This is a genomic window from Pseudomonas putida, from assembly GCF_050990305.1.
Lineage (GTDB): Bacteria > Pseudomonadota > Gammaproteobacteria > Pseudomonadales > Pseudomonadaceae > Aquipseudomonas > Aquipseudomonas putida_AH.
Genome location: NZ_CP158817.1, coordinates 3,493,032 through 3,951,494, shown reverse-complemented (window position 1 = coordinate 3,951,494; position 458,463 = coordinate 3,493,032). Strand labels below are relative to the sequence as shown.

The 458,463-nt window shown below is 60.0% G+C and carries 394 protein-coding genes, 3 tRNA genes, 8 pseudogenes and 2 riboswitches (2 of these 407 running past the window's edge); of the genes and pseudogenes, 205 read left to right on the top strand and 200 right to left on the bottom strand.

What is annotated here, in order from left to right:
- Together hydA (ABTV22_RS17770) and ABTV22_RS17765 are read left to right on the top strand one after the other, a co-directional pair.
- On the top strand, positions 1-910 hold the 3' portion of the coding sequence (gene hydA, locus ABTV22_RS17770) for a dihydropyrimidinase (protein ID WP_433735805.1). 527 nt of this gene lie to the left of the window's left edge; only the last 910 of its 1,437 coding nucleotides appear in the window; the start codon falls outside the window, past its left edge; its stop codon occupies positions 908-910.
- Entirely contained in the window at positions 907-1,653 is a 747-nt protein-coding gene (locus tag ABTV22_RS17765) for a 2-keto-4-pentenoate hydratase (protein ID WP_433735804.1), read from the top strand. Before hydA (ABTV22_RS17770) ends, ABTV22_RS17765 begins: the two co-directional genes overlap by 4 nt.
- A gap of 91 nt (positions 1,654-1,744) precedes the next feature.
- Here ABTV22_RS17765 and ABTV22_RS17760 read toward each other — a convergent pair.
- The 7 genes and pseudogenes from ABTV22_RS17760 to ABTV22_RS17730 form a co-directional block, all read right to left on the bottom strand.
- A pseudogene (locus ABTV22_RS17760) lies at positions 1,745-2,166 on the bottom strand (aromatic amino acid lyase); the annotation flags it as partial.
- A gap of 28 nt (positions 2,167-2,194) precedes the next feature.
- Entirely contained in the window at positions 2,195-2,959 is a 765-nt protein-coding gene (locus tag ABTV22_RS17755; RefSeq protein ID WP_433735803.1) for an ABC transporter ATP-binding protein, read from the bottom strand.
- A gap of 16 nt (positions 2,960-2,975) precedes the next feature.
- Positions 2,976-3,686 carry an ABC transporter permease gene (locus tag ABTV22_RS17750; RefSeq protein ID WP_433735802.1) on the bottom strand — a complete coding sequence of 237 codons (711 nt, stop codon included), beginning with the start codon at positions 3,684-3,686 and terminating at the stop codon, positions 2,976-2,978.
- Positions 3,683-4,411: an ABC transporter permease gene (locus ABTV22_RS17745; protein WP_433735801.1), complete on the bottom strand. Its 729-nt coding sequence runs from the start codon at positions 4,409-4,411 to the stop codon at positions 3,683-3,685. Before ABTV22_RS17745 ends, ABTV22_RS17750 begins: the two co-directional genes overlap by 4 nt.
- A 144-nt stretch (positions 4,412-4,555) precedes the next feature.
- Positions 4,556-5,842, bottom strand: a complete 1,287-nt coding sequence (locus ABTV22_RS17740) for an OprD family porin (protein ID WP_433735800.1) — start codon at positions 5,840-5,842, stop codon at positions 4,556-4,558.
- A 378-nt stretch (positions 5,843-6,220) separates the two neighbouring features.
- Positions 6,221-7,000, bottom strand: coding sequence for an ABC transporter substrate-binding protein (locus ABTV22_RS17735; protein WP_433735799.1), 780 nt, complete (start codon positions 6,998-7,000; stop codon positions 6,221-6,223).
- 51 nt (positions 7,001-7,051) lie between these two features.
- Complete coding sequence (locus ABTV22_RS17730; RefSeq protein WP_433735798.1) at positions 7,052-8,230, bottom strand: M20 aminoacylase family protein; 1,179 nt, start codon at positions 8,228-8,230, stop codon at positions 7,052-7,054.
- Between the two features lie 132 nt (positions 8,231-8,362).
- Between ABTV22_RS17730 and ABTV22_RS17725 the strand changes: the two genes are divergently transcribed.
- Positions 8,363-9,316, top strand: a complete 954-nt coding sequence (locus ABTV22_RS17725) for a LysR family transcriptional regulator (RefSeq protein WP_433735797.1) — start codon at positions 8,363-8,365, stop codon at positions 9,314-9,316.
- 677 nt (positions 9,317-9,993) lie between these two features.
- On the opposite strand, the gene ABTV22_RS17720 is transcribed toward ABTV22_RS17725, so the two are convergent.
- Positions 9,994-11,040 carry an SCO family protein gene (locus tag ABTV22_RS17720; RefSeq protein ID WP_433735796.1) on the bottom strand — a complete coding sequence of 349 codons (1,047 nt, stop codon included), beginning with the start codon at positions 11,038-11,040 and terminating at the stop codon, positions 9,994-9,996.
- Positions 11,041-11,115: 75 nt separating this feature from the next.
- Complete coding sequence (locus tag ABTV22_RS17715; RefSeq protein ID WP_433735795.1) at positions 11,116-14,493, bottom strand: Ig-like domain-containing protein; 3,378 nt, start codon at positions 14,491-14,493, stop codon at positions 11,116-11,118.
- A gap of 454 nt (positions 14,494-14,947) precedes the next feature.
- Here ABTV22_RS17715 and ABTV22_RS17710 point away from each other — a divergent pair, with 454 nt between their 5' ends.
- Positions 14,948-16,078 (top strand): alpha/beta hydrolase family protein, encoded by a 1,131-nt coding sequence (locus ABTV22_RS17710; protein ID WP_433735794.1) that lies wholly within the window; start codon positions 14,948-14,950, stop codon positions 16,076-16,078.
- Positions 16,079-16,257: 179 nt separating this feature from the next.
- Here the strand turns inward: ABTV22_RS17710 and ABTV22_RS17705 are convergent, their stop codons facing one another.
- Complete coding sequence (locus ABTV22_RS17705) at positions 16,258-17,130, bottom strand: LysR family transcriptional regulator (RefSeq protein WP_433735793.1); 873 nt, start codon at positions 17,128-17,130, stop codon at positions 16,258-16,260.
- Positions 17,131-17,271: 141 nt separating this feature from the next.
- On the opposite strand from ABTV22_RS17705, the gene ABTV22_RS17700 reads away from it, so the two are divergent.
- The 7 genes from ABTV22_RS17700 to ABTV22_RS17670 all read left to right on the top strand — a co-directional run bounded on the left by ABTV22_RS17700 (position 17,272) and on the right by ABTV22_RS17670 (position 24,634).
- A complete protein-coding gene (locus tag ABTV22_RS17700; protein WP_433735792.1) occupies positions 17,272-18,492 on the top strand; it encodes a cyanate transporter in 1,221 nt (406 codons plus the stop codon).
- Between the two features lie 178 nt (positions 18,493-18,670).
- The gene (locus ABTV22_RS17695; protein ID WP_433735791.1) at positions 18,671-19,441 is read left to right on the top strand and encodes an ABC transporter substrate-binding protein; all 771 of its coding nucleotides are present in this window, start codon (positions 18,671-18,673) and stop codon (positions 19,439-19,441) included.
- Between the two features lie 212 nt (positions 19,442-19,653).
- Positions 19,654-20,343, top strand: coding sequence for an ABC transporter permease (locus tag ABTV22_RS17690; RefSeq protein ID WP_433735790.1), 690 nt, complete (start codon positions 19,654-19,656; stop codon positions 20,341-20,343).
- Complete coding sequence (locus tag ABTV22_RS17685) at positions 20,340-21,053, top strand: ABC transporter permease (RefSeq protein ID WP_433735789.1); 714 nt, start codon at positions 20,340-20,342, stop codon at positions 21,051-21,053. Before ABTV22_RS17690 ends, ABTV22_RS17685 begins: the two co-directional genes overlap by 4 nt.
- Positions 21,054-21,077: 24 nt before the next feature.
- Positions 21,078-21,845: an ABC transporter ATP-binding protein gene (locus ABTV22_RS17680; protein ID WP_433735788.1), complete on the top strand. Its 768-nt coding sequence runs from the start codon at positions 21,078-21,080 to the stop codon at positions 21,843-21,845.
- Positions 21,846-21,927: 82 nt separating this feature from the next.
- Positions 21,928-23,121 (top strand): amidohydrolase family protein, encoded by a 1,194-nt coding sequence (locus ABTV22_RS17675; protein WP_433735787.1) that lies wholly within the window; start codon positions 21,928-21,930, stop codon positions 23,119-23,121.
- A gap of 28 nt (positions 23,122-23,149) precedes the next feature.
- Positions 23,150-24,634: an amidohydrolase family protein gene (locus tag ABTV22_RS17670; protein WP_433735786.1), complete on the top strand. Its 1,485-nt coding sequence runs from the start codon at positions 23,150-23,152 to the stop codon at positions 24,632-24,634.
- A gap of 621 nt (positions 24,635-25,255) precedes the next feature.
- Here the strand turns inward: ABTV22_RS17670 and ABTV22_RS17665 are convergent.
- Both ABTV22_RS17665 and ABTV22_RS17660 read right to left on the bottom strand, forming a co-directional pair.
- Complete coding sequence (locus tag ABTV22_RS17665) at positions 25,256-25,660, bottom strand: DUF6632 domain-containing protein (RefSeq protein ID WP_433735785.1); 405 nt, start codon at positions 25,658-25,660, stop codon at positions 25,256-25,258.
- A 297-nt stretch (positions 25,661-25,957) separates the two neighbouring features.
- Positions 25,958-26,338 (bottom strand): annotated as a pseudogene (locus ABTV22_RS17660) (potassium channel family protein); the annotation flags it as partial.
- Between the two features lie 68 nt (positions 26,339-26,406).
- Here ABTV22_RS17660 and ABTV22_RS17655 point away from each other — a divergent pair.
- The 4 genes from ABTV22_RS17655 to allB all read left to right on the top strand — a co-directional run bounded on the left by ABTV22_RS17655 (position 26,407) and on the right by allB (position 31,816).
- Positions 26,407-27,626, top strand: a protein-coding gene (locus ABTV22_RS17655) for an IS3 family transposase (RefSeq protein WP_433735520.1) whose coding sequence is annotated in 2 segments (ribosomal slippage) — positions 26,407-26,752 and positions 26,752-27,626 — 1,221 coding nt in all. Because the reading frame shifts where the segments join, the coding sequence is not laid out codon by codon here.
- 40 nt (positions 27,627-27,666) lie between these two features.
- Positions 27,667-28,875 (top strand): YfcC family protein, encoded by a 1,209-nt coding sequence (locus ABTV22_RS17650; protein WP_433735784.1) that lies wholly within the window; start codon positions 27,667-27,669, stop codon positions 28,873-28,875.
- Between the two features lie 90 nt (positions 28,876-28,965).
- Positions 28,966-30,429, top strand: coding sequence for an NCS1 family nucleobase:cation symporter-1 (locus ABTV22_RS17645; RefSeq protein ID WP_433735783.1), 1,464 nt, complete (start codon positions 28,966-28,968; stop codon positions 30,427-30,429).
- Positions 30,430-30,445: 16 nt separating this feature from the next.
- The gene (gene allB / locus ABTV22_RS17640) at positions 30,446-31,816 is read left to right on the top strand and encodes an allantoinase AllB (protein WP_433735782.1); all 1,371 of its coding nucleotides are present in this window, start codon (positions 30,446-30,448) and stop codon (positions 31,814-31,816) included.
- A 60-nt stretch (positions 31,817-31,876) separates the two neighbouring features.
- Here the strand turns inward: allB and ABTV22_RS17635 are convergent, their stop codons facing one another.
- Positions 31,877-32,773 carry an AraC family transcriptional regulator gene (locus ABTV22_RS17635; RefSeq protein WP_433735781.1) on the bottom strand — a complete coding sequence of 299 codons (897 nt, stop codon included), beginning with the start codon at positions 32,771-32,773 and terminating at the stop codon, positions 31,877-31,879.
- A gap of 138 nt (positions 32,774-32,911) precedes the next feature.
- Between ABTV22_RS17635 and ABTV22_RS17630 the strand changes: the two genes are divergently transcribed.
- From ABTV22_RS17630 to ABTV22_RS17615, 4 genes are all read left to right on the top strand, one after another.
- Positions 32,912-33,655 (top strand): SDR family NAD(P)-dependent oxidoreductase, encoded by a 744-nt coding sequence (locus tag ABTV22_RS17630; RefSeq protein ID WP_433735780.1) that lies wholly within the window; start codon positions 32,912-32,914, stop codon positions 33,653-33,655.
- Positions 33,656-33,682: 27 nt separating this feature from the next.
- Entirely contained in the window at positions 33,683-34,084 is a 402-nt protein-coding gene (locus ABTV22_RS17625; protein WP_433741434.1) for a VOC family protein, read from the top strand.
- Positions 34,081-35,058, top strand: coding sequence for a saccharopine dehydrogenase family protein (locus tag ABTV22_RS17620; RefSeq protein WP_433735779.1), 978 nt, complete (start codon positions 34,081-34,083; stop codon positions 35,056-35,058). Before ABTV22_RS17625 ends, ABTV22_RS17620 begins: the two co-directional genes overlap by 4 nt.
- Before the next feature lie 177 nt (positions 35,059-35,235).
- Positions 35,236-35,694 (top strand): metallophosphoesterase family protein, encoded by a 459-nt coding sequence (locus tag ABTV22_RS17615; RefSeq protein ID WP_433735778.1) that lies wholly within the window; start codon positions 35,236-35,238, stop codon positions 35,692-35,694.
- Positions 35,695-35,918: 224 nt separating this feature from the next.
- Here ABTV22_RS17615 and ABTV22_RS17610 read toward each other — a convergent pair whose 3' ends face one another.
- Positions 35,919-36,545: a dihydrofolate reductase family protein gene (locus ABTV22_RS17610; protein WP_433735777.1), complete on the bottom strand. Its 627-nt coding sequence runs from the start codon at positions 36,543-36,545 to the stop codon at positions 35,919-35,921.
- A 440-nt stretch (positions 36,546-36,985) separates the two neighbouring features.
- Positions 36,986-37,657, bottom strand: a complete 672-nt coding sequence (locus tag ABTV22_RS17605; RefSeq protein ID WP_433735776.1) for a class I SAM-dependent methyltransferase — start codon at positions 37,655-37,657, stop codon at positions 36,986-36,988.
- A gap of 982 nt (positions 37,658-38,639) precedes the next feature.
- Between ABTV22_RS17605 and ABTV22_RS17600 the strand changes: the two genes are divergently transcribed.
- Positions 38,640-39,554 (top strand): LysR family transcriptional regulator, encoded by a 915-nt coding sequence (locus ABTV22_RS17600; protein WP_433735775.1) that lies wholly within the window; start codon positions 38,640-38,642, stop codon positions 39,552-39,554.
- Here the strand turns inward: ABTV22_RS17600 and ABTV22_RS17595 are convergent.
- The 3 genes from ABTV22_RS17595 to ABTV22_RS17585 all read right to left on the bottom strand — a co-directional run bounded on the left by ABTV22_RS17595 (position 39,544) and on the right by ABTV22_RS17585 (position 42,973).
- On the bottom strand, positions 39,544-40,314 hold the full coding sequence (locus tag ABTV22_RS17595) for a substrate-binding domain-containing protein (protein WP_433735774.1): 771 nt from the start codon (positions 40,312-40,314) through the stop codon (positions 39,544-39,546). The two genes, ABTV22_RS17600 and ABTV22_RS17595, sit on opposite strands and share 11 nt — an antisense overlap.
- A 24-nt stretch (positions 40,315-40,338) precedes the next feature.
- Entirely contained in the window at positions 40,339-41,631 is a 1,293-nt protein-coding gene (locus ABTV22_RS17590; RefSeq protein WP_433735773.1) for an MFS transporter, read from the bottom strand.
- 274 nt (positions 41,632-41,905) lie between these two features.
- Positions 41,906-42,973 carry a diguanylate cyclase domain-containing protein gene (locus ABTV22_RS17585; protein ID WP_433735771.1) on the bottom strand — a complete coding sequence of 356 codons (1,068 nt, stop codon included), beginning with the start codon at positions 42,971-42,973 and terminating at the stop codon, positions 41,906-41,908.
- A 182-nt stretch (positions 42,974-43,155) separates the two neighbouring features.
- Between ABTV22_RS17585 and ABTV22_RS17580 the strand changes: the two genes are divergently transcribed.
- Together ABTV22_RS17580 and ABTV22_RS17575 are read left to right on the top strand one after the other, a co-directional pair.
- A complete protein-coding gene (locus ABTV22_RS17580) occupies positions 43,156-43,494 on the top strand; it encodes an FKBP-type peptidyl-prolyl cis-trans isomerase (protein ID WP_433735770.1) in 339 nt (112 codons plus the stop codon).
- Positions 43,495-43,607: 113 nt separating this feature from the next.
- Positions 43,608-44,084 (top strand): MEKHLA domain-containing protein, encoded by a 477-nt coding sequence (locus tag ABTV22_RS17575; RefSeq protein WP_433735769.1) that lies wholly within the window; start codon positions 43,608-43,610, stop codon positions 44,082-44,084.
- A 79-nt stretch (positions 44,085-44,163) separates the two neighbouring features.
- Here the strand turns inward: ABTV22_RS17575 and ABTV22_RS17570 are convergent, their stop codons facing one another.
- From ABTV22_RS17570 to ABTV22_RS17550, 5 genes are all read right to left on the bottom strand, one after another.
- On the bottom strand, positions 44,164-45,183 hold the full coding sequence (locus ABTV22_RS17570; protein WP_433735768.1) for a branched-chain amino acid aminotransferase: 1,020 nt from the start codon (positions 45,181-45,183) through the stop codon (positions 44,164-44,166).
- 212 nt (positions 45,184-45,395) lie between these two features.
- Positions 45,396-46,778 carry a dihydrolipoyl dehydrogenase gene (gene lpdA / locus ABTV22_RS17565; protein ID WP_433735767.1) on the bottom strand — a complete coding sequence of 461 codons (1,383 nt, stop codon included), beginning with the start codon at positions 46,776-46,778 and terminating at the stop codon, positions 45,396-45,398.
- Positions 46,779-46,797: 19 nt separating this feature from the next.
- Positions 46,798-48,075: a dihydrolipoamide acetyltransferase family protein gene (locus ABTV22_RS17560; RefSeq protein WP_433735766.1), complete on the bottom strand. Its 1,278-nt coding sequence runs from the start codon at positions 48,073-48,075 to the stop codon at positions 46,798-46,800.
- Positions 48,076-49,134: an alpha-ketoacid dehydrogenase subunit beta gene (locus ABTV22_RS17555; RefSeq protein WP_433735765.1), complete on the bottom strand. Its 1,059-nt coding sequence runs from the start codon at positions 49,132-49,134 to the stop codon at positions 48,076-48,078. It abuts the gene before it with no gap.
- Position 49,135: 1 nt separating this feature from the next.
- Entirely contained in the window at positions 49,136-50,371 is a 1,236-nt protein-coding gene (locus ABTV22_RS17550) for a 3-methyl-2-oxobutanoate dehydrogenase (2-methylpropanoyl-transferring) subunit alpha (RefSeq protein ID WP_433735764.1), read from the bottom strand.
- 185 nt (positions 50,372-50,556) lie between these two features.
- On the opposite strand from ABTV22_RS17550, the gene bkdR reads away from it, so the two are divergent.
- Positions 50,557-51,045, top strand: a complete 489-nt coding sequence (gene bkdR, locus ABTV22_RS17545) for a Bkd operon transcriptional regulator BkdR (RefSeq protein WP_433735763.1) — start codon at positions 50,557-50,559, stop codon at positions 51,043-51,045.
- A 127-nt stretch (positions 51,046-51,172) separates the two neighbouring features.
- Here bkdR and ABTV22_RS17540 read toward each other — a convergent pair whose 3' ends face one another.
- The gene (locus tag ABTV22_RS17540) at positions 51,173-52,036 is read right to left on the bottom strand and encodes an MBL fold metallo-hydrolase (RefSeq protein WP_433735762.1); all 864 of its coding nucleotides are present in this window, start codon (positions 52,034-52,036) and stop codon (positions 51,173-51,175) included.
- Positions 52,037-52,140: 104 nt separating this feature from the next.
- On the opposite strand from ABTV22_RS17540, the gene ABTV22_RS17535 reads away from it, so the two are divergent.
- The 6 genes from ABTV22_RS17535 to nahK all read left to right on the top strand — a co-directional run bounded on the left by ABTV22_RS17535 (position 52,141) and on the right by nahK (position 60,169).
- Positions 52,141-52,482, top strand: coding sequence for an ArsR/SmtB family transcription factor (locus ABTV22_RS17535; RefSeq protein ID WP_433735761.1), 342 nt, complete (start codon positions 52,141-52,143; stop codon positions 52,480-52,482).
- Between the two features lie 168 nt (positions 52,483-52,650).
- Positions 52,651-53,895, top strand: coding sequence for an FAD-dependent oxidoreductase (locus ABTV22_RS17530; protein WP_433735760.1), 1,245 nt, complete (start codon positions 52,651-52,653; stop codon positions 53,893-53,895).
- A 9-nt stretch (positions 53,896-53,904) separates the two neighbouring features.
- A complete protein-coding gene (locus ABTV22_RS17525; RefSeq protein ID WP_433735759.1) occupies positions 53,905-54,711 on the top strand; it encodes a sulfite exporter TauE/SafE family protein in 807 nt (268 codons plus the stop codon).
- A gap of 300 nt (positions 54,712-55,011) precedes the next feature.
- Complete coding sequence (locus ABTV22_RS17520; protein WP_433735758.1) at positions 55,012-56,196, top strand: porin; 1,185 nt, start codon at positions 55,012-55,014, stop codon at positions 56,194-56,196.
- A gap of 246 nt (positions 56,197-56,442) precedes the next feature.
- Entirely contained in the window at positions 56,443-57,606 is a 1,164-nt protein-coding gene (gene nosP, locus ABTV22_RS17515; protein ID WP_433735757.1) for a nitric oxide-sensing protein NosP, read from the top strand.
- Positions 57,536-60,169: a hybrid sensor histidine kinase/response regulator NahK/ErcS' gene (gene nahK, locus ABTV22_RS17510; protein ID WP_433735756.1), complete on the top strand. Its 2,634-nt coding sequence runs from the start codon at positions 57,536-57,538 to the stop codon at positions 60,167-60,169. Before nosP ends, nahK begins: the two co-directional genes overlap by 71 nt.
- A gap of 116 nt (positions 60,170-60,285) precedes the next feature.
- On the opposite strand, the gene ABTV22_RS17505 is transcribed toward nahK, so the two are convergent.
- The 6 genes from ABTV22_RS17505 to ABTV22_RS17480 all read right to left on the bottom strand — a co-directional run bounded on the left by ABTV22_RS17505 (position 60,286) and on the right by ABTV22_RS17480 (position 65,479).
- The gene (locus tag ABTV22_RS17505; RefSeq protein ID WP_433735755.1) at positions 60,286-60,951 is read right to left on the bottom strand and encodes a response regulator; all 666 of its coding nucleotides are present in this window, start codon (positions 60,949-60,951) and stop codon (positions 60,286-60,288) included.
- 56 nt (positions 60,952-61,007) lie between these two features.
- Positions 61,008-61,565 (bottom strand): PQQ-dependent catabolism-associated CXXCW motif protein, encoded by a 558-nt coding sequence (locus tag ABTV22_RS17500; RefSeq protein WP_433735754.1) that lies wholly within the window; start codon positions 61,563-61,565, stop codon positions 61,008-61,010.
- A gap of 225 nt (positions 61,566-61,790) precedes the next feature.
- A complete protein-coding gene (locus ABTV22_RS17495) occupies positions 61,791-62,582 on the bottom strand; it encodes an ABC transporter permease (protein ID WP_433735753.1) in 792 nt (263 codons plus the stop codon).
- Positions 62,579-63,310: an ABC transporter ATP-binding protein gene (locus tag ABTV22_RS17490; RefSeq protein ID WP_433735752.1), complete on the bottom strand. Its 732-nt coding sequence runs from the start codon at positions 63,308-63,310 to the stop codon at positions 62,579-62,581. The genes ABTV22_RS17495 and ABTV22_RS17490 overlap by 4 nt, the downstream gene beginning before the upstream one ends.
- Positions 63,307-64,266, bottom strand: coding sequence for a YVTN family beta-propeller repeat protein (locus ABTV22_RS17485; protein WP_433735751.1), 960 nt, complete (start codon positions 64,264-64,266; stop codon positions 63,307-63,309). Before ABTV22_RS17485 ends, ABTV22_RS17490 begins: the two co-directional genes overlap by 4 nt.
- A 28-nt stretch (positions 64,267-64,294) precedes the next feature.
- On the bottom strand, positions 64,295-65,479 hold the full coding sequence (locus ABTV22_RS17480; RefSeq protein ID WP_433735750.1) for an ABC transporter substrate-binding protein: 1,185 nt from the start codon (positions 65,477-65,479) through the stop codon (positions 64,295-64,297).
- Positions 65,480-66,046: 567 nt separating this feature from the next.
- Here ABTV22_RS17480 and pedF point away from each other — a divergent pair.
- From pedF to ABTV22_RS17415, 13 genes are all read left to right on the top strand, one after another.
- On the top strand, positions 66,047-66,508 hold the full coding sequence (pedF, locus tag ABTV22_RS17475; RefSeq protein WP_433735749.1) for a cytochrome c-550 PedF: 462 nt from the start codon (positions 66,047-66,049) through the stop codon (positions 66,506-66,508).
- Positions 66,509-66,511: 3 nt separating this feature from the next.
- Positions 66,512-67,387, top strand: a complete 876-nt coding sequence (locus ABTV22_RS17470; protein ID WP_433735748.1) for a substrate-binding periplasmic protein — start codon at positions 66,512-66,514, stop codon at positions 67,385-67,387.
- A 9-nt stretch (positions 67,388-67,396) separates the two neighbouring features.
- Entirely contained in the window at positions 67,397-68,158 is a 762-nt protein-coding gene (locus ABTV22_RS17465; protein ID WP_433735747.1) for a quinoprotein dehydrogenase-associated SoxYZ-like carrier, read from the top strand.
- Positions 68,159-68,174: 16 nt separating this feature from the next.
- Positions 68,175-69,113, top strand: a complete 939-nt coding sequence (locus tag ABTV22_RS17460; RefSeq protein ID WP_433735746.1) for a quinoprotein relay system zinc metallohydrolase 1 — start codon at positions 68,175-68,177, stop codon at positions 69,111-69,113.
- A 265-nt stretch (positions 69,114-69,378) separates the two neighbouring features.
- Positions 69,379-71,154 (top strand): PQQ-dependent methanol/ethanol family dehydrogenase, encoded by a 1,776-nt coding sequence (locus tag ABTV22_RS17455; RefSeq protein WP_433735745.1) that lies wholly within the window; start codon positions 69,379-69,381, stop codon positions 71,152-71,154.
- A 206-nt stretch (positions 71,155-71,360) separates the two neighbouring features.
- Positions 71,361-72,881 carry an acetaldehyde dehydrogenase ExaC gene (gene exaC, locus ABTV22_RS17450; protein ID WP_433735744.1) on the top strand — a complete coding sequence of 507 codons (1,521 nt, stop codon included), beginning with the start codon at positions 71,361-71,363 and terminating at the stop codon, positions 72,879-72,881.
- A gap of 221 nt (positions 72,882-73,102) precedes the next feature.
- Entirely contained in the window at positions 73,103-73,174 is a 72-nt protein-coding gene (pqqA, locus tag ABTV22_RS17445) for a pyrroloquinoline quinone precursor peptide PqqA (protein ID WP_003253598.1), read from the top strand.
- 55 nt (positions 73,175-73,229) lie between these two features.
- Positions 73,230-74,144 carry a pyrroloquinoline quinone biosynthesis protein PqqB gene (pqqB, locus tag ABTV22_RS17440; protein WP_433735743.1) on the top strand — a complete coding sequence of 305 codons (915 nt, stop codon included), beginning with the start codon at positions 73,230-73,232 and terminating at the stop codon, positions 74,142-74,144.
- Positions 74,145-74,286: 142 nt separating this feature from the next.
- Entirely contained in the window at positions 74,287-75,024 is a 738-nt protein-coding gene (gene pqqC / locus ABTV22_RS17435) for a pyrroloquinoline-quinone synthase PqqC (RefSeq protein ID WP_433735742.1), read from the top strand.
- A complete protein-coding gene (pqqD, locus tag ABTV22_RS17430) occupies positions 75,021-75,293 on the top strand; it encodes a pyrroloquinoline quinone biosynthesis peptide chaperone PqqD (RefSeq protein ID WP_433735741.1) in 273 nt (90 codons plus the stop codon). Before pqqC ends, pqqD begins: the two co-directional genes overlap by 4 nt.
- Complete coding sequence (pqqE, locus tag ABTV22_RS17425; protein ID WP_433735740.1) at positions 75,271-76,413, top strand: pyrroloquinoline quinone biosynthesis protein PqqE; 1,143 nt, start codon at positions 75,271-75,273, stop codon at positions 76,411-76,413. The genes pqqD and pqqE overlap by 23 nt, the downstream gene beginning before the upstream one ends.
- Positions 76,414-76,629: 216 nt before the next feature.
- Positions 76,630-77,793 (top strand): alcohol dehydrogenase-like regulatory protein ErcA, encoded by a 1,164-nt coding sequence (ercA, locus tag ABTV22_RS17420; RefSeq protein ID WP_433735739.1) that lies wholly within the window; start codon positions 76,630-76,632, stop codon positions 77,791-77,793.
- Entirely contained in the window at positions 77,777-79,513 is a 1,737-nt protein-coding gene (locus tag ABTV22_RS17415; protein ID WP_433735738.1) for a PAS domain-containing hybrid sensor histidine kinase/response regulator, read from the top strand. The genes ercA and ABTV22_RS17415 overlap by 17 nt, the downstream gene beginning before the upstream one ends.
- Here ABTV22_RS17415 and ABTV22_RS17410 read toward each other — a convergent pair.
- From ABTV22_RS17410 to copC, 10 genes are all read right to left on the bottom strand, one after another.
- Positions 79,489-80,379 (bottom strand): aldose 1-epimerase, encoded by an 891-nt coding sequence (locus ABTV22_RS17410; RefSeq protein ID WP_433735737.1) that lies wholly within the window; start codon positions 80,377-80,379, stop codon positions 79,489-79,491. The genes ABTV22_RS17415 and ABTV22_RS17410 overlap by 25 nt on opposite strands.
- Positions 80,380-80,502: 123 nt before the next feature.
- Positions 80,503-80,631 (bottom strand): hypothetical protein, encoded by a 129-nt coding sequence (locus ABTV22_RS17405; RefSeq protein ID WP_433735736.1) that lies wholly within the window; start codon positions 80,629-80,631, stop codon positions 80,503-80,505.
- A 118-nt stretch (positions 80,632-80,749) separates the two neighbouring features.
- Entirely contained in the window at positions 80,750-82,030 is a 1,281-nt protein-coding gene (locus tag ABTV22_RS17400; RefSeq protein ID WP_433735735.1) for a TRAP transporter large permease, read from the bottom strand.
- Positions 82,031-82,558 (bottom strand): TRAP transporter small permease, encoded by a 528-nt coding sequence (locus ABTV22_RS17395; protein WP_433735734.1) that lies wholly within the window; start codon positions 82,556-82,558, stop codon positions 82,031-82,033.
- A gap of 76 nt (positions 82,559-82,634) precedes the next feature.
- Positions 82,635-83,606, bottom strand: coding sequence for a TRAP transporter substrate-binding protein (locus tag ABTV22_RS17390; RefSeq protein ID WP_433735733.1), 972 nt, complete (start codon positions 83,604-83,606; stop codon positions 82,635-82,637).
- A 61-nt stretch (positions 83,607-83,667) separates the two neighbouring features.
- The gene (locus tag ABTV22_RS17385; RefSeq protein WP_433735732.1) at positions 83,668-84,561 is read right to left on the bottom strand and encodes an SMP-30/gluconolactonase/LRE family protein; all 894 of its coding nucleotides are present in this window, start codon (positions 84,559-84,561) and stop codon (positions 83,668-83,670) included.
- 55 nt (positions 84,562-84,616) lie between these two features.
- Entirely contained in the window at positions 84,617-85,441 is an 825-nt protein-coding gene (locus tag ABTV22_RS17380) for an NAD-dependent epimerase/dehydratase family protein (protein ID WP_433735731.1), read from the bottom strand.
- Between the two features lie 189 nt (positions 85,442-85,630).
- Positions 85,631-86,926: an OprD family porin gene (locus ABTV22_RS17375; RefSeq protein ID WP_433735730.1), complete on the bottom strand. Its 1,296-nt coding sequence runs from the start codon at positions 86,924-86,926 to the stop codon at positions 85,631-85,633.
- A 287-nt stretch (positions 86,927-87,213) separates the two neighbouring features.
- Positions 87,214-88,071: a copper homeostasis membrane protein CopD gene (gene copD, locus ABTV22_RS17370; protein ID WP_433735729.1), complete on the bottom strand. Its 858-nt coding sequence runs from the start codon at positions 88,069-88,071 to the stop codon at positions 87,214-87,216.
- A 3-nt stretch (positions 88,072-88,074) separates the two neighbouring features.
- Positions 88,075-88,437: a copper homeostasis periplasmic binding protein CopC gene (copC, locus tag ABTV22_RS17365; protein ID WP_433735728.1), complete on the bottom strand. Its 363-nt coding sequence runs from the start codon at positions 88,435-88,437 to the stop codon at positions 88,075-88,077.
- Positions 88,438-88,573: 136 nt separating this feature from the next.
- On the opposite strand from copC, the gene ABTV22_RS17360 reads away from it, so the two are divergent.
- Entirely contained in the window at positions 88,574-89,194 is a 621-nt protein-coding gene (locus ABTV22_RS17360; protein ID WP_433735727.1) for a TetR/AcrR family transcriptional regulator, read from the top strand.
- A 116-nt stretch (positions 89,195-89,310) separates the two neighbouring features.
- Here ABTV22_RS17360 and preA read toward each other — a convergent pair whose 3' ends face one another.
- The 3 genes from preA to hydA (ABTV22_RS17345) all read right to left on the bottom strand — a co-directional run bounded on the left by preA (position 89,311) and on the right by hydA (ABTV22_RS17345) (position 93,604).
- A complete protein-coding gene (gene preA / locus ABTV22_RS17355) occupies positions 89,311-90,585 on the bottom strand; it encodes an NAD-dependent dihydropyrimidine dehydrogenase subunit PreA (protein WP_433735726.1) in 1,275 nt (424 codons plus the stop codon).
- A complete protein-coding gene (locus ABTV22_RS17350; RefSeq protein WP_433735725.1) occupies positions 90,586-91,953 on the bottom strand; it encodes an NAD(P)-dependent oxidoreductase in 1,368 nt (455 codons plus the stop codon). It abuts the gene before it with no gap.
- A gap of 211 nt (positions 91,954-92,164) precedes the next feature.
- Positions 92,165-93,604, bottom strand: coding sequence for a dihydropyrimidinase (hydA, locus tag ABTV22_RS17345; protein WP_433735724.1), 1,440 nt, complete (start codon positions 93,602-93,604; stop codon positions 92,165-92,167).
- A gap of 533 nt (positions 93,605-94,137) precedes the next feature.
- Here hydA (ABTV22_RS17345) and ABTV22_RS17340 point away from each other — a divergent pair.
- The 4 genes from ABTV22_RS17340 to ABTV22_RS17325 all read left to right on the top strand — a co-directional run bounded on the left by ABTV22_RS17340 (position 94,138) and on the right by ABTV22_RS17325 (position 99,156).
- Positions 94,138-95,622: an NCS1 family nucleobase:cation symporter-1 gene (locus ABTV22_RS17340; protein WP_433735723.1), complete on the top strand. Its 1,485-nt coding sequence runs from the start codon at positions 94,138-94,140 to the stop codon at positions 95,620-95,622.
- 140 nt (positions 95,623-95,762) lie between these two features.
- Positions 95,763-97,046, top strand: a complete 1,284-nt coding sequence (locus ABTV22_RS17335) for a Zn-dependent hydrolase (protein ID WP_433735722.1) — start codon at positions 95,763-95,765, stop codon at positions 97,044-97,046.
- Positions 97,047-97,221: 175 nt separating this feature from the next.
- Positions 97,222-98,718, top strand: coding sequence for a helix-turn-helix transcriptional regulator (locus tag ABTV22_RS17330; protein WP_433735721.1), 1,497 nt, complete (start codon positions 97,222-97,224; stop codon positions 98,716-98,718).
- A gap of 186 nt (positions 98,719-98,904) precedes the next feature.
- Positions 98,905-99,156, top strand: coding sequence for a DUF1652 domain-containing protein (locus ABTV22_RS17325; RefSeq protein WP_433735720.1), 252 nt, complete (start codon positions 98,905-98,907; stop codon positions 99,154-99,156).
- A 122-nt stretch (positions 99,157-99,278) separates the two neighbouring features.
- Here the strand turns inward: ABTV22_RS17325 and ABTV22_RS17320 are convergent, their stop codons facing one another.
- Complete coding sequence (locus tag ABTV22_RS17320; RefSeq protein ID WP_433735719.1) at positions 99,279-99,416, bottom strand: hypothetical protein; 138 nt, start codon at positions 99,414-99,416, stop codon at positions 99,279-99,281.
- A 487-nt stretch (positions 99,417-99,903) separates the two neighbouring features.
- Between ABTV22_RS17320 and ABTV22_RS17315 the strand changes: the two genes are divergently transcribed.
- Both ABTV22_RS17315 and ABTV22_RS17310 read left to right on the top strand, forming a co-directional pair.
- Positions 99,904-101,244, top strand: coding sequence for a hypothetical protein (locus tag ABTV22_RS17315; RefSeq protein ID WP_433735718.1), 1,341 nt, complete (start codon positions 99,904-99,906; stop codon positions 101,242-101,244).
- A gap of 394 nt (positions 101,245-101,638) precedes the next feature.
- A complete protein-coding gene (locus tag ABTV22_RS17310; protein ID WP_433735717.1) occupies positions 101,639-102,298 on the top strand; it encodes a hypothetical protein in 660 nt (219 codons plus the stop codon).
- Between the two features lie 95 nt (positions 102,299-102,393).
- Here the strand turns inward: ABTV22_RS17310 and ABTV22_RS17305 are convergent, their stop codons facing one another.
- The 5 genes from ABTV22_RS17305 to ABTV22_RS17285 form a co-directional block, all read right to left on the bottom strand.
- Positions 102,394-103,161: an SDR family oxidoreductase gene (locus tag ABTV22_RS17305; RefSeq protein ID WP_433735716.1), complete on the bottom strand. Its 768-nt coding sequence runs from the start codon at positions 103,159-103,161 to the stop codon at positions 102,394-102,396.
- A 159-nt stretch (positions 103,162-103,320) separates the two neighbouring features.
- Complete coding sequence (locus ABTV22_RS17300; RefSeq protein WP_433735715.1) at positions 103,321-104,388, bottom strand: phosphotransferase family protein; 1,068 nt, start codon at positions 104,386-104,388, stop codon at positions 103,321-103,323.
- Between the two features lie 143 nt (positions 104,389-104,531).
- Positions 104,532-105,494: a 2-hydroxyacid dehydrogenase gene (locus ABTV22_RS17295; RefSeq protein WP_433735714.1), complete on the bottom strand. Its 963-nt coding sequence runs from the start codon at positions 105,492-105,494 to the stop codon at positions 104,532-104,534.
- A gap of 212 nt (positions 105,495-105,706) precedes the next feature.
- Entirely contained in the window at positions 105,707-106,300 is a 594-nt protein-coding gene (locus ABTV22_RS17290) for a TetR/AcrR family transcriptional regulator (protein ID WP_433735713.1), read from the bottom strand.
- A 29-nt stretch (positions 106,301-106,329) separates the two neighbouring features.
- The gene (locus ABTV22_RS17285) at positions 106,330-106,713 is read right to left on the bottom strand and encodes a tautomerase family protein (protein WP_433735712.1); all 384 of its coding nucleotides are present in this window, start codon (positions 106,711-106,713) and stop codon (positions 106,330-106,332) included.
- Between the two features lie 394 nt (positions 106,714-107,107).
- Here ABTV22_RS17285 and ABTV22_RS17280 point away from each other — a divergent pair, with 394 nt between their 5' ends.
- Positions 107,108-108,388 (top strand): serine/threonine transporter, encoded by a 1,281-nt coding sequence (locus tag ABTV22_RS17280; protein ID WP_433735711.1) that lies wholly within the window; start codon positions 107,108-107,110, stop codon positions 108,386-108,388.
- A 101-nt stretch (positions 108,389-108,489) separates the two neighbouring features.
- Positions 108,490-110,142: a SulP family inorganic anion transporter gene (locus ABTV22_RS17275; protein WP_433735710.1), complete on the top strand. Its 1,653-nt coding sequence runs from the start codon at positions 108,490-108,492 to the stop codon at positions 110,140-110,142.
- A gap of 174 nt (positions 110,143-110,316) precedes the next feature.
- On the opposite strand, the gene acnB is transcribed toward ABTV22_RS17275, so the two are convergent.
- Positions 110,317-112,917 carry a bifunctional aconitate hydratase 2/2-methylisocitrate dehydratase gene (acnB, locus tag ABTV22_RS17270; protein WP_433741430.1) on the bottom strand — a complete coding sequence of 867 codons (2,601 nt, stop codon included), beginning with the start codon at positions 112,915-112,917 and terminating at the stop codon, positions 110,317-110,319.
- Between the two features lie 456 nt (positions 112,918-113,373).
- Between acnB and ABTV22_RS17265 the strand changes: the two genes are divergently transcribed.
- Positions 113,374-113,844, top strand: a complete 471-nt coding sequence (locus ABTV22_RS17265; protein ID WP_096510965.1) for a DUF1289 domain-containing protein — start codon at positions 113,374-113,376, stop codon at positions 113,842-113,844.
- An 84-nt stretch (positions 113,845-113,928) separates the two neighbouring features.
- On the opposite strand, the gene ABTV22_RS17260 is transcribed toward ABTV22_RS17265, so the two are convergent.
- Positions 113,929-114,792: a universal stress protein gene (locus ABTV22_RS17260; RefSeq protein ID WP_433735709.1), complete on the bottom strand. Its 864-nt coding sequence runs from the start codon at positions 114,790-114,792 to the stop codon at positions 113,929-113,931.
- A gap of 162 nt (positions 114,793-114,954) precedes the next feature.
- Between ABTV22_RS17260 and ABTV22_RS17255 the strand changes: the two genes are divergently transcribed.
- Positions 114,955-115,572, top strand: a complete 618-nt coding sequence (locus ABTV22_RS17255) for a tRNA-(ms[2]io[6]A)-hydroxylase (protein ID WP_433735708.1) — start codon at positions 114,955-114,957, stop codon at positions 115,570-115,572.
- A gap of 65 nt (positions 115,573-115,637) precedes the next feature.
- Here the strand turns inward: ABTV22_RS17255 and ABTV22_RS17250 are convergent, their stop codons facing one another.
- From ABTV22_RS17250 to ABTV22_RS17225, 6 genes are all read right to left on the bottom strand, one after another.
- Positions 115,638-117,140, bottom strand: a complete 1,503-nt coding sequence (locus ABTV22_RS17250) for a trypsin-like serine peptidase (RefSeq protein WP_433735707.1) — start codon at positions 117,138-117,140, stop codon at positions 115,638-115,640.
- Positions 117,141-117,325: 185 nt separating this feature from the next.
- A complete protein-coding gene (locus ABTV22_RS17245; RefSeq protein ID WP_433735706.1) occupies positions 117,326-117,814 on the bottom strand; it encodes a GFA family protein in 489 nt (162 codons plus the stop codon).
- Between the two features lie 143 nt (positions 117,815-117,957).
- Positions 117,958-118,575: a DNA-3-methyladenine glycosylase family protein gene (locus tag ABTV22_RS17240; RefSeq protein WP_433735705.1), complete on the bottom strand. Its 618-nt coding sequence runs from the start codon at positions 118,573-118,575 to the stop codon at positions 117,958-117,960.
- A gap of 25 nt (positions 118,576-118,600) precedes the next feature.
- Positions 118,601-119,683, bottom strand: a complete 1,083-nt coding sequence (locus tag ABTV22_RS17235; RefSeq protein WP_433735704.1) for a bifunctional transcriptional activator/DNA repair enzyme AdaA — start codon at positions 119,681-119,683, stop codon at positions 118,601-118,603.
- Positions 119,684-119,843: 160 nt separating this feature from the next.
- The gene (locus ABTV22_RS17230; protein WP_433735703.1) at positions 119,844-120,464 is read right to left on the bottom strand and encodes a LysE family translocator; all 621 of its coding nucleotides are present in this window, start codon (positions 120,462-120,464) and stop codon (positions 119,844-119,846) included.
- A gap of 90 nt (positions 120,465-120,554) precedes the next feature.
- Positions 120,555-121,451 carry a DMT family transporter gene (locus ABTV22_RS17225; RefSeq protein ID WP_433735702.1) on the bottom strand — a complete coding sequence of 299 codons (897 nt, stop codon included), beginning with the start codon at positions 121,449-121,451 and terminating at the stop codon, positions 120,555-120,557.
- An 88-nt stretch (positions 121,452-121,539) separates the two neighbouring features.
- Between ABTV22_RS17225 and ABTV22_RS17220 the strand changes: the two genes are divergently transcribed.
- Both ABTV22_RS17220 and ABTV22_RS17215 read left to right on the top strand, forming a co-directional pair.
- Positions 121,540-122,871, top strand: a complete 1,332-nt coding sequence (locus ABTV22_RS17220) for a PLP-dependent aminotransferase family protein (RefSeq protein WP_433735701.1) — start codon at positions 121,540-121,542, stop codon at positions 122,869-122,871.
- 83 nt (positions 122,872-122,954) lie between these two features.
- Positions 122,955-123,542, top strand: a complete 588-nt coding sequence (locus ABTV22_RS17215) for a LysE family translocator (RefSeq protein ID WP_433735700.1) — start codon at positions 122,955-122,957, stop codon at positions 123,540-123,542.
- 163 nt (positions 123,543-123,705) lie between these two features.
- Here the strand turns inward: ABTV22_RS17215 and ABTV22_RS17210 are convergent, their stop codons facing one another.
- Entirely contained in the window at positions 123,706-124,539 is an 834-nt protein-coding gene (locus ABTV22_RS17210) for a helix-turn-helix domain-containing protein (RefSeq protein WP_433735699.1), read from the bottom strand.
- Positions 124,540-124,572: 33 nt separating this feature from the next.
- Positions 124,573-125,076: a VOC family protein gene (locus ABTV22_RS17205; RefSeq protein ID WP_433735698.1), complete on the bottom strand. Its 504-nt coding sequence runs from the start codon at positions 125,074-125,076 to the stop codon at positions 124,573-124,575.
- A 434-nt stretch (positions 125,077-125,510) separates the two neighbouring features.
- On the opposite strand from ABTV22_RS17205, the gene ABTV22_RS17200 reads away from it, so the two are divergent.
- From ABTV22_RS17200 to ABTV22_RS17180, 5 genes are all read left to right on the top strand, one after another.
- Positions 125,511-126,665: an NnrS family protein gene (locus ABTV22_RS17200; RefSeq protein WP_433735697.1), complete on the top strand. Its 1,155-nt coding sequence runs from the start codon at positions 125,511-125,513 to the stop codon at positions 126,663-126,665.
- A 324-nt stretch (positions 126,666-126,989) separates the two neighbouring features.
- Entirely contained in the window at positions 126,990-127,445 is a 456-nt protein-coding gene (locus tag ABTV22_RS17195) for a (2Fe-2S)-binding protein (RefSeq protein ID WP_433735696.1), read from the top strand.
- Positions 127,446-127,450: 5 nt separating this feature from the next.
- Positions 127,451-129,619: a molybdopterin cofactor-binding domain-containing protein gene (locus ABTV22_RS17190; RefSeq protein WP_433735695.1), complete on the top strand. Its 2,169-nt coding sequence runs from the start codon at positions 127,451-127,453 to the stop codon at positions 129,617-129,619.
- Position 129,620: 1 nt separating this feature from the next.
- Entirely contained in the window at positions 129,621-130,202 is a 582-nt protein-coding gene (locus ABTV22_RS17185; RefSeq protein ID WP_433735694.1) for a hypothetical protein, read from the top strand.
- A 73-nt stretch (positions 130,203-130,275) separates the two neighbouring features.
- Positions 130,276-130,851, top strand: a complete 576-nt coding sequence (locus ABTV22_RS17180; protein WP_433735693.1) for a GGDEF domain-containing protein — start codon at positions 130,276-130,278, stop codon at positions 130,849-130,851.
- Positions 130,852-130,958: 107 nt separating this feature from the next.
- Here the strand turns inward: ABTV22_RS17180 and ABTV22_RS17175 are convergent, their stop codons facing one another.
- Positions 130,959-131,384: a VOC family protein gene (locus ABTV22_RS17175; protein WP_433735692.1), complete on the bottom strand. Its 426-nt coding sequence runs from the start codon at positions 131,382-131,384 to the stop codon at positions 130,959-130,961.
- Between the two features lie 113 nt (positions 131,385-131,497).
- Between ABTV22_RS17175 and ABTV22_RS17170 the strand changes: the two genes are divergently transcribed.
- Positions 131,498-132,358, top strand: a complete 861-nt coding sequence (locus ABTV22_RS17170) for a LysR family transcriptional regulator (RefSeq protein ID WP_433735691.1) — start codon at positions 131,498-131,500, stop codon at positions 132,356-132,358.
- Between the two features lie 174 nt (positions 132,359-132,532).
- Here ABTV22_RS17170 and fabI read toward each other — a convergent pair whose 3' ends face one another.
- The 8 genes from fabI to gloB all read right to left on the bottom strand — a co-directional run bounded on the left by fabI (position 132,533) and on the right by gloB (position 143,384).
- Positions 132,533-133,327 carry an enoyl-ACP reductase FabI gene (gene fabI, locus ABTV22_RS17165; RefSeq protein WP_007937760.1) on the bottom strand — a complete coding sequence of 265 codons (795 nt, stop codon included), beginning with the start codon at positions 133,325-133,327 and terminating at the stop codon, positions 132,533-132,535.
- Between the two features lie 21 nt (positions 133,328-133,348).
- The gene (locus tag ABTV22_RS17160; protein ID WP_433735690.1) at positions 133,349-134,959 is read right to left on the bottom strand and encodes an ABC transporter ATP-binding protein; all 1,611 of its coding nucleotides are present in this window, start codon (positions 134,957-134,959) and stop codon (positions 133,349-133,351) included.
- Between the two features lies 1 nt (position 134,960).
- Positions 134,961-135,980 carry an ABC transporter permease gene (locus tag ABTV22_RS17155; RefSeq protein ID WP_433735689.1) on the bottom strand — a complete coding sequence of 340 codons (1,020 nt, stop codon included), beginning with the start codon at positions 135,978-135,980 and terminating at the stop codon, positions 134,961-134,963.
- Position 135,981: 1 nt separating this feature from the next.
- On the bottom strand, positions 135,982-137,055 hold the full coding sequence (locus tag ABTV22_RS17150; protein ID WP_433735687.1) for a microcin C ABC transporter permease YejB: 1,074 nt from the start codon (positions 137,053-137,055) through the stop codon (positions 135,982-135,984).
- 4 nt (positions 137,056-137,059) lie between these two features.
- Positions 137,060-138,901, bottom strand: coding sequence for an extracellular solute-binding protein (locus ABTV22_RS17145; RefSeq protein ID WP_433735686.1), 1,842 nt, complete (start codon positions 138,899-138,901; stop codon positions 137,060-137,062).
- The gene (locus tag ABTV22_RS17140; RefSeq protein WP_433741428.1) at positions 138,898-140,706 is read right to left on the bottom strand and encodes an extracellular solute-binding protein; all 1,809 of its coding nucleotides are present in this window, start codon (positions 140,704-140,706) and stop codon (positions 138,898-138,900) included. The genes ABTV22_RS17145 and ABTV22_RS17140 overlap by 4 nt, the downstream gene beginning before the upstream one ends.
- 362 nt (positions 140,707-141,068) lie before the next feature.
- Entirely contained in the window at positions 141,069-142,517 is a 1,449-nt protein-coding gene (locus ABTV22_RS17135; RefSeq protein ID WP_433735685.1) for a LysM peptidoglycan-binding domain-containing protein, read from the bottom strand.
- 99 nt (positions 142,518-142,616) lie between these two features.
- Positions 142,617-143,384, bottom strand: coding sequence for a hydroxyacylglutathione hydrolase (gloB, locus tag ABTV22_RS17130; protein ID WP_433735684.1), 768 nt, complete (start codon positions 143,382-143,384; stop codon positions 142,617-142,619).
- 65 nt (positions 143,385-143,449) lie between these two features.
- Between gloB and ABTV22_RS17125 the strand changes: the two genes are divergently transcribed.
- The 5 genes from ABTV22_RS17125 to ABTV22_RS17105 all read left to right on the top strand — a co-directional run bounded on the left by ABTV22_RS17125 (position 143,450) and on the right by ABTV22_RS17105 (position 148,739).
- Positions 143,450-144,208: a methyltransferase domain-containing protein gene (locus ABTV22_RS17125; RefSeq protein WP_433735683.1), complete on the top strand. Its 759-nt coding sequence runs from the start codon at positions 143,450-143,452 to the stop codon at positions 144,206-144,208.
- 94 nt (positions 144,209-144,302) lie between these two features.
- Positions 144,303-144,746, top strand: coding sequence for a ribonuclease HI (gene rnhA, locus ABTV22_RS17120; protein WP_433735682.1), 444 nt, complete (start codon positions 144,303-144,305; stop codon positions 144,744-144,746).
- A 139-nt stretch (positions 144,747-144,885) separates the two neighbouring features.
- A complete protein-coding gene (gene dnaQ / locus ABTV22_RS17115) occupies positions 144,886-145,644 on the top strand; it encodes a DNA polymerase III subunit epsilon (protein WP_433735681.1) in 759 nt (252 codons plus the stop codon).
- A gap of 210 nt (positions 145,645-145,854) precedes the next feature.
- On the top strand, positions 145,855-148,110 hold the full coding sequence (locus ABTV22_RS17110; protein WP_433735680.1) for an Orn/Lys/Arg decarboxylase N-terminal domain-containing protein: 2,256 nt from the start codon (positions 145,855-145,857) through the stop codon (positions 148,108-148,110).
- Positions 148,111-148,124: 14 nt separating this feature from the next.
- Positions 148,125-148,739 carry a GNAT family N-acetyltransferase gene (locus ABTV22_RS17105; protein ID WP_433735679.1) on the top strand — a complete coding sequence of 205 codons (615 nt, stop codon included), beginning with the start codon at positions 148,125-148,127 and terminating at the stop codon, positions 148,737-148,739.
- Here the strand turns inward: ABTV22_RS17105 and ABTV22_RS17100 are convergent.
- Entirely contained in the window at positions 148,705-149,598 is an 894-nt protein-coding gene (locus ABTV22_RS17100) for a LysR substrate-binding domain-containing protein (protein ID WP_433735678.1), read from the bottom strand. The two genes, ABTV22_RS17105 and ABTV22_RS17100, sit on opposite strands and share 35 nt — an antisense overlap.
- 200 nt (positions 149,599-149,798) lie before the next feature.
- Positions 149,799-150,023 (bottom strand): hypothetical protein, encoded by a 225-nt coding sequence (locus ABTV22_RS17095; protein ID WP_433735677.1) that lies wholly within the window; start codon positions 150,021-150,023, stop codon positions 149,799-149,801.
- Positions 150,024-150,205: 182 nt separating this feature from the next.
- Between ABTV22_RS17095 and ABTV22_RS17090 the strand changes: the two genes are divergently transcribed.
- Complete coding sequence (locus ABTV22_RS17090; RefSeq protein WP_433735676.1) at positions 150,206-150,766, top strand: NADPH-dependent FMN reductase; 561 nt, start codon at positions 150,206-150,208, stop codon at positions 150,764-150,766.
- Between the two features lie 102 nt (positions 150,767-150,868).
- Here the strand turns inward: ABTV22_RS17090 and ABTV22_RS17085 are convergent, their stop codons facing one another.
- On the bottom strand, positions 150,869-151,528 hold the full coding sequence (locus ABTV22_RS17085) for a TetR/AcrR family transcriptional regulator (protein ID WP_433735675.1): 660 nt from the start codon (positions 151,526-151,528) through the stop codon (positions 150,869-150,871).
- A gap of 55 nt (positions 151,529-151,583) precedes the next feature.
- Between ABTV22_RS17085 and ABTV22_RS17080 the strand changes: the two genes are divergently transcribed.
- Positions 151,584-152,687 carry a DUF2855 family protein gene (locus ABTV22_RS17080; protein ID WP_433735674.1) on the top strand — a complete coding sequence of 368 codons (1,104 nt, stop codon included), beginning with the start codon at positions 151,584-151,586 and terminating at the stop codon, positions 152,685-152,687.
- Between the two features lie 70 nt (positions 152,688-152,757).
- Positions 152,758-154,041 (top strand): arsenic transporter, encoded by a 1,284-nt coding sequence (locus ABTV22_RS17075; RefSeq protein WP_433735673.1) that lies wholly within the window; start codon positions 152,758-152,760, stop codon positions 154,039-154,041.
- A gap of 107 nt (positions 154,042-154,148) precedes the next feature.
- Here ABTV22_RS17075 and ABTV22_RS17070 read toward each other — a convergent pair whose 3' ends face one another.
- Positions 154,149-155,099: a DUF1853 family protein gene (locus ABTV22_RS17070; protein WP_433735671.1), complete on the bottom strand. Its 951-nt coding sequence runs from the start codon at positions 155,097-155,099 to the stop codon at positions 154,149-154,151.
- Positions 155,100-155,232: 133 nt separating this feature from the next.
- Here ABTV22_RS17070 and ABTV22_RS17065 point away from each other — a divergent pair, with 133 nt between their 5' ends.
- The 6 genes from ABTV22_RS17065 to pepN are packed head-to-tail and all read left to right on the top strand — an operon-like array spanning position 155,233 to position 161,750.
- Positions 155,233-156,123: an NAD(+) kinase gene (locus ABTV22_RS17065; RefSeq protein ID WP_433735670.1), complete on the top strand. Its 891-nt coding sequence runs from the start codon at positions 155,233-155,235 to the stop codon at positions 156,121-156,123.
- Complete coding sequence (locus ABTV22_RS17060) at positions 156,123-157,094, top strand: metallophosphoesterase (protein WP_433735669.1); 972 nt, start codon at positions 156,123-156,125, stop codon at positions 157,092-157,094. The genes ABTV22_RS17065 and ABTV22_RS17060 overlap by 1 nt, the downstream gene beginning before the upstream one ends.
- On the top strand, positions 157,091-157,960 hold the full coding sequence (locus tag ABTV22_RS17055) for a rhomboid family intramembrane serine protease (protein ID WP_433735668.1): 870 nt from the start codon (positions 157,091-157,093) through the stop codon (positions 157,958-157,960). The genes ABTV22_RS17060 and ABTV22_RS17055 overlap by 4 nt, the downstream gene beginning before the upstream one ends.
- 34 nt (positions 157,961-157,994) lie before the next feature.
- Positions 157,995-158,255 (top strand): YeaC family protein, encoded by a 261-nt coding sequence (locus ABTV22_RS17050; protein WP_095194932.1) that lies wholly within the window; start codon positions 157,995-157,997, stop codon positions 158,253-158,255.
- The gene (locus ABTV22_RS17045; protein ID WP_433735667.1) at positions 158,252-159,082 is read left to right on the top strand and encodes a DUF2797 domain-containing protein; all 831 of its coding nucleotides are present in this window, start codon (positions 158,252-158,254) and stop codon (positions 159,080-159,082) included. The genes ABTV22_RS17050 and ABTV22_RS17045 overlap by 4 nt, the downstream gene beginning before the upstream one ends.
- Before the next feature lie 10 nt (positions 159,083-159,092).
- The gene (gene pepN / locus ABTV22_RS17040; protein WP_433735666.1) at positions 159,093-161,750 is read left to right on the top strand and encodes an aminopeptidase N; all 2,658 of its coding nucleotides are present in this window, start codon (positions 159,093-159,095) and stop codon (positions 161,748-161,750) included.
- Between the two features lie 1,120 nt (positions 161,751-162,870).
- Here the strand turns inward: pepN and ABTV22_RS17035 are convergent.
- From ABTV22_RS17035 to ribBA, 5 genes are all read right to left on the bottom strand, one after another.
- Positions 162,871-164,025, bottom strand: coding sequence for an ABC transporter ATP-binding protein (locus ABTV22_RS17035; protein ID WP_433735665.1), 1,155 nt, complete (start codon positions 164,023-164,025; stop codon positions 162,871-162,873).
- Between the two features lie 16 nt (positions 164,026-164,041).
- Entirely contained in the window at positions 164,042-164,851 is an 810-nt protein-coding gene (locus ABTV22_RS17030; protein WP_433735664.1) for an ABC transporter permease, read from the bottom strand.
- Between the two features lie 6 nt (positions 164,852-164,857).
- Positions 164,858-165,790: an ABC transporter permease gene (locus ABTV22_RS17025; protein ID WP_433735663.1), complete on the bottom strand. Its 933-nt coding sequence runs from the start codon at positions 165,788-165,790 to the stop codon at positions 164,858-164,860.
- Positions 165,787-166,812, bottom strand: coding sequence for an ABC transporter substrate-binding protein (locus ABTV22_RS17020; protein WP_110963515.1), 1,026 nt, complete (start codon positions 166,810-166,812; stop codon positions 165,787-165,789). The genes ABTV22_RS17025 and ABTV22_RS17020 overlap by 4 nt, the downstream gene beginning before the upstream one ends.
- A 286-nt stretch (positions 166,813-167,098) precedes the next feature.
- The gene (ribBA, locus tag ABTV22_RS17015) at positions 167,099-168,208 is read right to left on the bottom strand and encodes a bifunctional 3,4-dihydroxy-2-butanone-4-phosphate synthase/GTP cyclohydrolase II (protein ID WP_433735662.1); all 1,110 of its coding nucleotides are present in this window, start codon (positions 168,206-168,208) and stop codon (positions 167,099-167,101) included.
- 70 nt (positions 168,209-168,278) lie between these two features.
- Between ribBA and ABTV22_RS17010 the strand changes: the two genes are divergently transcribed.
- Positions 168,279-168,572 carry a DUF1330 domain-containing protein gene (locus ABTV22_RS17010; protein WP_433735661.1) on the top strand — a complete coding sequence of 98 codons (294 nt, stop codon included), beginning with the start codon at positions 168,279-168,281 and terminating at the stop codon, positions 168,570-168,572.
- A 120-nt stretch (positions 168,573-168,692) separates the two neighbouring features.
- On the opposite strand, the gene ABTV22_RS17005 is transcribed toward ABTV22_RS17010, so the two are convergent.
- The 7 genes from ABTV22_RS17005 to ABTV22_RS16975 form a co-directional block, all read right to left on the bottom strand.
- Entirely contained in the window at positions 168,693-169,256 is a 564-nt protein-coding gene (locus ABTV22_RS17005; RefSeq protein ID WP_433735660.1) for an NUDIX hydrolase, read from the bottom strand.
- 2 nt (positions 169,257-169,258) lie between these two features.
- On the bottom strand, positions 169,259-170,011 hold the full coding sequence (locus ABTV22_RS17000) for a GntR family transcriptional regulator (protein ID WP_433735659.1): 753 nt from the start codon (positions 170,009-170,011) through the stop codon (positions 169,259-169,261).
- A 56-nt stretch (positions 170,012-170,067) separates the two neighbouring features.
- A complete protein-coding gene (locus ABTV22_RS16995) occupies positions 170,068-170,457 on the bottom strand; it encodes a carboxymuconolactone decarboxylase family protein (protein WP_433735658.1) in 390 nt (129 codons plus the stop codon).
- Positions 170,458-170,555: 98 nt separating this feature from the next.
- Complete coding sequence (locus ABTV22_RS16990) at positions 170,556-171,041, bottom strand: flavin reductase family protein (protein WP_433735657.1); 486 nt, start codon at positions 171,039-171,041, stop codon at positions 170,556-170,558.
- Positions 171,042-171,053: 12 nt separating this feature from the next.
- Positions 171,054-172,535, bottom strand: a complete 1,482-nt coding sequence (locus tag ABTV22_RS16985; RefSeq protein ID WP_433735656.1) for an aldehyde dehydrogenase — start codon at positions 172,533-172,535, stop codon at positions 171,054-171,056.
- The gene (locus ABTV22_RS16980) at positions 172,532-173,365 is read right to left on the bottom strand and encodes an alpha/beta fold hydrolase (protein ID WP_433735655.1); all 834 of its coding nucleotides are present in this window, start codon (positions 173,363-173,365) and stop codon (positions 172,532-172,534) included. The genes ABTV22_RS16985 and ABTV22_RS16980 overlap by 4 nt, the downstream gene beginning before the upstream one ends.
- A 43-nt stretch (positions 173,366-173,408) precedes the next feature.
- A complete protein-coding gene (locus ABTV22_RS16975) occupies positions 173,409-173,999 on the bottom strand; it encodes an amino acid synthesis family protein (RefSeq protein ID WP_433735654.1) in 591 nt (196 codons plus the stop codon).
- Positions 174,000-174,387: 388 nt separating this feature from the next.
- On the opposite strand from ABTV22_RS16975, the gene ABTV22_RS16970 reads away from it, so the two are divergent.
- From ABTV22_RS16970 to ABTV22_RS16960, 3 genes are all read left to right on the top strand, one after another.
- The gene (locus ABTV22_RS16970; RefSeq protein ID WP_433735653.1) at positions 174,388-175,386 is read left to right on the top strand and encodes a bile acid:sodium symporter family protein; all 999 of its coding nucleotides are present in this window, start codon (positions 174,388-174,390) and stop codon (positions 175,384-175,386) included.
- Positions 175,387-175,517: 131 nt separating this feature from the next.
- The gene (locus tag ABTV22_RS16965; protein WP_433735652.1) at positions 175,518-176,573 is read left to right on the top strand and encodes an alpha/beta hydrolase; all 1,056 of its coding nucleotides are present in this window, start codon (positions 175,518-175,520) and stop codon (positions 176,571-176,573) included.
- A gap of 18 nt (positions 176,574-176,591) precedes the next feature.
- Positions 176,592-177,749: a (R)-mandelonitrile lyase gene (locus ABTV22_RS16960; protein WP_433735651.1), complete on the top strand. Its 1,158-nt coding sequence runs from the start codon at positions 176,592-176,594 to the stop codon at positions 177,747-177,749.
- Here the strand turns inward: ABTV22_RS16960 and ABTV22_RS16955 are convergent.
- Both ABTV22_RS16955 and ppk2 read right to left on the bottom strand, forming a co-directional pair.
- Positions 177,737-178,630 carry a LysR family transcriptional regulator gene (locus ABTV22_RS16955; protein ID WP_433735650.1) on the bottom strand — a complete coding sequence of 298 codons (894 nt, stop codon included), beginning with the start codon at positions 178,628-178,630 and terminating at the stop codon, positions 177,737-177,739. The genes ABTV22_RS16960 and ABTV22_RS16955 overlap by 13 nt on opposite strands.
- Positions 178,631-178,866: 236 nt before the next feature.
- Positions 178,867-179,784 (bottom strand): polyphosphate kinase 2, encoded by a 918-nt coding sequence (gene ppk2, locus ABTV22_RS16950; RefSeq protein ID WP_433735649.1) that lies wholly within the window; start codon positions 179,782-179,784, stop codon positions 178,867-178,869.
- A 198-nt stretch (positions 179,785-179,982) separates the two neighbouring features.
- Between ppk2 and ABTV22_RS16945 the strand changes: the two genes are divergently transcribed.
- On the top strand, positions 179,983-180,918 hold the full coding sequence (locus ABTV22_RS16945) for a Ppx/GppA family phosphatase (RefSeq protein ID WP_433735648.1): 936 nt from the start codon (positions 179,983-179,985) through the stop codon (positions 180,916-180,918).
- Positions 180,919-181,050: 132 nt separating this feature from the next.
- Here ABTV22_RS16945 and ABTV22_RS16940 read toward each other — a convergent pair whose 3' ends face one another.
- Complete coding sequence (locus ABTV22_RS16940; RefSeq protein ID WP_433735647.1) at positions 181,051-181,902, bottom strand: LysR substrate-binding domain-containing protein; 852 nt, start codon at positions 181,900-181,902, stop codon at positions 181,051-181,053.
- 135 nt (positions 181,903-182,037) lie between these two features.
- On the opposite strand from ABTV22_RS16940, the gene ABTV22_RS16935 reads away from it, so the two are divergent.
- From ABTV22_RS16935 to ABTV22_RS16900, 8 genes and pseudogenes are all read left to right on the top strand, one after another.
- Complete coding sequence (locus tag ABTV22_RS16935; protein WP_433735646.1) at positions 182,038-183,090, top strand: agmatine deiminase family protein; 1,053 nt, start codon at positions 182,038-182,040, stop codon at positions 183,088-183,090.
- Positions 183,091-183,094: 4 nt separating this feature from the next.
- Positions 183,095-183,994, top strand: coding sequence for an N-carbamoylputrescine amidase (aguB, locus tag ABTV22_RS16930; RefSeq protein WP_433735645.1), 900 nt, complete (start codon positions 183,095-183,097; stop codon positions 183,992-183,994).
- A gap of 1 nt (position 183,995) precedes the next feature.
- Positions 183,996-185,099 (top strand): extracellular solute-binding protein, encoded by a 1,104-nt coding sequence (locus tag ABTV22_RS16925; RefSeq protein ID WP_433735644.1) that lies wholly within the window; start codon positions 183,996-183,998, stop codon positions 185,097-185,099.
- A 123-nt stretch (positions 185,100-185,222) separates the two neighbouring features.
- Entirely contained in the window at positions 185,223-186,344 is a 1,122-nt protein-coding gene (locus ABTV22_RS16920; RefSeq protein WP_433735643.1) for an agmatine deiminase family protein, read from the top strand.
- Between the two features lie 61 nt (positions 186,345-186,405).
- The gene (locus ABTV22_RS16915; protein WP_433735642.1) at positions 186,406-186,786 is read left to right on the top strand and encodes a RidA family protein; all 381 of its coding nucleotides are present in this window, start codon (positions 186,406-186,408) and stop codon (positions 186,784-186,786) included.
- A gap of 164 nt (positions 186,787-186,950) precedes the next feature.
- Positions 186,951-187,145, top strand: a pseudogene (locus ABTV22_RS16910) (RidA family protein); the annotation flags it as partial.
- Positions 187,146-187,352: 207 nt separating this feature from the next.
- Entirely contained in the window at positions 187,353-189,350 is a 1,998-nt protein-coding gene (locus tag ABTV22_RS16905) for a peptidase U32 family protein (RefSeq protein ID WP_433735641.1), read from the top strand.
- A gap of 205 nt (positions 189,351-189,555) precedes the next feature.
- Positions 189,556-190,428 carry a mechanosensitive ion channel family protein gene (locus ABTV22_RS16900; RefSeq protein WP_433735640.1) on the top strand — a complete coding sequence of 291 codons (873 nt, stop codon included), beginning with the start codon at positions 189,556-189,558 and terminating at the stop codon, positions 190,426-190,428.
- A 176-nt stretch (positions 190,429-190,604) separates the two neighbouring features.
- On the opposite strand, the gene ABTV22_RS16895 is transcribed toward ABTV22_RS16900, so the two are convergent.
- Complete coding sequence (locus ABTV22_RS16895; protein WP_433735639.1) at positions 190,605-191,189, bottom strand: hypothetical protein; 585 nt, start codon at positions 191,187-191,189, stop codon at positions 190,605-190,607.
- Between the two features lie 211 nt (positions 191,190-191,400).
- Between ABTV22_RS16895 and ABTV22_RS16890 the strand changes: the two genes are divergently transcribed.
- Positions 191,401-191,811 carry a DUF1801 domain-containing protein gene (locus ABTV22_RS16890; protein ID WP_433735638.1) on the top strand — a complete coding sequence of 137 codons (411 nt, stop codon included), beginning with the start codon at positions 191,401-191,403 and terminating at the stop codon, positions 191,809-191,811.
- Positions 191,812-191,930: 119 nt separating this feature from the next.
- On the opposite strand, the gene msrA is transcribed toward ABTV22_RS16890, so the two are convergent.
- The 3 genes from msrA to ABTV22_RS16875 form a co-directional block, all read right to left on the bottom strand.
- Positions 191,931-192,437: a peptide-methionine (S)-S-oxide reductase MsrA gene (gene msrA / locus ABTV22_RS16885; protein ID WP_433735637.1), complete on the bottom strand. Its 507-nt coding sequence runs from the start codon at positions 192,435-192,437 to the stop codon at positions 191,931-191,933.
- Between the two features lie 169 nt (positions 192,438-192,606).
- A complete protein-coding gene (locus ABTV22_RS16880) occupies positions 192,607-193,110 on the bottom strand; it encodes a copper chaperone PCu(A)C (RefSeq protein ID WP_433735636.1) in 504 nt (167 codons plus the stop codon).
- Positions 193,110-193,715 carry an SCO family protein gene (locus ABTV22_RS16875; RefSeq protein ID WP_433735635.1) on the bottom strand — a complete coding sequence of 202 codons (606 nt, stop codon included), beginning with the start codon at positions 193,713-193,715 and terminating at the stop codon, positions 193,110-193,112. Before ABTV22_RS16875 ends, ABTV22_RS16880 begins: the two co-directional genes overlap by 1 nt.
- Positions 193,716-193,958: 243 nt before the next feature.
- Between ABTV22_RS16875 and ABTV22_RS16870 the strand changes: the two genes are divergently transcribed.
- The 3 genes from ABTV22_RS16870 to nirD all read left to right on the top strand — a co-directional run bounded on the left by ABTV22_RS16870 (position 193,959) and on the right by nirD (position 197,529).
- Positions 193,959-194,159: a YbdD/YjiX family protein gene (locus tag ABTV22_RS16870; protein WP_433735634.1), complete on the top strand. Its 201-nt coding sequence runs from the start codon at positions 193,959-193,961 to the stop codon at positions 194,157-194,159.
- Positions 194,160-194,593: 434 nt separating this feature from the next.
- Positions 194,594-197,155, top strand: a complete 2,562-nt coding sequence (gene nirB, locus ABTV22_RS16865; protein WP_433735633.1) for a nitrite reductase large subunit NirB — start codon at positions 194,594-194,596, stop codon at positions 197,153-197,155.
- On the top strand, positions 197,155-197,529 hold the full coding sequence (gene nirD, locus ABTV22_RS16860; RefSeq protein ID WP_433735632.1) for a nitrite reductase small subunit NirD: 375 nt from the start codon (positions 197,155-197,157) through the stop codon (positions 197,527-197,529). The genes nirB and nirD overlap by 1 nt, the downstream gene beginning before the upstream one ends.
- 149 nt (positions 197,530-197,678) lie before the next feature.
- On the opposite strand, the gene ABTV22_RS16855 is transcribed toward nirD, so the two are convergent.
- Positions 197,679-198,110: a nuclear transport factor 2 family protein gene (locus ABTV22_RS16855; RefSeq protein ID WP_433735631.1), complete on the bottom strand. Its 432-nt coding sequence runs from the start codon at positions 198,108-198,110 to the stop codon at positions 197,679-197,681.
- Positions 198,111-198,348: 238 nt separating this feature from the next.
- On the opposite strand from ABTV22_RS16855, the pseudogene ABTV22_RS16850 reads away from it, so the two are divergent.
- Positions 198,349-199,056: pseudogene (locus ABTV22_RS16850) on the top strand (MCP four helix bundle domain-containing protein); the annotation flags it as partial.
- Positions 199,057-199,098: 42 nt separating this feature from the next.
- On the top strand, positions 199,099-199,962 hold the full coding sequence (locus ABTV22_RS16845; RefSeq protein ID WP_433741426.1) for a methyl-accepting chemotaxis protein: 864 nt from the start codon (positions 199,099-199,101) through the stop codon (positions 199,960-199,962).
- A 149-nt stretch (positions 199,963-200,111) separates the two neighbouring features.
- Here ABTV22_RS16845 and ilvD read toward each other — a convergent pair whose 3' ends face one another.
- Positions 200,112-201,794 (bottom strand): dihydroxy-acid dehydratase, encoded by a 1,683-nt coding sequence (gene ilvD, locus ABTV22_RS16840; RefSeq protein WP_433735630.1) that lies wholly within the window; start codon positions 201,792-201,794, stop codon positions 200,112-200,114.
- Between the two features lie 407 nt (positions 201,795-202,201).
- On the opposite strand from ilvD, the gene mqo reads away from it, so the two are divergent.
- On the top strand, positions 202,202-203,842 hold the full coding sequence (gene mqo / locus ABTV22_RS16835) for a malate dehydrogenase (quinone) (RefSeq protein WP_433735629.1): 1,641 nt from the start codon (positions 202,202-202,204) through the stop codon (positions 203,840-203,842).
- A 1,565-nt stretch (positions 203,843-205,407) separates the two neighbouring features.
- Complete coding sequence (locus ABTV22_RS16830) at positions 205,408-205,716, top strand: DUF6124 family protein (RefSeq protein WP_433735628.1); 309 nt, start codon at positions 205,408-205,410, stop codon at positions 205,714-205,716.
- Positions 205,717-206,399: 683 nt separating this feature from the next.
- Here ABTV22_RS16830 and ABTV22_RS16825 read toward each other — a convergent pair.
- From ABTV22_RS16825 to ABTV22_RS16805, 5 genes are all read right to left on the bottom strand, one after another.
- Positions 206,400-206,696: a hypothetical protein gene (locus ABTV22_RS16825; protein WP_433735627.1), complete on the bottom strand. Its 297-nt coding sequence runs from the start codon at positions 206,694-206,696 to the stop codon at positions 206,400-206,402.
- Positions 206,697-206,815: 119 nt separating this feature from the next.
- Positions 206,816-207,706 carry a DUF2950 domain-containing protein gene (locus ABTV22_RS16820; RefSeq protein ID WP_433741424.1) on the bottom strand — a complete coding sequence of 297 codons (891 nt, stop codon included), beginning with the start codon at positions 207,704-207,706 and terminating at the stop codon, positions 206,816-206,818.
- A 26-nt stretch (positions 207,707-207,732) separates the two neighbouring features.
- Positions 207,733-209,217 (bottom strand): DUF3300 domain-containing protein, encoded by a 1,485-nt coding sequence (locus ABTV22_RS16815; protein WP_433735626.1) that lies wholly within the window; start codon positions 209,215-209,217, stop codon positions 207,733-207,735.
- Positions 209,218-209,439: 222 nt separating this feature from the next.
- Positions 209,440-210,111 carry a MarC family NAAT transporter gene (locus tag ABTV22_RS16810; RefSeq protein WP_433735625.1) on the bottom strand — a complete coding sequence of 224 codons (672 nt, stop codon included), beginning with the start codon at positions 210,109-210,111 and terminating at the stop codon, positions 209,440-209,442.
- Positions 210,112-210,660: 549 nt separating this feature from the next.
- Positions 210,661-210,783: a hypothetical protein gene (locus ABTV22_RS16805; protein ID WP_433735624.1), complete on the bottom strand. Its 123-nt coding sequence runs from the start codon at positions 210,781-210,783 to the stop codon at positions 210,661-210,663.
- Between ABTV22_RS16805 and ABTV22_RS16800 the strand changes: the two genes are divergently transcribed.
- Positions 210,782-210,925, top strand: coding sequence for a hypothetical protein (locus tag ABTV22_RS16800; protein WP_433735623.1), 144 nt, complete (start codon positions 210,782-210,784; stop codon positions 210,923-210,925). The two genes, ABTV22_RS16805 and ABTV22_RS16800, sit on opposite strands and share 2 nt — an antisense overlap.
- Before the next feature lie 109 nt (positions 210,926-211,034).
- On the opposite strand, the gene ABTV22_RS16795 is transcribed toward ABTV22_RS16800, so the two are convergent.
- Both ABTV22_RS16795 and ABTV22_RS16790 read right to left on the bottom strand, forming a co-directional pair.
- Positions 211,035-211,325 (bottom strand): hypothetical protein, encoded by a 291-nt coding sequence (locus ABTV22_RS16795; protein WP_433735622.1) that lies wholly within the window; start codon positions 211,323-211,325, stop codon positions 211,035-211,037.
- Positions 211,326-211,502: 177 nt separating this feature from the next.
- Positions 211,503-212,522 (bottom strand): amidohydrolase family protein, encoded by a 1,020-nt coding sequence (locus ABTV22_RS16790; RefSeq protein ID WP_433735621.1) that lies wholly within the window; start codon positions 212,520-212,522, stop codon positions 211,503-211,505.
- 146 nt (positions 212,523-212,668) lie between these two features.
- On the opposite strand from ABTV22_RS16790, the gene ABTV22_RS16785 reads away from it, so the two are divergent.
- The 4 genes from ABTV22_RS16785 to ABTV22_RS16770 all read left to right on the top strand — a co-directional run bounded on the left by ABTV22_RS16785 (position 212,669) and on the right by ABTV22_RS16770 (position 216,921).
- Positions 212,669-212,905 carry a hypothetical protein gene (locus ABTV22_RS16785; protein ID WP_433735620.1) on the top strand — a complete coding sequence of 79 codons (237 nt, stop codon included), beginning with the start codon at positions 212,669-212,671 and terminating at the stop codon, positions 212,903-212,905.
- 13 nt (positions 212,906-212,918) lie between these two features.
- On the top strand, positions 212,919-214,256 hold the full coding sequence (locus ABTV22_RS16780; RefSeq protein WP_433735619.1) for an MFS transporter: 1,338 nt from the start codon (positions 212,919-212,921) through the stop codon (positions 214,254-214,256).
- Between the two features lie 39 nt (positions 214,257-214,295).
- On the top strand, positions 214,296-215,558 hold the full coding sequence (locus ABTV22_RS16775) for a gallate dioxygenase (RefSeq protein ID WP_433735618.1): 1,263 nt from the start codon (positions 214,296-214,298) through the stop codon (positions 215,556-215,558).
- Between the two features lie 115 nt (positions 215,559-215,673).
- Positions 215,674-216,921, top strand: coding sequence for an OprD family porin (locus ABTV22_RS16770; RefSeq protein WP_433735617.1), 1,248 nt, complete (start codon positions 215,674-215,676; stop codon positions 216,919-216,921).
- Between the two features lie 240 nt (positions 216,922-217,161).
- Here ABTV22_RS16770 and ABTV22_RS16765 read toward each other — a convergent pair whose 3' ends face one another.
- A complete protein-coding gene (locus tag ABTV22_RS16765) occupies positions 217,162-218,361 on the bottom strand; it encodes a LysR family transcriptional regulator (protein WP_433735616.1) in 1,200 nt (399 codons plus the stop codon).
- Between the two features lie 156 nt (positions 218,362-218,517).
- Here ABTV22_RS16765 and galB point away from each other — a divergent pair, with 156 nt between their 5' ends.
- From galB to ABTV22_RS16745, 4 genes are all read left to right on the top strand, one after another.
- Positions 218,518-219,252 carry a 4-oxalmesaconate hydratase gene (gene galB / locus ABTV22_RS16760; protein ID WP_433735615.1) on the top strand — a complete coding sequence of 245 codons (735 nt, stop codon included), beginning with the start codon at positions 218,518-218,520 and terminating at the stop codon, positions 219,250-219,252.
- The gene (locus ABTV22_RS16755) at positions 219,249-219,965 is read left to right on the top strand and encodes a 4-carboxy-4-hydroxy-2-oxoadipate aldolase/oxaloacetate decarboxylase (RefSeq protein WP_433735614.1); all 717 of its coding nucleotides are present in this window, start codon (positions 219,249-219,251) and stop codon (positions 219,963-219,965) included. Before galB ends, ABTV22_RS16755 begins: the two co-directional genes overlap by 4 nt.
- Positions 219,966-219,967: 2 nt before the next feature.
- Positions 219,968-221,050, top strand: coding sequence for a 4-oxalomesaconate tautomerase (locus tag ABTV22_RS16750; protein WP_433735613.1), 1,083 nt, complete (start codon positions 219,968-219,970; stop codon positions 221,048-221,050).
- 198 nt (positions 221,051-221,248) lie between these two features.
- Complete coding sequence (locus ABTV22_RS16745; RefSeq protein ID WP_433735612.1) at positions 221,249-225,388, top strand: CheR family methyltransferase; 4,140 nt, start codon at positions 221,249-221,251, stop codon at positions 225,386-225,388.
- A gap of 39 nt (positions 225,389-225,427) precedes the next feature.
- On the opposite strand, the gene ABTV22_RS16740 is transcribed toward ABTV22_RS16745, so the two are convergent.
- Positions 225,428-227,551, bottom strand: a complete 2,124-nt coding sequence (locus tag ABTV22_RS16740; protein ID WP_433735611.1) for a putative bifunctional diguanylate cyclase/phosphodiesterase — start codon at positions 227,549-227,551, stop codon at positions 225,428-225,430.
- Between the two features lie 371 nt (positions 227,552-227,922).
- Positions 227,923-228,081: a DUF2986 domain-containing protein gene (locus ABTV22_RS16735; protein WP_433735610.1), complete on the bottom strand. Its 159-nt coding sequence runs from the start codon at positions 228,079-228,081 to the stop codon at positions 227,923-227,925.
- Between the two features lie 170 nt (positions 228,082-228,251).
- Here ABTV22_RS16735 and ABTV22_RS16730 point away from each other — a divergent pair, with 170 nt between their 5' ends.
- Positions 228,252-228,521, top strand: a complete 270-nt coding sequence (locus ABTV22_RS16730; protein ID WP_433735609.1) for a hypothetical protein — start codon at positions 228,252-228,254, stop codon at positions 228,519-228,521.
- A gap of 1,023 nt (positions 228,522-229,544) precedes the next feature.
- Here ABTV22_RS16730 and ABTV22_RS16725 read toward each other — a convergent pair.
- The 5 genes from ABTV22_RS16725 to ABTV22_RS16705 form a co-directional block, all read right to left on the bottom strand.
- Positions 229,545-230,810: an MFS transporter gene (locus ABTV22_RS16725; protein WP_433735608.1), complete on the bottom strand. Its 1,266-nt coding sequence runs from the start codon at positions 230,808-230,810 to the stop codon at positions 229,545-229,547.
- A gap of 33 nt (positions 230,811-230,843) precedes the next feature.
- Positions 230,844-231,914, bottom strand: coding sequence for a sugar phosphate isomerase/epimerase family protein (locus ABTV22_RS16720; protein ID WP_433735607.1), 1,071 nt, complete (start codon positions 231,912-231,914; stop codon positions 230,844-230,846).
- Positions 231,915-232,011: 97 nt separating this feature from the next.
- Positions 232,012-233,517, bottom strand: coding sequence for a PLP-dependent aminotransferase family protein (locus ABTV22_RS16715; protein ID WP_433735606.1), 1,506 nt, complete (start codon positions 233,515-233,517; stop codon positions 232,012-232,014).
- Between the two features lie 113 nt (positions 233,518-233,630).
- A complete protein-coding gene (locus ABTV22_RS16710) occupies positions 233,631-234,029 on the bottom strand; it encodes a hypothetical protein (RefSeq protein WP_433735605.1) in 399 nt (132 codons plus the stop codon).
- Positions 234,030-234,174: 145 nt separating this feature from the next.
- Complete coding sequence (locus ABTV22_RS16705; RefSeq protein WP_433735604.1) at positions 234,175-235,077, bottom strand: LysR family transcriptional regulator; 903 nt, start codon at positions 235,075-235,077, stop codon at positions 234,175-234,177.
- A gap of 110 nt (positions 235,078-235,187) precedes the next feature.
- Here ABTV22_RS16705 and ABTV22_RS16700 point away from each other — a divergent pair, with 110 nt between their 5' ends.
- Entirely contained in the window at positions 235,188-236,027 is an 840-nt protein-coding gene (locus tag ABTV22_RS16700) for a HalD/BesD family halogenase (protein ID WP_433735603.1), read from the top strand.
- Positions 236,028-236,121: 94 nt separating this feature from the next.
- Entirely contained in the window at positions 236,122-237,090 is a 969-nt protein-coding gene (locus tag ABTV22_RS16695) for an ABC transporter substrate-binding protein (protein WP_433735602.1), read from the top strand.
- A 177-nt stretch (positions 237,091-237,267) separates the two neighbouring features.
- Here the strand turns inward: ABTV22_RS16695 and yghU are convergent, their stop codons facing one another.
- Entirely contained in the window at positions 237,268-238,107 is an 840-nt protein-coding gene (yghU, locus tag ABTV22_RS16690; RefSeq protein ID WP_433735601.1) for a glutathione-dependent disulfide-bond oxidoreductase, read from the bottom strand.
- A gap of 362 nt (positions 238,108-238,469) precedes the next feature.
- Here yghU and ABTV22_RS16685 point away from each other — a divergent pair, with 362 nt between their 5' ends.
- Both ABTV22_RS16685 and ABTV22_RS16680 read left to right on the top strand, forming a co-directional pair.
- On the top strand, positions 238,470-238,862 hold the full coding sequence (locus tag ABTV22_RS16685) for a GFA family protein (RefSeq protein ID WP_433735600.1): 393 nt from the start codon (positions 238,470-238,472) through the stop codon (positions 238,860-238,862).
- Between the two features lie 10 nt (positions 238,863-238,872).
- Positions 238,873-240,663: a SulP family inorganic anion transporter gene (locus ABTV22_RS16680; protein WP_433735599.1), complete on the top strand. Its 1,791-nt coding sequence runs from the start codon at positions 238,873-238,875 to the stop codon at positions 240,661-240,663.
- 54 nt (positions 240,664-240,717) lie between these two features.
- Here ABTV22_RS16680 and ABTV22_RS16675 read toward each other — a convergent pair whose 3' ends face one another.
- The 4 genes from ABTV22_RS16675 to ABTV22_RS16660 form a co-directional block, all read right to left on the bottom strand.
- Positions 240,718-241,896, bottom strand: coding sequence for a trans-sulfuration enzyme family protein (locus ABTV22_RS16675; protein WP_433735598.1), 1,179 nt, complete (start codon positions 241,894-241,896; stop codon positions 240,718-240,720).
- Positions 241,893-243,269: a pyridoxal-phosphate dependent enzyme gene (locus tag ABTV22_RS16670; protein WP_433735597.1), complete on the bottom strand. Its 1,377-nt coding sequence runs from the start codon at positions 243,267-243,269 to the stop codon at positions 241,893-241,895. The genes ABTV22_RS16675 and ABTV22_RS16670 overlap by 4 nt, the downstream gene beginning before the upstream one ends.
- A gap of 330 nt (positions 243,270-243,599) precedes the next feature.
- Complete coding sequence (locus tag ABTV22_RS16665; RefSeq protein ID WP_433735596.1) at positions 243,600-243,884, bottom strand: hypothetical protein; 285 nt, start codon at positions 243,882-243,884, stop codon at positions 243,600-243,602.
- Positions 243,885-243,984: 100 nt separating this feature from the next.
- Positions 243,985-244,647, bottom strand: a complete 663-nt coding sequence (locus ABTV22_RS16660; RefSeq protein ID WP_433735595.1) for a glutathione S-transferase family protein — start codon at positions 244,645-244,647, stop codon at positions 243,985-243,987.
- A gap of 410 nt (positions 244,648-245,057) precedes the next feature.
- Between ABTV22_RS16660 and ABTV22_RS16655 the strand changes: the two genes are divergently transcribed.
- Positions 245,058-246,383 (top strand): OprD family porin, encoded by a 1,326-nt coding sequence (locus ABTV22_RS16655; protein WP_433735594.1) that lies wholly within the window; start codon positions 245,058-245,060, stop codon positions 246,381-246,383.
- Between the two features lie 195 nt (positions 246,384-246,578).
- On the opposite strand, the pseudogene ABTV22_RS16650 reads toward ABTV22_RS16655, so the two are convergent.
- The 3 genes and pseudogenes from ABTV22_RS16650 to ABTV22_RS16640 form a co-directional block, all read right to left on the bottom strand.
- Positions 246,579-246,713 (bottom strand): annotated as a pseudogene (locus ABTV22_RS16650) (hypothetical protein); the annotation flags it as partial.
- 159 nt (positions 246,714-246,872) lie between these two features.
- Positions 246,873-247,007, bottom strand: a pseudogene (locus ABTV22_RS16645) (hypothetical protein); the annotation flags it as partial.
- Positions 247,008-247,166: 159 nt separating this feature from the next.
- The gene (locus tag ABTV22_RS16640) at positions 247,167-248,879 is read right to left on the bottom strand and encodes an amidase (protein ID WP_433735593.1); all 1,713 of its coding nucleotides are present in this window, start codon (positions 248,877-248,879) and stop codon (positions 247,167-247,169) included.
- Positions 248,880-249,211: 332 nt separating this feature from the next.
- On the opposite strand from ABTV22_RS16640, the gene ABTV22_RS16635 reads away from it, so the two are divergent.
- Both ABTV22_RS16635 and ABTV22_RS16630 read left to right on the top strand, forming a co-directional pair.
- Positions 249,212-249,286 (top strand) — tRNA-Gln (locus tag ABTV22_RS16635).
- 260 nt (positions 249,287-249,546) lie between these two features.
- Positions 249,547-250,647: a polyamine ABC transporter substrate-binding protein gene (locus tag ABTV22_RS16630; protein ID WP_433735592.1), complete on the top strand. Its 1,101-nt coding sequence runs from the start codon at positions 249,547-249,549 to the stop codon at positions 250,645-250,647.
- A gap of 107 nt (positions 250,648-250,754) precedes the next feature.
- On the opposite strand, the gene ABTV22_RS16625 is transcribed toward ABTV22_RS16630, so the two are convergent.
- From ABTV22_RS16625 to ABTV22_RS16610, 4 genes are all read right to left on the bottom strand, one after another.
- Positions 250,755-251,210, bottom strand: a complete 456-nt coding sequence (locus ABTV22_RS16625; protein ID WP_433735591.1) for a MarR family winged helix-turn-helix transcriptional regulator — start codon at positions 251,208-251,210, stop codon at positions 250,755-250,757.
- A gap of 166 nt (positions 251,211-251,376) precedes the next feature.
- A complete protein-coding gene (locus ABTV22_RS16620; protein ID WP_433735590.1) occupies positions 251,377-251,829 on the bottom strand; it encodes an Ohr family peroxiredoxin in 453 nt (150 codons plus the stop codon).
- A gap of 59 nt (positions 251,830-251,888) precedes the next feature.
- Positions 251,889-252,341, bottom strand: coding sequence for an Ohr family peroxiredoxin (locus ABTV22_RS16615; protein WP_433735589.1), 453 nt, complete (start codon positions 252,339-252,341; stop codon positions 251,889-251,891).
- 274 nt (positions 252,342-252,615) lie between these two features.
- The gene (locus ABTV22_RS16610) at positions 252,616-253,512 is read right to left on the bottom strand and encodes a LysR family transcriptional regulator (protein WP_433735588.1); all 897 of its coding nucleotides are present in this window, start codon (positions 253,510-253,512) and stop codon (positions 252,616-252,618) included.
- Between the two features lie 101 nt (positions 253,513-253,613).
- Between ABTV22_RS16610 and ABTV22_RS16605 the strand changes: the two genes are divergently transcribed.
- Complete coding sequence (locus ABTV22_RS16605) at positions 253,614-254,363, top strand: SDR family oxidoreductase (protein WP_433735587.1); 750 nt, start codon at positions 253,614-253,616, stop codon at positions 254,361-254,363.
- 41 nt (positions 254,364-254,404) lie between these two features.
- Here the strand turns inward: ABTV22_RS16605 and ABTV22_RS16600 are convergent, their stop codons facing one another.
- Positions 254,405-254,683, bottom strand: coding sequence for a Rho-binding antiterminator (locus tag ABTV22_RS16600; protein ID WP_433735586.1), 279 nt, complete (start codon positions 254,681-254,683; stop codon positions 254,405-254,407).
- A 292-nt stretch (positions 254,684-254,975) separates the two neighbouring features.
- Between ABTV22_RS16600 and ABTV22_RS16595 the strand changes: the two genes are divergently transcribed.
- Together ABTV22_RS16595 and ABTV22_RS16590 are read left to right on the top strand one after the other, a co-directional pair.
- On the top strand, positions 254,976-256,196 hold the full coding sequence (locus tag ABTV22_RS16595; RefSeq protein WP_433735585.1) for a helix-turn-helix domain-containing protein: 1,221 nt from the start codon (positions 254,976-254,978) through the stop codon (positions 256,194-256,196).
- A gap of 36 nt (positions 256,197-256,232) precedes the next feature.
- Positions 256,233-256,865, top strand: a complete 633-nt coding sequence (locus ABTV22_RS16590; RefSeq protein WP_433735584.1) for a Vgb family protein — start codon at positions 256,233-256,235, stop codon at positions 256,863-256,865.
- Between the two features lie 175 nt (positions 256,866-257,040).
- On the opposite strand, the gene ABTV22_RS16585 is transcribed toward ABTV22_RS16590, so the two are convergent.
- Entirely contained in the window at positions 257,041-258,378 is a 1,338-nt protein-coding gene (locus tag ABTV22_RS16585) for a 2-hydroxycarboxylate transporter family protein (RefSeq protein WP_433735583.1), read from the bottom strand.
- A 244-nt stretch (positions 258,379-258,622) separates the two neighbouring features.
- Here ABTV22_RS16585 and ABTV22_RS16580 point away from each other — a divergent pair, with 244 nt between their 5' ends.
- A complete protein-coding gene (locus ABTV22_RS16580) occupies positions 258,623-259,540 on the top strand; it encodes a LysR substrate-binding domain-containing protein (RefSeq protein ID WP_433735582.1) in 918 nt (305 codons plus the stop codon).
- A 102-nt stretch (positions 259,541-259,642) separates the two neighbouring features.
- Here the strand turns inward: ABTV22_RS16580 and leuD are convergent, their stop codons facing one another.
- Both leuD and leuC read right to left on the bottom strand, forming a co-directional pair.
- A complete protein-coding gene (gene leuD, locus ABTV22_RS16575; protein WP_433735581.1) occupies positions 259,643-260,251 on the bottom strand; it encodes a 3-isopropylmalate dehydratase small subunit in 609 nt (202 codons plus the stop codon).
- A 3-nt stretch (positions 260,252-260,254) separates the two neighbouring features.
- Positions 260,255-261,682, bottom strand: coding sequence for a 3-isopropylmalate dehydratase large subunit (gene leuC / locus ABTV22_RS16570; protein WP_433735580.1), 1,428 nt, complete (start codon positions 261,680-261,682; stop codon positions 260,255-260,257).
- Between the two features lie 465 nt (positions 261,683-262,147).
- On the opposite strand from leuC, the gene ABTV22_RS16565 reads away from it, so the two are divergent.
- The 11 genes from ABTV22_RS16565 (at position 262,148) to ABTV22_RS16515 (ending at position 274,556) form a co-directional block, all read left to right on the top strand.
- Positions 262,148-262,834 carry a GntR family transcriptional regulator gene (locus ABTV22_RS16565; protein WP_433735579.1) on the top strand — a complete coding sequence of 229 codons (687 nt, stop codon included), beginning with the start codon at positions 262,148-262,150 and terminating at the stop codon, positions 262,832-262,834.
- Between the two features lie 166 nt (positions 262,835-263,000).
- Positions 263,001-263,852 carry a glycine betaine ABC transporter substrate-binding protein gene (locus tag ABTV22_RS16560; protein ID WP_433735578.1) on the top strand — a complete coding sequence of 284 codons (852 nt, stop codon included), beginning with the start codon at positions 263,001-263,003 and terminating at the stop codon, positions 263,850-263,852.
- A gap of 188 nt (positions 263,853-264,040) precedes the next feature.
- Positions 264,041-265,159 (top strand): quaternary amine ABC transporter ATP-binding protein, encoded by a 1,119-nt coding sequence (locus tag ABTV22_RS16555; protein ID WP_433735577.1) that lies wholly within the window; start codon positions 264,041-264,043, stop codon positions 265,157-265,159.
- Positions 265,156-266,004, top strand: coding sequence for an ABC transporter permease (locus ABTV22_RS16550; protein ID WP_433735576.1), 849 nt, complete (start codon positions 265,156-265,158; stop codon positions 266,002-266,004). The genes ABTV22_RS16555 and ABTV22_RS16550 overlap by 4 nt, the downstream gene beginning before the upstream one ends.
- Positions 266,001-266,852, top strand: a complete 852-nt coding sequence (locus tag ABTV22_RS16545) for an ABC transporter permease (protein WP_433735575.1) — start codon at positions 266,001-266,003, stop codon at positions 266,850-266,852. Before ABTV22_RS16550 ends, ABTV22_RS16545 begins: the two co-directional genes overlap by 4 nt.
- Positions 266,853-267,136: 284 nt before the next feature.
- Positions 267,137-268,147 (top strand): GlxA family transcriptional regulator, encoded by a 1,011-nt coding sequence (locus tag ABTV22_RS16540; protein ID WP_433735574.1) that lies wholly within the window; start codon positions 267,137-267,139, stop codon positions 268,145-268,147.
- A 333-nt stretch (positions 268,148-268,480) separates the two neighbouring features.
- On the top strand, positions 268,481-269,203 hold the full coding sequence (locus tag ABTV22_RS16535) for a GntR family transcriptional regulator (protein ID WP_433735573.1): 723 nt from the start codon (positions 268,481-268,483) through the stop codon (positions 269,201-269,203).
- Between the two features lie 106 nt (positions 269,204-269,309).
- Complete coding sequence (locus ABTV22_RS16530; protein WP_433735572.1) at positions 269,310-270,629, top strand: NAD(P)/FAD-dependent oxidoreductase; 1,320 nt, start codon at positions 269,310-269,312, stop codon at positions 270,627-270,629.
- Between the two features lie 160 nt (positions 270,630-270,789).
- A complete protein-coding gene (locus ABTV22_RS16525; RefSeq protein WP_433735571.1) occupies positions 270,790-272,121 on the top strand; it encodes an MFS transporter in 1,332 nt (443 codons plus the stop codon).
- A 34-nt stretch (positions 272,122-272,155) separates the two neighbouring features.
- Entirely contained in the window at positions 272,156-273,067 is a 912-nt protein-coding gene (locus ABTV22_RS16520; RefSeq protein WP_433735570.1) for a dihydrodipicolinate synthase family protein, read from the top strand.
- Positions 273,060-274,556: an aldehyde dehydrogenase gene (locus tag ABTV22_RS16515; protein WP_433735569.1), complete on the top strand. Its 1,497-nt coding sequence runs from the start codon at positions 273,060-273,062 to the stop codon at positions 274,554-274,556. Before ABTV22_RS16520 ends, ABTV22_RS16515 begins: the two co-directional genes overlap by 8 nt.
- Positions 274,557-274,683: 127 nt before the next feature.
- Here the strand turns inward: ABTV22_RS16515 and ABTV22_RS16510 are convergent, their stop codons facing one another.
- The 11 genes from ABTV22_RS16510 to ABTV22_RS16460 form a co-directional block, all read right to left on the bottom strand.
- On the bottom strand, positions 274,684-275,544 hold the full coding sequence (locus tag ABTV22_RS16510) for a CAP domain-containing protein (protein ID WP_433735568.1): 861 nt from the start codon (positions 275,542-275,544) through the stop codon (positions 274,684-274,686).
- Between the two features lie 149 nt (positions 275,545-275,693).
- Positions 275,694-276,332 carry a helix-turn-helix transcriptional regulator gene (locus ABTV22_RS16505; protein WP_433735567.1) on the bottom strand — a complete coding sequence of 213 codons (639 nt, stop codon included), beginning with the start codon at positions 276,330-276,332 and terminating at the stop codon, positions 275,694-275,696.
- A 9-nt stretch (positions 276,333-276,341) separates the two neighbouring features.
- Positions 276,342-276,968 carry a hypothetical protein gene (locus tag ABTV22_RS16500; protein WP_433735566.1) on the bottom strand — a complete coding sequence of 209 codons (627 nt, stop codon included), beginning with the start codon at positions 276,966-276,968 and terminating at the stop codon, positions 276,342-276,344.
- 226 nt (positions 276,969-277,194) lie between these two features.
- Positions 277,195-278,466, bottom strand: a complete 1,272-nt coding sequence (locus ABTV22_RS16495) for an OprD family porin (protein WP_433735565.1) — start codon at positions 278,464-278,466, stop codon at positions 277,195-277,197.
- A 71-nt stretch (positions 278,467-278,537) separates the two neighbouring features.
- The gene (mhpT, locus tag ABTV22_RS16490) at positions 278,538-279,746 is read right to left on the bottom strand and encodes a 3-(3-hydroxy-phenyl)propionate transporter MhpT (protein ID WP_433735564.1); all 1,209 of its coding nucleotides are present in this window, start codon (positions 279,744-279,746) and stop codon (positions 278,538-278,540) included.
- A gap of 158 nt (positions 279,747-279,904) precedes the next feature.
- Positions 279,905-280,915, bottom strand: coding sequence for a 4-hydroxy-2-oxovalerate aldolase (gene dmpG / locus ABTV22_RS16485; RefSeq protein WP_433735563.1), 1,011 nt, complete (start codon positions 280,913-280,915; stop codon positions 279,905-279,907).
- A 10-nt stretch (positions 280,916-280,925) separates the two neighbouring features.
- On the bottom strand, positions 280,926-281,861 hold the full coding sequence (locus ABTV22_RS16480) for an acetaldehyde dehydrogenase (acetylating) (protein WP_433735562.1): 936 nt from the start codon (positions 281,859-281,861) through the stop codon (positions 280,926-280,928).
- A 12-nt stretch (positions 281,862-281,873) separates the two neighbouring features.
- Positions 281,874-282,662 carry a 2-keto-4-pentenoate hydratase gene (mhpD, locus tag ABTV22_RS16475; RefSeq protein ID WP_433735561.1) on the bottom strand — a complete coding sequence of 263 codons (789 nt, stop codon included), beginning with the start codon at positions 282,660-282,662 and terminating at the stop codon, positions 281,874-281,876.
- Positions 282,663-282,676: 14 nt separating this feature from the next.
- Complete coding sequence (locus tag ABTV22_RS16470; protein WP_433735560.1) at positions 282,677-283,555, bottom strand: alpha/beta fold hydrolase; 879 nt, start codon at positions 283,553-283,555, stop codon at positions 282,677-282,679.
- Between the two features lie 16 nt (positions 283,556-283,571).
- The gene (gene mhpB / locus ABTV22_RS16465; RefSeq protein WP_433735559.1) at positions 283,572-284,525 is read right to left on the bottom strand and encodes a 3-carboxyethylcatechol 2,3-dioxygenase; all 954 of its coding nucleotides are present in this window, start codon (positions 284,523-284,525) and stop codon (positions 283,572-283,574) included.
- A 1-nt stretch (position 284,526) separates the two neighbouring features.
- Positions 284,527-286,185 (bottom strand): bifunctional 3-(3-hydroxy-phenyl)propionate/3-hydroxycinnamic acid hydroxylase, encoded by a 1,659-nt coding sequence (locus tag ABTV22_RS16460; RefSeq protein WP_433735558.1) that lies wholly within the window; start codon positions 286,183-286,185, stop codon positions 284,527-284,529.
- Positions 286,186-286,320: 135 nt separating this feature from the next.
- On the opposite strand from ABTV22_RS16460, the gene ABTV22_RS16455 reads away from it, so the two are divergent.
- A complete protein-coding gene (locus tag ABTV22_RS16455) occupies positions 286,321-287,097 on the top strand; it encodes a DNA-binding transcriptional regulator (RefSeq protein WP_433735557.1) in 777 nt (258 codons plus the stop codon).
- Positions 287,098-287,184: 87 nt separating this feature from the next.
- Positions 287,185-287,850, top strand: coding sequence for a M24 family metallopeptidase (locus tag ABTV22_RS16450; protein WP_433735556.1), 666 nt, complete (start codon positions 287,185-287,187; stop codon positions 287,848-287,850).
- Positions 287,851-287,978: 128 nt separating this feature from the next.
- On the opposite strand, the gene ABTV22_RS16445 is transcribed toward ABTV22_RS16450, so the two are convergent.
- Positions 287,979-292,082 carry a molybdopterin-dependent oxidoreductase gene (locus ABTV22_RS16445; protein WP_433735555.1) on the bottom strand — a complete coding sequence of 1,368 codons (4,104 nt, stop codon included), beginning with the start codon at positions 292,080-292,082 and terminating at the stop codon, positions 287,979-287,981.
- Positions 292,083-295,901: 3,819 nt separating this feature from the next.
- Positions 295,902-296,804 carry a LysR substrate-binding domain-containing protein gene (locus ABTV22_RS16440; protein ID WP_433735554.1) on the bottom strand — a complete coding sequence of 301 codons (903 nt, stop codon included), beginning with the start codon at positions 296,802-296,804 and terminating at the stop codon, positions 295,902-295,904.
- 118 nt (positions 296,805-296,922) lie between these two features.
- Between ABTV22_RS16440 and ABTV22_RS16435 the strand changes: the two genes are divergently transcribed.
- Entirely contained in the window at positions 296,923-298,296 is a 1,374-nt protein-coding gene (locus ABTV22_RS16435; protein WP_433735553.1) for an MFS transporter, read from the top strand.
- A complete protein-coding gene (locus ABTV22_RS16430; RefSeq protein ID WP_433735552.1) occupies positions 298,293-299,567 on the top strand; it encodes a glucarate dehydratase family protein in 1,275 nt (424 codons plus the stop codon). Before ABTV22_RS16435 ends, ABTV22_RS16430 begins: the two co-directional genes overlap by 4 nt.
- 179 nt (positions 299,568-299,746) lie before the next feature.
- On the opposite strand, the gene ABTV22_RS16425 is transcribed toward ABTV22_RS16430, so the two are convergent.
- Entirely contained in the window at positions 299,747-300,529 is a 783-nt protein-coding gene (locus tag ABTV22_RS16425; RefSeq protein ID WP_433735551.1) for an alpha/beta hydrolase, read from the bottom strand.
- Between the two features lie 100 nt (positions 300,530-300,629).
- Here ABTV22_RS16425 and ABTV22_RS16420 point away from each other — a divergent pair.
- The 3 genes and pseudogenes from ABTV22_RS16420 to ABTV22_RS16410 form a co-directional block, all read left to right on the top strand.
- A pseudogene (locus ABTV22_RS16420) lies at positions 300,630-300,891 on the top strand (MFS transporter); the annotation flags it as partial.
- Positions 300,892-300,920: 29 nt separating this feature from the next.
- Complete coding sequence (locus ABTV22_RS16415; RefSeq protein WP_433735550.1) at positions 300,921-301,865, top strand: aldo/keto reductase; 945 nt, start codon at positions 300,921-300,923, stop codon at positions 301,863-301,865.
- Between the two features lie 249 nt (positions 301,866-302,114).
- Positions 302,115-302,768, top strand: coding sequence for a peroxiredoxin (locus ABTV22_RS16410; RefSeq protein ID WP_433735549.1), 654 nt, complete (start codon positions 302,115-302,117; stop codon positions 302,766-302,768).
- 125 nt (positions 302,769-302,893) lie between these two features.
- Here ABTV22_RS16410 and yghX read toward each other — a convergent pair whose 3' ends face one another.
- The 6 genes from yghX to ABTV22_RS16380 all read right to left on the bottom strand — a co-directional run bounded on the left by yghX (position 302,894) and on the right by ABTV22_RS16380 (position 310,060).
- On the bottom strand, positions 302,894-303,781 hold the full coding sequence (gene yghX / locus ABTV22_RS16405) for a YghX family hydrolase (protein WP_433735548.1): 888 nt from the start codon (positions 303,779-303,781) through the stop codon (positions 302,894-302,896).
- 123 nt (positions 303,782-303,904) lie between these two features.
- Entirely contained in the window at positions 303,905-304,306 is a 402-nt protein-coding gene (locus tag ABTV22_RS16400) for a heme-binding protein (protein ID WP_433735547.1), read from the bottom strand.
- 15 nt (positions 304,307-304,321) lie between these two features.
- Positions 304,322-305,539: a glycolate oxidase subunit GlcF gene (gene glcF, locus ABTV22_RS16395; RefSeq protein ID WP_433735546.1), complete on the bottom strand. Its 1,218-nt coding sequence runs from the start codon at positions 305,537-305,539 to the stop codon at positions 304,322-304,324.
- 3 nt (positions 305,540-305,542) lie between these two features.
- Complete coding sequence (glcE, locus tag ABTV22_RS16390; RefSeq protein ID WP_433735545.1) at positions 305,543-306,607, bottom strand: glycolate oxidase subunit GlcE; 1,065 nt, start codon at positions 306,605-306,607, stop codon at positions 305,543-305,545.
- Positions 306,607-308,106, bottom strand: a complete 1,500-nt coding sequence (gene glcD / locus ABTV22_RS16385; RefSeq protein ID WP_433735544.1) for a glycolate oxidase subunit GlcD — start codon at positions 308,104-308,106, stop codon at positions 306,607-306,609. Before glcD ends, glcE begins: the two co-directional genes overlap by 1 nt.
- Before the next feature lie 190 nt (positions 308,107-308,296).
- Positions 308,297-310,060, bottom strand: a complete 1,764-nt coding sequence (locus ABTV22_RS16380) for an L-lactate permease (RefSeq protein WP_433735543.1) — start codon at positions 310,058-310,060, stop codon at positions 308,297-308,299.
- A gap of 176 nt (positions 310,061-310,236) precedes the next feature.
- On the opposite strand from ABTV22_RS16380, the gene ABTV22_RS16375 reads away from it, so the two are divergent.
- Complete coding sequence (locus ABTV22_RS16375) at positions 310,237-310,473, top strand: hypothetical protein (protein WP_433735542.1); 237 nt, start codon at positions 310,237-310,239, stop codon at positions 310,471-310,473.
- A gap of 925 nt (positions 310,474-311,398) precedes the next feature.
- Here ABTV22_RS16375 and ABTV22_RS16370 read toward each other — a convergent pair.
- Entirely contained in the window at positions 311,399-311,818 is a 420-nt protein-coding gene (locus ABTV22_RS16370; protein ID WP_433735541.1) for an organic hydroperoxide resistance protein, read from the bottom strand.
- A 250-nt stretch (positions 311,819-312,068) separates the two neighbouring features.
- On the opposite strand from ABTV22_RS16370, the gene ABTV22_RS16365 reads away from it, so the two are divergent.
- Positions 312,069-312,503: a GNAT family N-acetyltransferase gene (locus ABTV22_RS16365; RefSeq protein WP_433735540.1), complete on the top strand. Its 435-nt coding sequence runs from the start codon at positions 312,069-312,071 to the stop codon at positions 312,501-312,503.
- 193 nt (positions 312,504-312,696) lie between these two features.
- On the opposite strand, the gene ABTV22_RS16360 is transcribed toward ABTV22_RS16365, so the two are convergent.
- Entirely contained in the window at positions 312,697-313,206 is a 510-nt protein-coding gene (locus tag ABTV22_RS16360) for an Lrp/AsnC family transcriptional regulator (RefSeq protein ID WP_433735539.1), read from the bottom strand.
- Between the two features lie 165 nt (positions 313,207-313,371).
- Between ABTV22_RS16360 and ABTV22_RS16355 the strand changes: the two genes are divergently transcribed.
- The 3 genes from ABTV22_RS16355 to mdeB all read left to right on the top strand — a co-directional run bounded on the left by ABTV22_RS16355 (position 313,372) and on the right by mdeB (position 317,795).
- Positions 313,372-314,388, top strand: coding sequence for a 1-aminocyclopropane-1-carboxylate deaminase (locus ABTV22_RS16355; protein ID WP_433735538.1), 1,017 nt, complete (start codon positions 313,372-313,374; stop codon positions 314,386-314,388).
- A gap of 186 nt (positions 314,389-314,574) precedes the next feature.
- Complete coding sequence (locus ABTV22_RS16350; protein ID WP_433735537.1) at positions 314,575-315,027, top strand: transketolase; 453 nt, start codon at positions 314,575-314,577, stop codon at positions 315,025-315,027.
- A gap of 68 nt (positions 315,028-315,095) precedes the next feature.
- Positions 315,096-317,795 carry an alpha-ketoglutarate dehydrogenase gene (mdeB, locus tag ABTV22_RS16345; protein ID WP_433735536.1) on the top strand — a complete coding sequence of 900 codons (2,700 nt, stop codon included), beginning with the start codon at positions 315,096-315,098 and terminating at the stop codon, positions 317,793-317,795.
- Between the two features lie 49 nt (positions 317,796-317,844).
- Here mdeB and ABTV22_RS16340 read toward each other — a convergent pair whose 3' ends face one another.
- From ABTV22_RS16340 to ABTV22_RS16330, 3 genes are all read right to left on the bottom strand, one after another.
- Positions 317,845-318,012, bottom strand: coding sequence for a hypothetical protein (locus tag ABTV22_RS16340; protein ID WP_433735535.1), 168 nt, complete (start codon positions 318,010-318,012; stop codon positions 317,845-317,847).
- A 12-nt stretch (positions 318,013-318,024) separates the two neighbouring features.
- On the bottom strand, positions 318,025-318,228 hold the full coding sequence (locus ABTV22_RS16335; RefSeq protein ID WP_433735534.1) for a hypothetical protein: 204 nt from the start codon (positions 318,226-318,228) through the stop codon (positions 318,025-318,027).
- 319 nt (positions 318,229-318,547) lie between these two features.
- Positions 318,548-319,480, bottom strand: coding sequence for a LysR family transcriptional regulator (locus ABTV22_RS16330; RefSeq protein WP_433735533.1), 933 nt, complete (start codon positions 319,478-319,480; stop codon positions 318,548-318,550).
- 116 nt (positions 319,481-319,596) lie between these two features.
- On the opposite strand from ABTV22_RS16330, the gene ABTV22_RS16325 reads away from it, so the two are divergent.
- The 5 genes from ABTV22_RS16325 to ABTV22_RS16305 all read left to right on the top strand — a co-directional run bounded on the left by ABTV22_RS16325 (position 319,597) and on the right by ABTV22_RS16305 (position 326,290).
- Positions 319,597-320,406, top strand: a complete 810-nt coding sequence (locus ABTV22_RS16325) for a gamma-glutamyl-gamma-aminobutyrate hydrolase family protein (RefSeq protein WP_433735532.1) — start codon at positions 319,597-319,599, stop codon at positions 320,404-320,406.
- Positions 320,407-320,420: 14 nt separating this feature from the next.
- The gene (locus ABTV22_RS16320; protein WP_433735531.1) at positions 320,421-321,527 is read left to right on the top strand and encodes a M14 family metallopeptidase; all 1,107 of its coding nucleotides are present in this window, start codon (positions 320,421-320,423) and stop codon (positions 321,525-321,527) included.
- Between the two features lie 15 nt (positions 321,528-321,542).
- Complete coding sequence (locus ABTV22_RS16315; RefSeq protein ID WP_433735530.1) at positions 321,543-322,865, top strand: MFS transporter; 1,323 nt, start codon at positions 321,543-321,545, stop codon at positions 322,863-322,865.
- Between the two features lie 218 nt (positions 322,866-323,083).
- Positions 323,084-324,463, top strand: a complete 1,380-nt coding sequence (locus tag ABTV22_RS16310) for an OprD family outer membrane porin (protein ID WP_433735529.1) — start codon at positions 323,084-323,086, stop codon at positions 324,461-324,463.
- A 180-nt stretch (positions 324,464-324,643) separates the two neighbouring features.
- Positions 324,644-326,290 carry an acetolactate synthase large subunit gene (locus ABTV22_RS16305; protein WP_433735528.1) on the top strand — a complete coding sequence of 549 codons (1,647 nt, stop codon included), beginning with the start codon at positions 324,644-324,646 and terminating at the stop codon, positions 326,288-326,290.
- Between the two features lie 1,283 nt (positions 326,291-327,573).
- Here the strand turns inward: ABTV22_RS16305 and ABTV22_RS16300 are convergent.
- Positions 327,574-328,155, bottom strand: coding sequence for a hypothetical protein (locus ABTV22_RS16300; RefSeq protein ID WP_433735527.1), 582 nt, complete (start codon positions 328,153-328,155; stop codon positions 327,574-327,576).
- Between the two features lie 638 nt (positions 328,156-328,793).
- Between ABTV22_RS16300 and ABTV22_RS16295 the strand changes: the two genes are divergently transcribed.
- The 8 genes and pseudogenes from ABTV22_RS16295 (at position 328,794) to ABTV22_RS16260 (ending at position 336,978) form a co-directional block, all read left to right on the top strand.
- Positions 328,794-330,044 carry an OprD family outer membrane porin gene (locus tag ABTV22_RS16295; RefSeq protein WP_433735526.1) on the top strand — a complete coding sequence of 417 codons (1,251 nt, stop codon included), beginning with the start codon at positions 328,794-328,796 and terminating at the stop codon, positions 330,042-330,044.
- A 148-nt stretch (positions 330,045-330,192) separates the two neighbouring features.
- The gene (locus tag ABTV22_RS16290; protein WP_433735525.1) at positions 330,193-331,551 is read left to right on the top strand and encodes a spinster family MFS transporter; all 1,359 of its coding nucleotides are present in this window, start codon (positions 330,193-330,195) and stop codon (positions 331,549-331,551) included.
- An 85-nt stretch (positions 331,552-331,636) separates the two neighbouring features.
- Positions 331,637-332,611: an AraC family transcriptional regulator gene (locus ABTV22_RS16285; RefSeq protein ID WP_433735524.1), complete on the top strand. Its 975-nt coding sequence runs from the start codon at positions 331,637-331,639 to the stop codon at positions 332,609-332,611.
- Positions 332,612-332,706: 95 nt separating this feature from the next.
- Positions 332,707-333,813 (top strand): NAD/NADP octopine/nopaline dehydrogenase family protein, encoded by a 1,107-nt coding sequence (locus ABTV22_RS16280; protein WP_433735523.1) that lies wholly within the window; start codon positions 332,707-332,709, stop codon positions 333,811-333,813.
- Positions 333,813-334,811, top strand: coding sequence for a 3-hydroxybutyryl-CoA dehydrogenase (locus ABTV22_RS16275; protein WP_433735522.1), 999 nt, complete (start codon positions 333,813-333,815; stop codon positions 334,809-334,811). The genes ABTV22_RS16280 and ABTV22_RS16275 overlap by 1 nt, the downstream gene beginning before the upstream one ends.
- A gap of 151 nt (positions 334,812-334,962) precedes the next feature.
- Positions 334,963-335,040, top strand: a pseudogene (locus ABTV22_RS16270) (fluoride efflux transporter CrcB); the annotation flags it as partial.
- An 83-nt stretch (positions 335,041-335,123) separates the two neighbouring features.
- Positions 335,124-335,465: a DUF190 domain-containing protein gene (locus ABTV22_RS16265; protein WP_433735521.1), complete on the top strand. Its 342-nt coding sequence runs from the start codon at positions 335,124-335,126 to the stop codon at positions 335,463-335,465.
- Positions 335,466-335,758: 293 nt separating this feature from the next.
- Positions 335,759-336,978, top strand: a protein-coding gene (locus ABTV22_RS16260; protein ID WP_433735520.1) for an IS3 family transposase whose coding sequence is annotated in 2 segments (ribosomal slippage) — positions 335,759-336,104 and positions 336,104-336,978 — 1,221 coding nt in all. Because the reading frame shifts where the segments join, the coding sequence is not laid out codon by codon here.
- 517 nt (positions 336,979-337,495) lie between these two features.
- On the opposite strand, the gene ABTV22_RS16255 is transcribed toward ABTV22_RS16260, so the two are convergent.
- From ABTV22_RS16255 to ABTV22_RS16240, 4 genes are all read right to left on the bottom strand, one after another.
- The gene (locus ABTV22_RS16255; RefSeq protein ID WP_433735519.1) at positions 337,496-338,509 is read right to left on the bottom strand and encodes an alpha/beta hydrolase; all 1,014 of its coding nucleotides are present in this window, start codon (positions 338,507-338,509) and stop codon (positions 337,496-337,498) included.
- 32 nt (positions 338,510-338,541) lie between these two features.
- Positions 338,542-338,961: an organic hydroperoxide resistance protein gene (locus tag ABTV22_RS16250; RefSeq protein ID WP_433735518.1), complete on the bottom strand. Its 420-nt coding sequence runs from the start codon at positions 338,959-338,961 to the stop codon at positions 338,542-338,544.
- Between the two features lie 205 nt (positions 338,962-339,166).
- On the bottom strand, positions 339,167-339,568 hold the full coding sequence (locus ABTV22_RS16245; protein WP_433735517.1) for a helix-turn-helix domain-containing protein: 402 nt from the start codon (positions 339,566-339,568) through the stop codon (positions 339,167-339,169).
- 164 nt (positions 339,569-339,732) lie between these two features.
- The gene (locus tag ABTV22_RS16240; RefSeq protein ID WP_433735516.1) at positions 339,733-340,419 is read right to left on the bottom strand and encodes a hydrolase; all 687 of its coding nucleotides are present in this window, start codon (positions 340,417-340,419) and stop codon (positions 339,733-339,735) included.
- A 259-nt stretch (positions 340,420-340,678) separates the two neighbouring features.
- Between ABTV22_RS16240 and ABTV22_RS16235 the strand changes: the two genes are divergently transcribed.
- On the top strand, positions 340,679-341,140 hold the full coding sequence (locus ABTV22_RS16235) for a RidA family protein (RefSeq protein WP_433735515.1): 462 nt from the start codon (positions 340,679-340,681) through the stop codon (positions 341,138-341,140).
- A 20-nt stretch (positions 341,141-341,160) separates the two neighbouring features.
- On the opposite strand, the gene ABTV22_RS16230 is transcribed toward ABTV22_RS16235, so the two are convergent.
- From ABTV22_RS16230 to ABTV22_RS16205, 6 genes are all read right to left on the bottom strand, one after another.
- A complete protein-coding gene (locus ABTV22_RS16230; protein WP_433735514.1) occupies positions 341,161-342,129 on the bottom strand; it encodes a LysR family transcriptional regulator in 969 nt (322 codons plus the stop codon).
- A gap of 165 nt (positions 342,130-342,294) precedes the next feature.
- A complete protein-coding gene (locus tag ABTV22_RS16225; RefSeq protein ID WP_433735513.1) occupies positions 342,295-342,618 on the bottom strand; it encodes a Rieske (2Fe-2S) protein in 324 nt (107 codons plus the stop codon).
- 72 nt (positions 342,619-342,690) lie between these two features.
- Positions 342,691-343,827 carry a class I adenylate-forming enzyme family protein gene (locus ABTV22_RS16220; RefSeq protein ID WP_433735512.1) on the bottom strand — a complete coding sequence of 379 codons (1,137 nt, stop codon included), beginning with the start codon at positions 343,825-343,827 and terminating at the stop codon, positions 342,691-342,693.
- Between the two features lie 60 nt (positions 343,828-343,887).
- Positions 343,888-344,235, bottom strand: coding sequence for an AMP-binding protein (locus tag ABTV22_RS16215; RefSeq protein ID WP_433735511.1), 348 nt, complete (start codon positions 344,233-344,235; stop codon positions 343,888-343,890).
- Position 344,236: 1 nt separating this feature from the next.
- Positions 344,237-345,394 (bottom strand): acyl-CoA dehydrogenase family protein, encoded by a 1,158-nt coding sequence (locus tag ABTV22_RS16210; RefSeq protein WP_433735510.1) that lies wholly within the window; start codon positions 345,392-345,394, stop codon positions 344,237-344,239.
- A 10-nt stretch (positions 345,395-345,404) separates the two neighbouring features.
- On the bottom strand, positions 345,405-346,223 hold the full coding sequence (locus tag ABTV22_RS16205) for an IclR family transcriptional regulator (RefSeq protein WP_433735509.1): 819 nt from the start codon (positions 346,221-346,223) through the stop codon (positions 345,405-345,407).
- 243 nt (positions 346,224-346,466) lie between these two features.
- Between ABTV22_RS16205 and ABTV22_RS16200 the strand changes: the two genes are divergently transcribed.
- The 14 genes from ABTV22_RS16200 (at position 346,467) to ABTV22_RS16135 (ending at position 363,407) form a co-directional block, all read left to right on the top strand.
- Positions 346,467-347,237 (top strand): enoyl-CoA hydratase, encoded by a 771-nt coding sequence (locus ABTV22_RS16200; protein WP_433735508.1) that lies wholly within the window; start codon positions 346,467-346,469, stop codon positions 347,235-347,237.
- Positions 347,238-347,239: 2 nt separating this feature from the next.
- Positions 347,240-348,757, top strand: a complete 1,518-nt coding sequence (locus tag ABTV22_RS16195; RefSeq protein ID WP_433735507.1) for a 3-hydroxyacyl-CoA dehydrogenase — start codon at positions 347,240-347,242, stop codon at positions 348,755-348,757.
- A gap of 28 nt (positions 348,758-348,785) precedes the next feature.
- A complete protein-coding gene (locus ABTV22_RS16190; RefSeq protein ID WP_433735506.1) occupies positions 348,786-349,985 on the top strand; it encodes a 3-oxoadipyl-CoA thiolase in 1,200 nt (399 codons plus the stop codon).
- Between the two features lie 10 nt (positions 349,986-349,995).
- Positions 349,996-351,768 (top strand): acyl-CoA dehydrogenase C-terminal domain-containing protein, encoded by a 1,773-nt coding sequence (locus ABTV22_RS16185; RefSeq protein WP_433735505.1) that lies wholly within the window; start codon positions 349,996-349,998, stop codon positions 351,766-351,768.
- Between the two features lie 22 nt (positions 351,769-351,790).
- On the top strand, positions 351,791-352,810 hold the full coding sequence (locus tag ABTV22_RS16180) for an AraC family transcriptional regulator (protein ID WP_433735504.1): 1,020 nt from the start codon (positions 351,791-351,793) through the stop codon (positions 352,808-352,810).
- A gap of 265 nt (positions 352,811-353,075) precedes the next feature.
- Entirely contained in the window at positions 353,076-354,131 is a 1,056-nt protein-coding gene (locus ABTV22_RS16175; RefSeq protein WP_433735503.1) for a 3-keto-5-aminohexanoate cleavage protein, read from the top strand.
- Between the two features lie 162 nt (positions 354,132-354,293).
- On the top strand, positions 354,294-355,115 hold the full coding sequence (locus tag ABTV22_RS16170; protein ID WP_433735502.1) for an SDR family NAD(P)-dependent oxidoreductase: 822 nt from the start codon (positions 354,294-354,296) through the stop codon (positions 355,113-355,115).
- A gap of 27 nt (positions 355,116-355,142) precedes the next feature.
- A complete protein-coding gene (locus ABTV22_RS16165) occupies positions 355,143-355,883 on the top strand; it encodes a carboxymuconolactone decarboxylase family protein (RefSeq protein ID WP_433735501.1) in 741 nt (246 codons plus the stop codon).
- 105 nt (positions 355,884-355,988) lie between these two features.
- A complete protein-coding gene (locus ABTV22_RS16160) occupies positions 355,989-357,332 on the top strand; it encodes an MFS transporter (protein WP_433735500.1) in 1,344 nt (447 codons plus the stop codon).
- Positions 357,333-357,421: 89 nt separating this feature from the next.
- On the top strand, positions 357,422-359,284 hold the full coding sequence (locus tag ABTV22_RS16155; protein ID WP_433735499.1) for a DUF1302 domain-containing protein: 1,863 nt from the start codon (positions 357,422-357,424) through the stop codon (positions 359,282-359,284).
- Positions 359,284-360,642 (top strand): DUF1329 domain-containing protein, encoded by a 1,359-nt coding sequence (locus ABTV22_RS16150; protein WP_433735498.1) that lies wholly within the window; start codon positions 359,284-359,286, stop codon positions 360,640-360,642. The genes ABTV22_RS16155 and ABTV22_RS16150 overlap by 1 nt, the downstream gene beginning before the upstream one ends.
- Before the next feature lie 100 nt (positions 360,643-360,742).
- A complete protein-coding gene (locus ABTV22_RS16145; protein WP_433735497.1) occupies positions 360,743-361,606 on the top strand; it encodes an MBL fold metallo-hydrolase in 864 nt (287 codons plus the stop codon).
- 451 nt (positions 361,607-362,057) lie between these two features.
- The gene (locus tag ABTV22_RS16140; protein WP_433735496.1) at positions 362,058-363,341 is read left to right on the top strand and encodes a tyrosine-type recombinase/integrase; all 1,284 of its coding nucleotides are present in this window, start codon (positions 362,058-362,060) and stop codon (positions 363,339-363,341) included.
- Positions 363,296-363,407, top strand: a tRNA-Pro gene (locus ABTV22_RS16135). The genes ABTV22_RS16140 and ABTV22_RS16135 overlap by 46 nt, the downstream gene beginning before the upstream one ends.
- A gap of 718 nt (positions 363,408-364,125) precedes the next feature.
- Here ABTV22_RS16135 and ABTV22_RS16130 read toward each other — a convergent pair.
- From ABTV22_RS16130 to ABTV22_RS16115, 4 genes are all read right to left on the bottom strand, one after another.
- The gene (locus ABTV22_RS16130) at positions 364,126-364,632 is read right to left on the bottom strand and encodes a glycine zipper domain-containing protein (RefSeq protein ID WP_433735495.1); all 507 of its coding nucleotides are present in this window, start codon (positions 364,630-364,632) and stop codon (positions 364,126-364,128) included.
- A gap of 831 nt (positions 364,633-365,463) precedes the next feature.
- Positions 365,464-366,567, bottom strand: a complete 1,104-nt coding sequence (locus ABTV22_RS16125; protein WP_433735494.1) for a GlxA family transcriptional regulator — start codon at positions 366,565-366,567, stop codon at positions 365,464-365,466.
- Between the two features lie 94 nt (positions 366,568-366,661).
- Positions 366,662-368,002, bottom strand: a complete 1,341-nt coding sequence (locus ABTV22_RS16120) for an MFS transporter (RefSeq protein ID WP_433735493.1) — start codon at positions 368,000-368,002, stop codon at positions 366,662-366,664.
- A gap of 43 nt (positions 368,003-368,045) precedes the next feature.
- Positions 368,046-368,966 carry an SMP-30/gluconolactonase/LRE family protein gene (locus ABTV22_RS16115; RefSeq protein WP_433735492.1) on the bottom strand — a complete coding sequence of 307 codons (921 nt, stop codon included), beginning with the start codon at positions 368,964-368,966 and terminating at the stop codon, positions 368,046-368,048.
- Positions 368,967-369,206: 240 nt separating this feature from the next.
- Between ABTV22_RS16115 and ABTV22_RS16110 the strand changes: the two genes are divergently transcribed.
- The 3 genes from ABTV22_RS16110 (at position 369,207) to ABTV22_RS16100 (ending at position 373,467) form a co-directional block, all read left to right on the top strand.
- Entirely contained in the window at positions 369,207-370,505 is a 1,299-nt protein-coding gene (locus ABTV22_RS16110) for an OprD family porin (protein WP_433741422.1), read from the top strand.
- Positions 370,506-370,711: 206 nt separating this feature from the next.
- On the top strand, positions 370,712-372,355 hold the full coding sequence (locus ABTV22_RS16105; protein WP_433735491.1) for an acetolactate synthase large subunit: 1,644 nt from the start codon (positions 370,712-370,714) through the stop codon (positions 372,353-372,355).
- A gap of 380 nt (positions 372,356-372,735) precedes the next feature.
- On the top strand, positions 372,736-373,467 hold the full coding sequence (locus ABTV22_RS16100; protein ID WP_433741421.1) for an IclR family transcriptional regulator: 732 nt from the start codon (positions 372,736-372,738) through the stop codon (positions 373,465-373,467).
- 108 nt (positions 373,468-373,575) lie between these two features.
- On the opposite strand, the gene ABTV22_RS16095 is transcribed toward ABTV22_RS16100, so the two are convergent.
- Both ABTV22_RS16095 and ABTV22_RS16090 read right to left on the bottom strand, forming a co-directional pair.
- Complete coding sequence (locus tag ABTV22_RS16095; protein WP_433735490.1) at positions 373,576-374,898, bottom strand: MFS transporter; 1,323 nt, start codon at positions 374,896-374,898, stop codon at positions 373,576-373,578.
- Between the two features lie 84 nt (positions 374,899-374,982).
- Positions 374,983-375,960 carry a hydroxyacid dehydrogenase gene (locus ABTV22_RS16090; protein WP_433735489.1) on the bottom strand — a complete coding sequence of 326 codons (978 nt, stop codon included), beginning with the start codon at positions 375,958-375,960 and terminating at the stop codon, positions 374,983-374,985.
- Between the two features lie 231 nt (positions 375,961-376,191).
- On the opposite strand from ABTV22_RS16090, the gene ABTV22_RS16085 reads away from it, so the two are divergent.
- Entirely contained in the window at positions 376,192-376,869 is a 678-nt protein-coding gene (locus ABTV22_RS16085) for an RraA family protein (protein ID WP_433741419.1), read from the top strand.
- A gap of 86 nt (positions 376,870-376,955) precedes the next feature.
- A complete protein-coding gene (locus ABTV22_RS16080) occupies positions 376,956-378,200 on the top strand; it encodes an MFS transporter (RefSeq protein WP_433735488.1) in 1,245 nt (414 codons plus the stop codon).
- Positions 378,201-378,411: 211 nt separating this feature from the next.
- Here the strand turns inward: ABTV22_RS16080 and ABTV22_RS16075 are convergent, their stop codons facing one another.
- The gene (locus ABTV22_RS16075; protein WP_433741418.1) at positions 378,412-378,777 is read right to left on the bottom strand and encodes a helix-turn-helix domain-containing protein; all 366 of its coding nucleotides are present in this window, start codon (positions 378,775-378,777) and stop codon (positions 378,412-378,414) included.
- Between the two features lie 338 nt (positions 378,778-379,115).
- Positions 379,116-379,203 (bottom strand) — tRNA-Ser (locus tag ABTV22_RS16070).
- 123 nt (positions 379,204-379,326) lie between these two features.
- Between ABTV22_RS16070 and ABTV22_RS16065 the strand changes: the two genes are divergently transcribed.
- Complete coding sequence (locus ABTV22_RS16065; protein WP_433735487.1) at positions 379,327-379,998, top strand: Bax inhibitor-1/YccA family protein; 672 nt, start codon at positions 379,327-379,329, stop codon at positions 379,996-379,998.
- A 60-nt stretch (positions 379,999-380,058) separates the two neighbouring features.
- Here the strand turns inward: ABTV22_RS16065 and ABTV22_RS16060 are convergent, their stop codons facing one another.
- Both ABTV22_RS16060 and ABTV22_RS16055 read right to left on the bottom strand, forming a co-directional pair.
- Complete coding sequence (locus tag ABTV22_RS16060; RefSeq protein ID WP_433735486.1) at positions 380,059-380,388, bottom strand: YceK/YidQ family lipoprotein; 330 nt, start codon at positions 380,386-380,388, stop codon at positions 380,059-380,061.
- Between the two features lie 56 nt (positions 380,389-380,444).
- A complete protein-coding gene (locus ABTV22_RS16055) occupies positions 380,445-380,882 on the bottom strand; it encodes an Lrp/AsnC family transcriptional regulator (RefSeq protein ID WP_433735485.1) in 438 nt (145 codons plus the stop codon).
- Positions 380,883-381,017: 135 nt separating this feature from the next.
- On the opposite strand from ABTV22_RS16055, the gene ABTV22_RS16050 reads away from it, so the two are divergent.
- On the top strand, positions 381,018-381,911 hold the full coding sequence (locus ABTV22_RS16050; protein WP_433735484.1) for a DMT family transporter: 894 nt from the start codon (positions 381,018-381,020) through the stop codon (positions 381,909-381,911).
- 15 nt (positions 381,912-381,926) lie between these two features.
- Here the strand turns inward: ABTV22_RS16050 and ABTV22_RS16045 are convergent, their stop codons facing one another.
- Positions 381,927-382,967 carry an FUSC family protein gene (locus ABTV22_RS16045; protein WP_433741416.1) on the bottom strand — a complete coding sequence of 347 codons (1,041 nt, stop codon included), beginning with the start codon at positions 382,965-382,967 and terminating at the stop codon, positions 381,927-381,929.
- A gap of 34 nt (positions 382,968-383,001) precedes the next feature.
- Positions 383,002-384,627, bottom strand: coding sequence for an NADP-dependent glyceraldehyde-3-phosphate dehydrogenase (locus ABTV22_RS16040; RefSeq protein WP_433735483.1), 1,626 nt, complete (start codon positions 384,625-384,627; stop codon positions 383,002-383,004).
- A 291-nt stretch (positions 384,628-384,918) separates the two neighbouring features.
- Here ABTV22_RS16040 and ABTV22_RS16035 point away from each other — a divergent pair, with 291 nt between their 5' ends.
- The 7 genes from ABTV22_RS16035 to ABTV22_RS16005 all read left to right on the top strand — a co-directional run bounded on the left by ABTV22_RS16035 (position 384,919) and on the right by ABTV22_RS16005 (position 391,113).
- A complete protein-coding gene (locus tag ABTV22_RS16035) occupies positions 384,919-385,815 on the top strand; it encodes a Dyp-type peroxidase (protein ID WP_433735482.1) in 897 nt (298 codons plus the stop codon).
- On the top strand, positions 385,812-386,780 hold the full coding sequence (locus ABTV22_RS16030) for a Gfo/Idh/MocA family protein (RefSeq protein ID WP_433735481.1): 969 nt from the start codon (positions 385,812-385,814) through the stop codon (positions 386,778-386,780). The genes ABTV22_RS16035 and ABTV22_RS16030 overlap by 4 nt, the downstream gene beginning before the upstream one ends.
- A gap of 168 nt (positions 386,781-386,948) precedes the next feature.
- Positions 386,949-387,695 (top strand): GntR family transcriptional regulator, encoded by a 747-nt coding sequence (locus tag ABTV22_RS16025; protein ID WP_433735480.1) that lies wholly within the window; start codon positions 386,949-386,951, stop codon positions 387,693-387,695.
- A gap of 2 nt (positions 387,696-387,697) precedes the next feature.
- Entirely contained in the window at positions 387,698-389,428 is a 1,731-nt protein-coding gene (locus ABTV22_RS16020; RefSeq protein ID WP_433735479.1) for a fumarate reductase/succinate dehydrogenase flavoprotein subunit, read from the top strand.
- A 25-nt stretch (positions 389,429-389,453) separates the two neighbouring features.
- A complete protein-coding gene (locus ABTV22_RS16015) occupies positions 389,454-389,699 on the top strand; it encodes a 4Fe-4S dicluster domain-containing protein (protein WP_008060065.1) in 246 nt (81 codons plus the stop codon).
- Positions 389,700-389,878: 179 nt separating this feature from the next.
- A complete protein-coding gene (locus ABTV22_RS16010) occupies positions 389,879-390,841 on the top strand; it encodes a HEAT repeat domain-containing protein (protein WP_433735478.1) in 963 nt (320 codons plus the stop codon).
- A complete protein-coding gene (locus ABTV22_RS16005; protein WP_433735477.1) occupies positions 390,838-391,113 on the top strand; it encodes a DUF971 domain-containing protein in 276 nt (91 codons plus the stop codon). The genes ABTV22_RS16010 and ABTV22_RS16005 overlap by 4 nt, the downstream gene beginning before the upstream one ends.
- Positions 391,114-391,218: 105 nt before the next feature.
- Here ABTV22_RS16005 and ABTV22_RS16000 read toward each other — a convergent pair whose 3' ends face one another.
- Positions 391,219-391,956, bottom strand: coding sequence for a TorF family putative porin (locus ABTV22_RS16000; protein WP_433735476.1), 738 nt, complete (start codon positions 391,954-391,956; stop codon positions 391,219-391,221).
- Between the two features lie 82 nt (positions 391,957-392,038).
- The gene (locus tag ABTV22_RS15995; RefSeq protein ID WP_433735475.1) at positions 392,039-393,781 is read right to left on the bottom strand and encodes an amidohydrolase; all 1,743 of its coding nucleotides are present in this window, start codon (positions 393,779-393,781) and stop codon (positions 392,039-392,041) included.
- Between the two features lie 103 nt (positions 393,782-393,884).
- Here ABTV22_RS15995 and ABTV22_RS15990 point away from each other — a divergent pair, with 103 nt between their 5' ends.
- The 5 genes from ABTV22_RS15990 (at position 393,885) to ABTV22_RS15970 (ending at position 400,681) form a co-directional block, all read left to right on the top strand.
- Complete coding sequence (locus tag ABTV22_RS15990; protein ID WP_433735474.1) at positions 393,885-394,799, top strand: LysR substrate-binding domain-containing protein; 915 nt, start codon at positions 393,885-393,887, stop codon at positions 394,797-394,799.
- A 150-nt stretch (positions 394,800-394,949) separates the two neighbouring features.
- Positions 394,950-395,567 carry a transcriptional repressor LexA gene (gene lexA / locus ABTV22_RS15985; RefSeq protein WP_433735473.1) on the top strand — a complete coding sequence of 206 codons (618 nt, stop codon included), beginning with the start codon at positions 394,950-394,952 and terminating at the stop codon, positions 395,565-395,567.
- Positions 395,567-396,184, top strand: coding sequence for a translesion DNA synthesis-associated protein ImuA (gene imuA, locus ABTV22_RS15980; protein ID WP_433735472.1), 618 nt, complete (start codon positions 395,567-395,569; stop codon positions 396,182-396,184). The genes lexA and imuA overlap by 1 nt, the downstream gene beginning before the upstream one ends.
- Positions 396,185-396,191: 7 nt before the next feature.
- A complete protein-coding gene (locus ABTV22_RS15975) occupies positions 396,192-397,607 on the top strand; it encodes a Y-family DNA polymerase (RefSeq protein ID WP_433735471.1) in 1,416 nt (471 codons plus the stop codon).
- Entirely contained in the window at positions 397,583-400,681 is a 3,099-nt protein-coding gene (locus ABTV22_RS15970) for an error-prone DNA polymerase (RefSeq protein WP_433735470.1), read from the top strand. Before ABTV22_RS15975 ends, ABTV22_RS15970 begins: the two co-directional genes overlap by 25 nt.
- 671 nt (positions 400,682-401,352) lie before the next feature.
- On the opposite strand, the gene ABTV22_RS15965 is transcribed toward ABTV22_RS15970, so the two are convergent.
- The 7 genes from ABTV22_RS15965 to ABTV22_RS15935 all read right to left on the bottom strand — a co-directional run bounded on the left by ABTV22_RS15965 (position 401,353) and on the right by ABTV22_RS15935 (position 408,700).
- Positions 401,353-402,015 carry a flavin reductase family protein gene (locus ABTV22_RS15965; RefSeq protein ID WP_433735469.1) on the bottom strand — a complete coding sequence of 221 codons (663 nt, stop codon included), beginning with the start codon at positions 402,013-402,015 and terminating at the stop codon, positions 401,353-401,355.
- 11 nt (positions 402,016-402,026) lie between these two features.
- A complete protein-coding gene (locus ABTV22_RS15960; protein ID WP_433735468.1) occupies positions 402,027-403,514 on the bottom strand; it encodes an amidohydrolase family protein in 1,488 nt (495 codons plus the stop codon).
- A complete protein-coding gene (locus ABTV22_RS15955; RefSeq protein ID WP_433735467.1) occupies positions 403,511-404,707 on the bottom strand; it encodes an amidohydrolase family protein in 1,197 nt (398 codons plus the stop codon). The genes ABTV22_RS15960 and ABTV22_RS15955 overlap by 4 nt, the downstream gene beginning before the upstream one ends.
- A 121-nt stretch (positions 404,708-404,828) precedes the next feature.
- Complete coding sequence (locus ABTV22_RS15950; RefSeq protein WP_433735466.1) at positions 404,829-405,896, bottom strand: extracellular solute-binding protein; 1,068 nt, start codon at positions 405,894-405,896, stop codon at positions 404,829-404,831.
- Between the two features lie 17 nt (positions 405,897-405,913).
- The gene (locus tag ABTV22_RS15945) at positions 405,914-406,702 is read right to left on the bottom strand and encodes an ABC transporter permease (protein ID WP_175389431.1); all 789 of its coding nucleotides are present in this window, start codon (positions 406,700-406,702) and stop codon (positions 405,914-405,916) included.
- Positions 406,699-407,616 carry an ABC transporter permease gene (locus ABTV22_RS15940; protein ID WP_128605026.1) on the bottom strand — a complete coding sequence of 306 codons (918 nt, stop codon included), beginning with the start codon at positions 407,614-407,616 and terminating at the stop codon, positions 406,699-406,701. Before ABTV22_RS15940 ends, ABTV22_RS15945 begins: the two co-directional genes overlap by 4 nt.
- Position 407,617: 1 nt before the next feature.
- Positions 407,618-408,700 carry an ABC transporter ATP-binding protein gene (locus tag ABTV22_RS15935; RefSeq protein WP_433735465.1) on the bottom strand — a complete coding sequence of 361 codons (1,083 nt, stop codon included), beginning with the start codon at positions 408,698-408,700 and terminating at the stop codon, positions 407,618-407,620.
- Positions 408,701-408,840: 140 nt separating this feature from the next.
- Here ABTV22_RS15935 and ABTV22_RS15930 point away from each other — a divergent pair, with 140 nt between their 5' ends.
- From ABTV22_RS15930 to ABTV22_RS15920, 3 genes are all read left to right on the top strand, one after another.
- Complete coding sequence (locus ABTV22_RS15930; protein ID WP_433735464.1) at positions 408,841-409,530, top strand: GntR family transcriptional regulator; 690 nt, start codon at positions 408,841-408,843, stop codon at positions 409,528-409,530.
- Between the two features lie 223 nt (positions 409,531-409,753).
- Positions 409,754-411,817 (top strand): ATP-binding protein, encoded by a 2,064-nt coding sequence (locus ABTV22_RS15925; protein ID WP_433735463.1) that lies wholly within the window; start codon positions 409,754-409,756, stop codon positions 411,815-411,817.
- 263 nt (positions 411,818-412,080) lie between these two features.
- On the top strand, positions 412,081-412,314 hold the full coding sequence (locus ABTV22_RS15920; RefSeq protein WP_433735462.1) for a DUF465 domain-containing protein: 234 nt from the start codon (positions 412,081-412,083) through the stop codon (positions 412,312-412,314).
- 178 nt (positions 412,315-412,492) lie between these two features.
- Here the strand turns inward: ABTV22_RS15920 and ABTV22_RS15915 are convergent, their stop codons facing one another.
- The 5 genes from ABTV22_RS15915 to ABTV22_RS15895 form a co-directional block, all read right to left on the bottom strand.
- Positions 412,493-413,572, bottom strand: a complete 1,080-nt coding sequence (locus tag ABTV22_RS15915; RefSeq protein WP_433735461.1) for an SMP-30/gluconolactonase/LRE family protein — start codon at positions 413,570-413,572, stop codon at positions 412,493-412,495.
- Positions 413,569-414,717, bottom strand: a complete 1,149-nt coding sequence (locus tag ABTV22_RS15910) for a sterol desaturase/SRPBCC family protein (RefSeq protein WP_433735460.1) — start codon at positions 414,715-414,717, stop codon at positions 413,569-413,571. The genes ABTV22_RS15915 and ABTV22_RS15910 overlap by 4 nt, the downstream gene beginning before the upstream one ends.
- 106 nt (positions 414,718-414,823) lie before the next feature.
- Positions 414,824-415,687 (bottom strand): LysR family transcriptional regulator, encoded by an 864-nt coding sequence (locus tag ABTV22_RS15905; protein ID WP_433735459.1) that lies wholly within the window; start codon positions 415,685-415,687, stop codon positions 414,824-414,826.
- Positions 415,688-415,991: 304 nt separating this feature from the next.
- Complete coding sequence (locus ABTV22_RS15900) at positions 415,992-416,306, bottom strand: SCP2 sterol-binding domain-containing protein (RefSeq protein ID WP_433735458.1); 315 nt, start codon at positions 416,304-416,306, stop codon at positions 415,992-415,994.
- A gap of 64 nt (positions 416,307-416,370) precedes the next feature.
- The gene (locus tag ABTV22_RS15895) at positions 416,371-417,081 is read right to left on the bottom strand and encodes a histidine phosphatase family protein (RefSeq protein WP_433735457.1); all 711 of its coding nucleotides are present in this window, start codon (positions 417,079-417,081) and stop codon (positions 416,371-416,373) included.
- 201 nt (positions 417,082-417,282) lie between these two features.
- Between ABTV22_RS15895 and sohB the strand changes: the two genes are divergently transcribed.
- Together sohB and ABTV22_RS15885 are read left to right on the top strand one after the other, a co-directional pair.
- On the top strand, positions 417,283-418,305 hold the full coding sequence (gene sohB / locus ABTV22_RS15890; protein WP_433735456.1) for a protease SohB: 1,023 nt from the start codon (positions 417,283-417,285) through the stop codon (positions 418,303-418,305).
- 242 nt (positions 418,306-418,547) lie between these two features.
- The gene (locus ABTV22_RS15885; RefSeq protein WP_433735455.1) at positions 418,548-422,462 is read left to right on the top strand and encodes a dermonecrotic toxin domain-containing protein; all 3,915 of its coding nucleotides are present in this window, start codon (positions 418,548-418,550) and stop codon (positions 422,460-422,462) included.
- Positions 422,463-422,506: 44 nt separating this feature from the next.
- On the opposite strand, the gene ABTV22_RS15880 is transcribed toward ABTV22_RS15885, so the two are convergent.
- Together ABTV22_RS15880 and ABTV22_RS15875 are read right to left on the bottom strand one after the other, a co-directional pair.
- Complete coding sequence (locus ABTV22_RS15880) at positions 422,507-423,001, bottom strand: DUF934 domain-containing protein (RefSeq protein WP_433735454.1); 495 nt, start codon at positions 422,999-423,001, stop codon at positions 422,507-422,509.
- On the bottom strand, positions 422,985-424,643 hold the full coding sequence (locus ABTV22_RS15875) for a nitrite/sulfite reductase (protein WP_433735453.1): 1,659 nt from the start codon (positions 424,641-424,643) through the stop codon (positions 422,985-422,987). The genes ABTV22_RS15880 and ABTV22_RS15875 overlap by 17 nt, the downstream gene beginning before the upstream one ends.
- Positions 424,644-425,162: 519 nt before the next feature.
- Between ABTV22_RS15875 and ABTV22_RS15870 the strand changes: the two genes are divergently transcribed.
- Entirely contained in the window at positions 425,163-426,248 is a 1,086-nt protein-coding gene (locus ABTV22_RS15870; protein WP_433735452.1) for an ABC transporter substrate-binding protein, read from the top strand.
- On the opposite strand, the gene ABTV22_RS15865 is transcribed toward ABTV22_RS15870, so the two are convergent.
- Together ABTV22_RS15865 and metH are read right to left on the bottom strand one after the other, a co-directional pair.
- On the bottom strand, positions 426,245-426,463 hold the full coding sequence (locus ABTV22_RS15865; protein ID WP_433735451.1) for a DUF2970 domain-containing protein: 219 nt from the start codon (positions 426,461-426,463) through the stop codon (positions 426,245-426,247). The two genes, ABTV22_RS15870 and ABTV22_RS15865, sit on opposite strands and share 4 nt — an antisense overlap.
- A gap of 128 nt (positions 426,464-426,591) precedes the next feature.
- Entirely contained in the window at positions 426,592-430,302 is a 3,711-nt protein-coding gene (metH, locus tag ABTV22_RS15860; RefSeq protein WP_433735450.1) for a methionine synthase, read from the bottom strand.
- A 155-nt stretch (positions 430,303-430,457) separates the two neighbouring features.
- Between metH and ABTV22_RS15855 the strand changes: the two genes are divergently transcribed.
- Positions 430,458-432,755 (top strand): fatty acid cis/trans isomerase, encoded by a 2,298-nt coding sequence (locus ABTV22_RS15855; protein WP_433735449.1) that lies wholly within the window; start codon positions 430,458-430,460, stop codon positions 432,753-432,755.
- A gap of 188 nt (positions 432,756-432,943) precedes the next feature.
- Entirely contained in the window at positions 432,944-433,528 is a 585-nt protein-coding gene (gene nfuA, locus ABTV22_RS15850) for a Fe-S biogenesis protein NfuA (protein WP_110963268.1), read from the top strand.
- A gap of 196 nt (positions 433,529-433,724) precedes the next feature.
- Here the strand turns inward: nfuA and cobM are convergent, their stop codons facing one another.
- From cobM to ABTV22_RS15830, 4 genes are all read right to left on the bottom strand, one after another.
- Positions 433,725-434,471 (bottom strand): precorrin-4 C(11)-methyltransferase, encoded by a 747-nt coding sequence (cobM, locus tag ABTV22_RS15845; RefSeq protein ID WP_433735448.1) that lies wholly within the window; start codon positions 434,469-434,471, stop codon positions 433,725-433,727.
- A gap of 82 nt (positions 434,472-434,553) precedes the next feature.
- Complete coding sequence (locus tag ABTV22_RS15840; protein WP_433735447.1) at positions 434,554-434,967, bottom strand: cobalamin biosynthesis protein; 414 nt, start codon at positions 434,965-434,967, stop codon at positions 434,554-434,556.
- On the bottom strand, positions 434,964-435,668 hold the full coding sequence (locus tag ABTV22_RS15835) for a CbtA family protein (protein WP_433735446.1): 705 nt from the start codon (positions 435,666-435,668) through the stop codon (positions 434,964-434,966). Before ABTV22_RS15835 ends, ABTV22_RS15840 begins: the two co-directional genes overlap by 4 nt.
- A gap of 11 nt (positions 435,669-435,679) precedes the next feature.
- Positions 435,680-435,874 carry a CbtB domain-containing protein gene (locus ABTV22_RS15830; protein ID WP_433735445.1) on the bottom strand — a complete coding sequence of 65 codons (195 nt, stop codon included), beginning with the start codon at positions 435,872-435,874 and terminating at the stop codon, positions 435,680-435,682.
- Positions 435,875-435,994: 120 nt separating this feature from the next.
- Positions 435,995-436,220: riboswitch (cobalamin riboswitch) on the bottom strand.
- A gap of 162 nt (positions 436,221-436,382) precedes the next feature.
- Positions 436,383-436,594: riboswitch (cobalamin riboswitch) on the top strand.
- A 99-nt stretch (positions 436,595-436,693) separates the two neighbouring features.
- Between ABTV22_RS15830 and cobW the strand changes: the two genes are divergently transcribed.
- The 4 genes from cobW to ABTV22_RS15810 all read left to right on the top strand — a co-directional run bounded on the left by cobW (position 436,694) and on the right by ABTV22_RS15810 (position 443,437).
- The gene (gene cobW, locus ABTV22_RS15825; protein WP_433735444.1) at positions 436,694-437,761 is read left to right on the top strand and encodes a cobalamin biosynthesis protein CobW; all 1,068 of its coding nucleotides are present in this window, start codon (positions 436,694-436,696) and stop codon (positions 437,759-437,761) included.
- A gap of 3 nt (positions 437,762-437,764) precedes the next feature.
- Positions 437,765-441,628, top strand: a complete 3,864-nt coding sequence (cobN, locus tag ABTV22_RS15820) for a cobaltochelatase subunit CobN (RefSeq protein WP_433735443.1) — start codon at positions 437,765-437,767, stop codon at positions 441,626-441,628.
- A gap of 151 nt (positions 441,629-441,779) precedes the next feature.
- The gene (locus tag ABTV22_RS15815) at positions 441,780-442,778 is read left to right on the top strand and encodes an ATP-binding protein (RefSeq protein ID WP_433735442.1); all 999 of its coding nucleotides are present in this window, start codon (positions 441,780-441,782) and stop codon (positions 442,776-442,778) included.
- Between the two features lie 83 nt (positions 442,779-442,861).
- A complete protein-coding gene (locus ABTV22_RS15810) occupies positions 442,862-443,437 on the top strand; it encodes a vWA domain-containing protein (RefSeq protein ID WP_433735441.1) in 576 nt (191 codons plus the stop codon).
- Positions 443,438-443,501: 64 nt separating this feature from the next.
- On the opposite strand, the gene ABTV22_RS15805 is transcribed toward ABTV22_RS15810, so the two are convergent.
- Positions 443,502-444,725, bottom strand: a complete 1,224-nt coding sequence (locus tag ABTV22_RS15805; protein ID WP_433735440.1) for an NADH:flavin oxidoreductase/NADH oxidase family protein — start codon at positions 444,723-444,725, stop codon at positions 443,502-443,504.
- Between the two features lie 77 nt (positions 444,726-444,802).
- Here ABTV22_RS15805 and ABTV22_RS15800 point away from each other — a divergent pair, with 77 nt between their 5' ends.
- Both ABTV22_RS15800 and ABTV22_RS15795 read left to right on the top strand, forming a co-directional pair.
- Complete coding sequence (locus ABTV22_RS15800) at positions 444,803-445,207, top strand: MerR family transcriptional regulator (protein WP_433735439.1); 405 nt, start codon at positions 444,803-444,805, stop codon at positions 445,205-445,207.
- Between the two features lie 350 nt (positions 445,208-445,557).
- Positions 445,558-447,117: a TerC family protein gene (locus tag ABTV22_RS15795; protein ID WP_433735438.1), complete on the top strand. Its 1,560-nt coding sequence runs from the start codon at positions 445,558-445,560 to the stop codon at positions 447,115-447,117.
- 114 nt (positions 447,118-447,231) lie between these two features.
- On the opposite strand, the gene ABTV22_RS15790 is transcribed toward ABTV22_RS15795, so the two are convergent.
- The 5 genes from ABTV22_RS15790 to wecB are packed head-to-tail and all read right to left on the bottom strand — an operon-like array spanning position 447,232 to position 455,656.
- The gene (locus tag ABTV22_RS15790; protein ID WP_433735437.1) at positions 447,232-448,308 is read right to left on the bottom strand and encodes a diguanylate cyclase domain-containing protein; all 1,077 of its coding nucleotides are present in this window, start codon (positions 448,306-448,308) and stop codon (positions 447,232-447,234) included.
- A complete protein-coding gene (locus ABTV22_RS15785) occupies positions 448,292-449,170 on the bottom strand; it encodes a DUF4434 family protein (RefSeq protein ID WP_433735436.1) in 879 nt (292 codons plus the stop codon). Before ABTV22_RS15785 ends, ABTV22_RS15790 begins: the two co-directional genes overlap by 17 nt.
- Positions 449,170-452,334, bottom strand: coding sequence for an NfrA family protein (locus ABTV22_RS15780; RefSeq protein WP_433735435.1), 3,165 nt, complete (start codon positions 452,332-452,334; stop codon positions 449,170-449,172). The genes ABTV22_RS15785 and ABTV22_RS15780 overlap by 1 nt, the downstream gene beginning before the upstream one ends.
- Complete coding sequence (gene nrfB / locus ABTV22_RS15775) at positions 452,331-454,505, bottom strand: cyclic di-3',5'-guanylate-activated glycosyltransferase NrfB (protein WP_433735434.1); 2,175 nt, start codon at positions 454,503-454,505, stop codon at positions 452,331-452,333. The genes ABTV22_RS15780 and nrfB overlap by 4 nt, the downstream gene beginning before the upstream one ends.
- The gene (wecB, locus tag ABTV22_RS15770) at positions 454,502-455,656 is read right to left on the bottom strand and encodes a non-hydrolyzing UDP-N-acetylglucosamine 2-epimerase (RefSeq protein ID WP_433735433.1); all 1,155 of its coding nucleotides are present in this window, start codon (positions 455,654-455,656) and stop codon (positions 454,502-454,504) included. The genes nrfB and wecB overlap by 4 nt, the downstream gene beginning before the upstream one ends.
- 442 nt (positions 455,657-456,098) lie before the next feature.
- On the opposite strand from wecB, the gene ABTV22_RS15765 reads away from it, so the two are divergent.
- The 4 genes from ABTV22_RS15765 to ABTV22_RS15750 form a co-directional block, all read left to right on the top strand.
- Complete coding sequence (locus ABTV22_RS15765) at positions 456,099-456,347, top strand: type II toxin-antitoxin system Phd/YefM family antitoxin (RefSeq protein WP_095194694.1); 249 nt, start codon at positions 456,099-456,101, stop codon at positions 456,345-456,347.
- Positions 456,337-456,618, top strand: coding sequence for a type II toxin-antitoxin system RelE family toxin (locus tag ABTV22_RS15760; RefSeq protein ID WP_433735432.1), 282 nt, complete (start codon positions 456,337-456,339; stop codon positions 456,616-456,618). Before ABTV22_RS15765 ends, ABTV22_RS15760 begins: the two co-directional genes overlap by 11 nt.
- Positions 456,619-456,705: 87 nt before the next feature.
- A complete protein-coding gene (locus ABTV22_RS15755; protein ID WP_433735431.1) occupies positions 456,706-457,599 on the top strand; it encodes a DUF6216 family protein in 894 nt (297 codons plus the stop codon).
- 333 nt (positions 457,600-457,932) lie between these two features.
- Positions 457,933-458,463, top strand: partial view of a transporter substrate-binding domain-containing protein gene (locus ABTV22_RS15750; protein ID WP_433735430.1) — the 5' portion only. The gene runs 318 nt beyond the window's last position; only the first 531 of its 849 coding nucleotides appear in the window; it begins with the start codon at positions 457,933-457,935; its stop codon lies beyond the right edge, outside the window.

Genomic DNA, 458,463 nt, shown 5'->3' with positions numbered 1-458,463 from the left:
CCGTGAGGGCGCCATGGTGATGCTCCACGCCGAGAACAGCGATTGCATCGCCTGGCTGACCGAGCGACTGCTGGCAGCCGGGCTGACTGCGCCGCGCTACCACGCCACGTCGCGACCGATGCTGGTGGAGCGCGAAGCGACCCATCGTGCCATCGCCCTTGCCGAGCTGGTGGACGTGCCGATCCTGATCGTGCACGTGTCGGGTCGCGAGGCCGTGGAGCAGATTCGTTGGGCCCAGAGCCAGGGGTTGAAGGTGTACGCCGAAACCTGCCCGCAGTACCTGTTCCTGATCGCCGACTCGCTGGGGTGTGACGACAGCTTCGAAGGTGCCAAGTGCATCTGCAGCCCGCCGCCGCGCGATGCCGCCAACCAGCAGGTGATCTGGGACGGCTTGGAGAACGGCGCGTTCGAGATTTTCTCGTCTGACCACGCCCCCTTTCGCTTCGATGGCCCGGATGGCAAGAAGGCCCATGGTGAAGCGGTGTCGTTCGACCAGATCGCCAACGGCATTCCCGGTGTCGAAACCCGCATGGCACTGCTCTGGTCCGAAGGCGTGCGCAGTGGACGCATCACCCCGCAAAGCTTTGTTGCGCTGACTTCCACCAATGCCGCCCGGATGTATGGGCTGTACCCGCGCAAGGGCAGCATCGCTGTGGGCGCCGATGCCGACCTGGTGATCTGGAACGAGGGTGAACGGGTGCACCTGAACAACGAAATGCTGCACCACAACGTCGATTACACGCCTTACGCCGGCATGACGCTGAGCGCCTGGCCGGCGATGACCCTGTCTCGCGGTGAGGTGGTCTGGGACGGCGAGCCGCGCGGTGAGGCCGGTCGCGGCCGGTTTCTGCCGTGCGAGCGCCCGGCACCTGCGCAACTGCGCCGACGCAAGACCGAGTTGCCATTGTGAGTGCGGTGGCGCAGGTGGCCGCCACCCTGATTCGTGGTTGGCGTGAGGGGCGCCAACAACCATTGCCAGCCGTGGAACTGGCGAGCGAAGCCCAAGCCTATGCGGTGCAGCAGCAGGTAGCGGATGCCCTTGGCTGGTTCACCTGCGGGCCGCCGACGGCCTGGAAACTGGGCGGCGCTCCGGGAGGGCTGATCAGCGCCGCCGGAGTACCGGCATCGGCGGTACACCCGTCAGGTTGGCAGGTTCCGCCGGGCGATGCCTTCGGTTTCGGGATCGAGGGAGAACTGATCGTGCGCCTGTCGTGCGACCTCGACCAGCACACTGATCTGGCCAAGGCCTATGCGGCGGTCGATGTGTGGATGCCGGGCATCGAACTGTGCGGCACGCGCTGGCTGCAGGGCGATCAGGCCGCGCCACTGCTTCGGCTGGCCGACCAGCAACTCAACCGCGCGCTGGTACTCGGTGCACCGCAAACGCTGGGGGAAATACCGGACTGGTCAACGCAGCAGGTGGCGTTGCGGGTGAACGGGGAGCCTGAGTTTGTGGGCGTTGGCAGCCATCCATTCGGTGAACCGCTGAGTTCGCTGCCGTGGCTGGCGCGTCACGCTGCGGCACTGGGCAACCCCTTGCGAGCCGGTGACCTGGTGGCTTGTGGAAGCTGGACCGGTATCTACTGGGCGTCAGCTGGGGCGCAAGTGGAAGTTGAGTTTTCCGGGATAGGGCGGGTTGCATTGTCGACTTGATTTTAAAGGTCGCTTTGCCGTTTTCTGTCTGTCGCGAGAGGTAGAAAACGACTCAAAACTGACGGTGGCGATAGGCAGTCATAGGCCGACTGTTGCCTATCGTGAATGCCGCCGCGGTCACCTGGGCGATCATGAAACCGGAGTTCACACCGCCATTGGCCACCAGATACGGCGGCAATTGCGACATGTGCTTGTCCATCATCAACGAGAGGCGACGCTCACTCAGGGAGTCAATTTCGGCGATGGTCAAGGCCATGTTGTCAGTGGCCATGGCCACAGGTTTGGTGTGGAAGTTGCCACGGGAGATCACGTCGCCTTCAGCAGCAAATACCAGCGGGTTGTCGTAAACGGTGTTGGCTTGGACTGCCAGCACTTCGGCAGCCTGCGGGGCCGGGGCAGGCAGGCAACCATGTCTTGCGGCTGGCAGTGCAGGGAGTATGGGTCCTGAGCCTTTTCGCAATTCTCATGGGAGTCGGAAACTTTGCTGCGCTCGCCCAGCAGATCGCGGTAAGACTCAAAGGTGCTGCGAGAGCCAGAGGACTTACTTCAGGTTGCCACTGAGAAACTGCCGCAGGCGTTCGCTTTTGGGATTACCCAATACGTCCTCAGGCGCACCCTGCTCTTCGACCAGCCCCTGGTGCAGGAACAGTACTTGATTCGACACTTTGCGGGCAAAGCTCATTTCGTGGGTGACCATGATCATGGTCCGGCCTTCTTCAGCCAGCCCTTGAATGACCTTGAGCACTTCACCCACCAGCTCCGGGTCCAGCGCCGAGGTCGGTTCGTCAAACAGCATGATCTCCGGCTCCATGCTAAGGGCTCGAGCAATGGCGACGCGCTGCTGTTGACCACCCGAAAGAAACGCCGGGTACTGATCGGCGACTCGCGCCGGCAAACCGACCTTATCCAGATAGCGCCGCGCGCGCTCCTCGGCGTCCTTCTTGCTGACCCCCAGCACCCGGCGCGGGGCCATGGTGATGTTCTCCAGCACGGTCATGTGGCTCCACAGGTTGAAGTGCTGGAACACCATGGCCAGGCGGGTACGCAGGCGTTGCAGTTCATCGGCGTCGGCCACGCGCATGCCATGCCGGTCATGGACCATGCGAATTGGCTGGTTATCCAGGCTCATGGCGCCGTCGTTGGGCGTTTCCAGGAAATTGATGCAGCGCAGAAAGGTACTTTTTCCCGAACCACTGGCGCCGATCAGGCTGATCACATCGCCGGTTTTGGCATTCAGCGAAACGCCCTTGAGCACTTCATGGTTGCCGTAGCTTTTGTGCAGGTTTTCAACGGTCAGTTTGTACATGTGCAAGCCTCCTGAATTAATGAGCCGGGCCAAGGAAGGACAACCAGCGGCGTTCAGCCAGGCGGAACAGGCTGACCAGAGAGAACGTGACTGCCAGGTAGATGGCGGCAGCGATACCGAAGGACTGGAACGTCAGGAAGGTGGCCGAGTTGGCATCCCTGGCGACCTTGAGGATGTCCGGTACGGTGGCGGTAAAGGCTACGGTAGTTGCATGCAACATCAGGATCACTTCGTTGCTGTAGTTTGGCAGTGAGCGGCGCAGGGCTGACGGCATGATGACATAGGCATAAAGCTTCCAGCCCCGCAGGCCATAGGCCTTGGCGGCCTCGATTTCGCCATGGTTCATGCAGCGGATTGCCCCGGCGAAGATTTCTGTGGTGTAGGCGCAAGTGCTCAAGGTGAAAGCAAGGAGGGTGCAGTTCAAGGCATCGCGAAAGAATGCGTCGAGCATAGGTTGGGCGCGGACCGCAGCGATGCTGTAGATGCCGGTGTAGCAAATCAGCAACTGGATATACAGCGGCGTGCCGCGGAACAGGTAGGTGTAGAACTGCACCGGCCAACGCACCAAGGGATTGGTTGATACCCGAGCAATCGACAGCGGAATCGACATCATGAAGCCGAAAAAAAGCGAGGCGCTGAGCAGCCAGAGAGTCATGGCCAGCCCGGTGATGTGATTTCCGTCACGGAAAAGGAAAGGCTGCCAGTATTCCTGCAGAAGTTCGATCATCGTACGGCCTCCCGGGTGCCTGCGGAATAGAAGATTGCCAGCTGGCGCAAGACGTAGTTCGAAACGGTGGTAATCGCCAGGTAGATCAAGGCGGCCAGCACCAGGAAGAAGAACAGTTGATAGGAGCTTTTGCCGGCGTCCTGGGCCACCTTGACCAGATCGGCCAGACCGATGATCGACACCAGCGCGGTGGCCTTGAGGATCACCATCCAGTTATTGCCAATGCCCGGCAGAGCAAAGCGCATCATTTGTGGGAACATCACGAATCGAAAACGCTGGGTACGGGACAGACCGTAGGCCGTGGCCGCTTCCATCTGCCCCCGTGGCATGGCGAGGATGGCGCCACGAAACGTCTCAGTGAAATACGCCCCGTAAATGAAGCCCAGGGTAATGACCCCGGCGCTGAACGGATCGATTTCGATGTACTCCCAACCCATGGCTTCGGTCAGGCTAGTCAGCCAGGTTTGCAGGCTGTAGTAGATCAGCAACATCAGCACCAGGTCTGGTACCCCGCGGATCAGCGTGGTGTAGGCCTGTGCCGGCATGCGCAGCAGGGCAAACTTTGAAAGTTTGGCACTGGCGCCGATCAGTCCGAGGCCCACGCTGACCAGCAAGCACAGTGAAGATAATTTGATCGTCATCCAGGAACCTTGCAGTAACAGCGGACCAAAGCCCTTAAGGCTGAAACCGGAAATTCCCAGAGTCTGCAATAGGTTTTCTAGCATTTTGCAGCCTTTCGTCATCCAAGAAGGCGCCCATCGAGAGTTGGGCGCAGTTGCCATGTTTCCCGGGATTCCGAGAAGAACTCTAAACAATAGATTCAGTGACAGTCACTCCAGTCCCTTGCGTACAAGGGACTGGAGGTCGTGTTACAGAATATTCAGCGGGTAATTGATGATTAAGCGAATGTCGTCGTTACTCGGACCAACATCGTTGTTGTTAGCGGCAAAGATGTAAGCATCGTTGGCGCGGAAGTACGCGGCGCGTACGCGAAAGGAAAGATCTTTGGCCGGACCAGTCTGCAACACATATTTGACTTCGACGTTGAGCTCGCGCTCGCGGCCTTCGGGGCCTTCTGTTGTACGAATATTGTCACCGTACACATAGCGAGTCATGAAGGTCAGGCCAGGTACACCGTAGCTCGCCAGATTCAGGTCGTAGCGACCCTGCCAGGAGCGCTCTTGTGCACCATCGAAGTCGGACATCTGGATGGAGTTGGAAACATAGACAGTGTCGCTACCGTCTACGCCATAGGCGTAAGGGGTATCACCGGTAGAGCGCTGATAAGCGACGGTAAACCTGTGAGCGCCCAAGCTGTAGGCGGTAGCAAGGCTCCACAGGTTATTGTCCACTTTGCCGGAAAGCTCTTGCCCTTGGCTTTTGGTGTTGTATGCATTGAGGTCAAAGTTTAGTGACTGGCCTTCGACGATAGGCAGGGTGTAGTTGACATTGAGGTACTGCTTCTTGAAGTTGTTTTCAACATTGGAAGCAGCGATGCCAGCAACAAGGTCCGGAGTGAACTGATAGTTCGCACTCGCGAAGTCGGCCGCCTCCAGGCCCGCACTGTCATTAAACTGACCAGTCTGCGTACGCAGCGCGGTGAAGTGGCCGGCGTTCAACTCCAGTCCCTTGATTTCGTTACTGGTCACCAGGGTGCCGGTCGCGATTTCTGGCAACAGGCGGCTGTCGCTGGTACTGAACACTGGGTTGATAACCACTTGGTTGCCATATTTCGCGACGGTGTCGGAAACGCGGAATTTGACTGCGCCGCCAGCGGCCGATTGGGTTTTAGCTTCCGAGCCATCATCGTTGACCTGGAACTGGGCATTGCCAGCGCGCCCCTTGCCACCGTCAAGTTTTACGGTGCCCATGGCATATGCATCGACGCCGACACCGATGGTGCCTTGAGTGAAGCCTGAGCTGTATTTGATTCGCTCGGCTGCACCAGTATCCTGACGATAACCGCTTTTACCACCGTTGGTGGGGTTGCTGAAACCATCCTTAAAATCGCGATTCATGTACTCGAGGCGAGTCAGGATTGAGAGAGTGCTGTCGTCTACGAAACCCTTGGCGTCGTCCTGGGATGAGGCCATTGCCATCTGTGAGGTGCCTGCTGCAACAGACAGGGCAATAATGGTCCACTTCATCATACACATCGTGTTTTGCTCTTTTTTATTATTAAAAATACCGTCATCCCCATAGTTTATATCCGGGATGGCTATTTATTGGCTTAGCGCGATTTTGCCCGCTCGCCATCCTTGGCGTACAACTAACTGCGCGACGAGCAGCGTTAAGTTTTACAGCTTTATAAAAAGCGCCAAAGCCAACGGCGTAAAGTCAACTGCGTGGATGCGCCACACACCGAGCTCTCTGCCGTCAAGTTCAGCGGGAAAAAACCATCATCAAAAACCTGCAGGAATTTTTCTTTAAATAGCCTTTTCCGTTATTCGAGCTATTTATAAATCAAGCAGATTCACAAGGTGCCGAGATGGCGTGTGATCATCGTTTCGAACATCATAAATATTGACGCAGAATCATTTGCCGTAAATGTCAAAGTTGAAATATTTACTCGCAAGCCTGTCGTATTCGCCCGATGCACGAATGTTTGCAATGGCCGTATTAAGTTTTCCTCGAAGCGCGTCGTCGCCTTTTCTAATCCCGATCGCGACACCGTCAAGGGTCAAACGCTTATCGGTGAGGGGCTCTCCGGCAAAGGCATAGCCCTTGCCTTGGGGCTTTTGCAAAAATCCGATATCGCCTTGCACCGCTGGTTGAAAAGCAGCGTCCAGGCGTCCAGCAATCAGGTCGATGTAAACTTGATCCTGGGTTTGATAGGACAAAACATTGACGTCGTGAGCACTCCATTCTGACTTCGCGAACATCTCTTGAGACGAACCTTGCATAACGCCAATAGTTTTGCCTTTCAACGAGTCGACGTTCGGTAGCAGGCCTGAGTTTTCTTTCGCAATAAGAGCCGATGGACCGCTGTACAACCGATCACTGAAGTCCACTTGTTTACGTCGTGCTTCAGTAACACTGAACGCCGATAGAATGGAATCAAATTTTTTGGCTTTCAGCGCAGGGATCATGCCGTCGAAAGGTTGCTCGACCCAAACACACTTAACTTTAAGCTCGGCACAAATGGCATTGCCGAGATCAATATCAAAGCCACTCAGGGAACCGTCAGGCTCTTTGACTTCAAATGGCGGATAGCTTGGGTCTACCCCGAACTTGATTTGAGGATCAGCCTGCGCAGCGGCCACAATACTCAGGCCCAGTAATGTTGCAGCAAAAAGAGTGTTGAGTCGGAACATAATTACCTCATTGTTATATTAGAGTCATCGGCAATAAGTGAGCTTTGCAGCTCAAGAGTTCAACGGTAAAAATCGTTCAGTCAGTTTTACCCAGTAGGTTGCAGCTAACGGCAGGCAGTCATCGTTGAAGTCATAACCTGGGTTATGCACCATGCAACCGCCTTCGCCCTCGCCATTACCAATAATCAGGTAACACCCGGGGCACTTTTCCAAAAGGAAAGCGAAATCCTCACTGCCTGTCAGGGGCACCATATTTTCGATCAGGCCAGACTCACCCAACCATTCGCGCGCTACCTCGCGCGCAAGTGCTGTTTCCTCAGCATGGTTGATCAGCACAGGATAGCTGCGGGTGTACTCAACATCAGCACTCGCTCCGAAACTGTGGGCCTGGGACTTGGCCAACTCGGTAATACGGCTTTGCAGCAGATCGCGTACCTGCGCATTAAGCGCTCGTACTGACAGCCTCATTTCGGCGCTATCGGGAATGACATTGCATGCCTTGCCCGCATGGATAGAGCCCACCGTGATAATGGCCGTATCGAGCGGATTGACATTACGCGACACCACGCTTTGCAGCGCCATCACTATCGAAGCACTGACCACCACGGGGTCGATAGTCTTGTGTGCCACCGCGCCGTGCCCTCCCAAACCGTTCACTCGAATGGTGACGTCATCGGCCGAAGCCATGTAGGGACCGGCCAGGAAGCCAAACTTTCCTACTGGATATCCAGGCATATTGTGCAAAGCAAACACCGCGTCGCATGGAAATAGCTCAAACAGACCGTCCTTGAGCATTTCATGCGCGCCGCCACCATTTTCCTCGGCAGGCTGGAAAATCATGTGTAGCGTGCCCTTGAACGGTTTGTGCTCAGCCAGGTATTTCGCCGCAGCGAGCAACGAGGCGGTATGGCCGTCATGGCCGCAAGCATGCATTTTGCCTTCGAGCTTGCTCGCATAGGTAAGGCCGGTAGCCTCTTGAATGGGTAGCGCGTCCATATCGGCCCTCAGGCCCAAAGCGCGACCCTCGCCATTCTGAAGGGTGCCGACCACGCCAGTACCACCCAGCCCGCGATGTACGCAATAGCCCCAGCGTTGCAGACAATCGGCGATCAGGTCACTGGTCACGAACTCTTCAAAACTGAGTTCCGGATGCGCATGAATGCGGTGACGCAATTCAATCATCTCGTCCTGGATATCACGAATACCGGCTAATACGGCGTCGTGCTGCATAATGGGGCTCCTAGTCGGTATGGGGGGGTGGTTCCTAGCATAGTTAGGCGGCTGCGATCCTCGAAAGACCCAAAACAGTTACGCAGGCAACCATTGGTTGCCTCCCCATCGAACAGCGTCGTGAGACACACAATGAAAGTTCATCAACTGCAAGCTTTGGTCGCCGTTGCCGACACCGGCAGCATTCGCGCGGCGGCACGCCTGTTGGACCTCTCCCATGCGGCCGTGACCAAGTCGATGCGCGAGTTGGAAGCAGATGCCCAATTGCCACTGTTGATGCGAACCGCCCGAGGGATCGACTTCACCGAGACCGGTCGCATGCTGCTGGGACATGCGCGGCTGATCGTCGGTCAGATCGAACGGGCTAATACAGAGCTTGGCGAGTTGCGCGGCGAAGTCGCGGGGCGGCTGTCCATCGCGGTCACACCTTGGATCATGCTGACCTTCCTGACCCAGGCGGTGCAGAACTTTCGTGAGCGTATGCCCGGTGTGCAACTAGAAATCTTTGAGGGGTTGACCGCCGTGGCGTTGCCGCGTTTGCGCGAAGGCTCGCTCGACTTTGCCGTCGGCCCGGTATCGCCGACCATGTCGTTACAGGAGTTCGACTGCACGCCATTGTTGACCTATGAAATGAGCGTCATCGCTCGGCGCGACCACCCCTGCGCCAACGCGACCTCCTTGCATCAACTATTGGATCAGGATTGGGTGGTCAATTACGCGCAGGCCAACTATGGCGCGTTCATGCAGGAGCTGTTCTGGCAGCATGGCGCGCAGATCGACCGGTCACGTTTGCACTGCGCGCACTCAACCTCGCTGCTGTTCGAAATGGTGCGTCATGGGGGCATGCTCACCCATTGCCCTAGCGTGATGATGGCCACCGAATCGATGCAGGGCTGGGCTACTGCGCTACCGTTGCAAGAGCGTTTCGAAAGGAGCCAGCTGGGCGTCATCACCCGTCGCAATGCCGTGCTTGGTACGGCGGCACAATGCTTTAAGGAATGCTTATTAACGGAAATCAAACGGCGCGCCCGGTCGGCGGTGGCAGCAGATCGGGCATTGTTTGATGTGCTTATGATGTTGTTTTGATGAAGGCCAACACTGCCCCTGTGTGAACGCTTGACCTACTACCAACGCCAACCCGATTCCAAGGCTTCAAGTTACTGACCACCGAGTTTGACTTCTGATCCACTCCGGATGCCTATCATCCACGGCCACGTACAACGCCATGTGCTGATTGGTATATCAATCACCCTAAATGTTGAGTTCGCGCCAGTGACCGCCGATGTCACGATGGAGTGAATTGCCCCAGCTTTCCTGGACTACTTTGAGCGTCTGCTTTTGGCCGATTCTGTTGCAAAAGTCGGTATACCCAAGTCGCTCGAATATTGATGTGCAAAAACACCTCTTTTGTACGCTGCTGCTTGAAATCTGAGTCCTGAACCTTCTGCCCAAAACTCAGATTTCAATCTCAGGCGCGCACTTTTTTCCTCGGAATTCGAAACCGACTTTTTCAACAGAATCGGCCGTTTGAAGCCAGTCACGAAGGACCACAATCGCTCCATGACTGACCTTCGCCCTGCCTACAATCATTGACGATTTCGCTGCTGTTTCACCTCATACATCTCGCGGCCTACCAGCTTTTTGGTCTCGTCCACCGTCATGCTGCCCGGTATCACTGCCACGACAACGACCATCCGAACCCTTGATAGAGGTAGCACTCTTCGCAATCACTTGCGCAGAGTGCCCCGGTGAACGGATCGGTTTTAACCGCCTTGTTGCTGCATGTGATGGCCGGCGTGCTGGTGAGATTCGTCATGGGTGTCCTGCGCCATCGGTGCCTCAGGCTTCAGCCGTTCGGTCTCTTCTGCCAGATAGGTCAGTACGGCATTGGTCTCTATATCACCCAAGCGCAGATTGGGCATCGCCAGGCTGTTGTATTGCTCGTACAACTGCATCGCCAGTGGGTCTTTCTCGGCCAGCACTTGATCGGGTTCCTTGATCCAGCGTTTCAGCCATTGCGGGTCGCGTTGGCGGGTGACGCCGATCAGGTCCGGGCCGATGCTGCGTATGCCGGCGTTCTGGGTGTCGCCCAGGGTATGGCAGGACGAGCAGCGGGTACGGTAGATCTGCTCGCCGGCGCTGGGCGGGCGCACGGTCGGGGCGCTGGCGTAATCCTGATTGCTGGTGCTGGCCTGTTTCCAGTTCTGCAGGGTTTTGCCCAGGCGATCGGCCAGAATGTAGGGGTTCTCCATGGGTGAGGATTTCATCCAGCGGCCGGTGCTCTGGTTGCCGATGATCAGGCTCAGGTTGTGGTCCTTGTTGCGGCCGTTGTCGATGCCGTCGATGAACAGGCCCAGGCTCTTGCGCAGGTTGGTGATGTCGTCCTTGTTGCCGGTGAGGAATTGCCAGCCGGGGCCGATCTTGAATTTATCGGCGTATTTCTTCAGGACTTCCGGTGTGTCGGTTTCCGGATCAATGCTGATCGAGTAGAGAAAGATGTCCTTGCCGACCCGATCGCCGAGGACTTTTTGTACCTGTAGCAGGCGTGCGGTTTCCAGCGGGCAGGAGTCGGTGCAGGAGGTGAAGATGAAGTTGATCGCCACCACCTTGTCCTTGATCAGGTCATCGAAGAAACGCACCTTCTGGCCATCCTGATTGACTAGCTCGGTATTGGGGAAATAGTCCTTTCCCCAAGGGCTACCGCTGTCGCTGTCTTCGGCAGCGGCTGCCGACCATCCGGTGATGCCCAAGGTAAAAAGGAACAGCAGGCGAAGGAGTTTGATCGAATGGGTCCAGTGTGAAGTGATCATGATTGCGTCCTGTGCAAAGTACTGATGGATGCCTTGCACTCCAGCTGTACGGGCTGGAGTGCAAGGTGATACCGGTCAACGGACAGAGAGGGGCGCCGTGACCGAGCGACCGGAGGATGATTTGATCGTTACGGTCGGCGTGGCTGCCGGTCCGTTGCCTGTGGTGCTTGCCGAGATCCGCCAGCGGGCGCCGGTGGCTGTGGGTGTCATCGTTGCCGTGCCCAGCACGAGCGGCCCGCCGGTGGTGGCTGCGGAAACCGTCAGCACCGTGCCAGTCAGTGACGTGGTCCCGGCCAGATCCCAGGTGTAACGGTTGTTGCTGCGTACCGCCACGGTGGCGCTGGTCACTTGCAGGTCCTCGTTGCTGGTCACCGCCGGCGCCACTGCGATGGTCACAGTACCGGGCGTTGCCGAGACGCCACCCTTGGCGTCGCGCACTTCATAGGTGAAGGTGGCGGTGGCAGGTTCGGTGAGGGTGGCCGGCGGCGTGTAGATCACCCGAGTGCCATCGGTGGTGGTCGCGCCCATGCCGGAGTCCGGCTGGCTCAAGCCGACCACAGTGAGCGGCATGTTGTTGTCAGGGTCACTGTCATTGGCCAGGACGTTGAGGGTGACAGGCACACCGGCCGTGGTGCTGGCACTGTCGGGGGCGGCAATCGGCAGCTTGTTGGTGCTGTTGTCGTCGCCATCATCCCCGCCATCGTCATCATTGCCGCTACCCTTGCCACCGGTACGGAAGGTAGGCAGCGCGGCGCTCGCCACATATTCGACGCCATCCCAGCCGGGTAGCGGCGTCGGCATCAGCTCGAACTGGCCGGGGCGTTCGACGTCCCAGCGCAGCAACATGGACGAGTCTTCGTGCTGGGTGTTGTGGCAGTGCTCCATGTAGGTCCCGGCAAACTCGCGGAAGCGAATCGCCATGGACACGTCCGTGGAACTGTCGACTTCCGGCCCGATGCGGAACACATCCTTGCGTGCCCATTTTTCCCAGTCCGGCGGTGCCTTGCCATCGCGGCTAAGGATTACCCCTTCCTCGAAGTGCACATGCACCGGGTGACTCCAGCCGTTGCCGCCGTTCTTGATGTCCCACACCTCCAGGGTGCCGTCGCCACTGAAGCCGGCGTCGGTTGGCCCGGTGGACAATTGCGCCGCCACGGTGAGCTGTCGTGGGTCCATGCTGTAGCCGAAGCCACCATCGGTCTTGATGGTCCAGGGCGCCAGGTCAGTGCCGTCGGAACGGCCAAAGGTAAAGCTGCGATGGCGAGCCTTGTCGAGTTTTGCCTTGTCGGCCACATCGTCGCGGTTGATGGTCAACGGGATCATTTTCTTGCCTGCCGCCTTGCCAGGCTTGGCCGGCTCATAGGCGGTGGGGTCCATGCTCTGGTCTTGACCTGTGTAGGAATTGACGATCAGTTGCAGGAACTTGCCCACCACCGGATCGCCGTTGTCCCATTGCGGCCCCTTGCTGCTTTGCTTGAGGACGGCCTTGTACTTCTCGGACAGCACATCGGCCAGGGACAGTTCGTCTTTCTCCGGACCCTTGCCGGTCTTGTGTTCCATCAGGTTGACGAAGTAGATCTTGTCCCCGGTCTTGATCCCGTTTTTCGCGAAATTAATGATGATGTCATAGCGTTCGGCGATGGCCTGGGTCGGCAGGATGGCGTTGTTGTCCTTCAAGTCACCGTCGCCGTCGAGGTCCATGCTGCCGTCGAAGGGGATGGCGTGTTCCATGATGTTGCCGTCGTTGCCGATCATGTGGAACGGCACCCGTGCGTAGGACACGCCGGAGCCTGCCGGCCCGGGGAATTCGCCGCCCGTGCCCTTGATTTCGCGGACCACGGCCAGCTTGAAGTAGCGCGATACCGAACCGTTGAGGATACGGAAGCGGTAGCTACGGGCGCGCACGTTCATGAAGGGCTGGTACTGCCAGTTGACCAGCATCTGATCGCCCAGGAAGCCGTCGGTGTTGAACGGGTTGAACCACAACTGGCCGTTGGCGTCCCAGGCCTTGTCGGCGATCACCAGGTTGACGTCATAGTCGCGGTTACCCCAGGGCAGGGCGTTGCCGCTGGGCAGACGCAGGTTGATGCCATCCTCGACGGCCTCGTTGCCGCGATCGATGGCGCTGTAGTAGTTCATCATCACCGCGTTGCCCTTGTAGACGTTCTGGGCGGTGAAATCGAGCATGTGGTCATGGAACCAGTGGGTGCTCATGGTTTCGCGCCAGTCGCCGCGAATCTTGATGGTGCCGTTTTCGCAGGTCTTGCGCGAAGGGGTCATGTCGTTGACCCACAGGGTCTCGCCCGGCGAGCAGGGGAATGCGGCCCTTGGGTCCTCGGCCTTGGTGTTGATGGTGTCGTAGCCGGCCAGTTGCACCGGCCAGCGGTAGTCGTAGTACTGGCCGGGGAAGAAGAAGGCGTTGGCATAACCATCGCTCTCGGCCGGGTTGTGGCCATTGTGCTCATGGGTACTGATGGTGTGCAGGCCGAAACCGTTGTTGGCGGCCGGGTCGATGGGCAGGGCGTTGTAGTGACGCATCAGCAGCGGTTGCCCGTAGCGCACCATGAGGAGTTTGGGCGGCAGGGTGCCGTCGAAGGTCCACACCGAGTTGTGGTTCTGGATCGGCATCTTCGGATGGATGCGAATGTCGATGCCCTTGGTGGTGCCGTTGGTGTTCGAGAGGCCGGCGGTGTTGTGATAGAGCCCGCCAGGGCCGAACTCACCTTTGGTGTAGCCATGCATCTGTTTGTTGTCGCGCAGGCCGAGGTTTTGTCGTGCACCCGCTTGCACGGTCTTGAACGCGGCTTGCGGGTAGAACTCGTTCCAGCGTTGGTGCGACCAGCCTTTGCCGCCTGGCCGCCCCTCGGCCGGGGAACCCACCGGCGCGCGGTTGAGGAAGGCTTCGATCTGCGCCTTCCAGGGGTTGCGGTCCAGCACGTTGGCGTATTGAGTCGGGAACGGCGTCAGTCCCGGTTGCCGCAGGAAGGCTTCCAGCGCGGTGCCCGAGGGGCCGCTGCGGGCCACGCTGTTAGGGTCCTGGCCGGGCATCGGGCCCACTGTCGGCACCGGGAAAGTCATTTGCGCCGGGGGTGTTTGCGGGTCGAGTTTCTCCGGGCCGAACTCTTCGAACAGAATCATCTGCTGGGTAAAGGGTTCGGCGCCAAACATAGGGCTTGGCTTGCCGTTGGTGGGGAAGTTGAACGAGGTCTGCAGGGCAGGGGGCAGGACGTTGTCGGCCCGTGGCGTATCACGGTTGCCCTGGCCACCATTGGGCAGGGACAGCGAACCGTGGTTGGCCTCCGGCATCGTGCGAATTTCCAGCAACGCGGCCGCAGGGTCGGCCGGCTGGGGACGATAGTAGGAGGGGTCGGTGGGCGATGGCTGGCTCTCATCGTCCATGGGTGAAGCGCCGGCATCCGCCCCGCAGAGGGCCAACAATATCGCCGAGGCCATGTCCGGCCGCATGAAGCGTGCGCAAGATAGAGTTGTTTTATTGGCCTTCATACTTTTGCCTCCCAGCATGTGATGAGCCACATACGCGTTGTGTCGATGGCACTTTGCCCTTGGTTTTGGCCGTAAGCAGAGTCCATGCCAATGGCGGGAGACGACTGTGAAACCGCCAGATTTTCTCATGGGACTGGCGTTCTGCAGGCGATCGAGGCTGCTGCGATGGCGTCGAATGGAAAGATGAAAATTGGGGGCAATTCCCCTGAGTCGGGGGGGGGGGGTCAACAGGCCCGGACCGAGTTGCGGGGTAAATGGGGACGATGGGTGCCTATCGCGCGTTCAGTGTGCGGTGTGAATCCGACATTGCCCTTTACCCATTCTTTACCTGTCTTCATGCCTCATTTTCCTGCGGGGCGGTTACGCTGCCAGCCATCTTGGTCTGAACGAGTTTGTGAATCGTATGAACCTTCAACCTCGCTACTGGCTAGCGGTGGGTGCCTTAGTGGGCAGTCTGGGATTGCTCGCTGGTTGTGCAGGCGATCCGCCAGACCCGCGAATCAAATTGACCGAGCGGCTCAATGAACATCTGGCCACTGCCTATCAACCGGCTCACTACGAAACCTCTGGCTGGGACGCCATATGGCAACTCGGTCAGAAATCGGTGGATGTGACGTGGTTGGCGCCCGCTTCCCATGGGCGCTTGCCACTGATTATTTACTTGCCGGGGTTGGGGGAGGCGGCTTCAGGGGGAGTGGTGTGGCGCAACGCTTGGGCACAAGCCGGCTATGCGGTGCTGTCTGTTCAAGGGCATGCCTACGATAAGTCGATTTTTGCATCGAGGCAGGCCTTGGATGGCGATTTCCGTGGAGTGGCAAGCAGTGACTACAGCGCCGCCGCCTTGCGCGACAGGCTGTCTACATTGCAGGAAGTCTTGACCGAAGTCAGGGCTCGGGCCGCGAGAGGAGACGCGCAACTGGCTGCCATCGACTGGAGCCAAGTCGCGGTGGCCGGCTTTGATGTCGGGGCGCAGACCGCTGAGGCTCTGGCCGGGGCACTGGAGCCTGGCGCTACGTCGGGCGTTGCGATTGAGCCTAAAGCGGTGTTGCTGCTCAGCCCTTATGTGGAGGCCGACGCCCGGCGAGAAGTGTTCGCCCAGATGTCGGCGCCTGTGCTGTCGATGACCGGTCAGGAAGACGAAGACCCGTTTAACTGGGTCAGTTCTTACCGACAGCGACAAGTGTTGGGCGAGTCGGTGAAGGTGCCTGGCAGCGTTCAGCTGGAGCTGGACAACGCGACGCACAAAACTTTGTCCGGTACCGATTTGTTCAACCGGTCGGGGAAAAAGGCCGGCAAGGGCAGCGATGCGTCCGGCAGCGCTTCCAAAGGTAAAGGGCACAAGCACGGCGCAAAATCCGGCGGTGGCTCCCATGGACCGATGGGCGAGCCAGCCCCGGATCCCAAGCAGGTTGCTGCGATTCAGGCCATTGGTGTGGCGTTTCTGGATAGCCGTATCAAACATGATTCCACTGCCACGCAATGGTTGCAGAAAGGCGCGTCAGGTTGGCTGGGGGCGGCGGGGCGCTTCAAGTAGTTTTGGGCGGGGCAAACGGCTGTCGCCAGTGACCTTTACCCAATGGTGCGTAGGGTGCCGTGAAAGGAGGCCAGCCATGGCTTCTTCATGTTGAGTGAAGGCTGAGGTCAAGGCATGAAAAAACCACCTGCCGTGAGACAGGTGGTTCTTGATTAGCGCTAGCGGCAGCTCCAGGGAAGTCAGCCGAGGTGGTCGGTCACCTCGGCGCACAGGGTTGTCAGTTGTTCGGCCAGGTCGATCACGCGTCGCGGGGCATCGGGGCGTAGGTGCAGGGCGATTTCCAGGGGCGCCAGTTCGGCGAAGGACTCGGCGGCGCCCAACCGTCGGTGGCCGGGCAGTGCCAGGCGCGAGGGCAGCACGCTGACGCCCAGACCGTTGGCCACGGCAGAGCGGATGCCGGCCAGGCTTGCGCTGCTGTAGCCGATGCTCCAGCGTCGGCCGGTGCTCTCCAGCGCGTGGATCATTTCATCGCGATACAGACCCCCGACCGGAAACACCACCAGTGGCAGCGGATCGCGCTCATACGTCGGCTCGCTGAGGCTATCGAACCAGGCCAGCGGTTCGGGCCAGGCGGCGTGTCCCACGGCCTGTCCCGGACGCTGTTTGATCAGCACCAGATCGTAGTCGCCGGCACAGAATTGCTTCCACAGCGTGTTGCTCAGCCCGCTGCTGATCTCCAGCCGTATCGACGGATGTGCGCGGGCGAAGGCGCCGAGCGTGGGCGTCAGTAAGTCCGAGGCGAAGTCTTCCGGCACGCCGATGTGTACCTCGCCCTGGGCGTGGCCCTTGCGCAACTCTTCCACCATCTCTTCCATCAGCCCCAGGAGCCGGCGCGCGTAGCCGAGCAAACGTTCGCCATCCTCGGTGGTGACGACGTAGCGCCCGTTGCGGTTGAGCAGCTCGCAGCCAAGCTGCTCTTCAAGGCGCTTCAATTGCTGGCTGATGGTCGATTGGCTCAGGTGCACGCGCTCCCCGGCGCGGGTGAAGCTGCCGCTTTCTACAACGGCGACGAAGCTCTTGAGCAGCAGCGGATCGATCAGTGTCGAGGTCATTACGTTTCCCACTACCCGTCATTCGATCATTTCATTTCCGAATAATAGCACCTGCTTTTAATCTCCGGATCAAGCGACTCACCCTGTGGCGAGGGAGCAAGCTCCCTCGCCACAAGTGACTCCATTGCCGAGGTAAATGTGATGACGAATGACGTGACACTGACAGCGACAAGCGTGCCGCGCACTCATGAAGTGTCATTGGTCGCACTGGTACTGCTGGTGCTTCTGGGCTTGAATCTGCGGCCATTCCTGACCTCGGTAGGGCCGGTACTCGATCTGGTGCGCGTCGACATCGGCCTCGATTTTCGCGCCGCCGCGATGCTGACCACTTTGCCTTTCGTGCTGATGGGCCTGATTGCCTTCATGGGTATCGGTGTCGCTCGTCGTTTCGGCGAGCGTCGGGCGTTGGCGGGTGCATTGTTACTGTTGATGCTCGGATGCGGGTACCGCGCGGTGGTCCAGGACGGCGCGCAGTTGATTGCCAGCGCAGGTATCGCCGGTGCCGGCGTGGCGATGATCCAGGCCTTGATTCCGGGTGTCGCCAAGCGTTGGTTCGCTGATCGTATTGCCATGGTGATGGGGCTTTACTCGGCGGCATTGGTGGGCGGCGGGGCGTTGGGCTCGTTGGCCAGTACCTGGCTGAATGCCTATGGTGGCTGGCGGTTGGGGCTGTCCATCTGGGCGTTGCCGGCGCTTGCCGTGTTCTTGCTGTGGCTGGTGTGCGCGCCACGCACGGCGCCGGTGGCCGCTGGCGGACCCGCGCCGGTGTCGACCCGCAGCTTCTTCAGGAATCGGCGTGCCTGGCAGTTGGCCGCCTATTTCGGGCTCACCAACAGCGGCTACTCGAGCCTGGTGGCCTGGCTGCCGTCCTTCTACCAACAGCAGCACATGAGCTTGCAGGCCTCGGGCAACTTGCTCGCATGGCTGGCGATGTTCCAGGCGACGGCGGCGTTCGCCATGCCGATGCTCGCCCGTCGCAGCATCGACCGACGCGCGGCCCTGTGGCTGACCATCGTGTTGCAGGTCGTGGGCTTTTCCGGTTTCGCCATGGCCCCCAACGCTGCGCCGTGGTTGTGGGTCGCGCTGGCAGGCTTCGGCCTTGGCGGATTCTTTTCGCTGAGCCTGATCGTCAGCCTCGACCATTTGTCCGGGGCGCAAGCGGCGGGCACCTTGGCGGCCTTTGTTCAGGGAATCGGTTTTTTGCTTGCGTCCAGCGCGCCCTGGCTGATCGGCTGGTTGCGCGACTGCGGCGCAAGCTTCATCACCGGCTGGTGGCTGCATGTCGGGGTGCTCGGCGCGATGGCGGTGCTGACGGTCAAGTTTGCTCCGGCGAGCTACCGACGCAGCATGCAAGGGCTGTGATGAATACCTGTAGGAGCGAGCCTGCTCGCGATGGTCGTTAACGATGACGCGTGTTTACGGGTTAAACGTGGTGCTTTCAGGTTCATCGCGAGCGTGCTCGCTCCTACAGGGATCGGGAATACATACAGGGTTGGCCATTTTTTATAACCGCAATACCTAGGTGCATACGGAGAATAAAATGAAAAAGTTTGCAGTTTCGGTTGTTCTGGCCCTGGCCGCGGGCGGCGTGTACGCGAAAGACTTGCAAGTCATTCGCTTCGGCGTCGACCCCACTTACGCGCCGTTCGAGTCAAAAGCGCCCGATGGCTCGCTCGTGGGTTTCGATATCGATCTTGGCAATGCGATCTGCGAACAGCTGAAGGTCAAATGCGTATGGGTCGAAAACTCGTTCGACGGCATCATCCCGGCACTCAAGGCCAAGAAGTTCGACGGCATTCTTTCTTCCATGAGCATGACCGAGAAACGTTCGGCGCAGATCGCGTTCTCCGACAAAATCAGCAATGTCCTGCCCCGTCTGATTGCGAAAAAAGGCTCCCCTCTGCTGCCAACCCCCGAATCCCTGCAAGGCAAGCGTGTCGGGATCGAGCAGGGTTCCACCCAGGAAACCTATGCCAGGGCTTACTGGGCGCCGAAGGGTGTCACCGTCATGACTTACCAGAACCAGGACATGGTGTATCAGGACCTGATTGCCGGACGCCTGGATGCCGCGCTGCAATCCTCGGTCCAGGCCGATCTGGGCTTCTTGAAAACCGAGGCCGGGCGTGATTTCGCCTTTGCCGGCGATTTGCTGCGCGACCCGAAAACCCTGGGTGAGGGCGCGGGAATTGGCTTGCGCAAGGAAGACACTGAACTTCGCGAAAAGATCAACGGGGCGCTCGCGGCGATTATCAGTGACGGCACTTACAAGACGATCTCCGACAAGTACTTCACCTTTGATGTGTACAACTGATCGGTTGCAACTTTCCATGTAGTTGCGAAGTTCAAAACCAGAAAAAACAACAGTTAGACAGGCAAAGCAAAGTCTGTCCGCGGTGGAGTCGTTCGCCCTGAAAGCACGCGACTGATTTGCGAGCCCAGACTTTGCGGCATTCAAAAACAAGAAAAACACGATTGGACACGCCAGGCGGCATCGATCGCCGCGTCGGGTTCAAGGAGAATGTAATGTCCTTGGTAGATTATGGGCCGCTGATTGCGAGCGGCACCTGGATGACATTGAAGCTGGCGATATTATCGCTGCTGGCCTCAGTCATCATTGGTTTGGCCGGCGCCAGTTCCAAGTTGTCGGGTAACCGGTGGTTGCGCAATATCGCCACCGTCTACACCACGATGATTCGTAGTGTTCCTGACCTGGTGACCATGCTGCTGTTGTTCTACAGCATTCAAATCGTCCTCAACCAGATCACCGAAGGGCTGGGCATGGATCAGATCGACATTGATCCCTTCCTCGCCGGTGTCGCGACCCTCGCGTTCATCTACGGTGCGTATTTTACCGAAACCTTCCGCGGTGCTTTCCAGGCGGTCCCCCGTGGCCAGCTGGAGGCGGCCATGGCCTATGGCCTGAGCCCATGGCAGGGGTTCCATCGCATTCTGTTCCCGCAAATGATGCGTTTTGCCTTGCCCGGTATCGCCAACAACTGGCAGGTCATGATCAAGGCGACCGCACTGGTGTCCATCATTGGTCTGTCCGATATCGTCCGGGTCACCCAGGATGCCGGCAAGAGCTCCATGCAGTTGTTCTACTTCACGGTGATCGGTGCCCTGATCTACCTCGCCATTACCACGCTTTCAAACGGCGTCCTGACCTGGCTTAAACATCATTACTCCGTCGGTATCCGGGAGGCAGAACTGTGATCGCGATTATCCAGGAATACTGGCAAGCGTACCTGTGGTCGGACGGCGCCAACTTCTCCGGCCTGGCCATCACCTTGTGGCTGCTGGTGCTGTCGATCGCCATCGGCTTCGTGCTGTCGGTGCCGCTGGCCGTGGCGCGGGTGTCGAAAAACAAGTTCGTGCGGCTGCCGGTGTGGTTCTACACCTATGTATTTCGCGGCACGCCGCTCTATATCCAACTGTTGATCATCTACACCGGTGTCTACAGCCTGAGCGTGGTGCGCGAGCACGAATTCCTCGACATGTTCTTTCGCGAGGGCTTCAACTGCACGGTGTTGGCGTTCGCGCTCAACACCTGCGCCTACACCACGGAAGTCTTCGCCGGCGCGATCAGGTCGGTGCCCTACGGCGAGGTCGAGGCGGCGAGGGCTTACGGCCTGTCCCGGTTCAACCTGTATCGCCGCATCATCCTGCCCTCGGCCCTTCGTCGCGCGCTGCCGTACTACAGCAACGAGGTGATCATGATGCTGCATTCGACCTCGGTGGCGTTCACCGCCACGGTGCCCGACATCCTCAAGGTCGCCCGTGACGTCAACTCGGCCACCTATGCTTCATTCGAGGCCTTCTTCATCGCCGCCCTGTTGTACGCGGTGATTGCGCTGTCGCTTGTCTGGCTATTTCGTCGCGGTGAAACCCGCTGGCTGGCCTTCCTGAAACCCCAGGCCGCCTGAAGGCCGCATACCCAGGGCAACACCATGTACAAACTGACCGTAGACGATCTGTACAAGAAATATGGCAACCACGAAGTGCTCAAGGGCGTGTCGATCAAGGCCAGGGCAGGGGATGTGATCAGCATCATCGGCTCCTCCGGTTCGGGCAAGAGCACCTTCTTGCGTTGCATCAACTTCCTTGAGCAACCGTGCGCCGGGCGCATCACGGTGAACGCCGAGGAAATCCGCACCGAAAAGGACAAGAACGGCGGGCTGCGCGTGGCCAACCAGAAGCAGTTGCAAAGCATGCGCACCAAGTTGTCGATGGTGTTCCAGCACTTCAACCTGTGGGCGCACATGACGGTGCTGGAAAACGTCATCGAAGCGCCGATGCATGCGCTGGGCCTGAGCCGCGATGAGGCAGTGGCCCGCGCGCGCAAGTACCTGGCCAAGGTCGGCCTGCCGGCGAGCATGGAGGCCAAGTACCCGTCGCACCTGTCCGGTGGCCAGCAGCAGCGCGTGGCGATTGCCCGTGCCCTGGCGATGGAGCCGGAGGTGATGCTGTTCGACGAGCCGACCTCGGCCCTTGACCCAGAGCTGGTCGGCGAGGTGCTGAAGGTGATGCAGGCCCTGGCTGAAGAAGGGCGGACCATGGTGGTGGTGACGCACGAAATGGCCTTTGCCCGCGAGGTGTCCAACCACGTGATCTTCCTGCACCAGGGCAAGATCGAGGAAGAAGGCAACCCGGAGCAACTGTTCAAGCACACCAAAAGTGAGCGGCTCAAGCAGTTCCTGGCCGGCAACTTGAAATAGCTCTTGGGTGAGTAACCCTTTGAGTGAGTGGCCCCGTTGCCTGCCCGGCAGCGGGGCGCGTTCCAACAGTGATGAGGTTCAAATGACGTTCTGGTTGCGTAATGTCCGCCCCTACGGCGGCGCAATGGAAGACCTGCAAATTGTCGACGGTCGCATCGGCGAGCGTCGGCCAGTCAGCGGTAATCCAGTGGTTGGCCCTGATCTCGATGGGCAAGGTCATATACTCGTGCCGTCATTGGTGGAGAGCCATATCCACCTGGACAAGACCCTGTGGGGCCAACCGTGGCGCCCGCACAGCGCAGGCCCAAACCTCAAGGCGCGCATAGCGAACGAGCGGCAAATCCTGCGCGAGCTCAAGTCACCTATTGCCGAGCGTGCAGGTGCTTTGTTGGAACAATGCATCGCGCGCGGCTCGCTGCTGTTGCGTTGCCATGTGGACGCCGATCCCGAGTTGGGTATCGAGCATGTGCACGCCATGCTGGAACTGCGCGAACGCTACGCCGACCTGGTGGATATCGAGTTCGTCACCTTCCCGCAGGTGGGCCTGGTCAACCGGCCCGGCGTTGAAGACTTGATGCGCGAAGCCCTGGTGCTTGGGGTCGAGGTGGTCGGCGGGCTGGACCCTTGCGGCATCGACAACGATCCTATCGCGCACCTGACGATCCTGTTCGAGCTGGCAAGCCAGTTTGATCGCGGTATCGACATCCACCTGCATGACGGGGGCGAGTTGGGACTGTGGCAGATTGCTCGCATCGCTGATTTCACCGAGCGCTATCAGCGTCAGGGGCGCGTCATGATCAGCCATGCCTTTTGCCTGGGCATGAAAGACTGGTCTCAAGTACAGCCGTTGGCTGAACGCCTGGCGGCCAATCGGATTTCCCTCATGACCACGGCGCCATCGGATATTGCCATCCCGCCCTTTAACGAACTGCGCGCAGCGGGAGTCAATGTGTGCCTGGGTTCCGATGGCATTCGCGATGCATGGACCCCCATGGGCAATGGCGACATGCTCGAACGCGCGATGCTGCTGGCGTTGCGCTGCGGTATGCGGACGGATCCGGAGATCTGCGCAGCGTTTGATGCCGCTTCCTGCAATGGGGCGCGGGCACTGGGGCGCAGTGATCACGGATTGGCAACCGGGCAAACCGCCAACCTGTTGTTGCTGCCGACCGAGACGCTCAGCGAAGCCGTTGTGTCTCGACCGCTGGCGCGCACGGTGATCAGCCGCGGCGTCGTCGTGGCAAAAAACGGCAGCCTGCTGCACAGCCGCTTGTGATCCCCAACACTTTCTCCGGATGCCTTGTATGACATTTCACTACGACGCTGATGCGCCCTTCACCAAAGTCGACCTGCTGATCGAGCACGGCGTGGTCATTACCGTAGACGATCAACGGCGCGTCATCGAAGACGGCGCGGTGGCCGTGCTCGGCGACCGCATCGTGGCGGTGGGGCGCACCTATGAACTGCGGGCTCGCTTCACGGCGCACAAGATCATCAATGCCCGCAACAAGGCGGTGCTGCCGGGCTTGATCGACAGCCACGCCCACGCCGGCCACGCCATGCTCAAGACCATCGGCGGCGGGGAGGGCGATGCCTGGATGGAAGCATGCCAGACAATCTACACCTCGGCTTCCGGCGTGGAATTTTGGGAGGTCGAGGCCAAGTTATCGGCGCTGGAGCGGCTCAAATGCGGCACCACCACCGGCGTCTCGCTGTTGGGCGGCGGCGATTCGATCATGCGGGTCGACGATCCGGTCTACGCGCAACGCCACGCCCGGGCGGTCGCCGACATCGGTACTCGCTCGGTGGTTGCCGTCGGGCCGTCGCGGCCACCAGCACCGCGCACTTATCTGGACTGGTCGAGCGAGCCGCCTGCTCGGCGCGAGGTCAGTTTCGAGACCATGTTCCAGGTCTGCGAAGAAGTCGCCCGGACCTGCGACGGCCTGGGCGACGGCCGGGTGCGCATCGCCATCACCTTGCCGGTGTACGCGCCACAGTACGAGCCCGAGCATCTGGCGCTGGCACCGTTGTTCCGCCAGCAAGCTCAGGATTACCGGGCGCTGGCTCAGCGCTACGGCCTGACGTTCACCCAGGATGGCCACCGCGCCGGAACGCTGGCGCTGGCCCATCGCGAACTGAGCCTGCTCGGCCCGAGCTCCTTCATGTCGCACTGCATCGACCTGACCGAAGAAGATATCGCCCTGTGCCACGAGACGGGGACCAGCATCGTGCACAACCCGAGCGCGATCATGTCGATCCTGGGTCGCTGCCCGGTGCCGGAGCTGATCGAGGCCAATGTCACGGTCGCCATCGGCTCCGACGGCGCCGCCCCGGACCGTGGTTACGACATGTTCCGCCACATGTTCCAGTGCATGCATTACCACCGCCGCCATTTCCGTGACCCGGACATCCTGCCCCAGGGCAAAGTGCTGGAAATGGTCACCATCGATGCCGCCAGGGCACTGTCGATGGAACACGAGATCGGCTCGCTGGAAGTCGGCAAGAAAGCCGACATCATCCTGATCGACCTGTTCAAGCCGCACCTGATGCCGATGAACATGCCGGTCCACCGCGTCACCTGCTTCGCCAACGGCGCGGACGTGTGCACCACCATCGTCGACGGCAAGATCCTGATGGAGGACTACGTCGTGCGCGCCGTCGACGAGGCCGCGGTGCTGGCCGAGGTGCAAGCGGAGTCCGAACGCATGCTGGACCGCAGCGGCTTGCGCCATCTCACACAAGAATCGCAAAGCCTCTGGCGGGCCTCGCGGTATCGCTCCCCCGGTTAACTCAAACCCATCTGCCACCGCTTCCCCTGTAGGAGCTGTCGAGTGCAACGAGGCTGCGATCTTTTGATTTTCGAAAACAAGATCAAAAGATCGCAGCCTGCGGCAGCTCCTACACAGCGACGCACTTTGTAGGAGCGAGCCTGCCCGCGATGAGACCGGCACATTCAACACCTGTGCCGACTGACAGAACGCTATCGCGAGCATGCTCGTTCCCACAAAATAGCGGCTCATAACGTGAACCCCACGCCCTACCTGTAGGAGCGAGGCTTGCCCGCGATGAGGCCGGCACATTCAACACCTGTGCCGACTGACAGAACGCTATCGCGAGCATGCTCGCTCCTACAGAAAAGCGGCTCATAACGTGAACCCCACGCCCTACCTGTAGGAGCGAGGCTTGCCCGCGATGAGGCCGGCACATTCAACACCTGTGCCGGCTGACACATCGCTATCGCGAGCAGGCTGAACTGGCCTAATGATTTTGGACACTTCAATCGGGCGCCGAAGACGACCGTTTCATGATCAACAGCCAGAAACTGAAAACCGCCGTGCGCAGGAGATCATCGCGATGGCTGCGCCACGACAATGGACTCACCCCGTCAGTCGTGACAGTCAAACCTGCTCTTAGGCCCCATTGTGTGTCCGGGGCAGAGCGGCTAATTGCGAGCGGGGCGTCAAGATGGCCAAGGCAATCGCCACGATGAAGAGCGCCGGCACATCACCTGCCAAGTGTCCCATTTGCCCCGTCTGGGTGACCGCCTGGATGGCCATGATTGCTGCGTGTACGGCGCTGGACCACACCGTGAACCAGATTAGGCTCAGATTGGCTAATGGTTCACGTGCGGCCAGGATCAAGAACACGCCAAGTGTGGCGTAGATGCCAACGATCATCATTGGGTAGTCCGAGTGACCGACGTGCCAGGCCCAGCCGGACGGCCAGAACAACATCAGTGGGTACAGAGCAAGGCACGCGAGGCCAGCCAACACTAGAACGACGCGCAAATACTTGAGGCGATCGACGACGGTCATGGCGAACTCCTCTTTGGGCCTGACGCTAAATAGGCCTCAAGTGGGGTGATAACGCCTTCACGGGCTTGATGGATAACATTCCTTGTACTGTCGTTTATCCCTGAGTAGACCAAGCATAGCTACTCATTTGCTATCGCTGCGTCCACCGGCTGCTTCTGGCCGATTCTGTTGAAAAAGTAGCTCCTCTGCCTGGCCTGCGGCAAGAGTACCGATTCAGGAAATGGGTGGCTCCCATCCAGCTCCACCGGGCTATCGCCGAGCCACAAATGTCCAGAGTTGACTCAGGCGAATCAAGAGTCACTTAGTTTGATTCGAAGGATACAGGCCGGCCAATCGCGCGATCACAACACCCACATAAAAGACGCCTGAAAACTCTTCGACCATCACCAGTGAGCGGGCGTGGTTGGTCAATGGAATGACATCGCCGTAACCGGTGGTGGTGAGCGTTGTGAAGCTGAAATAGATCAGCTTGAAGAAAGTACCGGGCTGTTCGAAGTCGAGGTGGCCAGGACCGAATGAAGCAGCGTTGGATATCTCGACCAGGGCATAGACGAACGACCAGACGAAGGCCAGCATGATGTACCCCGCAAGCGCGCCATGCAGCTTGTCGGCGGTAATGGGCCCGCGTTGGAGAATATAGCGCAGCACTCCGATGAACGAGACTGTAAGAGACGCCTGAACGAGCCCCATGAAAGACAGGACACCGTTTCCCCCTTACGATAAGGGATAGGCAAACGGTTATGTTTATGACTAACAGCAACTATAAGAGTGGGGAGCTTTTGGGTCAGGAGCGGCGGCGCCGCTGGAGCCCAGAGCAAAAGCTGGCCATGGTTCGCGAGAGCCTTGAGCCAGGGCAAAGTGTGTCGGTCGTCGCTCGGCGCAACGGCATCAATGCCAATCAGCTGTTCCTGTGGCGCAAGCTGTATCAGGACGGCAGCCTGTCGGCAGTCAGCGCCGGTGAAGCCGTGGTGCCGGCCTCTGAGCTGAGCGATGCGCTCAAGCAGATCCGTGAACTGCAACGGATGCTGGGCAAGAAAACGATGGAAGCAGAAATCCTCAAAGAGGCCGTGGAGATCGCCCAGTCGCGAAAATGGATTGCGCACTCACCCTTGTTGCCGGGGGACGACCAGTGAAGCTGGTCAGCGAATGTCTCGGTGTGGCGCGCTCGCAATTAACGGTTCGAATCAAGCAATCGGTATCGCCCAAAGCACGGCGAATCAGACCTGTGAACGACGCTGAGCTGGTAGTTGAAATCCAGCGACAGGTCAGTGAGCTGCCCAGCTATGGCTACCGTCGAGTCTGGGGATTGCTGCGTCGCGCCCGTGAAAGCCAGTCGCTACCCGCGATCAACGTGAAGCGGGTTTACCGGGTGATGCGTGATCACAACCTGCTGCTTGAACGCCGGATCAAACAACCCGGCGTGCCGCGTCGACACGAAGGCCGTATTGCGGTGCAAACCAGCGATACACGTTGGTGCTCGGACGGCTTTGAGTTCCGTTGCGAGGACGGCGCCAAACTGAGCGTAACCTTCGCCCTGGACTGCTGTGATCGCGAAGCCATCGGCTGGGTCGCAAGCCCGACCGGGTACAGCGGCGATGATATCCGCGACCTGATGCTGGAAAGCGTGGAAAAGCGCTTCGGTGATCAACTGCCCGCCACACCGGTGCAATGGCTCAGCGACAACGGCTCGGCGTACACCGCCGAACAGACACGCCTGTTTGCTCGGCAGATTGGCTTGCAGCCGGTGACCACTCCAGTGCGCAGTCCACAGAGCAACGGCATGGCCGAGAGCTTCGTAAAGACAATCAAGCGTGATTACGTAGCGCATATGCCCAAGCCGGATCGAGAAACGGCGCTGCGTAACCTGGCAATTGCCTTCGAGCATTACAATGAGCAGCATCCGCACAGCGCTTTGAACTATCGCTCACCGAGGGAGTTCAGGCGCTTGGCAGCGGCATCAATTTAACGGGGAGTTGGTGTCCGGTTTTGTAGGGGCAAGTCCATGGATGGACATTGTCACCTCAGTTCCCGACGGACTGAACCGTGCCTCCGGCATCGTATTTTTGACCTTTCTGGTTGGCGCAGGGATGGGGTTGATCAAGCGCGCCGGACTGATCGACATCGGCGTACAGAAACTGGCACGGGTTGTCGGTAACCGACAGATACTCATCATTCCGGTGTTGATCACCTTGTTCGCAGCGCTGGGGGCGTTCATTGGTGTGCCGGAGCTATCGCTGGCCTATGTTCCGATTCTGCTGCCGCTGTTCTACCGATTGGGGTATGACGGCATGACGGCGATGGCTGTATCGCTGTTGGGGCCTTGCATGGGCTTCACCTATGGCCTGACCATTCCAGGCTCGGTCGGTATGGGACAACAAATCGCCCAATTGCCGATATTTTCCGGCTCCGGCTTTCGCGCCGTCATTCTGGTGATCGTGGTTGTGATTTCGGTGGCCTACACGATGGCCTATGCGATGCGGGTCAAAAAAGATCCCACCAAGAGCTTCACCTACGACACGGATAAAGAGATGCGTGCCAAATTGGCCGCCATGTCAGAACAGAACGCTCTGCAAGCTACGCCACGGCAGATTCTGGCCGGGTGTGCCTGTTTCGTCATGTTCCCGATTGCGATCGCGCTGATTCTGATCAACAACCTCGGTTTCAATGCCATCGGCGGCCTGTTCCTGTGCATCGGCCTGATCGCCTCGGCCATCACCGGAAAGAGCCCACAACAGATCTGCAATGACCTCAACGATTCGATGCGCGACATTATGGTCGCCGCGCTGCTGTGTGGTATCGCCAGTGCCATTGCCGTGGTGATGGATCGAGGCGTCATCACCGACACGGTGGTGCACTACCTGGAAACAATACTGCAGACCGTACCGAGCCAGGTATCCGCCATCGGCGTGTTCTGGGTCGAAGCGTTGTTCAATTTCCTGGTGCCCGGCGCAACCGCACTGACGGTGTTGATGATGCCGGTTCTGGCGCCTTTGGGAACGCTGTTGAACATTCCACTGCAGGTCATCGTGACCGCCAATGCCTGGGGCGGTCAGTTAACGGACATTCTCTTTCCGACTTCCGGTTTCTTTGTCGCCACGCTGGTATTGGGCAAGGTTGAGTTCGGTAAATGGATTCGTTTTTATCTGCCGTTGATGATTGTGCTCGGCATCGTCTCCAGCATCGCTCTCGTCGTCCAGGAGCGGCTGGGCGGCTGAGAGCGGGGAGGGAAGCGCGGGGGCATCAGAACTCAGCCCTCGCGCCAAGGCGTCAGTGCATATTGAATGCGCCAGGAGAGCGAGCCGACCATGAACGCAGCCCACGAAAAGAAGACGCAAGTGGCGCCCAGCACGCATCTTGCCAATTCCGATTTGCTGCCGACGCAACAGCGCCATTGGGGGACATACAGTTTTTTTGCGCTGTGGATGAGCGACATTCACAGCCTGGGTGGCTATGTGTTCGCAGCAGGGCTGTTCTTTCTCGGTCTGGCTGGCTGGCAGATCTTGTTGTCGATGCTGTGCGGCATCTTGATCGTCAATTTTCTGCTCAACTGCATTGGCAGTATGGGGAATATCACTGGCGTGCCCTATCCGGTACTGGCTCGACTCAGCTTTGGCGTGTTCGGCGCCAACCTGCCTGCCTTGATTCGTGCGGGCGTCGGGGTGGTCTGGTATGGCGTGCAAACCTGGCTCGGGTCGGAATCCCTGCTGATCCTTGTGGAGGCCATTTTCCCAGGTACGCACCAGGCACTCGGGCCAGGCTGGCTTGGGCTCTCGGGGCTGGGGTGGGGCTGCTTCATGACCATGTGGCTGCTGCAACAGCTGTTGTTCTGGCGTGGAATGGAGCGGGTGCGCCATTTCATCGACTTCTGCGGTCCTGCCGTTTATGTGGTGATGTTCGCGCTGGCGGGTTGGATGCTGAGCCAGGCTGGTTGGAGCGTGTTCACCCTCAAGCTATCCACGCGTGAGCTGACCGTGGCGCAAACCATCAGTGAAATGCTCGGCGTGGTAGCGCTGGTCGTGGCGTATTTCTCGGCACTGTTGTTGAATTTCGCCGACTTCTCGCGATTCGCCACCAGCGCGCAGGCGGTGCGGCGAGGCAACTTGCTTGGCCTGCCGCTCAACTTCATGTTGTTTGCACTGGTGACCGTGATCATCACCGCCAGCACCGTGACTGTGTTTGGTGAGGCCATTCTCGACCCAATCAAAGTCGTCGAGCGCATCGAAAACAAGCCTGCGCTGATCATCGGTTGCCTGACACTCGTCATTGCCACCATTGGGATCAACATCGTTGCCAACTTCGTATCTGCCGCCTACGACATCGCCAACGTTGCGCCACGCTACATCAGCTTCACGACCGGTGGGCTTATCACATCGCTGCTGTCGATCGCCGTCCTGCCGTGGCAGCTCTACAACAATCCAGTGGCGATCAATTTGTTCGTCGGCAGCCTGGGTGCCTGTCTCGGGCCGCTGTTCGGGGTGATCATTGTCGATTACTACTGGACCCGCCGTCGTCATATCGAGATCGACGACCTGTACAGCGAGTCGCATAGCGCCAGTTACTGGTACCAGGGTGGATTCAATTTTCGCGCGATCGCAGCGTTCTTGCCGGCTGCGATCATTGCCATGGGCTTTGTGCTGTTGCCGCAGGAGGCCGGTCAGGTCGGTGCGTATGGCTGGACGATCGGCACACTGCTGGCAGGTGTCCTCTATGCCCTCTTTATGCCGCGGGTGCCCAAGCCACTGAGCGGGCCACCCGATGCGAAATCCTGATAACGAGGAAGCAATCATGCTCGATACCATCATCCGCAACGCCAGACTGGTGCTGCGCGACACTGTCGTCCAGGGCGACCTCGGCATTCGCGCCGGCAAGATCGCTGTCCTGGCCGACCGCATAGACGAATCTTGCGTGAACAGCATCGACGCCGGGGGGCAATACGTCATGCCCGGCATGGTCGACGTCCACATGCATATCTCCGAACCCGGTCGTACCGAGTGGGAGGGCTACAAGACCGGCAGCGAGGCGATGGCGGCCGGCGGCACCACGTGCTTTGTCGACATGCCGCTAAACACCATACCCGCCACGACCGATATCGCCTCGTTGAACCTGAAAATCGAAGCGGCAGAGGACAAGTGCCATGTCGATTTTGCGCTGATGGGCGGGCTGGTTCCCTGGAATCTGGCCGACCTCAAGGCGCTGTCGGAAGCCGGCGTGGCGGCCTACAAATGCTTCGTCGCGACCTGCGGCTCGGGCAAGCCCGGCGACTTCAAGAATGTGAACGACTTCGAGCTTTATCAGGGCATGCAGATTCTCGCCGAAACGGGCGATCTGTTGGTTATTCACTGCGAAAATGCCGCGCTGACGGATGGCCTCGGTGCCAAGGCCAAAGCCGAAGGCAAGACCAAGGTGTCCGATTACGTGGCCAGTCGTCCCGTCTTCACCGAAGTCGAGGCCGTGCAGCGGGTCTTGCTGTTAGCCCGGGAGACCGGTTGTCGTGTGCACATCGCGCACAACAGCTGCCCAGAGGCGGTGGATGCCATACAGCGCGCCATCGCTGACGGTGTTGATGCGTCGGTGGAGTCATGCCCACATTATTTTCTACTGGCCACCGAGGAACTGGATGCCATTGGCCCGCGCGCCAAGTGTTCGCCGCCGATCCGCGACTATGCCAATCAGGCACGTATGTGGGAGTACCTCTCGGCCGGAAAAATCGACATCCTCGGTTCTGATCACTCGCCCTGTACTTTCGACCTCAAAGACAAGGACAACGCCTTTGAAGCCTGGGGTGGTCTGTCTGCCTGCCAGAACAGCGTCGATGCGATGTTTGATGCCGCCGTATTGCAACGTGGCCTGAGTCCATCGCTGCTGGGCCGCGTGCTGGCCACCAACCCGGCCAAACGTTTCGGGCTCTCGCACAAAGGCGAAATTGCCGTGGGTATGGATGCGGACCTGGTCTTCATCGATACGACGCAAAGCTATACCGTGCGGGCCGAAGATCTTTACTACAAGAACAAACACAGTGCCTACGAAGGTCGCCACATAGGGTGCCGCGTGACACGGACATTGTTGCGCGGCGAGCCTATTTTCGAACTTGGCAAAGGCGTCTTGCCGGGTGCAAGTGGTCAGCTGATCCGTATTACAGGCAAGTGCGGAGGCTGATCGAGCGGACATCTACCCGCTATAAAACAGCATCAAGTCAACCGCGTTCAGGCTGGCGTGTCAGTGTGGGCTTTGACTTCGAATTTCCCCCAACATCCGCGCCGCATCTCTCGACGGCGGCAAGCCAAACACCCGCGCATAGTCGCGGCTGAATTGGGTCGCGCTTTCATAGCCGACTTCAAACGCCGCGCCCGTGACACTTTTGGCATGGGCCACCATCAGCGATCGAGCCTGTAGCAGGCGTACCCGCTTTTGATACTGCAAGGGACTGAGCGCCGTGACGGCTTTGAAGTGTCGGTGGAAGGCTGACACGCTCATTGACGCCAGCTGCGCCAATGCGTCGACCCGGATGGGTGCGGCAAAGTCCTGGCGAATGTGTGCAATGGCCAGGTTGACGCGCGCCATGGCGCTGTCGGGGGCGGCGATGTCGCGCAGCATCCAGCCGTGGGGACCTTGCAGCACGCGGTACAGAATCTCCCGCTCGTAGACCGGCGCAAGGGCGGCGATTTCTTCCGGCTTGTTCATCAAGCGCAGCAGGCGCACCCAGGCATCCATCAGTTCGGGCGTGACGGCGGCCACGGAAAAACCTGCTTCCTGTTCATGCTGCCCGAGGGGTTTGGGCAAGTCGGCCAGTAGCGTGGTCAAGACAACCGGATCAAGGGTCAGGCTGACCGCCAGATAAGGTTCACCGGCTGTGGAGGGGTTAACCTGACCGACCGCTGGCAGGTCGATGGACATGACGAAGTAAGTCGCCGGGTCGTATCGAAGCGTCCGGTCGGCGATGGTCATGCATTTACTGCCTTGCAGAATCAGGTTGATCATCGGCTCGTAGACGGCAGCCAGCAGGTGTTCGGGGATTTCACCCTGAACCATGGCGACGCGCGGGATACCTGTATCCGTGCGGCGGTTTTCGGCGTGGCTTGCCAGTGCGCGCAGTTCTGTCAGTTGGCTTTTCATGGCGTTCATCTGACCCCAGGCGGATGCGCGCACGCAAGCAAAAAGCAGAAACAGGCAGGTTTCGAGCAGGAACGGCTGCGCTCGCCACGCTGCAGATGACTACTGTGGTGACTCACCCCAGTGACATTGGAGCAGCGCATGAGCGTTATCGTTATTACCGGCGGCAGCCGGGGCATCGGCGCCAGTACGGCCGAGCACTGTGCCCGGCGCGGCCTGGGCGTCATCCTGACTTACAAAAGTAATGCCGAGGCGGCAACCTCCGTCGTCCAGCGTATCCAGGCCTCGGGCGGAAAGGCTGTGGCGCTTGAACTGGACGTGGCGGATGTCAGCCAATTCGGTCATTTCCGTGAACGCGTGCAGCAGACGCTGCGCGATACCTGGGGCATGGAAACGCTGGCGGGGCTGGTCAACAACGCGGGTCACGGCCAGTTCACGCCCCTGGCGTCGGTCACCGAAGCGCAGTTTGACGATCTGCTAGGTGTTCACCTCAAAGGCCCGTTTTTTCTGACGCAAACCTTGCTGCCCTTGCTGGGCGAGGGCGCCAGCATCGTCAATCTGACCAGCGCCACAACCCGAGTTGCCACCCCCGGTGTGGCGCACTATGCGGCCTTCAAGGGCGGACTTGAGGTGCTGACCCGTTACATGGCCAAGGAGTTCGGTGACCGGCGCATCCGCGCCAACGCGGTTTCGCCGGGCGCGATTCGCACCGAATTGGGCGGCGGCCTGAATGATGAGTTCGAGGCGCTGCTGGCCTCACAAACCGCTCTTGGCAGAGTGGGGGAACCAGAGGATGTCGCCCGCGTCATCGCCATGCTGCTGTGCGAAGAAGGGGGCTGGATCAACGCCCAATCCATCGAAGTGGCGGGCGGCTATTTCATTTGAATCAGTATCTGAATGCGAGGCTTGCCCATTCTTGATCACCTTTTTCTGTCGGTCAGCGACATCGATCGTTCAGTTGATTTCTACACAGCGGCACTGACCCCGCTGGGCATCACCGCAAGGCTTGATTACGACGGCAAGGACGGACCGCCAGGGCATCCGGATCTGAAAGGCTTCGGTGCCAATGGACGCATGTTTTTCTGGTTGCGCGAAGGCGTGGTGGAGGGGCGGGCGGTGCATGTCGGCTTTGTGGCGAGCAGCAAGGCCGAAGTCGAAGCGGCCTATGCGGCGGCTATGCGAAGCGGCGCGGTCGACAACGGTGCCCCAGGTGCACGTCTGCATTACGACCCCGATTACTACGCCGCCAATGTCCTGGACCCCGACGGTTACAGCCTCGAATTTGTCTATAAAAACTGGCAGCACACCCCATGAGCACATTAATGATTTACGGGGCGACGGGGTACACCGGTCGCATGGCCGCCGAACTGGCCAAGGGGCGAGCGCTGGACCTCGTCATCGCCGGGCGCAATGCCGAAAAACTGCAATCGCTCGCCGCAAGGCTGGATGTGCCTTATCGCCTGTTCAACGCCGATGCCCACGCCGCGAAGTCCCTGGAGGGCATCTCGGTCCTGCTGAACTTCGCCGGGCCGTTCGCGCAGACGGCGCCTGCCCTGATGCAAGCTTGCATCGAGGCTGGTGTCGACTATCTGGACATCACGGCGGAGATCAATGTGTATCGCCAGGCGGAGCAGCTTGGGGCTCAGGCCGCCACGGCGGGCGTCATGTTACTGCCCGGTGTCGGTTGGGACGTGGTGCCGACCGATTGCCTGGCGATGCATGTCGCTCGACGCGTGCAGCAACCGCACACACTACGGATCGCACTGCAGGTTGCAGGTTCCATGTCACGGGGGTCGGCCCTGAGTGTCAGCGAGATCATTGGGGCGGGCCTTCTGGCACGAGTCGATGGTCAACTCGTGGCGGCTCCGGATGTGCAGCCGCGTCACTTCGATTTCGGCGACGGCCCGGTGCCGTGCGCGCCATTGTCGTTCGGCGACCTGGTGACGGGCTGGCATTCGACGGGTATCCCCAACATTGCCCTGTATGTGCACATCACCGGTGATGCGTTTCCCGAGGGCGATCTGTCCTTGCTCCCCGAAGGGCCGAGTGCCCAGGAGCGTGATGCCCATCGCGCACGCGCCGTGGCAGAGGTGATCGGGACTGACGGCACGGTTGCCCGTTCGATTGTCGAGACGGTCAACGGCTACACCTACACGCCACTGGCGGCCGTCGAGGCAGCGTGCCGAGTGCTGCAAGGCGAGCGGCGGGGCGGTTTTGAAACGCCTGCACGGCTGCTCGGTGGCGGGTTCGCCGAGTCCATCGCCGGGACGACGATCATCGACATATAGCGCCGTCCCCTGTGCCGGGTGCGAGGTTCGAGCAACTGAAGACTCACTCAATCAACCTTGAAAATGAGGCACTGCCCATGTCCTATGCCGCAGATCCGCGCAGGTCAGCTTGCCGCGGGAGCCGGGCTGCCTTGATCAGGTATTCTGGATTTTTCCGAGCGCAGTCAGGAGTGTTTCATGAAAGTGGGCGTGATCTCCGATACCCATGGCTTGCTCCGCCCTGAAGCCCTTGCCGCTTTGCAGGGCTGCGAGCGGATCATTCATGCCGGTGACATCGGCAAACCCGACATCCTCGAGCAACTCAAGGCTATTGCGCCGTTGCATGTCGTGCGCGGCAACAATGATCGGAATGCCCCGTGGGCCGATCAGATCGCCGACCACCTGCTGTTTGACCTCAACGGATGGCAAACCCTGCTGTTCCACGACATGGCGGATGTGCCTGCGACGCTGGACGCAGGTGTCCGGTTGGTGATCACCGGTCATTCGCACAAGCCATGCATCGAATGGCGCGGCGATCGGCTCTACCTCAACCCCGGCAGCGCTGGGCCACGGCGTTTCAAGTTGCCGGTGACGTTGGCGCTGCTGGAGGTGCAAGAGGGCGCGATCGAGCCGCGTCTGGTCTCGTTGCTGGAATGACCATCGTTCTATGGGGAATGCTGTTCACTTAAGAACAGGCACCTTTTTGTGGCGAGGGGATTTATCCCCGTTTGGCTGGGAAGCAGCCATCAGCCCAGACTGTTCAGCCTGTTTGACCCGATGCAGGGGCCGCTTCGCGACCCAACGGGGATAAATCCCCTCGCCACAAGGGTATTCCCCGCATCGGGAAGTTTTTAAGTGAGCAGCATTAAGTACTATGGGGCTTACTCGCGCTTCGCGTCTTCGAAGGTTCCGGTGCGCACCTCGCCGCTGCGCACATAGCGGGCGACCAGCACGCCGCCGGGTGTCGTGATCGAATGCGCCAAGGTAAAGGCCGACGCTTGGGCGTTGTCGTCGAACAAGCGCTTGCCATGCCCTAGCAGGACGGGAAACGTCATCAGTCGCAATTCGTCGACCAACCCGGCGGCGAGCAGTTGACGCACCAGGTCGCCGCTGCCCTGGGTCAGCAGTTGGGAATCGCCCTGGCTTTTGAGTGCACTGATCGCATCGACAAGATTGCCCTGCAGTGCCTGACTGTTTTGCCAGTCGAGGGAATCGGGTCGATGGGTGGCTACATGTTTGGGGACGTTGTTGAACAGGTCGGCGATCACGTTTGAACCGGCCTGAATGTGTGGCCAATAGGCGGCGAAGATGTCGTAGGTGCGACGTCCCAGCAACAGCTCGAACGGCTGCGAGAACAGTTCCTGTATGGCCTGGCCGGTGATCTCGTCGGCGTAGGGCACGATCCAGCCACCGAAGTGGAAGCCACCGCTCTGGTCTTCCTGCGGCCCGCCGGGGGCCTGCATGACGCCATCCAGGCTGATGAACGCGGCAACGGTGAGTGTGCGCATGATCTTCTCCTGACTCTTATGCAGATGTAATCGTTGCACTGTAGGAGCAGAGCTTGCTCGCGATGGCGCCGGTCCAGCCAACATTGATGTAACTTGACCCAATGCCTTCGCGGGCAAGCCACGCTCCTACGGCCTCAGGTGATGTCCGGGTTTTTGTGTTGGAGCAGAGCTTGCTCGCGATGGCGCCGGTCCAGCCAACATTGATGTAACTTGACCCAACACCTTCGCGGGCAAGCCACGCTCCTACGGCCTCAGGTGATGTCCGTGTTTTTTTGTAGGAGCAGAGCTTGCTCGCGATGGCGCCGGTCCAGCCAACATTGATGTAACTTGACCCAACGCCTTCGCGGGCAAGCCACGCTCCTACGGCCTCAGGTGATGTCCGGGTTTTGTGTAGGCGTCGATTTCGCATCTGTATGCGAAATCGACACTACGTCCGCCCATCACCCTCGCGGCTCAGCCACCATCAACAACGATTGCGGCACCGGGCTTTGCGGGTGCTGTGGCTCTTGCAGCTCGACCAGCCGAAAACCAGCCATGTCCAGCGCCCGGATCCAGCTCGATAACGTTCGCATGTACCACGGCATGGGCTGCCACTGGCCCTTGAACCCGGTGAAGGTCTCTTCGCGCCAGCCATCCTGATAGTCGCCCGCCGCCGCCGCCCATGGGTGCAGTGTCTGGATGACCAGCGCACCACCGGGGGCGAGCAGGGCGTTCATGGCGGCGAGCAGGGGAATGATGTCTTGGTGCAACAATGCGAAATTGGCACAGATCAGGTCGTAGTCCCGGCCGATGTCCACCTTTGCTTCTGCCAGCGCTTCATAGCTGGCCAACTGCACGTTTGGCGAGCCTGCCGCCCGTGCCGCTTCGACCAGCGTTTCGTCGCCATCCACGCCGGTTGCGTCGATGCCGCGTTCAACCAGTGCACGCAACAGCCAGCCCTCGCCACAACCCAGGTCGAGGACACGTTCGGGTTGACGGCCTTGCACGGCCAGCAGCATGGCCTGGTCGGTGACCTGGAGGCGGCTTTCGATGGCGCCACCGCGGATGGCCTCGATCCAGGACCGGGCGTTGTGGTGCCAGCTTTGCAGGAGCCTGGATTCGGGGGCGGACATGTCACAAGCCGAAGTGATTGGATGGATAAAAAGCATAGGCCAAGTTGGGCTCGTCGCGACGAGGCACGACAGATCAACAACCAAAGCAGAAGCCAGACGGCCTTCGAACCGGCAAACGCGTACCCCTGTAGGAGCGAGCACGCTCGCGAAAAATGTCCAGGCACCGCGATCATTCGGGCAGGCCGCGTCATCGTTTTCGACCATCGCGAGCATGCTCGCTCCTACAGGTTCACCGTTCATTCAAAAAAGCCGCGCTGTCTGTAGGAGCGAGCACGCTCGCGAAAAACGTCCAGGCACCACGATCATTCGGGCGGTGCGCGTCATCGTTGACGACCCTCGCGAGCATGCTCGCTCCTACAGGTTCACCGTGCATTCACAAAGGCCGCGCTGTGTGTAGGAGCGAGCACGCTCGCGAAAAACGTCCAGGCACCGCGATCATTCGGGCGGTGCGCGTCATCGTTGACGACCCTCGCGAGCATGCTCGCTCCTACAGGTTCACCGTTCATTCACAAAAGCCGCGCTGTGTGTAGGAGCGAGCACGCTCGCGAAAAACGTCCAGGCACCGCGATCATTCGGGCAGGGCGCGTCATCGTTGACGACCATCGCGAGCATGCTCGCTCCTACAGGTTCACCGTTCATTCAAAAAAGCCGCGCTGTCTGTAGGAGCGAGCACGCTCGCGAAAAACGTCCAGGCACCGCGATCAATCGGGCAGGGCGCGTCATTGTTGACGACCCTCGCGAGCATGCTCGCTCCTACAGGTTCACCGTGCATTCACAAAGGCCGCGCTGTGTGTAGGAGCGAGCACGCTCGCGAATAACGTCCAGGCACCGCGATCAATCGGGCAGGGCGCGTCATTGTTGACGACCCTCGCGAGCATGCTCGCTCCTACAGGGCATTCGGCCTAAGTTGTTACATTTTGCATTAATTGGTTACATTTATAGGGTAAGCGAATCAATTGGCTCCATCCTTCGAGTGCGCACCATGGCCATCAATTTCGACCTCAACGACCTGCAAGCCTTCCGTGCGGTGGTCGAGCAGGGCAGTTTTCGCAAGGCTGCCGATGCCGTGCGTATTTCCCAGCCAGCGTTGAGCCGGCGGATCGAAAAACTCGAAGACGCCCTCGGCGTACGGCTGTTCGACCGCACCACGCGTAAGGTCAGCCTGACCCAGGCCGGGCGCGGTTTCATGCCCAGTGTCGAACGTTTGCTGGATGATCTGGACGTGGCTTTGCTAGGCATCAGCGAGGTGGCCTCGACCCGCCTCGGTCATGTCACCGTCGCCTGCGTGCCGTCAGCGGCGTACTACTTCATGCCGCGAGTCATCGCCCGCTATCACCGCCAATTTCCAAGGATCAAGGTCAAGGTGCTGGACTCCAGCGCCCATGAAGTGCTGAGCGCGGTGGTCAATGGCGAGGCGGATTTCGGCCTGAGCTTCATGGGCACCCTGGAGGCCGAAGTGGATTTCGAGCCGCTGGTGCAAGAGAGCTACGTGGTGGCCTGCCGACGCGATCATCCCCTGGCCGGTCGCACCAGCGTGACCTGGGACGAGTTTTATCAGCAGGACTACATCTCGCTGGGCAAGACCTCGGGCAACCGTTTTTTACTGGACCAGGCACTGGCTCGGGTGGTGCCGCAGCGCCAGAGCATCTGCGAAACCCTGCACGTGACGACCATGATCGGTCTGGTGGAGGCGGGGTTGGGTGTGGCGGCGGTGCCGTTGATGGCGATGCCGGCGGCGGATCACCCGATTCTGACGCGGGTGCCGCTCACCGATCCGCAGGTGATGCGCAGCGTCGGGCTGATCAAGCGCCGGGGTCGTACCCTGACCCCGGCCGCACTGGAATTGGAACGCCTGGTGGTGGAAATGAAGGTCGTACCGCCGACCCTCAGCGACTGATCGAGTCCAGCCCCGTCGCCTTCACATCTGCCTGGGCTTGCGCCGACGCCATGTAGTCGAGCAGCGCCTTGGCTTGCGCCGGGTGTTGCGCATCGACCGGAATGCCCGCGGCGAAACGGGTGACCGATTGCACAGGCTCCGGAATTTTCGCCACAAAGCTCACCCCCGGCACGGGCAGCAACTCACTGACCTGCTGGAACCCCAGTTGATAATCGCCGGTGGCCACCACCGAACCCACGGGGATTTTCGGCACCATGGTCGATTTGGTTTTGAGCGAGTCCTCAATGCCCAAGCGCTTGAACAATTGCTGTTCGATGTACACGCCGCTGGCGCTGTCGGAATAGGCGACTGACTTAGCGTCGAGCAGCGTCTTCTTCAAGTTGTCGACCGTGCTGATGTCCGGCTTCGGCGCGCCTTCGCGCACCACCAGGCCGATGCGTGAGTCCGCCAGTTCGACCCGTGATGCCGGGTCGACCTTGCCTTGCTTGATCAGATCGTCCAGCGCATAGCCGACCATGATCACCACGTCGGCCTGTTCACCGCGAGCGAGGCGATTGGGGATCGCCTCAGGGGCCTTGCCCATCGACGGGCCAAGGATCGTATCAAGGGTGTTGCCGGTGTCGGCCGTGAACTTCGGGCCGAGACGCTTGTAGGCGGCGGTGAAGCCGCCGGAAGTCATCACGCGAATCTCTTCGGCCTGGGCGACGGCGCTCAGGCCCAGGGCGATCACCAACGCCGCGACATTCAATAGCTTGTTCATGGACATGTTCTCCAATGGGCGGTTTCAGGACAGGGCCGGTTGCAGGCGGCCACCGGCACGACGGTAGAGGTACAGCGTCGCGCACAGGGCGCAGAGTGCCGCGAAGCTCATCCAGTAGCCGGGTGCAGCCTTGTCGCCGGAGTACTGGATCAGAAAAGTCGACATGGTCGGGGTGAAACCGCCGAACACGGCAGTGGCCAAGCTGTACGCCAGGGAGAAGCCGGCGACGCGTACTTCGACCGGCATGATTTCGGTCAGCGCCGGGATCATCGCGCCGTTGTACAAGCCATAAATGAATGACAGCCACAGCAGCACCAACAGCATGTTGATAAAGCTTGGCGCCTGCACCAGATACGACAGCGCCGGATAAGTCGATGCCAGCGCCAGCAGGGCCATGGCGATCAACACCGGACGTCGGCCGATGCGGTCCGACAACGCGCCACCGATGGGCAGCCAGAAGAAGTTCGAAACGCCCACCAGCAAGGTCACCAGCAGGGCATCGGAGGTGCTCAGGTGCAGCACGGTCTTGCCGAAGGTCGGCGCGTACACCGTGATCAGGTAGAACGCCGTGGTGGTCAGGGCGACCATCAACATGCTGGCGATCACGATCGGCCAGTTCTGTGCCAGGGTGCGGAACACTTCGGCCATGCTCGGCCGGTGTTTGCGCGCGGCAAACTCTTCGGACTCCTCGAGGTTGCGGCGCAGCAAGAAGATGAACGGCACGATCATGCAGCCGACGAAAAACGGAACTCGCCAGCCCCAGTCGGCAATCATCGCCGGGGCCATCCATTGGTTCAGGCCATAACCCAACGCTGCCGCGACGACGATCGCCACTTGCTGGCTGCCGGACTGCCAGCTGGTGAAAAAGCCTTTGTTGCCCGGTGTCGCGATCTCTGAGAGATACACCGACACCCCGCCCAGTTCGGCACCGGCCGAGAAACCTTGCAGCAAGCGACCAATGAGCACGAGGGCAGGGGCGAACAGGCCGATGGTTTCGTAACCGGGCACCAGCACGATCAGGATCGTGCCGCTGGCCATGATCGACAACGTGACGATCAGGCCTTTGCGCCGGCCCACGTCATCGATGTACGCGCCCAGCACCACAGCGCCCAGCGGGCGCATCAAAAAGCCTGCGCCGAACACGGCAAAGGTCATCATCAGCGAGGCGAATTCGCTGCTGGCCGGGAAGAACACGGCGGCAATCTGTGTGGCGTAAAAGCCGAAGAGGAAGAAGTCGAACTGCTCGAGAAAGTTACCCGAGGTGACCCGGAAAATCGCACTGGCCCGGGAGCGTCCGCGTGGGATTGAGGCTGTCATAGATAAGTACTCCACCGCTTTTATGACGTGCATCGCCTGGACGCGGCGCACGGTTCTTATTGGGGCGGATAGTGGAGCAGGGGCAGCGATATGTTAATTGCATAGTTGGTATGCATTGATGCGTGGGGTCGATCAATAGGCCGGTGTTGTATGTACCGCCGCCATCGCGGGCAAGCCTTGCTCCTACAGGTTTTGTGTCGATTGCAAAAATTGTGTTCGACGCTAAACGTGTAGGAGCAAGGCTTGCCCGCGATGGGGCCGTGCCGGTCAGCCTTCATGTTGGATGAAACACCACCTGTTCCCCCAACCGATACTGATTGTTCCCGCTGCGCTTGGCTTCATACATGGCCAGGTCGGCAATGTGGATCAACCGGTCCATGCTCGGCGCATGGTCGGGGAATACGGCGACGCCCAGGCTGGTGCCGATGTGCCGCTGCTCGTTACCGATGGTCAGGGGCGGGGAGAGTTCGACGAAGATTTTCTGGCAGATGCTGCGGGCTTCGTCCTGCAGGCTGATGCCTTGGGACAATCCCTGGAGGATGACCACGAATTCGTCGCCGCCGATTCGCGCGACGGTGTCGGTCGAGCGCAGGATTTTCTTCAGCCGCGTGGCTGTGGCGATGAGTACACGATCGCCGGCGGCGTGGCCGTAGTGGTCGTTGATGGCCTTGAAACCGTTGAGGTCGACAAACACCAGCGCCACCCTTGTCGCACTGACCCGCGCCTGTTCCAGTGCTTCAGATAGGCGCTCTTCGAGCACCAAGCGGTTGGGCAGGCCGGTCAACGGATCGAAATGGGCCAGGTGTTGCAGGTAACTGGCGGAGGCTTTTTCTTCGGTGATGTCGCGCACCACGCCCATCATCTTGATCGTTTGATCGCGCTCGTTCTTGACCACATTGCCGGTTTCCCGCAGCCAGCGGATGGTGCCGTCGGGCCAGACCACGCGGTACTCCTCGTCGTGGTTTTCACCGGTCGCCAGGCAACGCAGTTCACCGGCCCGGACCTTGGCCCGGTCGTCCGGGTGCACGCAGGCGCAGAACAGGGCGTAGGAGGGTGTCACTTCGCCGATCTTGAACCCGAACATGGGGTAGATCGCTTCCGACCAGTAAAGCTTGTCGGTGTCGACATCCCAGTCCCAGGTGCCGATGCGAGCGAAATACTGACTGCGCTTGAAGCGTTCGGCATCACCGTCCTGATGGATGTTCTGGCCTTCAGCCAGTTCGTTGATGATCTCCCGATACTCCGCCAGTTGTTTGCGCAACCGGCGCTCGCGCACGATCAGAACGATGATCAGGATAAGGATCACCGACGCCAGGGTGGCGATGCTCCAGAGCCCGTTCATTGGAGGATTGCCATCATGGCGCAAAGAACCCCAAGGGTTGATGTTGATTAGCGTAGTTCAGGGTCATTTCGGCCAATGGCGTCGAAGGGGGCGCAAGCGAGGGTAAAGGTTGCCAATCGTCGGCAAATCTGGGAAAACGGCGCCCATCGGCCGTTCGGGCAATCAGCATACGAGTGAAAACAATGAATGACGAGCTTCAGGTAATCGATCTTCAAGTGGGTGACGGAAAAGCCGCCGTCAAAGGCGCACTGATCACCACCCAGTACCGTGGCTGGCTGGAAGACGGCACGGAATTCGATTCTTCTTACAGTCGAGGTAAACCCTTCCAGTGCGTGATCGGCACCGGTCGGGTCATCAAGGGTTGGGACCAGGGCATCATGGGCATGCAGGTCGGTGGCAAGCGCAAGTTGCTGGTGCCGGCCCACCTGGGCTACGGCGAGCGCACCATGGGCAAGATCCCGCCGAATTCGAACCTGGTTTTCGAGATCGAATTGCTGGAAGTGCTGACGCGCGATGATTGACCTGAACCCCACTCCATTCCTGTAGGAGCGAGCCCTGCTCGCGAAAAATCCGAACGCACCGTTGGGCCACTGGTTTAACGCGTTATCGTTGACGACTATCTGAAAGGAAACCCATGCCGTCGATTATTGAATTCAAGGAAATAGTCGTGCAATTGGACGCCGCTTTTCGACATTGGACCGGCGTGTGTTTGCCCGCGCCGGATTCCCTGAGCGAAGACGAGCGTCTGGCCTGGCTGCATGCTCAGGCGCCGTATGCCTTGCTGGCCCACGGCACGGAGGCTGATCCGCTGTTCTACTATGCCAACGAACAGGCGCTGGCCAGTTTCAAATACCCGCGCGAGCAGTTCATCGGCATGCCTTCGCGATTCAGTGCATCGCCTCTGGACCGGGAAATGCGCCAAACCTTGCTGGAGCAGGTGACGGCCAAGGGCATTGCCCACGGCTACAGCGGTTATCGGGTGGATCGCCAGGGGCAGGCGTTCATGATTCATCAGGGGAGTGTGTGGACGCTGCTGGACGAACAAGGCACACCTTGTGGTCAGGCCGCTTTGTTCTGGCCGGATCCAGAGCGTATTGGGCTTTTCGACTAGTCCGAGCTTTGCATCAGGCAAAAAAAATCGCCGCCTTCGGAGACCGGGGGCGGCGATTTTTTATGGTTAGGGCGTCAGGTCAAACCTTGACGATCCAGCCTGCTGGCGCTTCGATGTCGCCGGTCTGTACGCCAGTCAGCTCTTTGTAGAGCTTCTGGGTGATCGGGCCGACTTCGGTTTCGCTGTGGAACACGTGCAGGTGGTCGTTGTAGCTGATACCGCCGATCGGGGTGATGACGGCGGCGGTACCGCAGGCACCGGCTTCCTTGAAGTCCGACAGCTTGTCGATGAACACGTCACCTTCGATCACTTCCAGGCCCAGACGGGTTTTCGCCAGTTCGATCAGCGACAGACGGGTGATACCCGGCAGGACCGACGGCGAGTTCGGGGTCACGAACTTGTTGTCATGGGTGATCCCGAAGAAGTTGGCCGAACCGACTTCCTCGATCTTCTTGTGGGTCAATGGATCCAGGTAGATCGCGTCGGCGAAGTGCGCTTTCTTGGCCTGGGAGCCTGGCATCAGGCTGGCGGCGTAGTTGCCACCGACCTTGGCGGCACCGGTGCCTTGGGGCGCAGCGCGGTCGAAGGTGGAAATCTGGAAGTTGTGCGGCGTCAGGCCGCCCTTGAAGTAGGCGCCAACCGGGATCGCAAACACCGAGAAGATGAACTCGGGGGCGGTACGCACGCCGATGTTGTCACCCACGCCGATCACGAACGGACGCAGGTACAGCGCGCCGCCGGTGCCGTAAGGCGGGATGAAGCGCTCGTTGGCACGGACCACTTCCTTACAGGCTTCGATGAACTGCTCGGTGGACACATGCGGCATCAGCAGGCGGGCGCAGCTGCGTTGCATGCGCGCGGCGTTCTGGTCCGGACGGAACAGGTTGATCGAACCGTCTTTGCAACGGTAGGCCTTCAGGCCTTCGAAGCATTGCTGGCCATAGTGAAGCGCGGTAGAGCCTTCGCTGATGTGCAGCACGTTATCTTCGGTCAGGGTGCCTTTGTCCCACTCGCCATTGCGAAAGTACGACAGATAGCGCTTGTCAGTCTTGATGTAGTCAAAACCCAGCTTGTCCCAATTGATGCTTTCGTTACCCATGACACCCTCTATCACTTAACAACCGTCGAAACGGTACAAGGCTTCTGACGTTTTTTGGATGGGGACAACAATACTTCATTCTTGGGCTGTTTCGCAGCCCGGATTGCAATACTTGTAGGAGCCGGCTTGCTGGCGATCAATGCAGCGCGATGCATCAGATTCACCGCTATCGCCAGCAAGCCGGCTCCTACAGAGTCAGCACGTGCTTTGATTCAGAGGTGCAAGGCGTGGCCCAAGGCCCGCAATGCCGCTTCCTGCACCGCCTCGCCGAGCGTCGGATGGGCATGGATGGTGCCGCCGATGTCTTCCAGCCGCGCGCCCATTTCCAGGCTTTGCGCGAAGGCCGTGGACAATTCGGACACCCCGACACCCACCGCCTGCCAGCCGACAATCACATGATTGTCCCGACGGGCGACCACCCGCACGAAGCCGCTTTTGGATTCCAGGGTCATCGCCCGGCCATTGGCGGCGAATGGGAAGCTGGAGACGATGCAGTCCCAGCCTGCCGCCTTGGCCTCGTCCGGGGTCTTGCCGACCACCACCAGTTCCGGGTCGGTGAAGCACACGGCGGCGATAGCGGTGGGGTTGAACTCGCGGGTTTTACCGCTGATCAGTTCGGCCACCATCTCACCCTGGGCCATGGCCCGGTGGGCGAGCATCGGTTCGCCGCTCAGGTCACCGATGGCGTACACGTTGCGCATGCTGGTCTGGCAACGGTTGTCGATCTTGATCGACGAACCGTTCATGTCCAGGTTCAGCGCTTCGAGGTTCCAGCCCTGGGTGTTCGGCTTGCGGCCCACGGCCACCAGCACCTGATCGGTTTCCAGGTTCAGGGTGCTGCCTTCCGGGTCCAGGACTTGCAGGGTATTTGCAGAAGAATCAAAGCCTTGGACGCTATGCTTCAAGTAAAGCTTCACGCCGAGTTTCTTCAATTCTTCATGCACGGGCTGGGTCAGTTCGCCGTCGTAAGCCGGCAGGATGCGCTCCTGGGCTTCGACCACGCTGACCTCGGCACCGAGTTTGCGGTAGGCAATCCCCAGCTCCAGGCCGATGTAGCCGCCACCGACCACAATCAAGCGCTTGGGTACGGACGTCGGCGCCAGGGCTTCGGTGGAGGAGATGATCGGCCCGCCAATCGGCAGCATCGGCAGGTTCACGCTCTTGGAACCGGTGGCCAGCACCAGGTGCTCGCACTGGATGCGGGTGTCGCCGACGTCGACGGTCTTGCCATCGACCACCTTGGCCCAGCCTTGCACGACCTGAACCTTGTTCTTTTTCAGCAGGGCCGCGACGCCGGTGGTCAGGCGATCGACGATGCCGTCCTTCCATTCGACGCTCTTGCCGATGTCCAGGGTCGGCGCCGATACGTTGATGCCCAGCGCCGAATGCTGGCTGTGGTGCCGGGTCTGGTGGAACTGCTCAGCGACGTGGATCAGTGCCTTGGACGGAATGCAGCCGATGTTCAGGCAGGTGCCGCCCAGGGATTCGCCTTCCACCAGAAGGGTCGGGATGCCCAACTGGCCGGCACGGATCGCTGTCACATAACCGCCAGGGCCGCCGCCGATGATCAGCAGTGTGGTGTTCAAAGTTTGCATTGAGCTTTCCACCTAAAAATCAGTCCATAAACAGCGTGGCGGGTTGTTCGAGCAGGCCTCGCACGGCCTGGATGAAGAGCGCCGCGTCCATGCCGTCGACCACGCGGTGATCGAAGGAGCTGGAGAGGTTCATCATTTTTCGGACCACGATCTGGCCTTTGATCACCATTGGCCGTTCGACGATCTTGTTCACGCCGACAATCGCCACTTCCGGCAGGTTCAGCACCGGAGTGCTGACGATGCCGCCCAACGCACCGAGGCTGGTCAGCGTAATCGACGAGCCGGATAGCTCATCGCGGCTGGCCTTGCCGTTGCGTGCAGCGGTGGCCAGGCGGGAGATTTCAGCGGCGCTGTCCCACAGGCTACGAGCCTCGGCATGACGCACCACTGGCACCATCAAGCCGATATCGGCCTGGGTAGCGATGCCCACATGCACTGCGCCGAGGCGGGTGATGACCTGGGCTTCGTCGTCGTAACGGGCGTTGATCTGCGGGAAGTCGCGCAGGGCGACGACCATGGCGCGGACCAGGAACGGCAGCAGGGTCAGCTTGCCACGGGTTGCGCCGTGTTTTTCATTCAAGTGCGCACGCAGCTCTTCCACTGCGGTCACGTCGATTTCCTCGACATAACTGAAGTGAGCGGCGCGTTGCGTGGCGTCCTGCATGCGCTGGGCAATCTTGCGGCGCATGCCGATCACCGGGATCTGCTCTTCGTCGTTACGCTGGGCGTAAGCGCTGCTGACAGACGAGGCGTTGGACTGGCCCTGGGCCAGATAGGCATCGAGGTCTTCGTGCAGCACACGACCGGCCGGGCCGGTGCCACGCACCAACCGCAGCTGGATACCGAGATCCAGCGCATGCTTGCGTACTGCCGGGGAGGCCAGCGGGCGTTCATCGGCTTCGCGAGCCACCATCGGGCCTTGGCACACGGCTGCCGGGCGAGGAGCCGCCACGGGCTTGCTCTCAGCGACCGGTTCAACTTTCGGAGCAGCGACTGCCGGTGCTTCTTTAACGGCAGCCGCCACTGGCGCCGCGGACTCCTTAATGTTGCCCGCACCTTCGACTTCAATGCTGATCAGCACACTGCCGACCGCCATCACTTCGCCCGGCTGTCCGCCAAGGGCGATGACCTTGCCGTGCACTGGCGAGGGAATGTCCACCATCGCCTTGTCGGTCATGACATCGGCCAGTACCTGATCCTCGACGACCATGTCGCCGACCTTCACGTGCCATACCGACAATTCAACTTCTGCGATGCCTTCGCCGATGTCCGGCATCTTGATAACGTGCGTGCCCATTCAGACCTCCATGACCCGTTTCAACGCCGCGCCCACACGGGACGGCCCTGGGAAATACGCCCACTCTTGCGCGTGCGGGTAGGGGGTGTCCCAACCGGTGACGCGTTCGATCGGCGCTTCCAGGTGGTGGAAGCAATGTTCCTGCACCAACGCCGCCAGCTCGGCGCCGAAACCGCAGGTGCGGGTGGCTTCGTGAACGATCACGCAGCGGCCGGTTTTCTTCACCGATTTGGTAATGGTTTCCAGGTCCAGCGGCCACAGGCTGCGCAGGTCGATGACTTCGGCGTCCACGCCGCTTTCTTCAGCGGCCACTTGCGACACGTACACGGTGGTGCCGTAGGTCAGCACGGTGACGTCCTTGCCCGGACGGGCGATGGCGGCCACGTCCAGCGGCACGGTGTAGTAGCCGTCCGGCACCTGGGCGGCGGGGTGTTTCGACCAAGGGGTTACCGGGCGCTCGTGGTGACCGTCGAACGGGCCGTTGTACAGGCGCTTGGGCTCGAGGAAGATCACCGGGTCATCGTTTTCGATGGAGGCGATCAGCAGGCCCTTGGCGTCGTACGGGTTGGACGGCATCACGGTGCGCAGGCCGCACACCTGGGTGAACAGCGCCTCGATGCTCTGGCTGTGGGTCTGACCACCGTAGATGCCGCCGCCGCAAGGCATGCGCAGGGTCAAGGGCGCGGTGAATTCGCCGGCCGAGCGATAACGCAGGCGGGCGGCTTCGGAAATGATCTGGTCGTAGGCCGGGTACACGTAGTCGGCGAACTGGATCTCCACCACCGGGCGCAGGCCGTAAGCGCCCATGCCCACGGCGGTGCCGACGATGCCGCTTTCGGAAATCGGCGCGTCGAACACTCGGGAGGTGCCGTACTTGGTCTGCAGGCCTTCGGTGCAACGGAACACACCACCGAAGTAGCCCACGTCCTGGCCGAACACCACGACGTTGTCGTCACGCTCAAGCATCACATCCATGGCCGAGCGCAGGGCCTGGATCATGGTCATGGTGGTCGTGGTCATGGCGGTGTCCAACTGAATATTGTTGTTGTGGTCGTTCATGTCAGATCCCCAACTGCTGACGCTGGCGCTTCAAGTGCTCCGGCATCTCTTTGTAGACGTCTTCGAACATGGTCGCGGCGCTTGGAATCTGACCGCCGGCGAGGGTGCCGTACTGCTCGGCCTGTTTCTGCGCGGCGATCACTTCGGCCTCAAGCTCAGCGCTGACGGCGGCATGTTCCTCTTCGGACCAGTGACCGGCCTTGATTAGGTGCTGCTTGAGACGCGCGATCGGATCGCCCAACGGGAAGTGGCTCCAGTCGTCAGCCGGACGGTACTTGGACGGATCGTCGGAGGTCGAGTGCGGGCCGGCGCGGTAGGTGACCCATTCGATCATGGTCGGGCCGAGGTTGCGGCGGGCGCGTTCGGCGGCCCAGGCGGAAGCGGCGTAAACCGCGTAGAAATCGTTGCCATCGACCCGCAGGGAGGCAATGCCGCAACCGACACCACGACCGGCGAAGGTGGTGGCTTCACCCCCGGCAATCGCCTGGAAGGTGGAGATGGCCCACTGGTTGTTGACCACGTTGAGGATCACCGGCGCGCGGTAGACGTGGGCGAAGGTCAGGGCGGTGTGGAAGTCCGACTCGGCAGTGGCGCCGTCGCCGATCCAGGCCGAGGCGATCTTGGTATCGCCCTTGATCGCCGACGCCATGCCCCAGCCGACGGCTTGTACGAATTGGGTGGCGAGGTTGCCGGAGATGGTGAAGAAGCCGGCGTCCTTGACCGAGTACATGATCGGCAGTTGGCGTCCCTTGAGCGGATCGCGCTCGTTGGACAGCAGTTGGCAGATCAGGTCGACCAGCGGCACGTCGCGGGCCATCAGGATGCTTTGCTGGCGATAGGTGGGGAAGCACATGTCGTCGATGTTCAACGCCAGGGCTTGGGCGCTGCCGATGGCTTCTTCGCCAAGGCTTTGCATGTAGAACGACATTTTTTTCTGACGCTGGGCGACCACCATGCGGTTGTCGTAGATCCGCGTCTTGAGCATGGCGCGCATGCCTTTGCGCAGGATCTCGACCGGTACGCCTTCGGCCCATGGACCCAGGGCATTGCCCTGATCGTCGAGCACGCGAATCAGGCCGCGGGCCAGGTCGGCTGTGTCGGCCGGTTCTACGTCGATTGGGGGTTTGCGCACCGTGCCGGCGTCGGTCAGGTGCAGGTAGGAGAAGTCGGTTTTACAGCCGGGACGGCCCGAGGGTTCCGGGACGTGCAGGCGCAGCGGTTCATACGCTTGGGTCATGGCTTCTACGCTCGATCTTGTGAATTTCTTGTAGTGAGCTGACAGATTTCATTCGGTAAATGAAATCTTGTCCTACAACAATCATAGGCCCGGCCAAGAAGAATATTTCTCTCTGTTTCGTTGCACTAAAGGTTATTTAGAGATAAAAAATCTGCATAAAGAAAATAAACAGGTGGTTTTGTCTCATGCGCAAACTGGACCGTACCGACATCGGCATTCTCAACAGCCTTCAGGAGAACGCACGCATCACCAACGCTGACCTGGCGCGCTCGGTCAACCTGTCACCGACGCCGTGCTTTAACCGGGTCAAGGCGTTGGAAGAGCTGGGGGTGATTCGCGAGCAAGTGACGCTGCTGGATGCTGACCTGCTGGGGTTGCATGTGAATGTGTTCATCCACGTCAGCCTTGAGAAGCAGGTGGAGAGGGCGTTGCAGCATTTCGAGGAGGCGATTTCCGATCGTCCGGAAGTGATGGAGTGCTACCTGATGGCGGGCGACCCGGACTACCTGATCCGGGTGTTGGTGCCGAGCATCCAGTCGCTGGAGCGCTTCATGATGGACTTCCTCACCAAAGTCCCTGGCGTTGCCAATATCCGTTCCAGCTTTGCGCTCAAGCAGGTGCGCTACAAGACCGCGCTGCCGTTGCCGGCCAATGGGTTGACGCTGGATATCTGAAATACCCCAAACCCTGGGAACGATCATGTAACCCTGTAGGAGCGAGCATGCTCGCGATTGGGCCATCAGATTCAACAACAATGTTGACTGACAGTCCGCCATCGCGAGCATGCTCGCTCCTACAGGATCAGAATTTATTGAGGGGGATCTTGAGGTAGGTCACGCCGTTGTCCTCCGCCGGCGGTAGATTCCCGGCCCGCACGTTGACCTGGATCGCCGGCAACAGCAGCGTCGGCATGCCCAATCCGGCATCGCGCGTCGTGCGCATGGACACAAACGCTGCTTCGTCGATGCCGTCACGCACGTGGATATTGCCTTTGCGTTGTTCGCCCACCGTGGTCCTGCAGCAAGGTTCACGGCCCTCGGGCGGGTAGTCGTGGCAGACGTACAGACGCACGCTGGCGGGGAAGGCCAGCAGTTTCTGGATGGAGGCGAACATCTGGTGGGCGTCGCCGCCGGGAAAGTCGCAGCGCGCGGTGCCCACATCCGGCATGAACATGGTGTCGCCGACCAGAATCACATCGCCGTCGATCAGGTAGGCCATGTCCGCCGGGGTGTGGCCGGGGACGTGCAAGGCGGTCGCCTTGAGCTGGCCGATCATGAATGACTCGTCGGGGGCGAACAGGTGATCGAACTGTGAACCGTCAACGCAAAACGCCGGTTCAAGATTGAACAGGGCCTTGAACACGTTCTGCACCTTGCAGATCGATTGGCCGATAGCGATCTTGCCGCCCAGTACCTGGCGCAGGTAGGGCGCCGCGGACAGGTGATCGGCGTGGGCATGGGTTTCCAGCAGCCATTGCACTTGCAGACGGTGCTGGCGCACGAAGTCAATGATCCGGTCGGCCTGCACGGTGGCGGTTCGCCCGGCGGCGGGGTTGTAGCCGAGCACTGGGTCGACGATCGCGCATTGTCCGCCATCGGCTTCGTAAATCACGTAGCTGTAAGTGGAGGAGGCGTCGTCGAAGAAGGCTTCAATCAGGGCAGGCATGGACATGAACCTGAGCAAGAGGACGAAATGTCGATCATGGGTTGCAACATTATATGTTTAAACATAATGTTTATAGCTTAAGTGACGTTGAAGGCATCCTGCAAATGCAATCCAGTCTGACCGAATGTGAAGTCGCTCAACTGCGCGCCTCGGCCTCCAAGGCCTGTGCGCTGCTCAAGGCGCTGGCCAATGAGGATCGCCTATTGATCCTGTGCCAGTTGACCCAGGGTGAGCGCAACGTAGGCGAGCTGGAAAAAATGACCGGCGTGCGCCAACCGAGCCTGTCCCAGCAATTGGGCATCCTGCGCGATGAAGGGCTGGTCGCCACCCGTCGTGAAGGCAAGTACATTTTTTACGGTCTCGCCAGTCATGAAGTGATCCAGGTGATGAAAACCCTCTCCGGGCTGTACTGCGGGGCCGTGCTCAAAAGCTGGGTTCAACCCTAAATGCCAGCCGGTGCACTCGTCCAATGTGGGAGCGAGCCTGCTCGCGAAAGCGTAGTGTCAGTCGACGTCTTTATCGACTGACCCGCCACCTTCGCGATCAGGCTCGCTCCTACATTGGTTTTGTGTGTTGACTAGAAAAATCTTGCGTGCCGCAATAAGGAACTAGTAATGAACGATCAACACTGGGGCCCATCCATCAGTGCAGATATCGTGGTCATCGGCGGTGGCACGGCAGGCATCGGCTTTGCCGCCAGCTTGCTCAAGCGTAGCCCGCAGCTGAACGTCACCGTGATCGAACCCGACCCCCGGCACTTCTATCAGCCGGCCTGGACGCTGGTTGGCGGTGGTGCCTTCAACGTGGAAAACACCGTGCGGCCGACAGCGTCGGTGATGCCGCGCGGGGCTAATTGGCTGCAGGCCTCTGTGACGGGCATCGATCCCGACAACCGCCAACTCACCCTCAGCGATGCACGCACGGTCAGCTACCTCAATCTGGTCGTCTGCCCCGGCCTGCGCCTGGCCTGGGAAAAAATCGAAGGGTTGCAGCAAACCCTTGGCCAGCATGGCGTGACCTCCAATTACAGCTATCAGCACGCACCCTACACCTGGGATCAGGTGCAGAAATTGCGCGGCGGCAAGGTGCTGTTCACTCAACCGGCCATGCCGATCAAATGTGCGGGCGCGCCACAAAAGGCGCTGTACCTGTCCTGCGATCACTGGAACAGGAGCGGTGTGCTCAACAACATTGATGTCGAATTCAATCTGGCTGGCGCAGCGCTGTTTGGCGTGGCGACGTTTGTCCCGCCGCTGATGAAGTACATCGAGAAATACAAGGCCCGGTTGGCGTTCAACTCCAATCTGGTCAAGGTCGACGGCCCGGCGAAAACCGCGTGGTTCGATGTCAGGGATGCCGATGGCAACGTCACCCGTCAGGCAAAAACCTTTGACCTGCTGCATGTCGTACCGCCTCAGGTGTCCCCGGATTTCATCGCCCAAAGCCCGCTGGCAGATGCCGCTGGCTGGTGCGAGGTCGATCCGCATAGCCTGCAGCATCCACGTTATCCCGACGTCTTCGCGCTGGGCGATATCTGCGGCACCACGAACGCAAAAACCGCAGCGGCGGTGCGCAAGCAAATCGTGGTGGTGGCCGAAAACCTGCTGGCCTTGCGCAAGCAACAAGCGCTGCCGCTGAAGTACGACGGTTATGGTTCCTGTCCGCTGACGGTGGAGAAGGGCAAAGTGATCCTCGCCGAGTTCGGTTACGGGGGCAAATTGCTTGCGACCTTTCCCCTTGACCCGACGACCCCGCGCCGCTCGGCGTGGTGGCTGAAGGCAACACTGCTACCGTGGTTCTATTGGAACGGTATGCTCAAGGGCCGTGAATGGCTGACGCGTGTATCCAGGGTCGACTGAGTACTTCCTATGTTGCTGGCAAGTCTGTTTGGCGTAGTGATGGGGCTGGTGCTCGGCTTGACGGGCGCCGGCGGCGGTATCCTTGCGGTACCGGCCCTGGTGTTGGGCTTGGGCTGGAGCATGACCCAGGCCGCTCCGGTGGCGTTGTTTGCGGTGGGTAGCGCGGCGGCGGTGGGTGCCATCGATGGCTTGCGCCATGGGCTGGTGCGCTATCGCGCGGCGTTGTTGATTGCGGCACTCGGTGCGGTGTTTTCGCCGGTGGGCATCTACTTTGCCCATCAGATGCCGGAAAAAATCCTGATGATCCTGTTCAGCCTGCTGATGGTCATGGTGGCCACTCGCATGTTGCGCCGTGAGCGCAAGGACGCGGGACCCAGTGATCACGGCCACGCCAACTGGGGCCAGAAGAACTGCATGCTCGATCAACAGACCGGACGTTTTTCCTGGACCGCCAAATGCACTGCGACCCTGGCGGCGCTCGGTGCGGTGACCGGTGTGGTGTCGGGGCTGCTTGGCGTGGGGGGCGGCTTTCTGATCGTGCCGGCGTTCAAGCAACTGACCGATGTGCAAATGCGCGGGATCATCGCGACGTCGCTGATGGTGATCAGCCTGATCTCGGCCATCGGCGTGGTCGGCGCCTTCCACGCCGGGGTTCGCATCGATGGCCTGGGCGTGGCGTTCATCGTCGCCAGCATCGTCGGCATGATCGTCGGCCGCAAACTCTGCGCGCGGGTGCCGGCGCGGGCGTTGCAGGTGGGGTTTGCCAGCGTCTGCCTGGTGGTTGCGGCCTATATGCTGCTCAAGGCAGCGCTCTGAGAACAACGTCATCGAACCGCTCATGGAGCCCATGTAGGAGCTGTCGAGTGCAACGAGGCTGCGATCTTTTAAAAACGAGATCAAAAGATCGCAGCCTGCGGCAGCTCCTACAGGTCTATCCGCCGGCAGGCTTACGCCCTTGGTGGCGAGCCCCCCAGACACGCGGTCTTACACCGTAACTGTCGCCCATCACCGGCCCCTCCAAAGCACCTGAAAACCGCCTCCAAGGCAGCGTATGGCGCCGCCTGTCAGCTTTCGATAATCGCCCCCGACATCTCGTCCCCAGTCGCGGAGCGCGCCATGCACAACAATAAGAACTTCACGCATCGTTTCCTGCCGGCCTTCGTCGCCAGCCTGTCCTCCCTTTGCCTGAGCTCCTTGGCCGAGGCCGAGATCATGCTGTACGACAAGGACCAGACCACGTTCTCCACCGACGGCTACATCAACGCCTTCTATGTGAACAGTGATGTCGACCGTGCCGGCGATCAGTTCGACCGCCGCCAGTCACGGGTGAAAATGGGTTTTCTGCCCAACTACCTGGGTTTCAACATGGGCAAGCAGGTCGATGACCTCACGCTCGGTGCCCGTGCCTCGTTCTGGGTGACCATCAACGACAGTCAAACCAACGGCACTGACACCGCCATCGATGTGCGGCAGTTCTACGGCACCGTCGCCAACCCGCAGTGGGGTGAAGTATTGATCGGCAAGGACTTCGGCCTGTTTGCCCGCTCCAACATCCTGCTCGACGAACTGCTCGCCGGTTACGGCCAAGTCAGCGATACCCTGGGGCTGGTGGATGGCGGTGGGGTGTCGTTCGGCAACATCGGCACCGGTTATCCGTATCCCTTCCCGACTTCGCAAATCACCTACCGCACCCCGGTGATGGACGGTTTGCGCGTGGCCGTAGGGATCATGGACCCGGTGGACACCAATGACAGCAGTCCGACCGGCAAGGCCTATCAGGAAAATCCGCGCACCGAAAGCGAGATCACCTACCAGTTCGACGTCGCCGGGGCGAAGATCTACAGCTGGGTCAATGGCAGCTACCAGACGTCGGACAATACCGATTCAAGCGTGGAGACCGTGACGTCCAAAGGCGTGGGGTATGGCGTGCAGGCAAAAATGGGCGGCGTGTCCCTGACCGGGTCCGGTTTCCAGGCCAAGGGCATCAACCCGTTTTTCACTAACAACGCAGGCGAGCCGACCCTGCGCAATGTCGACAGTGATGGGTACCTGTTGCAGGGCTCCTACAAACTGGGCAAGAACCGGCTGGCGCTGTCCTACGGCAAGACCAATGACGATGGCAACGGCGTGGTCGGCAGCGGTGCGGACTATGAAACCCGCGGCATTGCACTGTTCCATGACGTGAATGACAACCTCAAACTGGTGGCCGAATACAACCAGTTCCAAATCAACGGCCACGACACCAGCGACCAGAATGAAGACACCGATACCTTTGCGGTGGGGGCGGTGTTGACCTGGTAAAACGCAAATCCCCTGTAGGAGCGAGGCTTGCCCGCGAAGACGTCAGGGCAGTCAGCACTGATGTCGAATGTACCGCCGCCTTCGCGGGCAAGCCTCGCTCCTACAGGGGAACGCGGTTTTATGTGAGTCCTGCGTACAGCCCTCTCATCCCATCGAAGCGCCTGACCGCTACCCAAGTAGCATACGTCCCGATCCACAGCCTTCGTACACTCGCACTTCATACACACGCACCTGCGGGGGGCGACGATGGCGCAGGTCCAGAGCGAAGGAATCGTCAGTGCAATGTCCCTGGCCACCGATGCCCAGCAGGTGGCCCAGGAACTGGCGCGGCAGTTGCTGCATCCGAATCTGGGCTTTGTGCTGTTCTTCTGTTCCGCCGAGTACGATTTGCGGGCGCTGGGCCCGGCCTTGCAGCAGAGTTTCGGCGGTATTCGGCTGGCCGGGTGCACCAGCGCCGGGGAGATCACCCCGCTGGGTTATGGGCGCAACTGCGTAACGGCCGTGGGCTTCGATCATCGACACTTCTCCATTGCCCTGGAACTGATCGACGAAATGGAGCACTTCAGCCTGATTGACGCGCAGCAGATGGTCGAGCGCCTGGTCAGTGGGTGTCGCAGCAACACCCTGGCCCCGATCAAGGGCAACAGCTTTGCCCTGACCTTGCTCGATGGGCTGTCCAGCCGGGAGGAAACGGTCCTGGCGGCCTTGAGCGCGGCGCTGGGCGACATTCCGCATTTCGGCGGCTCGGCCGGTGACGACAACTACCTGACCCACACCCACGTGTATTTCGACGGCGGGTTTCACAGCGGCGCGGCGGTGGTGGTGCTGGTCAATACGTGGTTGGACTTCGAAGTCTTCACCACCCACCACATGCAGCCCCGGGCGGAAAAACTGGTGGTCACCGGAGCCGACAGCGCCTCGCGACGGGTCTTCGAACTCAATGCCGAACCTGCCGCCGCCGAGTACGCCCGGCACATTGGCGTGCCGGTGGCCGAGCTGGACCACCGGGTCTTCGCCGCGCACCCGTTGGCGGTTCGCTTCAACGAGCAATATTACGTGCGCGCGATACAGCAGGTTCACCCGGACCTGAGCCTGAGTTTTTACTGCGCCGTGGAGAACGGCATCGTCCTCACCGCCATGACCCCGGGCCCCTTGTTGCCGAACCTGCAAAACCTGTTCAGCGGCTTGCAGGAACGCCTCGGCGATTTGTTGCTGACCATCGGCTGTGACTGTTTCCTGCGGCGCCTGGAGCTGGAAGACGACGGCAGCCTGGAGCAAATCGGCAGCTTCTTGCGCGAGCAGCAGGTGATGGGTTTCAACACCTACGGAGAACAGTTCAATGGCACGCACATCAACCAGACCTTCACCGGCGTTGCCATTGCCCGGGGACGGTCCCTCGGCAAGCGTTGACCTTCAGGCGCAGATTGCAGGCCTGCAACACGACAACCAGAAATTGCAGCGGATCAATGCGGCGTTGATCGAGCGCATCGAGTCCGGCATCACCCGTGGCAACGATCCCTATGCGGCGTTCCAGCATTCGGTGGTGTTGGCCGAGCAGGTGCGCGAGCGCACCGATGCCTTGAATCAGGCCATGGCCGAACTCAAGGCCGGCAACTATTTGCTCAGCGAAGCCCGCCTGCGCGCCGAAACCGCCCATCAACACTTGATCGATGCCATCGAGAGCATTTCCGATGCCTTCGTGCTGTTCGATGCCGAGCAGCGCATTGTCCTGTTCAACAGTCGTTTCAAGGCGTTCTGGCGCAACAGCCGGGTGCGCATCAACGCCGGCATGCGCCTGAGCGAGGTCAAGCGCTTGATGCTGAGCAATGGGCTGTTTACCGAAGAATCCCACGGGCCTGGCGACGACAACCTGCTGTTCCGCTTGCAGGACGGGCGCTGGCTACAAGTCAGCGAGCGGCCGACCCAGGAAGGCGGGCGGGTGATCCTGTTCACCGACATCACCGATGTCAAACTCAGCGAAACCGTGCGCCGCGAGCAGGCGGTGGCGCAGAAATCACACCTCTTGCAGCGGGCGGTCGACAACCTGTCCCAAGGGGTGGCCATGGTCAACGCCGAGGGTGTTCTGGAACTGTGGAACCGGCGGTTCCTTGAACTCAGTGGCCTGGCTCCGGTGGCCGCTCATCGCCCGTTTGCCGACGTGATCGCCGACAGTGAATTGACCCTGCTGACCCCGGCCAGCCGTGGTGCCAACGGGCGTCCCGTGCAGGAGTGCGAACAACGCCTGTGCGATGGCCGGGTCCTGGAAATCCGCACGCATCCGCTGCCCACTGGAGGCTTCGTCAATACCTTCACCGACATCACTGAGCGCTACCAGCACGCCGAAGCCCTGAGTGAAAGCGAACGCTGGATTCGCCTGATCACCGACCACGTGCCGGCATTGATTGCCTACCTCAACGCCGATCTGGTTTACGAGTTCACCAACAAGGTCTACGAAGAATGGTACTGCTGGCCGCGCGGCGTGATGCTCGGCCAGAGCCTGCGCGAAGTGCACAGCGAACAGCACTACCAGCGTCTGGAGTCCTACGTGGCCAGGGCATTGGCCGGGGAGAGCGTGACCTTCGAATTCGCCGAAACCAACGTCAACAACCAGGAGCGCTACATGTTGCGCTCCTATGTGCCCAATCGCCTGGCCAACGGTGAAGTGGTGGGGATCTTCGTGTTGATCCGCGACATTACCGAGCGCCGTCGCACCGCCGAGGCGCTGCACCAGGCGTATCAGAACCTCGAACTGCGAGTCCGCGAACGCACCACCGAACTGACTGACCTCAATGGCCAGTTGCTGCGGGAAATCGATGAGCGTCGCCGTGTCGAATCACGCTTGCGCGAGGCCAAGCGGGAAGCGGAGCAGGCCAACCTGTCGAAGACCAAGTTTCTCGCCGCCGTCAGCCACGACCTGCTGCAACCGTTGAACGCCGCGAGACTGTTCACCAGTGCCTTGCTGGAGCGCCGCGAGCCGATCGCCAACGAAAGCCTGGTGCGTAATGTCAGCAATTCCTTGGACGACGTGGAGACCCTGTTGGGTACGCTGGTGGATATTTCCAAGCTCGATGCCGGGGTGATCAAGGCCGACATCGCGCCATTCGCCTTGAGCGAGTTGCTGGAAAATCTCGCCGCCGAGTACACCCAGGTGGCACGCAGCGAAGGTCTGCAATTGCATTTCATTGCCTGCTCGGCACTGGTGCGCAGCGACATTCAGTTGCTGGCGCGGATCCTGCGTAATTTATTGAGCAATGCCATTCGCTACACCTGTAGTGGTCGCGTGATCCTCGGTTGCCGGCGCCATCGCCAGCGCCTGTCGATTCAGGTTTGGGACAGCGGCATGGGCATTGAGGACAATCGTCTGGAAGAGATTTTTCAGGAGTTCAAGCGCGGGGAGGTGCAGCGTCCGGACCAGGATCGTGGTTTGGGCCTGGGCCTGGCGATCGTCGAGAAAATCGCCAGCATTCTCGGGCACCGCATCGATGTGCGTTCATGGCCGGGCAAGGGTTCGATGTTCTCGGTGGAGGTGCCCCTGAGCGCCACCGCGCCCAAGCCCTTGCCGAGCCTGCCGATGAGTGAGCCGATGCTCGAACGGCTGCGCGGAGCACGGGTGTGGGTGCTGGACAACGACGCGACCATTTGCGCCGGTATGCGTACGTTGCTCGAAGGCTGGGGCTGTCGGGTGGTGACGGCGTTGTCGGAGGACGACCTGGCGCGGCAGGTGGACAATTTCCACGCCGAGGCGGATTTACTGATTGCCGATTACCACCTCGACAACGACCGTAACGGCGTCGATGCCGTGGCCCGGATCAATGCCCGGCGCGCCAGTGCAATTGCGGTAATGATGATCACGGCCAATTACAGCAACGAGCTCAAACAGCAGATCCGCGAACTGGGCCATACCCTGATGCACAAGCCGGTACGGCCGATGAAACTGAAGACGGCGATGAGTCATTTACTCACCAGACCCTGAAATTTGCGCCGTTTGTGCCGGCCTCTTCGCGAGCAGGCTCGCTCCCACAGGTACTGCGCTGTCCTTGTGGGAGCGAGCCTGCTCGCGAAGACGGCAACACGGTTTGCAGGCAACCCTCAACGCCGTAGATAGGACCCGAAATCAATATCCCCGGCACTCAGGATCGCCTGCACGCGGTTGTGCACGTTGAGTTTGCGCAGGATCGCCGAGACATGGGCCTTGACCGTGGTTTCGGCGATTTCCAGGCTGTAGGCGATCTGTTTGTTCGATTCGCCCTTGGTCATGCGTTCGAGCACCTGCAACTGCTTGCGGGTCAGGGCCTGGAGCAGTTCGGGCGGGAAGCTGGGGGTGTCGTTCATCCGTCGGTGGGTGCTGCTTTTGGCCGTGCGGATGATGTCGGGTGGCAGGTAGACGTTGCCGTTGAGGATCTGCTGAATGGCATCGGTCATTTGTGCACGGGGCGAAGATTTGGTGATGAAACCCACTGCACCATAAGTGATGGCCTGCAGGACGATTTGTTTGTCCTGCTCGGCGGAGACAATCACCACTGGAATGGTCGGCGCTTCGTTGCGCAGGTTGATCAGGCCATTGAGCCCGTGCATGCCGGGCATGTTCAGGTCGAGCAGGATCAGGTCCAGGTCATCGTGCTCTTGGGTCAGTGCCAGGGCGCTGTCGAGGTCGGCGGTTTCCATCACCTCGCTGCCGGCAAAACCATCGCTGATGACGTTGTGTATGGCTTCGCGAAACAGCGGGTGATCGTCGGCAATCAGAATTTTGTACATAGCCTTTCACCTCATTATTTTGATTATGGTGTGGCAACAACACGCAGGCGTAAAGCTCAGGGAAAGGGTTCGGGCAGGGCCGGCATCACCGGCAAGTTGGCCGCTTGCCAGGCATCCAGGCCATCGCGGTACCAGTACAGTGACTTATAGCCCAGGCGAGCCGCACGCTTGACCGCATTCCAGCTCAGCCAGCAGTCGGCGCGGCAATAGAAGACCAGGGGGTGCATCGGGTCGCCACCGGTCAGCTTTTTCAGGTTGTCGGCAAAGTACGCCTGCCATTGCGGCGTCAGCTCGCCGTCGCCAGTGTTGGCCAACCAGTGACTGCCGGGCAGGTTCTCGTGGGGCTGGTCTTCGATGAAGCGGCCTTGCAGCCACTGGCGGCGATAGACATCGATCAGCACCGGGGGCGGGTTTTGCTCAAGCAGGGTTTGCAGGACGGGGGTATCGATGATGGTCGCGTCTTGCATGAGGTCTGGCGTCGGGCTGCGGTACAGGTCGATGCGATAGCCATCAGGGGAAAACAGCGGGGTTTGCGCGTTTGCGCAAGCCAGGCACAGGCTGAGCGACAAAGCAGCGAGGGTGGGACGCAGCAGGCGACGTCGGGCACGCGGCATGGGGATTGATCCTTATCGTTATGCGCCCATTACATGCCAGTCGTGCCCGGTTGGGAATGCGACGATAGGCCGGTAAAACCAGTACTAAAGTCGTAATTTCTGCCCATTCAATGATGATCTATTGTGGGAGCGAGCCTGCTCGCGAAGACGGTGTGACAGCCAACAGTTGCTTCGACTGGCTCACCGCTTTCGCGAGCAGGCTCGCTCCCACAGGGATTGGTGTTGTCAGGTGGATTTGCGCAGGGCGGCATGTTGTGGGTTGAAGGTCATGACTGCAAGGAGGGCAAACACTAGCGTCAACCCTGCACACACCGTCAGCGCCAGCGGGTTGAATCGCTCATACAAGGCAAATCGCACCAGCTCCACCGCATGGCTGAACGGGTTCACCGCACACAGCCAATACAACCATTCACTGGCTTCGCGCATTTTCCACAGCGGATACAGCGCCGATGACAAAAAGAACAGCGGAAAGATCACGAAATTCATCACCCCGGCGAAGTTCTCCAGCTGGCGGATGGCGTTGGATAGCAAAAGCCCCAAGGCGCTGAGCATCACCGCCACCAGCAACAGCGCGGGCAGGGCCAGCAGCAGGCCCATGGCCGGTGGCTGCACGCCATAGACCCAGGCAATCGCCAGGAAGGCATACACCTGCAACAACGAGATGAGCGAGGTGGCCAGCAGTTTGCTGCACAGCAGAAAGGTCCGGGGCAGGGGGCTGGTCAGCAGTACGCGCATGCTGCCCATTTCCCGGTCGTAGACCATCGACAATGAACCCTGCATACCGTTGAAGAGCAGGATCATGCAGGCCAGGCCCGGAATGATGTAGACCTCGTAGGGAATGTAGGTGTCGTAGGGCTCGATAATGGCGATGCCCAGTGCCGCGCGGAAACCGGCGGCGAACACCAGCAGCCACAGCAGCGGGCGCACCAGGGCGCTGAGAAATCGCGTGCGTTGCAACACAAAGCGCAACCACTCGCGCAGGACGATGCCGCGCAAACATTGCCAGTAAGCGTTCATCGGGCAGCTCCTGTGGTGGTCAGGCGAGAGAAGGCCGAGTCAAGGTCGCCGCCGTGTTCCAGGCTCAACGCATCGGCCTGTCCGCTGGCGACCAGCCGGCCTTGATGGAGAATCAGCAAGTCGTCGCTGGGCTGCACTTCATCGAGCAAGTGGGTGGTCCAGAGCACGCTGAGCTGTTGCTCTCGGCACAGGTTGCGAATATGCCGGTTGAGGGCCAGGCGACTGGCTGGATCGAGGCCGGCGCTGGCTTCGTCCAGCAACAACAGGCGGGGTTGATGCAGCAGGGCCCGAGCGATTTCCACCCGTCGGCGATGGCCGCCATTGAGGTGGCGTACCCGCTCCGCGCGACGTTCATCCAGACCTTGGCGGGCCAGTTCTGCGTCGACGCGCAGGCCGGTCTCGCGTCGCGACAAACCATGCAGCGCGGCGTGATAACGCAGGTTCTGCTCGACACTGAGGTCCAGGTCCAGGGTGCTTTGCTGGAACACCACACCCAGCTGTTTGAGCGCCGGGCGCGGCGCCTGACGCAATGAACAGCCGCCAATCCGGATATCGCCGTGCTGCAAGTCATAGAGCCGTGTCAGCAGGGCGATCAGCGTTGATTTGCCCGCGCCGTTGGGCCCCAGCAGCGCGGCGAAACGCCCCGGCTCCAGATTGAAATTCACTTGGCGCAGTGCTTCCCGGGTGCCGTAGGAGAAGCTCAGGTCGCTGACGTGCAGGGCGCTCATGGCGTCACCACCACGCCCCAAGGGTAACGCCCGACTTTCACCGACTTGCTGACCTTGAGGCTGTCCACATCGATCACCGACACATCGCCGCTGACGCCGTTGGTGGCGAGCAATTGCTTTTGGTCTGGAGTGAACGCCAGTTGCCAGACGCGCCGGCCCACCAGCAGGTAGTCGAGTATCTCGAAGGTCTTGGCGTCGATGACCGCCACGTGATTGGCCGGACCCAGGGCCACGAAGGCGTATTTTCCATCGGCGCTGAGCTTGATCCCCACCGGCTGCACCTTGTCCGGGTGCACGCCTTTGATCTGGAAGTTCAGGGTCTTGAGGACGTTACGACTGGCGACGTCGAGGATGGTCACCGTGCCGCCGATTTCCGCCGAGGCCCATAGTTGCGAGCCGTCATTGCTGAATTCGACGAAGCGCGGGCGCTGATCCACCAGCGTGCTGTCGGCCAGGGTCTGGGTGCTGGTGTCGATCCAGTGCAGCATGTTGGTGGTTTCACTGGTGTTCACCGCCCATTTGCCGTCGGGGCTGACCGCCATGCCTTCGGGCTCGACGCCCACATTGATCTGGCCCAGGACCTTGGAGGTTTCGGTGTCGATCACCGTGACCAGCGCATCGTCCTCGTTGGAGACGTACAGCCAGCGGTTGTTGGGGTGCAGGGCGAACTGCTCGGGGTCTTTGCCCGAGGGCAGTTCCTTGATGATCTTGCGGGTGGCTACGTCCATCACCTGGACCCGGTCCGAGTCGCTGGCGCAGATGTACAGCAACTTGTTGTCATGGGACAGCAGCAGGCCACGGGGGCGCTGACCGACAGGCAGGGTCTCGGTGACTTGCAGGGTCTGCATGTCGATCAGGCTGAGGTTGTTGTCCTTTTCGTTGGAGACCCAGGCGGTGCTGGCTGCGGCGTGGCCGGCAACGAGCAGCAGGGCGCAGCAAGGCAGGGTGTGGCGCATGGCAGTTTCCTTGTTGTAGTTGTTGTGATCAGGGAAAGCGGCAGCTGACCTCGGGCTTGTCGTAACCCAGGCTGTCCATCTCGTTGAAGGGGTGCAGGAAGCCGTCCTGTGGCGAAGTGCTGACCAGTGCGCGGGGTTGCACGATAGGAATGGGTTGGCGCAATTGGCCGTTCCACGGGCGGTAGCTGAGCTTGCGACCCTTGAACCCGTCCAGCGGCAGCTGATCGCTGATTTCCAGCGCGCGGATTGCCATTGGCTCGGTCTGGCGCAGTTTGCTTACGGCACTGGCAATGCTGCGTACGGCCATCCATGCGGCGAAGTCGCGGTCATTCATCCAGCGTCCCGTCAGGGCTTCGAAACGTTTTTGCAGTTGCGCGGCGCCATAGGTTTCCACGGTCTTGTGCCAGCCCACCGGCGTCAGGCCCTGAGTACCGGCGACCGGGCGCGGGTACCAGGTCTGGTAGGGCACGTACTCGCCGAAGTCGCCGCGCTCGTCCGCCACCAGCACCACGTCGTATTCGGCGGTCTGGGTGAACAGCGGCATGTCGGCCTGGGCGCTGCGCCGTTGATCGTTATCGAAGCTCCAGGGTTTTTCCGCCACCAGTTGCAGGCCGAAGCGCTTGGCCGCGCGGCGCAGGGCTGCGGCATAGGCCTGATCGTCCGGCGTCGGGCCGACGATCAGCAGCGCCCGTTGCCATTTGCGCACCACCAGAAATTGCGCCAGCGCATCGGCCAGCATCGCCCGGCTCGGCAAGCTGTGCAGCACATTTGGCAGGCAGTCGGTGGTGCGCAGGCTGTCGTCAGGGCTGCCGGCGTTGAACAGCAGGCTGTCGGGCAGTGCCGCACTGAGTTGGCGCAGGCTGCCTGCCGGTGCATTCACCACGAACAGGCGCAGGCCCTGGTCATGCTGGGTCTTCGCGGCAGCGAGCAGGGCTTGAGGGGTGTCGACGTTGGCGCTGACCAGGCTGTAGTCGTGATTGAGGAAGCGCCCGGTGCTGTTGCTGTCGGTGATCGCCAGTTCGGCGCCGCGCAGCCCCGCATCGACGGGTTCGGGAATGACGTTGGACAGCAGCGGGCCGGGGTCAGGGCGATAGCCCAGGTAGCCGATCCGTACCTGCAAAGGGGCGTCTGCGGCCTGGCTCCTGGTCGCCAGCCCGGCGGCACAGGCGATCGCCAGCAAGTAGATCAGGGCACAAGAGGCAAGCTGGCGCATAGGGCACTCCATGACAGGTAGCGCCAGCATAGGAAGCCCGTGAAGCCATGAAAATATGCAGAAAGTACCAAGCAGCCAGTACCAAGGTAGTAACCCCTGCTCCGCGGCGCGCTTTTAGCATGGCCACAACGGCCATCACTGCGAAGGGGATTGACCATGCGCATCGTCAAGGCACTGCTTTTGCCGTTTCTACTGATACTGACCCTGATCGGCGTCGACCGGCTCCACGGACCGCGTCCCGTGCCGATATCGACCATGCCTGCGACGCGTTAGCGCAAAGATGCCATAGGGCGCTATGCAGGAGCTATGCAGGAGCTTTGTAGGAGCTGTCGAGTGCAACGAGGCTGCGATCTTTTGATTTTTTCAAGATCAAGATCAAAAGATCGCAGCCTTCGGCAGCTCCTACAGGGGGAATGCGTACTGAATTCAACGGCCCTCCACACGCCTTACTACCAAGGGATGAGACGCCGGCCACCAAAGCAGCATGGGGCCTGGGCGGTGAGCTTTTTAAGATGACCGCCATAGCCTCTGCCAAGAGGTTTTGCGTGCAATCCTGAGGGCATAACAATGACAACGAAACGCAACGCCTTGCTCGTCACCGGACTGTTGGCCGGTCTTCTCAGTGCCGGTTCCGTCTGGGCCCACGGCAATGTGGTGCCACAGGCCGTGGAAACCAAAGGACTGACCGCCATCAAGGATGCCGGCGTACCGGTCGATGCCGATGGTTGGGCATCGGTGAATCCTTACCGTACTTCCCCTGAACACGATAAGGCAGTGGAAATTGGCTCATCGGCCTACAACCAGAACTGCGCAGCCTGCCATGGCCTGGAAGCCAAGTCCGGCGGCATCGCCCCCGATTTGCGCATGCTTGATGCCGCCGACGCCGGTGATGAATGGTTCGTCGAGCGGGTGCGCCATGGCGCGGTGCGTGACGGCCGGGTGTACATGCCGAAAATGGCCGATTACCTGAGCCAGGAAGCCCTCTGGGCCGTGCGTACTTACCTGGACAGCGTCCGCGTCGAGGAGTGACCCATGCGCCTGCTCGCGGTATTGATCGGCGCTGTGTGGCTGTGCTGCCAGTCGGTGCAGGCGCAGGTTCGCAACTATGACGAAATGATCGCCGCCGGAGAATTGAAAGTGGCGGTCTACAAGGACTTCGCCCCCTACAGTTTTGAACAAGACGGGCAGCCCAGGGGCGTCGATGTCGAACTGGCCCAGGCACTGGCCAAGGCGCTGGGTGTGCGCCTGACGCTGATCTGGGCGCCGCCCGGTGAAAAGCTCGACGACGATTTGCGCGATTACATCTGGCGGGCCAGTGCCTTGCACAATCAGCAACTGGCCGACCTGATGATGCGCGTGCCCTACGACCGCGATTACGCGCAAAAGCGCAACGAATTCGGTGAGCTGGAAAACGGCCATGTGGTGATGTTCGGCCCCTACCAGAACGAGCAATGGCAAGTCGCTTATGACCGGCGCCGCCTGGACAAGGTGGCCAGTGTCGCAGTGTTCGAGCAGCACCCGATCGGCGTTGAAGTCGACAGCGTGCCGTCGTTCTACCTGACGTCGGTGTTCAACGGCATGCTCGCCGGCAAGACCCATCACTACCCAGGCGTGCCCCAGGCATTTGCCGCCATGAAGGCCGGCGAGGTCGATGCGGTCATGGCCATGCGCGGCGAGATCGACTGGCAGGTGCATGAAGCCGCCGACCCGCAGATCGCCCTGGCGGAAAATGCCTACCCGAACATGGGCAAGCAGCTCTGGGAAATCGGCATGGCGGTGTACGAAAGCAACCGGCAACTGGCCTATGCCGTGGAAGAAGCGCTGGAAGGGCTGATCCGCGAGGGTTCGGTCAAATCCATCTACGGCCATTACGGCCTGCGTTACGACGTGCCCGAAATGTATCAATAGGAGCAGGCGATGAATTGGCAAAGGAGTTGTCTGTTGGTCTGCTGTTTGAGCCTGAGCGTGCATGCCGCCGATATCGATCCGGGCAAGGACCCGGTGCCCTCGGTGATGTGGGCCTTCTATCAGAAGCAGTTTCTTGGCGATGCGCCGTTCGTGTTCGATGAGCGGGTCAAGCTGCTGGCGCCACCCTTTGCTGAAGATGCGCGACAAGTACCCCTGGAAATCGACGCCCGGGCCTTCAAGGGCGAAGTGGTGAAAATATTCGCTTGGGCTGAGCTCAACCCTTTGCCGAAAATCGTCAATTTCGAGCCGGTGGCTGGCGTCCTGCCCTGGCTGTCGATCCGCATCCGCGTCGAGCAGGCCACGCCGTTGCGCGCAGCTGTCCTGACCCGTGACGGGGTGTGGCACGTTGGCTCGACCCTGATCGATGCGGCGGGTGGCGGCTGCACCGCGCCGAGTGTGGTGCGCACTGAACCTGGCTGGGAGGAACACGTCGGTGAGGTGCTGGGCGGGCGCTACCCGCGCAACGACTTCAGCCGCTTGCGCTTGCAGGTGGCGCATCCGATGGACAACGGCATGGTCAACGGCATCCCGGAGTTCTTCATCAATCATGCCGAGTTGCGCGGTCAACAGGATCAACTGCTGGCCCGCCTGGAGCTGTTCCCCGCCGTCAGCGAAAACCCCAGCCTGGCGTTCGATCTGGAGGGGGCAGGGCAGACGCGCCTGTTGCTGCGCGATAACAGCGGCAACCAGTTTGAAGCGTCTATCCCCTGATTCAAAGGAGCCTGTCATGCGCTGGATGCTGCTGTTGTTGATCGCCATCGGCCTGCCGGCCATGGCTGATCTCGAATACTCACTCAAGCCTCGGCAGATCGCTGCGGACACCTGGTTGCTGGAAGGCAGCACCGATAATTTCGGCAAGGACAATGGCGGCAATATTGTCAACACCGCGTTCATCGTCACCGAGCGCGGCGTGGTGGTGATCGATACCGGGCCGTCGAAGCGCTACGGCGAGGCCATGCGCCGGGCCATTGCCGCCACCACTGACAAACCGGTGATCCAGGTCTTGTTGACCCATCACCATCCCGACCATGTGTTGGGCAATCAGGCCTTCACCGACGTGCCGATCGGCGCGCTGGCCGGCACCCGCGAACTGCTGCAAAAGCAGGGCGATGCCATGGCCGAGAACATGTATCGACTGGTGGGGGACTGGATGCGGGGCACCGAGGTGGTGTTGCCGACGCAAACGCTGACCCCCGGCGTGCAAAGTTTTGGGAATCACGATCTGCGCCTGATAGGTCTGGGTGGGCATACGGGTGCGGATCTGGCTATTCTCGACCAGCAAACCGGCGTGCTGTTTGCCGGGGACCTGGTGTTTTATCAACGGGCGCTGACCACGCCCAACAGTCCGGGGTTGTCGGTGTGGCTGGCGGACATCGCCACCCTGCAGGCGTTGCCCTGGACACTGATCGTGCCTGGCCACGGGCCGCTCGCCCGCGATGCCCAACCCTTTGCGCAAATGCGCGACTACCTGACGTGGCTCGACCAGTTGATGCGCGAGGGCGCGGCCAACGGCAGCGACATGGCCGAGATGATCCGCAGCCCCATCCCGGAACGATTCGCCGGGATCAACCTGAGTCGCTATGAACTGATCCGCAGCGTGAGCCATTTGTACCCGCGCTATGAGCGGGCGCAGATGAGGCGGGTCGATTCAAACGCGCAGCAATAATCAACACCGCCCCCTGTAGGAGCGAGCCTGCTCGCGATGGTGGTCAACGATAACGCTGGAAACCTGACACCCCGAGGCGTTCTTGGGTTCATCGCGAGCAGGCTCGCTCCTACAGGGGAGGCGCGCGATCCCCACCTAACCCCATACCAAGGAACTAGAAATCTCCACATTGCGGCCAATTGTTGTCGAGGCGGCGGCGCCCAAGAATCTGCACCAGGCCGGGAAAATTCCCGCGAATAAAACAAAAACCGCAGAGGAAGCCGTCATGACTCAACCCGCACGTCGCCAGCCCTTCGTCTTGAGCCTGTTGCTCAGTGCCATGCTGTTGTCCGGCCAGGCGCTGGCCGGCGTTTCCGACCAGGACATTCTCCAGGACCCGAAAAACCCCGAGCAGGTCGTGACCAACGGCCTGGGTGTTCAAGGGCAGCGTTACAGCCCGCTGGACATTCTCAACGTCGACAACGTCAAGGAGCTGCGCCCGGCGTGGGCGTTCTCGTTCGGCGGTGAAAAGCAGCGTGGCCAGCAAGCGCAGCCGATGGTCAAGGATGGCGTGATGTACATGACCGGTTCCTACTCCCGAGTGTTCGCCGTGGATGCGCGCACCGGCAAGAAGCTCTGGCAATACGATGCGCGCCTGCCGGACGACATCCGCCCCTGCTGCGACGTGATTAACCGTGGCGTGGCGCTGTATGGCGACCTGGTGATCTTCGGCACCCTGGACGCTAAGCTCGTGGCGCTGAACAAGGACACCGGCAAGGTGGTCTGGAGCAAGAAAGTCGCCGACCACAAGGAAGGCTACTCGATCAGTGCCGCGCCGCTGGTGATCAACGGCAAGCTGATCACCGGCGTGGCCGGTGGCGAGTTCGGCGTGGTAGGCAAAATCGAGGCCTACGACCCGAAAAACGGTGACCTGCTGTGGACCCGGCCGACTGTCGAAGGTCATATGGGCTACGTCTACAAGGACGGCAAGGCCGTGGAAAACGGCATCTCCGGTGGCGAGGCGGGCAAGACCTGGCCGGGCGACCTGTGGAAGACCGGTGGTGCGGCGCCGTGGCTTGGCGGCTATTACGACCCGGAAACCAACCTGCTGCTGTTCGGCACCGGCAACCCGGCGCCGTGGAACTCGCACCTGCGCCCAGGTGACAACCTCTACTCGTCGTCGCGCCTGGCGCTCAACCCGGACGACGGCACCATCAAATGGCACTTCCAAAGCACGCCCCACGACGGTTGGGACTTTGACGGCGTGAACGAACTGGTGTCGTTCAACTACAGCGAAGGCGGCAAGGAAATCAAGGCGGCGGCCACTGCCGACCGTAATGGCTTCTTCTACGTGCTGGATCGCACCAACGGCAAATTCATCCGTGGCTTCCCATTCGTGGACAAGATCACCTGGGCCACGGGCCTGGATAAGGACGGCCGCCCGATCTACAACGAAGCCAGCCGTCCCGGTGCCCCGGGCTCCGAAGCCAAGGGCAGCTCGGTGTTCGTCGCGCCGGCATTCCTCGGTGCGAAAAACTGGATGCCGATGGCCTACAACCGGGACACCGGCTTGTTCTACGTACCGTCCAACGAATGGGGCATGGACATCTGGAACGAAGGCATCGCCTACAAGAAGGGCGCGGCGTTCCTCGGGGCGGGGTTCACCATCAAGCCGCTGAATGAAGACTACATCGGCGTGCTGCGGGCCATCGACCCGAAGACCGGCAAGGAAGTCTGGCGGCACAAGAACTTCGCGCCACTGTGGGGTGGCGTCCTGACCACCAAGGGCAACCTGGTGTTCACCGGCACGCCGGAAGGTTTCCTGCAGGCGTTCAATGCCAAGACCGGCGAAAAGGTCTGGGAATTCCAGACCGGCTCCGGCGTGCTCGGCTCGCCCGTGACTTGGGAAATGGATGGTGAGCAATACGTCTCGGTGCTCTCAGGCTGGGGCGGCGCCGTTCCACTGTGGGGCGGCGAAGTGGCCAAGCGCGTGAAGGACTTCAACCAGGGCGGGATGCTCTGGACCTTCAAGTTGCCCAAGGACCTCGTCGCCAAGCACTAATCCCAATCCCAACACCTGACCCCTTGTGGGAGCGAGCCTGCTCGCGATGAGGCCAGCACATCCAACAAAGATGTCGCCTGACACACAGCCATCGCGAGCAGGCTCGCTCCCACAGGGGAGAAATCAGCGCGTAACGATCGACCCGATAACGCATCGGCTCATCGCCTGTCAGTACGACAGGCTCCGACCCAGACAGAGGCCTCATCATGATCTACGCCCAACCCGGAACACCTGGCGCCGTCGTTTCCTTCAAGCCACGCTACGGCAACTTCATCGGCGGCGAATTCGTCGCGCCGGTCAATGGCGAGTACTTCACCAATACCTCGCCGGTGAACGGTGAGGTGATTGCCCAATTCCCGCGCTCCAGCGCCGCCGACATCGACAAGGCCCTCGACGCGGCCCACGCCGCCGCTGACGCCTGGGGCAAAACCTCGGCCCAGGACCGCTCGCTGGTGCTGTTGAAAATCGCCGACCGCATCGAGCAGAACCTGGAAATCCTCGCCGTCACCGAAACCTGGGACAACGGCAAGGCGGTGCGCGAAACCCTCAATGCCGACGTGCCGCTGGCGGCCGACCATTTCCGTTATTTCGCCGGCTGCATCCGCGCACAGGAGGGCGGCGCCGCCGAGATTAACGAGCTGACCACCGCCTATCACTTCCACGAGCCATTGGGCGTGGTCGGGCAGATCATTCCGTGGAACTTCCCGCTGCTGATGGCCGCCTGGAAACTTGCGCCCGCCCTGGCCGCTGGTAACTGCATCGTGCTCAAGCCGGCGGAGCAGACGCCGCTGTCGATCATGGTCTTTGCCGAACTGATCGCCGACTTGCTGCCACCGGGCGTACTGAACATCGTCCAGGGTTTCGGTCGCGAAGCCGGCGAGGCGCTGGCCACCAGCAAACGCATCGCCAAGATCGCTTTCACCGGCTCGACTCCGGTGGGTGCGCACATCCTGCATTGTGCCGCCGAGAACATCATCCCGAGCACCGTTGAGCTGGGCGGCAAGTCGCCGAACATCTTCTTCGAAGACATCATGCAGGCCGAACCCGCGTTCATCGAAAAAGCCGCCGAAGGCCTGGTGTTGGCGTTCTTCAATCAGGGTGAAGTCTGCACCTGTCCGTCCCGGGCGCTGGTGCAGGAGTCGATCTATGAACCTTTCATGGCCGAAGTCATGAAGAAGATCGTCAAGATCAAGCGCGGCAATCCGCTGGACACCGAAACAATGGTCGGCGCCCAGGCGTCGCAGCAGCAATACGACAAAATCCTCTCGTACCTGAACATCGCCCAGGAAGAGGGCGCCCAGCTGCTCACCGGTGGCGCGGCCGAGCGTCTGGAGGGTGACCTGTCCAGCGGTTATTACATCCAGCCGACCTTGCTCAAGGGCACCAACAAAATGCGGGTGTTCCAGGAAGAAATCTTCGGCCCGGTGGTGGGTGTCACCACTTTCAAGGACGAAGCCGAAGCGCTGGCGATTGCCAACGACACCGAGTTCGGCCTCGGCGCCGGCCTGTGGACCCGCGACATCAACCGTGCCTACCGCATGGGCCGGGCGATCAAGGCCGGGCGGGTGTGGACCAACTGCTACCACCTGTACCCGGCACACGCCGCGTTCGGTGGCTACAAGAAGTCCGGCGTCGGCCGGGAGAACCACAAGATGATGCTCGATCATTACCAGCAGACCAAGAACCTTCTGGTGAGCTACGACATCAATCCGTTGGGGTTCTTCTGATCCCGTCCAAAACCGCGTGATGGCTTTCGCGGGCAAGCCTCGCTCCTACAGGTCAGGTAGTCTGTAGGAGCGAGGCTTGCCCGCGAATGGCCGTGTCTGACTCCCCCTTACCCCCTACCAACGCACCCCCAAACCTCCTTCGAAAGTAGCATTCGGGCGCCCATCGCTGCGTGCATTAATGGTGCTACCGGAATCGCCCGGCACAAGAAGAGGAATGACCCATGTGGACTAAACCCGCGTTTACCGATCTGCGCATTGGCTTCGAAGTGACGATGTATTTCGCCAACCGTTGATTGTTCACCCGGCCAGCGGCTGCGTTGGTCGGGTCTGCCTTCTGGAGCATTGCTCATGCACATTCGGGTTCTGGGCTCCGCCGCCGGCGGTGGTTTTCCGCAGTGGAACTGTAATTGCCGGCAATGCACCGGCGTGCGCAACGGCAGCCTGCGCGCGCAACCGCGCACGCAGTCGTCGATTGCCCTGAGCGACGACGGTGTGAACTGGATTTTGTGCAACGCATCACCGGACATCCGCGCGCAACTCGAGAGCTTCACCCCGCTGCAACCGGCCCGCCGCCTGCGTGACAGCGCCGTCGCCGGCGTGGTGCTGATGGACAGCCAGATCGATCATTGCACCGGTCTGCTGAGCCTGCGCGAAGGTTGCCCGCATGAGGTTTGGTGCACCGAGCGGGTTCATCAGGATCTCAGTAGCGGCTTCCCGCTGTTCACCATGCTCAAGCACTGGAACGGTGGGTTGCAGTGGCAACCACTGCGTCTGGACGAAATGCCGTTCGCGATTGCGGCCTGCGGTCACTTGCAGTTTCGCGCGATTCCCTTGGTCAGCAACGCGCCGCCGTATTCGCCCAATCGCGGCAATCCGCAACCGGGCGACACCATCGGCCTGTTCGTCGAGGACCAGCGCAACGGTGCCTCGTTGTTCTACGCGCCGGGGCTGGGGCAGGTTGACGACGATGTACTGGGCTGGATGCAACGTGCTGATTGCCTGCTGCTGGATGGCACGTTATGGCGTGATGACGAAATGCGTATCTGCGAAGTGGGCCAGAGCCTGGGCCGTGAAATGGGCCACCTGGCGCAAAGCGGACCGGGGGGCATGCTTGAAGTGCTGGAAGCGTTTCCCCGCCAGCGCAAGGTGCTGATCCACATCAACAACACCAACCCGATCCTCGACGAAGACTCGGCCGAACGGGCGCTGCTGGCGCGGCGGGGGATCGAGGTGGCCTATGACGGCATGGATATTGTGCTGTAGCGGATGGCCCCATCGCGGGCAAGCCTCGCTCCTACAGATTTGTGTCGTGCGTGATACCCGAGTCTGGCCTCACCCCTGTAGGAGCGAGGCTTGCCCGCGATGAGGCCTGACCAGACACCGCCGCGTTTTCAGGAGAACAACAATGACCCCTACCGAATTCGAAGCCGCCCTGCGGGCCAAGGGCGCCTACTACCACATCCACCACCCTTATCACGTGGCGATGTACCAGGGCCGTGCCACCCGCGAACAGATCCAGGGCTGGGTCGCCAACCGCTTCTACTATCAGGTGAATATTCCGCTCAAGGACGCCGCGATTCTGGCCAACTGCCCCGACCGCGACATCCGCCGCGAGTGGATTCAGCGCCTGCTGGACCATGACGGCGCCCCCGGCAGCGAAGGCGGTATCGAAGCCTGGCTGCGCCTGGGTGAAGCGGTGGGGCTGGACCGCGAGCAAATCCTTTCTCAGGAACTCGTACTGCCCGGCGTGCGTTTCGCCGTGGACGCCTACGTCAACTTCGCTCGCCGCGCCCGTTGGCAGGAAGCGGCCAGCAGTTCGCTCACCGAGTTGTTCGCACCGCAGATCCACCAGTCGCGCCTGGACAGTTGGCCGCAGCACTATCCGTGGATCGACCCGGCCGGCTACGAATATTTCCGCACGCGCCTGGGCCAGGCCCGGCGCGATGTCGAGCATGGTCTGCGCATCACTCTGGCCCATTACGTCACCCTTGAGGCGCAACAGCGCATGCTGGAAATCCTGCAATTCAAGCTCGATGTGCTGTGGAGCATGCTCGATGCCATGAGCATGGCGTATGAACTGGAGCGCCCGCCGTATCACACCGTCACCGGTGAAAACGTCTGGCATCGGGGGATTGCCCTGTGAGTGGAATCGATCGCGAGCAGTCATTGTCGTTGCGTCGGGGCTTTCGCCTGCAATGGGAGCCGCGCCAGGGCTGCCATGTGCTGCTGTACCCCGAAGGCATGATCAAACTCAACACCAGTGCCGGGCAGATCCTCGATCTGCTGGACGGCCAGCGTAGCGTGGCGGCGATCATTGATCGGTTGACCGCGAGTTTCCCCGGCGTGCCGGGGCTCGATGAGGATGTGCTGGCGTTTCTGGAGGTGGCTCATGCGCAGTTCTGGATCGAGTGAAGGACTGCCAGGGCCGCCCTTGTGGTTGTTGGCAGAGCTGACCTATCGCTGTCCGCTGCAATGCCCGTATTGCTCCAACCCACTGGACTTTGCCCGACACGGTGAAGAATTGAGCACCGAGGAATGGATTCGCGTGTTTCGCGAAGCGCGGGACATGGGCGCCGCGCAACTGGGCTTTTCCGGCGGTGAGCCGTTGGTGCGCCAGGACCTGGCGCAGTTGATCAAGGCCGCGCGGGACATGGGTTACTACACCAACCTCATCACCTCGGGTATCGGCCTGACCGAACAGAAGGTGCGCGACTTCAAGGTGGCCGGGCTTGACCATATCCAGATCAGTTTCCAGGCCGCCGACGAAGCGGTGAACAACATGCTCGCCGGTTCGCGCAAGGCCTTCGCACAGAAACTGGCCATGGCCCGGGCGGTGAAGGCCCAGGGCTACCCGATGGTGCTGAATTTCGTAACCCACCGGCACAACATCGACCGGATCGCGCAGATCATTGACCTGTGCCTGGAGTTGGAAGCGGACTTCGTCGAGTTGGCCACCTGTCAGTTCTATGGCTGGGCCGAGCTCAACCGCGTGGGCCTGTTGCCGACCCGAGAGCAGCTCGAACGCGCCGAGCGTATCACCAACCAATATCGCCAACGTCTTGAGGCTCAGGGCCATCCGTGCAAGCTGATCTTCGTCACCCCGGATTACTACGAGGAGCGCCCCAAGACCTGCATGAACGGCTGGGCCAACCTGTTTCTCGACATCACCCCTGACGGCACGGCGCTGCCTTGTCACAGTGCCCGGCAACTGCCGGTGCAGTTTCCCAACGTGCGTGAGCACAGCATCGGGCACATCTGGAACGAGTCGTTTGGCTTCAACCGGTTTCGCGGTGATGCCTGGATGAAGGAGCCGTGTCGCTCCTGTGATGAAAAGCATAAGGATCTGGGGGGCTGCCGCTGCCAGGCGTTCATGCTGACGGGCGATGCCGAGAATGCCGACCCGGTGTGCAGCAAGTCGCCGCACCATGGCGTGATCCTCAAGGCCCGCGCAGAAGCCGAGGCTCCGGGGCAGGGCATGGAGCACCTGAAGTTGCGCAATGAGAAGGCTTCACAGTTGATCTATCGCGGCTGAATCAAACACCGCAGATCCCCTGTGGGAGCGAGCCTGCTCGCGATGGTGTGTCAGCAAAACAAGTGTCGACTGACACACCATCGCGAGCAGGCTCGCTCCTACAGGAGGGCTGCGGTGAATTCGCAATCTCGGCAGATGACCTTGGTCTGATTGCATTCACAGCCGGATGCTTTAGTGTGGACATTACCTTCCAAAACAATAAAAACAGGCTTTCCAATGAGCCAGAGTCTCAACCAGCTGCGTAAATTCGTTTCGCCTGAAATCATCTTCGGAGCCGGCTGCCGGCACAACGTTGGCAACTACGCCAAGACCTTTGGCGCGCGCAAGGTCCTGGTGGTCAGTGATCCAGGGGTGATAGCCGCCGGGTGGGTCGCCGACGTCGAGGCCAGCCTGCAAGCCTTGGGCATCGAGTATTGCCTGTACAGCGCCGTCTCACCCAATCCACGTATCGAAGAGGTCATGCTCGGTGCCCAGATGTACCGGGAAAATCACTGCGATGTGATTGTCGCGGTGGGCGGCGGCAGCCCGATGGATTGCGGCAAGGGCATCGGCATTGTCGTCGCCCACGGTCGCAACATCCTCGAATTCGAAGGGGTGGACACCATTCGCGTGCCCAGCCCGCCGTTGATCCTGATCCCGACCACCGCCGGCACCTCGGCGGATGTTTCGCAGTTCGTGATCATTTCCAACCAGCAGGAACGCATGAAGTTCTCCATCGTCAGCAAGGCGGTGGTGCCGGACGTGTCGCTGATCGACCCGGAAACCACCCTGAGCATGGATCCGTTCCTTTCGGCCTGTACCGGTATCGATGCGTTGGTGCACGCCATCGAAGCCTTCGTCTCCACCGGTCACGGGCCGCTGACCGATCCCCATGCGCTGGAAGCCATGCGCCTGATCAACGGCAACCTGGTGCAGATGATCGCCAACCCGACGGACATCGCCCTGCGGGAAAAAATCATGCTCGGCAGCATGCAGGCCGGGCTGGCGTTTTCCAATGCGATCCTTGGCGCGGTGCATGCCATGTCCCATAGCCTGGGCGGCTTTCTCGACCTGCCCCATGGCCTGTGCAACGCGGTGCTGGTGGAACACGTGGTGGCCTTCAACTACAGCTCTGCTCCGGAGCGTTTCAAAGTCATTGCCGAGACCTTTGGCATTGATTGCCGAGGCCTGAATCAGCGGCAGATATGCGGGCGGCTGGTGGAGCACCTGATCGCGCTGAAACACGCCATCGGCTTCCACGAAACCCTCGGTTTGCACGGGGTCAGCACCTCGGATATTCCGTTTCTGTCGCAACACGCGATGGACGACCCGTGCATCCTGACCAACCCGCGCGAATCCAGTCAGCGTGATGTCGAGGTCGTTTATGGCGAAGCCCTCTGACGAGCAACAACGGGCGTTGGCCGGGCTGCTGGGACTGGGCAGCCATTCGGCGCGCAAAAGTCATTACCCGGAACTGGCCGCGCGCCTCGATGATCTGGAAGCCGAGCGCAACCGCTACAAGTGGCTGTTTGAAAATGCGGTCCACGGGATTTTCCAGGCCAGCCTGCAAGACGGCATGCGCGCCGCCAACCCGGCATTGGCGCGCATGCTCGGCTATCAGGACCCGCAGGAGGTGCTGTTTTCCCTGAGCGACCTGGCCAGCAACCTGTTTGCCGGTGGCGTGCAGGAGTTGCAAAGCATCGGCGAAATCCTCAGGCAGCAACGCAGCCTGCACGGTTACGAAACCCGTTTGCGCCGCAAGGATGGCAGCGATATCGATGTGTTGATGAACCTGTTGCTCAAGCCCGGCCAGGAAGGGCTGGTGGAAGGTTTTGTCGCCGATATCACCGAGCGCAAACAGGCGCAGGAGCGCCTGCAACAACTCAATGACGAACTGGAGCAGCGCGTCACCGCGCGCACCAATGAATTGCTTGAAGCCAACCGCAACCTGCAGCAGCAGATCACCCAGCGTAAACAGATCGCCCAGGCCTTGCGCGACGCCCGTGATGCCGCCGAAGCCGCCAACCGCAGCAAGGACAAATACCTTGCCGCCGCCAGTCATGACCTGCTGCAACCGTTGAACGCTGCACGCTTGCTGATTTCGACGTTGCGCGAGCGCAAATTGCCGGAGGTCGAACAGGTGCTGGTCGAGCGCACGCACCAGGCGCTGGAAGGGGCCGAAGACTTGCTCACCGATCTGCTGGACATTTCCCGGCTCGATCAGTCAGCGGTCAAGCCGGACATCGCACCGTACCGTCTCGACGAATTGCTCGGGCCGCTGGTCTCGGAGTTCCAGTCGGTGGCTCAGGCCGCCGGGTTGAAACTGCGGGTGCACATGGGCGATTACGCCATCAACACCGATTTGCGCCTGATGACGCGGATACTGCGCAACTTTCTCAGCAATGCCTGCCGCTATACCGACGAAGGCAGCATCCTGCTCGGCGCACGACGCCGGGGAGAGTCTGTGCGCCTGGAAGTCTGGGACACCGGGCGCGGTATCGCGGCAGACAGGCTCGACTCGATCTTCCTCGAATTCAACCAGCTGGATGTCGGCCGCGCCGCCGACCGCAAGGGCGTGGGACTGGGGCTGGCGATCGTCGAGCGCATCGCCAAGATCCTCGGCTACAGGATCGGCGTGCATTCGCTGCCGGGCCGAGGATCGATGTTCAGTATCGATGTGCCGCTTTCCCATGAAGTCCCATTGCCGATCGACCAGGCCGTGCCCCAGCCGGGGACAGGCAACCCGTTGCCAGGCCGGCGTTTGCTGGTGCTGGACAATGAAGTGAGCATCTTGCAGAGCATGAGTGCGTTGCTCGGGCAGTGGGGGTGCGAGGTGGTCACGGCCACCGATGAAGGCTCGGCGCTGGCGGCGTTGGCGGGAAGTCCGCCAGAACTGATTCTGGCGGACTATCACCTTGATCACGGCGTGATTGGCTGTGATGTGGTACGCCATCTGCGCGAGCATTTTCACCAGCATATTCCTGCGGTGATCATCACTGCGGACCGTACTGATCAGTGCCGGCGTTCGCTGCAACGGCTGGATGCGCCGTTGCTGAACAAGCCGGTCAAGCCGGGCAAGTTGCGTGCGGTGCTGAGTCAGTTGTTGGGTGCGTCGGCCTGAAGTGCTCGATATTGCAAGGTGAAGCCCAGTTCAGCGGATTGACCTTGCTCCAGCAAGCGCAAGCCTGGCCGGCCGGGCAGGTGATGCGCATTGACCGGGTGGCTGACCGGTTCGATACAGAAAAACGCCAGACCCGCGGGGCAGTAGAGCAGGTAGTAATCGCTGCCGCTGGCCTGGCACTCCAGTTCGTAACCCAGGTCCGGTTGCTGGATCAGGCAGTGGCCGTTCCACTGGCAAAAGCCGTTGTCGACCAAGGTCTCGGGCAAGCCCTTGGGCTGCTGGAAATCCCATTCGGCCGGCAGTGCGACGCGCTGAGTCGGCAATTTTGACGCATTGCATAACCAGACCTGCTCCGCGTGAGCCTGGAGTCGGGTGTTGGCCGTGCGCGGAAAGTAGGGGTGCAAGCCGAGCCCATGCCATGCCGCGCGTTCGGCCAGGTGCGTGACGTTCAGCTCGATACTCAGCCGGCCTTCACTCAGATGAAACCGTTGCCGGGCGCGATAGGCGAACGGGGTTGTGCTGTCGAGTTGCAGGACCACTTCGTCCGTTGATTGCGCCACCACCTGCCACGCCTGCTGCCAGGCACTGCCGTGAATCGGCAACGGGTCGGTGAGGCTGTTGGGGGCCAGCGCCAGCCAGCCGTCGGGGCAGTCGAAGCCGCCTTCGGCAATGCGGTTGGACCAGGGCACCAGGGGGAAACAGCCGAGCTTGCCAGGCAGGCCGGTGTTCAGCGCCTGGGCGTCGGCATGACGCAGCAAGGGTTGGCCGGTACTGCGCACGGTCCAGTTGACGATGCTCGCGCCGAGTTCCGGGGCGAGGGTGAGGTGGGTGAAGGCGTCTTTGAGTTCGAGGATGTTTGGCGTCATGTTGACCCGTTATTGGAATATTCAGTGGAACATGAATGAAATCCCCTGTAGGAGCACGGCTTGCCGGCGATGGCGGACTTGAAATCGCCATCGCCGGCAAGCCGTGCTCCTACAGGGCGAGGATTACAACACCAAGTGCGGCAGCCACAGTGACAGCGCGGGAATGTAGGTCACGGCCATCAGCACGATGAGCAGCACGGCATAGAACGGCAGCAGTGCCTTGACGGTTGTTTCGATGCTGACTTTACCCACGGCCGAATTGGAATGTTCAGTGGAACAAGAATGAAATCCCCTGTAGGAGCACGGCTTGCCGGCGATGGCGGACCTGAAATCGTCATCGCCGGCAAGCCGTGCTCCTACAGGGCGAGGATTACAGCACCAAATGCGGCAACCACAGTGACAGTGCGGGAATGTAGGTCACGGCCATCAGCACGATGAGCAGCACGGCATAGAACGGCAGCAGTGCCTTGACGGTTGTTTCGATGCTGACTTTACCCACGGCCGACCCCACAAACAGTACCGCGCCCACCGGCGGCGTAATCAAACCGATCCCCAGGTTCACCAGCATGATCATGCCGAACTGCACCGGGTCCACGCCAATGCCGAGAATCACCGGCATCAGGATCGGCGTGAGGATCAGGATCAGCGGCGCCATGTCCATCACCGTGCCGAGCAACAGCAACATGACGTTGATGCACATCAGGATCACGTAGCGGTTGTCCGACAGGGTCAGGAACAGCGTGGTGATTTTCGCCGGGATCTGCATCAGGGTCATGATGTAGCCGAAGCTGGCCGCGAAGCCGATCAGGATCATCACGATCGAAATCGTGCGTACCGTGCGATGCATCAGCTTAGGCAACTCGCTCCACTTGTAGTCCCGGTAGATGAACATGGTCACGAAGAACGACCACAGCACCGCGATGGCCGCCGACTCGGTGGCGGTGAAAATCCCCGACAGGATGCCGCCGAGGATGATCACCATGGCCATCAGGCCCCACAGGGCTTCGCCACAGATTTTCAGGGCCTCGCGCATCGGGATGACTTCGCCCTTGGGGTAGTCACGCTTTTTCGCGAAGATCAGGCACAACACCATCAGGCACGCGCTCATCAACAGGCCCGGCACCACGCCGGCCATGAACAGTGAGGCGATCGACACCGTGCCGCCGGCGGCCAGGGAATAGAGCACCGAGTTGTGGCTCGGTGGTGTCAGCAGCGCTTGTACCGAACCGCTGACGGTCACTGCCGTCGCGAATTCCCGTGGGTAGCCCTTGCGTTCCATTTCCGGGATCAGCACTGAGCCGACAGAAGCCGTGTCCGCCACCGAAGAGCCGGAAATCGCACCGAAGAAGGTCGAGGCCATGATGTTGACCAGTGACAGGCCGCCGCGCACGAAACCGACCAGCACCCCGGCGAACGCCACCAGGCGCCGGGACATACCGCCCTCGGCCATGATTGCGCCGGCCAGGACGAAGAAGGGAATGGCCAGCAGAGAAAACTTGTTCACGCCCCCGGCGACCTGAATCATCAGGGCCTGGAACGGAATGTCGATCCACCAGGCGCCGATCAGCGCGGAAAGCCCCAGGGCGTAGGCCACCGGCATGCCGATCAGGATCAACGCGATAAAACTGCCCAACAGAATAAAAGCGTCCATTCAGGCAGCCCCTTCGTTTTCTTCAACGAGGTCGAAGCGCACGACCCGACGGTTGCTCTGGTCACCGAGCAGGAGTTTTTCCAGCACGAAAATCAACGTCAGCAGGCCGCCCACAGGAATCGGCATGTAGGTGATGCCGACACGCAGGGTCGGCAGGGCGCTCATGAACTGGTTCCAGGTCGACAGGCACAGCTTGGTGCCCCAGAGGGTCATGAACAGGCAAATGGTGGCCATTAACAGTTGCGAAAACACATTCACAGCTTTGCGCAGCTCGACGGGCATGCGATCGGTGAGCATGGCCACGGCCATGTGCGCGCCGGCGCGGTAACTGGCGGCGGCGCCGATGAAGGTGAACACCATCATCAGCAGGATTGCTGTGGGTTCCGGCCAACTGGAGCCGGTGCCCAGGACGTAGCGGGCGAAGATGCCCCAGGGGATGATCAGGGCGATGGCCAGGACCGAGAGGCCGGCGACCCAGATACAGGTCATGTACAGCCTGTCGTTGATGCGCAGCAATAGATTCTTCATCGGGTTTCACCGTAACCGGGCGCCCACGGATGTCTGCCAACGTCGGGGCGCCGGGCCTTTCAAGAGAGCGGGAGAATTACTGAACGGCTTCGATGCGTTTGATCAGGTCGGCGTAGGGCGCGCCGTATTTCTCGCGGATCGAGGCCGTGGCTTCGTAGAAAGGTTTCTTGTCGACGGTGATGAACTCAACGCCCGCGGCCTTGAGTTTTTCTTCGCTGCTGGCCGATTTGGCGTCCCAGAGAATGCGTTCCTGAGCCTGGGCGGCCTTGGCGGTTTTCTTCACCAGCGCTTGCTGCTCGGGGGTGAGTTTTTCCCAAGTGATTTTCGACATCACGATGGGCTCAGGCAGGATCAAGTGGCCGGTCAGGCTGTAGAACTTGGCGTTTTGGTAGTGGTTGTGTTCGAGCAGGGTCGGCGGGTTGTTTTCTGCGCCATCGATCACGCCGGTCTGCAGGGCACTGAAAATTTCCCCGGTGTCCATGGCAATGCCGTTGCCGCCCATGGCGTTGATGGTCTCGATGAACATCGGGTTGCCTTGCACGCGGATCTTCATGCCCTTGAGGTCTTCGAGGCTGCGCACCGGTTTCTTGGTGTAGATGTTGCGCGTGCCGCCGTCCATCCAGGCCAGGGCCACCAGGTTGAATTCAGAGTGGGTGATCTTGTCGAGGATTTCGTCGCCGACTTCTCCGTCGATGACTTTGCGCATGTGTGCCTGGTCACGGAACACGAACGGCATATTGAACACGTTCACATCCGGCACCACCGGGCCGACGATGCCCAGGCTGACCCGGGCCATTTGGATGGCGCCGACCTGGGCCTGTTCGATCACTTCTTTTTCCGAGCCGAGCACACCGCCGGCGAACATCTTGAAGGTCAGTTTGCCGTCACTTTCGGTCACCAGGGTCTTGCCCAGTTGTTCCTCGGCGATGACGGTCGGGTAACCGGCGGGGTGGATATCGGCGAATTTGATTTCCAGCGCCTGGGCGGCGCTGCTGAGGACGAAGGTTAATGGGAGTGCAGCGGCGAGCAAGGTGCGTTTGAAGTCCATGGGGTGTCTCTCCAGTCTTGTTATTGTTGTATTCAAAGGCGCAGCGGTGCAGCACAAGCGGTTAAAGCGAAGCGTTGAAAAGCGGTTCCGGCAGACCTTTCACACCGGGATCGAGGGCGAACACGCCGCCAGCGAGTGACTGGGGATCATGGTCGTCACCGGGGCGGATCGAGGTCACGAACAGCGTGTCCAGTCGACTGCCACCGAAGGCGCACATGGTCGGTTTTTTCACGGGGACGGCCAGGGAGCGGTCGAAGCGGCCGTCGGGGGTGAAGCGATGAATCAGCCCGGCATCGTTGGCACAGATCCAGTAGCAGCCGTCGGCATCCACTGCCGCGCCGTCGGGACGACCGGCGTATTGATGCATGTCGACGAAGACCCGACGGTTCGACGGCGTGCCGCTGTCGGTGTCGTAGTCGAAGGCCCAGATCTGTTGCACCAGCGGGTGAGAGTCGGACAGGTACATCGTGCGTCCGTCCGGGCTGAAGCCCAGGCCGTTGGGCACGATGAAACCGCCCAGCTGTGCCGCCAGCGGTCCACGCTGTCCGGCGCTGTAGCGATAGAGCGTGCCGTTGGCAGCATTGGCGCCCATGTTCAGCACCATGCTGCCGGCCCAGAAGCGGCCCTGACGGTCGCAGCGACCATCGTTGAGGCGCATGTCCGGGCGGGCGTGATCGACGTGGGCCAGAGGCTCGCTGTCGAGACTGCCGTCTGTGTGTGGCTGCAGGTGGAAGTAACCGCTCTCCATGCCCGCCACCCAGCCACCGTTGGGGTGCCGGGCGATGCAGGCGAGCATTTCCGGGGTTTTCCAGGTGTCGACATGACCGCTGGCGGCGCTCCAGCGTTGCAGGCCCCCGGCAGGGATATCGACCCAGTACAGGGCGTTTTCCTCGGGCACCCAGACCGGGCTTTCACCGACCGCATTGCGGGCATCGACAATCAATTCGGCTTGCATGGCAACTCATTCCCTTGGTTTTTGTTGTCGGGATCAAGCGGTAACCGTTGAAGTTTCAGTCGCCGAACGGACCCGCTGCGCAGAAGGCACCGCCCTGATAGATCCGGGCCGGGTCATCGGCGGCCGGCAGCGGTTGGGCTTCGACTTTTTCGCGGAACACTTCGGAGCTGTCCTGCGGGGCGAAGCCCAGGACGGTGGCGTAGCGGTTGTCCCACCAGACGTCCTTGTTGTCGGACGCGCCGTAGACCACGGTGTGGCCGACGTTGGGGGTATACAGCGCGCGTTCGAGCAGTTGGGTCAGGTCGCCGAAGCTCAGCCAGGTGCTCATCATCCGGCGGTTTTGCGGCTCCGGGAACGACGAACCGATGCGTACGCTGACGGTCTCGATGCCGTAGCGGTCGAAGTAGAAGGTGGCCATGTCTTCGCCGTAGGACTTGGACAAACCGTAGTAGCTGTCCGGGCGGCGAGGGGAGTGGGCGTCGATCACTTCATCCTGCTTATAGAAGCCGATCACGTGGTTGGAACTGGCAAAAATCACCCGCTTCACACCATGGCGTCGCGCGGCTTCGTAGATGTGAAACACACCACAGATATTGGCGCCGAGGATCTCTTCGAACGAACGCTCTGTGGACACGCCGCCGAAGTGCAGGATCGCGTCCACGCCTTCGACCAATTGATGCACGGCGTGCTTGTCGGCGAGGTCGCAGGACACCACTTCTTCACGGTCATCGATGGCCGGGGCGATGTCGGCGATGTCCGACAGGCGAATGACATTGGCATAGGGGCGCAGGCTTTCGCGCAGGATCTTGCCCAGGCCTCCGGCAGCGCCGGTCAGCAGCAGGCGATTGAAGGGGGCGCGGGCTGTAGGGGTGGTCGTCATGGAAGTCCCTGGACAAGCAGTTGTTGTTATTGAGGTCGTTGTAGGTTGTCGTACGACTTTGTTGAAGTATCGTAAGGCTTCCCGGTTTTTGTCAACGCGACTTTGGTGGAAATGGACGGAGGGTTATTTCACCCTCGCCACAACTTTTCACCAATAAGCCCTTCAACACAGGGTTTGTGCCACCCCGTCTTACAACAACGAAATCGGATAACTGATGAAGATCCGGTTCTCATCGAACTCGTTGGTGCTGAAGTTCTTGCGGATGCTCGCGTTGCGCCATTTGACGTTGAGGTTTTTGAGTACGCCGCTCTGCACGGTGTAGGCCAGCTCCGATTCGCGGCCCCATTCCTTGCCGTCGGTGATGCTCCCGGTGTGTACGTTGTCACCGCTGATGTAGCGGTTCATCAGGGTCAGGCCGGGCACGCCGAGGGCGACGAAGTTGTAGTCGTGGCGCACCTGCCAGGATTTTTCACGGGCGTTGTCGTAGCTGGAGTTGTAGCTGTCGTTGGCCAGGGTGCCGCCGCTGGTGCCGTTGATGCGCATCCAGACATCGTCGCCGGTGAGCTTTTGCAGGCCGACGTAGAAGGTGTTGCCACCGTACTTGGCCGAGAGCAGGGCGAAGGCGGTCTTGTTGTCCAGGTCGCCGGCCAGGGCGCTGCCGTCTTCCTTGCCGATGAAGTAGCCCAGGTTGGCGCCCAGGGTCCAGTCGCCGATCGGCTGGCTGTGGTTCAGGTTGAAGTACTGCTGCTGATAAATGTCGCTGAGTTCGGCGTACCACACACCGACCTGGGTGCGTTTGTCGTTGAAGGTGTATTCGCCGCCGCCGAAGTTGAAGCGGTCCGAGGTGAACGCCGCTTTGCCGTTCATGAACATGTCTTCCATGCTCGCATCGTTGCGCGGGCTGTTCTGCCGGAACTGGCCGCCGTAGAGCGTCAGGCCGCTGATCTCTGTGGAGGTCAGCTGGGCGCCCTGGAAGGTTTGCGGCAGTGAGCGGCCGTCGTCGGAACGCAGGATCGGCAGCACCGGCATCCATTCGCCGACCTTCAATTCGGTCTTCGACACCTTGCCCTTGAGTGCCACGCCCAGGCGGCCGAAGTTGTCGGCGGGGCGGCCATCATCGTGGATCGGCAGTAGCTGAGTACCGCCAGTGCCTTTGCCGCCATCGAGTTTTTGCGAGTACAGCCCCAGCACGTCAACGCCGAAGCCTACAGGGCCTTGGGTAAAGCCGGACTTGGCGTCGAGGATGAAGTTCTGTGTCCACTCTTCAGCCTTGCCCTGGGGATAGGCCGGGTTGACGAAGTTGCGGTTGAAGTAGGCGTTGCGCAGGTTGAGCGTGGCCTTGGCGTCATCGGTAAAACCTTCGGCGTGGCCGGTCATGGGCAAGGCAAGGGCCAGGCTGCTGCAGCCGATGAGGCTCAAGGTATGACGGCGGGCGAAGGTAGGACGTGGATGGCGAATGGACGAATGACGGGCGAGTTTGCTCACTGTGGCGCTCCCTTACTTTTTGTTTTTATTGTTTGTTATACGTCGTCGTACAACATTGGGGGCGATTATTTGTGAGGCATTCCAGTGTTGTCAATGGAAAGTTGTACGATGACTTCGTTTCATCGGTTTAAGCCACTGCCCTTGTGGGAGCGACACTTTTGTGGCGAGGGGATTTATCCCCGTTCGGCTGCGAAGCAGTCGTAAAACCATTGTGTTGAGGCCGCTTCGCGCCCTAACGGGGATAAATCCCCTCGCCACAAAAGCCCGATGCCACAGAGAGTGGTGAGTCAGCCGGAAATCATGGGTGGCAGGGTGCCGAGTAACGAGACCGCCGCTACTGCCCCCATCCCCAACAACCACTCCAGCGTCACGCTGGCGCGCAAGGTCGGCAACTGCTGCTCACAGTCCCTGATCCGCAACCGATTGAACAAGGCCAACGCCAACATGACGCCCACCAGCGAAACCTTGATCAACAGAATCAAGGCGAACCCGGTCAACAACGGCGTCGGCCAGAAGGCCCCGGTGAGGACTCGCACATTGATCAGGCCGGTGATTAGCAATCCCGCCACCAAGCCATAGCCGGCGCCGCTGAATCGCCGCAACAGTGCCTCGACGGGAAGGCCATGAGGTCGGCGCATGATCATGACCAGCAGCATCAGGCCACCGAGCCAGGCGCCGACACACGCCAGGTGCAGCAGTTGGTTGAGGATCAGCATCCGACCCTGGAGACCATCAAACATAGCGCCGTGGCCGACGGGGGCGAGCGTTGCCAGGAGCAGGCCGACGAGGAGGGCTTGCAAGGGGCGATGGGTGCGCAGCGGTGTCAGCAGCACGGCAAGCAGCAACCCGTTGAGCAACAGGTGCCAGCGCCAGACCTGTCCGAAGAAAGTGCGGTCCAGCACCAAGTGCAATGTCGATGGCTCAAATGCAGCGCTCCAGGCACCGGCCATGCTGGCGGTGACCAGCAACAACCAGCCGACACCGCTGGCCAGCGCCACCGTCACCAGCCAGCGGCTGACCCGTGCCAGCGGTTGATCAAGTGAGGTGCCAGGCGCCAACAGCAGCGGCCTGAACACCCATGCCCCGAACAGCATCAGCACCACGGTGAAATGCAGGAAACGACACAGCACCATCGCGCTGGTCATGTATTACTGGCCAACCTTGAAGGCATAGGCGCCTTCACTCTTGTGGGTATCGACTGACACCACGTGCCATTCGACTTTGTAGTCACCGGCCGTCAAGGGCACGGCCGGGGTGACGATCAGGGTCTTTTTATCGCTGCCTTGAGTGGCCAGGCTTTTCACCAGGATGTCCGCACCGTCCTTGGTGATCGTCACTTTGGAAAAGTCCGCTTCGACCCCTTCGGAAAACGTCAGGCTCAGTTCCGCGGGTGCACTGACGGTGCTGTCGGCGGCGGGACTCTGGCTTTTCAAATGAGCGTGGGCCCACACCGAGGAAGCGGCGAGCAGCGAGCCAAGCAGGGCGGCGGTGACCAGGGTTTTCTTCAGCATGTTGAATCCCTCAACGATGGTTTTAAGTGTGTCAGTCTAGCCGCGCACACAGAGTTGCAGGAAGTTTGCACTTGCCCTGTCGCCGCGCGCTAGAGCGGATGCTAGTCTTGTTTAACGCTGTTGTCAGGGAGCCCTCATGGGCAATCACAAGATCGAGATTCGTCGCAGTAACGTCGAGAAAATTCTGCTGGGGGCCGAGAAGGTCTTCGCCGAAAAAGGCTTTGGCAGCACCGCCATGGCCGACATCGCCGCCGAGGTGCAACTGCCGCGCTCCAACCTGCATTACTACTTCAGCACCAAGACCGAGTTGTACAGCGCCGTGCTGTTAGGCCTGCTGGACGTGTGGAAGCAGGACGCGCTGTGCTTCGAGATGTTCGACGACCCGCGGGTGGTGCTCAGCAGCTACATCCGCGCCAAGATGAACCACTCCCGCAGCCGGCCTTATGGCTCCAAAGTCTGGGCCAACGAAGTCATCCATGGTGCCCCGACCCTGGGGACCGCGCTGGACGCCAGCCTGTACGACTGGGCCAAGATGAAGGAAGCGAAGATTCGCCAATGGGTGGAGGACAAACGCATCCTGCCGGTGGAGCCTTCGAGCCTGCTGTACATGATCTGGGCCTCGACCCAGCATTACGCGGACTTTGATCACCAGGTGAATATTCTCAATGACCATCAGCCGCTGTCGGACATGCAGTTCGAGCGAGCGGTGCAGACGGTGACCAGTGTGATTTTGCGGGGGATCGGGTTGGAGCCTTGAGATGTTCGATGTTAGTCCTGGCCTATTCGCGGGCAAGCCTCGCTCCTACGGGTTCGGTGTGATCCTTGTAGGAGCGAGGCTTGCCCGCGATGGCGTCCGTTCAGACGCCGCACATCTCAAGAGCTGACGTGATACGGATTCCTCGGATCATGGTTCCAATCCAGAAACGGCTTGCCGTTGTCCACCGGCACCATCTCGATGCAGTCCTGCACCGGGCAGGTGATCTGGCACAGATTGCAGCCCACGCATTCCTCCTCGATCACTTCATAAGCGTGGGTGCCATCGGCCTTTTTCACGCTGGCCACGGCCTGGTGCGAGGTGTCTTCGCAGGCGATGTGGCAGCGTCCACAACCGATGCACGCCTCCTGGTCGATTTTCGCGATGACTTGGTAGTTGATGTCCAGGTACTTCCAGTCCGTGGTGTTGGCCACCGCGCGCCCGGAGAATTCTGAAATGCTCGCGTAGCCCTGACTGTCCATCCACCGAGACAGGCCGTCCTTCATTTCCTCAACGATGCGGAACCCGTGGAGCATCGCCGCCGTGCACACCTGCACCGAACCGCTGCCCAAGGCGATGAACTCCGCCGCGTCGCGCCAGTTGCCGATGCCGCCGATGCCGCTGATGGGCAGCCTGGCGGTCTGCGGGTCGCGGGCGATTTCGGCGACCATGTTCAAGGCGATTGGCTTGACCGCCGAGCCGCAGTAACCGCCGTGGGTGCTCTGGCTGCCGACCATCGGGTTGGCCACCATGCGCTCCAGGTTGACGCTGGTGATCGAATTGATGGTGTTGATCAGCGACACCGCATCGGCGCCGCCCCGGTGCGCGGCGCGGGCGGCGACGCGGATGTCGGTGATGTTGGGCGTGAGTTTGACGATCACTGGCAGCGAGCAATAGGTCTTGCACCAGCGGGTGACCTGTTCGACGTACTCCGGCACCTGGCCGACCGCCGCGCCCATGCCGCGTTCCGGCATGCCGTGAGGGCAACCGAAATTCAGTTCGATGCCATCGGCGCCGGTGGCTTCCACCAGCGGCAGGATGTGTTTCCAGGATTCTTCGACGCAGGGCACCATCAACGACACGATCAACGCGCGATCCGGCCAGTCCTTTTTGACCTGGGTGATTTCCCGCAGGTTGATCTCCAGCGAACGGTCGGTGATCAGCTCGATGTTGTTGAAACCCAGTACTTCTCGGTTCGGGCCGTAATGCGCCGAGTAGCGCGACGACACGTTGACCGCCGCCGGGTCTTCACCCAGGGTTTTCCAGACTACGCCACCCCAGCCGGCCTCGAAAGCACGGACCACGTTGTAGGCCTTGTCGGTCGGCGGCGCGGAGGCCAGCCAGAACGGATTGGGCGACTTGATGCCAGCGAAGACAATCGACAGATCAGCCATTTACGCAGCCTCCACGTTGAGCATCAGTTGAGCGTTGATCGCTTCGGCGGCGAGTTTGCCGTGTTGCACCGCTTGCACGGTGAGGTCCTGGTCGAGGCTGGTGCAGTCGCCGCCGGCATACACGCCGGGAATGCTGGTGCGCAGGTTTTCATCCACCTGAATACGATCGCCCTGACGCTTCAACTCTCGGGCCAGCGGATCGACGAGGGCGCTGTCATCGAAGGCCTGGCCGATGGCTTTGAAGATGGCGTCGGCGGCCAGCTCGAAGGTTTCGCCGGTGGTTTGCAGGCGACCGTCCGCCAGATGGGTGCGGGCGAAGCGCATGCCGCGTACTTGACCCTGATCGTCGAGCAGTACTTCTTCCGGTTGTGCCCAGGTCATCAGGCGCACCTGATTGGCTTTGGCGATTTCCTGTTCGTGGTGGGTCGCGCCCATGTCTTCGACGCCACGGCGGTACACCAGATTGACGTCATGGGCGCCGAGGCGGGCCATTTGCACCGCCATGTCGATGGCGGTATTGCCGGCCCCGAGAACGATGCAATGATCGGCCAGCGGCAGCTGGGTCAGGTCGTCGGCCTGGCGCAGTTCGCGGATGTAGTCAGTGGCCGCCAGCAGGCCGGGTGCTTCCTCGTGGGCCAGGCCGAGCTGTTTGCTGGCATTGAGTCCAAGGCCGAGGAACACCGCGTCGAACTGTTGATGCAGTTCGCTGAGGCTCAGGTTCTCTCCGAGTTTTTGCCCATGGCGAATTTCGATGCCGCCGATCTCCAGCAGGAAATCCAGTTCCTTCTGCGCGTAGTCGTCCACCAGTTTGTATTTGGCAATCCCGTATTCATTGAGGCCACCGGCCTTTTCCCGGGCTTCGAAAATCACCACGTCATGACCGTGCATGGCACTGCGATGGGCGCAGGACAACCCGGCCGGACCTGCGCCGACCACGGCTATGCGCTTGCCGGTGGCGGCGGTGCGAGGGAAGGGGTGTTCGTTGAAATGTGCATTGTCCACGGCATAGCGTTGCAGTAGGCCGATCAACACAGGCGCGCATTCATGGGCGTTGTTGCGTACGCAGGCTTGCTGGCAAAGGATCTCTGTGGGGCAGACCCGTGCACAACTGCCGCCGAGGATGTTGGCCGAGAGGATTTTCTGTGCTGCGCCCTGGACATTGTCCTGATGGATGTTGCGGATGAACGAGGGGATGTCGATTTCGCTCGGGCAGGCATTCACGCAGGGCGCGTCGTAGCAATACAGGCAACGCGAGGCTTCCAGGTGCGCCTGGCGGTCATTGAGCGGCGGCGCCAGGTCGGTGAAATGGCCGGCGAGGGCGACGGCGTTCTCGTACGGGTGCGGGAGGTGGGTCAGGGACTTGATCACGGTTTTTAGCCTCACGGTGATGGAGGTTATGCCTCTGAATGGGCATTGATTTGGTACTTTGCGATCCCGTGTAGGAGCTGCCGAAGGCTGCGATCTTTTGATCTTGATCCTGAAAAACAAAATCAAAAGATCGCAGCCTTCGGCAGCTCCTACAGGAGAATGCATTCCAAATGTGGGCGCTGGCTTGCCAGCGATAGGCCGAAGGCCGCCTTCAGCGTTTCACGGCAACCGGCTGATTCAACTCAGCCCGCTTGCTCAGCAAATCGAACACCGCCGGATACGCCGGCCGTTCGATGTACCGCCCGGCACCTCGTTCGGCGCGCAGGTCACCGTCGGCCCAGACCACCCGGCCCTGGCTGATGGTGTGGCTGGGCACGCCGCGCACGGTCTTGCCTTCGAAGATGTTGAAGTCGACCTGCTGGTGGTGGGTCTTGGCCGAAATCGTGCGCGTGCCGTTCGGGTCCCACAGCACCAGGTCGGCATCGGCGCCCACGCGAATTGCGCCTTTGCGTGGGTAAAGGTTGAAGATCTTCGCGGTGTTGGTCGAGGTCAGGGCGACAAAGTGCTGCATCGACAGACGCCCGCTGTTGACCCCTTCATCCCACAGCACGGCCATGCGGTCCTCGATGCCGGCGGTGCCGTTGGGGATCTTGCTGAAGTCGTCCTTGCCGGCGGCTTTTTGTTCGGCACAGAAGCAGCAGTGATCGGTGGCGGTGGTGTGCAGGTTGCCCGCTTGCAGGCCATGCCAGAGCGCTTCCTGATGACCACGAGGACGGAACGGCGGGCTCATCACGTAACCGGCGGCGGTTTGCCAGTCGGGGTGTTGATAGACGCTGTCGTCAAGCAACAGGTGCCCGGCCAGCACTTCGCCGTAGACCGGTTGGCCCTTGGCGCGGGCATAGGTGATTTCGTCGAGGGCTTCCTTGGTCGAGACGTGCACCAGGTACAGCGGCGTGCCCAGGGTTTCGGCAATGCGGATGGCCCGGCTCGCGGCTTCGCCTTCGACTTGGGAAGGACGCGACAGCGGATGCGCTTCCGGTCCGGTCATGCCTTGGGCCATCAGCTTGCGTTGCAGGTGAAACACCAGCTCGCCGTTTTCCGCGTGCACGGTGGGCACCGCCCCCAGTTCCAGGCAACGCTCGAAACTCGCCACCAGGGTGTCATCGGCCGCCATGATTGCGTTTTTGTAGGCCATGAAATGCTTGAAGCTGTTGACCCCGTGATGCTTCACCAACTCGGCCATTTCCTCGCGGACCTGTTCGCTCCACCAGGTGATGGCGACGTGGAAACCGTAATCGGAGGCCGACTTCTCGGCCCAGCCACGCCATTGATGAAAGGCTTCCATCAAGGACTGCTGCGGATTGGGAATCACGAAATCGATGATCGAGGTGGTGCCACCGGCCAAGCCCGCCGCCGTACCGCTGAAAAAGTCCTCGCTGGCCACGGTGCCCATAAAGGGCAGTTGCATATGGGTGTGGGGGTCGATGCCGCCGGGCATCAGGTATTGGCCGCTGCCGTCGAGGACCTCGGCGCCTGCGGGGATGTCGAGGTTTTCGCCGATGGCCTTGATCACGCCGTCTGCGCAATACACATCGGCGCGATAACTTTCATCATGGGTAATAACGGTGGCGCCACGAATCAACAGAGACATTCCGGATTCCTCGCAGGCATGACCGACTGATGCCGGTTCTAAGTGTTTTTATATGAAATCATCGTCAACAGGTTTATTCCTGTCAGCGCTGTCAGGAATAAACGCTAGCTGCTGTTCCTGGAATCGGCAAGAATATTTTATATAAGCTTATACTTGTTTTAACTGATTGATAAATAAGTGGAAAATACAAAAATCACCAAAATGGTGAGGCCTTTCACCATTTTGACGCACTTGACAGGATCGAAATATGGTCAAGATTTCTTATGTGAAATCAGCTGTTTGAGGCGGGTGGTTGGTTGCTGCACGGCATTTGAAAAAAGTTGAATGCACCAGATTGAGTCTTGGCGGTTTCGCACAGCTTGCCTGGCATTCGGCCTGGGGACTCAATGGTTATAGAAGTAAAACTGATAAACATCAGTTGTTTACCGCCAGTTTATGGAACTGCCCGATGCGCAAGCGGGGCATACGGCACGCTTATTGAAGCCGCCGGCCCCTGATGAGCAAAAAATAATTCAAAGAATTAGGGAGCGGCCATGCAACAAAACAGATCGCAAGTGATCGAGCGCGACGGCTTGTTCGAGCTCGAAGCCGGCAGCGATGTCCTCGACAGTCCCCGATACAACCACGACATGGCACCGACCAAGGTGCGCGAACGAACCTGGAACAAATGGCACATCACGGCGTTGTGGGTCGGCATGTCGATCTGTGTGCCGACCTACACCCTGGGCGGCGTGCTGACCGCGTATTTCGGTCTGAGTGTCGGCGAAGCACTGATTGCGATCCTGTTCGCCAACATCATCGTGTTGATTCCCCTGACCCTGAACGCCTTTCCCGGCACCAAGTACGGCATTCCGTTCCCGGTGCTGCTGCGCTCGTCCTTCGGCATCCTCGGCTCCAACATCCCATGTCTGATCCGCGCGCTGGTGGCATGTGGCTGGTTCGGCATCCAGACGATGTTCGGCGGCCTGGCGATTCACCTGTTCCTGGGCTCGGTGTTCGAGGGTTGGAAATCCCTGGGCGGTACCGGTGAAGTGCTGGGCTTCATGATGTTCTGGGTGCTGAACCTGTGGGTGGTGATTCGCGGTGCCGAATCGATCAAGTGGCTGGAAACCCTGTCCGCACCGTTGCTGGTGGCGGTGGGCGTGGGCTTGCTGGTTTGGGCCATGCCTAACGTCTCGATGACCGAACTGCTGGCGATTCCGGCCAAGCGCCCTGAAGGCGCCAGCGTGGTCAGTTACTTTGCCGCCGGGCTCACCGCAATGGTCGGTTTCTGGGCCACGCTGTCGCTGAACATCCCGGATTTCAGCCGCTACGCGAAAAGCCAGAAGGACCAGATCGTCGGGCAGATTATCGGCTTGCCGTTGACCATGTTCCTGTTCGCTGCACTGGGCGTGGTGATGACCGCTGCTTCGGTGAAACTGGTAGGCGTGACCGTCTCCGATCCGGTCACGCTGATCGGCCATATCCAGAGCCCGGTCTGGGTCGCGGTGGCCATGGCGCTGATCATCATCGCCACGCTGTCCACCAACACAGCGGCCAATATCGTGTCGCCGACCAACGACTTCCAGAACATCGCGCCCAAGGTGATCAACCGCACCACGGCGGTGATGCTCACCGGGTTTGTCGGCCTTGCACTGATGGCTCATGAGCTGCTGAAAAAGCTTGGCCTGATCGTTTCGGACATCAGCCTGGAGACGGTGTATTCCAACTGGCTGCTGGGTTATTCCAGTCTGCTGGGGCCAATTGCCGGGATCATGGTGGTGGACTATTTCCTGATCAAGAAACAGCAACTGGACCTGGCTGGTTTGTATCGCGATGACGTGTACCCGGCGTGGAACTGGAACGGTTTTCTCGCCTTTGGTGTGCCGGTGGTGTTGACGTTGCTGTCGCTGGGTAGCGATGCGTTCAGCTGGTTCTACAGCTACGGCTGGTTTACCGGTTCGGCACTGGGCGGGGTGATTTATTACGGGTTGTGCGCGATGCGGCCCAGTCCGTCAGTTGCCAAATCTGCTGTGTGAGCACTGGCCTAATCGCGAGCAAGCTCAGCTCCTACAGGATTTGCGCAAGTCTGTAGGAGCACGGCTTGCCGGCGATGGCGGCAGCACGAACACCATCCATTGCCTGAAGAAACACATAAGAACAGCCTGAGGAGATCCCCATGAACGCAGCCGTAGACGTTCTGCAATCCACCCATCAGCACATCAACCGCGACCGCTTGTGGCAGTCGCTCATGGAACTGGCCAAGCTTGGCGCCACGGTCAAGGGCGGTGTGTGCCGCCTGGCCCTGACCGACCTCGACCGCCAGGCCCGCGACACCTTTGTGAAGTGGTGCGAAGACGCAGGCTGCACCGTCAGCATCGACGCCGTGGGCAACATTTTCGCCCGCCGCCCCGGACGTAATCCGGACCTGCCGCCGGTGATGACCGGCAGCCACATCGACACTCAACCCACCGGTGGCAAGTTCGATGGCTGCTTTGGCGTGCTGGCCGGCGTCGAAGTGCTACGCACCCTCAATGACCTGGGCATCGAAACCGAGGCGCCGCTGGAAGTGGTGGTGTGGACCAATGAAGAAGGCTCGCGCTTTGCTCCGTGCATGATGGGCTCTGGCGTGTTCGCTGAAAAATTCACCCTGGAAGAAACCCTGGCCAAGGTCGATGCCGACGGCGTGACGGTGGGGGAGGCGCTCAATGCCATCGGTTATGCCGGGCCGCGCGCGGTCAGCGGCCATGCGGTGGGCGCCTATTTCGAGGCGCACATCGAGCAGGGGCCGATTCTTGAAGACGAGCGCAAAACCATCGGCGTGGTCATGGGCGCCCTCGGGCAGAAGTGGTTCGATCTGAAACTGCGCGGCGTCGAAGCCCACGCCGGTCCAACGCCGATGCACCTGCGCAAGGATGCACTGGTGGGCGCGGCAGTGATCGTCGGCGCGGTCAATCGCGCCGCCCTCGGCCATCAACCCCACGCCTGCGGTACCGTTGGTTGCCTGCAAGCCTATCCCGGTTCACGCAACGTCATCCCCGGTGAAGTGCGCATGACCCTGGACTTCCGGCACCTGGAGCCGGCACGCCTGGATTCGATGATCGCCGAAGTACGCGAGGTCATCGACACCACCTGCCAGGAACACGGCCTGACCTATGAACTGACTCCCACCGCCGACTTCCCGCCGCTGTACTTCGACAAAGGATGCGTCGAAGCGGTGCGTGGTGCCGCCGAGGGCCTGGGTCTGTCGCACATGGACATCGTCAGCGGTGCCGGCCACGACGCCATCTTCCTCGCCGAACTCGGCCCGGCGGGGATGATCTTCGTGCCGTGCGAAGGCGGCATCAGTCACAACGAAATCGAAAACGCCGCGCCGGACGACCTGGCGGCAGGGTGCGCGGTGTTGCTGCGGGCGATGCTGGCGGCGTCGGCGGTCGTCGCAAAACGCGGACTGGCTGCCTGACGCTGTGCGCTCTTTGTAGGAGCTGCCGAAGGCTGCGATCTTTTGATCTTCAAAAGCAAGATCAAAAGATCGCAGCCTTCGGCAGCTCCTACATTGATCGTGAGTGAGTCACTCAACTATCACGCCGCCCCGCGGTCGACATCTTCACAGAATGCCGTCGCCCCCGGGGAACACCATGAGCCAGGACGTCCTGAGCACCGAAACCAGCCGCCGCCAGTTGCAGCAGATCATCACCGGTCTGTCCGACGGGGTGATTCTGCTGGAGCTGGACCAGACGATCGTCTGGGCCAATGACGCCGCGCTGGCCATGCACGGCGTGGCGCGGATTGGGGACCTGGGGGGCGATGCGAGGGAGTACGCACAGCGTTTCGCCCTGCGTTATCGCAACAATCACCCGGTCCCGGTGACGAATTATCCGATCAGTCGCGTCGCGCGCGGCGAGACCTTCAGCGATGTGCTGGTCGAGTTGACCCCGGCCCATGACGAAGAACGCACCTGGACCCATCGCGTGCGCAGCCTGGTGGTGACCGACAGTCACGGCGAGCCGGAATCCCTGGTACTGATCATGGACGATGTCACCGACTGGGCCAGCGCCGAGCAGCGCTTCGAGAAGACCTTCGCCGCCAACCCGGCGCCGGCAGTGATCTGCCGTCTCAGCGATTTGCGCTACATCAAGGTCAATCCGGGTTTTCTCGAGATGACTGGCTACGGTCGCGATCAGGTGATCGGTATGTCGACCTATGAGCTGGACGTGCTGGACCAGGCCGAAAACAAAGAGCTGGCCAAGCAACGCTTGCGGGAGGGCGCGACCATCCCGCAAATGCAGGCCGAATTGTCCATGGCTGACGGCGGCCACAAGCAAGTGATCGTTGCCGGCCAACCCCTGGAGCTCAATGACGAACCCTGCATGCTGTTTTCATTCGTCGACATGGAACCCCGGCACAAGGCCGAAATCGCCCTGCGCCAGAGTGAAGAGCGCTTTGCCAAGGCGTTTCGTCTGTCGCCGGTGCCGATCCTGGTGTGTGGTGCTGGCGATCAGGTGGTGCTGGACGTCAATGAGGCATTTCTCGATACCCTCGCGTATCCCCGCGAAAACGTGCAGGGCAAGACCATCGCCGAGATCGACTTCATTCATGAAAAAGGGGCGAGGGCAAAACTGTTCACGGCACTGGAAAAGTCCGCATGTCTGGATCGTATCGATGTTCGTGTACGTAAACAAAACGCCGAAATGATCGATTGTGTCGTGTCGGCGGACACCGTGAATATTCAGGGCAATCCTTGCTACTTGCTGGTGTTGATGGATATCACCGAGCGCAAACGCACTGAGATGGAGCTGGTGTCGGCAATCGAAGAAGTGATGAAAGACGCCTCCTGGTTCAGTCGCACTCTGATCGAAAAACTGGCCAATGTGAAAAACGTCAACTCGCCGCAGTTGCCCGGTGTGTCCTTGACGGACCTGACCGTGCGCGAGCGTGATGTGTTGGAGCTGATTTGCGAAGGTCTGGCCGACAAGGAGATCGCAGCGCGCCTCAAGCTCGCGCCGAACACGGTGCGCAATCATGTGGCAACGGTGTATTCCAAGCTCGATGTGCACAGCCGAAGCGAGGCAATTGTCTGGGCGCGCGAGCGTGGGTTGTTCTCGGGGGCGGGGCGATTCAGAGGTCAGCGCTAAGGTGCAAATGCACTAGTTGCCATAGTGCAAATTGATGTTTTGGCAGAAGGTGGTAGCTCTTAGGCTGAGAGTGTGCGAACGGGGATCTCTGGATCTTGCGCGAGCGAATTTCAAAGCAGCTCAAGGATCAGCCATGTACCCCAAACACATCACGTTTGCAGTCCCTTGCCGCGAGGGTCGAGCGCAATGATTCACCTGGCGCAACTGCGGCTGCAACTGGAGCGTAGCTTTTCTCCCTTGGCCTGCGAATGCTCGATCACTGGTGATCATTCGTTGACCGTCAAGCTCTACCATCCGGTGTCAGGGCAAGTGGACCTGGTGGTGAGCGGGTTGAACGTGACAACGCTCAACACCAGCGAAGCGGTCGCCGCGCTTATTGAAGAGTTGCGCTACGAACTGCAGAGCAGCAGCCTGAATCGCCCTGATCCGGTGATGTAGTTTTTGGCGGTTTTGACTACCGATCGAGCCTGAAGACCCATAAAAGCAGCTTTTCTGTCGGACTCCCGTGAACTTTTTGGCAGGGTTTTGTTGTCACAAACTTGTCGATCACTTTTCGCGGGTCATCCTATGAACAGTCTTGGGAAACGCGTTTTTGCACCACTGGCACTCTGCACGGCAATGCTCGCCGGATGCTCCAGTCCGCCACCGCCACCTCCCGCTGCGCCACCACCACCGCCGGTGCGCACCTGCCAGGCCATGGATAAAACCGATGTGCAGGGCGATGTGCGGGGTGAAGATGGTCAAATCACACGACTCACGACCACGACTCGGTGCGTCACGCAGTAGTGCAAATACGCCGGACAATGTAGGAGCCAGGCTTGCCGGCGAAGGCGTTCTCAAGGACGCCTTCGCCGGCAAGCCTGGCTCCTACAAAAATCAAAAGCAGTAGCGGAACAGGGCAGCCTTGGTCTGCGAGTAGATGCCCTGGAAAATCCCCGGCGAAATTCAATTGATCGAAGCCATGTTGATACTGCCACCGTCGTCGTTGTCGCGCATCAGCTTGCCGGCTTCATTCCATCGTTGTGATAGCTCACAGTCCTTAGAATGCTGTAAGTGACGCAATGGTCTATTAATCGCAATTTGTTCTAGTTGAACTGTCAAATCTGACAGTTATGTATTTTCTTTTTTTACTCGATAGTCGGGTGGTCTGAGGATTTAGAGCCACCTGACTATCGAGGCTTCACCATGACTATCGAAACCAAAGCCGAATCAACCCAAACAAGCTCGATTGGACTGAGCAGTTCGTGGGATGGGGCGAAAGTGTTTGTTAACAACCAAGAAGTGCCACTGGACAAACCTTTCTTTTTGCCACGAGGAGTGAAAAATACGCTGAAATTGGAAGTGGCGTCCCTGAACGAGAAAGAGATCAGGCTCCACAAAACCAGTGATGAAGTTCTGGTCACCGCTGACCCGGAATTTGGTAATTGGGTAAAGGTCGCCAACGATATTGTTACATGGAAGCTCAATCAGGCCACGCCCAAAAGCGAAGCAATCACGCTTGTTGTATCGAGCAGAGAAATAATAGCTCCCCTAGTGTCGCGGGGGTTATTGATGTCACCTAATCTGACGCATGAGGTAAAAGGACTACTGGTGGATGGTCGCGCTTTTGATAGCACTGTGGTTTTGTTCCGGGATAAACCTTATATCTTCACCGTGGACTACCAGACCAACACTCCAGTTAGCGACTATCCGTTAACACTGACTCCCAGATTGCTCACCGGATTGAAGGAAGGTGACGTGACAGTGGTACCGGTCGCGGGGAAAGCTCATACATGGACAGTGACTGCCTCCAACAGAAGCGGCACGTTAGAGTTTGTGTTAACGGGCGCTGGATTCACCACCCCTGTGACAACGAACCTCGCGAAGGCGATGTCGTCCAACATACTGGACGAAGTTAGCTTCAAACTGAATGGCAAGCCGTTTCCAAATGAGGAGCCTCTCGAAGGCGATGTAGAGTATTCCCTAAACGTTGAGCCGAAACCCTTAAGTCCGGTCATTGGCAGTCAACTCAAGTTCGATTGGGTGACACAACTCGCCGGTATGACCATGACTCCTGCATCTGGTACTGCTCAAACGTTGAGTGCGCAGGGAGCGGTTTGGAAGTTGAAAACTGGTAATGAGTCTGGTGAGTTTTCAGTTAAAGCAACCTTTCCTCAGTTTTCTTTGGTTTCTGGCGATATGTCCATGATGGTGAGAGCTGCGAAAACTCACAATGTAAGGTTCGTTTTCCTTGGTGTCGATGCGCCGATTTCACCGGAAATTACACCCGGGTTGATAAATATGAATACTAAACTTATTGCACGGGTTAAAACGTCAGAGGGCATTCCTGTTAAGGGTGTGAGGGTGCAATTTATATGCCCTGATTATGACGATGGTTTTGGGATAACCAATGATAACGGAACTGCGGTTAACTCAATTAACACCCCATACGCAAACGAAGGGATATACGATTTCATGGCTAAGACAGTAGTCAATGACCATCCTTTTCAAGTTGAAATGCGGATGAAGCTTGTGCGAGATGATTGATAGTCGTATAAGTTTTTAGTGATTTGCTCGCTTTCTGCTACAAGATTTGTTCCTGCGCACATTTTAAAGTCTGATCCTGTTCCTGATGATGCAGTTATTGCATCGTCACGGACAGGTTTGTTTGTCGGGCCCAAAGGTTACTGAGTTTGACTATGTTGGCGAGAGATTTCACTGTTGGCGAAAAGGCCTGCCAGTGTTCAGGTTTAAGTGCTTTTATATTTGACTTAAGAATAAAAAATTTCGATATGGAAGAGTTGAATTTTTAGCTTGATTCGGTCTGGTGAACTGTTAATTATGACAGTTGAAATTTTCGCTTTTTATTTCGATAATTCAACTTTGCTATATAAATTTCGGCAAGTAATTCATCGACGAAATTAAGGGAGTGAGCATAATCATGGTTAATTCAAGCGGCCCGTGGGAAAAGGCAAAGGTATTTATCAACGGAGTTCTGGTGACTCCCGGCTCAAGCGGTGTGATGTATCCCGGTCAGTCAAACAAGATGGAAGTAGAGGTTCCCGAGGAGAGTGTGCGGACCCTGCGCTTCGCTGTGGTCGAAAGTGGAGAGCTGGAACCCGACGCAGATCCGGAGTGGGGGACAGACATTAAAAGGGTAGCCGGCATGTTCACGTCGCTGGTGACGTTTACTGGAAATTCAACGGGCTCTATCAGATTGATCATTTATAGCCCGGACACGACTGCTGTTTTGGAGGTTCTGTGTGAGGTGAAAGAGGGTAAGCCTTCTTTGAGGTTCTACTACGCAAGTGCCGGCCAATATGCACCTCAGCCTCCGGCCGTCGTTGAACTTCGCGTTAACAGTTGGTATGGAGTTGATTTAAAGCTCACGGATTCAACTGGCTCTCCCATATCCGGTGTGCGCGCGACAATGTACAGGCCAGAAAAAGAACCTGTGAGCGGACATAGTAATGCGCAAGGGGTAATATCAATTTTTACTGCTTACCAGTACACCACTCTTGGCCCGCGTACATTCGAGGCAGTAGCGACGCTTCCAAGCGGTGAGGCGCGAGCAACTTTCCTGATAAACGTTATGCCTTGACTTACTGGTTAAAGCGAACGGAACTGCGCAAACCCTACTGCCACCGATAGCGTTCCTGCGAACGCTATCGGCTTTTGCTTATCCGCTGAATCGGATCAGGAAAGAAACCCCCCATCCACATTCAACGAAACCCCAGTCGTATAACTCGACGCATCACTGGCCAGATACAACACCGCCCCCGCCATCTCGCTCGGATCCGCCACTCGCTTCAACGGGATCTGCGCCAACGCCGTCTTCAAGATCGCATCGTTCTTCACCAGCGCCGAAGCGAACTTGGTGTCGGTCAGGCCCGGCAGCAGGGCGTTGCAGCGGATGCCGAATTGCGCGCATTCCTTGGCAAAGACCTTGGTCATGTTGATCACGGCAGCCTTGGTCACCGAGTAGATGCCCTGGAACACGCCCGGCGAGACGCCGTTGATCGACGCGACGTTGATGATGCTGCCACCGCCGTTTTCGCGCATCAGCTTGCCGGCTTCCACCGACATGAAGAAGTAGCCACGGATATTGACGTCGACGGTCTTCTGGAACGCGCCCAGGTCGGTGTCCAGCACGTTGCAGAACTGCGGGTTGGTGGCTGCGTTGTTGACCAGGATATCCAGACGCCCGAACTGTTCCTTGATGCCGGCGAAGACCTGGCTGATCTGTTCCATTTCGCCGATGTGGCAAGCGATGGCGGTGGCTTTGCCACCAGCGGCGATGATCGCGTCGGCCACATGCTGGCAACCTTCGAGCTTGCGGCTCGAAACGATCACATGGGCGCCTTGTTGGGCCAGCAGTTTGGCGATGGCTTCACCGATACCGCGGCTGGCGCCGGAAACGAAAGCGATTTTGCCGTTGAGGTCGAACAACTGGGTCTTGGACATGGGGTTTCCTTGTTATAGGTCTGATCGCTGTATGTAGGAGCCAGGCTTGCCGGCGAAGGCGTGTTTGAGGGCGCGTTCGCCGGCAAGCCTGGCTCCTACGGCTGTTGTTTCTTATCAGTCTTCGCCGGCAAGCCTGGCTCCTACGGCGGGGGATTGGGGTCAGAGGCTGGATTTTTGGATGACCTGCAGGCTCATTTGCTCCAGCAGTTTGTTCATGTGAATGAACTGCGCGAAGCGTTTGTCCTGGGTCTGGCCATGGTAGAAGCGGTAGTAGATTTGCTGCACGATGCCGGCCAGGCGGAACAGGCCGTAGGTGTAGTAGAAGTCGAAATTGTCGATCTGGATGCCGGAGCGTTCGGCGTAGTAATCGACGAACTCGCGGCGGGTCAGCATGCCCGGTGCATGGCTCGGCTGGCGGCGCATCAATTGCACTGGCGCCGGGTCGCCGGCTTCGATCCAGTAGGCGAGGGTGTTGCCCAGGTCCATCAACGGATCGCCCAGGGTGGTCAGTTCCCAGTCGAGCACGCCGATAATCTGCATCGGGTTGTTCGGGTCGAGGATCACGTTGTCGAAGCGGTAGTCGTTGTGCACGATGCTGGAGGTCGGGTGATCGGCCGGCATCTTGTCGTTGAGCCAGGCCTTGACCGCTTCCCACTGCGGTGCGTCCGGGGTCAGGGCTTTTTCGTAGCGATCGCTCCAACCCTTGATCTGCCGCGCCACGTAACCTTCCGGCTTACCGAGGTCGCCCAGGCCATAGGCGTTGTAGTCGACCCGGTGCAGTTCGACGAATTTGTCGATGAAGCTCTTGCACAGCGCTTGGGTTTTCGCTGAATCGAGCCCAAGTTCCGGCGGCAGTTCGGAGCGCAGGATGATGCCCTTGACCCGCTCCATCACGTAGAACTCGGCGCCAATCACCGATTCATCGGTGCAGTGCACGTAGGCTTTGGGGCAATAGGGAAAGCCGTCGCGCAGTTGATTGAGGATGCGAAATTCACGGCCCATGTCGTGGGCGGATTTGGCTTTGTGGCCAAAGGGCGGGCGGCGCAGGACGAACTCCTGTTCCGGGTATTCGAGCAAATAGGTGAGGTTCGACGCGCCGCCGGGAAACTGGCTAATCGCAGGCAAGCCGGTGAGGCCGGGAATGTGCGCCTTGAGGTACGGATCGATCAGGCTGGCATCGAGTTCTTCGCCGGAGCGGATACGGGTGGACTGGTCAGTAAGCGCCATGCTTATCCCTTCTGCTTATTCTGGAGGCCTCAAACTATTGGCTAATCTAATGCGCGCTCCCGGCAGCCACAACCACGAAGGGCCCTTATAGGTGAGCGTGTTGCCGGGCAATCATTGCTTTTGATACACCTGTTTGAATTGTCCTACACAACGGCATTGCTGACGCCGGGCAATGTCACTGGAGTCAATACGGGGTGCCCGGAAAAGAACGCCACCAGGTTGCGGCCCACCAGTTCGACGGTGCCTTGGGTGGCCTCCGGGGACAATCCGGCGACATGCGGCGTGAGGATGACATTGGACAAGGCCTTGAGCGCGTCCGGCACCTGGGGCTCGGCATCGAACACATCCAGCGCGGCGCCAGCAATGCGCCGCTGTTCAAGCGCTGCGATCAAATCGCTGGTCACTACCACACTGGCCCGTGCGATGTTGACGAGAAAGCCCTTGGGGCCGAGGGCGTCGAGTACCTGGCGGTTGATCAGGTGTTTGGTGCCGATTCCGCCGGGGGTGGCGACGATCAGAAAGTCCGAGGCACGTGCCAGTTCGGTGGGGGTGGAGCAGTAATCGTAGGGGACTTCGCTGCGGTGCTGGCGATTGTGGTAGCACACGCTCATGTCGAAACCGTTGGCGGCACGTTTGGCAATGGCCAGGCCGACGGCACCAAGACCCAGAATGCCCAGGCGTTTGCCAGCCAGGGACGGGCGCATGATTTTAGGCCATTCGCCCCGGCGCACGGCGGCGTCGCAACGGGGTACGTCGCGCACCAGCGACAGCAGCAAGGCCATGGCGTGGTCGGCGACCGACGAGGCATTGACCCCGGCACCGTTGGTGACCACGATGTCGCGGTCGGCGGCGGCTTGCAGGTCGACCATTTCATAGCCGGCGCCGATCACGCAGATGATCTTGAGATTGGGCAGGGCGGCGATTTCATCGGTATACAGCCCCAGCGGGCCGCGGGTCAGGACGGCATCGATCTGGCTGGCGTGACGGCTGATGGCTTCGGCGCGCTCGGCGGGGGTCGGGGCCAGAATCAGGTGAAAGCCCTGATGTTCGAGAATGGGCAGGTAATCATTGATGGTTTCAACCAGTACCAGAACGGTTGCGGGCATGCTTGGCTCCTGTTGGGCATGTTATTGGGGCTCGAACGTCGAGTGAGATTGCTGGCTCCCGAGTGTTTTGGCAATCGTCATGTCCGAGCCACAGATATCATTGTAGGAGCTGCCGCGGGCTTCGATGGGCGTTAACGCTAACGCAAGTGTTCAGGATATCCGCGTTGCCTGGAGGTTCTTCGCGAGCATGCTCGCTCCTACAGGGCGCGCGGTTATTCAGGCTTTTCGGTGGTCAGGAAATGTCGCGCGGCTTCGAGGATTTCATCCGACACCGCTTCGCCCCGGGTGGCGCGGGCCAGCGTCAGGGCGCCGACCATCAGCGAATACTGCACCAGTGCCTGCTGGCGCTGTTCGTCGGGGTTGTCCGAATCCATCAACTGGCCGAATGCATCGAGCAGTCGGTTCAGCCCCGCCATGAATGGCTCGCGCAACCCGCTGTCGGCGTTCTCGTGGCACATGTCACCGGCGAAAGCCACCACAGGGCAGCTTTCACCGGGATTGTCACGGCTATGGGCCGAAAGGTACGGCTCGATCAAGGCCTGACGCGCAGACGCTTTGTCCTGGCCGGTATCGCCTCTTAGCTTCCAACGCTCACCCACCTGCTTGAATGCCCGCTCGCTGGCCTCTTTGGCCAAGGCTTCCTTGGACTCGAAGTGACCATAGAAGCCGCCATGGGTCAGGCCGGCCGCGGCCATTACATCGACCACGCTGATCCCATGCAGGCCACGTTCGCGAAACAGCCGTGTAGCGGCATCTACGATGGTTTCGCGGTTGAGGTCGGCTTGCTTGCGGGAAACTCGGGGCATTGGCGGCTCACAGGTATCAAAATTTACGATCAGAGGGCGTATTGGGCAATGCCATTGCCGAACGACCAGTTTTCTTTCTTCACTTCCACAAGATTAATGAAAACATCCTCCAGGCGCACGGCCAGTTCGCTGTTCAGGCTCTCGGCGATGGTTTTGTAGAGCAGTTTTTTCTGCTCGACGGTGCGACCTTCGCTGAGGGTGATCTGGATGATGACCAGCCCGTCGCTGCGCGGGATGCCCAGGTACTGCGGATCGAAAATGAAATGCTGCTCGTCGTGTTCGGCGAGGATCTGGAAGTTATCGTCCTTGGGCACACCAATGGTGCTGTGCATCGCGGCGTAGATCAGCTCGCCGATGCGCTTGGCGTAGGTGGGGTCCTGTTGCTTTTTGATTTCGACGCGAACCAGTGGCATGGGAAGGCTCCGGGTTGAGGACGGGTGTATTTAAAAAATACATGATGATTAACCTTTATCAAGCGCGCATCGTCGTTTACCGATGAACGACACCAACCCTGTAGGAACGAAATTTTGTGGCGAGGGGATTTATCCCCGCTCGGCTGCGAAGCAGTCGCAAACCAGTGCATACGGACTTGGGGCTGCTTTGCAGCCCTACGGGGATAAATCCCCTCGCCACAGAGGTTCGCCCTCATTGGGGTGCAACCTGGTACAACCGTTCCTCATCTAAGTCTTTGCTTCTGTTCATTAATCTTGGACAATCGCGCCCCTGTTTCGGCCGGGCGCTGCCTGTCGGGTATTCCGACGCGTTCTGGCCGGGTGGCAAGTGACCGGAATGTGGAGATCCCACCGGATGAATGATCAGGCCAATAGCGTTAACGAACGCTTTGTAGCAGCGACCCCCGCGACGCTTTCGAGCTGGAACCGCCAGGACACCACCTGGATGCTGGGCCTTTTTGGCACGGCGATTGGTGCGGGCACCTTGTTTCTACCGATCAACGCGGGTCTGGGCGGGTTCTGGCCGCTGCTGATCCTGGCGTTGCTGGCGTTCCCGATGACCTTCTACGCACACCGTGGCCTGACACGCTTCGTGTTGTCCGGTCGTGAGGGTGCGGACATTACCGAAGTCGTGGAAGAGCATTTCGGCCTGAAAGCCGGCGCGTTGATCACCTTGCTGTACTTCTTTGCGATCTTCCCGATCCTGTTGATCTACAGCGTGGCCCTGACCAACACCGTGGGCAGTTTCCTCGAACATCAACTGCACATTATGCCGCCACCGCGCGCGGTGCTGTCGCTGGTGCTGATCCTCGGCCTGCTGGCGGTGGTGCGTTGCGGCGAGCAGATGATCGTCAAGGCCATGAGCCTGATGGTCTACCCGTTCATCGTCGCACTGCTGTTCTTGGCGGTGTTCCTGATTCCGCACTGGAACGGTGGCATCCTGACCACGGCCAGCACGACGCCCGAGCCGTCGGCGCTGCTGCATACCCTGTGGCTGGCGATCCCGGTGATGGTGTTCTCGTTCAACCACTCGCCGATCATCTCGGCCTTTGCGGTGGACCAGAAGCGTCGTTATGGCGAGCACGCCGAACAGCGCAGCTCGCAGATCCTGTCCCGCGCCCACGCCTTGATGGTGGTGATGGTGCTGTTCTTCGTCTTCAGCTGCGTGCTGACCCTGTCGCCGGCGCAACTGGCCGAAGCGAAGGCGCAGAACCTGTCGATCCTGTCGTACCTGGCCAACCACTTCAGCAACCCGACCATCGCCTTCGCGGCGCCGTTGATTGCCTTCGTGGCCATTTCCAAGTCGTTCCTGGGTCATTACATCGGCGCCAGCGAAGGCCTCAAGGGCTTGATCGTCAAAAGCGGCAAGCGTCCGGCAGCCAAGACCCTGGACCGCATGACCGCCGCCTTCATGCTGGTGGTGTGCTGGATCGTCGCCACGCTGAACCCGAGCATCCTCGGCATGATCGAAACCCTGGGCGGCCCGGTGATCGCGGCAATCCTGTTCCTGATGCCGATGTACGCCATCCGCAAGGTGCCGGCCATGGCGCGTTATCGCGGCCAGGCGTCCAACGTGTTTGTAGTGGCTGTTGGTTTGGTGGCGATTTCGGCGTTGATCTACTCCCTGAGCGCTTGATCGTCCGACCTGCTCGCGCAGTGTCCGATTGACGGCTACAGTGGCCGCTGCACCTGATGGGTGCAGCGGTTTTTTTTTGCCTGTCGAACGGAGACACTGGATTGTCGAACGCTTCAACCCCAACCCCCATCGAACAGCCCAATCGCTGGCAAGACGTATTGGCCGGATTGTCCATCGCCGGATTGTTGCTGCCTGAAGCTGTCGCGTATTCGAGCATTGCCGCGCTGGCGCCGCAGGCCGGGGTCATCGCCTTGTTCGCCGGCCTGCTGTGTTATGGCCTGTTTGGTACCAGCCGATTTGCCATCGTTTCGGCGACCTCGTCATCAGCCGCGGTACTGGCCGCCGCGACCGCAACGCTGGCCAATGGCGATCCGCAGTTGCGCTCGGCCCTGGCGATCGGTCTGGTACTGGTTACCGGGGCGTTCTTTTTGCTGGCCGGGATGTTCAAGCTGGGCAGCGTGACGTCGTTCATCGCCAAGCCGGTGTTGCGCGGTTTTTCCTTTGGCCTGGCATTGACCATCATTCTCAAACAGTTCGCCAGTGTGGTCGGCGTGCACCTGAGCGAAGCCAATCTGGTGCGGTTTTTGCCGCAACTGCTCGAACAACTGCCGCAGTGGAACTGGGTTGGCGCAGGTGTCGCGGCCGTAGCATTGATTCTGTTGGGGCTGTTTTCGCGGTTTCGACGTGTGCCCGGCGGTTTGCTGGTGGTGGTGATTGGCATTACGGCCAGCCAGTGGCTGGACCTGCCGGCGCATGGCGTCAGGTTGATCGGCGTGATCGATCTGGGGCTGGAAGTGCCACAGCTGCCCGTGTTGCCGTTCGCTGACTGGCTGCGTCTGGGCGAGCTGGCCTTTGCGATGGTGATGATCCTGTACGCGGAGTCCTACGGTTCCATCAGTGCTTATGCGCTTAAACATGGTGACCGCGTCACGTCCAACCGCGACTTGCTGGCGCTCGGCGCTTCCAATCTGTTGTCTGGCCTGTTTCATGGCATGCCGGCGGGGGCGGGGTATTCGGCGACGTCGGCCAACGAGGCGGCGGGGGCGACCTCTCGCCTGGCTGGCGGTATTGCAGCGCTGGTGGTGTTGCTCATCGTGTTGACGGTGCTGCCCTATATTGCCCTGACTCCGGAGCCGATCCTCGCCGCCATTGTTATCCATGCCTTGGCGCGTGGCTTGAGCCTGCAACCGCTGGGGCGCTATTTCATCTGGCGACGCGACCGTGTGCTGGTGCTCTGCGCCGTGGGCGCGGTGCTAACGCTGGGTGTGCTCGACGGCTTGTTGGTGGCCGTGGCGATCAGCGTATTGCTGATGCTCAAGCAGATGTCGGCAGCGGACATACAGATTCTCGGTCGCATCGATGACGGCCACGATTTTGTCGATCTGCAACTTCATCCGACGGCGAAAACCCAGCCGGGTCTGTTAATTGTTCGTCCGGGTGAAGCGTTGTTCTTTGCCAATGTCGAGCGGATCCTGAGCGGGGCCCTAAGCCTGATCCGGCATTCGCCAGTGCCGATTCATACGGTGATTCTCAGTCTGGAAGAGTCGCCGGATCTGGATGGCACCAGCATCGAGGCGATGCAGGCGTTTTTTGTGCGGGTGGATCAGGAAGGCAAGCGATTGATTCTGGCTCGCCTCAAGGACAGTGCCGAAACCGCATTGGCTGCGTTGCCCGAGGTGAAGGCCTGCAACGTGATGTTGAGCGGGTTGAGTGTGGATGTTGCGGTGCAGCAGGCACTTGAGCCGAACGCATAATCTGTGGAAAGAACCTGTGGGAGCAAAGCTTGCTCGCGATGGCGTCCTTCCTGAAGAACCGAGTCATCGTTCATCGCGAGCAAGCTTTGCTCCTACAGAAGTTTTGCTCTCACAGAGGCATAAAAAAACGCCGCTCATCTCACGATGGGCGGCGTTTTTCATTGCGTTGCTACGTTAGGCTTGAACGACCGGGATGTTGGCGTTCGCAGCAGCTTCACGGAACTCGGCGATCTGGTCGAAGGACAGGTAGCGGTAGACATCGGCCGCCATGCTGTCGATCTTGCCAGCGTATTCCATGTACTCCTCGACGGTCGGCAGGCGACCCAGGATGGAAGCCACGGACGCCAGCTCAGCCGAAGCCAGGTAGACGTTCGCGCCGTCACCCAGACGGTTCGGGAAGTTACGGGTCGACGTCGAGACCACAGTCGAGTTCGGCTCTACACGTGCCTGGTTACCCATGCACAGCGAGCAGCCTGGCATTTCCATGCGAGCGCCAGCCTTGCCGTAGATGCCGTAGTAGCCTTCTTCGGTCAGTTGGTGAGCGTCCATTTTGGTCGGCGGCGACAGCCACAGACGGGTTGGCAGCTGACCCTTGACCTGATCCAGCAGCTTACCGGCAGCACGGAAGTGACCGATGTTGGTCATGCACGAACCGATGAACACTTCGTCGATCTTCTCGCCAGCAACGCTGGAGAGCAGGCGAGCGTCGTCCGGGTCGTTCGGCGCGCAGAGCACAGGCTCCTTGACGTCGGCCAGGTCGATCTCGATGACTTCGGCGTATTCGGCGTCCTTGTCCGCTTCCAGCAGCTCAGGGTTGGCCAGCCAGGCTTCCATCGCTTGAGCGCGACGTTCCAGGGTCCGGGCATCGCCGTAGCCTTCGCCGATCATCCAGCGCAGCAGGGTGATGTTGGACTTCAGGTACTCGGCGATCGACTCTTTGGACAGCTTGATGGTGCAACCGGCAGCCGAACGTTCTGCCGAGGCGTCGGACAGTTCGAAAGCTTGCTCGACGGTCAGGGTTTCCAGACCTTCGATCTCCAGGATGCGGCCGGAGAAGGCGTTCTTCTTGCCTTTCTTCTCGACGGTCAGCAGGCCTTTCTGGATCGCGTAGTAAGGGATGGCATGAACCAGGTCACGCAGGGTGACGCCTGGTTGCAGTTTGCCCTTGAAGCGGACCAGGATCGATTCAGGCATGTCCAGCGGCATGACGCCGGTGGCAGCGGCGAACGCGACCAGACCGGAACCGGCCGGGAACGAGATACCGATCGGGAAACGGGTGTGGGAGTCACCACCGGTACCCACGGTGTCTGGCAGCAGCATGCGGTTCAGCCACGAGTGGATGATGCCGTCGCCCGGACGCAGGGACACGCCGCCACGGGTCATGATGAAGTCAGGCAGGGTGTGGTGGGTGGTCACGTCGATCGGCTTCGGATAGGCCGCGGTGTGGCAGAAGGACTGCATCACCAGGTCAGTCGAGAAGCCCAGGCATGCCAGGTCTTTCAGTTCGTCACGGGTCATAGGACCTGTGGTGTCCTGGGAGCCCACGGTGGTCATCTTCGGTTCGCAGTAAGTGCCCGGACGGATACCGGTCACGCCGCAAGCCTTGCCGACCATTTTCTGCGCCAGGGTGTAGCCCTTGGTGCTTTGAGCTGGGGCTTCAGGCTTCTTGAACAGGTCCGAAGGTGCCAGGCCCAGTTCGGCGCGAGCCTTCTCGGTCAGGCCACGGCCGATGATCAGCGGAATACGGCCGCCAGCACGTACTTCGTCCAGCAGGACCGGGGTCTTCATTTCGAAGGTGGTCAGGACTTCGTCGGTGCCGTGCTTGCAGACTTTGCCAGCATGCGGGTACAGGTCGATCACGTCGCCCATGTGCATGTTGGAAACGTCGAATTCGATTGGCAGTGCGCCAGCATCTTCCATGGTGTTGTAGAAGATCGGAGCGATCTTGCTGCCGAAGCAGAAACCGCCGGCACGCTTGTTCGGTACGTAAGGAACGTCGTCGCCGAAGAACCACAGCACCGAGTTGGTCGCCGATTTACGCGAAGAACCGGTACCGACCACGTCGCCCACGTAGGCGATCGGGAAGCCGGCGTTGCGCATTTCTTCGATCTGCTTCATCGGGCCGGTCTTGCCTTGCTCGTCCGGGACGATGCCGTCACGGGCCATTTTCAGCATGGCCAGGGCGTGCAGCGGGATGTCAGGACGGGACCAGGCATCTGGAGCAGGGGACAGGTCGTCGGTGTTGGTCTCGCCAGTCACCTTGAATACGCGCAGGCTGATCTTGTCGGCCAGCACCGGGCGCTTCACGAACCACTCGCCGTCAGCCCAGGATTGCAGTACGCCCTTGGCGTGAACGTTGCCGTTCTTGGCTTTTTCAGCGACGTCGTGGAAGGCATCGAACATCAGCAGGGTGTGCTTGAGTTCTTCGGCAGCAACGGGTGCCAGTTCGGCGTCGTCCAGCAGGTTGACCAACGTCACGATGTTGTAGCCGCCCTGCATGGTGCCGAGCAGTTCAACAGCGCGCTTCTTGTCGATCAGAGGGGATTTGGCTTCGCCTTTGGCGATGGCGGACAGGAAGCCGGCCTTGACGTAGGCTGCTTCGTCCACTCCAGGCGGTACGCGATTGGTGATCAGGTCAACGAGGAATGCTTCTTCGCCAGCCGGGGGATTTTTCAGCAGCTCGACCAGGCCTGCAGTTTGTTCGGCGTTTAGCGGCTGGGGAACGATACCCAGTGCTGCGCGCTCTTCGATATGTTTGCGGTAGGCTTCAAGCACAGTTATTACCCTCATCAGTGGTCCCAAATGGGTGTCCGGGACGCTCATCCCGAAATTGCCGTACTCATGCGCTGCATGGCGTTGTGAGCCACTTAGCCAGAATTACCGGCAATTCCTTACAGAAGCTGCTTTCAAAGTTTTACGCCTGCAGAACGGGAGCTGATGAGGGTTGGCGCTGGACTTTTCCCCGCTGGAAAAACCCCTCGCCAACACCGCTCTGAAGGAACGACTGTGCTCGTGACGCTTTGAAAACAGCTTCTAACGGACATTGGCGCCTAAAAAGGCAGGCTGATTCTACGGCAAAAAAAAATTAAAGGTAAGTCAGGTTTTATTGGACTTTGGTGGTGACGGTCGACAACTGGGCTTGATCGGAGGCCCTGAACTTTGAGGGGTGATCAATGCTGGACAAAGGGCTAACATACCGGCCTGTTTCGTTTTTTTGCGTTTTGCCTACCTATGCCCAATCAGACCATCAAGACGCCGTGCGTCGGCCTTTGCTCCACTGTTTACGGTGACTTGGTGTGCCGTGGCTGCAAGCGTTTCCACCATGAAGTGATTCACTGGAACGGTTACAACGAGGAGGAAAAGCGCGCGGTCTGGCTGCGACTCGAGCAGCTGTTGTCCCAGGTGATGGCAGCCAAGGTGGAAATCTTCGATGCCTCGTTGCTCAGAACCCAGCTGGAGCAGCGCAAGATCCGCTTCGTGCCGCATCAGTCGGCTTATTGCTGGGCTTATCAGTTGATCGCCCGTGGGGCACGGGTCATCAACAATCTGGAGGCTTACGGGATGGTATTGCTGCCGGAGTTCCGCGACTGGAACCTACCGGAACTGCGCGATGCCATCGATCGGGAGTTTTTCCTGCTCTCCGAGGCGCATTACCAGCGCTATATCGCACCCGGTTTCCTCAAGGATGCGTTTGGCGGGTAAAAAGATCGCAGCCTTCGGCAGCTCCTACAGGGGAGGGCATTCCAAGGTAGGAGCTGCCGAAGGCTGCGATTTTTTGATTTTCTCTCAATGCCTGCCAGCAATCTCCTCCAGATGATCCTCTATCTCCTGCGGCTTGAGCACCAGCACGTCGCTCTCCACCGCATCGAGCACCACTTCGGCCGTATTGCCGATCAACGTCCCTGAGATCCCGCTGCGCGCCACGGTGCCGATCACCGTCACGGCTGCCTGCAGCTTGTGCACCATGAACGGAATCAGCACATCCGCCGGGCCTTCGGCGATATGCAGGTGTTCATCGTCGATGTCGTATTCGGCCTGGAACGCCTGGCACTGTTCGCGATAGCGCGCCTCGATACTTTCCGAGAGCTGGAAGGTCGGGTCGGGCGACGACAACATCGGTGACGGGTGGGCGCTGATGACATGCAAATGGGCCCTGGCCAGGCTGGCGATGTCATAGCCGTAATCGATGATGGTGTTGTGCAGGTGGCGGTGTTCAGGGTCTGTATTACCCACGTCGATGGCGGCCAGAATTACTTTTTCTTTCCAGGAACCTGCGGTTTTGACCAGCAGCACCGGGGTCGGGCAATGGCGCAATAGTTTCCAGTCTTCGGGGGTCAACAACGCTTTTTTCAGCGCGCTGTCGGGGAAATGCTGCTTGATCACCAAGCCGCAGCCTTCGGCCTGCTGCACATCGACGATGGTTTCGTGCTGGCTCTTGTTCCATGCCTGTTCGGTCGTAATGCTGTAACCGTCCTCCAGCAAAGCAGCTTTGAGCACACTCAGCATCGCGCTGTGATCATGCTTGGGGTCGCACACCAGCAGATGTAAATGCGCCTGGGTGACACCGGCTATCAGTTTGGCCCGTTTAAGCGCCAGACTTTCAGAGTGTTCGGGTTCGATGACCACCAGAATGCTGCGGATGGCTTGCATGATCGGGATCTCCTGAAAATGAAAAAGCGTGGCGTTGCACAACTATAGTTGCTGCCTGCGGGCCCGAGTGTTGATACATATCAACGGTCGGCGGCTGGTGGTCTGCCGACAGGCCGGTATAATCGGCGCCCTTCGATTTGAACCCTATATTCCGTGGCCCCCATGATCCTTCCCGAAATTCACGAATTCCTTGGCTGTCGCACCCCCGATGGCTGGGTCCAGGCCGCGCTGGCCGATCAGGAAACCCTGCTGATCGACCACAAGAATTGCGAATTCAAGGCCGCCAGCACCGCGCTGAGCCTGATTGCTAAGTATCACTCCCATGTCGACCTGATCAACATGATGTCGCGCCTGGCCCGGGAAGAGCTGGTGCACCATGAACAAGTCATGCGCCTGATGAAAAAGCGCAAGATCGAGCTGCGCCAGTTGTCCGCCGGGCGTTACGCCTCGGGGCTGCGCAAAGTGGTGCGCAGCCACGAACCAGTGAAACTGGTGGATACCCTGGTGGTCGGCGCGTTCATCGAAGCTCGCAGTTGTGAACGCTTCGAGGCACTCGTGCCGCATCTGGACGAAGAGCTGGGCAAGTTCTATTTCGGCTTGCTCAAAAGTGAGGCCCGGCATTTTCAGGGGTATTTGAAACTGGCTTATCAGTACGGGAATGCCAAGGATATCGATCAGGTGATCGACAAGGTCCGTGCCTGCGAGCAGGAGTTGATTGAGTCGCCGGATGTGGAATTCCGCTTTCATAGCGGTGTGCCGGTGCAAGCGCCTGTTAACTGAATTCACGGGTGAAAAACCCCGTCAGCCCTGATCGGGCTGACGGGGTCCACAACATCAACCCGCCTTCAAGGCAGTGCGAGCAAGTCTGTTCGAATTTTCGAATAGCGATTGCTCAAGTCTCTGTTTCTACTACATAACGTCAGCGGAAGTTGTTCGGCTTTAAATTCTACAGTTTCGTAAGTGCCGATGTAGTCATCAATACTAACCTTGCTGCAATCGGTGTCTTTGGTGGGGCCGGCGAAATATAAGGTTTCTAAATGCACGGGGATCCGATAAAGCCATTTAACCTTGTAATTCCAGTCTGCTCCCAGCGTGATAGTTGGCTCTGGCATTTTAACCGGTGTTCTTGCTATTAGTTGGACGGGGGTGATCCATGCGTTTTTCATCATTGCAGCGTCTGGCCGCTGATCGGAGGACTCTACACCGACGACACAAAGATAATGCATACCCGGATCTCTGCTCAGAGGCGTTTCAATAACGGCCTCCGTTGCGTCGCCAGTGTCGCTGTAGTAATGGGGGGACTGGCATTCGAGCGCATCGCGCACTGTCTTGAACCGATAGTGAGGGGTGCTCAATGAAAATTGTGCATTCACAAGTGGATCGGGGCTGCTTGCATCTTTAGGCATGGCCACATATTGGGTGGGCCAGTACTTTAAACCGGTCAGCTTGAATGTGCTGTCGGTAGTGCAGGCATTTGAAATATTGGTGAATAGCCCTTCGCGAAAGCAACTGGAAAGCTTGTCTGTGGGATGTGAGTAATGTGTATCGACCGCCCAGGCGGGCTGTCCATTCGCTACTTCACATGGGGCGTTGGAAAAGCATTTTTCCTCGATCGTCGCACCATAGGTGCTTGTCGCCATAACAGCAAGAATCTGCCCGCTTTTCCTGTCGAGTACAGGGCTGCCGGAGGAGCCCGGCCGGATTTCCTTGCAACGATTTTTTAATGTTCCGTGAAAAACCCTATCACCTTCAACCAAGGTGGCCGCTGTTGGTTCCTGAGAACACGCCGCCATGCGCAGGCCTGACTCAGGCAACCATTCGGGAGCCCCGACAACTAATACATCGGTAGCAAGGCCCGTCCACTCGGGTGCCAGTCGCAACGGGGTAATGCCATCTTCGAGCAGAGTGGAAAGTGCAACATCCAGCTCCATGATTGCCAAGTCCGTATGATCGTAGTCTTTCCAGATGGTTTTCTTGATGCCGTAGCTTTTGTAAGTGTCTGGAGTATCGTTAAAGTAATTGAATTTGATAACTTCTTTGACAGAAGTGTCGCCCAGTGGGCCAGCCACTCGGCGCACGCAATGTGCGGCTGTTAGTAAGTAGGCCGGTCCCAATGTATTGTTATTGCTGTCGCGTGTATCCAGCAGGCTTGCAGTGCAACTTGGTGTTTCGTCCCAGAAGATTTTTCCGATGCCATTCCAATGTGTGTAGTCGTTGTTGCGATTCTTTAATAGTACCGAGTCGGCTTCATTGCTTGATCCCTCGCCGAGATCCTTTGCAAAAGTGTTTGCCGACAAAAAGAACGCTCCTGCCAGTAAGTATGAAGCAGCTATATGTGATTTACGCATAACCATTCCTTGGTTTGGTTTGTGTTGGAAGTTTTACGGTAAAAGGTTTTGCTGGGGTGGGCAACTTAACGGCTGGCAGTCTGTGGTCTTAAGGGTGTCAAAGTGTCTCGTGAAAGTTGACCCTCTGGATAAACATGATGCAACGGGATGTGGTAATTAAAAGATTTAAAACGCAGATTAAAAGGTTATCGACTCAGCCCTAGTTGCTCATGCCACTGGGCGATTGACTCTTCAGGATAACCGTCAAACTGTTTGTCGCCGGGCTTTACTTCGACTTCGACCCAAGGCGCTTTTGATCCGAGCAGCAAATGCGTGTGCTGCGGCGGCACTGGCAGTGGTGTGTCGATGGCCGAAGCAAACGGGTGAATCAACTCTGGCCATTCAGGGCTGAACAACCACAGGCCCGAGCCGCATAACGAGCAAAAATGCCGCTCGGCGTCGCTGCGATGGGCACGTTTCTCGCCTTCGCCCTTGAGCAGCGCGTGGTAAATCGCGACGTTCTTGCGCCCGCGTACTTTCAGGCTGTTGGCGTCGCCGGCGATATTGATCGCATAGCCGCCACCGCCCTGGGTCTTGCGACAGATCGAGCAATAGCAGCGCTGATAGGGGTAGGGGTGGGCGCTGGTCAGACTGAATGAAACCGCGCCGCAATGGCAGGAGCCTTCGAGATGCATGAGGGGCCTCCGGTGGCTGAAGTGATCCGGTTCAGCCTAGAAGATAGGTGGCGAGATTGCCGGCGCCTTCGCTTGACCACATTCTCACGGGCGAGTTCGGTCAAGTGTGGGAGCCGGCTTGCTCGCGAAGCAATCAACGCAGGCTATCGGGTGGGTACCCGCCACAAATACCACGCAGCCACCGTCCGATGAGGGCTCCAGTCCAACCCGATCTCGATCATCTGCTTGCGCGTCGGCTGCACCTCGAGCCCCTTCAGTCGCCGATACCCCTCGCGCACGCCAAAGTCATCGGCTGGCAAAATGTCGGGTCGCTCAAGGCTATAGATCAACAACATCTCCACCGTCCAGCGCCCGACGCCGCGCAGGGTGATCAAGCGTTCTATCAGCGCTTCATCGTCCATGCCCAGCGCTGTGGTGTAGTCCGGCACCACGCCGTCCAGCGTCGCTTGAGCGATTCCTTGGATGGTCGCGATCTTGCTCGCGGAAAAACCGCAAGCGCGCAGTTGGTCGAAGTCGGTGGCGACAATCTGTTCTGGCCGTGGAAACGAGACCGACGGGAACAACGCCAGCAAGCGCCCGACAATCGCATCGCCAGCCTTGGCGTGCAGTTGCTGGTAGGCAATCGCCCGGACCAGTGATTCGTAGGGATCGCGGGCAGCATGGGGTTGATGCAGGCACGGGCCGACTGCAGCGACGTGGCGCTGCCAGTCGTCATCCAGGGAAGCCAGGAATTGTGTGGCAGGCAAGTAAGGGTTGGACATCAAACATCCTTGAGGGCTGACGTGGTCAGAGGGCCAGTTGTTCGGTGATCTGAACTGCCACGTTTTCCAGGCGCAGTAGAAATGCCTTGCGCGGCTGGCCTCCAGCGTAGCCCGTCAGCGAGCCGTCGGCACCGATCACGCGATGGCAGGGCACGACGATCGCGAGGCGGTTGTGACCGTTGGCCAGGCCCACCGCGCGGCTGGCGCCAGGCTTGCCCAGCAGGCTGGCGATCGCACCGTAGGTGGTGGTCTGGCCGTAGGGGATTTTCTTCAGTTCGGCCCATACCTGGCACGAGAACTCGCTGCCGGGCATGTGCAAGGCAACGTTGAACTCGGTGAGTTTGCCGGCGAAATACGCTGCCAGTTCCTCTTCGATCTGCCGCAAGTGTCGGTTGTGCCCTGGCGCCACAGCATAGCCATGGCGGTTTTGCAGTACCTCGATTTCGCGGCTAAGCGACGATTGGTCGAGAAACTCCAGCAACACCAGCCCTCTGCGCTCTGCCATGGCGATCATCGGCCCAAGTGGCGTAGTCAGCCGGGTGAACAGCAAGGGCTCACTGTTGGCGGTGCGACCCGGCGTGATGTGGAAGGACTTTTGAAAGGCATCGCGAAAACCGCTCAGGGATTCATAGCCCGAGTCGAAGGCGACGCTGTCGATGGAGTCGCCTTGCTTGATGCCGTTCAGTGCCATGCCCAAGCGCCGGGTTCGCAGCCAGGCATGAAAGGTCATGCCGAAATGCTGCTTGAACCAACGGCGCAAAGTCAGTGGCTCGATGCCTTCAGCCTGCAGTTGGGCGTCAGTCCAGCGTTGTTCGGGGTCGGTGTCTACCAGGGTCAACAGCCTCTGCACCCAGGGCGGCGCAATGGCGGCAGCGCCCAAGGGTTTGCAGCGCAGGCAGGCACGATAACCCGCCGCCAGGCACTCGTCGGCATGGGCGAAGAACTCGACGTTTTCCGGTTTCGGGCTACGTGCGGTGCAACCGGGGCGGCAGAAAATCCCGGTGGTCTTGACCGCGGTAAAGAACACCCCCTCGTAGGAGGTGTCTCGCTCGAGCATGGCGCGGACCATCTCGGCGTGGGGCGGGAGCAGCGAGTGTTGTAGGTTCATGGACGCAGGATAGAACGGGGCTGGGGGTGCCTCCACCGGAAAATCGACAGGGAATTCAGCCTAAACCCATGTAGGAGCTGCCGAAGGCTGCGATCTTTTGACCTTAAAAAATTAAAAGATCGCAGCCTTCGGCAGCTCCTACATGGGTCGGCGAACCATTTCAGGTGCGCCGTGCCAACAACAGCACCGAGGCTGCGGCGGATAAAAGCCCCGCGCAGCAACGGTTGAACATCCGCTTGCCCGACGGCTTGGCGAACCAGCGGCGCATGTGCAGGCCCATGTAGGCATAGGCCGCGATGGCGATCCATTCCAGCACCAGGAACAGCGCCCCCAGCACGGCGAATTGCGGGGTGATGGCGCGGGTTGAGTCGACGAATTGCGGCAGGAATGCGGTGAAGATCAGGATCGCTTTCGGATTGCCCGCCGCCACCAGGAACTCCTGGCGAGCCAGCGCCAGCATGCCCACTGGCGCGCCGGTCACGATGTTTTCCACGCTGGGGTCGGCGCGCCACAGTTGCCAGGCGAGATAGAACAGGTACGCCGCTCCCAGGATTTTGATCCCGTAAAACAACAACTCGGACGTTTGCAGGACCACCGCCAGACCCGCCGAGGCGAGGGCGATCATCCCGGCAAACGCCAGCAAGCGGCCGACCCCGGCCAGGCATGCAGTGCGGTAGCCGTAGCGGGTCGAGTTGCTGACTGACAGCAGGTTGTTCGGGCCTGGCGCCATGTTCAGGGCGAAGCAGGCCGGCAGGAAAAGGGTGAGAGTGGCGAGGTCCATGGACGGGCTCCTGTAACGAGTAACGGATTGTGACACGGTGCCCGGTGGGATTGCCCCGTACAGTCATGGTTGCAAGCGCCATAGCAGTGGTCAGCGGGCAAATTTTTTCGCCCCGGCCACGCACGCAATCACGGCCACAGTCACCCCGAGCATACCCAGGCTGACGTGTTCGTGGAGCAGGGTCGCTGCCAATGCCAGGCCGAAAAACGGTTGCAGCAGTTGCAGCTGCCCGACAGCAGCAATGCCGCCCTGGGCCAGCCCGCGATACCAGAACACAAAACCGATCAGCATGCTGAACAGCGACACGTAAGCCAGGCTGAACCAGGCCGGTAAGCTGATTTGGCTGAACGACACCGGCATGCGCCACCAGGTCAGTATCGCCATGGCCGGCAGTGCCAGCACCAGCGCCCAGCAAATCACCTGCCAGCCTCCCAGCGTGCGGGACAGCTTCGCCCCTTCGGCATAACCCAGGCCACAAGCCAGGATCGCCAACAGCATCAGGATGTCACCTTGAGGTGAGGCGCTCAGGCCTTGGGCAATGGCGAAGCCAACCACCAACAGGCTGCCCAGCACCGAGAAGATCCAGAACACCGGCCGCGGGCGTTCACCGCCACGCAACACGCCGAATATAGCTGTCGCCAGCGGCAGCAGGCCGACGAACACGATGGAGTGTGCCGAGCTTACGTACTGCAACGCCAGCGCAGTCAGCAGCGGAAATCCCACCACCACGCCCAGGGCCACAATGGCCAGGGGCACCAGTTGATTACGCGCCGGGCGTTTTTCCTTGAACGCCAGCAGCAGGCACAACGCGAGCATTGCGGCGAGGGTCGCACGGGCCACGGTGAGGAATACCGGGTCGAACTCCAGCACAGCCACTCGCGTCGCGGGCAGTGAGCCGCTGAAGATCACCACACCGATCAGGCCATTGATCCAGCCGCTGGTGCTGCTGTCCAGCGTCTGGTTTTGCAGGTTCGAGGTCCGTTCCATTTCGTCCACGCTCGTTGTTGGGTTGCATAAAACCCATCCTATGGCTGACTATCAGTACAATCAAAAAATTGTCATGGATACATCTCCCATGCCTCGTTCACGCTACAAATCCCTGGTGGATGCCTTCGCCGCCGACATTCGTTCCGGGCGACTCTCACCCGGTACACGCCTACCGACCCACCGCCAGTTGGCCAGTGAGCATGGGCTGGCGCTGGTGACCGCCAGCCGGGTGTATGCCGAGCTTGAGGGGATGGGCCTGATCAGCGGCGAAACCGGACGCGGAACCTTTGTCAGGGAGACTTCGCTGCCGCCCGGTCAAGGCATTTCGCAGTCCGTGGTGGCGGCGGGCATGATTGATCTCAATTTCAACTATCCGTCGCTGCCCGGTCAGGCCGATCTGTTGCGCAGTGCCCTGCGCCAGCTCGCGTTGTCCGGCGACCTTGAATCCCTTTTGCGCTACCAGCCCCACGCCGGGCGCCTGCATGAGCGGGCATCGGTTGCGCGCCATCTGGGTGAGCGCGGATTGAAGGTGTCGGCCGAACAAGTGTTGATCGTCAGCGGCGCCCAGCATGGCCTGGCGGTGGCCATGATGACGCTGCTTAAGCCTGGTGACGTGATCGTCGCCGATGCCTTGACCTATCCCGGTTTCAAGACCCTGGCCGAAACGCTGCACCTGGAGGTCTTGCCCATTCCTGTCACCGACACCGGGCCGGATTTGCCGGCCCTGGAGAAACTCTGCCGCAGCCGTCCAGTGCGCGCCGTCTATGCGATGCCGACCTTGCACAATCCGCTGGGCTGGGTGATGGATGCCGATCAGCGCGAGCGCCTGGTGGCCATTGCGCGCCAGCATGACTTGATGATTATCGAAGACGCCGCCTACGCCTTCCTGGCCGAAGACCCGCCACCGCCCCTGGCTGAAATGGCACCGGAAAGAACGGTGTACGTTTCCGGTTTCTCGAAAAATATCGCCACCGGGTTGCGAGTCGGCTTTGTGGCGGCGCCCACGCAATGGGTCGCAGGATTTGAACGCACAATCATGGCGACCACCTGGAACACCCCAGGGGTGATGACCGCCCTGGCCACGGCCTGGCTCGACGACGGCACGGTCATGAAGCTCGAAGCGCAAAAACGCGCGGACGCTCAGGCCCGGCAAACCTTGGCGCGCGGGATGTTGACCGGGCTCAAGACCCTCAGCCACCCGTCTTCGTACTTCATTTGGTTGCCTTTGACTGAAGACGCCCGGGCCGACCGGATTGCCATGGCATTGATGCGCGAGCAGGTGTCGGTGTCGCCAGCAGAGCCCTTTGCGATCACCCCCCATGTGCCGCACGCCATACGTTTGGCCCTGGGCTCGGTGGACATGGATGCGTTGCGCCAGGCGTTGGTGAAAGTGAAGAGGGTGGTCGGCTATTACTCATAGGTTGCCCAGGGCAGTTTTCTTCAATACGCACACCCGCCGGCTCTTTACCTTGAGGCCTGGTTCAACTGAGAAGAAGGTGTGCGATGAGTCTGATGATGTCCATGGCGGCGTTTGCGCTGGTCGCTTCGATAACGCCGGGTCCGGTGAACATCGTGGCGCTGAGTTCGGGAGCGCGTTTCGGTTTTCGCGCCAGTCAACGGCATGTGGCCGGGGCGACTTTGGGATTTGTGTTGCTGCTGGTGCTGATGGGGTTGGGCTTGCATGAGTTGTTGCAACGCTGGCCGGCCATGACGCAAGGCGTGCAGTGGGCGGGTATGGCGTTTTTGTTGTACATGGCGTTCAAGCTGGCGGCCGATAACGGGCAGTTGGAGGCAAACGACTCGGGACGCGCGCCGTCGATGCTGTACGGCGCGGTGATGCAGTGGCTCAACCCGAAAGCCTGGCTGGCCTGTGTGGCCGGCATGGGGGCGTTCGTCGCCGATGGCGAGGCGCGGCTGGTGTGGCAGTTTGCGGCGGTGTACCTGGTGATCTGTTACCTGTCAGTCGGCTGTTGGGCGTACGCCGGGACCTTTTTGCGCGGCTACCTGAACAACCCGGCGGGGATGCGCTGGTTCAACCGGGCGATGGCGTTGTTGTTGGCGGGGAGTGCGGTTTATTTGCTGCTGCCGTAGACACCTGTGGCGAATGTTCTTTGTGGCGAGGGGATTTATCCCCGCCCGGCGGCGAAGCCGTCGCAATACCTGAATGCAAGGTTTTTTTGGAGGAATGCTGGGTGCCGCTTCGCAGCCCAACGGGGATAAATCCCCTGGCCACAAAAGCCCCTGTGTACAGGTTTCATCCGCGATACTGCCCCGGCGTCGCCGCCAGGTGCTGTTTGAACGCGCGCTGAAAATGCGCCTGATCGGAAAATCCCGCTTCCAGGGCCACGTCGGCAATCAGCTTGCCATTGCGCAATTGATCCCGGGCGAACTGGATGCGCTGGTTGACCACGAAGGCATGGGGCGTCATGCCGTAACGTTGCTTGAAGGCGCGGATCAGGTAAGACGGCGACAGTTGCGCCGCCTCGCAAATGTCTTCGAGCTTGAGCAGTTGTGTGCAGTGATCGCGGATGAATTCGGCGGCGCGTTCGAGCTTGAAGTTGGGTTCGCGCAGGGGTTGATCGACCGGGTTCAGTCGAAGCTGCACGTCGGTGAAAAATTCCACCGCCGCACTGTGCTTGCGCAGTACGTCCTGCTCTCGATCGACCAGTACGTCATACAGCGCCTTGAGTCCGTGGAACAGCTCGACATCCGCCGTGTGCGTAACAGTAAACCGGCGAAACGCCGACTCGTTGCTCAAGCCCAGTTGATGCTGCAAATCGCTGAGCCACGGGGTGTCGACATACAGCATCAGGTACGACCAGGGCTGGTCATCGATCGGATTGCAGGCATGGACGTCGCCAGGGTTCATCAGCACCACGGTGCCGGTGCTGACCTCGAATTGTGATTGCTCGTGCACATAGGTACTGCGCCCGGCGGTAATTGCGCCGATGGAAAAGTGCGCGTGGGAGTGCCGGGTGTAGCAGACCTCGCGCCCGTCGGCGATGGCGCGGGCCTCGATGAAGGGCAGGGCGTCATCGCGCCAGAAGCGCGGGGCCTTGTCGGCGTCCTTGGGCTTGGAGAGCTTCATGGTCAATCCTCGGCAAATCAGCCTCGGAGTGTATTAGCTCTCGCCGTTAAAGGCTCGTTGCAGCTCGGCAATGTTGAGTTTTTTCATCTGCATCATCGCCGCCATGGCGCGCTGGGATTTGCTGGTGTCGGGGTCTTTGAGCATGTCCATCATCGCAATCGGCACGATCTGCCACGACACACCGAACTTGTCCTTGAGCCAGCCACATTGCTGCGCCTCGACCGGCCCGCCGTCGGACAGCCGTCCCCAGAAGTGGTCGACCTCTTCCTGGGTCTGGCAGTTGACCTGAAAGGAGATCGCTTCATTGAACTTGAAATGCGGTCCGCCGTTGAGGGCCGTGAAGGTCTGCCCGTCGAGTTCAAAACTGACCGTCAGCACCGAGCCTGCTTCGTGGCCGTGGATTTCCTGGCCGGCCTTGCCGTAGTGAGTGAGGGCAGTGATTTTGGCATGATCGAAAATCGCGCAATAGAACTTCGCGGCCTCTTCAGCCTGACCGTCGAACCACAGGCAGGGTGTGAGTTTTTGAGGATGAAGCATGGCGGGTCTCCCTGGCAGGTTTTTTTGCATGCTGGACTATCAGCGTAGCCAGCCTGCGCTTGCCCGGTTGTGCCGTAGATCGCCAAATGCGCATAAAACGGCTCAAGCCTGGCTCCCTGTGGCGGTCTCGGGTTTTTCGCGAGCAGGCTCGCTCCTACAGGGTGGGTGATAGTCAATATGACTTGTTGAGTAGTCCTAAAGACTCTGCTTGGTTGGAGTCTTTTTGACATTGTTGATCTCAATGGATTGATTTCTATTGGATAAATAGCTGGCACAAGATTTGAGTGCCCAACGTACAACTGAACGGCAACAGGCGTACGCAAGATGCTCCATTTCCTCGGCAACCCTCAGAATGCTCTGCATCCGTCCAGCGGTGTCACCCGCTTGCTGCCTCGGCATCGCTTTAGCCGACCACTGAAAGGGACGCTGGCCTGATGCGCAAATTGATCGCAGCACCTGTCTTCAGTCTTGGATTTCGCCCGTTCTTTTTGGCCGGGGCGACCTTCGCTGCGCTGGCCGTGGCGATCTGGTCTCTGTGGTTGTATGGCCGTTTGCCGGGGACGCAACCGGTGGGCGGTATGCTGGCCTGGCATCGACACGAAATGCCGTTCGGATTTGCCGCCGCCATCATCGCCGGATTCTTGCTGACCGCCGTGCCGAACTGGACCGGTCGACCGGGGCTCAAGGGCGGGCCGTTGATCGGGCTGGTGCTGGTCTGGCTGCTGGCGCGATTGGCCTGGTTGATGCCGATTCCACCCACACTTTTGCTGATTTCGCAGATACCTTTTCTGCCGTTGCTGGCCATCGTGCTGGGGCGTGATCTGGTGGCGGCGGGCAAGCGCGACAACTATCCGATTCTATTGATGGTCATGCTCTTGGCTGGGTGCCAGGCGATGACGTTGTGGGGCCTCTCGATGGATGATGCGGGCCTGCAACGGCGGGGCGTGCTGGCCGCGCTGTGGCTGGTGGGCGCACTGATGAGCGTGATTGGCGGGCGTGTGATTCCATTCTTCATCCAGCGCGGCTTGAATCGCCCGGCACAACCGGCAGCCAGCCCATGGCCGACCCGAATCCTGTTGGCGAGTGGTTTGTTTGCCGCGCTGACATTTGCCCTCGGGCTGCAAGATGTTCCTGCGCTGTGGCTGGCGGCGTTGTTTGTGCTGATGGGCGCGCTGCACCTGATACGCCTGTGGCGCTGGCACGACCGGGGCCTGTGGCGCGTGCCGCTGCTGTGGTCGCTGTACCTGTCTTACGTCTGGCTGGTGGTGGCGGTGTTCGCCATGGCGTTGTGGCACGCAGGTTGGCTGTCGCAACAGAGCCTGGCCACCCATTCACTGGCGGTGGGCGGTGCGGGTGGATTGATCCTGGCGATGATCGCTCGGGTCAGCCTCGGTCATACCGGGCGTCCGTTGCAGCCCTCTAAAGCCATCATCCTGGGCTTTGCCCTTGTGCTGTTGGCGGGGTTGTCGCGGGTGTTGCTGGTGCCGTTTTCCGGGCTGGGGCTGGGGGTGTCTGCGCTGCTCTGGTGTGCTGCGTTCGGGCTGTTTCTATTGCGCTATACCGACAACCTGCTCAAACCGCGGGTATAAAACATCCCTGTAGGAGCTGCCGAAGGCTGCGATCTTTTGATTTTGTTTTTACAAGCAAGATCAAAAGATCGCAGCCTTCGGCAGCTCCTACAGGTGTTCGTGTAATCAAACCGGTATTGCGGCCCACGTGACCGGTGGTCGATAGAGTTCGGCCTGCGGGGCAAATTGGGCTTAGCTGTAGGAATAGCCCGAGGCGCGCGCACGTCGCTGTCCGTAGGAGCAAAGCTTGCTCGCGATAGCGGTGGATCAGTTGCCATCAATGTTGTTTGTGCCGACGCCATCGCGAGCAAGCTTTGCTCCTACAACGAACGGCGGACCTTCGCAATGCTGACCCTCAATATCAATGGCAAGGACCAGGAATTGGATGTCCCCGCGGACATGCCGTTGCTCTGGGTCCTGCGTGATGTCGCGCACTTGACCGGGACCAAGTTCGGCTGCGGCATGGCCCAATGCGGTGCCTGCACCGTGCACGTCGATGGCGCGCCACTACGTTCCTGCATCACGCCCGCCACCGCCGTGGCCCATGGGCAGAAAATCCTCACCATCGAAGGCCTTTCGGTTGACGGTTCTCATCCTGTGCAGAAAGCCTGGGCCGAACTCGATGTGGTCCAGTGCGGTTATTGCCAGTCCGGGCAGATCATGTCGGCGGCGGCCTTGTTGGCGAAAATCCCGCAGCCGACCGACAGCGACATCGATCAGGCACTGTCCGGCAACATCTGCCGCTGCGGCACCTACCCAAGAATCCGCGCCGCCGTCAAACGCGCCGCCCAATTGGGTTGATGGTCATGAACAGCTTCAATCCGCTATCACGTCGAGGTTTTCTCAAGGGCAGTGCCGTGTTGGGCGGCGGGCTGGTGGTGGCGTTTGTCATTCCCGGCGCCCATCGCTTTGCCCTGGGTGCCGAGAATCAGGGCAACCTGTTCGCACCCAATGCCTTCCTGCGTATCGGCAATGACAACAGCGTCACTGTGTTGCTCGGTCATTCGGAAATGGGGCAGGGCATCTGGACCGGCCTGACCATGTTGATTGCCGAAGAGCTGGATGCCGACTGGTCGAAAATCCGCATCGAACACGCCCCAGCGTCTGCCAAGGATTACGGCCTGGCAGGCTTCGGCGGCATGCAGATCACCGGTGGTTCGACCTCGACCTGGATGGAGTTCGACCGCTACCGCCAGGCCGGTGCGGCGGCACGGTTGATGTTGATCGAGGCTGCGGCCAAGCGTTTTAACGTCGCGCCTTCGACGATAAGCACCGAATCCGGGGTGGTGATAGCCGGCGACCAGCGTGCCACCTATGGCGAGCTGGCCGATGACGCCGGCCAGCTACCGGTGCCGGACCCGGCGTTGATCAAGCTCAAGGACGCCAAAGACTGGGCCATCATCGGTAAGCCCACCCAGCGCATGGACACGCCGGAGAAAATCACGGGGCGCGCCAAGTTCGGCATGGACGTGCAGTTCGATGGATTGTTGACGGCCATGGTGGCCCGTTCGCCGGTGTTCGGCGGTAGCGTCAAATCCTTTGAAGGTGCCGAGGCGCTGGCGATACCTGGAGTGCACAAAGTGGTGCAGGTGCCGACGGGCGTGGCGGTGATCGCCGATCACTTCTGGGCGGCGAAGCTGGGGCGCGATGCGTTGCACGTCGAGTGGGACTTGGGGCCGAATGCCGGGCTCGACAGTCAGAAATTGCTGGAGAGCTTTCGCAAGCTGGCCGCCACACCCGGTCTCCCGGCCAGTCAGGCCGGCGATGCCAAGGCCGCCTTGGCCAAGGCAACCAAGACCGTCGATGTCGAGTACAGCGTGCCTTACCTGGCCCATGCGCCGATGGAACCGCTCAATTGCACGGTGAAAATCACCCAGGACAAATGTGAAATCTGGACCGGCACACAATTCCAGACCCTGGACCAGATGATCGCCGGCAAAATCACCGGGCTCAAACCCGAGCAAGTCGAGATCCACACCGAGTTCCTTGGTGGCGGCTTCGGTCGGCGGGCCAACCCGACCTCGGACTTTGTCGCTGAAGCGGTCCAGGTCGCCAAAGCCGCGGGCGCACCGGTGAAAACCGTGTGGGCGCGGGAAGATGACATCCGGGGCGGCTATTACCGTTCGGCATTTTTGCATCAGGCGCGGGTTGGGCTTGGACCTGATGGCCTGCCGATGGCCTGGAAGCATGTGCTGGTGGGGCAATCGATCATGGCCGGTACCTCGCTCGAAGCGGCCATGGTCAAGAACGGCATCGACAAGACTTCCGTGGAAGGCGTGGTGGACAGTCCCTACCTCGAAGGACTGGCCGATCATCAGGTGGAACTGCATTCGCCGAAGACTGGTATCAGTGTGCTGTGGCTGCGTTCGGTGGGGCATACCCATACGGCCTTCGTGATGGAGTCGCTGATCGATGAACTGGCCGCGGTGGCGGGCAAAGACCCGGTCGAATACCGCCGAACCTTGCTCAAGGACCACCCACGGCATCTGGGTGTGTTGAACCTGGCGGTGGAGAAGGCCAACTGGAAGGCGCCGCTGCCGGATGGCCATGCCTTGGGCGTCGCTGTGCATGAGTCGTTTGGCAGCTACGTGGCCCAGGTCGCCGAGGTGTCCCAGGACAACCTGGCGATCCGCGTGCATCGGGTGGTGTGTGCGGTGGACTGCGGGATTGCGGTCAACCCCAAGAGCATCGAGGCGCAGATGCAGTCGTGCATCGCCTTCGGCCTGAGCTTCACCTTGCACAGCAAACTGACGATCAAGGACGGGCAAGTGGTGCAGTCCAACTACCACGATTACCAGGTACTGCGCCTGCATGAGATGCCGGTGGTGGAAGTGCACATCCTGCCAAGTAGCGAGAAACCGGGCGGGATCGGCGAGACCGGCGTGCCGCCCACGGCGCCGGCAGTGGCCAACGCGGTGTACGCCCTGACCGGGCAACGCCTGCGCGAACTGCCGCTGCAGTTGTCGGGGGTGTGAGATGAAGCGACATCATTGGGTGCTCGGTACAGTGATCCTGGTGTGCCTGTTCATCTACGCCACGGAGCTGTTCGCCGATGACAAGGAGGCACTGAAGGCCTTCGACACCGTGCAGCAAGTCTTCCAGAACCCCCGCTGCCAGAACTGCCACATTCCCGGCGATTCGCCGTTGCAGTTCGATGCCGGAACGCCCCACGCGATGAATGTCGTGCGGGGCATGGATGGCAAAGGAGCGGCGGGCTTGCCTTGCGCCACTTGCCACGCCGAGGCCAATCCACCGGCCAGTTATGGCTCCAAGGCACCACCGGGAGCGCCCCACTGGAGCCTGCCGCCGGCCGCGCACAAGATGGCCTGGATCGGCCTGCCGCCTGACCAGCTGTGCGCCATGATCAAGGATCGCGCGCGCAACGGTGACCGTGATTTCGCGGCGCTGATCAAGCATGTCAGCGAAGACAAACTGGTGCTGTGGGGCTGGAATCCGGGGGGCAACCGTGCGCCGGTGCCGGTGCCGCACGACGTTTTTGTCACTCAGTTCAAGCTCTGGGCCGACGCTGGAGGGCCTTGTCCAGTGCAGGGGACTTGACCACCGGTCAATGAACGTGAAGTCAAACCGGTATCGAGGACTCTAAAGAACATACCCTCCAAGGGAGTATCTGATGCTGATCTCAGGCAAACCGCACAAAACAGGTATCTGTGCAGGGACGCCGCAACAGGAACGCGAACTGCTGCGCGATCTGGCCCGTAAGGCCGAGCAAGAACTGATCGGGGTGCAGATGGCGAGCATGGATGAGTTGACGCTGCTGCCCAACCGGCACGGCTTCATCGCCTTGGCTGAATTGGGCCTGGAGGCCTGCCTGCAGCTGGAACGGCCCGCAACCCTGCTGTTTTTCAATCTCGATGATTTCAAGCGCATCAATTATCTGTTTGGACGCTCCGAAGGCGACAACGCGTTGAAAACCTTCGCCGATGTGTTGCGAATCGGTTTTCGCGAAAGCGATGTGATCGGTCGGCTGGACGGCGCCACCTTCGTGGCCTTGCTCACGGGCTCTTGTGGCGTGGATATCAAGGCGATCAAGGCGCGGTTCGAGGAAATGCTCGATGAACGCAATGCTACGGCGCAGCGCGGCTATGACATTCGTTTCAGCATTGGGCAGATCGAGTTTGACCCTGAGGTGCATGGGTCGGTTGAAGAGCTGTTGGGTGGGGCTGAGAAGGTGTTGGGCCGCGCCTGATTTGTTGTCTGGTCGGGCCTCTTCGCGGGCAAGCCTCGCTCCTACAAGTTTGGTTTGGCCCCTGTAGGAGCGAGGCTTGCCCGCGAAGACGTCATCACAGACACCGCCTATTTGGCAAACAACTGCCCAATGTCCTTGAACGCCTTGAGCTCCAGCGCATTGCCGCACGGATCGAACAGAAACATCGTCGCCTGTTCCCCGACCAGCCCCTGAAAACGAATCCCCGGCTCGATCACGAAGCGCGTTTCGAGTGCTTTCAACCGCTCAGCCAGCGCTTCCCATTGCGCCATCCCCAACACCACGCCGAAATGCGGTACCGGTACGTCGTGGCCATCGACCGCATTGGTGTGGGCGGCTTCCTGTGAAGCGTTTTTCGGTGCCAGGTGAATCACCAGTTGGTGGCCGAAAAAATTGAAATCGACCCAGTGATCACTGGAGCGACCTTCTTCCAGTCCAAACACACTGCCATAAAAGTGCCGCGCGGCGGCTAGGTCATACACTGGAATGGCCAGGTGAAAAGGGGAGAGTTGCATCAGGCGTGCCTCGGTTTTCGGGAGATGCTGACCAGTTTAGCCCTATGCTTTTCGATTGAATGACGATAGTTTTTGCGGCGAGCACAAATTATTTCGATCAATTGAGGGCCGCCATGCTGCGCGAACTGAAAACCTTTATCGCCGTGGCGCGCTACGGCACGTTCGCCGCGGCGGGCATACACATCGGCCTGACGCAGTCGGCGGTCAGCGCGCAGATGCGCAATCTGGAGCAGGCCCTCGGCCTTCGCTTGTTCGATCGCACCGGGCGCCAGGCGCTGCTCAATGCGGCGGGGCAACGTGCGCTGCCGATGGCCAGGGAAATGCTGGAAATTTTCGCCCGCATGGCGGTCAGCGATGACGTCAGCGAATACCGTGGCGAGTTGAAAATCGGCGCTGTGGCCACGGTTCAGACCGGATTATTGCCCCAGGCACTGTTGCGATTGCGTCAGCAGGCGCCGCGACTGGAGCCGAAACTGGTGCCGGGGGTGTCCCTGAACTTATTGAGCCAGGTGGATACCGGCGAAGTGGACCTGGCCATCCTGATCAAGCCACCGTTCGAATTGCCCAAGGAACTGTCGGCGCAAGTCATCCGTCGCGAGCCCTTTGTGCTGATCGTACCGATGGACCTGGAAGGCGACGATCCGCTTCAGATGCTCGCCGAACATCCCCTTGTGCGCTATGACCGTAATTCGTTCGGCGGACGCTTGGTGACGCGATTTCTGCGGGAGCAGCAGATCGATGTGCGTGTCGCGCTGGAACTGGATGAGCTGGAAGCCATCGTCAAGATGGTCGAATGTGGGCTGGGAGTTTCGTTACTGCCCGAGGCGGGGTTGTGGCTGGAGCATGGGGCGAAGGTGAGGGTGATTCGCCTGGGCGAGTTGACCTTTTACCGTGAGATTGTGCTGTTGCAGCGCTACAGCCAGCGGCAGCAACCGATTCAGCAGTTGTTTGCCAAATGCCTGTACAACGAATAACCCCGTAGGAGCTGAGCTTGCTCGCGATGGCGGCGTGTCAGGCGAAATCAATGTTGATTGATACGCCGCCATCGCGAGCAAGCTCAGCTCCTACATTGATTTGTATTAGCCATTAAATCGAAGACATAAAAAAACCCGCCTGAAGCGGCGGGTTTTTTAGTGACTAACCGAAGATCACTCTTCGATGTTGCCCATGGCCGTGGTGTTGAAGCCACCGTCCACGTACATGATTTCGCCGCTGATGCCCGACGCCAGGTCCGAGCACAGGAAGGCGCCGGCGTTGCCGACTTCTTCGATGGTGACGTTGCGACGCAGCGGGGTTTGCGCTTCGTTGGCGGCCAGCATCTTACGGAAGTTCTTGATGCCGGAAGCGGCCAGGGTGCGGATCGGGCCAGCCGAAACACAGTTGACGCGAGTACCGTCCGGGCCCAGGGAGCCGGCCAGGTAACGTACGCCCGCTTCCAGGGAAGCCTTGGCCATGCCCATTACGTTGTAGTTCGGCATGGTGCGCTCGGCGCCCAGGTACGACAGGGTCAGCAGGCTGCCGTTGCGGCCTTTCATCATTTCGCGACCGGCCTTGGCCAGGGCCACGAAGCTGTAGGCGCTGATGTCGTGAGCGATGCGGAAGCCTTCACGGGTGGTGGCTTCGGTGAAGTCGCCGTCCAGTTGGTCGCCTGGAGCGAAGCCGACGGAGTGCACGATGCAGTCCAGGCCGTCCCACTTCTTGCTCAGTTCTTCGAAGACCTTGGCGATTTCTGCATCGCTGGCCACGTCGCACGGGAAGCACAGCTCAGGGCTCGAACCCCAGCCTTGTGCGAATTCTTCGACACGACCCTTGAGTTTGTCGTTCTGATAAGTGAAGGCAAGCTCAGCGCCCTCGCGATGCATGGCGGCAGCGATGCCGGATGCGATGGACAGCTTGCTGGCGACACCGACGATCAGTACGCGCTTACCGGCGAGAAAACCCATGTGTTGCTCCTCTCTTTCAGGTTATTGCGCAGTTTCCGGAGCCAGGAAAGCGGCTTCCAGCAACTGCTGTGTATACGGATGTTTGGGAGCGGCAAAAATGCTTTGCGCGTCCCCCTGTTCGACCACTTGGCCATGCTTGACCACCATCAGCTGGTGGCTCAGCGCTTTGACGACAGCCAGGTCATGGCTGATAAACAAATACGTCAGGTTGTACTTTGTTTGCAGTGAACGCAAAAGCTCCACCACTTGGCGTTGTACGGTGCGGTCGAGGGCCGAAGTCGGCTCGTCCAGCAAAATCAACGCCGGTTTTAGCACTAATGCCCGGGCAATGGCGATTCTCTGCCGTTGCCCTCCGGAAAATTCGTGGGGATAGCGGTGCCGGGTATCCGGGTCCAGTCCTACCTCCTTGAGTACCGCAATAATCGCTTGTTCCTGTTCCGCCTCGGTGCCGATCTTGTGGATCCGCAAGCCTTCGCCAACGATCTGGCTGACGCACATCCGTGGGCTCAGGCTGCCGAACGGGTCTTGAAACACCACTTGCATCTCCCGCCGCAGCGGCCGGACCTGTTGTTGCGACAGGCAGTCTAGCTGCTTGCCTTCAAAACGGATGGCGCCTTGGCTGGCGATCAACCGCAAGATCGCAAGCCCCAGGGTCGATTTGCCGGAACCGCTTTCACCGACGATGCCCAAGGTCTGGCCCTGAGGCAGGCTGAAATTGATGCCATCCACCGCCTTGACGTGATCCACCGTGCGTTTGAGCAGGCCTTTCTTGATCGGAAACCAGACTTTCAGGTCCTCGACCGTCAGCAAGGGCGGGCCAATCACGTTGGTGGCAGGCTTCCCGCCAGGCTCCGCTGCCAGCAGGGTCCGCGTGTACGGATGCTGCGGCGCGCGAAACAATTCTTCACACGATGCCTGTTCGACGATGCAACCGCGCTGCATGACACATACGCGATGCGCAATTCTTCGCACCAGGTTCAAATCGTGGCTGATCAGTAGCAGTGCCATGCCCAGTCGCGCCTGCAATTGCTTGAGCAATTCGAGGATTTTCAGCTGAACGGTCACGTCCAGTGCGGTCGTTGGCTCGTCTGCGATCAACAGTTCCGGCTCGTTGGCCAGGGCCATGGCGATCATCACCCGCTGACGCTGACCGCCGGACAATTCGTGGGGCAGGGCCTTGAGGCGCTTCTCCGGCTCGGGAATGCCCACCATTTCCAGCAGCTCCAGGGTCCGTTTGGTGGCGATTTTCCCGGTGAGACCCATGTGGATGCCCAGCACTTCATTGATCTGTTTTTCGATCGAGTGCAACGGATTGAGCGAGGTCATCGGCTCCTGGAAGATCATCGCGATCCGGTTGCCGCGGATATGGCGGATGGTTTTCTCTCTGAGGTCCAGCAGGTTCCGCCCGGAATACTCGATGGTGCCTGAAGGGTGGCGAGCGATCGGGTAGGGCAGCAGGCGCAGGATCGAGTGCGCGGTCACCGATTTGCCTGAACCGCTTTCCCCCACCAGTGCCAGGGTTTCGCCCCGCTTGATGTCGAAGCTGACGTTTTCGACCACTCGCTGGCTGTTCGCGCCGACGACGAATTCGACGGCGAGGTTGCGCACTTCGATCAGATTGTCCTGATTCATTTCACTTCCTCGGGTCGAAGGCATCGCGAGCGGACTCGCCGATGAACACCAGCAGGCTCAACATCAACGCCAGCACCGCAAACGCACTGATGCCCAGCCACGGTGCCTGCAGGTTGGATTTACCCTGCGCCACCAGTTCACCCAGCGATGGGCTGCCCGCCGGCAGGCCGAAACCGAGGAAATCCAGGGCGGTCAGGGTGCCGATGGCGCCGGTCAGGATGAAGGGCATGAACGTCATGGTCGAGACCATGGCATTGGGCAGGATATGGCGGAACATGATCGCACCATTCTGCATGCCCAGGGCGCGGGCCGCACGCACGTATTCCAGGTTGCGCCCACGCAGGAACTCGGCGCGAACCACGTCCACCAGGCTCATCCAGGAAAACAGCAGCATGATCCCCAGCAGCCACCAGAAATTCGGCTGTACGAAACTGGCGAGAATGATCAGCAAATACAACACCGGTAAGCCCGACCAGATCTCCAGGAAGCGTTGCCCGGCCAGGTCGACCCAGCCGCCGTAGAAGCCCTGCAAGGCGCCTGCGATCACGCCGATGATCGAGCTGAACAATGTCAGGGTCAGGGCGAACAGTACCGAAATGCGAAAGCCGTAGATCACCCGGGCCAGCACGTCGCGGCCCTGGTCGTCGGTGCCCAGCAGGTTGTCCGCCGACGGCGGCGCGGGTGCTGGCACTTTCAGGTCGTAGTTGATGCTCTGGTAGCTGAATGGAATCGGCGCCCACAGCACCCAGGCATCCTTGGCCTTGAGCAGTTCACGGATATACGGGCTCTTGTAGTTGGCTTCCAGCGGGAATTCGCCGCCGAAGGTGGTTTCCGGGTAACGCTTGAGCGCCGGGAAATACCAACCGTTGTCGTAGTGCACCACCAGCGGTTTGTCGTTGGCGATCAACTCGGCGCCCAGGCTGGCGCCGAACAGAATCAAAAACAGCCACAGCGACCACCAGCCACGCTTGTTGGCCTTGAACAGTTCGAAACGGCGGCGATTGAGAGGGGACAGGTTCATCTCAATGCTCCCGGCTTTCGAAGTCGATACGCGGATCGACGAAGGTGTAGGTGAGGTCGCCGATCAGCTTCACCACCAGCCCCAGCAGGGTGAAGATGAACAGCGTGCCGAAGACCACCGGGTAATCGCGGTTGATCGCGGCTTCGAAACTCATCAGGCCCAGGCCGTCGAGGGAGAAGATGACTTCCACCAGCAACGAGCCGGTGAAAAAGATCCCGATGAACGCCGACGGGAAACCGGCGATCACCAGCAGCATGGCGTTGCGGAACACGTGGCCGTACAGCACGCGGTGCCGGGTCAGGCCCTTGGCCTTGGCGGTGATCACGTACTGTTTATTGATTTCATCGAGGAAGCTGTTTTTGGTCAGCAGGGTCATGGTCGCGAAGTTGCCGATCACCAGCGCGGTGACCGGCAGCGCCAGATGCCAGAAGTAGTCGAGGATCTTGCCGCCCAGGCTCAGCTCATCGAAGTTGTTCGACGTCAGACCGCGCAACGGAAACCAGTCCAGATAGCTGCCCCCGGCAAACACCACGATCAGCAGGATGGCGAACAGGAACGCCGGAATCGCGTAGCCGACGATGATCGCCGAACTGGTCCAGACATCGAAGTGGCTGCCGTGTCGCGTGGCCTTGGCGATCCCCAAGGGGATCGACACCAGGTACATGATCAGGGTGCTCCACAGCCCGAGTGAGATCGACACCGGCATCTTTTCCTTGATCAGGTCGATGACCTTGGCGTCGCGGAAAAAACTGTCGCCGAAATCCAGGGTGGCGTAGTTCTTGACCATTATCCACAAGCGTTCCGGCGCCGACTTGTCGAAGCCGTACATGTGTTCGATTTCCTTGATCAGCGCAGGGTCCAGCCCCTGGGCGCCGCGATAGGCGGAACCGGCCACCGAGACTTCCGCGCCGCCACCGGCGATACGGCTGGTGGCGCCTTCGAAGCCTTCGAGCTTGGCGATCATCTGCTCCACGGGGCCGCCGGGCGCCGCCTGGATGATCACGAAATTGATCAGCAATATGCCGAACAAGGTCGGGATGATCAGCAACAGTCGCCGAAAAATGTACGCCAGCATCTGATTACTCCGTGCCCGCGGGGTCGGCTTGCAGTTTGGTTTCGATCTCTATGGCCGGCTTTGCATCGGGCTTGACCCACCAGGTGGCCGTGCCGATGTCATATTTGGGGGAGACCTTCGGGTGGCCGATGTGGTTCCAGTAAGCCACGCGCCAGGTTTTGATGTGCCAGTTGGGGATCACGTAATAACCCCATTGCAGCACGCGGTCCAGTGCACGGGCGTGGGCCACCAGGCTTTTGCGCGAGTCGGCATTGATCAGTTGCTCGACCAGTTCATCCACCACCGGGTCCTTGAGGCCCATGGAGTTGCGGCTGCCGGGCTTGTCGGCGGCTGCGGTCATCCAGAACTCGCGCTGTTCGTTGCCCGGCGAGTTGGACTGCGGGAAGCTGCCGACGATCATGTCGAAGTCCCGCGAGCGCACGCGGTTGACGTATTGCGAGACGTCGACCCGACGGATCACCAGGTCGATGCCCAAGTCACTGAGGTTGCGCTTGAACGGCAGCAAGACCCGTTCGAACTCGGTCTGGGCCAGCAGGAACTCGATCACCACCGGCTTGCCATTGGCATCGACCATCTTGTCATCGACGATACGCCAACCGGCCTCTTGCAGCAGATGGTAGGCCTGGCGCTGCTGGCTGCGGATCATGCCGCTGCCGTCGGTGACCGGGTTCTGGAACGCTTCGCTGAACACTGACTCAGGAATCTTGCCTCGGAATGGCTCGAGAATCGCCAACTGGTCGGCATCCGGCAGGCCGGTGGCGGCCATTTCCGAATTCTCGAAGTAGCTGCGGGTGCGCGCGTAGGCACCGTTGAACAATTGCTTGTTGGTCCATTCGAAGTCCAGCAGCAGGGACAGGGCCTGGCGTACGCGAACATCCTGGAACACCGGGCGACGCAGGTTGAACACGAAGCCTTGCATGCCGGTGGGGTTGCCGTTGGGGATCTGTTCCTTGATCAGGCGGCCTTCGGTGACGGCCGGGATGTTGTAGGCGTTGGCCCAGTTTTTGGCGGTCATCTCCAGCCAATAATCGAACTGCCCGGCCTTGAGGCCTTCCAGTGCCACGGTGTTGTCGCGGTAGTAATCGGTCAGCATGACATCGAAGTTGTAGAAACCACGGTTGACCGGCAGGTCCTTGCCCCAATAGTCCTTGACCCGCTCATAGCGCACCGAGCGCCCGGCCTTCACTTCGCTGACCTTATACGGTCCGCTGCCCAGTGGTGCTTCGAGGTTGCCTTTGTTGAAATCGCGGTTTACCCACCAGTGTTTGGGCAGCACCGGCAATTGGCCGAGGATCAGCGGCAGCTCACGGTTGTTGCTGTGCTTGAACTTGAACAGCACCGTCAGCGGATCTTCGGCGACCACGTCGGCGACGTCGCTGTAGTAGCCACGGTACATCGGTGCGCCGTCCTTGATCAGGGTCTGGAAGCTGAACACCACGTCTTCGGCCCGCACCGGATGGCCGTCATTGAAGCGGGCTTCAGGGCGCAGATAGAAGCGCACCCAGTCATTGTTCGGGGCTTTTTCGATCTTGCCGGCGATCAGGCCATATTCAGTGAAGGGCTCGTCCAGGCTTTGCCTGGTCAGGGTGTCGTAGATCAGGTCTATATCGTTGGCCGAGACGCCCTTGCTGATGAACGGGTTGAGACTGTCGAAACCACCGAAGCCGGCTTGGCGAAAGATGCCGCCCTTGGGTGCGTCCGGGTTGACGTATTCAAAGTGTTTGAAGTCGGCGGGGTACTTCGGTGGCTCGTTGTACAGGGTCACGGCGTGTTGCGGGGCGGCGCAGGCCCACCCTGCGAACAACAGGGCGCCGGCCTGCAGGAGCAGGGCGCTGATGGGTTTCATCGATCTTTCTCCGAAGATTTCAGCCACCACGCGCTCAGGCCCAGAGTGTAGGGCGGCGTGGTGACGAAGGCGAACCGGTTGCGGTACGCCAGGCGGTGATAATTGAGGTACCAGTTGGGAATGATGTAGTGCTGCCACAGCAGCACCCGGTCCAGAGCCTTGCCGGCGGCGACTTGATCGTCGCGGGTCTTGGCCGCGAGCAGTTCGTCGAGCAAGTGGTCGACCACCGGGTTGGCGATTCCCGCGTAATTCTTGCTGCCCTTGACGCCGGCCTGGCTGGAGTGGAAGTACTGCCACTGTTCCAGGCCAGGGCTGAGGGTCTGGTTGAGGGTCATCAGGATCATGTCGAAATCGAACTGGTCGAGGCGCTGCTTGTATTGCGCGCGATCAACCGTGCGCAACCGGGCGTCGATGCCGATGCTGGCGAGGTTTTCGACGTAGGGCTGAAGGATGCGCTCCAGGTTCGGATTGACCAGCAGGATCTCCAGGCGCAACGGCTGCCCGGCGGCATTCTGCAGGCGCTGTCCGTTGAGTTTCCAGCCCGCCTCGGCGAGCAGGGTCAGCGCCTGACGCAGGGTTTCCCTCGGGATGCCGCGGCCCTGGGTTTTGGGCAGGCTGAAGGGCTCGGTGAACAACCTGGCGGGTAACTGATCGCGATAAGGCTTGAGCAGCAGCCATTCATGCCCCACCGGCAAACCGGTGGCGGAGAATTCGCTGTTGGGGTAATAGCTCATGGCGCGTTTGTAGGCACTACTGAACAGGGTGCGGTTGGTCCACTCGAAGTCAAACATCATACCGAGTGCTTCACGCACCTTGGGCTCGGCGAAAGTCGGGCGGCGGCTGTTCATGAACAGGCCCTGGCTTTGCGTTGGGATCTGGTGCGGGATCTGTGCCTTGATTACCTCGCCGCGACGGATCGCCGGAAAGCGGTAGCCAGTGTCCCAATTCTTCGCCTGGTGCTCGATGTAGATGTCGAACTCGCCGGCCTTGAACGCTTCGAACGCCACATCACTGTCGCGGTAGAACTCGACTTCCATGCGGTCGAAATTGTACTTGCCGCGATTGACCGGCAGATCTTTACCCCAGTAGTCCTTGACCCGCTCGAACACGATCTGCCGCCCCGGCGTCACCGACGTGATGCGGTACGGTCCGCTGCCCAGCGGTGGCTCGAAAGTGGTTGCCTTGAAGTCACGGCCTTTCCAGTAATGCTGTGGCAGCACTGGTAACTCGCCCAGGCGCAGGATCAGCAGCGGGTTACCGGCACGCTTGAACACAAAACGAATTCGCTGCGGATTGAGGATGTCGACCCGCGACACTTCCTGCAGGTTTGTGCGGTACTGCGGATGGCCTTCCTTGAGCAGCAAGCGGTAGGAGAACGCTACGTCATAGGCGGTGATCGGAGTGCCATCGTGGAAGCGTGCTTCGGGGCGCAGGTTGAATACCACCCAGCTGCGGTCCTCGCTGTACTCCACCGATTGGGCGATCAAACCATAACTGGAGGTTGGCTCGTCACCGGAGGGCGCGTATTGACCGGTGCCGACCATCAGCGGCTCGTTGAGCTCGTTGATGCCGTATTGCAGGAAGTTCGGCGTGGTAACCGGGCTGGTGCCCTTGAAGGTGTAGGGGTTGAGCGTATCGAAGGTGCCAAACGCCATCACCCGCAACGTCCCGCCCTTGGGCGCTTGCGGGTTGACCCAGTCGAAGTGGGTAAATCTGGCCGGGTATTTGAGCGTGCCGAACTGCGCATAACCATGGCTTTCGCTGATCGTCGCGCTTGCGGTGGAGCTCAAGGCCAGGCTGATCAGGAGCGAGAGGAGGGCACGCTTCAAGTAGGGAATCCGATCCAGGCGGCTTGGGCTTTGTGGCCTGTACAGTAACAGCTTGTCTGGACTGGAAAAAGACGCGGGCTGAAACGCCTTCTCGTAGGAGCAAGGCTTGCCCGCGATGGCGATCTCGAGGCCGCCATCGCGGGCAAGCCTCGCTCCTACATGTGTTTGCAAATCAATACAAAAAAGCCCCTGAAAAATCAGGGGCTCATTGACCGTCAGCATAATGAAAAAGATCGCAGCCTGCGACAGCTCCTACGCCGAACCGATATAGATCGGATGTACGTCGTATTTGTAGGAGCTGCCGAAGGCTGCGATCTTTTCGGCATCACATCGATTTTTTAGTGCGGGTTTGAAACCGTCAGCATCTGCCCAGGCTTCAGTGCCTGGCCGACACGCGGGTTCCAGCGCTTGAGGTGCTGCATTTCAACGTTGAAGCGCTTGGCCACGATGTACAGCGAGTCACCTTGCTGGACCTTGTATTTGGCCTGTGGCTTTTTTGAATCGCTCCCGGTCTTGGCGTTGGCCGCGACCACGGTGTTGATGCGCCCGGAGCTGCGCTTGCTGGTGTCTTGCATGACCAGGGTCTGGCCGGGTTTAAGGTTCTTGCCGCTCAGCTTGTTCCAGCGCTGAAGGTCCTTGACGTCGACGTTGTTGGCCCTGGCGATGGAGCCCAGGTTGTCGCCGCGCTTGACCCGGTAGTTGCGCTTGACGCTGGCCACCTGGGTGCCGTCGGCACCGTCGAAGACCGGCTTGAGTGGCTTCTTGCTGATCAGCTCTTCAGGACGCATGGTCTGCAGGCTGGTGGTCAGCAACTGCGCCTTGGATGTCGGCACCAGCAAATGCTGGGGACCGTCGATGGTGGTGCGCTGCTTGAAGGCCGGATTGAGCTGGAACAGTTCGTCTTCGTCGATGTTGGCCACTGCGGCGACCTTGGACAGGTCCATGCGCTGGTTGATTTCGACGACCTGGAAATACGGTTCGTTGGCGATCGGGTTGAGGTTCACGCCGTACGCTTCCGGCGCCATCACGACTTGGGACAGTGCCAGCAACTTGGGCACATAGGCCTGGGTCTCGGCAGGCAGCGGCAGGTTCCAGTAATCGGTTGGCAGGCCAAGCTTTTCGTTACGCTCGATGGCACGGCTGACGGTGCCTTCGCCGGCGTTGTAAGCGGCGAGTGCCAACAGCCAGTCGCCGTTGAACATGTCGTGCAGGCGCGTCAGGTAGTCCATCGCCGCGGTGGTCGAGGCAGTGATATCGCGACGGCCATCATAGAAACGGGTCTGGCGCAGGTTGAAGTAACGCCCGGTGGACGGGATGAATTGCCACAAGCCAACCGCATCGGCCCGGGAATAGGCCATCGGGTTGTAGGCGCTTTCAATCACCGGCAACAGTGCCAGTTCCAGCGGCATGTTGCGTTCTTCAAGGCGCTCGACAATGTAATGAATGTAAAGACTGCCGCGCTCGCCGGCGTTTTCGAGGAAGGACGGATTGCTGGCGAACCACAGGCGCTGTTGCTCGATGCGCGGGTTGACGCCCAGGCCGTCCTGCAGCTGGAAGCCCTGGCGCATGCGCTCCCAGACATCCTGCGGAATCTGAGGGCTCGGCTTTTCGCTGAGCCAGACGGGCTTCTGCTTGGCGCGCGCGGCAATATTCGGAGTGTGCGCCGCATCGGTCTGCGGCGCATGGCTGGAACAGCCCGCCAATGTCGCGGACACAGCCACCGCTATGGCTTGCGCCAGGCGGGTCAGGGCGTCCGAATTGATGGCTTTGCGAATAGATGACGACATTGGCTGGAAGTGTGTTCCGGGCAAAAATGTCGGGCGATTCTAGAAAGCGCACCCCTGGCGGTCAACCATTCATGGTTTTCGTACCATCGTGCAAGCGGTTTAGAACTTATCTTTCCAGGCCCGCAGCGTCGCAAAAACCATATCGGACGCAGAGTTATCGGTGCCGCTCCGTTCGTCCGCTTTTTCTTTAACGGATGTTTCGGCGGTGCGCAAAAACGGATTCGTTCTCTTTTCCATGGCGATCGTGGACGGCAGTGTAATGACCCCGGCTTCCCGTTGTCGGGTGACGGTGGCCAGGCGTTCACGGGTGTCCGCATTATCCGGTTCGACGGCCGCGGCGAAGCGCAGGTTGCTCAGGGTGTACTCGTGGGTGCAATACACCCGGGTGTTGTCGGGCAGCGCTGCGAGGCGTGACAGCGAGGCGTGCATTTGTTGGGGCGTGCCTTCGAACAGGCGCCCGCAACCGGCGGCGAACAGGGTGTCGCCACAAAACAACAGGTCGGGGTGATAATAGGCAATATGGCCCAGGGTATGGCCGGGCACCGCGATGATCTCGAAGTCATGGCCCAGTACCGTGATGCGATCGTTATCCTTGAGCGCGATGTCCCGCCCGGGAATGTTTTCGCTGGCGGGTCCGTAGACCTTCGCGTCCGTCGCTTTCTTGAGCTGTTCGACGCCGCCGACATGGTCATGATGGTGGTGAGTGATCAGAATATCGCTCAGCACCCACCCCGGATTTGCCAGGAGCCAGGACTGTACCGGCGCGGCATCGCCCGGGTCGACCACCGCGCATCGCCGGGTGTCGGGATCTTGTAACAACCAGATGTAGTTGTCGGTAAAGGCGGGCAGGGCACTGATCTGTATCATCGTCGGATTCGCCAAGCGGAAAACAATGGCGCATCTTAGAACTTCCTGGTGCGTTGGAGAATGCAATGACCGATAAAGCGTTCGCTCAGGCCGATCCTGACTGGCTGGCGTTGATCAGCGCGGCCCGTGAGTGGCTGTCCGGTCCGATCGGACAGTTTTTGCTGGATGAAGAACGGCGCATGCTCGAAGAAGAGCTGGGTCGCTTTTTTGGCGGCTATCTGGTGCATTACGGTCCTTCGGCCCAGACACCGCCGTCGGCACCGCAAGTCCAGCGCAACGTGCGCCTGGGCGCGCCGCTTCCCGGTGTGGAAATTGTCTGTGAGGAACAAGCCTGGCCATTGAGTGAGCATGCCGCCGATGTAGTGGTGTTGCAGCATGGCCTGGACTTCTGCCTGTCGCCCCACGGTTTGCTGCGAGAGGCCGCGAGCAGTGTGCGGCCCGGCGGGCACCTGTTGATTATCGGGATCAATCCCTGGAGCAGTTGGGGCCTGCGTCATGTGTTTGCCCATGATGCCTTGCGCAAGGCCCGTTGCATTTCTCCTTCGCGGGTGGCCGACTGGTTGAACCTGCTGGGCTTCGCGCTGGAGAAACGCCGCTACGGGTGCTATCGTCCGCCGCTGGCTTCGCCCGCCTGGCAGACTCGTCTGGCCGGTTGGGAACGCAAGGCCGGTGACTGGCAATTGTCCGGAGGCGGCTTCTATTTGCTGGTCGCGCGCAAGATCGTGGTGGGCTTGCGGCCGGTGCGCCAAGAGCGTCGCGAACCGATGGGCAAGCTGATCCCTCTGCCGATGGCCAAGGTCAACCGCCGCCGCATCGAACCGTAATACTCACTTTAATATTTCCGGCCGGGATGATTCCCGGTCTCGGGCGTTGTCGATCACGGATCGGCGAGCCACCGCATTTTCTGGATAGATTGGCATGAGCGATAGCGTAGAACTGTTCACCGATGGCGCCTGCAAAGGCAATCCTGGCCCTGGCGGCTGGGGCGCGTTGCTGGTGTGCAAGGGCGTCGAAAAGGAGCTCTGGGGGGGCGAAGCCAACACCACCAACAATCGCATGGAGCTGATGGGCGCGATCCGAGGTTTGGAAGAGCTCAAGCGCCCGTGCGACGTGCTGCTGGTGACCGACTCGCAGTACGTCATGAAAGGCATCAACGAGTGGATGGCCAATTGGAAAAAGCGCGGTTGGAAGACCGCTGCGAAAGAGCCGGTGAAAAACGCCGACCTGTGGAAAATGCTCGACGAACAGGTCAACCGTCACAACGTCACCTGGAAATGGGTGCGCGGGCACATTGGCCACCACGGCAACGAGCGGGCCGACCAACTGGCCAACCGTGGCGTGGATGAGATACGCGGACTGTAGGAGCTGCCGCAGGCTGCGATCTTTTGATCTTCGTTTATAAAGCCAAAAGATCGCAGCCTCGTTGCACTCGGCAGCTCCTGCAGGGGCCGTGTTAAGATCCCGCCTTTTGTACGAATGACCCGTTGAGAGCTGAGCACTGATGGCCACCAGATCTGTTGTACTCGATACCGAAACCACCGGCATGCCGGTGACCGACGGCCACCGGATTATTGAAATCGGTTGTGTCGAGTTGATCGGTCGGCGCCTGACGGGCCGGCATTTTCACGTTTACCTGCAACCGGACCGCGAGAGTGACGAAGGCGCTATCGGCGTCCACGGCATCACCAACGAGTTCCTGGTGGGCAAGCCACGCTTTGCCGAGGTGGCCGAAGAGTTTTTCGAGTTCATCAAGGGCGCGCAGCTGATTATCCATAACGCGGCGTTCGACGTTGGCTTCATCAACAACGAATTCGCCCTGATGGGCCAGCACGATCGTGCGGACATCACGCAACACTGCACGGTCCTCGATACCCTGATGATGGCCCGGGAACGTCACCCGGGGCAGCGCAACAGCCTCGACGCGCTGTGCAAACGCTATGGCGTCGACAACTCCGGCCGTGAACTGCACGGCGCCTTGCTCGACTCCGAGATTCTCGCCGACGTTTACCTGACCATGACCGGCGGCCAGACCAGCCTGTCCCTGGCGGGCAATGCGTCCGATGGCAACGGTACCGGCGAAGGTGCCGACAACTCGGCCACCGAAATCCGTCGCCTGCCTGCCGACCGTAAACCGACGCGCATCATCCGCGCCAGCGAAGATGATCTGGCCCAACACGCGGCGCGCCTGGAAGTCATCAGCAAATCGGCGGGTGGACCGGCGTTGTGGCTGCAATTGGTCGAGGCTGAGGGTTCCGTTTGACACAGCCCTGTAGGAGCAAGGCTTGCCCGCGATGGCGTCCGTATGATTGCCATCGCGGGCAAGCCTTGCTCCTACAGAAAGCGATCAGTGGCCACAAATCAGTGCATTGACTGACCTGCTTCAGGGCACAGAGCTCGCCACATCCGTTGCAACCCTCTACCCTGAGGTGATTGGCAGGCTCTGGCCTGCCGCCTCAGGACACTGAGCCTCATGTACAAAGATCTGAAATTCCCGGTCCTGATTGTCCATCGCGACATCAAGGCTGACACCGTCGCCGGCGATCGCGTGCGGGGCATCGCCCGGGAGCTGGAACAGGAAGGTTTTAGTATCGTCTCGGCGATGGATTACACCGAAGGGCGTCTGGTCGCTTCAACTCATCATGGCCTTTCGTGCATGTTGATCGCGGCGGAAGACGCCAGCGCGAACGCCCATTTGTTACATAATATGGCCGAGTTGATCGGATTGGCGCGAGTGCGTGCACCTGACTTGCCTATCTTCGCCCTGGGCGAGCAAGTAACCCTGGAAAACGCCCCCGCCGATGCCATGGCCGAGCTTAATCAGCTGCGTGGCATTCTCTATTTGTTCGAAGACACTGTGCCCTTTCTGGCGCGACAGGTGGCACGGGCCGCGCGCAAGTACCTGGACGGGTTGCTGCCGCCGTTCTTCAAGGCGCTGGTGCAACACACCGCCGACTCCAACTATTCCTGGCACACCCCCGGTCATGGCGGAGGCGTGGCGTACCACAAAAGTCCGGTGGGTCAGGCGTTTCACCAGTTCTTCGGGGAAAACACCCTGCGTTCGGATTTGTCGGTATCGGTGCCGGAGCTCGGCTCTTTGCTGGATCACACTGGGCCGCTGGCGGAAGCTGAGGCCCGGGCGGCGCGCAACTTCGGCGCTGATCACACCTTCTTCGTGATCAATGGCACCTCGACCGCCAACAAGATCGTCTGGCACTCCATGGTGGCCCGCGACGACCTGGTGCTGGTGGACCGCAACTGCCACAAATCGGTGCTGCACTCGATCATCATGACCGGTGCTATCCCGCTGTACCTGTGCCCTGAGCGTAATGAACTGGGGATCATTGGCACGATTCCGCTGAGTGAATTCAGCCCGCAATCGATCCAGGCCAAGATCGCCGCCAATCCGCTGACCCAGGGTCGGGCGCCCAAAGTCAAACTGGCAGTGGTGACCAATTCGACTTATGACGGCCTCTGTTACAACGCCGAATTGATCAAGCAGCAGCTGGGCAACAGTGTCGAAGTACTGCATTTCGATGAGGCCTGGTACGCCTATGCGGCGTTTCATGAGTTTTTCACCGGGCGTTACGGCATGGGCACGTCCCGCAGCGCCGACAGCCCGCTGGTGTTCACCACCCATTCCACGCACAAACTGTTGGCGGCGTTCAGCCAGGCGTCGATGATTCACGTACAAGACGGAGGCGCCCGGCAACTGGACCGTGATCGCTTCAACGAAGCGTTCATGATGCACATTTCCACTTCGCCGCAGTACGGCATCATCGCTTCGCTGGATGTCGCGTCGGCCATGATGGAGGGCGGCGCCGGGCGTTCGCTGTTGCAGGAAATGTTCGGCGAAGCCCTGAGTTTTCGACGGGCGCTGTCCAATTTGCGTCAGCATATCGCTGCTGACGACTGGTGGTTCTCCATCTGGCAGCCGCCGTCGGTGGAAGGCATCGATCGGGTTGAGACACAAGACTGGTTATTGCAGCCGGAGAATGACTGGCACGGTTTTGGCGACGTGGCCGACGATTACGTGTTGCTCGACCCGATCAAGGTGACCCTGGTGATGCCGGGCCTGACCGCAGGCGGCGCCCTCAGCGAGCGAGGGATTCCTGCGGCCGTCGTCAGCAAGTTCCTCTGGGAGCGTGGGCTGGTCGTGGAAAAGACTGGGTTGTATTCGTTTTTGGTGCTGTTTTCCATGGGCATCACCAAGGGCAAATGGAGCACCTTGCTGACCGAATTGCTGGAGTTCAAGCGCAGTTACGACGCCAATGTCAGCCTGACGACCTGCCTGCCGTGCGTGGCGCAGCAGAACACCGCTCGCTACCAGGGCATGGGCTTGCGCGATCTGTGCGATCAACTACACGCCTGCTATCGCAGCAATGCCACGGCCAAGCATCTCAAGCGCATGTACACGGTATTGCCGGAAATCGCGATGAAACCCGCGGATGCTTATGATCAGTTGGTGCGTGGGGAGGTCGAAGCGGTGTCGATCGATGCTCTGGACGGGCGTATCGCGGCCGTGATGCTGGTGCCGTATCCGCCGGGCATTCCGTTGATCATGCCTGGCGAACGTTTTACCGAGGCCACTCGCTCGATCATCGACTACCTGGCGTTTGCTCGCACGTTCGATAGCAGTTTCCCGGGGTTCGTTGCCGATGTGCATGGCTTGCAACACGAAGACGAGGGCAATGGACGGCATTACACCGTCGATTGCATCAAGGAATGAGGACCTATCCGAGTATGCAACCTGTCATGAATCCGATTCATCCGGGCTTGTCGGTGCGCGTTGCCGATGAAGGCTTCGCGGCCTATATCTGGGGCAGTGATTTCAGTTTTGAAGTGGCGGCCTATGGTGCCCCCGAAGTCGGCCAGCCGTTGGCGCAGTGGCCGGTAACGCCAATCACGCCGTACCGTAAGTGTTATGGCATCGACCCCGAAGAGTTCAGCAGCTTCCGCGATGCCGCCGACAGTGCGATTTTCATGGCCTGGCTGGACGATCAGCCGGTGGGCCATTTGGTGATCAGCACCAACTGGAACGGTTTCGCCCATATCGACGAGCTGGCGGTGCATGCCCCGGCACGACGCCATGGCGTGGCCAGGGCATTGCTGGATGTGGCGCAGTTCTGGAGTCGCAAGAAAAAACTGCCGGGCATCATGCTCGAAACCCAGAACAACAACCTGGGGGCGTGCCGCTTATATGAACGTTGCGGCTACGTGCTGGGCGGCATCGATCACATGCGCTATCGGGGTATCGACCCCAATACCGCCGAGGTGGCGTTGTTTTGGTACCGAGTGTTCGATAACCCGCTGGAAAACCCGGTCAGTTCCCCAGCATCGCCACGGCTTGTTCCGTAATAATCCCCAGTAGGGTCTGGACGGCGGGCGAGGGTTCGCCGTTTTTCAGGGTCAGGGCGTAGACACTGACCGGCACCGCCGGTGCCAACGGGCAGGCGTCGAGCCCGGCGGACTTGGCGCCGAGCGCCGTGAAGGGGTCGACGATGGCCAGGCCTTCACCGGCCTCGACCATGCTGCGCATCATCTGATGGGTCTGGACCCGGGTCTGAATGACTGGCGCCGGACGCAGGGCGTGCAGTTTGTTTTCCAGGGCCGGGCTGAGTGGATCATGACCTTCGAGGCCGACCATCGCTTGACCGGCCAGATCTTGCAGCGAAATGTACTTCTGCTTCGGTTGCAGCCAGCCGTGGGGCGCGAGCAATTGCAGCTTGCCTTGGGCGATGACCTGGCAATGGATCTCGGCGCGATCCGGGTCGTGCAGGCTCAGGCCCAAATCGCTTTCGCGCAGCAACAGGCTCCTGACGATGTCACGGGTGGGCTGGCTCAGGAGGGTGCAGGGCGCGTCGGGCAGGCGTCGGCGAAGGGCGGCGATGCTTTGCGGCAACAGTTGCTGGGCCAGGGGCGGGGTACAGATGATGCGCAGCGGCGGGGCCAGGTACTGCCGCAAACTGTTGGCCAGGCGCTGCACAGGTTCGAGCGCATCGTAGACGCGGGCGATTTCAACCTGTAATTCCCGCGCTTCACGTGTGGCCTGCAAACGCCCGCGAACGCTGGCGAACAGCATGAAACCCAACTGATCTTCGGCCTCGCGCAACACGCGTTCGACCTCGGTCACCGGCAACTGCAGCCATTCGGCGGCGGTGCCCAGGTGACCGGTCTGCAGGAGTGCCTGGATCACTTCGATATGGCGTAAACGCATGCGTGAAGTCCATGTTCAGCAGGTGAAGGAGTCAGTGGCTGAATCCTAACCCAAGTCCGCGCACATGACTTCTGCTCATAACGCCAGATCCGTAGGAGCAAGCTTGATCGCGAAAAACGCTTGGACAACGCGTTCTTTCAGGCAGCGCGCGTGAACGTTGGCGTCCAACGCGAGCACGCTCGCTCCTACAGGGGCAGCCATTATGAAGCGACGACTGATTCCGGCTCCCGGGTCAGGGTAACGCCCGTTTGCACCAGTTGAAACTCGTTGTCAGCGAGCTTGTTGACGCGATCGCCAATTGCCAGTTTGTACGTAGTAACAGGCGCGCCGTCGGTAGACGGGTTGGATTCCTGGAACTCATGCACGGAATAAATGCGGCCTTCCGCGTCTCTTGCATGGAACTGACCGACAAGTACTGCTGCCATCTGCTTAGAACCTCTGGAGATAAAACGCTTGATTTGCGGCTGAGTAGACCGTCATCAAGCACGGTAAGTTTTCGTGCATGAAAAAAATAATCAGGAGGCGGATATACCTGTGTTCACTGGTTGAACCGCCGCTTGATCATCTATAACTACTGGTTCCTCCCACGGACAATCGAGTGTCTTCCATGAGCAATGTCTATTCCGTCGCCGTAGTGGTCGGCAGCCTGCGCAAAGCATCGATCAACCGCAAGGTTGCCCTCGCTCTGGCGGCGCTGGCACCGGCCAACCTCAAACTGAACATCGTGGAAATCGGCGATTTGCCGCTCTACAACGAAGACATTGACGGCGATTCACCGCCGGCAGCCTACAGCACTTTCCGACAACAAGTACGTTCATCCGACGCGGTGCTGTTTGTCACCCCGGAATACAACCGCTCGGTACCGGCGCCCATGAAGAACGCCATTGACGTCGGTTCGCGTCCGTATGGCAAGAGCGTCTGGAGCGGCAAGCCAGGCGCGGTGATCAGTGTTTCGCCGGGGGCAGTCGGTGGTTTTGGTGCCAACCACAACCTGCGCCAGTCCATGGTGTTTCTCGATGTGCCGATGATGCAGCAGCCCGAAGCCTACGTGGGTGGCGCGGCTTCGTTGTTCGACGAGGCAGGCACCTTGTCCGAGTCGGTGAGACCGTTTTTGCAAAAATTCATCGATTCGTATGGAAAATGGGTCGAACAGCACAAGAAAGTCTAAAAGGACCTGTAGGAGCCGAGCTTGCTCGCGATGGCGTCATCACATTTAACGATGATGTTGACTGTTGCACCGCCATCGCGAGCAAGCTCGGCTCTTACAGGATCACGGAGTATTCAGAAGGCGGCTACAAATCATCGTTTCCATTTCTTCCAGCCACGCGGCGGTTTGTGCCGCCTTCGGTTGCGCAGTGACGCAATAGCGGCGACCACCCCACGCCATGATCACCCAGGCATCGATGGTGGCTGGCGAAGGTGGTACAGGCAGATCGCTACAGGCGGCGAAGGCTTCGCGCCATTTTTGCGTCAGCTCATCGAACACCCTGCGGTGATGTTTGGGTTCGGCGATCTGGTGTTCGATCAGTAGCACGGCGTGGTTGAACAGAGGTTGGCGGGTATCGTCGGGGGCGCAGGTCAGGTGCACGAGACGCTTGATTCGGGTCGGCCAGTCCAGATCCCTGGCGTGTACGACATTTTCATCGATATCCCTTAACAAGGCATCCAAGCGGTGTCGGATGTATCCGGACAGCAGGGCCTCCTTGCTCGGGAAATAGTCGTACAGCGTGCCAACGGCAACGCCGGCTTCCAGTGCCACCTCGCGGGTGGTCAAACCCGCCCAGCCATCGCGCTGCCAAATCCGAACAAACGCCTGGTAAATCGCTTCGACGGTGAAGATCGCCCGGGCCTGACTCGGCCGTTTCAGCGGTTTTGCGCGGGGATTGAGGGCGGGCATTTGACCCTTGCTGTTTCCGAACCCGTTCTTCATCGGCGGCCACTATTCTGGTGCTCCCCGCCACACTGTCGCAGCAGGAGATTGAAGGATGCAAAGCACAAGCACCGTAACACGGCTGATGACCCGTAAAAACGCCCTGGACCAGAGCAGCATCGTGCAGCAACAGCGCAGGCTGGAACCAGCGGCGGGAGAGGTTATTGTGAAAATCGATCGCTGTGCGTTGACGACCAACAATATTACCTACGCTGCCTACGGTCATTCGATGAGTTACTGGGGATTCTTTCCCACAGGGTTGGCGGACTGGGGACATGTTCCGGCCTGGGGGTTTGCCGATGTGGTGGCCTCGGATGTGCCGAGCATCAGGGTCGGCGAACGCTTCTATGGGTATTTTCCGCTTGCCAGCCATCTCTGGATGCGCCCGGAGCGTGTCACCGAGAGGGGTTTTTACGACGGCGCCGAACACCGAATCGGATTGACCTCGGCCTACAACCAGTACACCCGATGCAGTTGGGACGAGTACTACAGCCCGGATACCGAAAATCTGCAGATATTGCTCAAACCGCTGTTCCTGACCTCTTCGATGCTCGCCGACTTCCTGCAAGACAGGCAGTTCTTCGGGGCGACTCGCGTGGTGTTTTCCAGCGCTTCGAGTAAAACCGCTTATGGCGCCGCCGTGTGCTTGGGCGGTCATCCCGCCCTGGAGCGGGTGGCGCTGACGTCTGGCGGTAATAAAGCCTTCGTCGAGCGGCTTGATTGTTACGAGCACACCGTGACGTACGAGGAACTGACCACGCTGGCCAATGACCGCCCAACACTCTATGTGGACTTTTCTGGCGATCTGGAGCTGCGAGACAGGGTGCACCAGCATTTTGCCGGACAGTTGGTCTACAGCTGTTTCGCGGGATCTGCCCAGAGTACCCACGAGGCGCGGCTGACGGCGATCGAAGGGCCGCAGCCGGTGTTCTTTTTCGCACCGATCCAGATCCGCAAACGCAACGCCGATTGGGGGGCCGAAGGGGTCAGTCAGCACATCGGTGAGGGCTTGCTACAGTTTTTCCAGAAAGTGACCGCGGTTGAAAAGCCCCTGATCCAAGTGATAGAAAGCCGGGGCTATGAAGCGGCGCAAGCCGTCATTTCCCGTCTGTTTCACGGACAGGTCGCACCATTGGAGGGGCATGTGATCCGCTTGTGACGGGTCGCTTCTGCAGCGTCCAGGGCTGGCCTGTCCTCACATCCGATCAATTTTTCCAAGGCAGCCCTGGATGCTTGTAGCGTCACTGATTTTTCTGTTGACCATTACGCTGGTGATCTGGCAACCCAAGGGCCTTGGCGTCGGCTGGAGCGCAGTGTTTGGCGCCCTGTTGGCGTTGATTTTCGGTGTGGTGCACCTGGCCGACATCCCGGTGGTGTGGCAGATCATCTGGAATGCCACCGGCACGTTTATCGCGCTGATCATCATCAGCCTGTTGCTGGATGAGGCCGGTCTGTTTGCTTGGGCCGCGCTGCACGTGGCTCGCTGGGGGCGAGGCAATGGGCGCAAGTTGTTCGCTTACATGGTGTTGCTGGGGGCACTGGTGTCGGCGTTGTTCGCCAACGACGGTGCGGCACTGATCCTCACGCCTATCGTGATCTCCATGCTCCTGGCGCTGCGTTTCTCACCAGCAGCAACCCTGGCCTTCGTCATGGGCGCCGGCTTCATCGCCGACACGGCGAGCCTGCCGTTGGTGGTGTCGAACCTGGTTAACATCGTGTCGGCGGACTTCTTCAACATCGGTTTCAACCGTTATGCGGCAGTGATGATTCCGGTCAACCTGGTGAGTGTGGCCGCGACCCTGGCGATGTTGATGTGGTTTTTCCGCCGCGACATCCCACGGGACTATGACCCGGAGCAGTTGGAGCATCCAGCGTCCGCCATTCATGACAACGCCACGTTTTATGCCGGTTGGGCAGTGTTGGTGATTCTGTTGCTCGGCTGTTTCGCCCTGGAGCCGCTGGGCATTCCGATCAGCGCGATCTCGGCAGTCTGCGCTGCGTTGTTGCTGGCCATCGCTGCCCGCGGTCACAGGATTTCCACGCGCAAAGTCATGAAAGAAGCCCCATGGCAGATCGTGATTTTCTCGCTGGGCATGTACCTGGTGGTCTACGGTTTGCGTAACGCCGGGCTTACCGGATACCTGGCGCAGTGGCTCAATGGGTTTGCCGGGTATGGCGTGTGGGGTGCGGCCATGGGCACGGGGGGGCTGACCGCATTGTTGTCATCGATCATGAACAACTTGCCGACGGTGCTGATCGGCCTGTTGTCCATCGATGCCAGTCAGGCGACGGGTGTGGTGAAGGAGGCCATGATCTACGCCAACGTCATTGGCAGCGACCTGGGCCCGAAAATCACCCCGATTGGTAGCCTGGCGACGTTATTGTGGTTGCATGTGCTGGAGCGCAAGAGCATCCGGATCGGCTGGGGGTATTACTTCAAGGTCGGGATTGTGTTGACGGTGCCGGTGTTGTTGGTGACGTTGGCGGCGTTGGCTGTGCGGTTGTCCATTTAGACTGCGTCGCCCTGTTCGCGGGCAAGCCTCGCTCCTACAGGGGCAATGTGATGCCTGTAGGAGCGAGGCTTGCCCGCGAACAGGGTCAGACCCTGCACCACAAAGATTCAATTCTGTCCCGGTACATTCGGCCAAAGGTCTGCCACCAGAAACAACCGCTCGGCTTCTTCCCAATCGCCCTGGGCATTTTCCGTCAGGCGCACCAGCAATTGCGCCGGCGCCACGGGCGATAACTCACTCAACCACGCATTCAACTGTTCGGCACTCCAGGCTTGCCCGGCGGGGTAGTGCGCCGGCGCCAGCCAGGCGTGGCGGGGCAGGGGTTGCCAGCGACCGGGAGGGCTTTGCCCGATGAAGTCGGGCCAATCCTTTTGATGCAACCAGCGACCGCGCAAGTGTTGTGGGTGCACACCGCTGGGAGACGCAGCTTGCCCCGGCCACGGATACAGCAAATAGCCACCCAGCCACAAATGCGCGCTGAATTGCCGGATATCCAGCGCCGCCAGCACTTCGCGGCTCTCGGGGCGAGCGGAAATGGGCAGTTGATGTTGGCTCAGGTGCGCCAGTTTGCGGTCCAGTCGATCATGGCAACCGGGGCCCAGCCACTGTGCGGTGTCGTGTCCATCGCCATGCTGCGGGCCTAGATAGAGCTTGATTGCCAGTTCCAGGTGATGCACGCCGTCGCGATCGCGCAGCAGCAGGTCCAGCTCACCCAGGGTATGGCCTTCGCGGCGAATCGGCATGTTGGCGGCAATCAACTCGATACCGGGTGCGTGTTCGACGGCAAATTGCCAGAGGCGCTCGTAGTACAGACCCAGGCGCCGGGTGCGCGCCTGGGACAACCAGTGCAGCAATCCGTAGCTGTCCTGATCCAGCCGTCGCAACCAGTGCTCCAGGTGTTCCGGCGCCTGGACCCAGTCGCTACCGGCCAGCGGATGGCGTTGCGACCATGGCGTGTCGACGAGCATCGGCGGTGCGAGAATGACCCACGCCAGGTCGCGCACCTCGGGGTGGCGCAACTGGTGGGGCAACTGCAACAAATCGGGAAATAGGATCATCTTGCGAGCATAGCCTCTAACAGGAGTACGTCCTTGTCGCTGAAAGGATTTTGTCTATCCCGGGCTTTCGCCCATAATCGTGCTTTTCGCCGTCGCAGGCCCCGCGTCCTGCCCCGAGTCCCGTAGGAGCCCCATGGAGCAATTTCGTAATATCGGCATCATCGGACGCCTCGGCAGTTCTCAGGTGCTGGATACTGTCCGCCGACTGAAGCGGTTTCTGCTCGATCGTCACCTGCACGTGATCCTCGAAGACACCATCGCCGAAGTCCTGCCGGGCCACGGTCTGCAAACTTCGTCGCGCAAAATGCTCGGTGAAGTGTGTGACATGGTGATTGTGGTCGGTGGTGACGGCAGTTTGCTCGGCGCTGCCCGAGCGCTGGCCAAGCACAATATTCCGGTTCTAGGCATCAACCGAGGCAGCCTGGGTTTCCTGACCGATATCCGTCCCGATGAGCTGGAGATCAAGGTCGCCGAAGTGCTCGACGGCCATTATCTGGTGGAAAACCGCTTCCTGCTGCAGGCCGAAGTCCGCCGCCATGCCGAGGCCATTGGTCAGGGCGATGCGCTGAACGACGTGGTGCTGCACCCCGGCAAATCCACGCGGATGATCGAGTTCGAGCTGTACATCGACGGCCAGTTCGTCTGCAGCCAGAAGGCCGACGGCCTGATCGTCGCCACGCCCACCGGTTCCACCGCCTATGCGCTGTCAGCCGGTGGTCCGATCATGCATCCCAAGCTCGACGCCATTGTAATTGTGCCGATGTACCCCCATACCTTGTCGGGTAGACCGATCGTGGTCGATGGCAACAGTGAGCTGAAAATCGTCGTGTCCAAGGATATGCAGATTTACCCGCAAGTCTCGTGTGACGGGCAGAACCACTTCACCTGCGCGCCCGGCGACACCATCACCGTCAGTAAAAAAGCCCAGAAGTTGCGGCTGATCCACCCACTCGACCACAACTACTATGAAGTCTGCCGGACCAAGCTCGGCTGGGGCAGCAGGTTGGGTGGTGGAGGCGACTGATGCTCGATCCCGCGCGTAGCTACGACCTGATCGGTGACGTGCACGGTTGCGCTCTGACCCTTGAGCATTTGCTCGACCGGCTCGGTTACCACAAGCAAGGTGGCGTCTGGCGCCATGCCTCGCGCATGGCGGTGTTCGTCGGCGACATCATCGACCGCGGCCCACGGATTCGCGAAGCGCTGCACATCGTCCACGACATGGTCGAGGCTGGCCAGGCGCTGTGCATCATGGGCAACCACGAATTCAATGCCTTGGGTTGGGCCACGCCAGCACTGCCTGGCAGCGGCAAGCAGTTCGTGCGCGAACACACCCCGCGCCATGCCCGTTTGCTGCACGAAACCCTGACCCAGTTCGAACGCCATCCCCGCGACTGGCATGACTTCCAGCAATGGTTCTATGAGTTGCCGCTGTTCGTCGATGCCGGGCGCTTCCGGGTGGTTCACGCCTGCTGGGATGGCGGCCTGATCGAGCCGCTGCGGGCACTGTTCCCCGATGGCTGCGTCGATGAGCACTTCCTTCAGGCCTCGGCCGAGTCGGGCAGTTTCGCCTGCACCGTGTTCGACCGCCTGCTGCGCGGCACCGACATGCGTCTGCCAGACGGCCTGACCATGACCAGTGGCGATGGCCTGGTGCGTTCGTTCTTCCGCACCAAATTCTGGGAAGAAGACCCACAGACCTACGGCGACATCGTGTTCCAGCCCGATGCGCTGCCGGACCCGGTGGCACGCAAGCCACTGTCGTCCAGCGAAAAGAACAACCTCTTGCGCTACGGCGTCGACGAGCCGTTGCTGTTCGTCGGCCATTACTGGCGCAGCGGCCGACCGGCGCCGATCCGTCCGAACCTGGCGTGCCTGGATTACAGCGCCGTGCTCTACGGCAAGTTGGTCGCCTATCGGCTGGATCAGGAAACGCGGCTCGACCCGCATAAATTTGTCTGGGTCGATGTCGAACGACCAGAGGTTTTGCAATGAGTACTGTGGCGGTATTGCGTCTCCCCCTGGCGGTGGACCTGAGCGGCTTCGTCAAATTGCTGCAACGCATGCAGGTGCCGCATCGTGTCAGCGAAGAGGCGGGCGAGCAGGTGCTGTGGGTGCCGGACAACATCAGTGAAGACGTGCGCGCCTTGTACGAGCGTTTTCCAGCCGGCGATCCCGATCAACAACTGGATATACCGGTGGCACAAACCGTCCGCCGGCCGAGCTTCATCGAGCAGGTTCGCTACGCCAAAGGCACCGCAGTCGTGCTGCTGCTGAGTATTTTGGTCGGCGCGCTGACGCAGTTGGGTGACAACTTCAACACGATGCGTTGGCTGACCTTCCTCGATTTCCGCATTGCTGGCGAGTACATCCATTTCACGCCCCTGGCCGACAGCCTCGCAGCGGGGCAATGGTGGCGTCTGGTCACGCCGATGCTGGTGCACTTCGGCATCCTGCACCTGGCGATGAACGGCATGTGGTACTGGGAGCTGGGGCGGCGTATCGAATCGCGCCAGGGCACCATTAACCTGATCGGCCTGACCTTGCTGTTCAGCCTGGCGTCCAACTACGTGCAGTACCTGTATACCGGCCCGAGCCTGTTCGGCGGTCTGTCCGGCGTTCTGTACGGATTGCTCGGCCATTGCTGGATTTTCCAGCTATTGGCACCGAACGCCGCTTATCGCCTGCCACGTGGCGTGCTGGCGATGATGCTGATCTGGCTGGTGGTCTGCATGTCCGGTCTGATCTCGGCGATTGGCTTCGGTGAAATCGCCAACGCGGCCCATGTCAGCGGGTTGCTCGTCGGATGCTTGACCGGTTTGTTGGGTGGTTTGTACAACCGCCGTAAACTGGCCGCCTGAAACAGTTTATGTAAATAGAGAACGCGGAGACCCAATGTCCTCTTTTAACGAAATGATCAAGAACATCACCCCGGACATCTACCAGAGCCTGAAATTGGCCGTGGAGATCGGTAAATGGTCCGACGGTGGCAAGCTCACCACCGAGCAACGCGAACTGTCGCTGCAAGCGATGATCGCCTGGGAGATCCAGAACCTGCCCGAAGAAGAGCGCACCGGTTACATGGGTCCGCAGGAATGTGCATCGAAGTCGATCGAAGTGCCCAATATTCTGTTCAAGTCGGATGCCATCCATTGATCGAGATTGGCCGCGGTGCAATCAGTAAAATGTCGGCGCGCCTGGACGGGCCGAACGTGCAATACGCCTTTCGCCTGGGTGACACCGAGGTGCCGGTCAATCCGTTGATCGGGACCACGGTGCGCCTGGAATACCTGGGTGCGATCCATTGCATCCATTGCGGGCGCAAGACCAAAACCAGTTTCAGCCAGGGTTACTGCTACCCGTGCATGACCAAACTGGCCCAGTGTGACGTGTGCATCATGAGCCCGGAGCGTTGTCACTACGACGCCGGCACCTGCCGGGAGCCGGAGTGGGGCGAAAAGTTCTGCATGACCGATCACATCGTCTACCTGTCGAACTCCTCCGGAGTCAAAGTCGGGATTACCCGTGCCACCCAGCTGCCGACCCGCTGGATCGACCAGGGCGCCAGCCAGGCCTTGCCGATCATGCGCGTGGCGACACGCCAGCAGTCCGGCTTCGTCGAGGACCTGTTTCGCAGCCAGGTGGCCGACAAGACCAATTGGCGTGCCTTGCTCAAGGGCGATGCAGTGGCGGTGGACCTGGCCGGGGTTCGCGATCAACTGTTCGACAGCTGTGCTGAAGGCTTGCGAACGTTGCAGGATCGATTCGGCCTGCAGGCGATTCAGCCGGTCAGCGATATCGAACCGCTGGAAATCCGCTACCCGGTCGAGCAGTACCCGGCCAAGATTGTCAGCTTCAACCTGGACAAGCAGCCCATTGCCGAAGGCACGCTGATGGGGGTCAAGGGCCAATACCTGATCTTCGATACCGGCGTGATCAACATTCGTAAATACACGGCCTACCAGCTCGCCGTGCATCAGTAAGGACTCCAGCATGCGCACCGAACAACCGAAGATGATCTACCTCAAGGACTATCAGGCGCCTGAGTACCTGATCGACGAAACTCACCTGACCTTCGAGTTGTTCGAGGACCACAGCCTGGTCCATGCGCAACTGGTGATGCGCCGCAACCCCGAGCGTGGCCCGGGCCTGCCGCCGCTGGTGCTGGATGGTCAGCAGCTCGATTTGTTGTCGGTCACCCTGGCCGACCGTGAACTGAGCCCCGCTGACTACCAGTTGACCGACAATCACCTGACGCTGCACCCGACCAGCAACAGCTTCACGGTCGATACCAGCGTACGCATTCACCCGGAAACCAACACCGCGCTGGAAGGCCTGTACAAGTCCGGCACGATGTTCTGCACCCAGTGCGAGGCCGAAGGCTTCCGCAAGATCACCTATTACCTCGACCGCCCGGACGTGATGAGCACGTTCACCACGACAGTGGTGGCCGAGCAGCACAGCTACCCGGTGCTGTTGTCCAACGGCAACCCGATCGCCTCGGGTCCCGGCGAAGACGGCCGGCACTGGGCGACCTGGGAAGACCCATTCAAGAAACCGGCGTACCTGTTCGCGCTGGTGGCCGGTGACCTGTGGTGCGTCGAAGACACCTTCACCACCATGACCGAGCGCACCGTGGCGTTGCGCATCTACGTCGAGCCGGAAAACATCGACAAGTGCCAGCACGCGATGAACAGCCTGAAGAAGTCCATGCGCTGGGATGAAGAGGTGTACGGTCGCGAATACGACCTGGACATTTTCATGATCGTCGCCGTGAACGACTTCAACATGGGCGCGATGGAGAACAAGGGCCTCAACATCTTCAACTCCAGCGCCGTGCTGGCCAAGGCCGAAACTGCCACCGACGCCGCGCACCAGCGGGTCGAGGCCATCGTCGCCCACGAATACTTCCACAACTGGTCGGGCAACCGCGTGACCTGCCGCGACTGGTTCCAGCTGTCGCTCAAGGAAGGCTTCACCGTATTCCGCGATTCGCATTTCTCTGCCGACATGAACTCGGCCACGGTCAAGCGCATTCAGGACGTCGCCTATCTGCGCACTCACCAGTTCGCCGAAGACGCCGGCCCCATGGCCCACGCCGTGCGCCCGGACAGCTTCATCGAGATTTCCAACTTCTACACCCTGACCGTGTATGAAAAAGGTTCGGAAGTGGTCGGCATGATCCACACCTTGCTCGGTGCCGAAGGCTTCCGCAAAGGCAGCGACCTGTACTTCGAACGCCATGACGGTCAAGCCGTGACCTGCGATGACTTCATTAAGGCCATGGAAGACGCCAACGGTGTCGACCTGACCCAGTTCAAACGCTGGTACAGCCAGGCCGGCACTCCGCGGCTGGTGGTCAGCGAGTCCTATGATGCGGCGGCAAAAACCTACAGCCTGACCTTCCGTCAGAGCTGTCCGCAAACCCCGGACAAAGTGGAAAAACTGCCGTTCGTGATCCCGGTCGCACTCGGCTTGCTGGACAGCAAGGGCGGCGAGTTTGCCCTGCGTCTTGCCGGTGAAGCGGCCGCGCAAGGCACTTCACGGGTTCTCTCGGTGACTGAGGCCGAACAGACCTTCACCTTCGTCGACATCAGCGAACAACCCTTGCCTTCGTTGCTGCGCGGCTTCTCGGCGCCAGTGAAGCTGAGCTTCCCGTACAACCGCGACCAGTTGATGTTCCTGATGCAGCACGACAGCGACGGCTTCAATCGCTGGGATGCTGGCCAGCAACTGTCGGTGCAGGTGCTGCAGGAACTGATCGCCCAACAGCAGAAGGGTGAAGCGCTGGTACTGGATCAGCGTCTGGTGTCGGCCTTGCGCACTGTGCTGTCCGATGAATCGCTGGATCAGGCGATGGTCGCCGAAATGCTCTCGCTGCCGAGCGAGGCGTACCTGACTGAAATCAGCGAAGTGGCGGACGTCGAGGCCATTCACATCGCTCGCGAGTTCGCGCGCAAGCAACTGGCTGATGCCTTGTTCGACGCGCTGTGGCTGCGTTATCAGGCCAACCGCGAGCTGTCGAAACAAACCCCGTACGTGGCCGAGGCCGAGCATTTCGCCCGTCGTGCGTTGCAGAACATCGCGCTGTCGTACCTGATGCTCAGCGGCAAGCCGCAAGTGCTGGCGGCAACGCTGGAGCAGTTCGATGCTTGCGACAACATGACCGAACGTTTGACCGCGCTCGCCGTGCTCGTCAACTCGCCGTTCGAAGAGCAGAAAGCCAAGGCGCTGGCCAGCTTCGCCGCGCACTTCAGCGACAACCCGCTGGTCATGGATCAATGGTTCAGCGTTCAGGCTGGCAGCACGTTGCCCGGTGGTCTGGATCGCGTCAAAGCGTTGATGGAGCATCCGGCGTTCAACATCAAGAACCCGAACAAGGTGCGCGCGCTGATCGGTGCGTTTGCCGGGCAGAACCTGATCAACTTCCATGCGGCGGATGGTTCGGGGTATCGCTTCCTGGCGGATCTAGTGATTGAGCTGAACGGCTTCAATCCGCAGATTGCTTCCCGGCAGTTGGCGCCTTTGACCCGCTGGCGCAAGTATGACGACGCGCGTCAGGCGTTGATGAAAGGCGAGCTGGAGCGGATTCGGGCTTCGGGGCAACTGTCGAGCGATGTGTTTGAGGTGGTCAGCAAGAGTTTGGCTTGATCTCAGGCGTGGCTTTGGACTTGGCGGCCTTCGGGCCGACCAGGTTCTTGGTTGATTGAGTACATATCCTTTTCTTCGGTAACGTCGACTGGCGGTTTCGCCCTTACGGCGAGTCACTTTTTTTACAAGCGCCTAAAAAAAGTAACCAAAAAAACGCTCGCCCCGAGCGTACGGCCCCTCGCTGAGGCTCGGGGTTCCTTCATTCCGGCATTCATCCGGGGGCATCGCCTCCGGTTTGCTTCGCTGCACCTCCTCTCGATGTGTGCGGCTTCGCCGCACGGCGCTACGCGCCTTCCCCCCGGATGAACACCTCCACTCAGCCTGCCGAGGGGGCGGGTGGATCAAAAGCGGCCGAGGCGAGCTGACACTCGACCTCATTGCTGGCACGGTCCCCTGTAGGAGCTGCCGAAGGCTGCGATCTTTTGATCTTGCTTCTATAAATCAAAAGATCGCAGCCTCGTTGCACTCGACAGCTCCTACAGGTCCATAGGTGAGTACCTGCCCGTAGGAGCGAGGCTTGCCCGCGAAGGCGGCCTGGTAGCCAACCTGACTTTCACGGATGTATCCAATCCCTGTAGGAGCTGCCGAAGGCTGCGATCTTTTGATCTTGCTTCTAAAAATCAAAAGATCGCAGCCTCGTTGCACTCGACAGCTCCTACAGGTCCACAGGTGAGTACCTGCCCGTAGGAGCGAGGCTTGCCCGCGAAGGCGGCCTGTTAGCCGACCTGACTTTCACGGATGTATCCAATCCCTGTAGGAGCTGCCGAAGGCTGCGATCTTTTGATCTTGCTTCTAAAAATCAAAAGATCGCAGCCTCGTTTCACTCGACAGCTCCTACAGGTCCACAGGTGAGTACCTGCCCGTAGGAGCGAGGCTTGCCCGCGAAGGCGGCCTGTTAGCCGACCTGACTTTCACGGATGTATCCAATCCCTGTAGGAGCTGCCGTAGGCTGCGATCTTTTGATCTTGCTTCTATAAATCAAAAGATCGCAGCCTCGTTACACTCGGCAGCTCCTACAGGGGATTGGTGATTCCCGGCAACGCCAGGTTATCTGTCAGGCCCCTTGTGACGTTTCGTTCCGGCGTTGCGCAGTGGCCAATCCGGCATGGACCGCAACCCATCAATGCGCTCCAGCAGCCTTGTTCAAGTCACTCTCAGCCCACTCGGTATAAACGCAAGCATCCGCCGTCGCCCAACGCACCTGCACAGGGTCACCGGCTTTCAACGGCATTCCCGCGGCGGACAACGCCTTGACGGTCATCGAAGTCCCGCCCGATGTCACCACGCTGCACGTTTGGCTTTCCCCCAGAAACAACACCTCCACCACCTTGGCCGAGACTTCGTTCCAGCCGGCGGCCAAGGGCTCCTGGATCGCTTGCTGGACGCTCAGGGCCAAGGCTTTTTCCGGACGCACCATTAACAGCACATCCTGATCGGTGTGCAGCCCGGCGGTCAGGCGGATCGACAGCGCCTGGCCTTCGAACGTCGCCACCGCATTGCCCTGGGCCTTGAGCTTGAGGAAGTTGGAATTGCCCAGGAACGATGCGACGAAGGCATTCGGCGGGTTCTGGTACAGGTCGTAGCCGCTGCCCAGGCCGACAATCTTGCCGTGACTGAAGATCGCGATGCGCTGCGACAGGCGCATGGCTTCTTCCTGATCGTGGGTCACGTAGACGATGGTAATACCCAGGCGTCGATGCAGTTGGCGCAGTTCGTCCTGCAAGTCTTCCCGCAGTTTTTTGTCCAGCGCGCCCAGCGGTTCGTCCATCAGCAGAATGCGTGGCTCATACACCAGTGCCCGAGCGATGGCGACGCGTTGCTGCTGGCCGCCGGAGAGTTGTGAAGGGCGGCGGTGGGCGAACTTTTCCAGCTGCACCAGCTTGAGCATCGCATCAACCCGGCGCTCGCGTTCAGCGGCGTCGAGTTTGCGGATCGTCAGCGGGAACGCGATGTTGTCGCGCACCGACAGATGCGGGAACAGCGAGTAGCGCTGGAACACCATGCCGATGTCGCGCTTGTGCGGCGGCACGTTGACCAGCGACTGGCCATTGACCAGGATCTCGCCGCTGCTCGGGGTTTCGAAACCGGCGAGCATCGACAGGGTGGTGCTCTTGCCGGAACCGCTGGAGCCGAGGAAGGTCAGGAATTCACCATCCTTGATGTCCAGGGAGATGTTGTCCACGGCGGCAAAGTCGCCGTAGAACTTGTTCAAGTTGCACAGGCTCACCAGGGGCTTGTCGTTTGGCTGCGCGGCATCTTTGATTACTGCACTCATGTCGTACTCCTGGTGCTCAAGCGTTGAGTTCGTTGCGCCGACGCAGGGCGGCGGCGATGACCATGACCAATACCGAAAGGCCGATCAGCAGCGTCGAAGCGACGGCGATCACCGGCGTCAGGTCCTGGCGCAAAGTGGTCCACATTTTCACGGGAAGGGTTTGCAGGGTCGGGCTGGCCATCATCACGCTGAGCACCACTTCGTCCCACGAGACGAGGAAGGCGAAGAGGGCGCCGGCCACCATGCCCGGACGGATCGCCGGGAAGGTCACCTTGAACACCGCTTGCAGGCGCGAGGCGCCGCAGATCACTGCCGCATCCTCGATGGACTGATCGAACAGCTTCAGCGAGTTGATGATCGAGATGATGGTGAACGGCAGTGCGACGATCACGTGGCTGACCACGAAGGCGAACATGGTCCCGGTGTAACCCAGTTTCAGGAACAGCGCGTACACCGCCACGGCGATGATCACCAGCGGCACGATCATCGGCAGGGTGAACAGGCCATAGAGCATTTCCCGGCCAGGGAAGCGGCCACGGACCAGGGCGAACGCGGTGGGCAAGCCCAGTGCGACGGCGAAGATCGTGGTCAGCACCGCGACCTTGAGGCTGGCCATGGCCGCGTTCATCCAGTCGGCGTTGGAGAAGAACTGGCCGTACCATTTCAGCGTCCAACCCGGTGGCGGGAACACCAGCCATTGCGACGATCCGAACGAAAGCAGGACGATGAACACGATCGGCAGCAGCAGGAACAGCCCGATCAACCCGGTGGTGGCGTAAAGACCAAGGCGCATCCGGCGGCTCATGGCATTGGGGGTCAGGAGCATGGCGGCTTACCTCGCGTTGCTGGCGCCAACCGGGGATTCCGGCTGGAGCTTCAGGTAGAAGTAGAACAGCACCAGGGTGATGACGATCAGCAACGCGGCACCGGCGCTGGCCAGGCCCCAGTTGAGGAACGACTGCACCTGCTGGATGATGAACTCGGGCAGCATCATGTTCTGCGCGCCGCCCAGCAGCGCCGGGGTGACGTAGTAACCGAGGGACATCACGAACACCATCAACCCGCCGGAGAACAGCCCCGGCCGGCACAGCGGCAGGAACACCCGGAAGAAGTTGGTCCAGGGGCTGGCGCCGCAAATGGAGCCGGCCTGCAGGATCATCGGGTCGATGGCCTGCATGGTCGCCTGCAACGGCAGCACGATGAACGGGATCATGATGTAGCTCATGCCGATCACCACGCCGGTGAGGTTATGCACCATCTCCAGCGGCTGATCGACGATGCCCAGGGCCATCAGCGCCTTGTTGATCACGCCCGAGGCTTGCAGCAGCACCAGCCACGAATAGGTGCGGGCGAGCAGGCTGGTCCACATCGACAGCAGCACGATGTTGAGGATCCAGCGACCCCAGCCACGTGGCACCAGGGTGATCGCCCAGGCCAGCGGAAAGCCCAGCAGCAGGCTGAATACCGTCACCAGGCCGGCCACCGAGAAGGTGTTGAACAAGACCCGCGCATAGGCCGAGTTGGCGAACAACTGCTCGTAGTTGCCCAGGCCCGGCGTTGGTTCCAGCACGCCGCGCAACAGCAAGCCGATCAGCGGCGCCAGGAAGAACAGGCCAAGGAACAGCAGGGCGGGGATGAGGTTGCTCGAACCGCGCCAGCGTTGTGCCAGGGTTGGAGTTTGAGTCATCGCAGCGGCCTTGCCGGCAGCGCCGGAGGCGCTCCCGACGGGTGTGGATTGACGGGTTGCAGTTACCGTCATTTTCATTTGACCAGCCATTCGTTCCACCGTGTCGCGATGGCCGGACCGTTCTTGGCCCAGTACGCGAAGTCGAGAGTGATTTGGTCCTTGGCGTAGGCCGTCGGCAGGTTAGGGGCCAGCACCGAATCCAGGCGTGCCACGCTGTCGACGTTGACCGGGGCGTAGGCGGTCAGGTTGGAGAAGTCGGCCTGTCCCTTGGCGCTGCTGGCATTGGCCAGGAACTTCATCGCCGCGTCCTTGTTTTTCGAGCCTTTTGGAATGACCAGGATGTCGGCCATGACCAGGTTCTGTTTCCAGCTTACGCCGACGGGGGCACCGTCTTCTTGCAGGGCATGAATCCGGCCGTTCCAGAACTGGCCCAGGCTCGCTTCGCCGGAGGCCAAAAGCTGTTGCGACTGGGCGCCGCCGCCCCACCAGACGATGTCTTTCTTGATGGTGTCGAGTTTCTTGAAGGCGCGATCCAGGTCCAGCGGATAGAGCTTGTCCGCGGGGACGCCGTCGGCCAGCAGCGCCAGTTCCAGCACGCCAGGGCTCGGCCATTTATAGAGGGCGCGTTTGCCGGGGTAGGTCTTGGTGTCAAACAGCGCGGTCCAGTCTTGAGGCTTGGCGGCGCCGAGCTTGCCCTCGTTGTAGCCGAGGACGAAGGAGAAGAAGAACGAACCGACGCCGTGGTCGCTGACAAAACGCGGGTCGATCTTGTCGCGCTCGATCACTTTGAAGTCGAGGGGTTCGAGCAGGCCTTCGGAGGCGGCGCGCAAGGCGAAGTCGGCTTCGACGTCGACCACGTCCCACTGCACGTTGCCGCTCTCGACCATGGCCTTGAGTTTGCCGTAGTCGGTGGGGCCGTCCTGGACCACGGTGATGCCGCTGGCCTTGCTGAACGGATCGGCCCAAGCCTGCTTCTGCGCATCCTGGGTCGTACCGCCCCAGCTGACGAAGTTGACGCTTTCAGCCGCCATCAACGCCTGGCTGGTCACGCTCAGCAGTCCCGCGAACAGCACTGCGGTGACACCTTTGTTCAACACCATTTTCACGCCCTCATTGTTGTGTTTATGAGCGGGGCTTTGAGTGCCCGCCTATCGGGAGCAGTAGGTCCATCGAGTCGCTGAGACTGTCCGGTCTATGGAATATCATATTATGGTATTCCAAACTTTGCGCAAGCATTTTGCCGTACCGGCTATCCGGCAAATGTGGTTTTTGAAGGATTAACAACATCCCCTGTGGGAGCGAGCCTGCTCGCGAAGAGGCCGGTAAATCCAACATCTTTATTGGCTGTCCTGGCGCCTTCGCGAGCAGGCTCGCTCCCACAGGGAATCAACCGGTAAACGCAATGCTCTCCACCACCTCCAGGTCATACCCGGTCAATCCCGCATATTTGAGCGGTGGCCCCAAATGCCGCAGCTTGCCAACGCCCAGGTTTTGCAGGATCTGCGCGCCTGTACCGACTTCCGAATAAATCCGCGACTGCGAACGGCTGAACTGTCGTGGCGGCTGGGTGAGTTGCGGCACACGCTCAAGCAATGCCTGGGACGATTCATGGTTGGCCAGCACGACCACCACACCGCGACCCTCCTCGGCCACCCGTTGCAACGCCGCCCACAGGGTCCAATTGGAGGGCCCGCTGTATTCGGCGCCCACCAGATCGCGCAGCGGGTCGATCACATGCACGCGCACCAGCGTCGCTTCCTCGCGACGCAACTCGCCCATGACCATGGCCATGTGGACACCGCCCTCGATGCGATCTTCAAAGGTGATCAGACGAAAGGTGCCATGTACGGTGGGCAGCTCGCGCTCACCGATGCGCTGGACCGTGTGCTCGTTGCTCAGGCGGTAATGAATCAGGTCGGCAATGGTGCCGATCTTGATCCCGTGCTTGCGCGCGAACACTTCCAGGTCCGGACGGCGGGCCATGGTGCCGTCGTCGTTCATCACTTCGACGATCACCGACGCGGGCGTGAAGCCGGCCAGGCGTGCCAGGTCGCAACCGGCTTCGGTATGCCCGGCGCGGGTCAGTACGCCGCCTTCGCGAGCGCGTAACGGGAAGATGTGACCGGGCTGGACGATATCGGCGGCGGTGGCGCCAGAGGCTACGGCAGCCGCCACGGTACGCGCTCGGTCGGCAGCGGAAATGCCGGTGGTTACGCCGGTGGCGGCTTCGATGGAGACGGTGAACGCGGTACTGAACACGCTACCGTTGCTCGGCACCATCTGCTCAAGGCCCAGGCGCTGGCAGTGTTCGTCGGTCAACGTCAGGCAGATCAGGCCGCGGGCTTCGCGGGCCATGAAACTGATGGCTTCGGCGCTGCAACAGTCGGCAGCCAGCAGCAGGTCACCTTCGTTTTCCCGGTCTTCGTCATCTACCAGCAGCACCATTTTGCCGAGGCGATAATCTTCGATGATGTCTTCGATGTTGTTGAAGGCCATGCTGGACTCTCAGTGTTTGATGGAAATATAGTGTGGTATACCATAATACAAAATAAACCGAGAGGTCACTATGAAGGCGTACTGGATTGCTCACGTGGAAGTCACCGACCCCGATCAATACAGCCAATACACCCAACGGGCGCCGGCAGCCTTTGCCTTGTACGGCGGGCGGATGCTGGCCCGGGGTGGGCGCAGCGAAGTGCTGGAGGGACAAGGGGCGCAGCGCAATGTGGTGATCGAGTTCGACTCGTATGAACAGGCGCTGGCGTGTTATCGCTCGCCGGAGTATCAGGAGGCGAAGCGGCACCGTGAAGGGGCAGGGCGGGCCGAGATCGTCATCGTCGAGGGCGTGGCGCCGGTGTAATCATGAAATCACACCGGCCAATGTAGGAGCTGCCGAAGGCTGCGATCTTTTGATCTTGCTTTTAAAAATCAAAATCAAAAGATCGCAGCCTTCGGCAGCTCCTACAGGGGGATTGTGCGATCAGCGGATGAAATGGATTTTGCCGCTGTCATCATTGCCCATGTAGATGCCATAGACCCCGGCCTCGCGTTCCTCTATATAGCGCTCGAGAATCTGCCGGATGGCCGGGTAGTAGATGCTGTCCCAGGGAATGTCCTGGGGCGCGAAGAATTTGTAGTCCAGGGTTTCCGGCCCGAATTGCCCGGTGATTTCCAGGGCGATGGCGCGGAAGATGATGTACACCTCGCTGATCTGCGGCACGCTGAAGATCGAGTAGGGCGAGAGGATTTCCCCGCGCACACCGCTCTCTTCCCAGACTTCGCGCAACGCCGCCTGCTCGGTGGTCTCGCCGGCTTCCATGAAGCCCGCCGGCAAGGTCCAGGTGCCGGGGCGCGGTGGAATCGCCCGTTGGCACAGCAGGTATTTGCCGTCCTGCTCGATGATGCAGCCAGCGATGATTTTCGGATTGACGTAGTGGATGTAGCCGCAGCTACGGCACATCAGGCGCTCGTGCGTATCGCCCGGCGGCAGCTGTGACTTGAGGTCATTGCTGCCGCACTTCGGACAAAAGCTCGGGCTGAACATGATCAACGTCCTATGCGAGGTTCTTTGAGCGCGATCGGCAGGGTGATTTCGGGGGTTGGCCCGGTTTCTTCCTGTTTGCGCTTGAGGTAATCGAGGGCAACAGCGGCGGCGGCGCGTACGTGGTCGACGCACGCCTGATGGGCAGCCAGGGGATCGCCGCTCTTGATCGCCTCGACCATGCGTTCCATTTCCTGGTTGCTGGCGCCCCGGCGGTTTTCCTGGGACACCGAGGTCGCGCGCAAGTAGCTGATCCGTGCCTGCAACTGACGCAGTTGCGTGGCGGCGACATGGTTGCCGGAGCCTTCGAGCAGGACGTCGTAGAAACCCTGCACCGAATCGATGACCTGTTGCAGTTCACCTTCTTTCAGGGCCTGACGGTTTTCCTCCAGGGCTTTTTCCAGGGCCTTGATGTCCTTGGCCTTGGCCCGCAGGGTGAACAGCTGGACGATCAGGCCTTCGAGCACGCAACGCAGTTCGTAGATGTCGACGGCATCGGCCAGGGTGATGATGGCCACGCGCGGGCCCTTGGCGTCGGCGAATTCCACCAGGCCTTCGGACTCCAGGTGACGCAAGGCTTCACGTACCGAGGTGCGGCTCACGCCCAGGCGATCGCACAGATCGCGTTCGACCAGACGGTCTCCCGGCAGAAGCTGGAAGTTCATGATGGCGCTTCGCAGTTTATCCAGCACGATTTCGCGCAGGGTAACGGGGTTGCGATTGACCTTGAAGCTGTCGTCGAGTGGCAGGCGTTTCATGGGGTACGCTCTAAAGGTGGCTGTCCATGCCAGTCGGGCATTACGACAGCCGGGGGTTAACTGGAGGCCTCGGCGTCGGCTTCGGCGAAGGCTTCACGGGCCAGCCGGAAACTGTCCACGGCCGCCGGGACGCCGCAATAAATGCCGACCTGAAGCAGAATTTCGCGTATTTGCTCACGACTCAAGCCGTTACGCAAGGCGCCGCGCACATGCAGCTTGAGTTCGTGCGGGCGGTTGAGCGCCGAGATCATCGCCAGGTTGATCATGCTGCGCTCCTTGAGCGACAGGCCTTCACGGCCCCAGACATGGCCCCAGCAGTATTCGGTGACCATCTCCTGCAAGGGGCGGGTGAAGTCGTCGGCGTTCTGGATGGAACGCTGGACATAGTCCTGGCCCAGTACCTGGGTGCGGATTTGCAGGCCTTTTTCGTATTTTTCGTTGTTCATCTACGGTTCTCCGGTGGAGCTGTAGGCGCCGGCTTGCTGGCGATGGCGTCCTTGAGTGCGTCATCGCCAGCAAGCCGGCTCCTACAAATGCCAGGCACTCAGGCCAGGGTCGGCAACGGCCCCAGCTTGCCCTTGTGGTAGATCATCGGCGTCACCGGCTGCTCGGGCAGGATCAGGTTCTTCACCGCGCCGACAATGATGGCGTGATCTCCGCCGTCGTATTCACGCCACAGTTCGCACTCGATGATCGCTGTGGCCTTGCCTAGAATCGGGTTGCCCAGTTCGCTCAGGTGCCAGTCGATGCCCTTGGCTTTGTCCTTGCCCTTGCCGGCGAAAGCGTAGGCTTCGGCGGTCTGGTCGGCGGACAGCAAGTGGATCGCGAACTGCTTGCTGTCGCGCAGCACCGGGTAGGTGTCAGAGCCGTAGTTGGGGCAGAACAGCACCAGTGCCGGATCAATCGACAGCGCACTGAAGGCACTGGCGGTGATGCCGACGATGCCGCCTTCCGGGTCGAGGGTGGTGACCACCGTGACGCCGGACGGGAACGAGCCCATGACGTCTTTGTAAATGCCGGGTTCGATCATTTCGCAGGACTCCTAGCGCATCACAAACGGATCAGGCATGGGGGCCTGGGAAAGGTTGATCCACACCGTTTTCAGCTCGGTGTAGGCCAGCACCGAATCGATGCCGCTTTCGCGTCCATAGCCGCTGTTCTTGAAGCCGCCGATGGGCGCCATGGCCGACACGGCGCGGTAGGTGTTGACCCAGATGATCCCCGAACGCACGTCCCGGGCCAGGCGATGGGCGCGGCCCAGATCGCGAGTCCAGATACCGGCGGCGAGGCCGAACTGCGAGTCGTTGGCGATGGCCAGCGCTTCGGCTTCGTCCTTGAAACGGATGACCGACGCCACCGGGCCGAACACTTCTTCCTGCATGATCTTCATCGAGTTGCGGTCGCACTCGAACAGGGTCGGCTCATAGAACCAGCCATCGCCTACGCCCGCCGGACGCTTGCCGCCAATACGCAGGCGCGCACCTTCGGCGATGGCATCGGCCACCAGGCCTTCCACTACAGCCAGTTGCTGCGCGGTGGCCATCGGGCCCATTTCGCTGCTGTCGTCCTGCGGGTTGCCGATGCGGATGCGCTGGGCGCGTTCCACCAGGCGGCCGACGAATTCGTCGTAGATCTCATCCTGCACCAACAGGCGCGAACCGGAGACGCAGCTCTGCCCGGAGGCGGCATAGATGCCGGCGATGGCGCCGTTGATTGCGCTGTCGAGGTCGGCGTCGGCGAAGATGATGTTCGGCGACTTGCCGCCCAGTTCCAGCGACAACTTGGCGAAGTTCTCGGCGCTGCTGCGCACCACATGGCGCGCCGTGGCCGCGCCGCCGGTGAAGGCGATCTTGCGGACCAGCGGATGGCGGGTCAGGGCCGCACCGGTGCTGGGGCCGTAGCCGGTGACGACGTTGACCACACCCGGCGGAATCCCGGCTTCCAGGGCCAGGCGCGCCAGTTCCAGAATGGTCGCCGAAGCGTGTTCGGACGGCTTGATCACAATGGTGTTGCCCGCCGCCAGCGCGGGAGCCAACTTGATCGCGGTCAGGTACAGCGGGCTGTTCCACGGAATGATCGCCGCGACCACACCCATGGCTTCGTGCACGGTGTAGGCAAACAGGTCCGGCTTGTCCAAAGGCAGGGTGCCGCCTTCGAGCTTGTCCGCAAGGCCTGCGGTGTAGTGGAAAAACTCCGGCAGATAACCAACCTGGCCACGGGTTTCGCGGATCAGCTTGCCGTTATCGCGGCTTTCCAGCTGGGCCAGTTGTTCCTTGTTTTCGGCGATCAGGTCACCCAGGCGCCGCAGCAGCTTGCCGCGAGCGGTGGCGGTCAGGCCGCGCCAGGCCGGGCTGTCGAAGGCGGTTTGCGCCGCCTGTACGGCGCGCTCGACATCGGCCTCATCGGCATCGGGCAGTTCGGCCCAAGGTTCGGCCAGGGCCGGGTTCAGGCTTTCAAAGGTTTTACCGCAGAGGGCATCGACCCATTCGCCGCCGATGCACATCTGGAAACGTGCGAGTGTCATGCAACGATCCCCTTCAAATGGTTGGGTCGGGAGTGCGCCTTGTCGAGAAACTCCAGCAACAGCTGGTTGACCAGGCGCGGCGATTCTACGGGCATCATATGCCGCTGTTCGGGCAGTACGGCAACCGTTGCGCCGGGTATGCGCGCGGCCAGTTGCTCGGCCATGTCCGGGGTCGAACCGGGGTCCAGTTCGCCGGTGGCGACCAGCGTCGGCACCTGGATACTGGCCAGGTCATCGGCGCGGTACATATCCTGGGTCGCGAACAGTTCGTAAGTAGTCAGGTAACCCTGCGGGTCATTCTGCGCCAGCGTCTGGCGCAGCGCGGCGATCTGCGCCGGGTTGGCCGCCTGGTACTCGCGGCTGAACCAGCGCGACAGCGCCGCTTCAGCGTTGGCGTCCGGGCCGTGTTCGGCAGCTTGGGCGGTGCGGGCGATAACGCCGGCGCGTTGCTCCTCGGTGCGGTTGAACACGCTGTTGAGCACCACCAGGCTTTGCAGGCGTTGCGGGTAATGCAGGGCGAAAGCCCGCGCCACCAGCCCGCCCATGGAAAAACCGATCACCGCCGCCTTTGGCAATTGCAGGTGATCGAGCAGCTCCAGCAACTGATCGGCATAGCCGAGCAGGGGCGTGCCGCTTTCCGGCCGCGGGCTGGCGCCATGGCCGAGCATGTCGTAGGCGATAACGCGGTACTGCGTGGCCAGGCCAACGATCTGGCCGCCCCACATTTCTTTGTTCAAGCCCACGCCGTGGATCAAGACCACGGGCTGGCCTTGGCCGGTCGCCAGGTAACTGGTGCCAGCCGGGGTGCGTTCAGCGGTGAGCCGAATCATGGAGCGCTCCTGCATACCTTTTTGTTGTAGTGACCGACCCGTCTTACTGGGCTTTTTCAGCCGCCAGTTCTTCCAGATCGATGTAGCGGTTGCCGATGCGTGGGTGAATGCGCCCGCCATCGGCGCAACCCAGTACCACGACGATTTCGTCGGCGCGGGGTGCGTCTTCGATCTGCATTTCCAGGGTGATGTAGTGCGAGCGCAGGCCTTCGTCGTCCTTATGCATCATCGGAATCTGGATCGAGGTGCCCGGGCCGCCGCGCTTGTTGGTGAAGCTCAGGTAGCTCTTGGCCTTGACCGCCTCGCGGTAGTGGTTGCCGAAGCGCAGGGTGTGAATCACGGCGGAGGCGTGCTCGATTTCGCCATCGGCACCAACCACGGCGGCTTTGCCGTAAGCCTCGATTTTCTCGGCACCACCGATGATGCCCACCAGACGCTCGACCATCATCGCGCCCAGGTCAGAGCAATTGGCGCGGATCTGCGGCTTGAGGTCTTCGACAAAGCCGTTACCCACCCAAGGGTTTTTCATCACCACCGCCAGCCCGACCATGGTCACGGGTTTATCGGTGGCCTTGCCGCCCTCGACAAAGGTTTCTTCGACATAGCTGACGATCTTGCGGATTTCGAAACTCATGAGCTGCTCCGTATCGGGGGGAAGAAGTGTCTGTGCGTATGATGGTATACCATAATATAGGTTGTGCAAGAGGCTTGGATGAGTTTCTGGTCGGGAGGCGATGAAAAGCGTGGTAGCCACCTGCGTGAGATCACTGGCCTGTGTGGCGAGGGGATTTATCCCCGTTGGGCTGCGAAGCGGCCCCAGTGCTCTACCAAGCAAACCGTGCATATAGGTCTTGCGACGGCTGCGCCGCCGAACGGGGATGAATCCCCTCGCCACAGGAGGTATGAGAAAAGGTTGCTGGATTTGTCCGTTACGCGACATGTACTGGCTTACTAGCGTTAGCCGGCCGCTGCGCGGCGGAGTAGAGTCGAGTCCACGTTCCTGGCAAACCCGGATGATCCCGATGACTCGCCCCCGTTTTTTACCCGACAACTTCACCCTGACCCTGATCGGCGTGGTGCTCCTTGCCAGTCTTCTACCTGCCGGTGGGCAAGTGGCGGTGGGCTTTGGCTGGCTGACCAACATCGCCATCGCGCTGCTGTTTTTCCTGCACGGTGCCAAGCTGTCGCGTGAATCGATCATCGCCGGTGCCGGCCATTGGCGCCTGCATTTGTTGGTGTTCAGCCTGACCTTCGTACTCTTCCCCCTGGTCGGCTTGGCGCTCAAGCCGGTGCTGTCGCCGATGATTGGTGCCGACCTGTACATGGGCATGCTTTATCTCTGCGCGCTGCCCGCCACGGTGCAATCGGCAATTGCCTTCACTTCTCTGGCGCGCGGCAACATTCCCGCGGCGATTTGCAGCGCGGCGGCGTCGAGCCTGTTCGGGATTTTCATCACGCCGCTGCTGGTGACGATTCTGCTCAATGTGCACGGTGACGGCGGCTCGACCCTCGATGCCATCGTCAAGATCAGCGTGCAACTGTTGCTGCCGTTTATTGCCGGGCAAATTGCGCGGCGCTGGATCGGTGCCTGGGTGGGGCGCAACAAGAGCTGGCTGAAGTTCGTCGACCAGGGCTCGATCCTGCTGGTGGTCTACGGCGCATTCAGCGAAGCGGTGAACGAAGGCATCTGGCATCAGATTCCGCTGCTCGATCTGGCGGGGCTGGTGGTGGCCTGCTGCGTGGTGTTGGGATTGGTGCTGGTGGCCTCGACTGTGCTGGGCAAAGCCTTTGGCTTCAATCAGGAAGACCGCATCACCATCCTGTTCTGCGGTTCAAAGAAGAGCCTGGCCACCGGTGTACCCATGGCCCAGGTGCTGTTCGCCGGCAGCACCATCGGCGTGTTGATCCTGCCGCTGATGTTGTTCCATCAGATTCAGTTAATGGTCTGTGCGGTGCTCGCGCAGCGCTATGCCAATCGCCAGGAATCGGTGGCCGAATTGATGGGGCAGGTCGACCCTTGATCGCGCTGCCTGGCAGACCGTCGGTTTTATCTATGTGGTTTTGGTATCAGTGCTATGTGATTAGTGCCGTTTATCAATGAATAGGCGAAAGGGTAAGTTGCTTCTCAACCATTTCAGGTCGAGAGCAACTTATGACGCGCACTACGATAAAGGCCACTGTCCTGGCCGCCATGATTGGAATGTCCGGGGCCGAAGCTGAAGCCGAGGATTACAAGCAGAACCCTTTTACCTTGACCTACGGCGGCGCGATCACAAAGAACGAGCCGGGCAAGGTCAACCTCCATCCGGTCACCTACAAACTCAATGGCCTGGACATCGCGGCCAACGTTTACACCCCGGCGAACTATGACGCGGCGAAGCAATACCCGGTCGTTGTCGTGGCACACCCCAACGGCGGAGTGAAAGAGCAGGTCGCCGGCCTGTATGCCCAGCGCCTCGCCGATCAGGGCTACATCACAATCACGGCCGATGCCGCGTATCAAGGCGCCAGCGGCGGTCAGCCGCGCAACGTCGACAAACCTGCCCATCGCGTCGAAGACATCCATGGCATGGCGGATTTCATCGCCAGTTATCCGGGCGTCGACAGTGCGCGCCTGGGCTTGCTTGGGATCTGCGGCGGGGGCGGCTATTCATTGAAGGCGGCGCAAACTGACAAGCGCTTCCGGTCCATCGCAACCCTGAGCATGTTCAATTCCGGCCTGGTACGGCGTAATGGCTACCGGGATTCCCAGCTGTCGACCCTTCAAGAGCGCTTGCAACAGGCCTCGGCCGCCCGGGCCCAGGAAGCGGCGGGGGGAGAGATTCTCTATACCGGCGATGCCAAACTCACCGACGAGCAGATCGCCAAACTGCCATTCGACTTGTATCGGCAGGGGTTCGAGTACTACGGCAAGACCCACGCTCACCCCAATTCGACGTTCCGCTACACCTTGAGCAGCCTGCTGGACCTGATGAGCTTCGACGCCACGGACCAGATCGAATTGATCGACAAGCCATTGCTGATGATCGCGGGCAGCAAGGCCGACAGTCTGTACATGACGGAACAAGCCTTTGCCAAAGCCACCGGCACCCAGGACAAAAAACTCTTCACCATCGATGGCGCGACCCATATCGAAACCTATTGGGTGCCCGCGTATGTGGACGTCGCCATAGACCAACTGAGCGCTTTCTACGCCCGCACGCTTTGACTTGAAGGAGTCCTGATCATGAAAAACACGCTGCTTGGCATCGCCGTGTGCGCCGCCGCTCCCTTCGCCAGTGCCGAGGGCGCCGGCGAGGCCGGGTCACTCCAGCAGATCAGCCGCGCCGGCTCCCAGGCTTCCATGGCGGGACCTGCGGATTATTTCACCGGGCGTGTGCGCGTCGATCCCCTGTTTCCCGCCACGGAGCCAATCAATGCGTCGGGCGCCTACGTGACCTTCGAGCCCGGCGCGCGCTCGGCCTGGCACACCCATCCCGCCGGTCAGCGATTGGTGGTGGTGGCCGGTGTGGGCCTGACTCAGGAGTGGGGCAAGCCGGTGCAGGAAATCCTCCCGGGGGATGTGATCGTCTGCCCGCCGGGCGTCAAACACTGGCACGGCGCGGCACCGAGCAGCGCCATGACGCATCTGGCGGTGACCGGCACGGTGGATGGCAAGAATGTCGATTGGCTGGAGAAGGTGTCCGACGATCAATACAACGCCCGGAACACGCCATCAGCAGCCGCCACTGAACAGCCCGGCGCCGAAGTGCTCTCGGCAAGGCAACAAGCCATCCCCTTGATCGCCGCCAGCATGGCCACCAGCGATATGCCAGGGCTCAATGCTGCGTTGAACCAGGGATTGGATGCGGGGCTGACGGTCAGCGAGGCCAAGGAAATATTGGTGCAGCTCTACGCCTACAGCGGTTTTCCACGCAGTCTCAACGCACTCGGCGAGTTGATGAAAGTGGTGCAGGCGCGCGAGAAAAGCGGTGTCCGGGATGAGCCGGGCCGTGCGCCGGGGCGCGTCATTCCTGCCGGCGGCGAACTGCTGACGGCGGGCAGGGCCAACCAGACGCGCATTGCCGGCGCACCCGTCCAGGGCCCGTTGTTCGATTTCGTCCCGGTCATCAACCAGTACCTGCAAACGCATTTGTTCGGCGATATTTTCGAGCGCGATAACCTGGACTGGCAAAGCCGCGAGCTGGCCACGGTTGCAGCGCTGGCCGCCACTCCCGGCGTGGAATCGCAACTGCGCTCGCACATGGCCGCCAGCCTGCGGGTCGGCCTGAGCGTTGGGCAATTGCGACAACTGGCTCGGCTTCTGGCCGATCAAGGCAATGCCGATGCGGCCAAGCGTGCGGGCGAGGCACTGGACGCAACCCTGGCCAATCAGCCCAAATAGCGCAAGGCTTCACGCAGCAAGGTGAAGGCCGGTGAACTCTGGCGCCGGCTCGGATAGTAGAGGTGGTAGCCGGAGAACGGCTCGCACCAATCGTCGAGCACTCGAATCAACCGGCCTTGTGCGACATGTTCCAACACCAGGTCTTCGGGCATGTAGGCCAACCCCAAACCCTGGAGGGCAGCTTCCAGGCGCATGGCAATGTTGTTGAACACCAATTGCCCTTCGACGCGCACGTTCAGTTCTTGCCCGTCTTTCTCGAACTCCCACGAGTAGAGCCCACCATAGGTGGGCATGCGCAACGTGATGCAATTGTGCTGCATCAGATCGCCCGGGGTTTGTGGATGCGGATACCGGGCGAAATAGGCCGGGGAACCGACAACCGCCATGCGCATATCAGGACCGATGCGCATGGCGATCATGTCCTTGGCCACTTGCTCACCCAGCCGGACACCGGCGTCGAAGCCTTCGGCGACGATGTCGGTGAGGCCGTAGTCGACGATGATCTCGATGCTCAGATCGGGGTTGTCGGGCAGCAGTTTTGCGAGCACGGGGTGCAGGATCGTGATCGCCGAATGCTCGCCAGCGGTGATGCGCAGTTTGCCGGCGGGCTTGTCACGGAACGCGCTCAGCAAGGCCAATTCGGTGTCGATTTCTTCGAACCGGGGCGCAATCACCCGCAGCAGATGTTCGCCCGCTTCGGTGGCCAGGACGCTGCGAGTGGTACGCGAAAGCAGCCGGACACCCAAGCGTTCTTCCAGTTGGCGCATGGCCCGGCTCAAGGCGGGTTGTGACATGCCCAGTTTGGCGGCAGCGCGAGTGAAACTGCGCTCCTGAGCCACGGCGGCGAAGATCGCCAGTTGATCGTAGCTGTCGGCGGTCATTTATTCGTTCCTGGTATGAACCAGTGGCGATTATGCCGATAAAGCCATCCAGGCCGATACCTGATACCCGATACCTGATACCTGAAACCTGAAACCCGATATCTGTAGGAGCTGCCGAAGGCTGCGATCTTTTGATGTTGCTTTTGAAAGATCGCAGCCTCGTTGCACTCGACAGCTCCTACACAGCTCCTACACAGCTCCTACATGTCCGTGTGGGAGCAAGGTCCAGCGGGGCGTCAGTAAACCTGCGGCACGATGATTTCCGGCGGCGTCGGGATGCGCGTGTAATCTTTCTGGCGCATGCGCTCCGGCAGTTCGATCACCGGCATTTCCACTTCTTCGTAGGGCATTTGCCCCAGCAGATGATGGATGCAGTTGAGCCGGGCTTTTTTCTTGTCGTTGGCCTGCACCACCCACCATGGCGCTTCGGCGATGTGGGTGCGTTCGAGCATGATTTCCTTGGCCTTGGTGTAGGCCTCCCAGCGTCGACGGGACTCCAGGTCCATGGGGCTGAGCTTCCATTGCTTGAGCGGGTCATGGATGCGGCTGAGAAAGCGCAGGTGCTGTTCCTGGTCGGAGATCGAGAACCAGTATTTGATCAACTGAATGCCGGAACGCGCGAGCATGCGTTCGAATTCCGGTACGGTGCGAAAGAACTCTTCGTATTGGTCGGCGTTGCAAAAGCCCATGACTTGCTCGACACCGGCGCGGTTGTACCAGCTGCGGTCGAACAGGACGATTTCGCCGGCGGCTGGCAGGTGCGAGACGTAGCGCTGGAAATACCACTGGGTGCGTTCGCGGTCGTTGGGTGCGGGCAGGGCGGCGACGCGGCACACCCGAGGGTTGAGGCGCTGGGTGATGCGCTTGATCACGCCGCCTTTACCCGCCGCATCGCGGCCTTCGAACAGAATCACCACCTTGTGCCCGGTTTTCACCACCCAACTCTGTAGCTTCACCAGTTCACCCTGCAGGCGGAACAACTCGCTGAAGTAGCGGCGCCGTTCCTGCTTTTGCGGGCTATCGCCGAGGTGGTCGTCGAACAGCGCCTTAAGGTCGTGATCATCCTCCAGCAACTCCAACTCCAGCTCTTCGTCACTGTGATCGAGTAATTCGCGGTGGATGCGTTGTATCAGGGTGTCGTTGGTCAACAGCATGGTGATCACTCCCGGCGAAGTTGGAAGTGCCCATGCTAGGCCCGTGGTTATGACGACGTGGTGACGAACAGGTGATGGCGAAATTCATTGGGCTGTCATCGTGATGTCACCATGCCCATGGCAGGATCGGCGCAAACCGCTTCTAGCGCCCCATCGAACGCCGTTCGTGGATTGATAAAACTGCCAGGAATCCCTGCCATGAAAGGTGACGCCTCCCTGTTTGCGGCCATTGATCTGGGCTCCAATGCGTTTCGCCTGATGATTGGTCAATCGGTCAAACGCAACCAGCAACTGATGATCCAGGAAGTGAAAACCCTGCGTGAGCCCGTGCGATTGGCCGAAGGGTTTCAGGGCGGGGCACTGGACGAGTTGGCGCTGGATCGGGGATGGCAGGCGCTGGCGCGCTTCGGCAAGAAGTTGCGCGGTTTCGAGGCCGGGCGGGTGCGGGCAGTCGCCACGAGCGCGGTGCGCGAAGCGGACAATGCGCAACTGTTCCTGGCCAGCGCGGAACGTCATCTGGGGTTTCGTATCGACGTCCTCACCGGACAGGAAGAAGCCCGGCTGGTCTACGCCGGTGTTGCCCATACGATTCCCTGCCAGGAGAGCATGCGGCTGGTGGTGGACATTGGCGGCGGCTCCACCGAATTGATTCTGGGGCGCGGCAGCGAGCCGCTGGTCACCCAGAGCATTGCCATCGGCAGTGGTACGTTCGGCGCGCGCTATTTTGCCGGCGGGCGGGTTACCGCCGAGTCGCTGCTGGAGGCCGAGCGCGTGGCCACGCTGGCGTTCGACAAGGTGGCCCGGCGTTATCGTGCCCAGGGCTGGCAGCAGACCATCGGCTCGTCCGGCACGGCGCGCATGCTGGCGAAAATTCTCAATGCCAACGGGCTGAATGATTTCGGCGAGCGGGGCATTACCTACGCCGGTTTGTTGCGCTTATCGTTGCGCCTGCTGGAAGTCGGGCACGTCAAGAAGCTGCGGCTGGCGGGCCTGCAAGCTCATCGCATGAGCATCCTGCCGGGCGGCCTGGTGCTGATGCTCGCAGCGTTCAAGGTCTTCGGCATCACCCACATGACGCCTTCCGAACCCGGCTTGAGGTTCGGTGTCCTGCACGGCCTGATGTCTCGCCACTGAACCGCAATCCCTCTGTGGGGGCTCGGGCTTTGGATGCTTCCCTGTAGGAGCTGCCGCAGGCTGCGATCTTTTGATCTTGCTTTTAAAAACAAAACCAAAAGATCGCAGCCTGCGGCAGCTCCTACACAGCGTCTACAGTCCGAGGTTTTCCGCTAGCCATTCACTGAACGCCAGCGCATTGTTTTCACTGTCGCGATGGGTCAGCAACGCCCAGTTCGGGCCGCGGATGGTTTGATCCACCAGCGGTTGCAACAAGCCGTGGGCGCGGGCCTGGCGGCTCAGTAACTCACTGACCAGCGCGATTCCGAGCCCCGTGCACGCGGCGTCCAGCAGCAGGCCGGGATCGGAGAAATTCAGCCCCTGATCCTGCTGGCCGACATCGATGCCAGACTCCACCGCCCAATGACTCCAGTCCATTTCCCGCTCGCCGTGCAGGGTGGTGCGCTGTGCCTGTGGCTGCGCCAGCAGGTTCGGGTGGCAGGCCGGGTAGAGGCGGTCGGCGTAGAGCACCTTGAAGCTGCATTCGGCCTGAGAGCTGATGTCATCGCGCACGGCGATGTCGATGGTCTGGGTGGCCATGTCCGGGACTTCATCGGTGCTGTAGATCCACAGGTCGACCTGCGGATGCTGCCGGCGAAAATCTCCCAGACGCGGCAGCAGCCAATGACGGGCGAACGCCGGGGTGGTGTTGAGCACCAGTTGATTGGGTTTCTGGTATTGCCCCAGGCGACGAATACCCACGGACAGTTGTTGCAGCATGGCCTGTGTGGTGCTGAGCAAATCATGGCCGGCATCGGTCAGGCTGACGCTGCGCCCACTGCGAAAAAACAGCGGCTGTTCGAGGTACGCCTCCAGGCTGCGGATCTGCTGGCTGATGGCCGACTGGGTCAGGTGCAACTCGTCGGCGGCCTTGTGGAAACTGCCCAGGCGGGCAGCAGCTTCAAAGCCGCGCAGGGTGCTGAGTGGCGGCCAATGCTTGAGCATACTGATAAGTTCCTCTAATCACTTCTCTGCAAAATCCATCGTTTGTTTGCCCTTTTTACGCGCCGTAGCATGCATGCCAAGACCGCCAAGGCAGTTTTCATTGAACACAATGGCTTAACTAAAGGGCTTTTTATCATGCAGCAGAACGAGATGGGAAACAGTGGTTGGATGATGCCGGCGGAGTGGGTTCGTCACGCCGCGACCTGGATGGTCTGGCCACACAACCAGGCACTCTGGGAGTCGGGTTGGCGCGTGACCCTGGCGCAGGTGCAGGAAGACTTCGCCGGTGTGGCCAATGCCATTGCTCGTTTCGAACCGGTGAAAATGGTCGTTGATCCGTCCGCCGTGGCCAGTGCCAAGGCCCTGTGCGGCGCCAACATCGAATTGATCGAATTGCCGGTGAACGACAGCTGGTGCCGCGATTCCGGCCCGAGCTTCGTCTGCCATCCGCAGCAGGGCCTGGCCGGGGTGAGCTGGCGTTTCAATGCCTGGGGCGGCAAGTCGGCCCATGAGCTGGACGAAGGCCTGGCGCGCCGCGCCCTCAATCACCTGGGCCTACCGTGCTTCGGCACACCGCTGAGCAACGAAGGCGGGGCCATTCATGTCGACGGCGAAGGCACGCTGATCACCACCGAATCGGTGTTGCTCAACCCCAATCGCAACCCGGGCATGACCAAGGCCGAGATGGAGGAGATCTTCGCCCGCCTGTTGGGCGTGACGAAAACCATCTGGCTGCCGGGAGACCCGGACTACGTCACCGGCGACATGACCGACGGCCACGTCGATGGCGTCTGTGCTTTTGCCCGTCCCGGTGTGTTGCTGGTGGACGCCACCCACGACCAACAATCGGTGTACGCCGAAGTGGCCAGGGAAAACCGCCGCGTCCTGGAGCTGGCCACCGACGCCAAGGGTCGCAAGTTCGAGCTGATCGAGTTGTATGAAGCCAGCGATGCCGTGGACCCTGAAGCCGAAGTGTTCTGCGCCTCCTACACCAACTTCTACATCGTCAACGACGCGATCATCATGCCGGCCTATGGCATTGCCGCCGATGATGTGGCGGCGAAGACGCTTGCCCAGGCATTCCCCGGACGCGAAGTGGTGCCGGTGCGCATCAACAACCTGGCCCATGGCGGCGGTGGGGTGCATTGCATCACCCAGCAACAGCCGGCCTGGCCGGTGGAGGGTTGATGCCATGACCGTATTGACCATTGCCGTCACCCAGATGCCGTGCACCTGGGACCTGCAGCACAACCTCGATCAAGCCGAACAGCTGGTGCGCGAGGCAGCGGCCAAAGGGGCGCAAGTCATCCTGTTGCAGGAGCTGTTCGCCACGCCGTATTTCTGCATCGAACAGAGTCACCAGCACCAGGCGCTGGCCCAGGAGTTTCGCGACAGCCCGGTGCTGCAACGCTTTGCCGCGCTGGCCCGGGAGCTGGGTGTGGTATTGCCGCTCAGCTGGTTCGAGAGGGCCGGCAACGCTTACTTCAATTCCTTGACGGTGGCCGACGCCGACGGGCGCTTGTTGGAGGTGTATCGCAAGACCCATATCCCCAACGCCATCGGTTATCAGGAGAAGGAATACTTCAGCCCCGGCGACACCGGTTTCCGCGTCTGGGACACCGCGTTCGGGCGCATCGGCGTGGGTATCTGCTGGGACCAGTGGTTCCCCGAAACCGCCCGTTGCCTGGCCTTGATGGGTGCCGAAGTGTTGTTGTTTCCCACCGCCATCGGCTCTGAACCCGGCTGCGCCAGCCTGGATTCCCGCGATCACTGGCAAATGACTATGCGCGGTCATGCCGCCGCCAACATCCTGCCAGTGGTGGCGTCCAATCGCGTGGGCCGGGAAGCGGCCACCCTTGATCCGACCTTGCAGATGAGCTTCTACGGTTCGTCCTTCATCAGTAACCACAAGGGCAAATTGCTCGCCGAGGCCGACCGCGACAGCACCGGCGTGCTGGTGCACAGCCTCGATCTGGCGGTCATGCGCGAAGAGCGCTTGAGCTGGGGCATTTATCGCGATCGTCGTCCGGAAATGTACGGGCCGTTGTTAAGTCAGGACGGTCGGCACATCCATGCACGCTGGGGAGTCTGATATGCGTACGTTCAACAAGCTGTTGCCTTGTCTGCTGGGGCTGGCTGTCAGCGGTGCCATGCCGTCGCTGCACGCCGAAGAGAAAACCCTGCGGCTGTACAACTGGGCCGATTATTTTGCCGAGGACACCCTGAGCCGGTTCACCGCCGAAACCGGGATCAAGGTGATCTACGACGTCATGGATGGCAGCGAGACCCTGGAAGCCAAGATGCTGGCCGGCGGCAGCGGTTATGACCTGATCTTCCCCGGCGACACCGTGGCCGAGCGCCTGGTGCGCGCCGGTAGCCTGCAGCCACTGGACCGCTCGAAACTCACCGAACTGGCCGACGTCGAGCCCGGCCTGCAAAAGCTGCGTAAACAGTACGAGCACTCGAGCCAGGCCACCGTCCCTTACACCTGGGGCACCATCGGCGTGACCTACAACGACGAACAGATCAGGCAGCGCGTGCCCGATGCTCCGGTCAACAGCCTGGACATGCTGTTCAAGCCGGAACTGGCGTCGAAATTTGCCGATTGCGGCATCTCGATGATCGACTCGCCGGACGAAGTGCTGGCGGTGGTGCTCAACTACCTCGGTCGCGAACCGCGCAGTGCCAAGCCTGAAGACCTGAAGGCGGCCAGTGAGCTCCTGGCGAAATTGCGGCCTTACATCCGCAAGTTCCAGTCGCAACCGGTGACCGACCTGGTGAATGGCAACCTGTGCCTGTCCCTGGGCTACAGCGGCGACATGACCCAGGCGCAACGCACGTCGGATTCGGCCGGCAAGAAGACCCGGTTCCAGTACCGCATTCCCCGCGAAGGCACCACGGTGTGGATGGACACCATGGCGATTCCGGTCGATGCCAAGCATCCGGAGTACGCCTATGCGTTCATCAACTTCGTCATGCGCCCGCAGAACATGGCCGCCATCAGTAACTTCACCGGCTACCCCACGTCCAATGCCAAGGCCCGCCCGAGTGTCGATGCGTCGATGCGCGACAACCCGGACATCTACATCGACGAAGCCACCTATGCTCGGTTGATCCCCGGCAAGGACATCCCCCAGTCCGACATGCGCGCCCGCATGCGCACCTGGACCAAGTTCAAGACCGCAACCGGCCAATAACTCACCGCGGACCCTGTAGGAGCTGCCGCAGGCTGCGATCTTTTGATCTTTTAAAGGCAAGATCAAAAGATCGCAGCCTGCGGCAGCTCCTACAGGTCTTTACCTATTTTCAGGAACATATACATGTCAACGCGTCGCCAATTCATCAAACAGGTATCGGTGCTTGCCGGCATGGGAGCCGCTTTCACCGGGTTAGGGCTGTCGCCCTCGGCGGTGCTGGCGGCCAGTGCACAGCCTTGGTACATGCCCGATGAGGGTGACAAGCATCAACAAGCCTTCATCGCCTTCGGCGCACAGGACGCCATCTGGGAAGACTTCACCCCCGACGTGCAAGCGGCCCTCGGCCGAATCGCGCGAGCCATCGCCCGTTATGAACCGCTGACCGTGTTCTGCCGCAAAGCCGAGCGGGACTTGGCCGAAGAGCATTGCGGCACGGCGAATGTCACCTACGTCACCACCGAGCTTGACGACATCTGGATGCGCGATATCGGCGCCAACTTTGTTGTCGATGGCAAAGGCGAACTCGGTGCGGTGGATTTCAACTTCAACGGCTGGGGCAACAAGCAGCGACACAGCAAGGATGCGCAGGTGGCGAAGCAGGTGGCCCGTGGCGAAGAGGCGAATTACCAGCGCAGCGAACTGGTGGGCGAGGGCGGTGGGATCGAGGTGGATGGCCACGGCACCGGGATCATGACCGAAAGCAGTTGGATCAATGCCAATCGCAATCCCGGCTGGAGCAAGGCCGAGGTCGAGGAGGAACTCAAGTTCCGCCTGGGCTTGCGCAAGATCATCTGGCTGCCCGGCATCAAGGGCAAGGACATCACCGACGCCCATGTCGATTTCTATGCCCGTTTCGTCAAGCCGGGCGTGGTGATCGCCAACCTCGATACCGACCCGCAGTCCTACGACAACAAGGTCACCCGTGCGCATCTGGAAATCCTCAAGAACGCCACCGATGCCGATGGCCGCAAGCTGCAAGTGCACACGGTGTCGCCGCCCTTGAAACCGCGTAGCAGCAAGTTCAATCGGGGCAACCCGGACTTTGCCGCCGGTTACATCAACTACTTCGTGATCAACGGGGCGATCATTGCGCCCGAGTTCGGTGACAAGGCGGCTGACCGCAAGGCTTTTGATCTGCTTTCCAAGCTGTACCCGGACCGTGAGGTGGTGCAGCTCAACATCGACGCCATCGCGGCCGGTGGCGGTGGCATTCACTGCGTGACCAGTCATCAGCCGCGGGTTTAGCGATGGCGGCGGGGGCGTCTGGTAAACTGCGCCCCTTTATCTCCCCTGACGCGAGTGCCCCATGGCCAATCAAGACATCATCTTCACCCCCGATCCCGACCAGGACTCCATCTCTTCCGACGTTGCCGCGTTCAACGGCATCCTGATGTCCACCCAGATCCCGACCCGTGCCGACGGCAGCCTGGAACTGGGCGACATCACCCTGCAAAGCGAATGCACCCTGCAAGCGCTCAAGGTCGCGCTGGAGCGTGCCGGCAGCTCCATGGACCGCGTCATGCACCTGACCATCTACCTCACCGACATGGCCGACCGCGCCGCGTTCAACGAGGTCTACAAACGTTTCTTCGCCAAGCCATGGCCGGTACGCGCCGCCGTAGGCGTCGCCGCTTTGGCAGTGGAAGGTATGAAAGTGGAAGTCGTCGCCATGGCGGCCAAGGCCTGAGCAGCCACCCCAATTAATCCCGTAGGAGCCGGCTTGCCGGCGATTGCAATCGATCGGTCGCCATTGACTGACAGGTCGCCATCGCCAGCAAGCCGGCTCCTACGGTGTTTGGGCAATCTGGCTGCCACCCGGCAGCACACGGGTGCCCGTCAGGCCATTCACCGGTACAGCTGGAGCGTGCCGGCAGCTCCATGGACCGCGTCATGCACCTGACCATCTACCTCACCGACATGGCCGACCGCGCCGCGTTCAACGAAGTCTACAAACGTTTTTTCGCCAAGCCATGGCCGGTACGCGCCGCCGCATCGGCGGTGGAAGGCATGAAAGTGGAAGTCGTCGCCATGGCGGCCAAGGCCTGAGCAGCCACCCCAATTAATCCCGTAGGAGCCGGCTTGCTGGCGATTGCAATCGATCGGTCGCCATTGACTGACAGGCCGCCATCGCCAGCAAGCCGGCTCCTACGGAGTTTGGGCAATCTGGCTGCCACCGGGCAGCACACGGGTGCCCGTCAGGCCATTCACCGGTACAATGCGCCCCTCGACCGTGACCGCCTGACTAAAAACTATATGTCCTTGCCCAAGCATCACCTTGAATTGCTCAGCCCCGCCCGCGACGTCGCCATTGCCCGCGAGGCCATTTTGCATGGCGCTGACGCCGTGTACCTCGGCGGCCCGAGCTTTGGCGCGCGCCACAACGCCTGCAATGAAGTGAGCGATATCGCCGCGCTCGTGGAATTCGCCCATCGCTACCATGCCCGGGTGTTCACCACCATCAACACCATCCTGCACGACAACGAACTGGAACCGGCGCGCAAGCTGATCCACGAACTGTACGATGCCGGTGTCGATGCACTGATCGTCCAGGACTTGGGCGTCATGGAGCTGGACATCCCGCCGATCGAGCTGCACGCCAGCACCCAGACCGACATCCGCACCCTGGCGCGGGCCAAGTTCCTCGACCAGGCCGGTTTCTCGCAACTGGTACTGGCTCGTGAGCTGAACCTGCAGGAAATCCGCGACATCGCCGCCGAGACCGACGCGGCAATCGAGTTTTTCATCCACGGCGCGTTGTGTGTGGCGTTCTCCGGCCAGTGCAACATCTCCCACGCGCAGACCGGGCGCAGTGCCAACCGTGGCGACTGCTCCCAGGCCTGCCGCCTGCCGTACACCCTCAAGGACGAAAAGGGCGGTGTGATCGCCTACGAAAAGCACCTGCTGTCGATGAAGGACAACAACCAGAGCGCCAACATCCGCGCCCTGGTCGAAGCCGGCGTGCGCTCGTTCAAGATTGAAGGGCGCTACAAGGACATGGGGTATGTGAAGAACATCACCGCCTACTACCGCCAGCGCCTGGACGACGTCCTCGAAGACCGCCCGGACCTGGCCCGCGCGTCCAGCGGCCGCACCGCGCACTTCTTCGTGCCCGATCCGGACAAGACCTTCCACCGTGGCAGCACCGACTACTTCGTCAGCGACCGCAAGATCGACATCGGCGCGTTCGATTCGCCGACCTTTACCGGTCTGCCGGTGGGCGTGGTAGAAAAAGTCGGCAAGCGCGACCTGATCGTGGTCACTCAGGAGCCGCTGTCCAACGGCGATGGCCTCAACGTGCTGGTCAAGCGCGAAGTCGTGGGCTGGCGCACCAACATCGCCGAACCCAAGGGCGAGTTCGAAGAGGACGGCGAAAAGCGTTACCGCTACCGCGTCGAACCCAACGAGATGCCTAAGGGTTTGCACCAGTTGCGCCCCAATCATCCCCTGAGCCGCAACCTGGACCACAACTGGCAGCAAGCCTTGCAGAAAACCTCCGCCGAGCGTCGTATCGGCGTGACCTGGGTTGCGCGCCTGGACGAGCAGCGCCTGCAACTGACCGTCACCAGCGAGGAGGGCGTCAGCGCCAGTGTGTCCCTGGACGGCCCGTTCGGACTGGCCAACAAGCCGGAGCAGGCGTTGGAGCAACTGCATGACCTGCTTGGCCAACTGGGTACCACCGAATACCACGCCACCGACATCAAGCTCGATGCGCCCCAGGCGTTCTTCATTCCCAACTCGCAGCTCAAGTCACTGCGCCGGGAAGTGATCGAGGCGCTCACCGCGGCCCGCATCAAGGCGCATCCACGGGGTGGACGCAAGGCCGAGACCAATCCGCCGCCGGTGTACCCGGAATCGCACCTGTCGTTCCTGGCCAACGTCTACAACCAGAAGGCCCGTGACTTCTATCACCGTCACGGGGTCAAGCTGATCGACGCCGCGTACGAGGCCCACGAAGAAACGGGCGAAGTGCCGGTGATGATCACCAAGCATTGCCTGCGCTTCTCGTTCAACCTTTGCCCGAAACAGGCCAAGGGTGTGACCGGTGTGCGCACCAAGGTGGCGCCGATGCAGCTGATTCATGGCGATGAAGTGCTGACCCTGAAGTTCGACTGCAAGCCTTGCGAAATGCACGTGATCGGCAAGATGAAGGGCCACATCCTCGGCCTGCCTCAACCAGGCAGCGTCCAGCCCGTGGTCGGCTACATCAGCCCCGACGACCTGCTCAAAACCATCCCCCGCGCCCCGCACTGAGGGCCGAGCTCCTACGGGCCCTGTGGCTAAACCCAAATCCCTGTAGGAGCTGTCGAGTGAAACGAGGCTGCGATCTTTTAAAGGCAAAATCAAAAGATCGCAGCCTGCGGCAGCTCCTACAGGAGTGTCTCCAAATGGGCGGAACTGGCGACCCGCCAAGGCTGTGCTAGCGTCTTGAGGTCTATCCTCATTTGCGAGCTTCGCCATGGACGAATCCATCGTTAACGTAACCACCCAGAAGTTCAACGCACTGATTGCAGTCGTGCAGGCTTATGGTGTCGCTTTTGCGGTCAAGGTACTGGCCGCCATTGCCTTTTGGATCGCCGGCCGCTGGCTGATTGGCTTCGCTGTCGGCATGGTGCAGAAGGCCCTTGGAAAGCAGCAGGTCGACCCGACCGTATTGCGCTATGTTGGCTCGGCCATCACCGTGACGCTGAACATCATCCTGGTCATTGCGATCCTCGGTTACCTGGGCATGCAGACCACCACCTTCGCGGCACTGCTCGCGGCGGTCGGCCTGGCGATCGGCATGGCCTGGTCGGGGCTGCTGGCCAACCTGGCGGCCGGTGCCTTCATCATTGTATTGCGTCCGTTTAAGGTCGGCGACTTCATCTCGGCGGGAGGGGTAACCGGCACCGTCACCGAAATCGGCCTGTTCGCCACATCGATCAACACCCCGGACAACGTGCTGACCCTGGTAGGCAACAACAAGATCTTCAGCGACAACATCCAGAACTTCACCCACAACCCGTTCCGCCGTGTAGAACTCAAGGCACAGCTTTCCGGTGCCGCTGACTGGAAGGCTGCTGTAGCGCTGTTGAAAGAGAAAATCGCCGCCGTTCCCAATGTGCTCCAGACGCCTGCGGTCGATGTGGAAATTCTCGAGTTCAACCTGGTGGGCCCGGTGTTGGCGGTGCGGCCTTACTGCCATAACGAAAATTACTGGCAGGTGTATTTCGACACCAACCGCATCATCAAGGATGCCTTGGGCGAAGCCGGCTTCCCGGCGCCGATGCCTGCGCAAACGGTGATCTTCCAGCAAGGCACCCCGTTGCCAGGGCCGTTGGCGAAGGAGTGATTTGAGGCAAAAGTCCAACGCAGGATTGTGGGAGCGAGCTTGTGGTGAGGGATTTTATCCCCTCACCACAAGCTCGCTCCCACAGTTTTCAAACCTTTTTAATGGCCCCGTTTCAATTGCCATCTGCCATCTGCCACCTTGCGCTCAAGCGCGTCCGCCTCTGGATCAGCGACTGTTCAAAGCGCGGTATAGACGAAATACACGAAGGCCACGACAGCGGCGGTGACAAAGGCGCCCAAGGCTTTCGTCGTATCGCGACTCGATTGCATGGAGCCCGCACTACGATGCAGATGTGTGCCGGAATAGAGGGGGCGGTTAAAGGATTCGTCCCTGCTGGCCCGATAGGTGTAGCGCAAGCCCATGAACACAAACAGGGTGATCAGACCGAGGGCGATGCCGCTACCGATCACGGGGTTGGGTCCTGGATTGTGCGTGTCCTCGGCGCAGGCCGGGCTGTTGACTTCGGCCACGGTGATACGCCCGCCGACCATCGATGAAGACCGCGCACCCTTGACGGGCGACGACTGGGGCTCCATGTCCAGCATCTGATATTTCCAGAGTGTTGCCGAGCCCTCCCGGCAATAGGTGAACGCACCAGGGGTGGCAGCGGAAATGATGCATGCGTCGTTGATGCCGTGTTTTTTCAGGGTTTCGGTGGCCGACCGTGTGAAGTCCAGTTCGAGGACGGGAATAATCCCGTTAGCGCGTGCCCCGACGCAGACCAGCAAACCTCCCAAGAGGCAAAGGGTTGAAATCTTCAAGGTTCAATTCCTTGTTTTTATCGGCCATTTGTTTGAGCTGGTGCGTGCGTTTCCCCGCCGTTAACTGAGTCTAGATCGCAATTGGCGCCTTGCTGAGCAAAATTGTGTCAGGCGAGAGTTGGCGTTTGCGGGCCATTTGTCGGACGACCGATGGCATGGCGAATGGCGCTTCGCTGTGCCTTACTCGGGGATTGGAAAGGAGAGGGCGAGTATGCAAAAGGACACGACAGGCTCGACGCCAGCACTGGACGTGGGCTCTGCCAGTGAGCAGATCGACGCGAAGATCCGCGAACTGAACGATTGGCGCGGCCAGATGCTGGCGCGGGTCAGGGCGCTGATCAGGCAGGCCGACCCCGAGGTCATCGAGGAAGTGAAGTGGAGAGGCGTGCCGGTGTGGTCGCACGCCGGAATCCTCTGCACCGGCGAAACCTACAAGAACGCGGTGAAGATGACCTTCGCCAAGGGCGCCGCGCTGGACGACCCTTCAGGGCTGTTCAATGCCAGCCTGGAAGGCAATACCCGACGGGCCATCGATCTGCATGAAGGCGATACGATTGATGAGCCTGCGCTGAAAGCACTGATCCGCGCCGCCGTGGCGCTCAATACCGCCAAGCGAAAATGACCCGATAAACACCGCCCTCGCCACTGTAGGAGCTGCCGAAGGCTGCGATCTTTTGATCTTGCTTTAAAAAATCAAAAGATCGCAGCCTTCGGCAGCTCCTACAGTGTCGGGGGCGGTCGTTATCTGCGTTTGGGCAGCGTCCAGTTCGGCCGGATGAAGTGGCAGGTGTAGCCGTTGGGGTAGCGTTCCAGGTAGTCCTGGTGCTCAGGCTCCGCTTCCCAAAACGGTCCGGCGGGCTCGATTTCGGTGACGACCCTGCCGGGCCAGAGACCGGAGGCCTCGACGTCGGCAATGGTGTCTTCAGCGATTTGCCGCTGCTCATCGCTCAGATAATAAAGAGCCGAGCGATAGCTCGTGCCCAGGTCATTGCCTTGGCGGTTTTTGGTGGTCGGGTCGTGGATCTGGAAGAAAAACTCGAGGATCTGGCGGTAGCTGATCTGCTCGGGGTCGAAGACGATTTCGATCGCTTCGGCGTGGGAGCCGTGGTTGCGGTAGGTCGCATTGGGCACATCGCCGCCGGAGTAGCCAACCCGGGTGGACAGTACGCCGGGATAGCGGCGCAAAAGATCCTGCATGCCCCAGAAGCAGCCACCGGCGAGGATGGCGGTTTCAGTGTGGGTCGTCATGGTGCGCACCTCCCATCAGTTTGTGGCGAGGGGATTCATCCCCGTTCGGCTGCGAAGCAGTCGTATTTGCGGAAAAATCAGTGTGTTTGGACTGACGCTGGGGGCCGCTTCGTAGCCCAACGGGGATGAATCCCCTCGCCACACAGGTATGTCGCCAGCCTCGAGGCCATCATTGCATTTTGCTGTGATCCATCTTGCTGTGATCCATGCCGCCGTGGTCCATCCCGCCCAGCGAGCGCGCCTGGGCATCAACCGTGATCGTCTCTTTTTCGCCCTTGGCGTTTTCCACGGTCAGGGTCAGTGGCACCTTGCTGCCTTCTGCCACTTGGGCCGTCAGGTCCATCAGCATGATGTGGTAGCCATGGGGATCGAGGCTCACCGGTTTGCCGGCCGGCAATGCAACGGACTCGACCTGACCCATGTGCATCACATCGTCTTTCATGCTCATCTGGTGGATTTGCACGGTCTTCGCCACGGGTGACTGCACGCTGAGCAGTTTGCTATCGCTATCGGCCTGCAGGGTCATGAAGGCACCGGTCGAATGCTGGCCAGCCACCGTGGCGCGGACCCAGGCGTCATTGACCTGGGTTTGCGCGGATACTTGCCACGCCATGCCGATCAGGGACAGGCCCAGCACCAGCTGTTTGATACGGGGGGCAACGAACGAAGTCATCAGCAAACCTCCATGACGGTGAGCAGGTCTTCTGCGCACTCTTGAGCGGTCAGGGACGCGGACAGACCCAGGCGCAAATTGCCCCGGGAGTCGAACACGTAACTGGTGGCAGTGTGGGACAGGGTGTAGGTGTCGCCGCTGGGGACCTTTTCAAAGAATACGCCGAACTCCTTGGCGGTGGCGGCGGTTTCTTCCAGGGTACCGTACAGCGCCTCGAAGCTCGGGTCGAAGGCCTTGACGTATTTGTCGAGCATTTCGGGGGTGTCGCGTTCGGGGTCCAGGGTGATGAAGATCACTTGCAGACGCTCACCATCGTGGCCCATCAGTTTTTTCGCCTGGGCCGCGCGGGCCAGCGTCGTCGGGCAGACGGCCGGGCATTGGGTAAAACCGAAGAAGATCATCGGCATCATGCCCTGATAGCTGCCCAGCATCCGGGTTTCGCCATCAGCGGCCTTGAGCTTGAAGGAGCGCCCCATGATCTTGTCGCTCAGATCCTTGCCGTACTTGAACGACAGCTTGCTGCTGTCATCACAGCCGGCGAGTAGACCAAGGCTCAGCAGGCTCATGCCTTGCAGGACCGTGCGACGGGAATACAACGTACTCATGGAAATAAAGCTTCCTGTGTAGCGACAGAAAAAACACAGTGCCTGACGGGCCAGGCGAGAAAAAGCGCAGGGATGTTAACAAACTGTTGCCCGATCACGCTCAATCCATCGCCCGAAGGTGCTGCGCCAAAACGTCGCGGGGGCTTGACTACACAAAAATACAAATGGCCGGTACGCCGACATATTGCAGATACATTTGCGCGGTTCCATGGGGGCGTCCCAACCCGCATAGAGAGCACTGCCATGTTCCATAAACTGCAACAGGCCGCCAGGTTCCTGCGCCAGAGCGCACGGTTGATGGTGGGCGTTCCCGACTACGACAACTACGTCGCGCAAATGGCCCTCAAGTCCCCCGGCGAGCCGGTGATGAGCTATGAAGCCTTTTTCCGCGAGCGTCAGGAAGCGCGGTTTGGCCGGGGCAAGTGCAATACGCGGTGCTGCTGAAACACCATGCCCGTAGGAGCCGGCTTGCTGGCGATGGCGATTGTGCGGACGCCATCGCCATCGCCATCGCCAGCAAGCCGGCTCCTACAGGTAAGGTTTGCACTTTAATAAAGCGCGAAGCCTGGCAGCGTGCACCAGCGCGTAGCGGTTTGCCGATCCACCTGATCGTCATTGATCGCTGCTCAATTCCCTGAAACCCGCCTGAATCGTCGTCTCTACGCCCTGATCCCTCGACTGGCACAAACCCTGCAATGATCCCCCCAAGCCCTCTCGGTCAACGACGATCGATCAACCGCACAGGTCGTGGGCAATATCGGTGGACCGGGCATGGTCGTCTGGTTTCAACACCGCAAAAGAACAGGCAAAGACGCCTGGAACCGCAAGGTTTCAGGCGTTTTTTTTTGCTTTTTGAACCGTGATGGGCAGGGTCGTTTATGAATTGCAATGTAGCCACGTTGAACAAGTTGCAAACGCTGGTCGTGATCGGCAATGGCATGGTCGGACACCATTGTGTCGAGCAGTTGATCGAGCGCGGCGCCCTTGATCGCTATCACCTGCACGTCTTCAGCGAAGAGCCGATGCGTGCGTATGACCGAGTGCATCTGTCCGAGTACTTCACCGGTCGCGATGCCGAGTCGCTGGCGCTGAGCGACGCCTCGCTGTACCAGACGCCGGGCGTCACGTTGCACTTGGGCGTGCCGGTGCTGGAAATCGACCGCGTACAGCGCGAGGTCATCACCGCTCAAGGTCGCGTGGCTTACGACAAATTGGTGTTGGCCACCGGTTCCTATCCGTTCGTGCCGCCGATTGAAGGCGCCAGCGATGATTCACGTCTGGTGTACCGCACCCTGGAAGACCTCGACGCCATCCGTGCGGCAGCGGCCAATGCCCGGCGTGGTGTGGTGGTGGGCGGTGGCCTGTTGGGCCTGGAAGCGGCCAACGCCCTGAAAAGCCTGGGCCTGGAAGCCCATGTGGTGGAGTTCGCGCCGCGCCTGATGCCGGTGCAACTGGACGACCTCGGCGGCCTGGCGCTCAAGGCGCAGATCGAACGGCTGGGCGTCGGCGTTCACCTGTCCCGCGCCACACAATCGATCAGCGCCGGCGAGCAGTACCGTTACCGGATGAATTTCGCCAATGACGAGTTTCTGGAAACCGACCTGGTGGTGTTCTCTGCCGGTATCCGCGCCCAGGATGCGTTGGCCCGTCAATGCGAACTGGACATCGGCCCGCGTGGCGGCGTGGTGATCGATGACACCTGCCTGAGCTGCGACCCGAACATCTACGCCATCGGTGAATGCGCTTCCTGGAACGGCAGCCTGTTCGGTCTGGTCGCCCCCGGCTACCAGATGGCGCGCAGCGTCGCGGCGCGGCTGTGCGACGACGCGGCCGAGCCGTTCCAGGGCGCCGACATGTCGACCAAGCTGAAGTTGCTGGGGGTCGATGTCGGCTCCATCGGCGATGCCCATGCCAATACGCCGGGCGCGCGCAGTTATCAGTTCATCGACGAGACCACGGCCAGCTACCGGCGTCTGGTGGTCGACGCCAGTGGCAAGCGTGTGCTCGGTGCGGTGCTGATTGGCGACAACAGCTACTACGACACGCTGCTGCAATACATGCAGAACGCGATTGCCTTGCCGTCGGAACCGGCCGCATTGATCCTGCCGTCCTCCGAAGGCGCGCCGACCCTTGGCCCCGGCGCCTTGCCCGAAACGGCCACGGTCTGCTCGTGCCATAACGTGACCAAGGGCGCCATCTGCTCGGCTATCGACGGTGGCTGCACCGACCTGGGCCTGCTCAAGTCGCAAACCAAGGCCTGCACCGGCTGCGGCGGTTGCGCCGGGCTACTCAAGCAAGTCTTCGAGCATGAACTGATTGCCCGGGGCGTCAGTGTCGACAAGAGCCTGTGCGAACACTTTGCCTACACCCGTCAGGAGCTGTACGCGCTGGTGCGGGTGGAAGGGGTGATCAGTTTCGAAGAACTGCTGGCCAAGCATGGCCGCGGCCACACCGGTTGCGATGTGTGCAAACCGGCGGTGGGCTCGATTCTGGCGTCGTGCTGGAACCAGCCGATCATGGACCCGTCGCTGGTGCCATTGCAGGACACCAACGACACCTTCATGGCCAACATGCAGAAAAACGGCACTTACTCGGTGGTGCCGCGTATTCCCGGCGGCGAAATCACCGCGGACAAGCTGATCGCCATTGGCGTGGTGGCGAAGAAATACGACCTCTACACCAAGATCACCGGTGGCCAGCGCATCGACCTGTTTGGCGCTCAATTGCATCAATTACCGGACATCTGGGGCGAGTTGATCGAGGCGGGTTTCGAAACCGGTCACGCCTACGGCAAGTCGACCCGTACGGTGAAATCCTGCGTCGGCAGCACCTGGTGCCGCTACGGCGTGCAGGACAGCGTGCAAATGGCCCTGACTATCGAGGATCGCTACAAAGGCCTGCGCTCGCCGCACAAGCTCAAGTTCGCGGTGTCCGGCTGCACCCGCGAATGCGCCGAAGCACAAAGCAAGGACGTGGGCGTGATCGCCACCGAGAAGGGCTGGAACCTGTACATCGCCGGTAACGGCGGCATGCGCCCCCGCCATGCCGAACTGTTTGCCACCGACCTGGATGACGCGACGCTGATCCGCTACATCGACCGCTTCCTGATGTTCTACATCCGTACCGCGGACAAATTGCAGCGTACCTCGGTGTGGCGCGAGAGCCTGGAAGGCGGCCTGGACTACCTCAAGGACGTGATCATCCACGACAGCCTGGGCCTGGGCGAGGAACTCGAGTCGCAGATGCAACTGGTGGTCAATCGCTATGAATGCGAATGGGCCAACGCCCTCAAGGACCCGGAAAAACTCAAGCGCTTCCGTACCTTCGTCAACGACAAACGCCCGGACCCGGACATCCACTTTGTCCAGGAACGCGGCCAGCGGCGCCCGATCATGGCCGCCGAACTCAACCTGATCCCTGTCACCGAGGAGAGCGTCTGATGACTGTGTCCAATACTCAACGCGTTGAAACCGGTTCGTCCGCTGTCTGGCAATCGGTGTGCAATCAGCAGGACCTGGTGAACGATTCTGGTGTGGTGGTGTGGCTGGACGGCGCGCAAGTGGCGCTGTTTTACCTGCCGGGCATGGAGGGTAAAAACCTTTACGCCATCGACAACCACGACCCGCAATCGGGGGCCAACGTGATTGGCCGTGGCCTGGTGGGCAGCATTAAGGGCGACCTGGTGGTCGCGTCACCGATTTACAAGCAACATTTCCGCCTGGAAGACGGCCGCTGCCTGGAGTATCCGCAGCAGCGTCTGCGGGTGTGGCCGGTGCGGTTGAACGAGGGGAGGGTGGAGGTGGGCATCGCCTGATTACATACGCAGAGCCTGTGGGAGCTGGCTTGCCAGCGATGGCGGTGTCACTGTCGACATCTGTGTCGAATGTACTGGCCTCATCGCTGGCAAGCCAGCTCCCACAGGATTGTGCAATTCCTTGTGGGAGCGTTGAACCGAATGGATGATCAGAACTTGTAGGCCTGTCGTCCTACCAGTAGCCATTTCCCATCCTGTTTCTGCCAGATCTGGAAGTTCTCGATTTCCGTGGGAACCACTTCGGCGCCCTTCAGTGCCTGGGCCGAGAAGTGGTGGCGGACCAGCGCGACATCGCCGGAAACGGTGATGGTCTGGTTCTGCATTTCAAGGGTCTTGAACGCGCTTTTACCGGTTTCGATGTCGGCGATGAAGGCCTGCTTATCCTGGATCTTTCCGCTGGAGTGCCCGTAGGTCAGGTTCTCGGCGGTCAGTGCCTGAAGTTGCGCGATGTTTTTGTGCAGCATGGCGTCGGTCAGGTGGTCGACGGCCTGGGCAACGTCCTTGTCACTGGACGAGGTGGCGGCGGCGACGTAGCCGCTGAACAGGCAGAGAAAAGCTATCAGCACTTTGACGTTTTTCATGGGTGTTTCCTTATTGTTGTAAGTCGTCGTACAACCTAGCAGAAATCTCCTGGAATGGAAGCAGGCGGGCAGAGAATGACTGAGCGTCTCTACCTACCGCATGTCGCCAAACCCTTAAAACTGAGGCGCTGGTCTTAAATTCCCGCCGGGCACGGCCGATAACCTTTTCAGCCATGGGCCTTCTTCAGGATGCTGAAGTCACCCCGACCGACAAACGTGCGAAAAGAGGAACCACAGAGTGTCCATAAAACTGCGTTTACTGTTGCTGATCGGCACTGGCGTGCTTACCGCCTTGATCATAGGGCTGGTGAGTTACCTGGGAAATGGCCAGATGGCGCATGCGGTGCAGGACAATGACGTCAGCATGTCCGCGCTGCGCAATCACCTCGAAGCCGACATGATGCACGACGCCCTGCGCGCCGATGTGCTGTCGGCGATGTTGGTGGGGTTGGGTAAAAGCACCAGCAGCCAGGCCGAGGTGCGCAGTTCCCTTGAGGAGCACACCGGGCATTTCCGGCAGATGCTCGGGGACAACCTCAAACTGCCGGTCAACGGCACCCTGAAAACCGCGCTGAACCAGATCAAGCCCAGCCTCGATACCTACATCAGCGCCGCCGAGCGCATCGTTAGCCTGGCCCTGGAAAACCCTGACGCGGCGCAGAAAGAACTGAGCGCCTTCAATGCCGCGTTCAGCCAACTGGAAGGCCAAATGGCTGCCCTGAGCGAGCTGATTGAAAGCAACACACAGCAGACCAGCCAAGGCACGGCACAAGCCATCAGCAATGCCAACGTCACCGTCGCCGTCGTGCTCATCGCCAGTCTGTTGCTGCTGCTCGCGTTGGGCCGCTCGGCAATCGTCAGCATCATGGGGCCATTGCAGAGCGCCAGCCGCATCGCCGAAAGCATCGCCCATGGCAACCTGAGCGAGCCGATTGTCGAGACCGACCGCAAGGACGAAGCCAGCCGCTTGATTCGCAGCCTGGCCACCATGCAGCGGGATTTGCGCGGCATGATCGAAGTGGTGCGCAGCAACGCCCACGGCGTCAGCGGCATGAGCGAACGCCTGAGCAATGGCTGTCACGAAGTGGCCGGCAGCAGCCAGCAACAAAGCGCCGCGGCCAGCACCATGGCCGCAGCCGCCAGTGAAATGACCGCGAGCATCGAGGAAATCACCCGCCATGCCGAGCGCGCCTTGGACATGGCCAATCAGGCCGAAGCACTGGCCAAGGATGGCGGGCGAGTGATCCATCAGGTGGTCAACGACATGGACGGCATCGCCCGTTCGGCGCAGCAGTCGGCCCAGGTGATTCGTACGCTGGACAAAGAGTCCGAAGGGATTTTCAACATCATCCAGGTGATCAAGGGCATCGCCGACCAGACCAACCTGCTGGCGCTCAACGCCGCCATCGAGGCCGCTCGCGCCGGCGAGCAAGGGCGTGGCTTTGCCGTGGTCGCCGACGAGGTGCGCAGCCTGGCCGGACGCACCAGCGCTTCCACCCAGGAAATCGCCACCATGGTCTCGCGCATCCAGCAAAACACCCGCGAGGCCGTGATCAGCATGGAGGAGGGTGTGGCCCAGGTCGACAAAGGCATGGCCGTGACCGCCGACGTCGAGCGCGCCATTCGCGAAATCCTCGACGCCACCCTCAACACCACGCAACTGGTCAACGACATCAGCCGCACCATCGGCGAACAAAGCCTGGCCAGCAACGAAATCGCCCATCAGGTGGAGATGATTGCCGGCATGTCCGAAGGCAACAGCAAGGTTATCGGGCAGACGGCTTCGACGACCGATGAGTTGTCTTCGTTGGCGGGCAAGCTTTCGCAGTCGGTGGATCGGTTCAGGCTTTGACACCTTCTGCGGTCTCAAGGGCCTCATCGCGAGCAGGCTCGCTCCCACAAAGGTTCTTCAGTGTGCACAAATACCGTGTTCACCACAGATCCAATGTGGGAGCGAGCCTGCTCGCGATGGCGTCAGACTCGTCGCCACGCAATGACTGATCAAAGGTACTTGTCCGTCACCGCCCCCTCCGAGGCACTGGACACGGTCTTCGCATATTTGGCCAGCACCCCGCGTTTGTACTTGGCGTGCGGCCGCACCCACCGGGCTTTGCGCGCAGCCAGTTCGGCGTCGGACACTGCCACCGAGATCTGCCGGGTTTCGGCATCGATGGTGATCCGGTCACCGTCTTCGACCAGCGCAATCGGACCACCCTCAAAGGCTTCCGGGGTGATATGCCCGACCACGAAGCCGTGGGAACCACCGGAAAAGCGCCCGTCGGTGATCAACGCCACCTCCTTGCCCAGGCCCTTGCCCATCACCGCCGACGTCGGCGAGAGCATTTCGCGCATGCCCGGTCCGCCCTTGGGGCCTTCGTAGCGAATCACGATCACATCGCCGGCCTGCACTTCACCGTTGAGAATGCCGGCCAGGGCGCCTTCTTCACCGTGATACACCCGCGCCGTACCTTCAAAGCGCAGACCTTCCTTGCCGGTGATCTTGGCCACCGCGCCGCAGGGCGAGAGGTTGCCGCGCAGCACCACCAGGTGCGAGTCCTTTTTGATCGGCTGGTCGAAGGGCAGGATGACATCCTGGCCGGCGGGGTAGTCGGGTACGTTTTCGAGGTTTTCCGCCAGGGTCTTACCGGTCACGGTCAGCACATCGCCGTGCAACATGCCGGCGGCCAGCATGCGTTTCATCAACGGCTGGATGCCGCCGATGGCCACCAGTTCGCTCATCATGTACTTGCCACTGGGGCGCAGGTCGGCCACCACCGGGGAAATCTTGCCCAGTTCGACGAAATCATCCAGGGTCAGTTCGACATCCACCGCATGAGCCATGGCCAAAAGATGCAGCACCGCATTGGTCGAGCCGGCGAGGGCGATCACCACGCGAATGGCATTTTCGAAGGCCTTGCGGGTCATGATGTCCCGGGGCTTGAGGTCGAGCCGCAGCAGCTCCATGACCTGTTGCCCGGCGCGGAAACTGTCTGAGGCCTTGTCGCTGCCGACCGCGTCCTGGGAGCTGGAACCGGGCAAACTCATGCCCAGCGCCTCGATAGCCGAGGCCATGGTGTTGGCGGTGTACATGCCGCCGCAGGAGCCGGGGCCGGGAATCGCCACTTCCTCGATCTGCTTGACCTGGATCTCGCTGATGTCACCGCGCGCGTGCTGGCCCACGGCCTCGAACACGGAAATGATGTCGGTGTGGCCGGCACCGGGGCGGATGGTGCCGCCATACACGAAGATCGACGGGCGATTGAGCCGCGCCATGCCGATCAGGCAGCCCGGCATGTTCTTGTCGCAACCACCGACGGTCACCAGCCCATCGAAGCCTTCGCAACCGGCCACCGTCTCGATGGAATCGGCAATTACCTCCCGCGACACCAGTGAGTACTTCATGCCTTCGGTGCCGTTGGCAATGCCGTCGGAAATGGTGATGGTGTTGAAGATCACGCCCTTGGCGCCGGCGGCATTCGCGCCTTTTTCGGCTTCGATCGCCAGTTTGTCGATGTGCATGTTGCACGGCGTGACCATCGCCCAAGTGGAGGCGATGCCGATCTGCGGCTTGGTGAAGTCGTCATCGGTAAAACCCACGGCACGTAGCATGGATCGGGCCGGTGCGGCTTCGACGCCATCGACCACTTCTGAGGAATATTTGCGCAGATCGTCTTTGTCGCTCATGGCTATTACTCCTATCGCTCAGGGCTGTTCCTCACACGCTCATCCAAAGAAAGCCCCGATCAGTATAGAAGGCCCGGTGCGGATGCCCGGACCATCAGGTCGCGAACAGACGCGCGGGTTTGCCGTGTCGTGATATTCTTCGCGCCCACTTGGTTTGACCTATTCAGTTTTCCTGCCCAAAAGGCGGGCGAACGGAATCCCTGTCGCTCAAGTAGCTGAAGCCAAAAAAGATAAAAAGTCAGTTCAGAAGGGACATATAACTGGGGTCGATGCATTCAATCGACCTTGTGTGCCCACCCTGAGAAAGCTATGCACGAACACCCCAGGCACCTGCCTGTCATGCCGTGAATCGGGGGCTCGTGAGTACGGATCGAAGGGCGGATGACGTTTTATCATAGGTGCTACAGATGTTTAAGAAAGTGAACACAGCCCTGCTGGGGCTGGCTTTGTCGTTGGGGATCACGACAGCCCAGGCCGAAGAGGCCAAGAAAGTCGATGTGCTGCTGATCGGCGGCGGCATCATGAGTGCAACCCTGGGTGTGTGGCTCAATGAGCTGGAGCCCGGCACCTCGATGCAGATGATCGAGCGCCTCGACGGCGTCGCCCTGGAAAGCTCCAACGGCTGGAACAACGCCGGTACCGGACACTCCGCCCTGGCCGAGCTGAACTACACCCCGGAAGACGACAAGGGTAACGTTTCGATCCCCAAGGCCGTTGAAATCAACGAAGCCTTCCAGATCTCCCGCCAATTCTGGGCCTGGCAGGTTCAGCAAGGCGTGCTGAAAAACCCGCGTTCGTTCATCAACTCCACACCGCACATGAGCTTTGTGTGGGGCGATGACAACATCAAGTTCCTGAAAAAACGCTACGAAGCCCTGCAAGCGAGCCCGCTGTTCGCCGGCATGCAGTACTCCGAAGACCCGGCGGTGATCAAGAAGTGGGTGCCGCTGATGATGGAAGGGCGTGACCCGAACCAGAAAATCGCGGCCACCTGGAGCCCGCTGGGCACCGACATGAACTTTGGCGAAATCACCCGCCAGTTCGTTGCCCACCTGCAAACCACGCCGAAATTCGACTTGAAGCTGTCCAGCGAAGTACAGGACATCAGCCGAAACCAAGACGGCAGCTGGCGCGTCAGCTACAAAAACCTGAAAGACGGCAGCAAAACCGAAACCGACGCCAAGTTCGTGTTCATCGGCGCCGGCGGCGGTGCCCTGCACCTGCTGCAGAAGTCGGGTATCCCTGAAGCCCGCGAATACGCCGGCTTCCCAGTGGGTGGCTCGTTCCTGGTGACCGATAACCCGGCCATCGCCGAGCAACACCTGGCCAAGGCCTACGGCAAAGCCTCCGTTGGCGCGCCACCGATGTCGGTTCCGCACCTGGACACCCGCGTGCTGGATGGCAAGCGTGTGATCCTGTTTGGCCCATTCGCGACCTTCAGCACCAAGTTCCTCAAGGAAGGCTCGTACCTGGACCTGCTGACCACCACCACCACGCACAACGTGTGGCCGATGACCAAGGTTGGCATCAAGGAATACCCGTTGGTCGAGTACCTGGCCGGTCAGTTGATGCTGTCTGACAAAGACCGTCTCAACGCCCTGAAGGAGTACTTCCCGAACGCCAAGGCTGAAGACTGGCGTCTGTGGCAAGCGGGTCAGCGCGTGCAGATCATCAAGCGTGACGAAGCAGCCGGTGGCGTGCTGAAGCTGGGCACCGAAATCGTCGCATCCGCCGATGGTTCGATGGCCGGTCTGCTGGGCGCATCGCCAGGTGCTTCGACTGCTGCACCGATCATGCTGTCGGTGATCCAGAAGGTGTTCAAGGACAAGGTCGCGACCCCTGAGTGGCAAGAGAAGCTGCACAAGATCGTACCGAGCTACGGCACCCAGCTGAACAATGACCCGGCGAAAGTGGCCGAGGAGTGGGCCTACACTGCCAAGGTGTTGGAACTGCCTGCGCCTCCGGTGATTGGTCAGGTGGCTCCTGCTGCTGAAGCGGAAAAGGCCAAGCCTGTGAAAGAGAGTGCTGCGGCTGATATGGCGCTCTAATTCGGTTGTCCTGCCATTGTGGTAGGGCTGACTGAATGGCAATGAAGAAAGCCCGCTGAACCGGTGACGGTTGGCGGGCTTTTTTGTGGGTGGTGGGATTTCACTTGCTCAGTGGTACCTGTGGGAGCTGGCTTGCCAGCGAAGGCGACCTAGTAGCCGACCTGACTCTCGCGAATGTACCCAATTCTCCTGTGGGAGCGAGCCTGCTCGCGAAAGCGCTCTGACAGCCGACCTGTCTCTTGCTGACCGGGTACATATCCATTGCTTTGGTAACGGCCACCTATGGTTTCGCCCTGACGGCCGACTCCCTTTGGCAAACGCCGGAGTGCCGGCCCAGCCCAAAGGAAGCAAAGGTCTCGCCCCGAGCGTCCGGCCCCTCGCTTAGGCTCGGCGTTCCTTCGCTCCGGTATTCATCCGGGGGCATCGCCTCCGGTTTGCTTCGCTGCACCTCCTCTCGATGTGTGCGGCTTCGCCGCACGGCGCTCCGCGCCTTCCCCCCGGATAAACGCCTCCACTCAGCCTCCCGAAGGGGCGGGTAGATCAAGATCAAAAGCTTGCAGGCGAGCTAACGCTCGGCCTGTTGAGTGGTGAGAAGCGGGTGTACACCGTCCCCTGTGGGAGCTGGCTTGCCAGCGAAGGCGGCCTGCCAGCCGACCTGTCTCTTGCTGATCGAGTACATATCCATTTCTGCGGTAACGGCCACTTATGGTTTCGCCCTTACGGCGACTCACTTTTTTTCAAACGCCAAAAAAAGTAAGCAAAAAAGGCTCGCCCCGAGCGTCCGGCCCCTCGCTTAGGCTCGGCGTTCCTTCGCTCCGGCATTCATCCGGGGGCATCGCCTCCGGTTTGCTTCGCTGCACCTCCTCTCGATGTGTGCGGCTTCGCCGCACGACGCTCCGCGCCTTCCCCCCGGATAAACGCCTCCACTCAGCCTCCCGAAGGGGCGGGTAGATCAAGATCAAAAGCTTGCAGGCGAGCTAACGCTCGGCCTGTTGAGTGGTGAGAAGCGGGTGTACACCGTCCCCTGTGGGAGCTGGCTTGCCAGCGAAGGCGGCCTGCCAGCCGACCTGACTCTCGCGGATGTACCCAATCAACTGTAGGAGCGAGGCTCGCCCGCGAATGCGCCCTGACAGCCGACCTGACTCTCGCGGATGTACCCAATCCCTGTAGGAGCTGCCGCAGGCTGCGATCTTTTGATCTTGCTTTTAAAAAATCAAAAGATCGCAGCCTCGTTCCACTCGACAGCTCCTACAGGTCCGCAGACTGCTCGCGATGGACGTCAACGATAACGCGCACCTTCCGGGCTTGCGCTTGCCAGGTCCTCTCGTTAACCTTCCCGCCGTCGCTGCCAATTCAGCGATCGGGTGTGGTAGCCCGGCTTGTTCAAAGAGATCCAGAACGCCTCAGGGCGTTTTTTTGCTGGCTGCTTTGTGGCGGCTGTGCATGGGAGGCTTCGGCCTGCCGGGGTTTGCTCTTTGACCGGTCTACCACCCCGTGTACAGTCGTCTCCCTAATTTTGCGTGGTAGCGGAAGGGGAGATGCTCACTTCAAAGAGGAGTTTCACAATGTTCAAGGTAACGCCCAATCCCCCGGACGCGGACGACAGCACTGACTCCGATCCACTGACCCCACCGCCAAAACCAGCCATGGCCGAGCGCCGCCCCAACCCCATCTTCACCATCGCCCCCGACGTCAACACCGAAACCCTCCTGGTTCATGCCTGCGAAACCCTTGCCTCGGCCAGTGTCATGGCCAGTGAGTTGGCGTTTATCCTCGAAGGCCCGAAATGCAATCTGGCCTTGGGTATCCAACAGATGATTGCCCTCGCAGAGTTGTCGGTGAACCGGGTGTTGGATCACGTCGATCCGCAATAAAGTGAGCCCGCTGAGCCGGTGATGGTTGGCGGGCTTTCCTGGCCTCCATGTAGGAGCTGCCGCAGGCTGCGATCTTTTGATCTGGCTTCAGAAAATCAAAAGATCGCAGCCTCGTTGCACTCGACAGCTCCTACAAGGTTTCGTGTCGATCACAAAATGTGGCAACACCACCATCTACTGTAGGAGCGAGGCTTGCCCGCGATGGCGGCCTGACATCCGACCTGATACTTACGAATGTACTTTCTAAAAATCTAAAGATCGCAGCCTCGTTGCACTCGTCAGCTCCTACATGATGAGGGGAGCTGCAACCTCTCCATCTGATCCGTATTTTTCATCGCTTTCTGCCTCTGTAATGCACTGAGCCTGCGCCGCACAATAACGGCAAGTTCCGCGGCCTTGGCGGCGGTGCACCGCAAACTCAATGTGCAGGGGGCCTTATGGGCAAGATGGCGATTTTTCTGGGTGGTTTTCTGGTGCTGACGATTTTGATTGGCGTGCTGGCGACGATTTCGCCGACGTGAGGGGCATGGGCCTCTTCGCGGCGATCCGACAAGCCCGCTCCCTTTGGTTTTGTGGCTATTACCGATACTGCGAACACAGCAATACCTGTGGGAGCGTGGCTTGCCCGCGATAGCAATCTTCCAGTCGCCCAGATTCAATGGCAAAAAGCCGCCTGACCCGAATTAGTTTTTACACTCCGCCAACACCACCTGGCAGGTATCCGGCGTCCCCCCGGATCTCCCGGCGTAGCGTATGCAATTGTTCAGGGACTTTTGCCGGGCGATGCTCAAGGTCGCCCCCCAGGCCAGGCCGCCTTCGCCTGCGCTGGGCAGCGCTTTTGCGAAGCAGTTGGAGCCGATGGCTGGGGTTGGCGCGTAGGTGACAGCCTTTTTTGCACAACCGGCAGTCAACGCCAGATTGAAGGCGAGCAGAAAGAACAGTAGCCATGACGAACATTGGCGCGCTGATTTGCCGGTCATCCCGCTACCCCCTGTTGAAAGAGGTGTGGTTGTGTCCTGAACAGCGTAGACGCCATGGCACCCTCGCTGGGTGCCGTTTGGCGGACTGATTTACCTGCTCAAGTGAGACCGGGCAACGATTACTGCACCTGATCGGGGCTCACTTCCTTCCAGCTGTCATCGGGATCAAAACGCTTCATCGACTCCGCCACTTTGCCACCGCCGGGCCCCAGGTCTTTTTCGAAGATCTGTCCGTCATGGCTGATCATGAAACTCATCACGCCGGTGTCATCGTATTTTGCTGGCCAGGCAATCATGGCAAAACCACGGCTCATTTTGTCGCCGATGAGGTAGCTGTAGGCACCACCCGGTGCCGATGGACCTTGCCCATCGAGGATGCGGAAGTGGTAACCATGCCAGTCCTCGCCGGCAACGGCCTGGCCGAACAGGGGACCCAGTGGGCTGATTTGATCGGTATCGTCATCCGCCCAATACAGCCCGTCGTGCTCGCCGGGGGTGCTGAAGATTTTCTGTGCATACTCGAGTGCGCCGTCTCCGTCGCGATCCGTTGATGCATAGTCCATCTGGGCATCGTGGTAGGTCAGCAACGCCTGCATCGCGGAGAGCTCGTTGCTGCCGATTCGGCGCGCGCGGACTTCTGCGCTGCCGGCCTTGATGTCGAACCGCCAGGCGTTCCCGGTCTTTTTCAGAGGGATCGGAAGAGTCCACGGGTCCTTGCCGACTGACAGGACGGCTTCGCCTTCGCGGGGGTTTTCGATGCGATGCTGCTCTTGGTACAGCTTGAGGAATGCGTCCACGTCACTGCGCTGCACGCCACTTCGCGGGATGAAACTGCGCCATTCTTCACCGAGGATTTTTGTCAGGCGTTCCTGGTCGGCGTGGTCCTTGCCCAAGGCTTCGACGAACGCTTCAGCAGCCTTTTCAGGCGTTGGAAAAGTTTGCTGTGCCGTAGCGATGGACGACCATGCCATGCCAGCCGCAAGGGCGAGGACAGGAGGGAGCATGCCCATGAATGCTTTGATTCGAGTATGAATGTTCATCGGCGACCTCCTCCTCCTCTTTGTCGCGTGCCTCCACCGGATGGCCTGCTGATTTGATGGCCGGCGGATCGCGCGGCGGCGGGGCGCTGGGCAGAGGCCTGGCTGGCCCGACCACGGAAGGCTTGTTCATTGCTGCGAGACGGAGAACGCGCGCCGGCGAATGCGTTGTTGCGGGCGCTGCCTGGGCTGGCGGTGGGTCGTTTTTGCTGACGAACTTGAGATAAGTCCTGTCTGCGTTGATTGTTCTGGGCGGTCTGTTTCCTGGGCTGCTGATTCTCCCGAATGTTTCTGCCAGTGCCCTGGCCCCGGTCTGCGGTTCTCGGTCTGTCGGCACCGCCTTGCATCCGGTTGCCGACCGAGGGTGAAGACTCGGCTCGGCGTGCCTGTTCACGGGCCTGGCGATTGCTGGTGGCAGGGCGTTCGATGCCGTGCCTGTCCATGGAACTGCGTGCGTTTTCACGGGCTTGGGCGCGCTGGGCGGTATCGCCGCGGAAGGCTTCGCGTTGCCGGGCGCCATCCAGTTGCCGGCCGAATTGCTCACGGCTGCGGTTGTCGCGATAGGGCACGCCATCACGATGAAGGGAATTGTGCTGCCACTTGTTCTGGTTTCTGTTGATCTGGGTGTTGCGATTGATGTTGTTGTAGCGGTCGACATCGATGTCAATGTCGTTATCGCCCCAGTCACAGTCGCTCCACAACGAAGCGACGATGGCCACTCCGGCGCCGAACGCCAGCCCGCTCATCAAGGCCTGACCAGGGTAATAGGCCGGTGGCGGTGGATAGTACACAGGCGGCGACGCAGGATAGGCCCAAGTGCCGTAGACCGTGGTCGGGTTGTAAGTAGGGACGTAGACCACCTGTGGATCGGCGGGCTGAATGATGATGGTCGAGCTGCTGGCCGGGGGCGCAGCAGACTGCGTGGTTGTCTGTGCCGGTGCCGGGGCATTCTGAATGGTCACGTTTTGGTACTGGTTACTCTTCAGGTTGCCTGCGGCTTGTGCCTGGTGCCGCAAGCGTTGCACGGCGTTCATGAGATCGTCCGGTTGCGCCAAAAAGGCATCGCCCAGGCGTTGTACCCAAACGGGGTCCTGCCCCAGCGTGACAAGGACCTGCGGGAAGGCGACCAATGATTGAACGCTTGGGTCCCAGGGCTGGCTCGCTACTTGTTTGACCGCGTCATCGCCCTTGGCATCCGGGTGCGCCTTGGACCAGGTTACCGCCTCGGCGACTTCCCCTGGGTACGTGGTGGCCATCAGTATCTGTGCCAGCAGTGGGTCCGGGTAGAGCGCAATGGGAGCGACCATCTGATCCAGCTGCTCGGCAGTGAACACGGGATCTTTGGCGGCTGCCGTGGCAGGCGCGGCATTGGCAGGCGCGGTATTGGCTGCGACTGCAGTCGCATCCGGAGGCTGCGCTGCCAAGCAAGGAGTTCCAGCAAGAAACAGTACAGCTGACATCGCGTAGAACAATGAATGACGCATTGCCTCATCCCCGTGTGGCCAGGCAGTCCTTGAAAGGGCTGGATCAATGTCAGTAAGAAAAAAACAGCCAGCCTCGATGACGTTCACTAAGGGTAGCAAATGGATTTTGTTACCCCGATTTCAATGCAGTTTTTTTTGCGTGCTCGAAACAGGTGAAAAAGGCCGGGCATAAGACGCATTGCTGATAGTGCTCATCGCCTTGCGTAATATGAAAAAAGTGAATCAGTTAGGGTGGAAAAGATGAGCGTTGGTGTCGATGATGGTTTGTACGATTTCCACCATCCCGTTAATCGCGAACTGGGCGCCCATGCAAACCAGTAAAAAGCCCATCAGGCGTGAGATGGCATCAATACCGGATTCGCCGGTGACTTTCATGACCACGCCTGAGCCACGCAAACATATCCAAAGGATAAGGGCGGTAAATAGAAAGATTAACGGAGGGGCAGTCAGTAGCACCCAGGCCGGGAAAAGCGTGCTGTGCTTGATCGTCGCCGACGAGCTTATGATCATCGCGATGGTCCCGGGCCCCGCGGTGCTGGGCATGGCCAGGGGGATGAGGGCAAAACTGGCTTTTTCGTTGACGTTGACTGCTGAAGGGGCGCGTGGGGGCGGGGGGAACAGCATCTTCAAACCCATGATGACAAGAATGCCGCCGCCCGCCATGCGCAAGCCCGGAATGGAGATATTAAAAGCACTCATCACGAACTCACCTATGTAATAGGTCAGTGTCATGATCAGGAAGACATACATAGAGGTCAGGAAAGCTTGTTCGTTTTTTTCCTTTTGACTGAGTCCTTTGCTCAGGCCAATAAACAATGCCACCGTTGTGGGTGGATTAGTCAGTGGTAGCAGCGCGAGTAATCCAAGTGCAATGGCGTTGAATAAATCCATCATGTTGTATTTTTCCCGAAAACTTGTCGGTGCACTCAATCAAAGTTCTGATTTCATTGCCAGGTCGAATTGCGCTAACGCCAAAGCATAGCCACTGATTGCCAATGTGCTCGATCGCCGTATTCGGGCAACGAATCGATACGCTGCCCGGACACGGCGACGGGTTTTGTACGCGATGACAGGCGCGGTTCAAGGACTCGTCGGCTGCAGCGATACGTGAACGCGGGCAGCCTGAATGCCCGTATTGTCCTGACGTTTTTCGCGAGCATGCTCGCTCCTACAGTCGGTATGTGCCGATGCTGAAATCCGGGGGAAAACCAATCTCTGTTTGCTCGCGATGGACGTCAACGATAATGCGGGCTGTCTGAATGCCTGTGTTGTCCTGGCGTTTTTCGCGAGCATGCTCGCTCCTACGGTCGTTATGTGCCGACGCTGAAATCCGGGGGAAAACCAATCTCTGTTTGCTCGCGATGGACGTCAACGATAATGCGGGCTGTCTGAATGCCTGTGTTGTCCTGGCGTTTTTCGCGAGCATGCTCGCTCCTACGGTCGTTATGTGCCGACGCTGAAGTCCGGGTGAAAACCAATCTCTGTTTGCTCGCGATGGACGTCAACGATAACGCGGGCTGCCTGAATGCCCGCGTTGTCCTGACGTTTTTGGCGCATATTGAACATGGCGATTCGCCTGCGCCCCGTCGAACACTATTCCCTGCGCGAACTGCGTGAGGTCTGGAGCTTGACGGCGCTGGCCTTGAGTCAGGACTGGCATACGCGTGAATGCAATCGCGCCTGGCTACATTTGCACCGAGATGACTGAGGCGGCCTGGGACACGCCGCAGGGCGCGGCGCCGATCAAGCGCAACCCCATGCAGGGTCTCGGCCCCCCAGGAACTGGCGGCGCGCCGGTTTTCAGTGTCAACGGCGCGCTAATTGATCTGCACAATCACCGGGCCTTCCGTCACGATCGGCGGGTTTGCGTGGATATGGGATGCATTTTTTGAAATCCAGTCGCGTGCGACTTTCAGGCTCGCATCACTGCCGGCCTTGTCCTTGCAAACAGTCACCGCCGTACCTCCATCACCCGTATTGAGCAGTGTGTAGCTGACAAGGCCAGGTACTGCCCGCAGGGTCGCATCGACGTCGGCATTGCGCTCCTCCAAAAGCTCGAAAAGCTGCTTTGCGCCAGTACCCAGGTAGGTTCTTATGACTGCATACATGTTCGTCTCCTTTGGGAGTCCCGTCTTGATGCCAAGCCAGTTTCGCTGATGGCTGTTCTTCCCCCCAAGGTGTCAATACGCCCCGATTTAATAAGCTTAGCCACACGCCGATGGCCGGTGGAGTACAACGACCATCGGCTGATATTGGTCGACAACTGACCGTCACGACCTATCGAATCAAGCGGTAAAGCCAAACAGCCGTTTCGGGGTTTCCCAAAGAATCTTCTGGCGATCACTGGCGTTGGGGAACATTTCGCCGAAGTTGGTCAGAACGGTGCCCAGTTCCATGTTTTGCCGCGCGCGCAAAAACGGCCAGTCCGTGCCCCACATGCAGTTTTCGGCGGTAAAGGCCTTCAGCAGCGCGAGTTGATAGGGCTTGGCATCGGCATAGGGGTAACTTTCTTTGGAGTATTGCGACAGCCCGGAGAGTTTGACGAAGGTGCGTCCGTTGCTGGCCAGTGACAGCAGCGCCTGGAACGCCGGCTGTTGCAGGCCGGCACTGGCATCGGGCCGACCGGAATGGTCGATCAGCACACGGGCGCGAGTGCGCTCAATCAAGGGCAGCAGTGCCAGCAACTGATCGTCCTTGACCTGGATCTGTGCATACAGGTCCAACTCGGCCAGGCGTTCCATCAGCGTGTCGATCTTCAGAAATCGCTCGGGCCCCAGCAGCGCCGCATTGAGCGCCACACCGATGACACCCTGTGCCTTGTACTGCGCCAGTGTTTCACTGGAAACGTCGTTCGGTACTACGACCACCCCTTTATGCCGACCCTTGTTGCGCGCCAGCGTGTCGAGCAGGCAACGGTTGTCGAAGCCATACGAAGAGGTCGGCTGCACGATCACTGAATGGCGAATGCCGAAGGCCTGCATGACCTGCTCGTAATACGCTGCCGGGCCGATCTCGGGTCCTGTCGGCTGGTAGGTAGCGTCAGCAGGGTAGGGGAACTGGGCAGGATCGATTACATGATGGTGACAATCGATCTTGGGCTGTGAAAAAAGACTCAGTAGTTGGGAATCCATGACTGTACCTGGCGATTGATCGGTGCCTGCGTTGTCTGCGCTCTGCCGGGCATCGCCTGCGGCAGCCTGGCTGAGTATTGGCATACTAAGCGCCGCGCCGGCGGTCAGCACAACGGAGCTTTTTTTGAGCAGCGAGCGGCGGGAAAAACCGCTGTCATCCAGATGCATGGCCATGTTCAAACCCTTGTTTTATTAGTATGTGCGCCTACAGAGCGTTCACTGCCGTCACGGCAGTAACGTTGACCTTAAGGCAGGCCCTTGCATGGCGTCGTCTGTGAAGTCGTTAAGCAGGTATCGCTTTTGTTTATCGGCCTTTTTGCATGGCCGAACGTCTGCGGGCGCAAACCCGCCAGTGCCTTCAATCAATAGCCAAATCGCTGCACTCACAGTCAGCCATCGTCGCTCTCTTCAAATCACCCGATAAGAAAAACAGATACCCGCTTAAGGATTTCCCAGAGGCGGGGCAGGCACTCGCGGCTTTAGAGTCACGTCCAGTGTTCGACGATGGGCGGACCCAGGCGCCATTGCAGCACCTGTCGCAATTTCTACAAAAATAAGAAGGTGAAATACATGAGTCACGAAACGGTCGACATCAAAGCATGGATCGACAACCGACCGGTTGCCGGTTACCAGTGGCTCATCATGAGCCTGTGTTTTTTCATTGTTCTATTCGATGGCCTGGATGTGGCGGTGATGGGTTTTATCGCGCCTTCGTTGATTCAGGAATGGGGCCTGTCCAAGGCCGCCTTCGGCCCGGTCATGAGCGCGGGCATGGTCGGGCTCGCCATCGGTGCCTTGACGGCCGGCCCGTACGCCGACCGCCTGGGACGCAAGAAGGTGCTGCTGTTGGCCGTAAGCGGATTCAGCATACTCAGCCTGGCGTGTGCGTTCGCCCGTAACCCCTACGAGCTGGCTGCCTTGCGGCTGTTGACTGGCGTGGCCCTGGGCGCCGCGATGCCGAACACCACCACGCTATTGGCCGAATACCTGCCAGAGCGCAACCGTTCGCTGTTCATCACCATCATGTTCACCGGTTTCAACATGGGCTCGGGGCTTGGCGGTTTGTTGGCGGCCTGGTTGATTCCTTTGCACGGCTGGCAATCGGTCTTGCTGGTGGGCGGTATCCTGCCGCTGGTGTTGTTGCCTTTCCTCTGGCTGCTGTTGCCAGAGTCCGCACGGTTCCTGGCGGCGCGTAATGCGCCTGCCGCGCAGATCGCCAAAGTCTTGAACAAGCTCGGTGGCACTTTCGCGGCGACCACACACTTCACCCTCGCCGAACCCCAGGCGCAGCACAAAGCGCCGGTGCGCATGCTCTTCACCGAGCGCTATCGCACCGGCACGCTGGCGCTGTGGCTGACCTATTTCATGGGCCTGTTGGTGATCTACCTGACCATGGGCTGGATGCCGACCCTGTTGCGTGAGGGCGGCCTGTCCATTGAGCGGGCGGCGACCATTACCGGCTTGTTCCAGATCGGCGGTACGGTCGGGGCGATCGTGGTCGGCTGGATCATGGACCGACGCAACCCGAACGGTGTCATTGCGACTTCCTATGCCTTGGGCGGTATTTTTATTCTGCTGCTGGGGGCGTTCAGCCTGGAATCGAGCCTGCTGGCGGTGGGCGTGATTGCCGCGGGTTTCTGCATGAGCGGTGCGCAGACCGGACTCAACGCGTTTGCGCCCGGCTATTACCCGACTGATTTCCGCGCCACAGGCGTGAGCTGGATGCTGGGTATCGGTCGATTCGGGGCTATCTTTGGCTCACTCATCGGCGGTGCGGTGCTCAGCCTCGGGTTGGGCCTGCCGTTGCTGTTCGCCCTGTTGAGCGTGCCGGCCTTCATCGCAGCCCTGGCGATCCTGGCCAACGGTCATGCCCGGCGCCGGGTCAACCAGGCCCTGGTGGCGCAATAATCTTTTTCGAACACTTTTTATCAAAAGCAGGAACTCATCATGGCACGCATCATCGGTGGCCTCGCGGTATCCCACACACCCACCATCGGCTTTGCCGTCGATCACGACAAACAGAACGAGGCAGCCTGGGCGCCGATTTTCGAAGGGTTCGAGCCGATCAAAATGTGGTTGAAGGAGCAGCGGCCGGATGTGTTGTTCTACATCTTCAACGACCACGTGACGTCGTTTTTCTTCGATCACTATGGTGCGTTCTCCCTCGGGGTCGATGAGCGTTACGAAGTGGCGGACGAGGGCGGTAACCCGCGCTCGCTGCCTGCGGTGGGCGGGCATGCGGCGCTGTCGCGACACATTGGCCAAAGCCTGATGGCCGATGAGTTCGACATGAGCTTCTTCCGCGACAAGCCGCTGGACCACGGCTTCTTCTCGCCGATGTCGGCGTTGTTGCCTTGCGATCCGCAGTGGCCGGTGGAGATCGTGCCGTTGCAGGTTGGGGTGCTGCAGTTCCCGATCCCCAGTGCCTTGCGTTGCTACAAGCTGGGCCAGGCCCTGCGCCGGGCGATCGAAAGCTATCCCGAAGACCTGAAGGTGGCCATTGTCGCCACCGGTGGCGTGTCCCATCAGGTACACGGTGAGCGGTGCGGTTTCAACAATCCGCAGTGGGACGAGCAGTTCATCGATCTGCTGGTCAACGACCCGGTGCGCCTGACCGAAATGACCCATGCCGAGTACGCCACCCTCGGCGGGATGGAAGGCTCGGAGGTGATCACCTGGCTGATCATGCGTGGCGCCTTGTCGGCCACGGTGAAAAACCTGCATCAGGATTACTACCTGCCGTCCATGACCGGCATCGCCACGCTGCTGTTGGAGAATCAGGATCGGCCGGTCCCGGCAGATGTAAACGCGCGACACTTGCAGCACATGCAGCACCAGTTGGCCGGTATTGAAAAACTCGAAGGGACTTATCCATTCACCCTGGAGCGCAGTGCCAAGGGCTATCGCTTGAACAAGTTCCTGCATCGCATGATCGAGCCGCAATGGCGCGAGCGTTTTCTCGAAGCGCCCGAGGCGCTGTTTGAGGAAGGGGGCTTGAGTGAAGAGGAACGTGAACTGCTGCGACGCCGAGACTGGCGTGGATTGATCCAGTACGGAGCGATCTTCTTTGTGCTGGAGAAACTGGCGGCGGTGCTGGGGATTCCCAACTTGCAAGTCTACGCCGCGATGCGTGGGCAAAGCCTGGAGGAGTTCATGAAAACCCGCAATCAACAAGTGCTCTACTCGGTGGCGGGCAAAGCCCCTCGCTGATCATCTGGGGCGACCCTCAGCCAGGTTGCCATTAATTCTTTCTGTTTGATCTGACTGTGCCCGGCACTTACGGGCACAGCGCATTCCTTTACCCAAAAATCGGAAAACAATAACAATGAAAATCACCGTTAATCATCGAGTCGCGTGCTCGCTGGCCGTAGTTTGCGTGGCACCCCTGGGCGTTCAGGCCGCCGGTTTCATCGAAGACGCCAGCGCTAACCTGAACCTGCGCAACTTCTACATCAACCGCAATTTCACCAACCCGGCTTATCCGCAAGGCAAGGCCGAGGAGTGGACACAGAACTTCATCCTCGATGCTCGTTCCGGTTTCACCCAAGGTGCGGTGGGGTTTGGCGTGGATGTGTTGGGGCTTTACTCGGTCAAGCTGGACGGTGGCAAGGGCACCGGTGGCACGCAGCTGCTGCCGGTTGATAGCGATGGACGTCCGGCCGATGATTTTGGACGCCTGGCGGTCGCCGGGAAAATGAAAGTGGGCAAAACCGAACTGAAGGTCGGTGAGTGGATGCCGGTGCTGCCGATCCTGCGTTCCGACGATGGCCGCTCATTGCCGCAAACCTTCCGTGGCGGCCAGGTGACTTCGCAGGATATCGACGGCCTGAGCCTCTACGGCGGGCAGTTCCGGCAGAACAGCCCGCGCAACGATTCGAGCATGGAAGACATGTTCATGCAGGGCAAAACCGCGTTCACCTCCGATCGTTTCAACTTCGTCGGTGGTGAGTACAGCTTCAACGACAAGCGCACGATGATCGGCCTGTGGAATGCCGAGCTCAAGGACATCTATCAGCAGCAGTACCTGCAACTGGTTCACAGTCAGCCGCTGGGTGCCTGGACGTTGGGGGCGAACCTGGGTTACTTCTGGGGGCGCGAGGATGGCAGCGCCCGTGCCGGCGACCTGGACAACCGCACCCTCTCGGCACTGCTGTCCGCCCGCTATGGCGGCAGCACGTTCTACGTTGGCTTGCAAAAACTCACCGGTGACGATGCGTGGATGCGGGTCAACGGCACCAGCGGCGGCACATTGGCCAACGACAGCTACAACAGCAGCTATGACAACGCCCGGGAAAAATCCTGGCAACTGCGCCATGACTACAACTTCGTTGCCTTGGGTATTCCCGGCCTGACCTTGATGAACCGCTACATCAGCGGCGATAACGTACACACCGGTAGCGTCACCGATGGCAAGGAATGGGGGCGCGAGTCCGAACTGGGCTACACGGTGCAGAGCGGCGCCTTCAAGAGCCTCAACATGCGCCTGCGCAACTCCAGCATCCGTCGCGACTACAGCAGCAACGAGTTCGACGAAAACCGTCTGATTGTCAGCTATCCCTTCAGCCTGTTGTAAACACCTACCTCATGGGAGCAAGACTTGCCCGCGATGACAATCTCACGGACGCCATCGCGGGCAAGCCTCGCTCCTACAGGGATCTCGGTTGACCACATTCTTTGTGTTCACTCAACACCCACTGTAGGAGCGAGCATGCTCGCGATGGCGGCATGTCAGTCACCATTGATACCGGATGTGCCGGCCTCTTCGCGAGCAAGCTCGCTCCTACAGGGGGTTGGTGTCGTACATAAATAGATTTTATTGTTCGCCGGTTACCCGACGAATCGAATCCATCAAGGCTTGCGCCACGGGCGAATGCAGGCAACCGGTGCGATACGTCAGGCCGATGGCTCGGGTGGTCTGATTCAGCTCCAGCGGCAGGATGCACAACTCACCCGAAGCAATCTCCTGTTCCAGCTGGTGGGCGGACACGGCCGCGAGCATGTCCGAGCGCAGCAACAGCCCGCGAATGATTGCCATGTCACCGCTTTCCACGACCGACCGGGGCGGCGCAATGCCGAAGCGGTTGAAGCATTCATCGAGCATCCGCCGGGCGGGCGAGCCGGCGCGAGGCAGCACCCATCGGGCGGCACTGAGTTCGTCGTGCAGAACCTTTTTTGCACAGAGCGGATGATCCCGCCGCGCCAACACCACCATGTCCTCCGTCAGTAGTGCCTCGCCGGTCAGGTCGCTGGCGTAGGTGTCCGAGCGCAGGGCGCCGAAAATGAAGTCGACATCGCCGGCTCGCAACTCGCTCGCCAGCAGATCGAACGGGCTCTCATTGGTGATCACCTGGATCGCCGGGTGTTCGCTCATCAGGCGCACGATGGCTTCGGGCAGGATGCGCGTGCGTCCCAGGGGCAGGGTGCCGATATGCACCACGCCTTGCAGGGTCCCGCGGATGGCGGTGATGTCCGTTTCGATGTGACGCAGTTCATTGAGTGCGCGGCGAATGGGGAACAGGATTTCATGGCTGGCGCCTGTCGGTTGCAAGCCGCGAGGTGTGCGTTCGAAGAGTGTCTGCCCGCAACCGCTTTCCATGACCTTGATCGTCGAACTGATGGCCGGTTGGCTCAGACCGAGCAGGCTGGCGACGGTTTGCATATGCCGGGTTTCACAAAGTTTGACGAACACTTGCAGGCGCCGGGCCTGGAACAGGAATAGCGGTTCGACTGCGCGTTTGCCCACGCCGCCGAGCAGTCGTGGCACGCTTTCCAGTTCCGCCAGCACCCGCTGTGCCCGCGGCAACAGACGCTCACCGTAATCGGTCAGACGCATACCGTTGGCGTGGCGTTCGAACAAGGGCACATCGAGCCGGGTTTCCAGTTCGCAAATCGACCGGGTGACCACTGATTGCGCCCGGAACAGGGCCACAGAGGCTTTGGATACGCTGCCATGCTCGGCCACCCTGACGAAGGCGCGCACGTTCATCAGGTTGGAAAATTCAGTGGATTGCATGGTGGCTGGCTCTGCGCAAGGGAGTCTGTGCGGGACTATGCATCCGCTTTATTGAGCTCGCAATAAAAAAAACGCATACCTGCAACACTGCAACGCATTACTGCGCCGGCAGGTCGCGGTGCGATGCTCTTGGCTACTGCAGGAGGAGTATCCGCAATGATCGAATCACCAAAAAATGCGCTGGTCGTCAGCGCCCACTCAGCCGATTTCGTCTGGCGCGCCGGCGGCGCCATCGCGCTGCATGCGCAGCAAGGCTACAACGTGCACATCGTCTGCCTGTCCTTCGGCGAGCGCGGTGAGTCCGCCAAGCTGTGGCGCAAGGGCCAGATGAGCGAAGAGACCGTCAAAACCGCCCGCCGTGAAGAGGCCCAGGCCGCTGCGGATATCCTGGGTGCCAGCGTCGAGTTCTTCGACATCGGCGACTATCCGATGCGCGCCGACAAGGAGACGCTGTTTCGCCTGGCCGATGTGTTTCGTCGCGTTCAGCCCGAGTTCGTTCTCAGCCATTCGCTCAAAGATCCTTACAACTACGATCACCCGCTGGCCATGAACCTGACGCAAGAAGCGCGCATCATCGCCCAGGCAGAAGGCTACAAACCGGGCGAGAAAATCGTCGGCGCGCCACCGGTGTACAGCTTCGAACCGCATCAGCCCGAGCAATGCGAATGGCGTCCCGATGTGTTGCTGGACATCACCCAGGTCTGGGACAAAAAGTACGCGGCGATTCAGTGCATGGCCGGCCAGGAACACCTGTGGGAGTACTACACCCGCGTCGCCTTGCAGCGTGGCGTGCAGGCCAAACGCAACGTCGGGATCACCTCCAGCCGTGACATCATTTATGGAGAGGGCTACCAGAGTATTTTCCCCCGTGTGACGGAGAACCTGGGATGAGCGAACTGATTGGAAAAACTGGCATCGTGGTGCGCAACATTGCCAGAGCCGAGCAGACGTTGGTCGATGAACTGGGGCGCTTCGGTGTCGCGACCATTCACGAGTCCCAGGGGCGAAAAGGCCTGCTGACGTCTTCGATTACACCGATTCAACGGGGCACGGCCATCAGCGGCTCGGTGGTCACGGTGTTGGTCGCCCCTGGCGATAACTGGATGTTCCATGTGGCGGTGGAGCAGTGCCGCCCCGGCGATATTCTGGTGGTCGCGCCCAGTTCACCTTGCACCGACGGGTACTTCGGCGATCTGCTCGCCACGTCGCTCAAGGCTCACGGCGTGCGAGGGCTGGTGATCGATGCCGGCGTGCGTGACACCCACACCTTGCGGGAAATGGGCTTCCCGGTCTGGTCCCGCGCCATCAGCGCGCAAGGCACCATCAAAGAGACCCTGGGTTCGGTGAACCTGCCACTGGTGTGCGGCGGCCAGTTGGTCAATCCGGGCGATGTGGTGGTGGCCGATGACGACGGCGTGGTCATCGTGCGTCGGGACGAGGTCGCGCAGGTGCTCGAAGCCAGTCGCGCCCGCGCCGATCTGGAAGAGCAGAAAGCGTTACGCCTGGCCAAGGGCGAACTGGGTCTGGACATCTACAACATGCGCCAGCGACTCGCGGAAAAGGGCCTGCGCTATGTCGACAGCCTCGACGAACTCGGAGACTGAGCATGGGCCAGACACGTATTCCATGCCTGTTGATGCGTGGCGGGACGTCCAAAGGCGCTTACTTCCTGGCCAGCGACTTGCCTGCCGCCCCAGCACTTCGTGATCGCGTGCTGCTGGCGGTCATGGGCTCACCGGATGCGCGGCAAATCGATGGCCTCGGTGGCGGCGACTCATTGACCAGCAAAGTGGCGATCATCAAGCCCAGCACCCGCGACGATGCCGACGTCGATTACCTGTTCGCCCAGGTGCTGGTGGATGAGCCGCGTGTCGATTACGGCCAGAACTGCGGCAACATTCTGGCCGGTGTCGGGCCCTTTGCTATTGAACGCGCGCTGGTAGCTGCGACGGGGGATGTCACCCCGGTGCGCATTTTCATGGAGAACACCGGGCAGATTGCGATTGCTCAGGTTCCGACGCCGAATGGCTCCGTCAGCTATTCAGGGCAGGCTCGGATTGACGGGGTGCCCGGCTGCGGTGCGCCGTTGGTTGTCGAGTTCAAGGACATTGCCGGGTCCAGTTGCGGCGCATTGCTACCCACCGGCAACGCTGTCGATGTGTTCGATGAAGTCGAGGTCACCTGCATCGACAATGGCATGCCGGTCATTCTTATTCGCGCCGAAGCGCTCGGGCTCAGTGGTTACGAACCCCCTGAGCAACTCGATCTCGACCTCCCGTTGAAGGCCCGGCTTGAATCGATCCGCTTGCAGGCAGGCCCGCGCATGAACCTGGGCGACGTGAGCCAGCGCAACGTGCCAAAAATGTGCCTGATTGCACCCGCCCGAGCGGGTGGGGCACTCAGCACTCGTACCTTCATTCCACATCGATGCCACACCAGCATCGGCGTGTTCGGTGCGGTCAGCGTGGCGGTTGCCTGCCTGATCGAGGGCAGCGTGGCAGCGGGCGTGGCGAGTGTCGTTGAGGGCGACCTCAAGCAACTCTCCATTGAACACCCGACCGGAGAATTCACCGTAGAGTTGCGCTTGGAAAACGATCGCCTGATGAGTTGCGGTCTGCTGAGAACGGCCCGGTTGTTACTCGAGGGGACGGTATGCGTTCCGCGGACGCTGTGGGAAGGCAATCAGTAATGGGATATCAGGCATGGCCAACACCGATTGCCCGCATCGCGTGGCCTCTTTCGGACGTCCCCCGGAACGCGCGACCTGAGAGGGGGAAACCGCTCAAAATCAAGTCGCCACAACGCATCGTGGGGCCTTATCATGAAGAGATCAGAGGCGATGGCGGGCCGGTGCACGCCGATGCTTTTCCAATCTCCAAGGATAGATATGGTCAGTTCCCCCGAGCGCGAAAACACCTTGCCCCATGGGTCAGGACATAAGTCCAGCCAATTGCCTTTCGCTATCGTGGGCGTGGGCGCGTCTGCGGGCGGCCTGCAGGCGGTCAAGTGTTTGCTCGAGCACATGCCTGCCGATAGCGGCATGGCCTTCGTGATCATTTTTCACCTGTCACCGGACCATCAGAGCATTGCCGGCAAGCTGCTGCAGGACGTCACGGCCATGCCGGTGATCCAGGTCACCGAAACCGTCCCGATCAAGCCTGATCATGTCTACGTCATTTCACCTGCCCACAACCTGTCGATGGACGATGGGCATTTACGGGTGGCTCAGCCTGAGGCCCGTCGTGGCGGCCATGTCGCCATTGACCTGTTCTTTCGTGATCTGGCCGATGTTCATCGCGAACGTGCCTTCTGCGTGGTGTTGTCCGGCACGGGTTCGGACGGGGCAGTGGGGCTGTCGCGGATCAAGGAACAAGGCGGTATCACTTTGGTTCAGGCGCCGGAAGATGCCGAGTTTTCCGGCATGCCTCAAGCGGCGATCGTCACCCAAATGGTGGATTTTGTTTTGCCCGTGAGGGAGATGCCGCACAAGCTCATGGAGCTGTGGCGCAACTCGCGCCAGATCGTGTTGCCCGTCGATGCGGGTCTGAATACGCTCGCTCCGCGCAACGAGCGCGAAGCCGCATTGGCCGAACACCTGATTCAGGAAATCCTGATCCAGCTGCGTGTCGGCACGGGGCACGATTTCAAGCACTACAAACGCGCCACGGTGCTGCGCCGTGTAGAGCGACGCATGCAGGTCACCGCGCAACCCGACTTGCGCGCCTATTACCAGTATCTGCTGGAGAACCCGGCGGAAAACAAGGCGCTGCTGGGTGACATGCTGATCGGCGTGACCAATTTTTTCCGTGATCCCGAGGCCTTCGAGGCGCTGGAGCGTGATGTGCTGCCGCAGTTGTTCGCTGCGCCGGGCTCCAATGGCCGCCCTCGTGAGGAGTTACGGGTGTGGTCGGCGGGCACCTCCACGGGCGAAGAAGCCTACACCCTGGGTATGCTGCTCAATGACCAGCAACTGGCCAGCGCATCGACCGCCAGGATTCAGGTATTTGCCACCGACATCGACGAGCGCGCGGTGGCCATCGGCCGAGTGGGCGCCTATCCCCAGGCCATCGTCGCGGACATCCCTCCCGCGCGTTTGCGTCAGTATTTCATCCGAGAGGAAAATGCCTACCGCGTGCGCAAGGAGGTTCGCGAGAAAGTATTGTTCGCCAAGCACAGCCTGCTGGTGGACCCGCCGTTCTCGCAGATCGACCTGATCGTGTGCCGCAATCTGCTGATCTACCTGGACCGCGAGGTACAGCGCGAGATTTTGCGGATGTTCCACTTCGCCCTGAACCCTGGGGGTTACCTTTTCCTCGGGTCCTCGGAGTCGGTGGACCTGTGTCCCGAACTGTTCACGGCCCTGGACAAGAAAAACCGCATCTTTCGCGCCAAGACCGGCGCGCCGGCCGAGCGACGAATGCTGAGCATGCCCCGGGGAAGCTACTCCAGGCCCATGAGCACGACGACCGTGCCCACCATGCCGGCGCAGCGCAAGCTGTCATTCGCCGACATCCACCAACGCGCGCTGGAGCGCAGCACACCGCCGAGCATGATCGTCGACAGCAACGCCGACATCATGCACTTGAGCGAGGGAGCCGGGCGCTTCCTGTGCCATGTCGCCGGTGAAGTGACGCGCAACCTGCTGAATCTGGTGATCCCGCAGTTGCGTCTGGAGCTGCGCACCGCACTGTTTCAAGCGCACCAAAGCGGCACCGCCGTGCGAGCCCGGCAGATCGATCTGTTTCGCGAGAACGCTCATTACCAGGTCGACATCACCGCTTACCCTTATGCCGACAAAGAGACCGAGAGCGATTGCGTGCTGCTGGTGTTCGACGAACGGGAAGTCGATCCCGAAAACCTGAAAGCCAGCACGGCGGTGCTCGCGGAAAACCAGGTGCTGTCGAATCTGGAACGCGATCTGCAACGCACCAAACTGCAACTGCAGGACACCGTCGAGCAGTCGGAAATTTCCAGCGAAGAACTCAAGGCGTCCAATGAGGAAATGCAGGCGATCAACGAGGAACTGCGCTCGGCCACCGAGGAGCTGGAAACCAGCAAGGAGGAGCTGCAGTCGATCAACGAAGAGCTGTTGACGGTCAATGCCGAACTCAAGACCAAGGTCGAAGAGACCGATAAGATCAACGACTACCTGACCAACCTCATTGCGTCCACCGACATCGCGACGATCTTTGTCGACCGTAACTTGCGCATCAAATGGTTTACCCCGCGGGCCGCTGACATCTTCAGCATGCTGCCGGTGGACACGGGTCGTTCATTGCTCGACATCACCCATCGCCTGGCCTATGACGAAATGGTCAACGACGCCAAGACCGTGTTCGAGACCCTCAGCACCATCGAGCGCGAGGTCAGCAGCGTCGACGGCCGCTGGTACATCGCGCGGCTGCTGCCGTATCGCTCCTGCGAGAACTACATCGACGGCATGGTGTTGACCTTCATCGATATCACCAAGCGGCGCGCAGCCGAAGAGGAACTGCGACTGGGCGAGGAACGCGTGCGTCTGGTGGCGGAGAGCACCCGCGACTACGCCATCATCATCGAGGACGAACAAGGGCTGGTCACCAGCTGGAACACCGGTGCCGAGCTGATTTTCGGCTACAGCAAGGCCGAAGCCGAAGGCCGTTATCTGGACTTTATCTACACGCCCGAGGACCGCGCCGCCGGTGTGCCGGAGGCCGAGCTTGAGGCGACGCGGCGTCAGGGGCGTAACGAGGACGAGCGTTGGCACGTGCGCCGTGATGGCAGCCGCTTCTATTGCACCAGCGAAGTGACGTTCCTGCGAGGCGAGAATTTCAGGGGCTTCGTCAAGATCGCCCGTGACCTGACCAGCCAGGTTGAGCTCCACCAGGAACAAACCCTCAGGCTGGCGCAAATTCAGGACACCAGTCAGCTCAAGGACGAATTCTTTGCAGTGATGTCCCGCGAGCTCAAGCATCCGTTGAATCTGATTCAGCTCAACGCCGAAATGCTTCGCCGCTTGCCCATGATGATTCGAAACAACACCGCAGCCCGAGCCGTGGACACCATCCGCGATGCCGTGACCAGTCAGGTACGGGTCATCGATGATTTGCTGGATGTGGCCCGTGTGCGTACCGGCAAACTGCAACTCAAGCGCGACACCATCAGCCTGACAACCTTGGTACAGGAGGTTTGCCACGCCATCGACGATGAAAGCGGTCCGCGCTTGTTGATGGATCTTCCGGACCCCGCCGAAGATGCGTTGCTTGTTGATGCTGATCCGATGCGTGTCGAGCAGATCGTCTGGAACCTGCTCAGCAACGCGCTGAAATTCACCCCGGTCGACGGACAGATCCGCGTGGTCGCTACGCGATATGGCGATGACGCCAAGCTGGAAGTCATCGACACGGGCCGTGGTATCCCACGGGACCAGTTGGACACGCTGTTCGACCCGTTCAGCCAGGCTGATACGCTGCATTCCACCCATCACCGAGAGGGAATGGGCATCGGGCTGTCATTGGTCCTGCAACTGGCCGAAGCCCATGGTGGTTCGGTCAGGGTGCATTCGCAAGGCCTGGGCAAGGGCAGTCGGTTCACGGTGTTGTTGCCGCTGAGCTTTCACAAGCCGGAGTCGGAGTCGTTGAATGGCCAGGCTGACACCGGCAGGAGTGGGCGTCTGGCCAGTTTGAAAGTGCTGCTGGTGGACGACTCGCGCGATGAGCTGGAAACCTTGACCACGCTGCTGGAAATGGAAGCTGCCCACGTCAGTGCCTTCCACGATCCGCACATGGCGCTGGAGGCGGCGGCGAGACAGACCTATGACCTGATCATTTCCGATATTGGCATGGCTGGCATGAATGGCCATTCGCTGATGGAAGCCTTGCGCCGATTGCCTGGCGGCAAGAGTACGCCGAGTATCGCCTTGAGCGGTGGCACACCGTCCGATATCAAGCAGAGCAAGGCCTCGGGTTTCACCCGCCACGTGGGCAAACCGATCGCATTTGACGAGCTGGCCGGCACTATCGAGGAGATTTGCCGGACAGCCAACTGAGAGGTATCGGCGCCGGGGCAGGGGCGCCGAGCCAGCGGTTCAAGGTTGCAGGCTGCGCTGCCAATGCTGATGTTGCCTCCAGTGCGTGATCCATTCAGGCAGTTGGCAGGCCAGCATGGGTTCGGCAATTGCGAACCCCTGTCCCAGTTCACAACCCAGTTGCAGCAGACGCTGCCCTTGGGCAGCGCTGTCGACCCCCTCGGCGACGATCTCGTGACCGAAGGCGGCGGCCAGTTCGAGCATGGCCCGCAGGATGGGGATGTCCTGGCTGGAGTCGAGCATGTCCTTGATGAAACTCTGATCGATCTTCAATTGGGCCACGGGCAAGCGCTTAAGATGATTGAGCGATGAATACCCGGTGCCGAAGTCGTCCAGTGCGAAGGCCACGCCCATGGCGGCGCAACTGCGAATGGTGCGAGACACATCATCGATGTTATCGAGGGCGCAGCTTTCCAGGATTTCGATCATCAGCCGGCTTGGCTCGACATCCGGGTAGGCTGCCAGCTGCTTGGTCAGGTTGGCGACGAAGTCAGGGTGCTGCAACTGGCGGCCCCCCACATTGATACTGATCGGTATGTTCACACCTTGCCGGCCCCATGCCTGCATTTGCGCCAGCGCGTGCTCCAGGACCCACTTGTCGATGCTCTCCGCCAGCGGATGATTTTCCACCAGCGGCAGGAAGTTTTTCGGTAACAGCAGCCCCCGTTTCGGGTGCATCCAGCGCACGAGGGCTTCGGCTCCCACCACCTCACCGGTGCGCATGTTGACCTTGGGTTGATAGAGCAGGCGCAACTCCTGATCGCGTACAGCGCGTTCGATACGGTCCAGGCGGGTATTGTGGCCGCGCAGGTCCAGGTCGTGCCGGGCATCGAACACGTGATAGCGATTCTTCCCGGCCAACTTGGCCTGGTACATCGCCTGGTCGGCCTGGCGTAGCAACTGGTCGGCGCTGACTTCGCCTTCCTGCGGGTAGTAGGTGACGCCGGCGCTGGCTGAAAGCGTGATCCGCAACTGATCGATGTGTATGGGGTCGCTGGCGGCGATCAACAGTCGTTCCAGCATGGCAGCGCTGTCGCTGACTTCGTCGAGATCCACGATCAGCGCGACAAACTCGTCACCGCCCAGGCGCGCCAGGGTGCAGGCTTCGCGCAGGTTCTTTTTCATACGCCGAGCAACGATGGCCAACACCTTGTCACCGGTTTCGTGGCCGTGCACGTCGTTGATCGCCTTGAAGCCATCGAGGTCCAGGTAGGCCAGGGCAATCGTTCGGCCATGGGAGAGCGCATGGGCCATGGCCTGCTGCAGTCGCAAGCCGAGCAGAACACGATTGGGCAGGCTGGTCAGCGGGTCGTAGTGGGCGATGTATTCGAGCTGGCGTTGGTATTCGTGCAGTTCAGTGTTGTCGGTGAACAGGAACACATAGTTTTGGACCTTGCCCTCGGAACACAGGATCGCGCTGATGGTCTGGCGTGTGACAAAGCTGTCGCCATTGCGTCGTCGGTTCCACAACTGACCCTGCCAGTGGTGGTGTTCCTCGAGGCTGCGCCAGAGTGTCGGGTAGGGGTCGGCTTCGGCGAATTCCGGTGCCAGAAAACGCAGGTTCATGCCCAGGGCTTCATCACGCGAATAGCCGGTGATGGTGCTGAACGCATTATTGATCTCTACGATCAGGCATTTGGGATCGGTCACCATGATGGCTTCGCGGGCATGGGTGAAGACGCTTGCGGCCAGGTTGAGGCGACTTTCCAGATGCCGCCGGGCGGTCAGGTCGGTCAGGGTAATGCGCAGGATTGAGGGATTGTCACCGTGCTTGACGCAATTGAGCCTGGCCAGCCATTCGTCGCCACCGGCCCGTTGCAAGGTCAGTTCGCACTCTTGCGGATGGGACGTCAGGCAGGCCTTTACAAACGCCACGTGCCAATTATCCCGGTCTGCCGGTGCCACTTGACTACTGAAACGCCGCTGCAGCAGTTGCTGCCTTGAAACCCCCAGTAAATTTTCACCGGTCCGATTGATGGCCTCCACCACGCCTTCCAGGCTCAAGGTGAGATAGCCAACCGGTGCATGCTCATACAGGTCCTGATAGAGGTCGCGGGAGGCCTGCAGGGCCAGATGCGCGTTGCGCAGCTCGTCGTTCTGCATTTGCAGTTCGAGTTGGTGCATCTGCAAATCGTGCAGCAGGCGGGCGTTGTCAACGTGCCTGTTTTCAGCCGAGTCGACAGGGCATGAGGCCAGTTCTGGCGGTTGCATGGTATCCGGGCCTCCAGTTATCCATGACGAACGGGCAATTAAACCGATAGTGTCAACACGCGAGACTTGCCAACGACGCTTCCCGGCATCGCCAACCTTCCATGTAACCAAATGTACTGAATTGTTACGGCTTTACAAATATAGCGCCGGGAACGGGCCTGTCGAGCGATGGCATTCTGAAAGCACAGTGATTTTTTCAGGCTCATCGGTGGCTTGGCCGTGTACTTAAGGTACGTGCCGACGGCGTGCATCGGTATAAGACAGCGGTTTTCCAGAAACCGAGATCAAACTTCGGAGGAAACGACCGGGTCTTGAATGGATTCAGCAGCCAGTTTCAGGCGATCGGCTTTACTGATGTATTTGGGCTTTTTCGGTGCCAATTTGGCACTGGCCTTCTTGGCGTTTGCCTTTAATAGCTGATTGATTTTTTTACGGCGGTTCATATTTTTCGACTCGGCTTGTAAGTCTCTGAATGGTATCAGTTTAACTGTCGACTCAGGTTCCTGTTCGCTTTTGATTGAAAACAACCGGTGAATGGATCGATGGAAAATGACAGCTAAGCTTCTTCCTAATGTCGGGCCTATTGAGCAGAACAGCTTGGGAGGAGAAGCCAATGAAACGCTTCGTCATGGTCATCGCGATCGCTTTGCTGACCACGGCTTGTCAAAGCAACACTGGCATCACCCGACTGGACAATTGTACCTGCTACAAATCGTCCAACGGACAAGCCTTGCAGTCATCGCAAATGGCATGGCAAGACCCCGACGCAATAAAGGAACAGTTCTCGCATTGCATTTGCCGAGCCTTGATTGACCTGAAGCAGGCCGATGATCCAGGTAAGTTTTTCGTGCCTGGCACCGAAATAAGAACGGAACTCAAATGAAGTAAGTGCTGTGGTCCGACAGACTTGGTGAAACGACCTGGTTTTGGCGGATGTTATCAATCCCCTGTAGGAGCGAGCCTGCTCGCGATGAACGTCAACGATAACGCGGGCTGTCTGAATGCCCGTGGCGTCCTGGCGTTTTTCGCGAGCAGGCTCGCTCCTACAAAGGGGCGTGTGCTCCGTTGATTGCGTGATGCTGTTCAATTGAGACGGCGTACGTATCCGTTTTTGGCATATACGCCTACCTGTAGGAGCAAGCTTGCTCGCGATGGCGGAGTGTCCGGCAGCGCATTGTTGATTGGACTGCCATCATCGCGAGCAAGCTCTGCTCCTACAAAGGGAGGTGTGCTCCGTTGATTGCGTGATGCTGTTCAATTGAGACGGCGTACGTATCCGTTTTTGGCATATACGCATACCTGTAGGAGCAAGCTTGCTCGCGATGGCGGAGTGTCCGGCAACGCATTGTTGATTGGACTGCCATCATCGCGAGCAAGCTCTGCTCCTACAAAGGGACGTGTGCTCCGTTGATTGCGTGATGCTGTTCAATTGAGACGACGTACGTATCCGTTATTGGCATATACGCCTACCTGTAGGAGCAAAGCTTGCTCGCGATGGCGGTGTGTCAGGCAGCGCATTGTTGATTGGACTGTCGTCATCGCGAGCAAGCTCTGCTCCTACAAAGGGAGGTGTGCTCCGTGGATAGCGTGATGCTGTTCAATTGAGACGGCGTACGTATCCGTTTTTGGCATATACGCATACCTGTAGGAGCAAGCTCTGCTCCTACAAAGGGACGTGTGCTCCGTGGATTGCGTGATGCTGTTCAATTGAGACGGTGTACGTATCCGTTATTGGCATATACGCATACCTGTAGGAGCAAAGCTTGCTCGCGATGGCGGTGCGTCAGTCAACGCATTGTTGATTGGACTGCCGTCATCGCAAGCAAGCTCTGCTCCTACAGGTGAATGCGTTAATTCGAGATCAGGTCGGCTGGCACGAAGTGCCGCCTTCAGCCCACGCCAATGATCAGGCTTGCGCCGCGCTCATCCCGTCAACAGCCACGGTCTTTTTGCGCACCGCTTGGTAGAGCAGGCTGGACACCATGAAACCGACAATGGCCAGTCCGCTCATCAGGGTGAAGACGTAGTTGTAGCCCTGTTCACCGGGGAAGTGGTCGAGGATCGCGCCATAGATGACGTAGGCGAACATGCCGGGGGCATAGCCGATCAGGCATCCGATGCCGAAAGCCGAGCCGGTGATGTGCTGGGGAATGCCGACTTCACCCATGGGCGCCCAGAACACGCCACGCATGGAGAACACGATCAGGGCGAAGGACAGGGTGGCGGCCATGCCCGCATAGATGAAGCTCGGGCTTTTCGGGATCAGCATGATCACGCCCATCAGCGGCAGCAGCGCCAGGAATGCCCATTTCAGGTAGCGGCTGGTGCTTTTGAATTGCTTGTCGGCAATGAAACCGCCGGCAGGCCCGCCAAGGATCTTCAGGAAGTATTGGTTGATGATCCCGTAGGCGCCCACCAGTGCCACGGGCAAGCCGTACATTTCCTTGAGGTACGGAATGAAGTAAGTCAGGCCGCAGTAGACGATGTAGACCATGAACACGTTGAGGCTGACCAGCCAGATCCCCGGCACCTTGATCGCTTCCATCAGGTTCGCCAAACCATTTTTCGGCTTGGCTGCCGATTGCGTGTTGCCGCCCTTGAGCAGGAACCAGGTCAGGCTGCCCGCCAAAATGTCGATGACCGAGTAGAACAGGATCGCCGACTTCAAGCCGGTTTCGCCCGAACCCATGGCGACGAACACGCCCAGGGCGGAGAAGGCCACCAGGGTATCCACCACGCCACGCCCGCCTTCGAGCAGGCCGAACAAGCGGCCTTGCTCCTGATCGTCACCCAGGTTGCGGATGGCCTTGAGCAGCGAAGGCCAGAACAGGCAGTCGGCACAGACGGCCAGCAGGCTGAACACGATCAGCAAATGGTTGAACGGCGGAAAGGTCACCAGGTACAAGCCCAGGCTACCGGTGCCGATCAGGCCCAGGGGAATCAGTTTGCGCGTTTCGTAGCGATCGGCGAGCAGGCCACCAATGACAAACAGCGCCGTGGCGATGATTGCGTTGGCACTGAGTAGCATGCCGATTTCGGTGTGACTCAAACCCATGAATTCCTGCATGGGCACATAGAAAGCGTCCTTGAGGTTCGCCAGCTTGTAGATGGTGCCGCCACCGAGGATGAGGATCAGAAATCTGAGCCATTTGGCCTTGTTTTGAGTTGTCATTATTGTTCTCCGGGCGTAGTCGGGTCGTCAGGTTCAGGCGTTGGAAGAGGAGGCCAGGGTCAGCTCGGCCAGGGTGCGCAGTTCGGCCAGCACGCCCCGGACCCAGGCGACCTGGTTGTTCGCCCAGCGGTGTTCATCGGCCAGCATTCGCTCCAGCGAGTAGCCGTTTGGCAGCGGCGTTTCGCTCATCTCCCGGTAGGCAATGAAGGGGTCGTCCGCCTCGAGGCTTTGACGGAAAGCCGGGGCCACGTAGTGGTTTTCCTGCTCGAGAATGAAGGCGATCACCTGCGGGGTGGTTTCCCCCAGCATCAGCAGCTCGAACAACATACGGGCGCCGGGCAGGTCGTCCTCGTCGCTGCCCTGCAAGACGCCGTAATGGCCGAAGCCGTTTTGCTCGGGGACGATGCGCACGCCCTTGAGGTGAGTCTGGCGGATGTGTGGCGCCAGGTTGCGCAGGGCTTGAAGGGGCTGTTCGCAGGCATTGATCATGTTGCCGAAGTCGAACAGGGCGTGCAGGCGAGGGTGATTGAGACGATTGAGCAGTTGCGCGATTTCGCCGCTCTTGAGTTCTTCGTGTTGCTCGAAATCAAAGTACAGATCGTGTTCGTCGGCCTGTTGCGCCAAGTAGCGCAGGTCGGTCTCGATCACGTCCATGACCTGCGACAGCGTGCCCTCGTAGCGCGAGTAAACACGGATGTTGCGCACCCCCAGGGCCCTGGCGATGGCGATCACCTGATCGACATCTTTTTTCCGCGTGCTGCTGATTTCCAGGTGCACATCCAATCCCAGCGCCTGTGCCTTGTCGGCAAAGGCCTGGAGTTGCGTGGATGACATTTGGCTCAGGCTGTTTTCCTCGCCATCGAGTAAGTGCAGGCTCAGGCCTTGCAGCTCGTGGCGATAGGCGAAATCCAGCAAGTCGGCAGGGGTCACTCGACCGTGAGTGAGGTTGGTCAATAGCGGGTAAGCGTGGGCAAACAGGCGCAATTGCCCCAGACGCTGGAGCAACCGCCGGGCCAGTGCGTCCGTCAGCACGGGAGCGTCCCCGTGTTCGAACACCTTATGGCTCAGCAAGGCGTTGAATCGTTCCTGGATCGTATTGTTCATTAGAGTCGTTCCTGGTTCAGACGCCGCCTTTATCGCGCCAGTCAGGAACGCTCGATAGATCCATTATCCGTTAATTGATAAGACCACTTGCCTCGCTTCAAGCGGTCGGGGGTAGGTAACCCAAAGTACGCAAGGCCCGGGCCAGCGCTTCGACCCGTTCCCGCGCCTGGTTTTCAGGTGTGCCGGCAAAGCCGATCAACAGGGCCGGCGGCAGGGCATGCTGGATGCGGTAGTCGCTCAAGGCGTAGGTGTGGATGTTGTGCCGGGCCAGTTGCCCGGCGATTTCAGTGTCACTGAGTTCGGGCGGCAGCCAGGCGATCAGGTGCATGCCGGCATCCGTTGGAGCGATCCTGAAAAAACTGCCGATCTGCGTTTCAAGCTGCTCGATCAGCGCCTGTTGGCGTGCCTTGTACAGTGCGCGCATGCGGCGGATGTGCCCCAGGAAATGGCCTTCACTCATGAAGTCCGCCGTTGTCGCCTGAAGCAGTGTGGGCGGGCTGCGATCCATGACCGCGCGCAGGGTGCAGAAGGGTTCGACCAGGGCCTGCGGCAGAATCACATAACCGAGCCTCAGTGACGGAAAGAGCACTTTGCTGAAGGTGCCGACGTAGATCACCCGGGCCATCTGGTCCAAGGCATACAGGGCCGGGAGGAGGCGGCCGCTGTAGCGAAACTCACTGTCGCAATCGTCCTCGATGATCCAGCTCTGTTGCTGCGCCGCCCAATCAATCAGTGCCTGGCGCCGCGCGTAACTCAAGGTGACGCCCAAAGGGTGCTGGCGCGAAGGCGTGCAAAACACCAGGCGGGCATCGGGGCATTCGGCCAGACCCTGCTGGACATCGATCCCTTGCTCATCAATGCGCAATGGAACGATTTGAGCGCCCTGGGCCTGCAACGCAATGCGCGCGGCGATGTGCCCCGGGTCTTCCATCCAGACGCTGTCCTGCGGATTGAGCAGCAACATCCCCAGCAGGTTGAACGCTTGCTGCGCGCCGGAAACGATCACCACTTGCCCGGCCGTGCAGTCGATGCCGCGTGCATCGAAGACGTATTCGGCAATCGCTGTGCGAAGTGCCTGCAAACCTTGCAACTCGCCGTAGCCCAGGATTGCCTTGGTGGGCTTTTGCAAGTGACGGTTCATCAGGCGTCGCCAGATCGCCTGCGGGAAAGCGTCATAGGTGCTGTGGCTGGGCAAGAAGGAGGTCGGGGTCGCTGGGTCCCAGTCGGCATAGGACACCCCGCGAAAATGATCGCTGCGCAGCGACAGCATTGACTGGCTGAGGTCCGACAGGCGCGGAGGCTGGCGCTGTTGCTCATCTTCCAGGCCCCGGCTTTCCCACTCGGTGCCGACGTAGGTGCCGGCACCGGTGCGCGAGGCCAGGAAGCCTTCCGCAATCAGTTGATCGAATGCATTGAGAAGGGTTATCCGCGACAACCCCAGCTCGTTGCTCAAGGTACGGGTCGAGGGCAGGCGCGCACCGCTCTGGAGCCTGCCGTTGAGGATCTGTTTGCGAATTTGCAGGTACAGCTGACGGTAAAGGGGAATGGCACTGGCGCGGTCCAGCTCGATAGCCGACAGCAGCAAACCTGCGGGGGATTTCATGACACGCTCGTCTGGGTGAAATGGGCTTTGATCCGGAAACCGTCAGGCGACGGCCAGATAAGGGTATCGAGCGATACCCTATAAGTCACCCATGTGACGTGATGTCCAGTGCACTAGCGACGATAATAGCGGCGATCATTGTCGTAGCGGTGTCCCATGACCCGATCGTGGTGGCGTTCCCAGTCACGATGACGTTCGGCTTCGCGGCGGGCTTGCTCTCTGCGCCATTGCTCTTTGCGCCACTCTTCCCGGCGCCAATCGTCCCTGCGGTCGTACCAACGGCCGTCATGCCAATAGCGGTCGTCATGGGCCAGCAACGTCCCTGATGGCTGCGCGGCCATGCTGGCCAAGGTCGGCCAAGGGTTTTGCGCCACGTGTTCCTGGGCCTGGACGGCTGTGACTTCGGTGGCGAAAGCAGGGGCTGAGGTCTTCATCTGTGTCGCTGATGCCGAGCCGGCTGCCGCTAACGCGAACAGGCCGAAGAGCACCATCCGTGGACCATGGAATTTCATGAGCAAAGACAACCTCTGATAGACGTTCTGACATGTGGCCATCTGCGCTGAGCGAGCAAATGTGCCTATCCACATAGACCGATAATCAGGAAAAAGTTCGCGGGTGCCGTCGCTTGCATCGATGAAAGCCGGGACAACTGCCGAATCAGGCTTGTTCCTGGGTTTTAATCCAGTCATTGAGCTCAGCGACCATCTTATTGACCTCGCTGTTTTCCTGCTCGGAAGGGCGGACGATTGCATTCCACGCGATATCCAGGCCGTCATTGAGTTTGGCCCATGCCAGTTCCCCCCGTTCAAGGCTGGGCGTCACCAGATCCCGTTGCAATATGCTGATGCCGTACCCCGAGCGCACCAGTTCGACGATGGCTTCGATCACCTCGACCGTGATCATCCGCCTCGGCAAGATGCTGGCGGGAGCGAAGAATCGGTCGTATTCCCAGCCGCTTGCACGGTCGGTCGAGTACGTCACCAGGTTGTAGGTCTTGAAGTCTTCGGCGTAGATATTCTTTCTGCCCGCCAGGGGATGGTCGGTGGCCATGATCGCAATCAAGTCGTCCCGGAACAGCGGCAGTTTGGCGACACCGCTGGGGACCATGCCGTCATCAATGATCGATACATCCAGCCGACCTTGCATGAGGCTTGCGTAGACATCGTTGCGCGGCACCGTCACCAAAGTGATTTCGATATCCGGGCGCAGGCTTGAGTAGTGCTTGATGAATTTTGGAATCCAGCGAAACGGACCGTAGGACGTCACACCCATGCGGACAAACGCGGTCACCCCTCCGGCCATGGACCGGGCTTCGGACTCCGCTTCGTTGAGGATCGCGATGATGTCCCGGGCGGCGCGTTCCAGGCGCACGCCGGCGGGGCTGAGTCGCAGCTTTCCGCCCGAGCGCTCTGTCAGGTTCACGCCCAATCGGCGCTCGGCCTCGCGCATGCGATGACTGACTGCGGAGGGCGTGAGCCATAAACGCTCGGCGACAGCGGTGACGGAGTCGACTTCCGACAGCGTTTGAAGCATGACCAGGTGATCCAGGGTGAGTCTCATGGGCGCGCGACCTGAAAATAATTCACAAAAATACGTAAAATTATGAGCGTGACTTGTTTTTTCCAGCATAGCAATCTGGTTCCAGCAACAGCCAACGGAGAACAAGAACCATGACCATGCTTGCGCTGGAACCCGCCGTCACCCTGGGCGATATCGTCGACCTTGAGCGTTATCCCATCACCGATCGAAACAGCTGCGCGTATCGCGAACTGGTTGCTCGAAGCCAAACCTTGCTTCAGCAAGAGGGGGTTGCGATCTTCCCGGGGTTTGTCCGTGATGAACCGGTGGGCACGATGGCCGACCAAACCCTCGCACTGCACCCGCGGATGTTCCATTTTCGGGAGAACCACACGGTGTATTTCAAACCCCAGGAGCAGAGTGTTGACCCGCAACACCCGCTGCGTCGGTTGATGAAAACCGAAAAAGACACCGTCGCCTACGCGGACATTCCGGCCGACAACTGGGTGAGAAACCTCTATGAGTCAGACGACGTGTTGGCGTTCATCCGGGATGTACTCGGTCTGGACACGCTCTATCGCCACGCCGATCCCTTGGCCGCCTTGAACTTGCAGGGCTTTACCGCCGGGCAGCAATTGGGATGGCATTTCGATCGATCTGACTTCAGCGTCACGCTGTCGCTGCAAGCGGCGAACCGCGGTGGGGATTTCGAGTATGTACGCATGCTGCGCAACGAGCACGATGATTGCCATGAAGCGGTCAGGCAGTTCCTTGATGACGCGAACACTCAGGCGGTAGAAGTTTTGCCCCAGGTGCCAGGCACCTTGTCATTGTTCCGTGGCCGTTATTCACTGCACCGCGTGACGCCAGTGGAAGGGGACAGGCTCAGACTCAACGCGGTATTCGCCTATGTGGATCAGCCCAATGTCGAATTCAGCGATTACGCCCGAAAACTGTTTTACGGACGCACCTCGGTCGATCCGTTGGCTTGAGTTTCTCTCGAAAAATAAAAAGCATTGATTCACTCCTTCGCGTGTAGCACGCACCAGTTCGCTGCCCCCAATAATAATTTCGGAGCGTCTGATCATGAAAAGCAGGAAGAAATTGCTGGCCTCGTTACTCACCCTGGGTTTGCTTGTTGGCAGTGCTTCAAGCCAGGCGTCAGCGTGGTGTGATTCGGGCAAGCCGGTGAAGTTTGCCGGTCTGAATTGGGAGAGTGGGATGCTCCTGACCGACATCATGATGATCGTGCTCAAGGATGGCTATGGCTGCAAAACGGACCAGTTGGTAGGCAACACCATCATTCTTGAAACCGCCCTGGCCGCCAACGACATCCAGGTGTTCGGTGAAGAGTGGATGGAGCGCAGCGAAGTCTGGAAAAAATCCGCGGCGGCCGGGAAGGTTGTCGGGGTGGGGGCGCCGATCATCGGTGCGACCCAGGGCTGGTACGTACCGCGTTATGTCGTCGAGGGGGACGCCAAACGCAAACGGCCGGCGCAAGCACCCGAGCTCAAGACCGTCGCCGATCTGGGCAAATACCCGGGCGTGTTCAAGGACTCGGAAGAGCCCTCCAAGGGCCGTTTCTATAACTGTCCTGCGGGCTGGATCTGCGAACAGGACAATACCGAGATGTTGAAAGAGTACGGGCTTGAAAACACCTTCACCAATTTCCGTCCGGGCACCGGTGCGGCGTTGGATGCGGCGGTCCTGTCGAGCTACAAACGCGGCGAACCGGTGCTGTTCTACTACTGGTCACCGACGCCGTTGATGGGGCAGATCGATGCAATCAGGCTGGAAGAAAAGACCGGGTCCAACAAGGACGTGGTCACCATGGTGGGCCTCTCCAGCGTCTTTCATGAACAGGCGCCCGAGCTGGTCGAGGTCCTGCAGAAGGTCAATATTCCCATCGACCTGCTGAACCAGAACCTGGCAAGGATGACCAGTGAACGTATCGAATCGCCCAAGTTGGCCAGGACGTTCCTCAAGGAACACCCGGAGGTCTGGCACGCCTGGGTCAGCGAGGACGCCGCGAAAAAAATCGACGCCACCCTCTGACGGGCGATCAGGGCGAGAGCACCGATACTCACCGGCATAACGCTTGAGATCTGCTTCACCCTGTGGGAGCGAGCCTGCTGGCGAAGGCGGTGTGTCAGTCAACAGTTTCATCGACTGACCGTCCTCTTTCGCGAGCAGGCTCGCTCCCACAGTTAGTTCTGCTTCACCCTTGAGTCTTCAGTCCAGATCACTGGCCTGATGCCGCTCCGGCACCTGACGTTCCTCATCGCCCCACGTCCGGTTGACGCGCTGGCCACGGATGACCGCGGGCCGCTTGGCGATGTCCTCTGCCCAGCGCTGCACATGGGTGTACTGGTGAGCCGATAGAAACTCGGCCGCCGAATACACCTTGTCCCGTACCAACTGACCATACCAAGGCCAGACCGCAATATCGGCGATGGTGTAGTGGTCGCCGGCCAGGTAGCGGCTTTCGCCAAGGCGACGGTCGAGCACATCCAGCTGACGCTTGGCTTCCATGGTAAAGCGGTTGATCGGGTACTCGAGCTTTTCGGGCGCGTAGGCGTAAAAGTGGCCAAAACCCCCGCCCAGATAAGGCGCCGAGCCCATCTGCCAGAACAGCCAGTTGAGCGTTTCGGTGCGTCCGGTGAGGTCGGTGGGCAGGAATTCGCCGAATTTTTCCGCCAGGTAGAGCAGGATCGAACCGGACTCGAAGACGCGGATCGGCGGTTGCACGCTGCGGTCCAGCAGCGCCGGGATTTTCGAGTTCGGGTTGATTTCGACAAAGCCACTGGAGAACTGGTCGCCCTCGCCAATGCGAATCAGCCAGGCATCGTATTCGGCCTCGGCATGCCCGAGCGCCAGCAGCTCCTCCAGCAGAATGGTCACCTTCACACCATTGGGCGTGGCCAGCGAATAAAGCTGCAATGGGTGCTTGCCAACCGGCAGCGCTTTGTCATGGGTCGGGCCGGCCACCGGGCGATTGATGTTCGCAAATTGGCCGCCAGACGGGGCGTTGTGTTTCCAGACCTTGGGGGGAACGTAGGGCGCTTTGCTCACGAAATGGACCTCATGGAGGGTTGACGGAGATCAGGTAGAACGCAGACGGACTGGGTGACTATGGCGCAACTATGATTCAACACCAGGTATTCCAAAAATCGACTGGGTGAATTTTAGATATCAAGGCAGGTGATCCCAACGGCATCAACCACTCAACAGCCCGGTAGGAGCGAAGCTTGCTCGCGATAGCAGAGTGTCAGGCAACGATGATGTCGACTGACGCTCCGCCATCGCGAGCAAGCTTTGCTCCTACAGGGCTGCGCGGGTGGCTGTTGCCGCAGGGCACGATATTTTTTGAGGTCTATGATGGAACTGTCACGCGCAGTTACATTTTGACCGTTTGGCTGAAGGGGAGACGCTACATGGACCGATTCACCGGTGGTTGTCTTTGCGGCACCGTTCGATTGGTGGCGGAGGGACGCCCGTATCGGGTCGGCCTTTGTCACTGTCTGGACTGTCGCAAGCATCATGGGGCGCTGTTTCACGCCAGCGCGATATTCCCTCAGGAGGCGGTGACCATCGAGGGTGAAATACGGGACTACGCCGGGCGGTGCTTCTGTCCGCGCTGCGGGTCATCGATTTTCTCCCGCACCGCGGACGAAATCGAAGTGAACCTGGGTTCCCTCGATGTGCCTGACCAACTGACGCCCACTTACGAAAGCTGGATCGTGCGTCGCGAATCCTGGTTGCCGCCGTTTGCGCTTGCTCGCCGATACGAGTACGACCGCGACAGCACCCGTCGCTTTGAAGAGTAGGAGGCGTTCTATGGACCCATCAAATGCTTCGCCTTCCGCTGCGCAACCGGGACGGATTGCCCATCGCGATACCGGCGTCAATCAGCGCCACTGGAGCCGCTGGCTGCCGGGACTGCTGACGCTGCGCCAATACCAAATGGCCTGGTTGCGCAACGACATCGTTGCCGGACTGGTGCTGACCACCATGCTGGTGCCCGTCGGTATCGCGTATGCGGTGGCTTCGGGCGTACCCGGCATCTATGGCCTGTATGCGACCATCGTTCCGCTGCTCGCTTACGCCGTGTTCGGGCCCAGCCGAATCCTGGTGATGGGGCCGGATTCCTCGCTGGCGGCCGTCATTCTGGCGGTGGTCCTGCCACTGTCGGGCGGCGATCCGCAACGCGCGGTGGCCCTGGCGGGCATGATGGCCATCGTTTCCGGGGTCGTGTGCATCCTGGCCGGCCTTGCTCGTCTGGGCTTTATCACCGAATTGCTGTCAAAGCCGATCCGCTACGGTTACATGAACGGGATCGCGTTGACGGTCTTGATCAGTCAGTTGCCCAAGCTCTTCGGCTTTTCGATTGATACCCACGGGCCCTTGAGAAACCTCTGGGCCATCGGCACGTCGGTGATGGATGGAAAAGCCAACTGGACCACGTTCGCCATTGGCGCTGCGACCCTGGCGGTGATCCTGCTGCTCAAACGCTATAAACGCCTGCCAACCATCCTGATCGCGGTCGTCGCGGCTACCGTCGTTGTGGGTGTGCTGGATCTCGGCGCCAGCGCCGGGGTGAAGGTTCTCGGTTCGCTGCCGCAGGGGTTGCCTGCATTTGCCATTCCGTGGATCACCATGGACGATATCGGCCCAGTGTTGATCGGCGGTTGTGCCGTGGCCCTTGTCTCGTTTGCCGACACCAGTGTGCTGTCCCGTGTCTATGCGGCGCGCACCCGTACCTATGTGGACCCGAATCAGGAAATGGTCGGGCTCGGTATCACCAACCTCGCGGCGGGCTTTTTCCAGGGCTTTCCTATCAGCAGCAGTTCTTCGCGCACCCCCGTGGCCGAGGCAGCAGGGTCCAAGACCCAGCTGACTGGCATCGTCGGCGCGCTGGCGGTCGCCACGTTGCTGCTGGTGGCGCCGGACCTGTTGCAGCATCTACCCAACAGCGCACTGGCGGCGGTGGTGATCGCCTCCGCCATCGGCCTGATCGAAGTCAGCGACCTGCGTCGTATCTATCGCATCCAGCGCTGGGAATTCTGGTTGTCGATTGTCTGCACGGTCGGTGTGGCGGTGTTCGGCGCCATTGAGGGGATTGGCATTGCCATCGTGGTCGCCGTCATCGAATTTCTCTGGGATGGCTGGCGTCCGTACTCCACGGTACTCGGTCGTGCCAAAGGCGTTCGGGGCTACCATGACATCAAGCGCTATCCCGACGCGAGCCTGATACCTGGCCTGGTGCTGTTTCGATGGGATGCGCCGCTGTTTTTCGCCAATGCCGAGTTGTTCAACGAGCGGGTGCTGGACGCGGTGAATGCATCGCCCACACCGGTGCGCTGGCTGGTGATTGCGGCGGAACCGGTGACCAGCGTGGACGTGACCTCCGCTGACATGCTGGCCGAACTCGATGAAACCCTGCAGGCGGCGGGTATCGAGTTATGCATGGCGGAAATGAAGGACCCGGTCAAGGACAAGCTCAGGCGCTTCGGGTTGTTCGAACGGTTTGGTGACGACGCGTTTTTTCCGACCTTGGGCGTCGCGGTAAAACGCTATCTCGAGGTGAATAAGGTGGATTGGGTGGACCCGGCAGAAGAGGGTCACTAATACCTGCATCGACGACCGTGCCTGAGGGGCACGGTCTTTATTTAAGGTAAGTCTTTAGATCGTGGCCAACGCCTGGGCCAGATCCGCACGCAGGTCCTCGACATCCTCCACGCCCACGGACAAGCGCACCAGTGCATCGCCGATACCCAATTGTGCGCGGGTGTCGGGAGGGATGGTGGCGTGGGTCATGATCGCCGGGTGCTCGATCAGGCTTTCCACGCCACCCAGGCTCTCGGCCAGGGCGAAGATCTTCACGTTTTCGAGAAAGCGTTTCGAACCGGCAAGGTCGGTGTTCAGGTCCAGGGAGATCATCCCGCCGAAGCCCCGCATCTGTTGGCGCGCCAACGCGTGTTGCGGGTGCGAGGGCAGTCCGGGGTAATAGACCCGCGCCACCTGCGGCTGACGTTCCAGCCACTGCGCCAGCTCCAGCGCGTTGCTGCAGTGGCGCTCCATGCGCAGCGCCAGGGTCTTCACGCCACGCAGGGTGAGGAAGGCGTCAAACGGCCCGGCAATGGCACCCACGGCGTTTTGCAGGAAGCCCAGGCGCTCGGCCAGCTCGGCGTTCTGGCCGACCACGGCGATGCCGCCGATCACGTCGGAATGGCCATTGAGGTACTTGGTCGTCGAGTGCAACACGATGTCGAAACCCAGCTCCAACGGGCGCTGAATCCAGGGGCTGGCAAAGGTGTTGTCGGCCACGCAGATGATGCCGCGGGCGCGGCAGATGCGGGCGATGGCAGCCAGGTCGGTCAAGCGCAGCAGGGGATTGCTCGGGGTCTCGACCATCACCATGCGCGTGTCGTCCTGCAACGCGGCTTCGAAGGCACCCGGCTCGGTCAGGTCGACGAAGCTGAAACGGTGCCCGGCACTGCGTTGGCGCACCTTATCGAACAGGCGGAAGGTGCCGCCGTACAGATCGTTACCGGAAACGATGTGTGAACCGGCGTCGATCAGCTCGAGTACGGTGGAGATCGTCGCCAGCCCGGAAGCGAAGGCGAAGCCTCGGGTGCCGCCTTCCAGGTCGGCCACACAGCGCTCCAGCGCGAAGCGTGTCGGGTTGTGCGAGCGCCCGTAGTCAAAGCCTTTGTGCACGCCGGGACTGTCTTGCAGATACGTGGAGTTGGCATAGATTGGCGGCATCAGCGCGCCGGTGGTTGGGTCTGGTGTTTGGCCGGCGTGAATCACCCGGGTGGCGAAGCCCCGTGGCGCGGCATTTTTATCGTGCTGACTCATGCAAGGGTTCTCCGTAAGTGGTTGAGCATGTCGACCCGGGTGATCAGACCGTGGAAGGCCGAACCGTCGGCGATGATCGCCACCAGCCCGCGGTCGAGCACCGCTTCCAATTGCGCCCGACTGGCGTCGGGCGGCAGGGTTTGCAGCTTGTCGGTCATGGCACTGGTCACTGACTGGCGAAACAGCGAGGCGTCTTCGTGCACGCCCAGCAGAATGTCGGACTCATCGATCACGCCAACCAGTTGTTTGCCGCCGACCAGCACCGGCAGTTGCGAGACGTCCGCCAGGCGCATGCGCTGGAACGCGGTGAGCAGGGTGTCGTCCGGACCTACGCTGATCACCCGGCCATCCTCGAAACGCCGTGCGATCAGGTCACGCAAGTCGCCGTAGCGCTTGCTCGGCAACAGTCCCTGATCGTTCATCCATTGATCGTTATAGACCTTCGATAGGTATCGGGTGCCGGTGTCGCAGACGAAGCTGACCACCCGCTTCGGTTCGGTCTGTTCGCGGCAATAACGCAGCGCCGCCGCCAGCAGGGTGCCGGTCGACGAACCACCCAGAATGCCTTCGGCGCGCAGCAATTGGCGGGCGTGATCGAAGCTTTCCTCGTCGCTGATCGAGTAGGCGTGGCGCACGCTGGACAGGTCGGCGATCGACGGAATGAAGTCTTCGCCGATGCCTTCCACAGCCCAGGAACCGGGCGTGCCGAGGGTGCCGCTGCGGCTGTACTCGGCCATCACTGAACCCACCGGGTCGGCCAGCACCATCTCCAGGTTCGGCTGCACGCGGTTAAAGAAGCGGGTCAACCCGGTCAGTGTGCCGGCGGAACCGACGCCGACAACGATGGCGTCGACGTCATGCTGGGTCTGCGCCCAGATCTCCGGCGCGGTGCTGCATTCATGGGCCAGCGGGTTGGCGGGGTTGTTGAATTGGTCGGCGAAAAACGCATCGGGAATCTCCGCCGCCAGACGCGCGGCAACGTCCTGGTAGTAATCGGGATGACCTTTGCCGACATCGGAACGAGTGATGTGCACCTCGGCGCCCATGGCCTTGAGGTGCAGGACTTTTTCCGTGGACATTTTGTCCGGCACCACCAGTACCACGCGATAACCCTTGGCCCGGCCGACCAGCGCCAGACCCAGGCCGGTGTTGCCGGCGGTGGCTTCGACGATGGTGCCGCCGGGCTTGAGACGACCATCGCGCTCGGCGGCGTCGATCATCGCCAGGCCGATGCGATCCTTGATCGAGCCGCCGGGGTTTTGTGATTCGAGCTTGAGAAACAGGGTGCAGGGACCGGTATCGAAACGGCTGACACGCACCAGCGGCGTGTTGCCAATGAGTTCGAGCACGGCAGGGCGGGAGTCGTTGGGCATGTCGTCACCTCGCTGCTTGGATCCTCGGTGGATTGCCATCAACCGTCGGCGCGTCAACGCATCGGTTGCGGCAAGGCTTCGTCTGGACCATAGGCCGGGATCGCCACCGGCGCAACCGACGGGGCGAAAGTACCCCCGACATTGGGGAAATTCCCTGTGGTGGGTTGGCTTTGTGGGGGAGGGTGATCGTTTGGGAATGGTTTGGCGGGGCCATACCTGTGGGAGCGAGCTTGCTCGCGAAAAACATCCAGGCAACGCGTTCCGTCAGGCTGGGCGCGTCATCGTTGACGTTCATCGCGAGCATGCTCGCTCCTACAGGAGATGCGGGGGTTAGAGCGTTGCGGTGATGATCACCAGATTGACCTGTTGCATGAGCTCGGTGATCGTTGTCAGTCCCCCGGCTTGCAGGGCTGCCATGATCATGGCCTGGTTCGGCGTGAGGGCCAGGGCCGTCAGGGGTTGGATGTCCGGTATGACTTTGTCTGCAATGCCGATGAACGTGAAGGTGGTCGCGGTTACCTGTGCCACTGCAGCTGCGGTGAATACTGCGACCAGGACGATCACAATGGCCGCCAGTGCAGCCAACAGCAGTGCCAACGTTGCGTGCCCCGTCATGTCTACCTCCAGTGATTCCAGCAATGTGGGTGTTGACCCTTCAGCGAAATCAGCTAAAGCAAGGTGCGGGCCAAGCAACAGGGTGCTTCGGAAATGCCGGTTAGCGGAACCGTTCTGGAATCGCCTCGGCAAAGGGGTAGTAGGCAAACCAGGGTTTGGCTTCGTCGATGACCCTCTGAATCGACGGTCGTTGAATCAAACGCTCGAAGTAGGCGCTCAGGTTCTGGCAGTCATCGGGGAATGGCACAAGGGTGCTGGCATAGAACAGGGCCGGGGCGGCAGCGCAATCGGCCAGGCTGAAGTCGGGGCTGGCCACCCAGGTTCTGTCATGGAGCTGGCGTTCAAGCATGGTGTAGGCGGTCAGCAGGGCGGTGCGTTGTTTGGTCAGGTCGCCGTGGGTGGCGAACAGGCGATCAGCGACGATCTGTTGCATGGGCACCTGGACATGGCAGTCGAAAAAGCGATCCCACAGCCGCACCTGCAGCGCGATGTCCCAATCGTCGGGGATCAGTTGATGTTGGCCGACATACAGCTGGTCCAGGTATTCGATGATCACACTCGATTCCGGCACGTTGCGCTGGCGGTCGTGATCGTGAATGACCGGGAATTTGCACAGTGGCCACAGCACTTCGAGCTCTGCCCGCTCGGCGGCATTGGACAGGTCGATGATGCGCTTTTCGAACGTGATGCCGTGTTCATAGAGCGCGATCAGGACCTTGTGGCAGAACGATGAGAGGGGGTGGTAGTACAGAGTCAGGGGCATCCTTTTATCCTCGGTACGGGGTGGGGTGTTCAGTATTGACCATTGATGAAAACCTGCAGGGTGGATTTTCAAATACGACCGCGATCCATGCCTCTGTACGACAAGTCTTATCCCTCCACGAAAACTACTTTCACCTCGTTTGAAAATCGCCTCTCGAAATGTTTTAAGAGTTTCACGAACTTGACGGTCCCTCTGTAGGAGCTGTCGAGTGCAACGAGGCTGCGATCTTTTGATCTTGCTTTTAAACAAGCAAAAGATCGCAGCCTGCGGCAGCGCCTACAGGGGGCCGAGTGCCGATCCAATCACCAGAAGCCTTCAAGCCCATGTTCACCCATCGGGCGCGGGATCCTGCGCGCCTGAAACAAGCCACAGAACACCCCAATAACGATAAGAAATACCTGGAGCCCCGTATGTTCAACCGAGCCTTCCCCACCGCCCTCCTGTTGGCCACAGGTTCTCTGTGCGCCCAGGCCGCTGAAACCGGCGCCCATGGTTTTCTGGAAGACAGCAAAGCCACGTTGTCGATGCGCACCCTGTACTTCAACAGCGACAACCGGGACGGCGCTGCGGCCCCTTCGAAAACCGAGGAAACGGCCCAGGGTTTCGTGCTGCGTTATGAGTCCGGTTTCACCCAGGGCGCGGTCGGTTTCGGTCTTGATGCCCAGGCGTTGCTAGGCGTGACGCTCGATAGCGGAAAAGGCCGTCATGTTGGTAGCGGCATGATCCCTTCGGACGGTGACGAGGCGGTCGATAGTTGGAGCAGCTTCGGCCCGACCGCGAAGATGCGCATCAGCAAAACCGAATTGCGCTACGGCACGCTGTTGCCAAAACTACCCATCCTGATTTCCAACGACGCGCGCGTTTTGCCGCAGTCGTTCACTGGCACTCAAATCACTTCCAAAGACGTCGATGGCTTGACCTTGACCGGCGGTTTACTGGAGCAGGCCGTGGGGCGTGCCTCGACGGATCGCACCGGTCTGTCAGTCGCCGGTGCCACCCAAGACAGCAACAAGTTTTACTTCGCCGGTGGCGACTACGACGTCACCAAGACCCTCAAGGCCCAGTACTACTTCGCGCAGCTTGAGGATTTCTACAACCAGAACTTCCTTGGCCTGACCCACTTGTTGTCGCTGGGTGACGCCGGTGCGATCACCACCGATCTGCGTTATTTCCACACTACCTCGAGCGGCGCCAACAGTTCGGCTGCCGGTCGGGCGCAGGGTTATCGGGTGTCGGGTTTTACGGACGATAACGACGGTGAAATCGACAACAACACCTGGGTGGCGATGATCACCTATGCCATTGGCGGCCACTCGATTGCGCTGGGGTACCAGCAGGTAGGAGATGGCAGCAACTTCGTCCAGCCCAACCAGGGCAGCCTGCCAGACAAAGGCGCCGGTGGCGGCAGCGTCTACCTGCCTACCGACCGCATGATCCAGAGCTTCACCCGGGCGGGCGAGGACACGGGTTTCGGCCAGTACACCTACGATTTCGCGGCGCTGGGTGTGCCGGGGCTCAAAGCGTCGATCGCCTATCTGAAGGGAACCGGCATCAAGACACAGAATGCCGGGGATCAGTCCGAGTGGGAGCGCGACATGACCCTGGACTACGTGATCCAGTCGGGTACGTTCAAGAACGTTGGTTTCTCGTTGCGCAACGGTCAGTCGAACACCGACGCGGGCCGGGATGTCGACCAGAGCCGGTTCATCATCAACTACGCGATTCCGTTGCTGTAAGACCTGTAGGAGCTGCTGCAGGCTGCGATCTTTTGATCTTGCCCTTTAAAAGATCGCAGCCTGCGGCAGCTCCTACAGAAGAGTTTGATCAATTGTAGGAGCGAGCCTGCTCGCGAAAAAATCAATGACGCCGCGGGGTAACTGGCTCTACGCGTCATCGTTCACGACCATCGCGAGCAGGCTCGCTCCTACAGGTTATTTACCGGCAGAGAGAGGTGGGGTGCGCGACGGAATCTGCCGTTTGCTGCCGGTGGATTCGAAAGCCGCCGCAAAACGCAACAACGCCGAATCATCATAGGCACGGCCGGCAAAGGTCAGGCCGACCGGCATCACGCCCTGACTGTGCCGTTTTGACACGGCTAATGCACTCCCCGCAGGAGCCGGCTCGCAATTCTCCTCGTAGGAGCCGGCTTGCTGGCGATGGCGGCAGTCCAGTCAATAAAACAATGCCTGACCCACCGCAATCGCCAGCAAGCCGGCTCCTACAGTTCATGCGGTTGCGCAAAGCGGTGGGGGACGCGGCGGGATCTCGCGCTTGCTTCCGGTCGATTCGAACGCCGCGGCAAAACGCAACAACGCCGAATCATCATAGGCACGGCCGGCAAAGGTCAGGCCGACCGGCATCACGCCCTGACGGTGCCGTTTTGACACGGCTAATGCACTCCCCGTAGGAGCCGGCTCGCATTTCTCCTCGTAGGAGCCGGCTTGCTGGCGATGGCGGCAGTCCAGTCAATAAAACAATGCCTGACCCACCGCAATCGCCAGCAAGCCGGCTCCTACAGTTTATGCGGTTGCGCAAAGCGGTGGGGTACGCGGCGGAATCTGCCGCTTGCTGCCGGTGGATTCGAACGCCGCCGCAAAACGCAACAGCGCCGAATCATCATAGGCACGACCGGCAAAGGTCAGGCCGACCGGCATGCCGATGTCCGGCATCACGCCCATTGGCACGGTGACCGTTGGAACACCCAGGTGGCGGATGGCGAGGTTGCCGTTGGCCACCCAGATGCCGTTGCTCCAGGCGATGTCCGCGGACGCTGGGTTGACATCGGCGTCCGCCGGGCCCACGTCGGCCACTGTCGGGAACAGCACCGCATCCAGGCCCAGACGATCCATCCAGTCTTCAAGGTCGATCTTGCGCGTGTGCTCAAGCCCGCGCAGGCCATCCGGCACTGTGGTGATCTGATCCCACGGCGTGATGCCGCGTTCGGCCATCTTCACGTATTCGTCCATGCCGGCGGCCAGGTCGCCTTCGCGGTTGGGCAGGGTGCCTGGGTCGTGGGGGAAAATCTGCGGACCATCAACGTCGACCAGACGGTTGAGTTTCGGATCACCGTTAGCCTGCAGGAAATCATCGAAGGCCCAGGCCGTCAGATCCCACAACTCGTGGTGCAGGAATTCCTTGGAGACGATGCCGCGATTGAATACGGTCGGCGCGCCCGGGCGATCACCTTCACAATTGGACACCAGCGGGAAATCCACTTCGAGCACTTCGGCACCGGCGGCTTCCAAAGCCTTGCGCGCGTCCTGCCACAGGCCGATCACCGAAGGGCGAGTGTTGATGCGTTGCCCGGTCGGGCCGCCGATGCCCGGTGCTTCGCTGGTGCCCGCTTCTGGGTCAGCGTTGATGTACATCTTCGGCACACCGAAGCGCTTGCCGGCCAGCGAGTCGGACTTCACGGCCAACTCCAGATAGGAAGCAGGGCGCACCGAGGCAACGCTCGGAATCGGCACCCAGGGTTGCAGGCGCCACAGGTCGCCACGGGTATCGGTGTCTTCGGCTACCACCACATCGAGCACTTCGAGCAGGTCGGCCATGGTCCGGGCAAACGGCACGACCACGTCCATGGTCGGTGTCAGCGGCCAGTTGCCGCGCACCGAAATCACCCCGCGCGAAGGGGTGTAGGCGCACAAACCGTTGTTGGATGCCGGGCCGCGACCGCTCGACCAGGTTTCTTCGGCCAGGCCGAAGGCGGCGAAGCTGGCGGCGGTGGCCGTGCCGGCGCCGTTCGACGAGCCGGAAGCGAACGGGGCGGTGAGGTAGTCAGCGTTGTACGGGCTTTCGGCGCGGCCATAGACACCACGCTGCATGCCGCCGTTGGCCATGGGCGGCATATTGGTCTTGCCCAGGCAGATCGCCCCGCCAGCGCGTAGACGTTCGATGGTGAACGCGTCGCGATAGGCCACCAGGTCCTTGAAGGCCGGGCTGCCGGACGCGGCGGTCAGGCCCTTGACCAGATAACTGTCCTTGGCGGTGTAGGGAATGCCATCGAGCGGGCCGAGGGTCTGGCCCTTGGCTCGGCGCTCGTCGCTGGCTTGCGCTTCCTTGAGCGCATCCGGGTTGCGCACCACTACGGCATTGAGCGCGGTGGGCGTCTCGGGGCCGTCGTAGGCATCGATGCGGGCGAGGTAGGCCTGCACCAGCTCGACCGAAGTGGTCTGGCCAGCTTCAAGGGCAGCGCGCAGTTGGGCAATGGAAACTTCAGTGACTTGGATCATGCGGTCAGTACCGGCAGTAGAGGGGGAATACGGTGAGTGTTTGCCTGGCGGTGGGTCTTGAGCACAGGAGCTTCACTTCTCTTTAAAGGTTTTTCATAACGTTACTGGGTGCACAGCCTTACGCGACAGAGGCGGGATTTCAACTGTGGCGTTAAATTTTTTTACCGGGGCGGGGAGTCTCTACTAACAAGTCGCTGTTTTAAAAGAAAAATTATGGGTGAGGGGCTTCCCATACGAAACAAATGTTGGTAAATTTCCGCGCATTCCAGCACAGGCCCTTAAACAGGCTGTGTATCAGGAGTCGAATGCCAGTCATTCGTCGCAACAGTTGCAGGGGCGTCGCCAAGCGGTAAGGCAGCAGGTTTTGATCCTGCCATGCGTTGGTTCGAATCCAGCCGCCCCTGCCATCTTTCAAGAAACGCCAGATCCCATCGGGTCTGGCGTTTTTTTATGCTCGCCACACATCCCCCCCCCCGATTCATCCGGTCACGGATTTTGGCCATTTCGATCCCCTTTTGGCCTGCCTCACGCTGTGAAGCGTCCTAGCCGTCAGCAAGAATCGATGCCACAACCAGAAACCTTGATCGTCTTTACCCTTGGCCGTTCTTCAGGCCACTGCCGTCTAGAAAACATAAAAACCAACGAGCTGACATTGGGGAACTGATCCATGGACACTATCAAACGCATCCTGGGCGCCACGGTTTGTGGGCTGACGCTGCTGGCCAGCGCGGTGCACGCCGAAACGCACGAGTTGAGGGTTTACAACTGGGCGGATTACATCCTGCCGTCCGTGCCCAAGGACTTCGCCGAAAAAACCGGCATCAAAGTGACCTGGGACACCTTCGACACCAACGAGTCCCTGGAAGCCAAGCTGCTGACAGGCAACTCCGGATACGACCTGGTGGTGCCGTCGAACCAGTTCATCGAAACCCAGATCAAGGCGGGGGTATTCCAGAAGCTCGACAAGTCCAAGTTGCCCAACTGGAAGCACCAGGACCCGGCGCTGCTCAAGCTGCTTGACGCCAATGACCCCGGCAACCAGTACGGCGTGCCTTACATGTATGGCACCGTGTTGATCGGCTTCAACCCGGCCAAGGTCAAGGCCGCACTGGGCGAGAACGCGCCGGTGGACAGTTGGGACTTGGTGTTCAAGCCGGAAAACATGGAGAAGCTCAAGTCCTGTGGTGTGGCCATGCTTGACTCGCCTTCGGAAATCCTGCCGCTAGCCCTGCATTACCTGGGGCTGGACCCCAACAGCCAGAACCCGGACGACTATGAAAAAGCCAAGGCGTTGATGCTGAAGGTTCGCCCCTACGTGACCTACTTCAACTCGGCCAAGTACATGACCGACATCGCCAACGGTGATATTTGCGTGGCCATCGGCTACTCCGGCAGCTTCTACCAGTTCGGCAATCGCGCCAAGGAAGCGGGCAACGGCGTGGTGGTCGACTGGCGCTTGCCGAAGGAGGGCGCACCGATCTGGTTCGACACCTTCGCCATTCCGAAAAGTGCGAAAAACATCGACGAGGCCCATGCATTTCTCAACACCTTGCTCGACCCGAACGTCATCGCGCCCATCAGCGACTTTCTCGGCTACCCCAATGCCAACAAGGATTCTCTGGCGTTGATCAACAAGGACATCACCGGCAACCCGAACCTGACACCGACCAGCGAAGCGCTGGCAACACTGTATGTCGTGCAGCCGTTGCCGCAGAAGCTGGAGCGGGTGCGCACACGGGTGTGGACGGCGATCAAGTCCGATAAATAACTCTTAAGCTGCACCAAATCCTGTGGGAGCGGGCTTGCCCGCGAAAGCGATGTGTCAGTCCAATTCAATGTTGCCTGACACACTGCCTTCGCGGGCAAGCCTCGCTCCTACAGGGGTTTGGTTGCGCGAATCAGGTTGTTGCGCAACGCCACGATCGCCTGTTGCATCTTCACGAAATCATCCGGATCAAGACCGGTTTGCGGGAAGCCATCTTCCGTCAATTCTGCGCGCAGGTTTCGACCTTCCTCGGTCAGGCTGATGCGCACCTGACGCTCATCTTCCGGGTCGCGCTGGCGCCGCAGATACCCCATCGCCTCAAGCTTTTTCAGGATCGGCGTCAGGGTGTTGGATTCCAGGAACAGCTTTTCACCGAGGCTGCCAACGGTCTGGTTGTCCTCTTCCCAGAGCGCCACCAGGGTGATGTATTGCGTATAGGTCAGTCCGAGCCGTTCGAGCATCGGCTTGTAGGCCTTGCCGAACGCCAGGTTGGTGGAATAGACCGCAAAACACAGGAAGTCGGAGAGTTTGAGGTCCAGGGCGGAGGGCTTGTCGGTGGTTTTCATGGGCATTCTCATGGGCCAATCTTGCAAGTCAGAAACTATACGTCGGATGCGATGGTATCGGAAGTGCTCGAAACGTTGGCAACCGTCGTATTGACCTTGCGGGCCTGCAAATGCCGTACGGCCGGTTCGTCAGGAGATCACCCTGTTAAACCGGCCGTACGGTGCATCACGCGGTCATCACATTCAGGGCGACATCGATGTTGCCGCGGGTCGCCTTGGAGTACGGGCAGATGGCATCGGCCTTGTGTGCCAGTTCGGTGGCAATGCCATGGTCCAGGCCCGGCGCGATCAAGGTCAGGCGCGCCTGGAGGAAATACTCCGCTCCGGCCTGGCCCAGATCGACTTCGATATCCACCGCGACGTCCGCCGGTAGCGTCACTTTCAACTGCTGGGCCGCCAGGCCTACCGCCGCGATGTAGCAGGCCGACCAGGCCCCGGCGAACAGTTGCTCGGCTTTCGGGTGGGGCTGCACGCCGGTGAACACATGGGCGGGCGTGTCGCTGCCCGGCGACGACAGTTCGATGTCGAGGCTGCCGTTGTGTCCACGCGAGGTGGTGCCGCTGCGGCTATGGGTGGTGTGGGTTTTACCGCTGGCCAGGACTTTTTCGATTTTGCTCATGATGATTTCCTCAGGTTTATTATCTTTAATTCGTATACGTTAATATCGTGTGCGATGTATTAGGCCGTGATTACATTCAGGGCAACATCGATGTTGCCGCGTGTGGCTTTGGAGTAAGGGCAGATGGAGTCGGCGATGTGTGCAAGTTCTGTCGCAACATCGTGAGCCAGCCCCGGCACGCGCAGGGTCAGTCGAGCTTGAAGGAAATAGGCCGGCCCCGTCTGACCCAGGTCCACCTCGATGTCGACGGCCAGATCCGCCGGCAGCACGATGTTGCGTTCCTGGGCGACCAGGCCGACGGCGGCGGTGTAACAGGCCGACCAGGCACCGGCAAACAGTTGCTCGGCTTTGGGGTGTGGCTGGGTGGCGGTGAAGACGTGGGCCGGTTGGGATGAACCCGGCGATGACAGTTCGATATCGAGATTGCCGTTGTGGCCACGGGAGGTGTTGCCAGCGCTGCTCAGGGTGGTGTGGGTCTTGCCGGTGGCCAGGACTTTTTCGATCTTGCTCATGGGGGTGAATCCTCAAAGGGGCAATCAGGTTTGATTTAGTGTCGTGTGCGTTTAAATCGCATCCGATGGAAATAATATTCACGCAGAACCCCATCGACGTCAAGGGGTATGTTCATGCCTTGGCGACAAGTGGTCGTGTTTGATTGAGTGCCGCACGCCCTTGTAGGAGCGAGCAAGCTCGCGATAAACCGGAGGTCACCGCGGGGTGTCAGGTTAGGCGCGTTATCGTTGGCGTGTATCGCGAGCCAGCAAGCGCCTACAGTGGGGGGTATTGCTACGCAGGGCTCAACCGCTGCAACTCCTGCTGCACAAAATCGGCAAACAGCTTGATCCGGATCGGCGTCAGCGTGCCAAAGGCGTGCAACGAATGAATCGTCCGGGGCGGCAGAGGGTGATCGGCCAGCACTTGGACCAGGGCGCCGCAATCCAGGTCCTGTTGCACCGTGCATTTCATCAGGTAGGCCACGCCCATGCCGCCGAGGACGGCGGCGCGCAGGCCGAACCCCGAATCCAGGCCCATGCGACCCCGTGGAACGAGGGTTTCACCGTTGGCAAAATCGATGGGTAAGGTCCGACCGTTCAACTGATAGCGCACGAAGGGCAGGGCGCGCAGTTCCTCGATGGACGTGGGGTTGCCCCATTCAGAGAGAAATGCCGGGGAAGCCACCAGCGCCATCTCAAGCTGGGTGAGCATGCGGCTTTTCAAGTCGCTGTCGGTGAGGGGGCCGACGCGGAAAATCACGTCGTAACCTTCACGAATCAGCTCCACACGGTGATCGAGCAAGGTCAGGTCCAGCTCCAGCTCAGGGTGATCGGCGAGAAACACTGAGGTTATTCGCGGCATCAGCAAGCGCGCCAGTTCACTGGGCATGCTGACCCGCAAGTGCCCGCGCGCATCGCCGGTGTCCCGCAGGGCGTCGGCGGAGTCATCGATCGCTTGCAGCAGTGGCGCGACGCGCTCGAAAAAGGCCTTGCCCTCGGGAGTGAGGCTGAGCATGCGCGTGGAGCGGCGGAACAGTTTCGCATTCAGTTCCGTTTCCAGTCGGGCAATGCTTTTGGAGATGGCCGAGGGTGTGGTCCCGGCGTTGCGCGCGGCGGCGCTGAACGAGCCGGCTTCAACCGCGCGGACAAAGGCAATCAGGCTAGCGGACTGATTGAGCAGGCTCGACATGGTGTGACTCCGCAGCACAACAGATGTGCCTTTTGCTGGACTGGTTGGCTGGATGCGCACGACATGATACTGCGCGCCTTCAACCAGCGGAGTCAGCACAGATGCAACGTCTTCAAGAAAAGGTCGCGGTGATCACCGGCGGCAATAGCGGTATAGGTTTGGCCTCGGCGTGTCTGTTCGCCAAAGAAGGGGCACAAGTGATCGTCACGGCCCGTCGTCAAGACGTGTTGGACGACGCGGTTCGCCAGATTGGTCATGGCGCCATCGGTATCAAGGGCGATGTCGCCAGCCTGGCGCACCATGCCGAGGTGGCCGAGCAGGTACGTGAGCGCTTTGGTGCGCTGGATATCTACATGGCCAATGCGGGGGTCGTCACCCAGACGCCTTCGCAGCAGGTCACACCCGAGGAGTACGACGCGCAATTCAACATCAACACCCGGGGCGTGTTCTTCGGCGTGCAGTCGATCCTGCCGGTGCTGCGTGACGGTGGCAGCATCATTTTGACCAGTTCCCTGGCCGCGACAAAAGTGATTGGGGGCCATGCTGTGTATGCCGGTTCCAAAGCAGCCATTGGAGCGTTTGCACGCAACTGGGCGTTGGAATTGCGAGCGCGGCGGATACGCGTCAACGTCCTGAGCCCAGGGCCGGTGGATACGGCGATCCTCGGCAAGTTGGGGATTTCAGAAGAGCAACGTCCGGGTTTCATGCAGATGATGGCGGACATGATCCCTGCCGGCCGTTTGGGCGAGCCCGATGAGCTGGCGCAAGCAGCGCTCTATCTGGCATCCAGCGACAGTTCGTTCGTCAACGGCGTCGAGTTGCACGTGGACGGCGGCATGTCGCTGGTATAGGCGCTGTCGAGTGCAACGAGGCAGCTCCGGGGGACGGCAAATCAGAACGTGCAGACAGCGTCGGAAAATGCCACCCGCCCGAACTGCGCATTGACATCCAGTGGCGTGATGGCCAGCAGTTGGTCCAGGCGGATTTCCTGCTGGCCGTCAGCCGTTTCCAGCAAGAGGAACTCTTCCTTGCTGCTGGCGGTACGCGTGGTCAGTGCTTTGGCGACCAAACGAGCACCATCCGTCAGCTCGACTTCCAGTCGATATCCGCGCAGGCAGGCGATTTCCAGAAAGTCATGCAGGTCACAGTTCAAAGGCTGGTAGGTATTCATGACATGACTCCTTGCGATCGTGCAGTTTGACGCCGCTGGGAAATCGAGTTGATTTGTCGCAAGTACCCGATTTTCCTTCCAGTATAGGCGGGTCCATCTTCACTTCTCTCGAAGGCCCCATTGCGGGCAAGCCACGCTCCCACAGGTATTGTGTTGGATTGAAGTCTGAGGACCAGCACGCATTCTGTGGGAGCTGGCTTGCCAGCGATGGGGTCAGCACAGGCCCAGAAAGTCTGAGATAGACTCAAGCGCGTCCCTCCAACATCGGAGCTATACCCATGGCAGGACTGCAATGGACTCGCTGATCACCGCCGCCGCACAAGCCCTGGCAGCCGGCGATCCTCTTGGCGCACTGGATCGGGTAGCCCTGCGCGAGGATGCCCCAGCGCTGGCGTTGCGCGGGATCGCCATGGCGCAACTGGGGGATCTGGTGCGTGCCAAGGCGCTGCTACGTCGCGCCGCGCGGGCATTCGGGGTGAAAGAGGCGGTCGCGCGGGCGCGGTGCGTGGTGGCCGAAGCCGAGATCGCACTGGCGTCCCGGGACCTCGGTTGGCCGGTAAAAACACTCGATGCGGCGCGGCTCACGTTGGAGGCTCATGGGGATTGGGCGAACGCCGCCCATGCACGGTATCTGGAGATCCGCCGCCTGTTGCTGATCGGGCAACTGGAGGAGGCGCAGGAAAAACTCGCGCAACTCGATCCGGCAACCTTGCCACCGCCACTGCGGGCGACCCATGAACTGGTGGTGGCGGGCATCGCCATGCGCCACCTGCATTCGCAAACGGCGCGTGCCGCACTCGGCAGAGCCGAACTCGCCGCCCGACAATCGACTATTCCCGCGCTGATGGCGGAAGTCGAAAGTGCCGTTCGCATGCTCGACAGTCCTGCCGCCCGGTTGAGGTCCCAGGGTGAGTCGCGACCTGTGCTGCTCGATGAAGTGGAAGCGTTGCTCGCCTCGACTTCGTTGGTGGTGGACGCCTGTCGAAACATCGTGCGGGGCGCGGGCATGTCGGTGTCGTTGTCGTCGCGGCCGGTCCTGTTCACCCTCGCGCGAACACTGGCCGAAGCCTGGCCTGACGATGTGTCCAGGGAAACCCTGATCACCCGCGCCTTTCGCCTCAAACTCAGCGATGAATCCCATCGTGCCCGGTTACGCGTTGAAATCGGGCGGTTGCGGGCGGCACTCAAACCCCTAGCCGACGTGACCGCCACTCGACGCGGCTTCGTTTTACTTGCGCAGGTTTGCCCCGATGTTTTGTTGCTCACACCCCCAGTCGAGGAGAAGCACGCTGCGGTGTTCGCCTTGCTCGGCGACGGTGAAGCCTGGTCGAGTTCGGCCCTGGCCCTGGCGCTGGGCAATAGCCAGCGCACGGTGCAACGGACCCTCGATTCGCTGGCGGCACAGGGCAAGGTGCAGTCGTTCGGGCAGGGGCGAGCAAAGCGTTGGCTGACCCCGCCGGTGCCCGGTTTCGCGACGACCTTGTTACTCCCGGTTCCGCTGCCCGGTGATTAGGATGAACCTCACCAACCCCCATCGAGGAACACCGAAATGAAACAGTCAGCCGCCGAAATTATCCGTGAATATGGCCCCTTCGAAGGTGTCGATCACGTGCACGGCCTCACCTGGGACGGTCGTCAGGTGTGGTTTGCCAGTGGCGAAAAACTCAATGCCCTGGATCCCGACAACGGCACGCCTGTGCGTTCGATCGATGTCGCGGCCCACGCCGGCACCGCCTTCGATGGCAAGCATCTGTTCCAGATCGCCGAGGACCGTATCCAGAAAATCGATCCCCAGACCGGCCGCGTACTTTCCACCATCCCGGCCCCCGGTGGCGGCAACGATTCGGGCCTGACCTGGGCCGAAGGCACGCTGTGGGTCGGGCAGTACCGCGAACGCAAGATCCATCAGATCGACCCCGAGAATGGCGCGATCCTGCGCACTCTCGAATCCAACCGCTTTGTCACCGGCGTGACTTGGGTCGAGGGCGCGCTCTGGCATGGCACATGGGAGGGCGATGAAAGCGAACTGCGCCGGATCGACTCGAAAAACGGCGAGGTGCTGCAAAGCCTGAAACTACCGGCCGGTATCGGTGTGTCGGGACTTGAGTCCGATGGCGGCGAGCGGTTTTTCTGTGGCGGTGGCAGCAGTGGACGGGTGAGGGTGGTACGTCGTCCCTCATGACACACTGGGCTGAGGTTGGATGTTTAATCGCGTCCAACCTTTCACGAATGACTGTTCGCTTAAGAGCGAGCACTTACCTCGACTCCAGTCAGTGACCCTCGGTTGCAGTGGATCACGTCATGCCGCAGACGAAAAAAAGCCCGCAATCTCGCGGGCTGAATAAAAGGGATCGGACTCAAGCAAAAAAGCGCAGCAACACTGTCGCCAAAATCACCGTCGAAGCCCCGCCAATCCGCGTCGATATCTGCGCAAAGGGCATCAGCGACATCCGGTTCGAGGCCGAGAGAATCGCCACGTCCCCGGTCCCGCCCAACCCGCTGTGGCAGCAGGTCACGATGGCCGATTCGATGGGGTACATCTTCATCAGGTTGCCGATGAAGAAGCCGGCCACGGTCATCGAAACCACCACCGACACGCACACCAGCACATAGCCCACCGAGAACACTTTCACCACGCTGTCCAGCGGCACGTAGAGCATGCCCAGGCCGATCATTACCGGCCAGATGAACGCCGAGGACACCAGTTTGTAGAAGGTGTGGGCGCCTTTTTCGAGTTTTTCCGGGAGCACGCGCACGTACTTAAACAGCACGGCGGCGAGGATCATCATGACCGGGCCGGGAATGCCTGCGACTTTTTCCAGCAGACCGCCGAGGACGAAGAAGGCGCAGATCACCAACACGCCAGCGCCCATGACGCGCAAGTCGACGCTGGCGCTTGTGTCTTCCTTGACCTGGAATTTGTCGTTCTCGTCTTTGGCGCGAATCAGTGAACCTTCGCCGTTGATATTCGGGCGTTTCAACGCCAGGCGGGCCAGGTAGCCGGCGCAGATGATCGCGGCGATGTTGCCGACCACGGCGGCGGGGGCCAGCTGCGCGACGTAGATGTCCGGGGTGCCGCCGAGGATCGCCGAATAGGCCAGCGACAACGGCAGGATGCCTTCACCAATCCCGCCGCCAATGATCGGCACGATGATGAAGAAAAAGGTGTGGTGCAGGCTGTAGCCCACGAGCTTGCCGACGATGAGCCCGCTGGCGACGGCGGCAAGGGTGCCCGCCAGCAGCGGGATGAACATACGCAGCATGCCCTGGACCAGGATGAAGCGGCTCATGCCCAGGATGCTGCCGACCACCAGGCTGGCGATCACGAAGTAGAGGAAGTTGGCGTCCTTCATCAACATCTTGGTCGCATCGACCGTGGCAGGGCCGAAGAAGCCGTAGAACACCAGGATCGAGGGCAGCATCAGGCACAGGATGGCGCCGCCGCCGATTTCCTTGAGGATCGGCAGGCGCGAACCCAGTTGGCCGAAAAATATGCCCATGGTCATGATCACCGCGAGTCCGCCGATCATGTTCTTGGGCAGGAAACCCAAGTGGGCCGAGAGGTAAACGATCAGGGCGATACCGAGAAAGATCGGCAGGGGGATCACGCCGATTTCGTACGCGCAAAGGCGTTGCAGAAGACTGTTGGGACGGGCGTTTTCGATGTTCAGGGACGGCTCATAGGACTTGTTCATGTCGCTGTTTCCTCTTGTTTGTTTTTATCGAGGATGTAAGGAACTACGGCTAATTCGGGCTTGCTTTTCTGTAGGAGCGAGCCTGCTCGCGATGGTCGTCAACGATGACGCGCGCATCCTGAATGAAGGCGGTGTCTTTGAGTTCATCGCGAGCGTGCTCGCTCCTACAGGGGGGCGGTTGTGGCCCGGTAGAGGGATGCTATCCTTCGCGCATTGAGTGATAAACAACGGAACTATGAGGCGTATGAACACGAATCGTGATCAATTTCCCTTGCCCGAAGACCTCAAGGTTTTTCTAACGGTCGTGCGAAAAAATGGCTTCGCCAGTGCTGCCGAAGAGCTGGGCTATTCGCCGGCCTACATCAGCAAACGCATTTCGGTGCTGGAAACCACACTGTCAACCCGGCTGCTGCATCGCACCACACGGCGTATCGCGCTGACCGATGACGGCGAACGGGTGCGGGTGTGGGCCGAGAAGCTGCTGGGGGATTTCGATGATTTTGTCGGTGAAATCTCCGAGGCTCGGCACCAGCCCATGGGCTCGTTGCACATCTGCAGCAGCTTCGGTTTCGGCCGCAACCATGTGGCCCCGGCGATCTGCAAACTGTCGCAAACCTACCCAAAGTTGGAGATTCGTCTGGACGTGTTCGATCGGGTGGTCGACATCGTCGGCGAAGGTTTCGATCTGGAGATTCGCGTGGGCGATGACCTGCCGGGTCAGCACCTGGGGCGCAAGTTGGTGAGCAACCGGCGGGTGCTGTGTGCGACGCCGGAGTACCTGGCGCGACGGGGCATGCCCCAGTCATTGGAGGACTTGAAAGACCACGACTGCCTGGTGCTCAAGGAGCGCAACAACGCTTTTGGGGTGTGGAACCTGACGAAGGATGGCCGCGAGGAGTCGGTGCGGGTCAGCGGCCCGTTGTCGTCCAACAGCGGCGAGATCGTTCTGGAGTGGGCCTTGAGTGGCGGCGGGATTTTGTTGCGCTCGATGTGGGACGTCAAACCGATGCTGGCGCAAGGGCGACTGGTGCAGGTGCTGCACGACTACACCCAGAGTGCCAACGTCTGGGCGGTGTACCCGACGCGGCTGAGCCAGTCGGCGAAATTGCGGGTGTGCGTGGAGTTTCTGGAAGCGTATTTCCGCGACTTATCCGTCGAATAACCCCTCCCTGTAGGAGCTGCCGCAGGCTGCGATCTTTTGATGTTGCTTTTGAAAAACAAGATCAAAAGATCGCAGCCTGCGGCAGCTCCTACCGTTAAAGCATCAGGTTAGCCAGGGGTTTTGCACCAGGTGCCGGGCTTCGAAGCGGCGAATCTGTTCGGCCCGCTGCAATGTCGTGCCAATGGCGTCGAGTCCCAGCAGCAACGACTGTTTGCGCAGTTGATCGATCTCGAACGGGATCACGCTGCCGTCGGCCAGTGAAAGGGTTTGCTCCGGCAGGTTGACGCTGATTCGCGCCGTCGCCGGATGGCTGACCCTCTCGGCAACCTGTTTGAGTTGAACTTCGGACAACTGAATTGCCAACACCCCGTTGCGCTGACAGTTGTCATAGAAAATCCCGGCGAAGCTGGTGCCGATCAAGGCTCTGATGCCCACTTGCTTCAGCCCCCAGACCGCATGTTCGCGGCTGGACCCACAACCAAAATTCGGACCGACGACCAGAAAGGCCGCAGCGCTCCAGGCCGGTTGATTGAGAACGAACTCGGGATTGGGTTCGCCGGATGCCAAAAAGCGCAAATCGAAAAACAGTCCTCGATCCAGTCCCTGGCGATCGATGCCCTTGAGGAACTGTTTGGGCATGATCACATCGGTGTCGATGTTGGCCGCTAAAAGGGGGGCGGCGCTGCCGCTGACGGTAGTGAAAGGTTGCATGGTTCAAGCCTCCAGAGCGAACGAACGGACGTCGGTCAAATGCCCACGAATCGCGGCCGCCGCGACCATGGCCGGGCTCATCAAGTGAGTGCGCGCACCGGCGCCCTGACGACCTTCGAAATTGCGATTGGTACTCGATGCGCAGCGGTCGCCGGGGGCGAGCACGTCGTCGTTCATGGCCAGGCACATCGAGCAGCCCGATTGCCGCCATTCAAAACCGGCATCGAGAAAGATCTGCGCCAGTCCCTCGCTTTCCGCCTGATGGCGAACCTGGGTTGAACCTGGAACGATCATCGCCCGCACATGGGCTGCCACGCGTTTGCCACGCACCACGCGAGCCACATCGCGCAAGTCTTCGATGCGCGCGTTGGTGCAGGAGCCGATGAAGGCATGGCTGATCATCACGTCGCTCAGCGGCATGCCGGGTTCCAGGCCCATGTAGGAGAGGGCGCGTTGCATGCCCTGACGCAGGATCAGGTCCGGCTCGCTGGCCGGGTCCGGGACGTGGCTGCCCACCGGCGCGGCCTGATCGGGGCTGGTGCCCCAGGTGACCATGGGTTCCAGCGCACCGACGTCGAGGATGACTTCGCGGTCGAACACCGCACCTTCATCGCTATAGAGCTCCTTCCACTGAGTGACAGCCTGGCGCCACAACTCGCCACGAGGCGCGCGCGGCTTGAGTTGCAGGTAGGCGAACACCTTGTCATCCGGCGCCATGAACGCGCCCCTGGCACCGGCCTCCACTGCCATATTGCAAATGGTCATGCGCGCTTCGACGCTGAGGTCGATGATCGCCGGCCCCGCGAATTCAATCGCAAAACCGGTGGCGCCAGAGGCCCCGATTTTTTCGATCAAGGCCATGATGATGTCCTTGGACCTCACGCCAGTGCCGAGCAAGCCGTTGACCGTCACGCGCATCGTCTTCAAGCGTTTGTAGACCAGGGTTTGCGACGCCAGCAGGTGCTCGATTTCCGAGGTGCCGATACCGAATCCGAATGCCCCCAGGGCACCGTAAGTAGTGGTGTGGCTGTCACCGGCGGCGACGACCATGCCGGGCAGGATAAAACCCTGTTCGGGAGCGACCACGTGTTCGATGCCCTGGCGTTTATCCAGCACATCGAACAACTCGATGCCGAAGTCGCGGCAGTTTTCTGCGAAGTAAGACACCTGGCGGGCACCACCGGCATCGGGCATCACAGCAGTTCGTGTCGGCGTCGTGGGGTTTACATGGTCGACAACGGCCAGCGTGGCAGCCGGGCGCCAGACCTGGCGGCCCGATTCGCGCAAGCCGCTGAAAGCTTGCGGACTGGTGTATTCGTTGGCCACCTGGCGGTCGATGTACAGCAGCACATGGCCCTGATCGTCGAGTTCGCAAACGGTGTGGCTGTCGATGTGCTTTTGGTAGAGCGTTCTGGGGCTGGGAGTGGTCATGGAGTGGGCTCTTCTTCTTGTGCGAGATCACGGGGTGCAACGTAGGGACAGCATATTCGTCGCAGATCCTGCATCAAGGCTCCACAAGTGAACGCTTTGCGCACGAAATGTGAATAATTAGGGTGTTCGCCTGGTTCCATTGGGCAACTGTTCGCGGGTGTCGATATGGCGTGGGCAATCCCGGACATGCCGCCCTCGGACATCCCCGTTCGCGGACGGCAGCGGACACGCCCCGGAGCGCCATCCAATCCGCGACAGAAAACATTCCTGTTAGCGACCACCTCGATTCCATACCGTAAATCCAAGCCCCTGTTTTTAAAGGGCTGGCGTCGATTTGCATGTGTGTTCTTACAGTATTTTCTGTGTATACAAATAAAATACAAAGCATTGACGGTGCCTGAAACCCGTGCGAATCTGATTTCAACACCACGCCAAAGCGCTGATTCGATGCCCTGGAGGTCTTTTGTGAAAAACGGCAAGAGCACTCTTTACGACGACCTCAAGCGTCAGATCCTCACCATGGAACTGGACCCCGACGAGGCGTTGGATGAGGTAGCGATCAGCGAGCGCTATGGCCTTTCACGGACCCCGGTGCGTGAAGTGTTTCGGCGGCTGGCAGGTGAGGGCTACATCGATATCCGGGAGAACCGGGGCGCGCGGGTGATTCCGATGAACCACTCGACCCTGCGCAACTTCTTCCTGGTAGCACCCATGGTTTACGCCGCGATCGGTCGCCTGGCGGTGCAGAACTTCAAGGCCCATCAATTGGCCGACTTGAAGGAAACCCAACGCCGCTTCCGCGCCGCGACGGCTTCCCGGGATGCGCTGATGATGGTGGTGGAGAACAACCGTTTCCACGCGATCATGGGTGAAATGGCCGGCAACCAGTACCTGGAGCCGAGCCTGGAACGCTTGCTGATCGATCATGCCCGTATCGGTCATACGTTTTTCCGCCCTCGCGACGAGGACATGGAACAACGCCTGGAACTGTCAGCCGAGCATCACGATTCATTTATCGTCGCCATCGAGAATCGCGACGAGAGTGCCGTAGTGGATCTGGTGTTTGAACATTGGGAACTTTCTCGCGAAAACATGGAAATGTTTATTGCGCCTCAAGGGATGAAAGCGGATCTGACTTTTTTATCCAAATAGTCTTTGGATGAATTTGCCCCAGTGGCAAATCGCATTGAGTGTCAGCTCAGGTAAGCGCTGACAGGCAATAAACGCTGAACCGGATGGTGGACGTCAAGTTTCACGCCACGGGCTTCTATTGTTTAGAGGCTGATAAAAACAGGTTTAATAAAAATCGAGGAATGCCATGAACAAGTTTTGGAAGGCAGTTTGTACAGTCGTGATGATGGGCATGTTCATATTGCCTGTTCACGCAGAAGAGAAAACCATCACGGTCGGAACATTGTCGTGGGAAGATTTGACGCCCATTACCGGTATTACCAAAAAAGTTCTTGAAGACTCCGGCTATACGGTCAAGGTCATTGAGTTCTCCGAATGGGGCATCGCTTACGCGGCGCTGACCAAGGGCGACATCCAGGTGCTGGCCTCGCAGACCGACTACGCGGCCCAAGACTACTGGAACAAGAACAAGAACCGCCTGGAAAAGCTGTCGCCGGTGTCTTATGGCCTGTACCAGGCGATTGCAGTGCCCAAGTACGTCGACATCGACTCGCTCGAACAACTCAATGACAACGCTGAAAAGTTCGGCGGCAAGATCATCGGTATCGAGCCCGGCTCTGGCCTGATGAATGACGCGACCAAGGCCGTCAAGGACTATGGCATCAAGCTGCAACTGCTCGAAGGCAGTACCGCGGCCATGACCGCCGCCCTGAAATCGGCAGTCGATCGCAAGGAATGGGTCGCCGTGACCGTTTGGGAACCGTCGTGGATGGCGCAGAAGTTTGATCTCAAGTTCCTGAAAGATCCAAAAGGCGTATTCCCGCCACCACAGGGTTACTACTGGATCGGCCATAAAGGCTTCTCCGAGGAATACCCGCATGCCCGTGAAGTCATGGCCAGTGTTTATGTGCCACTGGCGGATATCACCAACATAAATGGTGAAGTCAAAGACGGAAAAACCATGGAGCAGGCGGTTAACGACTGGACAGCCAAGAACGCTGATCTGTTGAAGCGCTGGGAAAACATTAAGAAGCCATAATCCTAATAACGATTTTTTGTAGGAGCGAGCCTGCTCGCGATGGACGTGAAGGCGCTGTGTTTATCCAGGCAGCCCGCGTAATCGTTAACGCCGATCGCGAGCCTGCTCGCTCCTACAACAGTAACCATGCCACTGCCGAGTTTTGATCAATTAGAAAAACCAGCAAAACTGGTTCAATAGGCAAACAAATGAATACGGTCAAAATAGACACCAACGAAGTACTCGTGGATTGTCAGTCAGTCTGGAAAATCTTCGGACAGAACGCCAAGGCGGCAATGGATGCGGTGGTGCAAAAGGGACTGAGCAAAACCCAGATCCTGCAGGATTATGGCTGTGTGGTCGGGGTGTCGGATGTCAGCCTTCAGGTTCGTCGCGGCGAGATCTTCTGCATCATGGGGCTGTCCGGCAGTGGCAAGTCCACCCTGATCAGGCTCCTCAACAAGCTGATCACACCAAGCTCCGGCAAGGTGCTGGTCAAAGGCAACGACCTGTCCGCCTTGTCGCCCGCGAAGTTGCGGGAAGTCAGGGCCCGCAACATCGGTATGGTGTTCCAGAGTGTCGCCTTGCTACCCAACCGCACGGTGCTGGAAAACACCGCGTTCGGCCTGGAAGTGCAGGGCGTCGGCAAGGCCGAGCGCTATAAGGTGGCGGAACGGGCGTTGGCCAAGGTCGGCTTGACTGACTGGGCTTCGCGCTACCCCGGCGAATTGTCCGGCGGGATGCAGCAGCGGGTTGGCCTGGCGCGGGCCATTACCGCCGACCCCGAAGTGATCCTGATGGATGAACCCTTCAGTGCACTGGACCCGCTGATCCGTCGGCAATTGCAGGACGAATTCCGCCAGCTGACCAAGGAGCTGGGCAAGTCCGCAGTCTTCATTACCCACGACCTGGACGAAGCGATCCGCATCGGTGATCGCATTGCGATCATGAAGGACGGCGTGATCATCCAGGTCGGCACCGCCGAAGAAATTGTCCTCAACCCGGCGGATGATTACGTGGCCGAGTTCGTCGCCGGCATCTCCCGCTTGCACCTGGTCAAGGCCCACTCGGTGATGACGCCGGTGGCCGCGTACCAAGCCGCCAATCCCTCCTGCGACCTTGCGCGCTTGCCCAAAGCCTCGGCCGAAGCAGACATTAACGAGTTGATCGGCCTGACCATGCAATCGGAGCTTGAAGCCGTCACCGTGGTGAAAAACGGCGTGGTGGTGGGGGTGATCACCCCACGGGATCTACTGCGCGGCGTGCAAGGTTTGCCCAATGACAGCACCGCGCAATCGCCGGCCACCGTCCTGGAGGCGTCGACATGAGCACGCCCGATTTTTCCGTACAGTTCGACGCCGTCGTCGACTCCGGCCTGGAGTGGCTGTCCGACAATGGCGAGTGGATTTTCGAGACCTTTAACAAGGTGCTCGAAGGCACGTTTAAGGGCGTGCAAGGGTGTCTGGCCTATCCGCCGTACTACGTCATCGCCATTGTCATTGGCCTGATTGGCTGGCGCATGGTGGGTGTTCGATTCGCCGTGCTGTCGACCCTGGCCTTGCTCGCCTGCGCCATCATCGGCCTGTGGCCGGAAACCGTGAGCACACTGGCGCTGGTGCTCACGGCCACGGTGCTGGCCTTGCTTGTCGCGGTGCCCTTGGGAGTGTTGGCGGGCCTGGCGCCGGTGTTCGACCGCGTGGTCGATCCGTGCCTGGATCTGGTGCAAACCTTGCCGCCGTACATCTACCTGCTGCCAGCGATTGCGCTGCTGGGTTACGGCCCGGCCACGGCATTGCTCGCCACCTTCATTGTGGCGGTGCCGCCGGCGCTGCGCCTGACTTCCCTGGGCATCCGCATGACGCCCAAGGAATTCATCGAATTGGGTGAGGCCAGCGGCGTGACCGGCCTGCAGATGTTCTTCAAGATTCGCCTGCCGTTCGCCATGCCCAGCATCATGGCCGGGGTCAACCAGAGCCTGATGATGGCCTTCGGCATGGTGGTGATTGCCGGCATCGTCGGCTCCGGCGGCCTCGGTGAATCGATCTACGGCGCGGTGCGTACCCTGGATATCGCCAAGTCGATCAACGCGGCGATTGCCATCGTGATTCTGACCATGATCCTCGACCGGCTCGCTCAAAGCGCAGCGCAGTCGCGGATGGGAGACAGTCAATGAGCCTCCTGGATTTGCGTTTCTCGCCCGGCGCCTTTCTCGCCCCGGCCATCGACTGGTTGAATGCCAATCTGCACGGGCTGTTCGTGCTGATCAGCAAGGTGATCGAGACCACCCTGGGCGGTATCGAAACCGCGTTGCTGGCGCCGTCGCCCTACGTGTCGATGGCCGTGGTGGTGGTGCTGGCATTCATCTTCGCCAACCTGCGGGTGGCGATTTTTTCCGGGCTGATGCTGGCCTTCTGTTTGTTCTCGGGGCTGTGGGTGGCGTCGATGCAGACCATTGCCCTGGTCTCGGTGTCGGTGCTGATCTCGGTGGCAATTGCCTTTCCCCTCGGTGTGCTGGCCGCGCGAGTGAAGCGGGTGGACGCCGCGTTTCTGCCGATCCTCAACGTGATGCAAACCGTGCCGCCATGGGTGTACCTGATTCCCGCGGTGATGCTGTTCAGCCTGGGCCGCGTGCCGGCGATCATCGCCACCATCGTGTACGGCATCCCACCGATGCTGCGTTTGACCACCCTGGCGTTCAAGCAATTGCCCAAGGATCTGCTGGAACTGGGCCAGGCCCTGGGTGCTTCGCCACGCTTGATCCTGTTCAAGATCGAATTGCCCACCGCCGCGCCGACGCTGTTGGTCGGGCTCAACCAATGCATCCTGCTGTCGTTGGCGATGGTGGTGTTGGCGGGGCTGGTTGGTGCTGGCGGGCTTGGCGCGGAAGTTACCCGTGGCTTGACCCGCATGGAGATGGGCCTGGGCCTGCGCGCAGGTTTGGCGATCGTGGCGGTGGCTTTGTTGCTTGATCGCTTGTCTCGGGGCGCCTTGCAGCGTCATTCGCCCCGGCAGATGGGTTGAGTCGCACAATCTCTATAGGAGCGCAATGCTGCTCACTTAAGAACAAACACTGTACCTGTGGCGAGGGAGCTTGCTCCCGCTGGACTGCGTAGAAGTCCCATTTTTGGGGCCGCTTCGCGTCCCAGCGCGAGCAAGCTCGCTCGCCACAAAGGCCCGCCCACAGGTTTTACACTTGCCCACGGCGCTGAATTTGCGTAAACAGGCCACTCGCTTTTTGGGTCAGGAGTAGCAGTCATCAAGACGTTCAATCACAGGTTCGTCATCACGACGAAGCGAGGCGTGCGTTGGTAGAGCGGCGTCAGTTCAGCGGTGCCATGAAGGGTAAGAACCTGCGTTACCTCAATGAGCACGACGGCCAGTCGGTCCGGGCCCGGGCAGGTTTCCTGCTGCTGGAGCATTTTTCGTTGCCGGCATTCACCCAGGCCCTCGACACGGTGATCACCGCCAACCTGCTGCGGCCCGAGTTGTTCTCGACCAAAACCTTTGGCCTGGCCGAAGGCGAAGTGATCAGCGATCTGGGCCTGGTGATCCGGCCGGATGCCTGTCTCAGTCATGGCGAAATCGAAGAGCTGGACCTGCTGGTGGTGTGTGGCGGCTACCGTACCGCGCTCAAGGCCGACGAGGCGTTGATCAGCCTGTTGCAGGACGCGGCCGAGCAGGGCGTTACGCTGGCCGGTGTCTGGAATGGCGCCTGGTTCCTCGGGCGGGCCGGATTGCTCGATGGCTATCGCTGCGCGATTCACCCTGAACATCGCCCGGCCCTGGCGGAAATCGCCAAGCTGACGCAAGTCACCAGCGAAGCCTACGTGGTGGACCGCGACCGCCTGACCGCCTCCAGTCCCAACGGCACCTTTTATATGGCGCTGGAATGGATTCGCGGCTTGCACGACAAGGCACTCACCGACGGCATCGAAGACATCCTGGCCTTCGAGGCCTCGCGCTACCGGCGTATCAAGCCCTCGCTGAACGCCTCGGTCTGTGGCCCGCTGCGCGAAGTGGTCAACCTGATGGACGCCAACCTCGAAGAACCGCTGGAGATGGAAGCGCTCTGTGAATATGCCGGACGTTCCCGGCGACAGATCGAGCGGCTGTTCAAGGAACAACTGGGCACTACACCGCAGCGGTATTACATGGACCTGCGCATCACCGAAGCGCGGCGATTGCTGCAGCACACCACGTTGAGCATTGTCGAAGTGTCGGTGGCGTGTGGGTTCGTGTCGCCGAGTCACTTCAGCAAGTGCTACAGCTCGTATTTTGGGTATCGGCCTTCGAAAGAGACCCGGTTGGTCAAGTAGAGATCGGCTGGGTAGAAGATCAAAAGATCGCAGCCTGCGGCAGCTCCTACAGGTGTACATGTTCCCCTGTAGGAGCTGCCGAAGGCTGCGATCTTTTGACCTTGCTTTAAAAGATCGCAGCCTCGTTGCACTCGTCAGCTCCTACACGGCGTTCGCCACGCTCACCTCCCTGTTTCTCGCACTCCAGCGCCACTGCCTCCAACCGTCTATCACCTGCCATTGGGCCCTGTTTCTTTTGTGTATTTTAATTGTAGACACAAAGAATAACGTTGTCTTATAGTACGAATACAGGTAGTAGACAGTGCTCACTCACCCGTACGAAGGTTTCTGAAGATGGCCACAAAAGAACTCGATCCGCAGGCTGGCAATGATTTGCCTGTAGACCGCAAAGCCGTGTTGGGCGAAGCGCTGCGGCGTCGCATCCTGAGCATGGAACTGGCACCTGGCGCCGTCGTGGATGAGCTTGCCTTGTGTGATGAGTTCGGTCTGTCTCGCCCTCCGGTGCGTGAGTTGATGCGGCAGATGGCGGCCGAGGGTTATATCGATCTGGAGGCGAACCGCGCCGCTCGCGTGTCGTCGATGAATTACCAATCGCTGCGCAGCTTTTTCCTCGCCGCGCCACTGATCTACATCGCCACCACCCAACTGGCAGCGAGCCACGCCACGCCTGCCGAGATTGAAGAACTCAAGCGCATCCAGGCGTTTTTCCGCACCGCCATCGAAGAGAAAGATGTCGAGAAGCGCGTGCTCTTCAACGACGAATTCCACCTGCAAATCGGCAAGATGGCGCACAACGCCTACTTGATGCCGAGCTTGCAGCGCCTGCTGATCGACCACGCACGGCTGGGCAAGATTTTCTACCGTCACCCGACCACTACCGACATGCAGGAAGACCTGGAAGTGGCGGCGGATCAGCATGACGAAATGATCGCTGCGATTGAAAACCGTGACCCGGTTCTGGCCGGGGATATCGTGCGCGCGCACCTGGAATTGTCCCGTCGCCGGATGTCCGAGTACGCAGCGCCCGAAGGATTGGAAGTGGCACTTACTTACTGAAAGCCGTACCGATTGCACTGGCAAAACCACCACTTACACCGTGAAGTGATCGTGCAGTAGGGACGCTTTTAGGACTCACAACTATAAAAGAACCCAGGTCGCGAACATGGCAAAGATCAGATACACACCGGCAGATGACTCAACTTGTGGCTGGTTCCACTTGAGTCCGCCCCGAGTGGCCCGTGCATCCCACTCCGGCATCCGTTCGGCGCGTTGGGTGGTGGTAGGCGCCGGATTCACCGGGCTGGCGGCGGCGCGGCAATTGGCGCTGAACTTTCCCGATGACGAGATCGTTTTGATCGAGGCCCAGGAGGTCGGTTATGGCGCCTCCGGCAGGAACGCCGGGTTCGCCATCGACCTGCCACACGATATCGGCGCCGATGACTATATCGGCGACATCAAGACGGCCAGGATCAGCATGGAGCTGAACCTGACCGGGCAATCGATTCTCAAGCGCCTGGTGGAGAGGCACAAAATCCAGTGCCAGTTCAGCCTGTGTGGCAAGTATCAGGCAGCCATCGAGGATCGCGGCATCGCGGTGCTGGATGCCTATCGTCGGGGGCTGGACAAGCTCGGTCAGGACTACGAAATGATCGAAGAGAAGGACTTGCCCAAGCACATCGGCACGCACTTCTATCGCAAGGCGCTGTTCACCCCGGGCACCGCCCTGATCCAGCCGGCGGCGCTGGTCAAAGGCCTGGCCGACAGCCTGCCTTCCAACGTCACACTGTACGAAAACACCCCGATTACCGAAGTCGAGTACGGCGACAAGACCATCCTCACGCACAGGTACGGCCGTATCGTCGCCGACAAAATACTGCTGACCAACAACGCGTTCGCCATGAGCTTTGGCTTTTTGAAAGGCCGCATGCTGCCGATCTTCACCTACGCCAGTCTGACCCGGCCATTGACGGACGACGAGCAGGCGCGCCTGGGTGGCCGGCCTTACTGGGGCGTGATTCCCGCCGACCCTTTCGGCTCCACGCTGCGCCGGACCCCCGACAACCGCCTGTTGGTGCGCAACAGTTTCAGCTTCAATGCCGACGGCCGCAGCCATGCCAAATACCTGCAGCGCTTCAACCAGCGGCACAAAGAATCGTTCGAGCGGCGTTTCCCGATGCTCCCTGATGTCGACTTCGAGTACACCTGGGGTGGCTCGCTGGCCATGTCCAGGAACCATATGTCGCACTTCGGCCAATTGAGCCACAACGTTTACGGCGCGCTGTGCTGCAACGGGCTCGGCGTCACGCGGGGCACGGTGACCGGCACATTGCTGGCCGACTGGTTGGCGGGCAAACGCAATCATCTGATCGACTTTCTATTGTCCTCCCCGGGACCGAACAGAAACCCGCCTGAACCGATCCTGTCAGCCGGCGTGAACATGAACCTTCTGTGGGGCCAGTGCCGGGCAGGCAAGGAAAGTTGATCAAGTAACACCTGAGTGATGCACGTTCAAAGTTAAACGATTGATTGGAAGTTGTAAGTGCTATTGCGCTGACTGTTTCTGATCGAGACGGCTTTCGTTTGCCTGGATTTCGGGTGTGCGTTTGGGCCTTTCGAAGCGCTGGACGATATAGGAGACAATAATGACAAGTCCTAATACCTCCGTTGAGGATGTTCCTCTTAATAACTTTCATCGTTTATTAACGGTCCGTTCGGGAGGCGGGTCGTTTGTCGACGGTTATGTATTGAGCATTATCGGCATCGCCATGTTGCAAGTAACGCAGGCGTTGAACCTGAGCGACTTCTGGCAGGGAATGATCGCCGCGTCGGCCCTGATGGGGGTGTTTTTCGGCGGCTTTATCGGGGGCTGGCTGACGGACAAGTTAGGCCGCAAGACCGTTTACTTTATCGGTCCTTCACTGTTCATCCTGTGCTCGCTGGCACAGTTCTGGGTGGAGTCGGCGGCGGCCTTGTTCGCGTTCAGATTCATCATCGGCCTTGCCGTGGGCATTGAATACCCGGTGGCCACTTCGCTGTTGGTGGAGTTTCTACCGAAGAAGCAGCGAGGCCCGCGCCTGGCTGCGTTGACCATCCTGTGGTTCGCCGGTGCGGCGTTCGCTTATGTGGTGGGCAACGCCATTCTCAATGCCGGTGGCGACGATGCCTGGCGCTATGCATTGGCCAGCGCGGCGGTGATCGGCCTGGTGCTGTTCGTGCTGCGTATCGGCACGCCGGAATCCGCTCGCTGGTTGCTGAGCAAGGGGCGCGATCGGGATGCCGAAGACGTCATCAAACGCGTCTACGGTCCGCACTATTCGCTCAAGGATCTGCCCGAACAGCCTGACGAAAAGAAAATGACTTTCAGCGACTTGCTGCACTCCGGTTATGGCAAGCGTTTGTTCTTTGTCTCGGTGTTCTGGTCATGTTCGATTATTCCGGTCTTTGCTGTTTATGCCTTCGCGCCCAAAGTACTTCTGGCACTTAACCTGAAAGGCGAGTGGGCCTCTTATGGCTCCATGGCCATTACCTTGTTGTTCGTTGTGGGTTGTGTGCTGGCCACCAAACTGATCAACACGATTGGTCGGCGCAGCATGTTGATTCACAGTTTTCTTTGGTCGGGTCTTTCGTTGTTGTTGCTGGCGGTGTTTTCCAACGGCAACGAACTGCTCGTGCTCTTCCTGTTTGGCGCCTATGCCGTCTTCATCGGCGGCGCCCAAGTCCTGCAACTGGTTTACCCAAACGAACTGTTCCCCACGGAAATCCGCGCCTTTGCCGTCGGCATCGGCACTTCGTTGTCCCGCGTCGGGGCGGCGGTCGGTACTTACCTGGTGCCTGTGTCCCTACAGACGCTGGGTATCGGCAACACCATGTACGTGGCAGCCGTCGTGACCTTTATCGGCTTGACGGCGGCCTGGGCCATGGCCCCGGAAACACGTTCCCTGAACTTGCGCGATGCGGCGGCATTGAGCAGCTGAGTTGAAAACATCCCTGACTGATGGAGAGGCAACCATGAAATTCGAAGGCATCTATACCCCGGCAATCACCCCTTTGACGGCTAACGGCGACATCGACAAAGCGGCGTTCGCCGACGTGCTCGAATACCTGATCGAATCGAAAGTGCACGGCATCATCATTGGCGGTTCCACCGGCGAGTACTACGCCCACACCGCACAAGAACGCATCGCCCTGGCGACCCAGGCCAAGGACGTGATTGGCGGTCGGTTACCGCTGGTCATCGGCACCGGCGCCATTCGCACCGAGGATTCTGTGGAATACGCCAGCGCCGCCCGCGCCATCAAGGCCGACGCGATCCTGGTCGGTTCGCCACCCTATGCGCTGCCGACCGAGAAGGAAAACGCCATCCATGCGTTGACCGTCGACCGCGCCGCCGACTTGCCGATCATGCTCTACAACTACCCGGCGCGTATGGGCGTGAGCATGGGGGAGGAGTACTTCGCGGCGGTGTCCGAATCGAAAAACATTGTCGCCATCAAGGAAAGCTCCGGCGACATGGCGCAAGTCCATCGCCTGGCGCGTAACTACCCCAACATCAGCTTGTCCTGCGGCTGGGACGACCAGGCCCTGGAGTTCTTCGCCTGGGGCGCGCGCAGCTGGGTCTGCGCCGGCTCTAACTTCATCCCTCGCGAGCACGTGGCGCTCTACGAAGCCTGCGTGGTCGAGAAGGACTTCGACAAAGGCCGCAAGATCATGAGCGCGTTCATGCCGCTGATGGACTTCCTGGAAAGTGGCAAGTTCGTGCAGTCGATCAAGTACGGCTGCGAGCTCAACGGCCTGCGCACCGGCAGTGTGCGCTCGCCGCTGCAACCTTTGTATGAACACGAAAAACAGGCGCTCAAAGACATCATCGCCACCCTCAAGCGCGACGTCGCTCAAGTGATCGGGAGTTCGAACAATGGCTGATCTGCTCAGCGCGGCCGACTATGCCGCCATCGCCCAGAAACTGACGTTGCCCACTCAATGCTTCGTCGACGGCGCGCCTTACACCTCGGGTTCGGGCAAAACTTTTACCACCACCAATCCGGCGACCAACGAAGTGCTGGCGCAGATCACCGCTTGTGATGCCAAGGACGTAGACGTCGCGGTGGCCAAGGCCAAGGCAGCCTTCGACGACGGTCGCTGGCACAAGCTCAGCCCTGGTGAGCGCAAGAAGGTGCTGTTGCGCTTCGCCGATCTGCTGGAGCAGAACACCCTAGAGTTGTCGGTCATGGAGAGCCTGGACAGCGGCAAGCCGATTCGCGAATGCCAGCTCGTCGACATTCCCGAAACCATTCACATGATCCGCTGGCATGCCGAGCTGATCGACAAGATCTACGACAACACCGCTCCGGTCGGCTCCGGTGCCTTGAGCCTGGTGGTGCGCGAAGCCATAGGCGTGGTAGGCCTGGTGTTGCCGTGGAACTTCCCGCTGTTGATGCTGGCGTGGAAAATCGGCCCGTCCCTGGCTGCCGGTTGCTCGATCATCGTCAAGCCGGCCAAGGAAACCACCCTGACCGCGTTGCGTGTCGCCGAACTTGCCCATGAAGCCGGCGTGCCGGCCGGTGTGTTCAACGTGCTGTCGGGCGGTGGCAGCGAAGTAGGGGAGCCGTTGGGCCGGCACATGGACGTGTCCATGGTCAGCTTCACCGGCTCGACGGCGACCGGTCGGCGCTTCCTCAACTACGCAGCGGATTCGAACCTCAAACGCATCGTGCTGGAGTGCGGCGGCAAGAACCCGGCGGTGGTGATGAATGACGTCGAAGACCTGGATCTGGTGGCCAGCCACGTGGTCAACGGCGCGTTCTGGAACATGGGTGAAAACTGCTCGGCATCGTCGCGACTGATCGTCCACGCCGACATCAAGGACGCGTTGCTCCAACGCATCGGCGTGCAGATGCGCGAGTGGAAAATGGGCAGCCCGTTGGACCCGGAAAATCGCATCGGCTCGATGGTCAGCCAGGCGCACTTCGAGAAGGTTCGCTCCTACCTCGAACACGCCGCTGCCGAGAAACTGAATGTGGTGTTCGGTGGCAACACCGAGGGCGATATCTTCGTCGAGCCCACCGTGGTTGACGGTGTAAGCGCCGAAAGCCGGCTGTTCCAGGAAGAAATCTTCGGCCCGGTGCTCGCGGTGACCACCTTCACCACGATCGACCAGGCCATCGCCCTGGCCAACGACTCGGTGTACGGCCTGGCGGCGTCGGTCTACACCGACAACCTGCGCAACGCCATCAAGCTGTCGCGGGAAATCCGCGCGGGCATCGTGACGGTCAACTGCTTTGGTGAAGGTGACGCCTCTACGCCGTTTGGTGGCTACAAGGAATCCGGGTTCGGCGGGCGCGACAAATCGATCTGGGCGCATGATCAGTACACCGAGATCAAGACCATCTGGATTGACGTTTCAGAGCGGTAAGAGGGCTGCGTAGGGACGATTAAAAGATCGCAGCCTCGTTTCACTCGACAGCTCCTACACAGCTCCTACACAGCTCCTGCATGGGAATGGGGTCCTGTAGGAGCTGCCGAAGGCTGCGATCTTTGCCTCAAGGCGCCCCAAACAACATCGTCCAATACACCCCCTCATCACTGCGCGCTTGCATCGCATACCCCGCACCCACCTGGGTAAACATCGGATTCATCAAGTTGGCGCAATGCCCGGGACTGGCCAGCCAACCGGCCATGGCCTTGTTCGGCGAGCCTTGGCCCGCGGCGATGTTTTCGCCGATCTGCCGGCCTCGGTAACCGGCAGCGCGTGCCCGGTCGGCGGGCATGTCGCCATCGGGATCACGGTGGGCGAAGTAGTTGCCGTAGGCCATGGCTTTGCTGTGGCCTTGCGCGGCGGCGCCGAGGCTGGCGTTCCAGGTCAATGGCCGGGCGGCGGCGAAACGCTGGCGGCCGCACAGGCGCGGTTTGGCTCGGGCGGCGTTGACCTGGGCCAGCAGGGATTTGCCGACATTGCGCGAATCGCCCATTTGCCGGTCGATCACTGGCTGCGCCAGCACGATCTGCCATTCACCCCGACTGCGGCTGACGCCGATATCGGCGTACTGACTGTCGAGCAGGGCGGCGCAGTGGTCATCCTGCAGCAGGTCAAAGGCCTCTTCGGCATCTTGCGCACCCACCACACGGATGCTGCGCACGGCCACGGCCTGATACCCGGAGTCTTTCAATCTTTCGCGCATTCCACCGCCGTAACCGATGGGCAGTGCCAGGTTGGACTTCAGTGTCAGCGGTGACAGGCGCTGGGCGGAGCTACGTAAACAGCCTTTGGGATGGGCACGGTAATCATTGATGGCGTCCACCAGTTGGCGCTCACCGGCGGCGTGCGCAGGGCTGGCGATCAGGGGAGAGGAGGCAAACAGGCACAGCGAAGTGAAGCGCAAGACACGGGCAGTTTGGCGCATGGTGCGGACAGCTCTGATGAGTTGACGACGGTTGGGAGGAGAATCAATCGCCGGTTTTAGACTGGCGCCTCGAAACTAGTTCAAGGGACAGGAAGGGAAATTTTGCTGATGCAATCGCGTGTCCGACGAATGTATCGGAAGGAATGAAGCTATTCGGTTTTGGCTGACTGTTCAGGCTCCACCGGCCGCAGCTTGAAACGGCAGACATGCCCGCCACGCACCATGCACTCCGTGTGCTCGACCTCACCGCCGCCCAGCGTGCCGATCAGCGCTAGGTCCAGTTCGCAGACCACCGGGTGGGCGGCCGCCAGGCGATGGAACACACAATTGTGCGCGACGATTTGCGGGTCGCCGGATGAGCGAAAGAACACCTCGGCCTCGTATCCCGCTTCATTCATGTGCTGCACGATCTTCGCTTCATCGACGACGCTTTGTTCGCGGTCCTGGGCCAGCTTGCGGCCCAGGCTGCGCATCAGCGCCGCCAGGGCCTCGGGACCGATGATGTCGGCCACTTCATCGATCAGCGCGCTGGCCAGCAGCTGATACTGACGAGGGAACTGCTCCTTGGCATGGTCGGTGAGCCGATACAATTGCTCCGGCCGGCGCCCCGTCGGCCGGGTCTCGCCGCGCAGCACCAGGCCGTCACGCTCCAGCGCCGCCAGATGCTGGCGAATGGCTGTGCGCGTGACCGCCAGGTGTTCAGCCAACTCGTCGATGCTCATGCCGCCCCCGTGGTGCAGCAACGCATTGAGCAAGTCCTGCTGTGTTCGGCCCAGTCCTTCCAGCATGGTGCGTCCTCAGAATTTATCGGGGAATTGCTTGACCAGGGCAGCAGTCAAGGCATCGGCCAGCGCCAGGATGTGCTCGCGCATCATCGACCAGGTCTTGGCTTCGCCAGCGTAGTCGTGGGCGGCAAATTCATCGATCTGGGCAACGTGATGGCCGCCATGGGCCGACAGCATATTCACCAGCGTCGCTTCCGGCAGGTTGGGGTTAGCCTTGGCCAGGAACGCCGCAATCGCTTTGGCGTTGGTGGTCAAATCCGCCACGGCGGCCTGCTTGCCCTTGGCGTCCTTGGCCACCGTGGCGTCGCTGTAGTGTTTCACCGCGCCCCAATGCCCGGCAAGCAACTTGAGCAGTTGATCCGCCGCTGGCTGGCCGTAGAGCGGGGCGATGCTGTTGGCGATTTTGGTGGCGTTATCGACCACTTGATCGGCGGCGACCTTGGCTTGTTTCTGGTCGGCGGACTGGTTGGCCTGTGCGTAGGTTCTGATCCAGAAGATGTGCTCGACCCACAAATCACGCAGCGCCAGGCGCGTGGTCAACGCCGCGCTGTCGGCGGCGGGGGAGGCCGTGGGCGTTGCGCTCCAGGCCGGTTGTGCGCAGAAAGCCAGCAGGATCAGAGCCAGTATCTTGATATTCATGACGACACCCTCGTGTTGGTGGGAACGACAATATCAATTAAAGCATGAAAATATGTTTTTATTGGGCAAGGTCGAAATCCCCGATCAACGGTTAATGTGGGAGCGAGCCTGCTCGCGATGACGGTGGGTCATCGAACATTGAAGTGTCTGACAAACCGCCATCGCGAGCAGGCTCGCTCCTACAGGGACTGTATGCCTATTCAAATGATGCGTTCGATGTGACGCCTCACCACAGCTTCCAGGTGTAATCCACATTCACCCGCAGTTCATTGTCGTCGCGATGGCTGGCCTGGGGCGCGAAGTCGTTGCGGTACCAGGCATTGCGCACGCGCAGCGCCAGGCCCTTGAGCGGCGTGCCTTGCAGCACGTAGGCCAGTTCGATGTCCTTTTCGCTTTCCTTGAGGTTGGAGCCGCCCAGCTTGGGCAATTCGATGTTGTCGCCGCTGACATAGCGCAACATGCCGTTTAGCCCCGGTATCCCCATGCCCACGAAGTCGTAGTCATAACGCACCTGCCAGCTGCGCTCCTTGGGATTTAGGAACTCCGAGCTCAACGTACCTTCGGTGATGACCAACGGCTCGGTGCCAAACAGATAAGGCATGGCAGTCTTGCCGGTGAGTTGCATGTAGCCGGCACCGAATTTGTGCGCGCCCAGGCTGTAGGTCAGCATCAGCGCTGCGTTGCGGTTGTCTACCGGGCCGGCTTTGGCCGCGCCGTCCTCGCCGGTGACGAATAGGCGAAAATCGCTTTTTAGGCTGCCAGGCCCCATCGGGCGATTGTCGACAAAGCCATAGAAGTCCTTGCGGTACATGTCCGCGAGTTCGGCGTGGTAGTACTTGAGCGTCAATTGCGGCGACCAGGCGTAGTCACCGCCCAGGAACGTAAAACGGTCGGATTCGGCCGCACCGTTGAAGCGTCCGTTAGGCGAGGCCACTGACATCTTCTGGTAGTCGGTGGAGTCGCGCAGGTTGATACGGTCCAGCCAACCGGCGTGCAGGGTCAGGTCGTCGATTTCCCCGGATTTCAGATACGCACCGCGAAAGGTCTGGGGCAGCAAGCGGGTTGGGCTGGCAAAGGCAATCGGCAGGAAGGTGCTGATGGTGCCCAGTTGCAACTCGCTTTTGGAGGCCCGGGCCTTGGCGGTCAGGCCCAGCTCCGAGTATTCGTTGGCCGGCTCGCGAGTAGCGGGGTCAAAGGGCAGCAGGCCGGTGCCGGTACGGTCGGGCGACGAGTCCAGGCGTACCCCGAGCAATCCCTTGGCATCCAGGCCGAAGCCGACAGGGCCTTCGGTGTAGCCCGAGCGCACGTTGAGGATGAAGCCTTGCGCCCACTCGCGAGCGGCGGCCTGGGGCGTTTCGTTGAGGTAATTGCGATCGAAGTAGTAGTTACGCAGCACCAGATCGGCACTGCTGTCATCGGCAAAACCGCTGGCGCAAGTCTGGCCAATGGATAAAACGCAGGCACAGGCGCTGAGCGCCCCAAGAGAATTCCTGAGCATGGCAATGTTCACTTTTATTGTTGTTGGATGTCCCCCGCGCCATCGCGGCGCGGGGTCTTACGCACGTGCTGTCAGTCGGCTTGAGCGCTGTTACGCCTTACCGACAGGTAAAACATCGCCAGCGCGGCAATGACGATGCCCGGTGCCGAGGCCATCATCACGCCTGTGGCGCCGGTGCCCAGCGCCAGCATCTTGCCGGCCACCAGCGGGCCACTCATGGCGCCCAATCGGCCGATGGCGACTGCGCTGCCCACACCCGTGGCGCGCACTGACGGGCGATAAAAATGTGGCGCCAGGGCATACAGCACGCATTGCCCGCCGGTGGCGAAAAAGCCGGCGACGAAACCGGCCGCCAACATGCTTTCCCATTGACTGGCCAGGCCCAGTGCCGTCAGCGAGGCGAGAATGCCGACATAGATCAGCGCCGACAGCGCCCAGGCCGGCAACCGGTCCATGACCCAACCCAGCAACAAGGTGCCGAAGGCCGCGCCAAATTGCAGCGCCAGCATCACCCAGCTGGCCTGGGCGCCGCTGAAGCCTTGGCCGACCAGCAAGCTGGGCAGCCAGTTGATCAGGATGTACACCACCATCAGGGTGAAGAAGTAGCTGACCCAGATCATCATGGTCGGCAGCGCTGCGCCTTCACGAAACAAACCCCGGACGACACCGATGGGCGCCGCATCGCGGGCATTTCGAAACTGCGCCGACTCCGGCAGGTACAACCCCAGCAGCGGCACGATCAACAACGGCACCACACCACCGACGTAGAACACCACCTGCCAGCCGCCGGCCAGTTGGGCGATGCCGATGCTGGCCGCCAACGCTGCTCCCAACGGCACGCCGCAATACATCAGGCTAACGGCCGTGCCTCGCAGGCGTGGGCCGGCCACTTCACTGGTCAGGGCGATCAGGTTGGGCAGGGCGGCACCGAGCCCTACACCGGTCAGGCAGCGAGCGAGCAGCAAGCTGTTGAAGTCCCAAGCCATGGCGGTGACCAGGGAGAACAGCCCGAACAGCGCCACCGAGGCCATCAGCACCCGTTTGCGACCGATACGGTCGGCCAGCAGGCCGCCAAGGAAGGCGCCGGGCAGCAGGCCGAAAATCCCGGCGCTGAAGACCCAGCCCAGGTGCAGTTTGTCCAGCCCGAAGGCCGTCGCCATGCCTTGGGCGGCGATGCCCGAAGCTTGCAGGTCAAGGCCCTCCATCAGGGCGACGAGGAAGCACAGACCGATGGTCCGCGCCAGGTACAGCGGGGTTGTTGTCACGTTCAGCGATGTCATGGGGAGTACCCGTTTTATTGTTGTTATGTGATTCGAACCGCGTCCCCTGTAGGAGCGAGCATGCTCGCGATGAACCCGAGAGCAGCGCGGGGGTGCCAGGCACCCCGCGTTATCGTTAGCGACCATCGCGAGCGTGCTCGCTCCTACAGGGGGGAGTGTCAGCGTTTGAGCAGGTCCAGCGCGACGTCGACGATCATGTCCTCCTGTCCGCCGACCATCCGGCGCTTGCCCAGTTCGACGAGGATGTCGAGGGTCTTGAGGCCGTACTTCGCCGCGGCGATTTCGGCGTGGCGCAGGAAACTCGAATAGACCCCGGCATAACCCAGCGCCAGCGTCTCGCGGTCCACCCGCACTGGTCGGTCCTGCAACGGTCGGACGATGTCGTCGGCGGCGTCGAGCAGGGTGTACAGGTCGGTGCCATGGTTCCAGCCCAGGCGGTCGGCGGCGGCGATGAACACTTCCAGCGGCGCATTACCGGCACCGGCACCCATGCCGGCCAGGCTGGCGTCGATGCGGTCGCAGCCTTCTTCGACGGCAGTAATGGAGTTGGCCACGCCCAGCGACAGGTTGTGGTGAGCGTGCATGCCGGTTTCGGTTTCCGGCTTGAGCACGGCCTTGAATGCCCGGAAGCGGTCACGAACGTCCTGCATGTTCATCGCACCGCCGGAGTCGGCCATGTACACGCAAGTCGCGCCGTAGCTCTCCATCAATTTCGCCTGGGCCGCCAACTGCTCGGCCGGGATCATGTGGCTCATCATCAGGAAGCCGACGGTGTCCATGCCCAGCTCGCGGGCGTATTCGATGTGCTGTTTCGAAACGTCGGCCTCGGTGCAATGGGTGGCGATGCGCACCACCCGGGCACCGGCGTCATAGGCCGCCTTCAGGTCATGCACCGTGCCGATGCCAGGCAGCAACAAGGTGGTGATTTTCGCGTGGCTGATCACGTCAGCGGCGGCTTCGATCCACTCCAGATCGGTGTGCGAGGCAAAGCCGTAGTTGAAGCTGGAGCCTTGCAGGCCATCGCCATGGGCGACTTCGATGGAGTCGACCCTGGCCTTGTCCAGGGCACGGGCGATGTCCTGCACGTTTTGCAGCGAGTACTGGTGACGGACCGCGTGGCTGCCGTCGCGCAGGGTGACGTCGGAGATATAGATTTTCTTGCCGTTCATAGGGGGCTCCTCAGGCGTTCAGCATCGACTGCGCCATGCGTTCGGCGGTGGCCAAGGCAGCGGAGGTCATGATGTCGAGGTTGCCGGCGTAGGCCGGCAGGTAATGGGCGGCGCCTTCGACTTCGAGGAACACCGAGGTCTTCAGACCTGAAAATTTTCCAAGGCCCGGAATATTCAACGGCGCCTCTTCAGGAATCACGTCGAACTGCACGTGCTGCTTCAGACGATAGCCCGGCACGTAGGCCTGCACCGCGACCGCCATTTCGATGATCGAGGCCTCGACCAGCGACTGATCTGCCGCTTCCGACAATACGAACACCGTGTCGCGCATCATCAGCGGCGGCTCGGCCGGGTTCATCACGATGATCGCCTTGCCCTTGGCCGCACCGCCGATCACTTCGATGGCCTTTGAGGTGGTTTCGGTGAACTCGTCGATGTTGGCGCGGGTACCGGGGCCGGCGGATTTGCTGGCAATCGAGGCGACGATTTCGGCGTAATGCACCTTGGCGACCCGCGACACCGCCGCCACCATGGGAATGGTCGCCTGGCCACCGCAGGTGACCATGTTGACGTTCAGTTGGTCGAGGTTCTGTTCCAGGTTGACCACCGGCACACAGTACGGGCCTATGGCGGCGGGCGTCAGGTCGATCAGGCGGATGCCGGGTTTGATCGAGCGCAGGAAGGCATCGTTCTTGACGTGGGCGCCGGCGGAGGTGGCATCGAAGACGAAGTCGATGTCCTTGAACACCTCCAGGCGAGTCAGGCCTTCGACGCCTTCGTGGGTCACTGCCACGCCCATGCGTTGGGCGCGGGCCAGGCCGTCGGAGGCCGGATCGATGCCGACCATCACCGCCATTTCCAGGTGTTTGGCGTTGCGCAGGATCTTGATCATCAAATCGGTGCCGATGTTGCCCGAGCCGATGATGGCGACTTTGAGTTTGTTCATGGTTGTGGCCTCTTATGCAAAATCGACGGCGACGCGACCGACGCCGTCGATTTCAGCTTCAAAACGGTCGCCGGCCGCCACCGCGACCATTGGCCCCAGTGCACCGGTGAGGATGATGTCGCCGGCCCGCAACGGATCGCCCAGGCGGACCATGGTCTGTGCCAGCCACACGGCCGCATTCAGCGGATGGCCAAGGCATTCGGCGCCGCTGCCGCTGGACACTTGCTCGCCATTGCGGGTCATGCGCATGCCGGCCGCTTGCAAGTCGAGGCCGTCGATCTGGCGTGCGCTTTCACCCAGGACGAAACAGCCGCTGGACGCGTTGTCCGCCACGGTGTCGACGAAACGGATATTCCATCCCTGAATCCGGCTGCCGACGATTTCCAACGCCGCAGTCACCCAGCCGGTGGCAGCCAGTACGTCGTCGAACGTGGTCTCGGCGCTGGGCAGGTCACGCTTGAGAATCAGGGCGATTTCCGCCTCGATCTTCGGCTGCATGACACGGCCGATCGGCACGCATTCGTTGTGGTCGTAGCGCATGTCGGCGAGCAGGGTGCCGAAGTCTGGCTGGTCAACGCCCAGCTGTTGCTGGACCTTGGGGTTGGTCAGGCCGATCTTGCGGCCGATCACACGCTGGCCGTTGTGCAGGGCATGGGCGATGTTCAGGCGCTGGATGGCGTAGGCGGCGTCGGTGTTGCCTTCGCCAATCAGCTCGCGCAGCGGCGCAATGGCTTCGCCGCTGGCTTGGGCCTGGCGCAGGTTGGACGCGAGTTGCTCCAGGGTGGCTTGAGTCAGGTTCATGGTGGCCTCGGTCATCAATGGGTCAGGAAGTCCAGCACCAGACGGTTGTAGGTGTCGGCGTGTTCCCACTGGGCCCAGTGGCCGCAACGGTTGAACACGTGCAGTTGCGCGTCGGGCAGGCCGGCTAGCAGGCGCAAGCCGGTGTCCATCGGCACGAAGCGGTCTTCACGACCCCAGACGATCAAGGTGCGGGCCTTGATCTCGTGCAGGCGGTGGCTGAAATCCGGAAATTGCTTGGGGTTGAGGCTGCTGCTCTTGACGAAGTTTTCCAGGTGATCGCGACGCGCCAGGATGTTGTCCAGGCGGGTCTGGAACATCTCATCGGTGATGCTGCTGGCGTCGAAGACGAAGACGTTCATCATCTTCTTCAGGTTGTCGATGGTCGGCTCGCGGTACAGCGCACCGATCAGCTTGATCCCCTCGGTTGGCTGCGCAACGAAGGCGCTCGGGCCACCGGTGCCGCCACCCATCAGCACCAGTTTGCCAATGCGCTCGGGGTAGGCGAGGGCGAAGGCCACGGTGCTGTGGCCACCCATGGAGTTGCCGATGATGTGCACGCGGTCCAGGTCCAGCACGTCGAGCAGGCCCTTGAGTGCGCGGGCGTTGAGATCCGAGCGCGAGCCGTCGCAGACCACCGGGTCGCTTTTGCTCCAGCCGGGGCAGTCCATCAGGATCACGCGGTAACCGGCGTTCACCAGCGGCTCGATGTTGCGGTGGAAGTTGGCCCAGCCGCTGGCGCCAGGACCGGACCCGTGGAGCATGACCACGGTTTCGGCGGCCAGATTTTCAGGGCTTGGGCCGATGTCGTTGTAATGCAGTTGCAAGTCCAGTTCGCCTTCGGTGATACGGGCGAAACGGCTGGTGGAAGCTTCGGTGAATGCAGGGGCAGTCATGGCAGTTCCTCGAAATTCAGTGGTTGTTGTTCTGTGGTCGGGCGCCGAGGCCGGCGAAGCCCGCGATCCATTCCGGTATCGGCCGGTAGTAGCGGCCTTCGGTCTGGTATGGACCGAAGGTGGAGAGGGCGGCGAACGCCGCGACCCAGGTTTTCACTTCGTGGGTGGACTTGCCGGCCAGCGCCGACAGTTCGTCATTGCCCAGCCCATCGAGGTCGCTCAGACGGCCCTGTTCGAGGGTGTCGAGAAAACCCCGGTCCCACGTCGGGTTGAGTGGGTGCAGGCTGTGCTGGTCCTCGACAAAATCCCGGGCGGCCTGGATGACCCGGTTCTGTCGGGCCTGGCGCTCATCGGCGGGCAGATCACGGCCGCTGCCCATCAGGCGATCCGCCATGCGTGCATCGACCTTGGCCAGTTCCGGCACCGGCGGCTGGTGCGACAAGCCGCCGGAGGCCAGAAACAGCACGCGTTTGTTCAACGTTTTTGCCCATTGACCGATGGCTTCGCCCAGCAGGCGAGCACGCTTGAAACCGGGCAGGGGCACGGCCACCGAATTGATGAACACCGGGATCACCGGACAACCTTGCAAGCCGCCGAGCAGCAGCTCCAGGGGTTGGGCGAACGCGTGGTCGACCTGCATGCAATACGACACGGCGCTGTCGACGCCGGCATTCAGAACCGCTTGGGCGCAGTCCTCGGCGAGCGCCTTGGGTACGTCCAACGCCCCGGCAGCGGTGCCGAAATCGCCGATGGCGTGCGCCGCCATGCCAATGCAAAAGGCCGGCATCACGTCGTAGAAAAAGCCGTTGTAGTGGTCCGGGCCGAACAGCACGATCAATTCCGGATCGAAGCGCGCAATGCGCTCGCGGGCCTGGGCCGTCATGCCGTCGACTTCGGCCAGCACCTGCGGCTCGGGGTCGACGTAGCCCACCAGTGGCGTATGGGACATGCAGTGCAGGTAGGCACTCATCTCAGGCCACCTTGCTGGCGACGAATGTTGCGGCCGGTTGGGGCAAGGCCTTGAGCGCCAAGAGCAACTGGTCGCAGGCCTGACCCACGGTTTGCGGAATCGCCAACCCGGCAACGAAACGGTCCGGACGCACCAGGGCGATGGACGACGAACCCTGGGCAAACCATTCGCGAATCCGGCCAGTGCTGTCGCCGATACGAATCACGCCTTCACTGGCGTCACTGGCGGCCTTGAGCTGGACGTCCGGCAACACCTGGATGAAGCGCGTACCCAACGCTTGCCACTGTTGGATTTGCGCAGTCGTCAGGCCCCAGGTCGGATCGCAGCCCCAGGCAATGATTGCGAAATGCTTGCCGATCACCTCATCGAGCAACACCCGTTCGCCGGACTCGGTCAACACTTGCGGCTGAATGAACATCTTGCCCACCGGCGAAGATTTATCCGGCGCGGCAATCAAGGCACCCTGGGTGTATTGCGGCATCGGCTTGAAGCGCATTTCCAGGAAGTAGCGTTTGACCGGCGGCAGGTAATTCAACAGCCAGGACACGCCATCGCGCAGGGCACCTTGCCAGCGCTTGGGCGGCGCCAGGACGTGACCGGCCAGCACCGACAGGTCAATCATCGCCTTGGCGTGGTCGCGGCGCTCCTGCTCATAGCTGTCGAGCAAACTGTCAGCGGCCAGGCCCTTGACCACCAGCGCCAGCTTCCACGCCAGGTTCGAGGCGTCGCGCATGCCGCTGTTGTAACCCTGGCCTTGCCAGACCGGCATGATGTGCGCGGCGTCACCGGCCAGCAGCACCCGGCCTTGGCGGAAACGGCCGGCCAGACGGGCGTTGTGGGTATAGACACGGCTGCGGATCAGTTCGATATGGTCCGGGTTCGGTAGTACCTTGCCCAGTAGCTTGCGCATGTTTTCCGGCTTGCTCAGCTCGGCTTCGGTTTCGCCAGGCATGACCATGAATTCGAAGCGACGTACGCCATGGGGCAGGGCGGCGGAGACATAAGGCCGTACCGGGTCGCAGCACAGGTAAACGTGGGGCGTGCTCAACGGGTCGTTGGCGATGTCGACCACGATCCACTGGTTCGGTGCAGTCTTGCCTTCGAAGCTGATGTCCAGGCTGCGGCGCACCAGGCTGTTGCCGCCGTCGCAACCGATCAGGTAACGGGCTTGCAGGCGTTCGCCACGACCGTTCTTGTCCTTGAGGTTGAGCACCACGGCATTGCTGCTTTGCTCAAAGCTGTCGAGCTCGCGGCTGAACAGTACCTTGACGTTGTCGAAGCGCTGCAAGCCGTCGAACAGTACGCGGTCGGCCAGCGGCTGAATGAACGCATTGCGCCGTGGCCAGCCGAATTCGTCGGTCTTTGGCTGGATATCGGCGAAGCAGCGGCCCTTGGGCGTCAAAAAGCGCATGGCGTGCCAAGGCGTGGTGTGCGGCAGCACGGCGTCGGCCAGGCCGACCGCCTGGAAGGAGCGCAGGCTTTCATCGTCCAGGCCGATGGCGCGGGGGTAGTCGATCAGGCTGTCGAGTTTTTCCACCAGGGTGACTTTCACGCCACACTGACCCAGGTAATTGGCGATCATCAGGCCGACAGGGCCAGCGCCGACAATCGCGACGTCAGTGGTCAGTTCCACCGTGGAGGAAGTGGGTGCAGGACTCATGGGTATCTCCGTACAGCGCTTTTGGATTTCTTGTTGGGCGCAGTATGGAAATCACGAGGCTGGTGGACAACGACAACCCTTGCTAGTGTGCACTGAGTGCACATCGTTGATTTACAACAATAATTGGAGCGATCAATGAGCGAGACAGAATACAAGGCCGTGCGTGGACTGATGCGCGGCCTGGCCCTGATCAATGGCCTCAATCGCTTCGATGGCGGGGCCAGTACCGCGCAACTGGCCGAGCAGAGCGGGCTGCACCGGACCACGGTAAGGCGCCTGCTGGAGACCTTGCAGGCCGAGGGCTACGTGCGGCGCAGCGAGTCGGATGACAGCTATCGGCTGACTCTGAAAGTGCGGGAATTGAGCGAAGGGTTTCGCGATGAGCAATGGATTTCCTCGATCGCCGCGCCATTGCTGGGCGAGCTGTTGCAGGAGGTGGTCTGGCCCACCGACCTGTGCACCCTGGACGGTGATGCCATGGTGATTCGCGAGACCACCCATCGCTTCAGTCGACTGTCATTCCACCGCTCCATGGTCGGGCGGCGCCTGCCGTTGTTGATGACCGCCACGGGACGTGCGTACTTCGCCCATTGCCCACCTGCCGAGCGCGAAGAACTGATCGAATTGATGATCAGCCGCGAAGACGAGCAATCGGCCCTGGCCGCGGATCGGCGGTTTATCGAACGACTGGTGGAGCACACCGTCGGCAAGGGCTACGGCGAAAACAATTCCCATTGGGGGCAGGAGCGCAAGATTGCCGCCATCGCCATTCCGATCACCCATGAGACGCGGGTGATGGGCTGTCTGAATCTGGTGTACATCGCCAAGGCCATGTCCGTGGAGGAGGCGGCCCGTCGTTATCTGCCGGCGATGCAGGCCGTGGTGCGCAAGATCCAGGCACAGTTGCAGTAGGGTTGCCTTGTATCTTTCCCGGCGGTTATCGCAATATACAAGGGTATATAGCGTGTGGCCTGCACCTTCTTGAACAGGGAATGAATGATGAGTACGGTCTTGAGCAGCAAAGAAGCGGTTGGTGAGCGTTACCAACTGGAAACCATGCGCCATGCGCAACAGATGACCTGGGAAGCCATCGACCGGATCGCCCGCGTGATCACCCCCGGCATGCGCGAGTCCGAGGCCCAGTTGCGTGGCAAGGAAGTGCTGGCGCAAATGGGCATGGACCGTATCTGGCACCCGCTGTTGGTGCGCTTTGGCGCCAACACCCTCAAGACCTTCAAACAGCGCTCCGAGGGCGACCCCGAATTGGGTGTCGATGACATTTTCTTCATCGACATGGGCGTGGTTTGGCAAGGGCACGAAGGCGATGCCGGCGCGACCTTCACCACCGGCGCCGACCCGGAAATGATCGCCTGCGCCTCGGCAGCCAAAGAGTTGTTTGACCGGGTCGAAAGCTTCTGGCGCAGCGAGCGGGTGACGGGGGTGGCGCTGTACGACTTTGCCGCTGCTCAGGCACAGACAATGGGCTGGACGCTCAACCTCGACATCAAGGGCCACCGGGTCAGCGATTTTCCCCACGCGATATATCGCGGCGGCGATCTGGGGGATTTGGAGCAATACCCGAACACCGGCCTGTGGATTCTGGAAATCCAGATTGCCCATCCCGAGCGTGCGTTTGGCGCGTTCTACGAAGATTTGCTCATCTGAAACCAATGTGAGCGCCGACTGTGGGAGCGAGCCTGCTCGCGAAGGCGGCCTATCAGTCAACAATGGTGTCGACTGACACTCCGCCTTCGCGAGCAGGCTCGCTCCCGCAGAGGTTGTTGCCGAATCAGTCAGTAAACATCCCGCAGATAGCGCTTTTGCTCGCTCAACTGGCGCCAGTAATCGGCGGCGCCTTCGGTGCACAGTCCGCCATGGTCCTGGGCGATCCGGCGCAGGGCCTGGTCGACATCCTTGGCCATGTGGCTGGCGTCGCCGCAGATGTACAACTGCGCACCTTCCTGTAACCAGCGCCACAGTTCGGCACCCTGTTCGCGGAGGCGGTCCTGCACGTAGATTTTTTGCGCCTGGTCACGGGAGAACGCCAGGCTGAGTTCCGTCAACAGGCCATCGCGCTGCATGCCTTGCAGTTCGTCTTGGTAATAGAAATCAGTGGCGGCGTGCTGTTCGCCGAAGAACAGCCAGTTCTTGCCCTTGTCGCCCCGTGCGCGGCGTTCCTGCAGGAAGGCGCGAAACGGTGCCACGCCGGTGCCGGGGCCGATCATGATCATTGGCAGGTTGCCGTCGACCGGTGCGCGGAAGTGCTTCGATGGCTGGACGAATACAGGCACGGCACTGTCCTCGGCGCGGTCGGCGAGGAAGGTCGAGGACACGCCCTTGCGCTTGCCGTAACGCACGGCGGCCACCGTCAGATGCACTTCCTGCGGGTGCGCCTTGGGGCTCGATGAAATGGAATACAGGCGTGGTTGCAGGCGCTTGAGGGTGCCCAGCAGCTCGCTGGCCGAGCAGTCGACGGGAAACTCTTGCAGCACATCCGCCAGTTGCCGGCCCCATAGCCAGTCCTTCAGTTCAGCCTTGCGCTCACTGCCCAGCAGCTGTTTCAGCATCGGGTTGCGGCTGCGCTCGGCGATGAAGGCGAGGGTGTCGCTGTTGGGGCGGGCGATTTCGAAGTGTTCGGTCAGGGCCTGGTGCAGCGGCAGTTCGCCGAGCTTGTCGACGGCTACTGTTGTGTTGGCACTCAATCGCGTCAGTTCCAGCATTTCTGCGACCAGTTCCGGGCAGTTACGTGGAATGACGCCCAAGGCATCGCCCGCTTCGTGATGCAGTTCTGAATCAGCCAACGACAGGGAAAACATGCGGGTCTCCTTGTTGGCGCTTTGCTGGTTGAGTTGCAGATTGGTCAGCAATCGCGAGGCATAGGGTTGGGCCTTGCTCGGTGTCGACGCGGGGGCGTCGCAAGTGACCGGTGGTGATGTGACCTTTATAGAATCGACCGGTAGCAATGCCTGCTGGAATTCAGCCAGCCACTGGTCCGCGCGAGCTTCGAACTCGGTGTCGCAATCAACCCGTTCAAGCAACCTTGTAGCACCCAGTTCATGCAGGCGCTGATCGAGTTTTTTGCCGTGCTGGCAGAACTGGTCATAGTTGGGATCACCCAGGGCCAGCACCGCGAAACGCAGGGATTCCAGACGGATTTCGGTCCCGCTCAAGGTCTGCCAGAACCCTTCGCCGTTGTCCGGTGCATCGCCGTCGCCAAAGGTGCTGCTGATCACGGCCAGAGTTTGGATACTGGCGAGTTTGCCGGCGGGAAAGTCGGCCATCGCGCTCAGTTCGACGACGATACCGCTGTCCCGCAAACGAGCGGCAAAACCTTCGGCCAAGGCTTCGGCATTGCCTGTTTGCGAGGCCCACAACAGGGTCACCACAGGGGCGGATTCGGTGACTTCGCCGCTGTCGCCCAGCGCCGGGTTCGCGGCATCGATCCGGCTGAACAATCCACCCAGCACGCCGTCCAGCCATAAACGGGTGTCGGCGCTCATGGGTGCATTGAGGGGCAGGACAGGCACACCACTGGTTTGCCGACCCGCCGTGGATTGCAGGCCACTGACGAAGCCGGCCAGGTACAGGCGTTCCTGATTATTCAGCTTCGGCGAGGGCAGGTGACTGATGCCGGCGATATCGGCAAACGCCTCGATGGACGACATGGCGAGTTCCTCAGGCAAAGGGCAAATGGGAAGAGGGGCAGCGATGGGGGCGGGCACGTCGAGAAACTGATGCTCGATCAGCTCGAGCCGCTGCAGGGCTACCGCGCAGAATTTGAACTCGGGCTGCAGCGATATCGGATCAACTGCATCATGGGTGACCGCGTTGATCGCCAGGTTGTCCCCGAAGACATCGTTCCAGTGAAAGGGCGCAAAACAGTTACCCGGGCGCACGCGGTCGGTCACCACCGCCGGCAGGACGGCCTTGCCCCGCACCGAGCGCACTTGCACATGATCCTTGTCGCGAATGCCGAAACTGGCGGCATCCTTCGGATGGATCTCGATGAAGGGGCCGGGGTTGAGCTTGTTCAGGGTCGCGACCTTGCCGGTCTTGGTCAGGGTGTGCCACTGGTGTTGCAAGCGGCCGGTGTTGAGTACGAAGGGGAATTGCTCGTCGGGCATTTCCGCCGGCGGCATGTGCGGACGGGCGAGGAAAATACCCTTGCCGCGCTCGGTGGCGAAGACGATGGCCGGGCGGCTGCCATTGGCTTCGACCTTGAGCGTCTGGCTCAGGCCATTGTTGAGGTAGCGAATCGGATTGCGATCCCCGGCGTCGTCCGCAGCGCAGGGCCATTGCAGCGGTTTCTCTCGCAGGCGCGCATGACTGGCACCGCGAATGTCATAGCCGGTCTTGGGGTTCCAGGCGCGTTTGATCTCTTCGAATACCTCGGCGGCAGCGGCGTAGGTGAAGGCCTCGGCAAAGCCCATTTCGCACGCCACCCGGGCGATGATCTGCCAGTCGGCCAGCGCCTCGCCGGGAGCCTCCACGGCTTTTTGCATCAGCGTCAGGTTGCGTTCGGAATTGATCATCACGCCTTCGGCCTCGGCCCAGAGTGCACCGGGCAGGAGGATGTCGGCGTAGCGGTTGGTCTCGGTGTCGAGGTAGGCATCCTGGGTGATCACCAGTTCGGCAGCCTGCAAGCCTTCGATCACGGTGCGGCGGTTGGGCACCGAGGCCACCGGGTTGGTGCAGATGATCCAGCAGGCTTTGATCCGGCCTTCGGCCATTTGTTCGAACATGTCCACGGTCCCACCGCCGACGGTGCGGGGCAGGCTGTCGCTCGGGATTCCCCACAAGTGCTCGATAAACGCGCGGTCAGCCTCGACCAGCAGTGAACGCTGGCCCGGCAGCCCTGGCCCCATGTAGCCCATTTCCCGACCGCCCATGGCATTGGGTTGCCCGGTCAGGGAAAACGGACCGCTGCCGGGGCGGCAAATCGCGCCGGTGGCCAGGTGCAGGTTGCACAGGGCGTTGGTGTTCCAGGTGCCGTGGGTGCTCTGGTTCAGGCCCATGGTCCAGCAGCTCATCCACTCGGCGGCCTCGCCGATCCATTGCGCGGCCTGACGAATGTCGGCTTCGGCGAGGCCGGTGATGTGCGCGACTTTTTCTGGCGGGTAGTCATCGAGGAACTCAGGCATGGCCTCCCAGCCCTCGGTGAAGGCGGCGATGAACTCCGGGTCGGTGTGGCCATTCTTCACCAACAGGTGCAGCAGGCCGTTGAGCAAAGCCAGGTCAGTGCCGGGGCGGATTTGCAGAAACAGCCCGGCTTTGTCCGCCGTGGCACTACGGCGTGGATCGACCACGATCAGCTTCGCCCCAGCCTTGACCCGATCCATCATGCGCAGGAACAGGATCGGGTGACAGTCGGCCATGTTGGCGCCGATCACGAAAAACAGATCGGCCTTGTCGAAGTCCTCATAGGAACCGGGTGGCCCGTCGGAGCCGAGCGAGAGCTTGTAGCCGCTGCCGGCGCTGGCCATGCACAGGCGCGAGTTGGATTCGATGTTGGGCGTGCGCACGAACCCCTTGGCCAGTTTGTTGATCAGGTATTGGGCTTCCAGCGACATCTGCCCGGATACATAGAACGACAAGGCATCAGGCCCGTGGGCATCGAGAATGTCGCGCAACTTTCTGGCCGTTTCGCTGATGGCCGTGCCCATGGCGATGCGCGCCGGTTCCTGGTGGCGATCCTGGCGCAGGTAAGCGTTTTCCATCCGCCCCGACTCGGCAATCGCCTGCCCGCAGGTCGTGCCTTTGGTGCACAGACGGCCAAAGTTGGTCGGGTGGCCCTTGTCGCCAACGACCTTGACCACGCGATTGCCTTCGACCTGCATGACGATGCCGCAGCCCACACCGCAATAGGGACACACACTGCGTACGGTTTTGTCTGCCATCCTCGACACCCTGCCAACACTGAATCAATCCACAAATGCAAAAGGCGCCATGCGGCCCTCCGTCGAAACGGGGGCTACACGGCGCCTTTGTCGTATAGGTGCAATCTGCGTTGACTGCGTGTGAGGTGACTGCAAGGGGCGGGCCAGAATCGGCAAGACTTCGATGAATTTCCGTAGGAGCCGGCTTGCTGGCGATATCGGCCCATCAGATGACAGTTTTCATCGGCAGGTCGGGCGCCATCGCCAGCAAGCCGGCTCCTACGGTTAAACACGGCATGCACTTTTTTATGGCGGTGCTAGGGCTGGGTGCTGTAGGAGCGAGCATGCTCGCGATGGACGCAAGGGCAACGGGGGGCATCAGGTGCCCAGCGTCATCGTTGACCACCATCGCGAGCATGCTCGCTCCTACAACTGCAGTGCCGCTCATGACGAGCAACACATAACCCTGCGGGAGAATCGGCAAGACTTCGATGAATTTCCGTAGGAGCCGGCTTGCTGGCGATATCGGCCCATCAGATGACAGTTTTCATCGGCTGGTCGGGCGCCATCGCCAGCAAGCCGGCTCCTACGGTTAAACACGGCATGCACTTTTTTATGGCGGTGCTAGGGCTGGGTGCTGTAGGAGCGAGCATGCTCGCGATGGACGCAAGGGCAACGCGGGGCATCAGGTACCCAGCGTCATCGTTGACCACCATCGCGAGCATGCTCGCTCCTACAACTGCAGTGCCGCTCATGACGAGCAACACATAACCCTGCGGGAGAATCGACAGGACTTCGACGATATTCCGTAGGAGCCGGCTTGCTGGCGATATCGGTCCGTCAGGTGACAGTTTTCATCGGCAGGTCGGGCGCCATCGCCAGCAAGCCGGCTCCTACGGTTAAACACGGCATGCACTTTTTTATGGCGGTGCTAGGGCTGGGTGCTGTAGGAGCGAGCATGCTCGCGATGGACGCAAGGGCAACGCGGGGCATCAGGTACCCAGCGTCATCGTTGACCACCATCGCGAGCATGCTCGCTCCTACAACTGCAGTGCCGCTCATGACGAGCAACACATAACCCTGTGGGAGAATCGGCAGGACTTCGATGAATTTCCGTAGGAGCCGGCTTGCTGGCGATATCGGTCCGTCAGGTGACAGTTTTCATCGGCAGGTCGGGCGCCATCGCCAGCAAGCCGGCTCCTACGGTTAAACACGGCATGCACTTTTTTATGGCGGTGCTAGGGCTGGGTGCTGTAGGAGCGAGCATGCTCGCGATGGACGCAAGGGCAACGCGGGGCATCAGGTACCCAGCGTCATCGTTGACCACCATCGCGAGCATGCTCGCTCCTACAACTGCAGTGCCGCTCATGACGAGCAACACATAACCCTGTGGGAGAATCGGCAGGACTTCGATGAATTTCCGTAGGAGCCGGCTTGCTGGCGATATCGGTCCGTCAGGTGACAGTTTTCATCGGCAGGTCGGGCGCCATCGCCAGCAAGCCGGCTCCTACGGTTAAACACGGCATGCACTTTTTTATGGCGGTGCTAGGGCTGGGTGCTGTAGGAGCGAGCATGCTCGCGATGGACGCAAGGGCAACGCGGGGCATCAGGTACCCAGCGTCATCGTTGACCACCATCGCGAGCATGCTCGCTCCTACAACTGCAGTGCCGCTCATGACGAGCAACACATAACCCTGTGGGAGAATCGGCAGGACTTCGATGAATTTCCGTAGGAGCCGGCTTGCTGGCGATATCGGTCCGTCAGGTGACAGTTTTCATCGGCAGGTCGGGCGCCATCGCCAGCAAGCCGGCTCCTACGGTTAAACACGGCATGCACTTTTTTATGGCGGTGCTAGGGCTGGGTGCTGTAGGAGCGAGCATGCTCGCGATGGACGCAAGGGCAACGCGGGGCATCAGGTACCCAGCGTCATCGTTGACCACCATCGCGAGCATGCTCGCTCCTACAACTGCAGTGCCGCTCATGACGAGCAACACATAACCCTGTGGGAGAATCGGCAGGACTTCGATGAATTTCCGTAGGAGCCGGCTTGCTGGCGATATCGGTCCGTCAGGTGACAGTTTTCATCGGCAGGTCGGGCGCCATCGCCAGCAAGCCGGCTCCTACGGTTAAACACGGCATGCACTTTTTTATGGCGGTGCTAGGGCTGGGTGCTGTAGGAGCGAGCATGCTCGCGATGGACGCAAGGGCAACGCGGGGCATCAGGTACCCAGCGTCATCGTTGACCACCATCGCGAGCATGCTCGCTCCTACAACTGCAGTGCCGCTCATGACGAGCAACACATAACCCTGTGGGAGAATCGGCAGGACTTCGATGAATTTCCGTAGGAGCCGGCTTGCTGGCGATATCGGTCCGTCAGGTGACAGTTTTCATCGGCAGGTCGGGCGCCATCGCCAGCAAGCCGGCTCCTACGGTTAAACACGGCATGCACTTTTTTATGGCGGTGCTAGGGCTGGGTGCTGTAGGAGCGAGCATGCTCGCGATGGACGCAAGGGCAACGCGGGGCATCAGGTACCCAGCGTCATCGTTGACCACCATCGCGAGCATGCTCGCTCCTACAACTGCAGTGCCGCTCATGACGAGCAACACATAACCCTGTGGGAGAATCGGCAGGACTTCGATGAATTTCCGTAGGAGCCGGCTTGCTGGCGATATCGGTCCGTCAGGTGACAGTTTTCATCGGCAGGTCGGGCGCCATCGCCAGCAAGCCGGCTCCTACGGTTAAACACGGCATGCACTTTTTTATGGCGGTGCTAGGGCTGGGTGCTGTAGGAGCGAGCATGCTCGCGATGGACGCAAGGGCAACGCGGGGCATCAGGTACCCAGCGTCATCGTTGACCACCATCGCGAGCATGCTCGCTCCTACAACTGCAGTGCCGCTCATGACGAGCAACACATAACCCTGTGGGAGAATCGGCAGGACTTCGATGAATTTCCGTAGGAGCCGGCTTGCTGGCGATATCGGTCCGTCAGGTGACAGTTTTCATCGGCAGGTCGGGCGCCATCGCCAGCAAGCCGGCTCCTACGGTTAAACACGGCATGCACTTTTTTATGGCGGTGCTAGGGCTGGGTGCTGTAGGAGCGAGCATGCTCGCGATGGACGCAAGGGCAACGCGGGGCATCAGGTACCCAGCGTCATCGTTGACCACCATCGCGAGCATGCTCGCTCCTACAACTGCAGTGCCGCTCATGACGAGCAACACATAACCCTGTGGGAGAATCGGCAGGACTTCGATGAATTTCCGTAGGAGCCGGCTTGCTGGCGATATCGGTCCGTCAGGTGACAGTTTTCATCGGCAGGTCGGGCGCCATCGCCAGCAAGCCGGCTCCTACGGTTAAACACGGCATGCACTTTTTTATGGCGGTGCTAGGGCTGGGTGCTGTAGGAGCGAGCATGCTCGCGATGGACGCAAGGGCAACGCGGGGCATCAGGTGCCCAGCGTCATCGTTGACCACCATCGCGAGCATGCTCGCTCCTACAACTGCAGTGCCGCTCATGACGAGCAACACATAACCCTGTGGGAGAATCGACAGGACTTCGACGATATTCCGTAGGAGCCGGCTTGCTGGCGATATCGGTCCATCAGGTGACAGTTTTCATCGGCTGGTCGGGCGCCATCGCCAGCAAGCCGGCTCCTACGGTTAAACACGGCATGCACTTTTTTTATTGCGGTGCTAGGGCTGGGTGCTGTAGGAGCGAGCATGCTCGCGATGGACGCAAGGGCCACGCGGGGCATCAGGTACCCAGCGTCATCGTTGACCACCATCGCGAGCATGCTCGCTCCTACTGGGGGAGTGCGTTGTTGAAGAGATCTGTGAATTACGACCCCCAACCCTCGTGCACAGCCCGTCGAATGCCTTCCAGCAGCATCGCGAACGCCGGGTTGTCGTTGTTCTCGCGCCAGATCAGGTGCAATTCGCTCTGCACCCCTTCGCCCAGGTCGATGTCGCGGAACACCACGTTCTTGAACACCACGCTGCTGGCGCAGCGGGGCACCAGGGCCAGGCCCATGGCGGCGTTGACCAGGGCGAGGATGGTCAGGGAGGAGCCCAGCCACTGCACGTAATCCGGGGCGACGCGGGCCGAGCGCAGCATGCCGGTCAGCAGTTCGTTGAACGGCGGGTAGGCGGCGTGGGAATACATCAGGAACGGCTGGCCGTCGAGGTCCTGTACCGACACGGTTTCGCTGGTGGCCAGGCGGTGGCTGCTCGGTACCGCCAGCACAAAGGGCTCACGCACCAGGCATTCGGTGGAGTAACCGGGCTCCAGCAACGGCGCGCGGACGATGCCCAGGTCGATGCGGCGAGCGCGCAGGGCTTCGTGTTGCTGGTAGGTGTTCATTTCCGAGAGGTCGATTTTGACGTGGGGCTGTGTCAACCGTGCCTCGGCGATGACCTTGGGCAGGAACTCGTAGACCGCGCTGCCGACGAAGCTGATATTGACCGAACCAATGTCGCCCTCGGCAAAACGCCGGGCGGTGACCGCCGCTTGTTGGGCACGTTCGAGCAGGTTCTGCGCTTCGATGAAGAACGCCCGGCCAGCAGCGGTGAGGGCGACGCTGCGGGTGCTGCGGGTAAACAACTCGACCCCCAGGTGGTGCTCCAGCAACTGAATCTGCCGGCTGAGGGGCGGCTGGGTCATGTTCAGTCGTTCGGCGGCACGGCGGAAATTCAGCTCGGTGGCGACAGTGGTGAAGCAGCGCAGTTGAGTCAGTTCGAACATTGATCTAATCCGGGTATCAATCGAATGCCAAGTTAGATTAGACGGGATCAATGCAGGCGTCCATCATCGCTCCAGGCCTACACCAATCCCAAAAAGAACAAAGATCGGGAGTTGCCCCTTGAAAACCCTGCAGAGTCCACCCGACCCGAATGTGCTCGCCCGCGCTGCCGCCAAGGTCAAGCGCCACGTCCTTCCACTGTTCGTGATCATGTTCATCGTCAACTACATCGACCGAGTCAACATCGGCTTCGTGCGCAGCCACATGGAAACCGACTTAGGGATAGGCGCTGCCGCCTATGGCCTGGGCGCCGGGCTGTTCTTTGTTGGCTACGCGATCTTCGAAGTGCCGTCCAACATGCTGTTGCAACGCTACGGTGCCCGCGCCTGGCTGACCCGCATCATGTTCACCTGGGGCGCTGCCGCGATGGCGATGGCATTCGTACGTGGGGAAACCAGTTTCTATGTGCTGCGCTTCATCCTCGGCGCTGCTGAAGCGGGCTTCTTTCCCGGCATCATTTATTACTTCACCCAGTGGTTGCCTTCGAGCGAGCGCGGCAAGGCCATGGCGATTTTCCTCAGTGGCTCGGCCATTGCCTCGGTGATTTCCGGCCCGGTGTCCGGCGGGCTGTTGCACATCAATGGATTGAGCCTGCACGGATGGCAGTGGATGTTCCTGATCGAGGGTTTCGCCTCGATCGTGCTCTGCGGGTTCGTCTGGTTCTGGCTGCAATCGCACCCACGGCAGGCGAAGTGGCTGAGCGAGGAAGAAAAAGCTGCACTGACCGCTGCCATCGACCTGGAACAGCAAGCCCGTGACGCCACTCGTACCGTCAAGCCATCGATGTTCAAGTTGCTGGCGGACAAACAGATCGCGCTGTTTTGCTTTATCTACTTTTCCATCGCCCTGACCATCTACGGCGCCACGTTCTGGCTGCCGAGCATGATCAAGAAAATGGGCAACCTCGGTGACTTTCAGGTCGGCCTGTTCAACTCGATTCCGTGGATCATTTCAATCGTCGCGATGTACGGCTTCGCCGCCATGGCCAGCAAGTGGAAATACCAGCAGGCCTGGGTCGCGGTGACCCTGGTGATCGCGGCGTTCGGCATGTTCATGTCCACCACCGGCGGACCGGTTTTTGCCTTCGTCGCCATCTGTTTTGCTGCCATCGGCTTCAAGGCCGCCTCGGCGCTGTTCTGGCCGATCCCGCAGGGCTATCTGGATGCACGCATTGCCGCGGCGGTGATCGCCTTGATCAACTCCATCGGTAACCTCGGCGGCTTCGTCGCCCCGACCGCGTTCGGTTTCCTGGAGCAAACCACCGGTTCCATCGAGGGTGGTTTGTATGGCCTGGCCGCCACGTCACTGGTCGCGGCCATCGTGATCTTCTTCGCCCGCACCTCGCCTCGGGGCAGCCCCCTTGAAGGTGCGAAAGCAAAAAAGCCCCTCAGTCATAACGCCCTGAAATCTGATCCAACGGGAGCAGCCTCTTGAAAATCACACGAGTCACCGTCACCCCTATCGCCTTCCGTGATCCGCCTTTGCTCAACGCCAGCGGCATCCACGAACCCTTCGCGCTGCGTTCGATCATCGAGATCGAGAGTGACAACGGCTACATCGGCCTGGGTGAAAGTTATGGCGATGCCCCGGCGCTGGCGATCCAGCAACAACTGCAAAGCCAGCTGATCGGCCTTGATCCGTTCAACCTCAATCAGCTGCGGGCCATCGTCAAGGCCACGGTGGCGGCGAACAAGCCGGCGAGCCTGGCCGGCGCGGAACTGGCGCCTGGCTCCCACGCCAGCAAGGCAGTCAGCAATGCTTACTCGGCCTTTGAAGTGGCGTTTCTCGATTTGCAGGCGCACTACCTTAACGTGCCGTTGGTCGATCTGCTGGGTGGGGCGATCCGTGACGAGATTCCGTTCAGCGCTTACCTGTTCTTCAAATACGCGCAGCACGTCGATTCACCCTACAAACCCGACAATTGGGGCGAGGCGCTGAGCGAAGAACAGATCATCGCCCAGGCGCGGCGCATGATCGAGGCCTATGGCTTCAAGAGCATCAAGCTCAAGGCCGGCACCTTGCCGCCAGAGCACGAAGTGTCGTGCATCAAGGCGCTGAAAAAAGCCTTCCCCGGCTATCCGCTGCGCATCGATCCAAACGGCAACTGGTCGCTGGAAACCTCGATCCGTATGGCCGAACTGCTGGGCGATGACTTGCAATATTACGAAGACCCGACACCGGGCCTGGACGGCATGGCCCAGCTGCACAAGCGCACCGGCCTGCCGCTGGCGACCAACATGGTGGTCACCGACTTCGACGAGTTCCGCCGCAGCGTGGCGCAGAACAGTGTGCAGATTGTCCTCGCCGACCATCACTACTGGGGCGGCCTGCGCGATACCCAGTTGCTGGCGAAAATGTGCGAAACCTTTGGCCTGGGCGTGTCCATGCATTCGAACTCGCACCTGGGCATCAGCCTGATGGCCATGGCCCATGTTGCCGCGTCGGTGCCGAACCTGGATTACGCCTGCGACACCCATTACCCGTGGCAGGAGCCGGATGAAGAGGTGATCAAGGGCGGCAAACTGCCGATTGTCGACGGCTGCGTGAAAATCACCCGGGCGCCGGGTTTGGGCCTGGAGCTGGATCACGATCAACTGGGCAAGCTGCACGATCAGTACCTGACCTGCGGGATTCGCCAGCGCGATGATGTGAAGCAGATGCAGCGGTACAAGGCGGATTGGAAGGCGGTCAAGCCGCGGTTTTGAGTGCAGGGTTTCAAAGAGCATGTAGCAACCTTTGGTCCGGGAAGCGTGGTCGCGCTTGCCCGGACTTTTTTTGTATCTCGCGAATGGCCTTTCCGTAGGAGCAAAGCTTGCTCGCGAAAGCTTGTATCCAGACACCTCGATGTTGAAGGTGCCGACGCCTTCGCGGGCAAGCCTCGCTCCTACGGGTCCTCCCATAATGCCTTGAGGTACTCGGGGCTGTTGCTGATGGAGTTGTGCCCCGTTCCGGTAATCACCTGCAAGGTCGCAACACCCGCAGGGAAATGGCTGAGCAACCGTTGGGTGCTTGAGCTCGGAATCACTTCATCCTGCTCGGCAGCAATCAGCCGCGTCGGCACCGCAATGTGCTCGGCATAGCGCCAGGATTCGAATTTGTCCTTCAACATCCACTGGACCGGAAACCAGCGGAACTGGCGGGTGGCAAGTTCTTCCAGGCTGTTGTACGGCGTGACCAGCACCAGCTTCGCCACCGGGCGCACGCTGGCCAGTCGCACGGCGACGCCCGAACCCAGGCTGCGCCCGACCACGACGATTTGCGGATGATCGGCATAGACCTTGTCGAACAGGGCCATGGCATCGCGGGCGATCGCTTCTTCGGAAGGTGAACCGCTGCTACCGCCGTAGCCGCGGTAATGCAGGAAATACAGCGCGTAGTCGGGGAAGGCCACCGCGAAATCCGGCAGGCTGCGCGAGACGTCTTCGGCGTTGCCACCGAAATAGATCAGGGCCTTGGGGCCTTTATGCGGGCGGGTCGAAACGTTCACCTGCACATCGTCGACGGGCAGGCTCAGTAGCGGCGCCGATGCGTCGGCCCGGGGCAGCGGGTAGTAGATGAGCGCGCGTTGGAACACCAATAGCGCGGCACAGAGCACCAGGTACAGCGCAGCGAGCAGGACGATGACTAAGACCAGGGTACGGGACATTCGACTAACGTTAGTGGGCATTGACGGCTCCGGGGTGCTGTCGAAGTGTAGCTGGCGGTAAAGGAGGGCACCGATGCCCCATCTGCCTCAATAGCTCGACGTGCGGCCTGCCGAGAGGTTGGCGCTGCTGCTGGAAATCGCCGTGCGTTGTTATCGGGGGGCTGCTGTCATGAACCTGGTCGCAGTCCGGCAGTCGGTTAATCGACGAACGGCGCATCGGCGGCAGCATGCTGCTGCACACCGGGGCCGCGACCTTGTTGTATTTCGAGCAGGGACGGATTGTCACTGGCAGCTACGCTGATACTGGCAGCCGGATGCAATTCTTCGCCATGGTTGATTTGATCGTGTCGGCGCTGACCCTGAGCTTCCAGCTGCTGCTGACAGCGTCGCAACCGCGGGAGAGGGAGAGGTCATGAGCCATGCGGACGGTTTTACCCGCAGGGAAATTCTCACGCTGGCTGCCGGTGTTTCGGCGGTCTTCACATTCGCTCCGGCGATTGCGCAAACCACGCTGTCGACGGGAGCAGGAGGCAAGACCATGCAGACCCGCGCCATTCCTTCGAGCAACGAGCCACTGCCCATCGTCGGGCTGGGTACCTATCGCGGTTTTGATGTCCTCCCTGAGGAGCCCGCCTACAAGCAATTGCCCGGGGTGCTGCGTGCGTTGTTCGAAAAGGGCGGGACGGTGATCGACAGCTCGCCGATGTACGGTCGCGCCGAGGAGAACACCGGTGAACTGCTGTCGATCCACGAACCGCGCTCGCCGGCGTTCCTGGCGACCAAGGTCTGGACCCGGGGGCGCGAGGAAGGCATGGCGCAGATGGAACAATCGTTCCAAAGGCTGCGAACCGACCGCATCGACCTGATGCAGATTCACAATCTGCTGGACTGGCAGATTCATTTGCCGACCTTACGTCACTTGAAGGATCAAGGTCGCATTCGTTACATCGGCATCACCCATTACACCGCCTCGGCCTATGAAGAGGTGGAAGCGGTGCTCAAGTCCGAGCCACTGGATTTTCTGCAAATCAACTATTCCCTGGACGATCGCGGCGTCGAGAAACGCCTCTTGCCGCTGTGTCGGGAGCGGGGCGTGGCGGTGATCTGCAACCGGCCGTTCGGTGGAGGCGGGCTGATCGCTCGGCTCAAGGACAAACCCCTGCCGGGTTGGGCCGCACAAGTCGGGGTCAAGAGCTGGCCGCAACTGGCGCTCAAATTCCTGTTGTCGCACTCGGCGGTGACCTGCGTCATCCCCGGCACCGGCAACCCGCGCTACATGACGGAAAACGCCGGGGCGGGCTTTGGGCCGATGCTGACCGATGCCCAGCGTCATCAGTTGATTGCGTTGCTGGAGTAGCTCTCAAGCAGTACACCCTGTGGTGAGGGGATTTATCCCCGTTGGGTCGCGAAGCGGCCCCCTTTGTCCTTTCAGTAAAACCAAGTTGTCTGAGTTTAGGACTGCTTCGCAGCCCAACGGGGATAAATCCCCTCGCCACAGTTTCTTGTTGGGTTGAGGATCTGACCAAGGCTTCACAAAAGCTCTCCTATACTGTTCGCGTTAACTGGCTCGCTCCCCCCAACGACCACCACTGCAAGGAGATCGAACATGGCAATCCGTATTGGCGACGAAGCGCCGGATTTCACGGCTGACACCACTGAAGGCAAGCTCAATTTTCACGAATGGATCGGCAATGGGTGGGCCATCCTGTTTTCTCATCCCAAGGATTTCACCCCGGTTTGCACCACAGAGCTGGGCTACCTGGCCAAACTGAAACCGGAGTTCGACAAGCGCAACACCAAGATCCTCGGCCTGAGCATCGACCCGGTCAGTGACCATGAGAAGTGGGTCGGTGACATCGAAGAAACCCAGGGCAACGCGGTCAACTATCCGCTGATCGGCGACGAAAACCTGGTGGTGGCCAAGCTCTACGACATGATCCACCCCAATGCCAGCGGTGGTGCGCGCACGGCCGTGGACAACGCCACCGTGCGTTCGGTATTCATTGTCGGCCCGGACAAGAAGATCAAGGCGATGCTGATCTACCCGATGAGCGCCGGACGCAATTTCGATGAAGTGCTGCGGTTGCTCGATTCGCTGCAACTCAATGCCAAACACACCGTGGCCACCCCGGTGAACTGGCGTCCGGGCGAGGATGTGATCATTCCGACGTCGGTGTCCGATGAGGATGCCAGGAAGAAATACCCGGATGGCTTCAAGACTCTCAAACCCTATCTGCGCACGGTGGCACAACCGAAATAATCATTAGCTGTTCTGACGCCTTCGCGAGCAGGCTCGCTCCCACTGGGGATCTGTGTCGGGTTCAAATGTAGAGCCCGTCACAGATCAATTGTGGGAGCGAGCCTGCTCGCGAAGAGGCCCTTCAATCAAACCAGATATTTTCTGAACCACCCCAACGTTCGATCCCACGCCAGCTTCGCCGCGGCTTCGTCGTAACGCGGCGTGGAGTCATTGTGAAAACCGTGGTTCACGCCGGGATAGATATAGGCCTCATAGGTCTTGCCCCCAGCCTTCAGGGCTTGTTCAAAAGCCGGCCAGCCCTCGTTGATCCGCGTATCCAGCTCGCCGTAGTGCAGCATCAGCGGTGCCTTGATCTGGGGGACGTCCTTGGCGTCGGGTTGGCGACCGTAGAACGACACCGCGGCACCCAGTTCCGGGTAAGCCACCGCCGCGGCATTGGTGACGCCACCGCCATAACAGAACCCGGTGATGCCCACCTTGCCGTTGCCGGCCTCGTGTTTCATCAGCCATTCCACGGCGGCAAAAAAGTCGTTCATGAGTTTTTCCGGATCGACTTTTTCTTGCAGTGCCTTGCCCTTTTCATCGTTGCCAGGGTACCCGCCGACCGAACTCAATCCGTCGGGGGCCAGGGCGATGAAACCGGCTTTGGCCAAACGCCGGGCGACGTCTTCGATGTAGGGGTTGAGCCCACGGTTTTCATGCACGACCACCACCGCGCCGACCTTACCGGTGGCCTTCGCTGGGCGCACCAGATAGCCGCGAACGTTGCCGTGGCCTTTGGGCGAAGGGTAGGTGATGTATTCGGCGAGGATGTCCGGGTCAGTGAACTCGACTTGCTCGGCCAGCGCATAGTTGGGGCTCAACGCGGTCAGCAGCGCACTGGCGGTCATGGTCCCAAAGGTGAACAACGCCGCCCGGTCGAGAAACTCGCGCCGGTTGATCAGGCCATGGGCGTAGTAGTCATAGAGTTCCAGCAGTTGCGGGGCAAAGTCTTTCGCAGTGAGACGGGGCATCTGTGCGCATCCTCTCTGGTCGGTTGAACGCTATACCCGTAGGAGCGAGGCTTGCCCGCGAAGCTTTTAGCGCCCTGAAGATTGTCTTCGCGGGCAAGCCTCGCTCCTACAGGGGAAGGGTGTTTATTTGAGGGATTGCGCACCGGCTTTCGCCACTTGCGCATCCTGCTCGGCCTTGACCCCGGACACACCCACGGCACCGATCACCTGACCATCGACGATGATCGGCACGCCACCCTCCAGGGACGTCAGCAACGGTGCAGACAGGAAAGCCGTGCGCCCGCCATTGACCATCTCTTCATAGTTTTTGGATTCACGACGGCCCAAGGCAGCGGTCCGGGCCTTTTCCGTGGCGATGTAGGCGGTGATGGGCGCGGCGCCGTCGAGGCGTTCGAGGGCCAGGGGATGGCCGCCGTCATCGACGACCACGATGGTCACCGACCATTGGTGGGTTTGCGCAGCGTTGCGCGCCGCCGCGAGGATCTGGCCGACTTCGGTCTGACTGAGCACGGCTTTACTGTTCATCGGTGATCTCCAGGTTCAGGGCAATGCGGCTTCGACCACTTCGATCCAGTGTTTGACCGGCGTGCGCCCGGCGCCGTCCAAGTGTGCCTGGCAACCGATATTGGCCGTGACAATGACTTCAGGGTAGCCGCTTTCCAGGGCGTTCATTTTGTTGTCGCGCAATTGCCGTGACAGCTCGGGCTGGGTCAACGAATAGGTGCCCGCCGAGCCGCAGCACAGATGGCTGTCAGGCACGTAGGTCAGGTTGAAACCCAGGCGTTCGAGAACTTTTTCCACCGCACCACCGAGTTTTTGCGCGTGCTGCAAGGTGCAGGGGCAATGGAAGGCCAGGCGATGGGCATTGTGTATACCGAGTTTTTCCAGTGGTTCGTCACGCAGTACCTCGACCAAATCCTTGGTCAGCGCGCTGACGCGCCTGGCTTTTTCGGCGTAGACCGGGTCGCTGGCCAGCAGGTGGCCGTAGTCCTTGATGAAGGCGCCGCAACCGCTGGCGGTCTGGACGATGGCCTCGGCGCCTTTTTCGATCATCGGCCACCACACGTCGATGTTATGGCGAGCGCGGTCAAGGCCGGCGGCCTGGGCGTCCAGGTGATAGTCCACCGCGCCGCAGCAACCGGCTTCGCGGCTTGGGGTGACGCTGATCCCGAGTCGATCCAGCACCCGGGCAGCGGCCACGTTGGTGTTGGGCGATAGCCCCGGTTGCACGCAGCCTTCGAGCATCAGCACCTGACGTGCATGGCGCACAACGGGACGTGGCTTGCCGGGCACTGTGCTGCGCGGCAATTTGCTTTGCAGCGCCTCGGGCAACAAGGCCCGGAACACCTGGCCGCTGTTGACCAGGCCTTTGAACAGATCGGGGTGCGGCACCAGCGAGCGCAAGCTCTCGCGCAGCAAGCGCTGGCCGATCGGACGTGGTACGGCGGCATCGACCACCGCGCGGCCGATGTCCAGCAGGTTGTGGTAGTCGACGCCGGACGGGCAGGTGGTTTCGCAGTTGCGGCACGACAGGCAGCGATCCAGATGCTGCTGGGTCTTTTGCGTGACTTCGTTGCCTTCCAGCACCTGCTTGATCAGGTAAATGCGCCCGCGCGGGCCATCCAGTTCATCGCCGAGCAATTGATAGGTCGGGCACGTGGCATTGCAGAAGCCGCAGTGCACGCAAGTGCGCAGGATACTGTCGGCTTCTTCGGCGCGGGGCAGGCGGCGGGCGGTTTCGCTCAAGGTGGTCTGCATGGTTCAAAGCTCCGCGTACAGGCGACCTGGGTTGAAGATTGCCCGGGGATCAAGCTGGCGTTTGAGGCTCTGGTGCAGGCGCATCAGGGCCGCTGGCAGCGGTTGGAACGGGCTGTCGACCAGGCCGTGGCTGTAGCAGGTCACGTGCCCGCCGACTTCATCGACCACCTTGCGAATGAAGGCCGCTTCGGCGTCGCACTTGAGCCAGCGCTGGGCGCCGCCCCAGTCGATCAGTTGGCGGCCAGGCAGGGACAGTTTCGCCGTGTTGTTGGGCAGTGACAGGCGCCAGAGCGGCTGGTCTTCATCGAAGAAGGGCAAGCGTTGTTCATTGAGATCGGCCCAATAGGTGTTGTCCAACCATTCGCCACCCAAGCGCTCATGGGCCGCCGCCACCGAGCCTTCGCCGCCTTCGAGGCGCAGGTGCAGGCGCTCACCGTCATGGCAGGCGGCACTGATCGGCAAAGGTTGCTGGCCCCATTGCGCCAACTGCTGCAAGGCGCGCTCGCTGTTCATGTCCAGGCTGATGCTCAAGGTTTGCCGGGGTTTGGGCAGGACTTTGAGTGAGACCTCGGTGATCAGGCCCAATGTGCCGTAGCTGCCGGCCATCAGGCGCGACAGGTCGTAACCGGCGACGTTCTTCATGACCTCGCCGCCAAAGCGCAAGTGCTTGCCAAGGCCGGTGATGACCCGAGTGCCCAGGATAAAGTCCCGGACCGAGCCCGCCCACGGCCGCCGTGGCCCCGACAGCCCGCAGGCAATCATGCCGCCAACGGTGGCACCGTCACCGAAGGCGGGCGGCTCGCAGGGCAGCATTTGCTGGGCGGCGTCCAATACCTGAGTCAGCTCAGCCAGCGGTGTGCCACAGCGCACGGTGATCACCAGCTCAGTCGGGTCATAACTGACGATGCCACGGTGGGTGCGGGTATCGAGTATTTCGCCGGCCCCGATACGGCCGAGGAACGCCTTGCTGTTGGCGCCCTGAATACGCAACGGCGTGGTGTTTTCCAGCGCCTGATTGACCTGTTCGAGCAGTGCGCTGCTGTCTTCCATATCGCCTGTACCGTGCATCAGAAACGCTCCAGGTCAGGGAAGGGCAGTTGTCCTGCATGCACGTGCATCGCACCGAATTCGGCGCAGCGGTGCAGGGTTGGAATGTTCTTGCCGGGGTTGAGCAGGCCGCTGGGGTCGAACGCGGCCTTGACCGCATGAAACAGGGTCAACTCGTCGCTGTTGAACTGTGCGCACATCTGATTGATTTTCTCGCGGCCCACGCCGTGTTCACCGGTGATGCTGCCGCCGACTTTCACGCACAATTCCAGGATCTTGCCGCCCAGGGTTTCGGCGCGATCGAGTTCGCCCGGTGTGTTGGCATCGAACAGAATCAGCGGGTGCATGTTGCCGTCACCGGCATGGAACACGTTGGCCACCCGCAGGCCGAATTCGGCCGACAGTTCGGCGATGGCTTTCAGCACGCCGGGCAACTCACGACGAGGGATGGTGCCGTCCATGCAGTAATAGTCCGGCGACAAGCGGCCTACCGCCGGAAAGGCATTCTTGCGCCCGGCCCAGAACCGCACGCGTTCGGCTTCGTCACGGGCCAGACGGACTTCGGTGGCGCCGGCCTGTTCCAGTACCTGACGCACTCGGGTGCAGTCGTCGTGGACGTCGGCTTCCACGCCATCGAGTTCGCACAACAGAATGGCCTCGGCCTGCACCGGGTAACCGGCGTGGATGAAGTCTTCGGCGGCGCGGATGGCCAGGTTGTCCATCATCTCCAGGCCCCCTGGGATGATGCCGGCGGCAATGATGTCGCCGACGGCCCGGCCGGCCTTTTCCACCGAATCGAATGCGGCCAGCAGCACCTTGGCGGACTGGGGTTTGGGCAGCAGTTTGACTGTGACTTCGGTGATTACCCCAAGCATGCCTTCGGAGCCGGTGAACAGGGCCAGCAGGTCCAGGCCCGGCGAGTCGAGGGCGTTGGAACCCAGGCTCAGGTGTTCGCCGTCGACGGTAAGGATGTCGACTTTCAGCACGTTGTGCACAGTCAGGCCGTACTTCAGGCAATGCACGCCGCCAGCGTTTTCGGCGACGTTGCCGCCGATGGAACAGGCGATTTGCGATGAGGGATCAGGGGCGTAGTAAAGGCCGTATTGCGCGGCGGCCTGGGAAATCGCCAGGTTGCGCACTCCCGGCTGGACCCGCGCGGTACGGGCAGCAGGGTCGATGTGCAGGATCTGGTTGAAGCGGGCCATCACCAGCAATACGCCTTTTTCCAGGGGCAAGGCGCCGCCTGACAACCCGGTGCCGGCCCCCCGGGCGACCACCGCTACGTGTCGCTCATGGCACAGGCGCAGCACCCCTTGAACCTGGGCAATCGTGCGGGGTAGCACCACCAGCATCGGCGTAGTGCGGTACGCCGAGAGGCCATCGCATTCGTACGGCTTGAGTTCCTCCTGCTGATGCAGGATTTCCAGTTCGGGCAACCGCGATTGCAGGGCGTGCAGTAACGCGTTTTTATCGACATCCGGCAGGGCGCCGTCGACGCGTTCGTCGTAGAGAATGTTCATCGGCGTACGACACTCGTTTTGTAGTTATGTGAGGTCTGTTTCCGCAAACCAATAACTATCCTATCCCTGTGGGAGCGGGCTTGCTCGCGAAAGCGGTGTGTCAGCCGACATCAGTGTTGACTGTCAAACCGCATTCGCGAGCAAGCCCGCTCCCACAGGAGACGGGTGATCGGTTCGGATTGGGGGCGAGTCAATGTCCGCCCACCACCATATGACTGAACGGCGCCACATAGGCCTGCAGCGTCACCAAGCCGCCAACCAGGATCGCCAGGATGATCGAGTGGAAGAACACATAACGCAGTATTTCCCCTTCATGGCCGTACCAGCGGGTGGCGGTGGAGGCGACCACGATGGATTGGGCGTCGACCATCTTGCCCATCACACCACCGGAGCTGTTGGCGGCGGCCATTAGCACCGGGCTGAGCCCCAATTGCTCGGAAGTGACCCGTTGCAGCCCGCCGAACAGCACGTTGGAGGCGGTGTCCGAGCCCGTCAACGCCACACCCAGCCAACCGAGCAAGGTGCCGAACATGGGGTAGAAAATCCCCGTCGCGGCAAAGGCCAGACCCATGGTCGCGTCCAGCCCCGAGTAACGGGTGAGGAACCCGAGAGCAAGCATGGCGACAATGGTGATCAGCGAGTAGCGCACGACCCAGATCGTTCGCAGGTATTGCTGAATCAGCTGCGGGATGGAGTAGCCCATCAGTAAGCCGCCGACAATCGCCGCCAGCAAGATGCCGCTACCGGTGGCGGTGAACCAGGTGAATTTGTACACCGCTTCTTCGACTTTCGGTGCCGGGACCACGGGTGGCACTTTTTCGATCTGCTGATGGATGGTGGTGAAGGTCACGACCGGGGCGAATACCGGATTGGCTTCACGCAACGGTTTACCCTGGGGGTCGAGTTTGGCTGTACTGGTGGCCGGATCAATCGCAGGACGGGTGTCGAACATGTTCTTGAAGCCCTGGGTGCCCCAGGCGAATACGAACACGGTGAGAATGATCCACGGCATCCACGCGCGCATCACCGCTGGCTTGGCTTCGTTGGCGAACGCCGCGCTGGCGACGGGTTTCTCGTCGTGCTCTTCGGCTATTTTCGAGTTATCGACCCGCCCCGTAAGCGCTGCGGAAGTGTGCACGGTGGCCGGTTTCCAGACCTTGAGGAAACCGGTCAGGCAGGCCATGGAAATCAGTGCAGCGATCACGTCCACCAGCATCGGCCCGTGATAGTTGGAAACCAGGAACTGCGGAATGGCAAAACTGACCCCAGCCACGAGAATCGCCGGCCAGATTTCCAGCATCTTGCGCCAACCAGCGAAGGCCCAGATCAGCCAGAACGGCACGATCACCGAGAAGAATGGCAGTTGCCGACCGACCATCATCGACAGCTCCATTTCATCCAGCCCGGTGACTTTGGCCAGGGTGATGATTGGCGTGCCCAGTGCGCCGAACGCCACGGGCGCGGTATTGGCGATCAGCGCCAGGCCGGAAGCGGCCAGCGGCGAGAAACCCAACCCGATCAGAATCGCCCCGGTTACCGCCACCGGCGTACCGAAGCCGGCGGCGCCCTCGAAGAAGGCGCCGAAGCAGAAGGCAATCAGCAGCAGTTGCAGGCGGCGGTCATCGGTAATCCGTGCCAGGGAGTCCTGCAGCACTTTGAACGAGCCATTTTCGGTGGTCAGCCGGTGCAGAAAGATGATGTTCAACACGATCCAGCCGATCGGCAACAGGCCGTTGGCCGCTCCGTACAACGCCGCTGAGCCGGCCATATTGGCGGGCATGCCGAAGGCGAAGATAGCGATGACGAGCGCCGAGCCCAGGGCCAGCAATGCCGCCAGGTGCGCCTTGACATGGAAGAACGCCAGGGCGGCCAGCATCACCACCACAGGCACCGCGGCCAGAAGGGTTGAAACTATCGGGTTGTTGAACGGATCGTAGACTTGCTGCCAGACCATGTTCCACCTCTGCTTGTTATTGTTGGAGATGCAGACCCTTGGGGGGAGGTGGCCTGTAGTATAGGTGGCATTACGCCGCTGTCAGGCGTGGCCGCCCGCGCCTGGAATCAGCGCATTTGCGGGGCTGAGCTAGCATTGCCATAAGGTCTGAATCCAGCGATGGGAGGAAAGCCGCCATGACTGAACGCCATATCGAACATAAGGAAACGCTGTCGAACGGATGCAGCATCAGGGTCAAAGCCGAAATTCTCAAAGACGGTTCGTTGGGCATGTTTATCGGAGTCTACTGGCCCGATGGTTCGGTGATAGACGAGAACCACGACCCCAAGCCTCATATGCTGGACATGGAGGCGGCGATGGATTGGGGGATCGATATTGCCAAGGGCATTGGCAATAGTCAGCGGACGTTGTGAGGCAGGCGCCCATAGCATTTTTCTGCACAGCCGCTTTTGCTCAAAAAAGAAATCGGTCTAAAAACGCCGCACCGTTTTCCAGGGCCTTTGCTAATCTTGAATTTGTAGGTGAAAACGCAGACTGATGCGCAAGCGGATAGCGAGGACGCGTGGGGCGCGCTCCGAAGGGTACACGGTTAGAAAGATCTCCGCGCTGAGATCCAGCCCTTATGCCGTGTGAAGCAGGACAGCGCATATTGCTGTTGCTGTGGGAGTCCTGATAAACCTCGTAAGCCAGAGACCAGCGCTGGCCACCTACTAAACCCACTAGAGCCCGCCTTGTGCGGGCTTTCTAATGCCCGCGATTTTTGTAGGGCTTGCTCGCGATGTTCAGGGGCACACCGCATTTTTGCTTTCTGTAGGAGCGAGCACGCTCGCGATGGAGGCACAGACACCGCAGGGTGTCAGGCGGCCAGCGTTATCGTTAACGTCCATCGCGAGCGTGCTCGCTCCTACAGGGGAGGGGTGCGGGTTAAACCAGGTTGACGGTGATTGTGTAGGAGCGAGCACGCTCGCGATGGAGGCACAAACACCGCAGGGTGTCAGGCGGCCAGCGTTATCGTTAACGTCCATCGCGAGCGTGCACGCTCCTACAGGGGAGGGGTGCGGGTTAAACCAGGTTGATCGTGATTGTGTAGGAGCGAGCACGCTCGCGATGGAGGCACAAACACCGCAGGGTGTCAGGCGGCCAGCGTTATCGTTAACGTCCATCGCGAGCGTGCTCGCTCCTACAAGGTTGGGGTGCGGGTTAAATCAGGTTGATGGTGATTGTGTAGGAGCGAGCACGCTCGCGATGGAGGCACAGACACCGCGGGGCATCAGGCGGCCAGCGTTATCGTTAACGTCCATCGCGAGCGTGCTCGCTCCTACAGGGGAGGGGTGCGGGTTAAACCAGGTTGATCGTGACGTTGATGTTGCCGCGGGTCGCCTTGGAGTACGGGCAAGTCTGGTGCGCTGTATCCACCAGGGTGCGAGCCAGCACCGGGTCAATACCTGGCAGGCTGACATTCAGGCGCGCCTGGAGGAAAAACGCCGTGTCGGTCTTGCCCAGGTCGATCTCCGTGGCGACGCTGACGTCAGCCGGCAAGTTCACTTTCAAGGCTGTGGCGGCCTTGCCCATGGCGCCGATGAAGCAGGCCGACCAGCCAGCCCCCAGCAGTTGTTCGGGATTGGTGCCGTTGCCGTTAGAGCCCGGCGGGGAGAGTTTGACGTCCAGGCGTCCATCGTCGCTGCGCGACTCGCCCAGGCGGCCGCCTTTGGTGACGGTCTTGCCGGTGTACAGCACGGTTTCGATTTGATTGATCATGGGAGTCTCCTGAAGATTTTCGGTGCTTGGGCCCTGGTGGCCTTCGATCGAAGACCCCCGAAGGGCGACGGCTGCACTTTTTCACCTTCATGTACGCGGCATGTGTCCTTGAAGCCCGCGTTATGTATCCCTGTGTAGTTGCGCCGGGCAAACCTACACAAGGATACAAACCCCTGACTCGACAACTTCACACACCCCACGGGCGACGTTTGCTAGCCTGCGCCTTCCGACCTTCAACCGGCGCCATCCCATGTTCAAAATCCGAGTCATGACCCTGGACGATTACGAGGCGGTCATCGACCTCATGCGCAACACCCCCGGCATCTCCCTGCGCGATGCCGACTCTCGCGAGTCGACCGCCCGTTATCTGCAACGCAACCCCGAGATGAGTTTCGTGGCTGAAATCGACGGTGCATTGTGTGGCTGCGTGATGTGCGGGCATGACGGACGCCGAGGTTATTTGCAGCATTTGCTGGTGTTGCCGGCGTTTCGACGCCAGGGGATCGCCAATGCCTTGGTCGAGTGTTGCCTATCGAGCCTGGAGCAGCAGGGCATCCTCAAGTGCCACCTTGATGTGTTCAAGACCAACGAGGCCGCTGCGCGTTATTGGCAAGCCCAGGGTTGGCAGTTGCGGACGGACATCGACCGGTACTCGTTTATCCGCTCTGGCAACGCCAATGCCTGACACAACCCTTGTAGGAGCAGAGCTTGTGTGGTGAGGGGATTCATCCCCGCTGGGCTGCGAAGCAGCCCCAAAACCTAAACCTCCGGTGTATCAGACTCACCGCATACCATGGTTTTACGACTGCTTCGCACTCGAACGGGGATGAATCCCCTCGCCACACAAGCTCTGCTCCTACAAAGTCCATGGCAGGGTTTCAGAGGGGGATCTGCGGCGTCGACAGCACTTGGCGCAGCCCCATGAACGAGCGGATCTGCCGCACGCCCGGCAGGTACAGCAATTGCTCGGCGTGCAGCCGGTTGAAGCTTTGGCTGTCCTTGGTCCGTATCAACATGAAGTAGTCGAATTCGCCAGTCACCACATGGCATTCCATGCAGCCCGAGACCTTTTGCGCCGCGGCTTCGAAGGCGGCAAAGGATTCCGGCGTGGAGCGGTCCAACACAACCCCGATCAGCACCACCATGCCTGCATCCAGTGCTTGGGGTTCGAGCAGGGCCACGATGGCCTTGATCAGACCGGCCTGCTTGAGCCGCTCGACGCGCCGCAGGCAGGCCGGCGCACTCAGTTTGACCTTTTCCGCCAGTGCCACATTGGAGATGGACGCGTCTTGTTGCAGGGCCTTGAGGATGGCGCGGTCGGTACGGTCAAGCTGTGCAGGCTCTACGGCTTTGTTGTTGGATTTCTTTTGTTGGTTTGTTGCGTTCATAGTGTTTTACACGCAATAAAAGGCATTAATCGAATTATAAGTGTGATTAATGTTTCGAAAATGCGGGTAAGTTTGCAACACAAATTTTCAGGTTTTTTCCTAAGATTGATCCATCGAAGCCCTGGCGACAGCGCTTGGATACCCCAATCTTCAAGGAATAGCGCCATGAACCTGAATCGTTTCAAACGTTATCCGTTGACCTTCGGTCCATCTCCCATCACCCCCTTGAAGCGCCTGAGCGAGCACTTGGGCGGCAAGGTCCAGTTGTATGCCAAGCGCGAAGACTGCAACAGCGGCCTGGCCTTTGGCGGGAACAAAACGCGCAAGCTCGAGTACCTGATTCCCGAAGCCATCGATCAAGGCTGCGACACCTTGGTGTCCATCGGTGGCATCCAGTCGAACCAGACCCGCCAGGTCGCTGCGGTCGCCGCTCACCTGGGCATGAAATGTGTGCTGGTGCAGGAAAACTGGGTGAACTATTCCGACGCCGTGTACGACCGGGTCGGCAATATCGAGATGTCACGGATCATGGGCGCGGATGTGCGGCTGGATGCAGCAGGTTTCGACATTGGCATTCGGCCGAGTTGGGAAAAGGCCATGAGCGATGTGAAGGAGGCTGGTGGCAAGCCGTTTCCAATTCCGGCGGGTTGTTCCGAACACCCCTATGGCGGCCTTGGCTTCGTCGGTTTCGCCGAGGAAGTGCGGCAGCAGGAGGAGGAACTGGGCTTCAAGTTTGACTACATCGTGGTCTGTTCGGTGACCGGCAGCACCCAGGCCGGGATGGTCGTCGGTTTTGCCGCAGACGGTCGCTCGAAGAATGTGATCGGCATCGATGCTTCGGCTACGCCTGAGAAAACCAAGGCGCAAATCCTGCGCATCGCCCGGCACACCGCCGAGCTGGTGGACCTGGGACGCGAGATCACCGAGGACGATGTGGTGCTCGATACGCGTTTCGCCTATCCGGAATATGGCTTGCCCAACGAAGGCACGCTGGAAGCGATCCGCCTGTGCGGTCGCCTCGAAGGGGTGCTGACGGACCCGGTGTACGAGGGCAAATCGATGCACGGGATGATCGAGCGGGTGCGTCGGGGTGAGTTTCCAGAAGGCTCCAAAGTGCTCTACGCCCACCTGGGCGGTGTGCCGGCGCTGAACGCCTACAGTTTCCTGTTTCGTAACGGTTGAGCAATGGGATAGATACTCAGCCCTGTGGGAGCTGGCTTGCCAGCGATGGCGGTGGTTCAGTCAGTACTCATGTCGACTTTTAAATCGCTATCGCAGGCAAGCCAGCTCCCACAGGGGCCGGGTCGTTAGTGCCAACAGTGTTCATGCAATAAAGACTCGCGCCCGAACCACACAGGGAGTCCCACCATGCACGCGATATCGCAATTCGCCACCTGGCTCAAAGAACCTACGCCAGGCGCAGGCGTCGTCATCGTGATCAGCGCCGCGCTGCCCGACGACATGATCGACAAGTTGCACCTGACGATTGATGACTGGGACCAGGTGGCCTGCCTGGTCGTCACGCAGCCCACGGCGTTGATGCTTGACTGGTTGCGAGCCGGATCCGAGACGCAAATTCCCCGGTGTGATGCCAGCCAACTGCTGCGTTGCGTCGCCAAGGGCTGTTTTTTACTGGACATCGAAATGGGCCCGATGCCGGGCCTTGCATGGCTGGGATCGGTCTGCGGTCACACGCTGCGCGTTCTCGAGGTCGGCCCCGTGGCGTCAACCAGCTCAGCGATGGATCAACAACTGGACAGCATTTTATCGGTGACCCGGGCGCTGGCGAAAAACGTGCTGCAAGAGCGCTGTGTCATTTAGCGAAAGTCGACCATATTGACTGAAGCATCCGGTTTGAGAGCGTCACTCGACACTGTCAGGAGTTGCCCATGAACCCGTCCGATACCCATGCCCGGTTGCCGGGGCAAACGGCAGAAGATCTTGCAGAAATCGCCGAGTGGCGTGAGGCACTGTTGTCGGTCATTGCCCATGGCGGCACCGCACAGGCCAAACAGATCCTCGACATGCTGGTGGCGGTGGCAGGCACCTCGGACATCGGTTGGCGGCCAAGTCTGGGCACCCCTTACATCAATACCATCAGTGTCGAACACCAGCCGCCATTTCCGGGGGATCTGGCCATCGAAGAACACCTGGCTTCGATCATGCGCTGGAACGCGCTGGCGATGGTTGCCCGGGCCAATTTCGCCTATGGCGAATTGGGCGGACACATCGCCAGTTATGCCAGCGCCGCCGATTTGTTCGAAGTTGGCTTTAACCATTTCTTCAAGGCTCGCACCGCCAGCCGCGGCGGCGATCTGGTGTTCTATCAACCGCATTCGGCACCGGGCGTCTACGCCAGGGCTTTCCTCGAAGGGCGCCTCGACGAGCAGGACCTGCAGCACTATCGGCAGGAGATTGGCGCTCGAAGCCACGGCGCGCGTGGCTTGTCGAGTTATCCGCACCCCTGGCTGATGCCGGACTTCTGGCAGTTTCCGACCGGCTCCATGGGCATCGGTCCGATTAGTTCGATCTACCAGGCCCGTTTCATGCGTTATCTGCACCATCGAGGCCTGCAGGACACCACCGGCAGGACGGTGTGGGGCGTGTTCGGCGATGGGGAAATGGATGAGCCGGAAAGCATGTCGGCACTGACCCTGGCGGCGCGCGAAGGTCTCGACAATCTGGTGTGGGTGGTCAACTGCAACCTGCAACGGCTGGACGGGCCGGTGCGCGGTAATGGCCGCATCATCGACGAGCTGGAAGCGCTGTTCGGCGGGGCCGGCTGGAACGTGATCAAACTGGTCTGGGGGGCGGATTGGGATGGCTTGTTTGCGCGGGACACGGAGGGCGCACTGGTCAGGGCGTTGTCCAATACCGTCGACGGTCAGTTCCAGACGTTCGCGGCCAAGGACGGGCGCTTCAACCGCGAGCAGTTCTTCGGCCAGAACGAGGCATTGGCGCGCCTGGCCCAGGGCCTGACCGATGAGCAGATCGACCGCCTCAAACGCGGCGGACACGACATGGTGAAGATCTTTGCCGCCTATCAGGCCGCCGTGCTCGAAGGCCGCAAACCCACGGTGATTTTGGCGCAGACCAAAAAGGGGTTCGGCATGGGGGACGCGGGGCAGGGCAGGATGACCGTGCACCAGCAGAAGAAGCTCGACAAGGAGGCGTTGATCGCCTTCCGCAACCGTTTCAACCTGCCGTTAACCGATGAACAGGCCGCTTCGTTGAGTTTCTACAAACCCGACGAAGACAGCGCCGAAATGCGCTACCTGCACGAGCGCCGCCAGGCGTTAGGCGGTTACATGCCGGCGCGATCATCGGCTTGCGAGCGCTTGGCCGTACCCGATATCGACCGCTATGGCGCCTTTGCCATCGCCGCCGAAGGCAAGGAGATGTCCACCACCATGGCCTTCGTGCGAATGCTCGGCGGATTGCTGCGCGACAAAACACTGGGACCGCGCATCGTGCCGATTGTGGCGGATGAAGCCCGCACGTTCGGCATGGCCAGCCTGTTCAAGCAAATCGGTATCTATTCCAGCGTCGGGCAGCGCTATGAGCCGGAAGACATCGGTTCGATTCTCAGCTATCGGGAAGCCCTGGATGGGCAGATTTTGGAGGAGGGCATCAGCGAAGCCGGGGCGATCAGTTCCTGGGTCGCCGCCGCGACCAGTTACTCGGTGCATGGCCTGCCCATGCTGCCGTTCTATATCTACTACTCGATGTTCGGCTTCCAGCGCATCGGCGACCTGATCTGGGCGGCGGCGGATCAGCGGGCGCGGGGTTTCCTGCTGGGCGCCACCGCGGGGCGCACGACCCTGGGGGGCGAAGGGCTGCAACATCAGGACGGCAACAGTCACTTGATGGCGTCGATGGTCCCCAACTGCCGCGCTTACGACCCGGCCTTCGCCGGTGAGTTCGCGGTGATTCTCGACCATGGCATGCGCCAGATGTTGGAGCGTCAGGTAGACGAGTTTTACTACCTCACCCTGATGAACGAGAACTACCCGCAACCCAGCCTGCCCGAAGGTGTCGAGCAGGCGATCATCAAGGGTATGTACCTGTTCGCCCGGCATGAACTGAACGATGCCCGTGGGCGCGTGCAATTGCTGGGCTCTGGCGCCATCCTGCGTGAAGTCATCGCCGCTGCCCAATTGCTGGCCAGCGACTGGAACGTCGCCAGCCGGGTATGGAGCGTCACCAGCTTCACTGAACTGGCTCGCGAGGCTCGGGACGTCGAACGCTGGAATCGCCTTCATCCAGGACAGCCGGCACGCCGTAGCCATCTTCAAGACTCCCTCGACGACCCCGCGCCGATCATTGCCTGCACCGACTACGTTCGCGCCTTGCCGCAGTTGATCGCCAGCTACCTGGATGCCCGTTACACGGTGCTTGGCACCGACGGTTTCGGGCGCAGCGATACCCGTAGCAGGCTGCGGGCATTCTTCGAAGTGGATCGGTATCAGATCGTCTTGAGCGCGCTGACGGCCCTGGTACATGACGGGCAACTCGATGCCGGTGTCTGTGTCGAGGCGATTGCCAGGTACGGTATTGACGTTGACAGTGTGGCGCCCTGGAGGGCGTGAGATGACGAGAGGCTTGAATCGAGTCAGCCAGCGGCCCTTTCACTGAACATCAGGCCTTGCCAGGAAGAAGCCGCGCGCTGACCGCTGCTTCATGGCACTGATGAAACGGGGTGAACAGGACCCCGAACGTTTTGCCTTCGACCTCAAGCGAGGCCAGTTCGATCGCCAATACGCCTATCTGGACCGGATCCGCCGGCTTGGTGTCGAGTTCAGTCATTCAAAACGGTCTTCATCTCTCCGCATCAGTGGTCAGTCGATCTTCCGTCTCCTGAAAACCGAGTGCGATCTTCATCAGCTCGTTGGCACCCTCTTCATCGCCAAACGCTCGAAGACGTTGGGCAACCGTGAACAAATCCACGCCCGACCACTTGAGCAGGGCAGCTGCTGGCTTGAGGTCACGTCGTAATTGCGGGTTGGGTTTGGTCAAATTCATGGCTGTCCTACAGGTGTATCGCCGTTCAATGGGATCAGTGTAGTAACCACGACTCAACACCGCAGGCCATCAGGGAAACCTGAACTTCAATAAAGCGGGTTGCTAAGGACGCCCTGATGTTCTTCGCTGACACCGGCTGGTTAAGGTGTATGGGCTGATCACTTCGCCGCGCTAGAGGGCTGGCCTTTGAATTTATTTAAATAAGACAGTGACGCGGTTTACGGTTTGAACAACCTGTGAATGAACAACCGGTTTTTCTCCAGAGCCCTTCAAAAACGACAAAGCCCTGAATCATCAGGGCTTTGTCGTATGACGTGGGCTACACCGTGTAGTGGGCTATTTCTTTATCGATCTTGATGAAATAGCTTCTTATTATCTCGAAGGCGTGTTCGGTAGAGGGTACCAGCGTACGAAGCGCCAATCTTACGATGCCCAGGGTCATGTCCAGGTTTAGCGCTGGGTACACGTCAAGGGCGACAACGGCTTTGGCTTTTAATGGTTGAAGCATCGCGTTGTAGGTAGAAGGAGAAATCATGTCGGAAGTGGAAAGAAGCTTATGGATGGTTTCCAGGTTGTTTATGTTGACGGAGAAATTCTTTTCAAGTGGAAGTTGCCATCCATAAAGCTGTGAAATATTGAACGCCAACGTATCACTGATATAGCCCGAACCGATGATGGGGTAGTTTTCCAGTTCGCTGATTTTAATGTTCTTCTTTTTCGCCAGCGGATGGTCATGCCTGACAAACCAACCGTAGGTGCATTTATATAAAGGCTCCGCTAACAGTTCCGCCGAACTCGCCGCCGAGCTGACGTCACCCACGAAAAAATCCAGCTTTTCTCTTCGTAATGAGTCCAGCAACGCATCGGTGCTTTCGACCTGAGCCTGAATCCTGAGATTGGGTCCATTGGCGATCAACTCGTTAATCAAGGGCGCTAGCAAGTCGACGGCCAAAGAGGATCCCAATCCAAAAGCCAGGGGGCCATAGGCGCCATTCTTCATCAGGCTCAATGCACGCGCGCCTTCACGCTCATCAAAGACAATGCGGCGGGCGCGATCCAGGTACTCCAGCGCGTAAGGCGTGGGGTGCAAGCGACGATTGCTTCTATCGAAGAGCGATACACGCAGCTCGTCTTCCAGGGCTTTGAGGCTTCTGGATAACGCCGGGACGCTCAAGTGCACAGCCTCGGCAGCCGCGCTGAGTGATCCCGTATCCATCACGGCCACGAAATGGTGAAGCTGTCGGGTGTTCATGAGGGAGGTCTCGAATTGCAGTAATTGCAAGATATTAGGCAGTAAATTGCAATTTACCTAAATAAAGATGACTCCTTACACTCGATCCAATACACACCCATGACAAGTACAAATACATGACTCACGCATCACCCCCCTCGATTCTCTCATCCGCCAAGCCACTGGTCGCGATCGCCGCCGACCGGGTGGAGCGTTACGGTCATCAAGCCCATGCATTGCTCCACGGCTACGTGGAGGCGGTTGTGTCGATTTCTGGAGGGATGCCCCTGGCACTGCCTGCTGATGAGACGGCCATCGATATTGCCAGTCTGATCGCTCACGTCGATGGCGTGGTCCTGACGGGTAGCCCATCGAACGTTTCTCCCCAGCAATATGGAGAAACGGCGATCCCGGAAGGGGCGATGCTTGACCCGGCCCGTGATGCAACGGTTTTGCCACTGGTCAAAGCGCTCGTTGCAGCGGGTGTTCCGGTGTTGGGGATTTGTCGCGGCTTTCAGGAGATGAACGTGGCGTGGGGAGGGACCTTGAATACCGCTGTCCATGAGAAGCCGGGGGCCATCGATCATCGTGAGGGTGATCAATCCCGACCTATCAAGGACTGGTACCAGGACTGCCATTCGGTAGAGATCATTCCTGGCGGCGTCTTGTCGGGGCTGTGTGGCGAAAAACACGTTCAGGTGAATTCGCTGCACCACCAGGGTGTAGAGAGGTTAGGCGCAGGATTGAAGGTTGAAGCGCTCGCGCCGGATGGGCTGATTGAAGCGTTCTCGGTAGAGGGAGCGCCCGGCTTTGCGTTGGCAGTGCAGTGGCATCCGGAAATGCGAGTGAATGACAGTGAACTGGCTCGAGGAATATTCGAAGCCTTTGGTCAAGCATGCCGGCAGCGGTCCATTGTTCGTGCGCAATTGTGCAAAGCAAGTCAGTGAAAAATGAGCGTGTAATGAACACAAAAACAATATCTCAGCTGTTTAGTCAGACGTACGCGCAATCGCGACAAAAATTCCTGGCGGCTGCGCAGTCTAAAGGCCTGACTGTCGACAGTTTTGAACTGGCGTTCAAAGGTGCAGAAGGTGAGACGCTGGCCACCGATGTCGTGGTCGAGGGTCCACGGGATGCCTCCAGAATGCTCATTGTGATCAGTGGGGTTCATGGGGTCGAAGGGTTTACGGGGTCAGCCGTGCAAACCGGTTTGCTTGGGATGCAATTGCCAATACCGGACGATACGTCCGTTTTATATGTGCACGCGATCAATCCGTTCGGGTTCTCGCATCTGCGCCGCGTCACTCAGGAAAACGTCGACCTTAATAGAAACTTTATCGACTTCAATTCTGATCTGCCGCAGAACCCGGGTTATGAGCAGATTCATGACGCCTTGCTGCCGCCAGCATGGCCGCCTGAGCGTGATGACGTATTAGAGAACTATCGCCTGGAACACGGTGACAAGGCGCTGCAACAGGCCATGTCCATTGGGCAATATAAAGCTGAAGATGGCATGTGGTTTGGTGGTCGTGCGCCAACCTGGAGCAACGACACGTTCAGAGAAATCCTGCGAAAGTACACGGCGGATGTAGATGTTCTGGCCTCGATCGATATTCACACCGGGCTTGGGCCTTATGGTTATGGTGAAAGAATATTTGCCGGCTTCGATCATGACATTTTCAAACGTGCGCAGGGTTGGTGGGGCGAACTGACCAATGTGCACACCGGCACCTCGACCAGTGTGGCAATGAGTGGCCCGATCCAGGCCGCTATTGTTCAAGAGTGTGCCAGTGCACAACACATCGGTATTTGCCTTGAATACGGCACCTACCCATTTGAGCGAGTGATCGCTGCACTCAGGGCCGATCATTGGGCCCACCGTTATGGCATGCGCATGACCGCGCAGGGATCAGCCATCGCTCGTCATCTCAAAGACACCTTCTACCCAGACGAGCTTGAGTGGCAGCTGATGATTTGGGAACAGGCGGAGCAGGCCGTCGTACAGGCCCTTAATGGTCTTGCCGTGTTGCGACAGCCAGAGCGCCAAGTGACTGTGAATTTTAACTAACCCGATGATCATTAAATGAATAATCAAACAATATCTCAAATGATCGATACGAGCTGCTCAGGCGCTGAAGCAGCCACTGATCATGCTGCCATCAATAAAAAAGCGATTGCGGCGGCTGTCGCCGGCAATGCCCTTGAGTTTTATGATTTCGTCATTTATGCGTATTTTGCCGTTTACATCGGCAAAGCGTTTTTTCCGGTGGTTGGCGAGTACGGCAGCTTGATGGCAGCCGTTGCAACCTTTGGCGTTGGTTTTTTCGCGCGTCCATTGGGTGGCATTCTGATCGGCGCCTACGCCGACCGGGCAGGGCGCAAGCCCGCCATGATTCTTACCGTGGCCATGATTACGATCGGTACGATTGGTTTGGCGATGACGCCCAGTTACCAGTCAATCGGTATTGCCGCGCCGATCATTGTCGTCCTTTGTCGATTGATACAGGGCCTGGCGCTGGGAGGCGAAGTCGGGCCTGCGACATCGCTACTGATTGAAGCCGCTCCCCCTCATCGTCGCGGGTTTTATTCCAGCTGGCAGATCGCGAGCCAGGGCATCGCGGTCGCGGTGGGCGGCGTCTTGGGTGTTGCATTGTCGTTGTGGTTGAGTGCCGAGCAGTTGGCAACCTGGGGATGGCGCGTTCCGTTCTTCCTCAGCCTGGTACTGATTCCTATCGTTATCTACATGCGTAGAGCCTTGCCGGAAACCCATGAAACCGCGCAGGAACGCACCAGCACTGAAATCGTTGGCGTTGTCATTCGTGAGCATAAAAAGGTCGTACTGCTGGGTGTTTTGCTGTTTGCTTCGATAGGCGTTGCATCGCAAGTCGGCAACTATATGGTCAGTTACGCGGTTCAAGTTCTCAAACTGTCTGCGCCGATTGCACAGGGCAGTGTGCTGGTGGGCGGGTTAGTGACATTTGTCTTTGCGCTTCTGGGCGGTTTGCTCAGCGATCGCCTGGGAAGAAAGATTACTAACTTCATTCCTCGGGTTGCTTTAACTCTGGCCATTGTTCCGCTGTTCATGTGGCTGGTGAATGCGCCTACTTTGCTCACGCTGTTTACGGTGAACTCAGTCATTGCAGCCCTGACCGCCATGTTTGCCACCGCCGGACTTGTTCAAATTCCGGAGTTGTTGCCGATCGCCGTTCGCAGTACCGGTTTGTCTTTGGTTTATGCACTGGGCACCGCGATTTTTGGAGGCACCACTCAATTTGTCGTGACCTGGCTGATTGCGGTCACTAACAGCCCAATGGCACCGGCGTGGTATCTGGCCGGGGTCAGTGTTGTAAGTCTTTTGGCGATGCTGTTCTTGCCGGAGTCGAAAAATAGAGACGTTCGAAAGTGATGTGTTGGGTTCGTTGAATAAGCTCGATGTGGTTTCAAGTTTGAGTGTGTTTGAAGTGTGAATCCATTCAGCATTAGTTGATACGGCGCTGTAGGCCCTCTCTTTTTGAGTTGAGCGCCGTTTCTATTGATGTGTTTCGTTGCGGATTAAATTCGGTGTTATCGAAAGCGGCTGGCGTTCTGAACCCTGTCTAATAATAAAAAACTTCGGTGTTAAATATGATCTGTATGCAGCGTACCGTTTTGCCTTTGGTTTTTCTTGTAGCGACACCGGTGGCCCTGGCGGAAAATGCCAGTCAGGGCTTTATCGCTACCGAACTCAAATCCAGCAGTGCCCAAGATGAAGCGTCAGGCCTCATTGCCGGGCAATCGCTGTCGGGAAGCACCAAGAACTTCCTGTCCAAGGAGCAAGCGGAACGCAATAGCACATTCTTCATCAAGAAGGATAATGGCCCGCCGCAGAAGACGGATCGTCGTGATACCTGGGTACAAGGCACGATCCTGGACTATCGCTCCGGGTTTACTCAAGGTCAATTGGGCCTTGGCGTTGAGCTGGGCGTCTATAACGCCATTGCACTGGAGCAGGGCAAGGGGCGTATTGCAGGCGGCGGCAATCGGACACTGACAGACAGTGATGGCGATGCAGTCGATCAATGGAGCAAGCTGGGGTTGGCTAATATCAAGGCGCGTGTATCCAATACGACGCTGACGGTTGGCCGCCAGAATATGCAAACGCCCATGATTGCAAATAACACGAACCGGGCACTGCCTTCCAGTTTCGAGGGTATCAGCCTAAACAGCCTTGAGTTTAATAATCTGAGCTTTGACTTGGGTGCGTTTGACAAGGTGTCTCCGCGTTCGGAGCAAAGTACGACGGATATCGTGTCCGAGTACGGTAATCGCAACGTGTCGAGCGACGCAGCCTATATTGCGGGGGCGACTTACACACCCTTTGCCAGCTTGAAGACAAGCGTTTATGCGACTCAGGTTGAAGATTTCTGGAATCAATACTACTTCGGTTTTTCGCACAATGCGGGGGATCGAGCGGCACTGGGGCTCAATACGTCGTTCAACTACTATAAAACCAATGACCAGGGCTCGGCTAAAATGGGGCCCATTGATAATGATGCCTATAGCCTGGCCTTTAAATTGACGCATGGAGCCCATGGCCTGGTGCTCGCCTGGCAACAGATAAATGGCAATGAATACTTTGACTATATTCATGAAAGTAAAGGGACGACGCTGGCCAACTCGTTTTTGTCGAACTATAACGGGCCCAATGAAAAGTCGGTGCAACTGGCCTACCTGTTCGATGCAGCACCCTATGGGTTGCCAGGGCTGACATTCTATTTGTATAACGTCCGCGGCTGGGGTATCGATGGCACTCATTACCAGGGCAACAGTTATCCTTCAAAGCGCTCCGACGGTGATAAACACCAGGAGTCGGGTCTCTTGAGTTCATACACCCTTCAAAGCGGTGCACTGAAAAACAGTAGTCTCCAAGTAGGCTATGTGGCGCATCGTGCTACACCCAATGAAATTGATGGCAGTGTCAAAGAACTTCGGATCGTTACAACCATTCCGTTCAACGTCTTCTGAGTTGATGTGACAGGGGCCGAGCATGGGCCTCTTTTGCCGCTCAATCGTAAATATGCCGCTTTGGCAGTTGCTTCGCTTGCTTGATTCGAACGAAAAATCTGGCTGCACGGCTCAGCATTTGATGGGCCGTGCGGCCGTGCAATGCCAATCCCGTTAATAGTCTCTGAGGTTACAAGCTAGATGGCCAAGGCCGCCGATGTCGTTGTGCAATGCCTGGAAAACGAAGGTGTCGAGTATGTGTTCGGCATTCCCGGTGAGGAAAACCTGGACCTGTTGGAGTCCCTGCGTAAATCGCAGATCAAGTTGGTATTGACTCGCCACGAGCAGTCCGCCGGTTTCATGGCCGCCACCTATGGCCGCCTCACTGGCAAGACCGGTGTCAGCCTGTCGACCTTGGGGCCTGGCGCCACCAACCTGGTCACCGCCGGTGCCTACGCTTATCTGGGCGGCATGCCGATGTTGATGATCACGGGCCAAAAGCCGATCAAGAAGTCCAAGCAGGGCCGCTTCCAGATCATCGACGTGTGCAACATGATGGCGCCCATCACCAAGTACACACACCAATTGGCTTCAGCCGATAACATTCCTTCGCGCATGCGTGAGGCCTTCCGGCTGGCGGAGGAGGAAAAGCCGGGCGCCGTGCACCTGGAGCTGCCGGAAGACATCGCCGCCGAACAGACCGACAGCTTACCTATTCCTCGTAGTCTGCATCGCCGTCCGTTGGCTGAACACTGTGCCATCGACGCCGCTGTCGAGAAGCTGCAACACGCTCGCAGCCCGATCCTGGTGATCGGCGCCGGCGCCAACCGCAAGATGACCGCCAAGGTCCTCAAGCAGCTTATCGAAAAGACCGGCATCCCATTTGTGACGACCCAGTTGGGCAAGGGCGTGGTGGACGAGCGTCACCCGCGCTTCCTCGGCAATGCTGCATTGTCTTCGGGTGACTTCGTGCACCGCGCGGTTGAAGCCGCGGACCTGATCGTCAATATCGGCCACGACGTGATCGAGAAGCCACCGTTCTTCATGGTGCGCGGCGGTACCGAGGTCATTCACATCAACTTCCGTTCTGCTGAAGTCGATGCTGTGTATTTTCCGCAAATCGAAGTGATTGGTGACATCGCCAACGCGGTCTGGCAGATCGGCGAGGCGCTGAACGACACCGCACATTGGGACTTCACCCGTCTGCTGGCGATTCGCGATGCCAACGAAGTACAGATCGCCGAAGGGGCTGATGACGACCGCTATCCGGTCTATCCGCAGCGACTGGTGGCCGATATCCGTCGTGCGTTGCCGTCCGAGGGCATCGTGGCGCTGGACAATGGGATCTACAAAATCTGGTTCGCCCGTAACTACAAGGCACACAAGCCGAACACCGTGCTGCTCGATAATGCCCTGGCGACCATGGGCGCCGGCCTGCCATCGGCGATGGCTTCGCACCTGGTGTATCCGGATCGTCCAGTCATCGCGGTATGCGGCGATGGTGGTTTCATGATGAACAGCCAGGAGCTGGAAACGGCGGTGCGCCTGAAGATGCACGTCACCGTGCTCATCCTGCGTGACGACGGATACGGCATGATCCGCTGGAAGCAAGCGAACATGGGCTTTGCCGACTTCGGCCTGGACTACGGCAACCCCGATTTCGTGAAGTACGCCCAGGCGTATGGCGCCAATGGTCATCGCGTGGAAAGCGCCGAGGGATTGCTGCCGCTGCTGGAGCACTGCATCAAGACCCCGGGCGTACATGTGATCGACTGCCCGGTCGATTACAGCGAGAACGACCGCATCCTCAATCATGAGCTGCGCGAGCGATCATTGGCCGTAGGCTGAGGATCAAGCATCCACCAACGTAGGATTTGCAGGGCCTGTAGGAGCTGTCGAGTGCAACGAGGCTGCGATCTTTTGATGTTTCGATGAAGATCAAGATCAAAAGATCGCAGCCTTCGGCAGCTCCTACAGGGAGTCGTGGTGCATCTGGCGGAGTTCACAGCGCAGAAGCCGTAGGCGTTGTAGGAGCTGTCGAGTGCAACGAGGCTGCGATCTTTTGATGTTTCGATGAAGATCAAGATCAAAAGATCGCAGCCTTCGGCAGCTCCTACAGGGAGTCGTGGTGTTCACAATGCATAAGCCGTAGGCGTTGTAGGAGCTGTCGAGTGCAACGAGGCTGCGATCTTTTGATGTTTCGATGAAGATCAAGATCAAAAGATCGCAGCCTTCGGCAGCTCCTACAGGGAGTCGTGGTGCATCTGGCGAGGTTCACAATGCATAAGTCGTAGGCGTTGTAGGAGCTGTCGAGTGCAACGAGGCTGCGATCTTTTGATGTTTCGATGAAGATCAAGATCAAGAGATCGCAGCCTTCGGCAGCTCCTACAGGGAGTCGTGGTGCATCTGGCGGAGTTCACAGCGCAGAAGCCGTAGGCGTTGTAGGAGCTGTCGAGTGCAACGAGGCTGCGATCTTTTGATGTTTCGATGAAGATCAAGATCAAAAGATCGCAGCCTTCGGCAGCTCCTACAGGGAGTTGTGGTGCATCTGGCGGAGTTCACAATGCAGAAGCCGTAGGCGTTGTAGGAGCTGTCGAGTGCAACGAGGCTGCGATCTTTTGATGTTTCGATGGAGATCAAGATCAAGAGATCGCAGCCTTCGGCAGCTCCTACAGGGAGTTGTGGTGCATCTGGCGGAGTTCACAATGCAGAAGCCGTAGGCGTTGTAGGAGCTGTCGAGTGCAACGAGGCTGCGATCTTTTGATGTTTCGATGAAGATCAAGATCAAAAGATCGCAGCCTTCGGCAGCTCCTACAGGGAGTTGTGGTGCATCTGGCGGAGTTCACAGCGCAGAAGCCGTAGGCGTTGTAGGAGCTGTCGAGTGCAACGAGGCTGCGATCTTTTGATGTTTCGATGAAGATCAAGATCAAAAGATCGCAGCCTTCGGCAGCTCCTACAGGGAGTTGTGGTGCATCTGGCGGAGTTCACAATGCAGAAGCCGTAGGCGTTGTAGGAGCTGTCGAGTGCAACGAGGCTGCGATCTTTTGATTTATCGATGGAGATCAAGATCAAAAGATCGCAGCCTTCGGCAGCTCCTACACGGCGTTGTGTGGGGCTAGGCACATTCCCTGTTACGTGAGTTGAAGTCGCTCCAGCGCATAATCCTTTCCGGCCAAGGTCAGTTCAAAAGTGGTCGCGCCGAATGTACCCCTTGTCACTTTTTGCTTAACAAGCCGTTTGGCCTGGAGTTGCTTTAGGCCGGCTTCGACTTCTAACGTGCTCAGTGACACAAGTTTGCAAACCGAGTTTAAGTTTGCAATTTTTCTGAAGTTCGCATGATAGGCCAACGCTTCCATCAGGAGCGTTTCGTCATCGGTCAACTTTGGGAATTGAGGGTTGTTCTTTTTGTAAACTTTTCGCTCAATTTCGTGTAACTCGCCGTCAGTCCCATCCGTGATGCGGGCGTAATAAGTCGCGACAGACAGTGTGCCGATTAAAATCGCGATAATCATCAGCAGCGACCAATTCGGCATGGACGTTTCCAGCAACAGCCAGTCCCGAAAGCGCAGCAGCCAACCCGTGGTATCGGCCAGCAACGTCAGGTCGAAGTAGGTGTCGAGCAGCATTATGGCTGCCCCAGCGACAAGGAGAAATCCAGTCGAGCAGGCCATGGCCTTGAACATGAGCGGGGAGTGCTTGCCTTGTGTTGCCATGCTTCTCGTCTCTAGGGCAGAAAGAGATGTTATGAGCATAGCAGCGGAAAAGTGGCCCTTTGGCTTGCGATCTGCAAGTTCGGCGATTGACCGCACTTCACCCTCGAGTTTCCGCAAGCGCTCGCTAAATCCAGTGGTTGCACGGCGACGACAGCGCCCGGTCTGTGTGCATTCGGCTGCGCAATTGGAGAGCTGTCTGCGCAATCGGGGAGGTTGGCAGGCAGTGCAATCGCTAGTTTAGGGCCCATTGAGCAACAAGGCCTCGATATTGGAAGGGGTATGCAACACAGGCATGTCTCTTCGCTGTTGAGCCAACTAAGGGAAATCTTTAGCCGGGTTGAAGTTTTCCCCTCCAACGGAGGCGGTTCATCTCGATATCGGCGCGGCGTCTGCTGATTTACCTTGGGTGATCAAGAGACGTGTCGTCATGACGACTGTTCCTTTGAGTCCACCCGGCGCTTTACCCCATAACAACAAGAGACCTGGCAATGTTCGAATCCACCGTACTTTATGTCCCTCCTGTCATCCGTCTTGCTGCGCAAGAGGGCTCGGTGTTCGGCTGCCGGTATTTTTAGTTTTTAGTTTGAATCTGCTCCTATAAATACAGTGCTCAGCACATACAGATGTGGAGAAGTTAGATGCATGAGGTAAAACAGTCTTGCCGTGGGCTCGGTATTGCCAGTGTATTGGGAATGATGTGTTCGCCATGGGTGGCACAGGCCGATGTTGTTGATGACAGTCACTTTAAAGTGGATACGCGTAACTTCTACTTGCACCGTAATTACACCAACACTAATGCACCGGCTTCTGAAGTGCACAGTTGGTCCCAGGGTTTCGATGCACAGTTTACTTCCGGTTATACCGACACAGCCCTGGCCATCGGCCTTGATGTGGATGCGCAATACGCCGTGCGCCTGGATTCGTCCGGCAATGACGGATCGCTGCCGTTCAGCGTCAGCGACCAGCAGACGGCCGATGACTACAGTCGCGCCGGTGCGACCTTCAAAATGCGCTACAGCAAGACCGAGTTGAAGGTGGGTGACCAGCGTCCACAACTGCCGGTGGCATTCGATGACCCCAGTCGACAGTTGGACACCATCTTCCAGGGGGCCGTGGTCGAGTCCAAGGAAGTCGATGGGTTGACGATGACCGGCGGCCGTTTCTGGTCGGCCGTGACGCGGGAGTCTTCCAACCACGAGCAACTGTACAAGTTTGGTTCTACCGACAATCTCGACAGTGAGGGCCTGGATTTCGGCGGTATCACTTACGACATCAGCAAAAACCTCCAGGCCAGTTATTTCTATGGCGTGTTGCATGATATTTATCAGCAGCACTATTTTGGCCTGATGCATATGGCCGACTTGGGGAATGGCTACAAACTCAAAACCGACTTGCGTTACTTCAATAACAATGAAGATGGCAATGCGTTAAACGGTGTGATTGACAACCGTTCCTACGGTGCCTTGTTCTCCTTGCTCAAAGGCGCCCACATGTTTGGCCTCAGTTACCAGCGCATGCTTGGTGACAGTGTGTTCCCGACCATGAACGGCTTTATCCCGCAACCTTACCTGGTGCATTGGTCATCCCTTGGCTTTGTCCGTCCGGATGAAAAGTCCTGGGGCGCGCGTTATAGCTATGACTTTGCCGGGATGGGCATGCCGGGGCTGAAGCTCTACACCCGCTACATCAAGGGTACGAACTGGGATCGCGGTGGCAACCTGAGCGATAACCAGGAAAGCGAGCGTTTTCTGGGACTCAGCTACGTGGTACAGAGCGGGGCGCTGCAAGGCCTTGGGCTGGACCTGCGTAACATCGACGTGAAACAGAAGTACGGCTACGACTACAACGAATTTCGTTTTGCCACGACCTACACCTGGAAGTTCTGGTAAGCCCAGTCCACCCAAAGTATGACCCCATAACAATAAGAGGCCTGACCATGTTCGAAACCTTTGTCCTTTGCATCTGCCCCGCAACTTTCCATTCGTTGTCCTGCGCACCACTGCGCCCATGAGCGGATTCCAAGAGGAGCAAACACTAGTGAATATCCAGGTCGATAACGCGGTCCTGCAACAGCAGAAGAAAACCTACATTTATGAGTGGTATGTGGTTGGCTTGTGCATGATTGCCTACATCTTTTCATTTGTGGATCGGCAGATCCTGGCGCTGATGATTGAGCCGATCAAAGCCGACCTGCAGATCAGTGACACCCAGTTCAGCTTGCTGCACGGGTTGGCCTTTTCGTTGTTCTACGCCTTCATGGGCATGCCCATCGCTTACCTGGCCGATCGCTTCTCCCGACCGAAGATCATCGCCGTCGGCGTCGTGTTCTGGAGCCTGGCGACGGCTGCCTGCGGCATGAGCAAGAACTTCCTGCACATGTTCCTGGCCCGCATTGGCGTTGGCGTCGGTGAGGCGGCCCTGTCGCCCTCGGCCTACTCGATGTTCAGCGACATGTTCCCCAAGGAAAAACTCGGTCGCGCCGTGGGCATCTACTCGATCGGTTCGTTCGTCGGCGGTGGCTTGGCCTTCCTGGTCGGTGGTTACGTGATCGCGATGCTCAAGGACATGAACACCATCGAGGTCGCCATTCTCGGCGCGATGAAGGCCTGGCAACTGGCGTTCCTCATTGTCGGCCTGCCGGGTATCGTGGTCGGCCTGTTGATTTGGCTCACTGTGCGCGACCCGGCGCGTAAAGGCTTGCAGGTCGACGCCCAGGGTCGGGCCAAGAAGGTCGCGATGAGCGATGGCTTGCGCTTCCTGGGTCGCCACCGTGCCACCTTCACCTGCCATTACCTGGGCTTTTCGTTCTACGCCATGGTCCTGTTCTGCATGATGAGCTGGAGCCCGGCGCTGTATATCCGCAAGTTCGGCCTGTCGCCCATGGAGGCAGGCTACATGCTCGGCACCGTGCTGTTGCTGGCCAACACCACCGGAGTGTTGTTCGGTGGATGGCTCACCGATTTCCTGGCCAAAAAAGGACACCAGGACGCCGCCATGCGTACAGGCGTCATCGGTGCCTTGGGCATGGTGGTACCGGCCGTACTGTTCCCTCAAGTGGATCAACTGTGGCTGTCAGTGGCGCTGTTAGTACCGGCGATGTTCTTCGCTTCGTTCCCGATGCCGGCGTCCACGGCAGCAATGCAGATCCTCGCGCCGAACCAGGTGCGTGCGCAGGTCTCGGCGGTGTTTCTGCTGATCAGTAACCTGCTGGGCCTGGGCCTGGGCACCACACTGGTAGCGCTGTTGACCGACCGCTACTTCGGCTCGCCGGCGGCGGTGGGCTCGTCGATGTCGCTGGTGATCGTCGGCGCGTCGGCATTGACCGTGCTGCTGCTCTGGCGTGGTTGCCGTCGTTTCCGTGAAAGCTATGCCCGGGAGTACCCGACCCGGGCTTGATTGGTCACTGTCCACGATCGGCACCTCGGCCTCGCTCCTGTTAAAGGGAGCGGGGCCTGTGTGTTTGCGATCAGGAGAACCCCTGATGTTGAATGACGTACACCTGCTGGAGCGGCACAGCCTGCTCAGCTCGGCTGATTACACTGAGATCAAGGACAAGGTCAGCCAATACCTGTGCCCGCACAGTTTCAATGTGCTGCGTGACGAGCCGATCCACACCCGGCTCAACGGCGTATTTTTCGGCGATTCGGCGCTGCTCGACCTGCGCTATGGCGCGCCGGTGGAGATCACCATCGGCGACATTGCCGATCAGTACCTGTTTCGCATTACCCTGCAGGGGCAGTGCGAGGTGGCCCACGGGCAACGCAGCGCGGCGATGCAGTCGGGCTACCTGAGCGTTTCCTCGCCGTTCGCGCAAAGCCGAATCGTCACCGATGGGCAATGCCGCAACCTGATCCTTCGCGTCGACCGCGATGCCCTGGAGACACAACTGCAACGCCTGTTGGGCCGCAGCCTGCGGCAGTCGGTGATCTTTGATATCAGCGTCGACCACCTGGGCGCCGGCGTCGTCAGCCTTTATCACACCCTGGACTACATCTGTCGGCTATACGGCAGCGGCGTGGACGGTTCGCGTCTGGCTGGCGGTCTGTCCGAATACCTGATGCAACTGCTGCTCACTCAATTGCCGCACAACTACTCGGCGGATCTTTTGATCGATTCGCGCGCGCCGCTACCGCACCACGTGAAAAAGGCCCGGGATTACATCGAGGAACACCTCGATGAACCGATCAGCCTGGCGACCTTGAGCGAGTTGTGCGGCGTCTCGGTGCGCACCTTGCAAAATGGCTTCAACCAGTTCCTCCAGCAGGCGCCGGTCGAGTACATCCGCGACCGGCGTCTGGCGATGATCCACGAGTCGTTGAAACAGGGCAGGGCCGGAGAAACCGTCACCGATATCTTGCTGCGTCATGGCATCAACAGTTTCGGGCATTTTTCCAGCGCCTATCGGCAACGCTATGGCTGTCTGCCGTCGGACACCCTGCGGCGATGCAAACATTGAGACTGCTGCGCAATCCGTCAGTCGACTGCGCAATCGGATGAGTGTGTGCCGGTGCGGCTCGATAGCATCGAGTCTCTTACAAGAGGAGTATCTCCATGAAGATTACCGTGCTGGGTGGTGGACACGGCTGTTACGCCGCTGCTGTCGAAATGGCTGAAAAGGGGCATCAGACCCGCCTGTGGCGTCGTGACTCGGCGGCGCTCAAGGAGCTGTTGGCTATCGGCAGCCTGACCATCAAGGACTATAAGGGTACTCGTCAGCTGTCCGTCGGTCAGCCTGGCGACAATCTGTCGTTCACCGATGACTTGGCCGAAGCCCTGGGCGATGCGCAACTGGTGATCATCCCCTTGCCGTCGACCTCCCACGAAGACCTGGCCAAGCACGTGGCGCCGCACTTGCGCGACGGTCAGGTGGTGTTCCTACCGCCGGGCACCTTCGGCAGCTACGTGTTTGCCAAGGCCATGGCCGATGCCGGTAACCAGAGCAAAGTTGCCTTTGCTGAAACCGGTACGTTGCCGTACCTGGTACGCAAGCATGGTGCCAGTGACCTGGTGATCAGCTGTTACGCCACCCGCCTGCCGACCGGGGTGTTCCCGAGCAACCTGTCCGAGCATGCTTTTGCGGTGTTGCGCGAGGCCTACCCGAGCGTCGAACCGATTGAAGACGCCCTGAGCGGCGCCCTGATGAACGCAGGTCCCATCATCCACCCGCCGCTGATCATGATGAACGCCGGTCCCCTTGAGCATTTCGAGGCCTGGGACATTCACAACGAGGGCACCCAGCCGTCGATTCGTCGTGTGACCAATCAGCTGGATGCCGAGCGCATGGCCGTGCGTGAAGCGCTGACCTACGGCGCACCGCACTTTCCGTTGGCCGATCACTACAACACCAGCGAAGGAGAGGAGTGGATGTATGGTCGCGGCGCGCATGGCAAGCTGACCGACAGTGGTGACTGGCGCGAGGACATCGACCTGCAGAAACACCGCTACATGCTTGAAGACACCCGTCTGGGCCTGTCCTTCCTGGTGTCGGTCGGTCGTTGGGCGGGTGTGCCGACGCCCGTTGCGCAGGGCCTGTTGAGCATTGCCTCGGTCGTCGCCGGTCGTGACCTGTACGCCGAAGGCCGCACCCTGGAGAACCTCGGTCTGGCCGAGCTTAGCCGGGCGCAGATGAGCGAGTTACTGACTAAGGGCTGCCACTGATGAACGCCGCGCTGCCCCATGTCAGCGTGGTTGGCGCCGGCCGGATGGGCGAGGGCATTGCCCTGGCGTTCATCCATGCGGGATTGCCGGTCACCCTCATCGATATCAAGGATCGCGCCGAGGATGAGCGCCACGGCTACTTCGAGCGTGTGCGCAACAACATTCACGGCGAACTTCAGACGCTGGTGCGCCTTGGCATGCTTCAACGGGCAGAGGCGGACACCGCGCTGGCCCGATTGACGCTGCAAAGCCGATCCCAGGCCGCAGACACATTGCGCCTGTGCGACCTGGTGTTCGAAGCGGTGCCGGAAATCATCGCGGTCAAGCAGCAGACCTTCGCCTGGGTCAGCGAGCATGTCCCGGCGTCGACCATCATCGCCTCGACCACCTCGACATTCCTGGTCACCGAGCTGAGTGAAATGGTCAGCACGCCTGCGCGCTTCGTCAATGCGCACTGGCTTAATCCCGCGCACCTGATGCCGCTGGTGGAAGTCAGCCGCAGCGACGCCACCTGCCCGCAGGCGGTCGAACGCCTGCTGCAACTGCTCAAGCGGATCGGCAAGGTGCCGGTGGTGTGCAATCCGGTGGCGGGCTACATCGTGCCGCGCATTCAGGCATTGGTCATGAACGAGGCCGCACGGATGGTCGAAGAGGGCGTGGCCAGCGCGGAAGACATCGACACCGCGGTGCGAGTCGGTTTCGGGCTGCGCTTCTCGGTGCTGGGCCTGCTTGAGTTCATCGATTGGGGCGGCGGCGACATCTTGTACTACGCCTCGCGCTACCTCAGTGGTGCGCTGTCTCCGCGCTTTGAATCGCCCCAGGTGATCGCCGACAACATGCATAACGGTCGCAATGGCTTGCGAGATGGCCAGGGCTTCTACGACTACCGTGACCTGGATGTGGAAGCGTACAAGCAACAACGTCTTGGCGACTTTGTCCGCAAGCTGGAATTGTCGGGGTTGACGCCGGCATTCGATGGCGCCCTGAAGCAGGCTTGAACATCAGGGCCTGGATGGCGGGCCCTGATACATCAACGCCGGAGAGAACCGATTCAACCGGTCGACGTACAGATTTGCTTTGTTAAGGGGCCATGTTCAGCCAGTTGTTTGAGATTTCCCGCTTGCTGATGTCACGAGGAGGGGGACAGCTATGCTGAAGTCATTACTCGTTATCGCTATTGGCGCATCCCTCGGGGCCTGGTTACGTTGGCTGCTGGGCATCTCGCTGCAAGTCGCCGGCTCACTGGCGATGACCATTGCGGGGCTGGTTTCGTTTCAACTGATTGGCACACGCTAGAGAGGTGATCAGTCATGAAAGGCTTTCTGGTGATTTTCTTCACCCAGCAAAACCGTCGGTATCGCGGAAAAATGCTGGGTGACTGGCTCGTCGATCTTGCCAAAGAGCTGGGGTTGCGCGGCGCTACCCTGGCAACGGGAATCGAAGGCTTCGGGCATTCAGGAAAACTGCATTCCTCGCATTTTTTTGAGCTGGCCGATCAACCGACCGAAATTCGCCTGGCAATAACCGAAGAAGAGTCCGTTCGCCTGTTCGAGCGACTCGAGGCCGAAGAGATCTCCTTGTTTTACATCAAGGCTCCGATCGAATTCGGTGCCGTCGGCAAACTTGCCAACCCGCCCAATCACCCGTCTTGAAATATCAATGCATCTTCCTTGAGTACTGTTGCATCACCAAGGAACGATTGCTCTGCGGCACGCCAGGCGAGTGCGCACGAGTCGTTCGAGAGGCGTGTTGGGCAAATCGTGCGATTGCAAACAAAGGACTAATAAAAGTCATCGTCGTCTTGAAGATGGCGATACCAGCCATACAGCGCTACCCCAAGGGTCGCAATGACTATTGCTATGACGATGAAGGCTATGAACGAGCCCCATGAAAGACAGGACACCGTTTCCCCCTTACGATAAGGGATAGGCAAACGGTTATGTTTATGACTAACAGCAACTATAAGAGTGGGGAGCTTTTGGGTCAGGAGCGGCGGCGCCGCTGGAGCCCAGAGCAAAAGCTGGCCATGGTTCGCGAGAGCCTTGAGCCAGGGCAAAGTGTGTCGGTCGTCGCTCGGCGCAACGGCATCAATGCCAATCAGCTGTTCCTGTGGCGCAAGCTGTATCAGGACGGCAGCCTGTCGGCAGTCAGCGCCGGTGAAGCCGTGGTGCCGGCCTCTGAGCTGAGCGATGCGCTCAAGCAGATCCGTGAACTGCAACGGATGCTGGGCAAGAAAACGATGGAAGCAGAAATCCTCAAAGAGGCCGTGGAGATCGCCCAGTCGCGAAAATGGATTGCGCACTCACCCTTGTTGCCGGGGGACGACCAGTGAAGCTGGTCAGCGAATGTCTCGGTGTGGCGCGCTCGCAATTAACGGTTCGAATCAAGCAATCGGTATCGCCCAAAGCACGGCGAATCAGACCTGTGAACGACGCTGAGCTGGTAGTTGAAATCCAGCGACAGGTCAGTGAGCTGCCCAGCTATGGCTACCGTCGAGTCTGGGGATTGCTGCGTCGCGCCCGTGAAAGCCAGTCGCTACCCGCGATCAACGTGAAGCGGGTTTACCGGGTGATGCGTGATCACAACCTGCTGCTTGAACGCCGGATCAAACAACCCGGCGTGCCGCGTCGACACGAAGGCCGTATTGCGGTGCAAACCAGCGATACACGTTGGTGCTCGGACGGCTTTGAGTTCCGTTGCGAGGACGGCGCCAAACTGAGCGTAACCTTCGCCCTGGACTGCTGTGATCGCGAAGCCATCGGCTGGGTCGCAAGCCCGACCGGGTACAGCGGCGATGATATCCGCGACCTGATGCTGGAAAGCGTGGAAAAGCGCTTCGGTGATCAACTGCCCGCCACACCGGTGCAATGGCTCAGCGACAACGGCTCGGCGTACACCGCCGAACAGACACGCCTGTTTGCTCGGCAGATTGGCTTGCAGCCGGTGACCACTCCAGTGCGCAGTCCACAGAGCAACGGCATGGCCGAGAGCTTCGTAAAGACAATCAAGCGTGATTACGTAGCGCATATGCCCAAGCCGGATCGAGAAACGGCGCTGCGTAACCTGGCAATTGCCTTCGAGCATTACAATGAGCAGCATCCGCACAGCGCTTTGAACTATCGCTCACCGAGGGAGTTCAGGCGCTTGGCAGCGGCATCAATTTAACGGGGAGTTGGTGTCCGGTTTTGTAGGGGCAAGTCCAGGCTAGATAGCGCAACATTCTCGTTTGCCTTGAGGGCGAGTGGATTCGGATTCTGTATCGGCGCTGGCAGACCAGGACGCTCTACGATGAAACCACCTATTTGAATGCCTTGAGGAAGCGTGGCTCACCGCTCCTGAAGAACCTCGATTTTGGTTGACTGAGTTCCTCAGGGCGGAAGGTGCCCTTGGCGGAGGGCTGCCAACGCTACACCGGAAACGAAAAAGCCCGCTGTTTAGTGTAATGCTGTTCATTTAAGAAATAGATCGCGCAAGCAATTACCTGTGGCGAGCGAGCTTGCTCGCGTTGGGGCGCGAAGCGACCCCAAAAAATGGGACTGCTACGCAGTCCAGCGGGAGCAAGCTCCCTCGCCACAGTTACAGTGATTGTTCTTAAGTGAACAGCATTTCGCTGTTTAGCGGGTTTTTCGTTTGCAGCGGTAATTACCAGTCCATGGCATACATCTGCGGTCTTGAGTGGGGGTCACTTCAAATGAACTTTCAGCTCTTCGCAAGCCTGCAGCATTGCAGAGCGTACCGCCGGAACCTGGCTGACCACGTTCAGCAAGCCGTAGTCATGGATCATGCCGTTGTAGCGCACCGCGGTGACCGGCACGCCGGCTTGGTCCAGTTTGCGAGCGTAGGCTTCCCCTTCGTCGCGCAGCACATCGGCACTCGCGGTCTGGACCAGCGCTGGCGGCAGGCCTTTCAACTGCTCAGTGGTCGCGCGCAGCGGCGAGGCGTAGATCTCGGCACGTTGCTTGGGGTCGGTGGTGTAGTTGTCCCAGAACCACTTCATCATGTTCTTGGTGAGGAAGTGTCCCTCGGCGTACTGGTTGTACGACGCTGTCTCGAAGTTGGCGTCGGTCACTGGCCACAGCAGCACCTGGTACTTAATGGCCGGGGTACCTTTATCCTTGGCCATCAGGCTGACCACGGCTGCCATGTTGCCGCCGACGCTGTTGCCCGCTACCGCCAGGCGCTTACCGTCGACATTGATTTCCTTGCCGTGCTCGGCCACCCATTTGGTTGCCCCGTAGGCCTGGTTGATCGCCGTCGGGTAATGCGCTTCAGGGGACGGGGTGTAATTGACGAACACCGCCACCGCCCCGGACCCGACGACCAGATCGCGCACCAGGCGCTCATGGGTCGGGAAGTCGCCGAGCACCCAGCCACCGCCGTGGAAGTACATGAACACAGGCAGGGTCCCCTTCACACCCGCCGGACGCACGATGGTCAAGCTGATGTTCTGGCCGTCGACGGTGATGGTCTTCTCGCTGACATCCGCCTTGGGCAGTGTCAGTTTTACCCCGGCCTGAGCGCCGGTCAGTACCGCGCGGGCGTCCTTCGGCGAAAGCTGCTCGATGGGTTTGCCACTGCCTGAGTTCAATGCATCGAGGAATGCCTGGGTGTTGTGTTCGACGCCAGAGTCAGCGAATGCGTTACCGATCGACAAGGCAAGGAGCGAGCCAGCGAGTGTTTTGGTCAAAACGTTCATTTCATATCTCCTGTTTCTGGTGAGGCGGGAAGTTAGACGGTGACGTGCAGACGGACATCGACGTTGCCACGGGTTGCGTTGGAGTACGGGCACACTTGGTGGGCCGCCTCCACCAACGCTTGTGCATCGGCTTGCTCCAGGCCTGGCAGGTTGATGTTCAGGTCGATATCCAGGCCAAAGCCGCCTGGGATCTGGCCAATGCCGACCCGCGCAGTGATCGAAGCGTCGGCTGGAATGCTGCGTTTGCGCTGGCTGGCGACGAACTTCAGTGCACCGATGAAGCAGGCCGAGTAACCAGCGGCGAACAGTTGCTCAGGGTTGGTGGCATCACCACCGGCACCGCCCAATTCCTTCGGAGTGGCCAGTTTCACGTCGAGGTTCTTGTCGCTGGAGATGGCACGGCCATCACGACCACCGGTTGCGGTTGCGACTGCGGTGTAGAGAACTTTCATGGCTTTCCTTACTTTTGAATGTCTTCGGGGGATTCTGTTGGCGATTTAAATGTTTGCGTTATTACAATGCGCAATAAGTTGCTGTGCAATAAATTTGTGCGCAAGCTTTTTAAGCAATCGCCTGTAGCTATAACAAATTGATTTTCAAGGGGATTACACCGCTTTCCGCTCGGGCTGGCCCGCGCGTTGATGAGGCCTTACCGTCTCAAGCAACGACCGGAATCGGGCAGATTGCTTGTTGCTGCCAAGCCTTCGGTGTCATGCCTTCAGCCTTCACGAATGTACGGCAGAAGTGAGATTGATCGCTGAAGCCGCATTCCAGCGCGATCTCTGTGAGCAACTTCGTGGAAGCCTTCAATAGCTCTCTGCTCTTAATGACCCGCTGTTCACGCAGCCATCGCTGCGGGGACATCCGGGTGCTTTCCTTGAACCTGCGTGAGAAGTGACTGCGCGACAATGCACAAGCTTCGGCTAGTTCAGTCACTGAAATGCCGGTATCCAGCCTGTCCAGCATCAGTTGTTTGGCAGTTCTTATCTGCCAGGATTTGAGCTGCCCTGTCGAAGTCAGTGTGAGCGTTGCCAGCACGGTAGATTTGTCCTTGTTCATACACATCCATTAATCCAGGTAACAGGATGCGAGCGCCTGACTCGAACAGCGCTGGGCATTGGAAATCCTCAGAGGTTCCAGGCCAGGCTCGTTGACTCGGTTCAGTCGACTGCGCACCCTTCGCAAGTCTGTGAACAGCCCCCAGGGCAGGGGCTGGCGATGGCTCAGACAGATGCAGCGACAGGCGCCAGGGTAGGGCCATGCTGAACGCGCTCAGGCGCCTTGTGCACCATGGTGTAGGCGTAGTCGACGCCCATGCCATATGCACCGGAATGTTCCTTTACCAGTTCCATTACGGCGTCGTAGGTGTCGCGGTTCTTCCAGTCCCGTTGCCATTCCAGTAGCACCTGCTGCCAGGTCACCGGTACCACGCCGGCCTGGATCATGCGCTGCATGGCGTAATCGTGGGCTTCTTTGGTGGTGCCGCCGGAGGCGTCTGCAACCATATAGATTTCATAGCCGGCATCGTTCATTGCCGACAGGGCGAAGGTGGCGTTGCATACCTCGGTCCACAAGCCGGAGACGATGATCTTGTTGCGGCCATTTCGCTTGAGTGCGTCACGCACCTTCTGGTCATCCCAGGAGTTCATCGAGGTGCGCTCCAGCAGCGGGGCGTCCGGGAACACAGCGAGCAGCTCGGGGTAGGTGTGACCTGAGAAGCTTTCTGTCTCAACCGTGGTGAAGGTGGTGGGGATATTGAAAATCTTCGCGGCCTTGGCCAGGCCAACGGTGTTGTTCTTCAGTGTTTGCCGATCGATGCTCTGAACGCCGAAGGCCATCTGTGGCTGCTGATCGATGAAGATCAGTTGGCTGTTAAGCGGGGTCAGGACTTCAGTCTTAGGATTGCTCATTTTTGTTTCCTTTCAGCTTGTTGAAGTTCAATCGCACCCGTTTCGGGGCCCGCACGTTGCAGGCATTCCCGTAGTCACGAGTACGCTCCTCAGCGTCGTTGCTTGAGGACGAGCAAAAGATAACGAAACATCGCGTCTGTTGGTGGCGCACTTTTGCGCTCCTGTTGGCGCATTTATGAGCCATTAAATACGCGGCCGCGCTGCTAGCATTCGCCTTTCCATTCGGATCAAGCCGGTCCGTCATGTGCAGGAGAATGCAATGGCAGCTTCACAACCGTTCAACAAGCAGACCGCCTACTGGGGCGTTTCCTGGGAGGAGGCGTATGGTTATCCGCAGGCACGGCGGGTAGGAAACGAGATCTACGTATCAGGCCAGTTCAACCATGACGAGGCAGGTAATCTGGTAGCCCCGGCGCCGCTGAACGCCGACGGCAAGCCCAGTGATTTCTCGTCGATGGGAGAGCAGATGCAGGTCGCTTACGACAACATTTCGAAGCTGCTCGCCTTGTATGGCGCAACTATGCAAGATGTTGTCGAGGAAACGCTTTATGTGCTGGACATGGACGCTGCGTTCGCGGTAGTCGGCAAAGTGCGCAAGGCGGCCTATGGCACTGAGCGGCCTCAGTGCGCGAGCAATATCATTGGGGTGTCGAGACTTGCCCAGCGTCCGCAGCTGATTGAAATCGTGTGCAAAGCCGTGATTGGCGCCCGAGACATCTGAGCTGCACTCCCGGTTTCGATCTAGGTGACCGGGAGTATCAATTGCCCCTCGACCAAGGGCTTTTGACTGGCCACGGCAGCGGCGCAGAAGGTCATGAATGCTTTGACTCGCCACGACTTTCGAATGTCCTGGTGCGTCAGCAGCCACAACTCGTCCTGAAGCTCTGGCACCACCGGGCCGGCGCGTACCAACCCCGGGGTGATATCGCCCAGCATGCAGGGCAGGAATCCAAACCCCAGGCCCGCCGCGATGGCAGCGCTTGCGGCTGCAACAGAATCGGTGCGGTAGGCAATGCGCTCAGTGGCGACTCTGCTTTCGACATAGCTTGTCGCCCTCAAACCGCAGAGCGCTGCCGAGTAGGACACCCATGCCTGCCCCTCTTCGAAAAGGGCCTCGCCAGTCATCTGCCTGGCGCTGCAGTAGGGTGCCCAGGCAATGTTCGCCAGTTTACGGCCCACCAGGCTTTCTGCAGGTTTTCTCGTCGCTCGAATCGCGATATCCGATTCATCCCGGGCGAGGCTAAGGGTTTCATTGCCCACCAGCACCTCGATGGTGATCCCCTCGTTCAGGGCCTTGAAGTCCGCGATGATGGGGGTGAGGAAGTACAGCAGCAGCGAGTCGCTGGTGGTAATTCGAAGTTTCCCGAGGGGGCCTTGGCCTGAACGTGAAACACGCCGCGTGACGCTGACGATATCCAGTTCCACTCGCTCGGCGAGTGCTCGCAATTCAGCACCCTCGGCGGTGAGCAGATACCCTGATTTGCGGTGATCGAACAGCGCGATGCCGAGCGTTCGCTCAACTTGAGCCACTCGGCGCGAAACGGTGGATACATTGATGCCAAGCTTCTTGGCCGTAGCCGAACGATTGCCGCACTCACTAAGCGTCTTGATGATGCGCAAGTCGTCCCACGAGAGCTGATTGACAGCCTCGCCTACGTCCCACTTCGTCCCATCAGGGGCAGCCGGAGCTTTTCCAGTTGGCGATTTCACACAGTTCGTTCCAGATGCAAAGGCGCCGATGATACGAGAAGGAGTTGGGTGAAGCAGCTACATTGTTCCGGCGATTGGTTGAATCCACAGTCGATTGCTGCCTTTCAGCAGGGTGCCAATCAACACAACATTTGCCATTCACAGGATTTAAGTTTCGCCTGCTCGCTATCCAAGCGCACAAGACTCAGACAGATTCACAATACAAATCTCGCCTTGCCAGATGATTGGATAGGTCCTGACCTCCATTCCTTTCACACCCTGACAACCCTTGTCCAGGTTGAACCTCAATCCATGAGCCGGGCATTGCAGCTGGGTCCCGTGTAGTTTGCCGGCGAACAGGGAGGCGCCGCTGTGTGGGCAGCTGTCGTCGATGGCATGGAAGGTGCCGGCGACATTGAACAGCAACACTGATTTTTCCTCATGGCGTAGCAGGACGCGCTGTCCCTCGGCGGGCAGGCGGTTTGCGGGGATTTCGAGCAGTCGTTTCATGTGGGGTTTCTTCAGGTGAGCATGAAAATCCGCGCCGAGGCATCCATTGCGGATGCCCCGGCACGGCCGGGTTCAGAGCGCTTCGGCCCGGGTCTTCAATTGGTGCTTGAGGATCTTGCCTGACGAGGTGGCTGGCAGGCTGTCGAGCAGGTGGATATGACTGGGGCGTTTGTAGGGAGACAGGCGTTCGGCCAGGAAGGCCTTCAAGGCCGTGGTATCGAATGCCTCGCGATTGGCGACCTGAAGGAACGCGACGACCTCTTCGTTGCCTTCCACCGGACGGCCGACGACAGCAGCAATCACCACACCCGGAAACGCCGCGATGACGGCCTCGACTTCGGGGGGATAGACGTTGAAGCCCGAGCGGATGATCAACTCCTTGCTGCGTCCGGCGATGAAGAGTGCGCCATCGCTGTCCTGGCGGGCCAGGTCACCGGTGTTCAGCCAGCCATCGATTGTCAGGACTTCCAGGGTTTTGTCCGGCGCCCGGTAGTAACCCTTCATCACATTGGGGCCGCGCACCCACAACTCGCCGACTTCACCCTGTGCAACGCTGGCACTGCGGTCGGTATTCATCAGGCGAACCTCGAGGCCGGGAATCGGCAGGCCAATGGAGGTATCGCGGCGCGGGGCGTCGATGCGCGTCTGGCTGATCGTGGGTGAGCTTTCAGTCAGGCCATAACCGTTGTGCAGCGTCAGGCCGAAGCGCTGTTCGACGGCCGTTTTCAAGGTCATGTCCAGGGGCGAGCCGCCGGCATACATGAAGCGCAAATGCGGTGCGTGCAACGCGATCTGGCCGGCGTCCGCCAGTTCCAGCAGCCGGGCGTACATGGTCGGAACGCCTTGCATCAGGGTGACGCCGTCATCACGCAGGGCGCGGGCCAGTTCCTGGGGATCGAAGCGCGCTTCCAGTTGCAATGCAGCGCCGGCAAACAGGCTGGCGAGGCAGACCGCCGACAGGCCGTACACGTGGGAAATCGGCAGCACCGCGTAGACCCGGTCCTCGCTGCACAACTGGCGCAGCAGGCTGGCGGAGTGGGCGATGTAAAGCAGGTTGCGGTGGGTCAGCATGACGCCTTTGGGCGCGCCCGTGGTGCCGGTGGTATAGATCATGATCGCGACCTGGCGCGCCGGGTCGGTCTCTACCGGCTCAGGCTCGCAGTCTTCGTACAAGGGGCCGAGATGGTAGCTGCCAAGATTGGTCGCCATGCGCAGCACCGCGCCGGCACGCTCGGCATGGGCGACGGCATCCTTCGAAATGGCGCTGCCTTACACGACCCTGCGGGCGCTGCAATGGTCGCGGATGTTGTCGATTTCCCCCGCTGACAGTCGCGCATTGACCACCACGGACCAGGCGTTCAAGCGACTGAGCGCGAGCAGGGAAGCCACCAGCAGGCAGCTGTTCTCCGCGACCAACATAACCCGGTCGCCGGCGCGGATGCCGTCGTGTTCGAATTGCTCGGCCAGGCGAACGACCGCCTCGCGCAATTGGCCATAGCCGAGCGTCTGCCCAGACTCGTACAGCGCTGGTGCGTCATCGTGGCTGGACGGGTGACGGTCGAGGATCTGGTGCAAGTAATCCGGCAGGCCGGCGAGTACATCTTCACGGGTCAGCATGTTATTTGAGCCCCGCACGACGAATCAGGTGGCGGGCGATCACCAGTTGCTGGATTTGCGTGGTGCCTTCATAGATGCGGAACAGGCGCACATCACGGTAAAAACGCTCGATGCCATATTCGCTGACGTAACCGGCGCCACCAAAGATCTGCACGGCACGATCGGCCACGCGGCCGCACATTTCCGAGGCGAACATCTTGCAGCAGGAGGCTTCCATGGACACGTCCTGCTTGAGATCGCGCTTGCGCGCGGCGTCGATGACCATGCAGCGGGCGGCGTAGATGTCCGCCTGGCTGTCGGCGAACATCGCCTGGATCAATTGGAACTCGGCCAGCGGCTGGCCAAACTGCTTGCGCTCCAGCGCATAGGTCAGGGCATCGTCGAGCATCCGTTCGGCGGCGCCGACGCAAATGGCGGCAATGTGCAGGCGGCCCTTGTCGAGGACTTTCATGGCCGTTTTGAAGCCGATGCCTTCCTCGCCACCGATCAGGTTGGCGGCCGGAATTCGGCAGTTTTCGAAGATGACATCGCAGGTGTGCGCGCCTTTCTGGCCCATTTTCTGGTCGATCTTGCCCAGGGAAACCCCAGGCGTGCCGGCCTCGACGATGAACGCGGAAATTCCGCCGGCACCCTTGATCTCGCTGCTGGTGCGGGCCATCACCGTGAAAATGCCGGCTTGCGGGGCGTTGGTGATGAAGCGTTTGGTGCCGTTGAGGACGTAGAAATCTCCCTCGCGCTCGGCACGGGTTGTCAGCGACGCGGCGTCGGAACCTGCGCCCGGCTCGGTGAGGGCGAACGAGCCGATCAGTTCGCCGGCAGCCATGCGCGGCAGGTAGCGCTGCTTCTGCTCCTCGGTGCCGTCGATGATCAGGCCCTGGGAGCCGATGCCGTTGTTGGTGCCGATCAAGGAGCGGAAAGCGGGTGACGTCTTGCCCAGTTCAAAGGCGACCAGGACTTCCTCTTCCATGCTCAGGCCGAGGCCGTCGTATTCCTGCGGGATGCACAGGCCGAACAGGCCCAATGCGCGCATCTCATCGACAATGTGCCGGGGAATCCGGTCGGTTTCCGCGACTTCGGACTCGGCGGGCACCAGGCGCTCGCGGACGAAGCGCGACAGGTTGTCGAGCAGCAGGTTGAGTGTTTCCTGATCGTTGATCATGCATGACCTCTTATTGGAATTGTCGGCCTAGGCTGGCCTGGACATTGCGCACCATGTGCGAAAGGCGTGGCCCCAGGTCGTCCTCCAGCATGTGCTGGCGCAGGGTGAATGCCGGGCCGCCGCAGCTGAAGGCGACGACACCGGAGCCGTCGGGTTTGATCAGTGGAACGCCAACGGCGTTGATGTCTTTCTCCCAGCCACCGAGGGACAGGCAGAAGCCCTGGTCCTGGTACTGGCGGAAGGCTTTTTCCAGTTGTTCGCGGATGGCCGGCCATTGTTCCTGGTCGCGGGCGCGCAGTTGATCGAGCAGCAGATCGCGCTCCTGTTCCGGCAAGGCGGCGAGGTAGGCGCGGCCCATGGCGGTGGTGGCCAGGGGAATGCGGGCGCCGATGTCCAGGCGCAGGGTCAACGGACCGCTGCCCTGGCAGTTGTCGATGTAGACCATGCTCAAGCGGTCCCGCGCGCCGAGGGACACCGAGCTCTGGGTCTGCTCGGCGAGCTCCGCCATCAACGGTCGAGCGGCACGGCGAATGTCCAGACCGCTGAGGTGGGCGTAGCCGAGGGCGAGCACACCAGTGTCGAGGGCGTACTTGCCCATGCTCTCGACGTATTGCAGGTAACCCAGGCGCACCAGGGTGTAGGTCAGTCTGGACACCGTGGCCTTGGGCAAACCGCTGCGCACCACCAGTTCCTGATTGCCCAGCAGGCGCTCGCCCGGACCAAAGCAGCGCAACAGCTCCAGCCCGCGGGCGAGGGCGGTGACGAACTGGCGATCCTGCTCCAGTTCCTGCGGGTCGAATTCGGTGTCGAAAGGCGTGTGCTTGGTCATGGTCGTTCCTCATGCGTCGGGCAGTGGCTCGCCGATCGCCGGCCGGATGCTGGCACAGGCGAAAAGCGATAGTCAATAAAATAGAATCAAGTTTCGCACAGCGGAACATGTAGTTCCAGCAATGAATTCATCGTTTGTCATTCTGTGTGTTTGTTTGATTGCAAGTCGCCGGTGAGTTTGCGTAGGCTTGTTTTTAATTGCAAAACATGGTTCCGCATAGCGGAACAATAACAAGAGGCAGTTATGAACGAGACCTATGTCGATCACCCCATGACGGGCGTGGCGCGGATACACCTCAACCGACCCGAAGCGCGCAATGCGCTCAATCAAGCGGTTCGTGAGCAACTGGCGGAACACTTCAGTGTGCTGGGCGTCGATCCGGAAGTCCGTTGCATCCTGCTTACCGGCGGCGAGCAGGTGTTCGCCGCCGGTGCGGATATTCGCGATATGGCAGAGCGGGGCGCCATCGACATGCTGCTGCGCCAGACGCAACGGTTGTGGGCGGCGATCGCCCAGTGCCCGAAACCGGTGATCGCGGCGGTCAATGGCTTCGCCCTGGGGGGCGGCTGTGAATTGGCGATGCATGCCGACTTGATTGTCGCCGGCTTGGGCGCCCGATTCGGTCAGCCGGAGATCCGCGTTGGCATCATGCCCGGTGCCGGCGGCACCCAGCGCCTGACCCGCGCGGTCGGCAAGTTCCAGGCCATGCGCATGCTGCTCACCGGCCTACCGGTCAGTGCCGACGAGGCCCTGCGCATGGGCCTGGCCAGTGAAGTGGTGGAAGACGACCAGGTGCAGGCGCGCGCGCTGGAGCTGGCCGCACAGATCGCCGGTATGCCGCCACTGGCGGTCATGCAGATCAAGGAGGTTTTGCTGGCGGGTCAGGATGCCTCGCTGGACGCCGCGTTGATGCTGGAGCGCAAGGCCTTCCAGCTGCTGTTTGATTCCGCCGATCAGAAGGAGGGCATGCGTGCCTTCCTCGAAAAACGCCAACCGGTCTATTCGGGGAACTGAGCATGAGTGCACGAAAGATTAATCGCATGGCGGTGGTCGGTGCGGGCGTCATGGGCGCCGGCATTGCGCAAATCGCGGCGTTGGCCGGGGTCACGGTCCAGCTTTTCGACAGCCGCGAAGGTGCCGCGCAAACCGCCCGCCAAGGCATCGTCACGACCCTCGAAAAGCTTTGCGCCAAGGGCAAGTTGAGCGAGCAGCAGGTGCAGGCCGCCGCGCAGAATCTGCTGGCGGCAACCTCCCTGGCCGAACTGGCCGATGCCCAATTGGTGGTGGAAGCGATCGTCGAGAACCTCGAGATTAAGCGTGCCTTGTTCGCTGACCTTGAAGCCGTGGTGGCGGACGACTGCTTGTTGGCCACCAACACCTCGTCGCTGTCGGTGACCGCCATCGCCGCGCAATGTCGCGTGCCGGGGCGAGTCGGCGGCTTCCACTTTTTCAACCCGGTGCCACTGATGAAGATCGTCGAGGTGATCGATGGCCTCAGGAGCGAGCCGTGGGTTGGCACGACCTTGCTGGCGCTTGGCGAGCGCTTCGGTCATACCGCCGTGCGCGCCCAGGACACTCCGGGTTTCATCGTCAACCATGGCGGTCGTGGTTATGGCACCGAGGCCATGCGCGTGTTGAGCGAATCGGTGACCGACCCGCAGACCCTGGATCGGATTCTGCGCGAGCAGACCGGTTTTCGCATGGGGCCGTGCGAGCTGTTTGATCTGACCGGGCTGGATGTATCCCATCCGGTCACCGAATCGATCTTTGAGCAGTATTACCAGGAACCCCGTTATCGGCCGACGGTGATCACTCGCCAACGTCTGGACGGCGGCTTGCTCGGTCGCAAGGTCGGGCAGGGTTTCTACCGCTATGTCGAGGGTGTGCAGCAGGTGCCCGACGAGGCAGCGGCTCCGAGCGTGAAGCTGCCGCCGGTGTGGGTCAGCATGGCACGGCCCCAGGCCCGTGATGCGGTGATCGATCTGCTCCGGCGACTCGGTGCGCCTATCGAGACGGGGCTGCGGCCAGGCCCCGACGCTTTGTGCCTGGTGTTGCCGCTGGGTACGGATGCGACCCATGCAGCCATCGCCGAAGGGCTCGACCCGATGCGCACCCTGGCGCTGGACACGCTGTTGCCATTGGAGCGTCGCCGCGTCTTGATGACCACGACCATCACCGCGCCCGGTTGGCGTGATGCGGCCCACGCACTGCTGGCTGCCGACGGTAAACCGGTCAGCGTGATCCGCGACAGCGCCGGCTTCGTTGCCCAGCGGGTACTGGCGCACATCGTCAACATCGCCTGCGACATGGCGCAGCAAGGCGTGGCCAGCCCGCAGGACATCGACAGTGCCGTCCGCCTTGGCCTGGGTTATCCGCTGGGGCCGCTGGCTTGGGGCGATGCTCTGGGCGGCAATACGGTGCTGCAAATCCTCGACAACCTCCACGACTACTACCGCGACCCGCGTTATCGCCCCAGCCCCTGGCTGATGCGCCGCGCCCGTCTGGGCTTGTCTCTGCTCACCGCTGACACTTGATACCGATTACGAGAAGGAACAATAAAAAATGCTCGACGCTTATATCTACGATGGTTTGCGTACGCCGTTCGGTCGCCATGGCGGCGGTCTGGCGCCGGTGCGTCCGGATGATCTGGCTGCCCAATTGATGCGCGCTTTGGTTGAGCGCTCGCCGTTCCGGGCCGAGCAGATCGAGGACGTGATCCTCGGTTGCACCAACCAGGCCGGCGAAGACAGTCGCAACGTCGCCCGCAACGCGCTGCTGGCGGCGGGCCTGCCGGTCAGCGTGCCGGGGCAGACCGTCAATCGCCTGTGCGCCAGCGGCCTGGCCGCCCTGCTCGATGCTGCACGTGCCGTCACCTGCGGCGAAGGCGAGTTGTACCTGGCAGGCGGCGTGGAAAGCATGAGCCGCGCGCCCTTTGTGTTGAGCAAGAGCGAATCGGCGTACAGCCGTGAGGCGAAGCTGTTCGACACTACCATTGGCGCGCGCTTCCCCAATCCGAAGGTCAATGCGCAGTACGGCGACGACACCATGCCGGAAACCGCCGACAACGTGGCCCATGATTACGGCATCGGACGCGAGGCGGCTGACGCTTTCGCCCTGGCCTCGCAGCAGCGCTATGCGAAGGCGCTGGCCGACGGTTTCTTCGCCGATGAAATCCTGGCCGTGCAAGCGCCGGCCGGTCGCAAGGGCACGCTCGCCGTGGCAGCCGATGAGCACCCGCGTCCACAGGCCAATGCCGAGGATCTGGCCAAGCTCAAGCCGTTGTTCGAGGGCGGTGTGGTCACCGCCGGCAACGCCTCGGGCATCAACGATGGTGCTGCGGCCTTGCTCATCGGCAGTCGCGCGCTGGGAGAGCACCATGGCGTCAAGCCTCGCGGGCGAATCCTCTCCGGTGCCGCCAGTGGTGTCGAACCCCGGGTGATGGGCATCGGCCCGGCCTTTGCCATTCCCAAGGCGCTGGAACGTGCCGGACTGAGTCTGGCCGACATGGACCTGATCGAGATCAACGAAGCCTTCGCCGTGCAGGTGCTGGGTTGCTTGCATCTGCTCAACTTGCGTGCCGACGACCCGCGGGTCAATCCCAACGGCGGCGCTATTGCCCTCGGTCATCCGCTGGGGGCTTCCGGCGCGCGTCTGGCACTGACCGCATTGCGTGAACTGGAACGCCGGGGCGGCCGTTATGCGGTGGTCAGCCTGTGCATCGGCGTCGGCCAGGGGCTGGCCGTCGTGATTGAACGTCTATAAGGAGGTGACCATGGCAACTTACAACGCACCGCTACGGGACATGCGCTTTGTCCTCGATGAACTGCTGCACGTGCAACGCTACGCCGACCTGCCGGGCTTCGCCGAGGCCACGCCTGATGTGGTCGCCGCGATTCTTGAGGAAGCCGGCAAACTCGCCAGTGAAGTGCTGATGCCGTTGAATGCCGTCGGCGATCATCACGGCTGCAAGTTAACCGATGGCGAAGTGACGACCGCTCCCGGTTTTCGCGAGGCTTATCAGCTGTATGCGCAAAGCGGTTGGACCGGCCTGACGGCCTCGCCCGAATTCGGCGGTCAAGGGCTATCCCATTTGCTGGGGATTGCCGTTCGCGAAATCATGACCAGCGCCAATCTGGCCTTCTCGATGTTCGCCGGGCTTACCCATGGCGCGGTGAACGCCATCGCCAATGGCGGGACCGACGCGCAAAAGGCGCTGTTCATGCCGCCCATGATCGAGGGCCGCTGGACCGGCACCATGAACCTCACCGAACCGCACTGCGGTACTGATCTGGGTTTGCTGCGCAGCCGCGCCGAACCGCAGGACGATGGCAGCTATCGGATCAGCGGGACGAAGATTTTCATCTCCGCCGGCGAGCACGACTTGGCCGAGAACATCATTCATCTGGTCCTGGCCCGCCTGCCGGATGCACCGCCGGGGGTGAAGGGCATCAGCCTGTTCATCGTGCCGAAATTGCTGGTCAATGCCGATGGCTCGCTGGGCGAGCGCAACGCGGTACGCTGCGGTTCGCTGGAAGAGAAGATGGGCATCCACGGCAACCCGACCTGCGTGATGAATTACGACGGTGCCACCGGTTACCTGATCGGCCAACCGCATCAAGGCCTGCGCGTGATGTTCGTGATGATGAACAGCGCGCGGCTGGCGGTCGGCGTTCAGGGGCTGAGCCTGGCTTCGGTGGCCTATCAAAATGCCGCCCACTATGCCCGCGAACGCTTGCAGGGGCGTGCGCCGGGTGGTGCGGTATCGCCCGGGCAGCCAGCCGATCCGATCGTGATGCACCCCGATGTGCAGCGCATGTTGCTGACCCAGCGCGCGTTCGTCGAAGGGGGCAGGGCGCTGACCTATTGGGCAGGTTTGCAGATCGATATTGCGCACAAGCACCCGAACCCTGAGATGCGTGAGGCCGCCAGCGACTTGCTCGGCCTGCTCACGCCGATGATCAAGGCTTACTGCACTGACAAGGCCGTGGAGTGTACGGGAATGGCGATGCAGTGTTTTGGCGGGCACGGTTATATCCGCGAGTGGGGCATGGAGCAGTTCCAGCGCGATGCACGGATCACGCCGCTGTATGAAGGCACCAACGGTGTGCAGGCAATGGATCTGGCGGCGCGCAAGTTGCGGCTTGACGAGGGTCGGGCGATGCGCCGTTTCCTGACGCTGGTGGACGAGTTCTGCGACGCCCATGACCGCGAACTGATGGAGGTGCAGGCGCTGCGCCTGGCGCTGGCAGACCTGGTGATGGCTGTCGAATACATGGGCAGCGCCGATGCGGCTGACACCGCCGCCGGTGCGGTCGATTTCCTGCACCTGACCGCGCTGGTCGCGTTCGCACTGCAATGGGCGAAGATGGCCGTTATTGCCCAGCACCCTCTGGCACAAGGTTCACCCGATGGCGATTTCTACCGCGCCAAGCTGACCACTGCCCGGTTCTTCTTCGAGCGTATACTGCCGCAGACGTCGATACACCTGCAGCGTATCGGCACCGGCGCTGCAACCCTCAAGGCATTTGACCCCGAGCAGTTCTAGCGCCATCCACGGAGGTTGGGCGATGAAACGAGCGAGTCCACGGGTTGCGGATAAATCCATACCGGTGGGTGCGCTCGTCTCGTTGCCGGTAGTGCTACAGGAGCACGGTGTCGATCCCTGGCCATTGCTGGCCGGATTCGGCATTTATCCTGACTCGTTCAAGCAACACCTGAGCCCGCTGCCGGTGATCACCCACGGCAGGATTCTGGAAGTGGCGGCCGAGTTGTCCGGCTGTGATCACCTGGGCTTGTTGCTCGGACAGCGAGCCAACCTGCAAAACGCGGGTCCGCTGCGTTTTCTGGTGCTCAATGCCGCCACGGTACGCGCCGCCACTGAAAGCCTGATCCGCTACTGCGGGTTGTGGTATCGCGGCCTGCACGTGAGCCTGGTCGAGGAGCGAGGCTACGCAGGCATGCGCCTCTCGATTGCCGGCAACGTGCCAGGCAGCGAGCAATTGCTGACGGCTTACCTGGCCGCCATCGTCACCATCATGCAATTGATCGTCGGCCACGCCTGGCGACCGGCACTGGTGCGCATCGCCTATCGCAAACCGCGTTCGGCGGGGCTGTATGAACAGTTTTTCCGCTGCCCGGTGTGGTTCGGCCAGTCGCAACATGAGGTGCTGTTTCCCCAGGCGTTACTGGATAAACCGCGCGACGGTCACGATCGCCAACTCGAAGACTTCCTGCGTGGTCATCTTGACGAACTGCAGGGCCGAGAAGGCCAGGACCTCGCCAGTCGGGTTCGCCAGGTCATCGAAGCGCTGCTGATGCAGGGCGATTGTTCAGCCGAGCGGGTAGCCGAATTTTTTGCCGTGCACCGCTTCACCCTCTACCGCCACCTGAGCGAACAACAAACCAGTTTCGAGTTGTTGCTGGAGCAGACTCGCAAGGACATGGCCTCCCGCCTGCTGATCGACCCCGATCTCCCCATCGCCGAAGTTGCCAGCCGACTGGGTTACGAGACCCAGGGCAATTTCACCCGCGCCTTCAAGCGCTGGTTTGACTGCACGCCGCGAGAGTGGCGCAAGGCCCGCGCCTGACGCTTTTCCCTGTAGGAGCGAGCCTGCTCGCGATGGAGTCAGGATCACCGCGGGGTGTCAGGTTTCCCGCGTTATCGTTGACGACCATCGCGAGCAGGCTCGCTCCTACAGGTTTTTTTCGTGGCGCCCACAAATGTGCCGAAATGATAAAACCTAGTGCCAGGATGATAAAAACTGTCGCAGGAAAACCCGTAACTTTTCAGTCAAGCGAGCAGCCACACCGCTCATTCGTTCAATAACGATAAGACAGGACGGAGTAGTTACGATGCATTTCCTTGATGACAGCTTGTTCCCGGAAAACCAGGAAAAACTGGTGATTCAGGTCGCGCCTTATGGTCCGCAATGGACGCCCGCCGACTCGGACGACATCCCGGTCAGTATGGACGACCAGGTCCAGAAAGCGATTGATTGCTACAACGCCGGCGCCACCGTGCTGCACGTTCACGTGCGTGAAGAAGACGGCAAGGGCTCCAAGCGTCTGAGCAAATTCAACGAGATGCTCGGCCTGCTGCGCCAGGCAGTGCCGGACATGGTGTTGCAGGTCGGCGGTTCGATTTCCTTCGCTCCGGAAAGCGAAGGTCAGGCCGCCACCTGGCTGGATTACGACACCCGGCACATGCTCGCTGACCTGTCGCCAAAACCGGACCAGGTGACCATCGCCATCAACACCAGCCAGATGAACATCTGTGAGCTGCTGACGGCCGATGACATCGAAGGCACCATCCTGGAACAACCGGCGTACTTCAACGCCTATCAGGAAATGGTTTCCGATGCGCGCCCGTCGTTCTTCATCGAGCACCTCAAGCGCCTGCAGGCCTCCGGCATCCAGCCGCATTTCATGCTCGGCCATGTGCACCAGCTGGAAACTGTTGAGCGTCTGATTCGCAAGGGCCTGTACACCGGTCCCTTGATTCTCAACTACGTCGCCATCGGTGGCGGCGCGGCGGGCCTGGACCCGGCCGACATGATCGAGTTCGTCAAACGCACGCCACCGGGGGCGGTCCTGTCGATGGAAAGCGCCATGCGCGCCGTGCTGCCAATGAACGCCATGGCGATTGCCATGGGCCTGCATGTGCGGGTCGGCATCGAAGACACCCTATGGGGCCGCAAGGGCGAGCGCATGACCTCGGTGCAGCAGATCGAACAGACCGTGCGTCTGTCCCGTGAGCTGGGTCGCGAGATTGCCAGCGGCAAGGAAGCGCGCCAGATCTACAAGATCGGTGAAACCTACACCAGTGCTGACGAGACCATCGCCCAGCTGGGCATGGCGCCGAACCGCAAGCCGGGCCAGCGTGGCTTTACCGTGCCAGGACAGTTCTGACCCCGCAGGTCATTGACTGTGGCGAGGGGATTTATCCCCGTTGGCCTGCATGGCAGGCCCATTTTGGGGGCCGCTGCGCGACCCAGCGGGGATAAATCTCCTCGCCACAAAAGTGGGTGCTGGTTCTTGTGAGAACAGCACTGCACGTAAACGAGGTGTGCAATGAGTCTTTTGAACAAAGTCGTGCTGGTGACCGGAGTCGGTCCCGGCCTGGGCAAAGCGTGCGCCGTGGCTTTTGCCAAGGCGGGCGCGAAGGTGGTGATTTGCGATGTCAGTGACGAGTCGCTGGCGCAGGCTCGGGAGGCCGTCGAAGCGCAGGGTGCCGAGTGCCTGGCGGTTCGCTGCGATGTGTCGTCGAGCGCCGAAGTGGACGTGATGTTCAAGCAGGTCGTCGCGCGTTTCGGCACCCTGCATGTGCTGGTCAACAATGCTGCGCTGACGCCGAACCGTGAAGTCGACACCCAGCGTCGTAATGCACTGTACCGCTACATGTCGAGCCCCGAGCCGCGCCGATCGCTGGGCTTCACCAGTGCGATCAGTGACGAAGAGTGGCACCGCTATTGGGGCGTCAATGTCCACGGCCTGTTCTATTGCACCCGTGCGGCACTGAGGCTGATGGAGCCGCAGCGCGACGGCAAGATCATCAACATTGCGTCCATTGCCGGCCTGTCCAGCAAGAGTGCGCACAGCCCTCACTACTGCGCCACCAAGGGAGCGGTGATCAGCTTCACCAAGTCGGTGGCTTATGAGGTGGCGGGCGCCAACATCTTCGTCAATGCCATGGCTCCGGGCGGCGTCGCCACCCCGGCATTCAATGACTATCTGGACGCTGTTGGTGAAGACGCCCGCAATCGTCTGTGGCAAGGGGTTCCACTGGGTCGCTTCGGTACGGTCGAGGAATACGCCGGCACCGTGCTGTATCTGGCCGGCGAGCATTACCTGATCGGTCAGGTGCTCAGCCCCAATGGCGGCGGCGTTATCTGACCTCATTTACAAGCGAGTAGAAGACCAATGAGCGATACCCCGAATTACAACGCGCTGCGCGCCGCCGGCCTGTTCGATGAAAGCCTGGACCGCATGGCCGAATGGGATGGGCCGTGGACCGAGCGCTTCATGCAGCTGGTCGAGGACAGCCAAGTCAATGACATCCTCGATCCGAAACTGGTGGCGCTGATCCGACTGAACATCGACGTCACCGCAACCCATTTGTATGCCCCTGGCGTACGGCGCCATGTACGTGATGCGCTGCGTCTGGGCGTGACCCGTGCGCAGATTCTTGAAGTGTTCAAGCTGGCCAGCGTGGTCGGCATCCATGCCTGTGCGCTCGGGGTGCCGATCCTCGCCGAGGAGCTGGCCAATGCCGGTTTGGCCGATGAGCCGGTAGCGGCGGGGGCGACACCGGTCTGCGATGCCGTGCGGGCCAACGGGATGTTCAACCCGCTGTGGGAAACCCTCTACAAATGGGATCCGGCGTATCTGGAAAAATTCCTCGCCATGGGCTTCGGGCTGTGGAAGGACAACATTCTTCCGCCGCTGTGGATCGAGTTCCTGTGCATCGCTGGCGATGCTGCCATTACGCACCTGTATGGCCATGGCACGCGGCGTCACATTCAGGCAGCGCTGCAACTGGGCGCGACCCGCGAGCAGGTGCTGGAAGTGCTGAAGATCGTCAGCCTGCAGGGCATTGAAGCTTGCGAGCTGGGTGTGCCGATGCTGGATGAAGAACTGCGTGCGCTGTCCACTGCGCAATGAAAGGGGCAGGGCAGGTCGTCTGCCCTGTTTCCAGTCGCGCCGGTGGGCGTGTGAATAAGAACAACAAGAAAAGTTTCCAATGCGTCTATCGCAGGAGGAGAAGCAATGACTAGCGTGGTTGAACGAGGCCAGTGCCTGACGGGTGCGGTCGCTGCACACGAGGTACAACAGATCTTTCGCAAGATCACCTGGCGCCTGTTGCCGTTCCTGTTCGTCGCTTATGTGATCAACTCGATCGACCGCATCAACATTTCTTTCGCCAAGTTGCGCATGGCCGAAGATCTGGTGCTGTCCGACGCCGCCTACGGGCTGGGCGCGGCGGTGTTCTTCGTTGGTTATCTGCTGTTCGAAGTGCCGAGCAATCTGTACATGCAGCGGGTGGGAGCACGACTGACCATCATGCGCATCATGGTGGTGTGGGGGTTGGTGACCATCGGTACCAGCCTGGTCAGCTCCGCGACCGGGTTGTATATCGCGCGCTTTTTACTGGGCGTGGCCGAGGCGGGTTTTTTCCCCGGCGTGATCCTGTACCTGACCTACTGGTTTCCGGCCTCGCGCCGTGGCCGCATCACGTCGATCTTCATCATGGCCGGGATCTTCGCCGGGATCGTCAGCGGGCCGTTGGCGGGCTGGATCATGACGCACTTCCATGGCTGGGCCGGGCTGCGGGACTGGCAGGTGCTGTTTGTCTTCGAAGGTGTCCCCGCCGTGCTGTTGGGTGTGTTTGCCTGGGTCTGGCTGGTCGACAAACCGCAGGACGCTCCCTGGCTCAATGATCATGAGAAGGCCATCGTCCAGGCGCAACTGGCAGTGGAGGATGTCAGCAAGGACAACGCCCATGCCTCGTTTCGTCAGCTGCTGCGCGATCCCCGGGTGCTGCTGGCTGGCCTGGTGTTCTTCTGCATTTATTCGGGCACCAATACCGTGGCCTACTGGATGCCGAGTCTGATCCAGAGCTTCGGTCTGGCCGACATCGGTCGTATCGGCCTGATCAGCAGCCTGCCGTACTGTATCGCCCTGGTTGCCATGTACCTGCTGGGGCGCAGTTCGGACAAACACCTGGAACGCCGCTGGCATCTGGCGTCGACCATGCTGGTAGGCGCTGGCAGCTTCGTTTTGCTTGGCTTCTTTCAGGGCAATCTCGAATTGTCGGTGTTGTTCATGAGCCTGGGTGCCGCCGCTTGCCTGTCGGCCGTGCCGTTGTTCTGGACCATTCCACCGGCCTATCTCAGCGGACCGGTCGCTGCTGGGGGCATTGCGCTGATCAGCAGCCTGGGCGGGATCGCCGCGATGATCGCCCCGGTATTGGTCGGTTCCATCAAGACCCAGACCGGCAGCCTGTTCGTCGCTTTCGATGTGATCGCCGGCCTGCTGGTGCTCGGCGCGATTGTCCTGCTGCTGGGCATTCCTTCAAGAGTGCTGCACGAGCGCGCCCGCAACCCTATCTAAATCGCCACACCACGCTGACTCACGCTGGGGCCTGAAGGCCCCGGTGCGGGGGAGTGTTTCACCATTAAAAACAAAAAAAGGTGACATGCATGTCGAGCAGTACCGCCATCTCCACCCTGCATCTATCTACCTCGCCAGGCAGGCGTTTTACGCCTTGCCTGCTGGCCGTCGGCGTCGCGTTGGCGTCCTTCGGCTGCCCGCAGGCTTATGCCGTGACTTTCGAGGTCAATGACGATTGGTCGCTGACCACCAACACCACGCTGACCTATGGCCAGAGCTGGGCGTTGCGTAACCCCGATCCGGGCATGTTGTACGCCCCGGATGCCCGTAGCATCGGCAAGAACGGCAAGGGCATCGACACCAACGGTGACGACGGTCGGCTGAACTTCTCCAAACACGACACCATTTCCCAGATCTACAAGGGCCTGACCGAGTTCGATTTCAACGATGGCAACCAGGGCGCCTTCGTTCGCTTCAAGTACTGGTATGACCACGCGCTGGACAGCGGCAACGGCGACTTCAAGAAATTCGACGACTCCGGGTGGCCGGACCTGGCCAAGTTCCAGGGCTTCGAAACCCTGGACGCCTATGTCTGGAAAAACTTCGATGTCGCCGACCACCCGCTCAACGTCAAGGTCGGCAAGCAGGTGTTGAGCTGGGGTGAAGCGCTGTTCTTCCAGAACGGCATCAACGCCATCAACCCGTTGGACGTGTCGGCCTTCAACCGCCCTGGTGTCGAACTCAAGGAAGGGCAGTTGCCGGTCGAGATGGTGTCGTTCAACTTCGGCCTGAACGACACTCTGAGCCTGGAAGGCTTCTATCAGTACAACTTCCGGCCTTCGGTGCTGGACGGTTGCGGCACCTTCTTCCAGTCCGCCGATTTTGCCCCGGAAGGTTGCGGCCCGATCGTTGCCGGCCTGACTGGCGACAAGACCACCGCCACTGCCTTGCGAGCGGGCACTTTCGTGCCGCGCGGCCAGACCGACTATCCCCATGACGGCGGTCAGTACGGTTTTGCCCTGCACAAGGTGATTGAAAGCCTGAACGATGCCGATCTGGGCCTGTATTACGCCAACTACGCCAGCCGTTTCGCTTCGTTCAATGGCACGGCGGTCAGCCGGCCGATTTCCGGGCCGGGCGGTTCGCTGTCGAACATCTCCACCGCCAGTTACAACTCGGTCTACCCCGAAGACATTCGTCTGTTCGGCGTGAGCCTCAGCGGCGTGGTCGGCAGTACCGCAGTGTTTGGCGAGTTAAGTTACCGGCCCAACCAGCCGTTGGGCTTCAACGGTAACGACACCATCCAGTTCCTGCTGCGCAGCCCCAACACGCCGTTCACCGATCCGGGCGTTGCCCCGGCCTTGGGGGCGCCGATCGAAGGCTACAAGCGCATGCCGGTGTCGCAGTTCTCGCTGGGGGCCACCGATAGCGTGTCCAACATATTGGGCGCGAGCAAGTTCTCCTGGGCCGCCGAGGGTGCGGTCAACCACATCGCTGATCTGGGCGACGAGCGCTTCGGTCGCAGTGGTGCCTACGGCCGCAGCGAGTTGACCACCACACCGTTCAACCCGGCGGTCCCGGCCAGCTTCTGCATCACGCCGGGCACGGCCAACCTCAACGCCGGCCAGATCGCCAACCTCAACGCCGACAACTGCAACGACAACCGAGGCTTCTACACCGACTGGTCGTGGGGTTATCGCCTGCGCGGCGCCCTGGCCTACGAAGGCATCCTGCCGTCGACCGTGGTGACCCCCAGCATCAACTTTCGCCATGACGTGAACGGTTTTGGCCCCAATTTCCAGGAAGGACAGAAAGCAGTGGGTCTCTCGCTGCTGTTTGAGTACCGCACCAATTACTCGTTGGAGTTCAACTACAACGACTTTTTCGGTGGCGACTTCAGCACCCTCAACGACCGCGACTTTGCATCGGTCAACCTTAAGGTGAGCTTCTGATGAACGTGAAATTGAAAAGACTGCCCCTCGTACTGACCGTCCTCGCTTCGGCCTGCCTGAGCACATCGCTGTACGCCAAGGACACTGACACTTCAAAGCTGGGCACGACCCTCAATGCCATGGGCGGCGAGCGTGCAGCCAACGCTGACGGCACGATCCCTGTCTGGGAAGGTGGCCTGAAGCCGGGCAGCCTGAGCGCCAGTGCCAACGGCGACTACGCTGACCCGTTCGCCAGCGAAAAAACGCTGATGGTCATCACCGCTGCCAACGCCGGCCAATACGAAAAGCTGCTGACACCGGGGCAGGTGGCGATGCTCAAGCGTTTCCCGGCGACGTACAAGATCAATGTCTACCCGTCGCACCGCACCACGCACATGCCTGACACCATCAATGCCGCCACCCGTGACAATGCCGCCAAGGTGACACTGGCCGACAATGGCTACGGCATCATCGGCTACAACACTGGCGTGCCGTTCCCGATGCCGACCGAACCTTTGGAAGTCATGTGGAACCACCTGGCGCGCTACATCGGCAGCTCGGTGCAGCGCGAAATGGCATCGGCCACCGTCGAAGACAGTGGCGCCAGCACCCTGGTGACCTATGAGCAAAGCGTGCACTTCCGCTCGGCGGTCAGTGACCTGCAACCGGAAGAAAACGCCCTGTACTTCAGCATGATCCGCGCCTTGAGCCCATCGCGTGTGGCCGGTGAGATCACCATGGTTCACGAGCCAGTCAACCAGGTCGCCGAACCGCGCGGTGCCTGGCAGTACATCCCCGGCCAGCGCCGGGTGCGTCGTGCACCGACCGTGGCCTACGACAACAGTGCCCGCTACAGCTACGGCCAATTGACCTCCGATGGCGTGGGTGGCTTCAACGGCGCTCCGGACCGCTACGACTGGAAGCTGATCGGCAAGCAGGAACGCCTGATCCCGTACAACAGCTACAAGCTGGCGAGCAAGTCGCTGAAGTACGCCGACCTGCTGAAAAAGAACAACCTCGATCCGCAGTACGTGCGTTATGAGAAGCACCGCGTCTGGGTGATTGAAGCGACCCTCAAGCCCGATGCCCGCCACGTGTATGGCAAGCGTCGCTTCTACATCGACGAGGACAACTGGCAGATCGCAAGTTCGGAGATGTACGACAGCCGCGGCGAACTGTGGCGCATCTACGAAAGCTACCCGATCCAGCTGCCGGATGTGGATGTGCCGTTCCAGGCGATGGAAGCCACTTATGACGTTATTTCGGGACGCTACGCCACCAACTACATGACCAACGAGACCCAGCAGAAGATGGTCTTCAACCAGTTGGCATCGAAAGAAAACTACAGCCCGGCAGCGCTGCGCCGCTACGGCAAGTAATTCACCGGTTCACGACGCTGTGCACTTTACCGCTGCTTCGGCAGCGGTTTTTTTAGCGTCACAGGCGTCGGGCGAGGCGAATTCAAAAGGGGGAAGGGGTGTGAACCGTCGTTTATCCACGCTGGTTGGTAGCAGTCGCAAGCTGGACGGTGGGGTGATGTTTGGCAGCACGCCCAGGGAGGTCTGGGCCGACTGGATCAGGCCCGATCAGGACAATCGGGTGCAGTTGGCCTCACGGGGATTGCTGGTCCAGCAAGGGGACAGGAACATCCTGGTGTTGGCCGGAGCGCAGGCATTGCTCGCGCCGCCGCGTCGGACCTGCACCTGCCAGAAACATGCCCCAGGCCTGCTGGAAAGCCTGGCGCAGCAGGGGCTGGCGGAGGGTGACATCCATGCGGTGGTGCTCACTCACCTGCATGCACAACTGAGCCCGGAACTCCGTGCGGCGATTGACGATGGCGATACCCCGCGCCTGTTGTTTCCCGCCGCACGCTACATCACCGGGGAGCGTCATTGGTTTCGTGCCCGTCACAACCATCCCCATGATCGTTCTCTGTTCGTCAGGCAGATCGTGCACAGACTCGAAGGCAGCGACCGGTTGATGCTGCTCGAGGGCGGGCGCTGCAAGGAACTGGGCGACGGTTGGCGGTTCCACTTCAGCGATGGCTACACGCCCGGTCAATTGATCCCGGAAATCGCCATGCCGGCAGGCCCGGTGGTTTTTGCCGGCGACCTCATTCCCGGCACCCAATGGCTGAACCTGGAGATCACCACCGCCAACGACCGCAATCCGGAGGGGCTTATCGGGGAAAAGGAGCGCTTGCTCGATTACCTGGTGGCGTGCGGTGGCCGCCTGTTCTTTTCCAGCGATCCCGATATTGCGATGATCAAGGTGATGCGTGATCGACAGGCGCGTTACCTGCCGTTCGATACGTACACGACGTTCAGTCGCTTCGAGTCTTGATTGGCGATCACTGGCCAGAAGTACATTCAAGACTTCTGTTCAGGTCGAAAACTGCCTATCGCACACCTTCAAACGCATGTTTCATATTTTAATTGAGCTGTGCGATGTGGGGGAGCGAAGGGGTAGGGTTGCGCAAATGACCGAAAGGAAACGGAAACGATCAAGAAATGGTGGTACGGAAATTACGAATCGTAGAAACGACAAAGCCCTGAATAATCAGGGCTTTGTCGTATAAAGATGGCGGAGGCGATGTCTTCTGTTTTGATGTTCATTGACGTCCACTGATGTTTTATTTGGTACGTAAAAAAACTTCAAAAACAGCCAGTTATGAAATTTTGTGTCTTTTATGTTCCGCGTACAACCACGGAAAGCCAGGGTCCAAGGTATGGGCTGGAGTATGGGCTGAGACTCCTCTACATTGAGTCATCACCCTTTCAATAGGAGGTGACTGATGGCATCGCTGACGACAAAAACCGTAGAGAAAATCATCAGGGCCAGGTTGCCTGGAATGACCAATGATGGCGACGGCCTCTATTTGAAAGTCGGCCGCTCCGGTGGTGCCAGTTGGATCTTTCGCTACAAGATTGCCGGCAAAAGCCGAGACATGGGCCTGGGCGGGACGCCCGACGTCAGTCTTGCGAAAGCTCGTGAGAAATCAGCTGAGGCCAGAAAGCTGAGCAGATCAGGCGTCGATCCGCTCACCAGTCGAGATGAAGGGGTGGAGCGACAACGCTTGGAACAAGAGGCCGAGCGTTTAGCTCAAGCCATCGCAATAACCAAGGCAACCCCGTTCAAAGACGTTGCCCTTGACTATATTGCGGTCCACAGGGCGGGCTGGAAAAATGCCAAGCATGCTCAGCAGTGGGAAAACACGTTAGCTACTTATGCGTTCAAGCTCATCGGTGATCTTCCTACCCAAGAGGTAAACGTTGAGCATGTGCTGACCATCCTCAAGCCGATTTGGACAGTCAAACCTGAAACCGCCAGCCGGTTGCGAAACCGAATTGAAGTGGTCCTTGATGCGGCAAAGGCCAAAGGACTGCGCGAGGGAGAAAACCCCGCTCGATGGCGGGGGCATTTGGACAAGCTTTTGCCCCCTCGCCTAAAAGTGCGCGCTGTAAAACACCATTCAGCCATGCCATGGATCGAGCTTCCAGTATTTATGGCAACGCTTGAGAAAGCAGACGATCTGAGCTCCAAAGCCCTGCGCTTCACCATCCTGACCGCCTGCCGAACCAGCGAAGTGCTTGAGGCTACCTGGACGGAGATTGATCTCGTGGCCGGGATATGGACCATTCCGGCGTCGCGGATGAAAGCAGGGAAAGAGCACCGGGTTCCATTGTCACAAGCGGCGTTGGATCTACTGATCGCTCTCCCACGTGTAAAGGGGAACCATCATCTGTTTCCTGGTGCTCGGAAAGGACGACCGCTGAGCAATATGGCGATGTTGATGGTCTTGCGTCGAATGAAGCGCAACGACCTCACGACCCATGGATTCCGCTCGACTTTTAGGGACTGGGCGAGTGAGGTCACCCACTTTCCTCGAGAGGTGTGTGAGCAGGCACTGGCACACGCGGTAGAGAGTGCAGTGGAGGCGGCGTATCGCCGTGGAGATCTTTTCGGCAAGCGGCAAATGTTAATGAATCAATGGTCACGATATGTGTGTGGAGTGCAGGAAGCACAAGCCAGTGGGATGGATATCAGTGAGGCACCGCTTCTTACTCATCCCCGCTGATATCGGGCAGTTATTGCTAGCATGGGGTGCTAGGGGTCGAGTGTTCGAATCACTCCGCCCCGACCATTTATTTTTAGGAAATCCAGTCACTTAGCCGTGACTGGATTTTTTATGGCTTATCGTTTTTTCGCGGAGCTGATTTTTGCCGCACTTTTTGCCTCACTGAGGATTTAGATCATCCGCTGCTCGGGCGGACGGGAATTAACGTAGAGTGGTCCTTAGCGGGGGGCAAGAGCATCGGGTTGCAAGGTGTGCACGATTGCATCGTTAATAGGGAGGAGCGTTTTCCTCTTTGGGCATGAAGCTCTACGTAACCGCCACATATCTCCAGGCAGCGCCCGTAAGAGACTGGCTCTGCAACTGCTGGTAGTTAGTGGTACCAGCAGCGGCAATCCACTTTTTGTTGGTATTTCGTCGCGGCAGGGTATCAATTGCATCAACACCTTTCACCTCATGGCCAATGGCAGTATGGGAAAGACGGAACGGGGTCGATTGCGTCACGTCGCAACTGGCAGCTTTCACAAGGCTGTTGGCAAAGGCTGCTTTTGGCTGATTTCTGCCTGTCGTGAAGGGCTGCATCCGACCCAAAGCGGACTCATGTCCTACTTTTTACCAACATTCAAATGATTTGATTGTTGCTCCTGGCACATCCACCGCCACTGATATGCTTAGGAAGATTGAGGCTTGCAGAAATGGTTCGGGCAGCCTAGGGGGACTGGAGATGTTGGTCTAGCCGGCCGCGACTGCTGCGGCCAGCCCTTCCAATGGGCCTGTAACGCGGGGATCAGTCTTGGTCGTCGTTGTCGTCGTCGTGCCATTTTTTGTGGTGTTTGCGCCATCCATAGTGATGGCCACGGTCGTGGTGGTGACGACGCCAGCCGCGATCGTCGTCATAGTAACCACCACGGTAGCGATGACCACTTTCATCATCATATTCCCGGCCCATGTGATTGCCCAGGGCGCCGCCTACACCGCCACCGGCTGCCGCGCCGATCAGGCTGCCAGTGGTGCCGCCCATCTTGCGACCTACCACGTTACCGCCGGCTGCGCCCAGTGCGCCGCCAATGGCCGCTTCGCCACGGCTGTGTTTGTTGGCGCCCACCGCACCACCGGCCGCGCCACCCACGCCTGCGCCGATTGCCGAGCCGGTGCTGCCGCCGATCGACTGGCCGACCACCGAGCCCAATACTCCGCCCAATGCGCCGCCTATGCCTGCTTCGGTATTGCCGCCTGCCGACGCAACGCCGCTTAACAGGCCAAGCGACAACAAGAGAATCGAGGAGTACTTCATTTATGAAAACCTCAAAGGGGTGCCGAGGCGATCCTGAGGCTCTGGACGGGGGCTTACAATTGAAATCCGACGAGTAACACGACTTGGCACAATTCTCTAAGTTGCTGTTTTTTCACTGAAACTTTAGGGGTTTTCGGCGGTCCTAGGCTAATTGCGACAGGCCTTTTCAGAGATGGAAAGGCCTTTTTTTGGGGGCGAAAAAACCGCTAACCAGGCTAGTGGTCTGTGCAACTACCCAAATCCGCTATGACTCTTCAGCCCGTCGCGTCCCGCTTGAGTTATCACGTATCCATCCGAGCCGTTTCACTCAAGAAAGCCGCGCTTTACCAGTGAATCGATTGTCCTGTAAGAGTAAGTTTCTAATTCGTCAGGCCCGCGCTGAAACCTACCTTCAACAAAAAGAATGTAACCAAGGGAAGCAAAATTCAGTGCCACGCCTTGGAGGTCCGTCAGTCTGACCCTGGCCGTTTCTGCCCCTCACGGAGGGCCGTTATGGGTCGAAAGCGCACAGAGTGGAAAGTCCGCTTTTGGCCGATCGCTGCCTGTGGGAAGGGCTGAAACCGACCCATAGCTGCCGGTGGTGATGGAAAAAACTCGTCTGCGGGCGGGCAGGTTCTGCACTCATGGTTCGATGCCACGACGGGATCGTGGCGAGCGTGGTAGTGCACGGTCGAGAGGGTATTTTCGAGCCGCGTTCAGTGGCAGTTTCTGGCAGTTCTCCGCTGTCTTGGTGAAAAGCGAGATGCCCAAATTCAATGCAAACCCTGGTCAGATTGAACGTAGATGGGTTGTCACATGCAGTGCAGTTTCGCAGTCAGCATGATGCAAGTCCTAAAGACGGACACTGGCAAAGGTTGATTCGTCTCGGGCGCTGCTGAGTGTCGACAGCGTCTTGGGCTGGGGTGACAGCATCAGGGATCGGGGTAGCGGAATCAGCGCTACATGATTCGCGGTGTTGGAGCTAACGCGCTCGTCGCGCGGCGGAATACCATAGTATTCGCGGTAGCACTTGGAAAAGTGTGGCGTGGATATGAAGCCACAGATAGACGCGACTTCAATGATCGACATCGGGGTCTGCTTGAGCAGTTGCCGTGCGCGAACCAGACGAAGCTTCAGGTAGTACCGCGATGGCGAGCAGTGCAGATACTTTTGGAACAGGCGCTCAAGTTGACGGCGCGACACCGAAACGTAGACGGCCAGCTCATCCAGATCAATCGGCTCTTCCAGGTTGGCTTCCATCAGTGCGACGATTTCCTGCAGCTTCGGCTGGTTGGTGCCGAGCATGTGTTTGAGTGGCACGCGCTGATGATCTTGCTCGTTGCGGATGCGCTCGTAGACGAACATTTCCGAGATCGCCGCCGACAGTTCACGACCGTGATCGCGACTGATCAGGTGCAGCATCATATCCAGCGGCGCGGTGCCGCCGGAACTGGTGAAGCGGTTGCGATCGAGCGTGAACAGTCGGGTGCTTAAATTCACTCGCTGGAAGGCTTCCTGCATGGCCGCCAGACATTCCCAGTGCACGCTGCAATCGAATCCATCAAGCAATCCGGCAAGGGCCAATGCCCAACTGCCTGTGCACACCGCGCCAAGGCGTTTGGACTGACGCGCCTGGCTCTGCAGCCAAGTAATGTGCTCACGGGTAACGGTGCGTTGAATACCGATACCACCGCAGACGATCACAGTGTCCAGGGGCGGGGCTTTGTGCATGGCAGCGTCGGGGGTGATTTGCAGACCGTCGCTGGCCCACACCTGACCACCATCAACGGTCAGGGTAGACCAGCGATACAACTCACGCCCCGATAGCTGGTTAGCCATGCGTAGCGGTTCGACCGCCGAGGCCAGGGATATCAATGTGAAATTATCCAGCAGCAGAAAGCCTATGGATTGTGGTGTGTTGTTCTGGGGACGGGCCCCGGCGCTGTTCGTTAACATCGCTGAATCTCCTCACACAAGGCGTGTGGCGGCCCCAGCTCGGGCTCTTTTTATTACCCATCTAGTAAATGACGGGCTACTGGTGTTGACCCAATTAGGCGGTGCTAGTGGCTACTTGGTGATCCACTGGCTTTTGTCGAGCCGGATCTCCCAGCCACACCATCAAACATGTCCCTACCATTAGTATGGCCGCCACTGCGAAGAAAGGCATCGAATAGCTCTGGGTGGCATCTTTGATCAGGCCAATCACGAAGGGGCCGGTAAAACCACCGAGGTTGCCGATCGAGACAATCATTGCCAGGCCACCTGCAGCCGCGCGACCGGTGAGGAAGGTGGATGGGATTGCCCAAAATGTCGCCTGGAACGAAAGAATGCTCGCGACCGTTAAGCAGAGACAGGCAATCTTGAGTATTGGGTGTTCAATCATCGCGGCAGCGACAAGCCCCGCGGCAGCCATTGCCAAAGCGCCCACTACATAAGGCAAGCGTTGACGGCTTCGATTGGCCAGGCGAGCCCATAGGGTCATGGCTATTGCACCCAGCAGATAAGGGATGGCCACGACCAGCCCCACCATGCCGCTGGCGATGCCCAGGCTTTTGATGATTTGCGGGAGCCAGATTCCGATACCAATGGAGCCTACGATGCAGCAGAAGTTAACCGCCGCCAGTATGAAGACCTTTGGATTTGTCAGCGCAGCACGCAGGGTATTGCCGTGGGAAGCACTGATGTCCTTTTGTTCCTGGGACAAGCGATTGTTCAACCATGCCTTCTCCCGAGCGGACAGCCACTTGGCCTTTGCCGGAGAGTCGACGAGCAAGAAGAGGCAAGCGATGCCCAGCAGGACGGCGGGCATTGCTTCGGCAACCAGAAGCAGTTGCCAGTTTTTCAGTCCCATTACCCCATGCAGTTCGAGCAGCCAGCCCGAGAGGGGCGAACCGACAATGTTGGCCACCGGTATTCCGAGCAGGAAAGCGGCAGTCGCCTTGGCTCGCCATTTACCCGGGAACCAGTAGGTAAAGTACAGGTACACGCCAGGGGTAAATCCGGCTTCAGCGAGCCCGAGCAGGAAGCGGGCGATACTGAAACTGATCGGGCCAGTGGCGAAGGCTGTGGCCATGGAGATCAGTCCCCAAGTGATCATGATGCGGGCTATCCAGACGCGAGCGCCAAAGCGCTGCATCAGGAGATTGCTGGGTATTTCGAACATGAAATACCCAAAAAAGAACAGGCCGGCGGCCCATCCGAACATCGTCGCCGTCAGCCCCAGATCCTGGTTCATGCTTATAGCGGCAAAACCGATGTTGGTTCGATCGAGATAGCTGATGACGTAGCAAATAAAGATGAAGGGAATGATTCGCCATAGTATGCGGCGCATCAAGCGTTCGCCCTCGGCTTCGCTGAGTGGCGCCAGGCCAGTCGAATTGTCGTAAGTCATGTCGTCACTTCTTTTGTAGTTGTTGTGTGAGCTGCAACGGGATTCAGCTGTGGGAGTACATCGCCAATCCCGGTGTCGAGGTGCGTACTTGAAGAATGCTTCCAGTCTCGGATTCGGTGATGAACAGCGTTCGACCATCCTCGCCGCCGAACGCCAAGTTGGTGTTGCTGATGCCGGCACAGGAGACGATGCGCTGCAGAGGCTCCGCGACTTTCGATAGTTTCCAGACAGAGCCGAAACCGGTATGGGCAATGTAGAGATTGCTGTCGGCATCGATGGCAAGACCATCCGGGCCACCGAGGCCGCCGTGTAATTGCGCGAACACCCCGACCTTGCTGATGATCGAACCGTTGCCCAATGGAATTCGCCAGATCTGCTGGGCACGAGTGACGGCGACCAGGAGGTGATTGAGCTTGGGGTCGAAGACGATCCCGTTGGGGCTGGGAATCGTGTTGAGCAGGCAAGTCAGGTTTCCGCTGGTATCGAGTTTGTAGACTCGACCACTCGAATCCTGCAGGCCGGTCTGGCCCTGGTCGGTGAAGTACAGATCGCCGTTGGGCGCAAACACGAGGTCGTTCACGCCCTTGAACCCCTCGGAGCCTGCTGATTCCAGGAGCGGCTGAATATCGCCACTTTCCGGATCGAGCACCATGATGCCCCGCTTGTAGTCCGTGATGAAGATTCGCCCGTCCTGGTGAATCTTCAGGCCGTTCGGCCAGCCGTCATAGGTACAGACCAGTTCCCATTCCCCTTGAGGCGAGATTCTGAAAATCCGTCCGTTCGGGATGTCCGTCACATACAGACGGCCTTCGCGATCAAAGGATGGGCCTTCCAAAAAAGAATCGATAGCGCGCCCCTGGCGGTTGGCATTCGCCCAGGCCGTGGGGCGGGCGTTCCGGAACTTATCCGGCAGGCGGGTAAAGACGGTTGTTTCGAGGGTGGGTGGGGCGGAAAAAAAGCTCATGTCTGCTCCTGGCTGGGAGTCGGGCATCTTGGCCCGATGATTGTTTTTATCGTTTTAATGCAACGTCGTTTCAAAATAAATCATGACTCGACGAAAGGCGACAATATTTTTTGCCAGGGAGGCTGATTTTTATTAGGTGTTGGTTTGGTCTTGACGGAGGGGGTTGTTTTCTGAATATCTAAAAAAAGGAATAACGTTTCAAAAATAATAAAAGTGGAGTCCGGTTTGAAAATTACTTCCATGTATCGCATTGCCACAGCTGTTGGTTGTGGGCTCGCAGGCACCGTTGCCCAGGCCGATTTTTTGAAGGACAGCCATGCCGATCTGGCGATGCGCAATTTGTACTTCAACAGCGACAACCGTGATGGGGCAGCCAAGCCCTCAAAAACGGAGGAGTGGGCTCAGGGTTTCATCCTCGATTACCGCTCCGGCTACACACCCGGGCTCATCGGGGTCGGCGTCGATGCGATGGGCATGCTCGGCGTTACGTTGGACAGCGGAAAAGGCCGGCACCTGGGCAGCACAATGATCCCTTCCGATGGTGACAGCGCGGCCAGCGAATGGAGCAGCTTCGGCGCGACCGCCAAGGCGAGGTTGAGTCAGACCGAACTGCGATATGGTCAACTGATGCCAAAGATACCGGTGCTGGTAGCGTCTGATGGTCGATTGCTGCCGCAGACGTTTCAGGGCGTGCAACTGCAATCCAGGGAACTGGATAATTTCACGTTCATGTGGGGGGCGCTGAATCGGGCGAAGGGGCGAGCCTCGACCGATCGCACGGGCCTGGCGGTCAATGGCGGAACCCAGGAAAGCAACCGCTTTTACTACGGTGGCGTCGACTACCACGTCAGCCGTTCCTTGCTGCTTCAGTACTATGGAGGGCAGTTGGAGGATTACTACACGCAGCATTTCGCAGGGCTCAACCACATCTGGAGTCTTGGTGATTCAGGTTCGTTGACGACCGACCTCAGGTATTTCAGAACCCGTTCCGACGGCGCCAACGGCACCATCTCCGGTCGTAGCCAAGGGTATGTCGCCAGTGGATACACCTCCAATGGCGACGGCGAAATCGACAATGATCTCTGGAGCGCAGCCTTCACCTATCGCTTCGGTGGGCATGCGCTGACCCTGGGTTATCAAGACGTTTCCGATGACAGCAATTTCGTGCAGATCAACCAGGGCTCGATCGATAAGGGAGCCGGCGGCAGCAGTCTTTATCTATGGACAGACAAGATGCTCCTCAACTTCACGCGTGCCGGGGAGCGCACAGGGTTCGCGCAGTACGCCTATGACTTCGCTCCGCTCGGCGTGCCCGGGCTCAAAGCGACGGTGATGTACCTGAAGGGTGATCACATCCAGACTTCGAGCGGCGTGGAGCAATCCGAGTGGGAGCGCGACATTTCCCTGGATTACGTCATCCAGAGCGGCGCTTTCAAGAATCTGGGCTTCACCTGGCGCAATGGCATGTCGCGCAGCGAGGCGACACGCAACGGTGATCAGAATCGTCTGATCGTCAATTACACATTGCCGCTGTTCTGACCCACGCTGACGGATTATCCGGCTGCCAAACCGACGGTCTATAAAAATAGAACGACGTTGCATTTTTATGATTGTGTAGGCACTGTATGGCCGCTCCCCTGAAGTGATTCATGCGCTGGTACATGGATGTACCGGGGTTCACGGGATGGGGCGCACACACATTCAACAATGATCGGATTTCCGCTGAGCGTAGGTGAGACAAGAAAATGGCCAAAGCCGCCGATGTAGTTGTGCAATGCCTGGAAAATGAAGGTGTCGAGTATGTGTTCGGCATTCCCGGCGAGGAAAACCTCGACCTGCTTGAGTCTCTACGCAAGTCGAACATCAAGCTTGTGCTGACGCGTCACGAGCAATCCGCCGGCTTCATGGCCGCCACTTACGGCCGCCTCACGGGCAAGACCGGCGTCAGCCTTTCGACCCTCGGCCCGGGTGCGACGAATTTGGTGACTGCCAGCGCGTATGCCTATCTGGGCGGCATGCCCATGATGATGATTACGGGCCAGAAGCCGATCAAGAAGTCCAAGCAAGGCCGTTTTCAGATTATTGATGTGTGCGGCATGATGGCGCCCATCACCAAGTACACACACCAGTTCGCCTCCGCCGACAACATCCCTTCGCGGATGCGTGAGGCATTTCGTCTCGCTGAAGAAGAGAAACCGGGAGCCGTTCACCTGGAGCTGCCGGAGGATATCGCCGCCGAGCAAACAGAAAGCATGCCGATCCCTCCGAGCCTGCATCGCCGTCCATTGGCCGAGCACAAGGCTGTCGAGGCCGCTGTCGAGAAGTTGCAGCGCGCTCGCAGCCCGATCCTTGTCATTGGCGCGGGTGCCAACCGCAAGATGACCGCCAAGGTTTTAAAGCAACTGATCGACGATACCGGCATCCCCTTTATCACCACCCAGATGGGTAAGGGCGTGGTTGATGAGCGCCACCCGCGTTTCCTCGGCAACGCTGCGCTGTCGTCGGGAGACTTCGTGCACCGCGCCGTCGAGGCTGCCGACCTGATCGTCAATATCGGCCACGATGTGATCGAGAAGCCGCCATTCTTCATGGTGCGTGGCGGCACCGAAGTCATCCACATCAACTTCCGCTCCGCTGAAGTCGACGCCGTGTATTTCCCGCAGATTGAAGTAATCGGTGATATCGCCAACGCCGTCTGGCAGATCGGCGAAGCGCTGAGCGATACCAGCCATTGGGACTTCACACGGTTGATGGCGATTCGTGATGCGAACGAAGCCCAGATCATCGAAGGGGCGGACGACAACAGGTTCCCGGTCTACCCACAGCGTCTGGTGGCCGACATTCGTCGCGTGTTGCCGTCCGATGGCATCGTTGCCCTGGACAATGGCATCTACAAGATCTGGTTTGCCCGCAACTACAAGGCTCACAAGCCCAACACCGTGTTGCTGGACAACGCGCTGGCGACTATGGGGGCGGGTCTGCCTTCGGCCATGGCCGCGCATCTGGTGTACCCGGATCGTCCGGTGATCTCGGTGTGTGGCGACGGCGGCTTTATGATGAATAGCCAGGAGCTGGAGACAGCTGTTCGCCTGAATATGAACTTGACCGTGGTTATCCTGCGAGACGATGGCTACGGCATGATCCGCTGGAAGCAAGCCAACATGGGCTTCACCGACTTCGGCCTGGACTACGGTAACCCGGACTTCGTTAAGTATGCAGAGGCATATGGCGCCAATGGCCACCGCGTGGAGAGCGCCGAAGGTTTCCTGCCGCTGCTGGAGCACTGCGTCAAAACGCCAGGTGTGCACGTGATCGACTGTCCCGTTGATTACAGTGAAAACGACCGCATCCTGAACATGGAGTTGCGCCAGCGCAGCGCTGCAATTTGATGCATGGCGAGCAACCGAATACCCGTCGTACTTTCTTCAAAGGCTTCGAGCCCGGGCCGTGAGGGCTCAAGGTATGGGATCGAGGGCTAACTCGCCATCAGGTATCTGCGCGTCAGTGTCTGTTCGTGAGTCACGGTTTTAACCTCTGCCAGTGTGGTGCGATGGCGCACCTCACTGGTTTTTTGCTTTTCGGGCACCGTAAAATCTGGAGCAGTGGTTTGCATTCCTGTCCGGTTTTTCGGTGTTGAACGTGGTTACGCCGACAGCTTGTGGTGAGTTCTATTACCACAAGGATGGCGAGGATATCGTCCTTGTCGGATAATCGATTTTCCGGCCCTTACAATGCTTTGTTAATGGGCCTAACAGGTGAGGTTTTTCTGATGGCGAATGCGCGGCCGCGTCCAGCGGTAAATGGTGTGGCTTCGGCTGACCGGGTCTTGACCGTGCTCACGGCTTTTCGAGTCGGCGATACGGCGTTGAGCCTGGTGGAACTGGTTGAGCGTACCGGGCTGATCAAAAGCACGGTCATGCGCTTGATGGTCTCCCTGGAGAATCATGGCCTGATCAATAGAATGGCCGATGGCCGCTATCAATTGGCCAGTGAGGTCATGAGGCTCAATGCTGTTTATCAGGAGGCCCTGGATCTTGAGCGGCATGTGATGCCCAGGCTGCAATACCTTTCCGAACAGTCCGGTGAAACCGCATCGTTCTACGTTCGCCATGGCGCCTACAGGATGTGCCAGTACCGAGTGAATTCCTTCCACAGCCTGCGGCTCAACCTGCAACCGGGCGATATGCGTCCGATGGACGAAGCCGCTGGTGCCCAGGCGCTGCGTGCACCTTTCCAGGTAGGCATCGCACTGGCAAAACCTTATTACTCGCGCGGTGCAACGGATCCTCACGCGGCCTCGATGGCCCTGCCTATCTATGGCGCTCAGCAAGAACTGATGGGAGCGCTGGTCATTTCTGGGCCTGCAAGCCGATTGACCGAAGAGGCCGCAGACAGCATTAAAGCCATCTTTTTCGATACGGCACGTGATCTGATGCGAAGCCTGGGCTTCAAGCCGGCGGACAGTACGCCCGCCAGTAGCGAGCTGGAAGCCGTCAAGTAATACCAGGTTGTCGCCACGGTACAGAACCCTCTCTTTTTGTAGTGCCAAAACAACGATGCCCATTTTCCGCCAAGGGAAAATGGGCATCGATGTTTTGGTGAGCCGTCTCTACTTAACGCTGACTGCAAGATCAGCCTGTTCGTGCTGACGTTTGCGCCCGATGACCAGCACCATGAGTCCGGCAACTGTGCAGAGGGTTGCCAGCGGCATCAGTGCCAGTGCATAGCTGCCGGTTGCATCGTGAATCGCGCCATACGCATTCACCATCAGGCCTCCGCCGATCAGGTTGGCCATGGCGCCAATCGCTGCCAGTCCTGCAGCAGCGGTGGAAGACGACAGCCAGCCGGATACCAGCGCCCAGAATGGCCCCTTCATCGAATACGCCCCGATCAAAACCATGGTCAACATGACGATCGTGGCCGGCAAAGATGAGGTGAACAGTGTCATGAGCAGACCGGCAGCAATGAGCAGCAAGGTCATTGCCGTATGCCAGCGACGTTCCCCGGTGCGATCAGAGCTGCGACCCCACAGAATCATCAGCACCGAAGCAACGCCGTACGGAATGGCATTGACCAGGCCAATCTCCATGGATGTCAGGCCAAAGGTCTTCAGTAACTGCGGGGCCCAGACGCTCATAGTGCTGCCGGCAGCGGATGCTCCCGAGTAGATGAGCGCAAGTACCCAGATATCCTTGTGGCGTAGCAGTTTCCACAACGAGATATGGCCGATAGCGGTTTTCTTCGATGCTTCCTCTGCAAGACGCTGTGTCAACCAGTTGCGCTGTTCATCGCTAAGCCACTTGGCATGCTCAGGTCGATCCGTCAGCACAAACAGGCACGCAATGCCCAGGAGTACTGCTGGAATGCCTTCAATGATGAAAAGCCAATGCCAGCCGCGCATTCCCATCCAGCCATCAAGGCTCAAAAGAAGCCCGGACAAAGGCGAGCCAATGAAGTTGGCGGCAGGGATGGCGACCATGAAGATGGCGACCATGCGGGCGCGGTAGGCCGATGGCAACCAGTAGGTGAGGTACAAGAGCACGCCAGGGAAGAAGCCGGCCTCGGCTGCACCGAGCAGGAAGCGCATCACGTATAGAGAGTTAACTCCCTGGACGAAGGCAGTTCCAGCCGAAATGATGCCCCAAGTAATCATGATTCTTGCGATCCAGATCCGAGCACCAAACTTTTGCATGGCCAGGTTACTGGGAACTTCCATAAGGAAGTAAGCAAAGAAAAACAGACTGCTGGCAAATCCGAAGACTTTTGCGGTCAGGCCCAAATCCGCGTTCATCTGCAGCGAGGCCATGCCGATATTGCCGCGATCAATGATCGCGATTAGATAGCAAATGATAAGAAACGGCAGTAAGCGCCAAGCGACCCGGTGCATCGTGCTGCGTTCGAGATCACTTACGGTGTTATTTGGCGAAGTCATGAGGCTCTCCAATTGTTTTTTTTCTGGAGTGTCGCGTTACAAAAGCGCCCCTTCTTGAAGCGGAAGGAGCGCGCAATCATGCGATCAGCAGTCGAGCAGGTGCCTGTTGACCACGCAGCGTGGATCCAGTGGCTGGCCTGCCCAGACATCCAGGATCTGTCGCAACGCGACAACACCTACACGATCACGTGCCTCGGAGGTATTGGCGCCGACATGAGGAGTCGCCACGAGCGTCGGAAGACCCCACAAAGGGCTGTCAGCGGGTGGAGGCTCGGGATTGAAAGTATCCAATCCAGCGCCGGCGATTTTACGTTCGCTCAGTGCTTCTACCAGTGCCTGGGTATCAATCAGTTCGCCACGAGCGGTATTGATCAAGATGCTGCCCGGGCGCATGAGTTCCAGTTGTGCAGCGCCGATCAGGTTGTGATTGGAATCGGTCAGCGGGCAGTGCAGGCTAATGATATCGCTTTCGGCCAGCAGGCGATTGAAGTCCTGTTCACGCTCCACATGATTGCGCTCCGGTAGCTGCTGCAGATACGGGTCATAGACCCTCACTTTCATGCGCAGCGGGGCGACCAGATCCATCAGGATGCTGCCGATTGACCCCAGACCTACCAAGCCGAGCGTCTTGCCAGACAACTCGATTCCGTTCGCCTCGGCCTTATCCCAATGACCGTCGCGCATGCGCGCGTCCAGCAATGCGGTTTGTCTCGCAACGCTGAACATCAGCGCGAAGGCATGTTCGGCTACCGATTGAGCATTCGCACCTACGGCAATGCTGACCGGAATGCCACAAGCGGCAGCGGTCTTGATATCGATGGTGTTGTAGCCAACGCCATGTTTAGCGATCGCTTTCAAATTTTTAGAGGCCTTGATCATCGATCCGGTCAGGTGGCCCTGGCGAACGATGATCGCGTCAGGCTGCTCCGTACGAATGATGGCTTCCAATTCCTCAGCGGGCAGGTAGGGCGTCGTTGGAATGACTCTGACGCCCTCGGCGGCGGCCAGGTTCATGGCATCCGCAGCGAGTTCGGGGCCTGTTAGCAGAATGGTTAGGGGCATCGTGGGTACCTTGTTTTTATCGTGGAGATAAACGCTGGCGCATGCAGCGACTGCGATGATGTAACCCTATCATAATGAAATGGCGTTGCAATAATTTACTTGTGACGTTCGTCGGACGGGATTGCTGGCGATAAAAATCTCTGTTGTGTTCTGATTAATGAAATGCAATTCTAAAAACAGGCCTCGACGACAGTCGATGTGATTGAACAAAACCAAACAGAGGTATGTCACATGAGCATTGGATTTCAGGTGCTTCAGCGCGCACGCAAAGTCAGCGCAGAATGGGTCGCACGTTATCGTGAGCTTCCGGTAGCCAACGTCAGCGACTCCATGAATCGCATGACCGCAGGGGGCTCTCGCCTGCGCCCCATGCACCGTGAAGGCGTGCTCGCTGGCCCGGCGGTGACAGTCAAGGCTCGTCCGGGTGACAATCTGATGCTGCACTACGCCATCGACATCGCTGAGCCTGGAGACGTCATTGTGGTTGATGCCGGTGGTGATCTGACCAACGCGCTGATCGGTGAAATGATGGTTTCCTACGCGGTAAAGCGCGGCGTAGCGGGGATTGTCATCAATGGTGCGATTCGTGATGCCGCCAATATTGGCGGTGGTGATTTCCCGCTGTTTGCCGCTGGTGTATCGCACCGGGGCCCATACAAGGACGGGCCAGGCGAGATCAACGTACCGATTGCCATTGATGGTATGGTTATCGAACCAGGCGATCTGGTCATTGGCGATGATGATGGCTTGTTGTGCGTACCCTTTGACCATGTCGCTGAAGTCCATGATCGTGCGACGGCCAAATACACCGCCGAGCAAAAACAGATGGAACTCATCGCCCAGGGCAAAAACGACCGTTCCTGGGTGTTGGATTCTTTGAAGACAAAAGGCTGCCTGCTGCCACTCTGAACCAAGACACTGCCGCGCATCAGGCTCTACGGTGCGCGGCAGGTGGATCGATCAGGAATGGCATGGCCTTTTAAGGAATCTCATTCTTGCCCAATCCATACTCTTCCCGTCCCACACGTTGGCCAGCTCCAGTTCGTGCACTTGCCAATCGCAATTTCCAAATCTATTTCGTCGGCCAGGGCATCTCTACTCTAGGCAAATGGATTCAACAGGTCGCCTTGGCTTGGCTGGCCTATCATTTGACCGGCTCAGCCGTTCTGCTTGGCCTCATTACATTTCTCTCACTTGCACCGCAACTTCTCATCGGGCCGTTCGCGGGGGCCTGGATAGATCGTCATGACAAACGACGGTTGTTGATCGGTGTGCAAGTGGTGCTGGTTTTCCAATCACTCATGCTTGCCCTCATCACTCAGCTCGGCTGGATCGATGGTGTGTCGATTGCCGGTATGGCGCTCCTGCTAGGGCTGCTTAATGCGGTGGAGACACCGTTACGCCAGGCGCTTATCGGTAGTTTCGTCGACGACCCTGCGGATCTGCCGAATGCGTTAGTGCTAAACGCAATGTTGATCAACGCTGCGCGGTTTGTCGGGCCACCCCTGGCGGGCACCTTGATAGCGGTGACGAGCGAAGCGGGTTGTTTCCTTCTGACTGCATTAGCCTACATGGGTCTTATGTTGGGATTGGTTAAGGTCAGGGCGACAGCATCACCAAAAGCAACCGGTTCGACTTCTCAGGTTTTCCGGGAAGGGGTGCTTTACCTGTGGCGGACAGTGAGCGTTCGGCAGTTGATGATCAGCGTGATCATGGTGAATCTGCTGGCGTCCTGCTATGCAGCGCTTTTGCCTATTCTCGCAAAGACTGTGTATGCGGGGGATGCGAGGATTCTCGGCTGGTTATGGGGCGCCGCCGGTGCTGGTGCCTTCGTGGCAACCCTGATTTTAGCCTTCAGTGGATCATTGTCTCGATTGCGATACTTCACCGATGGTGGAGCGCTTGTCTGCGGCTTCGCGCTGCTGGGAGTGTTCCTCGCCGGAAGCTTGCCGATGGCATTAGTTGGATTGGTGCTGCTGGGCTTCGGCATCACGATGAGCAACGTGAGCACTAATATGCAGTTGCAAAGCGGCGCACCAGGCTCACTGCGTGGTCGAGTTGTCGCGTTTTATATCGCCATGCGATTCGGATTTGAGGCTGTAGGGGGGATGCTGGCAGGGTTGATCGCAGCACGATTTGGAGCGCCTGCGACACTCGGTATCGCAGGATGCATGTTGCTTCTGTATCTGATCCTGAGTATCGGTAGACGCTATCTGAAACATCGATCACTTAATCGCTAACCATCGCAACCATTTGTACGTTGTCGCTCCTCCTCAGAATCGAACCGTACATCTGGTCTAATGGACTCATATCGACGAGTCCTGAATGACTATTCTGGCCGTTTTCTGCCCGTGGTGAGAGGCAAAAAACGGCCGAAAGCTGCGACCCGGCACGGAGCCCTACCGGCCAACGAAGGGCCTGGCTTGGCTGGAACTGCGCAAGTTGCAAGTTTCAATCGGCGAAACAAAACTCAGTTTGCCCAAGCGACCTCACGGTGTGACGGCTCTTCGGTAGGTTTCTGACCCGAGCCTGCGGCGATGGCTCATCGGTTGGAATCTGAAGCTCTTTGAGCACACCTGCTTGTACCAACTCCTCAACCTCATTCTCAACGTGGTTGATCAATGACCTGATGGATTGTCCTGTCTCTGCAGCGAAGGTGAGGGCGACCAGTCCAAGTGGGCTCAAGCCAAGCGGAGAGCTCAAAGTCGACATCATCTCCAAGGTAGGGCTGCTTTGACCCCGTTCCAGTTTTGAAACGTAAGTTCGACTGCTGACTTCTGCCAGGTTCTTCTGAGACAGTCCTCGAGCCTTTCGCATCGCCCTCAGTACGACTGCTACAGCATTTTTGACTGACATAAAGGCTTCCTGAGTCCCGATGTACTGACATGGTCATCCTCAAGGATGAGGATGACCATAAGCGTTCAGGCCAAAAAGGCTATCACAGGGCAGGTGCGGATATGAGTGCCCGTCGAAGTGGTTCGTAAACCAACAGCTAATCGGCAGGCATCGACACATGCTGGCGGGCGATCGTATGGTAGCCGGCGAAGCCTGCCTGAGCACAGGTGAAGCCCGAGGTTAAGGTATGGGCTGGGAGGTTTTTTGCAGGAACCAGAAACGACAAAGCCCTGAATAATCAGGGCTTTGTCGTATAAAGATGGCGGAGGCGATGGGATTCGAACTCATGGACCTGTTACAGTCGACGGTTTTCAAGACCGTTGCCTTAAACCACTCGGCCACACCTCCGTTGCTGTTGCGGGCGCCATAATACCTGAATGAAACACACTGTCAAACTCTCTGCATAGCTTGTTACAGAGCGTCTGTTATGATCTTTGCGTCTGAACGTTACAAACCAACAGGAGTGTCGCCATGCGCGAACAGGATTACGCAGTTAATAACAGCTTGCAGGCTGAGCAGCTAGAGGTTAGCCGCGTCCTGCGAAACACCTACGGCTTGCTCGCTCTAACCCTCGCATTCAGCGGCCTGACCGCCTACGTCGCCCAGCAGATGCGCGTCGGTTACCCGAACGTTTTCGTGGTGCTGATCGGCTTCTACGGCCTGTTCTTCCTCACCAACAAACTCCGTGATTCGGCCTGGGGCCTGGTGTCGGCATTTGCCCTGACCGGTTTCATGGGTTTCCTGCTCGGTCCGATCCTCAACCGTTACCTGGGCATGCAGGGCGGCGCTGAAGTGGTCAGCTCGGCCTTTGCGATGACGGCATTGGTGTTCGGTGGTCTGTCGGCCTATGTACTGATCACCCGCAAGGACATGAGCTTCCTCGGCGGTTTCATTACCGCGGGCTTCTTTGTCCTGCTCGGCGCGACGCTGGCCAGCTTCTTCTTCCAGATCAGCGGCCTGCAACTGGCGATCAGCGCAGGTTTCGTGCTGTTCTCCTCGGTCTGCATTCTGTTCCAGACCAGCGCCATCATTCACGGCGGCGAGCGCAACTACATCATGGCAACCATCAGCCTGTATGTATCGATCTACAACCTGTTCGTCAGCCTGTTGCAGCTGTTCGGCATCATGGGCCGCGATGACTGATTGTCAGCCTTGAACGAAAAAACCCGCTTAGGCGGGTTTTTTCATGTCTGGATTTCAGGGTCACTCGGTAACGATGATGCTTCCATCGGCTTGCTGCCGGTAGACGGTATAGGGCAGCAGCAATGTGTCGAGCGCGCCGGAAAGGACCACATCGATCAGCACGATGGCTGGCGCGCTGTCATGGACCTGAGCGTCCCGTCCTTTTTCCAACGGTGCATTCAGGTAGCAGAAATCGTACGTCACCCCGCTGTAGATTCGGGGAATTGCGCCACAGTAACTCTTGCGCTCCTTGAGGCTTTTGGTGGCGACTTCGTCTGCGCGCATCACTGTCTGGACCGTGCCGCATCCTGCGAGCATCAGCGCCATCACCATCATGAACCGATTTTTCATACCGCCCATCCTTAGCTGGAAAACCGCCAGTTTACGCCATCGGGAAGGCGCTTCATTCACGTCATCGGCGGCAAACGGCGTTTGACCGGGGTTTTCTTGACGATCGCTGTATTGGTTTCAGCGTGGGTGTTGAGGCGGTCGAGCAGGGTATCCAGTTGTTCCATTGAGCGTACGTGCAGGCGCGCGATGAAGCAGTCATCGCCGGTGACCTTGTCGCACTCGGTGAACTCGGGGATGGCCATGATTTGCCGTTCCACTTCTTGCAACTGGCCTGGCAGCGGGCGAATGCGCACGATGGCCTGCAGTTGATAGCCGAAGCATTTCGGGTCGATTTCAACGGTGTAGCCCTTGAGCACGCCACGCTCCTCAAGGCGGCGCAGGCGCTCGGCAACGCTGGGTGAGGACAGCCCGGTAAGGTTGGCCAGGGCCTTGAGGGAACGCCGCGAGTCCTCCATCAAGGCGCTGATCAGCACTTGGTCGATGTCATCGGTCATGGCAAAACCTCTATTAGGCAGTTACTCAAAAATGCCTTGATAAAGAAGGCAGATCACGAGTTTAGCCTGATTTAAGCGCTGGAGAAGCGCCTCCGGGGATTGGCATACTTTGCCCACTCACAGAGGAGTCTGAAGATGGATAAGACAATACGCCGCGGCTCGTTCGAAATGACCGCCGCCATGCTGATCTCCGGGACCATCGGCTGGTTTGTGCTGGTGTCCGGGCAACCGGTGCTGGACGTGGTGTTCTGGCGCTGCCTGTTCGGTGCCGGCACGTTACTGCTGATTTGCGCGGCATTCGGCTTTCTGCGCCCCGGCATTCTGACCCGTACCACGTTTCTGTTGGCCGTACTCAGCGGCGTGGCGATTGTCGGTAACTGGGTGCTGCTGTTCGCGTCTTACTCCCGCGCATCGATTGCCATCGGCACGGCCGTCTATAACGTGCAGCCCTTCATGTTGGTGGGGCTGGCCGCGATGTTCCTCAATGAGAAAATCACCTTGCAGAAACTGGCGTGGCTCGGTGTTTCGTTCCTTGGAATGCTGGCGATTGTCAGCGCCCATGGCGGGCAGGGCGAGAGCGGCAATCAGTACTTGATCGGCATCGTACTGGCGCTGGGCGCTGCGTTCCTTTACGCCATTGCCGCGTTGATCATCAAGCGCCTGACCGGTACGCCGCCGCATCTGATTGCGCTGATTCAGGTCAGCACCGGCGTGCTGCTGCTCGCACCGTTCGCGCACTTCTCCGCGCTGCCGCAGGCGCCAAGCGCCTGGGCCAGCCTGGTCACACTGGGTATCGTGCACACCGGCGTCATGTATGTACTGTTGTATGGCGCGATCCAAAAACTGCCTACGGCGTTGACCGGCGCACTGTCGTTCATCTATCCGATTGCGGCGATTTTCGTCGACTGGCTCGCCTTCGGCCATCGCCTGGAGCTGCTGCAATGGATTGGGGTAGCCGCGATTCTGCTGGCAGCTGCGGGCATGCAACAAGGGTGGAGCCTGAAGTTTCGACGGGCCGTGACACCGTAATCCGGGTAGAGGTTGTCAGATGTTCCAGCGCGGCGCGGTGTTGGCCAGCCGCTGGCGCATCTCGCCAATGTTGCCAGCCAGCTGTTGAGTCAATAAGCGATAACCATCCAGCACGTTGTAGACCGGTGCATCGAGGCTCACAACCGGTGACGCCAGCGGCCGACTCAGCCGCTGGGTACCGCCGGATTTCAGGGCCCGCGCCATGCCGAGCAATTGCACGCGAATCAGGCGGTGTTCTGCCTTCAATGCCGACCGCAGGTTAGCCAAGGCGTCAGGATCACTGGTATCCGGTCGGGTATTGCCCAAAATCTCCAGGGTGCTGACACACAGGCGCAGATGGCGCTGGATAGCATCGAGTTCGGTCATCGAAATCTTCACCTCCTTGGATACCGAGGGCATCAAGGAACGCAGTTGCACCATCACCGCGTTGAGGCGACTCATCAACTGGAGGTGCTCGTCGGCAGAGACCGGCTGACCGTCGATAATCCGCCCATAGACCTTTGCACAGTCGCGCAAGGCGTCGGCCAGGTTGTAGCGCCAGGAATAGACGGCATAGAGCGGCAGGGCGAAGGAAAAGGCCAAAGCCAGCGCAATACCAATCAGGATGTCCACCCCGCGCCACAAGCCATCGGTGACTGGGTTGTCGCCATGCCCCGCGACGATGAACACGGTGATGGCGGCCAGCAATGCGGTGTAGCCACCTTTGCCAATGGCGTGATACGAGAAGAACCCGCAAATCACCGCCATGGCGAAGTAAGTCAGCCACGGCATGCCGAGCCAGGCCTGTTGCACCACCAGCACCAGACCGATGGCTGCGCCGACCAGGGTGCCGATCGCCCGTTCAGCAGCTTTTTTGCCGATATTGCCGTGGTGCTGTAACCCGCCGATCACCACCAGCATCGTCACCGACGCCCATTCGCCATGGGGCAGATGGATGCCGGTGGTCAGCAGGATGGTCGCCAACAACCCCAGTGATACGCGCACCGCGTGAATCACTCGAGCGTGGCGATAGCGCTCGTACGGGTCCAACAGTGGACGCAATATCCGCCGCAGCAGCGGCGGCAATTGATGGGTGCTCAGGCCGTTCTCCTCAGAAGATGTAATCGGTGGTCAAAAAGCTCGAACTGCGCCCGCTGATGATCTCGCTGATCAGGTCTTTGTTGGTCTCCTGGAACTTGGTCGCCACCAACGTGCGGATCGAAAACACCCGCAAGGCGTCATGTACCGACAGGGTGCCTTCGGCCGAATTCTTGCGGCCATTGAACGGGTAGGTGTCCGGGCCGCGCTGGCACTGTGCGTTGAGGTTGATGCGACCGACCTGGTTGGCGAAGGTGTCCACCAGGCGGCCGACGGCCACCGGGTTGGTGCCGAAGATGCTTAATTGCTGGCCGAAATCCGACTCCAGGACGTAATCGATCACCGTATCCAGATGACGGTACGGCACGATCGGCACCACCGGACCGAATTGTTCTTCCTGGTAAACGCGCATTTGCGGCGTCACCGGGTACAGCACAGCCGGGTAGAAAAATGATGCGCGAGCCTCGCCCCCATTGGGGTTGACCACCTTCGCGCCTTTGTTGACGGCATCGGCCACCAGCGCGTGCAGGTAATCGACCTTGCCCGATTCCGGCAGGGGTGTCAGGGCCACGCCGCTGTCCCAGGGCATGCCGGGCTTGAGGGTGGCCAGTTTGGCGTTGAATTTCTCGATGAAGGCGTCGACCACGTCCTCGTGGACAAACAGGATCTTCAGCGCGGTGCAACGTTGGCCATTGAACGACAGGGAGCCGGTGAGCGCTTCGGTGACGGCGTTATCCAGATCCACCTCCGGCAGGACGATGCCGGGGTTCTTCGCGTCCAGGCCCAGCGCCGCGCGCAAGCGGTGGGGGCGAGGGTGCAGTTTTTTCAAGTCGCTGGCGGCCTTGTTGGTGCCGATGAACGCAAAGATATCGACCTTGCCGCTGGCCATCAGTGCGCTGACGGTTTCGCGACCGCTGCCGTAGATCACGTTGATCACCCCGGCCGGGAAGCTGTCGCGGAAGGCCTCCAACAGCGGACGAATCAACAGCACGCCAAGCTTGGCCGGTTTGAACACCACGGTGTTGCCCATGATCAACGCCGGAATCAACGTGGTGAAGGTTTCATTCAACGGGTAGTTGTAGGGGCCCATGCATAAGGCCACGCCCATTGGTACGCGGCGGATCTGGCCGAGGGTGTCCTGCTCCAGTTCGAAGCGGCTGGAGCGGCGGTCAAGTTCCTTCAGTGCCTCGATGGTGTCGACGATGTAATCGCAGGTGCGGTCGAATTCTTTTTCCGAATCCTTGAGGTTCTTGCCGATCTCCCACATCAGCAGCTTGACCACCGCTTCACGCTGCTGGCGCATGTGCTTGAGGAAGGTTTCGACATGATAAATGCGCTCGGCCACGCGCATGGTTGGCCACAAGCCTTGGCCTCTGTCATAGGCGCGCACGGCCGCGTCGAGGGCGGTCAATGCGGTGTCGGCATCCAGCAGCGGCGTGCTGCCCAGGATCACCTGCTCATCACCGCTCGCGCCCTTCAGGTACACCGGACTACGCACCGTGGCGAGGGCCCCCGGCCAGGCTTTCAAGACACCGTCGACCAGGTATTCACGTTGCTCGACCTGGCCGTCGAGGCGGTATTTCTCCGGAATGCTGCCGGCCTCGGGAAACAGGTCGCCAAGGAAGTCTGCTGTGCTCATGTCGTTACCCCGTATGAAATGTCACCCGCGAACTATGCCGCCGCACCCTGTAGGAGCGAGCATGCTCGCGATGGTCGTGAACGATAACGCGGGCTATCAGGCACCCCGCGGCGCTTGGGCGTTTTTCGCGAGCATGCTCGCTCCTACAGTGGGTTTGCGGCGCCAATCGGCAGAATAGAGGGGTTGAGGGTCTGGATCTTGTGTCTCAAGCGTAGACCGCAATCTTTGACCTCGCCGCACACAAGCGCCGATGCCGGAGTTAAACTTCGTGTTCTTTCTGAAGGAGTTCACATGAGTCACTACCAGCCAGGCATTCTCGCCACCCCGGTTCCGCCGCACGCCCGCCACCTGTTCTTCGCCCTGGAATCCGCTGCCGATCTTCCAGCCGCGCTCGACAAGTTGACGCAACAAGTGGACGGCAAGTCGGCGGTGGCAGGTTTCGGTGAATCCCTGGTCAAGGCCCTGGGCGCCAACATCGAGGGACTGCGCACTTTCCCGGCGCTGACCGGCGTCGGCGTGGATAACCCATCGACGCAACACGCGCTGTGGTGCTGGCTGCACGGTACCGACCGTGGCGAGTTGCTCAATCGTAGCCATGCGTTGGCCGCCGCACTGGCACCGGCCCTGCGTCTGGTCGAGGTCACCGAGGGCTTCCGCCACCGCGACGGCCATGACCTGACCGGCTACGAAGATGGCACCGAGAACCCACGTGATGAAGCCGCGGCGGCTGCGGCACTGGTGGCCGAGGGCGGCGAAGGTATGGTCGGCGGCAGCTTCGCCGCGATCCAGCAATGGCAACATGACCTCAAGCGCTTCCACGCCATGCCGTCCCATGAAACCGACGACATCATGGGCCGGCGCCTGAGCGACAACGAAGAGCTCGATGACGCGCCGATCTCCGCCCACGTCAAGCGCACCGCCCAGGAAAGCTTCGCACCTGAAGCCTTCATCGTCCGTCGTTCGATGCCCTGGATCGAAGACGACCGCGCCGGCCTGATGTTCCTCGCCTTTGGCTTCTCCCTCGATGCTTTCGAAGTCCAGTTGCGGCGCATGAGCGGTCTGGAAGACGGCATCACCGATGGTCTGTACAAGATCAGTCGGCCGATCACCGGTGGCTACTACTGGTGCCCGCCGCTGAAGGATGGCCGCCTGGATCTGCGTGCCTTGAGCATCGGCATCGCCGCATGAGCGTGGTGCGCTGGGGCATGATCGGTTGCGGCAGCGTGACCGAGCGCAAGAGCGGGCCGGCCTTCTACAAGGCGCCTGGCTCGGCGCTGGTCGCCGTGATGGGGCGACGCCTGGAAGCGGTCAGCGATTATGCCGCGCGCCATGGCATCACCAGGGTCTACACCGATGCCGATGCTTTGATCAACGATCCCGAGATCGACGCGGTGTACATCGCCACGCCACCCGACAGTCATCACGCGTACGCCTTGAAGGTGGCTGCCGCCGGCAAGCATTGCTGCGTCGAAAAGCCGATGTCGCTGAACGCCGGGCAAAGCCGTGAGATGCAAAAGGCTTTTGCCGATGCCGGGCTGCACTTGTTCGTGTCCTATTACCGGCGTTCGCTGCCACGCTTCCGGCAAGTGCGTCAGTGGCTGGAAGAAGGGCGGATTGGCGACGTCCGACAGCTGAGCTGGACGTTGACCAAAGCCCCGTCTACAGCCGATCTGAGTGGTACGAATAACTGGCGTACCGACCCGACAATTGCCGGTGGCGGTTACTTCGCCGACCTCGCCAGCCATGGCTTCGACTTGTTTCAGTACTTGCTCGGAGACATCGTCGAGGTCGCCGGATTCACCGCGCGGCAGGCCGGCCTGTACGCCGCTGAAGACGCCGTCAGCGCCAGTTGGCGGTTTGCCAACGGGGCGCTGGGCATGGGGTGCTGGAACTTTGTCGCTGATCGCCGGGAGGATCGGGTCGAGGTGATAGGCAGTCGGGGGCGGATTAGCTTTTCGGTGTTCGACGAGCATCCGATTGTGTTGCATGCCGATGAGCACCTCGACTTGACCATTGCCCATCATGAGCACATCCAATGGCATCACGTATTGGGCATGAATGCTCATATTCGTGGTCAAGCGCAGCATCCGGCGGTGGCACAAGAGGCGCTGAAAACCGATTGGGTGATGGACCAAATCCTCAAGCGTCATTAAAAGATCGCAGCCTTCGGCAGCTCCTACAGGGGATCGCGTTCCAATGTAGGAGCTGCCGAAGGCTGCGATCTTTTGATTCTGCTTAACCTTATGCCCAAACAATATTTCTCCAGTCAGTCCTTAGAACTTTAAGATCACGTCATAACTCGTTATAACAAGTGATCCCAGATGACCGATAACGTTCTTTCCCTTGGCAGCGTTCCGCTGCACACCCAGCTACGCGACGTGTTGCGCGCCCGCATCCTCGACGGCGAGTACCCGCAAGACAGCCAGATGCCTTCCGAAAGCGAGCTCGGCACATTGTTCAAGGTCAGCCGCATCACCGTGCGCCAGGCCCTGGGCGATCTGCAGAAGGAAGGGTTGATCTTCAAGATCCACGGCAAGGGCACCTTTGTCGCCAAGCCCAAGACATTCCAGAACGTCAGCACCCTGCAAGGCCTGGCAGAGTCCATGACCGGTCGTGGCTACGAGGTGATCAACCGCCTGCGCAGTTTCAAGTTCATCACCGCCGATAAGTTGGTCGCCGAGCGTTTGCAGGTCGCCGAAGGCGAGACCGTGGCGCAGATCAAACGGGTGCGTTTGATCAATCGTGAGCCGATCTCGCTGGAAATCACTTACCTGCCCAAAGCCATCGGCGAGCGTCTGGAGAAGGCCGACTTGGTCACTCGCGACATTTTCCTGATCCTGGAAAACGACTGCGGCCTGGCCCTCGGACACGCCGACTTGGCCATCGATGCAGTGCTGGCCGACAGCGACCTGACCCAGGCGCTGAACGTCGAAGCCGGTTCGCCGATCATGCGCATCGAGCGTCTGACCCACGACGCCGCCGGCCGGCCGCTGGATTTCGAACACCTCTACTACCGTGGCGATGCCTTCCAGTGCCGCCTGCGGATCGACCGGCAAAAAGGGGTATGACCATGACGCGCAACACCGTTGAACAGGAATACGACATCGTCATCATCGGCGGCGGTACCGCCGGGCCCATGGCGGCGATCAAGGCCAAGGAAAAGAACCGTGACTTGCGGGTGTTGTTGATCGACAAGGCCAACGTCAAGCGCAGCGGCGCGATCAGCATGGGCATGGACGGCCTGAACAACGCGATCATCCCCGGCCACTCCACGCCCGAGCAGTACACCAAGGAAATCACCATCGCCAACGACGGCATCGTCAATCAGGCCGCGGTGTATGCCTACGCCACCCACAGCTTCGAAACCATCGAGCAACTGGATCGCTGGGGCGTCAAATTCGAGAAGGATGAAACCGGCGACTACGCGGTGAAAAAGGTCCACCACATGGGCGCCTATGTGCTGCCGATGCCCGAAGGCCACGACATCAAGAAGGTCCTGTACCGTCAGCTGAAGCGGGCGCGGGTCAGCATTACCAATCGCCTGGTCTGCACCCGTTTGCTCAAGGACGAGGAGGGCGCGGTCAACGGCGTGATGGGCTTCGATTGCCGCACCGCCGACTTCCATGTGATCAAGGCCAAGGCGGTGATCCTCGCCTGCGGTGCCGCCGGGCGCCTGGGCTTGCCGTCCTCGGGTTATCTGATGGGCACCTACGAAAACCCGACCAACGCCGGCGACGGTTATGCCATGGCCTATCACGCCGGCGCTGAGCTGGCGAACCTGGAATGCTTCCAGATCAACCCACTGATCAAGGATTACAACGGCCCGGCCTGCGCCTACGTCACCGGTCCCCTGGGCGGCTACACCGCCAACAACAAGGGTGAACGCTTCATTGAGTGCGACTACTGGAGCGGGCAGATGATGTGGGAGTTCCACCAGGAACTGGAAAGCGGCAACGGCCCGGTGTTCCTCAAGCTCGATCACCTGGCCGAGGAAACCATCCAGAACATCGAAGAGATCCTGCACAGCAACGAACGCCCCAGTCGCGGCCAGTTCCACGCCAATCGCGGCACCGACTACCGCACGCAGATGGTCGAGATGCACATCTCGGAAATCGGTTTTTGCAGCGGGCATTCGGCGTCCGGAGTGTGGGTCAACGAGAAGGCCGAGACCTCGGTCAAGGGTTTGTACTCGGCGGGTGACATGGCGGCGGTGCCGCACAACTACATGCTCGGCGCGTTCACCTACGGCTGGTTTGCCGGGACCAATGCGGCGGATTTTGTCGCTGATCGCGAGTTCTCAGCGTTGGACGCCGGGCAGATCGAAATCGAAAAACAACGGGTTTATGCACCACTTGATCGCGAACACGGCCTGCCACCGGCCCAGGTCGAGTACAAGTTGCGGCGCTTCGTCAACGACTACCTGCAACCGCCGAAAGTGACGAAGAAGATGCAGATCGGCCTGCAACGCTTCAGCGACATCCAGCGCGATCTCGATCAGATCAAGGCCCACAACGCCCACGAACTGATGCGCGCCATGGAAGTCAGCATGATCCGCGACTGCGCGGAAATGGCCGCCCGCGCTTCGTTGTTCCGCGCCGAAAGCCGCTGGGGGCTGTACCACTATCGCGTCGACCATCCACAGCGCAACGACAGCGACTGGTTCTGCCATTGCCACTTGAAGAAGGACGAAAGCGGTTCGATGACCAGCTTCAAGAAAGCCGTCGAGCCTTACATCATCCCGCTGGATGCCGAAGAAATGCAGGCCTACGACCGACTGCGTGTCGGCGCCTTTGCGGCCTGAGCCTTACCCACGGAGAGACTGCGAAATGGCTTATCAACCTCAGGAAATTTTCTTTCGCTCCAACGCGCCGGTCACGGTCGACGAGGATCTTTGCATCGCCCACAAAGGCTGCACCGTGTGCGTCGACGTCTGCCCGATGGACCTGCTGGCGATCAACCCGGCCACGCAAAAGGCCTACATGGCGTTCGATGAATGCTGGTACTGCATGCCCTGTGAAAAGGACTGCCCGACGGGGGCGGTGAAAGTCGACATCCCGTACCTGCTGCGCTGAAACACCGCCCCGTAGGAGCCGGCTTGCTGGCGAAGGTGTGTCAGTCGACATCTTTTTAGCTGACACATCATCGCCAGCATCGCCAGCATCGCCAGCAAGCCGGCTCCTACGGTGGGTCGAGGTCAGCCGCAAATATTGTGTACACGGACTTCCCAAAACCAACTGCCGCGATTTGCCCTATGACCTCTCTATTCGATGTAACCGATAACGATGACATTCTCGCCCTGCAACCGCGCCTGACCGATGAGGATGCCGGCGTGCGCCGCATTGCCCTGATCGAACTGGCCGACCTGGAAGAGCCCGACGGCCTGCTGTGGCTGGTCAATCGACTGGCCGAAGATCCGAACGAAGAGGTCCGCGCCGAAGCCGCGCGGTTGCTGGAAGCCTGGGAGGACACGCCAGTGGTGGACGCGCTGTGCCAGGCCCTGACCGATCCTGCTGAAACGGTGCGAGCCGCCGCCGCGCAAAGTCTCAGCCTGCTCAAAAGTGAAGCGGCGGGGAGGGTGATTCTGCCGTGGACCGGGCATGCCGACACCGGCGTGCGTATCGCAGCCTTCAGGGCCTTGCGCGAGCTGCGTTTTGCCGAGGCGGCGCCGGCCGCGTTGTTGGCACTGGGCGACAAGGATGCCAACGTGCGGCGTGAAGCGGTCGGCGTGCTGGGCTGGCTCAAGCAACTTGATGCCTTGCCGGCCTTGGCCGGATTGGCCAGCGATGACCCTGACACCGAGGTCCGTCGTGCCGCGACCGGGGCCTTGGGCCTGGCCTCTGATGCACAGGTGCTGCCGGCGTTGCGCCACGCCTTGCGCGATCAGGCCTGGCAAGTGCGCGAGGAAGCCGCCACTACGCTGGGCAAGGTCGGCCACGCTGATGCAGGTCCGGCCTTGATCGACGCCCTGAGCGACGACTACTGGCAAGTGCGCCTGCGCGCCACCCGCAGCCTCGGTCGCCTGCGCTTCACGCCGGCCCTCGAACCGTTGATCGAGGCACTCGCTCATCGCATCAGCAACCTGCGCAAGGAAACCGCGCTGGCCCTTGGGGAGTTGAACGACAAAGGTGCCATCGCGCCGTTGCTGGCCGCACAGGACGACGGCGACCCGGAAGTGCGCAAGGCCGTTCGCATCGCCCTGAGTCAACTGCAATGAACCCGGTGGCGGTGGGCAATTCCCGCAGCCAACGGCAACTGCGCCTGCAATGGCCGGATGGCCGCGAGCAGGTGCTGGGGCATGCCGAGTTGCGGCGGCAGTGCCCGTGTTCGCAGTGTCGGGCGTTTCGGTTGCGGGGGATGGCGCCGAGGGTGGATGAGCGGGTTCGGGTGATCGAATTGAGTTCACAAGGCTACGGCCTGCAATTGACCTTCAGCGACGGCCACGAACGCGGGATCTACCCGTGGGCGTACCTCTCTGGTCTGACATGAACCCCGTGTAGGAGCTGCCGCAGGCTGCGATCTTTTGACGTTGATTTTAAAGATCAAGATCAAAAGATCGCAGCCTGCGGCAGCTCCTACAGGGGACCGGGGTGGTTAGAAGGACTTGCTGACGCTCGCCACCACGGTCGCGCTGCAGACGTCATCGAAGCCCCAGTTACTCGCGCACTGGCTCTTCGACAAATCGGTATCGATGTAGCTCAACCCCAGCATCACACCGGCCAGTTCGTGGGTCAGCTTGACCTCCCACTCGCGGTACGAGTCCTCGGCCTGGCCCGAACGCGAATACAGGTGCGGGTCCTTGAAGTCCATCAGGCCATAGTGCGTTTGCAGGCCGATGTCCCAGGGTAATTGGGTTTCGTAACCAACGTAGCTGTAGAGCGAGTTCTGCTTACTGTCGATGCCCGGTGCATCGTCGGAGTAATAGGCCCCAAGCTTCACCCCATAGACGCTGAGAATGCCGTAGACCTCGCTCTGGTTGAACTGGCTTTCTTTCGGGTAACTGTATTTGAGGTAGCCGAGATCCAGGCTGACCTCTTCAGTGGCCTGCCATAGCCAACCGCCGTAGTAGTCGATTTCCTGACGGGTTTTCAGGCCGCCGCCAAAATCGACGTTGGAACTCCAGACGCCCAGGTACAGGCCGCTGCTGTGGGTGAGGGTGGCACCGGCCTGCACGGCGGGATCGTTCTGGGTCTGCGAGATCCCGCGGCTGCGGTAGTCGCTGGCCAGGGTCACGTCCAGCAGCAGGGAGAAGTCATCGCTCAGGGGCACGGCCTGGCTGCTCAAGGGCAGCAGGCTCAAGGAACCGAGGGCGAACAGGGTCAAGGCTTTCATGTGAAGTCCCGTTATTGTGATTGTTTTGGGGCGCGAGGAAACCTGTGGGAGCCGGCTGACTCCCACAGGGAAAACAGTGTTGCTAGAGGGTGGGTGCGTAAACCTGGCGACCGGCGAACCAGGTTTGCAGCACTTGGGTATCGTGCAGGGCTTTGTTGTCGACGCTGAACACATCGCGATCGACCACGATGAAGTCCGCTTGCTTGCCGGCGCTCAGCGAGCCGATCTGCTTGTCCAGGCCGATGGTCCGGGCCGCATTGAGGGTGTAGGCGTAGAACATGGTTTCGCGGTCCAGACGCTCATCGGCATTGAGCACACCCAGCGGACCTTCACGGGTGATGGCCTGGGCCATGGCGTTGAATGGATTGGGCGAAGACACCGGCCAGTCGCTGGCGCCGGCGATGGTCGCGCCTTGCTTGAGCAACGAGTGCGCCGGGTATTGATAGCGGAAGGCTGCGGCGCTCACATAAGGCTTGATCATGTCCGTGGTGTAGTCGTCGGCGCTCGCCCATAGCAGTTGCATCGAGGCGATGACATTCAGCGGTTTGAAGCGGGCGAACTCCTTCGGGTTGACCATTTGCAAATGGGTGATGGAGTGGGTCACGCCGCTCTGGCGATCCTTGCGCGCCTGTTCGATACCATTCAGGGACTCGCGCACCGCCCGGTCACCGATGGCGTGAATATGCACCAGCCAACCCCGTTGATCGATGGCGCTGACCAGTTCGCCGAAATGCTTGGGATCGATCAACAGTTCGCCCTGTTTGTGCGAATTGTTGTAAGGGTCGATCATCGCCGCGCTCTGCGCCGGGTATTCGATCACCCCATCAGCGAAGATCTTGACGCCCGGCAGGGTCAGGTTGGGGACGTCCTGAAACTGCTGGCGGACCTTGTCGAGGGTATCGAGATCGGCCGGCACGCTTTTCGGATTGGCCACCAACAGCGCGGCAACGTGGGCGGTCATGCCGCCGCTTTGCGACAGCGCCTTGTACGCCGGTAGCACACCGACGGTTTTCTCCGTGGGCTTGAGGGCGAACAGCGGTTCGCCGGGCGCGGCGTTGGCAGCCGGGTCCATCCACGCAGTGATGCCGAGGCTGTTGTTGAATTTCACGGCACTCTGCGCGGCTTTGAGCATGTCGGCAGACGTGGGGGTGGGGATTTTCGAGGCTACCCGGTCCCAACCGGCGTCCACGACAAAGCCGTTAGGGGTGCCATCGGCGAGTGTTCCGATGGTGTCTTTCTCGGCATCCGGCAGGCTTTTTAGCAGTGCGGCGTCAATGCCTGCACGCTTGAGCATCACGTTATTGGCCCACGCGGTGTGATGATCGCTGCCGGTCAGCACCACGGGCACATCGGCCCATTCACCCTTGTTGAATGTCTTGCCCAAGGCTTCTGCCTGGGCCCAGTAACCTGAACTCATGCCGGCCACGGTCAGTACATCACCGTGCTTGGCCTTGCCGTCGTCACGCCATGCGCGCAGCCGCTTTTCCAGCTCATTGAGTTCGACCACCTCGTCTTCCATATTGGCCGCGACCATTTCCAGGCCACCGAAAATCGCATGGGAGTGGCTATCGATCAGGCCGGGCATGAGCGTCTTGCCACCCAAATCGATGACGCGGGTGTCCGCCTCGATCAAGGCCTTGATCTGCGCATTGCTGCCCACTTGCAGCACTTTGCCGTCCTTGATCGCCAAGGCCTCGACCTTGGGCTGAGTACGGTCGGCGGTGAATATCTTGCCGTTGAACAACACCAGGTCCGTGGCCGCCATGGCTTCCAATGAGGCAAAACTCACAGCGACCATCAAGAGATTCGGGATGAATCTTTTCATTGAATGTTTCCTTGTTATTGCGTCTGATGGCCAGAGTAGTGGCTTGTCGCGGCCCGCAGAACGCCTCACCCACGAAAAACGTTTTTGCCTGAATGGAAAAAATATGGACAAGTTGGGTGCACTGAAGATGTTCGTGGTCACGGCGCAACTGGGCAGCTTCAGTCGCGCCGCCGAGCAATTGGGCAAGACCCCGTCGGCCCTGACCAAAGCGGTCAATCACCTGGAGGCTGAGCTTGGCGCGCGGCTGTTCGAGCGCAGCACCCGACGGATCTTGTTGACGGAATCCGGGCGACTTTATCTGGACACCGCGCGTCAGGTGTTGCAGCGATTGGACGAGGCTGGTGAGGAAATCGAGCAGTTGCAACATGGCCTGCGCGGCAGTCTGAAAATCACCGCGCCGCTGGCCTATGGGCAGGCTTTTCTCGACCGGGTGTGTGGTGGTTTTCTTGAGCAATTCCCGCAGATCAACCTGCAGGTGGACCTGTGTGACGACTTCGTCAATCTGCTGGAAAGCGGCTACGACCTGGCCTTGCGTGAAGGCCATGACGATTTGCCGGGGTTGATCGCCCGTGTGGTCGGCAGCAACCGCCTGGCGCTGTGCGCAAGCCCTGAGTACCTGGCGCGCAAGGGGCTGGCGGTCACTCCGCAGACCCTCGATGAGCACGAATGGTTGCTGTATCGCCATCCGTTGCTCAGCCGCGAATTCTGGTGGGCCGAGCGCGACGGCCAACGCTTGAGCGTGCCGCAACCCCGGTCGCCACGTTTGTGCAGCGACAACTACGATTTGTTGCTGGCCAACGCCCTGGCCGGTCGCGGGTTGCTGCACACCCCCTTGTGGAGTGCCGCGCCGTATCTGGCGGACGGGCGACTGGTGCGGGTGATGGCTGACTACGACATCGACCCGGACTCCTTTGGCCCGCACATCCTGGCGGTGTACCCCAGCCATCGACGGGCCACGGCCAAGGTGCTGGCGTTTATCGATTACATCGCAGGGTTTCTGGCATCCCCCGCCCTGTAGGAGCAAAGCTTGCTCGCGATTGCGTTTGCACAATCAATATTGGTGTGTCTGACGCACCGCCATCGCGAGCAAGCTTTGCTCCCACAGCGGTGTGCGCCACAGTGCGAGCAGACGGACAGATCTTGTAAGAAAATTCGCAGAAGAGTACAAATGTACTCCATGACGACTCTCACTCCCCGCCGTACCGCCATCTTGACCTTCATCCGCGAACGCATCGCCGAGCACGGTCAGTCCCCGAGCCTCGCTGAAATCAGCGAGGCCTTTGGTTTTGCCTCCCGCAGCGTGGCGCGCAAGCATGTGCTGGCGCTGACCGAAGCCGGTTTCATCGAGGTCAATCCGCATCAGGCCCGGGGCATTCGCTTGCTCGGCCAGCCTGCGCGCCCCGAACTGCTGGACATTCCAGTGCTCGGCCGGGTCGCGGCGGGTGTGCCGATCGGTGCCGATGCCGAGGTCCATAGCCGATTGCTGCTCGATCCGTCGATCTTCTCGCGGGCGCCGGACTACATGCTGCGGGTGCGCGGCGATTCGATGATCGAGGACGGCATTCTCGATGGCGATCTGGTGGGTGTGCACCGCAGCCCCGAGGCCATCAATGGCCAGATCGTCGTGGCGCGCCTGGACGGTGAAGTGACCATCAAGCGTTTCGAGCGAATAGGCGATACGGTTCGCCTGCTGCCGCGCAACCCGGCGTACCAGCCCATCATCGTCGAAGCCGACCGGGACCTGGCCATCGAAGGGGTGTTCTGCGGTCTGGTGAGGCAAGGCTGATGGGGGCCGTCGTCGCGCTGGATACGTTGTTCAATGGCGGCCAGGTCTGGAAGGGCCGGCCTGCGCCGCCGTCCGCCAGCCCGCAACCCACCGGACACGCTGCGCTGGATGCGGCGCTGCCCACGGGCGGCTGGCCGGAGGCGGCATTGACCGAAATCCTCCTGGCCGGGCAGGGCGTGGGTGAGTTGCAACTGGTGTGGCCGACGCTGGCGCGGCTGTCGGCTGCGGGTGAGCGCATCGTGCTGGTGGCGCCACCATTCTTGCCGTACCCCCAGGCCTGGCAGAGCGCCGGGGTCGATCTGCGTCAGTTGTCGATCATCCAGGCCAGCGAGCGCGATGCCCTGTGGGCGGCGGAGCAATGCCTGCGTTCGGGCAGTTGCGGCGCGGTGTTGTGCTGGCCGCACAAGGCCGATGACCGGGCGTTGCGGCGTTTGCAGGTGGCCGCGGAAACCGGCTCGACTCTGGCCTTTGCCTACCGCTCGATCCATGAAGCGATCAACCCGTCACCGGCGGCCCTGCGCATCGCCATCGACGCCAGGCCTGCGCAATTACGCGTGCTCAAATGCCGGGGCGGGCTGGCCCGCTCGGCGCCGATTGCCTTCGCTGTGGGGCATTGAGGTTGCCATGCGTTGGGTGTGCATTCTGTTCCCGCAACTGGCGTTGGACGCGGTACTGCGTCAGCGCACCGATCCCGATGAGCCACTGGCGCTGCTGACCGGCCCGGCCCAACGCCGGGTGCTGCAGGCGGTCAACGCGGGGGCGCGGGCGCTGGGGCTGCGTCCTGGTCAGTCGATGACGGCCGCCCAGGCATTGAGCAAAGGCTTTGCCACGGCGGAATACGATGTGGCCGAGATCGAGCATTGGCAACAGTTTCTGGCGGCCTGGGCCTACCGTTTCAGTGCTCAGGTCAGCGTGCATTACCCCCGTGCGGTGGTGTTCGAGATTGAGTCCAGCCTGGGCCTGTTCGGCGACTGGGCGCAATTGGAAACACGCCTGCGCCGCGAACTGGGCGAGCTGGGGTTTCGCCACCGTATCGTCGCCGCACCCAACCCGGTGGCGGCACGGATCCTGGCCAACGCCTATGACGGCCTGGTGGTGCCTGACGATCAAGCCTTGCAGTACCACCTGGGGCAATTGCCCGTCGACCGGATCGGCCTTGAGGCCAACGTCGCCACGGCCTTGTCGCGCATGGGGCTGCGTACCTTGGGCCAGGTGCAGGCGTTGCCACGACAGAGCCTGGCCCGGCGTTTCGAGGCCCAGGTGCTCAAGCATCTGGACACCTTGTTCGGCACACGGCGGCTGGCGCTGGCGTTTTATCTGCCACCAGATCGTTTCGATGTGCGCATCGAACTCAACTACGACGTGCAATCCCATCAGGCCCTGCTGTTTCCATTGCGCCGCCTGACCGGCGATCTGTCGGCATTCCTGTGCGGTCGCGACAGCGGGGTGCAGCGCTTCGATCTGCACCTGGAACACGCAGGGCTGCCGGACACACTGATCAAAGTTGGCCTGCTCAGCGCCGAGCGTGATCCAGCCATGCTGTTCGAGCTGGCCCGTGGGCGGCTGGAGCAAGTCCAGGTCGAGGCGCCGGTGCGCGGGTTTCGCCTGCGCGCCGAAGACTTGCCGAGCTTCGTGCCGCAGTTTCAGGAACTGTTCGATGACCGTCCGCAGCAAACCTTGCCCTGGGAGCAACTGCGCGAACGCCTGCGCGCGCGGCTGGGGGATGAGGCCGTGCATGGCCTGCGCTTTCAGGCCGATCACCGACCCGAATGCGCCTGGCAGGCCCGTGCCGACAACCAGCCCTGCGGGCCATTGCCGGGCGTGAAGCGACCGGGCTGGCTGCTGACCGAACCGCTGGCGGTGCACGAACACTCCACACGCATCCTGATGGGGCCGGAGCGCATCGAGTCCGGCTGGTGGGACGGCGACGACGTGCGCCGCGATTACTACCTGATCGAAACCCGCACCGGCCAGCAGGGCTGGGCCTGGCGCGCGGTCGGCGAGGACGGCCCCTTGTGGTTGCAGGGCTGGTTCGCATGAGCGCCGGCTACGCCGAACTGCACTGCCTGTCGAATTTCAGTTTCCAGCGCGGTGCTTCCAGTGCCCTTGAACTGTTTCAACGGGGCAAAAAGCAGGGCTATCAGGCTTTGGCAATCACCGACGAATGCACCCTGGCCGGGATCGTCCGCGCCTGGCAGGCGGCCAAATCCGTGGAGCTGCCGCTGATCATCGGCAGCGAGATCCGCATCGAAAACGGCCCGAAACTGGTGTTGCTGGTGGAGAACCTCGAGGGCTACCAGACCCTGTGCCGGCTGATCACCCGGGCCCGCCGCCGCACGCAGAAAGGCCAGTATCAAATCCTGCGCGAGGATTTCAACGAACCGCTGCCGGGGCTGTTGGCGCTGTGGGTGCCGGACGCGGTGGATGACGTCGAACAGGGGCGTTGGCTGAAGCAGGTGTTCGCCGAACGCCTGTGGCTGGCGGTGCAACTGCATCGCGGTCAGGACGACACCCGGCGCCTGCACGATCTGCTGGCCCTGGCCAGAGAACTGGGCATTGCGGCGGTGGCCAGCGGCGATGTGCACATGCACGCCCGTGGACGACGGGCCTTGCAGGACACCATGACCGCGATCCGTCATCACCTGCCGGTGGCCGACGCCGGGTTGCGCTTGCACCCCAACGGTGAGCGGCATCTGCGCAGCCTCGACGTGCTGCGCGAACTCTATCCGCCAGCCTTGCTCGACGAGACCCTGGTCATCGCCCGGCGCTGCACCTTCGACCTTGGCCAGTTGCGCTATCAGTACCCTCGGGAACTGGTGCCTGACGGGCATTCGGCCACGTCCTGGCTGCGAGAATTGACTGAACGTGGCATTCGCCAGCGATGGCCCGAAGGTGCCAGTGCGAAGGTGCGAGGGCTGATCGAGAAGGAATTGGGGCTGATCGCCGAGCTGGGTTATGAAAGCTATTTCCTGACCGTACAGGACGTCGTCGCCTTCGCCCGGCGCGAGAAGATCCTCTGCCAAGGCCGGGGCTCGGCGGCCAACTCGGCGGTGTGCTTTGCCCTGGGCATCACCGAAATCGATCCGGATCGGATGAACATGCTGTTCGAGCGCTTTCTGTCCAAGGAGCGCGACGAGCCGCCGGATATCGATGTGGACTTTGAGCACGAACGTCGTGAAGAAGTCTTGCAGTACGTGTTCAATCGCTATGGCCGGTCACGCGCGGCGCTGACCGCCGTGGTCAGCACGTATCACGCGGCCGGTGCGGTACGTGATGTGGCCAAGGCGCTGGGTTTGCCGCCGGATCAGATCAATGCCCTGGCCGATTGCTGCGGTCACTGGAGCGATGAAACCCCGCCCGTGGATCGCTTGCTGGAGGGCGGTTTCGACCCCGAAAGCCCGGTATTGCGACGGGTATTGAGCCTGACCGGACAATTGATCGGTTTCCCCCGGCACCTGTCCCAGCACCCCGGTGGCTTCGTGATTTCCGAGCAGCCGCTGGACACGCTGGTGCCGGTAGAGAACGCCGCGATGGCCGAGCGCACCATCATTCAATGGGACAAGGACGACCTGGACGCGGTAGGCCTGCTCAAGGTCGATATCCTCGCCTTGGGCATGCTCAGCGCCATTCGCCGTTGCTTCGACCTGTTGCGCCGCCATCGCAATCTGGATTTGAGCCTGGCGACGATCCCCTCCGAAGACTCGCCAACCTACGACATGATTGGCCGCGCCGACACCATCGGCGTGTTCCAGATCGAATCTCGGGCGCAAATGTCGATGCTGCCCAGGCTCAAGCCCCGCAAGTTCTATGACCTGGTGATCGAGGTGGCCATCGTGCGGCCGGGGCCGATTCAGGGCGGCATGGTGCATCCGTACCTGCGGCGGCGAAACAAGGAGGAGCCGGAGAGCTATCCGTCGCCAGAACTCAAGGTGGTACTGGAAAGAACCCTCGGCGTGCCACTGTTCCAGGAACAGGTGATGCAGATCGCCATCGTCGCCGCCGACTACAGCCCCGGCGAAGCCGATCAGTTGCGCCGCTCCATGGCGGCCTGGAAACGCCACGGCGGGCTCGAACCGCACAAGGAGCGCCTGGCCGCCGGCATGAAGAAAAACGGCTACAGCGCCGAGTTCGCCGCGCAGATCTTCGAACAGATCAAGGGTTTTGGCAGTTACGGCTTTCCCGAGTCCCATGCCGCCAGTTTCGCTTTGCTGACCTACGCCAGTTGCTGGCTGAAATGTCATGAACCGGCAGCCTTTGCCTGTGCACTGATCAACAGTTGGCCCATGGGCTTCTACAGTCCGGACCAGATTCTGCAGGACGCGCGTAGGCATCATTTGCAGATCCGCCCGGTGGACGTGCGCGCCAGTGACTGGGATTGCAGCCTGGAACCGATTGCCGGTGCGCAACCGGCGATTCGCATGGGGTTGCGCATGATCAAGGGTTTTCGCGAAGACGACGCCCGGCGCATCGAAACGGCGCGAGGCAAGGGCGCGTTTGCCGACATCGCGGACCTTGGCGAGCGGGCGCAACTGGACGCCCGCGCCCAGGAGCAATTGGCCGATGCCGGTGCGTTGCGCGGGTTGGCCGGTGACCGCCACCGGGCGCGCTGGGAAGTGGCGGGGGTGGAGAAACAGCTCGGGTTGTTTGCCGGTTTGTCCCGTCACGAGGAGGTGGCAATTGAGTTGCCAAAGCCCACAGTCGGCGAAGACCTGCGCGCCGATTATGCCAGTGTCGGCACCACCCTCGGCCCGCATCCACTGGCGTTGCTGCGCGGTGAGTTGAAAGCCCGACGTTGCCGCAGTTCGAAAGAATTGCTGGACGTCGAACACGGCCGACCCGTCAGTGTCGCCGGGCTGGTCACCGGACGACAACGACCGGGTACCGCCAGTGGTGTGACCTTCGTCACCCTCGAAGATGAGTTCGGCAACGTCAACGTGGTGGTCTGGCGCGACCTGGCCGACCGCCAGCGCCGTGTTCTGGTGGGTTCACAACTGCTCAAGGTCGACGGGCGCTGGGAAAAGGAGGGCGAAGTGCGCCACCTGATCGCCGGGCGCCTGAGTGACCTGAGCCCACTGCTCGACGGCATCACCGTGCGCAGCCGGGATTTTCATTGATCCCGATTCCGCCTTGAAACACACAAACCCTGTGAGAGCGAACCTGCTAGCGATAGCGTCGGCACATCCAACAAACTATGTGACTGGGGCACCGCCATCGCGAGCAGGCTCGCTCCTACAGGTATTTGGGTCGTGCTCGAATCATCCAATCAACGCAAAACCCTGTGGGAGCGAGCCTGCTCGCGATAGCGTCAGCACATCCAACAAACTATGTGACTGGGGCACCGCCATCGCGAGCATGCTCGCTCCTACAGGTATTTGTGTCGTGCTCGAATCATCCAATCAACGCAAAACCCTGTGGGAGTGGGCTTGCCCGCGAAGGCGTCAGCACATCCAACAAACTATGTGACTGGGGCACCGCCATCGCGAGCATGCTCGCTCCTACAGGTATTTGGGTCGTGCTCGAATCATCCAATCAACGCAAAACCCTGTGGGAGCGGGCTTGCCCGCGAAGGCGTCGGCATATCCAACACACTATGTGACTGGGACACCGCCATCGCGAGCAGGCTCGCTCCTACAGGTATTTGGGTCGTGCTCGAATCATCCAATCAACGCAAAACCCTGTGGGAGCGGGCTTGCCCGCGAAGGCGTCGGCACATCCAACAACTTATGTGACTGACACACCGCTTTCGCGGGCAAGCCCGCTCCCACAGGTTTTGTGTGAAGGCTGGCTATTTGGCAATGGGCCAAAACCGTTCCCCGCCACCTGGCGCCTCTGTCCATGCCTGCAATGAGCGAGTCGGAAGATCGAAGTAGTCCCGGGTGCGTGCGTAACCGTGGCCACCCATGCGCCCGATCGCATCCAGCCCCAATTGATCGATGTACAAAGTTTCTGGGTCTATCAATTCATCCCGCACATGAGCCATCAGCACTTCACCGAAAATGATCTCCCGCGACTGCCCGATGTTCAGCGCCATCATCCGCCGGCATTCCAGCGCCACCGGGGCTTCGCCGATGCGCGGGCATTTGACCGTGGTGCCGGCGATGGCAGTGAGGCCGGCGGCGGTCAGTTCATCGAAGCCGGGGGCGAAGGGCACGGCGCAGACGTTCATGGCCTCCACCAGGGCATCGCTGACGATGTTGACGGTGAACTCCTGGTTGAGCTGGATATTGCGTGTGGTGTCCTTGGGGCTCTGGTCGTCGTAGTTTTCCACGCCCAGCGCCAGGATCGGCGGGTCGGCGGACAGCGCGTTGAAAAAGCTGAAGGGTGCGGCGTTGACCCGGCCTTCGCCGTCGACGGTGGTCACCAAGGCAATCGGCCGCGGCACCACGCTGCCGATCAGGATCTTGTATTTTTCCCGTGGGTTCAGCTGGCTGAAGTCGAAGCTTTGCATGGCAGACATCTCTAAAGAAGGGGATCGATGGCGCACAGCGGCGCCTGTGCGCTGTAGTCGTCGGCATACGGGATGGCCGGTTTGAACAGGGTTTTCCAGTCCGGCTGGCCGAAGGCCCGGTCACTGTGACTGCGCATCAATTTTTCGAATTGCCCTTGGGCCTGGCGTTGCAGGGCGGGGTAGTCGACACCGTTCACTTGACCGTCCTGCATCACGCAGCGGCCGTCGATATAGCTGGCGATGCAGTCGTCACCGCGACCAGCCAGCACCAGGTTTTTCAGAGGATCGAACAGCGGCCCCAGATGCAGGCCGCGCAGGCTGAATACGGTGATGTCGGCCTTGGCCCCCGGCGCCAGACGGCCGATGTCGTCGCGACCCAAAGCCTTGGCACCGCCGAGGGTGGCGGCGTTGTACAGATCCAGCGCGCTGGTCAGCCCGTTGCCGCCCTCCATCAACCGCGCGATGTTCAAACCCTGACGCATGTTGTCCAGCAAATCCGCAGGCCAGGTGTCGGTGCCCAGAGCAAAGTTGACGCCCTTGGCCCGATAGCGGCCGAAGGCGTTCAGCGCCTCGCCATCCCGGGCGAACACCACCGGGCAATGCACCAGGTTGGCGCCACCGTCCACCACTCGCTGCAAGTCATCGTCGCCACGGGTGTAGATGCCGTGGGGCAGCAGACTGCGCGGGGTCAACAGGTCGAGTTGCTGCAACCAGCCCAGCGGTGAAGTGCCGCGCAGTTGCTCGACCAGCGCCACTTCGCCCAAGCCCTGGCAGCAATGCAAGCGCATCGGCGCATCAAGCTCGCGACTGAGCGCGGCAGTACGTTGCAACAGCGCCGGGGTGCAGGTCTGGATGCGATCGGGCAGCAGCGCGCCGCGAATCAGGCCGCCATTGGCACCATCGAAATCCCGGAAAAACCGCTCGGCCGTATCAAGTCCCGCCAGGCCTCGTGCTTCGTCCCAGTGGTGCGCCAGCGTGCCGTCGGCCTGCCAGTAGCTCATGCCGCTCATGTAGCAGGGGCCGAGGTACGTGCGCAACCCCAGCTCGGTCGCGACGCCGGCCACTGCGGAAAATTCATCGTAGGTTTCCGCCCACTCGCGGTAATACATCGAGGTGATCGGCATGGCGGTGGTGATGCCGTTGCGGATCAGTTGAGTGAAGGCGTAGCGGTATTTGAATACCTCTTCATCGAAGTTGTAGCTTTCCCGTGGCCCGCGCGCCAGATACTCAGCCGACCACATCCGGCCCATGTCACGCTCGTCGCCGTTGTCCAGGGTCAGTACTGTGGAATCGAGATCGCCGAGGGCATCCAGATCAATGAAGCCGGGACCGATCAGCGCGTTGCCATAGTCCATCCACTGATCGACCGGTCCCTCATAACCTCGACCGACGAACTCAATGTGAGCGCCTGCGAAGACCACTTCGCCGTTGCGCCATAACACATGCTGCGCGCCGTCGAAGCCAACCACGCAACTGGCCCGCAAGCCGATGCGCTTCACAGACGGCTTTCCAGCAAACGGCCACCTGCAGCAATCAACTGACCCGCGCGATAGACCTGACGCACAGGTCGTGACACCACGGCTTCGCCCAGGGTCTGCACCGGCATCAGCAAGAAGTCCGCTGGCTGGCCGATCTCCAAACCATAACCTTCACAGCCCAACGCCCGTGCGCCATTGACGGTAGCCGCATCAAACGCCGCCGCCAGCTCTTGGTCCTTGCTCAAGTCAAAACGGAATGCCAGCAACATCGCCCGTTCCAGCATGTCGCCGTTGCCCATGGGCGACCAGGCATCGCGGATGCCGTCGGAGCCCAGGCAAACGTTCACGCCGGTTTCGCGCAAGGCGAGGAACGGTGGCACGGCGGTATCGGCCGGTGCCGAACTCATCAGGGAAATCCCCAGTACCGCCAGACGCTCGGCCACCGGCTTTACCTGGCTCCACGGCAGCATGCCCAGGCAATAGGCGTGGCTGATCATCACGCGGTTCTGAAGGTCGAAGCGCTCGGTGTAGTCGGCAATGAGCTTGATCTGCCACAGGCCCAGTTCACCCTTGTCGTGTAGGTGAATGTCCACGCCACGGTTGAATTCACTGGCCAGTTCGAACACGAAGTCCAGTTGCGCGATGGGGTCGTTGTCGATGCCGCAAGGGTCGAGGCCGCCGACGTTTTCTACGCCCAGGGCCATGGCTTCGCGCATCAGCTCGGCGGTGCCGGGACGGCTGATCAGGCCGGTTTGTGGGAACACCACCAGTTGCAGGTCGATCAGGTCGCGGTATTTTTCACGCAGTTGCTGCATGGCCTGGACATGGCGCAGGCCGAATTCCGGGTCGATGTCGACGTGGCAACGCATCGTCAGCGAGCCACGGGCGATGCAGTTTTCCAGCAAGGCACCGGCGCGTTGCGCGATGGGGGCTTCGACTTCGCGTAGCACACGGCGCTCGTTGGCGATGTAATCCTTGAGCGTGGGACCTGCGCTGTTCGGGCGCCAGGGCTGGCCGTACAGGGTTTTGTCCAGGTGCACGTGGCTTTCCACCAGGGCACCGGTGAGCAACTGGTTCTGGCCGTCGATGTCGGTGGCCAACAGTTCGCTGGTCGAGGCCGGGCGACGCTGGGTGAAACGGCCGTTTTCGATCAGCAGGTCTTCGGCGGGAGCGCCGTAGGGGCGTACGTTGCGTAGCCAGCGGGGGTGGGTCATTGGTTACCTCTAATGTCGTGGTGTTTGGGAGGGCCTCATCGCCAGCAAGCCGGCTCCTACAAGGACACCACCGTATCCGTAGGAGCCGGCTTGCTGGCGATGGGAACGACTCGGTCTAAAGTCAGCCCTTGAGCTTGGCCCAGATTCGGTCCTGCAGTTCCCGCGCCTTGTTGCTGCATTCCTTTTCAGGGCGCAGGCGCGAGGCGAATTCGTCGGGCATGTTGATCGCGTCCATCACTTGCCACTTGGCGTCGATCAGCTTGTCGCTCTGGATGCCGTTGGCGTAGGCGATGGCGTTGGACACGGCGGCGGCGTTTTCCGGTTTCATCATCCAGTCGATGAAGATCTTGGCGTTGCCAGGGTGCGGCGCGCTTTTCGGTACGGCGAAGTTGTCCTGGAACATCGCCAGGCCTTCTTTCGGGTACACGTATTTGATGGTGCTCTTCTGCAAGGTGGCCCGGGCGGTAGAGCCGTTCCAGTTCTGCATCATGATCACTTCACCGGACGCCATGCGGTCGACGGTGTTGTCCGAGCTGTACATCTTCAGGAAGGGTTTCTGTTTTTGCAGCAGTTCGAGGATGCGCTTGGCGTCCTGCGGGTTCTCGGTGCATTCGTCGACATTCAGGTAATGGCTGGCGGCATTGATCACGCTGCTGGAGGTGTCGAGTGCGGCCAATTGACCTTGCAGTTCCTTGCGCGGCTCGAAGAACTCTTTCCACGAGTCATCCAGCTTGCCGCCAGGCACCCGGGCGCTGTCATAGGAGAACCCGGTGGTGCCCCACAAGTACGGCGCCGAGAATTTGCGCCCAGGGTCGAAGGCCGGATCGCGGAACGCCGGTTTCACATACTGGAAGTTGGGCAGAGTGGGGGTGTCGATTTCCAGCAGCAGGTTCTGGTTGATCAGGGTGCGCATGATCGACTGCGACGGCACGATCACGTCATAGGCGGCGCCACCGGCCTGCAACTTGGCCAGCAGGGTTTCGTTGCTGTCGTAGCCGTCCATGGTGACCTTGATGCCGGTCTCCTTTTCAAACTTGGCCAGCAGGTCGACCGGGTAGTAGTCGGTCCAGTTGTAGAAGAACAGCTCCTTGGGTTCGGCGGCCTGGGCGCCGAACGCAGTGAGTGCGGTAAAGCAACTCAGGGCCAGACTGGCAACGGCAAAACGCAGGCTTTTCACTTTCTTGCTCATTAAGGAAGTCTCCGGGCTTATTGTTGTTTGCCGCGCTGTCCCAGCCAGAAGGCCAGCACCACCAGCACGATGGAAATCACCAGCATCAGGGTCGAGATCGCGTTGATCTCCGGCGTCACGCCGGCCTTGATCGCCGAGAAGATGTACACCGGCAGGGTCGTGGAACCGGGGCCGGCAACGAAGAAGGTCATGATGAAATCGTCGAGGCTGACCACGAACGCCAGCACCGAACCGGACAGCACCGCCGGCCACAACAGCGGCAGCGTCACCCGGCGAAACACCTGCCAGGGGTTGGCGTACAGATCGTTCGCCGCTTCCAGCAGGCTCTTGTCCAGATCGTTGAGTCGCGCGCGAATCGGCAGGTAGGCGAAGGGAATGCAAAAGCCGATGTGTGCGACGATCACCGTCAGCAGACCGAGCTTGATCCCCAGTGCCATGAACAGCAGCAGCGTGGCGACGGCGGTGACGATCTCCGGCAGGATCAGCGGCAGGTTGATCCCGCCCTCGACCATCTTCTGCCCATAGAACGGCCGGTAAGTCGCCAGCGCCGCCAGCAGTGCAATGGCGGTAGCGCAGACCGTGGCGATGCCGGCGACGATGATTGAGTTCAGCGCCGCTGTCTGGATTGACGGGTTGGCCAAAATGCGTCCGTACCAGTCCAGGGAGAACTCGGTCCACACCGTTGCCGAGCGGTTGGCGTTGAAGCTGTAGGCGATCAGCACGAAGATCGGCAGGTACAGGTAGGCCAGGATCAGCAGGCTGACTTCCCGGGTCATCGGCAGTTTTTTCAGGTGCAGGGCGATCATGCGGTGGCTCCCCGGCGAAGAGTTTTAGCGGCGCTGCGGCTATACAGGGCGTAGAGCACCAGGGACAACAGCAAAATCCCCAGCAGCAGAAAGGACAGCGAGCTGCCCAACGGCCAGTTGCGCGCGGTGCCGAACTGTTGCTGGATCAGGTTGCCGATCATCAGCGTTTTGCCGCCGCCAAGAATCGCTGGGGTGATGAAGGCGCCGAGGCTCGGCACGAACACCAGCAGGGAGCCGGCAATCACCCCCGGCATCGACAACGGCAAAATGATCCGCCGCAGGGCATGCCAACGATTGGCCCCCAGGTCGTAGGCCGCCTCTACCAGGCGCCAGTCGAGTTTTTCCAGGGTCGAATAGATCGGCAGGATCATGAACGGCAGGAAGCTGTAGACCAGCCCGACACTGACGGCGAAGTCGTTGTAGAGCAGGGTGATGCCACCGGCAGACGGGAACAGCGCATTGAGGCTCTGGGCGACCCAGCCCTGTTCGCGCAGGATGATCAGCCAGGCGTAGTTGCGGATCAGCAGGTTGGTCCAGAACGGAATGGTGATCAGCAACACCATCAGGTTGCGCCGGCGCGGGGTCAGGCTCGACATCCACAGCGCTACCGGAAAGCCGAACAGGAAACACAGCACCGTGGTGCCGCCGGCCTGGAACACCGAGCGCAGCAGCGCCTGGGCGTAGACCCAGTTCAGTTCCAGCTCACCGTCGAAACCTTCCTGGAAAAACAGCTGCACGTAGCTTTGCAATTGCCAGTTGGCCTGCCAGTCGACGCCGCCATAAACGTTGCGCGGCAACAGGCTGATGTAGCCCATGATGCCTAGTGGAATGGCGATCAGGGCCAGCAGGGTCAGAACCACCGGGCTGAGCAACAGCGCCCGGTTGAGGGCGGGGGAAGTGCTGCTGACGCTCATCTCAGGCCTCCATCAACAGGCAGGCATGGGGCGGCAGGTTGACCGCCACGCGATCGCCGACCCCGCGGTTGCGGTTCAGGCCTTCGTTGTTTTCGCGCAGCATGACTTTGATGTCGTTGTTCAGGCGGCACTGGTAGAGGGTGGCGGTGCCCACGTACAGCACCGCTTCGATGACCCCGCGCAGGTGATGCGGTTGCGCCGGGTCCACCAGTTGTGAACGTTCAGGGCGGAACGCCAGTTGCACCTTGCCGTTGATGCCTTGGGGCGGGCAGGGGATTTCCACGGGCATGCCGTTGGGCACAAACAGGTTTTCGTTGTGCTGGCCACGCTTGAGGTGGCCGGGCAGGAAGTTGATGTCACCGATGAACTGCGCGACGAACTGATGCTGCGGCCGTTCGTAAATGTCGTTTGGCGTACCGATCTGCAGGATCTTGCCGGCAGACATGACCGCGATGCGATCGGACAGGGTCAGGGCTTCTTCCTGGTCGTGGGTGACGAAAATGAAGGTGATCCCGGCTTCTTTCTGCACGCGCTTGAGTTCGACCTGCATTTCCTTGCGCAGCTTCAGATCCAGCGCCGACAGCGGTTCATCGAGCAGCAGCACTTTTGGTTTCGGCGCCAAGGCTCGGGCCAGCGCCACCCGTTGTTGTTGGCCGCCGGACAATTCCGCCGGTTTGCGCCGCGCCAGGTGCTGCATTTGCACCAACGCCAGCATTTCATCGACCCGCTGCGGGATCTGCTTGCGATCAAGACCCTGCATCTCGAGGCCGAAGGCGATATTCTGGGCAACAGTCATATGTGGAAACAGTGCGTAACTCTGGAACACCGTATTGACCCGGCGCTTGAAGGGCGGCAGGTCGTTGACCGGCTCGCCTGCGAGGCGGATTTCACCGTCGCTGACATGCTCGAAGCCGGCGATGGTGCGCAGCAAAGTGGTCTTGCCGCAGCCGGAGGGGCCGAGCAGGGTGAAGAACTCGTTGTCGGCAATGTCGACCGAGACGTTGTCCAGGGCTGGCGCCAATCCTGGATCGTCTGAATAGCGTTTTGAGACGTTACGCACTTCGATTGCAACTGGATGACCCATAATGGTGCATTCCTCTAATTATTGTATGCAAAATCTGGATGCAATTTAGAAATACCCGGATTAATCTGCCGGTGCAACCCCCTTTTTCAAGGCTGTGCATTCGCCTGGGGTCGGTTGACTGGCGCTGAAGGAGTTATTCGATGGCGGAAAAGAAACTGGAGACCACGGTCGACCGCGTCTACCAAGGGGTTTACGAGGCGATCAGCAAGCGTTCGTTGCGTCCAGGCATGAAGTTGGGCGAGGCGTCACTGGCTGAACTTTTCAATGTCAGCCGCACATCGGTTCGTGCCGCGCTCAAGCAATTGGAAGCCGATGGCCTAGTCACCACCGAGCCCAATAAAGGTGCGTCGGTGTCGCTACCGAGTGACGAAGAGATCCGTTCTTTGTTCGAAACCCGGCGCCTGATCGAGATTGGCATCGTCACCGAGCTATGCCGGCGCCGGGATACGGCGGTGACCCAGGACCTGCGCGATCACCTGCTGCTGGAGGATGAAGCGCATCAAAGCGGCGATCACGAACGCTTGATTCATCTGCTGGGCGAGTTCCACATCAAGCTCGCCCGCAGCCTGAACAACCCGGTGTTGCTCGATTGGTTCCAGAAACTGATCTCCCGAGCCTCGCTGTACGCCGCCGCACTGGATGACGACAGCCACGAAGCCTGTCGCGACGACGAACACCTGCGGCTGATCGAGTACATCGAGGCGGGCAACCAGAGCGCGGCGATCGAACTGACCTGCATGCACCTCAATGGCATCCAGAAAGCGATTCTCGACGTCGCGGCCACCTTGAAGACCAGCTACAACCCGCTCAAGCATTTGATTGAGGTGTAAGGGGCTACACTCCCCTGTAGGAGCGAGCATGCTCGCGATGGACGACAGGACACTGCGGGGTGTCAGGCTGCTAGCGTTATCGTTGACGACCATCGCGAGCATGCTCGCTCCTACATCGATGAACCATTGGCATCCGCGTAGCTCGAACCATACGGGTGCACATCAGAGCCAGCCAATGCAGTTTCTAGACGAAAGCCATGGGTGTGCCGGTTGGAGCGGCGAAATGGCCGAACGTATTCGGGCGTTCGACTGGAGTCGTACCGAACTGGGCGCCATCGACACCTGGAGCAAGTCTCTTTGCAGTGCGGTGCAACTGATGCTCGCCTCGTCACTGCCGATGGTGATGCTCTGGGGCCGGGCCGGTTTCATGATCTACAACGATGCCTATTCGACCTTTGCTGGCGGTCGACACCCTTATCTGTTGGGTTCGCCGGTGGAGCTGGGCTGGCCGGAAGTCGCCGATTTCAATCGCCATGTGGTCGATACCTGCCTGGCCGGTGGCACATTGTCCTATCACAATAAAGTGCTGGTGCTGCTGCGTGACGGGGTTCCCGAAGACGTCTGGCTGGACCTGTATTACAGCCCAGTGGCCAATGATGATGGTCGTCCCGCGGGGGTCATGGCGATGGTCGTCGAAACCACCGAGTTCGTGATCTCCGAACGCCTGCGTCAAGCCGCCGAAAATGCCTATCGCGCTGACAACGAACGGGTGCGCCTGGCCCTGAATGCCGGTGCCTTGCTCGGCTCGTTTGTGCTGGACATCAAGGCCAACGTGCTGAGCGGCGATGAGCGGTTTGCCCGCACGTTTTCCTATCCCCTCGGGACACCACTGGACAACCTGCCGCAGGACATCGCCGAGGCGCACATTCATCCAGACGATCGCAGCTGGGTGCAGGAGCAAGTCAAACAATCCATGGAAACGGCGGCACCCTATAACGCCGAGTACCGTGTCCTGCGCCCCGATGGCAGTTATCTTTGGGTATTGGCCAGCGGTTGTTGCGAGTTCAATGAACAGGGCGAGCCGTTTCGATTTCCCGGGGTGTTGATCGACATCCACGAGCGCAAGAACGCTGAAGAGTCCTTGCTCAAGTTCACCCGTAATCTGGAGCAGCGTGTTGCCGATGAAGTGGAGGCACGCCTGGCGGCCGAAGAGCAGTTGCGCCAGTCACAGAAGCTCGAAGCCATCGGTGGCCTGACCGGGGGTGTGGCCCACGACTTCAACAACCTGTTGCAGGTCATCGCCGGTAACCTGCACTTGTTGGCGCGTCATGAATCGAACAATGCCAATGTGCAGCGCCGGGTGACTGCATCGATTGCCGCGGTCGAGCGCGGCGCCAAACTCTCATCGCAATTGCTGGCGTTTGCCCGACGCCAGCCATTGTCGCCCGCGATCTACACGTTGCAGCAGATTTTCGACGGCCTTGGCGAACTGTTGCAGCGCGCGCTGGGGGAAACCCTTCAAATCCGGATGAGCGCCGCCGTAGATCCCTGGCCGGTGTTTGTCGATCGCAACCAGTTGGAAAACACCCTGCTCAATCTGGCGATCAATGCCCGGGATGCGATGAAGGGCGAGGGGATCCTGGAGCTGAGCGCCGAAAACATCACCCTCGATCAAGCGTTTTGTACGGGCAAGGGCATCGCCGCCGGCGATTATGTACGGGTGACCGTCGTTGATACCGGGGCCGGTATGCCGCCCCAGGTACTCGCCCAGGCCTTCGAGCCGTTTTTCACCACCAAACCTGATGGTCAGGGCACTGGGCTGGGGCTGAGCATGGTGTTCGGCTTCGTCAAACAGAGCGGTGGGCATATCGAGATGTCCAGCGTTGTCGGCGAGGGCACCCGGGTGCAGCTTTATTTCCCTCGCAGCCTGCGCCCTGCGGAGGGTGACACAACGGTGCCCGACGTCCAGCAACGGGGTGGCCATGAACGGATCCTGGTGGTCGAGGACAATGAAGCGGTGCGCACCTCGACCGTGGAATTGTTGCGTGAAGAGGGGTATCACGTGATGACGGCCGCCAATGCCGACATCGCCATGCAGATGCTGCTTGAGGGCGTGGGGGTGGACCTGATCTTCACCGATGTGGTCATGCCCGGTCTGATTAAAAGCTCGGACCTCGCGGCCTGGGCGAAAGTGCAGAGCCCTCCGCTGGCGGTGTTGTTCACCTCCGGGCACACCCGCGACATTATCTCGCGCAATCACCAACTCAGCCCCGACACCTATTTGCTGAGCAAACCTTATAGTCCGCAGGCACTGACCCGGATGATCCGCACGGTCCTCAACGGCTAAGCACATTACCTGTGTAGGAGCAGAGCTTGCTCGCGATTGCGATTTGCCTGACACACCGCCATCGCGAGCAAGCTTTGCTCCTACAGGGACGTGCCAGTCCTTTGGATGATCAGGGAAAAGGTTTTATCGCATTGGCCACAGGACGACGAACGGCCACCGCTGGTCTGACAGATGGTCGACAGAATCGGGTAACCGAGGCCATTCTGATAGTTGGCGAACGCAATCAGTCGCGTTTGCTACCGATTAACAAACGGAGGTGTTCCATGCCGGTGCCCCACGACCTTTTTCAGGATCTGAAACGCACAAAGGAAGAAATCCAGAAGAAACGCGCCGAAGATCCGTTACTGGATTCACTGATCAACAAGTATTCCCAGGCGGATAAAGCGGTGGTGGAGGCAGAGGAGGCCAAATCCAGCGATGATGCGGTGACCAAGCTCAAGGCCAAGCGCCTTGAGGTCAAGGACAAGATCGTCAGACAACTCCAGTCGTCACCCTGATTCGGGAAAACCGGCACCTCGAATGTTCAGAGTCCCAGGATACGGCTCCATGCGAGGTGCCTTACGAGGCATCCAGAATTTCCTTCAGTAAAGTCAAAAGATCGCAGCCTTCGGCAGCGCCTACATGGGGTCGGTGTACACCTGTAGGAGCTGCCGAAGGCTGCGATCTTTTGATCTTCTATTGAAGCGCGGCGCTCAGTGGCAACCGCACCATGTTCTGCGCCTTCAATGAACCGAAATACAACCAGTCTCCATATTCGCGCACCGTCGTGATGGGCGAGTAGTTGCCGCTGCTGCCGTCCTGCAGATTGGCGATCACCTTGCCTTCAAGGTCCAGGCCCAGAGCGAACGCGCGTTTTTCCACCGGCTTGGGCAGGACAGTCATGGCTCGCGCGATCATCTTACGAACGAAGGGATGGGCGGCTGTGCTATCGAGCAAGGCATTGCGCGGTGCGTACAGTGCGACCCAGAAACGCTCGTGGCCATTGAACGACACGTTGTCCGGCAGCCCGGGCAGGTTATCGATGAACAGGTCGTGAGTGCCGGCTTTTGGCCCGGTCAGCCAGTAACGGCTAATGCGATAGGCGCCGGTTTCGTTGACCAGTACGTAGGCATCGTCCGGCCCCAGCGTGACACCGTTGGCAAACTCCAGCTTGTCCAGCAGCACCGCGGTCTTTCCGCTCTGGAAGTCGTACCGCAGCAACCGACCGTCGCCACCGTGCTCGATGATCGCTTCGCCGTCCTTGCCGTAGCCGAAGCGGCTGGAGGCGTCGCTGAAATAGGCGTAGTGCCCGGACTTGTCGATGGCCACATCATCGGTGAAGCCCAAAGGCACGCCCCCGGCCGTCGTGGTCATCGCCACCAGGCGACCCTGGGCGTCCAGCGACAGCAAGCCCTTGACCGCATCGGCGATCACCAGCAAACCATTGGGATGGCGGGCCAGGCCCAAGGGGCGGCCACCGGTGACGGCCAGGACTTTGGTGACCTTGCCATCCAGACGGGTGCGGATCACTCGACCGTCATGCAATCCGGTGATCAGCGCATCCTCTTCCAACAGCAGCGCTTCCGGACCATCGATGTCCGCGGGGCCAACCCGTTCCACGCCTTTGAGGCGTTGATTATCGGCATAGATGCCGCTGGTAAGGGAGGGCGCGGGCGACGGTGCCCAGGCCACCGGCTGTACTTTGGTGGGCATCAGCAGCAGGAACGCGACGATAGCCACGATCACCAGCAACAGTGCCTTGAACAATCGGTTCACGCGCGGACACCGGCTGAGAGTGCCAGGTGTTTTTCCGCCATTTCGCGCAAGGCCAGCATCGATGCCGCCGACTCATTGTCGATTCGCCGCTTGAGCAGCAAGCGGTTGGCTATGCGCATCCCCAAGCCGTTGAACTGGTACTCCAGGGTGCGGATAAATCGCGTGCCGTCGCCCTCGGCTTCACACGCATAAGTCAGAATCAATGACAGCCCATGGTCGCCCTGGGCTTGGGCCACCCAGCGGCGTCCGGGCAGGTACTCATCGACGATCCAGCTTAAATGACCGTCGCGTCCACCCGCTCGAATGTCCTCCTCGAATCGCGCGCCGGCATGCAACGGGCCTTTCTGCCCATTGATCCTGAGCGACGATGGATGCCATTCGGGCCAACGGGTCACGGTACTGGCGTAGGCGAGCACATCGATAGGGTGTCCGGCGATGTCGATCTGATGCTGCATGCGGGTCATGGGCGCGCTCGGCAGATAGGGGACGTCTTGTTCCGGTTCCCAGTAAAGGGTGCCGAACAGGTAATCCATCAATGGAAAAACGATGTTGAAATTGCGCTCCTGCATCATCTCGCGACGGTGATGCAGTTCATGCAGACGACGCATCTGGCGAATCCACGGCAGGCGTGTCAGCGGATGGTGTGACGGCAGATGCTCGCAGGCGTGAAACACTTCATAGGCCAGGTAGCCGAGGACCAGGCAGCCCCCCACCAGCCCGGCGACGTTGGTATCCAATTGTGAGAACAGCCACCAGATAGGCAAGGTGATGATCAAGGTGTGCAAGACGATCAGCCAGGCGGGAAACAGAATCACCCGCCAGTCGCGAGGGCTGTCGTAGGTCATGTGGCCGGGTGCGAAAAAACTGTGGTGATCGCCGGTATGGCGGGCATAGAACACTCGCGCGAAGGTCTTTTTCTGATGGCCCAGGTGCCGATGGACCAGGTACACGCCAGCGTTGAAGAATAACAAGGCCACTGGCAACGCCAGCCACTCCAGCGGTTGTATCTGGTGGACGGTGCTCCAAAACAGAGTGATGGCCCCCAGGCCGAACAGCAGGACAAAGGCGCCATGCAGCCACGGGTTATACAAAGGATGAACGTTGGCGCGGTAACGGCTGCGGAATGCTTCGGTGGTCTGCCTCACTGCAATCACCTGTCGTTATTGTTATTCCCAGCAGATTAGTCGATCCCGGCGTTTTGGCAGGCCGAACCTTGAGGACACAACGGCCATCATCCGGTGCAAACCGGACTCAGGTCAGCGGGTCCCAGCGTTGCGACCAATCGTCATCGGTCTTGATCACCTCGCGCAGCAGATCGAAGGCCTGTTGCAGGGTTGGCGAGTCACGGTCGCGGGAGTAGACCAGGTAGGTGGGGTAGTTGAACTCGGGGGCCTTGGGCACTTGTTCCAGCACGCCGCTTTCCAGGTAACTCTGCACGACGCGGGTGCGGAAGTAGCCGCTGCCGCCGTTTTCCAGGATGTACTGCAAGGCCAGTGGCCCAAGGTTGAAGCTCAGGGCTGCCTTGGCTTTTTCCGGCAGCGCGGCATCATGCCGGCGACGGAAATCCTGGCCCCAGTCGATGTAGACGTAAGGCTCGGGGCACCCGGGCAGGCGCACCAGCACGAGTTTCTCCTCAAGAACCTGTTCGACCTGCAGGCCCGGTAAGTATTCAGGCTGATAGACCAGTGCTGCATCCAGCACCCCCAGTTCCAATTGACGCAGCAGGTTCTCACCGTCGCGAACTTCCATGCGCAGGGCATGGCCGGGGATATTTCTGCGCAGTTCGCCAGCCCAGCTCAGCATCAGCGGGTTACACAGACTGACCTCGCCACCGATGTGCAGCACATCGTGATACCCCTCGGGCAACGGCAGATCACGCCGGGCGGCTTCCCAGGTTTCCACCAGTTGATTGGCATACACCACGAACGCTTCGCCATTGGGCGTCAGGCGGGCTCCGGCGCGATTGCGTACGAACAGCGTGCTGCCCAATTGGCTTTCGAGTTTCTGCACCCGCGCGGTGATTGCGGTCTGGGTGACGTGAAGCTTTTCGGCGGCCGCGGCCAGGCTGCCGTGACGAACGATTTCCAGGAAGGTGCGAGCGAGGTCGATGTCCATGGGATGGCCGGTGTGGGAGGTGCGGGCATTCTAAGAACACAGCGCATGGTGTGGCGAGGGGATTCATCCCCGTTCGGCTGCGAAGCAGTCGCAAAACCAGCTTGCAGAGTACAGGGTAAGTCTGAAAAAACGCTGGGGGCAGCTTCGCTGCCCAACGGGGATGAATCCCCTCGCCACAGATGAATCCCCTCGCCACAGTTGAATCCTCTGCCACAGATAATTTCTCTGCCATAACGACGAATCCCGCCTCAAGGGCGGGATTCGTGTACAGCCAGTGAAGCTCCCGAAGCAGGGAGCTGTCACCTTAGGCCGGGAACAGCTCGGACAGTTTCATCGCCAGCATCATGTCGCCTTCAGCGCGCAGCTTGCCGCCCATGAACGCTTGCATGCCGTCGGTTTCGCCGCTGACGATGCCTTCCAGGGTTTCGCCGTCCATCACCAGGGTCACCTGGGCGTCCGGGTTTTCGCCTTCTTGCAACTCGCAGGTGCTGTCCTTGACGATCAGCGAGAAGTTCTTGGTCTCGTCGATGCGGAAACCGAAGACCAGGTCCAGACCGGCAGCAGCGGCTGGGTTGAACTTGGCTTTCATTGCTTGTACGGCATCAGCTACGGAGGTCATGGTTCGATCCTTTCTTGGATAATAAGAGCTGGTTGATTACAGCCAGGGTCACAATAATCCGGACTCAGCGGAAGGTGATGAGTTCCGGGGCCTTCAGCAGTTGCAGGTGCGCATGACTGTTGAAGGAAGCCAGGGCTACCTCGCGACCACGAAACTTCAGGTGGTTGAGCGAGGTGTTGACGATTTGCCAATTCAATTCAAAAGCCTGTCGGGCTGGCATTTGCGTAATGAGGTGGAGCAGGGCAGTGATGGTGCCACCGGAAGTAAACACGGCAATCTTCTGGGTGTTGTCGGCGCTTTCAAGGATTCTGTGAAGCCCCGCTCGAACCCGATCGACAAACCCCAGCCAGCTTTCCAGCTCCGGCGTATCGTAAGTGCCGGCAAGCCAGCGCTCAATGATCAGGGCGAAGATGCGCTGGAACTCGGCACGGTTCTGCGCAGCGTTGCGCAGGATATTCAGGGCTTGCGGTTCATCTGGCAGCATCGCCGGCAACAGCGCGCGGATCACCGCATCGGCGTCGAATTCGTTGAAGGCAGAGTCGGTTTCCAGGATCGGTACCGGCAAGCCCACCGCAGCGAACTGCTCCAGTGCGCTTTTGGCCGTATGTTGCTGGCGACGCAGGTCGCCTGCCAGGCAGCGATCGAAGCTGATACCGAGTTCGGCCAAGTGCTGACCGAGAATTTCTGCCTGGCGAATACCGATGGGCGACAGGACGTCGTAGTCGTCTGCACCGAAGGAGGCCTGGCCATGTCGAATCAAATAGATGCTGCCCACGTCCGCGTCGTCCCGGTACGTTGAAGGTTTGGCGAGGTTATGGGGATGAGGGTGAGCTGTCAATGAAAAAACATACGCTTGTTTGAAATGCCCGTTACAGGCCCATTGCCAGAGGTTAGACGGCTGGTCGCAAGGGCGACGCATGGGTATGCTGGAGGTATCCCGCGCGCTTTCGTGCCGCGCATCGTCTAAGGAGTCCCTGTGGAGTTTTTGTCCGAGTACGCCGTTTTTCTGGCCAAGACCGTGACCCTGGTGATCGCCATTCTGGTGGTCCTGGCCAGCTTTGCGGCCTTGCGCAGCAAAGGTCGACGCAAGTCGGCCGGCCAGTTGCAGGTCAGCAAGCTCAATGATTTCTACAAAGGGCTGCGCGAACGCCTGGAGCAGACCTTGCTCGACAAGGATCAGCTCAAGGCATTGCGCAAGTCCCAGACTAAAACCGAGAAAAAACAGAAGAAAAAGCCCGAAGCCAAACCCCGGGTATTCGTGCTGGATTTCGACGGCGATATCAAAGCCTCGGCCACTGAAAGCCTGCGCCACGAAATCACCGCATTGCTGACCCTCGCCACCCCCAAAGACGAAGTGGTCCTGCGTCTGGAAAGCGGCGGCGGCATGGTGCACAGCTACGGCCTGGCATCGTCGCAACTGGCGCGTATCCGTCAGGCCGGCATTCCGTTGACCGTGTGCATCGACAAGGTCGCGGCCAGCGGCGGTTACATGATGGCGTGCATCGGTGAGAAGATCATCAGCGCACCGTTCGCGATCCTTGGCTCGATCGGCGTGGTGGCGCAGTTGCCCAACGTCAACCGCCTGTTGAAGAAACACGACATCGACTTCGAAGTGCTGACCGCTGGCGAGTACAAGCGCACCTTGACGGTGTTTGGCGAAAATACCGAGAAGGGCCGGGAGAAGTTCCAGCAAGACCTGGACATCACCCATCAGCTATTCAAGAACTTTGTTTCCCGCTACCGCCCGCAACTGGCCATTGACGAAGTGGCCACCGGGGAAATCTGGCTGGGTGTGGCGGCGTTGGACAAGCAGTTGGTGGATGAACTCAAGACCAGTGATGAATACCTGGCTGAGCGTGCCAAGCAGTCCGAGCTTTATCACTTGCACTACGCCGAGCGCAAAAGTCTGCAGGAGCGTATCGGCATGGCTGCCAGCGGTTCGGTAGACCGCGTTTTGCTCAGTTGGTGGAGCCGATTGACTCAGCAACGCTTCTGGTAACACCAATACCCAGTAGGAGCGAGCTCGCTCGCGATGGACGTCAACGATAACGTAGGGTGCCTGTAAGCCCGTGGCGTTCTGGCGTTTTTCGCGAGCAGGCTCGCTCCTACAGGTGTTTTGTCGGCCAGTCCGTTTCAGTGCGCAAACAGAGAACTTTCCTAAAATCGCTGTCGATCACTCCCACGTTGCAGAGCCATCAGATTGGTTAGGGTGAGGTTCCTATATCTGCAACGGACTGCAACATGAACGAGTTTTCCGACGACCACACCTCCATTCCGCACCTTGCAACCTCTCTCTCCTTGCGCGACGAGCTCAAAGCGGTCGTGGACACCGCGCTACCCCAAAACCCCGCCCAGTTTGGCGCGCACCTGATCAAGCAAAAGTGGGGAGCAGGCATTGATCCGCAGACAGCCTTGCTGGTTACCCTCGATTACGATTTCCGGGGCCATCCCGTACAAAACGGTGTCTACCAAGGGCAGGTGGCGAGTTCGCGAACGCTGGTGGAAACGCTGCTTTGCAACTATCAGACTGTCGGCGACGGGCGCTTTGGTGAAACCGCCTTCGGCTTGTACACGCCGCCGGACGTCGGGCCCTCTGTTCGCATCGTCAGCAATGTCGATGAATTCGCCGACCGCGGTAGCGGCAATCACAATACGTATGAAGGTATATACCGGTCCACGCAACCGCAGGTCTATGGACCGCACACCCAGATCGATCTCAGGCCGGCGGATTACAAGAAATGGGTCTGGACGCTGTTCTTCAAGGACAAGTATCAGGCCTATGTCGACAAGGCCTGGCCCTCTGATGAAGCGATCACGGATGCCAAATCCTATCCCTTGAGAACATCGACCAAAGCCGCTTTTGTCATGTCGGCGTGGTTGCAGCGTCAGGAAAACGCTTTGTCTTGGCAAGGCCTCGATCTGGCCATGCGGGCGGCCGGATTGCCACCCGATCAGGCGTGGGAAACGCTGACGATACAGCAATTGCAAGCGCCGACGCGGGTTCCCTCAAGCGTCGAGGCGAGCCGGCTGAAGCTCTATCGATACACCGCGACGGATATCTGGTGCTACCGCGACCGCACCAGCGGCAGAGTGTTGTTGTACATCCCCGGCAACTCCTCGCCATTGCATGACTTTGCCGATGCCACGCGGTTGCGCCAATGGATTGTCATGCAGGGGAAGACGCCGGAAACGAAACAGGCGCTGGCGGCTCACTTTGCCAATGAAGATCGACATGACGGGACCTTTCATGCCGGTGTCCTCACCGCGCTGGATGGCATGGCCATTTACCCGCGCCAACATCGCATGACCCGGGAAGCCGGGTTCTTCAATGACGACGGTTATTGGGATCCCGACGAATACATCGGCTTCGATCTGGCTTCGGCAAAAACCGATCCCTTCGCACAGCTGGTCTTGAGCATGAAGCGCGATGGCCAGGCCAGTGTCGAAACTATCCGCGATGATGCCCAGGTCAACCGCGACAACCTGAGCGCAGTCATCGAACCGATTGTGCAGTGGGTGAACCAGTTCGGTCCCTTGGCGCTGTTTGTACCGGGAGGCGAGGGCTTGCTGGTTCTGGCTGGACTGATTGACGCCGGGTATGGCCTGAGCCAGGCCATCAACGGTGAGACAGCCGACAAGCGCTCCGAAGGCGTCACTCGCACGGTATTCGGTTTGCTCAATGCCTTGCCTTTGGTCGAGGGCGTTGCGTCGCTGCACAGTGAAGGGGGAGTTGTGGCGGGGCCGGCCAGGGCAATCCATATAGAGGGCGAATCCTCGGTCGGGCCGAGCCTGCCAGCCGTCGATGCTGAAGCGCCCATTCATCCGATATCGCGATTGCCATCGCGCGTCGATCTTCTGCGTGGAATAGGGGCTCCCACAGGCACATTCAGCGATGAAGTACTGGCACAGATTGGTAAGGTCAGTGCTGTCGATGACGACATGTTGCGCCTGATGCAGGCAGGGCGGGCGCCGACCCCGATGCTCGCTGACACGATTGACCGCTTCAGGATCGATCAGGAGGTCGCGGCGCTCGCGGATTCTTTGCCTGCGCGCATTGAATTGTTCAATTTGCGTTACCAGGCGCTCCAGCAATCCGAAAACCAGTGGGTGCGACTGTTTCAACGGCAGTACCCCGATCTGCCGAAAACGGCGGTGGAGCAAATGCTTGATCGTCATGGCATTGATTTCAACGCCCCACTCGACGTGACTGAGGCGAAGCGGCTGTTCAAACAGTTGGCCAGCAAGGCACAACAATACCAGCGGCATGTTCGCCTCAACCGCGTGTACGAAGGCTTGTATTTTCGCTCGGTAACCAACCGCCAGTCGGACACGCTGGTACTGCATTCGCTGAAAAACCTCCCCGGGTGGCCCAAGGCGTTACGAATCGAAGTGTTCGACGGCTCACCGGTCGGTCGGGTGATGGACCGCAGCGGTCCGCTCGATGGACCTGACTGTCGACGCCTGATCAAGAGAGAGGATCGTTATCTGCCGTACAGCCTTTCCCCCCAACCTTCATCGGGCACGAATATTTTTGACGCTATTGTCGGTGTGTTGTCCGAGGAAGAGCGTTCGGCCTTGCAGCTCTTGTCAAAGGAACCCGGGGCTGAGCTCAAGCGCTTGATCAGCGATCATGCATTGGGCCGTTCAGAGCTTGGCCTTGGGCTGGACAGGATGGACTCAAAGTTGCCTTTCGAGGCTCAAGGTCTGAGGGGGGGAGGCCACCCGGGGACGCCACACGGGGCAAGCCTGACACACATCGTGATGAGGCTGCAGGTCAAGGACATCTACCCCGAGTTCACCGACGACGAGGCTGATGCAATGTTGCAGCTGTTGGGTAGCGGGGCTCAGGTGCATATCGACAGGTCAAGACGGGAGTTGGAGCAACTGTGCGCGGACCTGGAGAGTTGGTTCAGCCAGGTGGAAGTCGATATCGACGATATGGATGTCCCTTTTATACGCCGGGGTGATTCCGAAGCAGAGGGACTCACCGATGCGCAAATCGAAGCGCACAACGCCGAACTGCTGCAGGACACGATGGAGTATGAAGTCGAGAGCCGGGTCGAGTTGGCTGATGAGCTGATTGCCATCTGGCAAAAACGCGCGCCACAGCACAACAGTCACTACACGGGGGATCATGTCGGCGGTTTTACGATGAATCTGACGCACGAAGACTTTCATCGACTACCGGTGTTGAATGCGCGGTTCAATGATGTGGTGGCGCTGAACGCAGGGAATTTCCACCTGACTGAACGCGAAAGCCTGGATGGCTTTCTGGGTTGTTTTCCTGCATTGCGTTCTTTGGATCTGGAAGGTACCGACCTGAGATTGGCGAACCTCCAGGGGCAATGGGAGGGAAGGTTACCTTCGACCATTCCCCAATTGCAGCACCTCACCGCGTTGAATCTACGTTCCACGCACCTGACACTTCAGGAACATACCGCCGGGCAATTGAGCCAGCTGGTCAATCTGCAATCACTGGACCTTGGCAATAATCCGCTGGGCGTTCCTCCTGTGGTCATCGGGATGAATCAACTGCGATCACTGAGGCTCGACGATACGCAAATCGCGTCTTGTCCAATCGGGATCATGGATCAGCCGTACCTCGATGCTTTGGATTTGAGCAACAACCAGATTCGTCGCGTGCCGCAGGCGGTGTTGAATCAGGCCATCGCCAGGGACCGGGTTTTACTGTGGAACAATCCCTTGACCGACGAGGACACACTGCAACGGCTGGTCAGTCATCGGAAGCGAACAGGCATCAACTCGTGGTTGAGCGCGCCGGGTCAAGACTATTCCGATCCCGCAGCCTGGTTGCGTGGCATCGAAGAAGGCGCGCGCGATGCGCGACTGCAGATCTGGCAAAGACTGTCCCAGCGGCCACGCGGTAGTCGGTTTCTAGGGACCATGAACACATTGACGCTCACTGCGGATTTCCAGGTCGACTATCTGGATCTTCAGGCACGGGTTTGGCGATTGTTGACTGAGGCAGATGCTTCGCAGGAGCTGTGGGGGCGAGTGACCGGGAATGTTCCGATGCCGGGAGGTGCTTTCGACAATCCGATGGCGGTGTTCAGCGCACTGGAGGACCGGGCGAAGCTCTACAACAACTGGGTGGCTTTGGGCCGGCCGTTTCCGGCTGTAGGAGGGGAGGCGTAACACACCGAGAGCCTTGAGCCCGCAAGGGGCTCAAGGCATCACGATCAACGACGACGGAACAGCGGCAGCGGTTCGTCAGTGGCGGCCTGATAGGTCACCGAGAAGTCCTTGAGGCCTTCAAGGGCTTCATACGGGTCTTTATCGGCACGGATCGCGAAGGCATCGAAACCGCAGCGGTGCATGTAGAACAGCTGGTCGCGCAGCACATCGCCAATCGCCCGCAGTTCGCCTTTGAAACCATAACGGTCACGCAGCAGGCGGGCGTTGGAGTAATTGCGGCCATCGGTGAAGGCCGGGAAGTTCAAGGCGATGACCTGGAAGCTTGCCACGTCTTCGCCGATTTCTTCGGCTTCTTCATCGGCATCCAGCCACACGCCCAGACCGCCGTCGCGGGCCATCAGCATACGGCTGTGTTCGCGCCACAGCTGCAACGGGACAATATAGTCGTCGCAGTTGGTGATTTCGTCGATGTTGAAGTCCTTGGGCAGCAGGTGCCAGGTTTCGTCGACGACTTCTTGGTTCTTAATTATTCGCTGCATAGACGCGCTCCTTGAAGAGGTCGATACCGATACGCTGATAGGTGTCGATGAAACGCTCGTCTTCGGTACGTTGTTCGATGTACACGTCGATGAGCTTTTCGATCACATCAGGCATATCGCCCTGTGCGAAGGACGGCCCAAGGATCTTGCCCAGGCTGGCGTCACGGCTGGCGCTGCCGCCGAGGGACACCTGGTAGAACTCTTCGCCTTTCTTGTCCACCCCGAGAATGCCGATGTGGCCGACGTGGTGGTGACCGCAGGCGTTCATGCAACCGGAAATGTTCAGGTCCAGTTCGCCGATGTCGAACAGGTAGTCCAGGTCGTCGAAACGGCGCTGGATCGATTCGGCGATCGGGATCGACTTGGCGTTGGCCAAGGAGCAGAAATCGCCGCCCGGGCAGCAGATGATGTCGGTCAGCAGGCCGATGTTCGGCGTGGCGAAACCGTTTTCCCGCAACTCGCCCCACAGGGTGAACAGCTTGTCCTGCTCGACATCGGCCAGGATGATGTTCTGCTCGTGGGAGGTGCGCAATTCACCGAAGCTGTAGCGCTCGGCCAGGTCGGCTACGGCGTCGAGCTGTTTGTCGGTGATGTCGCCCGGTGCAACGCCGGTCGGCTTGAGCGACAGGGTCACGGCGACATAACCCGGTTTCTTGTGCGCCACGGTGTTGCGGGTGCGCCAGCGGGCGAAGCCTGGATGTTCTTTGTCGAGTTCGGCCAGGGCAGCAGTCTGGTTGTCCAGGGACTTGTAGTCTGGATCGACGAAATGTTTGGCGACGCGATGCACTTCGGCTTCGGTCAACGTGGTCTGGCCACCGCGCAGGTGCTCCATTTCCGCATCGACTTTTTGCGCGAAGACTTCAGGGGTCAGTGCCTTGACCAGAATCTTGATCCGGGCTTTGTACTTGTTGTCACGACGGCCGTAGCGGTTGTAGACCCGCAGGATGGCGTCGAGGTAGCTCAACAGGTCTTGCCACGGCAGGAACTCATTGATGAACGCGCCCACCACCGGTGTGCGGCCCAGGCCACCACCGACCAGCACACGGAAGCCCAGTTCGCCAGCGGCGTTGTGCACCGGCTCCAGGCCAATGTCGTGGACTTCGATGGCGGCGCGGTCGGAGGTCGAACCGTTGACGGCGATCTTGAATTTGCGCGGCAGGTAGGCGAATTCCGGGTGGAAAGTCGTCCATTGACGAACGATCTCGCACCATGGGCGCGGGTCGATCAACTCGTCGGCTGCTACACCGGCGAACTGGTCGGTGGTGACGTTGCGCAGGCAGTTGCCGCTGGTCTGGATCGCGTGCATCTGCACGGTGGCCAGTTCAGCGAGAATGTCCGGGATGTCTTCCACCGCCGGCCAGTTGAACTGGACGTTCTGCCGGGTGCTGATGTGGGCATAGCCCTTGTCGAAGTCACGGGCAATCTTGGCCATCATTCGCATTTGGCGCGAAGTCAGTTGGCCGTAAGGCACCGCAACGCGCAACATCGGCGCGAAACGCTGGATATAAAGCCCGTTCTGCAGACGCAGAGGGCGGAATTCTTCTTCACTCAGCTCGCCTGCCAGATAGCGTCGGGTCTGATCACGGAACTGCTTGACGCGGTCCTCGATGATCCGCTGATCGTACTCGTCGTATACGTACATATAAGTCCTGTTCTCAGGCTGGGTCGCTCGGATACAGCTGCGTTTTTGTGCTTGCCGCAGTCCAAGAGCCTCTGCAATTCTGCGCGCACGGCCGCGCACTCCCCACGGAGCCGGGGCAAGATACCAGTTTGCAGTTATGCGCAAAAGTGATGTTTCAATATATGTAAAGAACCAAATCGCCTAACGAGAATAGTTGTCAGCTAACCCACATTTGTCGTGCGGGCAATCATCGTCTTAACTCTGGTCGAGTCTTTGTGCAATCACCGATAAAACCGACAAGAGGCGATGCAATGAGCAACCCAACCAAAGCACGGAAAAGCGATAGCACCGTCGATGCCTGGGCGATTCTGTTCCTGATCATCCTGGTCGTTGGCACAGCGGTATTTTGGGTCAGTCATCAATAAACGACTCGTCTGGGCCCCGTTCCGACGATTGTCGGACAAAAACCGGAATAAACGCCGTTTTGCGGATATTCGCTGGCTATAATGCGCGGCGAATTTCCGGGGGCTCGGACGACAAATGTTGAAGTTTCTGTGTGGTGTGTTACTGACGCTGGGCATGGTCGCGGGACCCTGCGCTCAGGCGGCGTCGGTGCTGTTCCTCAATCCGGGAACCACCAGGGAAGCTTTTTGGGTCAGTTACTCGCAATTCATGCAGGCTGCCGCCAAGGACCTGGGCATGGATCTGCGTATCGAGTATTCCGACCGCAACGCTGACATTACCCTCAAGCAGGCGCGCGACGCCTTGCAAGGGACAAAGCGCCCGGACTATCTGGTGTTCGTCAACGAACAAAACATCGCCCCCGAAATCCTGCGCCTGGCCCTGGGGAGCGGGGTGAAGTTGTTTATCGTCAATAATGGCCTGAGCGCGGACCAAGTCCGACTGCTAGGGGCGCGATCGGACAAGTACCCGGACTGGGTGGGCAGCCTGGTGCCCAACGACGAGGAGGGCGGCTACCTGATGCTCAAGGAGCTGATCCGTTTGCACCCGCCGGTTGCTCCTGGCCAGTCCATTGACCTGCTGGCCTTTTCCGGGTTGAAACTCACGCCGTCCGCGCAGTTGCGAGAAAAGGGCATGCGCAGGGCGCTGGCCGAACACCCCGAAGTGCACCTGCGCCAACTGGTGTCCGGCGGTTGGACCCGGGAGCGCGCCTACGAGCAGGCCAAGATGTTGTTCAGGCGCTATCCGCAGACCTCGCTGGTCTGGTCGGCCAATGACGAAATGGTGTTTGGCGTGATGCAGGCCTTCGAAGAAGCGGGCGGCAAGCCAGGCAAGGATGCGTTGTTCGGCACCATCAATAACTCGCCCGCAGCGCTGCACGCGTTGCTGGACAATCGCTTGAGCGTGTTGCTGGGCGGGCACTTCAGTCTGGGTGGCTGGGCGCTGGTGCAGTTGCACGACTACGACGATGGGGTTGACGTCAGCCAGTACGGTGGGCGTGACCGGCAGATACCGCTGTTACAGCTGATTGACCGCGTACAGGCCAAACGCTTGCTGACGATGGGCACAGCGGCGGATTTCGGTGTGGATTTTCACAAACTCTCGGCCAAGGGACGCCCCACGTCCTACCGTTATCCGTTCAGCCTGCAAACCTTGATGCACTAGACCTTTGCCAGGTGCACCACCAGTTGCACGATGCCGTAAAGCGTCAACGCGAACACGGCCGTGAACAGGATCCCCAGAATCACGAAGTGACTGGGCTTGCCGTGGGTGAAGTCCCGCGCGCGATTTTTCCCGCTCTGCACCCCGAACGCTGCGGCCATGACGCTGTGCAGCATCTGCCAGAAGGTTGGCGGTTTGTTGTCGGCTGGATCGTCCATAAACCCCTCGTCACATAGGCGTGAGTGGTAAGCATAGACAAAGCAAAAAAGATCGCAGCCTGCGGCAGCTCCTACAGGGTCATGTGTACACCCTTGTAGGAGCTGCCGCAGGCTGCGATCTTTTGATCTTAGTCGTCGTAACCCAGGTTCGGCGCCAGCCAGCGCTCGGTCACGCTCAGTTCCTGGCCTTTACGCGACGTATAGCTCTGCACCTGGTCCTTGTCGATCTTGCCCACGGCGAAGTACTGCGCCTGCGGGTGAGCGAAGTACCAGCCACTGACCGCCGCAGCCGGGAACATCGCATAGTGTTCGGTGAGGAACACGCCGCTACGGCCGGCACGCATCTCGGCGGCCTCGGGGTCGAGCAGGGCAAACAACGTGGCTTTCTCGGTGTGATCGGGGCAGGCCGGGTAGCCCGGGGCAGGGCGGATGCCGGTGTATTGCTCCTTGATCAAAGCCTCATTGTCCAACGCCTCGTCCTTGGCGTAGCCCCAGTGCTCTTTACGAACCTGCTGGTGCAGCCACTCGGCACAGGCCTCGGCCAGGCGGTCGGCCAGGGCCTTGACCATGATCGAGTTGTAGTCGTCGCCGGCATCCTGATAAGCCTTGGCCACTTCTTCGGCGCCGATGCCGGCGGTGGTGATGAAGCCACCCACGTAATCGGTCAGCTCACTGTCCTTCGGCGCGACGAAGTCGGCCAGGGAGAAGTTCGGTTTGCCATCGGTCTTGATGATCTGCTGGCGCAGGTGGTGCAGGCGGGCCATTGGCTTGCCGTCATCGCCGTACAGCTCGATGTCATCGTCGTGCACTTGATTGGCCGGCCAGAAACCGAACACCGCACGGGCGCTGATCAGCTGTTCGTCGATCAGCTTGGTCAGCATTTCCCGCGCGTCTTTATAAAGGGCGGTGGCGGCTTCACCGACCACTTCGTCTTCGAGAATGCGCGGGAATTTACCGGCCAGATCCCAGGAGATGAAGAACGGCGTCCAGTCGATGTATTCGGCCAGGACGTTGAGGTCGATGTTGTCCAGCACGCGGGTGCCGGTGAAGGTCGGTTTGACAGGTGCGTAGTTGGCCCAGTCGAACTGCGGTTTTTTCGCGATCGAGGCGGCATAACTCAGGCGTTCGGTACGAGCGCTGCGGTTGGCGGTGCGCTCGCGCACGTCGATGTATTCCTCGCGGGTCTTCTCGACGAAACCGGCCTTGAGTTCCTTGGACAGCAATTGCGTGGCCACACCCACCGCGCGCGAGGCGTCGGTGACATACACCACGGCATCATTGCTGTACTTGGGCTCGATCTTCACCGCCGTGTGCGCTTTGGAAGTGGTAGCGCCACCGATCATCAGCGGCAGATGGAAGTCCTGGCGCTGCATCTCACGCGCCACGTGAACCATCTCATCCAGCGACGGGGTGATCAGGCCGGACAGGCCGATGATGTCGCATTTCTGTTCCTTGGCCACCTGGAGGATTTTCTCCGCCGGGACCATCACGCCGAGGTCGACGATGTCGTAGCCGTTACAACCCAGGACCACGCCGACGATGTTCTTGCCGATGTCATGCACGTCGCCTTTGACCGTGGCCATGAGGATCTTGCCCTTGGCTTCTGGCTTGTCGCCTTTTTCCAGTTCGATGAACGGGATCAGGTGAGCCACGGCCTGCTTCATCACGCGAGCGGACTTCACCACTTGCGGCAGGAACATTTTGCCGGCACCGAACAGGTCACCGACGATGTTCATGCCGGCCATCAACGGCCCTTCGATCACTTCGATCGGACGGGCGAAAGACAGGCGCGACTCTTCGGTGTCTTCGACGATGTGGGTGGTGATGCCCTTGACCAACGCGTGTTCCAGGCGCTTGTTGACGTCCCAGCTGCGCCATTCTTCGGTTTCCGCTTCCTTGACGCTGCCGTCGCCCTTGTATTTGTCGGCGATGGCGAGGAGGGCGTCGGTGCCTTCCGGGGTGCGGTTGAGGATCACATCCTCGACGGCGTCACGCAGCTCCTGGGGGATCTGGTCATAGATTTCCAGCTGACCAGCGTTGACGATACCCATGGTCAAACCGGCGCGGATCGCGTACAGCAAAAACACCGAGTGGATCGCCTCGCGCACCGGGTTGTTGCCACGGAACGAGAACGACACGTTGGACACACCGCCGGACGTCAAGGCATACGGCAGTTCGTCGCGGATGTAGGCGCAGGCGTTGATGAAGTCCACAGCGTAGTTGTTGTGTTCTTCGATGCCGGTGGCCACGGCGAAGATGTTCGGGTCGAAAATAATGTCTTCCGGCGGGAAGCCGACTTCGTTGACCAGAATGTCGTAGGAGCGTTTGCAGATCTCTTTCTTGCGCGCTTCGGTGTCGGCCTGGCCGGCTTCGTCGAAGGCCATGACCACGACGGCGGCGCCATAGCGCTTGCACAGTTTGGCGTGGTGGATGAATTGCTCGACGCCTTCTTTCATGCTGATCGAGTTGACGATGCCCTTGCCCTGAATGCACTTGAGGCCGGCTTCGATCACGTCCCATTTGGAAGAGTCGATCATGATCGGTACGCGGGAGATGTCCGGTTCACCGGCAATCAGATTGAGGAAGGTCACCATGGCCTTCTTCGAATCGAGCATCCCTTCGTCCATGTTGATGTCGATCACCTGGGCACCGGCTTCGACCTGCTGCAGGGCGACTTCCAGGGCTTCGGTGTAATTGTCTTCACGGATCAGGCGGGCGAACTTGGCGGAACCGGTGATGTTGGTGCGCTCGCCGACGTTGACGAACAACGAATTGCGATCGATGGTGAACGGCTCCAGGCCCGACAGGCGGCAGGCCTTGGGAATGTCCGGGATCTGGCGCGGTGCGTAACCGGCCACGGCCTTGGCGATGGCTTCAATGTGGCCAGGGGTGGTGCCGCAGCAACCGCCGACGATGTTGAGGAAGCCGCTCTGGGCGAATTCTTCGATGACTTTGGCGGTCTGTTCCGGCAGTTCATCGTACTCGCCGAACTCGTTGGGCAGGCCGGCGTTCGGGTGCGCCGAAACGTGGGTGCCGGCCTTGTCCGACAGCTCTTCCAGGTACGGGCGCAATTCACGGGCGCCGAGGGCGCAGTTCAGGCCGACCGAAATTGGCTTGGCGTGGGCCACGGAGTTCCAGAACGCTTCGGTGGTCTGGCCGGACAGGGTACGGCCAGAGGCGTCGGTGATGGTGCCGGAAATCATGATCGGCAATTCGATGCCCAGTTCTTCGAACACGCCCTGCACGGCAAAAATCGCGGCTTTGGCGTTGAGGGTGTCGAAGATGGTTTCGATGAGGATCAGGTCCACGCCGCCTTCGATCAGGCCTTTGGTGGATTCGGTGTAGTTCTCCACCAGTTCATCGAAGGTCACGTTGCGGTAGCCGGGGTTGTTCACGTCCGGCGACAGCGAGCAGGTGCGGCTGGTCGGGCCGAGCACGCCAGCGACAAAGCGCGGCTTGTCCGGGGTTTCCAGGGTTTTCGCATCGGCGACCTTGCGTGCCAGGCGAGCGCCTTCTACGTTCAATTCGTAGGTCAGTGCTTCCATGCCGTAATCGGCCATGGAAATCCGTGTGGCGTTGAAGGTGTTGGTTTCCAGAATGTCGGCACCGGCATCCAGGTAGGCCTTTTCAATGCCACCGATCACGTCCGGGCGCGTCAGCACCAGCAGGTCGTTGTTACCCTTGACGTCGCTTGGCCAGTCGGCGAAGCGCTTGCCGCGATAATCCTGTTCCTCGAGCTTATAGCTCTGGATCATCGTGCCCATGCCGCCATCGAGAATCAGGATGCGCTCTTTAAGGGCGTGCTTGAGGGCTTGAAGGCGAACACTGCGATCGGACATTGGGACTACTCGAAAAGACCATGACGAAGGGCCGGGATCATAGCAAACCTGTGCGCTTTTAGAGCATGTCCGGCTTTTGCATGAATATCGCTCATGTTGGCGGGGCTGCCGGAACGGTAGAATCGCGGCGTTTTTCAAGGATCGGGATCTGGAACATGTCGTATCGCGTCGTCATCAGCAGTGTGTTGCTGTGTTTAAGCTGGGGCGCGGTGGCGCAGAGTCCGGCTGCTTCTCCTGCTATTTCCTACAGCCGCGACATTCAACCGATCTTCACCGAAAAGTGCGTGGCCTGCCATGCCTGCTACGACTCCGCCTGTCAGCTCAATCTCGCCAGTGGCGAAGGCGCAGCGCGAGGCGCCAGCAAAACCCCGGTCTACGACGGTGACCGCCGTGAAGCCGCACCGCCGACCCGTTTGTTTTACGACGCCTTCGGCAAACGTGCCTGGCAGCAAAAAGGCTTCTATTCGGTACTCGACGCCCAGGGCAGCCAAGCGGCGCTGATGGCGCGGATGCTTGAGCTGGGTCATCAAGCGCCTTTACAGCCCAATGCCAAATTGCCTGAAGGCATCGTGCTGGGCCTCAACCGCGAAAACATGTGCGCCATGCCGGCGCAGTTCGAGGGCTATGCCAGCTCCCACCCGAACCAGGGCATGCCCCTGGCGGTCACCGGGCTGACCGCTCAGCAGTATCAGACGCTCCAGCGCTGGCTCGCGTCGGGTGCGCCCATCGATGAACAAGGCCTGGTGCCCAGCACGAAAGAAGCCTTGCAGGTGGTGCAATGGGAAAACCTGCTCAATACACCGGGTGCGCGGCAAAGCCTGGTGGGGCGCTGGTTGTTCGAGCATTGGTTCCTGGCACACATTTATTTCAAGGACGGCGAGCCGGGGCATTTCTTCCAGTGGGTGCGCTCGCGTACGCCGACTGGCCAGCCGATCGACCTGATCAATACCCGTCGTCCGAACGACGATCCGGGGACGCAGTTCTATTACCGCTTGTGGCCGGTGCAGGGCGTGATCGTGCACAAGACCCACATCACTTACCCGTTGAGTGCGGCGAAAATGGCCCGGGTCAAAAGCCTCTTCTACAACGGCAAGTGGCAGGTCAGTGCATTGCCGGGTTACGGGCCGCAGAGTCGGGCCAATCCGTTTGCCACGTTCGAGGCCATTCCGGCCCAGGCGCGCTATCAGTTCATGCTCGATAACGCCGAATACTTTGTGCGCACCTTTATTCGCGGCCCGGTCTGCCGGGGGCAGATCGCCACGGACGTGATCCGCGACAACTTCTGGGCGCTGTTTCAGGCGCCTGAGCACGACCTCTACATCATCGATCCGAATTACCGGGACCTTGCCACGCCTTTACTAGCAATGCCTGGGCAGAACGACGACGTCGGCAGCGTCCTGAGTCTGTGGCACAACTACCGCGACAAAAGAAACGAATATGAAGCCTTACGCCGCGACAGCTACGCTGAACTGCCGGCGCCAAGTTGGTCGACCCTGTGGGCAGGCAATGACAACGCACTGCTGAGCATCTTCCGGCATTTTGACAGTGCGGCGGTGACCAAGGGCCTGATCGGCGAGGTGCCACAGACGATGTGGTTGTTCGACTATCCGCTGCTGGAGCGTACTTATTACCAGTTGGCGGTGAATTTCGACGTGTTCGGCAACGTTTCCCACCAGGCCCAGACCCGTTTGTATTTCGACCTGATCCGCAACGGCGCCGAACAGAATTTCCTGCGCTTGATGCCCGCCGACTCCCGAGACGGTTACCTCGACGACTGGTATCAGAGCAGTGGCAAATTCAAGATGTGGCTGGACTATGAGTCCATCGATAACGACAAGCCTACGGCGCTGAAACTCGACGCCCAGGATCCCAAACGCGATTTCGCCATGCAACTGCTGGCGCGCTACGGCGATCTCAATGCCAAGCCTGATCCGATCAATCGCTGTGACGGTGCCTATTGTTCACGGCCGAACATCGATCCGGTCTTGCAGAGCGCCGAGCAGGCCTTGAGCCGACTGGCGTCGCGCCCGGCCGCCGGGCTCAATGTCATCGACCAACTGCCAGAGGCAACGATGCTGCGGGTCGAAACCGCGAACGGACAGCGCGTGGTCTACAGCCTGCTGCGCAATCGTGCCCACAGCAACGTGGCGTTCATGATCGGCGAGTCGCTGCGTTATCAGCCTGGGCTGGATACCCTTACGATTTTCCCCGGTGTTCTCAGCAGTTACCCGAACTTCATGTTCAACGTGCCGGCTGGCGAGGTTCCAGCGTTTGTGTATGCCATGGAAAACGCCAAGGATGCCGAACAGTTCGAGAAAATCGTCGAGCGCTGGGGTGTTCGCCGCAGCCATCCGCAGTTCTGGCAGTATTTCCATGATCTGAGCCGTTACATCCACGAGACCGATCCGGTGGAAGAGGGCGTGTTGGACATGAATCGCTACGAAAACCTCTGAATAACGCCCTGTAGGAGCTGCCGCAGGCTGCGATCTTTTGACATTGATTTTTACAAGCAAGATCAAAAGATCGCAGCCTGCGGCAGCTCCTACGGAGAAATCAGCGGAATCTTTCCTGACAAAAATACTGGGACTTTGTCCGGCGCGTTGATTGGCGTAAACTGCGCCCAAGCCTGCGAGGAGTTTCCATGACCGCTATTACCATCACCGACGCCGCCCACGATTATCTGGCTGATCTGCTCTCCAAGCAGAACACCCCGGGCATCGGCATCCGCATTTTCATCACCCAGCCTGGCACCCAGTACGCCGAAACCTGCATTGCCTACTGCAAGCCGGGCGAAGAAAAGCCCGAAGACACGGCGTTGGGGCTCAAAAGCTTCACCGCTTACATCGACCACTTCAGCGAAGCCTTCCTGGATGACGCTGTCGTCGACTACGCCACCGACCGCATGGGCGGCCAGCTGACCATCAAGGCACCAAACGCCAAGGTGCCGATGGTCAACGCTGATAGCCCGATCAACGAGCGCATCAACTACTACCTGCAAACCGAGATCAACCCGGGGCTGGCCAGCCACGGCGGTCAGGTCAGCCTGATCGACGTGGTCGAGGACGGCATTGCCGTACTGCAGTTCGGCGGCGGTTGCCAGGGCTGCGGCCAGGCCGACGTGACCTTGAAGGAAGGCATCGAGCGCACCTTGCTCGAGCGCATTCCGGAGCTCAAGGGTGTTCGTGACGTGACTGACCATACGCAGAAAGAAAACGCCTACTACTAAGGCGTTCGCTGCGACATAAAAAACGGCGCACCGTGAGCGCCGTTTTTTTATGGGTGATTTATAACCTGTGGCGAGGGGATTTATCCCCGTTGGGCCGCGAAGCGGACCCTGCATTCCTGCAGGTAGGTTCCGCAGGCAGGTATGGCGACGGCTTCGCCGCCGAACGGGGATAAATCCCCTCGCCACAAGGTTTGCATCAAGGCCTGTAGAGATGCGCATGCCCGGCGCGATACAGCGACGATTCGCTGAACTGATCACTCCCCAACACCCGTCCCACCAATATCAACGCTGTACGTCGAAACCCCTTGGCTTCAACCTTCGCGGCAATATCCTCAAGCGTCCCCACCACCCAATCCTGATCCGGCCAGGTCGCGCGGTGAATCACTGCAATCGGGCAATCCGCGCCGTAATGCGGCAGCAACTCAGCCAGGATTTTCTCCAGATGATTGACCCCCAAATGAATCGCCATGGTGGCCCCGTGCTGCGCCAGGCTGCCCAATTCTTCCCCGGCCGGCATGGCGGTCTTGTCGGCGTAGCGAGTCAGGATCACGCTCTGTGACACGTCCGGCAACGTCAACTCTGCCCCCAACAGCGCTGCACACGCGGCTGTCGCGGTCACGCCGGGGATGATTTCAAAAGGAATGCCGAGCTCACGCAGATGGCGGATCTGTTCGCCGATGGCGCCATACAGGCTCGGATCGCCGGAATGCACACGCGCCACGTCCTGACCGTTGGCATGGGCGGTTTTGATCAGTTCGATGATCTGTTCCAGATGCAGTTCGGCGCTGTTGACCACGTGTTCGGCGCAATGGCCTTCCAGTACGGCGGTGGGTACCAGTGAACCGGCATAGATGATCACCGGGCAGTTGCGAATCAGCCGTTGGCCTTTGACGGTGATCAGTTCCGGGTCGCCGGGACCTGCGCCAATGAAGTAGACGGTCATCGTCGATTCCTGTTGAAAAAGGGGATTGGCAAGACTTCAGATGAAGAATGCTCATGATCGAAGGTGGGGATTATCGGAGATTTTACGCAGCACTGGCCAATGCCAGCGTCGCCTGGGCATATTTTTGTCGTGGGATCAGCAGTTTTGCCGGCGCCTTGGCCAACTGCTCGGCCAGGGCCAGCGCCGCACTTTCTGCTACGCCGTAGCAACCGGTGCGCTCGAAGGCGATTTCGGAATGGTGACTAAGTTGCGGTTGGTACACCGCCAATTGTTCGCTGCTGAAACACATCAACTCAAGACCAAGTTGCTCGGCCAGTTCGAGCAGGGCGGGTTCGTCACGTTTCAAGTCGATACTGGCCAGGGCCTTGATCTCATCGAGTTCGATTCGGTGTGCCTGTAGCGCCTGATCGAGCAATGCGCGCAGCGTGCTGACCGGGCAGCCACGCTGGCAGCCCAGGCCGACCACCAGGGTCGGCGCTGCGCTGTGTTCAGTCATGCGTGGTATTGACCATCGCTTTTGCGGCGGAACAGCCAGGCGCTGATCAGGCCCAAGGCCAGCCAGAACGCGACGTTGGTCAGCTGCGAAGCGATTTTGAATTGGGCTTCCAGTGCTTCTGGGGCGAGCATCGAGTGCACTTCCGGTTGCGGTGCGCCAATCACATGGGGCACGGCAATGATCGCGGCGCCGAGCAGTTTCATCAGCCAGTGACGGCTGAACACGATCAGGGCAATACCGACAGCGGTAGAAGCGGCGGTGCCGACCCACCAGAGCTGTCGTTGCGCCAGGTCGGCGGCAGCGGTGCCCGGCAATTCAGGTGGCAGACCCAGGGTCGGTGCCAGCACGAAAGTCGCGTAACCGGCCAAACCCCAGAGCAGGCCCTGGGAGGTTTTAGTCGGCGCGCGCAGGGTGTACAGGCCCGCGAGCATCAGGGCGAAACCGACGGCTACGACCAGATTACCGCCTGTGGTCGACAGCACGCGCTGCCAGCCATCTTCCGGCTCCCAGGCTTCGGCGTCGTGGGTATGCGCTGCGACACCAGCGGCGTGTTCATGCGCTTCAACGGCCACAGGTTCGGATTTTTCGTAGGTTTCGGCCTGCAGAATCAGCGGGGAGACCCAAAGACTTTGCAGCAGGGTCAGCAGCAGGGCCGCCAATAAACCGGTGAAACCTGCGGTTTGCGCAATACGCTTGATCATGTCGACAGGTCTCAGTGGCACGGGAACGCGGAGCTGTGGCGGGTATCGTGGGCAGCGTTATGAACCGCTTCGATGTGCGAGAAACCGGCGAAATACACAAGGCACGCACCGAGAATCGACGCGCAAACGGCGGCGGTCAGGCGCTGAGTCAGGGTAGTGGTGCTGCTGGCGGTGTTGCTGTGGCCGGTGCTGCTGATGATCGACATGGCGTATCCCTCTGGTCTGTCAGCGGGGAATCAAAAGCGCATGCAGAGCCCGCACGCACCTTCGCACGCAGGGATTCGAACAGCGCCCGCCCACCGCGGGTTTGTCATTGCTTGAAGTTTGATCACTTCGTGTTGCGGGCCGGTCTCCGGGCTCACGAGGGGTGCTGGCCTTTGCCATTACCTGCAAGCATCACCTTCCCATGCCATTTCGGCACAGTGGATCTGACGCTTCGCTCGCTTACCGTTGCGGGGGCAGCACCGGACTGACATGGCTTTTGAGTAAAGCACATGATTCACCGGTTTCCCGTTTCACCCTGTGAGGGGCACCCGTAACAAGGTGTGTAGGAGAGCATGGGCGAGGGTAGGGCGTCAATTGGCAAGGGTTCTCAACGGCTCTGTGTAGGAGCTGCCGAAGGCTGCGATCTTTTGATCTTGTTTTTAAGAGCAAAATCAAAAGATCGCAGCCTTCGGCAGCTCCTACAGTGATTGACCGGCCCGGACGCGATGCGTAGCCTTGCGCTTTCGAGGTTCTTCGGCACTTGTCGAAGCTAAGAAGGGAACGCGGTCAATGCCGCGGCTGCCCCCGCAACTGTGAACGGTGATGTTCGCTGCCACGCCACTGCATGCTCAGGTCCTGAGCCCGCGGGAAGGCGCAGCCAACGCCAGTCCAACGACCGGCACACCGTCAGCCAGGAGACCTGCCTCGAGACAGATTCTCACTACAACCGGGCGGGGTGATCCGGTGGCGAACGCTTGCGGCGCGTCTGTGCGTGGCCGCTCCTCGTCCCGTATGCCCGCCACCTTGCCAAAGGGCATCCGATGAAAACACTGGCCAAACTCCCCGTCACCATCGTCACCGGCTTCCTCGGCTCGGGCAAAACCACCTTGCTGCGGCACATGCTCGACAACGCCCAGGGCCGTCGCATCGCGGTGATCGTCAACGAGTTCGGCGAGCTGGGCATCGACGGCGAAATCCTCAAACAGTGCTCCATCGGTTGCACCGAAGAAGAAGCCAACGGCCGTGTCTATGAGCTGGCCAACGGCTGCCTGTGCTGCACCGTTCAGGAAGAGTTCTTCCCGGTCATGCGCGAACTGGTCGCCCGTCGCGGCGATCTTGATCACATCCTCATCGAAACTTCCGGTCTGGCCCTGCCAAAACCCTTGGTCCAGGCCTTCCAGTGGCCGGAAATCCGCAGCGCCTGCACCGTTGACGCGGTGATCACCGTGGTCGACAGCCCAGCCGTTGCCGCCGGCACCTTCGCCGCCTTCCCGGATCAAGTGGACGCCCAGCGCAAACTCGACCCGAACCTGGACCACGAGTCGCCACTGCACGAACTGTTCGCCGACCAACTGTCCAGCGCTGACCTGGTCATCCTCAACAAGGCCGACCTGATCAACCCTGAAGACCTGGCCCGCGTGCGTCTGGAAGTCGCCGAAGAACTGCCGCCGGCAGTCAAAGTCATCGAAGCCAGCAACGGCCGCCTGCCACTGGACGTGTTGATTGGCCTCGGTGCCGGTTCCGAAGAACACATTGATAGCCGCCACAGTCATCACGATCACCACCACGACGATGATGATCATGACGACCACGATCACGACGCCTTCGATTCCATTTCCATCGAGCTGCCGGCCTCTGACGAAAGTCTGCTGCTGGACGCGCTGACCCAGTTGGTCGTGCAACACGGCATCTTGCGGGTCAAGGGTTTTGCGGCGATCCCAAGCAAACCGATGCGTCTGCTGATTCAGGGCGTGGGCACCCGTTTTGACAAGCACTTCGACCGTCAGTGGGGCACCGATGAGGCGCGCACCACTCGTCTAGTGTTGATCGGCCAGCAGCTGGACGCCGCTGCACTCGAAGCACAACTGCGCGCCGCGCTCAGCGTGTAAGCCATGCACCTGCTCAGGACCCAGCCCGGCGGTTTCGTGTCGGATGACAACATTGCCGACCTTGGACAAACCCCCGCCGAGCTGGTGATTCTGTGCAGCGGCGATTCCAGCCTGGCGTTGCTCGCCGAAGCCGCGCAGCAACTGCCCGAGGACTACCCGAGCGTTCGCCTGGCCAACCCGATGCAGGTGCAGAATCACGCATCGGTCGACCTGTACGTTGATGAAGTGCTGCGCCACGCCAAGGTCATTTTGATTTCGCTGCACGGCGGCATCGCTTATTGGCGCTACGGCGTCGAACGCTTGGTGGAGCTGTCGCAACGGGGCGTGCAACTGATCCTGGTCCCGGGCGATGACCGCCCGGACCCGGAGCTCAGCGACCTGAGCACCGTACCTCCTGAAGATCGCGACCGGCTCTGGCATTTCCTGCGCCAGGGCGGCATGGCCAACGCACTGGATTTGTTTCGCTGCCTGGCCAATCGTTGGTTGGGTCGCGATTACGCTTGGGGCGAGCCGCAAACCTTGCCGCGCACGGCGATCTATCACCCACAAAAAAGCCCCGCGACGCTGGAGGATTGGCAGGCCGACTGGCACGCCGATCAACCGGTGGCGGCGGTGCTGTTTTATCGCTCGCATTTGCAGGCGGCCAACACCGCTTTTATTGATGTGTTCTGCCAGCGCTTGCAGGCTGCCGGGCTGAACCCGCTGCCGATTGCCCTGGCCAGTTTGAAAGAACCCGGCTGCCTCTCGGTGGTCGAGGATTGGCTGGATGAAGTCGAGGCAGGGGTGATTCTGAACACCACCGGTTTCGCCCAATCCAGTCCCGAAGCGCCGCATCTGCGACCGTTTCGCCGCAACATTCCGGTGATCCAGGCGATTTGCGCCCAGGACAACGAGCCTGGCTGGAGCGCCAGCGAGCAGGGCCTTGGCCCTCGTGATCTGGCGATGCACATTGCGCTGCCGGAACTGGACGGACGCATCATCAGCCGGCCGATCAGCTTCAAGGACCTGGCCTGGCGCAGCGAGCGCAGTCAGTCTGATGTGGTGTGCTACCGGCCTGCACCTGAACGCATGGATTTCGTCGCTCAACTCGCGCGGCGCTGGATCGATCTGGCGCACCTGCACAATTCTCAAAAGCGGGTTGCCTTGATCCTCGCCAACTACCCGACCCGCGATGGTCGCATCGGCAATGGCGTGGGTCTCGACACCCCGGCTGCAGCTTTGAATATCCTGCGTGCGTTGCAAGAGGAAGGTTATCCGCTACCGGCTGAACTGCCGGAGAGCGGCACCGCGCTGATCCAGCAATTGCTCGGCGGTGTCAGCAACGATCTGGACACGATTGACCAGCGCCCATGCCAGCAAAGCCTGGCCATGGACGAGTACCTGGCGATGTTCAACGCACTGCCTGAAAGCAATCGTGCAGCGGTACTGGAGCGTTGGGGGGCACCCGAGACTGATCCGATGTGCCGAGGCGGGCGCATGATGATTGCCGGGTTGCGCTTGGGCCTGACCTTCGTCGGCATTCAACCGGCGCGGGGTTATCAGGTGGACCCGAGCGCGGTGTATCACGACCCGGACCTGGTGCCGCCCCACGGTTACCTGGCCTTCTACTTTTGGCTGCGCAACACCTACGGCGCCCACGGCGTGATCCACGTCGGCAAGCACGGCAACCTCGAATGGCTGCCGGGCAAGGGCGTCGGGTTGTCGCAAAACTGCTGGCCAGACGCGCTGCTGGGACCACTGCCGAACATCTATCCGTTCATCGTCAACGACCCGGGCGAGGGCGCCCAGGCCAAGCGCCGCACCCAGGCGGTGATCATCGATCACTTGATGCCGCCGTTAACCCGTGCTGAAACCTACGGCCCGCTGCGCAATCTTGAGCTGCTGGCCGACGAGTATTACGAAGCACAATTGCTCGATCCGCGCCGCGCCCGGGAATTGCAACGCGACATCCTGCAACTGGTGCGTGACACCCACATCGACCGCGAATTACAACTGGACGAACAACTTGACAGCGATGCCGATGCAGCGATCTGGCTGCCGCGTCTGGACACTTACCTGTGCGACTTGAAAGAGTCGCAGATCCGCGACGGCCTGCACGTATTCGGCGAGTCACCGACCGGGCGCTTGCGCATCGATACCTTGCTCGCGTTGCTGCGCATCCCGCGAGGCGATGGGCGTGGGGCGCAATCGAGTGTGTTGCGGGCGTTGGCCAAGGCTTTCGATCTGGGGTTCGATCCTCTTGATTGTGGGTTGGCCGATCCGTGGACCGGACCTCGCCCGCAAGCATTACTGTCGATCAGTAAAGAACTCTGGCGCACCACGGGTGATACCCGCGAGCGCCTGGAGCTGTTTGCTACACAACTGATCTCGCAGACGTTGGCTGATCCATTCCAAACGAAACCGGATCGCTGTAGGAGCCGGCTTGCTGGCGATGGAATATCAGTCGACATCAATGCAACTCAATCCCCATCGCCAGCAAGCCGGCTCCTACAGGGGGGGGCATGGTCTGAAGTGAACGCCATTCTTGACCACCTGCGCGAAATCATCGCACCAACGCTCGACGCCTGCGGTCCTGCGGAGATGCGCGGCCTGCTCGATGCCTTGAGCGGTCGTTTCGTCCCCGCCGGCCCCAGTGGCGCACCGAGTCGCGGACGCCTGGACGTGCTGCCCACCGGGCGCAACTTCTATTCGGTGGACGTGCGAAACCTGCCGACCACCACCGCGTGGCGCATCGGTTTCCAGTCGGCCAACCTGATCCTTGAGCGGCACCTGCAAGATCACGGCGATCATTTGCGCCAGCTCGGCCTGTCGGTGTGGGGCACGGCGACCATGCGCACCGGTGGCGATGACATCGCACAAGCCATGGCGCTGATGGGTGTGCGCCCGGTCTGGGCCACGGGCAGTCAACGGGTCGATGACTTTGAAATCCTGCCGCTGGGTGTGCTCGACCGTCCGCGCGTTGACGTGACATTGCGGGTGTCCGGTTTCTTCCGCGATGCCTTCGCTAACCTGATCCGATTGTTCGACGCTGCCGTGCAAGCGGTCGCCGCGCTGGATGAGCCAGACGATCTCAACCCGTTGGCCGCCAGGGTCCGTGCCGAGCGCGAAGCGCTACTGCAATCGGGGCTTGATGAAGAAACCGCGCGGCGTCAGGCCGGTTGGCGCATCTTCGGTGCCAAACCCGGTGCCTATGGCGCGGGCGTGCAGGGGGCCATCGACGGTCGCCTGTGGCAGAGCCGCGAGGACCTGGCGCAGGTTTATTTGAACTGGGGCGGTTACGCCTATGGCGGTTCCGACGAAGGCACCGCCGCCCGCGACCAGTTCGCCCAGCGTTTGAGCCAGGTACAAGCGGTGCTGCAAAACCAGGACAACCGTGAACACGATCTGCTCGATTCCAATGATTACTACCAATTCCAGGGCGGTATGCTGGCTGCCGTGGAAGCGCTCAGCGGCGAAGTCGCGGCCAGTTACCACGGCGATCACAGCCAACCGGACCTGCCGAAGATTCGCACGCTCAAGGAAGAGCTGAACCGGGTCATCCGCTCCCGGGCGGCCAATCCGAAATGGCTCGAGGGCGTGAAGCGTCACGGTTACAAAGGTGCGTTCGAAATGGCGGCGACGGTCGACAATCTATTCGCCTTCGACGCCACCACGCAGTTGATCGACGATCATCAGTACGCGTTGCTGGCCGATGCCTATCTGCTGGACCCCAACACCCGTGATTTCGTCCGTGAGCACAATCCCCATGCGTTGCGCGACATGACCGAGCGCATGCTCGAAGCGCAGCAGCGGGGGATGTGGAAGGAGCCGGGTGAGTATCGCCAGGCGCTGGAAAACTTGTTGTTGGATATAGAAGAAGACAGTTAAAACACCGCGGAATTTGTGGGAGCGGGCTTGCCCGCGATGAGGCCATGACATTCAGCCTCATCGTTGACTGACACTCCGCCATCGCGAGCAAGCCCGCTCCCACAGGGATCCAGGTGTTTGTGAAATTACCGACCATGACCGAGATTTGATAATGACCGACATTCCGCATTTCCCTCTTTCTGCCGTGGTCGGCGCCGACGACTTGAAGCTCGCCTTGTACCTTACCGCCATCGATCCGAAAATTGGCGGCGTGCTGATCGAAGGCCCGCGAGGCATGGCCAAGTCGACCTTGGCGCGGGGCTTGGCGGACTTGCTCGCCAGTGGCCAGTTCGTCACTTTGCCTTTGGGCGCCACCGAAGAGCGGTTGGTGGGCACCCTCGATCTGGATGCCGCCTTGAGTGAAGGACGTGCCCAATTTTCCCCCGGCGTGCTGGCCAAGGCTGACGGCGGTGTGCTCTACGTCGATGAAGTCAATCTGTTGCCCGATCATCTGGTCGATCTGCTGCTCGACGTCGCCGCCAGTGGTACCAACCTGATCGAGCGCGACGGCATTTCTCACCGGCATTCGGCGAAATTCGTACTGATCGGCACCATGAACCCGGAAGAGGGCGAGTTGCGGCCACAACTGCTTGATCGTTTTGGTTTGAACGTGGCACTTAGCGGTCATACCGCACCGACCGAGCGTGGGCAGATCATCCGTCGGCGACTGGATTTCGACAGCGATCCCCAAGGCTTTTGCGCCGAGTGGGAGCATCAGCAGCATGCCTTGCGTGAGCGTTGCCAACAGGCGCGCAGTGCGCTGGCCAGCATTCCCCTCGACGATTCGGCGCTGGCTCGGATCACCGAGCGCTGCTTTGCCGCCGGCGTTGATGGCTTGCGTGCCGATCTGGTCTGGTTGCGCGCAGCGCGGGCCCATGCCGCGTGGCGAGGGGCGAGTGCCATCGGTGAAGAAGACATCGACGCGGTCGCCGAATTTGCCCTGCGCCATCGCCGTCGCGAACACACGCCGCCGGCGCCACATCAGGCCCAGACACCATCGCCTCAGCACTCCAGCCCCAGCCAAGGCCAGGGCCAGTGGGGTGAAATGCCCGCTCAGGCATTGCCGATCGGCGCCCGACGTGAAGTACCGAGCTGGCCAAAAAAGCCCTAGGCATTCGCCCTCGATCTGACGCGGGGGCGAATGCCAGACCCCGTGCCGGGCGGCTCGATCAGGGTAAACAAGGCAAGCGTCAGGTGGCCCGTCACGGTTCGGTCAATTGGCCCGGCACCTTGCTCAATGGCCGGCCGCGGCGGCGCGAAGAACTGCTGTTCCAGCTGCGTACCCGTTCACCCCATGAGTTGTGGCTGGTGATCGTCGACGCTTCCGCCTCGACCCGACGTCATCAAGCCTTGAGCGATGCCAAGGGACTGTTGGCGCAATTGTTCGACGACGCGTATCGCCAGCGGGCGCGTCTGGCCTTGCTGACGGCCAGTGGCATTTCGCCGAAGTGGCAGGTACAGGGCTTGAAAGCTTCCAGCAGTTTGCGTCACTGGCTCGATGCACTTGGCGCAGGAGGTGGCACGCCGTTGTTGGCGGCGCTGAGTGAAGCAGGGCATTGGCTGGCAGCAAGGCAGAAGCGCTTTCCAGCCGAACAGCAGCGATTGCTGGTGGTGACGGATGGACGATTGAAAGAGTGGTCGGCGTTGCCTGCTCTTGATTGTCCGGGCCTGGTGATCGACATCGAGCGCGGGCCGATTCGCCTTGGACGCAGCCAGGTGTTGGCTGCGCAGTTGCAGGCTGAATATCGGCATATTGATGAATTGAGGTGACACGAAAAGATCGCAGCCTGCGGCAGCTCCTACATGGGAATACGATCGCTGCGATCTTTTTATCTTATTTACCCATCGCCTGCCGGTACTGCCGAGTCCGACGGGCGATGTACAACCGATCCAGAATCAACGCCCACACTGCCGATACCTCTGGCCGGGTCTTGCGCCCGCGACTCAAGCGACTGAGCTGGAATTTGACCACGGCCATGCTCGCCAATGCCGCCAACGGTTTGCGCTTCCAGCGAATCGGCGGCAGTTGCGGGTGGCTGTTCTGGCCTTCTCGCCATTGTTTGACCAACTGCGGCTCAACCGCCAGCGCCGTGCCGATACCGGCCATGGCAATGCCGTTGTCGAGGACCTGTTCGACAATCGCCAGGCGCCGGATTCCTCCCGTGACCATCACCGGCATGCGCGCCACACTGGCCAACTCGCCTGCCATTTCCAGAAAGTACGCCTCACGGGCCAAGGTCCGGCCATCGCGGGCTTCGCCTTGCATGGCCGGTGCTTCATAGCTGCCACCGGACAGCTCCAGCAGGTCGATCTGTTGCTCATTGAGCCACTGGATCACTTGCCGGGCATCGTCGGCATCGAAACCTCCGCGCTGAAAGTCCGCCGAGTTGAGCTTCACCGCTACGCAGAACTGTGGTGACACGGATTTGCGTACCGCATCCACCACTGTTAACAACAAGCGTGCACGATTTTCCAGCGAACCACCCCAGCGATCGATACGGCGATTGGTCAGCGGCGAGAGAAACTGGCTGAGCAAATAACCATGGGCGGCATGAATCTGCACGCCGCTGAAACCGGCTTTTTCCGCCAGCGCTGCGCTGGTGGCGAAGCGCTGGATGACGTCCTCGATATCCGCTTGGCTCATCGGTTTGGGTTCGGCGAACATCTTTGAAAACGAACCCATGTCCAGCGCTACCGCCGAAGGTGCCAAGGCTTGCTGGCCGAGGTTGGCCATGGTCTGGCGGCCCGGATGATTGAGTTGCATCCAGAAGTGCGCGCCACCCGAACGACCCATGCGGGCCCACTGGCGGAAACGATCGAGGTGGCGCTCATCTTCCAGCACCACGCCACCGGGACCGGTCATGGCGCGGCGGTCGATCATCACGTTGCCGGTCAACAGCAGTCCGGCTTCGCCTTCGGCCCAGGCTTGATACAGGCGAAACAACGCACCGTCGGGCGCTTGCTCGCTGTCGGCCAGGTTCTCTTCCATCGCGGCTTTGGCGATGCGATTGCCGAGGGTCTGGCCGTTGGGCAGGTTCAATGTTTGGAAGGGCGACATGCTTGACTCCTCATCAGTGATGGAGAGAGGCTAAGCTTAAAGTTAACTTTAATGTCAAGCAGGCAAACGAGGCCGCAATGAAGATTGGTGAATTGGCGCAAATGAGTGGCTTGAGCGCGTCGCGTATTCGCTTTTACGAGGCGCAGGGCTTGATCCGTCAGGTCCAGCGCCAGGCCAACGGTTATCGGCGTTACCCGCCGCAAGTGCTACAAACCCTGCAAATTATCCAGTGCGCGCAACAAGCGGGGTTCAGCCTGGAAGAGTTGAAGCAATTGCTGCCGGACACGGTGACGGGGGCGTTCAAGCACGATGAACTGATGGTCAGTTTGCAGCGCAAGGTCGAGCAGATTGAAGCCATGCAACAGCACCTGGCGCAGAGCAAGGCGCAGCTACTGGAGTTGATCGAGAACATTCAAGCCCGGCCCGAGGGTATGGCCTGTGATGCAAATGCCGAGCGCGTGATGGCGTCACTCAAGCGCTAAAAAGATCGCAGCCTTCGGCAGCTCCTACAAGGGAATGAGTACACCCTGTAGGAGCTGCCGAAGGCTGCGATCTTTTGATCTTCTACAGATCTTGAAATGATTTCCAACTGTAGGAATTGTCGCGATCACCTGTACGATTCAAGTCCTTTTCCCTTTCAGGACTTGCATGAACACCCTCACGGAGCCTCCCAGTCAGCCTTTCCCCTCGCGCCAACGCGCGGTCTTGATGCACACGAAATACCCCGTCTTTCGGCTTCCGAATATCCCTGACATTGCACTCCCACGGCCTCTGCGCCGCGCCTTGCCGTGCCCGGCATTCTGAATTCACTTAAAGAGATCGAGACGTTTCTATGGAATGGTTAGCCGACCCCACCGCCTGGTTGGGCTTGTTGACGTTGATTGTGCTGGAGCTGGTGCTGGGCATCGACAACCTGGTGTTTATCGCCATCCTCGCGGACAAGTTGCCGCCGGAGCAGCGCGATCGTGCGCGCATCATCGGTCTGTCTCTGGCGCTGATCATGCGCCTGGGCCTGTTGGCGAGTATTTCCTGGCTGGTGACCCTGACCCAGCCGTTGTTCGAGGTGTTCGACAAGAGCTTCTCCGGGCGTGACCTGATCATGCTGTTCGGCGGTGTGTTCCTGTTGTTCAAGGCCACCATGGAGTTGCATGAACGCCTTGAAGGGCATGTCGGCCAGCGTTCGAGCAACACGGCCTACGCGCTGTTCTGGCCCATCGTGGCGCAGATCGTGGTGCTCGACGCGGTGTTCTCCCTCGACGCGGTGATTACCGCCGTGGGCATGGTCGATGAGCTGGCAGTGATGATGATCGCGGTGATCATTTCCATCGGCCTGATGATCGTCGCCAGCAAACCGTTGACCCGATTCGTCAACGCACACCCGACGGTGATCATGCTGTGCCTGGGCTTTTTGATGATGATCGGCTTCGCGCTGACCGCCGAAGGCCTGGGTTTTCATATCCCGAAAGGCTATCTGTATGCGGCCATCGGCTTCTCGATCCTGATCGAGGTGTTCAACCAGATCGCCCGGGCCCGGCGCAAGCGCTCGATGCAGGGCCTGCGACCGATGCGCGAGCGTACTGCCCATGCGGTGATGCGCCTGCTCGGCGGGCGAAAATTGGCGGTGGAAGAGGTGGGTGAAGAGATTGTCGACATGCTCGACGACGGCGAGGCGCCGAGCGAAGAACTGTTCGACCGCCGCGAGCGGGTGATGATCAGTGGTGTTTTGCAACTGGCCGAGCGCCCGATTCGTACCCTGATGACCGTGCGCGCCGATGTCGATCACATCGACCTGGCCGATGACGCCGAGACGATTCGTACGCGCTTGATGCACTCGTCCTATTCGCGATTGCCGCTGATTCGCGATGGCGCGGTGGATGAGCCACTGGGCTTTGTGCACAAAAAGGAGCTGCTGAAGGAGTTTCTGGCTGGCAATCAACCTGACCTGGCCCATCTGGCGCGTCAGGCCATCAATTTGCTGGACAGCTATTCGATCCTCAATGCTCTGGAACAGATGCGTAAAGCCTCGACCCACATTGCGTTCGTGGTCAACGAATTCGGCGATTTCGTCGGCGTGCTGACCATGACTGACATCCTCGAATCGATTGCCGGTGAGTTGCCGGACGCCAGCGAGATCGAAGGCCCGGACGTGATCGAGGAGAAGGGCGGGTTTGTGGTCAGCGGCGCCTTGAACCTGGCGCGGGTGCGTCAACGGACCGGGTTCGCGGCAGAACCGACCGACGACTATCAAACCCTGGCCGGGTTGGTGGTAAGCCTGCTGGATCGGCTGCCGATGATTGGCGATAGCCATGAGTGGGAAGGCTGGCGGATGACGGTGATGTCGGTTGAGGAACGGCGGGTGACGCGGGTTTTTCTGGCTCGTATCGGCGGTTAATTCTGCGCTGAAGCGGATGACCTCTTCGCGAGCAGGCTCGCTCCCACAGGGGAATGCATTCCAATTGTGGGAGCGAGCCTGCTCGCGAAAGCAGTTGAGTGAATGCCGCAAAAATCACTGATAAAAAGTATACCGATCCTTCCCGGTATGTTTTGACTCATACAACGCTGCATCCGCCTTGACCAGCGCCTGATTCAACGTGTCACCGTCCTGCACACGGGCCAGGCCGATGCTGATGGTCACCGGGTGTCGGGTCGGCTGCTCGCGCACCGTGCGGCACAACTCCCCGGCCAAGGCTTCGACATCTTCACGGCGCACCCCGGCCAGGTAGATTGCGAACTCCTCACCGCCCAGTCGTGCGTATTCGAAGTGGCTCATCACCGTTTTGATGTCCGCCGCGATGCGCTTGAGCACTTCATCACCAATGTCGTGGCCGTAGACATCATTGACCTTCTTGAAGTTGTCGATATCGATCATGGCCAGGTAATGGTCGTGTTCCCGTGGCACAGCATGCAGTTGTTTGTCAGCGCGGGTCATGAACGAGCGGCGATTGGGAATTTCGGTGAGGGTGTCGATATAGGCCTGATCCAGCAGCAGCTTGGACATGATGTAGTTATAGAGCTTGGCTTTGCGCAGGGTCAGGAAGCTGTAGATCGTCAGTGCGCAGAGAAATCCTGCGTAACTGAGGGTCATCACGCCCTTGAGATCGAGTAGATCCAGCTCCGGGCTGTAGAACGGATTGAGCACCGCCCAGGTAATGATTTGCGCGGCAAAGAATGACCAGCGGCTAAGCGGCAGCATCGAGGCGCTGTACAGGGTGGTCGATGCCGCCAGCAAGGACCAGGCGGCCTGATGCTTGACATCCACTCCTTCGATTAACAGGCGTGTGCCAATGGTGATCGTCGATACAAACAGTACGTTGAGCCAATGGAAATGCCGCGCCTGGCGGGTAAACAGCAAGATGATGAGCATGATCGCGAAGAGACTGAGGAACACCCACGAGCGCCAAGTGAAGCCCTGCCCACCAATGAAACTGATGATCAAGTCGTAGAGAAACCAGGCAATGATGCTGACCAGATAAATCAGCACGCAAAACCTGTGCAAGCGTTCGAATTCGTGCTGGATGAACTCGGCCTTCAGTTCCCGGGGCGCGGAATTTTTCAGCACTTGATCTTCAATGGTTTTGTACATCGCCGACCCTGTTCATGCGTTGGTTGTCGAGAATCACTTTGCCCCAAGGCCGGTAACGCAAGGAAAACACCGCTGATGGATGGCAACCCGGCGTCGTGGCGTTCAAGGTGGCCGGTTCAGCGCGAAACGGGTTGCCCGCCGGGCTGACCTGACGAAACGCCTCCTGAACGATACCGACCGAGCAAGGCAGAGCATTGGCATAACCATTGCGCACCAAGACGGGCAACCGTCCAGTACCGGCACCGTCCTGCCACCAGATTTGAAGGCCAGGACTGGCCAGTTCCCCCAGCCATTGGCCATTGACCTTTGGCGCGAGTTTGCCGGCGCTAAAGGCACTTACGTGCAGCGGCGCATCGAGTTTTTTGGTGAAATCCTGGAGTTGGCGTTGCAGGGTCTGCCGACGATCCGCCGCAAGGAAATGCAGGTCGTCCAGTTCCATGGGCAAATACCAGCCGCTCACTTCGATCTTCCAATCCTTGCGCAGCTTCTGCTGCTGGGCGAGCGATTGCCCTAGCTGCGCCTGCCAGTAGGTCGCCAGCCCGGCGCTGTCCAATTCATCGATACGCTGGTAATAGGCCGGGTCCATGCGCAATCCCAGCACCAGTTTCAGCCCTTGTGCCTGGGCCAGCTTAAGGCTGTCGGCCAACCAGCCTTTGGCACCGCCGAAATCAGAATCGCCGTAGGCGGTCCATTGCACGATCACGGTATGGACGCCTTGTCTGGCGGTGTCCTGCCAGATCTGCTGCCACTGAGCCTGGTTGAGGCTGGCGTCGACGTTCAAGGGTTGATAGAAAATGCGCTCGTCCGCGCGGACCGCTGCATGGCTCAATAACAGGCACAGCACACATAGAAGTCGCATCATCAGAAATTCAACTCCACGCCCAGCAGCACGCCGTTGCCGCCCTCATACAAATTACCGCTCAAGGATTGCTGATACTCGGTACGAACCGAAAGGTGCGCGCGGTAGGCGTTGTAGATGTCGTCGTCGAACCACCATTGCCAGCGCAGGCCGATACCGGTGCGCAGGTCCTGGCGCCAGTCGTTGCTCGGGTCCTGGGTGGAGAACTCAAGGAAGCCATAAGGCATGAGGGTTTGCGCGCCGTTGAACGGCAGCTTCCAGGCGTGGCCCTGCTGGAAGCGTGACAACCATTGATGGTCGCCGGCCTTGGTCCACCAGGCGGCGTCCAGATAAAGGAAACGTTCCTCCCAATCGTTTTCATCGACGCGCCAGTCGTTACGAAACCGGCCCTGATCAAAAAACGAAGCGGTGCTGCGTAGCAAGTAGTCGGTGGTGGTGTGCCCGTCCTGGTGGTGATCGTCGACCTGGTCCGACAACTTTTCCGGAATCAGCATCTGGCCAAGGCTCAGCCCGTGATTGTCCTCGTCATCAAACTGGCTCTGTTTGTAGATTTCGCCGTAGAAATTGATGTTCGCCGTGCCCCAGGGTTTGTAGCGCAGCCCCACGCCGGTGCCGATGGATTCGGCGTAGCTCGATCGACTCTGACCACCGAGCAGCACACGACCGTAAACCGACAGGGTGCTGCCGGCGCGACTCGGCTCTTCGCCCAGGGCGTGATCCCACATGGCCAATTGCACGTTTTGTGAGCTGGAGCGGCGCCGCGTGCCGGTGGTGTCGTCGGGCCGCAGGAAGTCGTTGGTCGATACACTCGCCGGCGACCAGGTGCTGGCGATGGTGCGCGAGTCGCGGCGTGACAGGGTTTCATGGGCGCGGCGCTGACGATATCGCCGAGCCTCCATGCTGCCGTCCTCATCGTCGGCCGCCACCGGGTTCTGTTCCAGGTCGATGACCCGGCGCAGTTCCTTACGCGCCGAGGCGCTGTCTTCGACTTCGTCATAACGCAAGGCCAGGGTTTCGCCGAGACGGTAATCCTCGGGGAAACTGCGGGTGGCGCTTTGCAGGTAAGGAATGGCTTTGGCACGTTCCTCTTTGGTTTTTGCGCCGGCCAGTCGCATGCCGTAGTCGGCGCGATAGCGTGGGTTGTCCGGATCGAGTCGCACTGCTTCGGCCAGCCATACGGTGCTTTGCGCAGGTTCCCCGGCCTTTTGCGCGGTGACTGACGCGGCGTAGAAATGTCCGGCATCCGGCGACTGTTGCAAGGCTGAGCGCTGCCGTTGCAGGGCCAATGCGTGATCGCCTCGTGCATCAGCAATGGCAGCACCCAGCGCCCATTCGTTGGCACTGCGACTGCGGCTTTGTTGCCAGTAGCGTTCGGCAGCCTGTGGATCACCGGCGTTCAAGGCGCTGCGGCTGGCGGTGAGGCGGGCGTTGTCGCTGAGTTGGGCATCGGGCAGGCTGCGCCAGATCGCTAACGCGCCGGGCGAATCGCCAGCGGCTTCGAGGGCATAGGCCAATGGCTGGCGACTGCTTGTGTCACCGAGTTTTACGGCTTGCTGGTAATACACCACGGCTTCGCCGGGCCGATCGGGCATGGCGCAGCGGCCTAGGGCGCGGTAATCACCGACGGCCTGGGGTTGTGCACCAATGGCTTGCTGCACGGCTGCGCATTGACCGCTTTCGGCCAGTTGCGCCAACAGTTGGCCCCGTGTGGCGGGGTCGACGCGATTGAGCAGCGACACCATGCGCTGCTGCTGGGCCGGCGTCGGCGTGGAGGAGGCATATAAGGTTGCCAGCCGTTGCAGCAGGGCGTTGGGCAGTTTGCCGCCATGACGGTCGAAGGCGTTCTCCAATAGTTGTTGCGCATGTTCACGCTGGCCGGTTTTGAGTGCCAGATAAGTGGCTTGGTCGAGCGAGCGTAGGTTGCCGGTCTGTTGGTAATGCCGTTCCCAGAGTGTCGCGGCTTCTGTGTTACGCCCCTGTGCCTGAACCAACTCAGCCCGGCGCTTGACCACCTCGGCGGTCTGCGGTTGGTTGACGAGCCAGGCCATGACTTTGTCGCTGCGGCCTTCTTCCTGCCAGACGTCCAGTAGTTGTTGCTGGCGCCGGCTATCCCAGGGCTCAGGCAAACGGGTGCTTTGCAGCAATTCGGTGGCGTGCAAGCGCTGGGCGAGGATCAGCCAGGCTTGCGGGTCGGCATCGGGAGGGCAGCTGCGCAATTGCGTGAGCGCTGCATCGGGGTCACGACGGGACAACCATTCAGCGGTCTCCAGGCACGGACGCTGCAATTCGCCGCTCAAACGCTGCACCGTTGCGCTATCGCCGGTTTCCCGCGCCAGTTCCCATAGGCGCTGGCGTTGGGTTGGGTCGGTAAGATCGCTTGGTGGCAACGATTGCATCCAGCGTTGGGCTTGTTCGGTGTGACCCATGGCGATCGCCCGGTCAACCATGGCCAGACGGGCTTTGCGCGCTGCTTCAGGGCTGGGTGCCTGTTGCAACAATTGCTCCAGCGGCTTTTCGTCAAGGCGTTGTACATAGGCGTTGGCCAGTCGTTGCCAACCTGCCGCATCCAGTTCCTTGCGTTCGGCCAGGGGCGCGAGTTGTGCGATGGTGTCATTCCAGTCACGCAATTGCTCGGCCCAGTTGGAGCGGGCCAGGTGCAGGATTCGGTAGTCGCCCTTGGGCGCCAGTTGCGCCAGCCAGTCATAGGCCCGGCCGGCGCCGCCAAATTTGGCCAGGCTCAGGCTGTAGGCCTGCCACAGGCGTATGCGATGGGTGAGGTCGCTGGTGGCGATCCATTGTTCCACCTGGGTGCTGCCCGGCGGGTCCTGTTCGATCCAGGTCAGGCGCAGGTTGAGTAAGGCGTCGCTGTTTTGCGGGTTGTCTGGCAGTGCTTGCTCCGCGTCCTTGTAGCGCCGTTGTTTGGCCAGCGCTTGCACCAGCAACGCTCGGGCCTCATCGTTTTTCGGTACCTTGACCAGCAGGTGGCGCATCAATCGCTCGACTTCGGCCCAATTGCCTTTTTTCGCTTCGCGGTAGCTGCGATCCATGTAAGGGAAACTGCGGAATTGTTCGAAGTCGGTCAACGGTTCGGCGCGCACCGAAGTCGTCGCACTCAGGGTCAATAACAAGCTGCCGACGAGCACGGCATGACGATTGCGAGACTTCATTCCACCTCCCGGGCAATGCGGTAGGCGGCCTGCTGTTCGCTGGCCTGTTCAGCCAGTGCTTGTTCGAGTACTTCCTGGGTGATCATGCCGCGCGAAATCAGGTGTTCGCCCAGCGACATGTGCTCTGCATCGAAGTCGATCAATGCCTGATTGAACAGGCTCGGCGGAACCATGCCGCGCACTTGCAGCAGGCTACCCAGCAACACCTGGTGATGACTGACGCGTTCGAGCAGGGCTTCATCGTCCTGGTGGCGTTCGAGCACCTGGAGCATGTGCCGTACGTCGGCATTTTGCCGGGGGCTGGCATACCAATAGCGAATCCCCAGGGTGACCCGACCCTGGGGCGCCAGGCGACAGCGTACCAGGCGCTTCAATTGGCGGCTGATCGCGCCCAGGGACACCTGGCTGACCGGGCCCTCGGAGGCCAGTACCAAGGTGTCGCCTTCCTCGGCCACCGGCAACACGCCGTAATGCGAGGCGACCTTGCGCGGTACAACATCGATCAGATGCTTGTCGATTTTGAACGGGTTGAGCGGCGCCCACTCCATGTCCAATTGCTCAGCCAGGGTTTGCACCAGTTGCGTGGTGTCAATATGCCCGCGCAGCAACAGCTCACGGCCCAGGCGCCGGCGTACCGGGTTGGTGATCGCCCCTTCCAGCTGTTCTTCGCTGAGCAGGCCTTTTTCCACCAGTCGATGCCCCAGCGGCGTGCGCTTGGCCTCGGTCAGGGCCGGGAATTCGTGGGTGGTTTTATCCCAGGCGACGCGCCGCGAATCGCCCATCTCCATAACTTGGCGCAGCGCCCGCACGTTGGCGAAGAAATTGATGAAGTTGCTCCACATCATCCGTGGCGCCGACAGCAGGCCTTCGCCCAATCCGTAAAAGCGGGTGACGAACCAGCCGCGCTGGAACAGTCGATTGAGCAGCATCAGGCCGTTGAGCCAGAGCAGGGTGGTTAGCAAAGGGCTGTCCGAGAGAATCGACGGATAGCGCCAGGCGTTGGGTGCGATCACGGTCACCAGCCACATCGCGAGCAACACTAGAAACAGCAGGTTGACCAGGAAACTCAGCAGGTAAGCGATCATGCCGCGCCGGTCGCGCCACAGAAAATAATTGAGCAACCCTTTGGGGCTCCAGCCGAGGTTCTTGGTGCCCTGGAACACGATGCCGACAATCCAGCGAGACTTCTGTCGGATCGCGTGCTGCCAATCCCGGGGGAAATGTTCGCGAACGCAGATCACCTGGGAGAATGCGCGGTTCATACCCAGTGCCCAAGGCTGCTCCAGTGCCAGTTTCGGATCGGTGATCGAGTAGCGGGCGAAGATGCATTTCATGCCTTTTTGCTTGAGCCGAAAACCGATGTCGTAGTCTTCGGTCAGGCTCTGCACGTCGAAGGCAATGCCATCGCCATCCTCCAACAGGGCACTGATCGCCTTGCGGCTGAAGCAGGTGCCGACACCGGCGCTGGGCACCTGGCCGGTCAACGCCTCGCGAACGATCACGTCCTTGCCGTGGTTCTCGGCGAATTCGTCGACGTAGTGCCCGGCGGTGAAACCTTTCCATTGCGGTGCATAGGGGTAGACCGGAATCTGGATCAAGTCCTTGTTCGGTAACAGGTAGTTGAACAGGCGCAATTCCATCGGGGAAATCACGTCTTCGGCATCGTGCAGGATGAACCCGGCAAACTCGATCTTCGCCTCGCTTTCAAAGCGCAGGATGGCGTCGATGATGTTGTTCAGGCAGTCGGCCTTGCTGGTGGGGCCGGGGCGGGCGCACACCACTTTGTGCACGTTGGGGTAGTGCTGGCAGACGGCGTCGACATCGGCCTGGGTCTCGGCATCGTTGGGGTAGGTGCCGACAAAAATCTGATAGTTCTCGTAGTCGATGGTCGAGGCAGCCAAGCGCGCCATTTCACCGACCACGCCTACCTCGTTCCACGCTGGCACCATGATCGCCAGGGGCTTTTCACGGAGGGTGTAGAGCCGCTCTTCATCGGCGCGCTCGAATTTTTCATAGATGCGCCAGCGGCGGATCAGTTTGCGGGTCCAGTACACGAGGTCGATGAACAGGTCATCGAGTCCGAGTATGAACATCAACAGGGCAAGGAATATGGCGAGGTACTTGAGGCCGAACAGCACGTAGGCAAAAAAATCGACCAGGCCGAAACTCATACCGCTTTACCCTTTGCCGCTCGCTGTTTGAGCCAGGTCGTCAGGCGGTTGGCAATACGTTCACTGGCATGGCCGTCGCCGTACGGACAGTGCACGCGACTCATGCGCTCGAAGGTGGCCTCGTCGTCAAGTAACAGGCTGGCTTGCTTGACGATGCGATCGGTATCGGTGCCCACCAGCAATACCGTTCCGCCTTCGAGCACTGAAGGTCGCTCAGTCACGTCGCGCAAAACCAACAACGGTTTGCCAATGGCCGGCGCTTCCTCCTGGATGCCACCCGAGTCGGTCACGATGAAATACGCACGCCCCATCAGCCAGACGAAATGCTGGTAGTCCTGGGGGGCGATCAGATAGATGTTGGGTTTGCCCGACAGCACGCTGTACACCGCTTGCTGCACCTGCGGATTGAGGTGCACCGGGTAGACGAATTGCACATCCGGGTAACGCTCGGCGAGGGTGGCCAGGGCCAGGCAGATGTTGCGAAAGCCGCCGCCGAAGTTTTCCCGACGGTGCCCGGTGATCAGCACCATGCGACGTTTATCGTCGAGCACCGCCAGCGGCGAGTCGGCGGCGGGCTGCCAACCGGTCGCCTGTTGGTGATTGCGCATCCAGACCAGCGCATCGATCACCGTGTTACCGGTGACTTCGATATTGGCCTTGGGCACGCCCTCGTGCAGCAGGTTGTCTTCGTTTTTGGTGGTCGGGGCGAAATGCAGGTCGGCAATGACCCCGGTCAGGTGACGATTGGCTTCTTCCGGCCAGGGTGCGCGCAAGTTGCCAGTACGCAAACCGGCTTCGACATGACCAATGGGTAGCTGGCGATTGAAGGCGGCGAGGGCGGCGATGAAGCTGGTGGTCGTGTCGCCATGGACCAGCACGATATCCGGTCGCACGCGTTCGTAGGTGTTGTCCAGGTGCTCCAGCAACTGTTCGGACAGGCCATTGAGCGTCTGGTCCTGGGTCATCACCTGCAGGTCTTCATCGACCGTCAGTTCGAAGGAATCGAGCACTTGCTTGAGCATCTCCCGGTGCTGGCCGGTCGAGCAAATGTTCAGTTCGATGCCGGGCCAATTACGCAGGACCCGTGCAAGGGGGGCCATTTTGATGGCTTCCGGGCGGGTGCCGAACACCATCATGACTTTGAAGGACATGAACCCTCCTTGGACAACACACACCAGATGTGTCGCAACTGTTAAGAGTGCTTATCACTTGGGTATTGAATAAAGCAGTCGGATGAGGGGTTGTCCAATACACGGCTATGTAGCGTCGGCAGACCTGTAGGAGCGAGCCTACTCGCGATGGACCCAAGAGCGACGCGGGGTGTCAGGCTATGCGCGTCATCGTTGACGACCATCGCGAGCAGGCTCGCTCCTACAGGGGACGGTTTCTGACCATTTTTTAGGGGCAGTCCCACAAGAAGCCCGGAAATGCAGAAAACCAAGGCGTGATAATTTTTGTGCAACCGTTAAGAGCAATCGCAGGAGGAGGTTCAGTCATGTCGAAAGTGAGGAATTTCAACGATGAAGATCGCACTCAGATGCGGTTTGGAGTGCTATTTTGAGTGTCTCTAAAAGCATCCCAAGGAATTGTTACATGACACATATCGTGCTTTCGCAGGTCGTGGCGAGCATCTCGGAGCTGAAAAGAAATCCAATGGGGACGGTAGCAGCGGGCGGTGGTTCGTCTGTTGCGATCCTCAACCGTAACGAGCCGGCTTTTTATTGTGTTCCTGCAAAAGAATATGAAGCCATGATGAATAGGCTGGAGGATCTTGAGCTGATCGCGCTATGCAAGGAACGAGAAAACGACCCGACCATAAAGGTTTCAATTGATGACCTATGAGTTGGAGTTTTCTGAAAAAGCCCTGAAAGAATGGAAAAAGCTTGGGGAGAACCTGAGGGAACAGTTCAAAGGGAAGCTTCGGGAACGGCTCGTGAATCCACATGTTCCTGCAGACCGGCTTAGCGGGCTGGGCAATGCCTACAAGATCAAATTGCGCAGTGCCGGATATCGGTTGGTTTATCGGGTCGTTGATGAAGTGTTGGTTGTGACCGTCATTGCGGTGGGCAAAAGAGAGCGTGGAGAGATCTACAAGGAAGCAAGAGAGCGTTAGCGGTTATTTTTCGGGTTTTGCTACGTATGACAGTCTCACCGCCTGCTAATGCGCTATGAGCAAGGATTATTTTTATAAGGACATACGATGGCCGTAACTAATGTAGAACCTATTCTTCCCCAATTGACCTTAATCCTTGAAGTGTTGAAGTACTGCCTTCCCCTTATTTTCGTACTCCTGCTTACCCTATATGGCTACTGGCGCGCAGCCTCCGGTTTTTTCTTGATCGAACGAATCTGGAGATTGATTGGCGGCAGTAAAGAGTTTTCCAATGAGTTTCTCAACCAGCAATGGTTAGCCTTTAAAGATCTTGAAAGCTTTCGTTTCAGAACCGGTATACCACTTGATACCTATGAGCAAATGCTGGCACTACTCGAGCGAATCAAGTGCGACAAGGTCAATATTGCCCAATTGATCCGCGGCAGAAAGTATTTTGATGCAGATCGCCTTGTCATGCGAAACCCTGATCTGAGCCTTTGGAAATGCCGCCATGCAATCGGCATGGCATTGTCAGCGCTTTTCATGATTGCCTGCACGATCCCCATGATTCCCGACTACGCGATTTTGACCATGAAAAAGAGCGACGTGACTTTTATGGTCCGGGAAGACACAGCGAAATCCTTTCTATCAAGCGAGTGGAGCCTCAATCCACAGGACTGCATTCAGCCCAGCGTAAAGCCAGACGATGAAATCAAACAGTTGGTTTGCGGAATATTTGCCAACAAGGCAGATGGGCAGTACGTAAGAAACATCATCGCCGAGCAGCGAGCTTTGGCCGGAATATTGATGGCCAATGGTTTTTGGTTTTTTGTTTGCATGATCGTGGGGGCTAGTAAGGCCCAAGCTGCAAGGCGTGTGTTTGTACAAATGAATCGCAGTGTGCCGAGCCCAAACGAGCATCGTAATCCATGGATGCACAGCGATCAGGGGGCCCTTCGAGATCAGGCTCGCACCCACAACGAAACACACACCATTCTGTAGGAGCGAGCCTGCTCGCGATGGACCCAAGAGCGACGCGGGGTGTCAGGCTTTGCGCGTCATCGTTGACGACCATCGCGAGCAGGCTCGCTCCTACAGGGGGCGGTTACGTCCTGATGTGGTGCAAATACCCGGAGTTGTGGCCCACGGTAGCGATTGACCGTGATGTGTGCGGAAAACGTTTTTCCGCCGTTTAACGCATCTGTCTGATTTCAAACATTTATTAATCTCGCGCACAAACCCGTCACAACCTGTGGCACACTTTCTGCTGTCTGTTCCGCTGTTACATACCTACTTCCGGTATAGCGGAATAAACATCATCCTGGAGTGCTTGCCATGCATCGCCGACCTTCCTTGTTCAAAGCGTGTGTTTTTCTTTTCGCAGCCTCTGCTGCTGCCATGGGCGTGGCCCAGGCAGCGGACAGTAAGCTCGATAGCGTTCTGGCCCGCGGCAAGCTGATCGTGGGGACTGGCAGCACCAATGCGCCTTGGCACTTCCAGGGTGCCGATGGCAAGTTGCAGGGCTTTGATATCGATATCGCGCGCATGGTGGCCAAGGGGTTGTTCAACGACCCGAGCAAGGTCGAGTTCGTGGTGCAGTCCTCGGATGCGCGGATTCCCAACCTGCTGACCGACAAGGTCGACATGAGCTGCCAGTTCATCACTGTGACCGCCAGCCGTGCCCAGCAAGTGGCGTTTACCCTGCCGTACTACCGCGAAGGCGTGGGCCTGCTGTTGCCGGCCAACAGCAAGTACAAGGAAATCGACGACATGCAGGCTGCTGGCGATGGCCTGACCGTGGCGGTGCTGCAAAACGTCTATGCCGAAGAACTGGTGCACCAGGCACTGCCCAAGGCCAAGGTCGAT

What these genes read in the sequence shown, in the direction of transcription:
- ABTV22_RS17465 (WP_433735747.1), top strand. Translation starts at nt 67,397, where the DNA reads ATGAATTGGCAAAGGAGTTGTCTGTTGGTCTGCTGTTTGAGCCTGAGC.
- ABTV22_RS17310 (WP_433735717.1), top strand. Translation starts at nt 101,639, where the DNA reads ATGGTTAATTCAAGCGGCCCGTGGGAAAAGGCAAAGGTATTTATCAAC.
- ABTV22_RS17080 (WP_433735674.1), top strand. Translation starts at nt 151,584, where the DNA reads ATGCAAAGCACAAGCACCGTAACACGGCTGATGACCCGTAAAAACGCC.
- ABTV22_RS15940 (WP_128605026.1), bottom strand. Translation starts at nt 407,616, where the DNA reads ATGAGCGTCAGCAGCACTTCCCCCGCCCTCAACCGGGCGCTGTTGCTC.
- ABTV22_RS17755 (WP_433735803.1), bottom strand. Translation starts at nt 2,959, where the DNA reads ATGTACAAACTGACCGTTGAAAACCTGCACAAAAGCTACGGCAACCAT.
- ABTV22_RS16520 (WP_433735570.1), top strand. Translation starts at nt 272,156, where the DNA reads ATGAAATTCGAAGGCATCTATACCCCGGCAATCACCCCTTTGACGGCT.
- ABTV22_RS16450 (WP_433735556.1), top strand. Translation starts at nt 287,185, where the DNA reads ATGAGTACGGTCTTGAGCAGCAAAGAAGCGGTTGGTGAGCGTTACCAA.
- ABTV22_RS16675 (WP_433735598.1), bottom strand. Translation starts at nt 241,896, where the DNA reads ATGAGTCAGCACGATAAAAATGCCGCGCCACGGGGCTTCGCCACCCGG.
- ABTV22_RS17395 (WP_433735734.1), bottom strand. Translation starts at nt 82,558, where the DNA reads ATGAAGAATCTATTGCTGCGCATCAACGACAGGCTGTACATGACCTGT.
- ABTV22_RS16945 (WP_433735648.1), top strand. Translation starts at nt 179,983, where the DNA reads ATGAAAGGTGACGCCTCCCTGTTTGCGGCCATTGATCTGGGCTCCAAT.
- ABTV22_RS15990 (WP_433735474.1), top strand. Translation starts at nt 393,885, where the DNA reads ATGGACAAGTTGGGTGCACTGAAGATGTTCGTGGTCACGGCGCAACTG.
- ABTV22_RS17320 (WP_433735719.1), bottom strand. Translation starts at nt 99,416, where the DNA reads ATGGCCTGGCAGGTGCGCACCGGCGGTGGTGGTGGCGCAGCGGGAGGT.
- glcD (WP_433735544.1), bottom strand. Translation starts at nt 308,106, where the DNA reads ATGAACATTCTCTACGACGAACGCGTCGACGGCGCCCTGCCGGATGTC.
- ABTV22_RS16510 (WP_433735568.1), bottom strand. Translation starts at nt 275,544, where the DNA reads ATGCGCCAAACTGCCCGTGTCTTGCGCTTCACTTCGCTGTGCCTGTTT.
- ABTV22_RS16315 (WP_433735530.1), top strand. Translation starts at nt 321,543, where the DNA reads ATGAATAATCAAACAATATCTCAAATGATCGATACGAGCTGCTCAGGC.
- ABTV22_RS16515 (WP_433735569.1), top strand. Translation starts at nt 273,060, where the DNA reads ATGGCTGATCTGCTCAGCGCGGCCGACTATGCCGCCATCGCCCAGAAA.
- ABTV22_RS16990 (WP_433735657.1), bottom strand. Translation starts at nt 171,041, where the DNA reads ATGATCGAACCCGGCATTTACAAAGACGTCATGGGCTCGTTCCCGTCC.
- ABTV22_RS17675 (WP_433735787.1), top strand. Translation starts at nt 21,928, where the DNA reads ATGACGTTCTGGTTGCGTAATGTCCGCCCCTACGGCGGCGCAATGGAA.
- ABTV22_RS16980 (WP_433735655.1), bottom strand. Translation starts at nt 173,365, where the DNA reads ATGATTCGGCTCACCGCTGAACGCACCCCGGCTGGCACCAGTTACCTG.
- ABTV22_RS16200 (WP_433735508.1), top strand. Translation starts at nt 346,467, where the DNA reads ATGAACGAGACCTATGTCGATCACCCCATGACGGGCGTGGCGCGGATA.
- ABTV22_RS16970 (WP_433735653.1), top strand. Translation starts at nt 174,388, where the DNA reads ATGACTCGCCCCCGTTTTTTACCCGACAACTTCACCCTGACCCTGATC.
- metH (WP_433735450.1), bottom strand. Translation starts at nt 430,302, where the DNA reads ATGTCCGATCGCAGTGTTCGCCTTCAAGCCCTCAAGCACGCCCTTAAA.
- ABTV22_RS16445 (WP_433735555.1), bottom strand. Translation starts at nt 292,082, where the DNA reads ATGGCAGACAAAACCGTACGCAGTGTGTGTCCCTATTGCGGTGTGGGC.
- ABTV22_RS15950 (WP_433735466.1), bottom strand. Translation starts at nt 405,896, where the DNA reads ATGAGCAAGAAAGTGAAAAGCCTGCGTTTTGCCGTTGCCAGTCTGGCC.
- ABTV22_RS17610 (WP_433735777.1), bottom strand. Translation starts at nt 36,545, where the DNA reads ATGCGCACACTCACCGTTGCCGCGTTCATCAGCCTGGATGGCGTCATG.
- ABTV22_RS15855 (WP_433735449.1), top strand. Translation starts at nt 430,458, where the DNA reads ATGTCGTATCGCGTCGTCATCAGCAGTGTGTTGCTGTGTTTAAGCTGG.
- ABTV22_RS17300 (WP_433735715.1), bottom strand. Translation starts at nt 104,388, where the DNA reads ATGGCGCTTACTGACCAGTCCACCCGTATCCGCTCCGGCGAAGAACTC.
- nirB (WP_433735633.1), top strand. Translation starts at nt 194,594, where the DNA reads ATGAATTGCAATGTAGCCACGTTGAACAAGTTGCAAACGCTGGTCGTG.
- leuC (WP_433735580.1), bottom strand. Translation starts at nt 261,682, where the DNA reads ATGACCACTCCCAGCCCCAGAACGCTCTACCAAAAGCACATCGACAGC.
- ABTV22_RS16880 (WP_433735636.1), bottom strand. Translation starts at nt 193,110, where the DNA reads ATGACTTCGTTCGTTGCCCCCCGTATCAAACAGCTGGTGCTGGGCCTG.
- ABTV22_RS17210 (WP_433735699.1), bottom strand. Translation starts at nt 124,539, where the DNA reads ATGAAGCTCTCCAAGCCCAAGGACGCCGACAAGGCCCCGCGCTTCTGG.
- msrA (WP_433735637.1), bottom strand. Translation starts at nt 192,437, where the DNA reads ATGACGACCCACACTGAAACCGCCATCCTCGCCGGTGGCTGCTTCTGG.
- ABTV22_RS17700 (WP_433735792.1), top strand. Translation starts at nt 17,272, where the DNA reads ATGACGAATGACGTGACACTGACAGCGACAAGCGTGCCGCGCACTCAT.
- ABTV22_RS16095 (WP_433735490.1), bottom strand. Translation starts at nt 374,898, where the DNA reads ATGACTTCGCCAAATAACACCGTAAGTGATCTCGAACGCAGCACGATG.
- ABTV22_RS16195 (WP_433735507.1), top strand. Translation starts at nt 347,240, where the DNA reads ATGAGTGCACGAAAGATTAATCGCATGGCGGTGGTCGGTGCGGGCGTC.
- ABTV22_RS16505 (WP_433735567.1), bottom strand. Translation starts at nt 276,332, where the DNA reads ATGCTGGAAGGACTGGGCCGAACACAGCAGGACTTGCTCAATGCGTTG.
- ABTV22_RS16010 (WP_433735478.1), top strand. Translation starts at nt 389,879, where the DNA reads ATGACCTCTCTATTCGATGTAACCGATAACGATGACATTCTCGCCCTG.
- ABTV22_RS17740 (WP_433735800.1), bottom strand. Translation starts at nt 5,842, where the DNA reads ATGTGTATGATGAAGTGGACCATTATTGCCCTGTCTGTTGCAGCAGGC.
- ABTV22_RS15965 (WP_433735469.1), bottom strand. Translation starts at nt 402,015, where the DNA reads ATGCAAAGCTTCGACTTCAGCCAGCTGAACCCACGGGAAAAATACAAG.
- ABTV22_RS16815 (WP_433735626.1), bottom strand. Translation starts at nt 209,217, where the DNA reads ATGCGTCATTCATTGTTCTACGCGATGTCAGCTGTACTGTTTCTTGCT.
- ABTV22_RS17490 (WP_433735752.1), bottom strand. Translation starts at nt 63,310, where the DNA reads ATGAGCGCCCTGCACGTCAGCGACCTGAGCTTCTCCTACGGCACCCGG.
- ABTV22_RS16790 (WP_433735621.1), bottom strand. Translation starts at nt 212,522, where the DNA reads ATGGCCATGCATCTGGATGACAGCGGTTTTTCCCGCCGCTCGCTGCTC.
- ABTV22_RS15870 (WP_433735452.1), top strand. Translation starts at nt 425,163, where the DNA reads ATGTTGAAGTTTCTGTGTGGTGTGTTACTGACGCTGGGCATGGTCGCG.
- ABTV22_RS17390 (WP_433735733.1), bottom strand. Translation starts at nt 83,606, where the DNA reads ATGGACTTCAAACGCACCTTGCTCGCCGCTGCACTCCCATTAACCTTC.
- ABTV22_RS16240 (WP_433735516.1), bottom strand. Translation starts at nt 340,419, where the DNA reads ATGAGCAATCCTAAGACTGAAGTCCTGACCCCGCTTAACAGCCAACTG.
- ABTV22_RS16985 (WP_433735656.1), bottom strand. Translation starts at nt 172,535, where the DNA reads ATGACACTCGCACGTTTCCAGATGTGCATCGGCGGCGAATGGGTCGAT.
- ABTV22_RS17540 (WP_433735762.1), bottom strand. Translation starts at nt 52,036, where the DNA reads ATGCCTGCCCTGATTGAAGCCTTCTTCGACGACGCCTCCTCCACTTAC.
- ABTV22_RS15920 (WP_433735462.1), top strand. Translation starts at nt 412,081, where the DNA reads ATGCCGGTGCCCCACGACCTTTTTCAGGATCTGAAACGCACAAAGGAA.
- ABTV22_RS16800 (WP_433735623.1), top strand. Translation starts at nt 210,782, where the DNA reads ATGGCGATTCGCCTGCGCCCCGTCGAACACTATTCCCTGCGCGAACTG.
- ABTV22_RS17400 (WP_433735735.1), bottom strand. Translation starts at nt 82,030, where the DNA reads ATGGACGCTTTTATTCTGTTGGGCAGTTTTATCGCGTTGATCCTGATC.
- nfuA (WP_110963268.1), top strand. Translation starts at nt 432,944, where the DNA reads ATGACCGCTATTACCATCACCGACGCCGCCCACGATTATCTGGCTGAT.
- ABTV22_RS15790 (WP_433735437.1), bottom strand. Translation starts at nt 448,308, where the DNA reads ATGTACAAAACCATTGAAGATCAAGTGCTGAAAAATTCCGCGCCCCGG.
- ABTV22_RS17360 (WP_433735727.1), top strand. Translation starts at nt 88,574, where the DNA reads ATGGGCAATCACAAGATCGAGATTCGTCGCAGTAACGTCGAGAAAATT.
- ABTV22_RS17725 (WP_433735797.1), top strand. Translation starts at nt 8,363, where the DNA reads ATGAAAGTTCATCAACTGCAAGCTTTGGTCGCCGTTGCCGACACCGGC.
- ABTV22_RS17280 (WP_433735711.1), top strand. Translation starts at nt 107,108, where the DNA reads ATGAATGATCAGGCCAATAGCGTTAACGAACGCTTTGTAGCAGCGACC.
- ABTV22_RS17145 (WP_433735686.1), bottom strand. Translation starts at nt 138,901, where the DNA reads ATGAAACCCATCAGCGCCCTGCTCCTGCAGGCCGGCGCCCTGTTGTTC.
- ABTV22_RS16050 (WP_433735484.1), top strand. Translation starts at nt 381,018, where the DNA reads ATGGATAAGACAATACGCCGCGGCTCGTTCGAAATGACCGCCGCCATG.
- ABTV22_RS17455 (WP_433735745.1), top strand. Translation starts at nt 69,379, where the DNA reads ATGACTCAACCCGCACGTCGCCAGCCCTTCGTCTTGAGCCTGTTGCTC.
- ABTV22_RS15835 (WP_433735446.1), bottom strand. Translation starts at nt 435,668, where the DNA reads ATGATCAAGCGTATTGCGCAAACCGCAGGTTTCACCGGTTTATTGGCG.
- ABTV22_RS16560 (WP_433735578.1), top strand. Translation starts at nt 263,001, where the DNA reads ATGAACAAGTTTTGGAAGGCAGTTTGTACAGTCGTGATGATGGGCATG.
- ABTV22_RS15930 (WP_433735464.1), top strand. Translation starts at nt 408,841, where the DNA reads ATGGCGGAAAAGAAACTGGAGACCACGGTCGACCGCGTCTACCAAGGG.
- ABTV22_RS17245 (WP_433735706.1), bottom strand. Translation starts at nt 117,814, where the DNA reads ATGCATCTCGAAGGCTCCTGCCATTGCGGCGCGGTTTCATTCAGTCTG.
- ABTV22_RS16750 (WP_433735613.1), top strand. Translation starts at nt 219,968, where the DNA reads ATGGGCCAGACACGTATTCCATGCCTGTTGATGCGTGGCGGGACGTCC.
- imuA (WP_433735472.1), top strand. Translation starts at nt 395,567, where the DNA reads ATGGGGGCCGTCGTCGCGCTGGATACGTTGTTCAATGGCGGCCAGGTC.
- gloB (WP_433735684.1), bottom strand. Translation starts at nt 143,384, where the DNA reads ATGATACAGATCAGTGCCCTGCCCGCCTTTACCGACAACTACATCTGG.
- ABTV22_RS16085 (WP_433741419.1), top strand. Translation starts at nt 376,192, where the DNA reads ATGAGCATTGGATTTCAGGTGCTTCAGCGCGCACGCAAAGTCAGCGCA.
- ABTV22_RS16410 (WP_433735549.1), top strand. Translation starts at nt 302,115, where the DNA reads ATGGCAATCCGTATTGGCGACGAAGCGCCGGATTTCACGGCTGACACC.
- ABTV22_RS16380 (WP_433735543.1), bottom strand. Translation starts at nt 310,060, where the DNA reads ATGGTCTGGCAGCAAGTCTACGATCCGTTCAACAACCCGATAGTTTCA.
- ABTV22_RS17385 (WP_433735732.1), bottom strand. Translation starts at nt 84,561, where the DNA reads ATGCAAGCCGAATTGATTGTCGATGCCCGCAATGCGGTCGGTGAAAGC.
- ABTV22_RS16150 (WP_433735498.1), top strand. Translation starts at nt 359,284, where the DNA reads ATGAACGTGAAATTGAAAAGACTGCCCCTCGTACTGACCGTCCTCGCT.
- ABTV22_RS17060 (WP_433735669.1), top strand. Translation starts at nt 156,123, where the DNA reads ATGCTCGATCCCGCGCGTAGCTACGACCTGATCGGTGACGTGCACGGT.
- nahK (WP_433735756.1), top strand. Translation starts at nt 57,536, where the DNA reads ATGGCACGCACATCAACCAGACCTTCACCGGCGTTGCCATTGCCCGGG.
- ABTV22_RS16530 (WP_433735572.1), top strand. Translation starts at nt 269,310, where the DNA reads ATGGCAAAGATCAGATACACACCGGCAGATGACTCAACTTGTGGCTGG.
- lexA (WP_433735473.1), top strand. Translation starts at nt 394,950, where the DNA reads ATGTACTCCATGACGACTCTCACTCCCCGCCGTACCGCCATCTTGACC.
- ABTV22_RS16165 (WP_433735501.1), top strand. Translation starts at nt 355,143, where the DNA reads ATGAGCGATACCCCGAATTACAACGCGCTGCGCGCCGCCGGCCTGTTC.
- ABTV22_RS15760 (WP_433735432.1), top strand. Translation starts at nt 456,337, where the DNA reads ATGACCTATGAGTTGGAGTTTTCTGAAAAAGCCCTGAAAGAATGGAAA.
- ABTV22_RS16730 (WP_433735609.1), top strand. Translation starts at nt 228,252, where the DNA reads ATGAAACGCTTCGTCATGGTCATCGCGATCGCTTTGCTGACCACGGCT.
- ABTV22_RS16215 (WP_433735511.1), bottom strand. Translation starts at nt 344,235, where the DNA reads ATGCTGACCCGTGAAGATGTACTCGCCGGCCTGCCGGATTACTTGCAC.
- ABTV22_RS16725 (WP_433735608.1), bottom strand. Translation starts at nt 230,810, where the DNA reads ATGACAACTCAAAACAAGGCCAAATGGCTCAGATTTCTGATCCTCATC.
- ABTV22_RS16785 (WP_433735620.1), top strand. Translation starts at nt 212,669, where the DNA reads ATGGCCGAACGTCTGCGGGCGCAAACCCGCCAGTGCCTTCAATCAATA.
- ABTV22_RS17180 (WP_433735693.1), top strand. Translation starts at nt 130,276, where the DNA reads ATGCTGATCTCAGGCAAACCGCACAAAACAGGTATCTGTGCAGGGACG.
- ABTV22_RS16180 (WP_433735504.1), top strand. Translation starts at nt 351,791, where the DNA reads ATGAAACGAGCGAGTCCACGGGTTGCGGATAAATCCATACCGGTGGGT.
- ABTV22_RS16130 (WP_433735495.1), bottom strand. Translation starts at nt 364,632, where the DNA reads ATGAAGTACTCCTCGATTCTCTTGTTGTCGCTTGGCCTGTTAAGCGGC.
- ABTV22_RS16400 (WP_433735547.1), bottom strand. Translation starts at nt 304,306, where the DNA reads ATGAACAGTAAAGCCGTGCTCAGTCAGACCGAAGTCGGCCAGATCCTC.
- ABTV22_RS17250 (WP_433735707.1), bottom strand. Translation starts at nt 117,140, where the DNA reads ATGCGTAAATCACATATAGCTGCTTCATACTTACTGGCAGGAGCGTTC.
- ABTV22_RS16125 (WP_433735494.1), bottom strand. Translation starts at nt 366,567, where the DNA reads ATGTTAACGAACAGCGCCGGGGCCCGTCCCCAGAACAACACACCACAA.
- yghX (WP_433735548.1), bottom strand. Translation starts at nt 303,781, where the DNA reads ATGCCCCGTCTCACTGCGAAAGACTTTGCCCCGCAACTGCTGGAACTC.
- ABTV22_RS17645 (WP_433735783.1), top strand. Translation starts at nt 28,966, where the DNA reads ATGAACGCAGCCCACGAAAAGAAGACGCAAGTGGCGCCCAGCACGCAT.
- ABTV22_RS17200 (WP_433735697.1), top strand. Translation starts at nt 125,511, where the DNA reads ATGCGCAAATTGATCGCAGCACCTGTCTTCAGTCTTGGATTTCGCCCG.
- ABTV22_RS16340 (WP_433735535.1), bottom strand. Translation starts at nt 318,012, where the DNA reads ATGACTGAACTCGACACCAAGCCGGCGGATCCGGTCCAGATAGGCGTA.
- ABTV22_RS17495 (WP_433735753.1), bottom strand. Translation starts at nt 62,582, where the DNA reads ATGAACGCTTACTGGCAATGTTTGCGCGGCATCGTCCTGCGCGAGTGG.
- leuD (WP_433735581.1), bottom strand. Translation starts at nt 260,251, where the DNA reads ATGCAACCTTTCACTACCGTCAGCGGCAGCGCCGCCCCCCTTTTAGCG.
- ABTV22_RS15955 (WP_433735467.1), bottom strand. Translation starts at nt 404,707, where the DNA reads ATGACCCACCCCCGCTGGCTACGCAACGTACGCCCCTACGGCGCTCCC.
- nosP (WP_433735757.1), top strand. Translation starts at nt 56,443, where the DNA reads ATGGCGCAGGTCCAGAGCGAAGGAATCGTCAGTGCAATGTCCCTGGCC.
- ABTV22_RS17010 (WP_433735661.1), top strand. Translation starts at nt 168,279, where the DNA reads ATGAAGGCGTACTGGATTGCTCACGTGGAAGTCACCGACCCCGATCAA.
- ABTV22_RS17705 (WP_433735793.1), bottom strand. Translation starts at nt 17,130, where the DNA reads ATGACCTCGACACTGATCGATCCGCTGCTGCTCAAGAGCTTCGTCGCC.
- pqqB (WP_433735743.1), top strand. Translation starts at nt 73,230, where the DNA reads ATGCACATTCGGGTTCTGGGCTCCGCCGCCGGCGGTGGTTTTCCGCAG.
- ABTV22_RS17335 (WP_433735722.1), top strand. Translation starts at nt 95,763, where the DNA reads ATGAACGCAGCCGTAGACGTTCTGCAATCCACCCATCAGCACATCAAC.
- ABTV22_RS17500 (WP_433735754.1), bottom strand. Translation starts at nt 61,565, where the DNA reads ATGCCGCGTGCCCGACGTCGCCTGCTGCGTCCCACCCTCGCTGCTTTG.
- ABTV22_RS17030 (WP_433735664.1), bottom strand. Translation starts at nt 164,851, where the DNA reads ATGCTCCTGACCCCCAATGCCATGAGCCGCCGGATGCGCCTTGGTCTT.
- pedF (WP_433735749.1), top strand. Translation starts at nt 66,047, where the DNA reads ATGACAACGAAACGCAACGCCTTGCTCGTCACCGGACTGTTGGCCGGT.
- ABTV22_RS16615 (WP_433735589.1), bottom strand. Translation starts at nt 252,341, where the DNA reads ATGAGCAAGATCGAAAAAGTCCTGGCCACCGGCAAGACCCACACCACC.
- ABTV22_RS16550 (WP_433735576.1), top strand. Translation starts at nt 265,156, where the DNA reads ATGAGCACGCCCGATTTTTCCGTACAGTTCGACGCCGTCGTCGACTCC.
- ABTV22_RS16105 (WP_433735491.1), top strand. Translation starts at nt 370,712, where the DNA reads ATGGCCAAAGCCGCCGATGTAGTTGTGCAATGCCTGGAAAATGAAGGT.
- ABTV22_RS16025 (WP_433735480.1), top strand. Translation starts at nt 386,949, where the DNA reads ATGACCGATAACGTTCTTTCCCTTGGCAGCGTTCCGCTGCACACCCAG.
- ABTV22_RS17265 (WP_096510965.1), top strand. Translation starts at nt 113,374, where the DNA reads ATGCCCAATCAGACCATCAAGACGCCGTGCGTCGGCCTTTGCTCCACT.
- ABTV22_RS16320 (WP_433735531.1), top strand. Translation starts at nt 320,421, where the DNA reads ATGAACACAAAAACAATATCTCAGCTGTTTAGTCAGACGTACGCGCAA.
- pepN (WP_433735666.1), top strand. Translation starts at nt 159,093, where the DNA reads ATGCGCACCGAACAACCGAAGATGATCTACCTCAAGGACTATCAGGCG.
- allB (WP_433735782.1), top strand. Translation starts at nt 30,446, where the DNA reads ATGCTCGATACCATCATCCGCAACGCCAGACTGGTGCTGCGCGACACT.
- ABTV22_RS16935 (WP_433735646.1), top strand. Translation starts at nt 182,038, where the DNA reads ATGCAGCAGAACGAGATGGGAAACAGTGGTTGGATGATGCCGGCGGAG.
- ABTV22_RS17710 (WP_433735794.1), top strand. Translation starts at nt 14,948, where the DNA reads ATGAACCTTCAACCTCGCTACTGGCTAGCGGTGGGTGCCTTAGTGGGC.
- ABTV22_RS16245 (WP_433735517.1), bottom strand. Translation starts at nt 339,568, where the DNA reads ATGAACAAGGACAAATCTACCGTGCTGGCAACGCTCACACTGACTTCG.
- ABTV22_RS16455 (WP_433735557.1), top strand. Translation starts at nt 286,321, where the DNA reads ATGAGCGAGACAGAATACAAGGCCGTGCGTGGACTGATGCGCGGCCTG.
- ABTV22_RS17050 (WP_095194932.1), top strand. Translation starts at nt 157,995, where the DNA reads ATGTCCTCTTTTAACGAAATGATCAAGAACATCACCCCGGACATCTAC.
- ABTV22_RS17560 (WP_433735766.1), bottom strand. Translation starts at nt 48,075, where the DNA reads ATGGGCACGCACGTTATCAAGATGCCGGACATCGGCGAAGGCATCGCA.
- ABTV22_RS16805 (WP_433735624.1), bottom strand. Translation starts at nt 210,783, where the DNA reads ATGTTCAATATGCGCCAAAAACGTCAGGACAACGCGGGCATTCAGGCA.
- ABTV22_RS16915 (WP_433735642.1), top strand. Translation starts at nt 186,406, where the DNA reads ATGGCCAATCAAGACATCATCTTCACCCCCGATCCCGACCAGGACTCC.
- ABTV22_RS17750 (WP_433735802.1), bottom strand. Translation starts at nt 3,686, where the DNA reads ATGATCGAACTTCTGCAGGAATACTGGCAGCCTTTCCTTTTCCGTGAC.
- ppk2 (WP_433735649.1), bottom strand. Translation starts at nt 179,784, where the DNA reads ATGCTGTTGACCAACGACACCCTGATACAACGCATCCACCGCGAATTA.
- ABTV22_RS16055 (WP_433735485.1), bottom strand. Translation starts at nt 380,882, where the DNA reads ATGACCGATGACATCGACCAAGTGCTGATCAGCGCCTTGATGGAGGAC.
- galB (WP_433735615.1), top strand. Translation starts at nt 218,518, where the DNA reads ATGATCGAATCACCAAAAAATGCGCTGGTCGTCAGCGCCCACTCAGCC.
- ABTV22_RS17065 (WP_433735670.1), top strand. Translation starts at nt 155,233, where the DNA reads ATGGAGCAATTTCGTAATATCGGCATCATCGGACGCCTCGGCAGTTCT.
- ABTV22_RS17620 (WP_433735779.1), top strand. Translation starts at nt 34,081, where the DNA reads ATGAGCACATTAATGATTTACGGGGCGACGGGGTACACCGGTCGCATG.
- cobM (WP_433735448.1), bottom strand. Translation starts at nt 434,471, where the DNA reads ATGACCGTCTACTTCATTGGCGCAGGTCCCGGCGACCCGGAACTGATC.
- ABTV22_RS16545 (WP_433735575.1), top strand. Translation starts at nt 266,001, where the DNA reads ATGAGCCTCCTGGATTTGCGTTTCTCGCCCGGCGCCTTTCTCGCCCCG.
- ABTV22_RS16235 (WP_433735515.1), top strand. Translation starts at nt 340,679, where the DNA reads ATGGCAGCTTCACAACCGTTCAACAAGCAGACCGCCTACTGGGGCGTT.
- ABTV22_RS17175 (WP_433735692.1), bottom strand. Translation starts at nt 131,384, where the DNA reads ATGCAACTCTCCCCTTTTCACCTGGCCATTCCAGTGTATGACCTAGCC.
- ABTV22_RS17325 (WP_433735720.1), top strand. Translation starts at nt 98,905, where the DNA reads ATGATTCACCTGGCGCAACTGCGGCTGCAACTGGAGCGTAGCTTTTCT.
- dmpG (WP_433735563.1), bottom strand. Translation starts at nt 280,915, where the DNA reads ATGAACGGCAAGAAAATCTATATCTCCGACGTCACCCTGCGCGACGGC.
- ABTV22_RS17155 (WP_433735689.1), bottom strand. Translation starts at nt 135,980, where the DNA reads ATGAACCTGTCCCCTCTCAATCGCCGCCGTTTCGAACTGTTCAAGGCC.
- copC (WP_433735728.1), bottom strand. Translation starts at nt 88,437, where the DNA reads ATGCTGAAGAAAACCCTGGTCACCGCCGCCCTGCTTGGCTCGCTGCTC.
- ABTV22_RS15840 (WP_433735447.1), bottom strand. Translation starts at nt 434,967, where the DNA reads ATGACTGAACACAGCGCAGCGCCGACCCTGGTGGTCGGCCTGGGCTGC.
- ABTV22_RS15885 (WP_433735455.1), top strand. Translation starts at nt 418,548, where the DNA reads ATGAACGAGTTTTCCGACGACCACACCTCCATTCCGCACCTTGCAACC.
- ABTV22_RS16495 (WP_433735565.1), bottom strand. Translation starts at nt 278,466, where the DNA reads ATGCTCAGGAATTCTCTTGGGGCGCTCAGCGCCTGTGCCTGCGTTTTA.
- ABTV22_RS17135 (WP_433735685.1), bottom strand. Translation starts at nt 142,517, where the DNA reads ATGTCGTCATCTATTCGCAAAGCCATCAATTCGGACGCCCTGACCCGC.
- ABTV22_RS17190 (WP_433735695.1), top strand. Translation starts at nt 127,451, where the DNA reads ATGAACAGCTTCAATCCGCTATCACGTCGAGGTTTTCTCAAGGGCAGT.
- ABTV22_RS17505 (WP_433735755.1), bottom strand. Translation starts at nt 60,951, where the DNA reads ATGTACAAAATTCTGATTGCCGACGATCACCCGCTGTTTCGCGAAGCC.
- ABTV22_RS16940 (WP_433735647.1), bottom strand. Translation starts at nt 181,902, where the DNA reads ATGCTCAAGCATTGGCCGCCACTCAGCACCCTGCGCGGCTTTGAAGCT.
- ABTV22_RS17525 (WP_433735759.1), top strand. Translation starts at nt 53,905, where the DNA reads ATGTTGCTGGCAAGTCTGTTTGGCGTAGTGATGGGGCTGGTGCTCGGC.
- ABTV22_RS17255 (WP_433735708.1), top strand. Translation starts at nt 114,955, where the DNA reads ATGATCCTTCCCGAAATTCACGAATTCCTTGGCTGTCGCACCCCCGAT.
- ABTV22_RS15765 (WP_095194694.1), top strand. Translation starts at nt 456,099, where the DNA reads ATGACACATATCGTGCTTTCGCAGGTCGTGGCGAGCATCTCGGAGCTG.
- ABTV22_RS16900 (WP_433735640.1), top strand. Translation starts at nt 189,556, where the DNA reads ATGGACGAATCCATCGTTAACGTAACCACCCAGAAGTTCAACGCACTG.
- hydA (WP_433735724.1), bottom strand. Translation starts at nt 93,604, where the DNA reads ATGTCTCTGTTGATTCGTGGCGCCACCGTTATTACCCATGATGAAAGT.
- ABTV22_RS17305 (WP_433735716.1), bottom strand. Translation starts at nt 103,161, where the DNA reads ATGTCCAAGACCCAGTTGTTCGACCTCAACGGCAAAATCGCTTTCGTT.
- ABTV22_RS17225 (WP_433735702.1), bottom strand. Translation starts at nt 121,451, where the DNA reads ATGGAACGGACCTCGAACCTGCAAAACCAGACGCTGGACAGCAGCACC.
- ABTV22_RS16480 (WP_433735562.1), bottom strand. Translation starts at nt 281,861, where the DNA reads ATGAACAAACTCAAAGTCGCCATCATCGGCTCGGGCAACATCGGCACC.
- ABTV22_RS16605 (WP_433735587.1), top strand. Translation starts at nt 253,614, where the DNA reads ATGCAACGTCTTCAAGAAAAGGTCGCGGTGATCACCGGCGGCAATAGC.
- mhpD (WP_433735561.1), bottom strand. Translation starts at nt 282,662, where the DNA reads ATGAACCTGACTCAAGCCACCCTGGAGCAACTCGCGTCCAACCTGCGC.
- nirD (WP_433735632.1), top strand. Translation starts at nt 197,155, where the DNA reads ATGACTGTGTCCAATACTCAACGCGTTGAAACCGGTTCGTCCGCTGTC.
- ABTV22_RS16280 (WP_433735523.1), top strand. Translation starts at nt 332,707, where the DNA reads ATGAAGATTACCGTGCTGGGTGGTGGACACGGCTGTTACGCCGCTGCT.
- ABTV22_RS17665 (WP_433735785.1), bottom strand. Translation starts at nt 25,660, where the DNA reads ATGACCGTCGTCGATCGCCTCAAGTATTTGCGCGTCGTTCTAGTGTTG.
- ABTV22_RS17290 (WP_433735713.1), bottom strand. Translation starts at nt 106,300, where the DNA reads ATGCCCCGAGTTTCCCGCAAGCAAGCCGACCTCAACCGCGAAACCATC.
- ABTV22_RS17100 (WP_433735678.1), bottom strand. Translation starts at nt 149,598, where the DNA reads ATGCGTTTACGCCATATCGAAGTGATCCAGGCACTCCTGCAGACCGGT.
- ABTV22_RS17090 (WP_433735676.1), top strand. Translation starts at nt 150,206, where the DNA reads ATGAGCAATGTCTATTCCGTCGCCGTAGTGGTCGGCAGCCTGCGCAAA.
- ABTV22_RS16470 (WP_433735560.1), bottom strand. Translation starts at nt 283,555, where the DNA reads ATGACTGCCCCTGCATTCACCGAAGCTTCCACCAGCCGTTTCGCCCGT.
- ABTV22_RS16855 (WP_433735631.1), bottom strand. Translation starts at nt 198,110, where the DNA reads ATGAAAAACGTCAAAGTGCTGATAGCTTTTCTCTGCCTGTTCAGCGGC.
- ABTV22_RS17035 (WP_433735665.1), bottom strand. Translation starts at nt 164,025, where the DNA reads ATGAGTGCAGTAATCAAAGATGCCGCGCAGCCAAACGACAAGCCCCTG.
- rnhA (WP_433735682.1), top strand. Translation starts at nt 144,303, where the DNA reads ATGAGCGATAGCGTAGAACTGTTCACCGATGGCGCCTGCAAAGGCAAT.
- ABTV22_RS17105 (WP_433735679.1), top strand. Translation starts at nt 148,125, where the DNA reads ATGCAACCTGTCATGAATCCGATTCATCCGGGCTTGTCGGTGCGCGTT.
- lpdA (WP_433735767.1), bottom strand. Translation starts at nt 46,778, where the DNA reads ATGCAAACTTTGAACACCACACTGCTGATCATCGGCGGCGGCCCTGGC.
- ABTV22_RS17415 (WP_433735738.1), top strand. Translation starts at nt 77,777, where the DNA reads ATGGCGAAGCCCTCTGACGAGCAACAACGGGCGTTGGCCGGGCTGCTG.
- ABTV22_RS16710 (WP_433735605.1), bottom strand. Translation starts at nt 234,029, where the DNA reads ATGAAATTCCATGGTCCACGGATGGTGCTCTTCGGCCTGTTCGCGTTA.
- ABTV22_RS16720 (WP_433735607.1), bottom strand. Translation starts at nt 231,914, where the DNA reads ATGAACAATACGATCCAGGAACGATTCAACGCCTTGCTGAGCCATAAG.
- ABTV22_RS16875 (WP_433735635.1), bottom strand. Translation starts at nt 193,715, where the DNA reads ATGAGTACGTTGTATTCCCGTCGCACGGTCCTGCAAGGCATGAGCCTG.
- ABTV22_RS16975 (WP_433735654.1), bottom strand. Translation starts at nt 173,999, where the DNA reads ATGAGTTTCGAAATCCGCAAGATCGTCAGCTATGTCGAAGAAACCTTT.
- exaC (WP_433735744.1), top strand. Translation starts at nt 71,361, where the DNA reads ATGATCTACGCCCAACCCGGAACACCTGGCGCCGTCGTTTCCTTCAAG.
- ABTV22_RS17230 (WP_433735703.1), bottom strand. Translation starts at nt 120,464, where the DNA reads ATGGACCTCGCCACTCTCACCCTTTTCCTGCCGGCCTGCTTCGCCCTG.
- ABTV22_RS17460 (WP_433735746.1), top strand. Translation starts at nt 68,175, where the DNA reads ATGCGCTGGATGCTGCTGTTGTTGATCGCCATCGGCCTGCCGGCCATG.
- ABTV22_RS16905 (WP_433735641.1), top strand. Translation starts at nt 187,353, where the DNA reads ATGTCCTTGCCCAAGCATCACCTTGAATTGCTCAGCCCCGCCCGCGAC.
- ABTV22_RS16590 (WP_433735584.1), top strand. Translation starts at nt 256,233, where the DNA reads ATGAAACAGTCAGCCGCCGAAATTATCCGTGAATATGGCCCCTTCGAA.
- ABTV22_RS16740 (WP_433735611.1), bottom strand. Translation starts at nt 227,551, where the DNA reads ATGCACCAACTCGAACTGCAAATGCAGAACGACGAGCTGCGCAACGCG.
- ABTV22_RS16360 (WP_433735539.1), bottom strand. Translation starts at nt 313,206, where the DNA reads ATGAACGCAACAAACCAACAAAAGAAATCCAACAACAAAGCCGTAGAG.
- glcF (WP_433735546.1), bottom strand. Translation starts at nt 305,539, where the DNA reads ATGCAGACCACCTTGAGCGAAACCGCCCGCCGCCTGCCCCGCGCCGAA.
- ABTV22_RS17025 (WP_433735663.1), bottom strand. Translation starts at nt 165,790, where the DNA reads ATGAAAATGACGGTAACTGCAACCCGTCAATCCACACCCGTCGGGAGC.
- ABTV22_RS17615 (WP_433735778.1), top strand. Translation starts at nt 35,236, where the DNA reads ATGAAAGTGGGCGTGATCTCCGATACCCATGGCTTGCTCCGCCCTGAA.
- ABTV22_RS17070 (WP_433735671.1), bottom strand. Translation starts at nt 155,099, where the DNA reads ATGATCCTATTTCCCGATTTGTTGCAGTTGCCCCACCAGTTGCGCCAC.
- ABTV22_RS16005 (WP_433735477.1), top strand. Translation starts at nt 390,838, where the DNA reads ATGAACCCGGTGGCGGTGGGCAATTCCCGCAGCCAACGGCAACTGCGC.
- ABTV22_RS16035 (WP_433735482.1), top strand. Translation starts at nt 384,919, where the DNA reads ATGAGTCACTACCAGCCAGGCATTCTCGCCACCCCGGTTCCGCCGCAC.
- cobN (WP_433735443.1), top strand. Translation starts at nt 437,765, where the DNA reads ATGCACCTGCTCAGGACCCAGCCCGGCGGTTTCGTGTCGGATGACAAC.
- ABTV22_RS15995 (WP_433735475.1), bottom strand. Translation starts at nt 393,781, where the DNA reads ATGAAAAGATTCATCCCGAATCTCTTGATGGTCGCTGTGAGTTTTGCC.
- ABTV22_RS16295 (WP_433735526.1), top strand. Translation starts at nt 328,794, where the DNA reads ATGCATGAGGTAAAACAGTCTTGCCGTGGGCTCGGTATTGCCAGTGTA.
- ABTV22_RS16440 (WP_433735554.1), bottom strand. Translation starts at nt 296,804, where the DNA reads ATGTTCGAACTGACTCAACTGCGCTGCTTCACCACTGTCGCCACCGAG.
- ABTV22_RS16890 (WP_433735638.1), top strand. Translation starts at nt 191,401, where the DNA reads ATGCAAAAGGACACGACAGGCTCGACGCCAGCACTGGACGTGGGCTCT.
- ABTV22_RS17715 (WP_433735795.1), bottom strand. Translation starts at nt 14,493, where the DNA reads ATGGCCTCGGCGATATTGTTGGCCCTCTGCGGGGCGGATGCCGGCGCT.
- ABTV22_RS17630 (WP_433735780.1), top strand. Translation starts at nt 32,912, where the DNA reads ATGAGCGTTATCGTTATTACCGGCGGCAGCCGGGGCATCGGCGCCAGT.
- ABTV22_RS16715 (WP_433735606.1), bottom strand. Translation starts at nt 233,517, where the DNA reads ATGAAATCCCCCGCAGGTTTGCTGCTGTCGGCTATCGAGCTGGACCGC.
- ABTV22_RS16350 (WP_433735537.1), top strand. Translation starts at nt 314,575, where the DNA reads ATGCACGCGATATCGCAATTCGCCACCTGGCTCAAAGAACCTACGCCA.
- ABTV22_RS17195 (WP_433735696.1), top strand. Translation starts at nt 126,990, where the DNA reads ATGCTGACCCTCAATATCAATGGCAAGGACCAGGAATTGGATGTCCCC.
- ABTV22_RS16960 (WP_433735651.1), top strand. Translation starts at nt 176,592, where the DNA reads ATGAAAAACACGCTGCTTGGCATCGCCGTGTGCGCCGCCGCTCCCTTC.
- ABTV22_RS16600 (WP_433735586.1), bottom strand. Translation starts at nt 254,683, where the DNA reads ATGAATACCTACCAGCCTTTGAACTGTGACCTGCATGACTTTCTGGAA.
- ABTV22_RS16780 (WP_433735619.1), top strand. Translation starts at nt 212,919, where the DNA reads ATGAGTCACGAAACGGTCGACATCAAAGCATGGATCGACAACCGACCG.
- ABTV22_RS17550 (WP_433735764.1), bottom strand. Translation starts at nt 50,371, where the DNA reads ATGACCCAAGCGTATGAACCGCTGCGCCTGCACGTCCCGGAACCCTCG.
- ABTV22_RS17020 (WP_110963515.1), bottom strand. Translation starts at nt 166,812, where the DNA reads ATGGTGTTGAACAAAGGTGTCACCGCAGTGCTGTTCGCGGGACTGCTG.
- ABTV22_RS15880 (WP_433735454.1), bottom strand. Translation starts at nt 423,001, where the DNA reads ATGCAGCGAATAATTAAGAACCAAGAAGTCGTCGACGAAACCTGGCAC.
- ABTV22_RS16220 (WP_433735512.1), bottom strand. Translation starts at nt 343,827, where the DNA reads ATGGCGACCAATCTTGGCAGCTACCATCTCGGCCCCTTGTACGAAGAC.
- ABTV22_RS16745 (WP_433735612.1), top strand. Translation starts at nt 221,249, where the DNA reads ATGGTCAGTTCCCCCGAGCGCGAAAACACCTTGCCCCATGGGTCAGGA.
- ABTV22_RS16610 (WP_433735588.1), bottom strand. Translation starts at nt 253,512, where the DNA reads ATGTCGAGCCTGCTCAATCAGTCCGCTAGCCTGATTGCCTTTGTCCGC.
- ABTV22_RS16330 (WP_433735533.1), bottom strand. Translation starts at nt 319,480, where the DNA reads ATGAACACCCGACAGCTTCACCATTTCGTGGCCGTGATGGATACGGGA.
- ABTV22_RS17235 (WP_433735704.1), bottom strand. Translation starts at nt 119,683, where the DNA reads ATGAACCTACAACACTCGCTGCTCCCGCCCCACGCCGAGATGGTCCGC.
- ABTV22_RS16640 (WP_433735593.1), bottom strand. Translation starts at nt 248,879, where the DNA reads ATGATCCAAGTCACTGAAGTTTCCATTGCCCAACTGCGCGCTGCCCTT.
- ABTV22_RS16555 (WP_433735577.1), top strand. Translation starts at nt 264,041, where the DNA reads ATGAATACGGTCAAAATAGACACCAACGAAGTACTCGTGGATTGTCAG.
- ABTV22_RS16925 (WP_433735644.1), top strand. Translation starts at nt 183,996, where the DNA reads ATGCGTACGTTCAACAAGCTGTTGCCTTGTCTGCTGGGGCTGGCTGTC.
- ABTV22_RS16185 (WP_433735505.1), top strand. Translation starts at nt 349,996, where the DNA reads ATGGCAACTTACAACGCACCGCTACGGGACATGCGCTTTGTCCTCGAT.
- ABTV22_RS17285 (WP_433735712.1), bottom strand. Translation starts at nt 106,713, where the DNA reads ATGCCACTGGTTCGCGTCGAAATCAAAAAGCAACAGGACCCCACCTAC.
- ABTV22_RS16065 (WP_433735487.1), top strand. Translation starts at nt 379,327, where the DNA reads ATGCGCGAACAGGATTACGCAGTTAATAACAGCTTGCAGGCTGAGCAG.
- ABTV22_RS16155 (WP_433735499.1), top strand. Translation starts at nt 357,422, where the DNA reads ATGTCGAGCAGTACCGCCATCTCCACCCTGCATCTATCTACCTCGCCA.
- ABTV22_RS16255 (WP_433735519.1), bottom strand. Translation starts at nt 338,509, where the DNA reads ATGAACGTTTTGACCAAAACACTCGCTGGCTCGCTCCTTGCCTTGTCG.
- ABTV22_RS17150 (WP_433735687.1), bottom strand. Translation starts at nt 137,055, where the DNA reads ATGCTGGCGTACATTTTTCGGCGACTGTTGCTGATCATCCCGACCTTG.
- ABTV22_RS16160 (WP_433735500.1), top strand. Translation starts at nt 355,989, where the DNA reads ATGACTAGCGTGGTTGAACGAGGCCAGTGCCTGACGGGTGCGGTCGCT.
- ABTV22_RS17575 (WP_433735769.1), top strand. Translation starts at nt 43,608, where the DNA reads ATGCCGTCGATTATTGAATTCAAGGAAATAGTCGTGCAATTGGACGCC.
- wecB (WP_433735433.1), bottom strand. Translation starts at nt 455,656, where the DNA reads ATGTCCTTCAAAGTCATGATGGTGTTCGGCACCCGCCCGGAAGCCATC.
- ABTV22_RS17240 (WP_433735705.1), bottom strand. Translation starts at nt 118,575, where the DNA reads ATGTCCAACCCTTACTTGCCTGCCACACAATTCCTGGCTTCCCTGGAT.
- ABTV22_RS17730 (WP_433735798.1), bottom strand. Translation starts at nt 8,230, where the DNA reads ATGCAGCACGACGCCGTATTAGCCGGTATTCGTGATATCCAGGACGAG.
- ABTV22_RS16625 (WP_433735591.1), bottom strand. Translation starts at nt 251,210, where the DNA reads ATGAAAACCACCGACAAGCCCTCCGCCCTGGACCTCAAACTCTCCGAC.
- ercA (WP_433735739.1), top strand. Translation starts at nt 76,630, where the DNA reads ATGAGCCAGAGTCTCAACCAGCTGCGTAAATTCGTTTCGCCTGAAATC.
- pqqE (WP_433735740.1), top strand. Translation starts at nt 75,271, where the DNA reads ATGCGCAGTTCTGGATCGAGTGAAGGACTGCCAGGGCCGCCCTTGTGG.
- ABTV22_RS16285 (WP_433735524.1), top strand. Translation starts at nt 331,637, where the DNA reads ATGTTGAATGACGTACACCTGCTGGAGCGGCACAGCCTGCTCAGCTCG.
- ABTV22_RS16170 (WP_433735502.1), top strand. Translation starts at nt 354,294, where the DNA reads ATGAGTCTTTTGAACAAAGTCGTGCTGGTGACCGGAGTCGGTCCCGGC.
- ABTV22_RS17600 (WP_433735775.1), top strand. Translation starts at nt 38,640, where the DNA reads ATGGCCATCAATTTCGACCTCAACGACCTGCAAGCCTTCCGTGCGGTG.
- ABTV22_RS17205 (WP_433735698.1), bottom strand. Translation starts at nt 125,076, where the DNA reads ATGCTTCATCCTCAAAAACTCACACCCTGCCTGTGGTTCGACGGTCAG.
- fabI (WP_007937760.1), bottom strand. Translation starts at nt 133,327, where the DNA reads ATGGGTTTTCTCGCCGGTAAGCGCGTACTGATCGTCGGTGTCGCCAGC.
- pqqC (WP_433735742.1), top strand. Translation starts at nt 74,287, where the DNA reads ATGACCCCTACCGAATTCGAAGCCGCCCTGCGGGCCAAGGGCGCCTAC.
- ABTV22_RS15975 (WP_433735471.1), top strand. Translation starts at nt 396,192, where the DNA reads ATGCGTTGGGTGTGCATTCTGTTCCCGCAACTGGCGTTGGACGCGGTA.
- ABTV22_RS16995 (WP_433735658.1), bottom strand. Translation starts at nt 170,457, where the DNA reads ATGAACAACGAAAAATACGAAAAAGGCCTGCAAATCCGCACCCAGGTA.
- ABTV22_RS16795 (WP_433735622.1), bottom strand. Translation starts at nt 211,325, where the DNA reads ATGTATGCAGTCATAAGAACCTACCTGGGTACTGGCGCAAAGCAGCTT.
- ABTV22_RS16735 (WP_433735610.1), bottom strand. Translation starts at nt 228,081, where the DNA reads ATGAACCGCCGTAAAAAAATCAATCAGCTATTAAAGGCAAACGCCAAG.
- ABTV22_RS17480 (WP_433735750.1), bottom strand. Translation starts at nt 65,479, where the DNA reads ATGCGCCAGCTTGCCTCTTGTGCCCTGATCTACTTGCTGGCGATCGCC.
- ABTV22_RS17690 (WP_433735790.1), top strand. Translation starts at nt 19,654, where the DNA reads ATGTCCTTGGTAGATTATGGGCCGCTGATTGCGAGCGGCACCTGGATG.
- ABTV22_RS15935 (WP_433735465.1), bottom strand. Translation starts at nt 408,700, where the DNA reads ATGGGTCATCCAGTTGCAATCGAAGTGCGTAACGTCTCAAAACGCTAT.
- ABTV22_RS16310 (WP_433735529.1), top strand. Translation starts at nt 323,084, where the DNA reads ATGATCTGTATGCAGCGTACCGTTTTGCCTTTGGTTTTTCTTGTAGCG.
- ABTV22_RS17085 (WP_433735675.1), bottom strand. Translation starts at nt 151,528, where the DNA reads ATGAAGAACGGGTTCGGAAACAGCAAGGGTCAAATGCCCGCCCTCAAT.
- ABTV22_RS16680 (WP_433735599.1), top strand. Translation starts at nt 238,873, where the DNA reads ATGGACCCATCAAATGCTTCGCCTTCCGCTGCGCAACCGGGACGGATT.
- ABTV22_RS16250 (WP_433735518.1), bottom strand. Translation starts at nt 338,961, where the DNA reads ATGAAAGTTCTCTACACCGCAGTCGCAACCGCAACCGGTGGTCGTGAT.
- ABTV22_RS17570 (WP_433735768.1), bottom strand. Translation starts at nt 45,183, where the DNA reads ATGGGTAACGAAAGCATCAATTGGGACAAGCTGGGTTTTGACTACATC.
- preA (WP_433735726.1), bottom strand. Translation starts at nt 90,585, where the DNA reads ATGGCTGATCTGTCGATTGTCTTCGCTGGCATCAAGTCGCCCAATCCG.
- ABTV22_RS17125 (WP_433735683.1), top strand. Translation starts at nt 143,450, where the DNA reads ATGACCGATAAAGCGTTCGCTCAGGCCGATCCTGACTGGCTGGCGTTG.
- ABTV22_RS16955 (WP_433735650.1), bottom strand. Translation starts at nt 178,630, where the DNA reads ATGACCGCCGACAGCTACGATCAACTGGCGATCTTCGCCGCCGTGGCT.
- ABTV22_RS16535 (WP_433735573.1), top strand. Translation starts at nt 268,481, where the DNA reads ATGGCCACAAAAGAACTCGATCCGCAGGCTGGCAATGATTTGCCTGTA.
- ABTV22_RS16225 (WP_433735513.1), bottom strand. Translation starts at nt 342,618, where the DNA reads ATGAAACGACTGCTCGAAATCCCCGCAAACCGCCTGCCCGCCGAGGGA.
- aguB (WP_433735645.1), top strand. Translation starts at nt 183,095, where the DNA reads ATGACCGTATTGACCATTGCCGTCACCCAGATGCCGTGCACCTGGGAC.
- ABTV22_RS17340 (WP_433735723.1), top strand. Translation starts at nt 94,138, where the DNA reads ATGCAACAAAACAGATCGCAAGTGATCGAGCGCGACGGCTTGTTCGAG.
- ABTV22_RS15905 (WP_433735459.1), bottom strand. Translation starts at nt 415,687, where the DNA reads ATGGACATCGACCTCGCTCGCACCTTCCTGGAAATCGTTCGTCACGGC.
- dnaQ (WP_433735681.1), top strand. Translation starts at nt 144,886, where the DNA reads ATGGCCACCAGATCTGTTGTACTCGATACCGAAACCACCGGCATGCCG.
- ABTV22_RS16775 (WP_433735618.1), top strand. Translation starts at nt 214,296, where the DNA reads ATGGCACGCATCATCGGTGGCCTCGCGGTATCCCACACACCCACCATC.
- ABTV22_RS17185 (WP_433735694.1), top strand. Translation starts at nt 129,621, where the DNA reads ATGAAGCGACATCATTGGGTGCTCGGTACAGTGATCCTGGTGTGCCTG.
- ABTV22_RS16425 (WP_433735551.1), bottom strand. Translation starts at nt 300,529, where the DNA reads ATGCCCACTAACGTTAGTCGAATGTCCCGTACCCTGGTCTTAGTCATC.
- ABTV22_RS15795 (WP_433735438.1), top strand. Translation starts at nt 445,558, where the DNA reads ATGGAATGGTTAGCCGACCCCACCGCCTGGTTGGGCTTGTTGACGTTG.
- ABTV22_RS15875 (WP_433735453.1), bottom strand. Translation starts at nt 424,643, where the DNA reads ATGTACGTATACGACGAGTACGATCAGCGGATCATCGAGGACCGCGTC.
- ABTV22_RS17555 (WP_433735765.1), bottom strand. Translation starts at nt 49,134, where the DNA reads ATGAACGACCACAACAACAATATTCAGTTGGACACCGCCATGACCACG.
- ABTV22_RS17160 (WP_433735690.1), bottom strand. Translation starts at nt 134,959, where the DNA reads ATGAATCAGGACAATCTGATCGAAGTGCGCAACCTCGCCGTCGAATTC.
- ABTV22_RS15900 (WP_433735458.1), bottom strand. Translation starts at nt 416,306, where the DNA reads ATGACCTCCGTAGCTGATGCCGTACAAGCAATGAAAGCCAAGTTCAAC.
- ABTV22_RS17110 (WP_433735680.1), top strand. Translation starts at nt 145,855, where the DNA reads ATGTACAAAGATCTGAAATTCCCGGTCCTGATTGTCCATCGCGACATC.
- ABTV22_RS17485 (WP_433735751.1), bottom strand. Translation starts at nt 64,266, where the DNA reads ATGCGCCACACCCTGCCTTGCTGCGCCCTGCTGCTCGTTGCCGGCCAC.
- bkdR (WP_433735763.1), top strand. Translation starts at nt 50,557, where the DNA reads ATGCGCAAACTGGACCGTACCGACATCGGCATTCTCAACAGCCTTCAG.
- ABTV22_RS16335 (WP_433735534.1), bottom strand. Translation starts at nt 318,228, where the DNA reads ATGAATTTGACCAAACCCAACCCGCAATTACGACGTGACCTCAAGCCA.
- ABTV22_RS16830 (WP_433735628.1), top strand. Translation starts at nt 205,408, where the DNA reads ATGTTCAAGGTAACGCCCAATCCCCCGGACGCGGACGACAGCACTGAC.
- ABTV22_RS17260 (WP_433735709.1), bottom strand. Translation starts at nt 114,792, where the DNA reads ATGCAAGCCATCCGCAGCATTCTGGTGGTCATCGAACCCGAACACTCT.
- ABTV22_RS17720 (WP_433735796.1), bottom strand. Translation starts at nt 11,040, where the DNA reads ATGATCACTTCACACTGGACCCATTCGATCAAACTCCTTCGCCTGCTG.
- ABTV22_RS17330 (WP_433735721.1), top strand. Translation starts at nt 97,222, where the DNA reads ATGAGCCAGGACGTCCTGAGCACCGAAACCAGCCGCCGCCAGTTGCAG.
- ABTV22_RS16415 (WP_433735550.1), top strand. Translation starts at nt 300,921, where the DNA reads ATGAGCCATGCGGACGGTTTTACCCGCAGGGAAATTCTCACGCTGGCT.
- ABTV22_RS16825 (WP_433735627.1), bottom strand. Translation starts at nt 206,696, where the DNA reads ATGACCGGCAAATCAGCGCGCCAATGTTCGTCATGGCTACTGTTCTTT.
- ABTV22_RS16580 (WP_433735582.1), top strand. Translation starts at nt 258,623, where the DNA reads ATGAACACGAATCGTGATCAATTTCCCTTGCCCGAAGACCTCAAGGTT.
- mhpB (WP_433735559.1), bottom strand. Translation starts at nt 284,525, where the DNA reads ATGAGTGCCTACCTGCACTGCATGTCCCATACGCCACTGGTGGGCTAC.
- ABTV22_RS16015 (WP_008060065.1), top strand. Translation starts at nt 389,454, where the DNA reads ATGGCTTATCAACCTCAGGAAATTTTCTTTCGCTCCAACGCGCCGGTC.
- ABTV22_RS17005 (WP_433735660.1), bottom strand. Translation starts at nt 169,256, where the DNA reads ATGTTCAGCCCGAGCTTTTGTCCGAAGTGCGGCAGCAATGACCTCAAG.
- ABTV22_RS17075 (WP_433735673.1), top strand. Translation starts at nt 152,758, where the DNA reads ATGCTTGTAGCGTCACTGATTTTTCTGTTGACCATTACGCTGGTGATC.
- ABTV22_RS15865 (WP_433735451.1), bottom strand. Translation starts at nt 426,463, where the DNA reads ATGGACGATCCAGCCGACAACAAACCGCCAACCTTCTGGCAGATGCTG.
- ABTV22_RS16525 (WP_433735571.1), top strand. Translation starts at nt 270,790, where the DNA reads ATGACAAGTCCTAATACCTCCGTTGAGGATGTTCCTCTTAATAACTTT.
- ABTV22_RS16020 (WP_433735479.1), top strand. Translation starts at nt 387,698, where the DNA reads ATGACGCGCAACACCGTTGAACAGGAATACGACATCGTCATCATCGGC.
- ABTV22_RS15815 (WP_433735442.1), top strand. Translation starts at nt 441,780, where the DNA reads ATGACCGACATTCCGCATTTCCCTCTTTCTGCCGTGGTCGGCGCCGAC.
- copD (WP_433735729.1), bottom strand. Translation starts at nt 88,071, where the DNA reads ATGACCAGCGCGATGGTGCTGTGTCGTTTCCTGCATTTCACCGTGGTG.
- ABTV22_RS15755 (WP_433735431.1), top strand. Translation starts at nt 456,706, where the DNA reads ATGGCCGTAACTAATGTAGAACCTATTCTTCCCCAATTGACCTTAATC.
- ABTV22_RS17295 (WP_433735714.1), bottom strand. Translation starts at nt 105,494, where the DNA reads ATGCCCGCAACCGTTCTGGTACTGGTTGAAACCATCAATGATTACCTG.
- ABTV22_RS16595 (WP_433735585.1), top strand. Translation starts at nt 254,976, where the DNA reads ATGGACTCGCTGATCACCGCCGCCGCACAAGCCCTGGCAGCCGGCGAT.
- ABTV22_RS17605 (WP_433735776.1), bottom strand. Translation starts at nt 37,657, where the DNA reads ATGTCCGCCCCCGAATCCAGGCTCCTGCAAAGCTGGCACCACAACGCC.
- ABTV22_RS17680 (WP_433735788.1), top strand. Translation starts at nt 21,078, where the DNA reads ATGTACAAACTGACCGTAGACGATCTGTACAAGAAATATGGCAACCAC.
- ABTV22_RS16630 (WP_433735592.1), top strand. Translation starts at nt 249,547, where the DNA reads ATGGACACTATCAAACGCATCCTGGGCGCCACGGTTTGTGGGCTGACG.
- ABTV22_RS17410 (WP_433735737.1), bottom strand. Translation starts at nt 80,379, where the DNA reads ATGACGCCAAACATCCTCGAACTCAAAGACGCCTTCACCCACCTCACC.
- ABTV22_RS16375 (WP_433735542.1), top strand. Translation starts at nt 310,237, where the DNA reads ATGACTGAACGCCATATCGAACATAAGGAAACGCTGTCGAACGGATGC.
- ABTV22_RS15785 (WP_433735436.1), bottom strand. Translation starts at nt 449,170, where the DNA reads ATGATGCGACTTCTATGTGTGCTGTGCCTGTTATTGAGCCATGCAGCG.
- ABTV22_RS17470 (WP_433735748.1), top strand. Translation starts at nt 66,512, where the DNA reads ATGCGCCTGCTCGCGGTATTGATCGGCGCTGTGTGGCTGTGCTGCCAG.
- ABTV22_RS16355 (WP_433735538.1), top strand. Translation starts at nt 313,372, where the DNA reads ATGAACCTGAATCGTTTCAAACGTTATCCGTTGACCTTCGGTCCATCT.
- ABTV22_RS17215 (WP_433735700.1), top strand. Translation starts at nt 122,955, where the DNA reads ATGAGTCTGATGATGTCCATGGCGGCGTTTGCGCTGGTCGCTTCGATA.
- ABTV22_RS17520 (WP_433735758.1), top strand. Translation starts at nt 55,012, where the DNA reads ATGCACAACAATAAGAACTTCACGCATCGTTTCCTGCCGGCCTTCGTC.
- ABTV22_RS17000 (WP_433735659.1), bottom strand. Translation starts at nt 170,011, where the DNA reads ATGAAACGCCTGCCACTCGACGACAGCTTCAAGGTCAATCGCAACCCC.
- ABTV22_RS16665 (WP_433735596.1), bottom strand. Translation starts at nt 243,884, where the DNA reads ATGACGGGGCACGCAACGTTGGCACTGCTGTTGGCTGCACTGGCGGCC.
- ABTV22_RS16695 (WP_433735602.1), top strand. Translation starts at nt 236,122, where the DNA reads ATGAAAAGCAGGAAGAAATTGCTGGCCTCGTTACTCACCCTGGGTTTG.
- ABTV22_RS16205 (WP_433735509.1), bottom strand. Translation starts at nt 346,223, where the DNA reads ATGACCAAGCACACGCCTTTCGACACCGAATTCGACCCGCAGGAACTG.
- ABTV22_RS16100 (WP_433741421.1), top strand. Translation starts at nt 372,736, where the DNA reads ATGGCGAATGCGCGGCCGCGTCCAGCGGTAAATGGTGTGGCTTCGGCT.
- ABTV22_RS16705 (WP_433735604.1), bottom strand. Translation starts at nt 235,077, where the DNA reads ATGAGACTCACCCTGGATCACCTGGTCATGCTTCAAACGCTGTCGGAA.
- ABTV22_RS16655 (WP_433735594.1), top strand. Translation starts at nt 245,058, where the DNA reads ATGTTCAACCGAGCCTTCCCCACCGCCCTCCTGTTGGCCACAGGTTCT.
- ABTV22_RS16870 (WP_433735634.1), top strand. Translation starts at nt 193,959, where the DNA reads ATGTTCCATAAACTGCAACAGGCCGCCAGGTTCCTGCGCCAGAGCGCA.
- ABTV22_RS17380 (WP_433735731.1), bottom strand. Translation starts at nt 85,441, where the DNA reads ATGACGACCACCCCTACAGCCCGCGCCCCCTTCAATCGCCTGCTGCTG.
- ABTV22_RS17650 (WP_433735784.1), top strand. Translation starts at nt 27,667, where the DNA reads ATGGACATTGTCACCTCAGTTCCCGACGGACTGAACCGTGCCTCCGGC.
- ABTV22_RS16040 (WP_433735483.1), bottom strand. Translation starts at nt 384,627, where the DNA reads ATGAGCACAGCAGACTTCCTTGGCGACCTGTTTCCCGAGGCCGGCAGC.
- ABTV22_RS17170 (WP_433735691.1), top strand. Translation starts at nt 131,498, where the DNA reads ATGCTGCGCGAACTGAAAACCTTTATCGCCGTGGCGCGCTACGGCACG.
- ribBA (WP_433735662.1), bottom strand. Translation starts at nt 168,208, where the DNA reads ATGGCCTTCAACAACATCGAAGACATCATCGAAGATTATCGCCTCGGC.
- mdeB (WP_433735536.1), top strand. Translation starts at nt 315,096, where the DNA reads ATGAACCCGTCCGATACCCATGCCCGGTTGCCGGGGCAAACGGCAGAA.
- ABTV22_RS16670 (WP_433735597.1), bottom strand. Translation starts at nt 243,269, where the DNA reads ATGCCCAACGACTCCCGCCCTGCCGTGCTCGAACTCATTGGCAACACG.
- ABTV22_RS16500 (WP_433735566.1), bottom strand. Translation starts at nt 276,968, where the DNA reads ATGAATATCAAGATACTGGCTCTGATCCTGCTGGCTTTCTGCGCACAA.
- ABTV22_RS17095 (WP_433735677.1), bottom strand. Translation starts at nt 150,023, where the DNA reads ATGGCAGCAGTACTTGTCGGTCAGTTCCATGCAAGAGACGCGGAAGGC.
- ABTV22_RS17735 (WP_433735799.1), bottom strand. Translation starts at nt 7,000, where the DNA reads ATGTTCCGACTCAACACTCTTTTTGCTGCAACATTACTGGGCCTGAGT.
- ABTV22_RS16140 (WP_433735496.1), top strand. Translation starts at nt 362,058, where the DNA reads ATGGCATCGCTGACGACAAAAACCGTAGAGAAAATCATCAGGGCCAGG.
- ABTV22_RS16115 (WP_433735492.1), bottom strand. Translation starts at nt 368,966, where the DNA reads ATGAGCTTTTTTTCCGCCCCACCCACCCTCGAAACAACCGTCTTTACC.
- ABTV22_RS16030 (WP_433735481.1), top strand. Translation starts at nt 385,812, where the DNA reads ATGAGCGTGGTGCGCTGGGGCATGATCGGTTGCGGCAGCGTGACCGAG.
- ABTV22_RS17635 (WP_433735781.1), bottom strand. Translation starts at nt 32,773, where the DNA reads ATGAAAAGCCAACTGACAGAACTGCGCGCACTGGCAAGCCACGCCGAA.
- ABTV22_RS16765 (WP_433735616.1), bottom strand. Translation starts at nt 218,361, where the DNA reads ATGCAATCCACTGAATTTTCCAACCTGATGAACGTGCGCGCCTTCGTC.
- ABTV22_RS16305 (WP_433735528.1), top strand. Translation starts at nt 324,644, where the DNA reads ATGGCCAAGGCCGCCGATGTCGTTGTGCAATGCCTGGAAAACGAAGGT.
- ABTV22_RS16620 (WP_433735590.1), bottom strand. Translation starts at nt 251,829, where the DNA reads ATGAGCAAAATCGAAAAAGTCCTGGCCAGCGGTAAAACCCACACCACC.
- ABTV22_RS16770 (WP_433735617.1), top strand. Translation starts at nt 215,674, where the DNA reads ATGAAAATCACCGTTAATCATCGAGTCGCGTGCTCGCTGGCCGTAGTT.
- ilvD (WP_433735630.1), bottom strand. Translation starts at nt 201,794, where the DNA reads ATGAGCGACAAAGACGATCTGCGCAAATATTCCTCAGAAGTGGTCGAT.
- ABTV22_RS16820 (WP_433741424.1), bottom strand. Translation starts at nt 207,706, where the DNA reads ATGGGCATGCTCCCTCCTGTCCTCGCCCTTGCGGCTGGCATGGCATGG.
- ABTV22_RS17315 (WP_433735718.1), top strand. Translation starts at nt 99,904, where the DNA reads ATGACTATCGAAACCAAAGCCGAATCAACCCAAACAAGCTCGATTGGA.
- mqo (WP_433735629.1), top strand. Translation starts at nt 202,202, where the DNA reads ATGTTTAAGAAAGTGAACACAGCCCTGCTGGGGCTGGCTTTGTCGTTG.
- nrfB (WP_433735434.1), bottom strand. Translation starts at nt 454,505, where the DNA reads ATGAGTTTCGGCCTGGTCGATTTTTTTGCCTACGTGCTGTTCGGCCTC.
- ABTV22_RS16300 (WP_433735527.1), bottom strand. Translation starts at nt 328,155, where the DNA reads ATGGCAACACAAGGCAAGCACTCCCCGCTCATGTTCAAGGCCATGGCC.
- ABTV22_RS16120 (WP_433735493.1), bottom strand. Translation starts at nt 368,002, where the DNA reads ATGACTTACGACAATTCGACTGGCCTGGCGCCACTCAGCGAAGCCGAG.
- ABTV22_RS16210 (WP_433735510.1), bottom strand. Translation starts at nt 345,394, where the DNA reads ATGATCAACGATCAGGAAACACTCAACCTGCTGCTCGACAACCTGTCG.
- ABTV22_RS16920 (WP_433735643.1), top strand. Translation starts at nt 185,223, where the DNA reads ATGTCAACGCGTCGCCAATTCATCAAACAGGTATCGGTGCTTGCCGGC.
- ABTV22_RS16460 (WP_433735558.1), bottom strand. Translation starts at nt 286,185, where the DNA reads ATGAGTCCTGCACCCACTTCCTCCACGGTGGAACTGACCACTGACGTC.
- ABTV22_RS16810 (WP_433735625.1), bottom strand. Translation starts at nt 210,111, where the DNA reads ATGATGGATTTATTCAACGCCATTGCACTTGGATTACTCGCGCTGCTA.
- ABTV22_RS16110 (WP_433741422.1), top strand. Translation starts at nt 369,207, where the DNA reads ATGTATCGCATTGCCACAGCTGTTGGTTGTGGGCTCGCAGGCACCGTT.
- ABTV22_RS16660 (WP_433735595.1), bottom strand. Translation starts at nt 244,647, where the DNA reads ATGCCCCTGACTCTGTACTACCACCCCCTCTCATCGTTCTGCCACAAG.
- glcE (WP_433735545.1), bottom strand. Translation starts at nt 306,607, where the DNA reads ATGCACGGTACAGGCGATATGGAAGACAGCAGCGCACTGCTCGAACAG.
- ABTV22_RS15830 (WP_433735445.1), bottom strand. Translation starts at nt 435,874, where the DNA reads ATGTCGATCATCAGCAGCACCGGCCACAGCAACACCGCCAGCAGCACC.
- ABTV22_RS15925 (WP_433735463.1), top strand. Translation starts at nt 409,754, where the DNA reads ATGGCCGAACGTATTCGGGCGTTCGACTGGAGTCGTACCGAACTGGGC.
- ABTV22_RS17695 (WP_433735791.1), top strand. Translation starts at nt 18,671, where the DNA reads ATGAAAAAGTTTGCAGTTTCGGTTGTTCTGGCCCTGGCCGCGGGCGGC.
- ABTV22_RS15805 (WP_433735440.1), bottom strand. Translation starts at nt 444,725, where the DNA reads ATGTCGCCCTTCCAAACATTGAACCTGCCCAACGGCCAGACCCTCGGC.
- ABTV22_RS17585 (WP_433735771.1), bottom strand. Translation starts at nt 42,973, where the DNA reads ATGAACGGGCTCTGGAGCATCGCCACCCTGGCGTCGGTGATCCTTATC.
- ABTV22_RS15800 (WP_433735439.1), top strand. Translation starts at nt 444,803, where the DNA reads ATGAAGATTGGTGAATTGGCGCAAATGAGTGGCTTGAGCGCGTCGCGT.
- ABTV22_RS16685 (WP_433735600.1), top strand. Translation starts at nt 238,470, where the DNA reads ATGGACCGATTCACCGGTGGTTGTCTTTGCGGCACCGTTCGATTGGTG.
- ABTV22_RS16370 (WP_433735541.1), bottom strand. Translation starts at nt 311,818, where the DNA reads ATGATCAATCAAATCGAAACCGTGCTGTACACCGGCAAGACCGTCACC.
- ABTV22_RS17220 (WP_433735701.1), top strand. Translation starts at nt 121,540, where the DNA reads ATGCCTCGTTCACGCTACAAATCCCTGGTGGATGCCTTCGCCGCCGAC.
- ABTV22_RS15780 (WP_433735435.1), bottom strand. Translation starts at nt 452,334, where the DNA reads ATGAAGTCTCGCAATCGTCATGCCGTGCTCGTCGGCAGCTTGTTATTG.
- ABTV22_RS16700 (WP_433735603.1), top strand. Translation starts at nt 235,188, where the DNA reads ATGACCATGCTTGCGCTGGAACCCGCCGTCACCCTGGGCGATATCGTC.
- cobW (WP_433735444.1), top strand. Translation starts at nt 436,694, where the DNA reads ATGAAAACACTGGCCAAACTCCCCGTCACCATCGTCACCGGCTTCCTC.
- ABTV22_RS17745 (WP_433735801.1), bottom strand. Translation starts at nt 4,411, where the DNA reads ATGCTAGAAAACCTATTGCAGACTCTGGGAATTTCCGGTTTCAGCCTT.
- ABTV22_RS16365 (WP_433735540.1), top strand. Translation starts at nt 312,069, where the DNA reads ATGTTCAAAATCCGAGTCATGACCCTGGACGATTACGAGGCGGTCATC.
- ABTV22_RS16190 (WP_433735506.1), top strand. Translation starts at nt 348,786, where the DNA reads ATGCTCGACGCTTATATCTACGATGGTTTGCGTACGCCGTTCGGTCGC.
- ABTV22_RS16585 (WP_433735583.1), bottom strand. Translation starts at nt 258,378, where the DNA reads ATGAACAAGTCCTATGAGCCGTCCCTGAACATCGAAAACGCCCGTCCC.
- ABTV22_RS17580 (WP_433735770.1), top strand. Translation starts at nt 43,156, where the DNA reads ATGAATGACGAGCTTCAGGTAATCGATCTTCAAGTGGGTGACGGAAAA.
- ABTV22_RS17595 (WP_433735774.1), bottom strand. Translation starts at nt 40,314, where the DNA reads ATGAACAAGCTATTGAATGTCGCGGCGTTGGTGATCGCCCTGGGCCTG.
- ABTV22_RS17590 (WP_433735773.1), bottom strand. Translation starts at nt 41,631, where the DNA reads ATGACAGCCTCAATCCCACGCGGACGCTCCCGGGCCAGTGCGATTTTC.
- ABTV22_RS16175 (WP_433735503.1), top strand. Translation starts at nt 353,076, where the DNA reads ATGCATTTCCTTGATGACAGCTTGTTCCCGGAAAACCAGGAAAAACTG.
- ABTV22_RS16265 (WP_433735521.1), top strand. Translation starts at nt 335,124, where the DNA reads ATGAAAGGCTTTCTGGTGATTTTCTTCACCCAGCAAAACCGTCGGTAT.
- ABTV22_RS16845 (WP_433741426.1), top strand. Translation starts at nt 199,099, where the DNA reads ATGCAGCGGGATTTGCGCGGCATGATCGAAGTGGTGCGCAGCAACGCC.
- ABTV22_RS16060 (WP_433735486.1), bottom strand. Translation starts at nt 380,388, where the DNA reads ATGAAAAATCGGTTCATGATGGTGATGGCGCTGATGCTCGCAGGATGC.
- ABTV22_RS16325 (WP_433735532.1), top strand. Translation starts at nt 319,597, where the DNA reads ATGACTCACGCATCACCCCCCTCGATTCTCTCATCCGCCAAGCCACTG.
- ABTV22_RS16090 (WP_433735489.1), bottom strand. Translation starts at nt 375,960, where the DNA reads ATGCCCCTAACCATTCTGCTAACAGGCCCCGAACTCGCTGCGGATGCC.
- ABTV22_RS17530 (WP_433735760.1), top strand. Translation starts at nt 52,651, where the DNA reads ATGAACGATCAACACTGGGGCCCATCCATCAGTGCAGATATCGTGGTC.
- ABTV22_RS16965 (WP_433735652.1), top strand. Translation starts at nt 175,518, where the DNA reads ATGACGCGCACTACGATAAAGGCCACTGTCCTGGCCGCCATGATTGGA.
- ABTV22_RS15945 (WP_175389431.1), bottom strand. Translation starts at nt 406,702, where the DNA reads ATGATCGCCCTGCACCTGAAAAAACTGCCGATGACCCGGGAAGTCAGC.
- ABTV22_RS17670 (WP_433735786.1), top strand. Translation starts at nt 23,150, where the DNA reads ATGACATTTCACTACGACGCTGATGCGCCCTTCACCAAAGTCGACCTG.
- ABTV22_RS16755 (WP_433735614.1), top strand. Translation starts at nt 219,249, where the DNA reads ATGAGCGAACTGATTGGAAAAACTGGCATCGTGGTGCGCAACATTGCC.
- mhpT (WP_433735564.1), bottom strand. Translation starts at nt 279,746, where the DNA reads ATGACATCGCTGAACGTGACAACAACCCCGCTGTACCTGGCGCGGACC.
- ABTV22_RS16075 (WP_433741418.1), bottom strand. Translation starts at nt 378,777, where the DNA reads ATGCGAAAGGCTCGAGGACTGTCTCAGAAGAACCTGGCAGAAGTCAGC.
- ABTV22_RS16000 (WP_433735476.1), bottom strand. Translation starts at nt 391,956, where the DNA reads ATGAAAGCCTTGACCCTGTTCGCCCTCGGTTCCTTGAGCCTGCTGCCC.
- ABTV22_RS17535 (WP_433735761.1), top strand. Translation starts at nt 52,141, where the DNA reads ATGCAATCCAGTCTGACCGAATGTGAAGTCGCTCAACTGCGCGCCTCG.
- ABTV22_RS16275 (WP_433735522.1), top strand. Translation starts at nt 333,813, where the DNA reads ATGAACGCCGCGCTGCCCCATGTCAGCGTGGTTGGCGCCGGCCGGATG.
- ABTV22_RS17055 (WP_433735668.1), top strand. Translation starts at nt 157,091, where the DNA reads ATGAGTACTGTGGCGGTATTGCGTCTCCCCCTGGCGGTGGACCTGAGC.